Origin of the sequence: Fibrobacter sp. UWB12, from assembly GCF_900142485.1 — a bacterium.
Classification (GTDB): domain Bacteria; phylum Fibrobacterota; class Fibrobacteria; order Fibrobacterales; family Fibrobacteraceae; genus Fibrobacter.
In genome coordinates this window covers 1-461,373 of the sequence record NZ_FRAZ01000002.1, presented here as the reverse complement: position 1 = coordinate 461,373, position 461,373 = coordinate 1, and the positions used below count along the sequence as shown (strand labels likewise).

Annotated in this window: 371 protein-coding genes, 8 tRNA genes, 1 other RNA gene and 1 pseudogene (1 of these 381 only partly in view); 203 read left to right on the top strand and 178 right to left on the bottom strand. The window is 47.0% G+C overall.

Features of this window, described 5'->3' with window-relative positions:
- The 7 genes from BUA34_RS04480 to BUA34_RS04450 all read left to right on the top strand — a co-directional run.
- Positions 1 to 433, top strand: the 3' portion of a protein-coding gene (locus tag BUA34_RS04480) for a hypothetical protein (RefSeq protein ID WP_072827535.1). The gene continues 137 nt to the left of window position 1, outside the view; only the last 433 of its 570 coding nucleotides appear in the window; its start codon lies off the left edge, out of view; the stop codon is at positions 431 to 433.
- Between the two features lie 130 nt (positions 434 to 563).
- Positions 564 to 1,049 (top strand): 2-C-methyl-D-erythritol 2,4-cyclodiphosphate synthase, encoded by a 486-nt coding sequence (ispF, locus tag BUA34_RS04475; RefSeq protein ID WP_072827534.1) that lies wholly within the window; start codon positions 564 to 566, stop codon positions 1,047 to 1,049.
- 294 nt (positions 1,050 to 1,343) lie between these two features.
- Positions 1,344 to 3,050, top strand: coding sequence for a Na/Pi cotransporter family protein (locus BUA34_RS04470; RefSeq protein WP_072827533.1), 1,707 nt, complete (start codon positions 1,344 to 1,346; stop codon positions 3,048 to 3,050).
- 220 nt (positions 3,051 to 3,270) lie between these two features.
- Positions 3,271 to 3,945, top strand: coding sequence for a winged helix-turn-helix domain-containing protein (locus tag BUA34_RS04465; protein ID WP_072827532.1), 675 nt, complete (start codon positions 3,271 to 3,273; stop codon positions 3,943 to 3,945).
- Positions 3,942 to 5,309 (top strand): sensor histidine kinase, encoded by a 1,368-nt coding sequence (locus BUA34_RS04460; protein ID WP_072827531.1) that lies wholly within the window; start codon positions 3,942 to 3,944, stop codon positions 5,307 to 5,309. The genes BUA34_RS04465 and BUA34_RS04460 overlap by 4 nt, the downstream gene beginning before the upstream one ends.
- A complete protein-coding gene (locus tag BUA34_RS04455) occupies positions 5,306 to 7,015 on the top strand; it encodes a Na/Pi cotransporter family protein (RefSeq protein ID WP_072827530.1) in 1,710 nt (569 codons plus the stop codon). The genes BUA34_RS04460 and BUA34_RS04455 overlap by 4 nt, the downstream gene beginning before the upstream one ends.
- A gap of 101 nt (positions 7,016 to 7,116) precedes the next feature.
- On the top strand, positions 7,117 to 9,177 hold the full coding sequence (locus BUA34_RS04450; protein WP_254794324.1) for a T9SS type A sorting domain-containing protein: 2,061 nt from the start codon (positions 7,117 to 7,119) through the stop codon (positions 9,175 to 9,177).
- A 270-nt stretch (positions 9,178 to 9,447) separates the two neighbouring features.
- Here the strand turns inward: BUA34_RS04450 and BUA34_RS04445 are convergent, their stop codons facing one another.
- Positions 9,448 to 11,223, bottom strand: coding sequence for a DNA repair helicase XPB (locus tag BUA34_RS04445; protein WP_072827529.1), 1,776 nt, complete (start codon positions 11,221 to 11,223; stop codon positions 9,448 to 9,450).
- A 229-nt stretch (positions 11,224 to 11,452) separates the two neighbouring features.
- A tRNA-Thr gene (locus BUA34_RS04440) sits at positions 11,453 to 11,525 on the bottom strand.
- Between the two features lie 114 nt (positions 11,526 to 11,639).
- On the opposite strand from BUA34_RS04440, the gene BUA34_RS04435 reads away from it, so the two are divergent.
- The 3 genes from BUA34_RS04435 to BUA34_RS04425 all read left to right on the top strand — a co-directional run bounded on the left by BUA34_RS04435 (position 11,640) and on the right by BUA34_RS04425 (position 13,331).
- Complete coding sequence (locus BUA34_RS04435) at positions 11,640 to 12,326, top strand: tetratricopeptide repeat protein (RefSeq protein ID WP_072827528.1); 687 nt, start codon at positions 11,640 to 11,642, stop codon at positions 12,324 to 12,326.
- A 93-nt stretch (positions 12,327 to 12,419) separates the two neighbouring features.
- Complete coding sequence (locus tag BUA34_RS04430) at positions 12,420 to 12,953, top strand: hypothetical protein (protein WP_072827527.1); 534 nt, start codon at positions 12,420 to 12,422, stop codon at positions 12,951 to 12,953.
- Between the two features lie 90 nt (positions 12,954 to 13,043).
- Positions 13,044 to 13,331 carry a hypothetical protein gene (locus tag BUA34_RS04425; RefSeq protein WP_072827526.1) on the top strand — a complete coding sequence of 96 codons (288 nt, stop codon included), beginning with the start codon at positions 13,044 to 13,046 and terminating at the stop codon, positions 13,329 to 13,331.
- Between the two features lie 8 nt (positions 13,332 to 13,339).
- On the opposite strand, the gene BUA34_RS04420 is transcribed toward BUA34_RS04425, so the two are convergent.
- The 4 genes from BUA34_RS04420 to BUA34_RS04405 form a co-directional block, all read right to left on the bottom strand.
- Positions 13,340 to 14,332, bottom strand: a complete 993-nt coding sequence (locus BUA34_RS04420) for a rhomboid family intramembrane serine protease (RefSeq protein WP_072827525.1) — start codon at positions 14,330 to 14,332, stop codon at positions 13,340 to 13,342.
- A gap of 200 nt (positions 14,333 to 14,532) precedes the next feature.
- Positions 14,533 to 16,176 carry a CehA/McbA family metallohydrolase domain-containing protein gene (locus BUA34_RS04415; RefSeq protein WP_072827524.1) on the bottom strand — a complete coding sequence of 548 codons (1,644 nt, stop codon included), beginning with the start codon at positions 16,174 to 16,176 and terminating at the stop codon, positions 14,533 to 14,535.
- Positions 16,176 to 17,354 carry a hypothetical protein gene (locus BUA34_RS04410; RefSeq protein ID WP_254794323.1) on the bottom strand — a complete coding sequence of 393 codons (1,179 nt, stop codon included), beginning with the start codon at positions 17,352 to 17,354 and terminating at the stop codon, positions 16,176 to 16,178. Before BUA34_RS04410 ends, BUA34_RS04415 begins: the two co-directional genes overlap by 1 nt.
- An 8-nt stretch (positions 17,355 to 17,362) precedes the next feature.
- A complete protein-coding gene (locus tag BUA34_RS04405) occupies positions 17,363 to 18,214 on the bottom strand; it encodes an outer membrane protein assembly factor BamD (protein WP_072827523.1) in 852 nt (283 codons plus the stop codon).
- Positions 18,215 to 18,278: 64 nt separating this feature from the next.
- On the opposite strand from BUA34_RS04405, the gene BUA34_RS04400 reads away from it, so the two are divergent.
- The 7 genes from BUA34_RS04400 (at position 18,279) to BUA34_RS04370 (ending at position 28,096) form a co-directional block, all read left to right on the top strand.
- Positions 18,279 to 19,682: an LptF/LptG family permease gene (locus BUA34_RS04400; protein ID WP_072827522.1), complete on the top strand. Its 1,404-nt coding sequence runs from the start codon at positions 18,279 to 18,281 to the stop codon at positions 19,680 to 19,682.
- Entirely contained in the window at positions 19,682 to 20,782 is a 1,101-nt protein-coding gene (locus BUA34_RS04395; RefSeq protein ID WP_072827521.1) for an LptF/LptG family permease, read from the top strand. Before BUA34_RS04400 ends, BUA34_RS04395 begins: the two co-directional genes overlap by 1 nt.
- A gap of 10 nt (positions 20,783 to 20,792) precedes the next feature.
- Positions 20,793 to 22,607: a sensor domain-containing diguanylate cyclase gene (locus tag BUA34_RS04390; protein WP_072827520.1), complete on the top strand. Its 1,815-nt coding sequence runs from the start codon at positions 20,793 to 20,795 to the stop codon at positions 22,605 to 22,607.
- A 219-nt stretch (positions 22,608 to 22,826) separates the two neighbouring features.
- The gene (locus BUA34_RS04385) at positions 22,827 to 24,326 is read left to right on the top strand and encodes a sodium:solute symporter (RefSeq protein ID WP_072827519.1); all 1,500 of its coding nucleotides are present in this window, start codon (positions 22,827 to 22,829) and stop codon (positions 24,324 to 24,326) included.
- Between the two features lie 222 nt (positions 24,327 to 24,548).
- Positions 24,549 to 25,598, top strand: a complete 1,050-nt coding sequence (locus BUA34_RS04380) for an MBL fold metallo-hydrolase (protein ID WP_072827518.1) — start codon at positions 24,549 to 24,551, stop codon at positions 25,596 to 25,598.
- 22 nt (positions 25,599 to 25,620) lie between these two features.
- Positions 25,621 to 26,964: a KAP family P-loop NTPase fold protein gene (locus tag BUA34_RS04375; RefSeq protein ID WP_072827517.1), complete on the top strand. Its 1,344-nt coding sequence runs from the start codon at positions 25,621 to 25,623 to the stop codon at positions 26,962 to 26,964.
- A 343-nt stretch (positions 26,965 to 27,307) separates the two neighbouring features.
- Positions 27,308 to 28,096: an SIMPL domain-containing protein gene (locus BUA34_RS04370; RefSeq protein WP_072827516.1), complete on the top strand. Its 789-nt coding sequence runs from the start codon at positions 27,308 to 27,310 to the stop codon at positions 28,094 to 28,096.
- Here the strand turns inward: BUA34_RS04370 and BUA34_RS04365 are convergent.
- On the bottom strand, positions 28,088 to 28,615 hold the full coding sequence (locus BUA34_RS04365) for an NAD(P)H-dependent oxidoreductase (protein WP_072827515.1): 528 nt from the start codon (positions 28,613 to 28,615) through the stop codon (positions 28,088 to 28,090). The two genes, BUA34_RS04370 and BUA34_RS04365, sit on opposite strands and share 9 nt — an antisense overlap.
- Positions 28,616 to 28,824: 209 nt before the next feature.
- On the opposite strand from BUA34_RS04365, the gene BUA34_RS04360 reads away from it, so the two are divergent.
- The 9 genes from BUA34_RS04360 (at position 28,825) to BUA34_RS04320 (ending at position 37,736) form a co-directional block, all read left to right on the top strand.
- A complete protein-coding gene (locus BUA34_RS04360; protein WP_072827514.1) occupies positions 28,825 to 31,155 on the top strand; it encodes an anaerobic ribonucleoside triphosphate reductase in 2,331 nt (776 codons plus the stop codon).
- Between the two features lie 20 nt (positions 31,156 to 31,175).
- Positions 31,176 to 31,322, top strand: coding sequence for an anaerobic ribonucleoside-triphosphate reductase (nrdD, locus tag BUA34_RS15690; protein WP_072827513.1), 147 nt, complete (start codon positions 31,176 to 31,178; stop codon positions 31,320 to 31,322).
- Position 31,323: 1 nt separating this feature from the next.
- Entirely contained in the window at positions 31,324 to 31,884 is a 561-nt protein-coding gene (gene nrdG / locus BUA34_RS04350) for an anaerobic ribonucleoside-triphosphate reductase activating protein (RefSeq protein WP_072827512.1), read from the top strand.
- A 218-nt stretch (positions 31,885 to 32,102) separates the two neighbouring features.
- Positions 32,103 to 32,321 (top strand): hypothetical protein, encoded by a 219-nt coding sequence (locus tag BUA34_RS04345; protein ID WP_072827511.1) that lies wholly within the window; start codon positions 32,103 to 32,105, stop codon positions 32,319 to 32,321.
- A complete protein-coding gene (locus BUA34_RS04340) occupies positions 32,303 to 32,860 on the top strand; it encodes a GNAT family N-acetyltransferase (protein ID WP_072827510.1) in 558 nt (185 codons plus the stop codon). The genes BUA34_RS04345 and BUA34_RS04340 overlap by 19 nt, the downstream gene beginning before the upstream one ends.
- 524 nt (positions 32,861 to 33,384) lie before the next feature.
- Entirely contained in the window at positions 33,385 to 33,678 is a 294-nt protein-coding gene (locus tag BUA34_RS04335) for a hypothetical protein (RefSeq protein ID WP_072827509.1), read from the top strand.
- Positions 33,679 to 33,708: 30 nt separating this feature from the next.
- On the top strand, positions 33,709 to 34,746 hold the full coding sequence (locus BUA34_RS04330) for a GDSL-type esterase/lipase family protein (RefSeq protein WP_254794322.1): 1,038 nt from the start codon (positions 33,709 to 33,711) through the stop codon (positions 34,744 to 34,746).
- A 334-nt stretch (positions 34,747 to 35,080) separates the two neighbouring features.
- A complete protein-coding gene (locus BUA34_RS04325) occupies positions 35,081 to 35,968 on the top strand; it encodes a TIGR02147 family protein (protein ID WP_083579728.1) in 888 nt (295 codons plus the stop codon).
- Between the two features lie 7 nt (positions 35,969 to 35,975).
- Positions 35,976 to 37,736: a LamG domain-containing protein gene (locus BUA34_RS04320; RefSeq protein WP_072827507.1), complete on the top strand. Its 1,761-nt coding sequence runs from the start codon at positions 35,976 to 35,978 to the stop codon at positions 37,734 to 37,736.
- 99 nt (positions 37,737 to 37,835) lie between these two features.
- Here the strand turns inward: BUA34_RS04320 and BUA34_RS04315 are convergent, their stop codons facing one another.
- The 13 genes from BUA34_RS04315 to BUA34_RS04255 form a co-directional block, all read right to left on the bottom strand.
- Positions 37,836 to 39,974 carry an SF1B family DNA helicase RecD2 gene (locus BUA34_RS04315; protein WP_072827506.1) on the bottom strand — a complete coding sequence of 713 codons (2,139 nt, stop codon included), beginning with the start codon at positions 39,972 to 39,974 and terminating at the stop codon, positions 37,836 to 37,838.
- Positions 39,975 to 40,027: 53 nt separating this feature from the next.
- Positions 40,028 to 41,563 carry a carbon starvation CstA family protein gene (locus BUA34_RS04310; protein ID WP_072827505.1) on the bottom strand — a complete coding sequence of 512 codons (1,536 nt, stop codon included), beginning with the start codon at positions 41,561 to 41,563 and terminating at the stop codon, positions 40,028 to 40,030.
- Between the two features lie 22 nt (positions 41,564 to 41,585).
- Positions 41,586 to 42,254 carry an outer membrane beta-barrel protein gene (locus tag BUA34_RS04305; RefSeq protein WP_072827504.1) on the bottom strand — a complete coding sequence of 223 codons (669 nt, stop codon included), beginning with the start codon at positions 42,252 to 42,254 and terminating at the stop codon, positions 41,586 to 41,588.
- An 83-nt stretch (positions 42,255 to 42,337) separates the two neighbouring features.
- Complete coding sequence (nadA, locus tag BUA34_RS04300) at positions 42,338 to 43,351, bottom strand: quinolinate synthase NadA (RefSeq protein WP_015732223.1); 1,014 nt, start codon at positions 43,349 to 43,351, stop codon at positions 42,338 to 42,340.
- A 39-nt stretch (positions 43,352 to 43,390) separates the two neighbouring features.
- Positions 43,391 to 44,218: a metallophosphoesterase gene (locus BUA34_RS04295; protein WP_072827503.1), complete on the bottom strand. Its 828-nt coding sequence runs from the start codon at positions 44,216 to 44,218 to the stop codon at positions 43,391 to 43,393.
- A 7-nt stretch (positions 44,219 to 44,225) separates the two neighbouring features.
- Positions 44,226 to 44,957 carry a pseudouridine synthase gene (locus tag BUA34_RS04290; RefSeq protein ID WP_072827502.1) on the bottom strand — a complete coding sequence of 244 codons (732 nt, stop codon included), beginning with the start codon at positions 44,955 to 44,957 and terminating at the stop codon, positions 44,226 to 44,228.
- Positions 44,958 to 45,102: 145 nt separating this feature from the next.
- Positions 45,103 to 46,110: a Ppx/GppA phosphatase family protein gene (locus BUA34_RS04285; protein WP_072827501.1), complete on the bottom strand. Its 1,008-nt coding sequence runs from the start codon at positions 46,108 to 46,110 to the stop codon at positions 45,103 to 45,105.
- Positions 46,100 to 46,456 carry a hypothetical protein gene (locus BUA34_RS04280; protein WP_072827500.1) on the bottom strand — a complete coding sequence of 119 codons (357 nt, stop codon included), beginning with the start codon at positions 46,454 to 46,456 and terminating at the stop codon, positions 46,100 to 46,102. The genes BUA34_RS04285 and BUA34_RS04280 overlap by 11 nt, the downstream gene beginning before the upstream one ends.
- 408 nt (positions 46,457 to 46,864) lie before the next feature.
- Positions 46,865 to 47,197 carry a histone H1 gene (locus BUA34_RS04275; protein ID WP_072827499.1) on the bottom strand — a complete coding sequence of 111 codons (333 nt, stop codon included), beginning with the start codon at positions 47,195 to 47,197 and terminating at the stop codon, positions 46,865 to 46,867.
- Between the two features lie 246 nt (positions 47,198 to 47,443).
- Positions 47,444 to 48,187, bottom strand: coding sequence for a 3-methyl-2-oxobutanoate hydroxymethyltransferase (gene panB, locus BUA34_RS04270; RefSeq protein WP_072827498.1), 744 nt, complete (start codon positions 48,185 to 48,187; stop codon positions 47,444 to 47,446).
- 132 nt (positions 48,188 to 48,319) lie between these two features.
- Positions 48,320 to 49,120: a DNA repair protein RecO gene (gene recO / locus BUA34_RS04265; RefSeq protein ID WP_072827497.1), complete on the bottom strand. Its 801-nt coding sequence runs from the start codon at positions 49,118 to 49,120 to the stop codon at positions 48,320 to 48,322.
- 24 nt (positions 49,121 to 49,144) lie between these two features.
- Positions 49,145 to 49,501 carry a histidine triad nucleotide-binding protein gene (locus tag BUA34_RS04260; RefSeq protein ID WP_072827496.1) on the bottom strand — a complete coding sequence of 119 codons (357 nt, stop codon included), beginning with the start codon at positions 49,499 to 49,501 and terminating at the stop codon, positions 49,145 to 49,147.
- 26 nt (positions 49,502 to 49,527) lie between these two features.
- On the bottom strand, positions 49,528 to 50,214 hold the full coding sequence (locus tag BUA34_RS04255) for a hypothetical protein (protein WP_072827495.1): 687 nt from the start codon (positions 50,212 to 50,214) through the stop codon (positions 49,528 to 49,530).
- Between the two features lie 103 nt (positions 50,215 to 50,317).
- On the opposite strand from BUA34_RS04255, the gene BUA34_RS04250 reads away from it, so the two are divergent.
- The gene (locus BUA34_RS04250; RefSeq protein WP_254794321.1) at positions 50,318 to 51,166 is read left to right on the top strand and encodes a lysophospholipid acyltransferase family protein; all 849 of its coding nucleotides are present in this window, start codon (positions 50,318 to 50,320) and stop codon (positions 51,164 to 51,166) included.
- Position 51,167: 1 nt separating this feature from the next.
- Positions 51,168 to 51,842 carry a hypothetical protein gene (locus tag BUA34_RS04245; protein WP_072827493.1) on the top strand — a complete coding sequence of 225 codons (675 nt, stop codon included), beginning with the start codon at positions 51,168 to 51,170 and terminating at the stop codon, positions 51,840 to 51,842.
- Here the strand turns inward: BUA34_RS04245 and BUA34_RS04240 are convergent.
- Positions 51,835 to 52,026, bottom strand: a complete 192-nt coding sequence (locus BUA34_RS04240; protein WP_072827492.1) for a hypothetical protein — start codon at positions 52,024 to 52,026, stop codon at positions 51,835 to 51,837. The genes BUA34_RS04245 and BUA34_RS04240 overlap by 8 nt on opposite strands.
- Before the next feature lie 125 nt (positions 52,027 to 52,151).
- Between BUA34_RS04240 and BUA34_RS04235 the strand changes: the two genes are divergently transcribed.
- On the top strand, positions 52,152 to 53,651 hold the full coding sequence (locus BUA34_RS04235) for a SpoIIE family protein phosphatase (RefSeq protein WP_083579727.1): 1,500 nt from the start codon (positions 52,152 to 52,154) through the stop codon (positions 53,649 to 53,651).
- 164 nt (positions 53,652 to 53,815) lie between these two features.
- Positions 53,816 to 55,858: a carbohydrate-binding domain-containing protein gene (locus BUA34_RS16160; RefSeq protein ID WP_072827490.1), complete on the top strand. Its 2,043-nt coding sequence runs from the start codon at positions 53,816 to 53,818 to the stop codon at positions 55,856 to 55,858.
- Between the two features lie 90 nt (positions 55,859 to 55,948).
- Here BUA34_RS16160 and BUA34_RS04225 read toward each other — a convergent pair whose 3' ends face one another.
- The 4 genes from BUA34_RS04225 to BUA34_RS04210 form a co-directional block, all read right to left on the bottom strand.
- Complete coding sequence (locus tag BUA34_RS04225; RefSeq protein ID WP_072827489.1) at positions 55,949 to 56,578, bottom strand: HAD family hydrolase; 630 nt, start codon at positions 56,576 to 56,578, stop codon at positions 55,949 to 55,951.
- 42 nt (positions 56,579 to 56,620) lie between these two features.
- Positions 56,621 to 57,325 (bottom strand): DUF975 family protein, encoded by a 705-nt coding sequence (locus tag BUA34_RS04220; protein ID WP_072827488.1) that lies wholly within the window; start codon positions 57,323 to 57,325, stop codon positions 56,621 to 56,623.
- Between the two features lie 46 nt (positions 57,326 to 57,371).
- A complete protein-coding gene (locus tag BUA34_RS04215) occupies positions 57,372 to 58,145 on the bottom strand; it encodes an EI24 domain-containing protein (protein ID WP_072827487.1) in 774 nt (257 codons plus the stop codon).
- An 88-nt stretch (positions 58,146 to 58,233) separates the two neighbouring features.
- On the bottom strand, positions 58,234 to 59,226 hold the full coding sequence (locus BUA34_RS04210; protein WP_072827486.1) for a glycoside hydrolase family 11 protein: 993 nt from the start codon (positions 59,224 to 59,226) through the stop codon (positions 58,234 to 58,236).
- 333 nt (positions 59,227 to 59,559) lie between these two features.
- Here BUA34_RS04210 and BUA34_RS04205 point away from each other — a divergent pair, with 333 nt between their 5' ends.
- A complete protein-coding gene (locus tag BUA34_RS04205) occupies positions 59,560 to 61,947 on the top strand; it encodes a Tex family protein (RefSeq protein ID WP_072827485.1) in 2,388 nt (795 codons plus the stop codon).
- 349 nt (positions 61,948 to 62,296) lie between these two features.
- Here the strand turns inward: BUA34_RS04205 and BUA34_RS04200 are convergent, their stop codons facing one another.
- Positions 62,297 to 62,494 (bottom strand): ferredoxin, encoded by a 198-nt coding sequence (locus BUA34_RS04200; RefSeq protein ID WP_072827484.1) that lies wholly within the window; start codon positions 62,492 to 62,494, stop codon positions 62,297 to 62,299.
- Positions 62,495 to 62,773: 279 nt separating this feature from the next.
- Between BUA34_RS04200 and BUA34_RS04195 the strand changes: the two genes are divergently transcribed.
- The 6 genes from BUA34_RS04195 to BUA34_RS04170 all read left to right on the top strand — a co-directional run bounded on the left by BUA34_RS04195 (position 62,774) and on the right by BUA34_RS04170 (position 68,418).
- On the top strand, positions 62,774 to 63,325 hold the full coding sequence (locus BUA34_RS04195) for a hypothetical protein (RefSeq protein ID WP_139255869.1): 552 nt from the start codon (positions 62,774 to 62,776) through the stop codon (positions 63,323 to 63,325).
- 142 nt (positions 63,326 to 63,467) lie between these two features.
- Complete coding sequence (argB, locus tag BUA34_RS04190; RefSeq protein ID WP_072827482.1) at positions 63,468 to 64,259, top strand: acetylglutamate kinase; 792 nt, start codon at positions 63,468 to 63,470, stop codon at positions 64,257 to 64,259.
- Positions 64,240 to 65,451, top strand: a complete 1,212-nt coding sequence (locus BUA34_RS04185; protein WP_072827481.1) for an aspartate aminotransferase family protein — start codon at positions 64,240 to 64,242, stop codon at positions 65,449 to 65,451. The genes argB and BUA34_RS04185 overlap by 20 nt, the downstream gene beginning before the upstream one ends.
- A 108-nt stretch (positions 65,452 to 65,559) precedes the next feature.
- Positions 65,560 to 67,044: a hypothetical protein gene (locus BUA34_RS04180; RefSeq protein WP_072827480.1), complete on the top strand. Its 1,485-nt coding sequence runs from the start codon at positions 65,560 to 65,562 to the stop codon at positions 67,042 to 67,044.
- 3 nt (positions 67,045 to 67,047) lie between these two features.
- Positions 67,048 to 67,536: a hypothetical protein gene (locus BUA34_RS04175; RefSeq protein WP_072827479.1), complete on the top strand. Its 489-nt coding sequence runs from the start codon at positions 67,048 to 67,050 to the stop codon at positions 67,534 to 67,536.
- A 45-nt stretch (positions 67,537 to 67,581) separates the two neighbouring features.
- Complete coding sequence (locus tag BUA34_RS04170; RefSeq protein WP_072827478.1) at positions 67,582 to 68,418, top strand: site-specific integrase; 837 nt, start codon at positions 67,582 to 67,584, stop codon at positions 68,416 to 68,418.
- Positions 68,419 to 68,501: 83 nt separating this feature from the next.
- Here the strand turns inward: BUA34_RS04170 and BUA34_RS04165 are convergent, their stop codons facing one another.
- Together BUA34_RS04165 and BUA34_RS04160 are read right to left on the bottom strand one after the other, a co-directional pair.
- Complete coding sequence (locus BUA34_RS04165) at positions 68,502 to 69,368, bottom strand: hypothetical protein (protein WP_072827477.1); 867 nt, start codon at positions 69,366 to 69,368, stop codon at positions 68,502 to 68,504.
- Positions 69,369 to 69,538: 170 nt separating this feature from the next.
- The gene (locus BUA34_RS04160) at positions 69,539 to 71,044 is read right to left on the bottom strand and encodes a B12-binding domain-containing radical SAM protein (RefSeq protein WP_072827646.1); all 1,506 of its coding nucleotides are present in this window, start codon (positions 71,042 to 71,044) and stop codon (positions 69,539 to 69,541) included.
- A gap of 104 nt (positions 71,045 to 71,148) precedes the next feature.
- On the opposite strand from BUA34_RS04160, the gene BUA34_RS04155 reads away from it, so the two are divergent.
- Complete coding sequence (locus tag BUA34_RS04155; RefSeq protein ID WP_254794320.1) at positions 71,149 to 71,706, top strand: toxin-antitoxin system YwqK family antitoxin; 558 nt, start codon at positions 71,149 to 71,151, stop codon at positions 71,704 to 71,706.
- A gap of 96 nt (positions 71,707 to 71,802) precedes the next feature.
- Here BUA34_RS04155 and BUA34_RS04150 read toward each other — a convergent pair whose 3' ends face one another.
- From BUA34_RS04150 to BUA34_RS04125, 6 genes are read right to left on the bottom strand one after another with little or no spacing between them, the layout of a single operon-like run.
- Positions 71,803 to 72,546: a DedA family protein gene (locus BUA34_RS04150; RefSeq protein WP_072827475.1), complete on the bottom strand. Its 744-nt coding sequence runs from the start codon at positions 72,544 to 72,546 to the stop codon at positions 71,803 to 71,805.
- A 19-nt stretch (positions 72,547 to 72,565) separates the two neighbouring features.
- Positions 72,566 to 74,281 carry a hypothetical protein gene (locus BUA34_RS04145; RefSeq protein ID WP_072827474.1) on the bottom strand — a complete coding sequence of 572 codons (1,716 nt, stop codon included), beginning with the start codon at positions 74,279 to 74,281 and terminating at the stop codon, positions 72,566 to 72,568.
- A gap of 7 nt (positions 74,282 to 74,288) precedes the next feature.
- Positions 74,289 to 74,921 (bottom strand): hypothetical protein, encoded by a 633-nt coding sequence (locus BUA34_RS04140; RefSeq protein WP_072827473.1) that lies wholly within the window; start codon positions 74,919 to 74,921, stop codon positions 74,289 to 74,291.
- Entirely contained in the window at positions 74,918 to 76,312 is a 1,395-nt protein-coding gene (locus tag BUA34_RS04135) for a hypothetical protein (RefSeq protein ID WP_072827472.1), read from the bottom strand. The genes BUA34_RS04140 and BUA34_RS04135 overlap by 4 nt, the downstream gene beginning before the upstream one ends.
- The gene (locus BUA34_RS04130; RefSeq protein WP_072827471.1) at positions 76,312 to 77,871 is read right to left on the bottom strand and encodes a hypothetical protein; all 1,560 of its coding nucleotides are present in this window, start codon (positions 77,869 to 77,871) and stop codon (positions 76,312 to 76,314) included. Before BUA34_RS04130 ends, BUA34_RS04135 begins: the two co-directional genes overlap by 1 nt.
- Positions 77,868 to 78,575: a hypothetical protein gene (locus BUA34_RS04125; RefSeq protein ID WP_072827470.1), complete on the bottom strand. Its 708-nt coding sequence runs from the start codon at positions 78,573 to 78,575 to the stop codon at positions 77,868 to 77,870. Before BUA34_RS04125 ends, BUA34_RS04130 begins: the two co-directional genes overlap by 4 nt.
- A gap of 29 nt (positions 78,576 to 78,604) precedes the next feature.
- Here BUA34_RS04125 and xseB point away from each other — a divergent pair, with 29 nt between their 5' ends.
- Genes xseB through BUA34_RS04105 form a run of 4 tightly spaced genes read left to right on the top strand, consistent with a single transcriptional unit; the run spans position 78,605 to position 80,801 of the window.
- Positions 78,605 to 78,805 (top strand): exodeoxyribonuclease VII small subunit, encoded by a 201-nt coding sequence (gene xseB, locus BUA34_RS04120; protein WP_072827469.1) that lies wholly within the window; start codon positions 78,605 to 78,607, stop codon positions 78,803 to 78,805.
- Positions 78,805 to 79,629 (top strand): ABC transporter ATP-binding protein, encoded by an 825-nt coding sequence (locus BUA34_RS04115; RefSeq protein ID WP_072827468.1) that lies wholly within the window; start codon positions 78,805 to 78,807, stop codon positions 79,627 to 79,629. Before xseB ends, BUA34_RS04115 begins: the two co-directional genes overlap by 1 nt.
- A gap of 10 nt (positions 79,630 to 79,639) precedes the next feature.
- Positions 79,640 to 80,251 carry a hypothetical protein gene (locus BUA34_RS04110; RefSeq protein WP_139255868.1) on the top strand — a complete coding sequence of 204 codons (612 nt, stop codon included), beginning with the start codon at positions 79,640 to 79,642 and terminating at the stop codon, positions 80,249 to 80,251.
- Between the two features lies 1 nt (position 80,252).
- Positions 80,253 to 80,801: a hypothetical protein gene (locus BUA34_RS04105; RefSeq protein WP_072827466.1), complete on the top strand. Its 549-nt coding sequence runs from the start codon at positions 80,253 to 80,255 to the stop codon at positions 80,799 to 80,801.
- A gap of 54 nt (positions 80,802 to 80,855) precedes the next feature.
- Here the strand turns inward: BUA34_RS04105 and BUA34_RS04100 are convergent, their stop codons facing one another.
- Genes BUA34_RS04100 through BUA34_RS04085 form a run of 4 tightly spaced genes read right to left on the bottom strand, consistent with a single transcriptional unit; the run spans position 80,856 to position 84,255 of the window.
- Positions 80,856 to 81,449, bottom strand: coding sequence for an ABC-type transport auxiliary lipoprotein family protein (locus BUA34_RS04100; protein ID WP_254794319.1), 594 nt, complete (start codon positions 81,447 to 81,449; stop codon positions 80,856 to 80,858).
- A 15-nt stretch (positions 81,450 to 81,464) separates the two neighbouring features.
- Positions 81,465 to 82,346 (bottom strand): MlaD family protein, encoded by an 882-nt coding sequence (locus tag BUA34_RS04095; RefSeq protein WP_254794318.1) that lies wholly within the window; start codon positions 82,344 to 82,346, stop codon positions 81,465 to 81,467.
- Positions 82,347 to 82,399: 53 nt separating this feature from the next.
- Positions 82,400 to 83,182 (bottom strand): ABC transporter ATP-binding protein, encoded by a 783-nt coding sequence (locus tag BUA34_RS04090; protein WP_072827464.1) that lies wholly within the window; start codon positions 83,180 to 83,182, stop codon positions 82,400 to 82,402.
- Positions 83,183 to 83,190: 8 nt separating this feature from the next.
- The gene (locus tag BUA34_RS04085; RefSeq protein WP_072827463.1) at positions 83,191 to 84,255 is read right to left on the bottom strand and encodes an ABC transporter permease; all 1,065 of its coding nucleotides are present in this window, start codon (positions 84,253 to 84,255) and stop codon (positions 83,191 to 83,193) included.
- Between the two features lie 142 nt (positions 84,256 to 84,397).
- Here BUA34_RS04085 and BUA34_RS04080 point away from each other — a divergent pair, with 142 nt between their 5' ends.
- Genes BUA34_RS04080 through BUA34_RS04065 form a run of 4 tightly spaced genes read left to right on the top strand, consistent with a single transcriptional unit; the run spans position 84,398 to position 87,741 of the window.
- Positions 84,398 to 85,846, top strand: a complete 1,449-nt coding sequence (locus BUA34_RS04080; RefSeq protein WP_072827462.1) for a class I SAM-dependent RNA methyltransferase — start codon at positions 84,398 to 84,400, stop codon at positions 85,844 to 85,846.
- 48 nt (positions 85,847 to 85,894) lie between these two features.
- Complete coding sequence (locus BUA34_RS04075; protein WP_072827461.1) at positions 85,895 to 86,338, top strand: hypothetical protein; 444 nt, start codon at positions 85,895 to 85,897, stop codon at positions 86,336 to 86,338.
- 12 nt (positions 86,339 to 86,350) lie between these two features.
- Complete coding sequence (locus tag BUA34_RS04070; protein WP_072827460.1) at positions 86,351 to 87,277, top strand: hypothetical protein; 927 nt, start codon at positions 86,351 to 86,353, stop codon at positions 87,275 to 87,277.
- A 38-nt stretch (positions 87,278 to 87,315) separates the two neighbouring features.
- Positions 87,316 to 87,741 (top strand): hypothetical protein, encoded by a 426-nt coding sequence (locus BUA34_RS04065; protein WP_175545419.1) that lies wholly within the window; start codon positions 87,316 to 87,318, stop codon positions 87,739 to 87,741.
- 260 nt (positions 87,742 to 88,001) lie between these two features.
- Here the strand turns inward: BUA34_RS04065 and BUA34_RS04060 are convergent, their stop codons facing one another.
- Entirely contained in the window at positions 88,002 to 91,529 is a 3,528-nt protein-coding gene (locus BUA34_RS04060; protein ID WP_072827458.1) for a TolB family protein, read from the bottom strand.
- Between the two features lie 320 nt (positions 91,530 to 91,849).
- Positions 91,850 to 93,820 (bottom strand): cellulase family glycosylhydrolase, encoded by a 1,971-nt coding sequence (locus BUA34_RS04055; protein WP_072827457.1) that lies wholly within the window; start codon positions 93,818 to 93,820, stop codon positions 91,850 to 91,852.
- Positions 93,821 to 94,146: 326 nt separating this feature from the next.
- On the opposite strand from BUA34_RS04055, the gene BUA34_RS04050 reads away from it, so the two are divergent.
- Positions 94,147 to 95,409 carry a nitroreductase family protein gene (locus BUA34_RS04050; protein WP_254794317.1) on the top strand — a complete coding sequence of 421 codons (1,263 nt, stop codon included), beginning with the start codon at positions 94,147 to 94,149 and terminating at the stop codon, positions 95,407 to 95,409.
- 162 nt (positions 95,410 to 95,571) lie between these two features.
- On the opposite strand, the gene BUA34_RS04045 is transcribed toward BUA34_RS04050, so the two are convergent.
- Together BUA34_RS04045 and BUA34_RS04040 are read right to left on the bottom strand one after the other, a co-directional pair.
- Positions 95,572 to 96,240, bottom strand: coding sequence for an LrgB family protein (locus BUA34_RS04045; protein ID WP_072827455.1), 669 nt, complete (start codon positions 96,238 to 96,240; stop codon positions 95,572 to 95,574).
- Between the two features lie 3 nt (positions 96,241 to 96,243).
- Positions 96,244 to 96,600, bottom strand: coding sequence for a CidA/LrgA family protein (locus BUA34_RS04040; protein WP_072827454.1), 357 nt, complete (start codon positions 96,598 to 96,600; stop codon positions 96,244 to 96,246).
- 260 nt (positions 96,601 to 96,860) lie between these two features.
- On the opposite strand from BUA34_RS04040, the gene fmt reads away from it, so the two are divergent.
- Genes fmt through BUA34_RS04020 form a run of 4 tightly spaced genes read left to right on the top strand, consistent with a single transcriptional unit; the run spans position 96,861 to position 101,342 of the window.
- Positions 96,861 to 97,784, top strand: a complete 924-nt coding sequence (fmt, locus tag BUA34_RS04035; RefSeq protein ID WP_072827453.1) for a methionyl-tRNA formyltransferase — start codon at positions 96,861 to 96,863, stop codon at positions 97,782 to 97,784.
- The gene (locus tag BUA34_RS04030) at positions 97,778 to 99,034 is read left to right on the top strand and encodes a transcription antitermination factor NusB (protein ID WP_072827452.1); all 1,257 of its coding nucleotides are present in this window, start codon (positions 97,778 to 97,780) and stop codon (positions 99,032 to 99,034) included. The genes fmt and BUA34_RS04030 overlap by 7 nt, the downstream gene beginning before the upstream one ends.
- Positions 99,031 to 99,636, top strand: a complete 606-nt coding sequence (locus BUA34_RS04025) for a hypothetical protein (RefSeq protein WP_072827451.1) — start codon at positions 99,031 to 99,033, stop codon at positions 99,634 to 99,636. Before BUA34_RS04030 ends, BUA34_RS04025 begins: the two co-directional genes overlap by 4 nt.
- A complete protein-coding gene (locus tag BUA34_RS04020; RefSeq protein ID WP_072827450.1) occupies positions 99,636 to 101,342 on the top strand; it encodes a hypothetical protein in 1,707 nt (568 codons plus the stop codon). Before BUA34_RS04025 ends, BUA34_RS04020 begins: the two co-directional genes overlap by 1 nt.
- Here BUA34_RS04020 and BUA34_RS04015 read toward each other — a convergent pair.
- The 7 genes from BUA34_RS04015 to aroE all read right to left on the bottom strand — a co-directional run bounded on the left by BUA34_RS04015 (position 101,339) and on the right by aroE (position 109,491).
- Positions 101,339 to 102,487: an A/G-specific adenine glycosylase gene (locus BUA34_RS04015; RefSeq protein WP_072827449.1), complete on the bottom strand. Its 1,149-nt coding sequence runs from the start codon at positions 102,485 to 102,487 to the stop codon at positions 101,339 to 101,341. The two genes, BUA34_RS04020 and BUA34_RS04015, sit on opposite strands and share 4 nt — an antisense overlap.
- 149 nt (positions 102,488 to 102,636) lie before the next feature.
- The gene (locus BUA34_RS04010) at positions 102,637 to 104,070 is read right to left on the bottom strand and encodes a glycosyltransferase (protein ID WP_072827448.1); all 1,434 of its coding nucleotides are present in this window, start codon (positions 104,068 to 104,070) and stop codon (positions 102,637 to 102,639) included.
- The gene (gene hisA / locus BUA34_RS04005; protein ID WP_072827447.1) at positions 104,033 to 104,815 is read right to left on the bottom strand and encodes a phosphoribosylformimino-5-aminoimidazole carboxamide ribotide isomerase; all 783 of its coding nucleotides are present in this window, start codon (positions 104,813 to 104,815) and stop codon (positions 104,033 to 104,035) included. The genes BUA34_RS04010 and hisA overlap by 38 nt, the downstream gene beginning before the upstream one ends.
- Positions 104,815 to 105,864 (bottom strand): hypothetical protein, encoded by a 1,050-nt coding sequence (locus BUA34_RS04000; protein WP_072827446.1) that lies wholly within the window; start codon positions 105,862 to 105,864, stop codon positions 104,815 to 104,817. Before BUA34_RS04000 ends, hisA begins: the two co-directional genes overlap by 1 nt.
- Positions 105,865 to 105,965: 101 nt before the next feature.
- Entirely contained in the window at positions 105,966 to 106,949 is a 984-nt protein-coding gene (locus BUA34_RS03995; RefSeq protein ID WP_072827445.1) for a GDP-mannose 4,6-dehydratase, read from the bottom strand.
- Positions 106,950 to 108,572, bottom strand: a complete 1,623-nt coding sequence (gene aroB, locus BUA34_RS03990) for a 3-dehydroquinate synthase (RefSeq protein WP_072827444.1) — start codon at positions 108,570 to 108,572, stop codon at positions 106,950 to 106,952.
- Between the two features lies 1 nt (position 108,573).
- A complete protein-coding gene (gene aroE / locus BUA34_RS03985; protein WP_072827443.1) occupies positions 108,574 to 109,491 on the bottom strand; it encodes a shikimate dehydrogenase in 918 nt (305 codons plus the stop codon).
- A gap of 183 nt (positions 109,492 to 109,674) precedes the next feature.
- Here aroE and der point away from each other — a divergent pair, with 183 nt between their 5' ends.
- The 4 genes from der to BUA34_RS03965 all read left to right on the top strand — a co-directional run bounded on the left by der (position 109,675) and on the right by BUA34_RS03965 (position 115,502).
- Positions 109,675 to 111,102, top strand: coding sequence for a ribosome biogenesis GTPase Der (der, locus tag BUA34_RS03980; RefSeq protein WP_072827442.1), 1,428 nt, complete (start codon positions 109,675 to 109,677; stop codon positions 111,100 to 111,102).
- A complete protein-coding gene (plsY, locus tag BUA34_RS03975) occupies positions 111,050 to 111,682 on the top strand; it encodes a glycerol-3-phosphate 1-O-acyltransferase PlsY (RefSeq protein WP_175545418.1) in 633 nt (210 codons plus the stop codon). Before der ends, plsY begins: the two co-directional genes overlap by 53 nt.
- 332 nt (positions 111,683 to 112,014) lie before the next feature.
- Positions 112,015 to 113,046, top strand: a complete 1,032-nt coding sequence (locus tag BUA34_RS03970; protein ID WP_072827440.1) for an NAD(P)H-dependent glycerol-3-phosphate dehydrogenase — start codon at positions 112,015 to 112,017, stop codon at positions 113,044 to 113,046.
- Positions 113,047 to 113,516: 470 nt separating this feature from the next.
- Positions 113,517 to 115,502 carry an FISUMP domain-containing protein gene (locus tag BUA34_RS03965; protein WP_072827439.1) on the top strand — a complete coding sequence of 662 codons (1,986 nt, stop codon included), beginning with the start codon at positions 113,517 to 113,519 and terminating at the stop codon, positions 115,500 to 115,502.
- 212 nt (positions 115,503 to 115,714) lie between these two features.
- On the opposite strand, the gene BUA34_RS03960 is transcribed toward BUA34_RS03965, so the two are convergent.
- Complete coding sequence (locus BUA34_RS03960) at positions 115,715 to 117,859, bottom strand: glycoside hydrolase (RefSeq protein ID WP_072827438.1); 2,145 nt, start codon at positions 117,857 to 117,859, stop codon at positions 115,715 to 115,717.
- Between the two features lie 240 nt (positions 117,860 to 118,099).
- Positions 118,100 to 119,293: a sugar transferase gene (locus BUA34_RS03955; protein WP_254794316.1), complete on the bottom strand. Its 1,194-nt coding sequence runs from the start codon at positions 119,291 to 119,293 to the stop codon at positions 118,100 to 118,102.
- A 158-nt stretch (positions 119,294 to 119,451) separates the two neighbouring features.
- Here BUA34_RS03955 and BUA34_RS03950 point away from each other — a divergent pair, with 158 nt between their 5' ends.
- From BUA34_RS03950 to BUA34_RS03905, 10 genes are all read left to right on the top strand, one after another.
- Positions 119,452 to 120,741, top strand: a complete 1,290-nt coding sequence (locus BUA34_RS03950) for a homoserine dehydrogenase (protein ID WP_072827436.1) — start codon at positions 119,452 to 119,454, stop codon at positions 120,739 to 120,741.
- A 32-nt stretch (positions 120,742 to 120,773) separates the two neighbouring features.
- Complete coding sequence (locus BUA34_RS03945; RefSeq protein WP_254794315.1) at positions 120,774 to 122,207, top strand: sugar transferase; 1,434 nt, start codon at positions 120,774 to 120,776, stop codon at positions 122,205 to 122,207.
- On the top strand, positions 122,207 to 123,070 hold the full coding sequence (gene nadC / locus BUA34_RS03940) for a carboxylating nicotinate-nucleotide diphosphorylase (RefSeq protein ID WP_072827434.1): 864 nt from the start codon (positions 122,207 to 122,209) through the stop codon (positions 123,068 to 123,070). Before BUA34_RS03945 ends, nadC begins: the two co-directional genes overlap by 1 nt.
- Before the next feature lie 146 nt (positions 123,071 to 123,216).
- Positions 123,217 to 124,152, top strand: coding sequence for a UDP-glucuronic acid decarboxylase family protein (locus BUA34_RS03935; protein WP_072827433.1), 936 nt, complete (start codon positions 123,217 to 123,219; stop codon positions 124,150 to 124,152).
- Positions 124,153 to 124,259: 107 nt separating this feature from the next.
- Entirely contained in the window at positions 124,260 to 125,804 is a 1,545-nt protein-coding gene (locus tag BUA34_RS03930) for a DUF3943 domain-containing protein (RefSeq protein ID WP_254794314.1), read from the top strand.
- Between the two features lie 105 nt (positions 125,805 to 125,909).
- Complete coding sequence (locus BUA34_RS03925; RefSeq protein ID WP_072827432.1) at positions 125,910 to 126,809, top strand: helix-turn-helix domain-containing protein; 900 nt, start codon at positions 125,910 to 125,912, stop codon at positions 126,807 to 126,809.
- A 139-nt stretch (positions 126,810 to 126,948) separates the two neighbouring features.
- Positions 126,949 to 128,850, top strand: coding sequence for a toxin-antitoxin system YwqK family antitoxin (locus BUA34_RS03920; protein WP_072827431.1), 1,902 nt, complete (start codon positions 126,949 to 126,951; stop codon positions 128,848 to 128,850).
- A gap of 24 nt (positions 128,851 to 128,874) precedes the next feature.
- On the top strand, positions 128,875 to 131,193 hold the full coding sequence (locus BUA34_RS03915) for a toxin-antitoxin system YwqK family antitoxin (RefSeq protein ID WP_072827430.1): 2,319 nt from the start codon (positions 128,875 to 128,877) through the stop codon (positions 131,191 to 131,193).
- 27 nt (positions 131,194 to 131,220) lie between these two features.
- Positions 131,221 to 132,939: a toxin-antitoxin system YwqK family antitoxin gene (locus BUA34_RS03910; protein ID WP_175545417.1), complete on the top strand. Its 1,719-nt coding sequence runs from the start codon at positions 131,221 to 131,223 to the stop codon at positions 132,937 to 132,939.
- A gap of 29 nt (positions 132,940 to 132,968) precedes the next feature.
- Positions 132,969 to 134,498 (top strand): toxin-antitoxin system YwqK family antitoxin, encoded by a 1,530-nt coding sequence (locus BUA34_RS03905; protein WP_072827428.1) that lies wholly within the window; start codon positions 132,969 to 132,971, stop codon positions 134,496 to 134,498.
- Between the two features lie 12 nt (positions 134,499 to 134,510).
- Here the strand turns inward: BUA34_RS03905 and BUA34_RS03900 are convergent, their stop codons facing one another.
- From BUA34_RS03900 to BUA34_RS03880, 5 genes are read right to left on the bottom strand one after another with little or no spacing between them, the layout of a single operon-like run.
- The gene (locus BUA34_RS03900; protein WP_072827427.1) at positions 134,511 to 135,197 is read right to left on the bottom strand and encodes a hypothetical protein; all 687 of its coding nucleotides are present in this window, start codon (positions 135,195 to 135,197) and stop codon (positions 134,511 to 134,513) included.
- 3 nt (positions 135,198 to 135,200) lie between these two features.
- A complete protein-coding gene (locus BUA34_RS03895) occupies positions 135,201 to 135,998 on the bottom strand; it encodes a TPM domain-containing protein (RefSeq protein WP_072827426.1) in 798 nt (265 codons plus the stop codon).
- A gap of 40 nt (positions 135,999 to 136,038) precedes the next feature.
- A complete protein-coding gene (locus BUA34_RS03890; RefSeq protein WP_072827425.1) occupies positions 136,039 to 136,221 on the bottom strand; it encodes a hypothetical protein in 183 nt (60 codons plus the stop codon).
- Positions 136,222 to 136,236: 15 nt separating this feature from the next.
- A complete protein-coding gene (locus BUA34_RS03885) occupies positions 136,237 to 137,451 on the bottom strand; it encodes a hypothetical protein (RefSeq protein WP_072827424.1) in 1,215 nt (404 codons plus the stop codon).
- A gap of 2 nt (positions 137,452 to 137,453) precedes the next feature.
- The gene (locus tag BUA34_RS03880) at positions 137,454 to 138,509 is read right to left on the bottom strand and encodes a hypothetical protein (protein WP_072827423.1); all 1,056 of its coding nucleotides are present in this window, start codon (positions 138,507 to 138,509) and stop codon (positions 137,454 to 137,456) included.
- A 224-nt stretch (positions 138,510 to 138,733) separates the two neighbouring features.
- Between BUA34_RS03880 and BUA34_RS03875 the strand changes: the two genes are divergently transcribed.
- Positions 138,734 to 139,372 (top strand): alpha/beta fold hydrolase, encoded by a 639-nt coding sequence (locus BUA34_RS03875; RefSeq protein WP_072827422.1) that lies wholly within the window; start codon positions 138,734 to 138,736, stop codon positions 139,370 to 139,372.
- Between the two features lie 99 nt (positions 139,373 to 139,471).
- Here BUA34_RS03875 and lnt read toward each other — a convergent pair whose 3' ends face one another.
- The 3 genes from lnt to BUA34_RS03860 all read right to left on the bottom strand — a co-directional run bounded on the left by lnt (position 139,472) and on the right by BUA34_RS03860 (position 142,825).
- Complete coding sequence (gene lnt / locus BUA34_RS03870) at positions 139,472 to 141,400, bottom strand: apolipoprotein N-acyltransferase (RefSeq protein WP_254794313.1); 1,929 nt, start codon at positions 141,398 to 141,400, stop codon at positions 139,472 to 139,474.
- Positions 141,401 to 141,466: 66 nt separating this feature from the next.
- Positions 141,467 to 142,153, bottom strand: coding sequence for a 16S rRNA (cytidine(1402)-2'-O)-methyltransferase (gene rsmI, locus BUA34_RS03865; RefSeq protein ID WP_072827421.1), 687 nt, complete (start codon positions 142,151 to 142,153; stop codon positions 141,467 to 141,469).
- 171 nt (positions 142,154 to 142,324) lie between these two features.
- On the bottom strand, positions 142,325 to 142,825 hold the full coding sequence (locus tag BUA34_RS03860; RefSeq protein ID WP_254794312.1) for a hypothetical protein: 501 nt from the start codon (positions 142,823 to 142,825) through the stop codon (positions 142,325 to 142,327).
- A 118-nt stretch (positions 142,826 to 142,943) separates the two neighbouring features.
- On the opposite strand from BUA34_RS03860, the gene BUA34_RS03855 reads away from it, so the two are divergent.
- Positions 142,944 to 143,663 carry a UDP-2,3-diacylglucosamine diphosphatase gene (locus tag BUA34_RS03855; RefSeq protein WP_072827419.1) on the top strand — a complete coding sequence of 240 codons (720 nt, stop codon included), beginning with the start codon at positions 142,944 to 142,946 and terminating at the stop codon, positions 143,661 to 143,663.
- Positions 143,664 to 143,678: 15 nt separating this feature from the next.
- Here BUA34_RS03855 and BUA34_RS03850 read toward each other — a convergent pair whose 3' ends face one another.
- The 3 genes from BUA34_RS03850 to BUA34_RS03840 form a co-directional block, all read right to left on the bottom strand.
- Positions 143,679 to 144,110: a hypothetical protein gene (locus BUA34_RS03850; protein WP_072827418.1), complete on the bottom strand. Its 432-nt coding sequence runs from the start codon at positions 144,108 to 144,110 to the stop codon at positions 143,679 to 143,681.
- 29 nt (positions 144,111 to 144,139) lie between these two features.
- Positions 144,140 to 144,877 (bottom strand): hypothetical protein, encoded by a 738-nt coding sequence (locus BUA34_RS03845; protein WP_072827417.1) that lies wholly within the window; start codon positions 144,875 to 144,877, stop codon positions 144,140 to 144,142.
- A 183-nt stretch (positions 144,878 to 145,060) separates the two neighbouring features.
- Positions 145,061 to 145,837 (bottom strand): alpha/beta hydrolase, encoded by a 777-nt coding sequence (locus tag BUA34_RS03840; RefSeq protein ID WP_072827416.1) that lies wholly within the window; start codon positions 145,835 to 145,837, stop codon positions 145,061 to 145,063.
- A gap of 693 nt (positions 145,838 to 146,530) precedes the next feature.
- Between BUA34_RS03840 and BUA34_RS03835 the strand changes: the two genes are divergently transcribed.
- The 9 genes from BUA34_RS03835 (at position 146,531) to BUA34_RS03795 (ending at position 156,738) form a co-directional block, all read left to right on the top strand.
- Positions 146,531 to 147,400 carry a TIGR02147 family protein gene (locus BUA34_RS03835; protein WP_072827415.1) on the top strand — a complete coding sequence of 290 codons (870 nt, stop codon included), beginning with the start codon at positions 146,531 to 146,533 and terminating at the stop codon, positions 147,398 to 147,400.
- Positions 147,387 to 148,844 carry a hypothetical protein gene (locus BUA34_RS03830; protein ID WP_072827414.1) on the top strand — a complete coding sequence of 486 codons (1,458 nt, stop codon included), beginning with the start codon at positions 147,387 to 147,389 and terminating at the stop codon, positions 148,842 to 148,844. The genes BUA34_RS03835 and BUA34_RS03830 overlap by 14 nt, the downstream gene beginning before the upstream one ends.
- Positions 148,845 to 148,900: 56 nt before the next feature.
- A tRNA-Gln gene (locus BUA34_RS03825) sits at positions 148,901 to 148,971 on the top strand.
- Positions 148,972 to 149,050: 79 nt separating this feature from the next.
- Complete coding sequence (locus tag BUA34_RS03820) at positions 149,051 to 149,836, top strand: RsmB/NOP family class I SAM-dependent RNA methyltransferase (protein ID WP_254794311.1); 786 nt, start codon at positions 149,051 to 149,053, stop codon at positions 149,834 to 149,836.
- A 39-nt stretch (positions 149,837 to 149,875) separates the two neighbouring features.
- Positions 149,876 to 150,199 carry a thioredoxin gene (trxA, locus tag BUA34_RS03815; RefSeq protein WP_072827412.1) on the top strand — a complete coding sequence of 108 codons (324 nt, stop codon included), beginning with the start codon at positions 149,876 to 149,878 and terminating at the stop codon, positions 150,197 to 150,199.
- Positions 150,200 to 150,209: 10 nt separating this feature from the next.
- Positions 150,210 to 151,001 (top strand): imidazole glycerol phosphate synthase subunit HisF, encoded by a 792-nt coding sequence (gene hisF, locus BUA34_RS03810; RefSeq protein ID WP_072827411.1) that lies wholly within the window; start codon positions 150,210 to 150,212, stop codon positions 150,999 to 151,001.
- A 1-nt stretch (position 151,002) separates the two neighbouring features.
- Positions 151,003 to 152,403 (top strand): TldD/PmbA family protein, encoded by a 1,401-nt coding sequence (locus tag BUA34_RS03805; RefSeq protein WP_072827410.1) that lies wholly within the window; start codon positions 151,003 to 151,005, stop codon positions 152,401 to 152,403.
- 402 nt (positions 152,404 to 152,805) lie between these two features.
- A complete protein-coding gene (locus BUA34_RS03800) occupies positions 152,806 to 153,981 on the top strand; it encodes a nucleotidyltransferase domain-containing protein (protein WP_072827409.1) in 1,176 nt (391 codons plus the stop codon).
- A 189-nt stretch (positions 153,982 to 154,170) separates the two neighbouring features.
- Positions 154,171 to 156,738 (top strand): ATP-dependent Clp protease ATP-binding subunit, encoded by a 2,568-nt coding sequence (locus BUA34_RS03795; protein ID WP_072827408.1) that lies wholly within the window; start codon positions 154,171 to 154,173, stop codon positions 156,736 to 156,738.
- Between the two features lie 6 nt (positions 156,739 to 156,744).
- Here BUA34_RS03795 and BUA34_RS03790 read toward each other — a convergent pair whose 3' ends face one another.
- Positions 156,745 to 157,452, bottom strand: coding sequence for a hypothetical protein (locus BUA34_RS03790; protein ID WP_139255866.1), 708 nt, complete (start codon positions 157,450 to 157,452; stop codon positions 156,745 to 156,747).
- A 66-nt stretch (positions 157,453 to 157,518) separates the two neighbouring features.
- Between BUA34_RS03790 and hisC the strand changes: the two genes are divergently transcribed.
- Positions 157,519 to 158,604, top strand: a complete 1,086-nt coding sequence (gene hisC / locus BUA34_RS03785) for a histidinol-phosphate transaminase (protein ID WP_072827406.1) — start codon at positions 157,519 to 157,521, stop codon at positions 158,602 to 158,604.
- A 9-nt stretch (positions 158,605 to 158,613) separates the two neighbouring features.
- Positions 158,614 to 159,450: a histidinol-phosphatase gene (gene hisN, locus BUA34_RS03780; protein WP_072827405.1), complete on the top strand. Its 837-nt coding sequence runs from the start codon at positions 158,614 to 158,616 to the stop codon at positions 159,448 to 159,450.
- A gap of 50 nt (positions 159,451 to 159,500) precedes the next feature.
- On the opposite strand, the gene BUA34_RS03775 is transcribed toward hisN, so the two are convergent.
- Positions 159,501 to 161,903, bottom strand: coding sequence for a DNA internalization-related competence protein ComEC/Rec2 (locus tag BUA34_RS03775; protein ID WP_072827404.1), 2,403 nt, complete (start codon positions 161,901 to 161,903; stop codon positions 159,501 to 159,503).
- A 75-nt stretch (positions 161,904 to 161,978) separates the two neighbouring features.
- Here BUA34_RS03775 and BUA34_RS03770 point away from each other — a divergent pair, with 75 nt between their 5' ends.
- The 4 genes from BUA34_RS03770 to BUA34_RS03755 all read left to right on the top strand — a co-directional run bounded on the left by BUA34_RS03770 (position 161,979) and on the right by BUA34_RS03755 (position 166,340).
- On the top strand, positions 161,979 to 163,289 hold the full coding sequence (locus tag BUA34_RS03770) for a hypothetical protein (protein ID WP_072827403.1): 1,311 nt from the start codon (positions 161,979 to 161,981) through the stop codon (positions 163,287 to 163,289).
- A 2-nt stretch (positions 163,290 to 163,291) separates the two neighbouring features.
- Positions 163,292 to 163,828 carry a DUF4416 family protein gene (locus BUA34_RS03765; protein ID WP_072827402.1) on the top strand — a complete coding sequence of 179 codons (537 nt, stop codon included), beginning with the start codon at positions 163,292 to 163,294 and terminating at the stop codon, positions 163,826 to 163,828.
- A gap of 176 nt (positions 163,829 to 164,004) precedes the next feature.
- On the top strand, positions 164,005 to 165,210 hold the full coding sequence (locus tag BUA34_RS03760; protein WP_072827401.1) for a TolB-like translocation protein: 1,206 nt from the start codon (positions 164,005 to 164,007) through the stop codon (positions 165,208 to 165,210).
- Positions 165,211 to 165,218: 8 nt separating this feature from the next.
- Complete coding sequence (locus tag BUA34_RS03755) at positions 165,219 to 166,340, top strand: hypothetical protein (RefSeq protein WP_072827400.1); 1,122 nt, start codon at positions 165,219 to 165,221, stop codon at positions 166,338 to 166,340.
- A 7-nt stretch (positions 166,341 to 166,347) separates the two neighbouring features.
- Here the strand turns inward: BUA34_RS03755 and BUA34_RS03750 are convergent, their stop codons facing one another.
- Positions 166,348 to 167,277, bottom strand: a complete 930-nt coding sequence (locus BUA34_RS03750) for a tyrosine-type recombinase/integrase (protein ID WP_072827642.1) — start codon at positions 167,275 to 167,277, stop codon at positions 166,348 to 166,350.
- A 108-nt stretch (positions 167,278 to 167,385) separates the two neighbouring features.
- Between BUA34_RS03750 and BUA34_RS03745 the strand changes: the two genes are divergently transcribed.
- The 5 genes from BUA34_RS03745 (at position 167,386) to BUA34_RS03725 (ending at position 172,073) form a co-directional block, all read left to right on the top strand.
- A complete protein-coding gene (locus tag BUA34_RS03745; protein ID WP_139255865.1) occupies positions 167,386 to 168,669 on the top strand; it encodes a PorV/PorQ family protein in 1,284 nt (427 codons plus the stop codon).
- 8 nt (positions 168,670 to 168,677) lie between these two features.
- Positions 168,678 to 169,310: an STAS domain-containing protein gene (locus tag BUA34_RS03740; protein ID WP_254794310.1), complete on the top strand. Its 633-nt coding sequence runs from the start codon at positions 168,678 to 168,680 to the stop codon at positions 169,308 to 169,310.
- Between the two features lie 105 nt (positions 169,311 to 169,415).
- Positions 169,416 to 170,228 (top strand): M23 family metallopeptidase, encoded by an 813-nt coding sequence (locus BUA34_RS03735; RefSeq protein ID WP_254794309.1) that lies wholly within the window; start codon positions 169,416 to 169,418, stop codon positions 170,226 to 170,228.
- A gap of 10 nt (positions 170,229 to 170,238) precedes the next feature.
- Complete coding sequence (locus tag BUA34_RS03730) at positions 170,239 to 171,354, top strand: hypothetical protein (RefSeq protein WP_072827397.1); 1,116 nt, start codon at positions 170,239 to 170,241, stop codon at positions 171,352 to 171,354.
- A complete protein-coding gene (locus tag BUA34_RS03725; protein WP_072827396.1) occupies positions 171,351 to 172,073 on the top strand; it encodes an NUDIX domain-containing protein in 723 nt (240 codons plus the stop codon). Before BUA34_RS03730 ends, BUA34_RS03725 begins: the two co-directional genes overlap by 4 nt.
- A 111-nt stretch (positions 172,074 to 172,184) precedes the next feature.
- Here BUA34_RS03725 and BUA34_RS03720 read toward each other — a convergent pair whose 3' ends face one another.
- Positions 172,185 to 172,394 (bottom strand): hypothetical protein, encoded by a 210-nt coding sequence (locus BUA34_RS03720; RefSeq protein WP_072827395.1) that lies wholly within the window; start codon positions 172,392 to 172,394, stop codon positions 172,185 to 172,187.
- 210 nt (positions 172,395 to 172,604) lie between these two features.
- On the opposite strand from BUA34_RS03720, the gene BUA34_RS03715 reads away from it, so the two are divergent.
- The 9 genes from BUA34_RS03715 to ribF all read left to right on the top strand — a co-directional run bounded on the left by BUA34_RS03715 (position 172,605) and on the right by ribF (position 184,440).
- The gene (locus BUA34_RS03715; RefSeq protein WP_254794308.1) at positions 172,605 to 174,194 is read left to right on the top strand and encodes a fibro-slime domain-containing protein; all 1,590 of its coding nucleotides are present in this window, start codon (positions 172,605 to 172,607) and stop codon (positions 174,192 to 174,194) included.
- Between the two features lie 69 nt (positions 174,195 to 174,263).
- Positions 174,264 to 175,190, top strand: coding sequence for a hypothetical protein (locus BUA34_RS03710; protein ID WP_072827394.1), 927 nt, complete (start codon positions 174,264 to 174,266; stop codon positions 175,188 to 175,190).
- Between the two features lie 135 nt (positions 175,191 to 175,325).
- On the top strand, positions 175,326 to 177,098 hold the full coding sequence (locus BUA34_RS03705; protein WP_175545416.1) for an FISUMP domain-containing protein: 1,773 nt from the start codon (positions 175,326 to 175,328) through the stop codon (positions 177,096 to 177,098).
- A 194-nt stretch (positions 177,099 to 177,292) separates the two neighbouring features.
- Positions 177,293 to 177,745, top strand: a complete 453-nt coding sequence (rimP, locus tag BUA34_RS03700) for a ribosome maturation factor RimP (protein WP_072827392.1) — start codon at positions 177,293 to 177,295, stop codon at positions 177,743 to 177,745.
- A gap of 12 nt (positions 177,746 to 177,757) precedes the next feature.
- Positions 177,758 to 178,981, top strand: a complete 1,224-nt coding sequence (gene nusA, locus BUA34_RS03695) for a transcription termination factor NusA (RefSeq protein WP_072827391.1) — start codon at positions 177,758 to 177,760, stop codon at positions 178,979 to 178,981.
- Between the two features lie 81 nt (positions 178,982 to 179,062).
- Positions 179,063 to 182,137 carry a translation initiation factor IF-2 gene (infB, locus tag BUA34_RS03690; RefSeq protein ID WP_254794307.1) on the top strand — a complete coding sequence of 1,025 codons (3,075 nt, stop codon included), beginning with the start codon at positions 179,063 to 179,065 and terminating at the stop codon, positions 182,135 to 182,137.
- Positions 182,137 to 182,490 carry a 30S ribosome-binding factor RbfA gene (rbfA, locus tag BUA34_RS03685; RefSeq protein ID WP_014546935.1) on the top strand — a complete coding sequence of 118 codons (354 nt, stop codon included), beginning with the start codon at positions 182,137 to 182,139 and terminating at the stop codon, positions 182,488 to 182,490. Before infB ends, rbfA begins: the two co-directional genes overlap by 1 nt.
- Entirely contained in the window at positions 182,491 to 183,546 is a 1,056-nt protein-coding gene (locus tag BUA34_RS03675; protein ID WP_083579725.1) for a tRNA pseudouridine synthase B, read from the top strand.
- Positions 183,547 to 184,440: a riboflavin biosynthesis protein RibF gene (gene ribF / locus BUA34_RS03670; protein ID WP_072827389.1), complete on the top strand. Its 894-nt coding sequence runs from the start codon at positions 183,547 to 183,549 to the stop codon at positions 184,438 to 184,440. It abuts the gene before it with no gap.
- A 17-nt stretch (positions 184,441 to 184,457) separates the two neighbouring features.
- Here ribF and rhuM read toward each other — a convergent pair whose 3' ends face one another.
- Complete coding sequence (gene rhuM, locus BUA34_RS03665; protein WP_072827388.1) at positions 184,458 to 185,417, bottom strand: RhuM family protein; 960 nt, start codon at positions 185,415 to 185,417, stop codon at positions 184,458 to 184,460.
- An 801-nt stretch (positions 185,418 to 186,218) separates the two neighbouring features.
- Between rhuM and BUA34_RS03660 the strand changes: the two genes are divergently transcribed.
- The gene (locus BUA34_RS03660; protein ID WP_072827387.1) at positions 186,219 to 186,986 is read left to right on the top strand and encodes a hypothetical protein; all 768 of its coding nucleotides are present in this window, start codon (positions 186,219 to 186,221) and stop codon (positions 186,984 to 186,986) included.
- A gap of 2 nt (positions 186,987 to 186,988) precedes the next feature.
- Positions 186,989 to 189,646, top strand: a complete 2,658-nt coding sequence (locus tag BUA34_RS03655) for an InlB B-repeat-containing protein (RefSeq protein WP_072827386.1) — start codon at positions 186,989 to 186,991, stop codon at positions 189,644 to 189,646.
- Positions 189,647 to 189,699: 53 nt separating this feature from the next.
- On the opposite strand, the gene BUA34_RS03650 is transcribed toward BUA34_RS03655, so the two are convergent.
- Entirely contained in the window at positions 189,700 to 190,272 is a 573-nt protein-coding gene (locus BUA34_RS03650; protein WP_072827385.1) for a pyridoxamine 5'-phosphate oxidase family protein, read from the bottom strand.
- A gap of 111 nt (positions 190,273 to 190,383) precedes the next feature.
- Positions 190,384 to 194,403: a DEAD/DEAH box helicase gene (locus tag BUA34_RS03645; protein WP_072827384.1), complete on the bottom strand. Its 4,020-nt coding sequence runs from the start codon at positions 194,401 to 194,403 to the stop codon at positions 190,384 to 190,386.
- A gap of 157 nt (positions 194,404 to 194,560) precedes the next feature.
- Here BUA34_RS03645 and queF point away from each other — a divergent pair, with 157 nt between their 5' ends.
- Together queF and BUA34_RS03635 are read left to right on the top strand one after the other, a co-directional pair.
- Entirely contained in the window at positions 194,561 to 195,037 is a 477-nt protein-coding gene (gene queF, locus BUA34_RS03640; protein ID WP_072827383.1) for a preQ(1) synthase, read from the top strand.
- Positions 195,038 to 195,039: 2 nt separating this feature from the next.
- Positions 195,040 to 195,750, top strand: a complete 711-nt coding sequence (locus BUA34_RS03635) for a queuosine precursor transporter (RefSeq protein ID WP_072827382.1) — start codon at positions 195,040 to 195,042, stop codon at positions 195,748 to 195,750.
- A 139-nt stretch (positions 195,751 to 195,889) separates the two neighbouring features.
- Here the strand turns inward: BUA34_RS03635 and BUA34_RS03630 are convergent, their stop codons facing one another.
- Complete coding sequence (locus BUA34_RS03630; protein WP_072827381.1) at positions 195,890 to 196,693, bottom strand: hypothetical protein; 804 nt, start codon at positions 196,691 to 196,693, stop codon at positions 195,890 to 195,892.
- Between the two features lie 183 nt (positions 196,694 to 196,876).
- Between BUA34_RS03630 and BUA34_RS03625 the strand changes: the two genes are divergently transcribed.
- The 6 genes from BUA34_RS03625 (at position 196,877) to BUA34_RS03600 (ending at position 203,557) form a co-directional block, all read left to right on the top strand.
- The gene (locus BUA34_RS03625) at positions 196,877 to 197,308 is read left to right on the top strand and encodes a hypothetical protein (protein ID WP_072827380.1); all 432 of its coding nucleotides are present in this window, start codon (positions 196,877 to 196,879) and stop codon (positions 197,306 to 197,308) included.
- Positions 197,305 to 198,369, top strand: coding sequence for an NAD-dependent epimerase/dehydratase family protein (locus tag BUA34_RS03620; RefSeq protein ID WP_072827379.1), 1,065 nt, complete (start codon positions 197,305 to 197,307; stop codon positions 198,367 to 198,369). Before BUA34_RS03625 ends, BUA34_RS03620 begins: the two co-directional genes overlap by 4 nt.
- Positions 198,370 to 198,389: 20 nt before the next feature.
- Entirely contained in the window at positions 198,390 to 199,163 is a 774-nt protein-coding gene (locus BUA34_RS03615) for a glycosyltransferase family 2 protein (RefSeq protein WP_072827378.1), read from the top strand.
- 62 nt (positions 199,164 to 199,225) lie between these two features.
- Positions 199,226 to 200,137: an AAA family ATPase gene (locus tag BUA34_RS03610; protein WP_072827377.1), complete on the top strand. Its 912-nt coding sequence runs from the start codon at positions 199,226 to 199,228 to the stop codon at positions 200,135 to 200,137.
- 103 nt (positions 200,138 to 200,240) lie between these two features.
- On the top strand, positions 200,241 to 201,500 hold the full coding sequence (locus tag BUA34_RS03605; protein ID WP_072827376.1) for a DUF58 domain-containing protein: 1,260 nt from the start codon (positions 200,241 to 200,243) through the stop codon (positions 201,498 to 201,500).
- Complete coding sequence (locus BUA34_RS03600; protein WP_072827375.1) at positions 201,497 to 203,557, top strand: transglutaminase domain-containing protein; 2,061 nt, start codon at positions 201,497 to 201,499, stop codon at positions 203,555 to 203,557. The genes BUA34_RS03605 and BUA34_RS03600 overlap by 4 nt, the downstream gene beginning before the upstream one ends.
- A 12-nt stretch (positions 203,558 to 203,569) precedes the next feature.
- Here the strand turns inward: BUA34_RS03600 and BUA34_RS03595 are convergent, their stop codons facing one another.
- Positions 203,570 to 204,127: a hypothetical protein gene (locus BUA34_RS03595; protein WP_072827374.1), complete on the bottom strand. Its 558-nt coding sequence runs from the start codon at positions 204,125 to 204,127 to the stop codon at positions 203,570 to 203,572.
- A 152-nt stretch (positions 204,128 to 204,279) separates the two neighbouring features.
- On the opposite strand from BUA34_RS03595, the gene BUA34_RS03590 reads away from it, so the two are divergent.
- Positions 204,280 to 205,524 (top strand): sialate O-acetylesterase, encoded by a 1,245-nt coding sequence (locus BUA34_RS03590; protein WP_072827373.1) that lies wholly within the window; start codon positions 204,280 to 204,282, stop codon positions 205,522 to 205,524.
- Positions 205,525 to 205,596: 72 nt separating this feature from the next.
- Here BUA34_RS03590 and tsaA read toward each other — a convergent pair whose 3' ends face one another.
- Positions 205,597 to 206,274 (bottom strand): tRNA (N6-threonylcarbamoyladenosine(37)-N6)-methyltransferase TrmO, encoded by a 678-nt coding sequence (gene tsaA, locus BUA34_RS03585; RefSeq protein ID WP_072827372.1) that lies wholly within the window; start codon positions 206,272 to 206,274, stop codon positions 205,597 to 205,599.
- Positions 206,275 to 206,495: 221 nt separating this feature from the next.
- The gene (locus BUA34_RS03580; RefSeq protein WP_072827371.1) at positions 206,496 to 209,057 is read right to left on the bottom strand and encodes a VPS10 domain-containing protein; all 2,562 of its coding nucleotides are present in this window, start codon (positions 209,055 to 209,057) and stop codon (positions 206,496 to 206,498) included.
- 272 nt (positions 209,058 to 209,329) lie between these two features.
- On the opposite strand from BUA34_RS03580, the gene BUA34_RS03575 reads away from it, so the two are divergent.
- Positions 209,330 to 210,289 carry an Rpn family recombination-promoting nuclease/putative transposase gene (locus tag BUA34_RS03575; protein ID WP_254794306.1) on the top strand — a complete coding sequence of 320 codons (960 nt, stop codon included), beginning with the start codon at positions 209,330 to 209,332 and terminating at the stop codon, positions 210,287 to 210,289.
- 110 nt (positions 210,290 to 210,399) lie between these two features.
- On the opposite strand, the gene BUA34_RS03570 is transcribed toward BUA34_RS03575, so the two are convergent.
- Entirely contained in the window at positions 210,400 to 211,452 is a 1,053-nt protein-coding gene (locus BUA34_RS03570; RefSeq protein WP_072827369.1) for a histidine phosphatase family protein, read from the bottom strand.
- A 94-nt stretch (positions 211,453 to 211,546) separates the two neighbouring features.
- Positions 211,547 to 212,335: a hypothetical protein gene (locus BUA34_RS03565; protein WP_072827368.1), complete on the bottom strand. Its 789-nt coding sequence runs from the start codon at positions 212,333 to 212,335 to the stop codon at positions 211,547 to 211,549.
- A 101-nt stretch (positions 212,336 to 212,436) separates the two neighbouring features.
- Here BUA34_RS03565 and BUA34_RS03560 point away from each other — a divergent pair, with 101 nt between their 5' ends.
- Together BUA34_RS03560 and rfbD are read left to right on the top strand one after the other, a co-directional pair.
- Entirely contained in the window at positions 212,437 to 214,803 is a 2,367-nt protein-coding gene (locus BUA34_RS03560; RefSeq protein WP_072827367.1) for a sodium-translocating pyrophosphatase, read from the top strand.
- A gap of 48 nt (positions 214,804 to 214,851) precedes the next feature.
- Positions 214,852 to 215,772: a dTDP-4-dehydrorhamnose reductase gene (rfbD, locus tag BUA34_RS03555; RefSeq protein ID WP_072827366.1), complete on the top strand. Its 921-nt coding sequence runs from the start codon at positions 214,852 to 214,854 to the stop codon at positions 215,770 to 215,772.
- A 3-nt stretch (positions 215,773 to 215,775) separates the two neighbouring features.
- Here the strand turns inward: rfbD and mqnE are convergent, their stop codons facing one another.
- From mqnE to BUA34_RS03520, 7 genes are all read right to left on the bottom strand, one after another.
- On the bottom strand, positions 215,776 to 216,816 hold the full coding sequence (mqnE, locus tag BUA34_RS03550; protein ID WP_072827365.1) for an aminofutalosine synthase MqnE: 1,041 nt from the start codon (positions 216,814 to 216,816) through the stop codon (positions 215,776 to 215,778).
- Positions 216,817 to 216,866: 50 nt separating this feature from the next.
- Positions 216,867 to 216,940 (bottom strand) — tRNA-Met (locus BUA34_RS03545).
- Between the two features lie 115 nt (positions 216,941 to 217,055).
- Positions 217,056 to 218,216 (bottom strand): CDP-diacylglycerol--glycerol-3-phosphate 3-phosphatidyltransferase, encoded by a 1,161-nt coding sequence (pgsA, locus tag BUA34_RS03540; protein ID WP_072827364.1) that lies wholly within the window; start codon positions 218,214 to 218,216, stop codon positions 217,056 to 217,058.
- Positions 218,213 to 219,862, bottom strand: coding sequence for a DNA repair protein RecN (gene recN, locus BUA34_RS03535; protein WP_072827363.1), 1,650 nt, complete (start codon positions 219,860 to 219,862; stop codon positions 218,213 to 218,215). The genes pgsA and recN overlap by 4 nt, the downstream gene beginning before the upstream one ends.
- A gap of 95 nt (positions 219,863 to 219,957) precedes the next feature.
- On the bottom strand, positions 219,958 to 220,713 hold the full coding sequence (locus BUA34_RS03530; protein WP_072827362.1) for a tRNA (guanine(46)-N(7))-methyltransferase TrmB: 756 nt from the start codon (positions 220,711 to 220,713) through the stop codon (positions 219,958 to 219,960).
- A 203-nt stretch (positions 220,714 to 220,916) separates the two neighbouring features.
- Positions 220,917 to 221,804: an MBL fold metallo-hydrolase gene (locus tag BUA34_RS03525; protein WP_072827640.1), complete on the bottom strand. Its 888-nt coding sequence runs from the start codon at positions 221,802 to 221,804 to the stop codon at positions 220,917 to 220,919.
- Between the two features lie 137 nt (positions 221,805 to 221,941).
- On the bottom strand, positions 221,942 to 222,523 hold the full coding sequence (locus tag BUA34_RS03520; protein ID WP_254794305.1) for a hypothetical protein: 582 nt from the start codon (positions 222,521 to 222,523) through the stop codon (positions 221,942 to 221,944).
- A 193-nt stretch (positions 222,524 to 222,716) separates the two neighbouring features.
- Between BUA34_RS03520 and BUA34_RS03515 the strand changes: the two genes are divergently transcribed.
- From BUA34_RS03515 to BUA34_RS03505, 3 genes are all read left to right on the top strand, one after another.
- Positions 222,717 to 223,523, top strand: a complete 807-nt coding sequence (locus BUA34_RS03515; protein WP_072827361.1) for an exodeoxyribonuclease III — start codon at positions 222,717 to 222,719, stop codon at positions 223,521 to 223,523.
- A gap of 180 nt (positions 223,524 to 223,703) precedes the next feature.
- Entirely contained in the window at positions 223,704 to 224,303 is a 600-nt protein-coding gene (locus BUA34_RS03510; RefSeq protein WP_072827360.1) for a porin family protein, read from the top strand.
- 86 nt (positions 224,304 to 224,389) lie between these two features.
- Positions 224,390 to 225,112 (top strand): porin family protein, encoded by a 723-nt coding sequence (locus BUA34_RS03505; RefSeq protein ID WP_072827359.1) that lies wholly within the window; start codon positions 224,390 to 224,392, stop codon positions 225,110 to 225,112.
- Positions 225,113 to 225,181: 69 nt separating this feature from the next.
- Here BUA34_RS03505 and BUA34_RS03500 read toward each other — a convergent pair whose 3' ends face one another.
- From BUA34_RS03500 to BUA34_RS03475, 6 genes are all read right to left on the bottom strand, one after another.
- Positions 225,182 to 226,243 carry a polyamine ABC transporter substrate-binding protein gene (locus BUA34_RS03500; RefSeq protein ID WP_072827358.1) on the bottom strand — a complete coding sequence of 354 codons (1,062 nt, stop codon included), beginning with the start codon at positions 226,241 to 226,243 and terminating at the stop codon, positions 225,182 to 225,184.
- A gap of 130 nt (positions 226,244 to 226,373) precedes the next feature.
- Positions 226,374 to 227,117, bottom strand: coding sequence for a hypothetical protein (locus BUA34_RS03495; RefSeq protein ID WP_072827357.1), 744 nt, complete (start codon positions 227,115 to 227,117; stop codon positions 226,374 to 226,376).
- Between the two features lie 103 nt (positions 227,118 to 227,220).
- Positions 227,221 to 228,522 carry a pyridoxal phosphate-dependent aminotransferase gene (locus BUA34_RS03490; protein ID WP_072827356.1) on the bottom strand — a complete coding sequence of 434 codons (1,302 nt, stop codon included), beginning with the start codon at positions 228,520 to 228,522 and terminating at the stop codon, positions 227,221 to 227,223.
- Between the two features lie 532 nt (positions 228,523 to 229,054).
- A complete protein-coding gene (locus BUA34_RS03485) occupies positions 229,055 to 230,467 on the bottom strand; it encodes a GGDEF domain-containing protein (RefSeq protein ID WP_072827355.1) in 1,413 nt (470 codons plus the stop codon).
- 15 nt (positions 230,468 to 230,482) lie between these two features.
- Entirely contained in the window at positions 230,483 to 231,892 is a 1,410-nt protein-coding gene (locus BUA34_RS03480; RefSeq protein WP_072827354.1) for a GGDEF domain-containing protein, read from the bottom strand.
- Positions 231,893 to 231,894: 2 nt separating this feature from the next.
- Complete coding sequence (locus BUA34_RS03475) at positions 231,895 to 233,310, bottom strand: sensor domain-containing diguanylate cyclase (protein ID WP_072827353.1); 1,416 nt, start codon at positions 233,308 to 233,310, stop codon at positions 231,895 to 231,897.
- A 147-nt stretch (positions 233,311 to 233,457) separates the two neighbouring features.
- Between BUA34_RS03475 and BUA34_RS03470 the strand changes: the two genes are divergently transcribed.
- Entirely contained in the window at positions 233,458 to 233,874 is a 417-nt protein-coding gene (locus tag BUA34_RS03470) for a type I restriction enzyme HsdR N-terminal domain-containing protein (protein ID WP_072827352.1), read from the top strand.
- A gap of 59 nt (positions 233,875 to 233,933) precedes the next feature.
- Here the strand turns inward: BUA34_RS03470 and xseA are convergent, their stop codons facing one another.
- Complete coding sequence (gene xseA / locus BUA34_RS03465) at positions 233,934 to 235,262, bottom strand: exodeoxyribonuclease VII large subunit (protein WP_254794304.1); 1,329 nt, start codon at positions 235,260 to 235,262, stop codon at positions 233,934 to 233,936.
- A 78-nt stretch (positions 235,263 to 235,340) separates the two neighbouring features.
- Between xseA and BUA34_RS03460 the strand changes: the two genes are divergently transcribed.
- A complete protein-coding gene (locus BUA34_RS03460; RefSeq protein WP_254794303.1) occupies positions 235,341 to 235,544 on the top strand; it encodes a type II toxin-antitoxin system Phd/YefM family antitoxin in 204 nt (67 codons plus the stop codon).
- 116 nt (positions 235,545 to 235,660) lie between these two features.
- On the opposite strand, the gene BUA34_RS03455 is transcribed toward BUA34_RS03460, so the two are convergent.
- From BUA34_RS03455 to BUA34_RS03400, 12 genes are read right to left on the bottom strand one after another with little or no spacing between them, the layout of a single operon-like run.
- On the bottom strand, positions 235,661 to 237,103 hold the full coding sequence (locus BUA34_RS03455; RefSeq protein WP_072827350.1) for an NADH-quinone oxidoreductase subunit N: 1,443 nt from the start codon (positions 237,101 to 237,103) through the stop codon (positions 235,661 to 235,663).
- Positions 237,104 to 237,114: 11 nt separating this feature from the next.
- Positions 237,115 to 238,629: a complex I subunit 4 family protein gene (locus tag BUA34_RS03450; RefSeq protein WP_072827349.1), complete on the bottom strand. Its 1,515-nt coding sequence runs from the start codon at positions 238,627 to 238,629 to the stop codon at positions 237,115 to 237,117.
- 9 nt (positions 238,630 to 238,638) lie between these two features.
- Positions 238,639 to 240,594 carry an NADH-quinone oxidoreductase subunit L gene (gene nuoL / locus BUA34_RS03445; protein WP_072827348.1) on the bottom strand — a complete coding sequence of 652 codons (1,956 nt, stop codon included), beginning with the start codon at positions 240,592 to 240,594 and terminating at the stop codon, positions 238,639 to 238,641.
- Positions 240,587 to 240,892 carry an NADH-quinone oxidoreductase subunit NuoK gene (gene nuoK / locus BUA34_RS03440; protein WP_014546971.1) on the bottom strand — a complete coding sequence of 102 codons (306 nt, stop codon included), beginning with the start codon at positions 240,890 to 240,892 and terminating at the stop codon, positions 240,587 to 240,589. The genes nuoL and nuoK overlap by 8 nt, the downstream gene beginning before the upstream one ends.
- The gene (locus BUA34_RS03435) at positions 240,889 to 241,461 is read right to left on the bottom strand and encodes an NADH-quinone oxidoreductase subunit J family protein (protein WP_072827347.1); all 573 of its coding nucleotides are present in this window, start codon (positions 241,459 to 241,461) and stop codon (positions 240,889 to 240,891) included. Before BUA34_RS03435 ends, nuoK begins: the two co-directional genes overlap by 4 nt.
- Positions 241,461 to 241,934, bottom strand: a complete 474-nt coding sequence (locus BUA34_RS03430) for a NuoI/complex I 23 kDa subunit family protein (protein WP_072827346.1) — start codon at positions 241,932 to 241,934, stop codon at positions 241,461 to 241,463. The genes BUA34_RS03435 and BUA34_RS03430 overlap by 1 nt, the downstream gene beginning before the upstream one ends.
- A 3-nt stretch (positions 241,935 to 241,937) precedes the next feature.
- Complete coding sequence (locus BUA34_RS03425) at positions 241,938 to 243,059, bottom strand: complex I subunit 1/NuoH family protein (RefSeq protein WP_083579722.1); 1,122 nt, start codon at positions 243,057 to 243,059, stop codon at positions 241,938 to 241,940.
- Between the two features lie 3 nt (positions 243,060 to 243,062).
- Positions 243,063 to 244,199, bottom strand: coding sequence for an NADH-quinone oxidoreductase subunit D (locus BUA34_RS03420; protein WP_072827345.1), 1,137 nt, complete (start codon positions 244,197 to 244,199; stop codon positions 243,063 to 243,065).
- Positions 244,196 to 245,455, bottom strand: coding sequence for an NADH-quinone oxidoreductase subunit NuoB (gene nuoB, locus BUA34_RS03415; protein WP_072827344.1), 1,260 nt, complete (start codon positions 245,453 to 245,455; stop codon positions 244,196 to 244,198). The genes BUA34_RS03420 and nuoB overlap by 4 nt, the downstream gene beginning before the upstream one ends.
- Positions 245,446 to 245,826 (bottom strand): NADH-quinone oxidoreductase subunit A, encoded by a 381-nt coding sequence (locus tag BUA34_RS03410; RefSeq protein WP_014546976.1) that lies wholly within the window; start codon positions 245,824 to 245,826, stop codon positions 245,446 to 245,448. The genes nuoB and BUA34_RS03410 overlap by 10 nt, the downstream gene beginning before the upstream one ends.
- Before the next feature lie 26 nt (positions 245,827 to 245,852).
- Positions 245,853 to 246,446, bottom strand: coding sequence for a hypothetical protein (locus BUA34_RS03405; protein WP_072827343.1), 594 nt, complete (start codon positions 246,444 to 246,446; stop codon positions 245,853 to 245,855).
- Positions 246,443 to 248,590: a RelA/SpoT family protein gene (locus BUA34_RS03400; protein WP_072827342.1), complete on the bottom strand. Its 2,148-nt coding sequence runs from the start codon at positions 248,588 to 248,590 to the stop codon at positions 246,443 to 246,445. The genes BUA34_RS03405 and BUA34_RS03400 overlap by 4 nt, the downstream gene beginning before the upstream one ends.
- A gap of 248 nt (positions 248,591 to 248,838) precedes the next feature.
- Here BUA34_RS03400 and BUA34_RS03395 point away from each other — a divergent pair, with 248 nt between their 5' ends.
- Positions 248,839 to 250,434 (top strand): glucuronyl esterase domain-containing protein, encoded by a 1,596-nt coding sequence (locus BUA34_RS03395; RefSeq protein WP_072827341.1) that lies wholly within the window; start codon positions 248,839 to 248,841, stop codon positions 250,432 to 250,434.
- Between the two features lie 147 nt (positions 250,435 to 250,581).
- Here the strand turns inward: BUA34_RS03395 and thrH are convergent, their stop codons facing one another.
- Together thrH and BUA34_RS03385 are read right to left on the bottom strand one after the other, a co-directional pair.
- On the bottom strand, positions 250,582 to 251,199 hold the full coding sequence (gene thrH, locus BUA34_RS03390) for a bifunctional phosphoserine phosphatase/homoserine phosphotransferase ThrH (protein WP_014546980.1): 618 nt from the start codon (positions 251,197 to 251,199) through the stop codon (positions 250,582 to 250,584).
- Positions 251,200 to 251,315: 116 nt separating this feature from the next.
- A complete protein-coding gene (locus BUA34_RS03385) occupies positions 251,316 to 252,203 on the bottom strand; it encodes an Hsp33 family molecular chaperone HslO (protein WP_072827340.1) in 888 nt (295 codons plus the stop codon).
- A 126-nt stretch (positions 252,204 to 252,329) separates the two neighbouring features.
- On the opposite strand from BUA34_RS03385, the gene BUA34_RS03380 reads away from it, so the two are divergent.
- Positions 252,330 to 252,875, top strand: coding sequence for a DJ-1 family glyoxalase III (locus BUA34_RS03380; RefSeq protein WP_072827339.1), 546 nt, complete (start codon positions 252,330 to 252,332; stop codon positions 252,873 to 252,875).
- Positions 252,876 to 253,331: 456 nt separating this feature from the next.
- Here BUA34_RS03380 and sufB read toward each other — a convergent pair whose 3' ends face one another.
- The 3 genes from sufB to BUA34_RS03365 all read right to left on the bottom strand — a co-directional run bounded on the left by sufB (position 253,332) and on the right by BUA34_RS03365 (position 259,257).
- Positions 253,332 to 254,747 (bottom strand): Fe-S cluster assembly protein SufB, encoded by a 1,416-nt coding sequence (sufB, locus tag BUA34_RS03375; protein WP_072827636.1) that lies wholly within the window; start codon positions 254,745 to 254,747, stop codon positions 253,332 to 253,334.
- Between the two features lie 299 nt (positions 254,748 to 255,046).
- Positions 255,047 to 258,277, bottom strand: a complete 3,231-nt coding sequence (locus BUA34_RS03370) for a type IA DNA topoisomerase (protein WP_072827338.1) — start codon at positions 258,275 to 258,277, stop codon at positions 255,047 to 255,049.
- A gap of 215 nt (positions 258,278 to 258,492) precedes the next feature.
- Positions 258,493 to 259,257, bottom strand: a complete 765-nt coding sequence (locus tag BUA34_RS03365) for a DUF2971 domain-containing protein (RefSeq protein ID WP_072827337.1) — start codon at positions 259,255 to 259,257, stop codon at positions 258,493 to 258,495.
- Positions 259,258 to 260,178: 921 nt separating this feature from the next.
- Between BUA34_RS03365 and BUA34_RS03360 the strand changes: the two genes are divergently transcribed.
- From BUA34_RS03360 to BUA34_RS03330, 7 genes are all read left to right on the top strand, one after another.
- Positions 260,179 to 260,427 carry a hypothetical protein gene (locus BUA34_RS03360; RefSeq protein WP_139255863.1) on the top strand — a complete coding sequence of 83 codons (249 nt, stop codon included), beginning with the start codon at positions 260,179 to 260,181 and terminating at the stop codon, positions 260,425 to 260,427.
- A 353-nt stretch (positions 260,428 to 260,780) separates the two neighbouring features.
- Positions 260,781 to 262,157: a tetratricopeptide repeat protein gene (locus tag BUA34_RS03355; protein WP_139255862.1), complete on the top strand. Its 1,377-nt coding sequence runs from the start codon at positions 260,781 to 260,783 to the stop codon at positions 262,155 to 262,157.
- 311 nt (positions 262,158 to 262,468) lie between these two features.
- Positions 262,469 to 264,025, top strand: a complete 1,557-nt coding sequence (gene leuA2, locus BUA34_RS03350) for a 2-isopropylmalate synthase LeuA2 (protein WP_072827336.1) — start codon at positions 262,469 to 262,471, stop codon at positions 264,023 to 264,025.
- 47 nt (positions 264,026 to 264,072) lie between these two features.
- Complete coding sequence (locus BUA34_RS03345; protein ID WP_072827335.1) at positions 264,073 to 264,435, top strand: hypothetical protein; 363 nt, start codon at positions 264,073 to 264,075, stop codon at positions 264,433 to 264,435.
- 29 nt (positions 264,436 to 264,464) lie between these two features.
- Entirely contained in the window at positions 264,465 to 265,283 is an 819-nt protein-coding gene (locus BUA34_RS03340; RefSeq protein WP_072827334.1) for an FISUMP domain-containing protein, read from the top strand.
- Positions 265,284 to 265,344: 61 nt separating this feature from the next.
- Positions 265,345 to 266,133 carry a fibrobacter succinogenes major paralogous domain-containing protein gene (locus BUA34_RS03335; protein ID WP_072827333.1) on the top strand — a complete coding sequence of 263 codons (789 nt, stop codon included), beginning with the start codon at positions 265,345 to 265,347 and terminating at the stop codon, positions 266,131 to 266,133.
- A gap of 45 nt (positions 266,134 to 266,178) precedes the next feature.
- On the top strand, positions 266,179 to 267,471 hold the full coding sequence (locus BUA34_RS03330) for a pyridoxal phosphate-dependent aminotransferase (RefSeq protein WP_072827332.1): 1,293 nt from the start codon (positions 266,179 to 266,181) through the stop codon (positions 267,469 to 267,471).
- A gap of 92 nt (positions 267,472 to 267,563) precedes the next feature.
- Here BUA34_RS03330 and BUA34_RS03325 read toward each other — a convergent pair whose 3' ends face one another.
- Positions 267,564 to 269,336 (bottom strand): glycoside hydrolase family 9 protein, encoded by a 1,773-nt coding sequence (locus BUA34_RS03325; RefSeq protein WP_072827331.1) that lies wholly within the window; start codon positions 269,334 to 269,336, stop codon positions 267,564 to 267,566.
- Positions 269,337 to 269,571: 235 nt separating this feature from the next.
- Between BUA34_RS03325 and BUA34_RS03320 the strand changes: the two genes are divergently transcribed.
- Both BUA34_RS03320 and BUA34_RS03315 read left to right on the top strand, forming a co-directional pair.
- Positions 269,572 to 271,662 carry a pectate lyase family protein gene (locus BUA34_RS03320; protein WP_072827330.1) on the top strand — a complete coding sequence of 697 codons (2,091 nt, stop codon included), beginning with the start codon at positions 269,572 to 269,574 and terminating at the stop codon, positions 271,660 to 271,662.
- Positions 271,663 to 271,901: 239 nt separating this feature from the next.
- Positions 271,902 to 274,628, top strand: a complete 2,727-nt coding sequence (locus tag BUA34_RS03315) for a cellulase family glycosylhydrolase (RefSeq protein ID WP_254794301.1) — start codon at positions 271,902 to 271,904, stop codon at positions 274,626 to 274,628.
- Between the two features lie 146 nt (positions 274,629 to 274,774).
- On the opposite strand, the gene tgt is transcribed toward BUA34_RS03315, so the two are convergent.
- From tgt to BUA34_RS03280, 7 genes are all read right to left on the bottom strand, one after another.
- On the bottom strand, positions 274,775 to 275,914 hold the full coding sequence (tgt, locus tag BUA34_RS03310) for a tRNA guanosine(34) transglycosylase Tgt (protein ID WP_072827328.1): 1,140 nt from the start codon (positions 275,912 to 275,914) through the stop codon (positions 274,775 to 274,777).
- 85 nt (positions 275,915 to 275,999) lie between these two features.
- Positions 276,000 to 276,083: transfer RNA gene (locus tag BUA34_RS03305), tRNA-Leu, on the bottom strand.
- A 204-nt stretch (positions 276,084 to 276,287) separates the two neighbouring features.
- Positions 276,288 to 276,371 (bottom strand) — tRNA-Leu (locus BUA34_RS03300).
- Positions 276,372 to 276,453: 82 nt separating this feature from the next.
- The gene (gene murD, locus BUA34_RS03295) at positions 276,454 to 277,815 is read right to left on the bottom strand and encodes a UDP-N-acetylmuramoyl-L-alanine--D-glutamate ligase (protein ID WP_072827327.1); all 1,362 of its coding nucleotides are present in this window, start codon (positions 277,813 to 277,815) and stop codon (positions 276,454 to 276,456) included.
- A gap of 286 nt (positions 277,816 to 278,101) precedes the next feature.
- A complete protein-coding gene (secG, locus tag BUA34_RS03290) occupies positions 278,102 to 278,599 on the bottom strand; it encodes a preprotein translocase subunit SecG (protein WP_072827326.1) in 498 nt (165 codons plus the stop codon).
- Between the two features lie 24 nt (positions 278,600 to 278,623).
- Positions 278,624 to 279,385 (bottom strand): triose-phosphate isomerase, encoded by a 762-nt coding sequence (gene tpiA, locus BUA34_RS03285; protein WP_072827325.1) that lies wholly within the window; start codon positions 279,383 to 279,385, stop codon positions 278,624 to 278,626.
- Positions 279,386 to 279,535: 150 nt separating this feature from the next.
- Positions 279,536 to 279,979, bottom strand: a complete 444-nt coding sequence (locus BUA34_RS03280) for a hypothetical protein (protein WP_072827324.1) — start codon at positions 279,977 to 279,979, stop codon at positions 279,536 to 279,538.
- 80 nt (positions 279,980 to 280,059) lie between these two features.
- Between BUA34_RS03280 and BUA34_RS03275 the strand changes: the two genes are divergently transcribed.
- A complete protein-coding gene (locus BUA34_RS03275; RefSeq protein WP_072827323.1) occupies positions 280,060 to 281,043 on the top strand; it encodes a hypothetical protein in 984 nt (327 codons plus the stop codon).
- On the opposite strand, the gene BUA34_RS15685 is transcribed toward BUA34_RS03275, so the two are convergent.
- The 3 genes from BUA34_RS15685 to BUA34_RS03265 form a co-directional block, all read right to left on the bottom strand.
- Positions 280,963 to 281,655 (bottom strand): hypothetical protein, encoded by a 693-nt coding sequence (locus tag BUA34_RS15685; protein WP_139255861.1) that lies wholly within the window; start codon positions 281,653 to 281,655, stop codon positions 280,963 to 280,965. The two genes, BUA34_RS03275 and BUA34_RS15685, sit on opposite strands and share 81 nt — an antisense overlap.
- A gap of 246 nt (positions 281,656 to 281,901) precedes the next feature.
- On the bottom strand, positions 281,902 to 283,002 hold the full coding sequence (gene recA / locus BUA34_RS03270) for a recombinase RecA (protein ID WP_072827322.1): 1,101 nt from the start codon (positions 283,000 to 283,002) through the stop codon (positions 281,902 to 281,904).
- Between the two features lie 42 nt (positions 283,003 to 283,044).
- Entirely contained in the window at positions 283,045 to 283,578 is a 534-nt protein-coding gene (locus tag BUA34_RS03265) for a CinA family protein (protein ID WP_175545415.1), read from the bottom strand.
- Positions 283,579 to 283,762: 184 nt separating this feature from the next.
- On the opposite strand from BUA34_RS03265, the gene BUA34_RS03255 reads away from it, so the two are divergent.
- A complete protein-coding gene (locus BUA34_RS03255) occupies positions 283,763 to 284,866 on the top strand; it encodes a DUF5683 domain-containing protein (protein WP_139255860.1) in 1,104 nt (367 codons plus the stop codon).
- 60 nt (positions 284,867 to 284,926) lie between these two features.
- Here BUA34_RS03255 and BUA34_RS03250 read toward each other — a convergent pair whose 3' ends face one another.
- Together BUA34_RS03250 and ffs are read right to left on the bottom strand one after the other, a co-directional pair.
- Positions 284,927 to 285,550, bottom strand: coding sequence for a histidine phosphatase family protein (locus tag BUA34_RS03250; RefSeq protein ID WP_072827319.1), 624 nt, complete (start codon positions 285,548 to 285,550; stop codon positions 284,927 to 284,929).
- Positions 285,551 to 285,602: 52 nt separating this feature from the next.
- Positions 285,603 to 285,699: signal recognition particle sRNA small type (ffs, locus tag BUA34_RS03245), an RNA gene on the bottom strand.
- Positions 285,700 to 285,922: 223 nt separating this feature from the next.
- Between ffs and BUA34_RS03240 the strand changes: the two genes are divergently transcribed.
- The 9 genes from BUA34_RS03240 to BUA34_RS03205 all read left to right on the top strand — a co-directional run bounded on the left by BUA34_RS03240 (position 285,923) and on the right by BUA34_RS03205 (position 306,362).
- Positions 285,923 to 291,799: a cadherin domain-containing protein gene (locus tag BUA34_RS03240; RefSeq protein WP_072827318.1), complete on the top strand. Its 5,877-nt coding sequence runs from the start codon at positions 285,923 to 285,925 to the stop codon at positions 291,797 to 291,799.
- A 363-nt stretch (positions 291,800 to 292,162) separates the two neighbouring features.
- Positions 292,163 to 300,925, top strand: coding sequence for a cadherin repeat domain-containing protein (locus BUA34_RS03235; RefSeq protein WP_072827317.1), 8,763 nt, complete (start codon positions 292,163 to 292,165; stop codon positions 300,923 to 300,925).
- A gap of 89 nt (positions 300,926 to 301,014) precedes the next feature.
- The gene (locus BUA34_RS03230) at positions 301,015 to 301,341 is read left to right on the top strand and encodes an SUI1 family translation initiation factor (protein ID WP_072827316.1); all 327 of its coding nucleotides are present in this window, start codon (positions 301,015 to 301,017) and stop codon (positions 301,339 to 301,341) included.
- A gap of 89 nt (positions 301,342 to 301,430) precedes the next feature.
- On the top strand, positions 301,431 to 302,783 hold the full coding sequence (locus BUA34_RS03225; protein WP_072827315.1) for a FecR domain-containing protein: 1,353 nt from the start codon (positions 301,431 to 301,433) through the stop codon (positions 302,781 to 302,783).
- Positions 302,780 to 305,092: a hypothetical protein gene (locus BUA34_RS03220; RefSeq protein ID WP_072827314.1), complete on the top strand. Its 2,313-nt coding sequence runs from the start codon at positions 302,780 to 302,782 to the stop codon at positions 305,090 to 305,092. Before BUA34_RS03225 ends, BUA34_RS03220 begins: the two co-directional genes overlap by 4 nt.
- Positions 305,092 to 305,919 carry a deoxyribonuclease IV gene (locus BUA34_RS03215; protein ID WP_072827313.1) on the top strand — a complete coding sequence of 276 codons (828 nt, stop codon included), beginning with the start codon at positions 305,092 to 305,094 and terminating at the stop codon, positions 305,917 to 305,919. The genes BUA34_RS03220 and BUA34_RS03215 overlap by 1 nt, the downstream gene beginning before the upstream one ends.
- Before the next feature lie 109 nt (positions 305,920 to 306,028).
- Positions 306,029 to 306,101 (top strand) — tRNA-Asn (locus tag BUA34_RS03210).
- Entirely contained in the window at positions 306,093 to 306,299 is a 207-nt protein-coding gene (locus tag BUA34_RS15680; protein WP_139255859.1) for a hypothetical protein, read from the top strand. Before BUA34_RS03210 ends, BUA34_RS15680 begins: the two co-directional genes overlap by 9 nt.
- Positions 306,290 to 306,362, top strand: a tRNA-Asn gene (locus tag BUA34_RS03205). Before BUA34_RS15680 ends, BUA34_RS03205 begins: the two co-directional genes overlap by 10 nt.
- Positions 306,363 to 306,399: 37 nt before the next feature.
- On the opposite strand, the gene BUA34_RS03200 is transcribed toward BUA34_RS03205, so the two are convergent.
- From BUA34_RS03200 to BUA34_RS03190, 3 genes are read right to left on the bottom strand one after another with little or no spacing between them, the layout of a single operon-like run.
- A complete protein-coding gene (locus BUA34_RS03200) occupies positions 306,400 to 307,269 on the bottom strand; it encodes a hypothetical protein (RefSeq protein WP_072827312.1) in 870 nt (289 codons plus the stop codon).
- A gap of 22 nt (positions 307,270 to 307,291) precedes the next feature.
- Positions 307,292 to 308,266: a flotillin-like protein FloA gene (gene floA, locus BUA34_RS03195; protein WP_072827311.1), complete on the bottom strand. Its 975-nt coding sequence runs from the start codon at positions 308,264 to 308,266 to the stop codon at positions 307,292 to 307,294.
- Positions 308,267 to 308,306: 40 nt separating this feature from the next.
- Complete coding sequence (locus tag BUA34_RS03190; RefSeq protein WP_072827310.1) at positions 308,307 to 309,872, bottom strand: NfeD family protein; 1,566 nt, start codon at positions 309,870 to 309,872, stop codon at positions 308,307 to 308,309.
- 159 nt (positions 309,873 to 310,031) lie between these two features.
- Between BUA34_RS03190 and BUA34_RS03185 the strand changes: the two genes are divergently transcribed.
- The 7 genes from BUA34_RS03185 (at position 310,032) to BUA34_RS03155 (ending at position 323,738) form a co-directional block, all read left to right on the top strand.
- Positions 310,032 to 314,225: a hybrid sensor histidine kinase/response regulator gene (locus BUA34_RS03185; protein ID WP_072827309.1), complete on the top strand. Its 4,194-nt coding sequence runs from the start codon at positions 310,032 to 310,034 to the stop codon at positions 314,223 to 314,225.
- A gap of 309 nt (positions 314,226 to 314,534) precedes the next feature.
- On the top strand, positions 314,535 to 314,807 hold the full coding sequence (gene rpsO, locus BUA34_RS03180; protein WP_072827308.1) for a 30S ribosomal protein S15: 273 nt from the start codon (positions 314,535 to 314,537) through the stop codon (positions 314,805 to 314,807).
- 57 nt (positions 314,808 to 314,864) lie between these two features.
- Entirely contained in the window at positions 314,865 to 317,072 is a 2,208-nt protein-coding gene (gene pnp / locus BUA34_RS03175) for a polyribonucleotide nucleotidyltransferase (RefSeq protein ID WP_371555380.1), read from the top strand.
- 172 nt (positions 317,073 to 317,244) lie between these two features.
- Positions 317,245 to 318,951 carry an HD domain-containing phosphohydrolase gene (locus BUA34_RS03170; protein ID WP_083579719.1) on the top strand — a complete coding sequence of 569 codons (1,707 nt, stop codon included), beginning with the start codon at positions 317,245 to 317,247 and terminating at the stop codon, positions 318,949 to 318,951.
- A 24-nt stretch (positions 318,952 to 318,975) separates the two neighbouring features.
- A complete protein-coding gene (locus tag BUA34_RS03165) occupies positions 318,976 to 320,715 on the top strand; it encodes an HD domain-containing phosphohydrolase (protein WP_072827305.1) in 1,740 nt (579 codons plus the stop codon).
- A gap of 75 nt (positions 320,716 to 320,790) precedes the next feature.
- Positions 320,791 to 322,530: a (E)-4-hydroxy-3-methylbut-2-enyl-diphosphate synthase gene (ispG, locus tag BUA34_RS03160; RefSeq protein ID WP_072827634.1), complete on the top strand. Its 1,740-nt coding sequence runs from the start codon at positions 320,791 to 320,793 to the stop codon at positions 322,528 to 322,530.
- A gap of 41 nt (positions 322,531 to 322,571) precedes the next feature.
- Complete coding sequence (locus BUA34_RS03155) at positions 322,572 to 323,738, top strand: phosphoglycerate dehydrogenase (protein WP_072827304.1); 1,167 nt, start codon at positions 322,572 to 322,574, stop codon at positions 323,736 to 323,738.
- A 90-nt stretch (positions 323,739 to 323,828) separates the two neighbouring features.
- Here BUA34_RS03155 and BUA34_RS03150 read toward each other — a convergent pair whose 3' ends face one another.
- The gene (locus BUA34_RS03150) at positions 323,829 to 325,598 is read right to left on the bottom strand and encodes an AMP-dependent synthetase/ligase (RefSeq protein WP_254794300.1); all 1,770 of its coding nucleotides are present in this window, start codon (positions 325,596 to 325,598) and stop codon (positions 323,829 to 323,831) included.
- Between the two features lie 121 nt (positions 325,599 to 325,719).
- Here BUA34_RS03150 and BUA34_RS03145 point away from each other — a divergent pair, with 121 nt between their 5' ends.
- A complete protein-coding gene (locus BUA34_RS03145; RefSeq protein WP_072827302.1) occupies positions 325,720 to 326,046 on the top strand; it encodes a hypothetical protein in 327 nt (108 codons plus the stop codon).
- Positions 326,047 to 326,292: 246 nt separating this feature from the next.
- On the opposite strand, the gene serS is transcribed toward BUA34_RS03145, so the two are convergent.
- The 15 genes from serS to ffh all read right to left on the bottom strand — a co-directional run bounded on the left by serS (position 326,293) and on the right by ffh (position 339,835).
- The gene (gene serS / locus BUA34_RS03140; protein ID WP_072827301.1) at positions 326,293 to 327,579 is read right to left on the bottom strand and encodes a serine--tRNA ligase; all 1,287 of its coding nucleotides are present in this window, start codon (positions 327,577 to 327,579) and stop codon (positions 326,293 to 326,295) included.
- Between the two features lie 242 nt (positions 327,580 to 327,821).
- Positions 327,822 to 329,186, bottom strand: a complete 1,365-nt coding sequence (locus tag BUA34_RS03135) for a MiaB/RimO family radical SAM methylthiotransferase (protein WP_072827300.1) — start codon at positions 329,184 to 329,186, stop codon at positions 327,822 to 327,824.
- Positions 329,183 to 330,373: a SpoIID/LytB domain-containing protein gene (locus BUA34_RS03130; RefSeq protein WP_254794299.1), complete on the bottom strand. Its 1,191-nt coding sequence runs from the start codon at positions 330,371 to 330,373 to the stop codon at positions 329,183 to 329,185. The genes BUA34_RS03135 and BUA34_RS03130 overlap by 4 nt, the downstream gene beginning before the upstream one ends.
- A gap of 44 nt (positions 330,374 to 330,417) precedes the next feature.
- Complete coding sequence (def, locus tag BUA34_RS03125) at positions 330,418 to 330,957, bottom strand: peptide deformylase (protein WP_072827298.1); 540 nt, start codon at positions 330,955 to 330,957, stop codon at positions 330,418 to 330,420.
- A gap of 2 nt (positions 330,958 to 330,959) precedes the next feature.
- Entirely contained in the window at positions 330,960 to 331,328 is a 369-nt protein-coding gene (gene yajC / locus BUA34_RS03120) for a preprotein translocase subunit YajC (RefSeq protein ID WP_072827297.1), read from the bottom strand.
- 113 nt (positions 331,329 to 331,441) lie between these two features.
- Positions 331,442 to 332,383 (bottom strand): Crp/Fnr family transcriptional regulator, encoded by a 942-nt coding sequence (locus tag BUA34_RS03115; protein ID WP_072827296.1) that lies wholly within the window; start codon positions 332,381 to 332,383, stop codon positions 331,442 to 331,444.
- Positions 332,383 to 333,288 (bottom strand): cyclic nucleotide-binding domain-containing protein, encoded by a 906-nt coding sequence (locus tag BUA34_RS03110; protein WP_072827295.1) that lies wholly within the window; start codon positions 333,286 to 333,288, stop codon positions 332,383 to 332,385. Before BUA34_RS03110 ends, BUA34_RS03115 begins: the two co-directional genes overlap by 1 nt.
- A 31-nt stretch (positions 333,289 to 333,319) precedes the next feature.
- Positions 333,320 to 333,667 (bottom strand): 50S ribosomal protein L19, encoded by a 348-nt coding sequence (gene rplS, locus BUA34_RS03105; protein WP_072827294.1) that lies wholly within the window; start codon positions 333,665 to 333,667, stop codon positions 333,320 to 333,322.
- 16 nt (positions 333,668 to 333,683) lie between these two features.
- The gene (gene trmD / locus BUA34_RS03100; protein WP_014547027.1) at positions 333,684 to 334,388 is read right to left on the bottom strand and encodes a tRNA (guanosine(37)-N1)-methyltransferase TrmD; all 705 of its coding nucleotides are present in this window, start codon (positions 334,386 to 334,388) and stop codon (positions 333,684 to 333,686) included.
- Positions 334,385 to 334,942: a ribosome maturation factor RimM gene (gene rimM, locus BUA34_RS03095; RefSeq protein ID WP_072827293.1), complete on the bottom strand. Its 558-nt coding sequence runs from the start codon at positions 334,940 to 334,942 to the stop codon at positions 334,385 to 334,387. The genes trmD and rimM overlap by 4 nt, the downstream gene beginning before the upstream one ends.
- 97 nt (positions 334,943 to 335,039) lie before the next feature.
- The gene (gene rpsP / locus BUA34_RS16210) at positions 335,040 to 335,453 is read right to left on the bottom strand and encodes a 30S ribosomal protein S16 (protein ID WP_072827292.1); all 414 of its coding nucleotides are present in this window, start codon (positions 335,451 to 335,453) and stop codon (positions 335,040 to 335,042) included.
- 286 nt (positions 335,454 to 335,739) lie between these two features.
- The gene (locus tag BUA34_RS03085; RefSeq protein ID WP_072827291.1) at positions 335,740 to 336,483 is read right to left on the bottom strand and encodes a hypothetical protein; all 744 of its coding nucleotides are present in this window, start codon (positions 336,481 to 336,483) and stop codon (positions 335,740 to 335,742) included.
- A 90-nt stretch (positions 336,484 to 336,573) separates the two neighbouring features.
- Positions 336,574 to 337,251, bottom strand: coding sequence for a hypothetical protein (locus tag BUA34_RS03080; RefSeq protein WP_072827290.1), 678 nt, complete (start codon positions 337,249 to 337,251; stop codon positions 336,574 to 336,576).
- An 11-nt stretch (positions 337,252 to 337,262) separates the two neighbouring features.
- Entirely contained in the window at positions 337,263 to 338,075 is an 813-nt protein-coding gene (locus tag BUA34_RS03075) for a TIGR02147 family protein (protein ID WP_072827289.1), read from the bottom strand.
- Between the two features lie 395 nt (positions 338,076 to 338,470).
- The gene (gene ffh, locus BUA34_RS03070) at positions 338,471 to 339,835 is read right to left on the bottom strand and encodes a signal recognition particle protein (protein ID WP_014547033.1); all 1,365 of its coding nucleotides are present in this window, start codon (positions 339,833 to 339,835) and stop codon (positions 338,471 to 338,473) included.
- A gap of 511 nt (positions 339,836 to 340,346) precedes the next feature.
- Here ffh and BUA34_RS03065 point away from each other — a divergent pair.
- The 3 genes from BUA34_RS03065 to BUA34_RS03055 all read left to right on the top strand — a co-directional run bounded on the left by BUA34_RS03065 (position 340,347) and on the right by BUA34_RS03055 (position 343,509).
- Positions 340,347 to 341,102, top strand: coding sequence for a hypothetical protein (locus tag BUA34_RS03065; protein WP_072827288.1), 756 nt, complete (start codon positions 340,347 to 340,349; stop codon positions 341,100 to 341,102).
- Between the two features lie 8 nt (positions 341,103 to 341,110).
- Entirely contained in the window at positions 341,111 to 342,181 is a 1,071-nt protein-coding gene (locus BUA34_RS03060; RefSeq protein ID WP_072827287.1) for an AAA family ATPase, read from the top strand.
- A 74-nt stretch (positions 342,182 to 342,255) separates the two neighbouring features.
- Positions 342,256 to 343,509 carry a VWA-like domain-containing protein gene (locus BUA34_RS03055; protein WP_072827286.1) on the top strand — a complete coding sequence of 418 codons (1,254 nt, stop codon included), beginning with the start codon at positions 342,256 to 342,258 and terminating at the stop codon, positions 343,507 to 343,509.
- 18 nt (positions 343,510 to 343,527) lie between these two features.
- Here BUA34_RS03055 and BUA34_RS03050 read toward each other — a convergent pair whose 3' ends face one another.
- Positions 343,528 to 344,253 (bottom strand): hypothetical protein, encoded by a 726-nt coding sequence (locus BUA34_RS03050; protein ID WP_072827285.1) that lies wholly within the window; start codon positions 344,251 to 344,253, stop codon positions 343,528 to 343,530.
- A gap of 149 nt (positions 344,254 to 344,402) precedes the next feature.
- Between BUA34_RS03050 and BUA34_RS16055 the strand changes: the two genes are divergently transcribed.
- The 8 genes and pseudogenes from BUA34_RS16055 to BUA34_RS03005 all read left to right on the top strand — a co-directional run bounded on the left by BUA34_RS16055 (position 344,403) and on the right by BUA34_RS03005 (position 356,737).
- A complete protein-coding gene (locus BUA34_RS16055; RefSeq protein WP_254794298.1) occupies positions 344,403 to 345,662 on the top strand; it encodes a hypothetical protein in 1,260 nt (419 codons plus the stop codon).
- Between the two features lie 85 nt (positions 345,663 to 345,747).
- Positions 345,748 to 346,248: pseudogene (locus BUA34_RS03040) on the top strand (type II toxin-antitoxin system death-on-curing family toxin); the annotation flags it as partial.
- Between the two features lie 2 nt (positions 346,249 to 346,250).
- The gene (locus BUA34_RS03035) at positions 346,251 to 347,009 is read left to right on the top strand and encodes a metallophosphoesterase family protein (protein ID WP_072827284.1); all 759 of its coding nucleotides are present in this window, start codon (positions 346,251 to 346,253) and stop codon (positions 347,007 to 347,009) included.
- A 48-nt stretch (positions 347,010 to 347,057) separates the two neighbouring features.
- Entirely contained in the window at positions 347,058 to 348,038 is a 981-nt protein-coding gene (locus BUA34_RS03030; RefSeq protein WP_072827283.1) for a hypothetical protein, read from the top strand.
- Positions 348,039 to 348,270: 232 nt separating this feature from the next.
- The gene (locus BUA34_RS03025; RefSeq protein WP_072827282.1) at positions 348,271 to 349,281 is read left to right on the top strand and encodes a helix-turn-helix transcriptional regulator; all 1,011 of its coding nucleotides are present in this window, start codon (positions 348,271 to 348,273) and stop codon (positions 349,279 to 349,281) included.
- A 54-nt stretch (positions 349,282 to 349,335) separates the two neighbouring features.
- Positions 349,336 to 352,023, top strand: coding sequence for a PD-(D/E)XK nuclease family protein (locus BUA34_RS03020; RefSeq protein WP_072827281.1), 2,688 nt, complete (start codon positions 349,336 to 349,338; stop codon positions 352,021 to 352,023).
- Entirely contained in the window at positions 352,023 to 355,295 is a 3,273-nt protein-coding gene (locus tag BUA34_RS03015) for a UvrD-helicase domain-containing protein (protein WP_072827280.1), read from the top strand. Before BUA34_RS03020 ends, BUA34_RS03015 begins: the two co-directional genes overlap by 1 nt.
- A gap of 458 nt (positions 355,296 to 355,753) precedes the next feature.
- Positions 355,754 to 356,737, top strand: a complete 984-nt coding sequence (locus BUA34_RS03005; RefSeq protein WP_072827278.1) for an Rpn family recombination-promoting nuclease/putative transposase — start codon at positions 355,754 to 355,756, stop codon at positions 356,735 to 356,737.
- 70 nt (positions 356,738 to 356,807) lie between these two features.
- Here the strand turns inward: BUA34_RS03005 and BUA34_RS03000 are convergent, their stop codons facing one another.
- Complete coding sequence (locus BUA34_RS03000; RefSeq protein WP_072827277.1) at positions 356,808 to 358,241, bottom strand: alanine/glycine:cation symporter family protein; 1,434 nt, start codon at positions 358,239 to 358,241, stop codon at positions 356,808 to 356,810.
- A gap of 50 nt (positions 358,242 to 358,291) precedes the next feature.
- On the opposite strand from BUA34_RS03000, the gene BUA34_RS02995 reads away from it, so the two are divergent.
- The 6 genes from BUA34_RS02995 to BUA34_RS02970 all read left to right on the top strand — a co-directional run bounded on the left by BUA34_RS02995 (position 358,292) and on the right by BUA34_RS02970 (position 365,693).
- The gene (locus tag BUA34_RS02995; RefSeq protein ID WP_072827276.1) at positions 358,292 to 359,518 is read left to right on the top strand and encodes a pyridoxal phosphate-dependent aminotransferase; all 1,227 of its coding nucleotides are present in this window, start codon (positions 358,292 to 358,294) and stop codon (positions 359,516 to 359,518) included.
- A gap of 161 nt (positions 359,519 to 359,679) precedes the next feature.
- On the top strand, positions 359,680 to 361,074 hold the full coding sequence (locus tag BUA34_RS02990; RefSeq protein ID WP_072827275.1) for an alpha/beta fold hydrolase: 1,395 nt from the start codon (positions 359,680 to 359,682) through the stop codon (positions 361,072 to 361,074).
- 48 nt (positions 361,075 to 361,122) lie between these two features.
- Entirely contained in the window at positions 361,123 to 362,304 is a 1,182-nt protein-coding gene (locus tag BUA34_RS02985; RefSeq protein ID WP_254794297.1) for a hypothetical protein, read from the top strand.
- Positions 362,305 to 362,312: 8 nt separating this feature from the next.
- Complete coding sequence (locus BUA34_RS02980; RefSeq protein ID WP_072827273.1) at positions 362,313 to 362,657, top strand: MetQ/NlpA family ABC transporter substrate-binding protein; 345 nt, start codon at positions 362,313 to 362,315, stop codon at positions 362,655 to 362,657.
- Between the two features lie 45 nt (positions 362,658 to 362,702).
- Positions 362,703 to 364,118 carry an MATE family efflux transporter gene (locus tag BUA34_RS02975; protein ID WP_072827272.1) on the top strand — a complete coding sequence of 472 codons (1,416 nt, stop codon included), beginning with the start codon at positions 362,703 to 362,705 and terminating at the stop codon, positions 364,116 to 364,118.
- A 147-nt stretch (positions 364,119 to 364,265) separates the two neighbouring features.
- The gene (locus BUA34_RS02970; RefSeq protein ID WP_072827271.1) at positions 364,266 to 365,693 is read left to right on the top strand and encodes a family 16 glycosylhydrolase; all 1,428 of its coding nucleotides are present in this window, start codon (positions 364,266 to 364,268) and stop codon (positions 365,691 to 365,693) included.
- 69 nt (positions 365,694 to 365,762) lie between these two features.
- Here BUA34_RS02970 and BUA34_RS02965 read toward each other — a convergent pair whose 3' ends face one another.
- Both BUA34_RS02965 and BUA34_RS02960 read right to left on the bottom strand, forming a co-directional pair.
- On the bottom strand, positions 365,763 to 366,533 hold the full coding sequence (locus BUA34_RS02965) for a lysoplasmalogenase family protein (RefSeq protein WP_072827270.1): 771 nt from the start codon (positions 366,531 to 366,533) through the stop codon (positions 365,763 to 365,765).
- 48 nt (positions 366,534 to 366,581) lie between these two features.
- Positions 366,582 to 366,821: a DUF1653 domain-containing protein gene (locus BUA34_RS02960; protein ID WP_072827269.1), complete on the bottom strand. Its 240-nt coding sequence runs from the start codon at positions 366,819 to 366,821 to the stop codon at positions 366,582 to 366,584.
- Between the two features lie 208 nt (positions 366,822 to 367,029).
- On the opposite strand from BUA34_RS02960, the gene BUA34_RS02955 reads away from it, so the two are divergent.
- Both BUA34_RS02955 and BUA34_RS02950 read left to right on the top strand, forming a co-directional pair.
- Positions 367,030 to 368,016 carry a nucleotidyltransferase family protein gene (locus BUA34_RS02955; RefSeq protein ID WP_072827268.1) on the top strand — a complete coding sequence of 329 codons (987 nt, stop codon included), beginning with the start codon at positions 367,030 to 367,032 and terminating at the stop codon, positions 368,014 to 368,016.
- A 46-nt stretch (positions 368,017 to 368,062) separates the two neighbouring features.
- The gene (locus BUA34_RS02950; protein WP_083579715.1) at positions 368,063 to 368,770 is read left to right on the top strand and encodes a DUF4230 domain-containing protein; all 708 of its coding nucleotides are present in this window, start codon (positions 368,063 to 368,065) and stop codon (positions 368,768 to 368,770) included.
- Positions 368,771 to 369,007: 237 nt separating this feature from the next.
- Here BUA34_RS02950 and BUA34_RS02945 read toward each other — a convergent pair whose 3' ends face one another.
- A complete protein-coding gene (locus tag BUA34_RS02945) occupies positions 369,008 to 369,538 on the bottom strand; it encodes a GNAT family N-acetyltransferase (protein WP_072827267.1) in 531 nt (176 codons plus the stop codon).
- A gap of 82 nt (positions 369,539 to 369,620) precedes the next feature.
- Between BUA34_RS02945 and BUA34_RS02940 the strand changes: the two genes are divergently transcribed.
- Positions 369,621 to 370,526: an MBL fold metallo-hydrolase gene (locus tag BUA34_RS02940; RefSeq protein ID WP_072827266.1), complete on the top strand. Its 906-nt coding sequence runs from the start codon at positions 369,621 to 369,623 to the stop codon at positions 370,524 to 370,526.
- 21 nt (positions 370,527 to 370,547) lie between these two features.
- Here the strand turns inward: BUA34_RS02940 and BUA34_RS16050 are convergent, their stop codons facing one another.
- Entirely contained in the window at positions 370,548 to 370,940 is a 393-nt protein-coding gene (locus BUA34_RS16050; protein ID WP_254794296.1) for a helix-turn-helix transcriptional regulator, read from the bottom strand.
- A gap of 450 nt (positions 370,941 to 371,390) precedes the next feature.
- On the opposite strand from BUA34_RS16050, the gene BUA34_RS02925 reads away from it, so the two are divergent.
- The gene (locus BUA34_RS02925) at positions 371,391 to 372,101 is read left to right on the top strand and encodes an SDR family NAD(P)-dependent oxidoreductase (protein WP_072827263.1); all 711 of its coding nucleotides are present in this window, start codon (positions 371,391 to 371,393) and stop codon (positions 372,099 to 372,101) included.
- Between the two features lie 30 nt (positions 372,102 to 372,131).
- Here BUA34_RS02925 and BUA34_RS02920 read toward each other — a convergent pair whose 3' ends face one another.
- A complete protein-coding gene (locus BUA34_RS02920; RefSeq protein ID WP_072827262.1) occupies positions 372,132 to 372,776 on the bottom strand; it encodes a ribonuclease domain-containing protein in 645 nt (214 codons plus the stop codon).
- A 552-nt stretch (positions 372,777 to 373,328) separates the two neighbouring features.
- On the opposite strand from BUA34_RS02920, the gene ilvC reads away from it, so the two are divergent.
- The 3 genes from ilvC (at position 373,329) to BUA34_RS02905 (ending at position 378,015) form a co-directional block, all read left to right on the top strand.
- On the top strand, positions 373,329 to 374,807 hold the full coding sequence (gene ilvC / locus BUA34_RS02915) for a ketol-acid reductoisomerase (RefSeq protein ID WP_072827261.1): 1,479 nt from the start codon (positions 373,329 to 373,331) through the stop codon (positions 374,805 to 374,807).
- Between the two features lie 283 nt (positions 374,808 to 375,090).
- Positions 375,091 to 376,806, top strand: a complete 1,716-nt coding sequence (locus BUA34_RS02910; protein ID WP_139255857.1) for a T9SS type A sorting domain-containing protein — start codon at positions 375,091 to 375,093, stop codon at positions 376,804 to 376,806.
- A 207-nt stretch (positions 376,807 to 377,013) separates the two neighbouring features.
- Complete coding sequence (locus tag BUA34_RS02905; protein WP_254794295.1) at positions 377,014 to 378,015, top strand: polysaccharide lyase domain-containing protein; 1,002 nt, start codon at positions 377,014 to 377,016, stop codon at positions 378,013 to 378,015.
- Positions 378,016 to 378,053: 38 nt separating this feature from the next.
- Here the strand turns inward: BUA34_RS02905 and BUA34_RS02900 are convergent, their stop codons facing one another.
- From BUA34_RS02900 to BUA34_RS02880, 5 genes are all read right to left on the bottom strand, one after another.
- Positions 378,054 to 379,193 carry a hypothetical protein gene (locus tag BUA34_RS02900; protein ID WP_072827259.1) on the bottom strand — a complete coding sequence of 380 codons (1,140 nt, stop codon included), beginning with the start codon at positions 379,191 to 379,193 and terminating at the stop codon, positions 378,054 to 378,056.
- A 2-nt stretch (positions 379,194 to 379,195) separates the two neighbouring features.
- Positions 379,196 to 380,041, bottom strand: a complete 846-nt coding sequence (locus BUA34_RS02895) for a TIGR02147 family protein (RefSeq protein ID WP_072827258.1) — start codon at positions 380,039 to 380,041, stop codon at positions 379,196 to 379,198.
- A 140-nt stretch (positions 380,042 to 380,181) separates the two neighbouring features.
- On the bottom strand, positions 380,182 to 381,474 hold the full coding sequence (locus tag BUA34_RS02890; protein WP_072827257.1) for a polysaccharide deacetylase family protein: 1,293 nt from the start codon (positions 381,472 to 381,474) through the stop codon (positions 380,182 to 380,184).
- 14 nt (positions 381,475 to 381,488) lie between these two features.
- The gene (locus BUA34_RS02885) at positions 381,489 to 384,101 is read right to left on the bottom strand and encodes a YfhO family protein (RefSeq protein ID WP_072827633.1); all 2,613 of its coding nucleotides are present in this window, start codon (positions 384,099 to 384,101) and stop codon (positions 381,489 to 381,491) included.
- 307 nt (positions 384,102 to 384,408) lie between these two features.
- Positions 384,409 to 385,362 (bottom strand): ArsR/SmtB family transcription factor, encoded by a 954-nt coding sequence (locus tag BUA34_RS02880; RefSeq protein ID WP_254794294.1) that lies wholly within the window; start codon positions 385,360 to 385,362, stop codon positions 384,409 to 384,411.
- A gap of 71 nt (positions 385,363 to 385,433) precedes the next feature.
- Between BUA34_RS02880 and BUA34_RS02875 the strand changes: the two genes are divergently transcribed.
- Entirely contained in the window at positions 385,434 to 386,264 is an 831-nt protein-coding gene (locus tag BUA34_RS02875) for a phosphatase PAP2 family protein (RefSeq protein ID WP_175545414.1), read from the top strand.
- Positions 386,265 to 386,350: 86 nt separating this feature from the next.
- Positions 386,351 to 387,361, top strand: a complete 1,011-nt coding sequence (locus tag BUA34_RS02870) for an FISUMP domain-containing protein (RefSeq protein ID WP_072827255.1) — start codon at positions 386,351 to 386,353, stop codon at positions 387,359 to 387,361.
- 23 nt (positions 387,362 to 387,384) lie between these two features.
- Here BUA34_RS02870 and BUA34_RS02865 read toward each other — a convergent pair whose 3' ends face one another.
- The gene (locus tag BUA34_RS02865) at positions 387,385 to 387,627 is read right to left on the bottom strand and encodes a hypothetical protein (RefSeq protein ID WP_072827254.1); all 243 of its coding nucleotides are present in this window, start codon (positions 387,625 to 387,627) and stop codon (positions 387,385 to 387,387) included.
- A 153-nt stretch (positions 387,628 to 387,780) separates the two neighbouring features.
- Between BUA34_RS02865 and BUA34_RS02860 the strand changes: the two genes are divergently transcribed.
- The gene (locus BUA34_RS02860; protein WP_254794293.1) at positions 387,781 to 389,064 is read left to right on the top strand and encodes a tetratricopeptide repeat protein; all 1,284 of its coding nucleotides are present in this window, start codon (positions 387,781 to 387,783) and stop codon (positions 389,062 to 389,064) included.
- Positions 389,065 to 389,219: 155 nt separating this feature from the next.
- On the opposite strand, the gene BUA34_RS02855 is transcribed toward BUA34_RS02860, so the two are convergent.
- Both BUA34_RS02855 and BUA34_RS02850 read right to left on the bottom strand, forming a co-directional pair.
- Entirely contained in the window at positions 389,220 to 390,752 is a 1,533-nt protein-coding gene (locus tag BUA34_RS02855) for a xylulokinase (RefSeq protein WP_072827252.1), read from the bottom strand.
- 134 nt (positions 390,753 to 390,886) lie between these two features.
- Positions 390,887 to 392,089, bottom strand: a complete 1,203-nt coding sequence (locus tag BUA34_RS02850) for a class I SAM-dependent rRNA methyltransferase (protein ID WP_072827251.1) — start codon at positions 392,087 to 392,089, stop codon at positions 390,887 to 390,889.
- Positions 392,090 to 392,245: 156 nt separating this feature from the next.
- Between BUA34_RS02850 and BUA34_RS02845 the strand changes: the two genes are divergently transcribed.
- Both BUA34_RS02845 and BUA34_RS02840 read left to right on the top strand, forming a co-directional pair.
- The gene (locus BUA34_RS02845) at positions 392,246 to 393,790 is read left to right on the top strand and encodes a FecR domain-containing protein (RefSeq protein WP_254794292.1); all 1,545 of its coding nucleotides are present in this window, start codon (positions 392,246 to 392,248) and stop codon (positions 393,788 to 393,790) included.
- 27 nt (positions 393,791 to 393,817) lie between these two features.
- On the top strand, positions 393,818 to 394,237 hold the full coding sequence (locus tag BUA34_RS02840; RefSeq protein WP_072827249.1) for a VanZ family protein: 420 nt from the start codon (positions 393,818 to 393,820) through the stop codon (positions 394,235 to 394,237).
- An 18-nt stretch (positions 394,238 to 394,255) separates the two neighbouring features.
- Here the strand turns inward: BUA34_RS02840 and BUA34_RS02835 are convergent, their stop codons facing one another.
- Positions 394,256 to 394,867, bottom strand: a complete 612-nt coding sequence (locus BUA34_RS02835) for a hypothetical protein (RefSeq protein ID WP_072827248.1) — start codon at positions 394,865 to 394,867, stop codon at positions 394,256 to 394,258.
- A gap of 33 nt (positions 394,868 to 394,900) precedes the next feature.
- Positions 394,901 to 395,836, bottom strand: a complete 936-nt coding sequence (gene murB / locus BUA34_RS02830; RefSeq protein ID WP_072827247.1) for a UDP-N-acetylmuramate dehydrogenase — start codon at positions 395,834 to 395,836, stop codon at positions 394,901 to 394,903.
- A gap of 27 nt (positions 395,837 to 395,863) precedes the next feature.
- On the opposite strand from murB, the gene BUA34_RS02825 reads away from it, so the two are divergent.
- A complete protein-coding gene (locus tag BUA34_RS02825) occupies positions 395,864 to 397,036 on the top strand; it encodes a CHC2 zinc finger domain-containing protein (protein ID WP_072827246.1) in 1,173 nt (390 codons plus the stop codon).
- A gap of 148 nt (positions 397,037 to 397,184) precedes the next feature.
- On the top strand, positions 397,185 to 397,475 hold the full coding sequence (locus BUA34_RS02820; RefSeq protein WP_072827245.1) for a GIY-YIG nuclease family protein: 291 nt from the start codon (positions 397,185 to 397,187) through the stop codon (positions 397,473 to 397,475).
- A 116-nt stretch (positions 397,476 to 397,591) separates the two neighbouring features.
- Here BUA34_RS02820 and BUA34_RS02815 read toward each other — a convergent pair whose 3' ends face one another.
- From BUA34_RS02815 to dnaX, 6 genes are all read right to left on the bottom strand, one after another.
- Positions 397,592 to 398,911 carry a GspE/PulE family protein gene (locus BUA34_RS02815; RefSeq protein WP_072827244.1) on the bottom strand — a complete coding sequence of 440 codons (1,320 nt, stop codon included), beginning with the start codon at positions 398,909 to 398,911 and terminating at the stop codon, positions 397,592 to 397,594.
- Positions 398,912 to 399,143: 232 nt separating this feature from the next.
- Positions 399,144 to 402,308 carry an efflux RND transporter permease subunit gene (locus BUA34_RS02810; RefSeq protein WP_072827243.1) on the bottom strand — a complete coding sequence of 1,055 codons (3,165 nt, stop codon included), beginning with the start codon at positions 402,306 to 402,308 and terminating at the stop codon, positions 399,144 to 399,146.
- A 20-nt stretch (positions 402,309 to 402,328) separates the two neighbouring features.
- Positions 402,329 to 403,378 carry an efflux RND transporter periplasmic adaptor subunit gene (locus BUA34_RS02805; RefSeq protein WP_072827242.1) on the bottom strand — a complete coding sequence of 350 codons (1,050 nt, stop codon included), beginning with the start codon at positions 403,376 to 403,378 and terminating at the stop codon, positions 402,329 to 402,331.
- Positions 403,379 to 403,398: 20 nt separating this feature from the next.
- A complete protein-coding gene (locus tag BUA34_RS02800) occupies positions 403,399 to 404,814 on the bottom strand; it encodes a TolC family protein (protein ID WP_072827241.1) in 1,416 nt (471 codons plus the stop codon).
- 135 nt (positions 404,815 to 404,949) lie between these two features.
- Complete coding sequence (locus BUA34_RS02795) at positions 404,950 to 405,258, bottom strand: YbaB/EbfC family nucleoid-associated protein (RefSeq protein WP_072827240.1); 309 nt, start codon at positions 405,256 to 405,258, stop codon at positions 404,950 to 404,952.
- 192 nt (positions 405,259 to 405,450) lie between these two features.
- Complete coding sequence (gene dnaX, locus BUA34_RS02790) at positions 405,451 to 407,178, bottom strand: DNA polymerase III subunit gamma/tau (RefSeq protein WP_072827239.1); 1,728 nt, start codon at positions 407,176 to 407,178, stop codon at positions 405,451 to 405,453.
- A 328-nt stretch (positions 407,179 to 407,506) separates the two neighbouring features.
- On the opposite strand from dnaX, the gene BUA34_RS02785 reads away from it, so the two are divergent.
- From BUA34_RS02785 to BUA34_RS02775, 3 genes are all read left to right on the top strand, one after another.
- The gene (locus BUA34_RS02785) at positions 407,507 to 407,890 is read left to right on the top strand and encodes a hypothetical protein (RefSeq protein ID WP_072827238.1); all 384 of its coding nucleotides are present in this window, start codon (positions 407,507 to 407,509) and stop codon (positions 407,888 to 407,890) included.
- Between the two features lie 24 nt (positions 407,891 to 407,914).
- Positions 407,915 to 408,268 (top strand): hypothetical protein, encoded by a 354-nt coding sequence (locus tag BUA34_RS02780; protein ID WP_254794290.1) that lies wholly within the window; start codon positions 407,915 to 407,917, stop codon positions 408,266 to 408,268.
- Between the two features lie 79 nt (positions 408,269 to 408,347).
- Positions 408,348 to 408,992 (top strand): hypothetical protein, encoded by a 645-nt coding sequence (locus BUA34_RS02775; protein WP_072827236.1) that lies wholly within the window; start codon positions 408,348 to 408,350, stop codon positions 408,990 to 408,992.
- 181 nt (positions 408,993 to 409,173) lie between these two features.
- Here BUA34_RS02775 and pheT read toward each other — a convergent pair whose 3' ends face one another.
- The 3 genes from pheT to ispD form a co-directional block, all read right to left on the bottom strand.
- Positions 409,174 to 411,609, bottom strand: coding sequence for a phenylalanine--tRNA ligase subunit beta (gene pheT, locus BUA34_RS02770; RefSeq protein WP_072827235.1), 2,436 nt, complete (start codon positions 411,607 to 411,609; stop codon positions 409,174 to 409,176).
- 122 nt (positions 411,610 to 411,731) lie between these two features.
- Positions 411,732 to 412,214, bottom strand: coding sequence for a hypothetical protein (locus BUA34_RS02765; protein WP_072827234.1), 483 nt, complete (start codon positions 412,212 to 412,214; stop codon positions 411,732 to 411,734).
- A 15-nt stretch (positions 412,215 to 412,229) separates the two neighbouring features.
- Positions 412,230 to 412,961 carry a 2-C-methyl-D-erythritol 4-phosphate cytidylyltransferase gene (gene ispD / locus BUA34_RS02760; RefSeq protein ID WP_072827233.1) on the bottom strand — a complete coding sequence of 244 codons (732 nt, stop codon included), beginning with the start codon at positions 412,959 to 412,961 and terminating at the stop codon, positions 412,230 to 412,232.
- A 119-nt stretch (positions 412,962 to 413,080) separates the two neighbouring features.
- On the opposite strand from ispD, the gene BUA34_RS02755 reads away from it, so the two are divergent.
- A complete protein-coding gene (locus BUA34_RS02755) occupies positions 413,081 to 413,434 on the top strand; it encodes a hypothetical protein (protein ID WP_072827232.1) in 354 nt (117 codons plus the stop codon).
- Here BUA34_RS02755 and BUA34_RS02750 read toward each other — a convergent pair whose 3' ends face one another.
- Together BUA34_RS02750 and BUA34_RS02745 are read right to left on the bottom strand one after the other, a co-directional pair.
- Positions 413,435 to 413,749, bottom strand: a complete 315-nt coding sequence (locus tag BUA34_RS02750) for a YbjQ family protein (protein WP_072827231.1) — start codon at positions 413,747 to 413,749, stop codon at positions 413,435 to 413,437. It lies immediately after the preceding gene.
- Positions 413,750 to 413,873: 124 nt separating this feature from the next.
- A complete protein-coding gene (locus BUA34_RS02745) occupies positions 413,874 to 414,587 on the bottom strand; it encodes a hypothetical protein (RefSeq protein ID WP_072827230.1) in 714 nt (237 codons plus the stop codon).
- A gap of 318 nt (positions 414,588 to 414,905) precedes the next feature.
- Between BUA34_RS02745 and BUA34_RS02735 the strand changes: the two genes are divergently transcribed.
- Both BUA34_RS02735 and BUA34_RS02730 read left to right on the top strand, forming a co-directional pair.
- Entirely contained in the window at positions 414,906 to 415,685 is a 780-nt protein-coding gene (locus BUA34_RS02735; protein ID WP_072827228.1) for a hypothetical protein, read from the top strand.
- Positions 415,686 to 415,763: 78 nt separating this feature from the next.
- The gene (locus BUA34_RS02730; protein ID WP_072827227.1) at positions 415,764 to 418,184 is read left to right on the top strand and encodes an ATP-dependent helicase; all 2,421 of its coding nucleotides are present in this window, start codon (positions 415,764 to 415,766) and stop codon (positions 418,182 to 418,184) included.
- Positions 418,185 to 418,284: 100 nt separating this feature from the next.
- On the opposite strand, the gene BUA34_RS02725 is transcribed toward BUA34_RS02730, so the two are convergent.
- Together BUA34_RS02725 and BUA34_RS02720 are read right to left on the bottom strand one after the other, a co-directional pair.
- Complete coding sequence (locus tag BUA34_RS02725; protein WP_072827226.1) at positions 418,285 to 419,418, bottom strand: RluA family pseudouridine synthase; 1,134 nt, start codon at positions 419,416 to 419,418, stop codon at positions 418,285 to 418,287.
- A 22-nt stretch (positions 419,419 to 419,440) separates the two neighbouring features.
- Positions 419,441 to 421,117, bottom strand: a complete 1,677-nt coding sequence (locus BUA34_RS02720; RefSeq protein WP_072827225.1) for an NAD(P)/FAD-dependent oxidoreductase — start codon at positions 421,115 to 421,117, stop codon at positions 419,441 to 419,443.
- Between the two features lie 108 nt (positions 421,118 to 421,225).
- Here BUA34_RS02720 and BUA34_RS02715 point away from each other — a divergent pair, with 108 nt between their 5' ends.
- From BUA34_RS02715 to BUA34_RS02700, 4 genes are all read left to right on the top strand, one after another.
- Positions 421,226 to 422,710: a DUF1846 domain-containing protein gene (locus tag BUA34_RS02715; RefSeq protein WP_072827224.1), complete on the top strand. Its 1,485-nt coding sequence runs from the start codon at positions 421,226 to 421,228 to the stop codon at positions 422,708 to 422,710.
- A 333-nt stretch (positions 422,711 to 423,043) separates the two neighbouring features.
- The gene (locus BUA34_RS02710) at positions 423,044 to 423,436 is read left to right on the top strand and encodes a YkvA family protein (protein WP_072827223.1); all 393 of its coding nucleotides are present in this window, start codon (positions 423,044 to 423,046) and stop codon (positions 423,434 to 423,436) included.
- 105 nt (positions 423,437 to 423,541) lie between these two features.
- Entirely contained in the window at positions 423,542 to 424,927 is a 1,386-nt protein-coding gene (locus tag BUA34_RS02705) for an FISUMP domain-containing protein (protein ID WP_175545413.1), read from the top strand.
- A 150-nt stretch (positions 424,928 to 425,077) separates the two neighbouring features.
- A complete protein-coding gene (locus tag BUA34_RS02700) occupies positions 425,078 to 425,872 on the top strand; it encodes a fibrobacter succinogenes major paralogous domain-containing protein (RefSeq protein WP_072827221.1) in 795 nt (264 codons plus the stop codon).
- A gap of 445 nt (positions 425,873 to 426,317) precedes the next feature.
- Here the strand turns inward: BUA34_RS02700 and htpG are convergent, their stop codons facing one another.
- The 3 genes from htpG to BUA34_RS02685 all read right to left on the bottom strand — a co-directional run bounded on the left by htpG (position 426,318) and on the right by BUA34_RS02685 (position 432,582).
- Entirely contained in the window at positions 426,318 to 428,204 is a 1,887-nt protein-coding gene (htpG, locus tag BUA34_RS02695) for a molecular chaperone HtpG (RefSeq protein WP_072827220.1), read from the bottom strand.
- A gap of 336 nt (positions 428,205 to 428,540) precedes the next feature.
- The gene (locus tag BUA34_RS02690) at positions 428,541 to 431,639 is read right to left on the bottom strand and encodes a cellulase family glycosylhydrolase (protein WP_083579712.1); all 3,099 of its coding nucleotides are present in this window, start codon (positions 431,637 to 431,639) and stop codon (positions 428,541 to 428,543) included.
- Positions 431,640 to 431,736: 97 nt separating this feature from the next.
- Positions 431,737 to 432,582 (bottom strand): undecaprenyl-diphosphate phosphatase, encoded by an 846-nt coding sequence (locus tag BUA34_RS02685; RefSeq protein ID WP_072827219.1) that lies wholly within the window; start codon positions 432,580 to 432,582, stop codon positions 431,737 to 431,739.
- 36 nt (positions 432,583 to 432,618) lie between these two features.
- Here BUA34_RS02685 and BUA34_RS02680 point away from each other — a divergent pair, with 36 nt between their 5' ends.
- Positions 432,619 to 433,344 (top strand): polysaccharide deacetylase family protein, encoded by a 726-nt coding sequence (locus BUA34_RS02680; RefSeq protein WP_072827218.1) that lies wholly within the window; start codon positions 432,619 to 432,621, stop codon positions 433,342 to 433,344.
- Between the two features lie 3 nt (positions 433,345 to 433,347).
- Here BUA34_RS02680 and BUA34_RS02675 read toward each other — a convergent pair whose 3' ends face one another.
- From BUA34_RS02675 to BUA34_RS02665, 3 genes are all read right to left on the bottom strand, one after another.
- Positions 433,348 to 435,261 carry a M23 family metallopeptidase gene (locus tag BUA34_RS02675; RefSeq protein ID WP_254794289.1) on the bottom strand — a complete coding sequence of 638 codons (1,914 nt, stop codon included), beginning with the start codon at positions 435,259 to 435,261 and terminating at the stop codon, positions 433,348 to 433,350.
- A gap of 258 nt (positions 435,262 to 435,519) precedes the next feature.
- Positions 435,520 to 435,592: transfer RNA gene (locus BUA34_RS02670), tRNA-Ala, on the bottom strand.
- A gap of 193 nt (positions 435,593 to 435,785) precedes the next feature.
- Positions 435,786 to 436,334 carry a peptidylprolyl isomerase gene (locus BUA34_RS02665; protein WP_072827216.1) on the bottom strand — a complete coding sequence of 183 codons (549 nt, stop codon included), beginning with the start codon at positions 436,332 to 436,334 and terminating at the stop codon, positions 435,786 to 435,788.
- Positions 436,335 to 436,588: 254 nt separating this feature from the next.
- Between BUA34_RS02665 and pyrR the strand changes: the two genes are divergently transcribed.
- From pyrR to BUA34_RS02615, 10 genes are all read left to right on the top strand, one after another.
- Positions 436,589 to 437,146, top strand: coding sequence for a bifunctional pyr operon transcriptional regulator/uracil phosphoribosyltransferase PyrR (gene pyrR / locus BUA34_RS02660; RefSeq protein ID WP_072827215.1), 558 nt, complete (start codon positions 436,589 to 436,591; stop codon positions 437,144 to 437,146).
- A 1-nt stretch (position 437,147) separates the two neighbouring features.
- The gene (locus tag BUA34_RS02655; RefSeq protein WP_072827214.1) at positions 437,148 to 438,089 is read left to right on the top strand and encodes an aspartate carbamoyltransferase catalytic subunit; all 942 of its coding nucleotides are present in this window, start codon (positions 437,148 to 437,150) and stop codon (positions 438,087 to 438,089) included.
- Positions 438,076 to 439,335 carry an amidohydrolase family protein gene (locus BUA34_RS02650; protein WP_072827213.1) on the top strand — a complete coding sequence of 420 codons (1,260 nt, stop codon included), beginning with the start codon at positions 438,076 to 438,078 and terminating at the stop codon, positions 439,333 to 439,335. The genes BUA34_RS02655 and BUA34_RS02650 overlap by 14 nt, the downstream gene beginning before the upstream one ends.
- Before the next feature lie 14 nt (positions 439,336 to 439,349).
- Positions 439,350 to 440,381 (top strand): PilZ domain-containing protein, encoded by a 1,032-nt coding sequence (locus tag BUA34_RS02645; protein WP_072827212.1) that lies wholly within the window; start codon positions 439,350 to 439,352, stop codon positions 440,379 to 440,381.
- Positions 440,382 to 440,472: 91 nt separating this feature from the next.
- A complete protein-coding gene (gene pilM, locus BUA34_RS02640; RefSeq protein ID WP_072827211.1) occupies positions 440,473 to 441,621 on the top strand; it encodes a pilus assembly protein PilM in 1,149 nt (382 codons plus the stop codon).
- On the top strand, positions 441,621 to 442,232 hold the full coding sequence (locus tag BUA34_RS02635) for a PilN domain-containing protein (protein WP_072827210.1): 612 nt from the start codon (positions 441,621 to 441,623) through the stop codon (positions 442,230 to 442,232). The genes pilM and BUA34_RS02635 overlap by 1 nt, the downstream gene beginning before the upstream one ends.
- Before the next feature lies 1 nt (position 442,233).
- Positions 442,234 to 442,839, top strand: a complete 606-nt coding sequence (locus tag BUA34_RS02630; RefSeq protein ID WP_072827209.1) for a type IV pilus inner membrane component PilO — start codon at positions 442,234 to 442,236, stop codon at positions 442,837 to 442,839.
- A complete protein-coding gene (locus BUA34_RS02625; protein ID WP_072827208.1) occupies positions 442,839 to 444,578 on the top strand; it encodes a hypothetical protein in 1,740 nt (579 codons plus the stop codon). Before BUA34_RS02630 ends, BUA34_RS02625 begins: the two co-directional genes overlap by 1 nt.
- Positions 444,575 to 446,041 carry a type IV pilus secretin PilQ gene (pilQ, locus tag BUA34_RS02620; RefSeq protein WP_072827207.1) on the top strand — a complete coding sequence of 489 codons (1,467 nt, stop codon included), beginning with the start codon at positions 444,575 to 444,577 and terminating at the stop codon, positions 446,039 to 446,041. The genes BUA34_RS02625 and pilQ overlap by 4 nt, the downstream gene beginning before the upstream one ends.
- A 199-nt stretch (positions 446,042 to 446,240) precedes the next feature.
- On the top strand, positions 446,241 to 450,536 hold the full coding sequence (locus BUA34_RS02615) for an InlB B-repeat-containing protein (protein WP_072827206.1): 4,296 nt from the start codon (positions 446,241 to 446,243) through the stop codon (positions 450,534 to 450,536).
- 149 nt (positions 450,537 to 450,685) lie between these two features.
- Here the strand turns inward: BUA34_RS02615 and holA are convergent, their stop codons facing one another.
- Entirely contained in the window at positions 450,686 to 451,654 is a 969-nt protein-coding gene (holA, locus tag BUA34_RS02610; protein WP_072827205.1) for a DNA polymerase III subunit delta, read from the bottom strand.
- 18 nt (positions 451,655 to 451,672) lie between these two features.
- Entirely contained in the window at positions 451,673 to 452,140 is a 468-nt protein-coding gene (greA, locus tag BUA34_RS02605; protein WP_072827204.1) for a transcription elongation factor GreA, read from the bottom strand.
- A 75-nt stretch (positions 452,141 to 452,215) separates the two neighbouring features.
- Here greA and argJ point away from each other — a divergent pair, with 75 nt between their 5' ends.
- The 4 genes from argJ to BUA34_RS02585 all read left to right on the top strand — a co-directional run bounded on the left by argJ (position 452,216) and on the right by BUA34_RS02585 (position 457,178).
- Positions 452,216 to 453,433, top strand: a complete 1,218-nt coding sequence (gene argJ, locus BUA34_RS02600; RefSeq protein WP_072827203.1) for a bifunctional glutamate N-acetyltransferase/amino-acid acetyltransferase ArgJ — start codon at positions 452,216 to 452,218, stop codon at positions 453,431 to 453,433.
- A gap of 115 nt (positions 453,434 to 453,548) precedes the next feature.
- On the top strand, positions 453,549 to 454,763 hold the full coding sequence (locus BUA34_RS02595) for a hypothetical protein (protein ID WP_072827202.1): 1,215 nt from the start codon (positions 453,549 to 453,551) through the stop codon (positions 454,761 to 454,763).
- An 89-nt stretch (positions 454,764 to 454,852) separates the two neighbouring features.
- Entirely contained in the window at positions 454,853 to 456,028 is a 1,176-nt protein-coding gene (locus BUA34_RS02590; RefSeq protein WP_072827201.1) for an iron-containing alcohol dehydrogenase, read from the top strand.
- Positions 456,029 to 456,311: 283 nt separating this feature from the next.
- Positions 456,312 to 457,178, top strand: coding sequence for a toxin-antitoxin system YwqK family antitoxin (locus tag BUA34_RS02585; RefSeq protein WP_072827200.1), 867 nt, complete (start codon positions 456,312 to 456,314; stop codon positions 457,176 to 457,178).
- 96 nt (positions 457,179 to 457,274) lie between these two features.
- On the opposite strand, the gene BUA34_RS02580 is transcribed toward BUA34_RS02585, so the two are convergent.
- Together BUA34_RS02580 and BUA34_RS02575 are read right to left on the bottom strand one after the other, a co-directional pair.
- On the bottom strand, positions 457,275 to 458,192 hold the full coding sequence (locus BUA34_RS02580) for an FISUMP domain-containing protein (protein ID WP_072827199.1): 918 nt from the start codon (positions 458,190 to 458,192) through the stop codon (positions 457,275 to 457,277).
- 9 nt (positions 458,193 to 458,201) lie between these two features.
- Positions 458,202 to 459,320, bottom strand: a complete 1,119-nt coding sequence (locus tag BUA34_RS02575; protein WP_254794288.1) for a glycosyl hydrolase family 8 — start codon at positions 459,318 to 459,320, stop codon at positions 458,202 to 458,204.
- Between the two features lie 76 nt (positions 459,321 to 459,396).
- On the opposite strand from BUA34_RS02575, the gene BUA34_RS02570 reads away from it, so the two are divergent.
- Together BUA34_RS02570 and BUA34_RS02565 are read left to right on the top strand one after the other, a co-directional pair.
- Positions 459,397 to 460,263 (top strand): NAD(P)/FAD-dependent oxidoreductase, encoded by an 867-nt coding sequence (locus tag BUA34_RS02570; RefSeq protein ID WP_072827198.1) that lies wholly within the window; start codon positions 459,397 to 459,399, stop codon positions 460,261 to 460,263.
- 107 nt (positions 460,264 to 460,370) lie between these two features.
- Positions 460,371 to 461,162, top strand: a complete 792-nt coding sequence (locus BUA34_RS02565; protein ID WP_139255856.1) for a radical SAM protein — start codon at positions 460,371 to 460,373, stop codon at positions 461,160 to 461,162.
- Positions 461,163 to 461,373 lie beyond the last annotated feature (211 nt).

Genomic DNA, 461,373 nt, shown 5'->3' with positions numbered 1-461,373 from the left:
CGAGTGCGTTACGTTTGAGTCTAAGAGAGAACATGACGGTCGTTTTGAAATTGTACGCCAGCACGTTTGTTCGATTCTGAGTCTTTGTCTTGGTCTTTTCTTATTTCGTACTGATGATATGTACTTTTTGGTTGCTTCATTACTTTTTTTGATAGGAGCTCCTTATTTATTTTTTGATACGCTTCATTCAATAAAAATTGTCCGTAAAGTCAAATGCTATAAGGATAGGTTTGTGCTGTGCTCATGTTTTGATGAACGGGCTTTTTCTTTTGATAAGGCGAATCGACCTGAAATGAAACTTAGTGTATTTGAAGGTGGCTACACAATTATTTTTCGGAACAGTCAATATCGAGAAACTTTCATTGTCTGCGAACGCGATTTCCCTGAAGTTGTGAAGGCGATGAAGAATGTTTACGGCATATCGGCTGAGTAAATTTTTTATTATTTAGATGAAATGGAGATGCCCGCTTCCTTCGATTGACGCTCAGGACAGGCTCCGGCGGGCATGACAAAATAAAAAAGCTGATCTTATTAATGCCTGCGGGCATGAAAAAGGAATTATTATGGACAAAATTTATCGTTCTGGTATTGGTTTTGACGTTCACAAGTTGGTGGAAGGCCGCAAGTGCATTATCGGCGGCGTGGATATCCCGTACGAAAAGGGCTTGCTCGGCCACAGCGATGCCGACGTGCTTTTGCATGCGATTAGCGATGCCTTGCTTGGGGCTGCTGGTCTCGGCGACATCGGCACGTATTTCCCGGATACGGATCCGGCATTCAAGGGTGCCGATAGCCTGGAACTCTTGCGTAAGGTCGGCGAAGAAGTCAAGAAGGCTGGCTACGAAATCATCAATATCGATAGCATCGTGATGTGCGAACGCCCGAAGGTGAATCCGCATAAGGAACAGATGAAGGCTAACATTGCCCGCGTTCTCGGCCTTGACGTAAAGCAGATTGGCATCAAGGGCACGACGACCGAAAAGCTCGGCTTTACGGGCCGCGGCGAAGGCATCGCCAGCCAGGCTGTCGCGATGGTGCGCTCTGTTTAATTGCTTCAAACGTCATTCTGAACGAGCGGAGCGAAGTGAAGAATCCTGTTAAATTAGACTGGATGGGGCGAAGCCCCTACTCTTTGGCTCGGTTATCTATGTTGTTCCCGGTTCAACGCGACCGGGGCTCTCTTGTTTTTAGGGGCTGATTTTACCTAGCTTTTTTCTATATTTTACACCGACTTTAAATACTTTACATTGGTTTTACGGAAAACAATTCACCGCCATGAGCCCGAACTAGCTGAAAGGCAGCGACGATGATCCGGTAGTGGCGCAACATAGGAAAAATACTATATGGCCTGGATGGCTCTTAAAATGTTGGGTTGCTTGGCGCTCCTCATGTTCGGCATGAAGTCGATGAGTGAAGCCTTGCAGAAAATGGCGGGTCCGCAGCTGAGACATGTTCTCGGCACGATGACCACGAACCGTTTTACGGGTATGCTCACCGGTATGTTTGTTACAGCCTCTGTACAGAGTTCGACCGCCACCACGTTGATGACTGTCTCTTTTGTTAATGCGGGGCTTTTGACTCTCATGCAGGCAATTTCGATTATCCTCGGCGCTCACATTGGTACGACGGTTACCGCATGGATCATGAGCCTTGGGTTCTCGTTCAACATCGCAAACTTTGTGTATCCGGCGTTCTTCATCGGCATTATCCTTGTTTACATGAACAAGAAACGTGTCGTGGGTGATTTCTTGTTCGGTGTGGGCTTCCTCTTCTTGGGCCTTACGACGCTCAAGGAAACGGGCTTTGCCGTGGTGAACGACCCGTCGGCAAGTGCTTCGATCAGTGCTTTCTTCGCTCACTTTAGCGACCCGAACTTCTTCAATTCGCTGTTCTTCCTTGTGATGGGTACGGTGCTTACTCTCTGCGTGCAGTCTTCGGCTGCCATCATGGCTATCACGATGATACTCTGCTCGACCGGTGTTTTGCATATTGACCAGGGCATTATGCTTGTGCTTGGCGAAAACATCGGTACGACGATTACGGCAAACATTGTGGCACTCTCGGCCAATACGCAGGCCCGCCGTGCCGCTCTCGCTCACTTCACGATTAACGTTATCGGTGTGATTTGGGTGGTGATTGTGCTCAAGTGGTTCCTCGGCGCCGTTTGCCATGTGGTCGGCTTTGATCTTGGCATCCGTCCGGGCGACGAAGGCTATGCCGCTAACCTCGCGAAGATTTCCGTGGTGCTCGCCACGTTCCACTCCGCATTCAACGTCTCTAACACGTTCCTCCAGATTTGGTTCATCAAGTACATCGAAAAGTTCGTGTGCCGCGTGATCAAGCCGAAGAATTCCGATGAAGAAGAAGACTCCCGCTTGCACTTCATTAGCTCTGGCTTGATGGGTACGCCTGAACTTTCGCTCCTCGAAGCCCGCAAGGAAATCAGCTTGTTTGCCGTGCGTACGCAGAAGATGTTCCACTTTGTGCCGGACCTTTTGGCCATGAAGAACGAGAACGATTTTGTGAAGCTCTTCGCCCGCATCGAAAAGTACGAAGGCATCAGCGACAACATGGAAATCGAAATTGGCGATTACCTGAACAAGGTGGGCGAGGGCCGCTTGAGCCCGGAAAGTAAGACCGCTTTGCAGTGCATGCTTAAGGAAATTTCTGAAATCGAGAGCATGGGCGACGCTTGCTACAACATGGCTCGTGCTATCAATCGCAAGTTCAGGTGCAAGGGCGAATTTACGCAAGACCAGCTCGAACACATCAAGCATTTGATGCAACTCTGCGACAACGCTATGACGCACATGATCGGCGTTTTGAACGATGTCCCGCAAATCGATGTGAACCGCACGCTGAATTTCGAGAACGAAATCAACGATTACCGCAAGCTCCTCAAGGAAAAGAACGTGGCGGATATTGAATCGCAGAAGTACAGCTACCAGATTGGAGTTCATTACATGGATATCGTGAACGACTGCGAAAAGCTGGGCGACTACATTGTGAACGTGGTCGAAGCCCACGCCAACAGAAGACTCTCTGTGTAATTGCGCTAGGTCCTCACCTTCGTGAGGATGACGAAGATGATTATCATGCCGACCTTAGTGCCGGCTTTTTCGTTGTCATGTCCGGCCTCGACTGGGCGTCTTCCGTTTGTAAAATCTGTGTAAAGTGCAAATAAAACCTTTGCGAAGTCTTTGCTTTTGCCATTGCATTCCTTCGATGGACTTTTTATCTTGATATTTGCTAAAATCGTATATTTTAGGTATGATATACATTGTAGAAGACGATCTTGAAATCCGCGAAATGGAAGCCTATGCACTTAGGAGCAGTGGCTTTGAAGTTAGTGCATTCGATTGTGCTAAAAAGCTGGATGAAGAGGTCAAAGTCTGCGTTCCGGATTTGTTCATTTTGGACATTATGCTCCCCGGCGAAGACGGTCTTAGCATTTTAAAGCGTCTCCGTGCTCAGGAAAGCACTAGGAACGTCCCGGTCATCATGCTGACGGCCAAGGGCTCCGAGCTGGACAAGGTCAAGGGCCTTGATTTGGGGGCCGATGACTATATTGCAAAACCCTTTGGCATTTTGGAGTTTGTTTCGCGTGTCAAGGCGTTGCTCCGTCGATCGAGTATAAATCTTGAAGCCGAAGAATCGAAAGTTATTTCGCTGGATGGCGTTACGCTCGATGAGGCAAAACACACCGTGGTGGCTGGCGGCGACAATGTGGAATTGACGTACAAGGAATACGAACTTCTGAAATTGCTCTTGTCGCACCCGGGGGTTGTTTATTCAAGGCAACAGATTTTGGAAAAAATCTGGGGTATCGATTTCAAGATGGACACGCGGACCGTCGATATGCACATTAAGACGCTCCGACAAAAACTGGGCGAGCAAGGGTCAATCATTCAAACTATACGTAACGTCGGGTATAAAGCGCAATGAAAGACCGTATACGATACAGCTTGATTTATATGGGTGTCATTGCCGCCCTCTTGGCTGTATTTTTTACGGTGCGAGTCTTCGAAGACGAAATGGCGGAACAACTCAAGGTCAACTTGCGCGAAAATCTGCGCTTGATTGAATCTGCTTACGAGGTTGAATCGCTTGAAAATATGCCGCAAAAACTGGCGCGATTTGCAGGCGAGGATTTGCGAATCACGCTGATTGATTCGACCGGTAAAATCATTTACGATAGCGATGCGAAGGCTGCCGAAATGGAAAACCATTACAATCGCGAAGAAGTTTCCGATGCGATGGAGAAAGGTTTTGGCGAAGATTTGCGGTATTCCTCTACATTGCAGGCGAAGGCGTTTTATTTTGCCAAGCGTTTGAATGATGGCAATGTATTGCGACTCGGGATGCGCCAAGCGAATTTGCAACAGGCGTATTCAAAGACGATGCCGTATCTGATTGCGTTGTTTGCGGCCATTGTCGCCGCTGCAATCTTGATTGCGATTGGGCTTAGCCGTGCGTTTATCAGCCCGCTGAAAAAGCTTGTGGACCAGCTCGGCACGCCTGAATGGATGAATATCGAGAACGTCTATAAGGAAATTGAACCGCTTGTCAATACGATTCGCAAGCAGGATCTTGAACTGCGCTTGACGATTGAACAGCTCTCGAATGAAAAACAAAAAATCTCGCATCTGAAAGATGAATTTACCGCGAACGCATCGCATGAACTGAAAACTCCGCTGACATCGATTTCGGGTTATGCGGAACTGATTGAAAGCGGGATGGCTAAACCCGAAGATGTTAAGGTCTTTGCGGGTAAAATCCACAAGGAAGCACGCCGCCTGCAGTCCATTGCAAACGATATCATTACACTTTCGAAACTGAACAATCGCGAGGCCGAACCGTATGACCTCAGTGAAAAAATCAACCTTTGGAACCTGGCACATGGCTGCATTGACGGACTCATGCTGAATGCGAACAAAAAATCAATTCAGCTTTCGCTAGATGGCGTTCGTAATGCCGAGATTTTAGGTAATTCGAAATTGCTCTATGAAATGATTTTCAACTTGGTCGATAATGCCATCCGCTATACAGAACAGGGTGGAAAAGTTGTCGTACTTGTTGAAGAAAATGCAATAGTCGTGAAGGATACGGGAATTGGCATCCCTGAAGAAAGCCTGTCCCGCATTTTTGAACGATTCTACCGCGTGGATAAAAGCCGTTCTAAGGAAACCGGCGGAACGGGCCTCGGACTTTCCATTGTCAAGCATATTGCGGAAGTCCACCACGCTTCAATTCGTTTAAAATCAACAGTCGGTTTTGGTACAGAAATAAGAATCGGATTTAAATTATGATACTTGCTATTTTAAAAATGATCGGTTGCCTTGCTCTCCTCATGTTTGGCATGAAGACGATGAGTGAAGGCTTGCAAAAGCTTACTGGTGGGCACCTCCGTACTGTTCTTGGAACTATGACCAAGCATAGGCTTGGTGGACTTCTTACGGGTACTGCCGTTACTGCTGCTGTGCAGTCTTCGACTGCGACTACCGTCATGACTGTTAGTTTTGTGAATGCTGGCTTGCTTACTCTTAGGCAGGCCATTCCTGTTATTATGGGCGCAAATATCGGTACGACGGCAACGGCTTGGCTCATGTCAATCTTCGGATTCCAGTTCAACATGAGCAGCGTGGTGTGGCCCTTCTTTGCGCTTGGCATTGTGCTTACTTACGTCCGCAAGAACAGTGTCAAGAGCTTTGGCGAATTCGTGTTCGGCTTCTCGTTTATGTTCCTCGGGCTCACGACGCTCCGCGAAAATGCAGTGGCGATGGACCTTTCGCATAACCAGACGATTATCAACTTCTTTGCATCGACGGGTGGCTGGGGCATTTTCAGTACGCTTTTGTTCCTCTTGCTCGGCGGCATCCTCACGATGTGCGTGCAGTCTTCGGCAGCCATCATGGCCATTACGCTTATCCTTTGCAGTAGCGGCGTGCTCCCGATTTACCAGGGCATTGCACTTGTGATGGGTGAAAACATCGGTACGACGGTGACTTCGAACTTGGCGGCTCTTTCGGCAAGTACGCAGGCTAGGCGCGCGGCTTTGGCTCACATGCTCTTTAACGTGTTCGGCGTGGTGTGGATTCTCATTGTATTTAACCCGTTCGTGAATATGGTTTGCCATGTGGTTGGCTTCGATCCGACATTTGTGCCGCAAACTCAAGAAGAAATCGCCCAGGCGAGCGTTCGTGTGACGTATGCGCTTTCCGGATTCCATACGGCATTCAACCTTTGCAACGTGCTCCTTTTGATTTGGTTCATCAAGCCGATGGAAAAGCTCATCTGCAAGATTATCAAGGACAAGGAAGACGGCGAAGATTTCCGTATCAAGTTTATCAGTGGCGGCCTCATGAGTACGGCCGAACTTTCGCTCTTTGAAGCTCGCAAGGAAATCAACGTCTTTGCAGAACGCACCCTTGAAATGTTCCGTTTCTTGCCGGACCTCCTCAAGATGAAAAATGAAGAGGACTTTGTAAAGCTGTTCGCCCGCATCGAAAAGTACGAAGGTATCAGCGACAGATTTGAAATTGAAATTGGTGAATACTTGAACAAGGTCAGCGGCGGTCGCTTGAGTATCGAAAGTAAGACGATGTTGCAGTGCATGCAGAAGGAAATTTCTGAAATCGAAAGTATCGGCGATGCCTGCTACAACATGGCTCGCGCCATCAACCGCAAGTTCCATCTTGAGGAAGATTTTACCGAGGAACAGTACAGCCGCATAGAAAACATGATGAAACTTTGCGACCAGGCGCTAGTGCAGATGGTGGATGTTATCGAGGACAAGCCGCATACGAAGGCTTCGAATACGATGGCGCTTGAATTTGAAATCAACGACTACCGCAAGATGCTCAAGGACTTGAATATCGAAGATATCAATGCGCAGCGCTACAGCTACCAGATTGGCGTGCATTACATGGATGTGGTGAACGACTGCGAAAAGCTGGGGGACTACGTGGTGAACGTCGTCGAAGCGCACGTGAACCACAGATTGCTCGGAAAGTAATCGGAATGGAGCCGCAGGGAATGCGGCTCTTTCAATATTTTTATATTTGCAATTTAGTAGGTGACCTTGGCCCTTTTTAGGGGCGAAAAATGGAGGGCTATATGAAAAAAATCATGGCGTTGGCTTTTGCCTTGTTCTTTGCGGTAGCAAATGCCGCTGAAACGTATGAGGCTTCGGAAAAAATCACGCAACAGGTTCTGTCAGGGGAACTTTCCCAGACCGTGTATGCTGGCGATGAAATTAAGCCGATTACGATTCTATATGAAAATACTGGCCTTGCCGAAAATGTTGTTCCAGAATATTCATCGACGAACTTTTTGGAAAATTATGGATTGTCGAAAAGGTGGGTGGGCTCTAGATGTGAAATTGCGGGAGAGATGAGAGATGATATTCCCGCTGGTACGTACACTGCATTTATCGTCGTCAAAGACGCTGATGGCAAGTTCGCCATGACTGAGTTCGAGTTCACTGTGCTGGAAAAAGAAGAAACGTTGTCTTTAAAATGGAATAAAAGTAGCGGTGACGTGAATCAGGAAGTCACTGCGGGTAAGTCTATTACACCTATCGTTTTCGATTACGAGGGATTAACAAGTTATAGCGTGAGTGGACTCCCGTCTGGACTTGTAAAGAATATTGATGAAAAAAAACATAAAATCATGATTGTCGGCTCTGTAAATAGCGATGTAATGTCTGGTGATTATGAATACAAAGTCACTGTTAAGAACGACCAAGGCGATGAAAAGAGCATGTCGGGAACGATTGTTGTGAAAAGTGGCAAGGCTCGCACATCAATAAAACTTGTTAGTGAAAAAGCAAGACAGGAAGTCCTGGCGGGCAATGAGATTGAGCCTGTCGTGTTCGAGTTTGCAAATGTTCATGTCGATGAAAGTTTATCTTCATTTAAGTTCGAAGGATCGTTAAAAGGATCGTTTGCGTATAGTGTAGAAGAAAATAAGCTCACGTGCAGTGGAACTGTCGATGAAAATTTGAAGGGTGGATTATACACGATAAGAATTATTGCAATTGGTGAAAATAACAATGATACCGCTTTTGCAAACGTTGATGTGATTCATAAGTCTGTAGAGACGAAGGTATATGTCATTGAAAATGAAACGCAGTCGCTGACTGCCGGCGATTCTATCAAGCCGATTGTTTTCAAGGTAGAACATGGCTCTAATCCTGAGCTTACGAATTTCCCGGGTGGTTACGAGCTTAAAAAAGATGGTAATACGGTGACTATTACAGGGCTGGTTGAAGAAAATGCTAAGGGCCCGTATACGGTCACGCTCACTGTAAAAGGTGCTGATAATGATGCTTCTGCTGAGGCTACTATTAATGTCACTCCTGTGGAACTGAAGTTTGAACTTGTCGAAGGTAGTGATGACCAAACGGTTGTTGCCGGTGAAGCGATTACCCCGATTGTCTATGCGTACGATCATGTGAAATCTATTAACGGTAAGGGTTTCCCTGCTGATTTGAAGGTGGAACAAGATAAAGAAAACAAGCTGATCAAGATTTCTGGTACGGTGAACTCCAAAGCGGCTGCCAAGGAATACGTTTATACGTTTGAACTGACGGATGTCTATTCTGAAAAGACGACGGTATCGGGAAAGATCAATGTCGTTGCATCTTCGAGCTCGGAGGTTGCTTCTTCAAGCTCTGCAGAGGTCCTGTCTTCTAGCAGTTCTGCAAAGCAGTCCAGCTCTAGCGTTGTGGCATCTTCGAGCTCGGAGGTTGCTTCTTCAAGCTCTGCAGAGGTTCAGTCTTCTAGCAGTTCTGCAAAGCAGTCCAGCTCTAGCGTTGTGGCATCTTCGAGCTCTGTGGTTTCCTCTTCAAGTTCTGAACCTTCTTCAAGTTCCGCAAAGTCCAGCTCTAGCGAAAAGGCCGAATCCTCTTCGAGTGAAAAGACTACTGGGATTGCGACGGTGGCGATGAACAGCGTGAAGTTTGGCTATGCAAACAATGCGCTGACGGTTGCTGTGCCCACATCTTCGATGGTGCGTGTGCAAGTGTTCGACTTGACTGGCCATCTTGTTGAATCTCATGAAGAAACTGTTGCTGGATTCAAGAGCATTAACTTCGCTCATTTGAACCGTGGCAATTATCTTGTGCGTGTCGAAAGCAACAGCATGGTTCGTACCGCAAGAATTGCCGTGAAATAAAGACTTGGCAATGCAAAAAAGGCTCCGCCACCGCGGAGCCTTTTTAATATGCAAGATTTGACTGGATTCTTCGCGGCTATTCGCCACTCAGAATGACGTAGAAGCCGAGAGTAGCGAGAATGCTTGCATTCTCATTACCGAGGCGCCCCAGTCAAGCCTTGAAAAGGAATGACGTAGAAGCCGAGAGTAGCGAGAATGCTCGCTTTCTCATTACCGAGGCGAACTAGTCAAGCATCGAGATGAATGACGTAGAAGCCGAGAGTAGCGAGACTATGTGCGTGCAGCGAGTTCCTCGGGCGTTCTCGAGAGAATGTCCCAGTCGCCACGCTTGATGATCTTGTAGGCATAGCCCTGTTCCGTGAGGAACAGCTGGCGGTTCATGGCGAATTCCTGTTCCTTGGAATCCTGCGTCACGATGCTGTAGAAGTGGGCGGCGCCGCCGTCGCTCTTGGGGCGCAACACGCGGCCGAGGCGCTGGGCTTCTTCCTGGCGGCTACCGAACGTTCCCGAAATCTGGATAAGCACGTTGGCGTCCGGCAAGTCGATAGCGAAGTTACCGACCTTCGAAACCATGAGGTTCTTCTGCGCACCGGAACGGAAGGCTCCGTAGAGCTTTTCGCGTTCCTTGTTCGGCGTCTTGCCGGTAATCAGCGGAATCTGCAAGTCTTCGGAGAGCGCTTCGAGCTGGTCGATGTACTGGCCGATGATGAGCACGCGGTCGTCCGGCTTGCTAAAGTACTTGAGCAAGCGTTCGACGATGTCCGTCTTTTCGGGGTTCGTGCTTGCGAGCGTGATCTTGTCGCGCACCGGAGCAAGAGCGTACTTCATCTTGAGTTCCGGATCCATCGGGATGCGGATTTCGTTACAGTCGGCGGTGGCAATCCAGCCCTGGGCTTCCAAGATGCGCCAAGGAATGTCGAACTTTTTCGGTCCGATCAAGCTGAATACTTCAGTTTCCTTGTGGTCTTCACGGACGAGCGTTGCCGTAAGGCCCAAACGGCGCGTTGCCTGCATTTCGGTACTCAAGCGGAACACCGGAGCCGGGAGCAAGTGGACTTCGTCGTAAATCATGAGGCCCCACTTTTCCTGGCTGAAAAGCGGGAAGTTTGCAAGTTCCTTCTTGACCTCTTCTTCGGTCATTTCTGGTTCCTTGCCTTCCTTGTTTTCGTCACCCTTCTTAGCGCGCTTGCGCTGCGTCAAGATTTGGTAGGTGGCAACTGTCACCGGGCCGATTTCCTTCACTTCGCCGGAGTATTCCTTGACTTGGTCGAGCGTGAGGTTCGTCTTGTCGCAGATTTCGCGAATCCACTGGCGGGAAGACGAAATGTTCGGTGTCAAAATCAAGGTCTTAGTTTGTACCAAAGCCATCGTGGCAAGGCCAATCACAGTCTTACCGGAACCGCAGGGGAGAACGATTACGCCGGAACCGCCCTTTTCGCTACCGCTCGCATAGAACACCTGTGCGGCATCCTTCTGGTAATCGCGGAGGTTGAACGGCTTGCCCGAAACGGTTGTTTCGCGGAGTCTAATCGGGAGTGGGTCGCCAACGGTGTAACCGGCCAAGTCTTCAACCGGGAAGCCCGAGTTTGTAAGGACCATCTTCAAGTGGCCGCGGCGTTCCGGGTCAACAACGACGTGCGTGTCATCGATGTATTCGATGATGAACGGCTCCACATCCCTCAACTTGCAAATTTCGAGGAACATTATTTTGTCGTCGGATTCCATCATCAAACGGCCGTCTTCTTTCTTTAAACGAAGGAGGCCGTAGCGGGCCATGTAATCTTCAATTTCGGTAACGACAGTCGGCGGTATGGGGTAGCGGCTTTGGCTCTCGAGTCTTTCGAGGACTTCGGGTGCGCGCAGCCCTGTTGCGGCAGCGTTCCACAAGCTCAAATGAGAAATCTTATAAGTGTGCAGGTGCTCCGGGCTTTTGACAAGCTCTGTAAAAGGGGCGATTGCATCACGTGCGGTGGTATAATTAGGATTGTCGACCTCGACCATGATTTCGAGGTTACTTTGTACAATGATTGCGCCATTCGGATTCATAGAGTGCCAAATTTAGTTATTTAGGGCGCATTTCGCAAGTCGTACGTTTTTGCTGAAAATCTTACTTTTTGGTTTTAGGGGTTAGGTATTAGGGATTAGGTAAATAATCGTGGCTTCGCTGCTTTTAAAAGGACGAGCGTAGCTCGTGATACTTTTTCCTAAAACCTAAAAACCTGTAACCTGATACCTAAAGAAAAACTCCCCGGATTTAAGTCCGAGGAGTCTTTCGAGCCGCCCAGCAGATTTGAACTGCCGACCTGCTGATTACGAATCAGCTGCTCTACCAGCTGAGCTAGAGCGGCGAAGCGAGAACAAAGATAGTAAATCGATTAATTCTTGTCAAGATTTACTGACAACCTTTATTTTTTTTTCTATGATTGGTCTACGAGAAATTTTTTAACATGGAAGCTTAAAATATGGCTAACGAATCTAATAATAACCAATCTGAACTTAAAGCATTCTTTGTCCAGCACGGTACGAAGATTGCTGTGGCATTCGTCGTTCTCTTTGCTCTTATCGCAGGCATTGTGCAGTATAAGGAAGCACGTAAGGTTGCTGCTGCTGAACAGAGCGAACTCATTGGTATGGGTCTTACTTACCTCTATGCTGGCGAAAAGGACAGTGCTCTCGTAGAATTCGAAGGTAAGATTGCTTCTGGCAAGCTCGAAGGCCTTGCTCTTGCTAAGGCAGCTCTCCTCGCTGGTAACATCAAGTACGAAAAGAAGGACTATGATGGTGCTGCATTCCACTTCCAGACCTCTCTCGACAATGCAGGCTCTGTTGCTCTCGTGCGTTCGGCTGCCATGCACGGTCTTGCCGCTGTGAAGATGGAAAAGGGTGACTTCTCTGCTGCAGCAAACTTCCTCGAAAAGTACATTGCTGAATTTGGCAAGCGCACTGGCGACAAGGAAGACCGCTACCAGAAGGACGAACCGGCTGACGAGGTCCCGATGGTTGCTGACGCTATGTGGAAGCTCACGCTCGTGTACCAGCAGCTCGGTGCAACTGACAAGGCTAAGGCTACCGCTGAAAAGTTGCTCCATGTATATGGTGACAACCGCGGTCTCGCTGACAAGGCTCGCAAGTTCCTCGCAGCTATCTAATTGCTGATTTTTTGGAAATTTAGGCTCGTCTCCTTAGCGGGGACGGGCTTTTTTATATATTGATTTTATTGTACAACATAATGGAGAAAATTCATGAAAAAAAATCTGATTTGCATAGTTGCCGCAATGCTTTTTGCTTGTGCCGGTAGCAAAAGTTCGTTGGAAAAAATGGCAGATGATATTTTTTATGTGAGCTTTATCTGTACTTCTAACGGAGAAGCCGAAAATTTGAAAACAGCGTGCCAAGAGTGGACTGAAAAAAAGAACAAATTGACTGATGAGGAACTGAAAGAAGTCACTAGAATTGGGACTGAAAAATATCAGATAATGGTGGAGAAGGCGGGCAAGTTTGTAGAGCAAAGAAAAGAAGAAGATGACGCCGGCATAAAATTTTTGGGTGAAGCTCCTGCTGTTTTACCAGCAGATTGTAATGATTGTAGTGAATTGTTGAAAAAAACAGTTGATTCAGTTCATGTCTTTGTGACAAATTGCGAAAATGACCAGCAATGGCCTGAAGAAGAGTGCTTAAAACTGGATAAACGCATTACTGAACTTAATGGCGAAATGAGTTTGGATGATGAGAAAAAAATTTTTGAAATTCAATATCAAAAACTCATGAAATATTAAAAGCGCTTTATAAAAATCAATTTACATCTACGTCAGTCTGTATAAGTTATATTGATAGCATACACAACCTAAAAATGGGAGGGTGGGGCCATGAAAAATATTTTCTTGGCACTTTTGGTGTCTATTCCAATTTCTCTGACCGCGTGTGGAGATTCCCCGGAAAAGTTTGTGAATGATGTCGTGGACAGCGGCATCAAGTGTGAAACGCATGAGTATGACCAGGCCAAGTGTAATCAGCTTGTTGCCGAATTCAAATCGCGTAATCGCAATTTTAGCGAAGAAGAACAAAATGAAATCCGTAAACAGGTTGTGGAAAGGTTCTATATAGAACTGAAAAAATTGGACAAAAAAGGTGTGAAAGTCGGGTCCGCGTTTTAATGGCGCGCTTAGAATGCTAACGCCCAGCCGATGGCGAACAACGCGTAATAGGCTAGAACCCAGAATATATCTGTGACTGCAGTTGGCGCTCCCCAGCGGAGCGTTTTCTTTTTGGGGATAAATCCGCAAAGGAGGCCTGCAATAAAACCATAAAGGTGGCCGAGAATGTCGGCGTTCTCGCCAAGGCCTAAGAATACAGCGAGGGAGGCGGCGCCACAGAGCGGCGCGAATCTGCGGAGCATGCCGTGCGTTTCGCGCGGCATGAGACGGAATTCAATGACGGCGAGGCAACCGATGGTTGCGAAAACGAAGCCGGAAAAGCCGAGCGAGCGGAAATTTGTCTGCACTGTAAGCGCCACAAAGAAATTTGCGACAGCGCTTGCGACCGCCAAGAATGGCACTAGTTTGGCGAGCGGGATGCGGTAATGGAGCAAGCTTAAGGCGAGGAACCCTGAGACGAGATTTGATGCGAGGTGGCGGCTGTCGCTGTGGAGCGTCATGGCGGTAATCGTGCGCCACCATTCCCCGCGTAGAATCTTGGAGGCATCGGCGATGCCTGCGTTGTGCATTTGGACGAACATGTCGGAGAAGTCGAATAGCGTACAAACGATGGGAATAGCAAGGACCCATAGCGGCTGGAGCGTGAACTTTAGCGGGAGAGGCGGATTTTCATCGCGAGGTGGATTTTCGCGGTGGTAAAGGCGAATTTGGAATTGTGCGGCACGGCGTTTTTCGGGCTCCACGAAAATCTGGAAAGGGCCTTCTTCGGAACGATCGATTCGGTGCGAGATTCCCTGTGATAAGAGTACAAGGCTTTCGTCGCGGATTTGCCTAAAACCTCCCTCGCTGATGCGCACGTCGGGCGGAGTCTGCGGCTCTTCTGATTGTGCGGTTTGTGAAAAATCGATACTTTGTTCAATTGTGGATGGCGCGGATTCTCGAGAATGCGTATCTTCGGCGGAAGGCCTGCGGCGAATCATGGGCGATATAAAGTGTGGCATGGTTACCTTCCTTCTGCGTCATTAGTAAATCGGATATTTTATTCTTGTTTTTGTTTAAAAGCAAACCGCGTGCCAAAAAGTGAAATTCGCCTCAAACATTTTAAAAAGATAAAATCCGCTCAAATAGACTCCTTGCTTATTCAAAAAATAACATGCAAACGTTTCAAAAGCAAATGTTTAAGGAATTTTTTGAAACGTCGTTATAACAATTGAGCTGCCGAAGTGAGGGCGAATTTGCCTGTTGCAGTTTCACATTCGGCGCGCACGTAGGCAAAGCCGAAGGTCGTGACGGGAATGTCGGCGTGATCGGGGGCCGCGACAAGGCTTCCGAGCATGATTTCTTCTGTGGGTGCGAGTTTGCCGTTGGGGAGTTCTCTGCGCCCGAAAATGCGGATATAGCGGAAACCGCCGCCCATTTCTTTGTTGCTGCGGGCGTGGAATGTGATTTCTTTGCCGGTGCGTTCCCACCAGAGTGCAGGACCGTCTGTGATGTAGCAATTGTCGGCGGCGAAGGCTGCGTTTATGTCGGCGAGGGTTGTCGAACCGCTCTTGTCTAATTTTACAACTGTGCGGACGTTTCCGAATGTATGGGCGCGGGTGTGCTTGAGCGAAAAGAGCGGTAGGCTTACAGCGGTCATGCCGTTCAAATCGCCATGGGCATCGTTTCCGCCGATAGGCAATAAATAATTACCCTTTCCTAATTCATTTATCCAAAATTCTCGGCCGAGCTTGAAACCTTCATCGCGGATACCGTTCCAGAATTGCAGCCCGCGAATGGGGTGCTTTCCTTTGATGTTCAAGTCTTCGGGTTTCCAATAACCGCGGCGGAATACAAATTTTTCCAAGAGTCCCATTTGCTGGAATGGGTGCGCTGCAAAGCAGTGCGCCTCGGTCATGTTTAAAATTTGTTTGATGCTGCGTGTGGGCCTGTTTTCGAGCCAGTAGCGGCCGCAATCGCCGAGGCCCGGGAGGTAACCTTCGGGGCCGAGGACGGTCATGTGCACGTTCTCGCCTTTGCTGTTGCCGGCAGAAACTTCTTCGCCAGCAATCATGAGCGGCATGTCGCCTCCGTTTTCATCTTTCTCTGGGAGCGCTGCGATTTCTTCGCTCAACTTTTGGAATCTTGGAACGGGCGAGACTGCTTCTTTCGTGTAGTCTTCTTGTGTGAAGGCGAAGTCGTAAGCGTGATCGGTACAGCTTACAAAATCGAGCCCGACTGCTTTTGCCGCTTGTTGCAAAACTTCGGGTGTAGCGCCATATTCCACATGGTCTGCGGAGTAATGCGTGTGGCAGTGCATTTCGCCCGCGGCGTAGCCGGGAGCGATGGGAGGCTTTTCGTTCAATACTTTGAAGCGGAGCGGAACGGGTTTTAAACGCGGTAAGTTCCAGCGCTCAAATGTTTGCGTTTTTCCGTCGCGTTCGACGGTCAGTTTGCAATGCGCTTCGTATGAGCCCGCAGGAATTTTCCCGAGCGCAAGCGGAATGAATCTCATCTGCTCTCGGACTTCAATATTCAATTCTTTGCAGATGGTGATTCTGGGTTTGTGCGCATCTTGAAACCGCGCATCTCGTGTCTGCGCTTCTTGTGCCCGCGCATTTTCAAAATACGTTCCGCAGCATTCGTCGACAGCGCTTTTTAAAACAATTTCTGCATTTTTTAGAGTTGTCGGGAAACGGTCGGCATCGCGTACCACAATCCATAACGTGGGTTCAACGCCTGGCACGAACTGGAACGGTGCATCGAAAATAATTTCGGGCCACGGCTTGTAAAGGAGCGACCAGGGTAGCTTGAACTTAAAATGCGTCTCGGCGTAACGCAATTTTTCCCCTGGTAAAAAGCTCATCAGTCACCTTTTGTTTTGATTTCTTCGGCGGGTACTGCCGGCGCTTTTTTTTCTGCCGGTGTTGCAGGTGTGACCGGATCTTTTGCCTGCGCAGTTCCAACAGAGTCTTTTGCTGTAGCTGCTGTGACTTTTGCACTGTCTATGGTTGCTTTTGCAGAATCCGCAGCGACACCTAACGAGTCTGCGACCTTTGCCGTGTCGGCAGTGACTTTCACAGAATCTTGCACCGTTTTCAACGAATCCGTAACGGAGGTGCTCGCGATTGTCGAATCCACTTTCGCGCTATCTGCAATTACATTTGTCGAGTCTTTTTTCGTATCGTCGATAATCATGACTTTTGGCTTTGCGTTTTCGCCATCGTCGTCATCATCGTCGTCATCGTCTTTTGGCTTTGGCTTATTCCACAGTCCAAAAGAACCCCTGATTTGCAATTGTAACCCACCAAGGTTCCACTTTGCTTTTTCGTTCGGACCGTTAGGCACAATGTCCGAGAATTTTTTGTTCGACTTCACGGAGATGGAATTGAATCCAATGTCGCCGTAAAGTTTAAAGCTTTTCCAAGTTGCAAAAAGATAACCCACGCTTACGCCAAAGCCTGCGCCAAGGAGTGGTGTTTCGGCTTCGAGTTTACCCCAGGTCGTGTAGATTTCGGTGCCCGGTAACGCCCAGTACCAACGTACGGCTAAACTGAAAAGTCCTCCCGTACTGAGAGTTATAAAATTCTTGGGCAAGGCAAATCGGTATTCCAAATACAATGGAATGCCTTGGAGCGTGTATTCGTAACTGTGAGTGCTGCTTTTGCGGTCGGTCAATACAACCGATTCGTTATCGTAAATAAACCCGATGCCCGCACTCAAAAAATGGTCTTCGGCAAATTGCCACTGGATTCCCGCTGTAATCGGAAAGCAAAAATTGACTTTCTGGAAATCCTGTTTTGCTACGTTCAAGGATTCGGCGCTATTGACTGCGTTTTCCTTGAATCCGTAATAGATGGTGTCGATGGCATTTTGGAAGTATTTGCGTTCTTCGAAGCTGATGAACGAAATTGATGGCTGCACAAAGACGGACAAAATGGAATTGTCGTGGTCCAGCTTTTCTTCGCTCGCGGCAAAGCCTGTTGCTGCAAGCAGCAATGTTGCAACGAACGAAAAAACGATATTTCTGGACTTAAACTTCATCCGTGCGCCTAGTTAGCCAAAGTCTTTTCTTCTTTCTGCATGCGCTTCTTTTCTGCTTCTTTCTTGAGGCGCTTTTCATAGGATTCTTCGGCCTTTGCAATCTTTTCTTCGGCCTTCTTCACGCGTTTTTGAATTTCCTTGTCTTCGCTAGATTCGTTCTGTGCAACAGCGAGGTATTCTCTTGCGGATTCGAACTGGTCAAGGTCCGTGTAGGCGTCTGCAATGAGGAAGAGCGTTTCTTGACGGCGCTTAGCCTTCGGGTATGTTTCCAAAAATTCCTTGAAGTAAATCACGGCGGCCTGCGGCTTTTCCATGCGCAAGTAAAGGCGGCCTGTCTGGAATTCCTTTTCGGCAACGCGGTCTACGAGCAAGTTATAGTAGTAATTGACCGAGTCGCGGAGCGGGGTATTTGGGTGGTTGGCGAGGTAACGTTCAAAGTCCTTCATGGCGGTTGTCGTGTTCGATTCGTCACGGTCAATCTTGTAATCCATGTTGAACGAAGAAACTGCCTTGCGGAATTCGGCGGTTTCTGCAAACGGAGAACCCGGGAAGTTCACGATAAAGCTTCCGTATTCGCCACGGGCTTCAATCCACTGCTCCAGGTTGAAATGGCTTTCGGCAAGCAAGAACTGAGCTTGTTCCATGTAGCCAGAACCTGCACAGGTAGAAAGAATTTCTTCGAGCTTTTCGACAGTGCGTCCGTACTTTTTAGCCTTGAAAAGTTCCTCTGCGTATTCATAGCGCTTTTTGCACCAGTCCGTGTGGGTGATTTTTTCATTTGTAGTAGAGGAACAACCCATCATGGTTGCCATATAAAGGAAAAGAGGAACGAACAGGGTACTCTTGAAAACTTTTTTCATTTTTTTTCTTTGGTTAATTCTAACTTTCATGCTGTAAAGTAGAAAAAAACGACTCTAGAGAAAAATGATTTTAGTCCGCTATGTCTTGAAAGAGCTGATAGGTCCTTTTTTGGCTTCGCTCTTTGGCATTACTTTTTTGTTTGTAGTTGACTTTTTGGTCAAAATCTTGGACAATGTGTTGTCCAAGGGCTTGCCTACATCTACAGTTCTTGAAATTTTTGCGCTCAACTTGGCTTGGATGCTTTCGCTTTCGATTCCGATGGCGGTTCTTGTAGCAAGTCTCATGACGTTTGGCCGTATGTCGGGCGACCAAGAGATTACGGCTGTCAAGGCTGCTGGCATTTCACCATTGTCGCTGATGCGTCCGGTGCTTCTTGTTGCCCTTTTGCTTTCGGTCTTGATGGTCGTGTTCAACAACTGGGTGCTCCCGGAGGCAAACCATCGTTCCGTGGAACTCATGAACGCCGTTTCTCGCAAAAAACCGCATGTGTTCATTGATGCCGGACGACTCATTACGCAGTTCCCGGGTGTGCAACTTTGGGTGAACCGCATTGACCCTGTTTCGGGCACGCTCTATGGAATCCAAATTTTTGAAATGGAAAAGAAGGGCGCTCCGCGAATTGTGTATGCCGACAGCGCCTCGATGGATTATGTGGATAACGGGGCTACGCTTATGCTCCGCCTCCGTAGTGGCGAAACGCATCTCGTCGATCCTGATGATGCGGATAACTATTTCCGTATCCGATTCTTCTCGCAAGATTTGGCCATGCAAAACGTAGATGACCGCCTGGAACGCCGTAGCAGGAGTTACAGGAGCGACCGCGAAATGCCTGTCGAAATGATGTGGGATGTGGTGACGGATGCTCGAGCCAAGTACGATACGGCTGCAGTGCAGGCGAGAGCTCGTCGTTTACCGACTCTTGTCCGCATTCGCGATTTGGCCGTAGGTGATAGCATTCTCCCAGCAGATGCAAGTGGTGTGCCGATGAGCGATTCCTTGCAGTTTGTGCAGGGGCTTCGCAAAATCCGCGTGCAGGAAACCGCCTCGCTCCGCGCTACAGAGCGTGTTTGGGGCCGCATGGAAGGTGAACTTAAACGTTCTGCGCAGTACATGGTCGAAATCCATAAAAAGTTCAGTACCGCTTTTGCATGCTTCATTTTCGTGTTGATTGGAGCTCCTTTGGGAATCATGGCGCGCAAGGGTGGTATTGGTACGGGTATTCTCTATAGCCTTGCTTTCTTTGTCATTTACTGGATTTGCCTTATTGGTGGCGAAAACTTGGCTGACCGTCTGATTGTCTCTCCGGAACTTGCCATGTGGGTTTCGAATATCATCATCGGTGTGTTCGGAATTCTCCTTACGCGAGCAATGATTCGCGACCGTTTCTCGGGCGAATCTAGATTAAAGCCTTCTGTAATCTTTAAGGCTATTGGTCGATTCTTCCTTAAAGTCGTGAGGCATGTCTGATGAAGTTCTCTCGATATCTTATCTGGAATTTCTTGAAGATGTTCCTCATCGTGGTGTGCGGAGCAATTCTCATCTTTGTTGTAATTGACTTTGTTGGTAACATCAAGACCTGGCTTGCTCGCGACATGAAAGCTGTCAGCGATTATTACTTGAGTTATCTCCCGTATATTTTGTACTTAATCACCCCGGTTGCTTTGTTTATTGCGGTTCTCGCCTCGGTAGGTAACATGGCTCGTCATCTCGAAATGAGTGCCATGCAGAGCTCCGGTCAAAGTCCGTTCAAAACGCTTCTCCCCATATTTTTCTTGGGCATTCTCATGTCGATTGGTTCGTACGAAATGAGCGAACACTGGCTCCCGGATGCAAACCACAAGCGCTTTGAAATCATGGAAACGAATGCGCAAAAACGCAAAAATCCGCGCATCAAGGAAAAACAGGACTTTACGTTTATCGATAGCGAAAAAAACAGTTGGTTCTTTAAACATTACTCCGGCAAAAACAGACAAGGACGCGATGTGGTGCTGCTTGTGCGCGATCGTGGGCGTTTGGTCGAACGTTACGACGTTCGTGCTATCCGCTGGATTGAAAAGGATTCGGTTACCAAGGCTGGGTTCTGGCGTTTTGAAAATGGATACCATCGTGTGTTCAAGAAAGACGGCTCTGTTGAGGTTTCCCAAGTCCGCGCCGAAAGCATGAAGGGCAAGGTGAATACGCACCCCAATGACCTTATCAACGAACGGCAACTCGCTGACGAAATGGATTCCAAGATGGTCAAGGAGCGCATCAATGTGCTAAGACGTTCAGGCGAAGATACCCGAGCTATGGAGACTGCTCTGCAGTTCAAGTATTCGGCGCACTGGATGAACTTGATTGTTCTTTTGATTGGGGCGGCGCTTTGCCACCGGTATAGCCGTTCTGGGGGCCTTTCCCAGAAATTCGGTGTTGGTCTGTTGCTCGTTTTTAGCTATTATATTCTAGAGAGAATAGGGCTTAAAATGGGTGAAAACGGGGCTCTGTCGCCGTTCTGGGCGGCGTGGAACAGTCACTTCATTTATGCTGGTCTCGCGTTTGTCATGTTATACCGATCATTTCGCTTGTAGAGGGTTTTAAATGTCCGTGTCTGAAATTTTATTTGTGGTCGCTGGAGCGTTGCTAGGTCTTGCTTTTCAGGGGGGGATGTTCCTGTTCCTTATCCCGTTTGCTGTTGTTGCGTTTTCGCTTGCCTGCATGAACCGCCCGAATGTTCCGCCGAACACGTCCGTGCTCCCGGTCATCAAGAGCAATAAGCGTTCGACGGCGCTTACGCCGGTTGTCTCTCCGGACCTCCGCAATGAATTTACGAACAATGTCAAGATGGATACGAACGAACCCAACTCTTCGCTCCGTGTCAATCAAGTTTGGGCCCGTGCAAATTCGGATGTGGACAAAGCTTTTGGCGATATGTTGCGTTGCCTCAAGGTTCTTATGCCGCAGGCAAATACGCTTACCATCTTTACGAATGGCGGTAGTGCAAATGAATTGCGCTTGAGAACGTTCCAGAGCGATATCCCGAATATCATCGATACCGGTGCAAAGATTACGGATAATATGGGTATCTTGAGCCAGCTCTTGCGCCCGGAAGTGTCCCGCATTTTGGAAGGCGATTTGCTTGTCGGAAAGCGCCTCACGTATTACATCGAAAACCGCATGATCCGCTCGTTGGTGGGTGTTCCGCTGCTCGACCGCGATGAACGCCGCCTCGGTGTTTTGCTTGTGGACTCCTTGCACCCGAATGCGTTTACGGCTGCCGAAGCGCAGGCGCTTTCGTTCATTGCTCACGCCATGTACATGGTGAGCTTCAAGAGCTATATCTCGGCGCAGAACTACATTGAACAGCAACAGTTCAGTACGCTTTACCATTACCAACGCAAGTTCTTCCAGACCATGTCTGTGAAGGATATTTACAAGCAAATGTTCGAGTACGTCAAGGAAAACATGCCGTTTGACCGCTTGACGATTCTTTTGCTAGACAAGCCCAAAGAAGGTGCTGGCCGCGTGATTTACTGCGTGGGTATGGATTCCGAACAGTTTGTCGATAAGCAATTTACCTTGTCTGATAAGGGTATTTTTGTTCTAGCCCTTATGAGAAACCGCCCGGTATTCCGTTCGTTCAATTCGGGCTATGCCGATTATGTGCCGCGTTTGAACGATTCCGAAAAGCGCAATATGGAACTTCGTCAGTTGTTTGTAATGCCGGTTTCGTCGGAACCGGATTCCAAGACTGCAGAACTTGCCATTTGCCTTGAAAGCCGCTATAACAACCGCTATCAGGATCACGAAAAGAAATTGCTCAAGGCTTTTGCTGGCGTTGCAGGCTTTGCTTACGCTCGTGCATGCCAGTTCGAAAAGGGCAAGGATCTTGCAACACGTGATGGCCTTACGGGCCTCATGAACCACCGCTCCTTGCAAGAAGCGCTCCGCACGGAGAAAGTTCGCGCTGACCGTAAGAAGTATAACATCGGCGTGTTGATGATGGACATTGACCACTTCAAGAGCGTGAACGATACGTACGGTCACCCGGTCGGTGACGAAGTGATTAAGGGTATTGCAACGGCTATTAGCGGTGAAATCCGCAAGGAAATAGACGTTGTGGCACGTTACGGCGGTGAAGAATTTGTCGTGGCGCTCATTGATACAACGTCCGAGGGCATGGTCGAAACTGCAGAACGCATCCGCAAGGCTGTAGGCAAGTTGGAATTCAACGTGCACAAGACGGATCCGCTCCGCGTGACGGTTAGCATTGGTGCTTTCCTTGTGGAACCGGAATTCTCGGACATGAAAAAGGCCGTGAACAATGCTGACCAGGCTCTCTACAAGGCGAAGGATGGTGGCCGCAACCAGGTCGTACGCTTTGAAACTATAGAAACTGAAGCGGTGGGAGATTAGAACTTAGATGAAATGTCATCTTAAGCTGTCATCCAGAGCGAAGTCGAAAGACAACTTGGAAGGCGAGTGTTGCGACCATGCTTGCATGGGCATAACCGAGCCGAAGAGTTGGGGCTTTAGCCCCATCCAGTAAAATTGTTCGCTAGAAATAACTGGATTCTTCGTCCCAAAGGACTCAGAATGACGTTATTGTTAAAACCTACAACTTAATATCTAAAAATGTTCACAGCGCTTGATTGGTTTGTCTTATTCGCTTACTTGCTCCTCTCGCTTGCCATTGGTTTGTGGGTTTCTCGCGGCAACAAAAATCTCAAGGAATATATGTTCGGCGGCGGCTCGATGCCGTGGGTGGCTGTGGGCATTAGCCTCATTGCGACTTCCGTGAGTGCAACGACTTTCCTTGGCGCGCCTGCTGATGTGTTCGGCGACGACATGACGTTTTTGATGTTCCAGATTGGCGCGTTGCTTAGCATCGTGGTCGTTGGCTTTGTGTTTATCCCGAGGTTTCGCACATCGGGCATTTCGAGCGCTTATGAACTTTTCGAAGTGCGTTTTGGTAGCCGCTCGGTGCGCCGTTTGGCTGCTGTCTTTTACTGCTTGCATTTGCTCCTCCGCACGGGAATTTTACTTTATGCGCCTTCGCTAGTGCTTGCTCAGATTTTGCACATCGACTTGAAACTTGCGATTATTGTCTCGGCGGCGATTGCAATTTTCTACACGTGGTTTGGCGGAATCAAGGCGGTCATCTGGACTGACGTGATGCAGTTCTGCGTGTTCTTTGGCGGCGGCGTTCTCGTGCTTTTGATTATTGCAAATCAAGTGGGCGGCTTGGGCGAAATGGCAACACTTGCAAGCGATGCGGGCAAGACGCGTTGGTGGAATGCTTCGATGGATGTCTCGAATGCGCGTACGCTTATTTCGGCAGGCTTTGCATACGCGATTCTTGAAATTGCCATTCGCGGTTGTGACCAACAGTTCGTGCAGCGTTACCTCAGCTGCAAGGACGTGAAGGCCGCGAACCGTTCAAGCGTACTTTCGATGGTGCTTGGTTGCGCCGTTTCGATTCTCTTTTACTGGGTGGGTGCAGCGCTCTTTGTCTTTTACAAGAAAGCTCAAGTCGCAATGCTTCCGGAAGGTCTCGGACAGAATGACGTGTTCCCGTACTTTATCGTAAATGCGTTGCCGTCTGGCGTGACTGGCTTGATTGTTGCTGCTATTTGTGCGGCGGCGATGAGCAGTCTTTCGGGCGCCATCAATTCGCTTAGCAATACGTCCGAACGCGATTTCCTTGGTTGGGACGAATCAACGGGAATGGGCGGGCTCAAACGCGCAAAAATTTGGACGGCTGTTTGGGGCGTTCTCGGCGTGTTCTTTGCTCTCTTTGCGGCAACGCAGCAGGGAAGCCTCCTTAAGAATGCTCTCTTCTTTACAGGACTTTTCACGGGCCCGCTTCTTGGTATGTTCCTCCTCGCTTTCTTTGCAGACAAAATTTTTGGAACTGCTGAAAAAGCTTTACGTGCTTGGGTTGTGATTGTCGCTGTGCTTTGCGGTATGGCAAGCCTCGTCTTGATCCAGGGAATCCCCGCCTTTGGCGTGCCTGCACTTCTCGGCAACACCTTTAGCTGGCCGTGGATGCCCTTCATCAGCATGACCACGACAATTGTGGTGGCACTTGTCGTGAACTTTGTGGCGAATCTTGTTTGCGCAAAACGCGTATAAGAATGGATTAATCGCGTCATCCTGAGCTGAGCGAAGGATCCAGTAATTATGTTGAATTTCCTCAGCAAAGCGTTTATTTGCCATTTTTTTATTCGGAATGTGATTTACATAGCTAATAATTCTAAAATAGAATTAGGTGTAAATGAAATAAACTAATTTATAAGCAAAATTATTCAATTTCTACATTAACCTGTACAACCTTCAAACAGAGGTTTAGCTTAGATGTCCACTGTTTATTCTCATAAAACATTTTATGCAATTGGCCAAGGAGGCTTTTTTTCAGAAGAACTTATACACAACGATGAAAAAAAAGTAATTGTTTATGATTGTGGTACTCTCAGTCCAAAAGCGCGAATTAAATCAGAAATAAGCCACTTCCCTTACAAGGATATCGACTATCTCGTTATCAGCCATCTTGATGCTGACCATATCAACTGCATTGATTCCTTGGCTCAAGGAAGAAATATAAAGAAAATCATTCTACCTCATACAAGTCCAATAGATTTGTTGTTCTTCTTCCTTAACTGCAATGATCAAGACACCTTAAATTCTTTCTTCAACACAATTCAAAGGCATCAACGCATTGAAGTAAATGCTGATGAAGTAAGCCATGATGTCCCGGAATATATCAACGATGATGAAAACGTACCTATTCTTCCAATGAGCCATAATCAATCGTTGGGGATTTTTTCAAATAATCCTTCCGGGTATCCATTATGGACCATAAAGTTTTATGTTGATGCTACACTCTATTCACCCAATGCACGGAATGTTTTGTCTCAAACGGATGAGGCTTTTATCAAGGGCGTTTCAAGTGTTGCAGATTTTAATAATAAAAAAGTACAATTGGATGCCATATATTCCAAAATCAGCAAAATTCGCAATGACTCCTCTATGGCGATGATTTCCGCGCCAAATCCCAAGCGTATAAGATGTCTTGCTTGTTTAAATGAATATTTTGGAACTTGGATGAATGGCGATATCGTTTTAAAAACCTCCTCAGAAATTGTTCAAATAGAGAATCACTTTCAAGATTATTCAATATTTAATTTTGACTACCAATTGCAACATCATGGAAGTCACGAAAATTTTTGTCGCGAAATTCGTAACTTCAGGCACATGTGCATATACATTTATTACGGATACAATAATAAGCATGGACATCCCAGTGGAACTGTACTTAGAAAGCTCAAAGATGCTGGGCTAAAAATTTGTGATTTGACAGAAAATGATTGCAATTTTGACAGAACCACCTCGTGGCACGTCATCTAGAGATTAGATTAAAGGATTAAGAATGTATATAGAAAAAGACAAACTAAATAGAATGAATTTTGTCGTTAATTTGAAAAAAATTATCGACAAGAAAATTGAAGACAATACTGGTTTTTCTTTTGCCATTGATGGCACATGGGGAAGTGGGAAAACTTTTATAGTAAACATGCTTGATGAAATAGTAAAAGATCAGTATCTTGTTGTAAAATATAACTGTTGGAAATATGATTATTATGAAGAACCTGTTGTTGCAATAATGTCTGTAATTGCAGAAACCCTGAACAAAATTGTTGCAGAAGAAAACCCTCCCTCATTTGTTAACAAGGCCACCTTTAAAAACCTTGCCGAATTCTTAATTGGGACAACTGCAGAACTTATCAAGGCTGCTACTAGAATTGATATTAGTAAAATTATTGAACTAGGCAAAGATGTAGTTTCAAAAGAATATAAGGAAGCCTTTTCAAAAGATTTTGATTCGAAAGATACTATAAGCAAAGCTATTAAAATCATCCAATTTGCTCTAATTCTTGCTAATGCTGACAGAAAAGTTTTATTCATTGTAGACGAGTTGGACCGTTGTCTTCCTGAATACGCAATTAAGGTTCTTGAACGCTTACATCATGTTAACGAAAATACACCTTTTGTCACATTGCTATCTATAAACAAGAAGGAACTTGCAGGCTCTATAGCAAAAGTATTTGGGCATGAGGGTGAAAGTGAGCCTTTTACAGATTACTATCTACAAAAATTCATAAATATTATTATTCCAGTCCCTTCAAATGACCCGCAACCGTCACTATTAGATTCTTTTGCTCTGTCAAAAAATTTATTTGATTTGAGCAAAGCCTCATCAGATGATGACTTTAAAAACTTCATTCAATCCGTATTAGGCTGTTTAAATATGCGTACTGTTGAAACAATCGATAAACAGATTGCCGCAGTCTTTGCTTTAATGGGTCCTCAAGTCTCTGCAACGCAACAACCATCAATACCATGCTTTTGTTATGCTGTATTAATGGTTGCTGAATCTTTTATTTTCAAAAAGGCAATTTCAATTGATCTTTCCAAATTAGGAAAAGACGTAGCCACTTGTTTATCTTTCTCCGCTAATGGTCATCGTTCGGATTACATAAAGTGCTCAGAGAAACTAAAACAATGGAGTTTAACTCCATGTGAGCCCATTATAGGTTTTAATGGTATTCTCAATGGATATCTGATTGTTTATGGCAACTTGCAAGATTATGTAAAGTCTATGGGCTTTCATGCCAATGAAAAAATTTCATCCAAGTTAAGGATTGCTCCAGCTGATTTTTCCTTTGCAAAAGAGTTTTCCCGCTGTTGTAAATTATTGTCTCCTGTTCAATAATGTTTGTCATATTAGGTGTTTCCTGAATCAGTATATTTATATAATAGATTTGTTGTCAGAATCTATGATGGCTTCTGTTGATGAACTGTCTCAACAACAAATGTATTATGCCAAGTTTACTTCAACATCTGTAAGCGCAGCAACTACGGCTTCATCTGCATACATCTCTGTTCGTTGCCTAATGGATTAACTATCATATTTTTTGAATTATTGTTGTAGTTAGATAGGGCAATTTCAGTTGGAGTTGCCTTTTGTTGTTTTGGTGTAAAACTTTTTCCTGCGTTGGTCTTTCGCTTGGAAAATGACTATTTTAAATCCATAACATTAAAAAGAGGGCTTAACGATGATCTCAAAATTGCTCAATATCATCTATCTCGTACTGCTGATCGTCTGCGTGTGCGTTCTCATTCGCGTCGTGAAGGCGGAACCGGCTGCTGTTCCTGTGGCCGCGTCTAACGGAGCAGTTGCATACGAAGTGCCGCGCATCGAAGTTTCGGCATCTGAAACCAAGAAGTTTGCTGCCGACAAGTTCGAGATGGGCTTTAGCCTTGAAATCCGCGGCAAGGACAAGGATGCGGTCTTTAAACGCATTGCCGAACGACGTTCCGTGATTCTGGAAAATGTCAAGCAGCTCGATATTCCGCAGTCCGATGTGGAGCAGAACAGCGTGGATATCCGCAAGGAATGGACTTACCGCAACAACAAACGCGAACTTGTCGGTTACGTGGCAACGCAGAGTTTTGTGATTACGGTGAACAGAAAGATTGATGCTGCTGCACTTGTGCAGGCGCTTTCTCCGGAACCGGATGTTGAAATCCATCGCACGTCGGCTGGGCTCAAGGATGAAAACGCCGTTCAGTCGAAGGTTGTCAAGGCTGTGGGCGAAAAAGCTAAGGCAAAAGCTAAAGATTACGCCGATGGCGTAGGCGCAACGCTTGGTCGCGTGTTGCAAATCAACGGCGAAGGTGGCGGTATTTACTACAGGCCGATTCGCCTCCGCACGAATGGTCTCATGATGGCAAAATCTGCTATGCTTGATGGCGCTGTCGCAGAATCGGCCCCCGACGAAAGTGCCATTGCAGATTCCGTCGAGGTGAGCGCTTCTGTCCGCGTCGTCTTTGAACTAAAGTAGTTCTAACAAACTTTCTTCATATTCCTGGGCCGCCTTATCAAGGGTGGCTTTTGTCGTATCCGGGCTGCAACCGTAGAATCCGAGCGGTTTAAACCACTTCATGCCGGCGGCGTTTGCAGTCATTTCGAACGGGATGAGCATTTCTTCGGCGGTGTAGCGGTTAAGCCCTTCGTGCGTGTAGTGCTCTGCGGCGGCGCCTGCGGTAAATACGACGCGTACGGGCATGCCCTTCAAGAAGTTGTCCGCGCTGTAGACTATCGGGCTCATGACTTGGTCTTGCCAGTCGCGCAAACTGGCGGGGGAGTTATACCAATATATAGGGAACTGCCAAACAATCGCCTTGGACTCCTTCAACAATTTTTTTTCGGCTTCCAGGTCGAAGTAGCCATTAACTCGATTTTTGTCAAGGTGGTGAAACACAAAATTGGGATTTTTTCTGTTGATATCCACTAAGTGTTTGTTGAACATGGAGTTAGAAATGTTCGGATGCGATAGAAGAATTGTGATTTGATTGTTCATTATTTTTTTTCTGTTGATAAGTTGAGGAAATATTATAAAAAAATTACATCTTACGTGCAAAAAATCTTCCAAAATGTTCTGTTATTTATTATACTTGTAGTGGGTTGACCTACATCTTGTGGGTGTGGTCCGAACTCCAACACAAGATATAGTAAAATTGAATGGATTTGACTATATTTGAGGAAACGGGATATTAAGGTTATTTTTAGATGATTTTTACTGTCAAAAAGCGCGACGGCCGCGAGATGCCGTTCAACATCGAAAAGATTGCAGACGCTGTAATCAAGGCGTTTAGAGCCTCTGGCGAATTGGATGAACAGATAAAGGCTTCCCAAGCTCAGATGAATTTGCTCGGAAGCGATGACCTTCTGACAAACGTTGCTCTTAAGGTTGCTGCCGAAGCCGTTGGCCATCTCGAATCCGAAAACAAGACGAAGCCGGATATCGAAGAAATCCAGGACGCCGTCGAAAAGGCTTTGACCGAAGGTGGTTACGCCGATACCGCCAAGAGCTATATCTTGTACCGTGCCGAACGTACGCGCGTGCGTGAAGTGAACACTCGCCTCATGCAGACGCTTCACGACATTACGTTCAGCTCGGCCAAGGAATCCGACCTCAAGCGCGAAAACGCCAATATCGACGGCGATACCGCTATGGGCACCATGCTCAAGTACGGTTCCGAATCCGCTAAGCACTTCTACACGATGATGATGCTCAAGCCGGAACACAGCCGCGCCCACATGGATGGTGATATCCATATTCATGACCTTGATTTCTATTCTCTCACCATGACTTGCTGCCAGATCGACTTGATTAAGTTGTTCAAGAATGGCTTCAATACGGGTCATGGCCACTTGCGCGAACCGAAGGATATCCGCAGCTACGCCGCTTTGGCTGCTATCGCCATTCAGAGTAATCAGAACGATCAGCATGGTGGACAGTCCGTGCCGAACTTTGATTACGCCATGGCAAACGGTGTGCGCATCACGTACCGCAAGGCTTACCTTTCGAACATGGTCAAGGCGCTCATGCTTTTGACGGGCAAGACCGAAGAAGAAATCCAGCCGGTGGTGAAAAAGCTCCACGGCGAAATGGCTGAAATGGGTATGGTGGCAACGCTCGTGCCGAATGAAAAGTTCCAGACAACTGAAGTCCACGAACTTTCCAAAACTTATGACGCCGAAACGGTAAAGAACGCCCAGAAGTTTGCCGAAAAGATGGCTTACGAAGAAACCGACAAGGCAACGTTCCAGGCCATGGAAGCTTTTGTCCACAACTTGAACTCCATGCACAGCCGCGCTGGTGCCCAGACTCCGTTCTCTAGCATCAACTATGGTATGTGCACGGAACCGGAAGCCCGCATGGTCATGAAGAACTTGCTCCTCACGACCGAAGAAGGCCTCGGTGGTGGCGAAACGGCTATCTTCCCGATTCAGATTTTCCGCGTCAAGGACGGCATCAACCTCAATCCGGGCGAACCGAACTACGATTTGTTCAAGCTCGCTTGCCGCGTGAGTGCAAAGCGCTTGTTCCCGAACTTTAGCTTCCAGGACGCTCCGTATAACCTGCAATACTACAAACCGGGTCATCCGGAAACCGAAATTTCGTACATGGGCTGCCGTACCCGCGTGATTGGCAACCACTACGACCCGAGCCGCGAAATCTCTTATGGCCGTGGCAACTTGAGCTTTACCTCGATTAACCTCCCGCGTATCGCTATCAAGATGAAGTCTGTGGACTTGTTCTTCAAGGAACTCGACCGCATGATGCAACTCGTGAGCGACCAGCTCATGGAACGTTTTGCCGTGCAGAGCCGCCGCAAGGTCAAGAACTTCCCGTTCCTCATGGGACAGGGCGTGTGGATTGATTCCGATAAACTCGGCTGGGAAGATACCGTGGGCGAAGTCATCAAGCATGGTACGCTCTCGATTGGCTTTATCGGCCTTGCCGAAACCTTGGTAATGCTTACGGGCAAGCATCATGGCGAATCCGAAGCTTCTCAGGAACTCGGTCTCAAGATTATCGGCCACATGCGCGAATTCTGCGACAAGGAATCCGAACGTTTGGGCCTCAACTTCAGCTTGCTTGCTACGCCTGCAGAAGGCCTTTCGGGCCGCTTTGTGCGTATGGACAAGAAGAAGTTTGGCATTATCCCGGGCGTTACCGACCGCGATTACTACACTAACTCTTTCCACGTGCCGGTTTACTACAGAATCTCGGCTTTCAAGAAGCTCTCGCTCGAAGCTCCGTACCACGCGCTCACCAACGCTGGCCACATCAGCTACATCGAACTCGATGGCGACCCGACGCAGAACTTGGATGCTTTCGAAAAGATTGTGAAGCACATGGCAAAGGTGGGTATCGGTTATGGTTCCATCAACCATCCGGTGGACCGCGACCCGGTTTGCGGCTTCGTGGGTGTGATTGGCGATGTTTGCCCGCGTTGCGGACGTAGCGAAGGCCATGCGATTTCTTGCGAAAAGCTCGAAGAACTTAGAAAGAAATTCCCTGGAATGCCCGCATTCAGAGGAATCAGATAATTTTACAAGGAGTGCAAAAAATGTCAGAAAAAGAAATGTCTCAGTATGGTGAAGGAATCGGATTCGAACGCATCCGCCGCATTACTGGTTACCTCGTCGGTACAGTCGACCGCTTCAACAACGCCAAGCGCGCTGAAGTCAACGATCGCGTAAAGCACGGCGTATAAGATGGATGAATATCCTCCACTGCGGATTGCAGGGATTGAGCCCGAATCATTCGTGGACGGTCCCGGAATCCGCTTGACTGTGTTTACTCAGGGCTGTCACCACAACTGCCCGGGTTGCCAGAATCCGCAGACGCACGATTTTGAGGGCGGACACTTTATCGAGCGCGAAGCGATCATCACGATGATCAAGGAAAATCCGTTGCTCGATGGCGTGACGTTTAGCGGAGGCGATCCGATGGACCAGGCGGCGGCACTTGTTCCGCTTGCACGCGAAATCAAGGAACGCGGTCTCAATCTCGTGATTTTCACGGGGTACACGTACGAACAGCTGATGAAGCTTACGCCCGAAAAACCGGAGCTCTTTGAATTGCTCTCGTTTGCGGACATCCTCATCGACGGTCCGTTTATCATGGCGAAAAAATCGCTGGACATTAAGTTCAGAGGTTCTTGGAACCAGCGCATTATCGATGTGCAAAAGAGTCTTGTCGAAGGCCACGTGGTCATCCACCAGATTCAATTGGACGAGATGGCGGAACACCCCGACAGGGAATACAATACGTAAGCAAAAAGGACGAGATTGAACTCGTCCTTTTTTTCATTAGTCTTGCAAACGGTTGTTGGCAAAATGCAGGGCCCGACAAGCGACCCCTTGTTTTTGAAAATTGAACATTTTATATTATAGACACCACCGTAGAAGTGTGTTGCCGGGTTTCACCTGTCTAGTGATGCTCCATAGTTAATATATCCGTTACTTATATGAAATAAACAAAGGACAAAGCTATGGCCAGACCCATTCGTGAAACTCCTATACTCTTTGGTGAGGATGCCCGCCGTTTTCTTGCAGCAATGAAGGAACGTCGTCCCGAACCTCCAGAAATTCGTGCCCGCCGCTTGCGGAACTACGAATTTATGAAAAAGGCTTATGAACTGGGCATGGCCGAAAAGCGTGCTCGCGAAGAAGCCAATGGAGGTATTGATCCGTGGTTCAACAATACATAGAAAAGACAAAAATAAGATTTATTCGGTTAAATCCTGCAAATTCCGTTAAAGACTTTCGCTGTGGCGACCCCGATTTAGATGACTTTATTCAAAATCGTGCGTCGGGATTCCAAAAGCATTTGCTAGCCGTGAGTTATGCCTGTGCTGATGCCGAAACTGGGCGCATGCTGGCCTATTGCAGTTTGGCAAATGACAAAGTGGCCGTCGGAGATTTTAAGGATAAAACGGAGTTTAACCGTTTTCGCAAAAAGCAGGGATTCCCCAATGAAAAACGCTTGAAAAGCTATCCTGCGGTAAAGCTATGCCGTTTGGGCGTTGATGAATCTGCCAAAGGTCAACAAATTGGTACGACGGTCTTGGATTACATCAAGTCCATGTTCGTTTTTGAGAACAAGACTGGATGCCGGTTCCTGACGGTTGACGCATATTTGGAGGCTATTCCCTTTTACGAGAAAAATGGATTCCGCTTCATGAACGTAGAAGACCATGACCCGCATACACGTCTTATGTATTATGACCTGATGAATCTGTGTGCGTAGGTGAGTTATGAGTTGGGTGTTAAGGGTGCCGTGGGCATCCTTTTTTTATTAAATTGAAATAGGATCGTTTTTATAAATTGCTTTATATGTCTAGATTTTATCCGACTATTCTTTTTGCTATGATTTTGTTTTTTGTCAAACCTATGTTCGCGTATTATAGTGAATATAATGAAGTTGACGAACAGAAAGAGTCTAAGCTTTTGTATCACTCTGTTACGGATTCGGTACCTCCGTCATTAAATTACTATGCAAATTTATTCGTGTTTTCCGATGCTTTAACAGTTTTTCTTTGGCCTTGTAGTCTTGGATTTTGACATAGAGAAAGAGAATAGCTATCGTGGTTCTATGATGTTTAATTTTTCGTCGATTTTCAGATTTTATGATTTTCAAGACGAATGGGAAGGCTTTAAAAGTATTTGGAGTGTTGGGGTTGGCTATAGACAATATTTGGAAACGAATCTTTTCAGGGATGTTGTTTTTTTTCGAAAGTTCACGTAAAACATCGCAATGTTCCCTATAATAGCATGTCTATTTTTGTTCAAGTAATGGCATCTCCGTCTTTGTTGTATGATAATTATAGAGGAATAGAAGTGGATCTTGGAAAACATAGAAGTTTTGGTTGGGGAGGCAATGCAATTGGAAAATTAGGTGTGGTATGGAATTTGGGAAATTTTCTATGGGAAATAGGATTTTTTGGTGGATATCAATATTGGAATGGTGTTACAAGTTCGGTTTACGATAATGATGGAATTGCTTTTGTCGATGTGACCCCATCAAAAGGCCGTTGCTTTGGATTTGAGACAAAATTTGGGTTTTAGAATCGTTATATTTATCACATGGTTATGAATATGTTTGGGAAGATTGTTTTGGCTGCGGTTGCTGTGTCGTCAGCAATGGTGGTGTCGGCGTTTGCGGCGGGCAAGGTCGCTTGCGTTGGCAATAGCATCACGTTTGGTTATGGGATTGAGTCCTGGCCGGATCAGACGAGTTATCCGCATCATTTGCAGGGGTTGCTGCGTGATGGCGGTGCAATGGCGGATACGGTCGAGAATTTCGGCGTGAGCGGGCTTACGGTCCGCAAGGACGATCAGGCTTCGTATTGGAAGGGTTACCGCTTTGCGCCGGCGATTGAATTTGCGGCGGATACGGTTATCATTGAACTGGGTACGAATGATTCGAAATCGTACACGACTTGGAATACTCCGGCGCAGGATGCTGCGGTGGACTCTGCGATTACGGCGGATTTTGAGGCGTTGATTGACACGTTTCAGGTGAAATCGAAACCGCATATTTTTATTTGCTTGGCACCTTATGTGAACAACGTAGAATGGAATATTCTTGATACGGCGGTCGTGAATCGCGTGAACCCTGCGATTTTGCGTGCTGGGCTCGAAAAGGGCGTGAACGTGATTGACTTGCATTCTCGTTTTAGCGCACTTGAAAATCCGAGCTGGTATTTGGAAGATATGGTGCATCCGTCTGTTGAGGGCGCAAAGCACTTGGCCGAAATTGTGTATGCCCATTTGCAGATGGATACGTTGCATGTAACGCAGGATGGCTCGACGCTCAAGGCTCCGAAGGGCTTTGGTTACCAGTGGTACAAAGACGGAAAACTCCTCGAAGGTGAAACTCTTGAAACGCTTGTGGTTACGGGCGAGGGCGAGTATAAGGTCTCTGTGAGGTTGTCCGCGAATGCACATTCAAGGATTGTGACTGCTCCGTTGAAAGTCGAAAAGACGACTGCCTTGAAGCCGGGGGCTCGTGTCGTTCGCGAAAATTCGGCGGCAACTGCGAACATGGCTAAATCGGCGCTACGCTTTGATGCTCAAGGCCGTGTTCTGAATACTCGCGGACCATCGCATCAAAAGGTCTATCGGAAACGGTAGTTTCTGATAAGGAAAGGTGATCCCGGCACAAGGCCGGGATGACAAAAAGGTCGGCATGACATGCTGAAAAGGGAACGACCGGAGTCGTTCCCTATATGTTTGAGAGATGGACCTGTTCCCGTAGCATCGCTAGAGCTTGTTTTGGTGTGGGGCTTTTATAGCTCAATCCGATGCTAGAGCAAAATTCCTTTTTTTATAAAGATAGATGCGGATGCCCTAAATGTCGAGGGAAAACAGGTGCCTCGGGAACAAAGCGTCCTCGGTAGACAACGATTTTGATGCTGTTTTTGGGGCTTTTTTACCGAATATCGGCTTTACAATATATTTTTAGAGTATGAAATCCAGTGCAGAAAAATCGCAGCCTGAAGAACGTCTCGGTTCTATCCCTCCGAAGCGCATGTCGGTTTTTGAATTTGATGATTACCGCGCTTATTTGCGGCACTATTTTGAGTGTGCGCAAGCCTTGAACCGCCGTTATTCGCTGCGGAGTTTCTCGGACAAGCTGGGATTTTCGTCCAAGGATTTTATTTCGCGTGTGATGAAGGGCGAAAAGAGCCTCACTCCGGCAAGCATTGCAAAAATAGTCGGTGGCTTGCAATTCGATGAAAGCGAGGCCGCGTATTTCGAGGCTATGGTGCTGTTCTGCCAGGCGTCCAACGACGATGAGCGTGAAAACTACAAGAAGCGCATGGAAGAAATCACGGCGACTTACCGTTTTACGCAGCAGATGCTTTTGACTCGTGCGTACCAGTATGAAGTTTATTCGCACTGGTACTATTCTGCAATTCGTTCAATTATCGGGATGATTGGTTTTGATGGCGATTACGATGCTCTCGGGGCGCGCTTGATGCCGCCGATTTCTGGAGAGCAGGCGCGGCAGGCGGTGGATTTGCTGGAACGCGTCGGGCTGATCAAGAAGGACGCCAAGGGCAACTGGATTTTGAACAATCCGGCGATTAGCACAGGCGACAAGGTCATCCAGCAGGCGTTTATCAATTACCACAAGGAATTTATTGATCTCGCAAAGGAGTCCATTACCAATGTTCCTTCGACCGAAAGGAACGTGAGCAGTGTGACTCTCGGCATTTCGGAGGCATCTTACAAGAAGATTGTCAAGTGCATCAATGAATTCCGCAAAAAAATTTCTATGATTGCTAATGAGGACGAGGATGGTGGCCGCGTTTTCCAGATGAATATCCAGATTTTCCCGTTGTCCAAGTGAGGATGCCATGAAACGAAATACTCGATTGGCTAAATCGGCGGTTTCTGCATTGTTCGTGTTGCAGGCGTTGCTTGCAATGGTTTTCCTCGTATCTTGCTCCGACAATAAGGTGGCGGGCGGAAACAGCTCTGAAGTCGGTTCCCCGGAATTGATGGGTACGCTTGCGTACGATGATGGAACTAGCAATCCGATTTATCTTAGACGTGCTGCTTATGCTCGTGTTTACTGTGTTCCGCTAGATTACGATCCGGCAAAAGATGATAGCACGGCCTACTATTCTACGACTGCGGATTCCATGGGGCATTATGAATTCGACCATGTTCCCGATGGCTTGTATAACATAGAAGCGTTCTACGAAGATTCGGAAAAGTCGTTTGCGCTCCGTGAATCGGGTGTCAAAATTGCGAACGAATCGACTTTGTCCATGAATCTCGACATTCCTAAAAGCCATGAAATTAGAGTCCGTTTTAAAGATGTTAAAGACTCGGTGGCGAATCTTTCTATAGTCGGGTCCACTTACAAGTCGACTGCAAAAATTGAAACTGATGATTTGGGGACGTATGCCTCTTTTGTTGGGGTGCCTGCTTCGTACTACGATTCTTTGCAGATTAGCATGAGTAGCGGTTCTAAAAGCATCAATGCGGTTTTTGTCGACAAATACTATGCGTTCCAGGATGTTTTCTACGATGATACGGTTCACACTTTAGAAATCCCGCTGAACACGACGGCGAAGGGCGCTGACTTGCACGATACTATCGAGGGCTTTCCGCTTTATGTGCGCTTGAGCGACTTGAATGCAAAAGACCGGGAATCGCTTGTTAGGAATCTTTATTCGCTTGAAGTTTATTTGGAACCGGCTTCGGACTGGACTACTTATCAAACGGTTTCCGATGAGATTGAGGGGACTGTTGGGCTGTGGGTTCGCCTGACGACGCTTTACCCGCAAAGGGAAATGCAAAAGCTTGTTTTTCGCTGGACAGAAAATAGCGAAGTTCTAAACAAGACGAATGCACCTAGCAAAGTGAATGCGCCGATGTACTTGAAGCGTGCTGACGATCCGTTCTCGTTCTCGGAAGGCTTTGTGGTTGCATGGAATTTCGACGAAACCGAATTCCCGGAATCGACTATTACAGATGTTGGCGATTTTACGTTCCAAGGGCATGTGACGGATGTTGCTACGGGCGATGGGATTATTGGCGGGGCGTTCTACTTTAACGGAAAAACTTCGTTTATTGAAGTTGAAGAATCCGCAGACCATTGGGCCTTTGCGTTAACGGATACTTCCAACTTTACCGCTTCGTTCTGGGTGAATGCTGAAGATACTTCGACATCGCGGTTTATTTGGGGCAAGTCCGAATCGGAATACCACTTCAAGTACCAGGCTGGCGATAGCGACCGTTCTAGCTGGATGTACAAGGAACTCGACGAATCGGATTTGGATCATTGGTATGAGGCGAGCATCGCGATTGCGCCGGAAACTGATTACAAGCAATGGGTTCACTTTATGGTGGTGAAGTCCGGCGATTCGACTGCAATTTACAGGAATGGCGTTCTCGAAGATGTTCAAGTGGGGCGCAACCATACGGATGACAAGAGATTTGCTGATGGTCCGTTTGTCATTGGCGCCCGCAAGCAGTCCAGCGGAAAGGTGGACCGCGTTTTCAAGGGCTGGATTGATGAACTGTATTTCTTGAATGCTGCAAAAAGTAGCGAATGGGCAAGACTCATTTACTTGAACCAAAAGCCCTCCGGCTACTGGCCGAAATAAATTTGGTCGTTAGTCATTAGTTATTAGTCAATAATGATGAAAATCGTCGCATGCCTGTGCTGAAATGCCCGCGCATTTTGCGACTCGTCATCCTCTGAGCTAACCCAGTTTTTCGGTGAGTCTCGTGTAGCGGCGGGTGCTGCGGTTGTTGCGCACGGCTTGATAGAACGCTCCCGGTGCAGACAAAATCCACACATGGCCTTTCGCACGCGTGATGGCGGTGTAGATGAGGTTCCTTTGCAGCATGATGCTGTGGCTTGAATCTAGCACGACGATGACGGCGGGGTATTCGCTACCCTGGCTCTTGTGAATGGTGCAGGCGTACGCAAGGATAAGTTCATCGGCTTCGTCGGGCTCGTAATCGACAGTCTTGTCATCGTAAAAGACGGTGATTTTTTTCGTGTCTTTCCCGATTTTGTAGATGATACCGACGTCTCCGTTAAACACGTTCTTGTCGTAGTTGTTGCGGATTTGCATCACGCGGTCGCCGGTACTCCAGTTGCCGCTCGCGATTTTAATGCGTTCCTTGCCGGGGTTCAAGAGGTCTTGCAAGAAGTTGTTTAGCTCGTAAATGCCGAGCGGTCCTTTGCGCATCGGCGTGAGGAGCTGCATCTCTTGCGTATCGATGTCGATTTTTTCCTTGATGCCGCGCGTGACGAGGCGGGCGATGATGTCTTTAGCTTCATCGGCCGACTCGTAAGGCAAAAAGTGGAAGTTCGTGCCTTCGATGGGCGAGGGGCTAATGCCCTGATTGATTTTCGATGCTTTGTCGGCGATGTCGTTTCCGCCGGCCTGGCGGAAAATGTGCTGAAGGCGGGTGCTCGGAATCTTGGGGCAACGCAACAAGTCGTTCAGCACATTGCCAGCTCCCACGCTGGGGAGCTGGTCGGCATCGCCTACGAGAACAATTCGCGCGTTGAGTGGCGTCGCTTCGAGGAGCGAGGCGGCAAGCCACGTATCGACCATACTGAATTCATCGACAATGAGCAAATTGCATTGGAGCTTGTTGTCGCCATCGCGGTGGAACTTGCCCGAAATCGGGTCCACTTCGAGCAATCGGTGAATTGTGCGGGCTTTCTCGCCGCAGCATTCGCCCATGCGTTTGGCAGCGCGCCCTGTCGGGGCCGTGAGGCTTACACATTCTTCCATTTGGCGGGCGAGGTACAAAATTCCCTTAAGGATTGTCGTCTTGCCTGTGCCGGGTCCACCCGTGATGATGGAAATCTTTCGCGAGAGCGCCATCTGGATGGCTCGCCTTTGAATGGGATCAAAGCTGAACTTGTGTTCGCGTTCCCACTGCGCAAGGTTGTTTTCAAAGTTGTCTATTGGCAGTTCGTTGTATCGCAAACGGAGCTTGATGTTGTCTGCGATGCGCTGCTCCGCGTTATACAGCGGCGGGAAATAGCAATCGTCGCCTTCGCGCTTGATACGCCCAATTTCACTTGCTTTTTCAAATTCGTCGAGGAGCGTGTTGATGGGACTGTCGTCGTCAGGTTGCAAACGCAAATTGCGGAACGTGCGTTCCAGGAGTACGTTCTTTGGCAAAAACACATGCCCGTCGCTGACGGACGCTTCTTGCAATGTGTAAAGCAATGCCGCTTGAAAACGCTCGGGACTGTCTTTCGGGAATCCGACTTTCTGTGCGATTTCGTCGGCCTTCAAGAATCCGATGCCCCAGACTTCTTCGCAGAGCATGTACGGGTTCTGTGTGATGCGTTCAATTGTCGCTTGCCCGAACTTGTTCCAAAGACGCTTCGCTACACTGCCGACAATTTCGTGCTTGTACAAGAACAGCATCGTTTCGCGGCTGTGACGCGCTTCTTGCCAACGTGCCAAAAAAGCTTCCACCTTGCGGGCGGGGAAACCTTTGATTTTCACTGCGCGAAACTTGTCCGGATTGTTGTCGAGAATGTCGGCGGTATCATCGCCAAAAGCTTCCACAATGCGTTCGGCAATCTTTTGTCCCACGCCTGGGAATTGTCCGCTCGCCAAGTATTCAAGGATATCGTTATCGTCTGTGGCGAGGTATTCAAAAGAAGTCGCCTGGAACTGCTTTCCGTATTTCGGATGCGAACCCCAGTCGCCTTCTACAGAGATTGTTTCGCCAGGTTGCAAAGCGGGGAAAGTTCCCGTGACGACAACGACTTTCTTGCTTTCTATATCGTTCAGACGCATCACGGTAAAGCCATTTTGCTGGCTATGGAACGTGATGCTTTTGATTGAACCTTTTACTTGCACGAATCTTGCGACGTTTATTTTTGCGGCGCTAGTTTAGTTTGCGAATCTCGATTTTACTGAGCCTTCGGAATTTTACCTTCGTCCAGTTCCGGTCTCCAAACATCGGCATCGAAACCAGGCATCTTGGTAAGCTCCTTGCCGCGAACGCAGAGGAAGAATCCGAGAATAGCAGCGTCATGGAGTGCAATCACGAGGGCCGTCTTGTAGTCGAGACCAAATCCGAGAGGAGCGCCCTTGAGGTTTTCCGGGCTCACCCAAAGGATGTAATCGGTTGTAATGAACGTCATGAACATGCACGGAATCAGCGCAATCCAGAAGTTTTTCTTTTTACTGCGGAGGTAAACAGTTGCCACGCAGAGACTGCAAACGGCCATGAGCTGGTTGCTCCAGCTGAAGTAATTCCACAAGATGTTGAAACCTTCGGGGTTCAAGTTGCTCCAGAAGATAATCACGGCGCAGAGGGCGAACATCGGAACCGTGAGGATCAAACGGTTACGTACTGAGGTCTGTTCAAGGCCCGTAAGTTCAGCAATCGTAAGGCGGAGGCTACGGAGGCTGGTGTCGCCACTTGTAATGGCAAGGATAATCACTCCCACAACCACGAGAATCGAAATTGGAGCCCACGGAATCACGGTCGAAACGAGAACGCTCAAGACCTTCACGCCCGAAGCGCCTGTCAAAAGTTCCGGCATCTGGTGGTAAATGAACATGCCACCTGCAGCCCAAATCATACCAATCAAACCTTCAATAATCATCATGCCGTAGAATGTCTGGCGACCGGTCTTTTCGGTGACTTCAGTGCGTGCAACGAGCGGGCTTTGCGTGCTGTGGAAGCCGCTGATGATGCCGCAAGCAATCGTTACGAAGAGCATCGGGATGATCGGCTGGCCTGCCGGATGCTTGTGGAAGTTGCTCATGATGTCTGCAAAGCAGAATTCATCGAGGACGTTCAAGTTCGGGATGATGCCCACGAAAATAGCGAGGGAGGCGAGAATCAAGAGGGCGCCAAAAACCGGGTAGATGCGGCCGATAATCTTGTCAATCGGGAAGAAGGTGCTGATGAAGTAGTAGGCAAAAATGACGGCGACGGCAATCCAGAAAAGAGTCGGCGAAACGTGGCTGCCTGCGAGAATCGGCGTATTCACGAGTGCTGCCGGAGTGTTGGTGAACACGGCGCCAACGAGAATGAGCGCGACCGAGATAAGTGTCATCACAAGCTTTGCCGGACCCTTGCCCAAGAACTTACGGGAGAGTGCCGGAACGTTGTAACCGTTGTTGCGCATGCTAATCATGCCACTGAAGTAGTCGTGCACTGCGCCGCCGAGGACGTTTCCGAGTGGGAGCAAGATGAACACGATGGCGCCAAACTTGATGCCAAGAATCACGCCAATCACAGGGCCAATGCCTGCAATGTTCAAAAGTTGAATGAGAACGTTTTTCCAGTGCGGCATCGGGACGCGGTCAACGCCATCCGGGTTTGCGAGCGCGGGTGTCTTGCGGTCATCGGGACCGAACACGCGTTCGACGAACTTGCCGTAGGTGAAATATCCAAGGATGAGGATTGCAACACCAATTAGGAATGTTATCATTTTTTGTGCCTTCTTTTTTTATTTAGAACTGTACCATTGCATTGATAGATACAGCTATGTATGTTTGCCAAATATAGTTTTTGATATCTACGGTACCACTGTTCTTTGTGTTGACCGCTTTATACCAGGTTTCGAAAACTCGTAATGATGGCATGAGTCCGAAATTTTCTGTCAGGTAGTAACGCATGTTTGTGACAATGGCAACTCCGGAACCCATGAAGTTCGTATCGAAAAATCCTTTGACGCTAGTGGTATTCTTTTCGATTTTAAGATTGGTATAGGAATATCCAAGACCTACGCCCACCTGGAACCTTTCAGGGTAGAAAAAGTTATAAGTGAATTCTGCACCGATACGCATGTAGCGCATATCCTGTTCTTTGGGAAGGTCCTTAATGGCAGTTTCTTCGGTCCAATATTGAAAAGACAAAGCAAGAGTAAATTCGCGGATGTTCACGCCGATGTTATAGTCGGGAGAAAGGAGAATTTTTGCGGTTGGCATATTGACGGTTTCTGTGTAATTGTCTTCGTCTTGAATTGTTATATGACGATGGTGTAAACCGCCACGATTAGCAATGACGTTGAAACCGAGGCTTGCGTAATAAGAACGCTCCCATTGTGCGAAGTCGCTATCGCTAGGTTGTGCCCAAACAATCCCTGCCAAAAAAGCAATTGCCAATAGAAATTTTTTCATCTCAATCCTCCCTTAAAAAAATTGCACCCTTAATTTAGAAATTTAAGGGTGCCTTGGTATAATTTGTAATGGGTTATGGTGCTTTATTCGGCATATTTGAACATGGCGTCGATGCACTTCTTGGCCTTCACGCGCACGCCTTCGTCGAGCGAGATGTGTTCTGCCTTTTCGGGATGGCGGAGAGCTTCCAAGATGTTTTCGAGCGAGTTCGACTTCATGTACTTGCACATGCAGCAGCTACCGATAAAGTTCATGTCCGGATGTTCGTAGTGCATACGGGCATTGAGACCGCATTCCGTGAGGAGCAAAATGCAGCTGTCTTTGGGCTGCTGGTTGATGTAACTTACCATCTGGCCGGTACTTCCGACGTAGTCACTGAGCATGGCAACGGACGGGTTGCATTCCGGGTGGCTAATCACCTTGAGATTCGGGTTTTGGCTACGGAAGAACTGGATCAAATCCGGGTCGTAGTTTTCGTGAACGTAGCAGCAGCCGTTATAGAGCTTGATGTCCTTCTTGACACCGCGACGCTTCATTTCGTCGATGATGTTCTGGCCCATGAGAGCATCCGGAACAAAGAAAATCTTGTCGGATGGAATCGTTTCGACGATGTGCATCACGTTACCGCTAGTCACGCAGACGTCGCAGGCGGCCTTCACGTCGGCGGTCGTGTTGATGTAGCAGACAAACGTGTAGTCCGGATTCTGCTTGCGGAGTTCTTCGACGTCCTTGCCGGTAATGGAATCGGCGAGGCTACAACCCGTGAGCGGGCCCGGGATAATCACGTCCTTCTGCGGGTTCAAAATCTTGGCGGTTTCGCCCATGAAACGCACTGCAGAGAAGAGAATCGTCTTTTGCTGGACGGTTGTGGCGTCCTTGCTGAGCTTAAAGCTATCGCCAGTGAAGTCGGCAACGCCCAAAAGAATTTCAGGAGCGCAGTAGCTGTGGGCGAGGATAACGGTATCCTGCTGCTTCTTGAGTTCGTTGATTTCGTTGATGAGCGGGAGCATCTTTTCCACCTTTTCCATGGTATAGGTGCAAAGGGCTGCGCCCGGCTTGACGGACTTGAGACGATTGTAAAGTTCTTCTGCTGTCATTGTGTTACCTAGATTATTGCCTAGTTAAAAGATAGTAAATTAATACCCGGCCCATTCAGCGCTGATGGAGGGGCTAGCCTTGCGGATGTTCGATTCTTCGGGAGTCTCTTCCTTGCAGGCGATGTCGCCGCTTGCAATTCGTTCCTTGATTTCATCGAACGTCTTGGGCGGCACAGAATCGGGAGTGTTGTCGCCGAGCACTTTGCAGGGGGCGGCTTCGGATTCTTTTGCCTTGTCCTTGACGGGCGTGTATTCGCGGAGTGCGGGGATGCTGTAGAACTTGTCTTCTTCGGGGCACCAGGCGGTGAGAGCCTTGCCGTAAACGCAACCGGAATCGAGACCGATAAATCCAGGAATGTTCACGAAGCCCATTTTGGCCCAATGTCCAAAGATGACGAGCTTGTTCCACTTAACCTGTTCAAACCAGGGCTTGTCATTCCAGTAGCGGATGGAAAGGAGCACTTCGGGGCTCATGTCTTCGAGGCGAGTTTTGCCCGGTTCAAGTCCAGCGTGCACGAGCAATGCGTGCGGTGTGTCGCGCCAGAGCGGCCAGTTTTTTACGGTATCGCGGATGTAAACCCATTCATCGAGCGAGAGCGCTTTGAAGCGCTTCTTCTGCTTTTCGGTCCAGTTGCTCTTGGGCGTTTCCATCATGCGGATGAGATGTTCTTCGTGGTTTCCGCGGACGGTTAGAATACCTACTTCTTCGACGATTCGCATGGCGCGCATCATGTCGGGACCTTTGTTGATGATATCGCCGGTTTGGTAAATGGTATCGCTACCGCGCACAAAGCCGAATTGGTCTAGAATCGCAGAGAGTTCGTCTGCGCAACCATGAACATCACCGATATAGAGTGTACGTTTCATTGATCGCCTACAAATGCACTGCCTGTCGCAATTTGTTCAATTCGTTGGGCGTGAGTTCACGGAATTCGCCAGCGGGTAAGTCACCGAGCTGGATTTGGCAATAGCTTACGCGCTTAAGGTCGCGGATTTCATAGCCGACGGCACGCATCATGCGGCGGATTTCGCGGTTCTTGCCTTCGATAAGCACAAGTTCTGCAAATCCGTTTTCGAGATAAACGTCTGTTGCAAATGCGATTTCTTCCTGGGCATCCGGATCTTCCGGGTCGCGAATGTCAACACCTTCGACCAAGCGCTGGGCTGCTGATTCACTGAGCTGGCGCGTTGTCCACACGTAATAGCTGCGCGGTACTTCAAAACTCGGGTGCGTGAGGCGGTAAAGCAATTCGCCATCGTCAGTGAAAAGCAAGAGACCGCGGCTCTGCAAGTCGAGTCGTCCGACGTACTTGAAATTATGGTATCCCGGCGGCAAGTAATCGTAAACCGTGCGGCGGCCCTGCGGGTCGTCCTTGGTGCAAACGCAGCCGGCAGGCTTGTGGAACATGATGACCTTGGTCTTTTTGTTTGTGGGAACCTTTATGATTTTCCCATCAATCATCACCTGGTCCTTGAATTCATCCACTTGATGACCGAGGTCAGAGATTGTTTCTCCGTTCACCTGTACGCGACCGCCTGCGACGAGTTCGTCTGCGGCGCGGCGGCTAGCAAAACCACTGAGAGAAATGTACTTGTTTATACGCATAATCTTTTTGCTCTGTCATCCTGGAGCCTCGTAGAGGCGATTGGATCCATCAAGCATCTCCTTTATTTGTCAATGGTCATTAGTCATTGGTCTATGGTCAATAGCTATCGCAAACAACAAACAACTAATAACTAATGACTAACAACTAGCTTTTTAAAAATGCCGGGCGCTTCTTTGGCTTGGGTTCCGGTTCTTTTTCAGGCGGGTAGAGTAAACCGAAGCGGAGTCCTGCCGTACTGATCTTGAACGTTTCTACACGGAGCTTTTCGAGGAGCGAACGCAACCAGAACAAACCGCAAATGATGACTTCATGGCGGCCGTTTCCAAGTCCCGGGAGCATCGCGCGGAGTTCTTTCGAAAGGTTCGTGATGCGCGTGGTAACCGCTTCAAGGTCGGCGAGGCTCATTTCGAGACCTTCGATAGCCTTGTAGTCAAACGTTTGGCTGTTCAAGAAAACCATCGCAAGTGCGGTGCCTGTTCCACCGATAAGGTAGACGGGTTTTTTCGTCATGCCCTTGAAGGACAAGTCCTTGAACGTTTCCTTGATAAACTTCTTGTATTCCGGGCCGGGAATTGGGCCCATCGCCTTGAACATCTTGAGTGCGCCAACGGGAATCGAGAATGTAGTTTCGCCGTTGCTGAGTTCTGTAGAACCGCCACCGATGTCAATCGTGACGTTTCCTTCGCCGTGCCATTCCTTGACGGAGCGGTAGGTGAGCTTGCCTTCTTCTTCACCGGTGATGACGCGCGGCTTGACCCACACAGCTTTTTCAACTGCTTCAATCACTTCGTCCGGATTTGTTGCCTTGCGCATCGCTTCGGTCATTGCGACTGCTTTGAGGTCTGCGCCGAGGGCGTGCAAGTCCATGCGGAACTTGGTCATGATGTTGACGAGTTCCTGGATGCGTTCGGGTGTGATTTTCCCGTGTTCGTAAATGTCTTCGCCGAGGCGGCAGACTTCGACCTTCTGGAGTTTCGGCACGAGAATCTTGCGCGGAGCTACCGGCGTGTCGCTTGATGCGTCGGGAGTCTCGGAATTGGCGGGCGTTTCAGGTGCCGTCGGAGCTGCGGCGGGTGCGTCTTCGAACGCTGCGATTAGCAAAATGCAGCTGTGACTCCCGATGTCAATGGTTGCCTGGAGTTTATTTTCCACTTTCGGCCTCGTCCGTTTTTTCTTCTTGCTGATTCATCTTTTTCAGCATGATGTTCTTCATCTTTTCGGCGAGGGCGCCTGGATTTGTGAGGAACTGCTTGGCGTGAGCGATTGCTTCTTCGACGACGGATTCCGGGTACTTGGAACTCCATGCGGCGACGATGTCGCCAGTCGTGCTGCCGAGCGGTTTCTTTTCGCGAATTTCCTGGCCCATCTTGAGAGCGAGCAAAAGTCCGAGTTCAAATGCTTTCGGTTCTGCTTCGGCTTCAATCATCTTTTCGATGCGGGCGATGCGTTCTTCAAAGGGAATGTTCTGCGAATTGGTCAAATCTTTTTCTGAAATCATGCTAACAAAAATAGTAAACGTGGGGCGGAGCGCCAAAGGATATTATTGTTACAAAGGGTTTTGCTTGAATAGATTTAAAAAAGAACTTTATGCGGGCGGGGCCCCAGCTCGGAGTTGACGCCTACGGCGTCAGCGGCTTCACTTGGTCATGTGCGCCTGCAAGCAGTCGCCCGCGACTCTCGTTTTGCACGCTACTGCGAAGACAATACCTTGGCCGACGCTTTTGTCTTCTGACGTTGAGGTGTTATCTAAATGAGAGCTTTTGGCTCGCTTTTGTTGTCGAGATGCTTGTAATTGTTGTTATGGAATTTTTTTTGATAGACGAAGTAGTAAACGTGGGGCGGAGCGCCAATATAAAAAAAGACCCGCAGAGGTCTGCGGGTCAAAATCGTTGGGTCAAAAAGAAGATTACTTCTTGGCGGCCGGCTTCTTAGCGGCAGTCGGCTTCTTAGCAGCAGCCGGCTTCTTAGCAGCGGTCGGCTTCTTAGCAGCGGCCGGCTTCTTAGCAGCGGCCGGCTTCTTAGCAGCAGCGGGCTTCTTAGCAGCAGTCGGCTTTTTAGCAGCGGCCGGCTTCTTAGCAGCAGTCGGCTTCTTAGCGGCAGCGGGCTTCTTAGCAGCAGCCGGCTTCTTAGCGGCGGCGGGCTTCTTAGCAGCGGCCGGCTTCTTAGCGGCAGCGGGCTTCTTAGCGGCAGCGGGCTTCTTAGCAGCAGCGGGTTTCTTTGCAACAGTTTTTGTAGCCATTTTTTTTCTTCCTTTTTTGTTATTTATTTGTTGATACCTGAAAAATAACTTCTTTTTCACAAATAATCAACACATAATTTAAAAAAAAGTGATTTTTTTTTGAAAAAATTTTGTTATAGAAATCGCTTGATAGAAAAATGTTATCGTTAACTATTTTGAGTAAAATAAAATCGACCTCGCAAGAGATCGATTGTTGAAAAGAAAGTGTTTAATTTGTTTGAAATTTTGAATGTAACTAAGGCTCAACTACATTCTTGCCTTGACACTTTCGATGTATTTCTTAACTCCTTGAACACCAACGGAATACATGTCTGCAAACTTTGTCGCGAACGGTGGAATCTTGTTCGGGTGCATGCCAAGGGCATCGTGCATCACGAGAACATGACCGTCTGTGAACTTGCCACCACCAATGCCAATTGTCGGAATGCTGAGTTCGTCGGTGATTTTTTTGCCGAGTTCTTCGGGTATGTGCTCGAGAACGGTTTCGAAGCAAAGTCCTTCAACAAACTTGGCCGCTTCTTCAATGGCGCGAGCTTCTTCTTCGGTGCGGCCTTTCTGCTTGAAGTTTTCTGCGGTCTGCGGTAAAAGTCCAAGATGCCCGCAGACGGGAATTCCTTTTTCGTGCAAGAACTCAAGAACGCCAGCGGGTGTGCCTTCAATTTTTACGCTAGAGGCTCCCACATCCATGAGACGGCGGGCGTTGTCGTAAGCGGTTTGCGGATCTTTGTCGCTCAAGTAGGGCATGTCGGCGACTACGTGAGTGTTTGGGGCGCCACGGCAGACGGCTGCTGTGAAGATGAGCATTTCGGTCATGCCGATTTCACGCGTGCTCTTGTAACCGAGCATGGTGTTGGCGAGGCTATCGCCTACGAGAATCTGGTCAATTCCGGCGGCTTCTGCAATGTTTGCGAAAGCGAAGTCGTAGGCGGTGATCATGGAAATCATTTCGTGCTTGGATTTTTTTGCTTTGATATCTTCTGGTGTTAACATGATGACCTCTTCACTTAAACTTTTTAACTAGGGGCAAATATACAAATAGTGTAAAGTTATGGCTATTTAGTAGCTAGTTGTTGGTTGTTAGTCATTGGTTATGGTTAATCGCTAATGACCATTGACTATTGGCTACTGACCAAACAGCTTTCTTGTTTCGTTTAGGAATTTTATGGAATGGATTTCTTTCAGAAATCCGATGTGGTGGCGCAGGTAGGTGAGGAGCGCATTTTCCGTAAATTCCGGATGCTCAATTTGTTGCCCGCGGTGAAGTGCCCAAAGACCGTTTAGCGTTTCCGCTTTTGCACGGGGCGTGTCGACACCGAGACAATGCTCGCAAATGAATCCGCCTGTTTCGGGGAAAAAGTCTGCGGCGGGTTTGTCGAGCGTTTTACCGCAACGACTGCAAGTTTCAAGATCGAGATTGTAGCCCCACATGTCGCAAGTGTCTAAAAGCCAACGTGCGAAAATATTTGATTTGTGGGCGGACGTCGCGGAATTTGTCGAAGGCGATTCTGCCGATGTTGCAGCATTGGGCGTGTTTGCGAAACTGCAGCATTCGTTGAATTCGCTGAGGGATTGTTCTAGCCGCTCGAATTCTTCTTGGAGCGGAACCCCTTGCGGGGCATAGCGCAAAATCATCTCGGTGATGACCTGCGCTTTCGCAAGGCTCAACAAGTCGTTTCGCAAGTCCTTGTGCCAATCGAGAAGCGTCGCTTCCTTGATGAACTGCAATTCGGTATTTGGATTTTGCCGAAAGACAACTTCGCTCAACGAGAGCGGATCCAGAGCCCCGCGGAACGGGGATTCCTTTTTCTTGCCGCCCTTGACGATGAACGAAACAATCCCGCATTCTTCCGTCAGGACTTTAACGATAAAGCTGGAGTCGCTGTACGGAAAACGATGCAGGACAATGGCACGAGTTTTGATCATAGGTTCGCGGCTTTTATGCCGTGATTATTTTGCCGGGAACGGAGGCCAACCCATTTCCTGTCCGCCGACGACGTGCAGGTGGATGTGGAACACGGTCTGACCGGCATCAGCCTTGCAGTTGAACACAAAGCGGGCGCCGCCTTCTTCAAGGCCGAGGTCCTTGGCGATAAGCTGTGCGCGGTAGAGCATCTTGCCCACGAGTTCGCAATCTTCCGGTTTCATGTCCATGATGGTTGCAATGTGGCGCTTCGGCACGACCAAAAAGTGTACCGGTGCCTGCGGGGCGATGTCGTAGAAGGCGAACACATCGTCGTCTTCGTAGATTTTCTTGGAAGGGATTTCACCCTTGATGATTTTGCAGAAAAGGCAGTTTTCACTCATAGTATTATAATAGTAGTAAAAGAGGGTTAAGAAATTTCGCGTTGCTTTAAGATTTCTTCGACTTTGCGGTTCACTAAGTCATCGAATCGTTTGATTTGCATTAAGCGTCCGTTTTCTATGATGGCTTTCATGATTTTTATGTATAAGGCGCAAATCATAGAGGCCAATATAATTAGGACGATTCTTCCGGGGAGGTATATAACCGTTATAAAAGTGGACATTATGAGAAAAGAAAGGACCAGGGTGGCGGTGAATGTCCATTCCGGTAAAGCTGCTGGCTTAAGGCCGTGATTCTCGAGAATCGCGTTTTGCTTATGGAACAGGTCCTTGAAAATAAATGCATCAATGAAAGGCCCTATCACGCAACCGAGTAAAACTGCTTTTGTCGGAGTGAGCTCGGTAGAGGTGAATTGATTCTGTTCTTTTACGGCATAGTAAATCCATATACTGAACTTGTAGATGTATACAAGAAGGATTATGGAATAGACTGCTATAAAGAATAGAGATATGCAAAGAGCAAAGGATTCCGTAGTTGTCATTGACCCTTTTGTGTAGCTCGTGAATATCTGGATTAAAACTTCAATAGAAATCCAGGCAAGTATTGTGAACACCAGGGATACGAAAGTCCATATAATGGCGCTTTTGCCACGTAGGGCGTTCGCAGGCTCGTTTAGGAAGAATTCACTTTGCTGCGTGTTATTGTTGCAAATCATAAAAACCTCTCATGAACAATTTAGAAATAAAAGGTACATTCAGAGTACAACATTATCGTTATTGTTTGTTCGATTTTCGTATCTTTAAACTGAAATGTCTTTTATGGGTAAAATGTTGGCGGTGGTTTTTGCGCGGGTGGCTTACTCTGTGCTTAATCTTGCTGGTTGGAAAAAGAAAACGGTGCTTGCAAATGCAAAGCACGTGACCGTCGCAGTCCCGGATTATGATACCCTTTTAAAGAATTTGACTAAACATGTTGGCGAACTGTTGTTTTGCTTTGGAACGTTCAAAAGGTTGCCACATGATTTTTCTGCTTACCCGTGTCGCGTGGACGGCTGGAATTTTTCGCTTGACGAGGCTGCCATTCCTGTGCTTGAAAAAATGCGCAAGGGTGGAATTTTTTTGACCGCGCACTATGGCAACTACGAGGCGATGGGACCGTGGCTTTGCCGCCTTGGAATTCCGCTAGTGGCAAGCTACATTCCCGTGAAACCGAAGTGGCTCAACAACATTCTCGAACGTAAAATTCGTGCGGTCGATGGCCGGAGTTATTCTGTGGACGCCCGGACGCCTCGCGACTTTTTGCGGATTTTAGACGAAGGCAATCTTTTCTGCCTGCTTGATGATCAGGACTCTCGTATTCCGAGCGCCATTGAAGGAACTTTGCTGGGGCAACCGGTAAATGTGAATCCGCTGCCGGACTTTTTGCTAGAACATCGTCCGCAGACTCCTGTATTTATTTGCTGGATGGATGAGGTCGGCGCATCTTCGGAAAAGGTCCGCGTACTTCATGCGATAGAGGTTGCATCTCCGGCGCATTTCGCGCAGTCCAAAGTCAACAATCAATTCAACAAGTGGCTTGAACAGCGCATCCTCGAAAATCCGAATCTTTGGTACAGTTTCACACACCGTCGCTTTTACAGCCGTTCGCCAGAAATCTACGGAGAGTAATATGACTTGGACTCCACATAAAAAGAAACCGTTGCTTGTCAGATTTTTAGATTCGCTGAACGAACCGGATGAATGGCCCGCTTGGGTGCAGTTCTTTTTGCTGCCCAAGCCGCTTGGTCGCGAGAACTTTTTTGCGGTGCGTGTTGTTCTGCTTATTGCCATGGCGTTCTTTTCGTTGCAGGCGTTTTTCGGCGGTTATCAGTCGTGGATAGTCCAGTTCCTGCACAACCTAAACCTTCCTGTTCATGAAACCGGCCACATCGTTTTTAGAATCTTCGGGAGCGAGTTGATTACGTCTTTGGGAGGTTCTCTGTTCCAGACCATCATGCCGCTAGTATTCTGCTTTGCGCTGTGGATTAAGCCTCGCGACCTGTTCGGTGCCTCCATAGCTCTTTGGTGGGCGTTCGAAAACTTGATTGACGTGGCCCCTTACATCGAAGACGCTCTCCCCATGAAACTTATGCTCATCAGCGGTGGCACCGGCGCCGAAGCCCCTTACGGATTCCACGATTGGAATTTTATCTTGTCCGAAACGGGCTTGCTTTTAAAATGCGACGCCATTGCGTCTGTCGTTTATGCGATTGGTTATATAGGAATGTCGCTTTGCGTTTTGTGGGGCGCTTGGAACCTGCTCTATTACTTTATTTACCAGCGGAAAACAGATATACTTATATAAGATTTGTTTCGACGAGGAATCGGTAAAAGCAGAGTACCGCAACCCCTAAAATGAATACCGTCACAATCACGAATTGCACAGGGTGCTCGTGAAAATCGTAATCCGCCTTGCCATAAGAAAAATTGCCACGCACAATGGCACTGATGAAAAAAGCAAAGAATAAAATGGCAAGTAAAAGAGACATTGGTGAAAAATTAGAAAAATCACCGTAAATTGATGTTTTTTTTGACCCTTTTAAATGCGAAAATAAAAAAAATAAAGGTATATTGATTTATATCTATCAGGGGACATTTTGTCAAGGTATTCATTATGAACACATCTAATCTTGCAAGAGTTAGGAGCATTGCGGTTCTTGTACTGGCGGCGGTACTGCTTGAAGCGACTACTGCTTTCCAGTATATATCTACGCGACGTGCAATTACGGCTCAGATTAAGGAAATGGCCCAGCAAGATTTGACGTCTGCTAACCGTACTTTTGAAATCAAGGAAATTACGGAGGCTGTCATTGCGGGTGCGTTACCGGAGGTCGAACGATTAGCGACTCTTGGTCAAAATGATTCTTTGCACAAAGTCTTGCAGCATTTGATAGCGGTTACTCCGGAAATTGTTGGAATTGATTTTGCTTATCGCGTGGGGGATGATGGCGTTCGCAACGGGTACTTTACTTTTAGGGATGAAAAAACAAATGAAATTAAAGATACGGTTATAGGATTCGATTATACAGAGCGCACTTGGTATCGCGAAGGGTTGCAGGGAAATGGCTTTTGGAGTGAACCCTACATGAGCCGTTATTATGTGGCGCTTATGTCGACTTTCTCGCGCCCGGTGCGTGACAACCACGGCAAGACAATTGCCGTTATTGGTGCTGATCTTCCGATGCGTAATCTTTCTGCGATGGCTGTGCAGTTGTACAACAACCAGCAGCGTTCTCTGTTTATGGTTATCGTTTTGCAAGTCCTTGGAATACTTGTTCTCGGTTTTATTATATATCGCAGTATTGTCAGTGTCCGTAAACTGAACAAGGTTAGCGCCGAAAAAGACCTGATGAATAGGGAACTTGGCATTGCTAATAGAATCCAGACTGCGATGTTACCGCCTCCGATGCCTGCAAACGATTTCGTGGATATCGTCGGCAGTCAGGTCCCCGCAAAGCAAGTGGGTGGCGATTTCTATGATTATTTTATCCGTGACGGAAAGCTATTCTTTAATATTGGCGATGTTTGCGGTAAGGGAATTCCAGCTGCACTTATTATGTCGATGACGCAGGCCGTGTTCCGTACGGTTGCTTCTAAGGAAGATAATCCTGCGCAAATTGTTCACGACATGAATGTGATGGCTAGTCGAGGGAATACGACCGGCATGTTTGCTACGCTGTTTGTGGGCGTGCTCGACTTGGCAACAGGGCGTTTACGTTATAGCAATGCGGGCCACGAAAAGCCTATTATCGTGACGGGGCGAAAAATGCGCTATCTCGATGTTGTTGCCAATATTCCCATAGGTGTTGACGAAGATAAAGAATTTAATTCGCAGGAATCGGACATTGACACCGATGATATCATTTTACTTTATACCGATGGCCTTACCGAGGCTATGAACGCGGGCGAGGAACTGTTTGGCTTGAAACGGGTTGAAAGTACGGTAAGCGGAGAAGGTGATGGTGCCGAGAACCGCGATTTACCATCGTTCGATAAGTCACAACAATTACTTGATACGATGTCTCGGGCTGTGTCTGGGTTTGTGAATGGTGCCGAACAAAGCGACGACCTCACGATGCTGGTGATAAAGTTTGTAAAAAAGCAGATAAATTAATTAATTCGATTATAACATTCCTGCATAGATGTATTTATTTCTTTACGTTTCTGCGGGCACGAAATATAAAATCTGATGTTGTGCAAGGCTCAACGGATTTTTCGTGCAAACAGGCCTGTTAGAAGGAATAGAATCTATATTACAATAAAATACAGGAGTGTTCGATGCAAATCAAAAAGTTACCAGTGATAGCTGTTTCTGCAGTTTTGAGCTTTGTGGCTTGTTCTGATGTTTCCAATCCAATGGAGGCGGCCGGCAATGGATATGGTGGCGGCGTTTCCAGTTCTAGCAATGATTTTCTAGGCTTTGATTTATCAAGCTCTAGCGCATTATTTCCTGGTAATGAACTTTCTAGTTCAAGTCTCGTTATTCCGGGCAACGAATTTTCTAGTTCTAGCGCCGTGAATCCTGGTAATAGACTGTCGAGCTCTAGCGTTTTTATCCCCGGTAACCATTCAAGTTCCAGCGTGGTAATTCCAGGCTTTGGAAAGTCCAGTTCTAGCATTTCTAAGCCAAATAACGGAACTTCTAGTTCCAGTACGTTCAATCCCGGCAATAGTGGTTCTGGCGATGACGAAAACGATAATGAAGATGCTCGTACCTTGAACGGCTCGCAGATACTCCTGAAAGTGTCGGGTACTACGGCAACGGTGGAAAACAACAATGGATGCGTTACTGTCGAAGACAAGAGCGCAACGATTACTTGCCCGGGCGCCTATTACGTGACCGGCGAATCCTCCGATTTCCAGGTTGTGGTGAATACTCCAGGTACCGACAAAGAAGGCAATACCGGCATTTACCTCCATAACGCGACCTTGAAAAGCTCCAATTCCCCGATTCTTGTGAAGAATGCCGACAAGGCTGTTATTCATTTGGTCAAGGGTACGACTAACGTAATAGAAGATGGCAAGGGAAACCATGTATTTACTACGGTCAATGGCAAACAGGATACCGCAAAGGCAGCCATCTATTCCAAGGATGACATGAATATCAAGGGTGCTGGCAAGTTGACGGTTACGGCAAACTTTAAGAACGGTATCCAATCCAGCAACGATCTTAAAATCAAGAACGGTGACATTACCGTGGTTGCAAGCGAAGACGGTATCAAGGGCAAGGGCAGCCTCGAAATTTCGGGCGGTACCTTGAACATTACCGCCAAGGCAGGCGATGGTCTCGAAAGTGATGAATGCATCGAGAATAATGGCGCTTTCAAGGATACTGTCGCAGGCAAGGGCTATGTCGAGATTTCTGGTGGCAACATCACCATCAAGGGTCATAAGAGCGGCATCAAGGCGGCCAACTACATTCTCGTGAGCGATTCCACCGAAGCATCGACAATCAAGATTGAATCCCCAAACAAGGGCATCTCTGCCGAAAAGTACATCTATGTCAACGGTGGTACCATCGACGTGAAATCAGATTCTTCGGCGATTCGTACCAACTGGCAGGTTTACATGAACGGCGGTGACGTGACCATCTCGACAAAGAAGAAGGGCATTCACGCAGATTCCGCCCTGTACTTGAAAGGTTCCACGATTAACGTTGTTACATCTCTCGAAGCTATCGAGGCTTACCAAATTTTTGCCGAGGGCGGCGTGACCTCCGTTTTTGCAACTAACGATGGCTGGAATGGTGGTGGTGGCCCCAAGAACCAGAATAGTTCCATGGCCATGTTCAGTGAGAGCAGCGGCTATATCACCATCAGTGGCGGTTACCATTACATCAGCGTGAAGGGCAACATGGTCGACGGGCTAGATGCTAATGGTACTGGAAAAATGACCGGCGGTGTGGTGATTGTTGAAATTACCGGCCAGAGCTACGAAAATGGTGGCGGCATGGGCGGCGGTATGGGCGGTGGCTTCAATTTCGGCGGTGGCTGGGGCTTCCCGGGCATGGGTGGTCAGCAAGGTGGAAGTGATTGCGGCGCCTACAACTTTGCTGGGGGTCTCATTGATACCGATGACGGATTTACAGTTAGCGGAGGCGTTCTCCTCGCGTTTGGCAACTACACGATGGATGTTCCCGGATGCACCGCTTTGACCTACAATAGTAGCAGCTACTATGGTTCCGACAAGGCTGCATTTAAGCCGACTTATCAAGGCAATTATATTCTTTATGGAGGCGAAGTAAAGTCCGTGGCTCAGGTGCAAACTGGCGGCATGAAGGAAATCAAGTTCCCCAACGGCTTAAGCTACATGTACAAATAGAGTTGTTTAGATAAAATCGATTGAATGTTTAATACGGGCTGCATCGTGCGATGTGGCCTGTTTTTTTGCAAAAAAATGTCGTTTGACTATTTAAATTCCGAGAGCCTTGATCCAATCGACATCCGGAGTCACTGTAAGTGTTTGTAGTCCGCAATTAGCTGCAGCAGCGGTGTTGACGGGGCTGTCGTCGAGGAATATCGTTTCGGCAGGGGAGGCTCCGAGTTCGCGAATGGCGGTATTGAATATCTCGGAGTCGGGCTTTTGCAAATGGAGTTCCTGGCTCAAGAAAATCTTGTCGAAAAAGTCCTCGAGGCGGTTCCCGTTTGCGTTGATCCAGTTCTTGCAGCAACATTCCCAGTGCAATTCGTTGGTGTTGCTCAATAGCGAAACGCTAGCAACGCCTTCGGTTTTGCGTAAACGACGGAGCGCTTCTAATTTGCGTTCTGCGACGTCCAAGCAAATGGAATTCCATGCATGCTCAATATCGATGGGCTTTGTTCCTGCGGAACATTTAGCCGCGACTAGCTTGCAAAAATCCTGTGTGCTGACCCAGCCGAGTTGGTAATTCTCCATGAGCTTGTTGATTTTTGCGCCTTGCTCAAGTTCTGCTGGCGGTAATCCTAGTGCGGCAAAGCGTTCGTAAGCGTTTTGGATGCGAATGTCCAAAAGGACTCCGCCCAAATCAAAAATGTAATTCTGGAGCTTGGATTTTTGCGTCATGGCTATAAATATAGAAAGCAGCGCTAAGGCTGCTTTTCTGTATTATGCTTCAGTTGCTTCGATTACTTCTGGTTCGTTTGGTACTTGCTGTTCTGCGTTTTCTTGCTGTTCAGTTTTTTCCTTTAACTGCAAGTAGAATTCGCAGCAGGCTGTTGACATGTAGGGAACCACCCAAATTAAAGCAATGCCCAGAGTGATAAGCGATAAAAGGAGCCATGGAATAAATCTCAGTTCGAGGATGAATAATTCCATGCGGTGTCCGTACATCATTTCTTTACTCTTCTTGATGGCTTCCAAAGGTGAATATTCGGGATGGTCAATGAGAATGTATAAAGACATTGAATAAGAGAACGCTCTCATGATGCCGGGGATAATCAAGAGAAAAGCCCAGAGCACAACGAATATGCTCATTAAAAGCTGCGTGCAGAACGCATTGACGGCGTAAATGAAACCATGAGTAAAACCGCTAAATATGCGCTTGTAATATAAAGGTCTGTTACAGACAATGTCATAATAGAATGCGAGAATACCAATGTCCAAAACCCATGTTAAAGCCCATTCTATAGGTCCCCAAATGCCGTTGTATAAAGCTTGGCCTACGGTACCATCTTCGAAGAATAAAGACGGAAGATCAAGTGCGATTGAGATGATGAAGAATAATAGGAATCCGAGGCAAGCTTGTGTCCACTTGCCACTTAATTTCTTCCATGCGGTCTGTTTGATTTGTTCGGTATCAAGAGCGTTCATATTGTCTCCATCTTATAAAAAGTTTTTGTATGTATAAATATATAATTTAATTGGAATGTTCTTTTAGAGTAAGTTGCGAAATTGTTGCTGCAACGGTCGAAACGCCGCCGATGAACGAGGCGATAAACGCTCCGCAGAACAGGTAAAGCGGTAATGAATAGATTGCGCCATTCGTAAAAGCAATGAATTTTAGTTTGTGAGTTTCTTGACGGCTTTCTTTGGGCGGTAAACGCCAACGTTCGTAGGTGTAGTCCATGAAACCGTATCCGAAATAGTACGCGTTGATAATGAAAATCAAGATAATAGAGGCTACGCTTCCGACAACGGGTATAAAATTCAGCAGAAGGCAAAGTACAGTGAGCAAAAGTTGCTTTGCGGTATTGCGAATGGCGATGCGAATGGCTCGCCAGATGTCGTGAATAGTTTGTTTCATGTCAAACGGAAATTCCTTCCCGGTGAGGATTGTTTCTGTCTTTTCCGAAAGGAACGTGTAAATAGGCGACATCAATATGTTGACAATCGTTCCGCCGATAAAGATAAACAGCGCAAAGAAAATAATCGGTAGAATAATCTTGATGGCTATCATGCCTGCGTGAATCCAACCGTTCATGTTTTCAACGCTGCGCTCGATGATGCCGTTGATCCAGTCGCCAATGCTCATGCCCGAAAATACAAGAGCCACAACGACGATAATGTTCAAAAGAACCGGAATCAGCAAATATCTAACGAGATTGTTTGCCCAAATAAGGCGCAATGCCTTGGTGTAAGAGGTAAGGCCGAGCTTGAACTGGCTTGATTTTGAAAGAACTTTTTTTTGCATTGTGAAATAATAATAAAAAAGAAAAAGGCGGTATGCATGACCGCCTTTTGGAGTTTAGGTGTGGTTTATGATTGATATTGAAACTTTTTTATTTGATGACTACGCTTTTCATGGAGCTTTCTTGCTTGACCATGTAAACGCCTGCATTGTGAACCTTGTTCTTAATAGCTTTGCTTAAGTTCATGCTTTGCGTGGTACTGATGGTTCCGAGGAATTGACCCTGCATGTCGAATATTTCCAAATTTTGTTCGTTAAATGCTTTTAACTTCGGTGCATGCAATGCTGTGCTTGCTTCACCGGTGTAGACTTTAGCGTAGGCGAAATCGATAGTGCCAGAGGCGTTTCCGTTTTCGGGGTATTGGCCGGCTTCGCCAAGGACCTTCGCTTCGTACATGGAGTTGCCGAGTTCAAGGCCCAAGCTCTTCCAACCGTCAAAGTGGGCTGTGATGTCGATGGTCCCGCAAGAACGTTTGCTCTTACGCACGCTGAAATATTGTGTGAACGGAGTGTTGTCACCTTCGATAGAACCGCGCTGGACTTTGTCGACATAGACTTCATAGGTGGCGCCGTCTACGTTAATGGAACCGCGCAGACCACATTCGTCGCAGCCTTCGGTGGATTTGCCAATCCAGTTCGGTCGATACGGACTCCAGTTGTCGACGATGTACCATTCGATGAGCGGGTCTTGCGACCAGCCGTAAACGCCGATGTAGGAGTAGGTCACGTTGGAATAACTTGAAAATTTGGGATCGGTCAGCTTGAAGTCAGCGTAAAGGTGTCCGAGGTCGGTGTACTTGAGCCCGCTGTTCATGCCGTAGCGGATGCCTTCGCGGCAGAGGTAATCGTTCACGTTGTTGAATTCGCAGGAGAAAGAGCCGTCGGTGTAGAACGTGGCGGAGTTGTCGCCGATGTCTGCCCAAAGTTCGTAATTATAGTTACCGATATCGTTGATGTCGTTGGAGGTGACGACCGTGCTTTCGCCGCTGTGGGTTGCTGTGTTGCAAAAATCCTGGGTGTAGGCTTCTGTGGTAAATGCAACGGCAAGACTAAAAACGAAAAATCTTGAATTGAGCTTTTTCATAAAACATCCCTTTTTTATACTCCAAAGGTAACTTTTAATGGGGTGGTTGGGATACCATTAGTGAACTAGAATTTTAAAAGTGTTGCATGTGTTTTGATGCGTCTCGGCCGCTTTTCTGCTGTTCCCGGACGGCTTTTTTGAGCCTTGCCCCCATGTGTCGAAAATTTGACACTTTCTTTTGCTATATTCAACAGACCCCCGAACGGGGTGTCTGGCAGCGGTGGTTGCCAGGCTTGTGTCACCGAGGGCCGTGCGGGCTGTGCTATCCAATGAGGGGTGTATGGCTCGGTGGACCCCAAATCCGGAAACGGAATCTACAAGTAGGAATCTCAAATGGATTTTTCTGCGATTATTGCTGAAGAGCTGAATCTTGAAGTGTGGCGCGTATCTAAGGCGCTCGAACTTATGGACCAAGGGGGCACGATCCCCTTTATCGCCCGTTACCGTAAGGACCAGACGGGTACATTGAACGAAATTGAACTCCGCGACATTAGCCACCGTCGCGACTACCTCCAGGAACTTGTGGACCGCAAGGAAACGATCCTCAAGAGCATCGAGGAACAGGGCAAGCTCACGCCGGAACTCAAGGCTCAGATCGAAGCTTGCAAGGACAAGACTCTTCTCGAAGATATTTACGCTCCGTTCAAGCCGAAGAAGCGTACTCGCGCAACTATCGCAAAGGAACTTGGCTTGGAACCGCTCGCTCGCTTGATGTGGGCTCAGGAAAATACCGGAAACACGGCCGAAGAAATCGCACGCATTTATTTGTCCGAAGAAAAGGGCCTTGCAGACCCGCGTGCAGCCCTCAAGGGTGCTGCAGACATCCTCGCCGAAGAAGTTGCAGACAACGCAGAATTCCGTCAGTATCTCCGCAATAAGGTCGAAAAGACTGGCGTCATGGTTTCCAAGGTCAAGAAGGATTTCGAAAAGCAAGAAACCAAGTTCAAGGATTACTACGACTTTAGCGAACCGGTCGGCAAGATTCCGAGCCATCGTATGCTCGCTCTCCGTCGTGGCGAAAAGGAAAAGGTGCTCCGCCTCTCCATCGAAGTCCCGAACGAAGAAATGATCGGTTATCTCCAGAATCAGGTCATCAAGCACGACTCTGTCTGGAAGCCGTACCTCGAAGATATGTGCAAGGACGCTTGGGAACGCTTGCTCCAGCCGAGCATGGAAAGCGAAGTGCGCCTCCTCCTCAAGGACGCCGCCGAAGAAGAAGCTTTCAAGGTGTTCTCCAAGAACCTCCAGGATGTTTTGCTCGCCGCTCCGGCAGGCCACAAGGCTGTGCTCGCTCTTGACCCGGGTTTCCGTACGGGTTGCAAGGTCGCTGTGCTCGACAAGAACGGCAAGTTCATGGATCATGGCATCATCAAGCCGCATGAACCGTGGAACGACAAGGCCGGTGCCGCAGTTTATCTGATGAGCCTCATCGACAAGTATCAGATTGACCTCATCGCTATCGGTAACGGTACGGCTAGCCGCGAAACGGACGCTTTCTGTGGTGAAATGGCTCTCAAGTTCAAGGGCAAGGTTCCGCCGCGCGTTATCGTCTCCGAAGCCGGTGCATCTGTCTATAGCGCAAGCATGATCGCTATCGCCGAATTCCCGAAGGAAGACGTGACGACTCGTGGCGCTATTTCCATTGGCCGCCGTTTGCAGGACCCGCTCGCTGAACTTGTCAAGGTTGATCCGCAGTCCATTGGCGTGGGTCAGTACCAGCATGACGTGAACCAGCGCGAACTCAAGAAGCGCTTGGACGAAGTTGTGGAAAGCTGCGTGAACATGGTCGGTGTCGACGTGAACAGCGCTTCTGCTCCGCTCCTCTCTCACGTGGCAGGCCTCAGCAACACGCTTTCTGAAGCTATTGTGAAGTACCGCGAAGAAAACGGCGCTTATGCAAGCCGTGAAGATTTGAAGAAGGTCAAGGGCTTTGGCCCGAAGGCATTCGAACAGGCCGCAGGCTTTATGCGTATCCCGGGTGCTGAAAATCCGCTCGACGATTCCGCCGTGCATCCTGAAAACTACGCTCTCGTCGAAAAGATGGCTGAAAAGGTCGGCGTTCCGGTCAAGGAAATGGTTGGTAATGCCGAAGCCGTCAAGGGCATCAAGCTCGATGAATTCCTCTCCGACGAAGTCGGTCGTGCTACCTTGGAAGATATCGTGAAGGAACTCCAGAAGCCGAGCCGCGACCCGCGTAAGGAATTCCGTTATGCTAAGTTCGATGACCGCATCAAGACCATCAACGACCTTGTGACGGGTAGCTGGATGGAAGGTGTCGTGACCAACGTTGCTAACTTCGGTGCTTTCGTGGACATCGGTGTGCATCAGGACGGTCTCGTTCACATTTCAGAAATCAGCGACAAGTATGTGACGGACGCCAAGGACGTGCTTACGGTCGGTGACGTGGTGAAGGTCCGCGTGGTTGCTGTCGATGCTAACCAGAAGCGCATCAGCCTTTCCATGAAGCAGGAACAGACGGACGGTGTTGCCGGTGCTGGCGCAAACGGTCCTCGCGGTCAGCGCGTGGGAGGCCCGCGTGGTGTTGGTCACCGCGACGGTGGTGCTCGTCCCCAGGGCGGCATCCAGGGCCATGCAACGATTGCCGACCTCAAGAACAAGATTGCCGGTAAGGAACGCCCGGGCTTTGCTCAGAAGAAGCCGCAGGCCGCCCAGCCCGCCAAGCTGAACGCCCTCCTCAAGTCGATGAAAAAGGGATTTTAGCCGAGTGTCGCGGCAACCGGGCTTGCTCGAGTTGCCATGACCGAGGCGTACTTTTTGCGCTACGTAAGTAGCGCAACAAAGGCTTCTAAGATTTGACAGCGCAGACGTGCTTGCACGTCTGCATTGGCAAATCGCCGAGCCTTGCACAACGAAGTTGTGCAACGGTTTCTAGCCGGTAAAGATGTCACCCCGGCCTTTGTGCCGGGGTCACCTTTTCGGCATCCCCTTTCAAAACAAACGAAAACAGCACTCGATAGAATCGAGTGCTGTTTTTGTGTTAAGTCTCACAAGATAAGCAAAGCTTCGTTACATCGCGGATTCCGCGACAACTTTGCCTAAATGCTCGAAATTACGAGAACTTGATGACGCCAGCCGGGCAGCTTTCTGCAGCGTCCTTGATTTCGTTTTCGTAAGCGGAGAAGTCTACGCCTTCCTTAACGACCATCTTTTCCGGAACGGAGAAGACTGCATCGCAAGTTGCTTCGCAAGCGCCGCAGGAGACGCATTCGTCGCTGGATTCATCGAGCCAAACTTTTGTAATTGCCATAAAATACCTCTTATATTGGTTAGGTTTTCCCAAAAGATATAAAAAAATTACGCTCGCAGGGTGAAAAAAGTAAAGGAAAATGGAAAAAAATGGGGTTTGGCCATTAGTCAATGGTCAATAGTCATTGGCAATAACCAACAACTAATAACTAGTATCTCCTAACTCCTAACCAACAACATGTTTTTATATATTCTCATTCAAATGCGTAAATTTGTCTGCCTTATAATCCTATTTTGCTCGTTCTCTTTTGCTTCACCTTCTGGTGGGTGGTCAGGCTGGATGCGTGATTTGGTCTCGTCAGAGGGGACTATTTTGCCGCTCAGTTTTAGTATCAATAAAGACGATTATAATTTGGGGTTGTGGGGCGGCGTAAAAATTGCCGACGGATTGTATTTGAATGGTCAGTCGTTTAATTTTCATTTGGTTAATGACACTAAAGATTCTGTCACAAGAATTGGTGCTGCCTTTCTCTTGCATACGATTGCTATACCGATTGCGATCTATGATTTCTTTGATCCATCTAGTCATGAACTCCGTGTATATTATGCTATGGCGGTGCTATTAAATCCCACATTGGAATTCTATGTCGTGCGTGAATATGTCCCTATTTCGGTCGGAATCGGTTATAATACAGATTGGTTTGCTTTTAAGCCTAATCAGAAATTTTATTTCCGTGTGCATGGTGATGTAAACATCGAAATTCCTTTTTTTGTTAGAGTGACGGCTTCTTATTCCTATTCGTTTTTGGACACCTACGATTTGAAAAAAGGTTTCAGGCTTTATTTTGGAGTTGCCTTGTTCCATTTTCCTGTGTCAAAGCGTTGGTGGTAGAAATCATAAAAAATACAGAATAATCTCTGCCTACAGCCTACCGTCTACTTCCTACTATTTCTACATTTGCTTTAAATTTTTCGGGCTAATCCGGGCAATGGTGCTCGCCTTTCGCCTGAAAATGAAGAGGACATCGTAAACGATGAAAAAAGTGGTTGTAAAAATTGGTGGCAGCTTGGCAATCGACGAAGCCAAGTTGGCCGATTTTGTGGCGGCAGTCAGCAAGCTTCCGGCTATGGGCTGCCAAGTGGCCGTGGTGCACGGCGGTGGCAAGGACATCAACGAGAACATCTCCTTGCTCCGAGAACAACCCACCTTTATCGACGGTCTCCGAGTCACGACGCCTTCTATCATGAAGATGGTCGAAATGACGCTCTCGGGACACGTCAACAAGAAGCTCGTGCGAATGCTCCTCGAAAACAATTGTAGCGCTGTCGGCCTCAGTGGTGTCGATGGCAAGTTGTTTGAAGTGGTCAAGAAGCAGGGCAAGGTGGATCTTGGCCTCGTGGGTGAAGTCAAGAAGGTCAATCCGAAGATTGTGGAAACGCTTTGGTCCGCTGGCTTTGTTCCTGTCGTAAGCCCGATTTCCATCGGTCCTGACGAAAACGGCAAGGCTGTGAGCTGGAACGTGAATGCCGATACCGCCGCAAGCGAACTGGCTGTGGCGCTCCATGCTGACCAGTTCGTGCTGGTGAGCGATGTTCCGGGAGTGATGGACGATACCAAGACTGTCATTCCTGAACTCACGGAGGAAGCAAGCGAATCCCTCATTGCTTCTGGCGTTATTAACGGCGGTATGATTCCGAAGGTCCGCGAAAGTTTCAAGAGCATTTCTCGCGGTCTCAAGAGCATTCACATTGTCGGCTGGAAGGATGCCGACCACTTTGTAAAACAAATTAATGGAGAACTGAACTATGGCACAATCCTTGGCTAATTCCGTTTTTGAAGAAGACAAGCAGTTTATCGCCCCGCTTTATGGCAAGGCCAATATTGAATTTGTCCGTGGCGAAGGTTCTTACTTGTTCGACAAGAACGGCAAGAAGTATCTTGACTTTGTCGCTGGCATCGCCGTGAACGCTCTCGGCCACCAGAACGCAGCTATCAAGAAGGCTGTCGAAGAACAGATGGACAGCTTCTTCCACATTTCGAACCTTTATCCGAACTACCCGCAGGTGAACCTCGCTAAGGCTCTACTCGCTGCAACGGGTTTCGACAAGGCATTCTTCTGCAACTCCGGTACCGAAGCTAACGAAGGTTGCATCAAGTTTGCACGTAAGTATTTCGATCGCAAGGGTGAAAAGAACCGCCAGAAGATCGTGACGTTCATCAACAGCTTCCACGGTCGTACGTTTGCAGCCCTTTCTGCAACGGGTCAGCCGGCCATCCGCGAAGGCTTCGGTTCCATGCCGGGTGACTTTGTTCACGTTCCTTGGAACGATGTCGCAGCCCTCAAGGCCGAAGTCAACAGCGACACTTGCGCTATCATGCTCGAATCTCTCGCTGCCGAAGGCGGCGTGATGACCGTGTCCGATGAAATGGTCGCTGCAATCAACAGCCTCAAGAAAGAATTCGGCTGCCTCGTGATTGTCGACGAAGTCCAGGCAGGTATGGGCCGTCTCGGCACATTCCTTGGCCTCCAGAAGCATGGCATTGACGCTGACCTCGTGTCGCTTGCCAAGGCTCTTGGCGGCGGTCTCCCGCTCGGTGCTGTGCTCCTCCGCCAGAAGGTTGCTGATCAGCTCAAGGCAGGCGATCATGGCACGACGTTTGGCGGTAACCCGGTTGCTTGCGCAGTGGGTCTCGCTGTCGTGAACCAGATTGCAAAGCCGGAATTCCTCGCCAATGTCGAAGCTCGCTCCGCTCAGCTCAAGGCTGGCCTCGAAGCGATTGCTGCTAAGTTCTCGGCAGTGAAGGGCGTGCGTGGTGAAGGTCTTATTCTCGGCCTCGCTCTCGACGAATCGCTCCCGGTCGGCAACGTGATTGCTGCCGCTCGCGACGAAGGCATGATGGTTCTCAGCGCTAAGGGCAACGTGCTCCGTTTGCTCCCGCCGCTGAACGTCTCTGCCGCTGAATGCGACGAAGCTTTGACGAAGCTTGAAAAGGCCTTCGCCAAAGTTGCGAAGTAGGCTTGTCATGCCCGCGAAGGCGGGCATCTCCTTTAAAAACGCCTATGGACAAACTCCATAGGCTATTTTTTTTCCATCGGCGCGTTAATTTATGTAGTTTATACTACGATGAAGCTGTCTCCGAAATTCATAAGCGCTTTTGCCGCAATCCTTTTTGCCGTCCTTTTTGTTTCCTGTTCAAAAACGAACGAGGATCCTGTTGCCCACTCAAAATCAAATGAATTTCCCGTTGCTGCAAAGAACTATTATGTTACGAATGCTTTTCGTTTAGCTTTGCCTAAAGGGTATTCCGTGGACAGTTTTCCTGATTATGAGTTTTGTCACATTAGAACTCCTTTAGGGGATACGCTCATGACTTTTACCCCATCGTGGTTTTGGCATGATTGGTATCCGGTAAAGTTTTCGCATCCTGAAAATCCGAATGAATTTAGTGAGATCGGAAGACATGATGCCGTAAGGGTTATTGATGGCGTAAAAACCAAAGTTCGCTCTGTTTATATTTGGTCTGAACGGAGCTGTTTGAAGAAAAGTGGCTCATGGTGTTTCCCTGTATCAATAGAATTCATTTATTATCCCGATCAAGTAGATACCACAATTTGCGAAAACATAATCCGTTCTGCAAAAATCCACAGCTATAACAAAAATTATTTGTGCAGCATTTATACGCCTGATAATGATTCTTTGGGAGGCGTAACAATGTCTAAGTTGCGCAACTTGCATATAAAGGATATTCAAACGTTAGTAAAAGATATCGAACTTTTGCCTGCTGTGTCAGCGGACCAAGACTTCTTTGAAAAAAACGGAAAATACCTGTTTCTTGCCGATTGCTTTATGGGTGATGAATACAAAGGCTCATTTCACATCGACGAATCTTGTGAAATCGGATGGAATGGAAAATATGCTGAAAAAACAGATGTCGTTGATTTGTTAATGGCTATGGAAGATAAACCGTTTAAAGAAAGACTTTTGAAAAAATGTCAGATGGAACAGCCTCCAAGACCGCCTCATAATTGTTCGAAACTATACAAATTAAATATTCATTACAGTAAAAACGATGTTCCGCAAGCGTTTGATTTTACTTATCATTCGCGTTCAAAATATCTAGAAGACGAATTTGTGATTTCTCCAATCCAGGCTGCAATTGATTATGATGGATTTGTTCAATTGAGGGTTGATGGCAAAATTAGCGAGTTCCCCATTTCTTATGTGAATCCCGGCGAAGAAAAGAAGCTAGATGAATCGAAAATAAAGAATGTGAAATCGCTTTTGGGAAAAACCGAAACTACGACTGTCAATAATTTGTGGGGAACTGGGAGCTTGTTTACGAGAAGCAATCTTTTCAAAGGGAAATGGCAGGAAATGCGCATTTTGACGCCTCTTTTAAGTGATTTCCAAGGAATGCATGTTTCAGGTTATGCTTGTTCTGATTGGCAGCCGTTGCGCGAAGTTACTGAACCCAAATGCAAAGGGCAAACGGCAAAATCCAAAGTCGTAAAATCAAAAACGCCGGAACAATTGCCTGCGGATAGCCTTATGAAACGCATTAATCGCGATATTGATGCTGTGCTTGATTGTACCGAAGAGGAATTTTAAACAATGAAAAATATTCTTCTCCTTTTATTTGCATTTGCTGTCCTTTTGATTTCCTGTTCCAATTCGAACGAGGATCCTGTTGCTGATGGCAAAAATGTGTATCGCGCTTCTTATTACCAGCTCGAACTGCCCGAAGGCTATTCTGTCGATGATGAACCGTCTGAATCCAATAGCGGATGGAACGTTCGTTATATCAAGGATTCTTTTGACAATCGCATTATGTCGTTTTATGATGGCGAGTCCACAAATCACGGCAAACCGACCAATAAAAAATGCAAAGAGAAAGGCTTTATGACGTTCGCCCGCCTCGATTCTATGAGTATATTCCATGGTGCTATATCAGTTCATCGAACCGTTGTTATTCATGCTAACCGTTCTACTTCAATATTCAGCAAGCCTATTCCTTTGTTTGTAGAATTTAATTATCGCCCCGATTTAGTTGATTCTGCGGTTTGTGAAAAAATAATCCGTTCTGCGAAAGTTCGTCATTAAATATTCTTTGTTAATTTCTGCCTCCAATTTTAACATGGAGGCTTTATGCGTTTTATAGACTATGCATTGGATTATTTGAACAAAAGTTCCGATGAATTGGCGCCGCTCACGGTACGCACGTATTACTGGAATTTGAAGAAAATTGAATATTTTTGCCCTGGGCTGGAGTGCAAAGATTTAACGCCGGATTTTGTGCGGGACTTTAAACAACATCTGGAATCCTTGCGGAACAAGGAGGCTACTGTTGTCAAGGCGCTTTCGGTACTTCGCGTTTTTTGCAATAAGATGAAGGCGGATGGAGTCATCAATTGCGACACGTTTGAAAAAGTGAAAATTAGGCGTGCGTATTCGCATCGTGGATTTTTAACGCTGCGTGAGCTGAAACATCTTTATTTGAGTTACATGGAGTCGCATGTCGCTTTGACGCGGGCAGAAGATGACGTGATGCGCGTGTTCTTGTTCAGCTGTTTTACTGGGCTCCGTTACGGGGACTTGCGTACGCTTGATGCCTCGGAAATTTTCGACTGGAAAATTCGAAAGCAAATGCATAAGACAGGGGAGGCCGTGTACATCCCGATTCCTGTGCAGGCACGGTTATTGCTTTCGAATCCGCTAACGTCTGGGCGCATTTTCCATGTCATTGATAATGCGTCTTTCAATCGCACGCTTCGCAAGGCGGCTAAAAAGCTAGGATATTACAAGCATATCCATTGCCACTTGGCGCGACATACATTTGCAACAACGTGCATTACCATTGGCATTCCGCTCCCAGCGACAAGCAAATTGCTGGGCCACCGCAATCTCGACACAACGCTCATTTATGCCAAGTACGTCGATACTTTTTTGGACAAAGAAATGAAAAAGTTCAATCGGCTGAAGTAAAGTGTGGGCGTTGTTTCGCTCTGCTTTGTGTAAAAAAAATGGCCCGCTTTAGGGCGGGTCACTCTCGAATTTTAGAGAATCTTTTAAGTTTGCTCTGTGTTCTGCTGATTTACATCGCGCTGGGCAATGATCTCTTCAACTTTTTTGTTGATGCGATTGTTCTCCAGCTGGTCGTGTACGGCCTGCTCGTTTGCAGTTGCGACTCTGATGAGCTTGATGTATAAAATGGTAAGGATAAACCACAAAACCGTACTGATAAATAGGACGGGGGTATTGAAGTTCCTTAAACAGATATAATTAAAAATAGGTGTTGCGATGTTGAATAATAAAAACCACGTAAGCAATTTGTTTGGAACAGCTTGGGCTTTTATACCCATTGATTTCATGGTGTCATATTGATTATCTATTAGTGTTTTAAAGATAAAGTAATTTGCAATGGGCAGGTAGTAGCAGATGGTTGCTCCCCACGGAGAAAATTGTGTCTCTGAGAATTTGTTTTGTTCTTTATGAGCATGATAAATCCAAAGCAAATTTTTGCCGATGAAAACGCAAAAGGGAATTGCGCTGGCCATAAAAAATACGATTAAGGTCCATACAGCAAGATTGACTTCTCTTGGTATAGGGGCATTTACTTTATAGCTTCCATAAAATGCCGCAATTGCGCCGAATGTCTTTACTTCTACGAAAAAGAAAATGACGTTTAGAACCATTTGGAACTTTGTCCACGAGATGGCGCTCTTTCCGCGTCGTACGTTGTCGTCGAAAGCTCGTTCAAGTTCTGGGTCGACGAGTTCTTTGAGCGATTCCTTGTAGGCTTCTTCTTGCGCTTCGGAATCTGCGGATGAGGTCTCACATTCGTCTTGCGAAGACAAACTTTCGTTTGGCGCATCGCACCATAGGCATTGGGGCATGTCGTCTTCGTATTCTCTTCCGCATTTTTTGCAAATCATAAGGCCTCTGTTACGGGAAAATTTGTTTGTGAAAAAAATAACAAAAATGTGTACAAGAATCTCGCAAAAAAAACGACCCGCATTATTGCGAGTCGTTTTAAAATCGTCGGCAGTTCCTTTTACGTTTCGTCGGCGTTTTTTCGCATTCTAGTGACTGCGGCGACGCCGCACTATTCCTTAATTGTCGGAGCTTGTCTCGCGACTGGGGCGAGCTCGCCATGCTTTCTGAACAAGTGCTTCACAAGCGTGCCGAATCCACGGAGAACGCGGTAACGTTCACGCGGGTTCTTGATGGCCATGATGCCCTGATGGAAGATGTAGCTTGGACGCAGGTAGAATTCACGGCGGGCCTTGTCGCAGAAGTCCACGAGAGCTTGGCTCGTGAGTTCGCCTCGCTGGATCGTGGTACGGTGGAATCCGTCCTTGTCGAGCCACTGGCTGTAATCCTTCGACTTCAAAGCGCCACTGGCGAGAGCTTCCTTGTAAGCTTCGGTGCCAGGGTATGCCATGATGGGGTAGAACTGGGCTGTGTTCGGGTTCAGCTTCTTGGCGTAGTCGAGCGTCATGCGGAGCGTTTCCGGCGTGTCGCCCGGGTTACCGACCATGAAGCATCCGTGAACGAGGAGTCCTGCCTTGCGGGCATTCTTCGTAAATTCAATTGCCTTGTCCGTGTTCTTCACGCCCTTGTGGATCTTTTCGAGAACCTCGGGGGAGGCACTTTCAAAGCCTACGCACATTTCGCGGCCACCGGCCTTCTTCATGAGCTTGAGCAAATCGAGCGGTACATCGGCGCGGGCGTTGCAGCTCCAAGTAATCTTGAGACCACGTTCAAGAATCAAGTTGCAAATCTGGCGCACGTGTTCGTGGCTTGCCGTAAACGTATCGTCTTCAAAGAAAACTTCGCCTAAATCTTCAAAGTTTTCCTTGATGTACTGGAGTTCGTCGACAACGTCCTTCGGATCGCGGCGGCGGAACTTGTGGCCGTTGAGCGTCTGCGGAATCACGCAGTAGCTGCAGTGGTTCGGGCAGCCACGGCCAGACAAAATCACGATAAGCGGGTTCAGGTTTGCACCATAGAAATACTTCTTGTAGCAGCTGTAAAGGTGCTTGCGGTAGACCTTCGAGACCCACGGAATTTCGTTCAGGTTTTCAATCTTCGGGCCTTCGGGTTGGAAGTCCACCTTGCCTTCGGCAGTGCGGTAAGCAAGACCAGCGAACTGACCGACCGGAGCGCCATCGCCACGGAGGGCACGGACAAGGTTCCTACAGGTGTAGTCGGCTTCACCAATCACCACATAGTCCAAAGACGGTTCCATTTCCATGGATTCGAGCGGCTCGGCGGTCGCGTGCGTACCCATGATGGCCACCTTCACGTTCGGCATTTCCTGCTTGATGGCGTGGACAACCTTGAGGTCATTCAAAATACTCGGGGTGCTAGTGCTGCAAATAACGAGTTCCGGGCCGAACTTCTTGATGCCTTCGAGCGTCTGCGCGAGGTCAAGTTCCATGGCGGGGCTGTCAATCAGCTGGATTTCGTTACCGTCGGCCTCACAAACGCCGGCAGCATAGCTCAAAAACATTGGCCAGTAAAGCGTACTGGACTTCGTAACACACGGGGATCTAGATTCCCGACTGAACATCGGGTGGAAGGGGGGATTTAAAAAAGTAACGTTCATGACGCTCACAAAATACATAATCTGAATTGATTATGCTACATTATAATGTAATGAAAACGCTTTTTTTCGCTATTTTTACGAGTTTTGTGATATGTGGCACTGCAATGGCGGCGCCTCAAACTGCTACACCTGCTTTAGATACCGTTCGCACGACGTATGAAGACGGCCGAATATCGCGAATTTACACGGTTTTGAAGGGTACCGACGTGCGCGAGGGCGTATCGCTATCTTACCACAAGAATGGAACATTGGCGATTGAAGTCCCTTACAGGAATGGCAAGATTGATGGGGTTATGCGTTCGTACGACGAAAATGGAAAACTCCATGAAACCATAGGCTATCTGGAAGGTGAAGAAGAAGGTTACAGCACCATCTATTACCCAAACGGAAAAAAGAAAAACCGCGAGTCGTATCGTCGCGGCATTTTGAATGGCGTTTCGGAAACATGGGACGAAAATGGAAAGCTTCGTCGCCAGATTCCTTACGAAAACGGGCAGATTCACGGTGTCTTTAAAGCGTTCGATGAAATGGGCTTGATTCAAGAGGACATGAGCTTTGTTCATGGCATCCGCAATGGTGCATACCGCCGCTACAGCTTTGGCAAACTTGTTTTCGAAGCCGAATTTAGAGACAACCGCTGCGTCAAAAATTGCAATTTTTAGTCATTGGTTATTGGTCGTTAGTCATTAGTTATATAGGTGCGCTGAAAGCGCCGAACTTAAAGCTGATGACTAATAACTAACTACTAAAGACTGCCCTCACTTTTTCTTTGGCTTCATGGCGTTCCAAACCATGTAACCGATGAAGAGCACTCCGAAACCGAGCAATGCGATGGCAAGTTCGGAGTTGTACTTTTCGATGATGTCTTTTTGTCCGTGGGCAAAATAGCCGAGCAGTGCTAAGACGCAGTTCCAGATGGCTGCACCGAGGAACGTATAAAGCGTGAACGGTGCAAGTTTCATCTTGGCAAGACCTGCCGGAATAGAAATCAGCTGGCGGATTACGGTAATGAGGCGTCCGACGAACGTCGAAATGGCGCCATGTTCACGGAAGTAGTTTTCTGCCTTTTCGACCTTTTCGACGTCGAGCAACAAGAAGTGTCCGAGACGGCTGTCGGCGAATTTGTAGATGATGGGGCGTCCGAGAATCTTGGCGAGATAGTAGTTGATATAAGCGCCAATCAATGCACCGAGAGTCGCAAAGAACACAATGAGTGCAATGTTGAGTTCAGAACCCGGTTGGAGTGCTTTATAAGCGGCTGGCGGCACAACAAGCTCTGACGGGAACGGAATAAAAGAACTTTCGATGGCCATCAAAAGCGTAATCGTTCCATAGTTCAGGTTGTCGTTATACCAGTCAATAATTTGGTTGTAGATACCTGTCGATTTCGCGGTGTCGGCTGCAACTGCTGCCGTGTCGGCGGAAACTACATCAGAAGCGAATGTAAAAGCGGTAAAAAGAAAAGCTAAAGCAATAGTTGTTTTAAGGACTGTGTTTTTCATTGGGGCAAATTTAGAAAAATTAGAAATAGAAGTAAAGGCCGACGCCGAGGAGTGCTGCTGCTGTTCCTAGTAAAATTCCTCCTGCTATGGCTTTGTTGTCTCCTTGATCGACTAACTTCTTGTTCTTCTTGACTTTGTTCTGGTAGTTTGTTCCCTTGACCGCTCCAGGAACCCTGAGTTCCTTCTTGATGTCATCAGCATCGTTGTAGTCCAAGTGGGCAAAGTACATGAGCAGGCCGCCAATAAGGGCTGTTCCTGCAGCTCCGCCAATAAATGCTTCACCGATGGTTTGCATTTTCTTTTCGTGCAACCACTTGTTCTGTTTTTCGATTTCGTCAAAGTCTGTTAATTTCTCCAAATCGATGCTCAAGTCAATTTGCGAAACAGGAGCCGCAAAAAAGCTGACAAGCGTATCTCTGTAGCCCGCTTTGCGGATAAAGAGACTGTCTATTCCCATGTTGTAAACGGGAATTTTTTCGGGGGTCTTGGCGATTGCCTTGGAACGCTTGGTTATGGGCGCATTTGCCTTATAGACGGTTGCACCTTCGGGGAATGTCAAAATGCGAATTTCGGGAGCGACTCGCTTGAGTTTAAGTGAAACGTGGACAGTGTCACCTGGAAGTGGCGTGATATTTGTGTTAGCTCCCCAAAGGTGCCTGTCGACATCCCAGTATGCATAAATTGTGAATTTGCTTGTATCTGAAGTGACAAAAGTGCAAGGCGATTTGCAAATAGCATCTTTTTCAGAACGAGAAATTGTTGCTCCATCGGGATCGGTTTCGATATGAATGTACGAACGGTTCTTTTTCGTTTTAATCGTTTCTTTGCCCTGAGCGTCTAAAAGTTGGTTCTTTAATTTGTTGTTGGTGATGGCGTCGCTGAAGGCCGCTTTCCTTGAAATATTTACACTAGCCTTGTGCAACATCGGGAGCGAATCTTCGTAGAATGCATGGGTGAGGTTTAGCGTTAAACTGTCCGTCTTGATATTTTGGACGATGTCGCCAAAGTATATAGACCTATAACCATAAGAAGAAAGTTCGTTCTGAATGCAAATGTTATCGTCGCAGTTCTTGATGTCGCTCTTGCGGATGACTTGTGGATTTTCACCGGCTTCCATCAGTAATCGCGCGGTAAGGCCTGTGAATTGGTCAACGACGGATTGATTAATTCCTTCTCCGCTGTAGGCGACAAGAACTGTTTTTACGGGTTTTGGTGCAGATTTTGAACTCGAAGAACTAACACTTGAAGAACTTGCTACGGTTGCTTTTTCGCTAGAGTAATTGGATTTCTTTGTGCTGGAGGAACTTTCGCTTTGCTGTTTGGCGCTTGACGATACTGTAGTAGAAGAACTTGAAATGCTTACGGAACTTGATGAAACTGCGGAGCTCGACAACTTGGCAGAACTTACAGCAGACGAACTTACTGCAGCGGAACTTACGGCAATAGAACTTGAACTTGGTTCGGTCTTTGCAACACTTGTTTTTACTTGCGTTGATTCATCCAAAAGATTGTTCCCTTTTTCGTCGACAATTCTCTTGAATTGCTTCTTCGCGATCTTTACAATTGTGAATTTGTTTTGGATGTAGCCGCCGAGGCTTACGGTGTCGTTCTCGATGCCCATGAGTTTAGCACGCTGGCGAGTGCCCGATAAAAGTTCTACATCGACGAAGATACCTTCGGGGTCTGCGAATGTGGCGGTTAATGCCATTGCGATGAGTAAGAAAATCTTTTTCATATTCTACCTAAAATGAAAGAACGAATCCTGCAGCGAGGAATGCTATACCTGTTGCGAAGAAAACTCCTGAAACCGTTTTGGCTGTTTGGGCGCTACTTCGATGGTCATTAAAATCACGCATGTGCTTGTCGTACCGTTCGTTCACGAAACGCGTATTTTCCATAGCTTTTTTGTGATTGTTCGCTTTGCTGATATTGTAAAGCGAGACTATCGCCGAAATTCCACTAATGGCAAAGGGTGCTATGGAGGCCCACTTGAGTAATCCTCCGAACATGCGCCTGTTTCTATGCTTTAAAATATCCTGGTTCATTGCAATTTCTTCGTCATCGTTAGATTGACGGAGTGCAACGATAATGAATGAAGTATCTTTTGGTGAAAGAGCAATGTTGATTGTTGTGTCCGCGTAATTCGGATGGAAAAATGAAACGATGATGCTGTCTTGTCCATCGGGTACGGGGATAAACGCGGGGGATACGTAATCGGGTTTGTTTGCAAAATCGGGCTGGATCAAGCCGGTGTAAAGATCGACTGTAGATGGGTTTGTCGAAATTTGCAAATAGCGAGTCTTTGCAAAAACATTCCCGTAAAGAGCGAATAGTAAAACAAAAATGGCAATGGGGGCGATTCTGATATTAATCATTTGTCGTCCTCCGGTTTTGCAAATGGCCCGGAAATTTTAGTCTCTGAACCATTGACTTTAATTTTCCAATAGACATTAGGTACTTTATTGCGTGCGTAGTCTTCGGCATTTATAACAAGCGTACATTCCTTGTGGCAAGTGTTCGTAATCGATACGACGTTACTTTCGTATTTTGTTTGAACCGTGTCTGCGTTTATAGTTGCTAAAACCTTTGTGCCGTTAACGCCTGAGCCGTTGTCGAGAATTACGAACTTGATGGGGGCCGTTGTCGGAAGGTCTGTGTAGACTGGTGTCAAGTTGGGCTTGACTTTGTCTCGCAAATATAGTGTATCTGTTATCGTCTTGGTATTGGGTGCCAAATTGATGGTCATGGAATCGCAACCGTATTCTGTACGAATTGCATCGCAGATTACAATTTTAATGTTGGATTGGGGACTCAGTGTTTTTTGAATATTTGTGGTTGATTTGTCTTCTGCAATTTTTGAAAGTGTATCTCCGGCTGCCGAAAGAATGGCGCCTGTCAACTTTGATTTTTCCGGGAAGGGATTGAATTGACTTACGACAGGAATTTCTACAATGGCTGCTCCGTCGTTTTTCAACTTTGTTGAAAAGTTGAAAACATCACTATACGTTTGTTCGAATAGCCCCGTTTCGTTTTTGATGGTTGCTCGCACGCCCCAATAAATGGTAGATGTCTCTATGCTGTGGTTGATGGTATCGCCTTTTTCAGTTACATCGGCGTTTAATTCTCCAATCAGATTGACGCTGTTTGTACATTCAACGTTTCCGAGCGGGGAATCCCAAATTTTTTTCTCGTTGTAGCTTGCGTAAAGGGTGCAGTATGAGTTTTCCCAAGGGTCAATTCCAGAAATCCCCCATGAAAGTTCAATGCCGTCTTCATTATCGCCATCGGCTTGATTGTAATTGTTGGCGGGCGATTGTAATGTAATTGTTGTTGGCGTATTTACGTAAATAGTCGCTTTTGTTTGTAATGTGTCGCCAAGATGGTCTATGGTCTCAAACGTTACTTCGTGAACGCCAGCTTTGTCAAAACTGTAATAAATCGAAGAGGCGCTAGCTTCGTTGTTGTCTATATTCCATTTGTGCGTGATGTAATAGGGAATAGCCTTGTCTGTCGAGACATATTCTCCGTTAATCGCATAAATTCCGCAAATACGGATTTTCTCATTGATGTTGACATAGAACTTATCCGAAGACGCGTAACGCTTGTCATTGTAAGGGTCACCGTAATAGCCTTCGGGAACAACGAAAATCGATTGCGTAAGTTCGGGGACATCCGAAGCGTGAATTTCAGAATCGGAACAAGAAATGAGCGGGAGCGTAATCGCGGTACAAAACGCTATTGAAAGAGGAAAAATTTTGTAATTCATTAGAATCCCCCCTTCTTAACATAGAGATTCCATTTCTTGCTTTGACGTAGACCATTCTTGTAAATGACAATGGATTTTAAGGTCTGCTGTTCTTCGAAAAGGGAGGCTTCGAGTTCTGCGGAGAATGAGTTTGTATTTACGTTAGGAACTGAAATAAGGAACTTGTTTTTCGTTACATTAAAGATTTGCATGGTGTCAACAGCAAAACCGAAAGGATTGCTTTCTCGGATGAAAATGTTTATGAGTCCATTGCTCGAGATTGTCGTATCGTTGTTCGTCGTGAACCAAAGTATGCTTGGCATAATGTAGAATGACTTGTTGAATACATTCTTGCTTCCATCAGTTGCTGAAATGGAAAGAATTCGGTATGCCCAGCTTTTATCGGTTTCTTTGAGCACGACCGTTAGAATACTGTCTTTGTAGAATCTGTCAAAGATTAATTCATTTTCGAGGTGCACACTGATGTTCTGGGCTGAAATTGCGCCGCTTCCGTCTTTGACAATGAATTGTAAGGTGTCTGCAAAGTCCAGTGAATCTTGCATTGTTGTAGAAACGATTGTCGGAGCGATAGAATCAACAAGTTTTAGATCTTTTGCAATTGTGACAAATCCTTCGTTTATCTTGACTTCTTTTTCGATAGTTCCAAAATCAGAATAATCAGAACGTAGAGTCAACTGGTATGTTCCTGCAGAAACGATGCCTAACGAAATTTCGTTATTTATTGATGTAAGCCTGAAGTCGAAATCAAAATGCTTGTTGGAATCGTCTTTGTCTTGCAACAATAAATGCATGGGGACGGATATTGCCTGCCCGATATCTACCGTTGCTTGCAAAGAACCTTCGCCGGGGAATCCTTTGGTGTAAAAGGAACTTTCAATCTTTTGCGATGAAGCAAAATTGTATTCGTTGAAGGCTTGAACCGACCAGTTGTATTTCTTGAATTGATTTAACTTGTTGTGAAATGTAAAATTGGGCTCGTATAGAATAGTATCGATTTTTTCGAACTTAGAATCCGTGTTTGCAAAGTCTTGTTCGCTTAATGTAAAGCGGTAGTGATGGTTGAGCTTTATTCCTTCTGTTTTTGCACTCCAAGTAAAGTAAATCGCTTCGAACGGATCTATGGCTTGTGTACCATTGGCAGGCGTGAATACGCTATCGTTCAAAATGGGATTGTCTGCGACCCATACATCAAGTGAATCGTAGTGCATGTCGCCAAAGTGGTCTTTTAGAACAAACGTGAATTTGTGATGGCCAGGTTCGGTGAGCTGTTTCTTGAAATTATATTCCGAAGAACAGTAATTGCCGTCCATGAGCCAATGGTAATCTTGAACTTTGATGATTTTGTTTGGGCTGATTGTCGTGATGAAATAGACAGTGTCATTGACATGGAACGTATCAGCCTTGACACCCGATGTTACTTCCGTTATGTTTTTTGCAAGGGATGCGTCTATCTTTATATCGATAGCTTCGGCTTCATCAAAAATGTGGTCATCAGAATTAAAGCAAGACTGGAGTAAACTTGCAAATGTGGCAAATGCATAAATTCTAAAAATTTTCATTTTGCCTCCAATGTATCGATAACATAGAACTTCTTAAGCGCCAGTGAGTCTGCATCGCCATAAAGGTCACGAACGATAATGCGGAAACTGTGTTCGCCAGCCTTGAATCCAGACTGCTTGACTTGCGAAAGTGTACCGACATCGTATTGCGTTCCGTCAATTTCGAGAATATGGAACAGCGTGTCGTTGTTTGCTAAATCCATATCGCCGCTATACCATTCAAACAAGAACGCGGAGTTGACGGATCCGTAAAGTGTATCACCGTTGGCGGGAATTGTAGTCTTTGCAATTTCAGGTGGAGTATTTATTACAATTGTGAATTCGTAAGTTTTTTTGTTTCCTTCTTTATCGGAGACTGTAAGCTTGTTGGGTAGGCCTTCGCCGGATCTGTTCGGGTAGAACGAGTAGGTTCTTCCGCTCATGAGCAGGCTGTCTTTGTTGTTGCTCGAATAGAACCAATTGAATGAAATATCGTCTTGGATTTTTTCTGGAGTAGCTTTTGCTGTGATTGTCGCGGAATCGGATGGGTGTACCTTAAGCACCGTCGAGAAAGAATCGTTGTTCTGCTTGACCATGATGCTAATCGATTCAACAATTTGCGGTTCACTAGGGGCGTTGGGTGCATCAAGACATCCGGCAAGAAAAGCACCGAACAATGTGAAAAACACTAAAATGGGTAATATGGAACGATAGGACAAATTCATTTGAATTAAATCTAACTATATTCGTGAACATGAGTGAGCAAAATTTTGAATATAAAAACGCAATGGCGCGTTTAGAAGAAATTCTCTCGAAAATCGACAATTCCGAGATGGAAATTGATGAACTTGCTCTGGAGGTTCAAGAGGCTACGCAGCTTTTGCGCAAGTGTCGTCAAATTTTGATTGCGACCGAAAAGAACGTTCAGGATGCTCTTGCCGAGTTGGACTCTTGATGAATATCGAAAAATTTGATAGTAATGTCCCTGCCATCGAGGTAAACGGGCTTACGGTACGGTTCCCGATTCGTGGTGGTGTTTTTAGCAAAGTCAAGGACTATTTTACCGCAGTTGACAATGTGTCTTTTATGCTTCCGCAGGGGAAAATTCTTTCTATTGTGGGGGAATCGGGCTGTGGAAAATCGACTCTCGTAAAATCTTTAGTAGGGCTTGTGCCCGTTGCTAAGGGTAGTGTTAATTTGTTCGGACTGCCGGTGAATGGCGGAAAAGTGGGCTCGGCTAAGGATGCTGTCCGAGTTTCGGACTTGGTGCAGATGATTTTTCAGGATCCGTTCAGTAGCTTGAACCCGCGTCAGACGGTAACGGAAATTTTGACCGCTCCCGTTATTGCTCGAGGAGTCTCGTTCGATGAAGCCTGCAAGCGTGCTCGGGAACTTTTGGAACGTGTTTCGCTCCCGGCTGGTGCAATGGACAAGTTCCCGCATGAGTTTTCGGGCGGCCAGCGCCAGCGCCTTTGCATTGCGCGTAGCTTGATGGTGCGCCCGAAGGTGTTGCTCTGTGACGAAGTGACGAGCGCATTGGACGTGTCCGTGCAGGCTCAAATTTTGCATTTGCTCGACGATTTGCGTAATGAACTAGGACTCTCCATCCTATTTATCAGTCACGATATGCAAGTGGTTCGCGCTTTGAGCGACGAAGTCTTGGTGATGTATTTTGGCCACGCCGTAGAACACGGCCCCGCCGATGAAGTCCTCACGAACCCGCAAAACGATTACACGAAAAAATTGCTAGCCAGCGTACCCACGATACATAGAGGGTAAGTCTGGAAAAATGGAAAATACAATGAAAACAAATAAAATAAGCGAATTCTTAATTCGAATAACTCTTGCTGTCTTTGTGGGGGTTACTCTGGGTATATGTGATCAAGGCAATGGAAAATTGTCGAATCTTGAAATAATGGCCGGTGGACTGAAATATGATGGCGATGGTTTTACGCTTTATCCGTCTCGGTTTGTTGTGCATTATGAAAGTGGGGATTTTACTTATAAGATCCAAGCAGATGATAAAAACGTTGTTGAACAATTGATCAGGACTATAAAGAATGTTGAAAAAACGCAGTTGCCAGAATGGCCGACTATTCAGCGTAAAATAATGCTTTGTAATGGTGATGAATGTAATGATACTTTGATCTTGAACGTTCAGAAAGACGATACTCTTTCTGTAGTTGCTGCTATAGGTGGGGAACACTTTGATTTAGTTCAATATTTTGCAGATAATTCCATAACATTAACTCGGATTATACTAATTGTGGTTTCTACATGTTCTGTATGGGGCGGCATTTTAGTTGGATTGACTGGCTTTATAATGCAACGCAAAAAAAGAAAAAAGCAAAAGGATATTCCTGTCTATTCTGCATCTAGAAATAGTGAAGAGGGGGTGTAAAATGTCGTTTGATCTTGAAAAAGAAACCGCAAAGTATCGTGAGCAAAGAAAAAAGATTTTCACTAAAGAAAATAACGATGAAAATTCCATGACCGAAACAACACCGGTGGAACAGGAATCAAATGCTTACTATCCGTATTCTGATATGTTTATGTGGTCTGCGTTTTTTGGAGGACCGATTGTTTGTTATTTGGCTCATTTATCGGATTTAAAAAATACAAGTAAATCGTTCTTTTGGTATGTTTTTGGTGTCTGTTTTATACCACGTGGTGCCTTTAAGTTTGCGGATAAGTTTATTGAACAATCTATGGCAGGCTTTACAGTAAATGCTTCGTATATAGAATCTAGGTTTTATTTGTATTGCCTTGCGGAATTGGCTCTTGTTCTCTTTTATAATCTTTTTGTCGCGTTGATTGCGGCAAGTCGATTTAAACAAGTATGCCCTTACTGTGATATTGATAAATATGATGAGCATGAAAAGAAAGGCGTCATTGCAGGATGTATTCTTTGGCTCCTCATGAATGTAATTATGATCTTTTTTATTAAGTAAAAACATTGCAAAAAAAATGGCGGGCAATGCCCGCCTTTTTCTATGACGTAAAAGTCACTTCACATTTGCAATATTCGAAAGTGCGTCCTGCATGTACTTGGCGTAAAGCTTCGAGAGCGCTTCGGCGGCAGAATGCGCGTCGCGCTTGTTCATGCTTTGGCGTTCGTCGTAGCGCTTTTCCCACAGCGGAGTATCTTCACCGACCTTACGGAATGTGAGCTGCACAGCGAGGTGAGCGTCTTGCGAGCTGCCTTCGTCAATTTCTTCAATCGCATCGACATTGCCCAAGAGTTCAAAATTCGGCTTGCCCATCGGCTTTAAATCAACGGACTTGAAGAGGTTGCTCTTGACTAAATATTCGCCTGTCACTTGCGTGAGCATTTGCTCAGGGCGCGTTGCCCACAAATCCAGATCGTAGAACATAAAGTCATAAGGCGATTCGCGATAGACAATGTTGCTGCGCTGGTAAGCCGGATCAATCGTAAACTTGCGGACGTGAATGCGGGTGTCACTTGTAGTACCCGATGTCGAAATCGATTCTGCAGAAATAGTGTAATAGCGGGACGGTTCCGTCGATCCTCCGAGGCAACCCGTGAGCGTGAATGCCGAAAGGAGGGCGGCGACAGCCAACAAACGATTTGCTTTCATAATCAATTCTCCTTCTTAACGACCGCTCTTGCCTTCGGTGCGGATGAGTGCGGACGGGTTATTCTTAATCTTCTGGGTAAATTCTTCGAGGTTTTCAAGAATCGTATTGAGTTCTTCCACTGCGTTCCCGACCTGGTCTTCGTTCTTGTAAACCATGGCGTCAACACGCTGTGTGAGTTTGTTCATGGATTCTGCCGTCTGCATTAGGTTCTCGTTCAAACCCTTGGTGTCGATGGCTTCGAGCTTTTCCCTAAGCACAGTGAGGTTTGTGTCGGCCTTGGCGGCGAGTTTTGCCTCTTCGATTTCGGCAAGAATCTTTTGCAAAGAAACGGCAGACTTGCTCATGGTGTTGAGCGGCTTTCTAATATCGGCGGTCAAGTTGCTCAAGTTTTCGGTCGTCTTTTCGAGGTTCTTGAGCGTGCGCGAAATGCTTTCTGCGTTTTCCGGATTCAGCACACGGGCAAGTCCGTCTACAATCGGATTCGCCTTGTTAAAAATGTCGCCCATCTGTCCTGTAATTTGGTCGAACATCGAAGCTGCTGCTGGAACGTAACCGCCTTCGGGAACGTTAGGTTCGCTGAAGGTGCCGCCAGAAAGAATGACTTGCTTTTCACCGGTAAGGTTCATGCCTGCGGTTAGCCCTGCTCGAGTTCCTTTCTTGATAGGCGTTCCTTGTGTGACCTTGAATGCAACGACAACTTGATTCAAGTTTTGTTCGTTAATCGTGATGCTTGTGACGCTACCGACGGAGATACCGTTCAACTTCACCTTGGCGTCGACGAAAAGTCCATTTACGTCCGTGTCGAAAATGGTGTAGTAGTTGTCGAACTGCTCGCTCAGGTAACGCTTGAGCACATAGCCTAGGAATATGCAAATCAATACTCCGCAAAAGAGCATGAATGCGCCTAGTTTAATTCTTTCGGATCGGGTGGTTTCCATATATCTTCAACTCAATCAATAAATTCAAAGTTGTAAAAGTCCGTGGCATTGTTTTCTTTGGGACATTGCCTGTTAAAGAAATGCCTGAGAATCGGGTCGTCTGATTCCATGCCTTCTTTGAGCGTCGCATCCTTCAAAACGTATCCGTCCTTGAGGTAAACGAATCGGTCGCAGACGATTTTAATGCTTTCCAGTTCGTGGCTCACAATCACCATCGAAACGCCGAGCGTGTCGCGCAGTTCGAGGAGCAGCTCGTCGAGCGAACGGGCGGTCACCGGGTCGAGGCCTGTGGACGGTTCATCGCAGAACAGGAGTTCTGGCTTGAGAGCTATCGCGCGGGCAAGGGCTGCACGCTTCTTCATACCGCCAGAAATTTCGCCGGGGTACTTGTGGAACGCGTGGAGCAAGTGAACTTTTTCAAGACGGTCGGCGACAATCGCTTCCATCTGGCTCTTGGGCATGTAGGGCATGCTACGCTTGAGCGGGAGCATCGCGTTTTCGGCAACGGTCAAGTCCGCAAGTAGTGCGCCACTCTGGAACAAGACTCCAGTACGCATGCGGGTATCGCTGTCGAGACCATCCTTGGGACCAAATGACTTTCCGAAGTACGTAATCGTGCCTTCGTCCGACTTGATGAACTTGAGCACGTTGTTTAGGAGCGTCGATTTGCCGCAACCGGAACTGCCGAGCACCATGCGAATTTCGCCCTTCTTGACGCCGAACGAAATATCCTTGAGGATTGTTTCGTTCCCGTAGCTCGCTTTCAAATGGTCAACTTTTAGAATTTCGTCCATATTGACCTCTAGTAGAAAATGAAGGCGAAAAGGGTGTCAGAAATCACGATGGTACAAATGGCTGCCACAACGCTTGACGTAGTCGCTTTACCGACTGCTTCTGCGCCGCCATGGGCGTTCAAGCCCTTGTTGCAAGCGATGAGCGTTACAATCCAGCCAAACACGAGTGCCTTGATGGTGCTCTTGAGGAAGGTCATCGGGTCGATGCCGTCGCGGAGCCCCATCATGTAATTCGAGAAGGAAATATCGCAGAAGAAATACGCAATGAGGAATCCGGCAAAACTACCGACGATGGATGCGCTAAACGAGAGGATCGGTGTCGTGACACTTAACGCAATGAATCGCGGGACAACAAGGTACTGCACCGGTGGGATGGCCATGGACTTTAACGCCTTGACTTCTTCGCAAACGCTCATGTTTGCAATTTCTGCCGCCATGGCACTGCCGGAACGCCCGGCCAAAATAATCGTTGTAAGGAGCGGGCCGATTTCTGCAAAAATAAGGAACCCAAGCCCCGAAGCGAGGTAAGAACCGCCGCCCACAGCATTCAACATCACTGAACTCTGCAAGGCCATCGTAAGGCAGATAAGCCCCACGAACAAGAAGCAAATTCCCATGGCTTCGCTGCCCGACTTGAACATCTGCTTGGTAATCCCGCCAAAGTGGATTTTACCCTTGTCAAACGGACCGATAACCGTCCAGTAAATGGACATGAACAGGAGCTTGAGAACTTCGAACGTTTCTCGGATGAGCATGAACCCGATGTTACCCATCATTTCGAGAACATTATTTGTCTCGCGTTGAGGTCTTTCGGGCGGCTCCATCTTGCGGAGGTTCTGCAAGTGTTGCTTGATTTCCGGGGAAAAGTGGGCGAGGACAAGCTTGTTGCCCGTCTTTTCGGAAAGTTCCGCTAAAAGTGCAAAAAAGGCATCGGCGCTGTAGTCCATAGAGGTCAGGCTTGATCCGTCAAGATAAAGCTCCCCTTTGGAGAGAGCACTCCTGCAATTAGAGAGCAGCCTTTTGCTGTTCGCCGCAGTCAGTGCGCTAGGCAAAACTATCGATGTCGTTTCCATTGGGCGACAATTTAGAAAATTTTAAAACATGGCTGTGCTAAATCAACCCCGTTTTCTTTCAGGAATGTTGAAATTTCGGCTAAAAACGCAAAAATCGGAGATGAATGGATGTGCTCGTTAAACATTTTCTATTTTTACATTCATGGCAGATTTCCGCAGAAACAACCGCTTTAAGGGCAATGGTAGCTCGTTTAAAGGCCCGCGCTTGAACCGCAATAATGACCGCCGAGATTTTAGTCGAGAACCACGTGGTGGTGAATGTTTGACACTGCGCATCGAAAAGATGGTGCAGGGCGGTGAAGGCATGGCGCGTTTGGATGACGGTCGAGTGTGCTTTGTGGCGGGGGCGCTCCCGGGTGAACTCTGCAAAGTGCAACTCACATTCCAAAAGAAAGATTTTACCAAAGGCCGCGTTGTCGAAGTTCTGGAAGCTAGTCCTGATCGTGTGAAGCCGCGTTGTCCGCTGTACGGCAAGTGTGGCGGTTGTAGCCTGCAACATCTAGCCTCCGAAAAGCAAGCGGAGTATCTGGAAATGGTCGAACGCGAAAATTTTAAGCGCCTCGCTCATGCGGAATTGCCCGAAGATTTTGTCATCCATACGGGGAACGCCTGGGGTTATAGGAACCGTGCTCGAGTTGTATTTTGCGGTGGTTCTAATCGCGGCGCAGTCCCAGAAAATCGCGGCGCAAGTTCGTCGAATCGTGAAGGTTCTGCAAAACGAGCTGTCTTTGGATTCCGTGGCGAAGAAAGCAACAACATTGTCCCGTTCGAAAATTGCCCTGTGCTCACGGACGGTTTGAATAAATTTTTACGTGGACCTGCCGCGGCACTTCTTGCGGGCGATTCCAAACGCAATTCCGGCGATTCTTTCATTCGCAATCCGAGCGGTCGTCGCGATATCGATGTGAACATTTTCGATAACGGTGCGGGCGAGGTTTCGTTTTACTACCCCGGAATGCACAAGTCCGAATTCGACGCTCATGCCATAAGCATCGTTGAAATTGGCGGCCGCAAAATCGAAGCGGATGCCTCCGTGTTTTTCCAAAGCAACTTGGGCCTTTTGCCGAAGCTTGTCGATGCGGTGCGCAAGGCGGTCGATGAAGGTCTTGCAAGCGGTAAGGCAACGAACGATTGGCTAATTGACTTGTTTAGCGGTGTCGGATTCTTTGCTTGCATTTTGCAGGACAAGTTCAAAAAGATTACGACCGTCGAACGTGAAGATGGTTGCTTAAAACATGCAAAGGTTAATTTGTCTGTTACAGCGGCGTCCTCCAAAGATCCTGCGGCATCTCGTGCCTCTGAAATTGAAAATGTCTCGGCCCCTGCCGAAGATTGGCTCGTTGAAAACGTTGTAGACATGCCTGCAACCCTCATCGTGGACCCTCCGCGAACGGGACTCCCCAAAGAAGCCCTTTCTGCCATCGTCAAAAGCTCCGTGAACCGCCTGATTTACGTTTCTTGCGACCCCGTGACCCTTGCTCGTGACTATGCCAAGTTCGCCGAGGCCGGTTTTACGCTTTCCCATGCCGAAGGCTTCGCTTTTTACCCTCAAACACCCCATCTTGAAATGATGTTTGTACTTGACAGATAGTTTTTTGCTATTTTAAAAAGTGCTGTTGGGAAAAAATAGAGGGATACAATGAAAAACTCAAAAAAAGTCATGATGCTTGCAACACTTGCATTGGGTGCGATGTTTGCTGGCTGTTCTAAACCTGAACCCGTCATCGCTTGCGGCCGTGAGTGGAATCCGGCTGTGAATATTGTTGCGGATACCGGTAGCGTGTTCCGCATGGCCGACGAGCTCATCGTTCAAGTTCGTTATGGTACAGGATTTGACTTTAATGAACTGAAAATTGCGTTCTACGAAGGTACGCTTCAAAACAAGGGGCCGCAAATTTGGGAACACAAGGCTCGAGTTACAAGCAGGCTTGATTCCTACACGCTCGAAGGGCGTTCTCGTCGCGGAGGCTATGCAACAGCTCGCGAAATGACGAAACTCAAGGCTCCTGGAACGGTTGTGATTGAAGTCTCGTCCGAAAACGGCCTGATTGCTACAAAACAGCTTTCTATTGTCAATCAATAATTGGTTAATTTGATGAATAAAATAAAATTCTTGAGTGGAATGTTTGTCGCTGCAATGCTTACCGCTTGCGGTGAATCTGAAGTTACTGTTGATTATAAATTAAGCTCTCCAGTTACATTGGAACTGTATACCGAAAGTTATTATGCGACTTTGGACCTGAAGGGCGAAGAAAAAATGGGAACGATTACGGCAACGTATGCGGACTTGAATTACTCATCCAAGGGCGATACGATGCTTGTCAAGCGTAACTATGTAATCGACAAGTCTCGTGGATATCTCAAGAATTTTATGCCCACAGAACTTGCTTGGCGCATCAAGGAAGTAAATCTTTCGGCTGTTGACCGCAATGTGACGAATCTCACAGGGATTGACGACGGCTACGATACATTGCTTGCCCATATCCCGATGCCTTCTCGTTGGCGTGACCAGCTGTTGAATCCCGAGTACAAGCCGCATCTCAAGCGCTTGGAAAAGCACCGTTGGGAAATGGACCATTTGCTCAAGGGTGTGGTACCGGTCAAGGGTAATGTAACTGAACTCCTTAAGCAGCAGGGACGCCTCAATTTCGCGCTCATCAAGATTGACTCCGTGGTGACAAAGGGCTTTACGAACCGCGACCACCGCAAGTGCTTGGACTACGTAGTCTACTTGCAAGAAAGCGAAAGCTTCCCGTATTTCGTTTGGGAACAGCATGTGGGTAGTAAGATTGTTCCTGATAAGTTCAAGTCTTACACTGCTGGTCTCAAGGGCGATTATCGCACCGAGTTCGAAGTCATGATTGAACCAGAAACGGGACTTCCTTGTCAGGAACGTGAAGTCAAGGTCGGAACGCACACGATGATACATCCTGAAACAAAGGATTCTGTCACGTTTACGAGCCATGTGACGCACGAAAGACTTTACAACATCAAGCGTGAAGTGGCCGAACCCGCCGAGTAAATTTTTGTACTTTGAATAGCATGCGAATTTACCCTCTATTGCTTCTTCCCTTAGCCTGCAATTTCATTGGCTGCGCAACTCATGTGTCGTCTCAACAGACGATGGCCGATGACCGTAATCTTGTTTACGAGGATACGTACAAAGCGTATCGCGAGGCCGAAGAAAAATATTTGAACTTATTGTTCAATATCGAACGCATGCCCGAAGAAGAAGAACTTTGGGTTCTCAAGCGAGAACGGATGCTGGAACTCATGCAGCTTAAGGAATTGATGCTGAACGCTCGTGTAGAACTCGATGGTGCGATCCAAGAATGGGAGCGTCATTTGCTCGATGTTCAGGCCGAAGTCAAGTCGCGTGAAATCAAAAAGCTCAATCCGAATTTCAAAGGTCGAGATGCCGAACGCACAAGCCCCGGCCAACTCCTCCCCGGCGAAGCCAAGAAAACCCCAAGCTTCAACTACTAAACATTAAAAAAGGCGGCCTCAGCCGCCTTTCGCTTATAGAAGTCTAGAATTGCATACACAGTTATAATTGCAGATACGTTTTATAATGCAATAAGCGTCGGCCAAGGTATTTCCTTCGCAGTAGCGTGCAAAACGAGTGTTGCGACGGGCTGCTTGCAGACCGGCATAACCGAGTGAAGCCGCTGACGCCGTTAGGCGTCAACTCTGAGCTGGGGCCCCGCCCGCATGAAGTACTATTTTGATTTATAATTGGCAATTTTTTATTGCCATGAGTTCAAAAATCCCATCCCAATGGAAAACTTGATTCTTGTCGGGCGGAGCACCTTGGGCAAGAACGTCAAGTGAATCGGATCCAACTTCCATCCGCCATGCAAATCGCTGTCTTCGCCAATGCGGTCAAGCCCGCGGGCAAACGTGAGCGAAATATCCATAGGAATACTTCCCCAAATCTTGTTGCTCATGCGGAAACTTAAACCCACAGAACGGTCCCAGAATCCATGCTTTGTAAACTTGTCTGTAAAGAAGTCTCCATTCCAAGCGGCACCGATTTGCGAGAACACATCAACATAAAGACTATGCGTTGTGAATATCCAAAGATTGTGCCTCCAGTCATCGTAAATGGGGTAGAGGTAATGGAGTTCGGCAATTGCCGTTTTGGTTCCGGATAGAGCGTAGTCTTCGTTACTGCGCAAGTAGGGGTAACCATCGAGGAATACCGTCGTATAGAAGTACGAATCTAATGTGTCACTTACATCGTCCGTATTCCAGTTGATGATGCTTGAAATTTTTCCGCCAGCGGCAAGGCGTGCACCCAAGAGCGGAGTCTGCAAACTTCCGTACAAGTTAAGTCCAACTTGATGAGTCGTGAAGTTTCTGTAATGAGTTTTGATTTGACCTTCTGGTGTAACATAGAGGGCGCCTGGTCGGCTGAGGTCGCTGTTGGCGTATTGGTAATAAACGAGTAGTCCGTTTCCTTGCCCCGAAATTCCAGAGCCTCCTTCGCCTTCGTGGTCTCCGAAAAGTCCGAATCCGACTGTGGCGCTGAATCGTTTGTTGTATGTCCATTCAATGGTGTCGTCGTAAAAGTTTACGTTCGACCAATCGTAACTGATGGCGGCTTGCAGTGTGTCGATGCTCTTGAAAATGCTATAGCCTGCGGTTCCTGTAACGGCTTGCGTTGCAAAGGCATAATTGCTCGTTTTGATGCTGTCGCCTTTGTTTGCACCAACATCTTCGACACGGATTGTATCCTTGTTGGTGTAGTTTGCATAGCTGTAAGAAAGTCCAAGATCAATAGGTGTGCTGCGGTTGTCCCATGCAATAAAGAATTCCTTTTCTTGTCGGGGATTGAGCCCATCACCATTGATGTAGTCAAGACCTTTCCCGAGTTCGAGTAATAATCCCAATTGCACGGTGTTTTTCTTGAGTGCATCGCTAATGACAACGGCAAGCCCAATTTTTGCTTTGACTTCACCATCGCCGAAAACGGTCAAACTAGGAGCGTTTTCGCTAAAGCTTAATATAGGGACGAATAGCGGAATGTTGGGGATTGGTTTGTAGTTGCGTTCGGCACCTGCAAATTCGCGGTCGACCAGCTCGAGTTCCTTGTGAATCTTTTGCGGGAGCGTTCCGTGCAATATGATTTCGCGTTGCGTTGTATCTATGACGGCAACTTTGATGGTATCGCGAACTTCAATCTGTTTCACGTCTTTGAGCAGAACAATTTTGGGAACGGTGCAACTTGCGGAATCTGATGTATTTGCTGTTGCTACGGGTTTTGTTGTATCTGCGATATTCGCCGTATCGGAACATGCGACTTGAACGGTGTCGATAGTTTGTATAACACTATCGCGAGTCGAGACAACTATACTATCGCGGTAAACAGGTTCAGCTTCTTTCTTGTAGGGCAACTTGTAAAGCGAGAAACCGTCCTTGTCGTACTGCGTAAAGAAAATCGTGTCGCCAGAGAGTGTCGGTGTGAATGCGCCACCAACGACGTTTGTCAAGGCGCGTTCCTTGCCTGTGTTCAAGTCTTTTTCGATCAAGTTGAAAATGCTGTTTCTGTTGCTTGCGAAAATGATTTTGTCGTTATCGAGCCATGCCACATCACGTTCATCATAACCTGTTGTGCTTACGATTTTGTAGTTCGCACCGTTCGTGTCGATAACCGCAATTCCGCGCTGTGCATCATCAAAGAAACTGAACGCAATGCGCTTTCCGTCTGGGCTGAACTTGGGACTGTAAATGTTGTAGTAAAGGCGCGAAGAATCGGGCTTGAAAATATCAATGGGTTCTTCGGAGGTGATGTTTTTCAAGTCGCTCTTAAACGGAACTTTGCTCAATACAAATCTTGTGCTGAATGGTTCTCGTCTAACGAATACAATCTCCGTTCCTTGCTTGTTGAAAGACGGGTAGACTGCATCGGCGAGATAGGTGAGTGTTGCTAGATTCTTGTTCGTGTCGCTTAACGCGATGTCAAAGTGTGCGTGGCCATCCTTATCGCGATTCTGGTAGCTGATGTAGGCGAGGATGGGGCCGTGCGTACTGTCGTCGAAAACGTCAATACCCTTGTCGAACCAAGGCTTTTTCGCTTTGAATCCGGACTTTGCAAAATCTCCGATGTTGATGAGGCTGCTGTCTGCTCCTTCGACTTCGATATCGCCAATCTCGACCTTCGAGGAATCTTGAGTCTTGTTGACCTTCGTGGAATCCGCGACTTTCGCAGTATCCTCACTCGTCTTCAGCGTGTCTTCCAGCGGAATTTTAAAAACGCTTCCGTCAAACCACGGGCCGCCAAAATTCGATACACCATAAATGTTCTTGCCGCTCACGACAGGAAAATCTTGCCAGAATGCATCCTTTGTAATTTTGATACCTTCGACTAATGTACCAAGAGAATCTTTTTGTGCTTTGTAATGTTCTGTGATTTCCTTTTTCCAGGCGTCATAAAGTTGCTGTTCAGAAATGCCTAAAACCTTCTTGATTGCGCCATTGAGCGTGGCGCGGTACGGCTTTCCGAGTTCTTTCCAAATATTCGGGATGGCTTCGTCACCATAGTGCTTTGCGATGTAGAGCACGAGCGAAAAACCTTGCGTGTAGGGCCCGAGTTCGGCAAGGAGCGAGTTGTCCGAAAATTCGTGCATGTAGGGGAGCGTCAATAGGCTATCGTTCAGTGCTGCTGTGCGGAGGAGCATGTCACGGTGCGTATCCCAAGCATCAAATCCCATGCGGGATGATTCGTATTGTGCGGTTCCTTCTGCAAACCAAAGCGGCTGCAACGTGAACGGAATCATGGAAATAAAGTCTGTTCGCGTGCGTTCGTTATAGTAGTCCGAAAAACCGAATTGAATGCCGTAAAGGTTCGGAAATGTTTTGCTTCCGCTTTCGATGCTCACGAGATGGCTAAATTCATGCGTGACCACATCCGAAATCCAGCCGTGGCTGCTGCGAATTTTAAAGTCCCAGTTGGTGAGCCAAAGATTGATGGCGTTTTCGCTCGGGATGGCACTGCCGTTGCTGTAAAGGGCGTTGTTCAAAACTGCGCTCACGCGGCCCGGAAGTGCTTTGTGATAACGGCATGTTACGGAATCGTAAACGGCTTCGGCGTAGGCAGAAACCTTTGCGGCGTGCGTGGAATATTCCATCGGGTAGATGAACTGGAAATGTTCCGTGCCGGCGGTTTTCCATTTAATATCGCTTTGATTGCCGTAAAATCCAGCTGCGTTTGCTGTTCCCGCTAAAAACAATGCGGAACAGACTGCCCAAATGCTCTTAATCTTAAACTTCATAATGGTAATTTAGAAAATGACGCATAAATAAAAAACCGCATGATTGCTCATGCGGCTTAATTTGGAGGAGATGAGGATTGTTATTGTTGTTCTATAAAAATACGTAATATAGTTCTCCCAACGATTTCGTAAAAACTGGGTTTGTGTGCATGACTGTATCAACCGTACTTATTTTGCATATGTTTTTGTTACAAAAAGTTATGCAGTCTACTTATAATTTTTTGCCTTGACCTTTAATTCAAAATTGTTAATTCTGAATTACAAAAAAAAGCTGCGCATTGCTGCGCAGCTTTGAGCTTGTTGGGGTTTAAGGAGGAAATTTATTTTCCGACGCCGAGAGCCTTATCGAGACCTTCGATCAACTTGCCGTTTTCAATCACGGAGAAGTTGCCGGTGTAGCCCCAGTGCGTCCAAGGAATCTGGAGCGTATCGCAGATTTCGCGCATGGCCGTGAGGTAGTTGAGGCGAGATTCTGCAGTAGAGCGGAGGTTCAATGCGCCGAATTCGTTGATAATCACCGGTACGTTGTTGGTGGCGGCCCACTTCTTGGCCTTGAGAATCTGTTCCAAAATGGCTTCCTTGCTGCCGGTCTTGTAGTAGTTCTTGATGTTGGTCTTCACGTAGGACTTTGTGCTCTTGTTGACACCGAAGTCGCCAGAAACCGTAGACCACTTTGCCGGATCGTAGGGGAACGGAAGGTCGTGAATCGTGGCGTAGTCGGTCCAAGAACCACCCTGATGCGTGAAGGCGAACGGTTCGTAGGTGTGGATTACGTAGATGATGTTGTCATCGGTGAACGGAGTGCGCTTGGCAAGGAGCGTGATGGAGTACCACTGGGCATCACCGAAGAGGATGGTGTGCTTCGTGTCAACCGTGCGGATGGCGTCAATCATGGCCTGGGCTGCAACGGTCCACTGGGCTGCGGTAACCTTTCCATTGCTCATGTCCGGTTCGTTCAAAAGTTCAAAGAACAAGTCTTCGCGAGTATTTTCAGCATAGTGGGCGGCCACATGCTTCCACGTTTCTGCCATCATCTTGATATAGTTCGTGTCCTTGGCGCTTGTGGTGTTGTAGCTATTGTCATATTCGTGATAATCAATTACGAAAGACATGTTGTGCTTGGCGGTCCATTCTACGAAGGAGTCGAGGACCATGAACAATGTGTCGTCATCGAATTTGAGTTCTGCATCGGTGCCTTTTACGAATGCATCGCGGTTCGTGGCGTACAGGTCGAGGTCAATCGGCAAGCGGAGGCTCTTGAAGCCGTTTTCGGCAAGAATCTGAACGTCTTTTTCGCCCAATTCAAAAGACTTGAACTTGCCATCGGCATTTTCGAGCCAGTTGGTAAAGTTGACGCCCTTGTTGAGGTACTTCATAGCTTTGGCTTGGAGCGGGTTTGTCACCGTAATTTCAGCTTCTGTGAAGGTTACGTTCGGAATGACTGGATCCTTGATTTCCATATCCGGCTGATCTTTTTCAACTTCAGTAGAATCTTGCAAGTAAATGTTGTCTATAAAGAGAGAGTCTGTAACAGCCTTGGTCTTGTTGCCTTTAGCCTGGAAGCTGATGGCGCTGATGTGCTTTGCGTCAAATGCCACTTCTTTGCCCCAGCCGCCTTGGACTAAGTCTTTGAAGCGGATGACGGCTTGTTTCCAAGTTCTAGAAGCTGCGACTTTAGCGAGATGCACGTCGTAGTCTTTGACATCGGAAATTTCAATGTGGACTTCGTGGGCGCCGCCCTTGTACCAGTATGTAATCCCGCCAAAGCGTCCGTTGGCACTGTCCGGTGCGACCTGAACGCCCCAGCCCACATACGGCTCGTATTCGTATTCGCCCCTGTCAAGCGTGTAGTTGACTTGCAATGCGAAATTGGAACCGTTGTTGACACGGCCCGGGATGATATTTTCTTCGGTGTTGAGCGGGGTTGTAATGATGGATGCGCCGCCGTTGTCGTTATCGTTGTAAGTGTACCAGTAATCGAAAATACTCAGGTTGTCGCCGTCTTCAAAGTCATCGACCAAGACGCCGAGCCCTTGCGGGAGTGTGATGGGGCCTTCGGCAGGGAGTGTTGACGGATCAACCACCGTGGCAGAACTGGATGTCGGGTCAATTACGGCATCGCTAGAGGTTGGATCGATGGTGCTGCTGGAACCCGGAACCGGGTTTTCCGTGCCTGCGCCCGGGTTATTCGCGAACTGCATGTTGGAGTTGTCGTCGCTGCAGGCGGTTAGTGCCATTGCTGTTGCGATTCCGAGAACACTTAATGATGTGGAAAATTTCTTGAACTGCATAAAGCCTCTTGAGGGTTTTCATTTTCTTCATAAAAAAATATAAAGGACATATAACTATATAAAAGAGAAAAACGGAGATGGCAAAAATAACTGTATTAAGTGTTTTGCCTAAAATTCCTTTTTTTTGTACAAAATACGTTGGAAAAACTTTCATTTAACTGACATGGTTCGCTTGACATGTAATAAACTTTTTATCTTTTGGCCGGATGCGCTATTTCTCAGAAATTTATCACGAATCGACTCAGTACATTCCTCATGGAAGTGGGGATCCGGTCATAATGCACTGGGAAAAACAAGCGTATGCTGATAAACGTTATGATGGGTGCATGAGGTACCCTCTCACGGCTGGATTTATGCCTCTTTTGGCACCGATTTCGGCAGATTATTTGGATCCTGTTGGTGTTTATGCCATAACGCATAATACAGAAGTTCCCGATGGCGTCTATTATGTTGATCGCGATGATTCCAAACTTGTAAAACTGGGTGGTGAGGATGTTCGTAAGGCTATCCTTTCTGCGTTCCCAGAACAAGAGTTTGTAACTGAAGCACAAACGATTTTTCTTTATACGGGGATTCTTGAACGGGCTGTTTGGCGTTTCCGCGAAGCCGCGTACCGGCAAGTGCAAATGGATGTTGGCTCGGCATGTGCGAATACGATTCTTCTTGCAAAGTCGAGAGGGCAAAAGGTATTCACACTTGGTGGCTTTGTCGATGATTCTATAGCGGTTGCGCTCAAGTTTGGTGCTACGGAAATGCCGATGGCGGCTATTGCCATTTTCCCTGAAAAAAGCATGGTTGCTTTCAATTCCGTCGATGATGGTGTCGGTGAATTAGCTTATTCGAACCATGCCGAAATGAATGCCTACGTGGGCGAAGGCGAAAATAGTGTCGATATCTCGCGCTATCCGTCGCGATTCTTGTTGCAGAATCATCTCGAAAATATTGATGATTTGAACCTTTGTATGAAGGTGCGCCGCTTGAATGCTCAAGCGTTGCCCGGTGATGAATTTCCGCTTACGCCTTCGAAATTCACGAACGAATACTATTTGCGCGAACTTTGGTATTTGCGTGCTGACCGTAAAATAAAGGCCCCGTTTGCTCACGGAACACTTGATTTGGACGATTTCTCTTCGCTGTTACGTTGGTTGGAACTGGCTCAAATCAATGCTTTTGGCGCAGGGCTTATCAAAATTTGGGTTGTCGTTTTTGATGTGATGTTCGTGTATGCGGGCGTGTACCGCTATATTCCGGTACGCAAGTCCATTTATATGCAAAATGGTTCTGCAAATCCGAAAAGATTTGTCAAGTGCTTTGCTGTTCCCGAACAAGTTCAAAATGCCATGTTTGCGGTGGTGCTGACTTCTAACTTGAACGAGTCTTGCAATGTGCTTGGCAACCGAGGCTACCGCTACATGAACTTGAATGCTGGCGTACTTACGGAATCGCTATACGTTTCAGCGCGCTTGCTTAACAAGACTGCTCGTGAAGAACATTTCTTTTACCATGACGAATTGAAAAAGCTTCTAGATATTCCAGAAGCTGAAAGCATAATCTCGACTGTCCTAATCGGAAAAAATCAAGTGAAATAGCTGCTTTGAATCGCCCGCGCTTCGTCATCCTGAGGAGCGAAGCGACGATATAGAATTGTTGGCAATTTATTGCCTTACAATTCTTAGGTTCGAAGGAACAGGATCCATTATTTCTCGCTTTTACATTGTCACCCCGGACAAGTGCCGGGGCACCATCTTGTTTTACCCGAACACTTTAAGCAGTACAGGTGTCACGAATACGGTCATCACACCCGCCACACCAATTGATAAACTGCTCATTGCTCCTTGAACTTCTCCGATTTCCATTGCTTTGGTCGTTCCGAGTGCATGGCTTGCAGTTCCAATGGCAACGCCTTGTGCCACAGGATTTTTGATACGGAAAAATCTGCAAACGAGCGGTGCCGTGACAGCTCCCGTGATTCCTGTAATGACAATCGAAACAATCGTAATGGACGGAATACCGCCAATTTGCTCGGATACAACGGAACCCATCGGAATGGTTATTGATTTTGGAATGAGCGAAAGCATCAACGTTTTGCTCAAGTTGAAAACCTTGGCGCAGGCAATAACGCAAACGATGCTCGTGATGCAACCCACGAAAATCCCCGCTAAAATCGGCAACCAATTGCTCTTTAGCGCCTGAATGTGTCTGTACAAAGGAACAGCAAGTAAAACCGTTACAGGTCCGAGGAAAAACGAAATATAATCACCACCGACTTTGTATGTATCATAGCTGATGCCCGTGATGGTCAAAAATCCGATAATGAGAATTGTTGCAATCAGAATGGGATTAAGGAGTGGGTTTCGCCATTTGTTGCGGATGGAAACCCCGATTTCATAAGCGATAATGGTAAGAATGATGCCGAACATAAACTAGTCTTTATTTTTTGATTTTTTGTTCAACAGTTGTACGGTCCAGCCTGTTGCAGCCATAGTGATGACCGTAATGGCTATGCAGAGAAATAACAGCAACGGCCACTCACTTTTAACGTCGTCGCCAACGAGCATCAATCCAATTGCTGGCGGTAAAAAGAAGAATGCAAGCCGCTTTAAAAAGAAATCGCTAATCTCGCGAATTTGCTCCAATTTGACAATCTTTAGGCAAAGCAAAAGAAGTAGGATGAGCATCCCGAGAATGTTGCCGGGCACGGGAATTCCCGTGAAATCGTGAATTAAGTCGCCTGCGTAGCAAATCCCTAAAATCAGGGCGAGTTGTAAAAGAATTCGCATGCGCGCAAAGATAGAAAATAAGGGCTCACGCCAAAGGTGTTTTTTTTAATGCAAAAAGTAGATTATGCGGGCGGGGCCCCAGCTCGGAGTTGCGAAGGCCGCACGGGCCCCTCCCTGCACCCTCCCCATCCTTGGCCGACGCTTTTATTCTCTCAACGATTTGTTTCTGTTTCTATAGTTATTTAAACTTCTCGCTTATACTAGAGCAAGTGCTTTTTATATAAGACTTGAAATGCTTTCTAATAGTTATATTTTACGATATGAAAATTGTATTTATGGGAACGCCGGAATTTGCGGCTCATTTCTTGGAGCATTTAATTGCTTCCGATAACGAAGTTTTAGCGGTTGTCACACAACCAGATCGTCCTGCAGGCCGTGGCCGTGTGCTCACGCCTCCACCTGTCAAGGTAACTGCCTTGAACCATAATTTGCCGGTGTTACAGCCGACCGATTTGAAGTCCCCCGAATTTGAAGCGGATCTCCGCAAGTACGATGCCGATTTGTATGTCGTCGTGGCGTATTCCATCTTGCCCAAGAACATTCTGGGCATCACGAAGTTTGGTGCCGTGAACGTTCACGGCAGTTTGCTCCCGAAGTACCGCGGCGCTGCTCCGGTGCAGCGTGCCATTGCCGATGGCCTCGAGGAAACGGGTGTGACCGTTTTCCGCCTGGACGAAAAGATGGATCATGGTCCAATCCTTGCCCAACGCACTGTTGTAATTGACCATCAGGATACGACCGCGAGCTTGCTCGACAAGATGGTTGTTCCGGGCTGCGATGCTTTGGACGATGCTATTAGTCAACTCAAGAATGGCTGCGAAAAGGATTTGACGCAAGATCATGCTCAGGCTAGTGGAGCTCCGAAAATCAAGAAAGAAGAAGGTTTGATTGACTTCAATCTTCCGGCTCTCACGATTCACAACCGCATTCGTGCGTTCAACCCGTGGCCGGGTGGATATGGAAAGCTCGGTGGCCGCATGGTGTATCTCCGCCAGACGGATACTCCTGAAAATGGTCCGAAGCTTGCGCCGGGCGTTGTTGAGTTTAAGGACAACCGCCTCTTCGTCGGAACGGGCGATGGCGTTCTTGAAGTGCTTGAAATTCAGGCCGAAGGTAAAAAGCCTATGCCTGTAGCAGACTTTATGCGTGGAATCCAAAAGCGCGAGGGACTTCAATTTTGCTAACAGAACGTGAAGATGCCTTTCGAGTCCTTTTGCTTTGGCAAAAAGACGGCTCGTTTATCAAGGAAAGTGGACTTTCTCCATTTGCGATGGAACTTGCTTTAGGCGTTTGCCGCAGGCATTTGTACCTCGAATATTTTGTAAAGTCGCTTACGAAGAAAATGCCGTCGCGTGAAGCCTGCGTGATTCTTGAAATGGGCCTCTTCCAGATGTTCTTTATGGATGTGCCGGATTATGCGGCCATCAATGCTAGTGTGGAACTGGCGAAGTCTGCAAATCTTGGCGAAAGCACGGCGCGACTCGTGAATGCTGTGCTTCGCACGGCTCGCCGTCAAGGCGTGCCCACGCTGCCTCCGCAGCGTGTCCGCCGCGTAAGCGTCGAAAATTCTGTTCCCGAATGGCTTGTACGTCGCTGGTTCGACGTTTACGGCGGCGACCATGCCGAAGCGTTGGCTAAAGCAACGCTTGAACGTCCAACCGAATGGATTCGCGTGAACTTGCAAAAGACGAGCGCTCCGGTGCTTGCCGAAAAACTCGGTATCACGGGTTCTTCGATTCTGTACGATCGCTACATCGAAGTTCCGCGAGATGTTGGCGTTAAGTTGTTGCTTGCAACGCCTGAATTTGTGAACGGTCTTTTCTCGTTCCAGAATCCGTCTGCTTTTGAAGTCGTGAAACTCTTGGACTTGAAGCCGGGATTGAAAGTGTGGGATGCTTGTGCCGCTCCTGGCGGCAAGACCGCTCTCATGGCTGAAATGGATGGCTCGCTTGAAATTCTCGCGAGCGATTCGTCCGCTTCGCGTCTCGAAAAAATGCAAGACCTGATGACCCGCTTAGGCCTTACGAACATCAAAACCGAAACCATTGATCTCGACGCAGTCCCGCAAGCCCCCATGGCTTCTCGTCTCTCATCTGAGGCGAAGTTTGACCGCATCCTTCTCGATGTTCCTTGTAGCAACATGGGCGTTATCGCTCGTCGTCCGGAATCCGTTTATCGCATAACTCCTGAATCCATCAACGAAATTGCTGAATTGCAATTCAAGATTCTAGAAAATGCGTCTACCGCACTCGCATCTGGCGGTCGCCTTGTGTATGCCACGTGCAGCCCCGATCCGACGGAAACAACACGCGTTATCGCACGTTTCCTAAAAGCGCATCCTGAATTTGTAAAAGTGGGTGAATCTGTTTTGCCTGGTCTCAAAGATTCTCGTTTAGATGGCTTTTTTGCGCAAGCTTTGGAATACAAAAAATGAAAAAACTCATTACGATTCTAGCATTAGGACTGGCGTCGATTTTGCATGCAGGGGAGGACTCGTTCGCGTTTAGAAACGATTCTCTTGCTGTTGCAAACGATATCTCGTTTTCACATTTGTCCGTATTTCTCGAAGGCGGCGAAATTTACCCGATGGGCGATTTGATGGACGCTGTCAAAAATACGTTATATGGTGGAGTCGGAATTCACTACACTTATTGGGAAAACGTTGATGGAATTGTGATGTTCCAATACGCCTATTTCAAACCGAGAACGGATATTTATTACTATGGCGTTCATCAGTTTATGGGCCGCGTTGGTGCTGATTGGAAGTGGAAAACTATCCAGCCGGTAGTTCTTGGTGCAGGATTTTCTTGCAGTTGGACACGTGCCGATGCCGAAGAAACCTTTGCAAATAAGCGCGGAGGAACGTTGACGGATAATGAAACTGAGTTCGGTTGGTATGCAAGAATAAGTTTGCCTGTATTCAAGTATAAAGAATACCGCGCCGGATTCCACGTTATGTGGGAACAGCTTTGGACTCTTCCCAAACGTTCTAATATGCTTTACGCTGGCCTCACTTTTGAAAGGAGTATTTGGTAATGAACTCCTTATTGAATAAAATAATATCTGTATTTGCCGTTTCTGCAGGTGTTGCTTTTGCTTCAATCGATCCAGAAATGGAAGGTATGGAAGTTGTCTCTCGTGACGATGGAACGTTTTTGGTAGGCTCTCCGACGTTCTATTTTGATCGTGCTCTTGGTGCTGGCGGTATTCATTCCGAAAGTGAAATTTGGACACCCCGTAAATTGCGTTATCGCCAACTTTTTAATCGTTTGTCTATTTTGCCAAGCTGGGATCCTATTGAAACTCCTTCTGTTTGGATGAAAACCGGTAATGAAGTGGGTGATTTAATTTATCAGGATTTCTTGACGGAGCCAAGTGAACGACCCGGCAATAGAACTCCGATTTTGGAAGCCGGCGTGCGAACACCGCTGTGGCATGGTCTTTGGGCAACATTCCGCTTGTTCCAAGATGATCATTACAGTACCAGAATGGTTGATTATCGAAGAAGTTCTGTCGATGGAACGTTCTCGTTCTTTGGTGAAAACTGGCCCATGTTCAGTTCTGCTTACGGTGGACTTGGGTTTACGAACGATTTTATAAATGCTTCTGTGCTTGCCGGAATGGAGTACATTTGGCTCTTTACAGAAAGTTCCAGATGGATTCCTGTGCATTATAAGCCGCGTGTCGAATCTCGTGCCGATTTTTGGAATTTCTCTACAACGTTTGTTTTTGAAAATGCAGAATATCAGGATAAACGCAAAAAAGAATCTGGTGAACGCCATGAGGTAAATGGCTCTATTCTTTACAATTGTGGTGAAAACTGCAAACGTGGAATGCTTCAGCTTTCTGCTGGTTTGGCCTTCCGTTTTCTTGATGATGATGGCGTTGTATATACAGGGCTGATGGATAATCGCGTACTGTGGCCGTTCCTCGAAATGCGCGTTCGCCCGATGGATCAACTCAAGTTTGATGTAATGTTTGGTGTCAATGATAGAGATTGGCTTGTGCAAGACAGTGTTGAATATCGCGTGCCCGTTCTTGAAAAAATGCATGTGACTGTCGGTGGAAAAAATATTGCAGGTACGCGCCTCAATCCGCTTGCCGATACTTATGAGTATTTTGATGGCGATACAATTTCGCTTACTGCAAGTGGCCGAATGAATTTGTTGCAGGCTTATGTTGGCGTTGAAGATTCTCTTACGGATTTCTTTGGCGTTGGATTCCGTGGCAGTTTTTGGGCTGAATATGGTGCAGAAACATTTGATACAAAGGAATATGTGGAAGACGGCCGTTATACGTTCCGCCATGGCGATGTTGCTCGAATCAATTCCTGGATTAAGGGCGTAACGGGTGAGTTTTGGCTGAAACTTTGGTACAAGGACTTGCTTAAGTTTACAACGCTTACGGGCTTTGAACGCATTGATGGTAAAGAAAAACGTTTCGAAGTGAATCCGTCTGAATTTTTTGTTTCATTTAATGCTGATTGGCTTATTAAAAAGACTTTCCGTATTTCCCATTCACTACGCTATAGGAGCGATGCCGAGTGGAACCTTCGTTCTGTAGACCCGTTTATTGTAAAAGGGGACTGGTATTGGGACGTTACGTTTGAACAGCGTTTCCCGAAATGGGGAATTACTTTAGCTGGCTCGATTATTCAGGCTATTGGTGATGAAGTTGTCGAAACACCTAATGGCAATTATAGCCGAGTTCGTTTCTTCTGCACTGCAAAGAAAGCGTTTTAATTAAATATTTTCTTCAAAGCTTTTAAGCTAAAGCTATTCGCGAAGGTCTCAAAGGCTTTCGCTTTTTCTATCCATTCAAATGCAACTGGCTTGTTGCTATTCGCATTCAATTTCGGTAAATGCGCTGCTTTTGCTGTTGTTGAAAGTTGCACATGCAATACATCACATTCGATTTTGTGAACTGTGATGTTGTGGCGGAATGTTCCGCAATGTTTTAGCGATTTGACTTCATCGGCGTTGATGTATTCTTCTGCTTTAGCGGGGAGTGCAACAGTTGCGTGGCGAGCGCTTTCAAAATGGGGGAGTGCAAGTTGACCATCTAAGAACTTTTGGCCACCATTTACGGCGAGGATTTTTTCATCGGCGCTTTCAACGATGAGTACGGTCCCGTGCCAACTTTTTTCGGTGCGCTTTTTGGCGGGCGGAAATTCTGCGGCTCGTCCATCAGCAAACGCTTTACATTCCTTGTTAATCGGGCATTTATCGCAAAGCGGGGATTTTATTTTGCAAATGGTTCGCCCCAGTTCCATTAGCGCTTCGTTGTGCATATACGCCTTTGGTGAATCTGCTACCTCCCGCGCATATTCCCAATAAATCTCTGCGCAGTTTTTTTCTGTCGGCAAAAAATCAAGCTCATAAAGCCTGCTAAAAATCCTAACGAGATTCCCGTCTAAAATCGCTTCACGCTTGTGATATGCAAGGCTTAGAATTGCCCCTGCAGTGTATGCGCCAATGCCCGGCAACGCTTCAAGTTCCTTGCGAGTCTCCGGCAATTGAACGATGAACTCGTTTTCTACGTCATTGCGAGATCCCTTACAGGGGGCGTGGCAATCTCTATGTGTGTTAACAACAATTTTTGCGGTTTTCAGTATATTCCTTGCACGACTGTAATATCCAAGTCCTTGCCAGTACTTGAATACCTCGGCTTCATCTGCTTTTGCAAGAGTTTCTATATCCGGGAATCGTTTCATCCAGCGGATAAAATAATCCTTGACTGTCGAAACTTGCGTTTGCTGGAGCATCGTTTCGCTGATCCATACGGCATACGCATCACGCGGCGCATCCAAATCTGCAAGCCTCCACGGCAATTCTGCCGCGTTTGCCCTGAACCACTCGCGCAAACGTTTCAAAGAATCTGGAGTCATTAGTTGTTAGTCAATGGTCTTTAGTCAATAGTCAATAGTGGGTTTGTGCATTTCAAAAAATAAGTTAAGAGCTCTGAGTTATTAGAGAATTTTATATTAAGATATTCTAATAACTACTGACTATTAACTAGTAACTGCGCCTCCGGCGCTCAAATCCCGTACACTTCTTGCTTGAGCTTCCTGAAAAATTCGAACTGCGTTTTCGTCGAACTTTCAAGTGTGTACTGCTCGCTGCGCTTGTGACTGTCGATTCGCATCTGTTCGTAAACTTCAGGCTTTTCAAGCTTGATGCTGCGACATTCTTCCAATGTTTCAAGCCACTTCGTTTCGTCAATCGGCAAAATGCGTCCGCACTTGTTGTCGTCTTGCACAATGCTTCTCGGACCGCCGTAATTGCTTACGATAGCGGGTGTGCCTGTAGACATGGCTTCTACGACCACATTGCCGAAAGTATCCGTTGTGCTTGGGAACAAGAAAAAGTCTGCATCTGCATAAAGGCTTGCGAGCATCTCGCCGCCCTGTTCGCCTGCAAAGCAAACGCTCGGATTGTCCTTAAACAGTTCCTTGATTTCTTCAAGGTACCAGCCGTAACCCACGTACATGAGTTCGACGTCATCATACTTGGCAGAGAATTTTTTCCAAACGGAATTCAAAAATTCCAGATTCTTTTCTTTTGAAATTCTGCCGATAAAAGCAAAGCGCACCTTTCTCTGAGAACGGGCATTTCCGAATTTTTCCCAAGCGCCCTTGCCGCGTAAATCGGGCGAGAACTTTTCTAAGGGGAGTCCGCGGGGGAGAATTTGCACTTGATTTGCCGGAACCTTCAAGTCCTTTTTCAGAATGTCCGCATAGTCTTCGCATGGGCTAATGACTGGGCGTGCCATCCAGTAGAAAATGCGCATGAGCCAAAGCACGTAAGTGTGCATCCACTTTGCCTTCACAAGCGTCTTGGCGTATGTAGGCACATCGGTGCGGTAATGGCTGAACACTTTGATTCCTGCAATCCATGCGCATAGGCAAACGACCCAAGCGCCTGGGCTCGGCGTTTCCAGCTCAATCATGTCAATCGGGTAACGCTTGATTAAACGGAGTGCTGGCGAAATGCGCGGAATGGCAAGTTCGCTGTTGGCATATCCGAGCTGTTCCATGCTGAACAAGCGTGGCAACAAAACACAATAGCCGTTTTCAATAACACCGCACGGGCGAGTGTTGAATGCGCTTCCGGCGAGGTAAGCCTTCATGCCGTGTGCGCGCATGTACGGAATCACGTTTCTCAAGTTATTGGCGATGCCATTTGTCTCGTCCAGATTGTCCGAGTAAAACAGAATACGTACATCGTTTGAATCTCTATGTTTGCGTTCTTTTTTCAAGTAAGAACGTAACTTCAAGAGCTTCGGTAAATTCAAAATCGGCGTCAGCGCCACCAGTGGTGGAATCCAGCAGGTACGAATATTTCCAGGAGGTCTGTGGTCAAACGAGAACATCTTGCGGAAGGTACTTGTGACCTTTCGACCAAAAATTGCCGGACGTGAATCGAGCTTGTCGCTAGCCTTGAGCTTTGTTGAATTTGACGCAGTCGTCATACTTCACTCCTTTGCCACCGAACAAGTCTAAAGCGCTACCAATGGTGAGGTCAATCTTTCCGTTAGAAATTTCCTTGCAGTGCATCAAGTCTTCGAGCGACTTTGCACCACCTGCGTAAGTCACAGGTATTGGGCTGTTTTCGGCAAGGAAACGAATTAGGTCATCGTCCATGCCCTGTTGCTTGCCTTCGACATCTGCCGCATGAACTAAAAATTCATCGCAGCTCTTGGCGAGGTCTTCGAGCGTTTCCTTTGTAATTTCGATATCGATAATCGTCTGCCAACGGTTCGTTGCAATCTTCCACTGGGGCTTGCCGTCTACGATTCCTGTACGCTTGCAGCTCAAGTCCAGAATCAAATGTTCCTTGCCGACCGTCTTTACAAGTTCGTCAAGGCGCGAACGATCAAGTTTGCCGTCCGGGAAAATCCAGCTTGTCACAATCACATGCGAAGCACCCGCATCGATGTACTCCATCGCGTTCTGGGCGTTTATTCCGCCGCCGACTTGGAGCCCCCCTGGATACGCCGAAAGCGCGTCCTTAGCCGCGCTCTCGTTTCCCTTCCCGAGCATAATCACATGCCCGCCTTTAATTCCGTCTTTCTTGTAGAGTTCTGCAAACCAGACCGATGATCGGTCAGTTTCAAAATTCGTTTTGAGTCCCGCTCCGCTATCGGAAAGAGAACTTCCGACGATTTGCTTGACCTTGCCGTCGTGCAGGTCAATGCATGGCCTGAATTTCGTCATTAGTCCTTGACCCCTGTAATAGCCCAGTCGATATTCTTGCCGAGACCGTTCTTGCTTCTGCCGCGGTAGAACAACACTTCGCCGCCTGCGGCAATCTTCATGGCCTTCTTTGCAAACCAGCCATCAATCTTGTCCAAAAGCGATGCCTTCTGCAAAACCTTGTTCACGGGGAACACCATAGCCGGGACACCATTCTTCCATTCAAAGGACAGCGTTGTTTTCGGGAACTTCTTGCCGTTATAATCGGAACCGCCTTCCTTGATTTTTGTCGGGATGGCGACCTTCATGCCCTGCGGACCGTTGTACAAGGCGTAGCCCATGAGTTGGCCGTCCGTTGTGAGCGTAATGCGTCCGGCGTGCATCGGCGATTTGTCGCTTGTGCTAAAGTTGATGGTGCGCGATGCAATCTCGGTTGCCTGTGAAGTTTGCCATGTCTGGTCCATATAGGCATAGCCCTTGACGGTCAAAGTGTCTTCGTTGTAGGCAATCTTGCCTGTTACACGACCGTACGGAATATGGATATACTGGGCAAATTTTTCCTTGCCGAATGTCCAGATGCCGTTACCCGGAACCATGCCTTGGACGGCGCTTTCGAAAGTCACGTCCAAAAGGAACTTGCCACCTTTATCGGCGCTATAAAGAACATGGTGGCCCTTGCCCGGCTTGTTCTGGAGCAAGTATTCGCCCTTGATGTCAATCGTTGCCTTTTCCTTGCTTGCGACAAGGCGTTCAGGCGGATACTGGCGACCGACAGAGTAAGTTTTTCCCTTGAAGTTCCAGAAACTCAAGTCGCAACCGATTTTACGACCCGATCCTGGCACGTGAAGCACGGAATAGTTCACAAAGGCGCGGGTGCCGTTGTCGAATACGAACTGGTAACTCCAAGTTTCGTTAAATTCCTTGGTGAGAGGATTGTGCGGCATAAAGTCAGAGACGGTAAGGGCTCGATCGGCTCCGGTCGGTCCCGTAACTTCTGCGGCGTGGGTTGTCGCAGAAATAGCAAGCAGGGTGCAAATCCCCAAAACAATATTTCTTATTTGTAATCTCATACTTGAAAAAATAAAAAAAAGCAGCTCTTGTGGAACCGCTTTATCGTAAATTTCTGCTGAACTGCGATTATTATGGATAAACCGCAAGTGGCTGGCTTAAATTACAGGCGCAAGTCGCGTCCCATGCCCATTTTCAGCTCTACACGGCGGCGGACAACCATCTCGTTGAACAAATCCGAGAGGCAGTCTTCCATGCAAATCATGGGCTTCCAGCCGAGTGCCATAATCTTTGTGGGGTCGCCAATCAATAGCGGAATGTCGTTACTGCGGTCGTAACCCGGATCAAATCTGAAGTCCACGCTCACACCGGAGATGTCCACGAGCATTTCCACAAGTTCGCGGAATGTGTAGGACTTTCCGCAGCAAATGTTGAATGCTTCACCGGATTCAGCTGTGTTCAAAATCTGGATAGCGGCGCGAGCAACGTCACGTACGTCAACAACATCGCGGCTTACATCGAGGCTTCCCGAATAAATGACCGGTTCAGCACCGTAATACTTTATCTTCACCAACTGGTATGCGATGGAAGGAATCACAAAACGGCGGCTGTGGTGTGGCCCTGTAAAGTGGAACGGACGAGCGAATACAACGTGAAGCCCGTTTGCATTGCGGAACTGGTTTCCCAAAATTTCCATGCAAGCCTTGGATGTGGCATACGGAGTTAGCGGATTTGGGGGGTCCGTTTCTTTGTGCAAATAGGTCAGTTGCTGTTCCGTACGGCCGTAGATTTCGCTACTGCTGAGGAGCAAAACCTTTGCCTTGGGCACAACCTGTCGCACCGCTTCAAGAAGTGTCTGCGTACCCAACAGGTTAATGTTGAGCGTTTCATAAGGCTTCTTGTAGCTAAGCCCCACAGAGGACTGGCTTGCCAAATGGTAAATGTGCGTTGGGGAAACTTTCTGAATCATTTCCAGCACATTCCTGAAGTCCAGCAAATCACCGGTCAGGTACTGTACTCCTTCGACCTTTTGCCACGGTTGCGGAAGTTCATCACTGAAGCTATATAGCTCGTGATTGGTGCCGCTTAAGTTAGATAGAATACTGTACCCAAGTGATCCCGTACCCCCGGTAACCAATATACTCATCTAAACCTCACTCGCCTGGATGGCTTTCCAGGATTCTGCAATAATACCCTTATCAATATTACAAACTTTTTCGACCTTTCCAATCTTTGTAGGCAAAATATAAACTCTAGTGCCCTTTTCGGCCTTCTTATCGACAGCCATTGCTGCCCATGCTGCTTCGACATCCGTGTTGTATGTTTTCGGGAATCCAAGAGCGTCAAGCAACTTGTTTTGGCGCAGTTCGTCTTCCTTCGAAAGTTTTCCGAGGAGCACTGCGGCGCGTGCAGCTACTCGCATGCCCAAAGAAACGGCAATCCCGTGGCTGAACAGTTCGTAATGCGTGAGCTTTTCAATCGCATGCCCGAACGTGTGACCGTAATTGAGGATGGCGCGGAGGCCTGCTTCCTTTTCGTCGATGCCCACGACTTCGGCCTTGATTTGGCAACTGCGGAAAATCATGTGCTTCAACACGTCAAAGTCATGAGCCTTGATTTTTTCAACGTTATTTTCAAGGTAGGTGAAGAATTCTTCATCGTAAATCACACCGTACTTGACGATTTCGGCAAGACCCGCAAGGTATTCGGTTGGGGGGAGCGTGTTCAGCACAGAAATGTCGCAGACAACCGCTTTCGGCTGGTAGAATGCGCCGATCATGTTCTTGCCTTCGGCATGGTTCACAGCGACTTTGCCGCCAACGGAACTATCGACCATTGACAAGAGTGTTGTCGGGAACTGCACAAACGGAATGCCGCGTTGGTAAGTGGCGGCACCAAAGCCTGCCATATCGCCAACAACGCCACCGCTGAATTGCAAAAGGCAGCTCTTGCGGGTGTAACCGCGGTGCAACATAAAGCTGTAAAGCTGGTTCAAGTTGTGGAGCGTCTTGTGGCCTTCGCCTGCCTGGAACTTGAAAATCGGGCAACGGCCTGCTTGGCCGCGGAGTTCCGAAAGTTTGATGCTCTGTTCCTTGGCAATTGTCGTGTCAGTGCAAATCAAGAATTCATAAGTCGGTGCAAGGCGTAAGCCTTCAAGCATGATCGCTGCATCCGGCACAATGTTTTTGCCGATGAAAATCGGGTAGCGGCCGCCTTCGCTCGGGTGCACGTCTAGCGCATGGCTTTCCCAGAACTTGAGCATGTGCATAATACGTTCTGTCACATGCGTTTCGGAATAGTCATTTGAACTTTCGACACTAAAGTCCGCATTGGCGTAATTCTTTTCACGTTCCTTGAGCATGACCTTGATTTTTTCAAGGCGTTCTTCGTCGGTAAGATTTGCAAGGAGCGGGCGCGTATTTTTGCGGCCAATGCGTTCCGAAAGCACTTCGGGTTTTGCCCACAGGCGGATGATTGTTCCGTTTTCGCGGATGACCTTCAAGTTTTCTGCTTGCGTGAGGGCGCCACCGCCAAGAGAAACTACGAGCGGTTTTTCGCTCTGTGCGATTTCGGCAATCACGTCGCGTTCCATCTTGCGGAATGCCGCTTCGCCGTCTTGTTCAAAAATTTCGTTGATGGATTTCCCGGCACGTTCTACAATGACGTTGTCTGTGTCGACAAACGGGCGTCCGAGTCGGTCTGCGAGGGCGCGACCCGTGCGGCTTTTGCCACTGGCCATAAATCCTGTAAAGTAGAGATGCTTCTTCATATTAGCCCTGCATTCCTTTGCGCATAATAGCGACAAGTTCTTCGTTTGTTTTGTTTTCGGTTTCCTTCGGGAACCATTTTTTAAAGCTTTCGAGCCCCTGGTGCACAAGCATGCCTTCGCCTGTTACAATCTTGCAACCGTTTGCTTCTGCCATTTGCAAGAGCTTGGTGCGTGGGGGAGTGTAGACAATGTCGCAGACGACCTGACCCTTGTGCAGACATTCGCTGGTAAGCGGAGAGTCGTTTACGTTTGGGCTCATGCCGACCGAAGTCGCATTGATGATAATGTCGAAATTTGCGGATATATTCGCGAATTCACCAAATGTCGTGACCTGTACAGTCTTGAAATTCTTGTTGCCTGCATTGCCGGACTGGAAAAACTTGTTCAGTGAACCGGCGAGTGTTTCGCCTTTTTCCTTTGAGCGGCAAACAATTGTAAGCTCGTTTTCTTGTTCCACAAGCGTAAAAGCAATCGACTGGGCGGCGCCACCGTTTCCAAGTAGCGCAATTTTCTTGTTAGATGGACTCACGCCATTTTCTTCAAGATTTCTTACGCATCCGTACGGGTCTGTCGTCGTTCCGCAAAGAGTCCCGCCGACAATCCCGTCCTTCCAGTATAGCGTGTTGACGCTTCCTGTGAACTTCGAAATTTCAGAAAGTTCATCCACCAGGCGGGCCGTTCCGTCTGCATTGAAAAATTCTGTCTTGTAAGGGATGGTAACGTTTGCGCCACGAAACTTCATTGCCTTAAAGCCTTCAATGGCTTTGGCGAAATTTTCTGGTTCAGGAGCGTAGGGGAGATATGTCGCATTGATGCCGAGTGCTTTAAACAATGCGTTGTGCATGGCGGGCGATTTGCTATGTGCAACCGGATGCCCGAAAATGCAAAGAGTTTCCGTCTTTCCGTTTATGGAAGCCAAAATAACCTCACTATGTCCTTCCCACCTGTGGGGAAAAACTCTAAATAAATACATTACAAAGATATATTATTCTTGCGAGAAAGAATGAAAAAAGATGTTTGTTATTGGTTGTTAGTCATTGGTCATTAGTCGCTGGTCTTTAGTCTAAACGCCCCCTAGACACAATTTCTATATTTGTGCCCGATGAAATTACCTATCGTTTGCATAATTGGACGTCCGAACGTCGGAAAGTCCTCCCTCTTCAACCGCATTCTTGGCCGCCGTGCTGCCGTGGTGAGCGACCGCGATGGTGTTACCCGCGACCGTCATTACCAGAATGCGATTTACAAGGGTCACGAATTTACAGTCGTCGATACGGGTGGATTCTTGCCCGATGATTCTATCGACGTCTTGGCGGACAGCGTCCGCGCCCAGATTTTTAACGCCGTGAACGAAGCCGACCTCGTGCTCTTCATGGTCGATATCCGCGTGGGTATCACCAAGCTCGATCAGCAGTTTGCACGCCTCATCCGCAAGCTCGACAAAAAGGTCATCCTCGTCGCAAACAAGAGCGAATTGCAGGGCGACCGTCAGGAAAGCTACGAATTTTTGAAGCTTGGCTTTGGACAGCCGCGTACAATTAGTGCTTTGACCGGCTATGCTTGCCTCTCGCTTTTGGACGAAGTGGTCTCCGTGCTCCCGACTCCGGTTCGTGGCGAACGCCGCGAAGAACGTCCGGTGCGCTTTGCCATTCTTGGCCGCCCGAACGCAGGCAAGAGTACGCTCCTCAACCGCCTGTTGAACGAAGATCGCGCTGTTGTTTCGGACATTCCGGGTACGACCCGCGATTCCATTGACTGTGACTTTGTCGTTGACGGACAAAAGTTTGTCGTTACCGATACCGCAGGCCTCCGCAAAAAGGCTCGCGTCGAAGACGAAGTGGAAGTATTCAGCAACATGCGTACGCTCGAAAGTATTCGCCGTTCTGATTTGTCCGTGCTCGTCGTTGATTGCACGCGCGGCATGGAAATTCAGGACTACCGCATCATCACGGAAATCCGCAAGGCGGGCAAGGGTCTCGTCGTCGTGCTGAACAAGTGGGACATCCTCCCGAACAAGAACGACAAGTCCTTCGACCACATGGTCAAGGAACTCCTCGAACGCGAACCGATGCTTGAATTTGTTCCGATTCTTTCAATCAGTGCCAAGGAAGGCCAACGTGTGGGGCGCGTGATTCAGGCTATTCAGACCGTCTATGCCAACTGCCGTCGCGTGCTTGGCCGTGACCGCGTTGCCGAAAGTTTTGCGAACTTCTTGCAGGAGAAAGCTCCTCCGAGCCACAATGGTCGTGTCGTTATGCTTACCCGCGCCTGCCAAATCATGGTGGAACCGCCGGTCATTGACATCGAAACTCGCACGCCGGAACTTGTCGACGAATCGTACAAGCGTTACTTGCTCAAAAAGTTCTACGACGTGTTCCAATTGCAGGGCGCTCCGCTCCGCTTGAATTTTGATAGAAAGTTAACCCTTAGAAAGGATGAAGAACTTGAACAGTTTACTGAGTCTTCCAATAGCGTACTTGCTGGGGTCGATCCCCAGCGCCATATGGATCGCAAAACTCGCGAAAGGTAAGGACTTTGACATTCGTGATTACGGCTCCAAGAATGCGGGCCTCACGAATACATTCCGCGTGCTCGGCTGGAAGCCTGCGCTCCCGGTCGTGTTCATGGATTTGCTCAAGGGTTTCTTTGGACCGTTTATCGCTCAGAAAATGTGCGAAGCTCAGGTCGCCGCTGGCGGCGCCGATTACAGCGCATGGGTACCGCTCGTCGCTGGCCTCCTCGTGATTCTCGGCCACAGCTTCACTTGCTTTGCTGGTTTCCGCGGTGGTAAGGGCGTGCTCGCTGCCCTCGGCGTGTTCCTTGCAATTTCTCCCTTGACTGTCCTTTGCGCATTTGCCCTCTGGATTCTTCTCACGGTCACTACGAAATATGTGTCTGTCGGTAGCATTTTCGGTTGCGGGCTTCTCGGCGCTCTTTCTGTGTTTGGCTATGTTTGCCCGGAATACTACTTCGAAAGCATCAACCTTGGCCAGATGATTCTCGCTGTGATTGTCGCTGTGTTTGTCATCGTGAAGCACAAGTCGAACATCAAGCGCCTCCTCAACGGCACCGAGAACGGCTTCGGCTCCAAGCGCAAAACAAATGCGTAGGTTGAGTGTCGCGGCCAAGCTTGCTTGGACATGACCGAGACCAGCATTTGGGACTAGAGCGTAGCGATAGTCCCAGTAAGGATTTGTCATTCTCGCTGAATCTTGTCATTCCCCTAAAGGGGCCTGACATGTTCGCCTCGGATATAGAAACATGCAAGCATGTTTCTGCATCGCTCGGCTCCATTGTCATTCCACTTCGTGGAATCTCCCTTACATTTTATGAATATTGATGGCTGCAAGTCCATAAAATATTGTAGATTATATGCGGCAATGATTTTTGGCAATGTTAACCATTGGCAAATGACTATAGACTATTAACTAGGAATCATATTATGAAAGTTACAGTTTTAGGTACCGGTGGCTGGGGTTTGACCCTCGGTCAAGTTGTTTACGAAAACAAGAACGAACTCACTTTTTGGACCAATTCCCAAGCAGAAGTAGACCTTCTCTCCACCGAACACCAGTACAAGGACAAGCTTCCTGGCGTTATTTTCCCGGCTGATTTTAAATATACGACCGACATGCATGCCGCATTGAACGGTTGCGACATGGTTCTTATTGTTGTTCCGTCTCAGTTTATGGCAAGCGTTGCCGCAAATCTTGGCTCCTGGACTCCGGAAAAGGGCAAGGAACCGATTGTTGTCTGCGCTACGAAGGGTATTCTCGAAGGCACGGACCAGCTCATGAGCGAAGTCATCCTCGAAAAGGTTCCTTGGCTGACCGAAGATAAGATGGTTGCCTTTAGCGGTCCGTCTCATGCCGAAGAAGTGAGCCGCCACGTGCTTACCGCTATTGTCGCTGCTTGCGTGAACGAAGACTCTGCAAAGGTTGTGCAGCAGGCTATGAGTTGCTCTTACCTCCGCGTCTATACTTCGACCGACATCGTTGGTGTGGAACTCTGCGGTTCCGTGAAGAATGTGATTGCTATTGCTTCCGGTGTGCTTTATGGCCTCGAAGCGGGCGGCAAGTTCAAGATTGGTGACAATACCCGCGCCGCAATCCTCACTCGTGGTCAGGCTGAAATGTGCCGCTTGGGCAAGGCTCTTGGTGCAAAGCCCGAAACGTTTGCTGGCCTCGCCGGCATGGGCGACCTCATCGTGACTTGCCTTTCCCAGCACAGCCGTAACCGCTATGTGGGCGAACACATTGGTAAGGGCGAAACGCTCGACCAGGTACTTGCTGGCATGAAGATGATTGCCGAAGGTGTGCCGACTTGCCGTAGCACGCGCGCTCTCGCCAAGAAGCTTGGCGTTGAAATGCCTATTGTCGAAGCGGTCTATCAGATGTTGTTCGAAAACCGCAAGGTCGAAGATGTGGTCAAGGAAATCTGGGGCCGCGAACTTAAGGCCGAAAACTGGGCTTAATTCTTCACGTAAACTTATCTTTAATTTTTAATACAAACTTTGCCCGCCTTGTGCGGGCCTTTTTTTATCCCGTTGTCCAGAGCGTTTTTCATTGTGTCATCCTGAGTGCAAAAACCTTATGGATTCAGTAAAATCACGAAAAAAACAGGGTAAAAACAATAAAATTCCTCAAAAAAACATTTTGTAAACTTTGTTTTACAACTATAAAGATGAATGATTCCATGCTATTTTGTTTGGATTTCCGTTTCCACCGAAATTGCCCAAATTGAATTAAAAACGCCAATTATTTAAAAATATTTACATTTTAAATTGTATTCTTTTTGTAATAAAAACGTGTTAAAAAGAAAACTTTATTCCAAGTTGGTATAATTTTTGTAAGCAGTTTTTAACATTTTGCGAAAAATTAATGTAAACTTTGATTTGTGAAAGTTTTTCACAAAGAATGGAGAAAATTAACAAGGGAGCATATTATGCAGTACACAAAACTTAGTGTTGCGGGTTGTGCCGCACTCATGTTTGGCCTCCTCGCTTGTTCTGGCGAAGATGGAAAAGATGGCATTAATGGTGTCAACGGCCTTAACGGTGCCGATGGCGCTAGCTGCGAAGTCAAGTCGTTGAAAGACGGATCTGGCTATAAAATCCTTTGCGGCGGTGACTCTGTTGGTGTCTTGCTGAATGGTAAGAATGGTGCTACCGGTAAGCAAGGTATTACAGGTGCCACTGGTGCCAAGGGTGATACTGGTAAAACAGGTGCTAAGGGCGATAAGGGTGACAAGGGTGATGGTTGCTCTGTTGCTGCTTTGTCCGATAACTCCGGTTACGATGTCTATTGTGGCGCTAACAAGGTTGGTGTCATCAAGAACGGAACCGATGGTAAGGATGGCGATGCTTGTACGACGCAAGCTGCTGATGACGGTATCGTAATTAACTGTGGTGGCACACTTACCAAACTTATGAATGGTATTGGCTGCTCTGGCACAACCATTAACAAGGATGGCCGAACTGGTATCGAAGTTGCGTGCGGTGGCACCTTGGTCGATACGTTGTGGAATGGTTCCAATGGTAGCGATGGTTCATCTGCTACGGGTTCCTGCACAAGCGTAGATGATGGCAAGGGCGTTGTTACTGTGACTTGCGGATCTGACGCTCCGATGAAGATGTTCAAGGCCGTGTGCGGTGCTGAACCGTTTGATCCAGAAAAGAAATTCTGCGTTCTTGGCAAGACCTATGACCTGTGTGATGGCAAGGCCTATGTCGTGAACAGAGAATTCTGTAACGATGGCGTTGTTGCTGAATTGTGTTCTGAATTCAAGTTCAACAAAACTAAGACAACCGCTCAATTTGTTACTTATCGTGCAACGACCAAGGATGAATTCTGCTGGAATGGTATCGTGACTCCGAAGTGCGGAGGCAAGGAATTCGACGAGAATGAGTACTGCGGCAAGGCTTACGATGGCGTAACAGACTCTATCTATAAATACTGTGACAAACCCTCCAAACTTGAGGATATTTATGATGTCATCGGTCTGGGCTCGGTTGTTGCTGAACCGGAAGAAGGCGCAGAAGAAGGTGATGCCGTTGCCCCGAGTTCTTCTAGTCAGAGCTTCTTTGGAAACCTGATTGGAAAGCCGCTTACTCACTATAATGAAGAAAAGTTGGTTGAATTCTTTACAAAACTTGGTAACATTCAGAGTGGTGTAACCGAGTGTGGTATCGAAACTCCGGAAAAGTGCGGTAGCAAGGTCTATAACGCGAAAAAGCAGTTCTGCGATATTCGTGATGAACGTCTCTATAAGTTCGTGACCATTGATGGTCGCAGATGGATGGCTGAAAACCTTGCGTTTGAATACAAGCTGCCTCAAATTGACTCTTCTGAAGGTAGTGATCCGGCGCTTTGGTCTGTTGTTCAAGTTGGTGGTAAGGTCCAATATGAAAAGGATGCCTTCGAAAGCTTCGAAAAGAATGGAACCCGTTACTATACTTGGAATGCTGCAATGGGCAATGGTGACGTGAGAAAGATAATGAGTGAAGATGCAATCGCTGCTCTTAAACTTAATCCTAAGGATGAAGTTGTTGGAGCCTGTCCGGATGGCTGGAGACTGCCGAATAGTGATGAACTCAACGCTCTCAGTCGTATGGCCAACGCTGCAGAACACGGATTTGAGGATCTTGACGATGCAGAAGATGTAACGGTAAACTTCAATGTTGAATTCTTGGGATACTATAATGTCAATACTAAGGATGTTGTTGATGCTAATGAAGCCGCATACTTCTGGTCTGAAACTCCGGTTGAAGAAGATGAAAGACAAGCAGTTGACTTGCTCGTTACTGGAAAAGACCAAAGTGTTGTTAATACCTCTAACAAGGTGTTCGCATTCACAATCCGCTGCATTGAAATTCCGAATGAAAATGAACCTGAAGGCGGTGAAGGCGGTGAAGGCGGCCTAGAACCTTAACATTCACTAATAACTCTCACATAATACAGCTCCAAGGCACCTGGCTCTCCACCAGGTGCCTTTTTCCGTGTGTTGTCGTAAATGCTTGAAACAAAAGCGGCCCGCTTTCGCGAGCCGCTTTCTGCATAAAAGTCAATTGCGTTTTGCTTATAGAGACAGCTGAATGCATCTAGCGAATTGCTATCTGCACATTCAGCTGACTAGATTTCTACTTACTTCTTGAATACGCGCTGTGCGTTGTTCTTTGTCTTCAAGATGTAGGCGCCTTGGCGGATGCTCGGCTTGAGGGTACCGTTTTCGTTGAGCGCTTCGCTCTTGAGACCCTTCCACACGAGGTTTCCGTTCAAGTCGAAAATCATGGCTTGCGTCTTGCTGTCGTTGAAGGCTACTCTGCGGTTCATCTTGATGGAGCTGGAGCCTGTGCAGCCTGTGGCAACAATCTTTGCAATGTAGATGCCGGCAGATTCGCTGTTGAAGGTGAGTGCGGTAGAACCGTTTTCGCCTTCTTTCTTGAGAGAAACCTTGGTTTCGCTCCACTTGGAGCCGGCAGCGAGTTTGCCATATTCGTAATCGACCCAGCTGCCGCCTGCAGCACCGCCCACGTTCACGTAAGCATCAGAAGTGCCCTGGCTGCGCATGGTGATGACGAGGTTAGAGCAAGAGGCGAGTGCCTTGGCGCCTTCTTCGCTGATGTTCAAGAGCTGGTTCTGGTAGCCGCAGGTTTCTTCGGACTGGTCGCAGCCGGCGAGCGGAACGCTTGCGTAGCCAGCGATGCCATCGATTGCCGTTGTGCCGTAGGTGACAGCGGAGAGCTTGTCATCCATGGCTTGCCAGGTCGTAACGTCGGTTGTTGCCGTGTAATCGACAATGACAACGTCTGCTGTCGGAACGATAATCGGTTCGACGTAGCTGGAGTCGCTTGTTTCGTCCTTGCATGTTGCGACTGTGGAAGCGGCTGCGCCCTTCTTGTAAACGAGTGTCGTGATGGAACGGGCCGGGAGAACGGTGCATGCTGCAACAGAAATGTTCTTGCTCTTGAGGCCGTTTTCCTTGGACTGCACGGCGGTAATGAGGCCGTAGCCTGCGATTGCCGGATTGTCGAGCTGGATTGCGGTGCTACCCGTATTGATGATAACTGTAGAAATTGAGTCGCCGTTTGCGCTGAGGAAAGCTACCGTCTTGAGGTTTGCTTCTGCAGTTGCGGTGGCAATGACGCTTGCACCTGGATTCACGAACTTGGAGAAGTGGCGCATGGCGTGGTATTCCGGGAAAATCTTGAAACCGGCTTCGTCACAGACGTATCTGCCGCTGCCATCCAAGTCCCAACCTGCGCCCGGGCAAACACCGATCATCTGGGAGTGGTAACCCCAGAAAAGCTGCCAGGCGATATAGCCGGAAAGGCGGCCGTCGGTAAAGCCAATCTGCATGATTTGGGCGAGGCCGAGCATGTCCTTTTCGCGCGGTTCGTCGAGCATCGGGCAGAATTCCGTCATGATGATGGGCTTGTCGCCCTTGCCGTACACGTCTGCAATAGCCTTCATCGGCTTGCGGAAGTTTTCCGGATTGAGATAGTTGTTGCCGGAGTTGTCGTTTCCGTCACCGGCGTGGTAAAGGTGGTAAGCGTATCCGTCGAGTTTGTTTGCGTCGAGTTCCTTGGCGTACTTTTCGAAGTTGCTGTAGCCAATGCCGAGCGGTTCAGGTCCGAGAAGCTTGGTTTGTCCCTTCACGGCATCGTAGACGGCGTTTAAAGCTTCCTTGTAACCGGCGATTTCATTAGTTTCGGTCGGTTCGAAGAGGGTTTCTTCGTAATCGGCTTCCATGTCCGGTTCGTTTTGGAGAGAAATGTAATCCGGAGAGATTCCGGCAGCCTTGTAGGCTTCGAGGCTCTTTTTCCACCAGTTGGCGAAATCGCTGTAGACGTATTTGCCGTACGGATCGCTGTTCGATGTCTTGAGCGTGTTTTGGCTCTTGATCTTTTGGCCGTTCACTTTACCGTTCAAGTCGCCACTCGGTTTGAGCTTTGCCGGAGCGGACCAACTGGACATCTGGATTTTCATGTGGTCGCCGAGACGCGTCTTTGCAGCCTTGACGATGTCGATGTCGTCTTGCAATTTAGAAGCATCTTCGTCCTGATACCAGTTACCTACGCGGAGCAGGGAAATGTTGAGTCCTGTGAATGCGGTGTCAAAAAGGGCTTCCTGGTCTGCTGCCGGGAGATTCTTGATCCAGCTTTGGTAGTAAACGCTTGCGCCACCGAAGCCTGTCACTTTTTGGGCGGTTGTGCTCGGATCGACTGTAACGCTTGCTGCGAAAGCGCTAGCGGCGAGCAATGCCGTAGAAATCAAATATTTTTTCATTTTTCACTCCTAAATTACACCGGATATATCCCTACACCGGTTCTACCATACACCGAGAGGGAAAGATACTAAATGTAGCTCGGAGTTCCAAGTTCCGAGTTACTAGAAATTGAACATGCCGCGGAATTATTCCTGTGGTATTCGGTCAATTTTATTACAAAAAATAACTGGATGCTTCGTTCTTCGAACTCAGCATGACGAATTAAAAATCCGAATTTCTAACTCCTAATCCCTAATTGACTAATACGCTCCGTCGCCTTTGAATACGACCTTGAACGTCTTGAGGATGAGTTTGATGTCTTCGCTAAGTTTTCCATCACGACGGATGTAGTCGTTATCGAGACGCATCTGCCCTTCGAATGAAATGTTGCTACGACCACTGACCTGCCAAATGCAAGTGAGGCCCGGCGTTACAGAAAGGCGCATACGGTGCCACGGTTCGTATTCGGCCACTTCGGACGGAATAGGTGGGCGAGGTCCGACAATGGACATGTCGCCTTTAAGAATGTTGATGAGCTGCGGCAATTCATCGAGGCTGAACTTGCGGAGAACATGGCCGAACGGATAAATACGCGGATCGTTCTTCATTTTGAACGTCTTTCCGCCCGTTTCGTTGAGAGCCATAAGTTCTTTTTTGCGTTCTTCTGCATCAACGTACATGCTGCGGAACTTGTACATTGTAAACAGAGCGCCGTTTTTACCTACGCGAGTCTGCTTGAATATAATGGGGCCTTTCGGGTCGCTAATTTTAACTGCCAGGGCGCAGAACAAGAGTAGCGGTGAAAGTGCAACAAGCGCAATAGATGTGCAGGTGACGTCGACCACTCTTTTGATGATGTGTCTAAAGCGGATTTTGTGCGGATGCACCCAAATATCCGAAAGGTTAAGCCTGTTGAGCGTGAAGAAGCTTCCGTTGGTGCTATTGAATTCCTTCAATTTAGCATCCATTTCGAGGTTGTCCTTTTCCTGGTAGCCGGTGTAAAGGTAGGCCTGGAAAATCGGAGCCTTTGGCTTGTGGCGGAGAGCCTGGATGAGACCTGCATCGTTGAGCTTGTGGAGGATTTCCTTGCGGATTCCTTCGAGCGTGCTCATGTCCGAATTCAAAAGGATGATTCCGATACCGCTATTGTCGGAGAGGTAGCCTAGCACGTCGATAAAACGCAAGTGCGAAAACATCGTAAGAACGCTGATTTTCCACGTATTTTCGACAATTTTTGACGGGCGGCCCCAACCGAGCACATCGAACTGGTGGGAATAAATCTTTATAAACAGGAAGGGCTTGCGGGTACGGTTCGCGCGGAGAAATTCCTCGTTTAACCTAGCCTTGAAGAGTCGGGCTGGGTACACGATATTCTTTATCTTTTGCTTGTTAAGTATCGAACCAATAGCTGGGTTTACGGCTTCCTGTTCCATGTTGTTAAATATAGTAAACAATTGGAATTTAGAACTTAGGACTTAGTCGTTGGATATTGATCAATTGTCATTAATATTTTATGAATGTACCGGAGGTCACAAAAACCTAGTTCCTAGCTACTGACCACTAACTACTAATTACTATATTTACCGCGTAAAATTTAAAATGGAGACGCTATATGTTGCGTATTGGTTTAATTGGCACGGGTACCGTTGGTGGTGGTGTCATTCAGATTCTTGAACAGAAGATTGCAGAATACAAGGAAAAATTGGGTGTAGAACTCGAACTCTCCTGCATTTGCGCCAAGTCCGAAGAAGAAGTTGCCCCGTATAAGGCTAAGGGCTATAAGGTCTCGACCAACGCCGACGAAATGATCGCCGGTAACGATATCGACGTGCTCGTGGAACTCGCCGGTGGCTACAACATGCCGCGCAAGTGGATTCTCGCTGCTCTCGAAAGCGGTAAGCATGTGGTGACTGCAAACAAGGCTCTCCTCGCCAAGTATGGCCACGAAATTTTCCCGCTTGCTGCAAGCAAGGGTCTGCATGTGCTGTTCGAAGCTGCTGTTGGCGGTGGCATTCCTATCATCCGCAGCCTTCAGGAAGGCTTGCTCGGCTCTACGGTCGAAAGCTTGAGCTGCATTATCAACGGTACTTGCAACTACATCCTTAGCCGCATGGCCGAAGAAGGTCTCGACTTTGATGTCGTCTTGAAGGACGCCCAGAGACTCGGTTTTGCCGAAGCTGACCCGACCTTCGATATCGAAGGCATCGACTCCGCCCACAAGACGGCTCTCCTCGCTAGCCTCTGCAGCGGACACCGTGTGGACTTCGAAAAGATTTTCGTTTCCGGTATCTCTAAGATTACCGCTCAGGATATCGCTATTGCCAAGGAACTAGGTTGCTGCGTGAAGCTCCTCGGTATCTACCGTCGTGACGGTGAACGCGTGGACGCCCGTGTCCATCCGTGCTTTGTACCGCTCAATCACCAGCTCGCTAGCGTGAACCGCGTCTTGAACGCTGTTTACCTCCAGTGCGACAACCTCGGCGAAACGCTCCAGACCGGTGCCGGTGCTGGCCGTCTCCCGACTGCATCTGCTGTTGTGGCTGACCTCGTGTCCCTCGCTCGTTCTACCGATATGGGTTCCCGCAAGGCTCTCCCGATGGGCTGGTTCAACGTCGAAAATTCTGCAACGCTCGTTCCTATCTCTGAAACCAGCGCTCGCTACTACCTCCGCTTCACGTCCCGTGACGCTTGCGGTGTGCTCGCCAAGATTACGAAGATACTCGCTGACAACAACATCTCTATCGAAACGATTATCCAGAAGGATGTCAACGATCCGGGTAAGGTCTCTATCGTTGTCATTACGGAAAAGACTCTCGATAGCAAGCTTACTAAGGCTGTTGATGCAGTGAATGCTCTTCCGGAAATCGTCGAGAAGAGCCAGGTCATCCGCTTCCTCGCTTAATTTAAAGGTCGTATATGATTCGCGCAACTACTATGGAACGAATACTCTTAATCCTTTCGGATTTTGTAGCTTTGTCGATTTGCTTCGCCCTAGCATTTTGGGTTCAGTTCCATAGTGGTTGGATTATAGACAAGTTTGATCCGACCAAGACGTTCGATAGCTACTGGCATTACGGACTTGTCTTGAATATCGGCTGGCTTGGCTTGTTTGCCTTTGCCGGATTGTATCGATCATGGCTGTTGCTTTCAAGAACACACCAGGTGTTGCGCGTCCTTCGGGCTGTCGTGATTGGTGTGGTCTTGATTATTGTTTGTCTTTTTGGTGCAGAATTCATGGGGAAGGTTTTTGCAAACCAACCTCTGAATGAAGGCTACCTCTATGGCTCCAGGTTCCCGTGGATATTTATCTATGGTGGCCTTGCTATTTTGCTTGTAGGCCTGTTCCGCATGTCCATTTATGTATTCTTGCGGGCTTTGCTCCGTAAGGGGTATGGGGCGAACAACATTCTTGTCCTCGGTGCTACGGATGCAGGTCGAAAGATTGCTGAAGATCTTGCTAAAACTCCGGCTCGTGGTCAACGGGTCGTTGGCTTTGTGGATGAACGTTATCAGGTTTTACCGAAAGAGTTTGCAAACGTTCCTGTTCTTGGAAAGTATTCCGACTTGCCTGCGCTTGTTAAAAAGTACAAGGTAAGTGGCATTATCATTGCACACGAGAGTACATCTCCGCAAGAGATTATGCGTGTGCTGGTGTGGGTTTGCGAACTCCCGATTCATATTTACATTGTTCCGGAACTTTACAGCGTCGTGAATGGTCGTTTCAAGGCTAACCTTGTTTATGGCTTTGAATTGCAGGAACTTTTTGCTTTTACCATGCCGCCTTGGCAGGTGCAAGTCAAGCGTATTATCGATATCGCTTTTGGCTTGTTCCTTGGGCTTATTTCTCTGCCGGTTTGCTTGTTTGCAGCCATCGCTATCAAACTTGATGACCATGGTCCAGTATTTTATTCGCAGGAACGCATTGGTCTTTATGGCAAGCCGTTTACGGTTTATAAGTTTCGCACCATGCGTACCGATGCCGAAAAGTATGGCGCTCAGTGGGCAACCAAGAAAGACCCGCGCATTACGCGAATTGGTCATTTCTTGCGTAAAACTCGCATTGATGAACTTCCGCAGATTCTTTGTGTTTTGAAAGGCGATATGAGCATGGTGGGCCCGCGTCCGGAACGCGCCGTGTTTATCGGAAAGCTCCGCGAACAGATCCCGTTCTACATCAGCCGCTTAAAGATGAAGCCTGGTCTTACGGGCTGGGCTCAGGTTTGCCACCACTACGATACGAGTATCGAAGATGTGCAAATCAAACTCCAGTATGATATGTATTACTATGAGAACATGAGCCTTCTATTGGATTTCCAGATTCTCGTACGAACAGTTTATGTTGTTTTAACCGGAAAAGGCGCACAGTAATGTACGGCGATAATTCTACTCCAGTATTCCCAACCGAAGATGCTTTGACCATGATCCGCCTCGCTTTGGCGGAAGACGTTCGCACAGGCGACGTGACGAGCGAATGGACTATCCCTGCGGACCAGAAACAGCATGCCCGCCTCATCGCCAAAGAAGATGGCGTGCTCGCCGGCCTCCCGATTATTGAACTCGTGTTTCAGGAACTCAAGGCAAACGCCAAGGTGACGCTCCACAAGAAAGATGGTGACGTGGTGAAGAAGGGCGACCTGATTGCCGAACTCGACGGAACAACGCACGAACTTTTGACGGGCGAACGTACGCTTTTGAACTTCATTCAGCAGCTCTCCGGCGTGGCAACGGTTGCTCACACGTTCCAGGAAGCTTTGAAGGGCGGCAAGACCAAGGTTCTCGATACCCGAAAGACGATTCCGGGTTTCCGCACGTTGCAGAAGTACGCCGTTCGCGTCGGTGGTGGTTCCAACCACCGCATGGGTCTCTTTGATATGGTGCTTGTGAAGGACAATCACATTGCTGCTGCTGGCGGCGTGCTCGAAGCTCTTGAAGTCGTCAAGAAGAACAATAAGCAAGGCTTGATGGTCGAAATGGAAGTCGAAAACTTTGATCAGCTCCGTGCTCTCCTCAACAAAGGTGTCGATGTCATCATGCTCGACAACATGAGCAACGAAATGATGGCCGAAGCCTTGAAAATCATCAAGGACAGTGGTGACAAGGTGCTTGTGGAAGGTTCTGGCAACATGACGCTCGAACGCGCTAAGCAGATTGCAACGCTCGGTCTTGACTTCATCTCTGTCGGAGCACTCACGCATAGCGTCAAGGCTCTCGACATCTCGATGAGAATTTAATTCGAAGTTTACCATGGCGGGCGTTGCCCCGTCATTTAGCTGTCATGCCCGATGCTGAATTGTCATGCCCGCCACCGAGCGGGCATCTCCTTTATTATTCTCCTTTACTATATTTCTTACATATTGACGTTTTATGGGAGTTTTTTATGCGTTGCTTAGTTACTGGTGGTGCTGGATTCTTAGGAAGTCACCTTTGCGAAAGACTTTTGAATGACGGTCACGAAGTCATTTGCTTGGACAATTACTTCACAGGCCGTATGGCTAACGTTGCCCACCTGCGCGACAACCGCAATTTTGAACTCATCCGTCACGATGTGACCGAGCCGATTCTTTTGGAAGTGGATCGCATTTTCAACTTGGCATGCCCGGCAAGCCCGATCCATTACCAGTTCAACCCGGTAAAGACCATCAAGACAAGCGTCATGGGTGCCATCAACATGCTCGGCCTTGCCAAACGCGTAAAGGCCCGCATCTTGCAGGCTTCTACAAGTGAAGTTTACGGCGACCCGGCTGTACATCCGCAGACCGAAGACTACTGGGGAAACGTGAATCCCATCGGCATCCGCAGTTGCTATGACGAAGGCAAGCGCGTCGCCGAAACGCTCTTTATGGATTACCACCGTCAGAACAAGGTCGATATCCGCATCGTCCGCATTTTCAATACGTACGGCCCGCGCATGCTCCCGAACGACGGTCGCGTCGTTTCGAACTTTATCGTCCAGGCGCTCAATGGCGAAGACCTTACCATTTACGGTGACGGCAGCCAAACCCGCAGCTTCTGCTACGTGGACGATCTCATCGAAGGCTTTGTCCGCATGATGAATCAGGACAAGATTATCGGACCGGTCAATATCGGCAATCCTGGCGAATTTACGATGCTTGAACTTGCAAAGGAAGTTCTTGAACTCACGGGTTCCAAGAGCAAGATTGTCTACAAGCCGCTCCCGGGTGATGATCCCAAGATGCGCCGCCCGAATATCGATTTGGCCAAGAGCGCTCTCAATTGGGAACCGACAATTCCTTTACGTCAGGGCCTCGAAAAGACAATCGTTTATTTCGACAATTTGCTCAAGACGAAGTAACCATTCATCTTAAAAATTTGTCGTTCATTCTCTGTTTTAGGGGAGTCGTCGAGACTCCTCTTTAATTTTTTCAGTAAAGTTTTAGCTTTAAAAGAAAAGAGAGAAATATGATCCGCAAATTGTTGATGGTACTTTTGTTTTGTTCGTTCTGTACGTGGGGGGAGGAATTTCCGAACGTTCCGAATACCGAAATTGTAAATCCTGTGCCGCATGGCGTTGTTCCTTTGTTTACCATTGCCCCGCAGGAGACCCCTTACGATTCCGTCAATATCGGATACACTATTACCAACACTACTTTTGCAGATACTGTCGAAAATGATGCTTTGAACAAGCCCAAGGAAGTTTATCCGTTGATTGTCTTGGGCGAGGTTTTTGGTTTTAATGGATTTGTCTGGGCATGGGACCGTTATGTGTTGGATAAAGGATATGCGCGCACGGGGCCGAAATACTGGAAACGCAATTTAAAGGAAGGATGGCAATGGGATCACAACCATTGGGCAATTAACTTTTATGGCCATCCGTATCAGGGCGCGACTTATTACAATTTTGCTCGCGGTGCGGGTTACGGATTCTATGGAAGCCTTCTGTTTGCAGCTTTGGGTAGCTACACTTGGGAAATGTTTGCCGAGACGGAATACCCCTCCATTAATGATTTGATAGCCACCTCAATTGGCGGCGCTGTTTATGGGGAAGTTCTCTACAGACTTTCGCGTAAACTTTATGGAGTTGATGAATCTGCCTGGTACAATCAAGTTGGCGCTTTTGGTATTGCTCATTCCGCTTACTTACAAAGGAAAATTTTTGGTAATCGCGATGGCATTACGGGAAATACCCCGATGGATTTGTCCGTATTTTTAGGCTCTGGTTCGCATTTTGGAAATATTTATCGCTATGGTGGCCGCAATGAAGACGATTTGGACCAGCGTTGGGATGATAAGCATTTTATGTATGGTGCCGAGATTGAATATGGTAAACCCTTCAGGAAAGTCAAGCGTCCATTTGATTATTTTACTTTGTTAACGCATGGCGAAGTTGGCCCTGATGGAACGTTATTCCAACTCGATGTAACCGGAAAACTTTCGAATGCAGGCGTACATGGGCGAGGGCATTGGGTTGATTTTGCGACGTATCTCGACTATTGCACGTTCTACGGTGACTTCGCAACGGTCGGCACCATTTCTGTTGGCACGGGTATCGATTTTTCGCTTTGGCTTTTGCCGTCTCTCAGGTTCCGCATGTATCATCAGATTTACTTTATATTGCTTGGCACAACGGACATGGGTTATGATGATTTGATTCAGGCTGTGCATCCGGAGTATGAATCGGACATGGACAATTATCAGTACAATATGGGTGCAAAATATGTCTTGGGTGTTGAAGTTTCGATTGGGAAAAAGTTCCGCCTCAAGAATAAGATGGTTGTTGATGCGTTGCATACAATTCCGGGCTCGTTACCTCACTATGGCGCCGATGGCTGGGACGTGTTACTTATGAATTATACCTCTGCGGAATATGATTTGACGAATAAAATTGCTATGGGCGGGCGCCTTGATGCTTATGCCAAGATAGCTGCTTACTCTTCTGAATTCTTTGAACCCATGAGCCGCGGCATCTTTGCGTACACCCTGTACTTCAGCTATAAACTGTTTTAATGGAGTTATTAGTCCTTAGTTACTAGTTATTAGAAATGTCATCCTCGACCGTTAGGGAGGGGATCCATTGACATTCATTAAACATTTTACTAAGATGTTTATATAATGACTAACTTCCAATTGCATAAGAACGGAAATATTCGTACTGCGGATTTTTCGATGCTGAATTATCTGCAACAGGTAAATGTTTTGCCCGACAAGATTGCTATGTTCTCCAATCTCAAGGAGTTTGGGCTCGAAAATTATGTGAAGGTGCAGGCTGCAGTGTTGCTTCTTGTGAGGCGCGGTTCTGTTGAAGTCGAACTGGACCTCAAAACCTATAAACTCGAAGCAGGCTCGTTGTTTATCGTATTTCCGGATCAGGTTCTGAAAGCCAAGAAGGCATCCGATGATTTTGATCCAATTTGCATCGCAAGTTCCAAGAACATGATTGAGGAACTGATTATTCGCTTTGATGATAATACGCGATTGATTTTGAAATACCGTGAAAGCCCCTTGCGTCAATTGAATAAAGATGAATTTGAACAATTGAATGCAAGTTTTGAATTCCTGAAGAAAAAATTTGAAACGACAGAAAATAATACGTGTCGTCTGCAAGTCCTGAAAAATCATTTGATTGCGCTATTGTACGAGTGCATTGGAATGATTAATAATCCGATAACCGTTGATGTCGTCAAGAGTCGTGGTCAAGTGCTGTTTTCGCAGTTTATTGACCTCGTTGTCGAACACCATCGCGAGCAACATTCCGTGAAATTCTACGCCGATGAACTTGGGATTACGCCGAAGTACCTCTCCGCTGTTGCCGAAGAGCAGACTGGCAAGAATGCCAAGCGCTGGATTGATGAGCATATCGCGCTCGATGCGAAAGTTCTGTTGCGCTCGTCTTCCAGAGACATCCAGAAAGTCTCTAAGATTCTGAACTTCCCGGACGTTTCTTTCTTTGGAAAGTTCTTCAAGCGCCTCGTCGGAGTCTCGCCCAAAGCATACCGCAAAACCGCAGAATAAGTTCGTTAAACCAATGTTGTCATGCCCGGCCTCGACCGGGCATCTCCTTTATTTACGATAATTTAACAGATTGTCTATAATCAATCTCCTTCGTATGTTGTAATTTGCAGGAAGAATAATTTTAAATTGCGCTCTGCTTATGAAATTCCGAAAAGTCATCTTATTCACATTGCTTTTTGCTTCACTTTTCTTCTTCGTCGCCTGCGACAAAGAAGTTTTCTCGCGTAAAGAATATTACGATAGTGGTGAAATAGAGTCTATAACAACATTAGATCAGAATGGCAATGAGGATAAGTTTATCTCGTATTACAAAAGTGGGAAAATAAAACAAAAAGGACAATATAAAGCTGGTCGAAAAGAAGGCCCTTGGAAAACATGGCACGAAAATGGAAAATTAAAATTAGATGAATACTATAAAATTGGTCTTATAGAGGGACCATTGAAAAAATGGTTTGCAAATGGACAATTGCAATTAGAGTGTATGTATAAAAGCGGTATTTTGGATGGCGCTTGGAATGAATGGTATGATAGTGGAGTGAAGGCTATAGAAGGGGCTTATGATGATGGAAAAAGGAAAGGAACTTGGAAAACGTGGTATGGCGATGGTACATTGATTGATGAAAAGTTATATGAAGAAAAAGAAAGGTTAGGATTTTGGAAATCATGGTTTCCAAATGGCCAAATCATGTTCGAAAAATATTATGCAAATGGTCTGATGGATAGTGTTTGGAAAGAATGGAATAGTAATGGACAACTGTTGTCAGAAAAGAAATATAAAGCTGGAACATGTGATGGTGAATGGAAAAAGTGGTTTGAAAATGGTCAGTTGAAAACGGCAGAGTATTATAAATCGGGTGAGCCTAATGGCGTGTGGAAAGTATGGTATAAAAATGGTCAATTGGCGTCTGAAATAAATTACAAATTCGGTAACATGGATGGCGTATGGAAATCTTGGTATGAAAACGGGAAAATGGAACTTGTCGAATATTATAAATCAGGTGAACCTAATGGCGTATGGCAATCTTGGTATCCAAATGGACGATTGAAATCTGAGGCATATTACAAGCACGGAAACAAGGAAGGTTCTTGGAAAGAATTGTATGAAAATGGACGATTAAAAGAGCTTACGTCGTATAAATCCGATATGAAAAATGGTGTATTCAAATCTTGGTCTAGAGATGGACAATTGGAATGGATCAAAAATTATAAAGCAGATATGCTTGATGGTGTTTCGAAACAGTTCCGTTCAAATGGAAAAGTGGCGTATGAGACTACTTATAAATTAGACAAACTCGATGGTCTCTGGAGAGAATTCTATGAAAGCGGAGAGTTGAAGAAAGAAGGTAACTATGAATTGGGATCGTTGGATGGCGCTTGGAAGGAATATTATAAAAATGGACAAGTTTCGCTGATCGGACAATATTTATTTGGTAGGAAGGCTGGTATATGGAAAGAATTTTATGAAAGCGGACAATTGAAAAGAGAAGGTAAATACGTAGCGGGTGAGTTAAATGGCGTTTGGAAGGGTTGGCGCCCAGATGGAAAAATTGCTTTTGAAGGATCTTATACTTCTGACGGTAAAGATGGTTTGTGGCGCGTATGGTATAAAAGCGGAGGAGTTGCTATCGAAGGGTTTTATAAATCGCACGCCAAAGATGGCCTTTGGAAAGTCTATCATGAAAATGGTCAATTGGCGTTTGAAGGCTCTTACGAAAATGGCAAACCCAAAGGAATTTGGAAAGAATGGCTTAAAAATGGACAACTGAAAAGAGAGCTTGATTTTGATGCGGTAAAGAGAAATTTTGGAAACGAAAGATTTGCAAATATTCAATCGAAAACCGCAAAACATCAAATAGAAAATAATCAAATGGTGATGCCTTTATTTTATCGAAATGAAAAAATGATTAAGCCTCGTCCGATGCGAAAAAAAATAATGAGTAATAAACCAATGGGCTCAAAGGAACGTAGGACAAAAGATAAATTAATGAATGTTTTACCATGGAACTTTTACCCATCCACCTTATTCAAATTAGAAGAATGAGTGTCTTTAAATTGCGGTCTAATTATGAAACTTCGAAAAATTACCTTATTCACCTTACTTCTTGCTTTACTTTTCCTCTTCATCGCCTGCGACAAAGACGTCGCTTGTGACAATGGCTCCGAGGAGCGCAAAGAATATTACGATAGTGGAACGCTTAAATCCATCACGACATATCGCGATAGTGTAAAAGACGGCAAATACATCTCGTTTTATGAGAATGGAAACAAGGAAGAAGAAGGACAATATAAAGATGGTAAAAAAGATGGCGCTTGGAAGGAATGGTCAAAACATGGATCGTTGATAACGGAGCAAAATTGCAACGCTCTAGAAGATGAAACATGTTTTATAAAATCATGGTATAGAAAAAATCGATTGGAAGGAAAATACAAAGGGGGGCTGCCTGAAGGCGTATGGAAATGGTGGCATGAAAATGGCCAAATAAAAGAGGAGAAATTTTATAAAGGTGGAAAATTATTTTCCTATAAATACTTTGATGAAAAAGGTAATCTAATAGAAGAAAAAGAGTCCTCAGGTGGATGGGATGAACGTTGCCGAACGGTGCTGGGGCGTGATAAATGGACTTTGCGGAATATTTGTGATACTTTTTTTGTTGGAAATGGCTTTGAAAAAAAATGGTATGAAAATGGTCAATTGAAATCCGAAGAGTATTACAAAGAAAGCAAGAGGGATGGCGTATGGAAAACATGGTATGAAAACGGACAATTGCGTTCAGAGCAAATTTATAAATCTGATAAATTGGATGGAACATACAAATTGTGGTATAGAGATGGATCGTTGAAAGTAGAAACTTTTTATAAGGAGGGAAAAGAAGATAGCACTTGGAGAGAATGGTTTTCCAATGGACAATTGAAATCAATCCGTTTTTATAAATCAGGCATGGAAAAAGGCTCTTGGAAAGAATGGTATGAAAGTGGCAAATTGAAATCGGTTCGTTTTTATAAAAATGGCTTGGAAGAAGGTTCATGGAAAGAATGGCAAGAAAATGGTAAATTGAAAAAATTGGAAAATTATAAGGCTGGTAAGTTGAATGGCGTTCAGAAAGAGTGGAATAATGATGGCTTGTTGATAGAAGAAAGAAATTATAAAAATGGAAAACTTGATGGCTATTCGAAATGGTGGGGTGAAAATGAAAAATTGAAGGAATACGAAACTTTTAAAGATGATGAACCGGACGGCATTTATAAAGAATGGGATGATGAAGGTCGATTGTATGAAGAAAAAAATTATAAAGCCGGAGAACTTGATGGCCCCCGAAAAACATGGTATAAAAACGGAAAGTTAAAAGCTGTTGAATATTATAAAGCGGGTCACGAAGTTGGCGTTGGGAAATGGTGGAATGAAAATGGTAAATTGGAAGAAATCAGAAAATGCAAAGATGAAGGTAAGGTCTGTAATTGGAAAAAGTGGGATGAAAATGGAAAATTGATTGCTGAGGAAGAATGCAGATTGGGTATGGATGGATGTGTACGGAAAGAATTTTTTGAAAGCGGTAAATTGAAATGGAAAGGTCTTTTCGAATCTGATAAACGAGAAGGAATTTGGAAATTATGGCATGAAAGTGGACGATTGGCTGCTGAAGGGGATTATAAGGGCGGTAAGCGCGATGGCTTATGGAAATGGTGGCATGAAAATGGACGGTTGGCAAGTGAAGGAAATTATAAGGGCGGTAAGCGCGATGGCATTTGGAAATGGTGGCATGAAAATGGCCAATTGGCAGAAGAAGGTGCTTATAAACTCTACGATAAAAAGTACCGAAATTACGAATGGCATGAATGTCGTTTGGACCGCTTGAAGTGTAAAACAGACAAGAAAGATGGAAAATGGAATGGTTGGTATGCAAATGGACAATTACGATATGAAGGTTTTTACAAAAAAGGCTCTGAAGTTGGTGTATGGAAGGAATGGTATGAAAGTGGAGAATTGAAAATAGAAAAGCGATGGGTGTTGCTTAATGTTTGGGAATGGAAAGCGTTGTATGAAAATGGTCAATTATGGTATGAAGGTTCTTATGATAAAGACAGAAAGAATGGTGTATGGAAAGTGTACCATAAAAATGGCAAGTTGGCGTTTGAAGGCGCATATACATTAGACGAACCCGTCGGCATCTGGAAAGAATGGGATGAAAATGGGAATCTGACAAGAGAAGTTCCTTACAAATCAAATGAACAAGCCTGGAAAAAATGGGAAGAAATCGGAATACCTAAACATCGTCATCCTGAGCCCATTCGACAAGCTCAGGATAAACTCCGTCGAAGGGACTGGGACCCTTATCGTATCAGAAAAGTCCTGAAGGATCTAATCCACCATATCTATAATGAATAATGTAATTTACAATAAATGATTATTTTTATGAACTTAAAGACCTTCATTCGCTTTACATTCCTCTTTTCCTTTATCCTTTTCTTCCTCGCCGCTTGCGACAAAGAAGAACGCAAAGAATATTACAATAGCGGACCGTTAAAATCCATTACGACATATCGCGATAGTGTAAAAGATGGCAAATACATCTCGTATTACGAGGATGGAAAAGTATGGAAAAAGGGGCAATATAAAAATGACGAGAAAGATGGGGCTTGGAATACATATCGCGAAAATGGAAAAATCGCAGAAGAAGTAAATTATAAATCGGGTCAAGTAGATGGAGAATGGAAAACTTGGTATGAAAAAGGAAAATTACGTAGTGTAAAATATTACAAAGAGAATTTGGAAGATGGCTCTTGGAAAGAATGGTTTGAAAACGGTCAACAGAAAACTGAAGTGAAATACGAAGCTGGTGTTTGTGACGCATGTTTTTGCAAATATAAAGCCGATTATGATAAAGTTTGTTTTGAAAAAGAATGGTATGAAAATGGACAATTGAAGGAATGGCGTTATAAAACTGAAAATGAGGAAAAATGCGTTGTGAAAATATGGTATATGAATGGACAATTAAAAGAGGTTCTTGATTATAAAGATGGTAAAATATTTACTTATAAATGTTGGTATGTAAATGGTAATCTGCAAGAAGAAATAGTATCATCTAAAGGGTTTGATGATGGAAAATGGCGCACTTGTGTTGAAGAATATGGATCTCGTAAGTTACTTGCAGAGTCTTTTAGTGAAGAAGGATTTTTTAAGGAATGGTTTGAAAACTGGAAATGGAAAAATATTGAGAACATCAAAAAAGGGTGGAAAAATGGTGCTACGTCTATTCGGAATGCTATTCGAAAAGAATGGTATGATGATGGAAAATTACGAAGAGAAAGATATTACAAAGATGGACGTGATAGTCTTTGGAAATCATGGCATGAAAATGGTCGTTTGCAATCGGAATGTTCATATAAATTAGGCAAACAAGACGGAAAATGCCAGGAATGGCATGAAAATGGGAAAATACGAAGTGTACAATATTACAAAGAGGGTTTGGAAGAAGGCTCTTGGAAGGAATGGTTCGAGAACGGGAAATTGAAAAATATCGAGAGCTACAAGGATGGATGGAAAAATGGTGTTTGGAGAGAATGGCTCGAAAATGGTCGTTTACAATCGGAATGTTCATATAAATTAGGTAAGAAAACTGGAAAATGTAGGGAATGGTATGAAAACGGGAAAATACGAAGTGTAAAATATTACAAAGATGATTTTGAAGATGGTTTTTGGGAGGAATGGTTCGAAAACGGGAAATTGAAAAATATCGAGAGCTACAAAGAAGGGAATAAAAATGGCGTTTGGAAAACTTGGTACGAAAATGGTCAATTGAAAGTGGAAGAAAACTATAAAGCTGGGTTGCTTGATGGTGTTAGGAAGGAATGGTATGAAAATGGTAAAATATGGATAAAAGAATATTATAAAGAAGGTAAACTTGATGGAGTTTACAAAGAATGGTATGATAATGGAAGGCTGTCTGAAAAACAGGAATTTAAAAAAGGTTTGTTTACTGGCTTATGGCGTTCATGGTACAAAAATGGAATCGTAGCAACAGAAATAAACTACAATAATTGTCAAGAGGATTGTATTGAGAAGCGTTGGCTTGAAAATGGAGAGTTTTTTAGGGAATATCATATTCCTTCAAGTAATGTTTTTTCTAAATAAATGATATTTTGCAATAAACGAGTTTGATTATGAAACTGAGAAATGTCGTCTTATTCACGCTGCTTTTTGCTTCTGTTTTGCTCCTTGCTGCTTGTGACAAAGAAGAACGCAAAGAATATCACGGTAATGGAGTATTAAAATCCGTTACAACATATTGCAAAAATATCAAAGAGGGCAAATACATCTCTTATTATTGGGGTGGAGAAGTAAATGAGATGGGTTTTTATAAAAATGACAAACCAGAAGGTGCTTGGAAAAAGTGGCACGAAAATGGACTACTAGCATTTGAAGGCTTTTATTATGATGGTATGCGGGATAGTGTTTGGAGATGGTGGCATAGCAATGGACAATTGTCGAAAGAAGAATTTTATAAAGGTAAAATGTATAGTTACTGGATTCAGAATTGTCGTCGAATTTCGGATTGTAAAGATGAATTTATTCGAGATGGCGTAAGTAGAGAATGGTATGCGAATGGAAAAATAGAATCAGAAGAACATTATAAGAACGGAGTGCGAGATGGGTCTAGTAAACGTTGGTTTGATGATGGTCAATTGCGATCTGAAAAGTTTTATAAGTCAGGAAAAATTGATGGCATCTGGAAAATTTGGCATAACACTGGGCGAGTGTTTGGGGAATATAGTTACAGATTGGGTCAAAAAGAAGGTGTGTCAAGAAATTGGCATATAAATGGTCTTTTGTCACACGAAGGAATGTACAAGTCTGATAAAAAAGAAGGGACTTGGAAATCTTGGTATTGGAATGGACAATTGCAGGAAGAATCTTTTTATGTATCTGGTATAATAGATGGTGTCAGAAAAAAATGGTATCAAGATGGCAAATTGAAAGAAATGGTTTCGTATAAGTTAGGGAAATTTGATGGAGCTTGGAAAGCGTGGCACGAAAATGGACAATTGAAAGAAGAACGGTTCTATAAGAATGGCGAGTATGAAGGTACCTGGACAGAATGGCATAGAAATGGTCGCCTGAAATCGAAGGTCATTTACAAAGATGGTAAACGTTATGGAACTTGGAAATGGTGGTATGATAACGGCAAAATGCAATGGGAAGATAATTATGTATTAGACAGAGCTCATGGAGTATGGAAAAGATGGTATAAAAATGGAAAATTGAAATCCTTATTTTATTATAAAGATGGTCATTTAGAAGGCGCTCGGAAAAAGTGGTTTGAAGATGGAAAAATTGCTGAAGAAGAATATTATAACGATGGAAAGCTCGACGGCGTTAGAAAAACGTGGTTTGAAAATGGACGTTTAAAGGCTGAAGAATACTATGAGTTTGACAAGCCCATTGGTGTATGGAAAAAATGGAATGAAAACGGAGAACTGATAGAGGAAGAAACCTATAAAGACGGATTTAAGACATCCGTCCTTGATAAACCTGTTAGTCGCGATGATGGCCAATATAAAAAGAAACGGAGACGAAAGTCTGTACCAACAATGAGTGTAATTGGGAGACTAAGAAGTTATAATATTGATGATTCTTTAAAAGCTCGGCAGTCTATTACTGACGAGCCAATTTGGAAACGGAAGCTCGATTGATCCGCCATCTCGTTAAACTTTCATCGCATCGACTTGATTGACGATTGCAGTCACGGCTTCGATGTACTTGTTGATGTTTGACACAATCACGTTGTTGTCATTGGTCATATTAGGGATACGCACGCCCGGGAACATTTCGTAAACTTGTTCGTGATTTTCGGGATAATTGCCTGTTGCAAGGTAATAGACCCCGTAAAGCAAGGGAAGGAGCGTTATTGTTGAACGTACGTAAATCTCGTGCGGATTGCGGTATTCCTTGAGGTAAAGAAAAAATTGGCGTAAATGCACGAGCAGTCCGCGCAGTTCGCGTTCGCATTCGATTCGCAGTTCCGCGAGGTTCGGGCTGAAGTCTGCAAGCGGCGTCTCGCCACAGATCGTCACATTTCGGCTCTTGATATGCAAAAATTCCAGCGGGAACACGTCCTGCGAAGACTTGATTTCAAAACGGCTGAACACGTGGTTGAACACGATATTTTCGCGTTTTGCTTTTGCTGTGAGCTTTTGCAACGGAAGCAAGTCTTCGACGGAATTGGACTTTAGAATAAAGCTGACGGTCCACGTGGATTCCAGCGCAGAAAACCCTTCCATAAGGCAGTCGCCGTGAACGAACGCCGAAATGAGATTGTCGCCGAGCGCTTCTTGAAAGAGCTTTGGCCATTCTGAATTTTGAAATTCTGCTATGCTTAAAATCTTTTTCATAGTTTACCATCCTCCGCCGGAGCCGCCACCGCCAAAGTGACCTCCACCAAATCCACCGCCGAAACCGCCTCCAAAGCCGCCTCGGCCTCCGCCAAATCCACCGCTGAAACCGCCGCGGTGGTGGCCGCGACTGCTGTTGCCAAGTGCATTCCCTAGCAAGAACCAGAGGCATCCGTTGCCGCGTCCGCCGCCATTCTTCGAGGCGAGCAGGAACAGAATCACGAAAATCACGAGAACGAGTCCAAATGGGCTGTTTTCTTCTTCTTGCGGTAACTGGTCTGTGTCGACCTCAAGCGAAATGCCTTTTTCCTTGGCGACGACTTGCGCAATTTCCCATGCGAGCTGCATCACGCCTTGGCCGTATTTTTCGATTCTGAATGCAGGCACAATTGTCTTTTGCTGGAGTCGTTCTACGAGCACGTCAGGCAAGTAACCTTCGGCTCCATAGCCGACTTCAACGCTTCGCTTGTGTTGCTTCATCGCCGCAAAAATCAGGACGCCTTCGTTTGATTTGCCGCCAACGCCCCAGCTTTCGGCAATGTTCAATGCGTAATCTCTAAAGTCCGCAAAGCCGATGTCATGAACGAGCGCGACCGCAAGTCCGACTCCAGCTTTTTTGTAAAGCTGTTCGGCGAGCTCGTTTACAAATTGCACTTCTTGCTTTGTGAGCAAACGGTCTTCATCAAGCACATAGCTATTCTGCGGGCGCTTGGGAAGCCCCGCCTTGTTCACCTTAAAACCTGCCGCAACTGGGATTGCGAGCAACAGAATGAACAGTATCGATAAAATTCTTTTTGGCATAGAAAAAAGCCGCCTCGTAGCGGCTTTGCAAAGATAACATTTATAAATTATCTAAAATTGCTTCTATTGGTTTTGTGACCACGTGAAAGTGTGCTTTGCCAACTCCTTCCATTGCAACTTCAGCAGCTTTATCAACTACTGCATCACCAACTTGTTCTAGCAAGCTACTTTCAGAAGATGTTTCTGTATTTGTGGCTTGCTGATTATTTTGTGCAGTTGGCATCGAGGATTCCATCAATTATTTGCAAAGAGGCTTCAACTGCTTCTGGAGCGGTGCGAAGTCCGTCTTCTTGATGGCGCTGATTGTTGCTGCGGCTTCATTCTTTCCAACGCCTTTACCTGTCGTAAAGAAGTTGATCATGTCACCCTTGATGGCAATGGTGAAATCGAAGGACGAAATAAATCCGAGCCTGCCTCTGAATGTATTTTCAATTTCAACGCTCAGTTCGGGGGCGGTTGATTCTTCGTCATCCGTTACAAAGATCGACTTCTTGGAAAGTGCGTTTTCGAGAGCGCTGCAAGCATTTGATGCCAAATCGCATGCAAGTTTGATTTCGCAACGGGAAATTTTTACGCTGTAAGGAACTTCGAGAGCATTTCTCAAACCAGTCTTTTTCAAGAGTTCAAGAGAAAGGTTCGGTTCGACGGTAATTACGTACGGACCTTTTTCGAAGTTCACGTTGCGCAGTTTGAAGGTGGCGATGCCGTTCTTCTGAGTGCGGCGTTCCGAAAGAGTCTTGCTCTGGCGTGCGATGAGCGGAAAGTTCGGCACTGGACCGATGGAATCCTTGACGATGACGTTCCAAGAGGGCATCTCGGCTTTGGTCAGTTCAAATTTCGGTTCGGTTGTCGTTGAAATAGTCAAGTTTGAAAGTCTTTCGACCAAAATCTTTTCGATTTCTGGGAGCGTATGCTCCAAGCGGTGGCTATCGTTGAGCGGGTAGACATCGGCGAGCTGCTGCAAATAGAAGTTATATTCGTTGACTTCGTCTTGGGCTTTTTCCAAGTCAGACGCTGCATTAGCGTAAGTACGAGAATCGATTGCCTTGCGCGCAGACTTTTCGAGCTTGGTGATGTCTTGCTGCAAAGTCTTCAAGCGGAACTGGAGGCTTGCGGTGAACTCGTCCATGTCGAGAGTTGCTGTTGCCTTAAATCCCTTATCCACTTTTACAGGAACAACTTTGACCCCTTTGAGGACAACGTTGCTTTTCACATTGCTTTTGGACCTGTATGTTTCGCCAAGGACGCTCTTTCCATCATTGATATCTTCATATTTGGTAAGTGTTTGAGTGGCGGAAACTTGGGACTTGATCTGCTTTGCGACACCCGCCATAGCCGAGTTGTTTGCATCTTCTTGCGAAACAGTGGAGGTGGCGGTGTAGGTGACGATTTTCCCTGCCAAGGCTGGGACTACAGCAATACAGGCGCAAAGGATAAGGGTTTTGATATTCATTACTAGTTCAGCTCCATCAAAATCAGCTTACGAGTGATGTTGTTTTTCTTGGTTTCGGCAATCGGCTTGAAAATTTGGCGAATCTTCGCGTAAACTTCCTGAGAATCCCTGTACTTTAAGGGATTTGCGTAGATGACGAAGTCCAAGGTCTTTGCGGTCATGACATTGACTTTCACGGAGTTGAAGTTGCTCTTGAGGCCCTTCATGATGGCATCGTGCAAGTCTTCAGTCTGGCTGTCGGAATATTCACCCTTGATGTTCACGACGACCTTGTACTGGGTGCCTTTGGCGAGGTCCATCTTCCAGTAACCAAGAATCTTCTGTTCGAGCCCAGGCATTGCCTTGCGGACTGCGGCGCCAATGTTAGAATTGATGTTGATCTTGGAGGTATGGCCGTTGTTGCGGACTACGGCGGACTGCGAACCGAGGAGGCGTGCGGTCGATGTTTCGTAAGCAGAAACTTCAACGGAGACTTCGTCATTCGTCACTTCCGGGGTGTACTTGATATAAATGTCTGCGTCCAAGGCAACGCTCGCAAGGTAAGACAAGTCATCTTCTGTATTAGCGATGTCGCTCTGCATCTGGAGGATGCTGCTCAAGTCAGCTTGCGCATCGACGGACTTGACTTCGTAGTTTTTCTTGGTGAGGTAACCATTGATTGCCTCTGACGTGGTACGGGAGTATGGGCTTTCGGAAGAAACGTCCGGAACTCCGTCCCTGAGAGTCAAGTTCGGGGAGACCATGATAACCGGTTGACCGATATCCTGCATGGCGCTTGCATTAGCGTAAGTCTCTGTCGCTTCGTCCTTTGCGGCTGCAACTTTCGTTGTGGCGCTTGTATTGAATGCCGTAGCCGTGTTGTTAGCGGTTGATTGAACCGTTGTGGTAGCCGAGGTTCCGAACCCATCGAGTTCGTTGTAGGCGCTTTCGGCTCTTTGACGAGTGGCGGCGGCTTTTTGACGATTGTCGGAATCATTGCGCTTTGCGGCATGCGGCGCGGAACAGGCTGTTTCGGCCAGAAGAAGAGCTAAGCAGAGAGAAGGAATCAAGTGTCTCATATTACAAATATCTCTTTAAAGGTTTCATACATTTTTTATACAGATAATATACAATGTTTTGTGTTCAGAAGTAAACAAATAATACGAATTGTAAAATACTTTTTTTAAGAGTTGCTATCAAAGAGAAAATTGGATATATATATCCTTGAGGCTACATTATTTTTAAACAAAGAATTGTAGTTTGGAGTGTGTTAGGTTTAAACTTCTCATCAGGGAGGTTGAAAATGAGAGAAAAATGGATCTGGCTGCCTGATTGGGCCTCGAATCTTGGTATTTGGGAAGATGATCTTATGGACGTTGCTCCTTCTGCGAGCCACGTTTATGTGCCATATGGTCAACTGGCTGGATTTTTAGAGAATCCGGAGGATATTCCGGAGTTCAAGACTGCTTCTACCGTTGTTGCTTGGGGTCTTGGTGCTTTGTCGCTCCTTTGTTCGGGAGCGGGCCCGCAAAAAGACCAAAAGTGGATTTTGCTTTCGCCGTATGCCGATTTTTGTGATGAAATTGGCAATTGGACTGTGCCGAACTTGCATTTTATGGCACACCAGCTTGAAACGACTACGGAGCCTGCGCTCAAGGCGTTCATGGAACTGTTCGAGGACGATTTTGGCGACTGGCAAGACGACTGGTTTACCGAGGCTAAAAAGTACGATGCAGAGTCCTTGTCGAAAGGGCTGATGTACCTTGCTTCGCATCGCGTAGAGTCCGTGATTCCGAATAGCGAAAACATTCAAGTGGTTTACGGGCGACTGGATGCGACCGTTCAGCCTGAATGGACTTTGAAACTAAAGGAATTTTTGCCGAAAGCGGAATTCAAGGAACGTCCTAAAGCCGGCCACTGGCCTCCGATGCTATTGCTTTGAGAAGTCCTTAGTCATTGGTCAATGGTCACTGGTTTTATAATCGCACCAACGGTGCTAAGCTTTAAACTATTGACTGATGACCAACTACTAATAACTCATTTAATTTTTTTTCTGAATTCTTGATAATGCAAACAACGCTACAAGGTAAATTGCAAAGAACCAGAGCAGTGCTTTTTCGAAAGTTTCTCCCACAGATGTATAGAATGTGCTCCTTGTCTTGAGGGGCATTTTTCTTTGTATGACGCGGGTTTCAAAAATATTGGTGTTCTGGTCGTAATGGCCGTATTGGTCGATAAATGCTGAAACTCCGCTGTTGGCAAGGCGTGCAACCGGATAACCGTAGGTGATGGCTTGGTGGCGTACAATGTTCAAGTGTTGGAATGGAGCCGTGCTCCGGCCGAACCAGCCGTCGTTTGTGATATTCACCATGAGTCGTGACCCAGCACTGATTGCTTCGCGAATGAGGTCTCCGAAAATTGCATCGTAACAGATGTAGGGTGTCCAGTTGTAGGGACCGTAAACGGGAGTTTCTTTTCCCGGAACAAAATCGCCTTCGCCGAGATCCACGTAATTCAGGATGGGGAACACGTCATCGAAAGGAATGCGTTCGCTAAATGGAACGAGGTGCTTTTTGATATAACGTTGCGGGAACTGATTGTCGCCTGGCGTAAAGAGGAATGATGCGTTGTAGATGTCGAAACGGCGCGGGTTGTTGATGTCATCGGAAACTCGTTTGTAGTCAAGAGCACCAGTGAGAATGCTTGCGTTTCTCATGTCGGCCATTTGGTGCAAACGCCTGATGACTAGCGGTTGTCGACGGATGTGGTCCGGTACAGCGGTTTCGGCAAGGAGAATCATGTCCACATCGGAGGTGGTGCTGTCCATGGCCATGTTGAAAGTCTTGGTGACGATGGAGTCAAAGCGGGGCTTGCTCCATTTGGCTCCTTGGGCAATACTTGGCTGCACCATGGCAATGGACGGATTTTCTTGTGAATCTGCATTGTAGAACGGGGCTGCCTCTGGAGCTGAAAGTACGCAGCTTCCGTGAATCAGGAGCGCAAAGAAAATGATGAACGGCACTGCGAAGAGTGCAAAGCGTTTTTTGCTTTTCTGCATAAACGCGTAAGCGACAATTTGGTTTGATGCTACAATAAGAATGGTGTAACCGAAAATGCCGATAATCGACAAGGCTTGTAGCAATTCAAGATGATTTCCGAATGTGTATCCCAAGTGATTCCACGGGAAAGCGAAATCTCCGGTGGTGCGGTGCATTTCGATGGATGCGTAGAAAATAGGGAAGAGGATAAGCAGGTACGCTTTGCCTTTGATCTTTAAATTCTTGGCTGTAGAATAGACAAACGAAGCAAGAACGTTGAATAGGCTGAGATAAGCAATAAGAAGGATGAGTCCTAAAAATATGAGTCCGGAGGGCGCTGTTTCGACGTTCATCACGTTGCGAATCCAGTAATAGTTAATGGTGTTATAAACCATGCTAGCCCAGAATGTCGCAAAGACTGCGGTCTCACGATTGAATTTGTTCAAAATAATGAACCATGGCACAAGCAAGATGAGTATTGCTGGACCCAGCGGGAGAGGCGGGAATGCGAATGCGATAAAACCCCAGGAAAGCGTTGCTAGAGCAAGCGCAATGCGTGCATCTTTTTGCTTAAATAGCTTTATGTTCCAACGCACGAAAAGAGCAAACCAGTAAAGAGCCATGGGAATGAATGTGGCTACAATCTGGAAAAGCCCGGCGTGACTGCGTGTGAGATAGTCTAATGCAAGGAATGCAAAAACAATAATTCCGTAAGTGTTCATGAACCGCGCAAACGGTTTGCGTGCGGTCTTTATGAATAAGAACGGGAGAGCCGCAACGATAGGTAAAAGTTGCGGAAGCTGCGTGTAAAGTCCCGGCGTATCCGGACGTAGCAAGAACAATACAAATTCTATGGCGACAAGAATTGCAACGTAAATCTTGTACGCTCGCGGAATGTTTTTGAGTTTATTTAGTAACTGCTCGGTAGTCATTAGTCGTTAGTCGGTAGTCGTTGGTGCATGTCATCCCGTGCTTGGCACGGGATCGCCTTTCTCGAATTACAATCCACTTTTATCTTGGGGATTGAACACGAGTACGAATTCACCTTTGGGTGGATGAGCCTTGAAGTGTGCCGAAATTTCAGTCGGTGTTCCGATGAGGTGTTCCTCGAATTTCTTCGTAAGTTCACGCATGAGTGCGATCTTGATATCACCGAAAACAAGCTTGATTTCTTCGACGAACTTGTCGATGTTGTGCGGGCTCGCGTAGAAAATCTGCGTCGCTTCTTCGTCTTTCAATTTTTCGAGCAAGTGAATACGCTGGGCGCTTTTCTTGGGCGAAAAATACTGGAACGTAAAGTGGTCGGTCGGCATGCCGCAAGAAACGAGGGCGGTAATCATGGCGCACGGGCCGGGAATTGCACGTACGTCAATTCCTTCGCGCACACATTCACGAACAAGGTTGAATGCCGGGTCTGCAACTCCGGGCGTTCCTGCATCGCTTACGAGAGCGATGTCGCCAGTGTTCTTGAGATATTCGATATACTTTGGCGTGACTTTTTCTTTGTTGAAGTCGTGGTAGGCTTCCATGGGTGTCGTAATGCCGTAATTATCAAAGAGAATTCTTGAATGACGGGTGTCTTCGGCAAGGACGAGGGGAACTTCCTTAAGAATGCGCACGGCGCGGTAGGTGATATCTTCCATGTTCCCGATGGGAGTAGCTACGATGTATAAAGTGTATGACATACTAGATTAAGACGAAAGAACGGGCTTTGCCCTATTGACTATAGACGAAAGATAGTAATTAGAATTTGTCAATGGTCGTTAGTCATTAGTTATTAGTTTTATAATTGCATATGGGCTTCATTTTTTAAACTAGAGATTTATAACCAAAGACCAATGACTAATAACTAAGTGCTAATAGTCGCTTGCGCTATTCAAATCTGTGAGCCTGTTGGCGTTCAGTTCGAATGTCAGGCGTTGAACGAGTTTGCGGTGCATTTCTTGCGATGCCTTGTTTACGAGATCGGTGCGGAGTCGCCCATATAAAATAGCGTTAATGTCTTGCTGCTCAATGAATTCTACGTGGCGAACGAGAGTGCCGTTGCAGAAGATTCGAGCCGAAAGAGCGTACGTCCAGGATTCATCAACGGGAAGAATGGGCCATAGCGGAATTAACACGCCAAGATTCCATGCGGAATTCGGTTTATTTTGTTTGACCGTTGCTTTGATGGTTGCTTCTCCACGGCAGGATTCTCGCGGGAAATCGGTTTCACTGACGGCTTTTGTGTAGGCTCTCAATAAATCTTGTGAAAGCTCCAATGAATCATTACCGTACAAAAAAGGAATGTTACCGAAGAAACTGAATTTTTCCTCGGTTAGCGGAATCCCTTCAAGGTCTCCTTGCGTGAGTTTCATGGAGCATCCAGAAAGAATTGCAGAAAAAATAAGTGCAAAACTCAAAAATTTGACGATGGAGCGCATGTGTTAAAGATATAAAAAAACGACTTGCTTTGATTTTATTTAGATTATTACTATGGAATTGCCTGCTTATTTTATTAGTGACGCGCATTTGGGAATCGAGCCACCGGGAGCAGTCCCAAACAGGGAACAAAAATTAATAGAGCTTCTTTCCTCGTGGAAAGGCAAGGCTAGTCACGTCGTTGTGGTTGGTGACCTTTTTGAATTCTGGTACGAGTACAATTATTATGTAGCGTCAGCGCATTTCAATTTGTATCGAGCTTTTGCCGAATTGGTTGAATCGGGTGTAGAAGTTCATTTGTTGCAGGGTAACCATGATTTTGCCTATGGTGATTTTTTCCCGAAGACTCTAGGGGTACAAGTCCATAAATCTGTTATTCTTGAAATTCAGGGCAAGCGAATTTTTGCTACTCATGGTGACGGAGTTCCCAAGTCCGATCGTGGCTATCGTTTTTTGCGCAAAGTATTGGACTTCCCGTTCAATCGGTTCCTCTTTAAGCAAATCCATCCAGACTGGGGAATGGCTCTAGCTCGTTTTGTTGGGCGTAACAGCCGTAAATACGGCGAAAGCCGTTTGATAAAGATTGAAGAATACCTGGAATGGGGAGACCGCATGCTTAAAAAGGAACACTGCGATTTCTGTATTCATGGTCACCATCATATTTCGGGCATCTGGAACACGCCTAATGGTGTGGTGGCTTCTCCCGGAGACTTTATAAAAAAGCCCGCCATCCTCTGCTTGGAGAATGGCGGATTGAAATTGGTTTCGCTTTAAGCGGAGTGCTTAAGTTTATTCAACAGGACCGCTTGCTCGACTTTCGGTGGCTTTGACCAACTTTTTCTTGGATTTTTCGCCCCAAAGTTTTGCGATAATATCGGTGCTTGCGAATTCCTGCCAATATTCTTCTACCCAACACCAGTGATGGACTTCGCCTTTTTCATCGGTGATTGTCCAGTCCTTCTTTGCCGAGAAAGTCATTTTTTGGACTTGCGGGGTGTAGTAAGGGTCGGACGATTTTTCCGGTTCAATGGTTATGGTCCATGATCTGTCGGCAGTTCGCTTGTAAATAGCGATGTTGAATGCCAACAGCAGGACTAGGGTAATAATACTCCACTTGAAGTTCTTCTTCGACAGCAGGTATATTAATAGGAGTACTAGTAATATACTGATTGCTGCGAAGTTGTAATGAGTCGGATAAAATACTTTGAAGACATCAATCATTTTATCGAACCTCTAGAACTTGTGAAGAATTACTTCTTCTTGGCTGCCTTCTGCTGAGCGACGAGAGCTGCGACGCTGAATGTGAGAACATTCTTGTCGACCTGGCTTTCAGTACGGAAGCTCTTGAGCGGAAGTGCGATACCATGAGAAGAAAGCGTGCCCATGAAGGATGCATTTGCATGGCTTGCAATGGTACGGACGTTGATAAAGCCCTTGTTCTTGCTGAAGGTCAGCTTAAAGGTCTTCTTGGACGCATCGTATTCGGCGACCATGGTCTTGTTTTCCTTGGTATTCAGAGCATTCTTGGTGTTGTGGTCAAAAATGATGGTACCACGGGTATCAATGGAAAGCATGGTCTTGTTGCCCACAGCGTTACGGCATGCGAGAGTCGTCCATTCGCCTTTCTTCTTTGCACCCTTTGCAGTGAAGACATACTTGTTGCCTTCCTTGACGAGAGTGTATGCACCAGTTGCAACCGGAAGACCGATAGCATTGAATGCGCCCTTGAAGTAAAGGAATTTGGACTTGGAGCCGATGATTCCGTTAATGAAACGGAAAGAAGTTGACTTCGGGGTCTTGATCGGCGTGATTGCAACGCGCTTGCCGACCGGGTCGACTTCGACGTCTACATAAGGACCAACATCGACTGTACGGCCGTCATCCGTCTTAGTCTGAGTGGCGAGCTTGTCGAGCTTGAGAGCCTTGACTGCTTCTTCCGGGAATCTGATGAAACCACGGACATCCATTTTTACGATTACGTTTTCCATTTACACCTCTTTTGTTTGTTTGATTGACGATAAAATAACAATTTATTGTCCAAATGTCAAAGATTCTCACAAAAAAAGCATGTACAAAGGATAAAAATAGCTTTTTCGTAACCAATAACATTTGTTGTATAAAAAATAATAATAAAAATGTAAAATGTTGCAACAAATGAAAAAAAATTTTCTTTATTTGCGTAATATCACGTTTGAAATGCTTTCTGATAGGGTTTCCGTGGCGCGAACGGCCTCTTTGGCGCTTTTTAATAGGCTTTTGACTGTATTTGTTCGTTCTTTAAATCGGGCTCTATCCGAGAGAATTACTACGTTTTGTGCGTCAGAAATATCGTTTACATGGATTTCTACGTTAGCTCGGATGAGAAATTTAGGGTAAAGAATACGGTATTTATCAGAAATCGCAACGGCAATACTCAACACTGGGTCGATGAGAAGAGTTGTTTCGGTACTTTTGACGAATTTAGATGCCAAAATGGCGCCTGTGCCACGCCCTGCAACGACTTTGGGAGCTTTGCCGTTTATTTGAGAGGCGCATTCGTAAATCATTTGAGCGTCGGATTCAAAAGTCTCTTGTGACGGAGTGCCTTTGTTTTCACCGCTTCCGCGGTAGTTGAACGTGGCTGCTGCGAATCCCGGTAGGCTGTCGAGTTCGGCGAGGAACTGGGCGGCGTCTTCGTCGGCATCGGGGTAGTAGAGGAAAACGTTATTCTGTTCGTTTCCAACAACAAAACCTTCAAGAACCGTGCCGTCGTCAAGAGTGCAATTGATATTCTTTGCCTTATCTGCAATGGCGGTACGTGCTTCGTTATGTGTAATGGCGCGGGGGAAGGCGTTACGGCGCTCGGTTAGTGCAAGGTAAAATACCATGCTGATATATATAAGGAGAAGAATTCCTGCGTAACGTAAAATGCGGCTGAGTGTACCCAATGCGAAATCTTTTATTTTCATGGATTAGTTAATAGCTGTTAATTATTGGTTGTGTGTGAATTTAGAAAAGATTGTGGTAGAAGAATTAAGAAGTTGGAATTAGGAGTTGGGAATTTGTGATTGCCGTCATGTCTCGTTGCGCTCGACATGACGAAAATTGAGAACGCACAAACACGTAAAACAAAAACGCTCATAGACTTACAACGAGCAAACGAATAAGCCGAGAGAAGTGAAAGTGGAAGGAGTGGGCCAAAATACACAAACACCTGAAAGGCGAGTGATGCAGGATTGCTTGCAATCCTATATCCGAGCCGTAAGGTGTTGCACGAAGTGCAAATGCATATGTCGAGAGTCGCGGCCAAGCTTGCGTGATTATACTTAAGTCAGCAATATTGATTAAAAAACACAAACACGTAAGGCGAGAGAAGCGGGGCCGCTTGCGGACTCATTTCCGAGCCGTAGTGTTTGGCGTAACGGGCCTTTGGCCCATTACGCAAAAGGACTTCCGGTGGAGTACAACCGGAAGTCCGAGGGATGGGATTGGGTGTTCCTTTAAATTAAGCAATTTTTTTTGAAAGCGTATCACCTGAAAAACAAAAAGTGTTCTCGAAGTGTTCTTTTTTGTCGAATTTAGAAAAGAATAGGGCTTTTTTACAGGATATTTTCAAAAACAGGTGTTCCCAAAAATCTCAAAAAAAATTAGATTTCCTTTTGATGAACGTATATGCCTACTACAATTATCGAAAGTACCTTCAGGACTACTACGAGTACCGTAAGTCCGTGCAGAGGTATTTCTCGTACCGGTCTTTTGCAAAGAAGGCTGGGTATTCCTCGTCCGGTCTTTACCTGGATTTGATTCGTGGTCGAAAGTCTCTCACACAACAAATGATCCCGAAGTTTATCGAAGCTCTCGGGCTTAACGAAAGAGAGGGACGTTACTTTGCTTTGATGGTGGACTTTACGCATGCTACGACGGCGTCTTCGAAGCAGCAGATCTTCGATCAGATGTCCGCGCTCTTGCCGCGTACCATCAAGAACTTGACCAAGAACCAGCAGGAATACTACAGTAAGTGGTACTATGTTGTAGCGCGCGAAGCTCTTGCCGTATTAAAGATTAACGACAAGAACATCCAGGAACTTGCGCTTTTCTTGAATCCGAAAATATCTCTCCCACAGGCAAAACAGACTATCCAGCTCCTTCTCAATTTGGGACTTATAGAGCTCGGTGAAGATGGATTCTACCATTCCGTAAACAAGGCAATTACGAATGGCAGTGAAATCGCCCCGCTTTTTGTTCATCAGTTCCAAAAGCAGATGATTGATTTGGGAAAAGATGCGCTAGATCACTACAGTACGGAACGTAGAAATGTATCTTGTATGACGATGAGTGTCTCGGCGCAGGGCTTGGAACGAATCATCAGCAAGATTGATTTGTTCCGCAAGGAGATTGTGGATATCGTTCGCTCTGATGAGGGCGAATCTATGGTCTGCGAATTGAACATCCAGTTCTTCCCGCTGAGCAAGGAAAAGGTGGCTCTGCCTCCGGAAGCGGACGTAGAGGAGGGTGTCGATGAAATTGATTAAGTCATACATTGGACTGCTTGTGGCGGTTTGTGCTGGCATGCTTGCTTGCACAAGCGATAATAGTGGTGTGGCTGGTACTGTAACGGATACGGGTAATACTATTGCACTTGGTGGTGTGGTAACTCGTACTGATGGTTCGCGCGCTGTTGCTGCCATGGTTCGCGTTGCTCGTGAACCTGCTGTTGGTGATTCTCTTGTAGAAGCGGAATATATTGAAACGGTTACGGACTCGCAGGGCGTGTTCTCGTTTGATTCTGTGTTCGCCGATACATTCCAGTTGGCTGTTGTTGATGCTGAATACAAGGAAATTTCGTATAAGCCTCGTGCAACGAAAAATTCTGGCAAGCCGGATAGCATTCAGCTTGAAAAGGCTGCTGTGTTCAGTAGTGTTCTCTACTACGAAGATATGGACGAACCGTCAATGGCGGTCGGGTCTCACTTTAAGGTCTATATGCCGGGAACACCGTTCTCGCAGAGCGTGTTTGCCGGGGATTCTTTCTCGATGCTCATTCCTGCTGGTGAATGGTGGCTTGGGTTCTGCCCGGGCGATCCGCAGATTGTAGCTCGCCTTGCTGATTCTGGTGTTGCCGATTCGTTAATTTATCGTACATGGAATATTGACGGCGAAGTCAAGTCTGGCGATACAATTTCGAAGGGGCCGTTTATCTGGAGTCCGACGATGGAAGTCGATTCCTTGATAAAACTTGAAGAACAGAAGAAGAAAGAAAAGAAGCCGGCCTACTTGTCGGGCGTCGTGACGTGCAAAAAAGATAGTCTGTGCTCGAATGTTCAGGTGCAGATGATTACAGACCTTTACGGCTTTGAATTTGTCGAAGGTGATTCCACTCGCTTTGTAATGCAGACTGTAACGGATGAATCTGGCCGTTGGTTCTTGCAAGTTCCGAAGTCTGTTCCGTATGACAGTCTTCGCATGGAATATCGTTTGCTTGATAACGAAGGCAAAGTTGCTTTGGCTGGGCTTAGCCGCTATGTGCATGCTTCGGAACTCAAGGATTTGAAGGATACTCTTTTGGTGGATACTGTCGAACTTACCAAGGCTTCTGTTTTGGTCAGCGGCGTGATGCTTGCTGTCAATGCTATGGTAGATTCGACTCAGTCCGAAGAAAATCAACCTGACCAGAATTCGATTCAGTCTGATAACTGCAAAGTGAATAGTGTGAATAGCGTGGTTGTGGGTCTTAAGGGCACGTCCCATTTTGTGAGAGATGTGACTTGCAATATGTTTAAGATCGATAATCTTCCGGCCGGTGGCCATGACTTGGTCCTTTATTCGGGCGATCCTAAGGTTGTCAAGACGCTTAGGGATGCAAAACTCGATTTGGATTCTATCGTGACGATTACACATGTGCAGTTGCCCAAGGGTGATACGCTTGATCAGCAATGGATGACGTTTGAGCCGCCTACTTTAAAAACTGAGAAATAATTTTCAAAAACCCCTTGCAAGATTGAAAATTATTTTCTAAAATTGGTGCGCACTGATGAGCTATGGTGTAACGGTAGCACAACAGATTCTGACTCTGTTTGTCTAGGTTCGAATCCTGGTAGCTCAACTAAAGCCCCTCTACTCCGAGGGGCTTTTTTGTTGTTTGGCTTTTTCATTGCGTTTGAATTGCCAATAACGAAGGTCTATTGACTAATAACTACATTTGTGTCATGGAATTTTTTGACTACTTTGAACAGCTTTACGCCGATCGTTGGCCTGCGCTTTTGGAATCGTTGAAAGGCGAGGGGTGTGCTACGAAACTCCAGTTTGCAGATTCCTTGGAACCGTATTTCTTGGACGAGGCTTCGGTCTTTGCTGCCAATGCGCTTGGGGTTCAGCCAGGAATGGATGTACTCGATATGTGCGCTGCTCCGGGTGGTAAGTCGCTTGTGATTGCATCGATGCTTAAAGGTGAAGGCTCGCTCCAGTGCAACGACCGTTCGCCGGATAGGCGCTTGCGTTTGCAACATGTTCTTGAAAATTCCTTGCCGGAGTCGTGGCGTTCGATTATCAATGTCACAGGCTATGACGGCGTGAAATTTGGCATGCACAAGAAGGAGTGCTATGACCGCATTTTGCTCGATGCTCCGTGTTCATCGGACAGGCATGTGCTCAATTCTCCGTCGCATCTTGAAGTTTGGTCTGTGAAACGCGTAAAGCGTTTGTCCGTGGAGCAGGGGTCGCTTTTGGCGTCGGCAGTGGATGCGCTTCGACCGGGTGGTGAGCTTGTTTATGGAACTTGCGCTCTTTCGCCCCTCGAAAATGATGCCGTGGTTGCAAAGATATTGAAAAAACGCAAGATGATGGAATTTGTTCGTATTGAAGACATGCCGGATGGTGCGGATCGTACTGAACTTGGGGTGCATATTTTGCCGGATAAGGCTCATGGTTGCGGCCCCATCTATTGTGCGAAGATGAGGAAAATAGTTTAATAATTGCTATATTTCCTACCGGTAAATAGGAGATTTTTTATGGCAGCTTTAAATCTTACTGCAGAATCTTTTGACAAGGTTATTTCTTCGGGTCAGCTTGTGCTCGTTGACTTTTGGGCTACTTGGTGCCGTCCGTGCATGATGATGGGCCCTGTGGTCGAGGAACTTTCTAACGAGTTTGACGGTCGCGCCATTATTGCAAAGATCAATGTCGATGACGAAGGTGTTTCTGACATTTGCGCTCGCTTTGGCATCACGAACATCCCGAACATGAAGTTGTTTAAAAACGGGGTCGAAGTGGGTAACGTCGTTGGCGCAGTACCGAAGGCTACTCTCAAGAACGCCATCGAAAAGAACCTTTAATCACTAGATCATGCTCACTAAACGTTTAATTGTTTGCTTGGATGTTCGTAACCGCAAGGTCACGAAGGGTGTAAAGTTTAAGGGTAATATCGACATTGGCGATCCCGTAGAAATGGGAGCTCGTTACAGTGACGATGGTGTTGATGAACTTGTCTTTTACGATATTACGGCAAGTGCAGAAAATCGCCCGTGCGACATGGAAATGATTCGCCAGATTGCAAAGCGTGTGTTTATCCCGTTTGCTGTGGGTGGCGGTATCCGTAACTTGGACGACATGCATGAGGCTCTTCTCGCTGGTGCAGAAAAGGTGAGCGTGAACAGTCTTGCTGTGCTCCATCCGGAAATTATTGCCGAAGGCGCAAAGGCCTTTGGACGCCAGTGCATTGTGCTTGGCATGGATGCGAAGTTCGTGGGCGTTTCGGACAAGATTCCGAGCGGTTATGAAGTGTTTATCCGTGGCGGTCGCCAGGCGATGGGCATTGATGCTCTTGAATGGGCAAAGCGTGCCGAAGATCTCGGTGTGGGCGAAATTTGTTTGAACTCCATTGATACCGATGGCGTCAAGAACGGTTACGAACTCACGATTACCGACATGATTGCAAAGGCGGTGCAGGTGCCCGTGATTGCAAGCGGTGGCGCCGGAACTCCGGACCACATTGTGGACTTGTTCCGCAAGACGAGTGCTGATGCGGCTCTTGTTGCATCGATGGTGCATTTTGGCGATTATACGGTGCCGGGAATCAAGAGTGAAATGCTTGCTGCTGGAATCCCTGTGCGCAAGAAGATGAACGGCGAGGTTTAACGTGAATCCAGAAGTTGCCGTAAAGATTTTTGAAGCTGGCAAAAGTGCCGGTGCAGACTTTGTCGAAATTTTCGAAGAAGAAACGCGAAGCTCGAGCCTCGGTTTGAAAGACCGTCAGATTGAAACGGCAACTGCGGGTACCGAATATGGTATCGGTGTTCGTCTTTTGTACGGGACGGAAGTCCTGTATGGCTTTACAAGCGATGATAGCGAAGAAGCTCTGATTAAGCTCGTGAAGACGCTTGCGTTCGGGCGTATCGCTGCCGCCGCTGGTGGCGTGGGTTCTGCGGCCAAGCCGTTTGAGTTTGCTCCTGAAAAGCGCATTTGCGATTATAACGTTGCTGCATACCAAGACCCGCGTGTGCTCGGCCAAGCTATAAAGCAAGACTTCTTGTTCCGTGCGGACAAGACTGCACGTGCTCTGTCGCCGAAGATAGCGCAAGTGGGCGCGAGTGTGACTGATAGCTGTACATCGATTTCTCTCATGAACAGTGAAGGCTTGCATCTCGAAATGACGCGCGGTCGCTTGCGCGTGAACGTCAATGTGACGGCAACAGATGGAACGGAACGTTTGACAACGCATGAGGCTCCGGGCGCTCTTGGCGGTTATGAACTTTTAGCCAATTATTCCCCGGAAGCGTTGGCCACAGAATGTGGCGAGCGCGTGCTGCGCATGCTTGATGCTGGCTATATCACTGGCGGTCAGATGCCTGTTGTCATGGGTAATGGCTTTGGTGGTGTGATATTCCACGAAGCTTGTGGACATCCGCTGGAAACAGAATCTATCCGTCGCAGTGCAAGCCCGTTCTGCGGAAAGCTTGGTGAAGCCATTGGACAATCTTGCCTTACTGCAATTGATGATGGCACGATGGATGGTGTATGGGGTAGCCTCAAGTATGATGATGAAGGTACGCCTACACAACGCACGGTTCTGATTGAAAACGGTATTTTGAAAACGTACATGAGCGATCGCGTGGGGGCTGCCGAAGTAGGTGTTGCCCGTACGGGTAGTGCTCGCCGTGAAAGTTACAAGTATGCGCCTGTAAGCCGTATGCGCAATACGTTCATTGCTCCGGGCAAGGATTCGCTCGATTCTATGATTGCTAGCGTGGATAACGGACTTTATGCGGCCCGCATGGCTGGCGGTTCTGTGAACCCGGCAACAGGCGAGTTCAACTTTGCTGTTGACGAAGGCTATGTTATCCGTAATGGCAAGATCTGCGAACCGGTTCGTGGTGCTACACTTATTGGCAAAGGCCACGAAATCATGCCGCGTATAAGCATGGTCGGTACGGATTTTGAACAAGCTGCTGGCGTTTGTGGAGCCTCTTCAGGACATGTGCCGGTAACGGTGGGGCAGCCCTCCATCAAGGTTGACCAAATCCTAGTCGGTGGGCGGTAGCCGTTTATCGCATTTCCTATCCATGAAAATGGAAAAAGCCCTCGCAAAGAGGGCTTTTGAGTATTATGGGTTGTCATCGCGAATAAAGTACAAAACGATTTTGAATAAAACAAGAAAGTTGTGTAAAAAAGAAACAACGGCATCTCGTGAGAGGTGCCGTTGTTTTGGTGTATGGGATGTTTGGTTTTGTATCTATAAGATAGTTTAATTTGGAATATAGTTCCCTATTTTTGGTACTTTTCCGATGTAAAGTTTTACAACGCTTTCTTTGTTTTTTAATGATGGTTTTGAGTCTCTAAAAGGCCTGTAAAATAGTTTTTTGAGAAAATAATTGCCTTTTTTAGCTCAAAAAAGGCTTTTTTGTTAATAACCAGGATTTTTATTTTTTAATATTGATATATAATGAATCAATTAGAAAATGAAGCGTTGTATGAACTTTTGCGGATTGCCGTTGACAATAATGGCTCTCGTCGTAGTTTGTCGCATAATTTGAGTTCAGAGGCGTGGAAAAAATTACATATAGAATGTATTAAGAATCTTTTGGTGGGTGTTGTTTATCGAGCTATAAGTCTTTTGCCTCGCGAACAGCAACCTCCACTTGAAATTGCGTTTCAATGGGCTAGTGAAGCGGAAACCATAAAGGGGCAAAATAGGCTCTTGAATGCGGAAGCCGCCCGTCTTACCGAACTTTTTGCGGCGCAAGGTCGTAAAACGGCTGTGCTTAAGGGACCTGCCAATGCTTGTCTTTATCCTGATCCTTATATGCGGCAAGTTGGAGATATAGATTTGTGGGTTGATGGTGGCCGTAAAAGCGTTCTAGATTTGTTGAAGAACATGGGGTATGAAATTCCTGAAAAGGATCTAGTCGTACCGCATCATGTTCATTTACATCCAGTAGAAAACGATATTCCCGTTGAAATTCATTTCCGTCCGTCTTCTGGAATTTGGAATCCCTTTTCTGGGGCTCGTCTTTTGCGTTTTTTGGAAAAAGAAATCCAGAATGTTGAACGAGTCAGTGAAGGTTTTTGTGTCCCGACGATGAAATTTGCGCTTGTTATGCAATTGGCTCATATCCAGCGGCATTTTGTTTCTGGCGGTATTGGTTTTAAACAAATTATAGACTACTATATATTGCTAGTTCATTCAACTGAGGACGATCTGCGTGAAATTTCGAATAGACTTTCGGAATTTGGGCTTTTGCATGGCTGTCGTGCTCTCATGTGGGTTTTGGGCAATGTGTTTGGGCTTGATAAGTCCAAGATGCTCTGTAAACCGAATGAAAAGAGTGGACGAAAGATGTTGGCTGTAATTCTTGAAGGTGGAAATTTTGGCTTTTATGCAGCGGAGCGGTTGAAAGACTCTTCGATGAACGTTTTGCTGCGTTGGTTAAAACATCGATTGTTTTTTGTACGGAAAATGTGGTATTCCCCGTTTGAGGTCTTGTGCAGAGAACTTGATTATTGGTTTCACTTTATCAAGACGATTGGTTTAAGAATTAAGACTCGTCGATTCTCTCTATGGAGTATGTACCATAACAAAGCTAATTCTGATCGAAGAAAATCGCTCTGTGAAAAATAAAGATGTTCTGCCGGTGTTTCAAAAAAATGCTTTGAGCCTTTGCTTTTGAAACGTTTGCGTGTTATTTTTTGAATAGGTGGGGAGCTTTTTTGAGCTGATTTCGGCTCTTTGGGGATGTTTGATGCGAATTTCCTTTTTTGGCACGCGGTTTGCTTTTAAACTGGGGAAAAAAGAAAAAGCGAGGATAAAATGTCCGATTTTACTAATGATGCAGAAAAGGTTTTGGCAAAAGCGCAGAGTTTGCGCGACCGCTGTTCGCATTCCTACTTGGGTGCGGCTCATTTGGCGGTGGGCCTCGTTGAAGGTCCCGATGCAACCTTGAAGAAACTTTATAAATCTAAAGGCGTAAAGACCTCGGAACTCCGTGGCCGTTTGGAACCGTTTGTCCAGAAAATCCCGCGCATGGAAGGCGTGAACCCGGATGTAGAACCGGATTCTGACTTGAACCGCATTTTGCGTGCGGCTGTGCAGGCGGCGCGTCAGGTGAGCCGTATGGTGACGCCGGGCGATTTGCTCGTGGCTTTGATGAAGTTCTCGGGCGACCGCGGACTGGCGAAAGTTTTTGAAGATGCGCTTGGTTCGACCGAAGTGGTGGAAACGTGGCTTTCGGATCCGTTTGCGGGTGCCGCGAATGCCGAGGAACAGTCTCCGCTTAAACTGTATGGCCGTGAACTCGTGGAAATGGCGGCAGACGGAAAGCTCTCGCCGGTGATTGGCCGTGAAGAGGAAATCCGCCGTGTGATTTTGATTTTGAGCCGTAAGACGAAAAACAATCCGTGCTTGGTCGGTGAACCGGGCGTGGGTAAGACCGCTATTGTCGAAGGCCTTGCCGAACGTATTTACCGCGGCGACGTGCCGGATGCGTTGAAGGGCAAAAAAGTGTTTGCTCTCGATTTGTCTGCGTTGATGGCGGGTGCAAAATACCGTGGTGACTTTGAAGAAAGGCTCAAAGCGGTTATTGATGCTATCGAAGAAGATGGCAATACGCTTATGTTCATCGACGAACTCCACAACATTGTGGGGGCGGGCAAGACCGAAGGATCCATGGACTTGGGCAATATGCTTAAGCCGAAGCTTGCTCGTGGTGAACTCCATTGCATTGGTGCGACGACGACTCAGGAATATCGCAAGTACATTGAAAAGGATTCTGCTTTGGAACGTCGTTTCCAGCCGGTGCAGGTCTCTGAACCGAGTGAAGACGAAGCAATATCCATCTTGCGTGGCATTAAGGATGGCTTTGATGCGCACCATGGCGTGCGTCTGCACGATAACGCGCTCGTCGCTGCAGTGAAACTTTCGAACCGTTACATCAGTGATAGGTTCCTCCCGGATAAGGCTATTGACTTGATTGACGAGGCGGCAAGCCTTGTGAAAACGCAGATGGACACGGTTCCGGAAGCGCTCGATACCTTACAGCGTAAGGAACTCCAGATGAAAATCGAGGAGCAGGCGCTTTCGAAGGAAACGGACGAAGCGAGCGTCAAGCGCTTGAAAGAACTCCGTGAAGACCTTGCTGTGACTGATGCTGCCGTCAAGCAGATGCAGGAACGCTGGCAAGATCGCCGTGCCGCATTTGCCGAAGTACAGGACTTGAAGAAATCCTTGAAGGCTGCAAAGGACGAGATGGAACAGGCCGAAGCTCGTTACGACTTGAACCGCGCTGCCGAACTCAAGTACAACAAGATCGTGAACATCGAAAAGGAATTGGCGCAAAAGACCGAAGCGCTCCGCAAGAGTGCCGAAGAAGGCGGCTTGAGCGAAGAAGTGACCGAAGAGACGATTGCGCTTGTGGTGAGCCGTTGGACGGGCATTCCGGTGACAAAGCTTTGCGAAGGTGAAAAGGCAAAGTTGTTGCACTTGGACGAACGTCTGCATGCCCGTGTGATTGGCCAGGACGAAGCTGTTGAAGCCGTGTCCGAAGCGATTTTGCGTAACCGTAGCGGTCTCTCCCGTGAAAATGCGCCGATTGGAAGCTTCCTCTTCTTGGGCCCGACGGGCGTGGGTAAGACGGAACTTGCAAAGGCTTTGGCTGTGGAACTTTTCGATAGCGAAAACGCACTTGTCCGTATCGACATGAGCGAATACATGGAAAAGCATAGCGTTAGCCGTTTGATCGGTGCTCCTCCGGGATACGTGGGCTACGAAGAAGGTGGCCAGCTGACCGAAGCCGTGCGTACGCATCCGTATTGCGTGATTTTGCTCGACGAAATCGAGAAGGCGCACCCGGACGTGTTCAATACGCTGCTGCAGGTGCTTGATGACGGTCGTTTGACGGACGGCAAGGGCCGTACGGTGAACTTCAAGAACACCTTGATTTTGATGACTTCGAACTTGGGTGCCGAGAAGTTCCGCTTGAGTGCGGCTAGCGCCAAGAACGGTGAACCGCCGCAGGTTGCGCTTGCGGATGTCGAAGCCGACTTGCATGCATTCTTCCGCCCGGAATTCTTGAACCGTTTGGACGAAGTGCTTGTGTTCCAGAGCCTCTCGAAGAAGCAGATTCGCGAAATCGTGAAACTCAAATTTGCAGATTTGGCGAACCGCGCTGCCCGTCAGGACTTGGTGCTTACGCTTTCGGATGCGGCTCTTGATGCGATTGCGGAAGGTGCTTACCAGCCGGAATTCGGTGCACGCCCGATACAACGTTATATAGAACGTAACATTGAACGCCCGTTGAGCCACGCGATACTTTCGGGTACCGTGAGTGCGGCAAAGCCCGCTGTGGTGGACTACAAGGACGGAATGTTTGTAGTGAAATAATAGGCGTTAAAGCGCTGTCATAACGTAAAGAGCAATGGTTTTTATATCATTGTTCTTTTCTTGCATTACGCCCACGTCAAAGTCAATGCGAATGTGGGTTCCGCCGAATGTCAGCTCAAATTTCGGGATGATATCGACCATAAAGTCTTGGCGGAGATTGCCTATGCTGGCCGAAGAGTTGATTTCAAGGAAGATGCGGAACATTTGTCCGAAAACGAGAGTCGGTATCATTGCTCCAGAAAACTTGACATAGCCTTCTTCGCCGTTGTACTTTGTAGCCCCGTCGAGGAAGCCTGCGCGAAGTTCATAGTAGTTGGCGAAGCATTTTGCAATGAACTGCTGTGTTCCTACGGTGAATACGATTGCGCTTGCGCTGATGTCGCTCAAGTCCAAGTATCCGTCAAAAGCAAGGAAAGAACTTGGTTTGTAACGGTAACGGACACCAAGGTCTAGGGCAGTCCTTGTTTCGTTTAATTGATTGTACGTGTTGATATCGAGCTTTGCGCCGACGTCAAATTGCTTGTTGAGTCGGGTCGTAAAGTTGATGGGGAAGAGTACGTTTGAGTTGAAGGGACTACGGATGCCGATGCCGAGCCCGATCTTTGGCGATGGGCGACTTTCGGGACCGAAGGTGTACCGCATGTCCCACATGTGGTCGAGTGCAAAAGCGTTTGTTGCTAAAAAGGCAAATAGTAGGCAAAGAAAGTGCTTCATGTTCATCAAAGTTAGATAAATCCGCTGGTAAAAGCTAAATTTACATGCGTTAAAATGGAGGTATTTGTGGTCGATCCGCGTCCAGAACTTTCTAAACTTTCCGATTATGTCCCTGGCAAGTCCATCGACGAAATTCGTGAACGTTATGGTCTTAAGAATGTTGTAAAGCTTGCGTCTAACGAGAACCCGTTGGGTGCTTCCCCGAAGGCGGTGGAAGCGTTTCATGAAATTGCAAATTCCTTGCACTTGTACCCGCGTGGTGATGCTCCAAAGCTTATTGACGATATTGCCAAAAGATTTGGCGTGAACAAGAATCAGGTTGTTATTGGTAACGGTTCTGATGAAATCATCGACATGGTGGGTAAGGCTTTTATCCGTCAGGGTGATAATTGCGTAGGCATTACGCCGACGTTCTCCGTGTACAAGTTTACGACGCTTTCGAACGGTGCCGATTTTATTGGTGTGGGCGAAGGTGAAGAAAAGGCTTCGCTGGATAAGCTCGCTGCTGCTGTCAATGACAAGACTCGTGTGGTTTTCATTTGCAACCCGAATAACCCGACTGGCCATTATTACAACGAATCTGAAATTCGTGCGTTCCTCGTTAAAGTTCCGAAGAATGTTCTTGTGTTCTTGGATGAGGCTTATGCTGAATTTGCAACGGCTCCGGATTTCCCGAAGCTTTCATCTGCATTGGATGAATTCCCGAACTTGTTTATCAACCGCACGTTCAGCAAGATTTATGGTCTGGCCGGACTCCGTGTGGGTTATGCCATTGCAAATGCTGAAGTTGTCCGTCACATGTGGAAAATCAAGCCGCCGTTTGATGTGAACCAGGCTGCTCAGGTGGCCGCAATTGCTGCTTTTGCCGATACAGAACACGTCGAAGCTACTCGCAAGAACAACGCGGTTGGATTTGAATACTTGAACCGTGAGTTTACGGCTCTCGGTTTTAAAGTGCTCCCGACGCAGGCAAATTTTATCTGCGTACACATTGGCGAACGTGCTAAGGAACTTGTTTCGTTCTTGGAACAGAACGGCATGATTGTCCGTGGTCTTACGAGCTTTGGAATGCCGGAACACATCCGCATCACGGTCGGTAAGCCCGAAGAAAATGAACTCCTTGTCTCGCTTATCAAGAAGTGGGTCGGCTAGGAGCTTGCTATGGAAAATCGCGAAATTGCAAAGGCCGGTGTCGCTCCCGAGAATTTGGAACTCTTGAAGATTGCGCTCAAGACGGCTGAACTTGCTGAAGAGAACATCCTCAAGTTCTACCAGAACGATGTGGGCGTCGAATGGAAGGCCGACAAGACTCCCGTGACGATTGCGGACAAGGGAACGGAAGAACTCGCCCGCAAATTCTGGGCAAAGGAAACGCCTGGCTTTGGCGTCATTGGCGAAGAATTCGGCATTGAAAGTCCGGATGCGGAATACCAGTGGGTGATTGACCCGATTGACGGGACAAAATCGTTTATCCATGGTGTGCCTTTGTTTGGAACGCTGATTGGCCTTTATCACAAGAATGTCCCGATTGCGAGTGTGATTCGCTTGCCCGCAATGAAGAGCGCTGTGTGGGCGGTGAATGGCGGCGGCGCATTCTTGGACGGCCGTGAAGTTCGTGCTTCGAAGGTGTCACAGTTGAGCGATGCACTTGTGCTTTCGGGAACGGTCAATACGATGGAAGACAAGGGCTTTGGCGAAGGCTTTACGAAACTCCGCCGCAGCGCCCGCTTGCATCGCGGTTGGGGCGATTGCTACGGCTATTACCTTGTGGCTGCAGGCCGTGCCGAAATTATGGTGGATCCGGTCGTATCGCTGTGGGACATTGCTCCGTTCCCACTTTTGATGAAAGAAGCAGGTGGCAAGTTCAGCACGATTGATGGCAAGACGGAACTCTTCGATGCCAACGGCAAGCCCACGGCTCCGATTTACGAAGGCTTCACGAGCATTGCGACGAACGGGCTCTTGCACAATGTTGCACTCGATTGCTTGGGAAAATAAACGGTAAAACTTAACTGGATCCTTCCACCTTCGGTGTCAGGATGACGTGTTTACCACATTGTTGTATAGCTTATAGAATCAGGGACGAACGTGAACGTTATCGTCCCTTTTTTTGCTGTGTTGATGTAGGGGATGTTTAGCGAATCGAGGCGGTCGGTGACTTGCTTGTGCGGGTGGCGGAACCTGTTCTTGCGACCGCTTGGGATGATGGCATACGTGGGGGAGACGGCGTTCAAGAACGGTACGCTGCTAGACGTTTTGGAACCGTGGTGTCCGAGCTTTAACACATCGCTTTTCAGATAAGCGTCTGTATTCATGATTTCTTTTTCGCCTTTGACGGAGAGGTCTCCGGTGAGGACTGCGGAATGCCCAAGCCCCTTGAGCCGAAGCGTGATGCTCCCTTCGTTCGCCTCAACGCAAACGTCATTTCGCGGGTGGACCGTTCGCATTTCAAAGTAGTTTTCTTTCCACAGTATGCCACGATGGATGTTGCGGATGGGAATGTCTCGCTTGTGCGCTTCTTGTAGAACTTGTTGCCAGTCGGGTTTGCTCTCTTTCATGGAACAATCGCTTGTCCAAAGTTCTTTGACGGGGAACATTTTCAAAATAGATTTTGCGCCTCCGAAATGGTCTTTGTCGGGGTGGGTGATAATGAGTGCTTCGAGTTCTCGTACACCGATATGGTGCAAAAATGGAACAATGATGTCTTTGCCGGAATCTTGGCGACTGTTGTCGCCAGCGTCAATGAGGAAATGTTTGCCAGATGGCGTCTTGACGAGGTGGCTATCGCCTTGCCCGACATCAATGGTCGTGAGAGTCCATGATGGGTGTAAAACTTCGTGATAGCTGTTGTATGCAAAAATGGCTGAAGTGACGAGAATGTACAAAAAAACGTATTTGCGGGCGATATAGTTTTTGCGGCAAACAGGCAATAGTATAATTAATCCTCCAAGCGCAATGAGTGCGGCAGGCGAAAACGGCCCGACTGTTGTTGAAGCGGCTGCGCCATCCGATAAAATTCTCGTGAGGAGTGAGGCTAATCGTAAAAAGAATCGTGCTGTTGCGCAAAATGTTCCGCTGATAAAGTCAACGGGTGAAAGTTGTGCGAAAAGTCCTGCTTGCATGCCGAGCGAAATGGCGGGAACGATGATGATGTTTCCAAACCATGCAAATGGCGAAAGTGTTTTAAAATGGTGAATGAGGAACGGAGCTGTCGCAAGAGTCGCGCAGAGTGTGACGTATGTTGGGTCGATAGCGAATGCTTGGAATTTTTGCCAAAGTTTATTTTGCTTGAGGCTGTCGGGCAACAGCTTTGTCGGGTTATGCGGTGTCCCTATGATGATTCCTGCTGTGGCTGCAAAAGAAAGCTGAAATCCTGGATTCCATATAACGTTTGGTTCCGGTAGAATGATAAGGAGTAATGCTATTCCTAGACTGTTGAGCGTATTTGCAGGCTTTCCAAATAAAGTGCCAATTTGCGGAATGGCAAACATCATGACTGCGCGACGAACGGCAGGCGAGCCGCCTGTTACGGGAACGTAAACCGCGAGGAGCGCCGTTGCAATGAAAATGACGATTTTGTGCGGTAGGCCTGTGGCTTTAAGAAATATCATGAGCATTCCCGCGAGCAAAACGACGTGGAAACCGCTGATTGCAAGTACATGTACAAGCCCGGAACGTTGAAAATCGCTTCGCAGCACTTCTGGAATCCCAGAACGGTCACCCGCCAATAACCCCATCAGGAGACCTGTTTCGGCGGGGTCGAGAAACTTTGCAAATCGCCTTTGCAAAAATTGCCGGAATTCAAAAAAGCTCCGTTCGAACGTCCAATTGCCCTGATATGCAGTCCACCGTTTGAACTTGCCGTATGCAGCGAGTCCTTGTGAATTTAGCCACCCTTGCGTATCAAAAGCTCCAGGAACGCTCGGCGGCATTACTGGATACCATGAGGCCTCAAAACAAATGGAATCTCCCGGCAATGGAAGATCTGGCAAGTTTCGCTTTTCGGTCAGGCGTACTTTATAATACCCTCCGCGCGCATTTCCAATAGCGGTTTCCTCGGCAGAATTCGAAACACTGATTATAAACGCGGTTCCTTTGGGGCGCGGTAGCCTAGATTCGACTTTTCCGCACCCTGAATTGCCGATGGCGTCGCTTTTACTAACTACATCACTAGTAAATTGCCCGTTCGTTGGCTCCAAAATCTCCGGAATTCCCTCATGAACAATAATTCCTATTGCCATGGTCACAAAAATCACCCATTGCAGGTGCCGACGGAAGGAATGAGTGAGCAAAAACACCATTCCAAGCAGAAAAATGGCGAAATTTGGCATGTCTAGGGCTGCCAAAGTCGCTGTTAAAACGATGGCGCTCACAAGAGCAGGTTTCCCGTCCAATGGTGCAATGAGCTCTTTAAACGCCATAAATATTTTTTCTTTAATATTTTTTTTCATTTTCTCAATTCTTTTGTATTTTAAGTGAGTCTGTATTTTATACACGCTTTTGAGGAGTGTTTGGATTAGGAGTTTATGAAAAATTTTTGTAAAAATTTGTGGATCTTGGGGATTCTTTGCACCTTGTGGGCGTGTTTTTTTACATCGTGTTCCGAATCCGTTGACGCTGATGGACATCCTATACTTCCACCTGATTCAAGTCGTCCCATAGTTCATAAACTTTATCCAAATGACTTGGCGAAGAATGATTCTGCTGCCGTTAACCTTGCCCGAGGAATTGCGCTTGTCGTTCATCCGGGGGCTTCTTACTCGCTTTCATTTGATATTGATACAACGCAACCTGCTCCGGAATTGCAATTGTTCCGTACTTATGATTTGAAAAATTCAAAAAATCAGGTGGGAACAGTAAGAGTTCGGACGTTGTCTCCTACTATAGTCGGAAATCGATATGTTTATTCTTTTGTTTGTGAAGAAAATAAAATGTCGATATGGTTTACCACGCTTGGTGTTGATGGAGAATATTATAAAGGTAACGTAGAGAATATCAGTTTTCAGGGGCTTGGCTCTTATAGCGACCATTTCTCGATTAATTTGATTGTTGTTGGTTCTATGGTAAATACCCTAGACGGCAAGAATATTGATGAATTGTCGAGTTTTATGCTGAAACTTTTCCGTGAAAAATACTATGGTGTAACGATAGATACTCTCTATGTGCGTTATGCTCAGAATCATCCGACTTTGGGTGCGTATTATCCGGCCGATCAGCCTTGGGTGGCTGGTGTAAGTTCTGAAGATTTGTTTGTCAGTGAATTGACGGGTTGGCCCGAAGAAGGGCTTAGCAATGCGTTGAATATTGTACTTGTCCATAGCATTGGTGAAAATGATGTCATGGGCTTTTCCCGTTTGTTCTCTGGTGTGCTTGGGGCTGGCAATGAAAGTTCAGTCGTGATTGGGGAATACGTAAAAAAATCATCTAACGAATTTGAATTGCTTTCGTCGGACATCATTGCAATGACTGCTGTGCATGAAACGGGGCATTTTTTTGGACTTAGGCACACTTCTACAACGCGACGTGATCTAAACCAGACGATGACTTTGAGTGATGGTACCCCTGTCGTTGTTGGGGACTTTTCGAATATTGAAGATGGTTTGACAGATACCCCGTTCTGTGAATATATTTTAAAGAGTGGTCTTTATAAGCAGGGTGAAAGTCCCGAAGGCCATGCTCGTGAACGAGGTACTTATTTGGCGAAGTCTAGCATTTATTCGTGCCCTGATCTTGATAATATCATGTTCCCGGTAACGGTTGACGAACTAGATGATGCTTCGTTTACAAAGCAACAAATGGAAATAATTCGTTCGTCATTGATGATATTCCCGCATTAAAAATGAAAGCTTCTCAATTTTCTGAAAACGCTCAGCTGATTGCGTTTGTATTGCAAAAGGGCTCCGAGTGGGACCCGAATGTTATTGATCTTCTAGAAAAGACTTGGGGTAAGATTCGCCATAAAGGGCGCCTCTTTGCGTTTGATAAGACGGATTACTACAAGCCCGAGATGGGCGATGACTTATATCGCGGAGTAGTTTCATTTGAAAAGGAAATTCCGCCAGAGACGATTGCCGAAGAAAAGGAACGTAGCAATGCGCTGGAGCTCACGACCGCATCGGCAGAGACTCCGGAACTGCGCCATGTAAATATCGACATCGGCTATATGGACATGGATAAGGTGGTGCTCCCAAGTTACAAGCGCGGACCGTTTAAGCTCTATGCGGGCAAGGGCGTGTGGCTTGATATGCTTTTGACGTATGCGAAGGGCGTTTTCCACCCGACTGCTTGGGCTTTTGACGATTTTATGAGGAACCCCTACCAGCACGATTTGCAGTTAATTCGCGAAAAATTCAAAAAAGCCCGAAAGGGTGGTTAGTTGTTAGTCGTTGTTCATTGGTAAATGGTCATTAGTTATTAACTAATAACTAGTAACTTAGAACTAGTAACTTGTAATTCCTAATTCCGACTTCCTAACTCCGAACTAATGAGTCAAAACCCATCTCTCAGCTCCCTGTTCTAACTTCTAAGTTCTTTTTCTTGTTATATTACAAGATGATGAATAAGAAGTCTTTACTCCTGGGACTCATGTCCCTTACGCTTTTTGCGTGCTATAGTCCGGATCCGTTTGTAGCGGATTATTCCGAAAATTCTGGTTCTAGCAGCGAAGAAACTGCAATTGGAAAATTATTTCCTGTAGATGGTGACGAAAATAATGCCCAGCAAACCTGCAATCCTTCGGTCTCGCAAGATACCGTGAATTTCCCGGCATCGATGCTTTGGCTCAACTTTACCAAACTTAAGGTGAATAAGCATGATGCAGGCTATTCTGTGACTGACGTAAGGCAGCATGACCGCTTGACGGTTTCGGATACCGCAAATAATGTAAAGTGGTATTTGATGATCGACGAAGATAAGGGAGAATGCCAGTTCCAGGATCCGGAATGGAGTACGCATGCGGACTACATCGTGGCTTTGCGTGGCAAGCGCTTCGATAGCAATCAGTCTTGCGGCGATGCTCTAGACTTTGGTATTTTTGCCGTGCGCACCTCGGATAAGAAAAAGTTCTGGTTCAAAGAAGAGGGGATTATCGAAGAGGCTACTCCGCATGTGTGGGTTGACCCTGCGGTCAAATCGGAAGGCGATGGCGATAATTCGTCTGTCGAGAGTTTCTTTGGAACGAAAAACGTACGCCTGACCTATATCGAGGGCGATAAGAATCCGCAAAGAAAAATCGTATTTGTGGACTATGCGAATGGTGCCAAGTCTATTCGTCTGAAAAAGCCTGCGGGCCGTGAAGACTGGAATATTGACAGTCCTTTAATTTCGCCGGATGGAAATTTTGTCGTTTACAATATGAAAGACGGGGAATCGACTTGGGAAGCCTATATCCAGGAGTTGTCCGAAAATTCTAAGGCCATCAAGATTGAACGTACAAAAGACATGATGTCTGAACCGGCTCAACCGCATTGGTTTGCGTATAACGGTAGACTGTTTGTGCTGTGGACCGATTTCCCGGCCAATACATCCAAGATGCAGAACAAGGTTAAATTGCTTGAATCATCTGTTCAAGATGGTTCTGCTGGCCGTACGTTGATGCGTGAAATCCGCTTGACTGCGGGGGCCCCTTCGGATGTTGCTGTAGAATGGGTCGGTGATAATCGTGTGGTAACGACTGTGCCTATGATGGGAGGCCGTTCTCCTGATGGCAAGTTCTTGGCAACTGGTACTGACAATGCTTATTTGCTTAAGCTCCCGTGAGGTTCGACATGAAAAAGAATTTTTTGATTGAAGGTTGTTCTCTTGTCGCGCTTGCTGCGGTTGCTTTTTACGCCGGCTTTAATTCGCCTGTAACGCCAGCGACTCCGTGGGAATCTATTGGCGGTTGCGGTGCAGGCGGTTCCGGTGGCGGTTCTGGTGACGGCATCAAGTGGATTGGCCAGGGAGTTTCGGGAGGTTATCTCGAAACGGAAGTCTTTACGAAGTATAACGTGGGGCAGAATTTTTCTGCACTGACTGTGACTCCGCATTTCTCGATTAAGCCTACATGGGATACCAAAGTTGGCGTTTCGATTCCGTTCATGAGCCATCAGGGCGAAGTTCAGTATCGTAGCAATCAACCTCCGACGGATCGCACGACGGGCGGCTTCGGTGATATTTCGTTCGATTTCTCGAAGACGATTGGCAGTGGCGGTGCGGCTTCGCTTTCGGCATCTCTCACAATCCCGACGGGGCAGTACGATATCAAGCGCGGAACGGATGGCGGAAAGGAAATCTTGCCGAGCAGTTTCCAGAAAGGTAGTGGGCTTTATTCGCTTACGCTTGGATGGGACTACAGCCGCGATACGGACAAGGGAATTTGGCTTTACAGTTTGAGCTATACTCATCCGTTTGCAATGCACCTTTTCTCGGGCGAAAATGAATTTAACGACAGCTACTGGAGTGAACTCAATAAACATGGAGACCGCTTCAAGTACCGTTTCAAGCCGTATGGCGAGAACGACCTTGGTGCATTTACGCCTCCGTCCGTTGGCGGTTCTATCGCTTACGGGTATCGTGGACGTTCTGGCATTGTGCAGTCGTTTGGCGTGAACTTCTCTATTCCGCTTGGCGTGGCTTGGATTTCTTCGGAAAAGGAAGGCTCTTACGACCCGAAGCCGGATCCGGATCACCAGGCTTGGTCCATATCGCTTGTGTACGGTTTGGAATTCTCGAACCCGGATTTCCCGGTGTTCCTTGCGTTCTCGCTCCCGATTCACGACAAGGCGGGCGGTTCCGATCCTATGAACGAGTATAGCGAAAAGCCCATGAAAAAGTGGAACGCTCCGGACTGGGGTGACATTGGCCAGCAGTGGACCATCGCCGTCGGCGTTAAAGGAAGCTTCTTCTAGTAGTGTGCTAAGCGCGCGGGTGCGTTTTCTTGAATGCTTCGCGTAAGCGCTCGGCGTTCACGTGCGTGTAAATTTGCGTGGTGGAAATGTTCGAATGTCCGAGCATTTCCTTGACGCTCATAATCTCGGCTCCATTTTCGAGCAAGTGCGTGGCGAAACTGTGACGCAGTACGTGCGGGCTCGCTTTGCCTTCCCAACCAATTTCTCGCAACAAATTATGGATGTCGTTCCTCAAGGTGCGGACATCGTAAGGCTTTCCGTTTTCGTTTAAGAATACGGAACTCGTGATGTTTGGAGCGTGCCCAGCTTCAATTTCTGCGGCCTTGAATTGCTCCAACCAAGTGATTAACGTGTCTGTAATCGGGACGATGCGTTCCTTGTTGCCTTTACCGATAACGCGGACTAGTCTTTCTTTTATCTGTAATTGATTCCAGCAGAGGTTTTGACATTCCGAAATTCGCAGTCCAGAACCGTAAATGAGTTCGAGCAAAAGTCGTGCGCGGATTTGCTGTAATGACGGATTTTCAGGCAACTCCAGGAATTTTTCTTCGGCGAGGTCTTTTTGCCCGAGGAACGATACAAGTCGCTTGGGACGCTTGGGCATGGGAACCGCTTCGGCGGGATTCTTCTGCAAAATCTTGGAGCGCACGAGGTACTTGCCAAAGCTTTTAAGAGCGGCGAGGTGTTCGCAGATGCTTGTAGGTGCGAGTTTTTGCTTGATTTTCAAATCCCACACGAAGGCCTTGACGTTCATTTCGGAAAAAGAGTCGAGCGTCACAACTTTTGAAGCCCCACTTTGGGCGGTGTGTCCATTGCTGGTAAGCATCGCGAGGTATTTTCCCAGCGATTTTCGGTATGTTTCGACAGTTCTTTCGGAATACCTGCGCTGAGTTTGCAGATATATCAAAAAATTTTGGATGTATTCGTCTAAAAGCATTGTCGTCTGTTGTTTCCACAAGAAAAAATAGTCTATATTAGTTGTCACCAAATGTCTTTTTTGAAAAAATTTATTTCTTTGCGGATTTGTTTCGCTGCCAGTGCGATTGTGTCGACGGCTTTTGCTGCCGACCGCGTTGTCGGTGCGAACGCAACTCTTGATATTGAACCGGGTGCGCGTTCTGCGGCCTTGGGTTCAGCGACTTTAGCTGTTGAAGGTGATTATCTCGGACTTGGCACGAATGCGTACCAGCTTACGCAGGCGAAGTACATGTGGGCTTCGTTCTCGCATACCGCGTATTACGAAGATACCAAGTACGATTATGCATCGATGGTGATTCCTCTTCCTAAAAATCAGGGTATTGGTGTATCGTTCTCTAGATTCGGTGCAGACGATATCCCGTATATCAGGGAAGGAGACCCGTTGCCGGATGGCTCGGACTACAACACGCTTTCTATTGCAGACTGGGTGTTTTCTGTCGCTTGGGGCCGTCGCATAATTGACCGATTGGACTTGGGCCTTGTGTTCCATGTGCTTTATCGCGATATGGACCAGAGCGGCTGGGGCTTCCGTGGCGATGCTAGTGCACGGTACCAGATTAAGGATGACTTTTACGTTGCTGGCCTTTTGAAAGGTTGGACTTCGTCGGCAACCTCCTGGGAGTCTGGCGAGTTTGAATATTCCTCTCCCGAATTTTACTTGGCCTTAAGCTATAGCTTGCCGGTACAATACCTCTATGGTAAGTTCAATTTCTACTGGCAGAGTGCAGGCTTTTTCCATCGTGAAGCTCGAGATTTGGATTTTGAAACCGATACTAACGGCAAACGTATTTGGGAAAATCCTCTGGATTGGCTGTCTGGCGGTCGTGGTGGTGTTGAATTTGCATTTGACTTTGGGCTTAAATTGCGTGCCGGTCTCAGCAGTTTTACGACTTTCAAGAGTGTAACGGCGGGTGCTGGTCTTACGATTGCAAAGTTCCTCGTTGTGGATTACGCGTTTGAGTCGCATCCGGTGTTTTCTCCGGTGCATCGTGTGAGTGTTAGCTTTAGCCCGTACCTCTTTGGCCATAAGCCAAGAGAAGAAGGTCATTTGAGCAAGACTGCAGCTGCAAAGAAACTTGTAACCGAAGAAGAAGTACCTGCTGAAGATTTTGTGGAAGAACGTGTCCAGGAACCGGTTGCTCCGCAGGTAGAACCGGTTGTGGAAACTGTTGCTCCAGTAGATTCTGTTGTGCCTGCTGCGGATGTTCCTTTGGTGAATCCAGGTGTAAATGAGCCTAAAACATCGACGGAACCTACAACGTTGACTGTGCCACAAACGCCTGTTCAAGCGCCTGTAACTCCGGCATCCACAACTCCGATTATTGAAACGGACGACGAAATCTTGGAATAGGAGACTGCATGATGGCTGAAATAAGAAGTGTGGGTTTATTCCTTTTGCTTCCGGCTCCACTCAACCCGATTGGAGCTTTTGATGCAGAAGCGTTCAAGGCAAATTTCCGTTCCGTGCTGGAGGAAAATCCTCAAGCCAAGTTTATCGGAGTCAACCTCTCTGGGCTTGATTTTGTCTATAGCGATGCCTACAATGCCTTTATGCAGTTCCATCAGGAACTTTCTAAGCGAAAGGGAACGTTCGCTGTGCTTGCGGATAAAGAGTCTCTTGCGAAAAGTCTTAAGAAGGTGGGACTTGAACGCTTTATTCGTATCTTCATGAACGAAGCGGACATGTATTCCTATAAGCCGGTCGATAAGAAAACATCGAACGCGCCTGCTTCTATTAAACCGATTGTAATTCTTTCGCAGCCAATTCCGCAACCTGCGCCTCAACCGGTGCAAAAAACAGAGCAAAAACCAGAACCTACGCCTGAACCGAAAAAAGAGACGGTGGAAGTTCCCCAACCGCAGCCCGTTGAACCGAAAATTATGGATAAGAATCCGTTGGTGGATGAAACTCCGTCGTCGAAAGGTTCTCTTGTTGCTGTGTTTGTGCTCTTGCTGATTGTTGCTGCTGTTGTTTCTTATCTTGTCTTGTAATCGATGGCTGTAGAATTTTCAGAGTATCAAGGGAAAAAAAGAAGAAAGCGGGTCCGTCGCAAATTCCCGTTGATAAGGATCATTTTAGTTTTTTCCTTAATCATTGTGGCCTACACGAATGGCTGGTTCCACAAGTTGGTGGACAAACTTCCTCTGCCTGGAAATGAAGAACCGGTTCCTGTTGTTGTTGAAGAATGGATTGCCGGCTGCACGTCCTATGACGGGACTCCGTTTGAACTCCAGAAGGGCTATGCGCAGTGCTCGTGGATTGTGAACGATTCCCTCACTCTTCCAAATTCATTCTTGCGCTACGTGAAAAATTTAGCAAGCGATGGCGCTAAGATTCACTGGGTTGCATCCAAGAAAGATTTTGGCGACGCACTCCTTGTTGTTCTTGAAGATACTACCCGCAACGTTTTTTTGCACATGACGCGCGAGGATTCTTCGAAGGTCTGGATTTCGAGCAAGACCGGTTGCCTTTTTCCGGGACCATGCCCGCATGTTCCGCTCGGATGGTCTGCACTTGCAATTGTAGACAACTTTGACTTTGAAGGCTTGGAACAATTGCTCTCGGCGGATCTCTTTAAAGGTCTTGGCGAAGCCCCGATTTACCCTGTGCTTCCGGGAATTGTGCTAGAAGCGGGCCGTGATTCGCTTGGCATGTTCGTAGAACTCAATCACGGGAACGGCATCACTTCGCGTATGTTTGGCATTGGCTCATGGAAAATGGCGCCTACAGTTGGCAAGACTCTTGGCTTTAATGATGCTGTCGGTCGCCTTTCTCCGCAGGACAGTTCCTCGTTCTTCTTGACGATTCGCCAAAATGGTTTGTTCGTGCGTTGGAAAGATTTCTACAAAGCGACCCATCCGGTAGATTCGGCCCAAATTGCTATATTCAAAAAGAATTTGCCTTTTTGAGTGAGTTTTTATGAAGCGTAAAATCGCCGCATTTTTTCGAGTTTGTTTGCTTTCCTTATTGATGGCTTTGTTTGCCTCTTGCGCACAAGATGGCGATGGCCCGCTTGATGTAATGCCGAATGGGGAACGCGTTGAAGGGAACGGATATTTTTTAGCGGCAACGCTTGATTCTGGAAAAACGTTGCACTTGATATCGGATACGCTTTATGTAACGCTTTCTCAGATTTGGTCCTTTTCGAATTGCTCTCTTGCTTCGATTGACTTGAACGAAAGCGTGGAAGATTCGGTATTCGTTATTGCACCGAAAATTAGCATCAAGGTGAATACGGATGATTGCCCATCACCGATGTATCGCCCGGATACGACGTTCAAGATGGTGCTCAAGGATTTGCCCTCGCAGGTGACAAATGTTATTGTCAAGAACGATGTGGATTCCTTGCTGGATTCAATCATGCTCCGTCGTGGAAAACTGGAACGCGATACGTTCCGCATATTTATCGATTCCGCTTTTGCCGTGCCTGATTCACTCCCACTACGAACAAAAGAATCTCCCTCGATTGTGCGCGTGCTTGATTCCATTACTCCGCAAAAATTTTTCTGGCGAACTCTTCGTGCGAATTGCACGATGCGTGTAGACAAGTGTAATGACGTTGTTGCCGATACGATTTATCCTACAAGTTGGAGAGAAAGCGATACGGCACTTGTGCCAGTTCGTTATTCCTGTGCTTCGGCGGATTCCGTTTTCTGTTTGAATTCCAAGTGGGAATATGATTCGACTGCACTTGGAAAAGTCAATGAACGATTGGATACGATTTGGCACATGAGCACATACTATATCGAAAATATTCCTTCTTGCGCCATGATGAATGGTTTTGTTTATGGCGGCTTTGCGTATAACAGCAAGGCGACCTTTGTGCGTGAACTTTTTGTACCTGACGAAAATGAACGTTCTTGTGGTCCATCGACAAAGAAAGATTGGATAGCCTATCGCTTGGAGAGTAATAACATCTTGACGGAAAGCGATGATGGCGAAAATAAGACGCAAATAGATAGTTTGTATAAGGTTTGGAAATCGGCAACGGTAGCTCTCGATACACTCCGCACCGATTCCACGGAGTCAAAATGATTGAATATACCTTTGCTGCTGAAATTCCTGAAGAAGACAAACCGATAATTCTCGAAAGTAAAATTTATAAGCAATGGCTTGAAGCTTCTGAAAAAAAGTTCAAGATTACAAAAGTTCATTTTGCTTCGGTTGATTACTTTAGCAAAAAGCATGTGCCGCTGTTCATCAAGCTGAATGCGACGGCTTTTTTGCCGGACGGCAAGCCTGTACATGGGATTGTGCTAGTGCGTGGCCATGCTGTGGGCGTGCTTGTGGTTCTTCATTGCGAAGGCAAACGCTATTTGCTTTTGGTGCGCCAACCGCGATTTGCTATCTCGGAAACGGCATCACTCGAAATTCCCGCGGGAATTCTCGACTGGTCGGGCGACTTCCGCAAGGTGGCTCTTTCGGAACTTGAAGAAGAAGCTCAAATCAAAGCAGACGATTCTGAACTGATTGACTTGATGGACTTTTGGTACAAGGGTGCAAGTGATGGCTTTGCCGGAAGCTGTGGGCTTTTGGACGAGCGCATCCGCCTTTATGCGATTGAACGCAACGTGACGCGTGCTGAACTTGAAGCGATGGATGGCAAGAACCAGACGTACACCGACGAGAATGAATGGATCCGCACGGAAGTCTTGCCTTACGAAGAGGCTGCGCACAAGTTTATTGACGGAAAGAACTTTATTGCACTGTTCTTGTACGAACGTTGGCTTCAAGCCCAGAAAGTGTATTATTAGCTATTAGTTGTTAGTTTCTAGTTATTAGTTTGAAGTTAGGCGGCTATGCCGCAGTTACTATGCTAATGACCAATGACTAGTGACTATTGACTAATGACTATTGACCAACAACTAAAAAATCAAATTATTGATTGTCAGTCCTGCAAAGAACAGGATCAAGTATCCGTACCAGAGACCTGTCGGAACGTAGTTCCAGATACGCTTGTATTTTTTCGGCTCATCCTTATTTTTATCCTTGATGCGGATAATGTTTTTCTTGAGATAAAAACCGCAGAGTGCAAGACCTGCGATGCTGATAAGAATGAGAAGTACGTATACCATATTTTAAATATAGCATAATGCGAGAGCCGCGACAATTTTGCTTGCAAAAATTGTCATGACCAAGCAGTGCAGTATGCACTTTAGCGGAGTACCATATAGCATATTGGCAAAAAAATTATATATTAAGTACAAACTTTTATTCAGTGCTAGAGCGAGTTTTTTTCGCTGTGGCTATAATAAGGAGGAACAATGAATAGGAATAAAAGAAATATGGCACTAATAGTGCCAATTATGGTGTTTTTGGCCGCTTGTGCAGAAGATGATCCTGCGCCAGATGGTCTCGTTAGTGGACCTCAGCAAAAAACGACCTGCCCTACGGATGGTGCTAAACCTCTTGCGAAAGAGGGGGCTAATGTCGATGCATCTTCGCTTAGTTTAGATGTCGTTATTCGCGATTTTCAGCAGAATCATCCAGATTTTGAAAATTTCTCGGAAGAAGCGGTAGATCATTTGGATGATATCTATAACTATGAGACTGCAACCGGTGCAGCCATGAAAGCATTTGGTTTTGATGAAGATTGGTATGCGGCTACGCCTTACCACAATACATGCGGTAACATGTACACTTTCGAAAAATTTGGGGCGGGGATTCAAATAGGTATTGATGGCCTGCCGATGCAGGTGAATCCCGCTTTGCCATCGTATTTGCAGCAGGTTTCTACGGGCCCGATCCTAGAATACGGGGAATGTGCTGAGACTGCGACTGCAATATCTGGGCCTAGGTTTTTGCGCGGTTACAAAAATGCTCTTGATAACGTGAATGGCACAAAGTGCCCTGGTGGGAAAAATAATTGGGCAAATCCGGTTGTTTACACACCTGGCATGGTGGATCCTTATTTGCTATTTACGAAGTTGGATAATAACGAGAGCCTTAATATGTATGAAGGGGTTGTCATTCAAAAGTTGAATGAACGCTGTGACAACAGAAATTTTGATCAGTGGTTTGCTGATGTGCCTACCGTAAACAAGCGCGTCAATATGGTCCTTGATCTTTCGAAGTCTTCAGATGAAAATAATGACTTTGTTTACAATTTTAATTCCAACAATGGAGGGTTCTTCCCGCTAGATAGTGTGAATCCGGTGAATCGAGAATGGGTGATGGCAAAACCTTGTAATCCGTCCATCCAGCCGACGGGTTCTTGTGAAATTTTTGAACCTCAATCGCTTTCCATATTCTGCCCACCTTACAAGTATCAGTATGCTCCAACTCAGCAGGATTTGTATGGTCAGAGTACCGCTAAGCTTTGTGCAGACTGGCTCAATGCGGGTGGTCCGCGTGCCGTAAATTCCGAAGGTACTGGACATAGTGCCGCTTTGCAGGCTGTTACAATGAACGGAGCTCTTGGCTTGCAACACTTCCGCAATTATGGCTTTACCATGATGGGGTATATGAATTTCCAGTACAAGGCATCAAACCAGTTGCCTGAACCGGAAGTGCTGAAGTTTATTAGTAGTGGTGACTTGTGGGTGTTTGTTGATGGCGTTTTGGTTGTTGACTTGGGCGGTACACACTTACCTGCTCCGGGTAGCGTGAACATTCAGACTCTTGCTCAAAATAATCATGGTTGCCATGTCGGAGAACCTTTGGCCGCGTATTCAAGTTGCAAAGGTGCATCCGATGTAACGGGCTGGGCAGATGGATCCTCTCACCATTTGCATTTCTTTGTCGCTAACCGTCAGACCGAAATTTCTGATTTCTCGATGTCGCTTCCCTCGTCTTTTGTTGCAAGTGCCGGTGAAATTTCATATTCCGGCGAAGCGGATAAGAAGGGTGAGGCAAACGATGATTGCGCATATTAACTTTTAATGGTTGTAGAAAATAGGGGCCCTTTCGGGGGCCTTTATTGTTTTTTTTCTATTTTTTTAATTATGAAACAGTTATTTGCTTTTTTGTCAATTTTGTTTATGCTTGCAACAAGTTCGTTTGCAACTTATGTCGCAGTGCTTGAAACGGCGGCCGATGGCAGTGCCAAGGATAGTGTGCCGTTTTTGGACCGCCAGTACCTTACTAACGTATTGCGTGAGCAGGCTGTCAAGGAACTCCCTGCGGTGCAGAATTACACCATTATGACTCGCGAAAACATCCAGCAGATGTTGCCACCGAGTAAATCCATCGAGGACTGTGAAGGTAGCTGCCTTGTAGAAACGGGCAAGAATATTGCAGCCGATTATGTTTGCCAAGCTCGCGTGGGCCGCTTTGGAAATTCGCTTACGCTTTCGGCAGAACTTTACGAGACTGCGGGGAACAAGCTCATTGCAAGTTTCAATGGACGTGGTTCTGATGTGAATGAACTTCTGGCTGTTATTGAAGCGAAATCTCCTGAATTTTTCCATAGCGTTAAAGAATTGGAAATGTTCAAAAGAGGTAAAAACGAAAATTCTGTAGCTAAAGACTCTGCTGCGGTAGATTCAAGTGCTGCTCCGTTGCCGGAATCGACTCCTGTTATTGTTCCTGTTGTTGAAAAACCGGATGTTCAGAAAGCGGTGGGCGAGAATAAGATAGGTGAAAGCGTTCCTGCGAATGTCGGTAATGATGATTCAACGAAGGAAAAGTCAGCAAAGAAGGGTGTCCGTTGGGTGCCGCTGAGTATCGGCGCTGCAGCGACTGTGACAGGTGTTGTGCTTGCTGTGGTCGGAAACAGCAAGGCGAAGAATGCTTCCGAGAAGAAGTATTCTACAGAAACTGAATACAAGAAAAATCACGATGACGCTAAATCCGGGCAGACATTGCGTGGCGTGGGTATTGGTATTGCGATTGCCGGTGCTGTTGGTATTGGGCTTAGCTTTGCGTTCTAGGAGGGGATGATGTTGAGCGAAAAACTTGAAACGAAATGCGAAAGAAAAAACGTCATTGCGAGCATAGCGAAGCAATCTATAATTATTTTATCCGTAGTATCTTTCTTTTCTGCTTGCACGGATTATGTCTCGCAAATGGAAGATGATTTTGAGGGTTGGAAAAAGGCTCATTCAGAAATAGAATCGGATGAATCCTCGTCTAGCGTTGCAGAATCTAGTAGTAGTGAAAAAGTTTCATCGTCTAGTGTAAAATCGAATGGTTCTGATGGAGACTATGATTGTTCTGTTTCTGATGGCGTGAAAGTTGTTTATCCTGCCGGAGGCGAGAAATTCAAGGTTGGTCAAACGATTGATGTTGTGTTTGGAACGGACGTTGATGATGATGGTTATCGCATCGTTTTTAGGAAAAATACTAGCGATGCAGGTGTGGATTTGCTCGACGAATCCTTCGATTTAAATGGTCCGGCTGATGGCAAAACTTGTTATACGGTAAAAGTTAAACTTTCCTCTGATCGTGGCGTGAATGCAACTTCGAATGGTATTATTCGTGTTATTCCGTATAACAAGAGTAATAAGGGCGCGAACTCGAAAGAATTTGTTGTTGAAAAAGGATTGAAGGAAGAATCATCGTCGTCATCTGCAGAGTCTTCTTCTTCTGCGGCTATTTCGTCGTCTTCAGTAAGTAGCTCTTCGATAATAACATTGGCATCTGGCGCTGTTGTCCAAAAAGATGTTTCGCTTTATTGGGATGATTATTCAGAATCTTATGATATTGTAACGATTGGTTCCCAGACATGGATTGCAGAAAATCTTTATTCTCAATATATGTCTCCTTACTGTTTCCAGAACCGAACAGACTATTGCGAAATGTATGGTCGGCTTTATACGTTCAGTTTGACGGAGGATGCTTGCCCCGATGGATGGCATGTGCCGGATACGACGGACTGGAAAATTTTACTTGAAGTCGTTGGTAATAAATCTGCTAAAAAGCTCAAGTCTGAACAGTGGGCGGGGTCGGATGAATTCGGATTTGGAGTTCTTCCTGCTGGCTCTGGCAAAGTTAGTGATGATTGGAAACAGAGTTACGATGCCTCAGAATCATGTTTCTGGACTAGTAGCGAAACAGATGGAGAAAATGTGGCTGTTTTGTGTTTCTCTTCCGATGAAAACGAGGCTAAGTGGCAGAAAAGGTCAAAAACGTCCTTGTATTCTATTCGCTGCATTAAGGGCGAAAAAAAGACGGTTGCCAAGTCGTCAAGCAGCTCAGTGCAGTCCTCTTCGTCATTCTCTGTCTCGAAGCTGTCCGCAACGATTCTAGGCGATTCCTACTCGGTTGTTGATTTTAATGCCGAGGAAGGGAACATGAATCTTCATCAAAAATGGATGGCGGAAAACTTGCAGTATTGGGATGATAGCTTTACGTCAACAGAAAAAACGTGCTTTGATGATTATTATGCTTATGAACGAGATAATGGCGTTGATCTTTGCAAAAAATATGGGCGCTATTATAATACAGAGGAGGCTCTTTTCATCCATAGGTTGTCAACGAATCCGAATGATTGCTGGGTCTTGCCGGACTCGCAAGAAGTTAAGGGACTGATAGGTATTGTTGGTAAAGATGTGAAGAAACTTTATTCTGAAGAAATGGGTGGGGACAACGAATCTAAGTTTAATCTTCTCCCAGCCGGTTACTACGATCGTGAAGCTGTGTTTTTGAGTTTGACGGGCAATAAAAAACTTAAAACCTGTTTCTGGATAAGGTTAGATAGTCCGAGTAATCCAAGTAAATTGGCCGCTTACTGCTTCTATGAAGATGGTAAGGCGGCGGTTGAGATGACGGATGAAGTAAGAAAAGCTCGTTTACCCATTCGCCTTATTTACGATAGGAATTTCTGCCTTACGCATTGATAAATTTTATACACTATCCAATAATTATCCCCTATTTCATATAATTACAGTTGCCTGAGTGCAAAAAAATTTCTCTATTTGTATCGGTTTTTAGACTGTTCGTGGATTTTTTCCGTTGAAACCCCGGATTTCGGTCCAAAAGGTTTCTGGAGAAGGTCCGTAAGCGAACGTCTATTTTAATATAAGAGGTTTATTTGGTCGCCCAAGAAAAACTGAATTCTCTCATTGCCGACGCTTGCAAGTCTGCATCTGTGACGCTTGTAGAAGCTGATGTGTTCCGTGCCGGCAAGCGCAAGACATTGCGGATTTTTATCGACAAGCCCGAGGGGGTTACTATCGATGATTGCACGAACGTGAGTCATTTCCTTTCGGATGCGCTGGACCTGGATCCCGAGTTGATCGAGGGCGCCTACACGCTTGAAGTCTCATCCCCGGGATTGGACCGCCCCCTCAAGTCTTTGGCGGATTTTAACCGCAACAAGGGCCGTCTGCTCCGCGTGACCCGCTCGACGGGTAAGCCTGTGACTGGCGAACTTTTAGATGCCGACGAAGAAAATTTGAAGCTCAAGCTCAAGGGCAATGCCGGCGAAATCGTCATACCGAGGTCCGAGGTGCTTTCGGCCAAGGTCGAAGTAGAAATTAAATAGGAAGGTCAACTTATGAAGAACGAACCGAAAGTAAACTTGCTCGACGTGCTCAAGGACGTCGTTGAAGACAAGAGTGTCGATGATTCCGTGATTTTGGATGCCCTCAAGAAGGCTCTTATTTCTGCGGCTCGCAAGTATTTGCACATCGAAAAGAAAATCAACGTTGATATCGACATGGAAACAAACGAAGTCCATGTGTTCTTGAACGTCGAAGTTGTGGATGATTATCCGGACTATGACCCGAACATGACTGCCGAAGAAGTTGCTGAAATGGACGAAGGCTACATGCTCGTCGAAGAAGCTCGCGACTTTAACGAAGACGCTCAGGCAGGCGACAGCCTTTATATGGAACTCCCGACTTCCTCCTTCGGTCGTCAGGCCATCCAGACCGCAAAGCAGCTTTTGACGCAGCACATCCGTAGCGCTGAATGCCAGCGCATTATGGACATCTACCGCAGCCGTATCGGTACGATTATCAACGGTACTGTTCTTCGTTTGGAACAACGTAACGTTATCGTTGATCTTGGCAACAAGATTGAAGCTGAACTCCCGGCTCGCGAACAGATTCCGCACGAACGTTTGACTCAGGGCGCTTCTGTGAAGGCTGTGATTGCTCGCGTCGAAGAATCTACGAAGAGCGGTGCTCAGGTTATTTTGTCTAGATCTAATGCAGACTTCCTCAAGGCCTTGCTCCGTCAGGAAGTTCCGGAAATTTACGAAGGCACTGTCGAAATCAAGGCTGTGGCTCGTGATTCCAAGAATCGTCGTGCAAAGATCGCTGTTTACTCTCGCGATGAAAAGATTGACCCGGTTGGCGCTTGCGTCGGCATGAAGGGTGCTCGCGTTCAGACGATTGTTCGCGAACTTGGCAACGAACGTATCGACATCGTTCACTGGGACGAAAACTTCGACGTGTTCGTTCAGCGTTCCTTGGCTCCGGCATCAGTCCTCAAGATGTTCCCGGTTCCAGATACGGACCGTATCGTGATCATCGTGGATGACGAAAACCTCGCACAGGCTATCGGTAAGGGTGGCCAGAACGTGGAACTCGCCGGTCGCTTGGTGGATCGCAAGCTCGATGTTCATGGAGAACAGGAATGGTCTCAGATGGACGAAGAAGCCAAGAACAACATCCTCGCTCCGAACTATGAGGATGAAAGAAGAATGAGAGCGAAGCGTATGGACGAAGACAGAAAGGCAAAGGCCGCTGCTGTCAAGAAGGACGTGAACGCTTAAAAACTTTTGCGCAGGGCAAATAGTTTAACGGAAGAATAAGAAAAGGAATTGAATAGGCTATTCATGACGAATGAATCTCAAATGAAACCTAAGGATTGGGCTGATGCTCATGGATTGAAGGTTGATGTGGTGATGAAGCTGCTCCGCGATGCAGGTGTTGCAGTTCGTACCCATATGTCCAAATTGGATATGGCAGACTTTGAAAAGATTGAGGAGGCTGCCGCTGCCGAAAAACAGAAGCAGGATGCCCGTAACAAGAATCTCAAGAGGCCGACCGCTTCTGAATCTGATTCTTCCGCTTCCGCTCCTGCAAAGAAGAAGGAAACGTCGGTTGCGACGAACAAGCTCGGTTTGAAGGTGAGCCTTAAGAAAGGCCCGGGTGCCCGCAAGGATGCTCCGAAGGCTGTCGCAAAACAGGATCCGAAGTCCCCGATAGCAAAGCCTGCTGCACCGGCTGCTGTAAAGCCCGCTGCTCCCGCTCCGGCTGCTGCTCCAGCCGCACCTGCTGTCGCTCCGAAGCCAGCTCCTGCACCGGTCGCAAAACCGGCTGCACCTGCAACACCGGCACCTGCCGCAGCTCCCGCTCCGGCAGCAAATCCGGCCCCGGCTCAATCCGCTCCGGCGCCGAAGCCTGCAGTTCCCGCGCCTGCTCAAACAGCCCCGGCAAAGCCTGCCGCACCGGTTGCTCCGAAGCCAGCCGCACCTGCTCCGGCTGCTGCAAAGCCCGCTGCTCCGCAGCCGACTATGATGTCTGCTTCTACAGAACTCAAGCAGCCGCCGATGAAGGCTCAGGTCTTCAAGCCCGATGCCGCCATCCTCGCTCGTATCGAAAAGTCTCGCCAGCAGGCTCAGGCCGCTCGCAACAACCATCGTCCGAATGGCGGAAACCGCAATGGCGGCAATGGCCAGGGTTACACGGGTACGTTTGGCCGTCTTTCTAACAACGGCAACGGCGGTAACGACAACCGCAACAATAACAACAATAATCGTCGCCCGAACGGCGGTAACGCTAGCAGCAGTAGCCGCGGCTATACCGGACGCAACGGCGGATTCTCCAGCGGTTCCATGCAGGAAGCTTTCAATGCTTCCAACAGCAATAACCAGGCTCTTGGCCAGAATCAGAACGGCAAGGGCAATGGCAAGGGCCAGAACGGCCGCCATGGCAACGACAAGAACCGTCGTAGCAATACTAAAGACCGTCAGGAAATGCAGAGAGAACAGCAGCAGGAAGCCGTACGTCAGAACGTTTCCCGCGTGATGGCCTCCCTCTCCAAGAACCCGGTCAAGAAAGTTTATCACAAGGATCACTCCGAAAACAATACGGGTGAAGAAAAGAAGATCCTCAAGACTTCTGACTTCATTACCGTGGGCGAACTCGCTGGTCTTATGGACCAGATGCCGGCACGCGTCATTGCAAAGTGCATGGAAATGGGCATGATGGTGACCATCAATGCTCGCCTTGATTTCGAAACGATCCAGATTTTGGCTGATGAATTCGGTTACGAAGCTCAGCTGATGGAAGAATACGAAGAAGAAGCTCTCGGCATCGAGGAAGAATCTCAGGAAAATCTCCAGCCGCGTCATCCGGTGGTTACCGTCATGGGCCACGTTGACCACGGTAAGACATCTCTCCTTGACTGGATTCGTAAGACCCACGTGGTGTCCGGCGAATCGGGTGGCATTACGCAGCACATCGGTGCATACGAAGTCACCACCAAGCAGGGTAAGGTTACCTTCCTCGATACTCCGGGTCACGAAGCCTTCAGTGCTATGCGTGCTCGCGGTTCCCAGGTGACCGACGTTATCGTTCTCGTCGTGGCAGCTGACTCCATGGTCATGCCGCAGACGGTTGAATGTATTGAACTTGCAAAGCGCGAAAACGTCCCGATGGTCGTCGCCATTACAAAGATGGACCTCCCGACCGCAAACCCGGACAAGATTCGCGCCCAGCTCGCAGAACGCGGTGTGGAAGTCGAACAGTGGGGTGGTCAGACCAGCTGTATCGAAGTTTCTGCACGTACGGGTCAGGGCATGGATGTCCTCCTCGAAACGCTTGCTCTCGAAGCTGAAATTCTTGAACTTAAGGCCAATCCGGATACGCACGCCCGTGGCGCTGTCGTTGAATCCAAGCTTGACGTGGGTAAGGGTTCTATGGCAACGATCCTCGTGCAGAACGGTACACTCCATGTGGGTGACCCGTTTGTTTGCGGTATCTACGCTGGTCGTGTCCGTGCCATGTTCAATGAACGTGGTGTCCAGTTGAAGGAAGTTCCGCCTTCTGCTCCGTGCCAGGTGCTCGGCTTTGACGGTACTCCGCAGGCTGGTGACGAACTTGTCGTGGTGGAAGACGAAAAGACCGCACGTGAAATTGCCTCCAAGCGTCGTATGGCTGCTCGTGAACGCGATCTCCGCGCCCGTAAGACGGTCTCTCTCGAAAACTCCTTCAACGCAAAGAAGGAAGGTACGCTCTCCGAACTCAACCTCATCGTCAAGGCCGACGTGGGTGGTTCTGCAGAAGCTTTGGCCGCTTCCCTCGAAAAGCTTACCAACAAGGAAGTCCGCGTCAACATCATCCGCAAGGGTGTGGGTACGATTACGGAATCCGATATCCTGTTTGCAACGACCGCACAGGCAATCATTATTTCCTTCCACCTTATGCCGTCTCTCGCTGTCCGCGAAATGGCCCAGAAGGAAGGCATCGAAATCCGCAACTACCGCGTGATTTACGACTGCATTGAAGATATCAAGAACGCTGTGGAAGGCCTCCTCAAGCCGATCATGCGCGAAGAACTCGTTGGCGAAGCCGAAATCCGTCAGGTGTTCAAGGTCCCGAAGGTTGGTCTCATCGCTGGCTGTATGGTTACCGACGGCGAAGTCGACCGCACAAGCCATGTCCGCGTTTACCGCAATGGTATCGAACTCGGTACGACTGTGGTCCAGTCTTTGAAGCGCATGAAGGACGACGTCAAGTCTGTCGCTCGTGGCTTCGAGTGCGGTATCGGCCTCAAGGGTTACGACGATATCAAGGAAGGCGATAGCCTCATCTTCTTCAAGGAAGTCAAGGTCGCCCGTACGTTGGAAGACGTTGCCCGCGAAGAAGCTGAAGAAAAGCTCAAGGCTGCAGCTGCCACTGAAGCAAAGAAGGAAGACGCTTAATGACTCGTAGAACCGATAGATTGGGCGAGCAGTTCCGTGAAGAAATCTCCAAGCTCATTCAAAAGGGCTTGAAGGATCCGCGCGTGAGCACTCTCGCGAGCATTACCCGTGTGGACATTACCGAAGACCTGAGCTATGCAAAGGCCCTCGTTTCGGTGATGGGTTCCGATAAAGAAAAGCGTGATACGCTTGTCGGACTCAACAATTCCGCCGGCTTTATCCGTGGCGTCTTGGGCAAGGCCTTGAAGATTTTCAAGGTTCCGGAGCTCAAGTTCGTTCTTGACGAAAATCTTGAACATGCCATGCACATTGAAGAAATCCTTGCAGAACTGAAGCAGAAAGGGGAACTTTAATTGTCCTCTTTCGGCTTCGTCCTCTTGGACAAAATTGCAGGTGAAACATCTTTTAAGGCCCTTTTCCCTCTGAAAAGGGTCTTTTGTACTAAACGTGTGGGCCATGCGGGTACGCTTGATTTGCGTGCAAGCGGGCTCATTATTGCTGCCACTGGTCGTGCAACGCGCCTTTTGCCCTACATTGAGGCGAAGGACAAGTGCTATACGTTCAGGCTCCATCTTGGCTACGAAACCGATACCCTGGAATGGGACGGGGAAGTGGTTTCGGTAGACGACAAATGCGTGGGGCGAGAGTCGCAGCCATGCTTGCATGGATATGACCGAGCCCAGCATTTGGGACTTGAGCAAAGCGAAAGTCCAAAGACGAGTGACGAGAGTAGTTGTCATCCTGGAGCCGAAGGCGATAGGATCCAGTGCGGAGTGCCTTCGGTGACGCGCGCGGACCTCGAAGCGGTTTTGCCGCAGTTCATTGGCTATATTGACCAGGTTCCGCCGAATTACAGTGCTGTGAAAATTGACGGCCATCGCGCAAGCGACTTGGCGAATCGTGGCCGTGAAATTGAACTCAAGCCTCGCCGCATTCATATCGAATCGCTCAAAGTCGTGGGCGAGGGGCTTGTGACGGAAGGCTGCACGGGCAAGAGCTTTGCTACGTTTGATTTGGAATGCAACTGTAGCAAGGGAACGTACATCCGTTCGCTTGGTCGTGATATGGCACGTGCGCTCGGAACGTGCGGCTGCGTCTCGATGATCCGCCGCCATCGCATTGGTAATGTGACTGTGGATCGCGCTGTTCGCGGGGACGCTCTCACGCCGGAACATTTGCTCCCTGTGGACCAGGTGCTTGATTTCCCGGTTGTCCGCTTGAATGACGACCAGGTGAAAGCAATTCGTTTAGGAAATTGGGTGCCGTGGCGCACTCCTGTTGAAAATTTAAGCACGACGCCAGGGGCGGAAAAGTTTGTCTTTACCGCCGATAAAGATGGCGCTGTGATTGGGCTTGGCGTCTATGACCCGGGCCGTATTTGCCCCAAGTTCTTTTTAGGTGATGATTAAATGAAACGCGCTGTGACAATGGGTAATTTTGACGGATGCCATTTGGGGCACCAGGCGCTTTTCCGCACGCTCAAGGCGGTTGCCGAAGTGAACCATTTGCAGCCGACGGTCATCAGCTTTGAACCGCATTCCAATTACGTTTTGCGTGGACCGGGCGATCCGTTGCTCCTTACGACGACCGAAGAAAAACGCGAGTTCGTCGAGAGCCTTGGCATTGAATTTTTGGTATTGCCGTTCACGCATGAATTGGCAAAACTCCCGTTCGATAAATTTGTCCGCACGGAACTGATTGAAAAGCGTGAAGTTGTTTCGATGTTCTTTGGACACGACCATTGCTTTGGTGCAGGTGGCAAGGGCAATTACGAGACGATTACCGCTGCGTTCCCGGAACTTTCGACGCAGATGCTTTCGATGGTGTTGCACAAGGGCGAACGCGTGAGCTCTTCTGCCGTGCGCAATGCTCTTTTGAACGGCGATGTGGACCGTGCGCAGACTTATCTGGGTCGCCCGTATCGCTTGTCTGGAACGGTCGTGGTCGGCAAACGTCTTGGCCATACGATTGGATTCCCGACGGCGAATGTGCAGATGGAACAGTACAAGTTCTTGCCAAGAGGCGGTGTGTATGTTGCAAGCGCAAGGCTCTCGGACGGTCGCATTTTCCGCTCTGTCGTGAACATCGGAACGCAACCGACAACGCCTGGAACGCATAATCTTGCAGTCGAAGCGTATCTGCTGGACTTTAACGAAGACATTTACGGTCAGCATTTAGCGCTGGACTTGCTCGCCTTTTTGCGCCCTGAAAAGAAGTTCGCAAGCATTGAAGATTTGGTGCGCCAGATTGGCATGGATGCCGATACCGCCAAGAATTACAACGGAAATCATTGGGCGGAGTAGAGAAAGTTTTTGTTCCCTCATATTCCTTTGGTGCAATCTTCCACTTTTTTGACGACTTCTTCAGGTGTTACGAAATTAAGAATGCTGAATGCAGTCATTTCATTGCCCATATCCTTAAATGATGCTCCGAAGTGATATACAGTGTCATCTATAAGCAAAAAACGGTCGTGAATTGTACGCATCGTTTTTAATTCTAGTCCAGGATATTGTTTGTTGTGCAGCTTTTGGGCTTCCTTAAATTCTGGGGTGATTCGTGCTGCGTAGATGATTGCTGTAATGCCTTTTGACCGCATTGCGGCAAATTTTAGTACCTCGATTGTAGCAAACGGGTCTATGAATATAACTGAACGCTTGGCTGTTTTTACGAGGTCTGCAATCAAGACAAATCCATCGAATCGAGTTCCTGTTGCTAGAATTCCGCTAGTTGGTGTTTGTGCCGATTTAATGAAGAAGTCTATATGTTGCTCTACTGTCGAAAGTCGGGAGTTTTGTTCTACGATGGTCTTACGAACATCTGCGATTTCTGAACTCTGCTTTTCGATGAGCCGCTGTTGCTCGTGTAATCGATCTGCAATTTGTAGGTCTGTTGCCATTTTTCGTTGGTTGATGGCATAGCCCTTGAGCATGTAGTCTTTAAGAACTTGATTTGCCCAACGGCGAAACAAGGTGGCGTTTTTACTATTGACGCGATAGCCGATAGACAGAATTGCATCAAGGTTGTAGTATTTGGTTTCGTACACCTGCTTTGAATCGTTACCCATATGTTCCAAAACGGAACATGTGCTATCTTCGTCAAGTTCTTGCGATGCATAGATGTTTTTTAAGTGCTTTGTAATTGCAGGGCGTTTTGTCCCAAATAGATCTGCTATTTGCGCCTGTGTAAGCCAAACGGTCTCGTTTTCAACACGTACTTCTAGCTTGGTTTCGCCCTCCGGCTGATAAAGTACGATTTCACCAGTTTCTTTGTTCTTGTTCATTTTCTCCTACGACGCAATAGATATTGTTGTAAAAAATGCCGGGCGAGCATGGCGCCTGCCGTGTTCAATCGGTATCGCGAGATACTCTTTCAGCCCCCGGCGTAGGTGTACCGGCTTCACCAAATGTCGTTGCCGTAGCAGAGCGACCCCCCGGTATTGTTTTTTCGATGAAATTAAATAATGTGCGGAATCGGAGCAATAGCTGGAACTTTTGGTAAAAATGGCAAGAAAGGATTGTTTTTAAGGCTTTTGCTCTCGATCGTAATAAAAAATGGCGTTTTTTGCGAAATTTGGGGGATTGGGGTGGGTCTGATTCAATGTATGTAAAATTTTGGAAATGAATTTTAGTGTTGTTTTATTCTAATTTGGAATAGCATTATCAAGGATTTTTGTCAAAAAAAAGCATTTTTTGAGGAGAATGGGTGGTCAATTGTAAATTTATTGAATGATGTAATCGTTTTTAAGCTATCTTTAATGTGTATAAAGAGTTTTTGCTCTTGTTCTCTGAACGAAATCTAGACAATTTCCCTAAACGAGAACAGGGTGAACGCTCACGCAGGCATGCCATTTTGCGGTATGTTTCAGTTTGCTGTACCGGCTATACAGTCGGCCTTTGGTCGTATGGCCAGAGGGCAACAGCCCTTTTGGGGCGTGGGTCGTTTGCGTTTATCGTTTAGAGGCAGTCTAGAGCCACGTTCAGATAAATGCAACGATCTGCGTCCTTTTTTTGTTTTCTCAAAAAGGTCTCGGTTCCTAGCTTGGCAGGGGTGAAACTCCATAGGTGTTTACATGGAGGCTGTTATGGCTAAGAAAGACGCGCAAGGCTTTGAACTTGACAAAAATGATTTTGTGAAACTCACAAATCATAATGCAAAATTAGCTCAAAAAAAGGTAGATGCATCAGCAAAAGAGGCTGATGGGAAAAAGTCTTCTAAGACTCGAAAAACGCTTAGTGCTATTCGCGAAGATGATTTTGCCAAGAATGATCTGTACCAACTGATACAAAATGAAAAGAAAAAGAATTTCAATGATGGTTGCCTTGGCATTATCAAGAAAATAAATGATACAAATTCAACAAGACTAAGCGATGAAGAACAAAATTTTTTTGCTGATTACTTTAACCGAAATAAGATTGAAATTCTAGGGCGAATAAAATTGGGCGATGTTGATATTGTTAACGATTTAGCTCTAGCGGGAAAAAATACAAGTAAAAAACGCTTCAATTTAAGCTTTGCTTCTAAGTTTTGTACATATATATCCCGATATGCCTTTAATGAATACAATAAGTTTACTCCGTATGACGGAGTTTTGCAAAGTATATTACCCTACTATGCGTGGGCGTATTGTCGAGATGAATCGGTAGATAATTTCAAAAAAGACCAAGATCATGGGTATAGCAAATATATCTTGTTGGTTCGTAAAATTATCTCTAGCGCTGCAAATTTATACGGAGCAGAAGAAAAATTAACGCTCAAAGAATTTGACCGTCTACTATGGTATAAATACAAAGGCCTATTGGGGGAAGATTTAATAGGACTCTCCAATTCGTCACTTATCAAGGAGGCATAGCTATGAAAAACACTAAACTCTTTTTAACAGTACTTTCTTTGCTTGCATTACTTGCAAGTAATGCTGTTGCTGCAGCATGGACTGGTTCTATGTCAGAACCTGAAAATATGAAAAAGATTGATGGCAAGTCTTTCTATGTCATCACTACTGCTGATGAATTAGCTTGGTTTGCGAATCAAGTGAATAGTGGAAAATCGACCATAAATGCAGTATTAGGAAATGATATTGTTTTCGGAAAGGACAAAAATACAGTTGCGTCTATAAATTGGACTCCTATTGGAAAGGATACGAAATATCAATTTGCGGGAATTTTAGATGGTGCTGGTCATACCATTTATGGAATGTCTTCGACAGGTCTTGCATTAGCTGGCCTTATCGGAGTGCTAAATACAGATGGTATTGTTAGAAATTTGAAAACAAATGCTGGATATGTAAGTGGATTTTTCCGGATAGGGGGTGTCATTGCTCATAGCAATGGATTGATTCAAGATGTTGAAAATAATAATAAGATTGAAATGTCTTATAAGAAAGGGGATTCAACTGCTTTCTATATAGGAGGAATTGCGGCGCATAATCAGGGCTACATTATTGACTGTTCCAATAAGGCATCTATTAGTGGTACTGCACTAGAAGCTCGTTCTGGCGGTATTGCTGGATATAATACAGGAAAAATAGAAAATTCTGGCAATAGCGGAAATATTTCTGCAAGTACAGTTTATGCGGGAATAAAAGATGGAAATAAGCATAAAATTTATTCTGGAGGAATTGTTGGATATAACGCTGGCTCGATTGGTAAAGTAAAAAATGTCGGCTCGGTTGTAGCTAAGGGCTATTATTCTTATAAAGAATCTTCTCTAACAGCTACGCCTTCGGGATCACAATATGTTGATTATACAGTTTATGTCCATAGTGAAACTTATTCAGGGGGAATCGGTGGCTTCAGCACAAAGACTATTTACAATAGTATCAACAGTGGAAAAATAACCAATGGAAATAGTACTGATGATAATGGTTTTATCAATGGCATTATCGCTTCCGGCAAAGCAAAAAATTCCATTGATTTGCAGTCCTTAAAATATTGGCTCAATGAGACTGAAGTTCAAGGAACTGCCGAAAACATGCAAAAAGATCAGTTTGCTTGGATTCTGAATACAACGAACGGAACAGAATCTAACAGCGGTATGTGGACTCGTACAACTGGTTATCCTGATTTTGCGAATGAAGTTAATCGTCCTATATATAGGATTGTCTTCAACGATGATGGGGCTACATCAAATCGTTATACAAATAACAAAGGTTTAGCTCAATTTCCCGACAATCCTGAACCTGCTGAAGGCCTTCTTTTTATGGGGTGGTATAATGTTGACGATACTAGGGTCAAACCTACGACGGTGTTTTCTGCTGACCAAATTGTAAAGGCTGTTTATACTGATGTAAGTGATGTTTTCTGGACGATTACATTCTATAATGCAGTTCCTGCCGATACTGTGTTGGAATCCAAGTCTTATCAGCACGGAAGCATTGTTACTTATGGTGGTGTCTCTCCGACATTAACTTCTACAGCTCAGTACACCTATTCTTTTAAGGGTTGGGATATAGAGCCCACGAATGCTGTCGAAGATTTTGAATACCATGCGGTCTATGATTCAACAATACGCTCGTATACTATAACATTCAATAATACAGATGGCTCAAAAATTGAAAGCGCAACATTTGAATATGGCAAGATGCCGAGCTGTAGCAAGACTCCGACTCGTACAGCTACCGTCGAATGGACATTTATGCATAAAGGCTGGAAACCTGCACTTGATTATGTTACCGAAGCTGCTTCCTATATTGCAATTTACGATTCTAGCAAGGTTGAATACAAGGTTGTCTTTATGAATGGTACAACCGTCCTTGATGAACAGATGGTGCCGTATGGCGATGCTGCTGTTGCTCCTACAAATGTGACTCGCGAAGGTTACAAGTTTGTCGGATGGAATACTTCTTTTGCGAAGGTGACGGAGGCCTTGACGGTCAAGGCGTTGTTCGAAGAATTGATTGTCCGTACGGTTAGTGTTGTAAATAGTGATGGTGAAAAAATTGATAATGTGAAGGTTGAAAATGGTGAATTATACACGCTGCCGGAAGCTCCTAAGAAAGACGGTTACACCTTCGATGCTTATTATGATGGCGATAAGAAACTTGGTGTCGCTGGCGATGAAATCTCTGTGACCGCTAATATCACGATTATTGCGAAGTATATTGAAAATCCCAAGAGCAGTTCTAGCAGTACACCGAAATCATCTAGCTCTATCAAGAGCAGTAGTTCTGCAAAAAGTTCTAGCAGTGTAGTAAAGTCTTCTTCAAGTAGTTCAAAGAAAGTTTCTTCTAGTTCAGGAAAGAGTTCTAGTAGTCAGGCAAAATCAAGTTCAAGCAAAAAGAGTAATGCTGTTGTTTCGAAGGTGCAAACTCCTAAGTTCTCGCTTCAAGTTCAAGCGCGTTCTATACAAATCTCTGCGGTTCCAATGAATTCTGTGTATGCAATTTTCGATATGCAGGGACGAGTACTGAAGAATGGACGCGTTTCGGCTGCGAATTTCAATATAGCATTACCGCGAGCGGGGAGCTATTTGGTGAAAATAGGAAATCAAACCCGAAAAGTGAACATAAGATAATGTTTTGAATAAAAAGAAGAGACGGCTATTACCGTCTCTTTTAACATATGCATCTAGCACTTTTGTGCTTTGTCGTTTTTTGCTTTGCCGGTAAAGTTAGTGCTCGTTATTTTGAATACGGTTACTGTGGCGGCTTGTTCGGGTGTGAATTCGAACTTATGTGGTGTGGCGGATTGCGTGGAATGCGCGGATGCTGTGGGTTGCGAATACTGCGCGGAATCTGGGTGGTGCGGCGCAGCGGCTTGCCGTTCCATCAGGAGCGAGAGTCCTCGGCATTTTTCAGCGATGTCTTCGACGATTTCGGCTTTGCCTTGCCCGACAACGCTTGCGTAAAAGCGACCGCTTTTGCAATAGGCTTCTTCGTGAATCTCGATGCGGTTTTCAACGCACATGCTGAATGCAACATTCGGATTTTTGCGGATGCAGTCGAGTTTCTTGCCGACATGAGCACAATGGAAATACAGTTCTAGAACGCCGCTGTTTAGATTATATCCGAACGACAGCGGAATGATGTAGGGCATGCTTGGGTCTGCTTCATCCGTCATTGCTACATGGACTGTTGTGCATTGTTCAATAATCTTTGCGATGTTTTCATCGCCTAAAACTTCTCTGTCCTTGCGCCGCATTTTACCTCAACTTTTTTACGCTGTTTGTATTTTAAATATAATTATTCAAAGGTGTTGTAATTCGTGAGGTCGCAATTTGCGACTTTACGGATTTTTAAAAGTCTAAAAAAATTACACAATTGTGTTATCCAGGCAGAAGACTTCGGCGAGTTGCTTGTCGTCCATGTCGGCGAGCCATGTTTCGCCGGCGTTCACGGTCAAGTTGGCGATGGCTTTTTTGGTTTCGAGGAGGGAGTTGATTTTCTCTTCGAAGGTGCCTTTGGTGATAAAACGGTGGACTTGGACGTTGCGCTTTTGGCCGATACGGAAGGCGCGGTCGGTGGCTTGCGCTTCAATGGCGGGGTTCCACCACAAATCGTAATGGATGACTTGCGAGGCGGCGACGAGGTTGAGACCGGTGCCACCAGCCTTGAGCGAGAGTATGAGCACTTTGCAGTCCGGGTTTTCTTGGAAGTCCTGAATCATTTCGGAGCGCTGCGTTTGTGTGCAACCGCCGTGATAGAAATGTGTGCGGAGGCCGAGTTCGCTTTCGATGGTGGATTTTAACAAGTGGCCCATTTCGGCAAATTGCGTGAAGATGAGCGTCTTTTCGCCTTGCTCTTGGATAGATGTGAGGAGATCCAGGAGCATTTGCATCTTGCCGGATTCGAGCTTGCTGGACTTTTTGGAATCCGCGCTTTCTGCAGGGACTGTTGCGGCGTCTTGTGTTGAGGAGTCGGTGGCGGTTTTTGTGGCGAGGCCTTTTAGGAATGTGGCGGGGTGGTTGCAGATTTGCTTGAGCGCAAGAATCATCTGCAAAATGATGCCTTTACGCTTGAAGAGTGCGTGGGCGTCGTTTGCCTTTTCGCTGAGTGCCTGCTCCATCTCGAGCTCTTGCATAAAATGCTCAAGTGTCTTTTGATAAAGAGCGGCTTGCGAGCGTGTGAGTTCGGCGTATTCGTCTTGGATGATTTTATCGGGCAAGTCGCTGATGATGCTCTTGTCGGTTTTGAGGCGGCGCAGCATGAACGGTGCCGTGATTTTGCGGAACGTTTCGGCGACGATCTGGTTCCCGTTCTTTTGAATCGGCGTTTCGAACTTCTCGCGGAATTCGCTTGCGCTCGGGAAGAATCCGTGGTTCGCAAAATCCATGATTGTCCAGAATTCCATGAGACGGTTTTCGACTGGGGTTCCGCTCATCGCAATTTTCATCGGGGCGCGCATGCGGCGGAGCAATTTACTCTGTTCGCTATCGGCGTTCTTGATGTTTTGCGCTTCGTCGATGATAATCGTTTGCCATTCGTGCTTGTCGAGTTCGGCAAAGTCCTTGCGGAACGTGGCGTAAGTCGTGAGCAATACATCGGCGTTGAACTTTTGCAGATTGCGGCGGCCTCCGTGGTACGCAAAGAACGTGAGTTCCGGGGCGAACTTCTTGATTTCGACTTGCCAGTTGCAAAGGAGGCCGGCGGGCATTACGACAATGGCTTTTTTCTCCGCAAATTTACCCTCTTGTTTCATCTTGAGGAGGAACGTAATGACTTGTAGCGTCTTGCCAAGGCCCATGTCATCGGCGAGAATGCAACCGAATCCGATTTCCAGATTCTTGTACATCCAGGAGTAGCCGCGCATTTGGTAAGGGCGGAGTGTCGCGTTCAAATTCTCGGGCAACGGAATATCTGTTTCGGCGCGCCAGGCATCGAACTGCTGCTTGAAATCGCTCGCCATTTCGACCGGGATGTTGTCGCATTCGCCGGTGAAGCATGCTTGTACGAGTTTGGCTTGCGTGATTTCTGGAACGGAATCTTCTTCGAGGATTTCGTCGGCGTTTTCCGCGGCATTTTCAGAAGACTTTCCCGCATCATCCCCAGCAGTTTTTTTGCCTTTGCCGTCTTTGACGTTCCCGCTAGACTTGCCTTCAATTTTATCGCGGATGGATTGCAAATCCTGTTCAGTAATTTGCACGTAACTGGACTTGTATTTTAAAAGTCCGTCTGCTTGCTCTGCGAGTTCTAGGAACTCCTTTGCCGAAATGTTTTCATCACCGATGGCGATTTCCCAATCGAAGTCTAGCAGGTCTCCGGCAGTAAATGCTCCAAAGCTCATGCTGCCTTGCAAGCGCATCTTGGGCTTCGGCTTTCCGATGTTCAACAAATTCTTTGGAATTTCCGTCTGGATGCCGAACAGTTGGAGTTTTTTGAGGCAATCCTGCAAAAAGTCGAGGAGTTCAGCGCCTCGCATCAAAATCGGTTCGCTTGCACGGCGTTCCAAGTATGCGTCAAGCGGTTTGAAGCCATCGGCAATGCCGTTTAGAACGCTCATGATCGAGAGCAGTCGCGAGTCGTTGTTTTCAAATAATTCCGAAAGCGGCGTGCGTCTTGCGGCATTTAGCATTCCCGCCGCATTCCCGGCAGCACTTGTTGCGGTTCCATCTTCGTCAAGTACAAAAACGTCCAGCGCTACATCTTCGTCCATTTCGCTACAGACAAAGAGAATTTGCGTACGGCAACCGAGGCAAGAATACACCGAAAGCCATTGCTGGATTTTCCCTGGAATGGCGTGAGCGTTGTTCGCGAGTTTCCCGGAAACGCTATCGAAAAAGAACGAGAGCAAATTGCCGTGATTCGTCTTGAGTGGTGTTTTGTACTTGCGCGCGAATTTCAGAAGCTGCGAGATGAACAACGAAAGAATGTGCTCGGCGGGTTCCGCAATTTCAAAGAAGGATTCTTCTTTGCTTGTCCACGCAAGTTCTCGCGGGGCGGTGACTTCGAGGTCTGCGACAATGTACAGAATCTCGGGGAGCATTTCGGCGGGGAGCCAGCGCATCTGCGCTACGTCTTTCCCGATCCAGAAAACTTGCGGATAAATCGCTCCAGTGCGCACAAGGTAAAATGCAACTTGCAACATCAAGTGCAAGTAACGCACGGAGTAATGGTGCCACGAGAAATTCCCGGCGCTGAGGCAGCAAAGTGCGCCCATCACGTTTGTAACGGTCAGATTGCTGTTGATGACTTTATCGGCCATGGACTGCTCGAAATTCCAATGCCATCCGGGCTTGTGGAACAGTCGCAGTTGCTCGTTTTCCATTAGGAACGTCTTCGCGTTATTCACGCGGAACTGTTCCGAGAACGCATCAAAATTCTCGAAGTCGGTAAAGAACTTGTGGCACGATTCTAGTTCATCTGTAAAACTCTTGCGGAAATTCCCGGCGGGGCAGAACTTCGGGAAGTTTTGCAACATCGCGGGCAGAATGTGTGAGTAGTCTTTCCAACTCTTGAAATCGAATGTCGGCAGTTGCTTGGGCGGGATACTGTTTTGCGATTCGCGGCCCGAGCCTTTATACCCACCAAATAAACTTGCGCTCGCGTCTTCAGCGTGAGAAAGTTCGGCGGCGTGCCTTGCTTCTTGTTCAGCACGCTCGTCGCTATCCCCGGCGCTTCTCGTAGTAGAGGCATCCGCGCTTTCCCCATTACTTCCCGCGACATTCCCGTTAGCAGATGCATTATCGGCGCGGTTCTCGGCGGTATTTCCCAAATCGCCCGCCGCGTTTCCAGTGGCATTTTCGGCACTAGAGCCCACGAGTCTCGTCGCTTTGCTGAATGACCTCACGAGATTTACTTCGCTGGGCGCTTCCATTTCCATGGCGTCCGGCTTGTAGTCTTTGATAAATTCCAGGTCGAGTCCGTGAATCTTGAATAGAGCGTTGGGTTCTTTGTCCGCTTGTTCAGCAATTTTTAAAAATGTGGCAACGAGGTATTTGCACGGGCGTTCATCGTGGCAATCGCAACCCATATTGACTTTGGCAGGGTCGTCAAAAAGCTGGAGCCCGCTTTTGCTCATCAAAAGTTCAAGTGATGGGCTTAACGCCTTGTTGTTTAAAGCCAAAAGTTCCGCAGGCTGCTGCTTCAAAAAGCTCACGAAGATTTCGGAAGATTCTTTAGAAAATTTCGGGAAGACGATGTAGTTGTTATGGAGCCCGCCATTCGGGCCTTTCACCACGGAAATCACTCGGTTATCGACGATGTCGATGCTTGTGACCTGGCCACGTGCGGCAAACTTGAGCCCCTGCAAAACCGCTTGCTCGCTTGCCGTTGCAAGAATCGAGCTAAGCCACTTATTTGCCCACCAAGTTTTTCCGTAACTTCCAAAATCCATGGGCGCAAATATAGTAAAAAGTGCTCAAATGAACAAATTAAATTCGGCGCAGCTTCGGCTTCTCCTTGAAATAGGATTTAAATAATTCTATCTTTGTCTCCGAAAATTGCGGTCAGTTCGAAACCCATCCTGACCTAAAACAAAACTAGGAGACAATATGCGTTCAGAAGCTGAACTCGAAGGCGTTACGCTCTTGGGCAATAACAAGACCCAGTACAAGACGACCTACAGCCCCGAAGTGCTCGAAAAGTTCCCGAACAAGCATCCGGGTAACGACTACATGGTCACTTTCAACTGCCCGGAATTCACGAGCCTCTGCCCGAAAACCGGTCAGCCGGACTTTGCCGAAATCAAGATCAACTACATTCCGGACCAGTATTTGGTGGAATCCAAGTCGCTCAAGCTTTACATGTTCTCGTTCCGCAATCACGGGGATTTCCACGAAGACTGCGTGAACATCATCATGAAGGACTTGGTGAAGCTTTTAGACCCGAAGTACATTGAAGTCGAAGGCATCTTTATGCCGCGCGGTGGCATTTCTCTTTATCCGTTTGCAAACTACGGCAAGCCGGGTACCGAATTCGAAGCTATCGCCAAGACACGCCTCTTCGCCGCTATTGACAGGAGAAAGTAATCGTGCAAAACGAACTCCTTATGATAGCCTCCATTTTCGTGTTCTTTGGAGGCTTGGTTGCTTTTTTCCGCTTTTTCGGTAAGCAGGGCATTTTTGCCTGGACCGTCATTGCAACGATTGCCGCAAATATCGAAGTCTTGATTCTCGTGCACGCCTTTGGGCTTGACACGACGCTCGGTAACGTCATTTTCGCATCGTCATTCTTGGCGACCGACATGATGAGCGAAATCTTTGGTAAAAAAGAGGCGAGCCGCTGCGTGAAAATCGGCATTCTCGCGAATGTGACGTTTATTCTCATTTCGCAGAGCTGGTTCTTGTACATCCCGGCTGCAGGCGATACGATGGCAGAACCGATCCGTACGGTATTCTCGAATACGCCGCGCGTGATGTTGGCGAGTTTGTTTGCATACGCAATTTGCGAAATGTTTGATGTTTGGGCGTATCACGCTTGGTGGAAGTGGACCGAGAAAAAGTTTAAGGATAAGAAGGGCTACCTGTGGGTCCGCAATAATGGGTCGACTCTTGTAAGCCAGCTCATGAATGTGCTCGTGTTCAATTTGCTTGCGTTTGCGGGCGTTTTCCCGTGGAATACCATTGGCGAAATTCTCGTGTTTGGCTACTGCATCTTTGTCATCACGACCCTTATGGACACTCCGTTTGTGTACCTTGCACGCCGCATCTCCGAAAAACACCCGGAACTGCTGAAAGAGTAAGGTTGCGCTTGAATGTCATTCTGGAGGGGCTATGCCCCGATAGAATCCATAGATTTTTGCCTTTAAAAAAAAGCCCGCTCGGAGTGAACTGAGCGGGCGTTTCTTTTGTTCTTCCGACTTTATTTGCCGAAATTAGTTTTTATAATTCGATTCCGAACTTCAAGCTTGCATCACCGTAAAATAACGTCTCATCTGGTTCCATGTCTCCGCGATAACGGGGCGTCACACCTGCTTGTAGAGAGAAATCAATTGAAAAAATGTTGTTGAAACGAAGCGTGTAGCCGCCTGTCAGGGCGAAAGTGTATTGAATGATTGATTCGTTTAGATATCCCTCAATTCGAGATGATCCACTTTCAAGATAAAGCCAATAATCGTCACTATGTTTTCCATCCATGGATGCTGATTCTACAAGAAAACCTACGTGAAAATTTCCGTTGGTTGTTGGAATAAATTTGCTAAATTCTAAACCGAGTCCAAAGCCGTATCCGCTGTGATCCATATATTTACTGAATATGGGGGCGAGTTTTGAGTAGAATCTCACGTGTGCCTTAACATCGAAATTACTCCCGACACGAATCGATACGCCGACCATCGGTCCCCATTGTGTAAAACCTAGCGGGTCCATCCAAAAACCGAGCTTAGTTTCCTTAGCTTTTGTCCACCAAACGGAGTTAGGATTCTTTTCGGGCGAAAGTTCTTGCGACTTTTTGTCAAAGTTTTCTTTGGTTCCGTTCTTGTATGTAATCTCGCTAACGGATTCTTTTTTTACGGAATAGGTGGGACCTTCTGGATTGTTGAATTTCTTGTAGCGAACTGTTGTTTCGTCAATTTCTAGGACGTTTGCTTCTTCGCGGGTTCCGTTTTTCATGGATATGATGTCTTGCGCGAAGGTGGGGATGGCAAAAATCGCTGCAATGGCGACTGAAAGTAATGATTTTCCCATGAATGACAATCCTTTTAGGTGTTTTTTTAATTGAGGTAATTGTAAAAAAAGAAAAACTATTCGTAAACTACACTAATGTGCAATTTTGCGGCGGGTTTTGAGTGCTTGTGATATGGATTAATCTTCTTATGCGGGTAAATTTGTATATTATTGCCGTTCAACCCTAAAAAGGAGAAAAAGTTTATGAAGTTTTCTCACGCTTTGATTTTGGCTAGCTCCCTTGCTTTCTTTGCTTGCGGTGACGATGACGATTCTCCGTCTGGTCCGGCCACTTCGGCCTACGATTGCACCGTTTCGGACGGTGTCAAGGTCGCTTATCCGACTGTTAGCGAACAGTTTAAGATTGGTCAGACCATTGATGTTGTCTTTGGTACGACTATTGACGATGGCTACCGCATTGTGTTCAAGAAAAATGCTAGCGACGCCGGCTTGGATTTGCTTGATGAATCCTTCGATTTGACAGGTCCGGCTGATGGCAAGACTTGCCACACGGTAAAGGTCAAGCTCGATGCCGAAAAGGGTGTTGAACCGACTTTGACCGGTATTATCCGTGTTATTCCGTACAACAAGCAGAATAAGGGTAATAACTCCGAACTCTTCGTTGTTAAGGAATGATCCCTCAATTCAATGATCAAAGTATCACCGTAGCCATTGTCGGTTGCGGTGGTTTTATTGGTTGTCACCTTCTCGACGCTATTTTGACGCGCACCAAGTGGCGCGTTTTTGGCGTTGATTTGGATTTTTATAGAATCCAGCACCGGCTGAACGACGAACGCTGCGAGTTCATGGTGGCGGACCTTGCCGATAAAAGTGTCGTTGAACGAATTGCAAAATATCCGATTGTCGTGAATTTGGCGGCCATTTGCATGCCGAGCCGTTACATGGCCGAGGCCCCCGAAGTTATTCGCAGCAATTATGACCATCCGGCGGCATTGGCCGATGCTTGTGCAAAGTCTGGCTCTTGGCTGATTCATTTTTCGACGTCCGAAATTTACGGGCGCACGTCGGCTGATTCGGGCTTGCTTGTTGAAGATGAATCCGAGCTCACGTTTGGGCCGGTGACGGCGAGCCGCTGGAGCTATGCGACTGCAAAACTTTTGACGGAACGCTATATTGCAGGTCTCAAAAATTTGAAGTGGACGGTGGTTCGACCGTTCAACTTTGTCGGACCTTACATGGATTTTATGCCGGGCGTCGATGGCTCGGGCATTCCGCGTGTGCTCGCGAATTTCTCGTCATCGCTTGTACGCGGTGAACCGCTGAAGCTTGTGAATGGCGGTGTAGCAAAGCGCAGTTTCACGAGCGTATTTGATGCGGTCGATTTTATGTTCGCGCTGTTTGAAACGGGTGATGTAGCCTTCTCACAGGCGTTCAATATCGGGAATCCGGATAACGAACTCACGATTGCGGAACTCGCCGATAAAATGCGCAATATCTTTGCCGAAATCAAGGGCATGAGTGTTGAAACTATTCCTGAACCGGAAGTCGTTTCTGGCGTGGAGTATTACGGCGAAGGTTACGAAGATTCCATGCGTCGCTTGCCTTCAGTCGAAAAAGCGGAACGCTTACTTGGCTTTAAGGCAAAGACCCCGATTGATGTAGTGCTGCGCGAATCGTTGACGTGGTTTGTCGGACATTATAGCAATACAAGTCATTCTGATTCTACGTCATCCTGAGCTGCGCGAAGAATCCAGTTATGTCTTGTCCTGCAATTGATTATTTTATCTTCGTCCCTGCGTATAACGTAGAAAAGACTCTTGGCGAAGTCCTTTCAAAAATTGAAGAATCTGTTTTGGCGCGTGCACATGTGCTTGTCATTGATGATGGCTCCCGCGATGGAACGGCTCAAGCGTTCGAACGCTTTATGTCGATTTGTGTGGAAAATGCGGAATGTGCGGAAAATGCGCGCGACTTCAAGTCGCATTTTGAATATTTAAAGTTTGAACAAAATAGCGGTTATGGAGCCGTTGTCAAGAAGGGAATTGCCGAAGGCTTGGCTTCGGGTGCTGCGTTTATTGCTTGTTTGCATGGTGACGGTCAGTACCCTGCTGAAAAGTTGGGCGAGTTCTTTGCTGAAATGGAAAACTGCAATCTTGATTTGTTGCAAGGCTCGCGGCATGCGGTGGCGGGGGAGGCTAAACGCGGTGGTATGCCTTTGTACAAACGCATTGGCGGTGCGTTTTTGACAGCGCTTGAAAATTTGACGTTCCGCGTAAAGCTTACGGATCGTCATAGTGGCTTTATCGTTTATTCCTCGCGCTTCTTGAAAACCGTTGACTTGAATCGTTTGAGCCCATCGTTCGATATTGATTTGGAACTTATTGCGATTGCCGATGCTCGCCGTTTTGCAATTGCGGAACTCCCAATCCCGACGCGGTATGCCGACGAAAAATCGAACCTCAATGTGGTCTCGTATGGCTTGCGTGTGCTAAGGCAAATTTGGCGAAGAATGTTAGCTTCAAAGCACTAAGTTTTACTAACTAAAATCTAATAACTAACGATTATTGACCAATAACTATATATATTATAAGCATGGTTAAAGATTTAATTCATGCTTTAAATGGGGTGCTGCTCGGTAAATCCGAGGCGGTAGAACTTTTGGTTATGGCTCTCCTTGCCGATGGTCACGTGCTCATCGAGGATGTGCCGGGAACGGGCAAGACGACGATTGCGAAAGCGCTTGCGACTGCGGTTGGAGCGGATTTTGCACGTATCCAGTTTACTCCGGACTTGCTGCCTGCCGATGTAACGGGCGGTGCCGTGTTCAAGGCAAATACGGGCGAGTTCGAAATTCGCAAGGGACCGGTCTTTACGCAGGTGCTCTTGGCAGACGAAATCAATCGCGCGTCTCCGCGAACGCAGAGCGCACTCCTAGAAGCTATGGAAGAACGCCAGGTTTCGCTCGAAGGCGAACGTCATGCGCTTCCAAAACTCTTCATGGTGCTTGCAACAGAAAATCCCGTGGAATTTCATGGAGTGTTTCCGCTCCCGGAAGCGCAGATGGACCGATTCTTGGTTCGCTTGTCGCTGGGGTATCCGACTGCAGAAACGGAACTCGGTATTTTGCGTGCGCATCGCGATGGGCGGCCGCTTGACACGCTCAAGGCGGTGACGACTCCTGATGAAGTTATTGCTATGCGTAGCGATGTTCGCAAGATCCATATTGACGAATCTCTTGAAATGTATGTGGTTTCGCTGGTGCAGGCTACGCGTACGAATCCGGCGGTGCGTTTGGCGGCAAGCCCTCGTGCGGGAATCAACCTTATCAAGATGGCGCAAGCTTGCGCGTTCGTTGCAGGGCGCGACTTTGTGAATCCTGATGATATCCAGCATGTATTTTTCCCGGTGATGGAACATCGCGTGTTTGCAAAAGATTCGAATACGCCCGGTGCGTCTAGACAAATTCTCGAAAGCGTCTTGAAACAAGTGCGTGTGCCGAAATAATCTCACAATTCCTTTTTCTGGAAGATTGCTTCGTTTCACTCGCAATGACGTAAAATAACCACTAACTCCTAATTACGAATTCCGAACTCCGAATAGATTTAAAATGTCTCTCTTCCATTTCTTTATAAATGCAATTCCTAGAAGTCCCAAGCGCAAGGGACTCTTGATGCATTTGTATTACATTTGGCAAGAAGCTTTTACGCCGGTGGGACATGCCGCGGCAGCGCTCATGATGTTCTCGATGTTCGCGGGTGCGGTGCCTGGATTTTGGGCGGCATGGGTGTTTTGCGGTTTGGATTTCATGTACTTTTTGGCGCTTGTGCCAAGCCTTTTTATGACGGCTCGAAAGAGCAAGTTCAAGGCGGGCGATATTGCTGTGCGCAATGTTTATGAAGGTGAACTTTCGACGGTTCGCTTGCAAATTTATGCTGAGGATAAATTAAACGCTGTATCGCTGGGTTGCTTTCGCATGGATTCTTCGCTTAAATGTGCTGAATCGGAACAGGTGCAAATTGTTGCCGGCGATTCTGCGGAATTGATTTGCCGAATCCAAACTAAAAAACGGGGCGCTTTTGAAATTCCTAAAGTGGCGCTTATTTTGCCTGAAATTAATGGCGCTTTGCGTTATGCAGCAAAAGTGGGGAAGGCCGAGTTGCTTGTTTTACCGCGCCCGTTGCGCGTGAGCGCTTTCCCGTTTTTGATTTCGGGTGCAAGTGGCGCTGTTTTCGCGCCGCTTTTGATGCCGAGTCTTACTCGTGGAATGAATTTTGTCGGTGTGCGCGAATACCGCGAAGGTGATGCGTTGCGCGACTTGCACCATAAAGCGTTTGCTCGTTACGGGAAACCGTTTACGAAGGAGTTCGAAACGGAACGGGGCGCGGGTGCAATCCTTGTGCTTGACGTAACTGCCCGGAATCTGCGCGAGAAGTCTTCGGTAGAAATGCTCATCCGTTTGGCAGCAGGTATTGGCTTATGGCTCTTGGAACGGAATGCGCTAGGGCGCTTTTTCATTGGCGATGATGAAATTTCTTTAGTGCAAGCGGATGGTGGTGAAAGCCTTTTAGAAGCTCTTGCGCGAATCCCTACGGCGTCCCTGTTGGAAATGCGTGCATCTCGAAATGCTGCAAATTCTCGTAATTCGCAAAAACGCTGGTCGCCTGCGGCGCGCCCGCTTGGCCCTGTGCTTCGCGTGGGGCTTTTTGCAACTGATGATCCGCTAGTACATAAGCAAGTCGTTCTAGAATCGCGCCCCTTGGCTGCTGACGAATTGAAGACAACTGTCTCGGATGATGTTTTGGCTGTTAATGAAAAACTTCTCGAACGTTCATTTGAAAAGTCGCGCGAAACGGAGGTGAGTCTATGATGAACTTCCGTGAAATTTGCAAGACGGTTTTCTTTTGCATTGTCTCTGTGAATTTGGGCGTTTCGAGTGGTCTAGAAATTCTTGGATTTCTTTTTGCTGCTTTGTTTGTGGCGATGCATATAAAGCAATATGTGCTTTTAAAGTCTACGACGAACCAAAGAAAAATCCCGCGATATAGAAAATTATTTGCTTATGGTGCAATCGTTCCGTTCGCTTTGTGGTGGCTGCTGACTCCTAGTGTCGAAAATGGGGTTTCACCTTATTTGGTCTTTATTCCGGCGTGGTATTTACTTTATCTAGCGTTGCTGCAAAAGCGCAGCTTGGGTAATGGCGGTTTTGAAGTCTTTGTCGTATTCAATGGTGTCGCAGCCCTTTTTATGGGACTCTTTCAAGCGCCCCGCGCTGTTGTGGTGAGTGCGACTGTCGCGTTACTGCTTGCGGTGTATGCGTTTGGACGCCCCCGTGTTGCGCTTTATAAAAGACTTCTCTTTGTTTTAATGTATGCTAGTTTATGCGGCTCATCATATCTTGGTTTCAAGTATTGGAAAAGCAATCACTATTACAGTGGTCGCTGGGCTGAAGATTATTACTTGAAAAATCGTGTCATGGGATTTGATCCGGTGGCCGCGCTGGGTTCATTTTCGAGTAATTACAATTCGAAGTACAATAACGAAATTATCTTGAGAATTTGGGATACGCTTGCACCGCAATATTTGCGTGCCGCGGCTTATGAAAAGTATGTGGCGGGCATTTGGAAACTCACGACTACAGCAGAAAAGAAACTTTATCCCGCCCGTTATCGCGTGGATTATGCAATCTTTGAAACAGAAGATTCTATAACGATGACGCCGAATGTCAAGACGGTTTGGGTTCAAGCGACTCTCGATAATTTTGGATTTATGTTTGCTGCACCCAATGCGGTGGGTGTTGCTAGTAAAAATGCGGACTCGCTCGATTACTATTCGACGAATGTCTTTGCAGGTGCAAACGGAATGCGTAGCGATTGGTTCTATTATGTACCTGATACCGCTGCTACGCTTGCTATAACCACGGCGCTCTCGGATGAGATTGATTCAGCATTCTTGCAAATTCCAGAAAAAGATTTGAATTTGTTGGATACCATCGCCTCGGCAATGGCTCTCCCTGTTCGGGACTCTGTAATAGCGGATTCTGCATCCTTGGATAAATCTGAATTAGAAACGCAATTTGCCGTACAAAATTTAAAAGCGATTGAAAATTATTTTATTAAGAATTTTAAGTATTCGTATGTAGTGTCTTGGCGCAAAAGTTATGCGGGAATGTCGATGAACACTGGTGTGTCGAATATGAAGGACATGCTTGCGCTTTTCTGGAAAAATAAAGAAGGCTATTGCGAATATTATGCGACTCTGGCGACGCTCTTGCTCCGCCATCAAGGGATTCCTGCGCGTTATGTGACGGGATTTGCGCATCCGGAACATGTCGAGGGGCGCCCTTATGTGACGTTCCGTCGTCGTCATAGCCACGCTTGGGTCGAAGTCTATATAGACCACAAGTGGTATATTTTTGACCCGACTCCGCCAGTTCTTGTGAATGCTTTTGCAGAGTCGTCTTGGTTCGCAAAAAAAGTGGAAGGCTTAAAAGGCCGAGTTTCGTATTTTTTCCATCTGCTGAAAGATGGGGAATGGCGCCGTGTTGTTGACAGTTGGCAGAATGTTTCGGAACGTTTCGTGGCAAACCCGGTACTCTATGGCGTTTTGATTTTGCTGGTGGTTGTTTTTGCGGGAATCAGGTTCCGTAAATATCGTCGCAATAGAATTTCACATTCGGTTTCGAAAGATGCCGAACGCTGGATTTCATTGCTCGAATCCGCTGAAAAGCGTCTTGCACGAATGGGCTTTGTTCGTGCTTCTGGTGAAACGGTTTCGGCGTTTATGGTGCGCATAAAGCAAACTATGATGGCGCAATCTGCTCGACAAACAATAAAAAAGGCGAGCCCTAAGGACTCGCGCTTTGAAAAAGATTGTCTTTCTTTGCTGAAACAGCTTGAAGATTACGAAAATAATCGTTGGCGTTAAACGCTTAGAGCGTTAGTTAGCCGTCACGAAGGTGTAAACTTCAGTAGCCGTGTTCTTTTCTACGGCGTCAGACTGCTTCATTTCCGGTTCCATGAAGAAAATCTGCTTTAGAGTCATGGTGACTTGGCCACCGACTACCGATATTTCGACCGGGATTGTGGCTTCGTTTACGGCCATGCAATCGTTTCCGGTTCTTGCACGAAGGTGAAGAGATGTTCCTACAATGTCCCAGAGACCATAGGTCTTGCCCGTGGCTGTCTTGCAATCGGCCTTGCTCAAAGGAGAGTTTGCAAATTCAAATGTATTCGTTTGATTTTCGTCAACATAGAATTTAAGCGTTGCCGGGCTTGCTTCTAAATTATGACTCGGATCAATAATGTATACGACATCTGTTCCAACGGTTCTTATAACGGTCGGACCGCCGATGCTCCAGGTTCCCATAACACAGTCGTTAGAGAGGCCGGCCGCACATTGTTCGGCTTTGGAAGGCGGAGGTGTTGTCGCATTGTCGCTGCAAGCGGAAAACAAGGTTGCCGCAATAGCAAGGGGAGCTAAAATTTTGATTGTCATAAAAATCCTCTTTTAGTTGGAATATAAATAAAAAAATTGATGTTGCAGAACACTACAACGCGATTTTCCAAAGATTTAACATAAGCTATTTGATTGGAAATATATTAAGGATAGTTGTTGGGGGGCATTTTCCATGCCCCAAGGAGTGTTAGATGAAAGTCTCGCGTTTCGTGGGCTTGTTTTTCGGTTTGGGGCTTGCCGTGTCGGTTCATGCTGCTCCAGATTCAAATTTCCACATTTATCTCGCTTTTGGCCAATCCAATATGGAAGGCCAGGGGGACGTCGGTAGTCAGGATAAGACCGTTGACGAACGTTTCCAGGTGCTCTGGGCGGCAAATAATGGTTCTTGTTCAGGGAAAACCAAGGGAAAATGGGCTACGGCAGTGCCTCCGTTGGCGCATTGTCAGGGCGCAAAACTTGGGCCTACAGACTATTTTGGCCGCACAATGGTCGAAAAGACGGATTCTAAAATTAAGGTGGGTGTTATCGTCGTGGCTGTTGCCGGGTGCAGCATCCAGCTGTTCGACAAGGATGGCTATGCCAATTATGCTAGGTCCCAGCAGAGCTGGATGACGCAGCGCATTAATGAATATGGTGGAAATCCTTACGGTCGCTTGATTGAAATGGCTAAGAAGGCTCAAGAAGATGGTGTCATCAAGGGGATCATCTTCCACCAGGGTGAAACGGATGCTGGTGACGGTCAATGGCCCTCCAGGGTCAAAAAGGTTTACGATAACATTATTAAGGATTTGGGTCTTGGCAATGATGTGCCGTTCCTTGCGGGCGAAGTGTTGCGTTCTGGCTCGAGCAAGGGCGCGAATAACAACATTGCAAAGCTTCCTCAGCAGTCCAAAAACTTTTATGTCGTCTCGTCCGAAGGTTTTAATCAGGCTCTTGGCGATGGACAGAACGTCCACTTTACATCGCAAGAGTATCGTGATTTTGGCAAGCGCTATGCCGAAAAGATGATTGAAGTGCTTGGCGACAAGATTAAACCTGTTGCCGCCGAGGAATCCAGTAGCAGTGCTGCTCCGGAAAGTTCATCAGAGGCAGCGTCCAGTTCTTCAGCGGCTTCGAGTTCTTCGAGAAAAGTGAAATCCTCGAGTTCTACGACGGGTGTTATCATTATCGGAAATGCCACACCGTCATTGAGTGTGGGCAAGGTCTCATTCGATAATGGAAGCATCATGGTGCCGGTGACGCTGGCTCGCAATGGCAATGTGAAAGTTAGGCTTTATTCTGTGCTTGGAAGCGAGGTTGCGAGTGTTAGCGAGTTGATGAAACCGGGTACGAATAGCGTGCATTTTGCAAGGAAAAATGTTCCGCCGGGCGTTTACATGTTGAGTGTTCAGACAGCTTCTTCTTGCGTTACAAAGCGATTAGATTTGTCTAAATAAAAGTTCTCCTCACTGCTAAGGGCTCCGTGTTTTTACGCGGGGCTCTTTTTGTATGCGTGAACCCGCCATCTATTATGCAATGCTCACGATTTCCAGCTCGTCGCCAACAACTTTAAACTTGACTTCAAATTCGGCGAAGTTGAATCCGTAAATGCGCTCGGGATCGTTTTGATAGGCGGGGCGCGGATCCTGTTCCAAGACTTCTATAAGTGCGCCGCGTTTTTCTGGCGGCAGTTTGTTGAGAATGCTGGTGGGCTTTACATGCACTTTGATTTGGCGGACGGCTTCGGCGAAGCCACCTGTCGCTTCGGGGTGGGCGTCCGTGTAGGGGAGGTACGGCTTGATGTCGACGATGGGCGTTCCGTCCATCAAATCGGCGCCGGAGACGACGATTTCGGGCCCTTCCGGACCGTCGAGATTAATTTGCTCGATTTTTACGCAAGAAAGCGCGACCGGGTTCGGGCGGAAGCTCGAACGCGTGGCGAAAACGCCCAAGCGCTTGTTGCCGCCCAGTCTCGGCGGGCGCACGGTCGGGCTCCAGGTGCTACGGATGTTTTCCGAAAAAATCCACATAATCCACAAGTGGCTAAAGCCTTCAAGGCCGCGGAGCGCATCGGCATTGCGGAACTCCGGCTCAAATCGAATTGTGGAACGCAAATTCTGCACAATGCCACTCTGACGCGGAATCCCGAACTTTTCCGGAAAGTCGCTCTTGATACGCGCGATAATTTTAAACGTCAGTTCTTGCATCGGAAATTGCCAAGCATTAAATTCTTTGTCATGCCCGCTGGAGCCTGTGCTGAGCGCAGTCGAAGTAAGCGGGCATCTCCTTTATAACATAGCAAAAAAGAAAGGCTAGAGTTTGCAAGCATTCGCTTTGGACTCTAGCCTTTTGAAGTATGGGATTGATGATTATTGAAACTTTTGTTGTTATCATGCCCGCCTTGAGCGGGCATCTCCTTTAATGCGTTTTATTTAATCGCAATCGCTTTTTTCAAGAGCAACTTGCCGTTAGCACCGGTGACCTTTGCGATGTACTTTCCGGTTGGAATCTTCTTGAGGCTAATGCTCTTGTTGCCGTTCACGTCGGTGGAAAGGAGCGTTTTGCCGTTCAACGCAATAACATCAAGCTTGCTGTCGCTCGGGACGTTCACTTGCAAAGTGCGGTTCTGCTGGACAAGCGTTGCCTTGCCAATGTTGAGTGCTACCTTGTTGAGGCCGGTGGGCGGAACTTCGACAAATTCAGTGCCTTCCGGTGCGCCCACGATGGTGCCACGGCCCACGGTGCTCATGTAAACAACGCCGAAGGTGTTCATGTCGCCCTGCACGAAGTTTCCGTTACCCGGACCGCCGAACTGGTGCAAGTCGTCGTTCACGCGTTCAAAGGTCTTGCATTTGTCTGTACTGCGGTAGATGCCGATTGGATCGCCGGACTTTGCCGCGCCCCAGATGAAGATGGTTTCGTAGTCGCTGCCTTCTTTGGCCTTGCCGATGCCCACGGCGATTGCGGTAGAAGCGCCTTCGCAACGGTTCCAGCTCTTGCCGCCGTCTTCAGTGTAGGCGAGGCCGTATTCCGTGAATCCCTTGGGCTGCCAAACTTGAGCTTGGTCCATGGGAACCCACAGATGTCCTTCTCTCTTGGGAACGGTGCGGATGAGGCCGCCACCGTTGTAGTATTCGCCAGCCTGTTCGTTCTGCAAACGGGCTTCAGCTTCTGCAAAAGTCTTGCCGCCGTCAGTAGATCTGTAAAGCGAGCCCATGCCGCCCATGACGTAGAACGTTTTGGGGTCCACCGGGTCAGCAACAATGCGGGAATAGTTTGTCTGCGTGCCCGTTTCAACAGCGGTCCAAGAGGCGCCATTGTCGTCGGATCGGTAAACGGTGGCGCCCTGGTCTGGACGGTGCAACATGATTTTGCCGTCCGCAGAAAGTACCACCAAGCCCTTCGGGCCCTTGAGTGTGGTCTTTACGCTGTCCCATGTCTTGCCCATGTCATCGCTGCGGTACATCACGTTGAAGTTCTGCGAATCGTACTTGCCGTAAACGGTAATCACGCCTGTGCGCACCAAGCTTCCGGTGAGTGGGGCGTAACCCATGCTTTCGGTGGTGCCGATGGTCGGCTTGTGGCGCTGGGCGCTCTGCTTGATGTCCGTATAGACTGCGCCGTCGTAGTCACCGATGGCGGTGACTAGCGGGCCTCCCGGAATGCTCACGATGTCAAGCGGCACTGTCTCTTCGATGCCTTTGGACATAAACTTCCAAAGGGGAACCTTTGCGGAGACGTCTTCGGTCATGAAAATGCCGTTACCGCTGGTGACCCAGGCCTGCTTGTTGTTGAACGGGTTAATTTCGAGGGAACCTGCCCAGTGGATGGCGTTGCCCGGAATCCAGTCGGTGCCGTTGGCGTCAATGTTCGGAATGTCGTTGTAATGCTGTCCGTGATTCCAGGTCTTGCCGCCGTCAGTGGTGGCGTAGATGCGGTCGCCGTAATTCTCTTTTTCGTCTTTGGTCACGTGGCGGCCGGTGTACTTGCCCAGCGTCGAAATCACAATGTGGTTCTTGTCCTTGGGGTCAATGGCGACGCCGCCGTAAGAGCTCTTGTCCTTTTCGTAGCTCTTGGTGGTGCTGCCTTCGTGTTCCACGGAATCGCTCGGGGTAAGGTCGGTCCACGTGCCTCCAGCGATATTGTACTTGTAAAAACCACCACTTGCGATGTTATACGGACCGGGGCCGTCAGCAAATGTCACGTACATGTCTCCGTCAACAATCTTTGCGCGGTGGGGCATGAGTCCAGTGGGAACGCCCTTGATGGCTTCCCAGGTAGCGCCGCCGTCGTGGCTTACTTGCAAATTATCCTTGGTTTCGGAAATGCCGATGTAGATGGTCTTGGTGGAACCGTCGGCGTTCTTGCCCTGCGATTCGTCGAACATCACAAAGCTGATGCCGTTCACGCCGTTCAGACTGGATTCTGTGGCGGTAGAAAGGGCGACCTTGTAGGCGCTTGTCCAGGTCTTGCCGTAGTCGGTACTCTTGTAAAGTCCCTTGGTGCGGCTACCGCAGAAAATGATGTTTCCCTTGTTGGGGTCCACGGCGAGCTTTTCGCCGGTCTGGCGGCCCATGCCGTTACCGTGGGCGAGCATTTCCACATAGCTAGTGTCCCAGGTGGCGCCGAAGTCTTCACTGCGGAGCACGGCCGTGCGGCCCTTGCTGAAATAGCCGGTACCTGCGAGCACGTAAATGCGCTTGGGATCGTTGGGGTCGAGAGCAAAGGCTTCGGTACCGTAAAGGCCCTTGTCGTTTTCCGAGATGAAGTCCATCAGCGGAATCCAAGTCTTATTTTGAAAATCGAAGCGATAGATACCGCCCACGTCAGTGCGGGCGTAAAGCAAATTCTCGGCCTTGGGGTGGAACATCACGGCAGAAACGAATCCGCCACCATCGAAGCGGACGTTGCCCCATTCGTACTTTTCGGCGCTTGCGCTTGTGGCGAGGGCGAGTGCGGCGATGCCGATCATTGAAATTTTACCAAACATATCGTCTCCGTTGAGAATTTTGAGAACAATTAAAACCCTTACAACTATAGTTAATATATATAAATATTTGAAAAAGAGGTTCTTACATAAACCTTAATTTGAGAAAAATTTTGAGAACATTTGGAGGAGATGGTTTTAAAAACATTTTGACCATTTTTGCCGTGTTTAAATCATTTTACGCGAATTTCAAGAAAAAAATAGTCCAAATACCTCTTAAGAGCGTGTTAATGTAATGGGTAGGGGATGTTCCTTACCGTTATAAGGACATGCTGATGGCAAATGAAAATAATACGACAAAACCGTATATTGTGAAAAATGCAGATGGCGTAGAATACTTGCTTCCGTATTATCCGGCGACGTTTCGAGCATTGCTGGATGACAAGGACACGATTCGTGACCTGCTGAACAGTATTCTTGAACTCGATACCGAACACGAAATAGTCGACCTCAGCTACGCATTTGAAAAATATATCGATGTGTTCATGCCGGGCGATGAGCCCATGCGGCTTGACGTGTGGGTGGCGACGCGTGACAACCGCTTCATGAATATTGAGTTGCAAAACCGCGAACATCCGTTCTTCTTGGACCGTATGCAGCTTTACAACGCTTATCTAACGATACGTGGCAAGCATGACTACAATCGTTCGGAACAGTTCCTTGCCATGTCCGAAAAGGAAAAGATGGCTCATTATTATGAGGTTCCTGAAACCGTTTCCATTTGGCTTTGTAGGTTCCCGATTTTGGAGCCGAGAGAAATCTATAAGGATACATGGACACTGTATAGCAAACACGATGTAAAGACGGGGGAGGCCTTGCCTCTGTTTCCGAAAAATAAATATATTATAGTCGATTTGGTTAAGTTCCTAAAGCTTCGCAAGGGCGTAAACTCCCGTGAAGATTTCTGGCTTAGGCTTATTTCTAGAGGTCCGCTTGAAGTCCCTGAATCGGAAGATCCACTTCTTAAGAATGCTTTGGCCCGCTTGCGAGTAAGCAATGCAGATCCTGAACTTTTGAAAAAAATGGAGCAATTCATGTTCGATGAAATGCATGCATACGATGCCGTTATAGCCGAGAATTTCCTCAAGGGTAAGACTGAAGGTGAAGCTAAGGGTAAAGCCGAAGGCAAAACTGAAGGCCATGCCGATGCGATAAGCGTTATGCAGGCTATGGGCTTACCTCCTGAGCAAATCGCCGAGGCGAAGGCTCGGCTTGATGCTTTGAAAACAAAGTAATAGCTTCTTTGTTTGATTACAAAAAAATCCCCGAAATCAGTCGATTTTCGGGGATTTTTTGCTAAAAACATTAAATGTGGCGCTTTTGTTGCAAAAAAGTCGAGCGTTTGTTATTCTGCGCCGATGCCAAGACCTCTGAACGGCACGTACCTGATCTGGTTCTTGTCGTCAATAATCACGGCAACGCCGGTGAGGAAGTATGGCCAATGTCTGGAGGCTGGGTCGTGGAATCTGTAATTGACCTTTCCGTTTGAGGCAAAAACGGAGAGCGGGAGAATAAAGTCATCGTGGGAGCAAATGACGCGGAACTTGTTCATGGAAGCGTAGTCCGGTGCAATGTGCGTCTTGACTATTTCTTCGGATTTTTCCTTGAGGTCGTAGAAGGCGTCGGCATAAAGGTTGTCGTAGGCCCAACCCGCAATAACGAGACGGACGTTTGTGGTGGAGTCTTCGTAGAAACTGTAACGTTCCTTGTCTTTCTTGTACCAACTGATGGAATAAATTTCAGAGGAATCGTGCGGGAAGGTTGTTTGACCGCGACCCACGGCGATGTTCAGGCATGTCTGTTCTGTACGGACATACTTGGTGTGCGTGAACACGAATTCATCGGCGCTGATGAGCTTTTTGCCGACGGCTCTTGCCTGACGAACACCGTCTGCGGGTTCTCCGTTAACCGTGTCCGGTTCGTTTTCCCAGTAGGTGAGCGGGGTTTCTTTACCGGTTTGGGCGTCATCGCGTTCGCCGTGGCGGATCACAAAGACTGCTTTTTCGTTGCAGCGCACGCTCTTGAACACGTCGGCGATGTCTGCAAGGCCGATGGAATCGAGCGCAATGGTGGCGACTGGCGTTTCAACGCAGGTCGGGTCGGTCGATGCGACCGAAGAACTGGATGCTGTCGGCAGTAAAGTTTCGGAGGAACTGCTGGATTCACCGATTTGTGCAATTTCGGAACTGGAACTTGCGATATCGGAAGAACTTGCCGGAAGCTGTTCCGTGGAGGAACTTGAAAGTTGTCCTTGCTGTTGTGCCTGGTCGCTGGAACTTTGTGTTGCCGGACCGTAATTGCTGAAAGTAGGCGAAACGTCATCGCCGCAGGCTGCCAAAAGGGCTGCCGACAGGAGTGCGCCGCTAAAAGCTAGAGAAATACGTGAAATTTTGTGCATTTCGAAAAATTTCCTTGTTTTATCTCTCTAAATCTATTTATGTTGAGGGATTTCTTCAAGTAAATTTTTCCAAAACCCGTGAATTATACGTTTTTTAGGCTTTTGCTTCGGCGGGCATGTCGGAATTGTAGTTGATTTCGTTACGGCGTTTGAGTTCTTTGTTCAGTGGCCAATAAATGAGGGCAAAAACGATGTACCCGATGAACAGCACAATCCAGTGGTTGAGTCCGAAACCGATTTCTACGTAGCGCATCGTTGCGAACATGAACGGCCCTGCAATAAGGAATAACGGAAGCTGCCTGCACTGGTCTCCAAGCGAAAAACGGCTCTCGTAGCTCACGATGGAATTCATCATCGGGAAACTGGTGCAAAAACCGCCCATCAGGCGCTTGATAAGCATAAGTCCCGAAACAACACCTGCAATGGCGGGGGCCTTGATGTAAATCGGGAGAGGAGTCTTGTAACGCACACCGGACTTGTACTTTTGCTTTTGGAAAAAGATGACTCCAATAACAAAGTCAAAAACGCAGGCTCCGATAAAGTAAGCTTCGCCTTGGGGGATACGTGAGTGCAGGAATGTTCCGAGCGCCACAAAAAAGGCAAGCCCTGCAATGATGGATGGAACGATAGGAACTTTGACTTTATAGTGTAAAATGCGTACGATATGTACATATAACATGCACATAAATCCGGAAACGGCGTTCTCTGTACCCATCGGGAGTCCAACGGCGATGTAGGCAAAACCGCAGGGAATGGGGATGGTGGCGGTAACGGCCTTGAGTTGCGGGTCCTTGAGGTAGGCGCTTAACGTCCCGAGGGCGGTCACCATAATGACTAAGAGCCAGTCGTAGAGCGAAAAATGAAAATTTAACGATTCTAACATCGGGCAAAAAAATAGAAAAGTAAGACCCTTTTCGAAATTTCCATTATAGATTTATTTTTGATACTACCCATGCCGATAGATATCTGAAAAGCGAGGTCCTTATGCTTTCGATTCCGTCTTATTGGTATTTTATCCCGGTTGCAGCCCTTGTTGCTCTGGGAATGGCCCTGTTCTTCTATCGCTTTATGAAGCGCGCCCCTGAGGGCAATGAGAAGATGAAGGAAATCGCCCATTATGTGCGAGTGGGGGCTTACGCTTACCTCAAAAAGCAATACCGGACGATATCGGTGGTGTTTATTGTTCTTTTCGTTATTTTTGTCGTTTTGGCGATTCTTAGAATCCAGAACCCATTTGTGCCCATTGCGTTTTTGACCGGCGGCTTTTTCAGTGGACTTTGCGGCTTCTTGGGCATGAAGACTGCAACGTATGCCAGTTCACGAACGGCAAATGGAGCTATTTCGAGTTTGAATCGCGGGTTGGTCATCGCTTTTAGAAGTGGTGCTGTGATGGGGCTTGTCGTGGTGGGCTTTGGTCTTTTGGACATCTCGGCTTGGTTCTTCTTGCTCAATTACATTTACGATAACAATGTTTGGGGATTTGGTGCCGATATTGCGTCTAAACTATCGCTTGGCGCTTGGAATGTGAATTTGGTCGGTAACGCCGAATGGGCTCATGCAAAAATGGTCGAAATTACGACGACCATGCTTACTTTTGGCATGGGTGCTTCGTTACAGGCGCTGTTTGCACGCGTGGGTGGCGGTATCTATACAAAGGCGGCTGATGTCGGTGCAGACCTTGTGGGTAAAGTCGAGGCGGGGATTCCCGAAGACGATCCGCGTAATCCGGCGACAATTGCAGATAATGTTGGCGACAACGTAGGCGATGTGGCTGGCATGGGTGCAGACCTTTATGAATCCTATTGCGGTTCCATTCTTTCGACCGCGGCACTCGGGGCTGCCCTCCCGATGGGCGGACTGAAACTAGTGATTGCGCCGATGGTGGTTGCTGCAATTGGGATTGTTCTTTCTATCGTGGGTATCTTTGCTGTGCGTACGCGCGAAGACGCTTCGACAAAGTCGTTGTTGCGTTCACTCTTGACGGGAACGCTGGGCTCGTCGGTGCTTATTCTTATGGCGCTTCTTGTGCTTGTCAAAATGGATTTTATTTCGATGGGAATATTTGGATCCGTGCTCTCGGGTCTTGCGGCGGGGATTCTCATTGGGCAGTTTACCGAGTATTTTACATCTGATGCTTATGCGCCTACGCGCGGAATTGCAAACCAGGCGAGGCTTGGTGCTGCGACAACGATTATCGATGGCATTTCGGTAGGCATGTTCTCGACGGGCCTTCCGGTGGTGACTATTGTGGTGGGTATTGTCTGCGCGTTTGGTTGTGCGGGCGGTTTTGGCGATATGGCTATGGGGCTTTATGGTGTTGGCTTTGCTGCAGTGGGTATGCTAAGTACACTTGGTATAACGCTTGCGACAGACGCTTTTGGACCGATTGCCGATAATGCGGGTGGAAACGCAGAGATGGCGGGGCTTGCTCCCGAAGTGCGCGAACGCACCGATGAACTGGATATGCTCGGAAATACGACCGCTGCGACAGGCAAGGGCTTTGCCATTGGTTCTGCGGCTCTTACGGCAATGGCGCTTTTGGCATCGTATGTCGAAGAAGTAAAGTTCTGGCTTGGGCATTTGGCTTCTTCTGCGGAAGGAATTTGGAAGGTGGGAACGGTTGTTTTTGCGAATAGTGTAAATGATCTTGCGAATGCTGTTTCAGGAGTGGCTGGTGTAAGGTTCCTTGATGGGGGTACTCGAGCCATTGCAGAAAATGGTGACCTTATCGGTATGGTTGCAAGTAAAGTAAACTATGCGGACTTTATGCACATTTATAATCTCAATTTGATGAACCCCATGCTTTTGGGTGGGCTGTTTATCGGTGCAATGATGACGTTTGTGTTCTGTGCTTTGACTATCAAGGCTGTGGGACGTGCCGCAAGTGCTATGGTCGAAGAAGTGCGCCGCCAGTTCCGCGAAATTCCTGGAATCATGTTTGGAACGGGGAAACCGGATTATGCCCGTTGTGTTGAAATCTCGACGATGGGGGCACAACATGAGATGGTGCTTCCGTCGATTCTAGCTGTTGTCGTGCCTGTGATTGTTGGGCTTACGATGGGTGTTGCAGGTGTGTTTGGACTTTTGGCCGGTGGTCTTGCATGTGGCTTTGCGCTTGCGACAATGCTCAATAATGCTGGTGGCGCCTGGGATAATGCTAAAAAGTTTGTCGAAAAAGGCAATTATGGTGGTAAGGGGTCTGATACGCACAAGTCTGCCGTTGTGGGCGATACCGTAGGCGATCCGTTCAAGGATACTGCTGGTCCCTCGCTTAACATTCTCATTAAACTCATGACCATGGTGAGCGTCGTATTTGCTGGCGTTATCGTTGGATTTGGAAATATGTTTTAGCTTGGAATAACGAGCTAATTACTATATTCTCTCGCAAGAGGTATTATCATGAAAGTTTTAGTGACGGGTGTTGGTGGCCAGTTAGGTCACGATGTAATGAATGAACTTGCAAAGCGTGGTTATGAAGGTGTCGGTAGTGATATTGCTCCTGCTTATTCTGGAGTTGCCGATGGAAGTGCTGTTACGACTATGCCGTATGTGTCGATGGATATTACGAATGCTGCCGCCGTTGCTGAAACCATCAAGAGCGTGAATCCGGATGTGATTGTTCACTGTGCCGCTTGGACTGCAGTGGACTTGGCTGAAGATGAAGACAAAAAGGCGAAGGTCTTTGCGATTAACGCCGAAGGTACCGAAAATATTGCTCTTGTCGCTAAAGAAATTGATGCGAAGATGGTCTACATCAGCACGGACTATGTGTTTAACGGTCGTGGCACTTCTCCGTGGAAACCGGATTGTAAGGATTACGAACCGCTCAACGTCTATGGTGAATCCAAGCTCAAGGGTGAACTTGCTGTAAGTGGAACTCTCGAAAAGTATTTCATTGTGCGTATCGCTTGGGTGTTCGGTCTCAATGGCAAGAACTTCATCAAGACTATGCTTAAGGTGGGTGAATCTCACGATACGGTCCGCGTCGTTTACGATCAGATTGGTACGCCGACTTACACGCTCGATTTGAGCCGCCTCCTCGTCGATATGGTCGAAACGGACAAGTACGGTTACTATCACGCTACGAATGAAGGCGGGTTCATCAGCTGGTACGAATTCACCAAGGAAATCTACAAGCAGGCTGGGCTCCCGACAAAGGTGTTGCCGGTAACGACTGCGGAATACGGACTTTCAAAAGCCGCACGTCCGTTCAATAGCCGTTTGGATAAGAGCAAACTTGTGGAAGCTGGCTTTAAGCCGCTCCCCACATGGCAGGATGCCCTTGGCCGTTACCTCAAGGAAATCGGCGTGATCGCTTAAGACTTAAGAAAATCTTTCGTACAAGGCGTCTCGTTCCACCGGAACGAGGCCTTCTTTTTTGATGAGGCCTTGCATGCGTTCCGGGCTCATGCCCACGGGGACTGTGGCGCCTGCAGCATGCGTAATCTTCTCTTCGATAATTGTGCCGTCCAAATCCGATGCACCGGCGTGTAGCGCCTTCATGGCGGTCTCGATTCCCATTTGAATCCAGTAAGCCTTGATGTGCGGGAAATTGTCTAAGAACAAACGAGAAACGGCGACTGTGCGCAAGATGTCTTCTTCACTTGTGATGTTTGGGACAATCTGGTGAAGCGCGTTGTGTTCCGGATGGTACACGAGCGGAATGAACGCAAAGAATCCCGGCGCCTCGTCTTGCAAGTCGCGGAGCATCTTCATGTGTGCGATGCGGTCTTCAATTTTTTCGATGTGCCCGAAAAGCATTGTCGCATTCGTCGGAATGCCGAGCTTGTGTGCCGCGCGATGAACGTCGAGCCATTCTTCGCCAGTCTCTTTGCCCGGACAAATCTTGTCGCGTACACTTTGTACTAAAATTTCGGCGCCGCCACCCGGGAGCGCGTCGAGGCCTGCATCCTTGAGCGTTGCCATAATCTGCTCGGGCGTTTGGCCAGAAATCTTTGCAAAGTGGCAAATTTCAACGGCGGTAAAAGCCTTCAGATTTGCAGACGGAAATTCCTTGCGGAGCTTGCGCAACATTTCGATGTAGTAATCGAATGGATGGTCGGGATGGAGTCCGCCAACAATGTGCAATTCACGGGCGCCTTTACTAATCGCTTCGGCGGCCTTGTCGCGGATGGTTTCGTAATTCCAGTCGTAAGCGGTCGGGCTATCTTTTTTGATGCGGCTAAAAGCGCAGAATTTGCAGTGTAGCACGCACACGTTCGTGTAGTTGATTTGGCGGTTGTTCACCCAGTAAACGGACTTGCCGTGGCGCGCTTCCTTTTCGGCATTGGCGCGTGCGCAAAGTTCATCGAGCGGTGCGTTCAAAAATAAATCGAGAGCTTCTTGTTCTGAAATGCGAGACATGTTGCAAATATAAAAAAGAAAAGACCTAGAGTGAATCTAGGTCTTTTTAGTAGCGGGGGCAGGACTTGAACGCTGCGACCTTCGGGTTATGAGCCCGACGAGCTACCAACTGCTCCACCCCGCGTCGAGGTTGTCCCATATATAGAAAATATTAATGAATTTGGCAAGAGTAAAGAGCGATGCAAAAGGCAGAATAAGTTTTTTTTATGCTTTTTCCGCCATTTTTGCTCGATTTCTTGCTATACGAATTTTTTCAAAATGTGCTTGCTGGCGTAGAAATAATCAATTCCGCTGATGAGTGTAATGGCCGTTATGATACCCATCACAATAATGGGGAACTGATGCCAAATGCTTTCAAATCCAGGAATCAAAGCACGTACAGGTTCGATTGCTCCAAGGAGAATTGCGACAATGCCAATACCTTGCAATGCTGTTTTCCATTTGCCACTGCGGCGTGCCGGCATAATGAGACCTTCACTTGCGGCGAGTGTTCGGAGTGTTTCCACGCTCGATTCACGGAAGTAAATCAAGGCAACCATCCAAACAGAAGCGTAACCCGTTGCGATAAAGCACATGAAAATTGTCATGTTCGAAATCTTGTCGCTGAATGGATCGAGGTACTTGCCGAGCGTGCTCACTTCACCCATCGAGCGGGCGAGCTTGCCATCCAAAAAGTCCGTGAGCATAAATCCAAGCACCATCACAAGCGCAAGAACTTTAAAGACGATGTTGTTGTTACTGTAATCCAAATCGTTATCGTAGAAGAACACCCAAAGGAAAAATGGCGTGAGCACAATGCGGCTCATGGTGAGCTGGCTTGCAATTGAAAGTGGCTTCCTGTGTGCTGGGTCGCGGTAATACCAATAGGCGTAAGCAGCGGTGGAGGCTGCGATGAGCAATATGGAAACGACCATCATAATTTGTTGGAAATTTTCCAAGTTCAACAAATACACGCCCATCGTAATTGTGACAGAGAGATTTGCGAGCTTGCTCCAACGTCGTTTGCGGGGGAGTTGCTTACCCTCGCGTAACACACCAAGCGAGAACAGCGTGTGCGCTATAAGTCGAGCGAGCAAAACAGCGCAACCAACGCCCAAGATTTTTTCGGCACTTTCGTTTTGAATCAAGTCGCGAACAAAAATGCTAGTCATCACGATAAACTGTAAAAAACCGTCAATCGTGTTAAGCCAAAGTCTGTAATAGGGTTTTTCGATTTCTTGGCTCTTGAGCTGGAATAGGTTCACCCATCCCATGATTAGTGCTATACCTACGAAAGAACATGCCATCGTAGTCCAGCCTTCCCAAATGAAGATTATGACGCAGACAAACACGAGTGCGCGCAAGACACTCCATACGCGCGTGCGTAAACGAACATCAGACGTATTTTCTTGTTCTGTCATAGGTTATTCTCCAACAACTGCTTGGCGTGGGTACGGACTGTTTCCGACGAACCACCTAACATTCTAGCAATTTCTTCAATGCGACCGTTCTTGTCAAGATCAATAATGGACGTAAAAGTCCTTCCGTCAATCTCTTTCTTGCTCACGGCGAGCTGATTTTGAGCTCGACTAGCCACCTGGTGCAGGTGGGTAATGGTAAGCACCTGGTGGTGCTTGCCCAAGTTCCGCAAGGCTTCTCCAATGCTGTTGCCCGTTTCTCCCGAGATTCCGGAGTCCACTTCGTCGAATATCAATAGCGGAACTTTGTCGAGCTCGGCCATGACACTCTTGATGGCGAGCAGCACTCGGCTAAGTTCACCGCCAGAGACTGCTTTCTGCAAAGATTTTTCGCCTTCGCCCGGGTTCGGGGCGAGCAAAAATTCAATGCGGTCTGCACCGTTTGCGGTGGGAGCCTGTTCAGTAATGCTCGTAAAGAATTTTGCCTTGGGCATGCCGAGGCTGTGCAAAATTTCTTGCACGGCCGAGTCAAAGCGCTGGGCCGCTTCGCGGCGTTTTTCGGTGAGAATGCCAGCGAGGCGGCAAGTTTCTGCTTTGTGCGCATCGGCCTTACGTTTGAGTTCTTCAAGGTCAGCGTCAAGATTTTCGAGGCTGTCGAGTTCTTGCTTGCGCTGTTCCGTAAGCGCGATAAGCCCGGCAACATCGGTGCGATACTTGCGCTTGAGTTTTTGAATCGTTGCAATTCGAGAATTGGCCCGGTCGATTTCGACGGGGCTCATGGACTTTGCCGGGCGGAGTCTCTGCAAGTCCTTGCAAATTCCCTCGAACGGGTCTGCCACTTCGACGAGTGCATTCAAATCTTCTTCGTAATGCGGAATCTTTTGTGCGAGGGAACGCAACTTGTACTGAAGGTTCTGGACCTGTTCGAGAATGCCGTTATCGCAACCAATGAGCGCTTGGATTTCGTTCAACAGATTGTGTTCTGCTTCACTCTTGCTTGCAACGTTGACCTTTTCTTCAAGTTCTTCTTCTTCGCCATCGCGAAGCGCTGCCTTTGAAAGCTCATCGTACTGGAACTTCAAAAAGTCTTTTTGCTGGGCGAGATCTTTGGCTCGATTTTCTGTTTGCTGAATTTCGGCAAGGACGTTGTTCCAAGCGTTGTAACTCTTGGTATAGTTTATTAGTAATTCGCTGTTGCCCGCATATTCGTCGAGCATCTTGGCGTGCGTGCGGATGTCGCGCAATAAAAGTTGTTCGCTTTGCCCATGCATCTGGATGAGCGATTCACCGAGTTCCTGCAAGTCCGAGAGGCTTACAACGGAACCGTTCACGCGGGCACGTCCTTTCCCGTTTTCTAGAATTTCACGGCGGATAATGAGCTCATCATCGTCATCGAGTTCGAGCTTTGCTAGAATTTGTTTGACTTCGGGTTCGTTCTTGATGTCGAACGTTCCTTCGACAACAGCTTTTTCTTCGCCCGTGCGCACCATGGATGCTTGCGATTTGTCTCCGCAGACCATGCGGAGTGCTTTCATAAGGACGGACTTGCCTGCACCAGTTTCACCGGTAATAGCAGTAAATCCCTCGTGGAAAGGGACTTCTGCCTCCGCTATCAATGTGAAACCATTAATTGTCAGTTGCTTTAACATGATTATTTCTGGTTATTAGTCATTAGTTATTAGTTGTTAGTTGCTAGTTGCTAGTTGCTGCTATTGACTACTGACTAATGACCATTGACTAATTCCTATTTTTCAAACTCTATAATACTTCTGTAAATCGGGCGGCCTTCTTTGCGGTACTTGCGTTCGAATCCTGTCGTGATTCCTTCGGTGGGTTCTGCCGTATTGCGGACAAGCACCTTGCAAGTCGGGTAGGCATCGAATGTTTCAAGAGCGATTTCGTTGTATTCCTTGTGGTCGGTGCCCCAGTAGAAAATGCGTTTGCCCGGCTTAAGGCAACGGGCGACTTCATCGAGAAAGTCGGGGCGCAACAAACGGTTCTTGTGGTGGCGTTCCTTTGGCCACGGATCCGGGAAATACATGTGGAATGCATCGACTGTGTTGTCCTTCACGGCGTCACGCAAGAAGTAGAACACGTCACCGCGCAACATGGCAGCATTGCCTTGAGCAACGATACCGCGCTTTTCCATACGTTCGTGAGCGAAGGCAGCCCAAGTGTAATCCCATTCACTACCCATGATAAAGTAGTCCGGATGTCTCTCGGCATAGTCCGTCATGAAGTTACCCTTGCCACTTCCAATTTCAACTTCGATATGACCGTTTTCGTTCGGGAACATATCTTTCCAGTTGAAGTCGAGCTTGTGCGGTAATCCGTCCGGCGTCTTGATCGGCTTGCGGTCGCCATTCGTGCGGAATATGTAATGCCACAGCGCCTTCATTTGCGGATCTTGGTTCAAGTCACGATAAAACTCCGGAATTACAACTTCCTTAGGAGCCTTTTCTTCTTCGTTCAGTACTTCGTTGTTGTTTTCGTCTGCCATGATTCTTTCCTATAAAACTTTACTGGATCCTTCGTCCCTGCGGTCCTCAGGATGACGCTGTCCGCGCATTTCGCTCACTCTCGTCTTTGAACATTCGCTTCGCTTATGTCCCAAATGCTAGGCTCGGTCATATCCATGCAAGCATGTCTGCGACTCTCGCTTTATGCATTTGTCGTCTGTAGGCGCTTGCGCCGTTCTCTCGTCTAAATAAACGCTACAATTCTCTCCTTGAATTTTTCCGGGATGCTCTTGTCAAGCATTTCGCGAATATGCCTTTCGGAATACTTCATCGAAAAGTGGCTCAAGATTATTTTTTCACACTTGATTTCATCGTCGAGTTCGTTGAGTGCGTTGACGATATCTTTCAGGTGGCTATGCCCTTTTTTCTTGCTCATCGCTTCTTCGCCATCGTCGAGAAAGGTGCATTCCGTAATCAGCACCTTCGACTGGAAAACGCGACTGTTGTCGAGCAAACTTTCGCCAAGGCAATCGCCCATAAAGCTCACGAGCGGTTCGTAAACTTCGCGCGTGATTTCGACTCCGTTCTTGCGGAGCTCGATGATTTCTGTAGCGCTTTTCCCGAGGTATTCTTCCTTGAGCTTTTTCTTGTAGAAATACAGCGTAGCACCCATGGTCGGGATAGAATGTTTGACTTCGAATGCTTCGATTGCGAGGTCCTTGCGGTAGCGCAAAAATTGCAATTCGCCTGCGGTGACAGGTTCAATTTCCGGATAGCGGAATTTTGTTTCTCCGACACCTTCGAACAAAGCTTCGGCCTTGATCCATGATTTTGCGTTTTCGCTGATAAAATCCGGCATGTAATAAACGCTGTCGCGTTCGACTCCCATCATTTTTCGCAGGCTGTGGTGACGCATCAAGCAACGGGCGTGGTCGCCATGAGCGTGCGTCAGGAATACGTGGTCGAGGGGAATCGCCGAAAGCGGACATTCGCCCATGTCGATGCAAAAATCCAGTTCAGGAATTTGAATATATGTAGCCAGTCCGGAAATTGAGAATCCGGATATGGGCGAGCAGGGCGTATCGACGTGGATTTGCCTTAGAGCGTTGTGTATGTACTTATTTTCGTTCACTTTTTTACCGCCCGATAATTTAGCAAAAAAGCAAATCAAAAAATTGACACTTTTCTGTCATGCCCGTCGCGGAACGGACATCTCCCTCTCGAAAAAAAGCAGCTCGGTGAGAGCTGCTCTTTGAATAATAAAGTTTGTTACTTACCCGAAGTGATTCTGTCGAATTCGGTGCAGGACATGGTTTCGATGTTCACACCCATTGCCCTGCTGCGGGTCCTGTCGTTACCCTTTCTTTCGGGGATACGGAAACAGAAGTCATACTTGTGGCCTTTTTCGGTCGGAATGCCCATCTTGAAAATGCGGAGGCGTTCGGAACCGGGCTTTGTAATTTCGTGGTAGTCGTAAGTGTTCTTGACGCGTTCGAGGCGCTTTTCCTGGCTAAATTCAAGCTCGCTTGTGATTGGACCTTCGAGATTAATCGGGAGCGAGTTCTGGAAGCGGAGCTCGAGCTTTCCGTTAGTCTTCACGATAGAAGTTTCGGAAGGCTTAATCAGGTAGCGCTGTTGAGGAATGTTCTTATAAGCAATATTGTGTCTGCTTGCCGTGCGCACTCCGCAAACCTCGCGCATGTCAGGGTTTGCGACAAAGTCGATATCGCGACAGATTGGTGGAAGGTCGGTAGGAATTTCGAGGTCTTCACCTTTTTGGGAAGATCCTCCACAGCCGGCCAGGAGTGAAATCGCAAGGATGCAAGATGACAACAAATATTTTTTATTCATGTCATCAAATATAAGATTATTATACATCAATGAGAATTTTTTTTTGAAAATCGATAAAAAAGGTGATTTTTTCTGCGCAAACATAAAGTTTTGTAAAGAAATGTTAACTTTTGAATGCGGTAGAAGGCTTTTACCCTTTGGAGTTTGAAAAAATATTCTATCTTTGGCGTGGAAAAAATGAGATTGGTGTAAAATGAAAATCTACAGCTGGAATGTCAACGGTATTCGTTCCGTCCTGAAAAAAGGCTTTGAAGATTGGTTCACTGCGACCGATCCCGATGTACTTTGTCTTCAGGAAGTCCGGGCCGAAAAAAGCCAGGTTTCCGAAATTGTAAACCGCGAAGGCTATTATACTTACTGGAATGCTTGCAAACGCAAGAAGGGGTATAGTGGTGTAGCTGTTTATTCCAAGATTGAACCCGATGCCGTCAATTATGGCTTTGACATCGAAGAATTTGATGAAGAAGGCCGCGTGCTCCAGCTGGTGTTCCCGGACTGGGTTCTCAATAGTATTTACTTCCCGAATGGCGGACAGGGTGATGACCGCCTGGACTATAAGCTCCGTTTTTACGATGCCTTCCTTGAAAACAGCAAGCAATGGTTGCGCGATGGCAAGCATGTGGTGACTGTGGGTGACTACAACACTTGCCACAAGGAAATCGATATCGCTCGTCCCAAAGAAAACGAGAACGTGAGTGGATTCTTGCCGATTGAACGTGCTTGGATGGACAAGTATGTGGAAGATGGCTTTGTCGACACGTTCCGCAAATTGCACCCTGATACTCGTGATGCCTATTCTTGGTGGTCGAACCGCTTTGGCGCTCGTGAACGCAATGTGGGGTGGCGTTTGGACTATGGCTTTGTTGATGCAGCCTTGATGCCGAACGTGGTCAGTGCTGAAATCCATAACACTGTAATGGGTTCGGACCATTGCCCGATTTCTTTGGAACTGGAACCGCCGTTTGCTCCGCTCCCGATAAAGAAATCTGAAGAAATTTAAAATAAAAATACGATTTTCTGTTATTTTTATGCCGAAGTCCTGCGTGTCAGGACTTTTTTGTTGTTTGTGAAATTTAAAACATATTAAACTAACAAAAAGTTGAAAATTGTATGTAAAAAACTTGTTTTTAAAAATAATTTATGCTATATTGCCCTTAAATTCTAATAAGGAGATGATAATATGTTCAAAAAAATTATTCTTGCTGCAGCCCTCGTTGTGAGTGCAGCTTTCGCTCAATCCCCGGTCAATATTGGTGGTCGCGCCGCTGTTGATATGGGCACCATGTGGGGTGATAAGAACGATGCTGAATGGGGTGTAGGCTTTAATGCTGGCATCAATGCAAAAATCGGCATTAATGAAATGTTGGCTTTTGTTCCGGGTTTGGAAATTGATCTTCGCAGAATTACGGGTGAACAGACTGGTTACGATGGCTATCGTTCTGTAACGGTTGATGAAACTCTTACCATGTGGTATTTGGACATCCCGATGGTGCTTCGTATCAATGCTAATCCGCAGTTCTTTATTGACGCCGGTCTCTATTTGGGCTTCAACCTGAGCGCTGAAGCAAAGTTGGAAGCCGCAGGCGAATCTGTGACTCAGGATATCGGCGAAACGATGGAAACGCTTGACATCGGTCTTATCGCAGGCGTTGGCTACAATGTTATGCCGAATCTCGATTTGAACTTCCGCCTTGCTCTTGGCCTTACTGAAATGGGCAAGAATGGCAAGGGCAGCAAGAATATGCGCTTGCAGCTCGGTGCAACCTACTGGTTCATGTAATCTTTAGATTCTTGAAAAAAGCTCACGCTGAAAAGTGTGAGCTTTTTTTATAAGAACTCAATATATTTATAAAAAAGGAGATGAATATGTTCAAGAAAATTATTCTTGCAGCTCTTGTTGTAACGAGTGCTGTGTTTGCACAATCAAAGTCCCCCATCGATGTAAAGGTTGGCGCCCGTGCCGCATTTAACTATGGTACCGCTTGGGGTGAAAATTCTGATACGTTTGGCTTGGAATGGGGCCCCGGTTTTACTGGAGGTGTCGATGCCAAGTTTGCAGTTTCTCCGAATCTTTCTATCGTTGCGGGCTTGGAATTTGATTATCGCATGCTGGATTGGAATTTTGGAAAACTTGCTTCTGCTTATGAAAATGAATTGTCTAGTTCTGGTATGAGTTCATCGCAACGTGAACTTATTTCAGAAGTAAAATTCTCGTTTGGTATGGGTTATTTAAATATTCCTGTTTTGGCTCGCTATAATCCAGTACCCCAGTTCTTTATTGATGCTGGTGCCTATGTTGGATTTAACGTAAGTTCTTCTATAGAAGTTTCTTATAAAGGTCTGAGCAGGTCTATGGATACTCCCAAACAAATGCAAGAAGATATTGATTATGGTATCGTCGCCGGACTTGGTTATTCTATAATGCCTAAATTCGATGTGTTTTTCCGTTATACAATGGGCTTTGCCAAAATGGTTGATGTTACCAAAATTGCATCTTTGAGTGGCGAAGACGTTGATTATAGCGATGCTCCGAATGTTGGCTGCAAGAACATGCGTTTCCAGATTGGCGCTACGCTCTGGTTCAACTAAAACAAGTTTGAATGTATAAATAAACCCACACTTGATTGAGTGTGGGCTTTTTTTTTGTATGTAATTTTTTTATTGGTTCTTCACGATCATCCAGGCTTCGTCATAAAGCTTTTCGGATTCGCCCAAATCGGTGAGAAATACCATGCGGTTGATTTCTTGCTTGTTGGGGTTGATTACTCGATTGTTCTTGAATTTTTCGTCGATGATTTCGAGGCTTGCCTTGTTGGGGGTTGCAAAGTTCATCGATGTTGCAAGTTCTGCACCGATTTTTGCATCCAAGATGTAGTTCATGAAGGCATAGGCACCTTCGACATTCGAAGCTTTTGAACTTAATAGCATGGCGTCGACCCACATGAAAGAACCTTCTTTGGGAATCACGAATTGTAGCGTGGAATCTTCGTTGATTGCCGTTTGTGCTTCGCCGTTAAAGACGATTGCGGCTCCGTTTATGCGTGAAAGAACTTTGTCGGTTCCTTCGACGGAGTTTTCGAAGCCGGCAAAGTGGTTGTCTTTCTTGGCCTGTATGATGTATTCTACGGCTTTGTTGATTTCGGATTGCTTCGTGGTGTTTGCGTTGTTGCCTGTGGCGAGGAGTGCCATACTGAGCATGGAACGGCTTTCGTCGAGCAGGCTAAAACTGCCTTTGGAAATTTGTTCGTTAAAGAGCATGGAATAGCTTACGCTATCCGGGTGGACTTTCTCACCGCGAAAGAGAATGCCTGTGGTTCCCCAAAGGTAGGGGAGGCTATAGGAATTTGTGGGGTCGTAGCTTTGACTTTGAAATTGCGGATCGACGTTTATGCGATTAGGAATTTTATCAGTGTCCAGTTTCGCGACAAGTTTTAGTTGGATCATCTGCTGGATGACAACGTCCGATGCAATGATGACGTCGTATTTGCCGGAGTCCGCGGTAATGAGCTTTGCAAGCATTTCTTCCTGGGCTTCGTAGAGCTCCAGTTTCACTTTATAACCTGTCTTTTTCTTGAAATCATCTAGCAATTCTGGAGTGATGTATTCGCTATAAAGCATCACGGTAATCGTCTTGGATGCTGCGTAATCCCCCTGCTTTTGTAAGCAGGCTGTTACCGCAAAAGCTGCGAAAATTGCAAGAACTAGAACAACCCTTTTCAATTTTTATCCCTTAACCCTGGAAAATTCCATATATAAAACATAAATAATATTCTTTGTATTGTTCGGAAATTTTTTTTCGGATATAAAAAAGAACCCGACATTCTTGTCGGGTTCATGCGTAAAATACTTGCTAGAAGTTGTAGAAGAGTGCTGCGCTAAGTCCGTACGGTTCGCCAAGGTCGTTCTTTGTGAATCGACTGCCTGAGCCAAGTTCGGCGCTGATATCCAAGGTCAGTTCGTCAGTCAAGTCAATCTTGAATCCAAGAGCAAAAATAAAACCGTTATCGCCGCCTACATCGCTACATTGATAACCGGAGCAGCCGCTGGAGTTTTCTTCACCGATGTATATGCGGAGTTCGCTATAAATGATAAAATGGTTCAGCAATATTTGAAGTTCGGTACCGAAGAAAATATATTGATTTGTCCATGGATCACCCAGCATGTAGCCGATGTATTTGGCCCATGTGACGTGTGTGAAAAGGTTAGAATGTTGCAAACCAAAATCGACTGCAAAATTGTCGTCCCCTAAATCGCTACTTGCAGGCAAAAAACCGTCGATGAAGGCGCTGAAGCCTTTTGAAATTTGGAAACGTACCCCGAGTTGAGAGTTCATAAGGCCGCTTTCATCGAGATCGCCTTCTTTTGTTTCTAAGGTGTAAAATCCGAAAGGCACGATGGCAGAAAGTTCAAGCCAGCTAAGTACGGAATAACGAACTCCTGCGGCGATTTGTACGCCTGACAATGGATCTTGTGATGTATAGCCCAATTTACCTGCGACCTGGCCAGAACCTTCTTTGAGTATTGGTACGTTATCCCAGGCTGCAAAAGACATTGTTGCAAATAATGCAAAGCAAGTAATGAGTTTTTTGAACATGTCGTCCTTCTTTTATTGGTTCAAACTAAAATATACAAAATAAAAGAAAGCCTCGCAATATCATGCGAGGCCCTTGAACTCTTGTAACTACAAGTTAATAAGACTAACTATGCAAGTATTCGATAATCGCATCGTGAATCGTGGTGAACACGCTGCGGAGTTCGTCTTCGTCTTCTTCCAAGAGCGTCACGCGGAAACCCTTGAGGTCCGTGCAGAAACTTGTACTCGGCACGACGCAGATTCCCTTTGCGCCCAAGAGGTAGTACACAAAGCGGTAGTCAAGATTTGTTGTCTTGCTGCACCATTCTTCGACTTTCTTCTTGATAATCGGATTGTCAATCTTGAGCGTTTGGTGGTTGTTCAGCGTACCTTCGCGGAAGATGATTGTGTTGTAGAATGCGCCGTAAGTCGGGTTGAAATACAGCTCTGGAATGTCGGAGAGAATTTCATTGATGATGGCGCTTCTGCGGCCAATCTTTTCGTTGAGCGCATCGCGGTGTTCCTTGAAACGCGGATCGCCGAGAACGCGCGGAATCGTCATTTGCGGGAGTGTGGTCGAGCAGACTTCCACCATCTTTGCGTTGTCGAGAGCGCGGCAGAATGCGTCGAACTGTTCGTCCTTGTCGCGGTTGTAGTATTCAGCCCAGCCGCAGCGTGCGCCCGGCCACGGGTATTCCTTAGAAATGCCCTTGAGCGCAATACCCGGGACATCGTCGATGTATTCGGCGAGCGCGTAAGCGTGGGCGCCGTTGTAGACGATCTTGTTGTAGATTTCGTCGCAGATGATGAACAGGTTGTAGCGCTTTGCGATGTCGACTATCTTCTGGAGAATTTCAAGCGGGTAGACCATACCTGTCGGATTGTCCGGGTTCAAAATCAAGATGCCTGCGATGCTCGGATTGTACTTCACCTTGTTTTCGAGTTCTTCCAAGTCCGGGTACCAGTGGTTTTCCGGCTGCAAGCGGTAAGTAATCGGCGAAGTGTGAGCGTGAGCGGCTTCGGCAGAGCTGTGCGTGGAATAAGCCGGTGCAGGTCCGATAATGCGGGTGGTCATCGACAAAAGACCGTAAATGGTGGCGATGGCGTCACCGAGGCCGTTGAAGAATAGAATGTCGTCGACGTTAATCTGGGCACCGCCGAGCTTGTTGTTTTCTTTGACCAGGAATTCGCGGGTTTCGAGCATGCCCTTGGAAGGGCAATAACCGTAACTGCGGTTTGTCTTGACCAAATCAACGACAATGTCTTTGATCCATTCTGGAATCTGGCACTTCTTTTCAATCGGGTCACCGATGTTTTCCCAGTGAATGGGGAGGCCAAGCGCCTTGAGCTGATTTGCCTTTTTCACAATTTCACGGATTTCGTAAGAAAGTTCCTTGGCACCTTCGCTCAATAATCTTCTACGCATTGTAGACTCCTATAAAAGTATCGAAAATTCACAATTTTACTGCGTAATTATAGAATAATATTCATTCTGTAATGTTATGCCTGCGTCATCCAGAGCCTTGAATCTTATTCCAACGTCATCCTGACCCCTGAATTTTATTCCAGCGTCATCCTGAGCCCTGTAAAGGGCGATATATGAAACTAGGCACTTTAGTGCCTTAGTTGAATTAGGTTCGAAGGAGCAGGATCCAGTGCATTATTAGGTATGAACTTTCGATTCCTTGGTTTATGGTTAAAGTTTTGGGTATAAAAGTTTAGGGTAAAAAATAAGGCAGCCTTTTACGGGGCTGCCCTTGAAACTTTTAATCTGAGTTTTTCGCGTTAAGCTTTACAGATTTTGGTTTCTTTGGACAGCCCCACAATAGCTCGGGCTGCCGCCGGGCTTGCTGCAATCGCTGCTGCGATGGTGTTCTGTCCAAAGATCTTATTCATGTACTGAAATATAGCTCAACAAAAGAAGTGTGTCAAGATAGATGCCTCGTCGAAGACCCCTCCTACATTCTCCTTCTATGATTCGGAAAACGCTCATAGTAACGATTCTTGTCTTCGTACATGAGAGTGTCTGCTTCGTGCAATGCCTTACGGATTTTGCCTCCGTTTTCATCGTAGCTTAAGCCGATGGCAAAACTGATATGTCCCGGAATCATGGAATCCTGGCGGATTTTTTCGACCTTGGCCTCAAGTACCTCTTTAGGCTGATCAATTGCAATAACGAGGAATTCGTCACCACCGGCACGGTAACATTCGCTGTCTTTAAAGGTTGTTCTTAAAACTTGTGCAGCTTGTTTTAAAAGATTGTCACCGGCATCGTGACCTTGATTGTCGTTGACCGGCTTGAGCCCGTTCAAGTCAGCAAAAATAACGGCTAGGGATTTATATGAAATCTCTCCGTTCACGAACTGCGAAATTCTGTTGTTCATGGAATTGCGGTTCAAAAGACCTGTCAAAAGGTCCTGGTTGCTGAGAATTTCGAGCCTGTTCAAAAGCTGGTAATTTGCAATTTCGGATGCGACAAAGAATGCCGAAAGCTCAAGTGTTTCTCTGATGTAGATCGTATTGGATGTGTCAAAGTTTGTGACCCAAATAAATCCAATGTTGGTTCCGGAATACTGTAGTGGCAAAAGAACGAGAGATTCGACATTTGCATTGACGAGCGAATTGTACCAAGTAAGGTCCGTTTGGCGGATGAGCTCAAGGTCTGCTTCATTTTTTATCATCAGGCAGAGACTTCCATCAAGGAACTTTAACCATGTTTTGGCGTATTCGGTAAAGTTTTGGTCTTTATATTCTCGAATAGAATGTTGATTTGAACCCGCTTTTACAGAATCGCTAAATACCGACCATGTGTTTTCGTTGAAGTCTGTGAGCAATACGCAGCAGTAGCTTGCATCGCAAATCTTGCGGATATCCTCGATAACTTCGTCCATGGTTTCTTGCAGATTTTTTGCTCCACGGAGCTTAATGCAGGTCTGCAATACAGTAGATGATGTTTTTGCCGAAATGTTCGACATTGCATCAATGTTATCTTCGAACGATATTTCTTGAGAATATGTGCAATACGCCTTGTTCGGGTCTTTGATGTCTAAGGGCATCATTATCAAGTTGATGCAAAAATTATAGCGTTCTGGACGGATGTAGGCGTGAATGGGCTTTTTCTTGATGGCACATTGGTAGCAAAAATTTTCAAAATTCAGTTCCTTCTTCATGTAGCGTTCGTAGTTGCTACCGGAAATAAACTTTTCTTTGAAAATGACATTGCCGTTTTCATCAACTTTTTCCATGGAATGAATGTATAAGTCATTACCGGCCTCGATGCGGATGGTGCCTATTTTGTCATCGTTGCGTTTTTCGACCGATAGGATGCTTGTCATCGTATGGAACTTGTTGACAATATCTTGTAGATTCATCAGTTCCTCCGTCTATTATCTTTTTTTTAGTTCCGGATGCATGGCGTAGAATTGTTTTTTGTCTTCGTACATTTGAACGTCAGCTTCTTGCATCGCTTTTCGAATACTGCCGCCCTCTTCGTTATAGTAAAAACCCAATGAAAAACTCACGTTGTTCAAGTCCATGGATTTTTCATGGATTTTTTTGACCTTAGCTTCGATTATGTCTTTAGGCTGGTCTGTGATGATTACCAAAAATTCATCTCCGCCTGCACGGTACACTTCTCCTTCCGTAAATGTTTCGGTCAAAATGCAAGATGCTTTTTTCAACAGTTGGTCACCAGCATCATGCCCTTGAATATCGTTGACGGGCTTGAGTCCATTGAGGTCAGCAAATATAACAGCCAATGATTTGTATGTAATCTCTCCGTTCACGAACTGCGAAATCCTGTTGTTCATGGAATTGCGGTTCTGGACGTTTGTCAGAAGATCCATGTTACTGAGAATTTCGAGTTTATTTAAAAGCTGGTAGTTTGCAATTTCCGAGGCTATAAAGAAAGTCGATGTTTCGAGAATTTCTTTTATTTGTAATGTTCTGGAAGTGTCGAAATTCGTGACCCAGATAAAGCCTGCAATCGTATGGTTGAATTCGAGCGGCAGCAAAACCAAGCTTTTAACATTGGCGTTTTTCAAGGATGTGGACCAATGCGGGTCCCTTTTTTGGACTGCTTCAAAGTCATCATCGGTTTCTAGCATCAAACAGTTGCTTCCGGCAAGAACGTCTAACCAAGTCTTTGCGTAGTCGACAAAATCATTGGTCAAAAATTCACGAACGGAACGCTGATCTGAATTTTCCTTGAGGGAATCGCTAAATACGGAACAAGTATGCTCGCTAAAGTCGGTTAGCAAAATGCAACAGTAGCTTGCGTTACAGATTTCACGAATGTCGTTAATGACTTCATCCATGGTCTTTTGCAAGTTCTGTGCCCCACGGAGCTTTATACATGTTTTGAGGACTGCCGATGAAGTTTCTGCAGATAGCTTGGACATGGCATCGTAGTCCACCTCGGGCGAAATGCACTGTGAATAAGAACAATATGCCTTTTTCGGGTCGTCAATATTCAGGGGCAGCATGACTAGGTTGATACAAAAGTCGAAGTGCTCTGGGCGGATGTAGGCATGAATAGGTTCTTTTTTGATGGCGCACTGGTAGCAGAAGTGTTCGAAGTTCAGTTCCTTCTTCATGTACCGTTCGTAACTGGAACCGGGTTTAAAGGGCTCGTTTGTTATGGCATACCCATCACGAACGGCTTGTTCTGTTGCTTCAATGAACGGTTTGTTGGCTACTTCATAAAGAATGCGACCAAGTCTACCGTCTTCTCGCTTTTCGACTGAAACAACACAAGTCATTGTGTTAAAGGAATCCACAAACTTTTGCAAGTCCATATTTAACGCTTCCTGTTTTCTGGATATTTTTCATAAAAGCGCTTTTTATCTTCGTACATGCGGGCGTCTGCTTCTCGCATGGCTACACGGATATCGCCTTGTTTGTCGTCGTAATAAAATCCAATTGCAAAACTGACGGGCTCTGGGGCTTCGGCCTTTTTACGCAAAGCTTCGATTTGAGCCTCGATAGTTTCTTTGGACGTGTTTGTGGAAATGACCACGAATTCGTCGCCACCGGCACGATAAATTTCACAATCTGCGAAACAGTCCATCAAAGCTTTTGCTGCGTTTTTCAGAAGGGTGTCGCCTGCATTATGGCCATCGCCATCATTTACGGTCTTGAGGCCGTTCAAGTCTGCAAAGACAATTCCGTATGTATCTGGTTTACGTTCACGACCGCTTACAACCTTGAGGACGCGGTTGTTCATGGCGTTACGATTCTTGACGCCTGTCAAAAGGTCTGTGGAACTCAACATTTCGAGTTTCTGTAACAATTGATAGTTTACAATTTCAGAAGCGATAAAAAATGTTGTCAGTTCAAGGGTTTCCTTGATGTGGTCCGTATTCTTGGTGTCGAAGTTTGTGGCCCAAATAAAGCCGATGACTTCATTATTGTACTGGAGCGGGAACAGTACTAGGCTTTCGATATCTGCGTTTTGCATGGATTTATACCATCGGGGATTGCGGACTTTAATGGATTCCATGTCGGATTTGTCTTTAATGATAAGGCAGTTGCTTCCGCCAATAGTATCGATCCAGGTTTTTACGAGGTTTATAAATGAATCGTCCAAATAATCAAGGAGTGAATGGTGAATTATTTCGGGAGCTATACTTTCACTGAGTAACGAACAAGTGTTTTCCTTAAAATTGGTCAGCATGATGCAGCAAAAGCTTGAACCGCATATGTTACGAATATCGCTGATGACTTCGTCCATGGTCTTGAGGAAGTTCTTTGTACTGCGGAGCTTGATACAAGTTTTCAGAACGTCCGAAGTCGTCTTTGCCGAAAGATTGGCCATCTGTTCTACGTTGGCTTCAGTCGAAAGTTCTTGCGTGTAGGTGCAGTAGCATTTGTTGGGGTCATCGAATTCAAGAGGCAGACTGAATATGTTGAACCATACATCGAACCGGTCAGGGTGGATGTAGGCGTGCATAGGCTTTTTATTGACTGCACTGTTGAAAATGAAATGCTCGAAGTTCAGGTCTTTGGGAATATATGTGGTGTATTCCTGACCGGGCACGAACTTTTTGCCGAAGGGCATGTCAATCGGAACGTCGTTGTTCTTTTCGTAAGTCGCAACATACGCCTTATTACCGACTTCTATGCGCATTTTGCCATAGCTCCCGTCGGCATTTTTTTCAACAGACATGATACAGGTCATCGAATCGAACTGATCTACATATTCCTGTAAATCCATATTAACTCCTTCTTTGGCCTAAAAGCCTTTATAAAAATAATATGAATCGTGGAAATTGGGAGTTTGTAAAATCACTTTTTTTATAATTTGGGCTCAAAATTGGGTGATTTTCCTCACTTTTTCGCAGTTTTTTTATATTCATCGCTAATGATTCACGATACGATTTTTGACCCGATTCGCAAAAAAGAGGTTCCTGCGACCCCCGAAGAGCATGTTCGGCAGGCGACAGTGCGCTATTTGCTCGATGTGGTGAAGGTGCCAGAACACTTGATTGCGGTGGAATTCCCGCTTTCGTCGGTAGATGCTAAGACGGCGGATCGGGCGGATATTGTGGTGCACAATTTTAGGGCGGGGGCGCCTCTCTCAAAGCCGTGGCTTTTGGTGGAGTGCAAGGCTCCGGGCGAATACACGTGGCCCGTGCTGCAACAGCAACTGAACAAGTATTTGCAGATTTTGACGCCGAACTACGTGATGCTTGCACTAGGTGATGCGGTGCGCTATTTTGAGCTGGATTCCGTGACGCGCCGGTTCAAGAAAATCGAAAGCCTGCCGGTGTTTGGCTAGGGACTGTGCGGAGCTTGTCATCCTGAGCGGAGTGCGCAGCACGAAGTCGAAGGATCTAGTTATTGTACCACGGACAGAATATCGCCATCGGCGAGTCGCGTTTTGATGGTGTCGCCGCTTTTGAGCTGGCTTGCCTTGCGGATAAATTTTCCGTTTTCGTCTAGCGTGAGCGAGTAGCCCTTGGCAAGAGTCGTCTTGGGGTCTGCGTTTTTGACCTTCTCGGTGACGAGCTCGAATTGAGATTTTGCAAGGTCGAGAATTTTGCGGGACCCCTGCTTTAAACCTTCGTGGTTGCGGTCGAGGCGCTCGTGCTCAGACTTTATGTAAAAAGCGGTGTCCTTTTTGATGGATGCTGCTATGAGCACATGTTTCGATTTCTCGTTTTGGATGAGCCCGAAAACTTTTTGCTGGAGCTGGTTCCCCATCGTGCCGAGTTGCTTGTTGCTTTCGGTGAGAAGGTCGCGGGCGCCGTCGGCAATGCTTGACATTGCATCGGTCATGCGGTTCCAACTGTCCGTGACCCGTTCTACGAGGCGCTTCGCGCAGTCTGTGGGCGTGATGCATGAGAGGTAAGCGACTTCGTCCAAAAGGCAACGGTCGATTTCGTGACCGATTCCCGTAAAGACCGGGGTGGGGTAGTTGGCAACCGCGCGGCAAAGCGCTTCGCTATCAAAAAAGTTCAAGTCCGTCTTGGCACCGCCACCGCGCACAATGCAGACAACATCTAAATTGGGGTCGCTTTGAAGTTGCTCCAGGGCGGCGATAATACTCCCTTCGGTTTCGTTCCCTTGCATCCGCGCATAGACGGTTGTGACTTCGAACGCAAACGGCGAAGCTTCGAGGCGCGTGGTAAAGTCCTTGTACGCGGCGGTGTTTTCACCGGTGATAAGCCCCACGCGGAGTGGCACGTCGGCAAGTTCGAGTTGCTTGTTCTTTTCGAGCAGGCCATCCATCGCAAGGCGCTTTAAAATGGCGCTCTTCGTCAGAGCAAGTTCGCCAATCGTGTAAACAGGGTCGATGTCCAGAATTTGCGCTTGCAACTTTCCGTATGGGATGTACAGTTCCGCACGCACGAGGAAATTGACTTTCAAGTCGTGCTTGAGCGTAAACGGTTGCGAAAGGCTAGAAATCTTGGCGAGAATCGCATCGTACTTGGCGGTGTAGCAGTAAAGGGCGAGGGTCGCCTTGGGCTTCACGTCGCCATCGGCAAAGTCCGCAATGCTCAGGTAAACGCCCGACGGCTTTTCCGCAATTTGCGAAATGACCCCGTGCACCCAAACCGCAGGCGTAGCTTCTACGGTGTTCTTGAGTGAACGCATGTACTGCGTGACCGAAAATGTACGAACTTCTTGATCCATTTTTTTGAGGCTGCCGCCTTTACCTGTCATGCCCGCCTCCGAGCGGGAATCTTCTTTTGACGTTAATTATAATAATAATTAAATTGCTTAGTACAAAAAGGACTCCCCGTGTCGAAAGTAGTTTCTGCAATGGATATGCGTCAGAATTTTGGGACGCTCTTGAACCAGGTCGCCATCAAGGACGAAGAAATCGTCATTGAGCGCGCTGGCAAGCCTTTGGCACGCCTCGTGAGCATGAATTCTGCCACAAGCGGCAAGCTGGACTTTCGCGATATCGGAAAACTCCCGAACGACATCTGGAACGAATTTTAGTTTGTATTTATTTGCTGAAGGCTGTAAAAAACATCTTAACGAAAAACGCCCCCGATTAAATCGGGGGCGAAATTTTTGTCATTCTCCGCTAGGAGAATCCATAGTTCTCAGCTTGCTTAATTCGTGAATCCGGCAAAGATGTTATTGCTCAAGAACGGCAGGAATCCGAGAACGATCACGGCTGCGCTCAAGAGAATGATGACTTCGCGCTGACGCTTGGTGAGGCGGAGCGGAGTGAGGTGGCCGTCCGGATCATCGACCCAGGCAGCTTTGATGAGCTGCAAGTAGTAGAAGAGCGCAATGACGTTGTTCAAGACGGCGAATGCCACGAGCGTGTAATGGCCCGTGGAGGCTCCGCTGAAGAACAGGTGGAACTTGCCGAAGAAGCCGGCGAGAGGCGGGATGCCTGCCAAGCTGAACATCGAAATCGCAAGGGCGATGGCGAGGCTCGGGTTCTGCTTTGAAAGTCCGCGGAGCGACTGGAATGTTTCTTCTCGGTGATGCCCGATGATGCCGAACACGAAGAAGGCGAGGTAGTTCGAAACGGCGTAGACAAAGAGGTAATAGATGATTGCTGTCTTTGCTGTTGTTGCAGGGCCTAGCAATGCGACCATGATGTAACCGGCCTGAGCGATAGAGCTGTAGGCCATGAAACGGCGGAGGCGGCTCTGCTTTAATGCACCGAGGTTACCGACAAAGAGCGTGACACCTGCGAGGAGAGCAATGAGCGGTGCCATCTTGTCTTGAATTGGGGAGAGCGGGCCGTAAACGAGCACGACGAGGAACGCAATGGCGGTTGCTTTCGAGGTCACGGAAAGCACGGCGGTTACCGGCGTCGGGGCGCCTTCGTAAACGTCCGGAGCCCAGGTGTAGAACGGGAACAGCGTGAGCTTGAATCCGATTCCGCAGAAGAGGAACAGCACGGCAATCCACAGGAGCGGGCTAGAACCGCTTGCAACAGCGGCCTGGATTTCGTTGAAGTGGAGGCTCCCTGCAAAACCGTAGAGGTAGCTGAAGCCGAACAGTTCAAATGCCGTTGCAACGGAGCCCATCAAGATGTACTTGGTGGCGGCTTCGGAACCGTACTGGTCGCGTTTGTTCCAGGCGGCGAGTGCGTACATCGGGATGGTCGCAATTTCGAGGCCGAGGAAGAACGTGAGCAAGTCGCAAGCGCTCACGACCGTGAATCCACCGAACGTCGCAAATGCGATGGCACCGATGAACTCGGCAATCTGGTGCATAGGCGGCTTCTTGTCGGCGCCGTGTTCAAAGTAATCTTTGGAAAGCCACATGCCAAGCAGTGCGCTCACTATGAGAACTTCGCGCATGAGCACGCCAAAGTCATCGACTTTCCAGTTGCAGATAAATAATCTTCCGTTGCCACTCGCGAGCGGGATGAAGTTCAGCAAGAAGAAAATAGCGATAAAGCCGATGTTCGCCATGCGCCAAGGGACTTTGGATTGTGTAGTCACGAAAAGGCGTATCCCAATCACGACGAATGGGAAAATCAGCAGCAAAACGTCAGGTAGAATGAAGTTTGGAATTGCAAAATTTGTCATAATTAAACCTACTATAAACCTGCCGATGAAATTTTTTCAAAGATAGGTGCAATGCTCTGGTCCAGGAGTTCCGAAATCCAGCCGGGGCAAACACCGATGAACAACAAGCAGGCAACGAGAACGACGATGACCAACTTTTCGCGGAAGCATCCATCGGTGAGGCCTTCGTACTTCTGCGGGAGCGGACCGTGAAGCATGCGGTTTGCTGTTTGCAGAATATAGACGGCTGTCGTCGTGATGGAGAGAATGGCGAGAATCGTCACGATGCGCGTGAGCGTAGAATCTTGCTGGAATGCGCCGATGAAAATGGTGCTTTCGGCAATGAATCCGCTAAAGCCCGGGAGACCAAGTCCTGCGAAACCGGCAAGCACAAAGCCAACGCCGAGGAACGGCATCTTGCGCATGATACCGCCCATTTCCGTGATGTCACGGGTGTGGGTGCGTTCGTAAATCATGCCGATGGTTGCGAAGAAAAGGCCGGTCAAGAATCCGTGAGAAATCATCTGGAGGCTAGCGCCACGAAGTCCAATCGGCGTGAGGGCTGCAAGTCCGAGGAAGATGAGGCCCAGGTGGCTGATGGAGCTGTAAGCGGTGATGTACTTGAGGTCCTTGTGGCGGATGGCGATGAACGGGCCGAGAACCACGTTAAAGATGAGGAGCGCTACAACGTACGGGAGCCAAATCTTGGCGGCTTCGGGCATGAGGAACATGGCAACGCGGAGGCATCCGTATGCACCCATCTTCATCATCACGCCGGCAGCGAGCATGGAAACAGCGGTCGGTGCAGCGGAGTGACCATCCGGGCTCCAGAAGTGGAACGGGAAAAGCGAACTCGAAACGGCGAATCCCATGAACATGAGCGGGAAGGCCCACATCTGGAAATCCATCGGGAGAGTCGTCTTTGCAATTTCAATGAGGTTCCAGCTGGTAGCGCCGCTTTCGAAGAAAAGCCCGAAAAGCGTTGCAAGAATCATCGAAGAGCCAAACGCAAGCGTCAACGTGAGCTTTTTACCACCGTAGTCGCGTTTGCCACTGCCGTAGCAGGCAATCATGAGGTACATGCAAAGTGCTTCCATTTCGTAGAACACGAAGAAGAGCACCAAGTCAAAGCTCATGTACACGCCGTAAACGCTTGTTGCCAAGAGCTGGATAAGTGCAAAGAAAATCTTCTGATTCCCTTTGATCTTGAGGCTTACGAGCACGCCTGCCCAGACGATAAATGCCGTGAGTGCAAGCAACAGCATGTTGAGACCGTCAGCGCCAACAATGTAGTGGGCGTTGAACATCGAAAGCCACGGGATGTCCGTAAAGAATCGGAGCGCAAGCGGTGCTGCTGCCGGATCTGTCGGAGTTCCCGAGAGGACGTAGATGGCGTAAGTCAAGTAGCAGACAATTGCAAGGACAATCGTTGCCGACGTGACGTGGATGGTTCGGAGCGTCTTTTCGTACGTGGCGGGAATCAGTACGCAGGCGAGAACAGTTAAGAGGGGGATGACCCAAATGGAGTTAAAAAGTATTGTATTCATGGGTGCGCCTTACAGGGGAAGCTGGCCGAAGAATCGCCAAAGGAGAACGCCAACAATCAAAGTACCCAAGTAGAACGGCAAGTAGCCGGCCTGGGCAAAACGGACCAAGTCACCGAGCTTGTGGACAAACCAGACCGTAAAGGCGAGGAGTCCTTCAATCACATAATCGTTGAATGCGCGGGCGACACGTGCGATACCGCCAAAGATAAACTGGCGGACGACGGCGTAGTACATTTCATCAAAGTAGAACTTGTGGTAAATGACTTTATAAATGCCGCAGCGGTTCGTTTCGTCGAGAGCGCGTTGGACTTTTGCCCACGGGCTTGCATAAAGCAACCAAGCAATTACAAGTGCGACAACCGCAATGCCCACAGCTACAAAAGGAATCCATTCGGCATGATCGAATCTCACCAACTGCGGAACATGCAACGCACCCGGCTCAAAGAACTTCTCGAAAAGTCCCTTGCCTAAAACACCGCTCAAGAGAGCCGGAATCGCAAGGATTACAATCGGGAGCGTCATGGCGAAATCTTCGTGCACATGGCCTGCCTTGACACCTTCGTGACGCGGAGCGCCATGGAATGCAAGGAAGAACAGACGAAACATGTAGAACGTCGTGAGACCGCTCGTGAGGAGCGAAAGCCCAAAGACAACGTAATGATGTCCCTGGAATGCGGCGAGAATGATTTCGTCCTTGGAGAAGAATCCGGAGAACGGCGGAATGCCCGAAATGGCGAGGATGGAAATGAGCGTGCAAACGTAAGTGAGCTTCATCTTCTTGCCGAGACCGCCCATCGCATCGAGATCGTTTGTGCCGACCTGATGAATAAGGCTACCGGCGATGAGGAACAAGCTGCACTTGAAGAAGGCGTGCGTAAAAATGTGGAATGTCGAGGCTGTCCAACCGGTAACGGCGACAACCTGACCAATCTTGCAAGCGCCAAGCGCAAACATCATGTAACCGAGCTGCGAAAGCGTGGAGTAGGCGAGAATGCGCTTGATGTCCTTTTGCGTGCAAGCGATGACGGCTGCAAAGACCATCGTGAATGCGCCAACCCACATGATGAGCGTGAGGGCGTTATCGCAAATGGCAAAGAACGGGAATAGTCGAGCGACAAGGTAAACGCCTGCGACGACCATCGTTGCACTGTGAATGATAGAGCTGACGGGTGTCGGACCTTCCATGGCGTTCGGGAGCCAAATATGCATCGGGAACATGGCGGACTTGCCCCAGCCACCGGTGAAAATCAAGATGGAACCGAGAACGAGTGCTTCGGACTTGGGGACTGTCACAAGTCCGAGGTTGATGAATTGCTTCTGGAAATCAATGAGGCTGAGCGAATTGAGTGTCGAAAAGTCGAAACTTCCGACGACATAGCTTACAAGCACAATGCCGAGCAAGAAGAAGCTATCGGCAAAGCGGGTGAGGATGAACGCCTGCTTGGAGGCGCTCACTGCACTTGGCTTGTGGTACCAGAAACCGATGAGCAAGTAACTTGAAACGCCGACGAGTTCCCAGAAGATGAACATCTGGAAAAGGTTTGTCGCAATGACGAGTCCGAGCATGCTAAAGCTGAACAGCGAAAGCAGTGCAAAGAATCGCCCGGCAGCGCGGTCTTCGCGCATGTAGCCGATGCTGTAGATATTCACCATAAAGCTGATGAACGTGACAACCACGAGCATCATAACGGAAAGTGGGTCTACGAGCATGCCGATTCTTGCGACCAAGTCTCCGATAAACGGAATGAATGTGTGGTCAAAGAGAATCGCCTTTTGCGGTGCAAAGTCCGAGCTGAAGTAATGGAAGGCGAGTGTGCCTGCGGCGGCAAATGCAAGGCCGTTGCAGATGACAGCGAAAATCGCTGCGGCTTTTGCGCACTTGTTTCCGAGGAAAAGCCCGTTCACGACGAACGTGATGAGCGGGAGCAATAGAATCAAATAGCCGAGAGTGATATCATCAATCATGGAGGTCCCTCAACTGGTCAACGTCAAGACTCTTATGGCGGCGGTACATGGTCACGATAATCGCAAGGGCGATGGCCATTTCGCAAGCCGTCACGGCAATGACAAAGATACTGAACAGAGCGCCTGCAGTTGCATCGTGAGCGGTGAAGTAGGCGAAACTGATAAAGTTGATATTTGCGGCATTCAGCATGAGCTCAATGGAAATGAGCATGCCGATGAGATGGCGACGGCGCATCAGGCCCCAAACGCCAATCCCGAACAGCAAAAATGCGAGAATCAAGCAATTCAAAAGGTTCATTTGCTAGCCTCCTCTTCGATATCTTCCTTGGTGCGGCGGGCGACCGTGATAGCGCAAATGAGCGTCATCAAGAGGAGCACGCTCACGATTTCAAACGGGATGATGAATCCGTTCGGATCGTTACCGAGCAAGCGCAAGGCGAAGTTCTGGAGTGAAGAATAATCGGCAGGGGAGTTCACGATGCCGCTTGCCAAGTCCGGAGTCGGCAGCACGCATTTGACCATCACGAATACAAACGCGATGGAGAGTACGAACGCCGTGAAAATTCGCGGCATCTTTGTCGAGAACGCGTCTTCTCCCAAGTGGCTTGTGAGAAGAATCGTAAACACCACGAAAATCACGACGCCGCCCACGTAAACCATCACCTGGGCAAGCGCAATGAATTCTGCGTGCATGAGCATGTAGAGGATGGCGGTCGTGACAAAGCTAAAGATGAGGAACACGGCACTCTGCAAAATGTTCTTGACGGCAACGCAACAAACCGCGGTCAACAATATCACGAGTGCGACGACATAGAACGCAATGTCCATGCCTCCCATCGGGAATGATAAAGGCAAATCTGGGAACATTAACCTTGCCCCTCCTTCTTATTTAAAATCATTTCGAGATCGTTCGGGTCAGTTGTCGCAACTTCGAATGCGGGACTCATGCGGATGGCTCCAAACGGGCAGGCTTCCACGCAGAGGCCGCACTGGGTGCAGCTGGCGAAGTGGTACACGTAACGTCCGAGAACCTTCTTGCCCGCAATGTTCTTTGTGGCAAGCACGTTGATGGAGGCGTTCGGGCAGGCGCGTTCGCACATGCCGCAAGCGGTGCAGCGGTTGTTGCCGTCTGCATCTTCGATCATCTCGAGGCGGCCGCGATAGCGGTCGTGCATTTTAAGCGTCTTGCGATTTTCGGGGTACTGTTCCGTAACGATGCGCTTAGGATTGAAAAAATACTTGAGCGTTACGGACAATCCGCAAATAAGGCTCCACGGACCCGTAATGCAACGCTTTAAGTAGCGCTTGATATATTGTAATGTTGAAATCTTTTCTTGCATAAACTAACCACCAATTGCGATAAAGGCTGCGCCAGCGACGAGCAACACTAGGTTTACCGGCAAAAGGAATTTCCATTCAAAGTCCATGAGCTGGTCGACACGCGGGCGCACAAACGTCCAGCGGACCATCATGTAGCACCAGACCATAAAGTAAATCTTAGCGAAGAACCATACGACGCCAGGTACCATGTTCAAGACGTTGTCCACAGCAGCGATGCCGATGCACGGCGGGAAGAATCCACCGAGGAAGCATGTGGTTGCAAGTGCGGAGTTCGTGATGAGGGCGATGTATTCGGCGAGGTAGAACATGGCAAACGGAGTGCCATTGTATTCCGTGTGGTAACCACCCGTGAGTTCCTGTTCTGCTTCGGCAATGTCGAACGGAGCGCGGTTCATTTCGGCGGTACTGGAAATAAAGAAGAGGATGAAGGCGATGAAACCGAGGACTGGAATCTTGAAAATCCACCAGTCAAAAATCGTTCCTTCCTGGCCCATCGTAATGCTCATGAGGTTCGTAGAACCCGAAATCATGACGACGAACAGGAGAATCATCGCAAACGAGATTTCGTAGCTGATCATCTGGGCGCCACTGCGGAGCGCACCGAGCAAGGAATACTTGTTGTTACTGCTCCAGCCGCCAAGTAGAATGCCGAGCACGCCAAAGCCGTTCACTGCGATGATGAGCGGGATGCCCATTGAGACGTCGGCCACGACAAGATTCTTGTCGAACGGAATCAAGGCGCAGACGATAAACGGTGCAATCAAGACGATTAGCGGAGCCAAGTAGAACATGAGCTTGTCAGCGCCACTCGGAGCGTACACTTCCTTGAAGAGCATTTTGATCACGTCCGCGATGGTCTGGAGCGTTCCGTGCCAGCCAAGACGCATCGGTCCCAAACGGCATTGCACGTGAGCGCAAACCTTGCGTTCCATGTAAATGAGAATCGGGGCAGAACCGATGTTCACGATGCAGACGGCGATAATGCAAATCACGGCGTTGATGAGGAAGGCGACGACACTGTTGATGTCTTCGGACTGGATACTTGCGGGCAGATATTCTGCCAATCGTGGAATCCATTCACGGACAAAGTCGCCAATAGGATGTGTTACTGAAGGTACAAACATAAACTACCTGTCAATTTCCGGAATCACGGGGTCAAGGGTTGCCATGATGGTCACGAGGTCCGAAATCTTGTGACCTTGAGCCATTTTGTTGATTGCAGCAATATGCGGGAAAGAGGGGCCGCGTGTGTGGATACGGTACGGCTTTTCACCGGTAGTTGCGGCGACAACGTAAGTTGCGTAAAGACCCTTTGCGGTTTCAATTTCGCTGTAGTAGCGGCCCACGGGGAGTCGCACCGGCTTTTCCTTGGAACGCCACGGACCTTCTGGGAACTTTTCGACGCACTGGCGCAGAATTTTCAGCGATTGATGGATTTCTGCAATGCGGATTTGGTAACGGTCATAGCAGTCGCCGTTATGGAATACGGGCACGTCAAAATCGAACTGGTCGTAAATGCTGTACGGGTTTGCACGGCGCACGTCAAAGTTCACGCCGCTAGCACGGAGCACAGGGCCAGAGCATCCGTAAGCAATCGCATCTTCTTTGCTCAAAACGCCAATGCCGATGCTACGTTCCAACACGATGATGTTTTTCGAAAGGAATCTCTCGTAGTCCTTCATCGTATCTTCCATGTGGTCGAGAAATGCTTTTACGCGCGGGATAAACGTATCCGGCACGTCGTAGCGGCTGCCGCCTGGTCTAAAGAAGTTTGTCGTGAGGCGGGAGCCTGTGACTTCTTCGAGGATGTCGTGAATCATTTCACGTTCTTTAAAGCCGAACAAGAGGCAAGTTTGTCCGCCAAGGTCACCGCCAAAGCAACCGTAGAACACCAAGTGCGAGGCAATGCGGCCAAGTTCCTGGAGCATCACGCGGATGTATTCGCCACGGAGCGGAACGCCCACGTTCATGCCCTTTTCAAGAGCGATGACAACACCTAAGTTGTTCTGGATGGCTGTTAAATAGTCCTGACGGTCCGACATCGCGATGTATTGCAAGTAGCTCATCGATTCCGCTTGCTTTTCCATACCGCGGTGGATATAGCCAAAGTGCGGGACAACTTCTACAATGGTCTCACCATCCATGCGGAGCGTGAGTCGCAAAGCACCATGCGTACTCGGGTGCTGCGGACCCATGTTGATAAAAAATTCTTCAGTATTCGATTTGCGTTCGAGGCGAAATCCCGGAGGTAACTGATGACTCATATAGGCCTCCTAATCATTTCCGGGTGGGTAAAGTCTTTACGGAGCGGGTAACCCACAAAGTCCTTGTCGAGGAATATGCGGCGAAGGTCGGGGTGATTTTCAAACTTGATGCCGAACATGTCGTAAACTTCGCGTTCCTTGATTTCTGCACCGGGGTAGAGGTGCGAAATGGTCGGCACGCTGGCCAAAAGCGATGTCGGGCGTTTGTCTTCGTCAATCGAGAAGTCTTTCTTGAGCTGCACGCAAAGGAAAATCTTGTGGCCGATTTCAAGGCTTCTGAGCATGGTCACCATGTCGAAGTGGTCGTCGTAGTCAATGGCGGTCACGTCAATTAGGTAATCCATTTTGAATTCGGGATCGTTCTTGACAAATTCAACAACGTTCAAGTAGTCCTCTTTTTCGAGCATGACTTCGAGCGGGCAGTCAGCAGGCATCTTGGCGACGACATCTTCTGGAGTGTCTTCACCGCGCGTATGCACAGTCACGTTCGGGAATTTGGCGCGGAGCTTTGCAAAAAGTTCTTGCTGTGTAAGGCCCAAACGTTTGAACGGCACGCGTTCCACTTCCGGAAAATCCGGCTTCTTGACGCGAATTGGCTTGAAGGCGCTCTTGTAGTCCGGATTTTCTTCCTTGAATTTTGCGCGGGCTTCTGCCATTTGCTCGTCTTTCATTTCTTCGAGGGCTGCCCAAGTTTTTGCGGCTTCGCGATAGCGGTCCATTGTCGAAACGTCTTTCGGTTCGCCTTCGTGCCACGGATTGCGGCAAGTTTCTTTGAGAATCTTTTCGCGGAGCGTCAAAAGTCCATGGAACAATGCTTCGGGGCGCGGCGGGCAGCCGGGAACGAACACATCGACCGGAATCAAGTTCTGTGCACCACGGACAACAGAATAGTTGTCGTAGATGAACGGGCCACCGCTAATCGTGCAGGCGCCCATAGCAATGACGTACTTGGGACCGGGAATTTGTTCCCAAAGCATCTGGATGGCGGGTGCCATGCGGCGGGTAATCGTACCTGCCAAAATAAACAAGTCCGCCTGTCGCGGGGACGAGCGGAACACTTCAGAGCCAAAACGGGCAATGTCATAACGGGCCATAGAACTCGACATCATTTCGATGGCGCAGCAGCTAGTACCGTATGTCAGAGGCCAAATGGAGTTTGCACGGGCCCAGTTCACAACATAGTCGATGGCGTTTACAACGTACTTTCCACCGGGAATCGGGTCCAAGATCTTTGGAGCTAAATTGATTATTCCCATTTGAGAATTCCTTTTTTCCAGGCGTAAGCAAGGCCCGAAACGAGAATCGCAATGAAGATGATAAGGTCGATAACGACGACTGATGGCGGGAGCGCCGTGTGGCCAGCCATGATTTCCTTGAAGTTCATCATGACGGGGAAGAGGAACAGCGCTTCGATATCAAACACGAGGAAGAGCAAGGCGAACAGGTAGTAGCCCACCTTGAACTGAATTCTTGCGTTGCCGATGGTTTCCATACCGCATTCGTACGGTGCCATCTTGTTCTTTGTATTCTTGGTGCGGTAGCCTAGCAATAGGCCTGTGACGGTTGCCGCCGCCGCGATAAACGCGCCCAGAAAAAGGAATATTGAAAGTATGATGTATTCAGACATAGTCGTTAGTTTTTAGTCAATGGTCATTAGTAGAAATTCTGCAAGTCCTGAACGGTTCCGAATAGCGTATTGCCAATCTGGAAACGGTCCAGAACGTGTTTCAACAAGTCCTTAAATTCATCAATGGTGCCTGCGTTCATGGTATTCAACTTGCCTTGAATATCACTCACAAAGCCGTAAACGACAGGGCTCGATTTCATGCCCTGCATTTCCCCACTCCATTGCTGCAACACTTTATCCGTATCAATCCTTGCGATAACGTATCGCGTCGTCGAGAGCAGTTCCTGCAAAAAGTGCACGAGGAAAATTTCTTCTTGCAAAATACCCCAGCGTTTGTCCTTGGAGTAAAGCGAAGAATTTTCTGCCTTGCCGTAAAAGATGGCAGCCTGCGCATATTCGAGGCATGTCATCAAGAGTCGTTCGTAACGCTTGATGTCCTTGCTCAAATGCTGGTACCAGGCATTGTTCTCTTCGGGTGTAGAGTCCTTGGCTTCGGCGATTTCGTTCGGGAACAGCGCACGGAACGCGTAATACACTTCTTCGTAATAACGGTTCCTCATGCGGCAGTTGAACGCACGGTTTTTTTGTGTGTAGTCGCAATGGTGTAGGGAAGATATCATGCTTTTTCAACCCCTCTGACGCCCTCGACTTGTCTTATCTTGGTCACAATGGCATCGACCTGGTCCTTGCGGAACGCCTTGAATTCCATACGGATGCGTCCCGTGTATTGGGCGCTCGCAATGCTCAAGCGGTCAAGAGCCAAGTTTTCGTCTTTCAAGACCATCAAAATGCTGAGTGGCAAGTTCTTTCGGTTGTCTGTTTCAATCGTGAGGTGCGTTGTAAATGGCTTTGTAACGTCTGCGCTCCAATCGACCGGAATGAGCTGGCTTTCCGGAAAATCCTTGAGGCAAGGGCAGTCGCTCTTGTGCACTTCGATACCGATTTGCGGACGCATGACGCCGACAATTCTATCGCCTGGAACAGGGCCGCAGCAACTAGAGAAATGGATGAGGAGACTGGTTTCTTGGCCAATCATCAACGGCATTTCGTCGGTAAGAGGATTTCCTTTGTCTTTTCCGAATAACGGATAAAAGCGCAGTGCCGCCGTTTCTTTTGTAATGTCGTTTCCGCCATTCAAGAAGCGGTGGATGTCCTGGAGTGGGAGTTCGCCCTGACCAATCTTTTCGAAAAATTCATTAAGGCTTGTCATGCCAAAGTGCTTGAGGATGTCCTCGTCTTTGGGACGTTTGTCTTTTTCGATTTTGAGGAGGCGAAGTTCGCGAGTCCAAATTTCTTTACCGAGGCTGCGCGATTGGATGATGATACTTGTCTTCATCCACTTGCGGAGTTCCTGCTTGGCCTTGATGGTCTTGACCATTTCTAGCCATTCTGGGCTCGGCTCTTGGTTCGGGCTCTTTAAAATCTGGATGGTGGCTCCATGCGGCACCGGTTCGTCAAGGCTTACGACCTTGTCGTTGATGCGGGCGCCAATGCAATGCAGGCCGAGTTCCGAGTGGACGGCGAACGCAAAGTCCAAAACGATGGCGCCTTCGGGGAGTTCAATAGATGCGCCCTTCGGGGTAAACACAGTCATGCCTTCGGGCTTCAAGTCCACCTTCAAGAAGTCGAGGTATTCCTTGGAGTCCGAAATTTCGGATTGCAACTTTACCATGTGGTCAAGCCAGGCGAGTTCTTCGCCTTCGTGTTGCGTTTCCATCTTGTACGCCCAGTGCGCGGCGAATCCCTTTTCGGCGGTTAAGTCCATGTCCTTTGTGCGGATCTGGACTTCGACCATCTTGTTTTCGGGACCGATGACTGTGGTGTGGATGCTCTGGTAAAGGTTCGGCTTCGGGGTTGCGATGTAGTCTTTGAAGCGGCTTTGAAGCGGCGTCCAGAGGTTGTGTACGTAACCTAGAGCGAGGTAGCATTCCGGAATTGTCTCGACGATAATGCGGATGGCGAAAATATCGAAGATGTCTTCGAATCCGCAACCGCGCGCAAGCATCTTGTTGTAAATGCTGTAAATGTTCTTGGTGCGCCCTTGAATGGTGCAGTCGAAATCTTCGAGAGCCATCTTGATTTGCAGAGGGCCAATCACGGATTGCACGTACTTTTCGCGTTTTTCCTTGTTCTCGATAAGCGCATCGACAAGCTTTTGGTATTCGTCCGGGTTTACGTACTTAAAGCTCAAATCTTCGAGTTCGGTTTTCAGCTTGTATAGACCGAACCTATGGGTGAGCGGCACGTAAATGTCGAGTGTTTCTTGTGCAATAATTTTTCGCTTTTCGGGCTTCATGTATCGCATGGTGCGCATGTTGTGGATGCGGTCTGCGATTTTAATCATGATGACGCGCGGGTCTTTAGCCATAGCCGTAATGAGCTTACGGTAGGTGCTTGCCTTTTGCGCTGTCTTACTCGCTTCTTGAACGGCGGTAATCTTTGTTACCGCATCGACCATGAAAGCTGTGTCTTCGCCAAAAAGTTCAGAAATTTCGTTGAGGGTATGCGGGGTGTCTTCCACCACGTCGTGCAATAAGCCTGCTAGTACCGTTGCCTGGTCTTGCTTTAAGTCGGCAAGAATCTTGGCCACTTCGTAAGGGTGTTCTGTGTAGGGCATGCCGCTCTTGCGGTATTGACCATCATGGGCATCGGCGATAAAGGCTATAGCTTTTCTAAGAATCCCTTCGTCTAGTTTTGGATTCTTCTTAAGGAGTACATTTACAATGTGCTCCTGATTCGTTGTAAAATTAGCCTGATCCATCATTCCCAATTTATCTAATAATTTGATACATAAGCGTCTTTTTTTTGGAAATATGCCAAAAATAAGACAAAAAATGCGTTATTCGGTTTAAAGGCCGTAAAAAATCGTAAAAAATGATTTGGAAAGTTTCTAGTCTGTTGTAACTCTTACAACAAAAATAATATTACACCGAGCCTTGTTTTTTTTGAATAGATTAGTTTTAAGGACAACAATTCCGCCGAATTCACGGCTGTTGTTGGGGTTGGTATACAATGAATAAGTGGATAAAAGTAATGCCAGTGGCAGTTGCTGCCTTTGGCTTATGGGCGTGCGGCGATGAAGCTATGTCTTCTGCCGCGCAATGTACAACACAAGAATGCTTGGAACAGGTCGGTCAGTCCGCTGGAATTATTTCCGGTGGTGAATCGAGCTCTAGTTCGTACGCCGAAAACAGCGTAGGATCCAGTTCAGATAAAGTGCCTGATTCTTCTGCAGATGTGCAATCTCCGACGAGTAGCTCGGATGTCGCGGTTTCTAGTGGTGCATCTAGTAGCAGTGTAGCGGGGCCTGTGCTATCATCGAGCAGTGAGGCTTTGCCAGAAAGCAGCAGCAATGCCGTCTCTAGTTCTAGCCGTGGGCATCACCATTCTAGTTCGTCTGCAACAAAGCCGGAAGTCTCTAGTTCCAGTGAAACGACGCCTCCGTCTCCGGTGAATGAATTTGTCGAAGACCATCGCAGTGAATGCCAGATTGGCAATATCCCTTCAAGCGTGAACAACGCAAAACTGCCGGACCCGTTTATGGGTCTTGATGGCAAGCGTATTTCTAGCAAGGCTGATTGGAAATGCCGTCGCGAAGAAATCGGCGCCATGTACGAAAAGCTCATGTTCGGTACAAAGCCGCGCAATCCGGAAAAGGTGGAAGGCAGCTATTCTGGCGGAAAGCTCACCATTAAGGTCACGGACAAGGGCAAATCCGGTTCGTTCTCCGTGAAAATCAGCAACGCCGGTACCAAGGACAAGCCGAAGCCTGCGATGATCGGTTTTGGCGGTGGCATGATGGGCGGTTGCGGAAGCCTCGGCAACGCAACGAACGGTCTTGACATCGCTCAGATTACGTTTAACCCGGATGACGTCGCTCCAGAAAGCGGTGGCGGTATGTTCTTCCAGCTTTATAACCAGGGACAGGGCACCATCATTGCATGGGCTTGGGGCGTAAGCCGCATTATCGACGCTCTCGAAAAGACTCCTGAAGCGGGTATCGATGTGAAGCACCTCGCTATGACGGGTTGCTCTCGCTGGGGTAAGGGTACTCTTGCCGTGGGTGCATTCGATGAACGTATTGCCCTCACGATTCCGCAGGAATCCGGTTCCGGTGGCGCATCGCTTTGGCGTGTGGGCGCTCAGGTGAACAAGCAGAAGGGTAAGCAGTTCGTTCAGGGCTTGAGCAGTGCCGGTACCGAAGGCAAGTGGATGATTTCTAGTTTCAAGAATTACGATGGCAAGGAAAATACGCTCCCGTTTGACCAGCACATGTTGGTGGCTATGGTGGCTCCGCGTGCGCTCCTCATTCTCGACAATGCAGGTCAGGAATGGTTGGGCGAGGTTCCGTCGAACTATTGCGGACAAGCTTCTAAGGAAGTTTATGACGCTCTCGGTGCAACGGAAAATTACACCTACAGCCAGGAAGGCGGTCATGGTCACTGCCAGCTTCCGAACGGGCAGTTTGACGAAGTCAAGGACTTTATGAACAAGTTCTTGCTCGGCAAGGATGCCAAGACGGGTAAGATTGACTACACCAAGAATACTCAAACCATCAACTTCAAAAAGTCTGAATGGATTGATTGGGAAACGCCTAGCTTGAAGTAGTTATTAGTCGTTAGTTGTTAGTCATTGGTTATTAGTTATTGGTTGTTTTTTCTAATGACTATTGACCATTGACTAATGACCGTTGACTGATTGTAAAAAATAACCGCCGACATTGTGTCGACGGTTTTTGTATACGTTGTGCTTTTTTTACAGCGAATCCTGGAACTTGTGGAATTTGTCCAAAAGTTCTGCGTAGGTCTTTGTGGCTTCGAGCTGCGGGAACTGTGCCACGATGGAATCCGGAGCGCAGAAGAAACAGCCCTTGTCGGCCTGCTTGAGCATGCCCGTGTCGTTGAAGGAATCGCCCGAGGCAAACACTTTGAAGTTGAGTTCCTGCAAATGCTTTACGACCTTCGTCTTCTGGTCGCTCATGCGCAAGTGGTAACCCTTGATCATGTCGTTTTCGACTACGAGATTGTGGCAGAAAATCGTCGGGAATCCGAGATTCTTCATGATGGGATAGGCGAATTCCTGGAACGTATCCGAGAGGATGATTACCTGGGCTTCGTCACGGAGCGTGTCCATAAAGTCGCGGGCGCCGTCGAGGAGTCCGAGATTTGCAATCACGTTCTGGATGTCAGAGAGCTTGATGTTCTCGCGTTCGAGAATCTTGATGCGGCCCTTCATGAGCACATCGTAGTCGGGGATGTCGCGAGTGGTGAGGCGGAGGTCCTTGATGCCCGTCTTTTCGGCGACGGCAATCCAGATTTCTGGCGCAAGAACGCCTTCCAGGTCAAGAGTGACAACACATTGCTTAGTAAACATAGTGATTAGTTATTAGTTGATAGTTACTAGTTAATAGTTTTATTGTTTGTCAGAGAACTAGTTGCTGTGTCATCCTGAGCGAAGTCGAAGGATCTCTAGTAACTAGTAACTTCGGACTAGGAACTTTTTTTCCTCTCTGCAATAATTTCTTGCATGTCGGCAGGTGTAATCGTATAGTTTGTGCGGCAGAAGTCGCAGACAACGTTCAAATCCTTGTTTTCGCTGCTGAGTTCCTGCAAGTCCTTGAGTGGGAGCGTTGCAAGTGTTGCGAGCATGCGGTCCTTGCTGCACGGGCAGAACGGCTTCGGGTCGATTTCGCGTACCACTTCGATGTCGTACGGGCCGCGGAGCTGGTCTAAAAGTTCGTCAAGATCGAATCCCTTGTCTGCCTTGTACATGTCGCAGAACTTCGGGAGGTTTTGCACGATGACTTCGATAAGGTTGATATCCTTGTCTTCGAGGTCCGGGAACGCTTCGATGTAGAAGCCTGCTGCATAGTCGAGCTTGCTCGGGTCTTGCTTGTTGAACTGAGCTTCGATACCCACGGCAGAGCGAATTTGTTCGGACTGCAAGAGGTATGTGGCGAGGTTTTGGCCCATCGAAACGGAGGGCGCTTCGATAATACTTTCGTGAACTCGCTTGCCCAGTTCGTTCAACTTGACAACGCTTACATGTTGCGGAACAAGCGCAGGTTCGTTTGCTCCTATGGCTTGGAGTTCTGCCTGCGGAATCATGGCGCGGACAAGGCCCATTGGCGTGGAATCGGTCTGGATCTTTGTGATTTCTCCACCGAATGAGGTTATGTAAGAAACTGTTCCCGCGAATTTGAGGCCTGCGCTAAGGAAAATACTTGCAATGGAGTTTTCGGCAAGCAGCTTGAGGGCGAAACCTTTGGCGTCGTGATGACGGCCGATATCATTCATGGTCTCCGTTAAATCGACCACAATAAGGCGGAAAGGCGTTTTTTTGCCTGTGGCGCGGATGATTCTATCTTTGAAATTCATGCCGCAAATATAGAATTTAACTAGGGACTTGCCATAGGGGGTGGCTATAAACGTAATATTTTCAACAAAAAGCGATAATTATAGGTGAAAAAAGCTATAATAACTAAGTAATTAATTGGAGGTTATATGCAGATTCTTGTGTTGCTTGCAGATGGATTTGAAGAAACGGAATTCGTGGTTCCTGTAGATTTGTGGCGTCGTGCTGGCTTTAAGGTGACAATTGCATCCGTTTCGGGGGCTGACATCGTTGATGGTCTTCATGGACTTAAAATTCAGGCCGATGTGGCGTTGAGCAAACTTGAACCGACCGACTTTGATGCTGTTTTCTTGCCGGGTGGCGGTGTTGGCGTGCGGAATCTCAAGGCAAGTGCCGCTGTTGAAAATACCGTTTGCAGCTTAAATGACGATAACAAGTGGGTTCTTGCCATTTGTGCAGCTCCGACCATTTTGAGCAAAGCTCGAATCCTCGTAGACCGCAAGGCAACTTGCTATCCAGGATGTGAAGCTGAACTTGTATGTCGTGAATTCTCTGAGGAACGCGTGGTTGTTGACGGAAACATCATTACGAGCCGTGGCCCGGGTACGGCCGAAGAATTTGCTCTAAAGTGCATTGCTGTAATTGGTAGCACCGATTTGTACGAACAAATCAGAAAGCAAATTGTTGCTCGCTAGGTTGTTTGTACCATAATTATAGACTTTGTTGTTATTCGAAATCCCCTACAGTTCTGTGGGGGATTTTTATATATGGTTAATATTTTGTTTATTCGTTGAGGTGTTCGTCTGTTTATAAGGACAATGTTTGTTTGAGATAATATTTTTTTATTAAAAATAGGGTTCACATGACACTTTGTATTGTAAAAAATGCTATATATAAAGTACTCCATATACACCAATAAGGGTCGGAAACTAAAATTTCCGGCCCTTTCCTTTTTTTTGAATAAAAAGTCAACAGTTTTGAGGTGATTTAGGGGTTAGTTTTTCGATTTGATTGTTGAAATGGAACTAAAGGTTCCAGTCTACAATTCGATTTTCGCCAATAAACATAAAAAACGCGTTGCAATGGTTGTTGCAGCGCGCTTTTGATAGTTTCTATGCACTTTGGCTATAGTTTATAAAGGCTAATGGTCATTAGCCTACGCTATGTTCGAGTTTTAAAGTCAACAGTTGGCGGGCCTCTGTGGCGAACTCGCCAGGGAGTTCCTTGAACACATCTTTGCAGAAACCGCCGACCATGGCCTGGATGGCGTCTTCGCGCTTGATACCACGGCTCTCGAAGTAGAACAGCTGGTCTTCGCTGATGCGGCTGGTCGTCGCTTCGTGCTCGGTCTGGGCGCTCGCGTTTGCGACGGTGATGTAGGGGAACGTGTGGGCGGCGCTCTTGGTACCGACAAGCATGCTGTCGCACTGGGTGTAGTTGCGGGCGCCTGTAGCGGACTTGCGGATGCTCACTTCGCCGCGGTAGGCGTTGCTGGAGCAATCGGCGCTGATGCCCTTAGAAATAATCGTGCTCTTGGTGTTCTTGCCGATGTGGATCATCTTCGTGCCGGTGTCTGCCTGCATGTGACCGTTCGTGAGGGCCACGCTGTAGAATTCACCGACGGAATTGTCGCCCTGCAAAATGCAGCTCGGGTACTTCCACGTGATGGCGGAACCCGTTTCGACCTGAGTCCAGCTGATGCGGCTGTTCTTGCCCGCGCACTTGCCGCGCTTGGTGACAAAGTTGTACACACCGCCTGCGCCCGTCTCGCGGTCGCCGGCGTACCAGTTCTGCACGGTAGAATATTTGATTTTGGCGTTTTCTTTGGCCACGAGTTCCACGATAGCGCTGTGCAACTGCTTGCTGCTAAACTCAGGGGCGGTGCAGCCTTCAAGGTAGCTTACGCTGGCGTCGTCATCGGCGATGATCAATGTGCGTTCGAACTGGCCTGCTTCCTTGTTGTTGATGCGGAAGTAGGTGGAAAGGTCCATTGGGCACTTGACTCCAGGCGGAATGTAGACGAAGCTACCGTCGCCAAAGACTGCGCTGTTGAGAGCTGCAAAGTAGTTGTCGCCAGCGGGGACCACGCTACCTAGATATTCCTCGATGAGTTCCGGGTATTCCTTGATGGCGTCGCTGATGGAGCAGAAGATGATGCCCATTTCCATGAGCTTCTTCTTGTGGCTTGTGTAAATGCTGACGGAATCGAACACGGCATCGACGGCTACGTTCGCGAGTCGCTTCTGTTCGTCGAGCGGGATGCCGAGCTTTTCAAAAGTCGCCAAGAGTTCCGGATCGACATCTTCGATCTTTTCGTGGCTCTTCTTGGTCTTCGGTGCGGAGTAATAGACGATGTCCTGCAAATCGACAGGATTAAAGTGGAGCTCGCCCCAGTTGGGCTGTTTCATCGTCTTGAGCTTTTCGTAAGCCTTCAAGCGAAAATCGAGCATAAATTGCGGTTCGCCACGGAGCGCTGACGCCCTGCGGATGATATCCTCGTTAAGACCTTTTTCGAAGGCTTCGTTCTCAATATCAGTGACAAATCCGTATTTGTAATTTTCGCTCATCATTAACCCGCTTTAAACGAGTGCAAAGATAGTAAAATGTGGGAGCGATTCAAAATGTGATAACGCTATTTCCATATTAACCTATAAATAATGTAGGCTAGTCGTAGCGATTATATGTTGATTGAATCAATAGAATAAAAAACGGTATATAGCGAGAAGATTTGTTTTTATAAAGGATTGAAATTCAGTGTTGGAAGAATGGAAGCGTCGGCCAAGGATGGGGAGGGTGCAGGGAGGGGCCCGTGCGGCCTTCGCAACTCTGAGCTGGGGCCCCGCCCGCATAATGCGGGTCTAAGGGTTTACCCTTTCTTAATCACTTCTACGGTGAGCTTGTTGAACGCAATTTTGCCGCCTTCGCGTAGTTCTAGCGCTGCCCTGAATGTCGTATCGTTCTTCTTGAACGGTTCAAGGATTGGCGTAGATTTGTTCTTGAGGAGCGTTTCGACTTCTTCGTCAGAAAATTCACGCTTGAAGAATGTTTTGGGAATCCCGTAATTGCAGACGGGGTTCATGCACACGTATGCCGCGAGCGTTTGCACTTCGCCGTTTGGCGTCTGCGTGGTCGTGCCGCTACGGAATCGCAGCTGGTCGCCGCAACAAGGGCAGGGGAGGTCTCTGTGGACAAATTCAAAATTTGTGCGACCGTCTTCGCCGAGCTTTAAGTAGGCATCGAATTCAGTCCCTTTCTTGCTCTTGAATCCGGTTAAAAGTTCGGTCTTGCCGCCGGTGAGGAGAGCCTTGATGTCTGCTACGCGGAGCTTTTTGCCCGCAACGGATTTGAACAAGGTGAAGTTACAAGCGGGGCAGAAAATGGCGTTCTTGTTTTCTTCGAGTTTCTTTTTGCAGAGCGGACAGTTGAACTTGGTTTCGGTGCCGTGGAAATGTCCATCGTTTTCGAAAGCGAATGTCGCCTTGAAATCCTTGTCCCAGACGACTTTGGCGTTGAAAGTCGTGCCTTTCTTGGTCAAGAATCCGCTGATGATTTCGGTTGTACCATTGCTGAAAAGTTCTGCAATTTCCGTATCGCTCATGACGTGCCCGGCAATCGTTTTGTAGAAAACGAAGTCGCAAGTCGGGGCTGTGTCCGGCGTAAGCGTCGGGTCGCCATTTTCGTTATTCGATGTGGTGATGTCGCTCCCTTCGCAGATGAGGCGGTTCCCGGAATCCAAAAGCGTCTTGCCGCACTTGGGACACTTGTAATTGGTCGGCGTTTTGGCGCGGGCGTCATCGGAAAATTCAAAGCCGATGTTGCCGTCATCGCCTAATGTGAGCGTGGCGCTGAATGTTGTTCCTTTTTTGCTCTTGAATCCGCTGAGCAAATCGGACTTGCCTGTTTTGAGAAGTGTCGCCATTTCGGCGTGGCTCAGTGTGCGGCCGGCAATCGTGTGGCCTGCCTTGAAGCCGCATTCCTCGTTTTTGCAAACGTAGCCCCACGGCGCAATTTCGAGCGGACTGGAACATTTCGGGCAAGGAATGGCGTCGGTGACGGTTTCGCGTTCGAATTGGCTTGCGTATTTTTGGTGCAAATGTTCGAAAAGTTCTTTGACGTAATTCACGATGCCGTCGCGGAATTCAATCGGCGTGAGTTTGCCTTTTTCGACTTGCGAAAGCTTGAATTCCCATTCGCCGGTCATTTCTGGCGATTTGACTTTCTCGTCCATGAGCGCGATGACTTCGCGTCCGCGCTGGGTGCTAACAAGATAATTCTTTTGCGCTTCGATGAATCCGCGCTTTTTGAGCGTCTCGATGATGCCTGCTTGCGTAGCTGGTGTTCCGAGACCGCGTTCCTTCATGGCTTCGGCAAGTTCTTCGTTCTCGATTTGCTTGCCCGCCGTTTTCATTGCGGCAAGGAGCGTCGCTTCGGTGAAGTACTTAGGCTTGCTCTTCTTTTTCTTTTGCAGTTCTAGGCTGTCAAATGGCGCGTGGTCTCCGAGATTCCATTCGGGGAATGATTCAACGATGTTCGTGATATCATCGCCATCGCCTTTTCCGCTTTCGTCGCCAGAACCTGTCATTCCCGCCTCCGAGCGGGAATCTCCCTTTTTCTTGCCTTTCTTCTTTTCTTCCTTGACGAGTGCGCGGAAACCTAAATCTTCATTTCGCTTGAGCTTTAAACGGAAAATTTCGCTGCTTGTCATTCCCGCCTCTGAGCGGGAATCTCCATTTTCGTTGCCTGCCTCTAGCAGAACTTCCATTTCGCTCCAGACATACGGCTTAAGCCATGCCTGCACAAAGCGTTCCTTGGCGAGCTTGTAAATGTTCTCTTCCATTTCAGGGAGATTTTGCGGCTCTTCCCCCGTGGGGATAATGGCAAAGTGGTCTGTGACTTTGCTGGAGTTGATGAAGACAAAGTTTTCGTTGCCGCCTCGCATGACGGATTTTTCTTGCGGCGTGGCAAGCCTTTGTGCAAGCGCATACGCCTCTTGCTGCATCGTGTCCGGCAGGTATTGCGAGTCCGTACGTGGGTAAGTGAGCAACTTCTTTTCGTACAGGTTTTGTGCGCAGTCGAGAACTTGCTGGGCGCTGTATTTAAAACGCTTGTTGCCCTCTTTTTGCAGTTCCGTCAAGTCGAACGGTTTTTGTGGGAACTGCTTTTTCTGCTGGATGTCAACCTTTGCAATCGCCGCTTCTTCCGGCGGTGAGCATTTGTCTATAACAGCTTGCGCCGGCTCTTCTTTCTCGAAAATCGCAACTTTTAAATTGCTTTGCTTGTCCGATGGGGCTGATTTGTCATTGCGAGGGGGCGTGTCCCCCGAAGCAATCTCTTGCATTGTCATTCCGGCCTCCGAGCCGGAATCGCCTTTTACTTCTTTCTTTTCATATCTTACATACTGCGCCTGATATCCTTTCCAGGTCCCCACAACGCTGTAATAAAATAGTTCCTTGAATTGCTCAACAATTGCATCGCGTTCTACGACAAGGTTCAGCGTTGGCGTCTGCACGCGCCCCACCGAAATCATCTTTCCGCGCCCGGCGGTGAGCGTGTATGCACGAGTCGCATTCAGCCCGACCATCCAGTCGGCACGCTGGCGGAGCCTTGCCGCATAGCTCAAATTCAAACGCTCGGTCGCGTCTTCCAGATTCTTCCAAGCCTTGTCCAAATCCTTCGCCACATAGCTGTTCACCCACAAACGCTTGATCTGCTTTTTGCGAAAGTCCGGCGTGTAGTCGAGAATCAAGTCGAAAATCAAATTACCTTCACGGCCCGCGTCCGCGCCGTTCACAAGAACATCCGCCCTTGCCATCATGTCGCGCACAACCGCGAGCTGCTTTCGCGTGCTCTCGATTTCCATCAACTTGAATTTTTCGGGCAAAAGCGGCAAGTTCGAAAGTCGCCAACCGCCCTCGAAACCAGGGTAGGCATCCAACGGCGCAAGCGTAATCAAGTGACCCACGCACCACGTGATGCAATGGTTCTTGCCGATTAGGCATCCGTCGCCTTGCGTAAACTTTTCACCTTCAATACGCTCCAGCATCGGCTTGTAATGTTGATTGGCGACAGAAGGTTTTTCGGCGACGAGTAAAATCATAGTTTGCGAAAAGATATAAAAATTTTGAGTTTTTTGTGTGGGGAAAGTTTTCCCCTCGCTTCAGCCCCTCTCTAGTCGGGTCTTCCGCTACCCTTTCTGGCGGGCTTCAGACGCCAGCCCGCAACGCCCGGCTTACCCGCTTTCTCATCCCAAAGCGGATGAAAACTCTATTCAAAACAAACTTTTCAAAGGAAATAATTTTATTGCTCAGAAAATTAGATTTTATACAATGTTCTATCAATCTTTATATGGGTTTTACTTTTATTGGTATTATAAAACATTGGATTGTATTTTTCCAAAATTGAAATTAAAACTCTCTTTTTTTCGTCATCCATACGCAATCCAAAATACACTTCCTTGAGATTTCCTGGAATTGGATGAATGCCATTTCCTCCCCGAAATGAAAGCCTACATTCATGCTCATATTGCCAATCCGATGCTTTGTAACGAATTATCGCTTCGGGCATTTCTTCTTCAATTTCATCGAAACCAAATGAAGTCCCTGTTGGATATTCATCTTTATTTGCGTAAATCATCTCATGAAGCCAAAAGTCAAGTGTATAATAAGCTCTTCCTCTGAATGTTGTAAAGGCTTTTTCAATATCAACATTGCGACATAAAGGATTGTCAAATTCAAAGCCTAAACAAAAACCATTAAATTTATCAGCATAATGAGCCCACATCAATGTATTGTCCCAATGCGGAGAAAAACAAACAAAGCCCATTTTATGAACATTCGCTTTAAACTCATTTACAACAGAATCCCAATTAATGCCGTATTGTTTTTCTATTGCTGTTGGCATCATTCTTAAATTACAGTCAAAAGGATCATTAAAGTCTTTGGGAGAGGAAAAGTATAAACCTCCACAAATTAAAGGCCCCAACGAATTCGAATTATACGAAAAGAACCGATAAAGCGTTATTTTATCGGTTTCTTTGGCCGTACGACTTAGCCAACCTCTTTTGAAATCTGTATTCATAAATTATTTACTATTTTCTTCAATTCCCTGCACGACAGAGTCTTTAAAGATGGCAAACATATTTTGCACATCCACATCTGTGTATCCCTGAATCGTAGTTTCATCACCACAAGCGACCATAAAAAATGCCGCAGCTAAATTTAAAATAAACTTTTTTCATATTACCACTCCTTTTTACCAATAGCAACGTTCTACCGCAGCATTACGTCGGACTTCTTCATCGCTCCTGGATCCTGGAACGCTCCACCCATATTGTAATTCGCAATTCCAACGACACCCAGGATGTTTATCCATACATTCATGTACGGCTCTATAAGAGCAACTTGATAAGAAGAAGAGCGCAACAGCCAGAGAAACAACAATTAGCTTTTTCATTGTTTTCACCTTTCTGCCAAAGGCAGTCTGTGAGCGGCAATCCTATTCAACTATCCAAAAGCCTTGACATCAATACGGATTTTCCTCATATTGTGTTCAGAGCAACGATTTTCCATGTATTTTCGAAAATAAAAAAGGCATGGCGTTGCTCGGCTTATACTACGAAGGCTCTGGTAAACCCGCAACTTTAAGCACAACGATTTGTTCAGCAAAAGGCCAAACTCAATCGTGGGTATACACCCAACGACCCACACCCGATCGGTGTGAGTGTTCGTCTTCTTCCCAAGTTGCGGGGCTTTCACCCCTGAAAAATTTACCAGACTTTTCGTAGCGGGAATAAGAGTACTACTCTAATTCAATATGTCAAAAGAAAATATAACTTTTGACAGTCATAATGTGATTAGAAAATTCTCCTTAAAGCCCTTTCTAACGGCCCTTTTCAAAGCTAGAATGGGCAAAAACTTGCGATTTTGCCCCAAAAATGTATGTTAATGGTGGAGGCTTACTATGGAAATGACAACAGTCTAACTTCATGTCCCTGTGGATATGGAAGCGTATATTGCGACGAAGCCTGAAGGCGAACTTGTGCAGTTGGCCTTGTTGTTGCATCCGTTTATCAAAAACGATACGTTTTCCCATGGTCGAGCTGCCGAAATTCTCTGTATCACAAAGTGGCAGCTTATCGAACTTTATGCAAATGAGGGCTTTGCCTATTTTGATATGGATTGGGACGAGGTTGAAGAGGATGTTGCTTCCTATGAACGTCTCAAGGCAAAAGAGGCCTCTACGGTATGATTGTTGTTTCCGATACACCCCCACTCATTTCTATTTTAAAAATTCGCCGACTTGATTTGCAGAAAAGCCTTTTTGGGCTGTTTATATTCCGCAGGGCGTTTTTGACGAATTAACAGCTAATTCGGATTTTGCTGAAGAAGCAATTGAAATCAGGGAATGCGAATTTATTAGGATTCAAAATGTCAATTCTGACGAAGTCTCGCTTTTTAGGCGACGAGTAAAATCATAGTTTGCGAAAAGATATAAAAATTTTGAGTTTTTTTGAGGGAAACGCCCCATCGCTTGTGAATCCCTCTCAAAATGAAGTATATTGAAGAAGCTGTTTTTTGAAGAGTTTTTCAAGCGTAGATAAAATGACGTTGCGTACTAGTTTCATCAAGGCGTTCGCTATCGGACTTGCTGTAGCCTGCACTTCTTTGTTTGCTGCGTCCAGCTACACGCCGAACAAGTATCAGCAGGATGAATGGTCTCTCGAATATGGTAGTAACATCTGGATGTATGAGGACTCGGCAGGAATCTATGAAAGGGATCCGTTCGTTGACTACCATTCAGCGAAGTCTCTCTTCATGAAACGTCGGTTCTTGGAGGCTGCATACGCCTTTGGTGTGGTTCAGACCAAGTACCCATCATTTCGTTTGGTGGACCAGGCTGCTTTCTACATGGCAAAGTCCTTTGAAAACCTTCGTATGCACAAGGCTGCGAAGTCTATCTATGAAGACGCTATCAAACGTTATCCGCAAAGTGATCAACTCGCTAAGTTCCACTTCCAGTTGATGAACATTGATTATAAGGAAGGTAAGTACAAGGAGGCTTTAGACAAGTACCAAATCATTGCCCGAAATTTCGGCAAAAGCGATGCGAAGGTTGACGCTGACTACATTGCAGGCCAGATCAAGTTCGAACAGGGCCTCTATCAGGAATCCATTGACCTGCACGCCTCAATTCTTCCGGGTAACGCCAACTACTTCTACGCTCGCTATACCATGGGCTTTGCTTACAGTCGTATGAACATGGCTGACGAAGCTGAAAACAGCTTCCGTGCTATTACGGAACAGCCGTTTTCCAACAAATCCGAACGCGACATTCAGAATGCTGCTAAGGTCAAGCTCGGCCACATATTCTTCTCTGTTGAAAAGCCGGACTTCGTTGCGGCTACTCAGATGTATGGCCTGGTGCAGAAGGATTCTCCGGTGTTCGACGAGGCTATGCTCGGTATTGCATGGTGTTTTCTCAAGGCTCGCAAACTGGATGACGCTATGAAAGTGGCAAAGTGGATCATCAACAACTTTCCGGAAACATTCATCGCTTCCGAAGCTTTTCTCGTGATTGGCTACTGCTACTACATAAAGAAAGATTGGCGGAACGCAATCGAACCTTTGAGCGAAGCAGAAAAACGCACGGAAAAGCCGATGGTGTCTGTTGCTTCTCGCGATAGTGCACGTCTGGCTTACGATGCAATGCAGGGCGAATTAGACTCCGTTCAGGTTATCGCCTTGGATCTAGCTCGCCAGTTGCCGACTCCACGTGTGGAAAGCAAGCGTAAAGCTTTGCGCTCGACATTCGACAAGGTTCACCAGGCTGTTGAAGATTACGCTTCGTTTATGCAGAGATCAATCCAGAGCGACCACTTTGAATATAACCGCAAGCGTGTTTTGGATGACGCTGGCTTTTATCTAGCATGTGTTCGTTCTGGATCAGCTTGTGCACCAGAAGAGATCGATCCAGAGTGACCACTTTGAACCTAACGACATACCTCCATTAGAAGACGATTTGTAGGGGTTTGTCATAATCACGCCCCCTTGCCATTCCTCTCGAAACTTTGTATATTCATGCACATGAGAAAAATCTTGAACCTTCTACTTCTACTTAGCATCGCTACCGAAGCGAGGTTTTAGGGATTTTTCAAAGATTTTCAAACGAATTTCAACCTAAAAGCGCCCGCTTCGAGAACGAAGCGGGTTCTTTTTTATGGCGAAATTCTATTTTTGGAATTGAAAAATTAAAGGAACTTTGCGGTCTTGAAGCCGGCAAGGAGATAAAAATGACTGAAACGAGAAAACCTTTCTTCTATGACGTAACACTGCGTGATGGTAACCAGGCTCTTCCGAAGCCCTGGAACAACGCCCAGAAAAAAGATGTTTATCTGTTGCTCTTGAAGCTCGGTGTGCAAGGTGCCGAAGTCGGTTTCCCTGCGTCTAGCGAAATGGATTTTGAATCGGTCATGGAACTTGCAAAGCTCACCGCGCAGATGGCGGAAGAAGGCGACGAAACCGCGAAGAACGTCGTTGTTTCTGGCCTCGCTCGCTGCATCGAAAGCGATATCCAGCGCTGCTGGGAAGCTGTCCAGTACGCTCCGCATCCGCGCATCCATACGTTCCTTGCCACAAGCCCCTTGTCCATGGAAAACGTGCTGCACATGACGCCCGAACAGGTCAAGGAAAAGGCTGTGAAGTGCGTGAAGTTTGCAAAGTCGCTCGTCGGCGACAAGGGCGATGTGGAATTCAGCGCCGAACATTTTGGTGACTGCCTCGAAAACATGGATTTTGTGATTGACGTTCTGAAGGCTGTTGTCGAAGCCGGTGCTACGACGATCAACCTGCCGAACACGGTGGAACGCTACCGCCCGAAGCTCTACGTCGACCAGGTCAAGCAGGTCTATGAAGCTCTGCCCAAGAACATCACGATTTCTGTGCATTGCCATAACGACCTCGGCATGGCAACGGCTGCTACTGTCGAAAGCTTCTTTGTCGGTGCAACCCAGCTCGAAGTCGCTTTGAACGGCCTCGGCGAACGTTGCGGTAACACGAACTTCTATGAAGTCGCGATTGGCCTGCACAATTCCGGTGTCGAAACGGGACTGCATCTCGAACGCATTTACGAAACCGCAATTCTCGTGAGCCATTGGAGCGGCGTGCCTATATACATCCGCGCTCCGTTGATCGGTACTGAAGCAATCGTCCATCGTAGCGGCATCCACCAGGATGGCGCATCCAAGACGAAGGACATGAAGAAGGGCGCTTACCGTCCGATTGATTACTCGATCATTGGCCGTAACCAGAACGATACGCTCAGCTTCACGAGCCAGAGCGGCCGTACCGCCGTGTACGAAATCATCACGAAGTTCGGCTACAAGATGACCTTGCAGGAAGCTTCCAAGTTGCAGCCGGTGCTGAAGCGCTTGAGCGAAGCCGAAGGTGAACTCAGTGCTGAACGCGTGCTCGATGTGTTCCGCGAACAGTTCGTCAACGTGAACGGTCGCCTGGTGTTCAACAACATCGAAGTTATCCCGGACGAAAACCGCTTCATTTTCCACTTCAAGAAGGATGGTGAAGCGCTTGTGAAGTCCGTGACGGCCGAAGGTCCGATCGAAGCTGCCCTCATGCTCATGCGTGAAATCGGCATGCCGGTCGAGCTTGTGAAGTATCGCCAGCTCGTCGTTCCTGAAAAGGATAAGCTGTGGGCAGGTCGTGGCTTAAGCCGCATTGTGCTCAAGGCTAACGGCGAAGAAGTCGAAGGTCGCGGTGTCTCGAGCGATACGCTCAAGGCGAACATGCGCGCCCTCTTTGGCGGCGTGAACCTGATTTACAAGAAAGCGTAAACGTCGTTGCACGTCATCGCGAGCGAAGCAGTCCATAGGAGAAAATAATGTTAGAACAACTTAAGACGCCATTCAAAAAAGTCTATGGTAAGGTTCGTTCGCGTGCGGACGGATTTGTGGGGCCTGTTAAGGAATCGGCGTCCAAGTTGTTGGCGCTTTTCCCGAACATCAAGGCTTTTGCCGGTTCCGAAGATTTGGCGAACAATGGTGACGTTGATGGCGAAAATGTCGAAGGTTCCGAAGAAGTCGCAAAGCCTGGTCTGCGTGCTCGCTTCAAAAATTTCAAAAAATCGCTCAAGGGATTAAGCGACCTTCAAAAGCTTATTCTCTTGACGATTGCTGTCGTGCTCCCGGCAGGCATCTTGATTGCCGTTGCGCTTGCAAGTTTCTTGAAAAAACGTAAGAAGTAGTTTTAAGTTTTTATAGGAATAAAATAGATATGCAACGCATTTGGATAATACTTGCATTTGTTGCGGTGTTCCTTTCAATGGCGTATAACCTTACTTTCCAAAATCAAAAGAACGGAAAGAGATCGGCTGAAGATACTATGGAGCTTATCTTTAAAATTGAAGATAAGATTACGGCCTTTGGTAAAATAAGAGATAGAAAAGCTGCTGAAAAATTGTTGGAAAAAGTTGCGCCCTCAAAAATTATCCAGGAATTTTTTGAGGATAGCCGAGACAGCGTAAAGTACAAGGCCGTTAAAATTGGTGACCAGTGGTGGATGGCTGAAAATCTGAAGTATAAACAGGGGGAGGCCGCCTGCTATAAAAATGATTCTACCATTTGTAAAGAGTACGGTCGCCTCTACTCATGGGACGAGGCTGAAGAAGCGTGCCCTCCGGGTTGGCATTTGCCACAGGTGAGCGAGGTTGAAACGCTTTTGAAAAATATTGGTGGCGTACAAGATGAAGAAAAAAAGTTTATATGGCATAATGCGGGTTATTTCTTGAAGTCCAAGACGGGATGGCAAGATTATGATGAGGGGGTAAGTGGAAATGGTTTTGATGCATTTGGTTTTTCGGCTCTAGCGGCAGGCAGGTTTGGTGATGATGTCCTTGGCTTCTATTATTTGAATGTTGGAGCCTGTTTTATTGTGTCGCGTAAAAATGCGCCAAATCGTTTCAATATGTTGTCGATGGGCTATGATTCGGGCAATGCGACTTTATTCAGTGATGACGGAAGTTCTAGAAATGGTGGTGGTGTTTTGGGCCATATGGACAAGGATCGATATTCCGTCCGTTGCGTGAAAGATTAAACTAAGCTCTCTTTTATTCAAATATATTTTGTATATTATACAAAATAAAGAAGGAGGGTTTATGAATAAACGTATTGCATTCTTTTCACTCGTTTGTATTCTTTTGTCTAGTTTCATCGCTTGCGGTGACGATGCGTCAAATAATTCTGTTGTAACGGAGACTCCCATAGATTTGTCTTCGGTTCCGCAGGCGATGCCGTGCAAAACGGATAGTACAGATACATGCGAATACGGAACGTTGACGGATGACCGAGATGGTCAAACCTATAAGACCGTGAAAATTGGTGACCAGTGGTGGATGGCTGAAAACTTGAATCTGGAAACGTCCAATAGTTTCTGTTGGGGCAATAATCCCGAGAAGTGTGAACAATATGGCCGCCTTTATCCATGGTCTGCTGTGATGGATAGTGCTGCCGTGTGGAGCGCCAATGGTGTGAATTGTGGCTATGGCCATGATTGCAATCCAGTATATCCTGTGTCTGGATTGTGCCCGGCGGGTTGGCATGTGCCTACGTTTAATGAATGGCGAACATTGTTTGGTGCGGTAGGTGGTACTCAAAATGCAACTTACTTGTACGATACCGATAATGCGGGAAAAAAGCTCAGGTCTAGTGGTAACTGGCATTATTTTGCAGGAACGGATTCGTACGGATTTAATGTGGTTCCTGCAGGCTATAAAGGTGACCAGGGCGCTTATTATAATGAGGGCCGTGAAGCGTGTTTTTGGACATCTTCAGAAGAACGGTGGTATCATGCTTTTTCTGTGAATTTGAGAGAATTTGAGGATGGTGTTGGTACGGGTCTCTGGAGTAAAGTTTATGGCTCATCCGTCCGTTGCGTGAAAGATTAAAGTCGTTGCACTACTTGGTGAACTGTTTTCTAAATTTGAGCTATCATGCTTTCTTCACGTTTGCCTAAAGATCTTTCTCCGTCTCCGTTTTTTGCTGAATTGGAATGCGCAAAAGCCGATGTGCTTACGGCGTGCGCGAATTCAGATGCACTTCCGTTTATCGATATGACGGTGAGCAGCCCCGTGAAAGCAGGCTTGCCGGTGGAAATGGATGTGGCAATTGATGAAGGCCGCAAGGATTTCGGCAACTGGAATCCGGATGCTGCGGGCTGGAAATCAGCTCGCGAAGCGGTGGTGGAGTATTACCGCGAACGTGGTGGCAATTTTACTGCTGGGCAGATAATCCTAACAGCAAGCACGAGCGAAGCTTATTCCGTTTTGTTCAAGACGTTCTGTGATCCGGGCGATGTGATTTTAACGCCGATGCCCGGCTATCCGCTTTTGGATACGCTTGCGCAGCTCGAGCATTTGGAATGTGCTCCGTACTTTTTGAAACTTGTACGGCAACCGGTTAAGGCGAAAAAAAACGTCATTCTGAGCGAAGCGAAGAATCCAGTAAAATCCACCTTCCGTTTTGTCCTGGATTCCGACAGCCTCTTGGCGGCGCCGGAACATGCAAAAATTTTGTTGCTTGTCTCGCCACATAATCCGACTGGTCATTGCATCTCTCGTGAAGAATGGAACGCTGCGGTCAGTTTCTGCGAAGAGAACAACATGATTCTCGTCGTCGACGAAGTATTCGGCGATTATGCTTTCTCGGATAAAGTCTCGCGCACTTGGCAGTATGTTTTTGACTCGAATCATCCGAATCTCTGGGATGCGGGCGGGGGAGACTTTATTAACCTTCCCGAAAACGGTCCGAAGTGCCCGATTTTCTGGCTGAATGGTCTTAGCAAAGCTGTGGGCTCGCCGCAGCTAAAGCTCGGCTGGATGGCTTTCTACGCCCCGCGCGAAAATTTCGAAGAAATTCGCGCGGCTCTCGAGTTCGTCGAAGACGCATACTTGAGCGTTTCTGCACCTGCGCAGGCTCTCGGCATTTCGCTTTTACCCAAGGCTTCTGCTTATGAATCGCGTGTCCGCGAGCGACTCCTAACTAATTGGCAGATGCTTCGCGAAGCGTTCCCGTCCAAGTATTGTCCCGAAGTTCTCGGTGGCTGGTACGCTGTTGTGCGTCTTGGCGAAGATGACGAAGAACTCACGCTTCGCTTGCTTCGAGAAAAGCATGTGCTTGTACAGCCGGGCTTCTTCTTTGATTTTGACGAAGATGGCTGGGTGGTCATTAGCCTGCTGCAAGACCCTGCGGTTTTCAAAGAAGCGATTTCTCGCATTAAACTGTAAATAAAAAGTCCGCGAATTACATCGCGAACTTGATAAAATTGTTTGAGATTGCTTCGAGTGCTGCGCACTCTCGCAATGACGATTCCTAATTTCTAGTAATTATTCACCTTGAACGTCTTGGTTGCATTCTTGGAAGAAACCTTGATGATCTTCAGGCCCTTGTTCTGGATGCTGATATTCAGGCTGTGTCCATCACTGATAAGTTCTTGTTCGAGCTTGCCGGAGACTCCGAAGACCTGAACAGCGAATGGAGCATTGTTTGCGCTGTTTATTGTAATGGATGAGGTACTGCGAACGAGGCTGAATGTGTTTGTATTCAGGATGCGGCCTGCAACAATACCTTCTTCAGGTTTCTTTTCTTCTTCCGGTTCTTCAACATCGCTTGCGACCTTTTCGACTGGGGCTTTCTTGCTCAAGATGTAACCGAGTGCGCCAACGAGCGGAGCGTTCAAGTCGAGGCAGACTTCGTTCACCTGCCATTGGGCTGTGCTATTGCTGTGGCTTCCGCTTGTGAAGTCGCCTGCAATCATACCGCCCAAAAGTTTGTTCTTTTCAGGTGCGCCACCCATGCTGTTGACATCGCGACCTGCGTCTTCGTTGCCATAGTAGCCACGATGATGCGGATGCGTCGGAGCGTTGGCTCCGTTGCGGGTAAAGCCAACAACGTAAGATTTCTTATTGCTGTTGTCACCAAGAAGATAAGCGACGTTCTTTTCGATAGCTTCGTCGTAGGAATTGTCCTTTGCAAATTTGGAGTAAAGTGAATAGAGGAATGCGCCGCCTGCCGGAGTGCGGGTCGGGAACTTTCCTGCGCCACCAGTTTCTTTATTGTAAATACCCTTGCTGTCTACCTGATCGAGGTACATCTTGTCGAGGTAGTTTTGCACACCGGCGTAGTCGCCTAGCGGGTTGAAACCAAAGATGAATTCACCGAGGATGTAAGAGAGCGGGCTTGCGTCAGAATAGCTAAAGCGGGTGAAGCTGTTCTTGTCGAAGTCAATCTTGTCCCAGTATTTTTGTGCTTCGGATTTGTAGGATTCATCCTTGGTCGTACGGTAAAGTTCTGTTGCGGCAAGGAATGGACCATCTTCCCAAATGCCGTTCCACCAACTGGATTCATAGAAACCTTGGGAGTTCGTAACGCCTTTGTGCTTCTTGGCGTATGCAAATGCGGTCTTTGCTGCCTTCAAGTATTTTTCGCGAGCACTTTCATCGGGGTCGATACGAGCCATAACGGCAAGCATAGCGGCTGCCATGCCCGGTGTATAGGCGTCGTCCGCATTGCCTTTGATTTCGCGCGGTTCACCGCCATCGCCGGTTCCGAGCTTGGTCATGACACCTGCGGTAACCCATTTGTTATGGTCCTGATTGCCGTTACCCTTCACGGTCACAAAGTTGTTTTCGTCGATGGCTGCCTTAACCCAAAAGTCTGCTTCGTAGCGGAGTTCTTCCAAAAGGTCGCGCACGTCATTCGGTTTACCGCCTTTGCGGGTGTAATCCTTGCTTGCCTTGTAGTCGGTGTAGTCACCGGTATAAAGGTCGTAGTAACCCTTGGTGAATTCTGCAAAGCTGAGTGCCAAAACGTAAGAGGAATAGCCTTGGGTTTGACCGTACATCACGTGGTCACCGCAGTCGAACCAACCACCACTGACATCCTTGCCATTGTATTTTTCGTTCGTGAAACTGGTGGGGTTGTTTGTTCCGTCGAGAACCCAGTTCGGACCTTGGCCAGAACGCTGGGCGCCAAAGAATCGTGTGGTCATCCATGCGGCTTCGATGTAATCGTCGTCGCTCAATGCAGCCTGGGCGTCGGTGAATGCGAGGCCAAATACAGCAAGGCCTGCTAAAAAAGTCTTTTTTAACATACTCATCCTCTAAGGTTTCCCATCCACACTGTAGCGACCACAATATAATTGTTTTAATGTGATTTTTCACGAAAAATAAAATTCATATTTATGAAACCGCTCTAAATCGGGCTTCTTCATATGTAATTTTTTTATTGCATTTGCTTTGCGCTATTGCTAAAAATTGACAAAGGGGGTATATTGATTACCGGTGTGGGGCTAATTTTATTAGCCCATTTTTGGGTTGGGATGTTTTATGAAACAAATTGTTTCTATTTTCGCATGTGCTGGCTTTTTTGCTGTGGCCAACGCACAGGTTTCTCTTCAGATAGCCTCTGGTGCTTTAGAATCGGCCTATGCCGAATGGGCATCTGACGGTTCCGATAGCTACAACGTCTATTATTCGGGCGCTGGAGCTAGCGATGTCAAGGTAGATGCTCCGCTCATCCGCAAATACGGTTCCAAGTTCCGTGTCGACGTGGTCGGCCTCAAGGCGGGTAGTTACACGCTCAAGGTGGCGTCTGTAAAAGGCGGCAAAGAGACTGCTTCGACCACATCCAAATCGTTAGAAGTCAAGGCGCATGACCGTGCTGGATTCGCGTTTAGCAACGGACATGTTCCGGGCGCCTATAACGCAGACGGTACGCTCAAATCGGGAGCTGTCGTCCTCTACATTTCGGAATCGACGAAGAACACGGTCAAGCTGGATGTCGTCACGAGCAACAAGGGCGCCGTTACGGAAAGTGTGGGCCTCCAAAATATCTTAACTTCGTTCAAGAAGGGCTATGATAAGCGCCCGCTGGTGATTCGTCTCCTGGGAAATGTGACGGACCCCGAAGTGACCGACAAGGGCGACATCACCATCGATATGGGCAAAAAAGAGGGCCTTTCGATGACTGTTGAAGGCATCGGTAATGATGCGACTGCAAATGGCTGGGGTTTCCGCGTCAAAGGAACCCAGGATTTGGAAATCCGAAACATCGGCATTATGAATGTTGATTCCGACGAAGGCGACAACATCACGCTCCAGCAGGATAACCAGTATATCTGGGTCCACAACAATGACTTTTTCTACGGCCATGCGGGTAGCGACAAGGACCAGGTCAAGGGCGATGGCGCCTTGGATTGCAAGCTATCGACTTATGTGACCTTTAGCTACAACCATTTCTGGGATAATGGCAAGTCCAATTTGCTCGGCCTTAAGGAAGGTGCCAATGGGGGCTATTACATCACGTATCACCATAACTGGTACGATCACTCCGATAGCCGTCATCCGCGTGTGCGTTACTACAGCGCTCATGTGTACAACAACTATTACGATGGCAATGCCAAGTACGGCGCAGGCTCTACGCTGGGCTCTTCCGTGTTCATGGAAGCAAACTACTTCCGTAATTGCAAATATCCGATGATGACCTCGTTGCAGGGAACCGACGTCTATGCGAGCGGCACCAAGCGCGATCCGACCAATAACGGTACGTTCAGCAAGGAAGCGGGCGGTACAATCAAGGCTTACAATAACCACATGGAAGGCTCTTACACGTTTATTCCGTATGGCGCAAGCAAATACATTTTGAAGGGTAAAGAAACTGCAATTGGCGATATTGATTCTAAGGTCGATTTTGACGCTTATGTTGTAAGCAGTCGCGAAGCTCAGGTGCCGTCTAGCGTTAAGTCTTACGATGGCGCAAATACGTATAACAACTTCGATACGGACAAGTCTATCATGTACAGCTACACGGCTGATTCTCCGGAACAGGCTGTTGCGAATGTGCGTGCCTACGCTGGCCGTTTGCAGGGTGGCGATTTCAAGTGGACCTTTGACAATTCTGTTGACGATGCCTCTTCGGACGTGAACCAAGCGCTCAAAGATGCGCTCATGGCATACAAGGGTAGCAATGGGGAAGTGATGGAATATTCTTCCTCTTCTAGCGTCATACAGAGTTCATCCTCTTCTAACGTCATCCTGAGCTCATCGAGCGAAGGATCCAGTAACAGTTCTTCTTCCAACGTCATTCTGAGTTCCTCGAGCGAAGAATCCAGTGACAGTTCCAGCAACGAAAAGGTCGAAAGTTCGAGTTCAGAAGGGACGATGGGCTTTGCGAAAGTTATGATGACGAAGCCTCGCGAAATTTATTATGATGCCCGTTCTGCAAGCCTTGTTATAGGTGCCGCAGACATCACCCGTTTGGATATCATCGGTGTTGATGGCCGCCGAGTCAATATTACAGACATCAAGAGCGTAGGCGATGCCCGTGTGCTTGACATGAGCTCGCTCCGTGCAGGGGTCTACATCGTCCGATTCTTGACGCCTCTTGGATTGCAGACCATGAAGTTCGTGAAGAATTAAGTTTTACACTGTCTCCCCGGCCTTGTGCCGGGGTCGGTATTTGTGCAACCCCTTTGTTTATGTCATGCCCGCCTCCGAGCGGGCATCTCCCGTTTTGGTAAACATTTCTAATCTAAATGCCGTTTTTTTAGCGGTTTTGCATGTTTCCAAATATATTACATCTATTTTTCCCCATAATATTTATCTTTCGTTTGGGATTATATGGTTGCGGAGATTGGGTGTAAACCAAAAGGATGTTTATGAAAAAAGTCTTCGCATTATTGACGTGCGCTGCCGTGACCTCTGCTATGGCAGTGACTGCAAGCCGTGTTGGCCCCGTAAGCACGTACGGTGAACTTAAGGCTAATGGTGGCAAGCTTTCGGGTTCCTGCCCTGAATACGCAAACAAGGCTGTCCAGGTGAAGGGCATGAGCCTCTTCTGGAGCTCGGGCAATACCTATTCTACCGACTTCTACTCTGAAAAGGGCATCAACCGCTTGGTTGACGACATGGGTATCGAAGTTGTGCGTTTTGCTCTTGGTGCCGCTGACGAAAAGTTCAACAGCTCGGGCCGTTCTTACACGACGGGTGGCGAAGGCTTCCAGAAGGCTTTGCTCAAGTCCGTAGTGAACGCTGCTGTCGATAAGGACATTTACGTCATCATTGACTGGCACATCGAATCTTCTGATGGCTTTACTAACGATGCTGTCAAGTTCTTCGAATATGCAGCCCAGGAATACGGCAAGTACAACAACGTGATTTTCGAAATTTGGAACGAACCGACCGGTAGCATGGATGCCGTGAAGCAGCATGCCGATCAGGTGATTCCGGTTATCCGTAAGTATTCCGACAACCTCATTCTCGTGGGTAGCCCGGGATGGTCCAGCCAGCCGAATGCTTGCGCTTCCGCAGGCATCAACGACAAGAACTACGGTTGTACGCTCCATTTCTATGCTGCAACTCACTATATGGGCGATGGCGGTTACAACAAGGCTGCAGAAACGGCTATGGCTGCAGGCGTGCCTGTGTTTGCTACCGAATGGGGTACCGTCAATGCTAACGGTGATGGCCAGCCGGATGAAGGCTCCAGCAATAAGTGGGTAGAATGGATGGCTCAGAAGGGCGTGTCCTGGACGAACTGGAACGCTTCTGCTATGAACGAAACTTCTGCTGCATTTGCTAATGCCGTGTTCGAAAACGGTTTCACCTACACCAATTCTGGTAAGTACGTCAAGAGCAAGCTCGGTGGCGCATCTTATAAGAATTGCGGCCTCCAGAATGGTGATGCCGAAGAAGAATCCGGCTTCTCTGCTGGCGTTGCCAATGGCGCTACGACTTCCATTCTCGATGACATGGAAGATGGCGACCGTTATGGTTACCTCGGTGGTGCATGGGCTGCTGTTGAAGACCAGGAAAACGGTGGCGCAAGCTCTATTTCTAACGAAAAGATTGAAGATGACTTTGGCAACACGACCTATAAGGTTGTCTACCCGGTCAGCGGCGACAACAAGAATACGTCCAAGTATGTTGCAGCCCTTAAGGATGTAAAGATTGGTAAGGGTTCCCTTACTTACGGTCCGTACATCAAGATGTTCCTCACGCTTTTGAAGGAACCGGCAAAGGATTCCCCGAAGGCTTATGCAGACTTCTCCAAGTGCAAGACCATCAAGTACAAGTACAAGGGAGCAAGCCATAACTTCGCTATCGAAACGACCGATGTTACTGACTACAACTATCATCGCGTGAACAAGGACGCTTCTGAAGGTTGGAAGGAAGTCGAAATTACGACGGACATGTTGAAGCAGGAAACCTGGGGTGACGATTCTCGCTCCAAGCCGATCAAGATGGAAAATGCAACTCGTCTTTCTTGGGAAATCAAGGGCCTCGAAAAGGTTCCGGACGATATGAACCAGCCCAAGTATCCGTATCTCTATGTGGATGACGTGAAGTGCGACGGTCTTTCCTTCACTGCCGTTAGCGGTGGTGCTAGCGAAAATCCGAAGTCCTCTTCTAGTGCTGCAGTTGGTCAGAGCTCTTCTTCTGTTGTTGCTGGTTCTTCTAGCAGCGCAAAGGCAACTTCTTCTTCTAGCGCAATCGTTCCGGGTTCTTCTGCTACGGTAACCTACAAGACTGTTGTTGATATCGACGACGTTGAAGATCTTGATGAAGTTCTCAAGACTACGGGTACCTGGTATGCTTATACGGATAAGGAACCGGGTGGAAAGTCCTCTATTTCTAACGTATATGACCAACAGCTTGGTGGTTATGTGGTTGCTTTCCCGGGTACTGAAGATGTTACGAACGGCACCAAGGGCTTTGTTGGCTTGAAGGACATCAATTGGGATCAGGGAACTTATACTGAAGCCCCGTTTGTGGCTCTCGGCCTCAATACCAATGCTGATACCTCCAAGGGTATTGACTTGAGCAAGTGCGGTGCTATCAGCTACCGTTACAAGGGATCCGCTCATACCTTCAAGATTCAGGATGGTTCTGTGACGGACTACGCTTACCATGAATATCCGCTTGATGATTCCCAGGTTTGGAAGACCATGGTCATCAATGTCGAAGACATTGCTCAGCCGAACTGGACTCAAGATCCGAAGGACCTCAACTGGGGTGCTATCAAGAAGATGGCTTGGGAAGTTGTTGGCTACAAGGGCATTGTTTATCAGCCGACAATCAACTACCTCTATGTGGACGACCTCAAGTGCGTCGAAGTCCCGAAGGTCGGCTTCAAGACGGTTGCACGCGCTGCTAGCGGCATCAAGGTTGGCATCAAGGGCAACATGCTCAATGTGAACTTCAAGCAGGCTGGTGAAGCTCGTATCCAGGTGTTCGATATGATGGGTCATGTTGTCGAAAGCCATGTTGATTATATGAGCGCTGGCGTTCATCAGGTTTCTCTCAAGAACCTGAGCAACGGCAACTATGTCGTGCGTGTCATGATGAATGGCTCTGCAAAGACTGCTCGTATCTCTATCAAGTAAGACTGATTGCGCTCCCCGCGGAGCGCTTAAGTAACCATCAAAAACGCCCCGGACAAACTGTCCGAGGCGTTTTTGCAGTCTCGTCATCCTGACGCCGAAGGCGGAAGACACAGGCTGTCACCCCGGATTTATTCCGGGGTCGCCTTTTATTCAAGGTTTCTCTGTAGCACTTCGCATTTTGCCTTAGCCCACTCTTCAAAAGTATCGTCGGCGAGGTGGTCCTTCGCCTCTTGCATCAAGTGCAGGTAGAAGTGCAGATTGTGGATGCTGGCGAGCGTGTAGCCGAGGGATTCCCCGGCATGGTGCAGGTGGCGCAAGTAGGCGCGGCTGAAGTTTCGGCAACAGTAGCAGTCGCAATTGGGGTCGACCGGCTTGTCGTATTCTTCGGCATGGCGGGCGGCCTTGTAACGGAGCACGCCTTCGCTTGTGAAGAGCATGCCGTTGCGGGCGTTGCGCGTGGGCATCACGCAGTCGAACATGTCGACACCGCGACCGATCAATTCCAGCAAGTTCCACGGCGTTCCGACGCCCATCACATAGCGCGGGTGGTCTGTAGGCAAGTAGTCTGTGCAGAAGTCGGCAATTTCGTACATCGTTTCGGTCGGTTCACCGACGGAAAGTCCGCCCATGGCGTAGCCATCGGGGCCGAGTTCTGCGATGCGTTCAATCGCCTGCTTGCGCAAATGCGTGTGCATTCCGCCTTGGATAATGCCAAAGAACTGCTGATCGTAACCGTGAATCGGCGGGTGATCTTTGAGCCATTCCATCGCTTCGGCGGTCCAGCGGAGTGTGTAGTTTAAGCTGTGTTCCGCTTCCTTGACCGTGCTTGGGTACGGTGTGCATTCGTCAAGTGCCATGATGATGTCTGCGCCGATTTCGCGCTGGGCGTTCATCACGCTTGCCGGGCTAAAAAAGTGCTTGGAACCGTCCAGAATGCTTCTGAATTCAACACCTTCGGGCTTGATCTTGCGAAGTTCCTTCAAACTCCACACTTGGAATCCACCGCTATCCGTGAGCACCGGGCCATTCCAGCTCATGAACTTGTGGATGCCGCCTGCTGCAGCGATTTTTGGCGTTGTGGGGCGCAGGTACAAGTGGTACGTGTTTGCGAGGATAATCTGGGCCTTGATGTCTTCCTTGAGTTGAGCGGGTGTTACGGCCTTTACGGTCGCTTCGGTGCCCACCGGCATAAAAATTGGCGTTTGGATGTCGCCATGGTCAGTGTGCAAAACGCCCAGACGGGCCTTGGATTTCTTCGACGTCTTTTTCAGTTCAAAACGGTTCATGCATGCAAATGTAGAATTTTATGGGATGGTGGGAAAGGGCGCCAATGCAAATAAAAAAGACTCGATTTTCATCGAGTCTTTTTTCTGCGGTCGGACAGACTTGAACTGTCATGAGATTGCTCCCACTAGCACCTCAAGCTAGCGTGTCTACCAATTCCACCACGACCGCGTGGTCCTTAGCGGAACGAACACAAAGATAGTATAATTTTTTGATTTTGGAAACTCTTGTTGAAAAATAATTGAATTTTTTTTTGACAATGTCTCCCCGGCCTCTGTGCCGGGGTCGGCATTTTATTTGTTATTCCCGCCTCCGAGCGGGAATCTCCCTTCGTGCAAAAATGAAAAAAGACTCGATTTACATCGAGTCTTTTTCTGCGGTCGGACAGACTTGAACTGTCATGAGATTGCTCCCACTAGCACCTCAAGCTAGCGTGTCTACCAATTCCACCACGACCGCGTGGTCCTTAGCGGAACGGCACAAATTTAGTATAAAACTTTTAGCTTGTAAAGGGGGTTGCGCGCTTTTTTATCAAAAATTTTTACACCTCCGCAACAAGCTTGTCGAAAACCTGTCCGCGGACTTTGTAGTTCTTGAACAGTCCAAAGCTTGCACAGGCGGGGCTCATGATGACCGTGCCGCCTTTGCCGATGTTGAGGCTATCTGCAAAAGCTTCTTCGAGCGTGGGGAAGATTGCTGTCTTGATTCCCGCTTCGTTGATACCGGCCTTCTTCAAGTCGGCGAGCATGCGTTCGGCGGTGGCGCCAATAAGTGCAATACGCTTCAAGTTCGGGCGTTCCTTCACCAAGATGTTCGAAAGTTCCGTGAAGTCGGCATTCTTTTCGGAACCACCCAAAATCAACGCAAACGGGCGCGTCATGCTTGCGGTGGCTGCGATCGTTGCGTCCGGGCGTGTTGCGTAACTATCGTTGTAAAATTCAATGCCGTTCTTTTCGCCTTTGAATTCCATGCGGAAGGGGAGCGTCTCGTAGCTCTTGAGGGCTTCGAATGCATCGGCGATGTTAACGCCTAATGCCTTGCATGCAAGTGTTGCTGCAGCCATGTTTTCGAGCTGATAAATACCACGAACCTTGCAATCAGCGAGGTACAAAGTTACACCATCAATTGTAAGTGTTGCTCCGTCAATTACGGCATCGCCGTCACCTGCACTTTCGCCATCCTTAAGGCTTACCGCATACTTTGTCTTGGCCGGGCTTTCCGATGCAATCTTTGCAGTCGGTTCTGCATCTTTCAGATAAACGCATGCTGCATCACGCTTTTGCCAACGCACTAAATTAGCCTTTGCATCGCGGTATTCTTCGACTGTCTTGTGCCAATCCAAGTGCTCCGTCGAAACGCGCAACACAACGCCTACATCCGGCGATACGGACAAAGTCATTAGCTGAAAACTTGAAAGTTCCAAAATGCTGATGCGGTCCGGAGTCTCGTCTTCAAGTAAGTCCAATGCCGGTACGCCAAAGTTTCCGCCAATAGCGTTCGCCTTGCCGCATTTGTCCAAAATGTGGCTAATCATGCTCACGGTTGAGCCCTTACCGAGTGTACCCGTGACGCCAACCACCTTTGCAGAACGAGTTTGTTCTAAGAACAGTTGAATTTGACTCGTCATGAGGCCGCCGTTCATCTGGAAATGGAACAGCTCCTTGCTCATCGGATAAACGCCCGCTGAACGCACAACGGTCACGCAGTCCTTGAGTCCGTCCAAATAGTTTTCGCCGCTGCTAACCTTGACGTTTACGCCTGCGGGCACATCCGGAAGTGTCACTGGGTTCTTGTCCATCACGACAATGTCCTTGATGCCTTCGCGGAAAAGATAACGCAACGTGCTCTGGCCTTCGACGCCAAAGCCTAAAATACCAACAGGAGAAACGAGTGTGTTCTGCATAAAAACCTCTAAAATAGTAGCTAGTCCTTAGTCAATAGCTTCTAGCAACTATACTAATAACCTATGACTAATAACCAATGACTAAAGACCATAAACTAATAACTACAGATTAAAATTTAGCAACCCTTACCAGCAATGGGCTCTCTGACCAATCATTAAATGGGTATTGGGAGCTCGTACTTTTTTATACTAAAGTATGTTACTTTATTTATAAAAAATCCGCTCTCTTTCGAGAACGGACTTCTGAATGCGGTCGGACAGACTTGATTCAAGTCAATCTAATCTTTTACTTGGCTTTCTTCTTGCCTTTCTTGGCCTTCGGGGCTTCTGTCGGAGCAGCAGCTTCAGGAGCCGGAGCGGCTTCAGCCTTTACTTCGGCTGCAGGTGCGGCCGGAGCTTCAGCCTTCACTTCAGCGGCAGCCGGTGCAGCAGGAGCTGCTTCAGCCGGAGCGTTGAACGTTGCCGGGAGAACCGGTATTTCCGGAGCCTGTTCGGCTGCGTTTTCACGAGTAGCCTTCTGCATGGTCGATTCTTCAACAGCCTGATCCTGCTTAGCCGTGATGAGGCTGAGTGCGAAAACCACGATGAAGAAAATCACAGCAACGACACGGGTCAACTTCTGGATGAAGGTCGCTGCGCCGGCGGTAGAAAATGCAGATTGCGAAGTCATGCCACCGAGACCTGCCAAACCGCCCATCTTGTCGTTCTGAACGAGAACGAGGAGAGCAAGGAAAAAGCAGAGAAACACGTGGAGGACGATCAATACCCAAAAGAGAGTTGTCATTTGTGACGATCCTTTCGTTAAAAGTTACTTGGCTTCAGCTGCGTCGATGATTTCCTTGAAGGTGTTGGCCTTGAGACCTGCACCACCAATCAAGCCACCGTCGATATCCTTCTGAGCGAGGAGGCCAGCAGCGTTTGCACCCTTCATGGAGCCACCGTACTGGATGCGCATGCCTTCAGCAACAGCTTCGCCGTAGATTTCCTTAACAACAGAGCGGACATAAGCCTGAGTTTCTTCAGCCTGTTCGTCGGTAGCGGTAACGCCAGTACCGATTGCCCAAACCGGTTCGTATGCGAGAACGCACTTTGCAGCGTCTTCAGCAGAAACGTCCTTGAATGCGCCCTTGACCTGGAGGCCGAGAACTTCCTTCAAGATGCCGCCGTTGCGCTGGTCGAGAGTTTCACCAATGCAGATGATCGGCTTGAGGCCTGCTTCGAGAGTCTTCTTGACCTTGAGGTTCACAGTTTCTTCCGTTTCGTGGAAGTACTGGCGCTGTTCGGAGTGACCGATAATCACGTATTCTGCACCGATTTCCTTGACCATGTCGATGGAAACCTTACCGGTGTATGCGCCCTGGTCCTTCCAGTGGATGTCCTGGATAGCGAGCTTCACGTTCGTGCCCTTCACGACGTCTGCAACCTTAGCAGCAGCGAGGTAGGTCGGAGCGATAACGACTTCAGTCTTCTTCACGTCCTTGACAGCTTCAACGATGTCCTTAGCGAGCTGAACGGATTCGCTAACGGTCTTGTTCATCTTCCAGTTACCAGCAATAATATACTGACGCATGATATAACTCCTTGAGAGGTTTAAAATTTAACGCGCGTAAATGTAGAAAAACCTCTTTCTGCTGTCACCCCGGACTCAGTTCCGGGGCCGCCTTTTTTATAAAAAAAGCCCCTCGGCGGTTAAACCAAGGGGTGCAGTTTTGTTTAAGTACTAGTGTTCGTAGTTGCTCGAACGGCTAGATGTTGGCGGAGGAGATCCACCATAGCGGTCGCCTTCGATCTTGTCGAGAACCTTTTCGCCTTCGTAGCCTTTCAGACGAGCCTGTTCCGGATATTTCCAGAACAAACGAGTGATAAGCTTACCTTCGCGTGTGAAATATTCCCAGACCATGCCATCTGCAGTTTCATGATCGGGAGGTCCCCACAGGAGGTTCACCATGTCGGTTGTCATGCCTTCTTCGATGTAGCCTTGCTTGAAGGTGTTCTGCAAGTGCTTGTCGATGCCCATGCTTTCCTTGGAAATGAAGTACTCGCGTTCGTATTCGTTCTGGCCTACGCCGCGTTCAATCAGCACAGGGGAGGAATACTTGTTGTTTGTACATCCAAAGAGCATGAGTGCACCGAAGGAAATAGCGCACAGATGTGAAAATTTCATTGGATCTCCTTGTAATAGATGACCACAAAATAAGAATTTATTGCGCAAGTAGCTAAATAATTTTTAGATTTTACACTGAAATGAATAAGATTAACGCTTTGTTTAAAATTATTTTACTTAATGTGGCTGTTTTAAGCTCCTTGAGCTTTGGCGCAATTGGGCGTGACCAGTCCAATTTAGTCGGGCTCCGTTACGGACCGAACCTTTCTTGGGGTGGAATGGTGAATACTCCGATTGTGTGGGGGCAGTGGGTTCCGCAAGCTGCGGTCGGGATGCGTTATACCTGGCTTGAGCCTTTGGCGCCTCTGAACTATGGAGACCCTATTGGCTTTGCTTCTGCTTATCTCAGAATGGACGCCTCTATTGAAGTGACTCCGTTCTATGGCGGGTATCGTGCCGGGCTTGGTCTTCGTCCTTTCAGAATCAACCCGCAGATTGAATTCAATTTTGTCTATGAAAGCTATTTCTATTTCAAGTCCAATTTGGAAATGGTCAATGCCGATGTGAAGGGCGGTGGCCATATTGCTGAAACATGGAACTCCGATTACATTTTGGACAATGTTGGCAAATCGAATTCTGACTTTGACTACGCCCAGCTTTTCGATATGAGTATCGATTTTAGCTATACATTCCCGCATGGTGGCATTATTGGCATTGGCGCCCATTATGTTCTATCCGATATCAGCACCGATTTCGAGGGCAAAAGCTACGACTATGAACGCAATATTCCTGTGTTCAGCCGTGATTACATCATTGAATTGCAATCATTCGGACGTTTCCCCGTCAATGATCTTGTATCCGTCGTTTACGATGGCATGTATATAAAAACAGGGCTTTTGCGCAGCGGTGGTAGCGTTAAAAAAGAATCCCTGAGCTATCGCATGATGCTTCTGGGCGCGCATTTCTCTTGGAAAGAGGGTCTTCGCAATGTTGTCGTTAAGGCCGGTATGTGGAGCCGTGACAAAAAAAGATTCTATAACGGATCATTCGCTCAGCAGCTTTTGGTTCAGCTTGAGTATGAGGGGTATTTTTCGTTCCCCTTCCACAGTAATTTTTCCAAATAACTTGGGAACAGGCAAGAGAATCTTGGGCTTGACCGGTTTTTGCAACGGATCGGCCTCAAGAGCTTTTTTAGGATAAGCGGACTGGATCCAGAGGCTTCCGCTGTAGTCTTCACTCGATATGCTTGCCAGTGTTGGGAGCATTTCGCCAGCGTAGGCTTTCCAGTTAGCAAGGGAAAAGTAACGGGGCTTCTTGGTGACTCCGCGCATTACGACCTTTTCGGGGGTGGGGAGGGAATCTACGACTATGCTCCACCAGGTGTTTGATGCTGCTGTAGCAAGGACGTTGTTGTTGATTTCTTGCTTTGTGGAGTCCGGACACTTGAAGTAGCCGTTCGCCAAAAGTTCCAGGTCGTCTAGCTTTAAGGGTGTTTTGCCGATATTTTCTCTGAGGTGGTGGAGGCCGAGTTGCCTCTTTACTTTCCCCTCTTCGAATTCCATGTAGCGGAATTTGCCTGCGGTAATGTAGCTGAACGACGGGCTGTCGTTTAAGTTGACAAAGAACGTGTCTAAGGCGTCGCTATGATGGCGCCATTCGATGGAAACGCTCGTCCTGTTTCTTTCTTCGTTGACGAACTTTCCGTTGATGTTGACGATTATAGATGAATTGGTCAAAAGCCGCGGACAGACTGTTTGTTTGGCGTTTTGAGCCAAAATAGGGATGGTCGATATACAAATTGCAAGTATCGTCTGTTTTGCGCCTTTTATCATACAATTAATATAAGTAAATGTTATTGCATCCTGTTAAGCAAGAATGGTTAATAATACGTAAATTTAGTATAAAAGAAAACCCCAGCGCTTCCAAAATGGCTAAAAAAGGAAGAACCGGGGTTTGTTTTTTTTCAGGAAGAAAATTCGCTACTAAGCTTCTTCTTGCATTGCTTCGCCTTCGCCATCGTCACCGATGTCTACGGAATCGTTTTCGCCAAGCTTGAAGAGTTCCACGTCCTTCATGCTTTCACGAATCTTCTGTTCGATTTCGTTGCAGAGGTCGGTGTTGTCCTTCAAGAACAGACGAGTGTTTTCGCGACCCTGGCCAATGCGTTCGTTGTTATAGCTGAACCAGGAACCGCTCTTCTGGATGATATCCAGTTCGCAGGCGAGGTCGAGGATGGAGGCTTCGCGAGAAATGCCAACACCGTAAAGGATGTCGAATTCGCACTGGGTAAACGGAGCAGCGACCTTGTTCTTCACGATCTTCACGCGGGTGCGGTTCCCGATGACTTCTTCGCCGTTCTTGATGGCGGCGATGCGACGGATGTCGATACGCTGGGTGGCGTAGAACTTGAGTGCATTACCACCGGTAGTCGTTTCCGGGTTGCCGAACATCACGCCAATCTTCATACGGAGCTGGTTGATGAACAACATGCAGGTGTTCGACTTCGAGAGAATGCCGGTGAGCTTGCGGAGCGCCTGAGACATGAGGCGGGCCTGGAGGCCCACGTGGTTGTCGCCCATTTCACCATTGATTTCGGCCTGCGGAACGAGGGCGGCAACAGAGTCAACGACGATGATGTCGATGGCGCCAGAACGTACGAGCGTTTCGGCAATATCAAGAGCTTGCTCGCCGGTATCCGGCTGGGAAACGAGGAGCGATTCGATATCCACGCCGAGCTTGCGGGCATAGACCGCGTCAAAGGCGTGTTCTGCGTCGATGAATGCTGCAACGCCGCCGAGCTTTTGCGCTTCGGCAATGGCATGCAATGCAAGCGTTGTCTTACCGGAAGATTCCGGTCCATAAATTTCGATGATACGTCCGCGGGGGAATCCGCCTACGCCGAGAGCCATGTCCAACTGGATGCAGCCCGTCGGAATGACCGGGATGTCTTCGACCGGTTGCTGTCCGAGAGCCATGATAGAACCTTTACCGTAATTCTTTTCAATCTGGGCAATTGCTGCTTCGACTGCTTTTGCTTTTTCGCTGGAAAGGTTGCTGGTGGGTGTAGTAGTTTTCTTAGCCATTGTAGACTCCGTTTTTATCCTTGTTTTTTGTTAATATACTAATTAGTGAACTTTTGTGCAAGTGCTTTTTTGGCTATTCAGTAAAAAAAGAAGCTTGCTCATTATCTTATACACGCTTTTTTCACGGATTTGTCCACGATTTCCTGCAAAAATTTCGCAAAAGGCTTCATTTTGCAAACTATTGGCGACACACATCCATACTGTACCGACGGGTTTTCCCGGTTCTGCACCGGTTGGCCCCGCAATTCCCGAAGTGGCAACCGCCCATTCGCAATGGAATGTTTTGCGGGCGCCTTCGGCCATGGCTTTTACGGTCTGTTCGCTGACAGCGCCGTATTTCTCAAGAATTTCGTTGCTTACCCCAAGCATTTCGTGCTTGACTTCGTTCTGGTAGGCAACGATTCCACCCTTGAGAATCGCAGAGGAACCAGGCTCGTTGACGATGCTCGATGCGATAAGCCCGCCCGTGCAGGATTCCGCCGTTGCCATCATTTCACCGCGCTTGATCAGTTCTTCCTTGATCTTCATGGCCAGTTCGTGAATTTCGTGTTCGATATTGATTGGTTCGTTCATCATTACACCCATAAGTTAAAAACATTAAGTGTCAAAAACAGACATTTTAATAAAATTTTTAAAAATTGTCATTCCCGGCTCCGACCGGGGATCTCCATCATGTGACGCAAAAATTAAATAAATTCCAGCCTTTGCATCTCTTTGCTCTAGCGTTGCACGTATAAACTTTTTTCTATATTCGCCCTCAATGATAGCGAAAACCTTCATAATGGCGCTTTTGGTGCTTTGTTCGTCTCTTTTTGCAGAGGCGACTGCTCCGGTTGCTGTCTCCGACTCGGTTCAGCGGAGTGCGCCCGATTCTACCCGCAGCCCAGTGGAGGTTGCCGCAGAGGCCGAAGACGAGTTCGACGATGAAGATGTCCCGGAAGCGCCCGCCGATGAAAGTTTCGAAGTCTCCACAACTCCACTATTGAGGGGCAAAACAGGCATCGAAGCTATCGACACGCTTCCTGTGAACGAATGGGATATCCCGACCAAGCGCAATTCGCTTAAATACGCCATGCTTTTTAGCCTGCTTCCTGGTGGCGGTCAATATTATACGGAACATTATGTCCGTGGTGGATTCTTGACAGGAATCGAAGGCTTGCTAATCTACGATGTCTTTTTCAACAGGTCGTACCAGCGCGATAGACTTTTAGATCGTGCTCGTCCCTTCCAAGATTCTGTCCGTTACTTTACGTCGAAGATTATGGAAGGTCCTCGTGATAGTGTCGCTAAATTCCATGCAAAACGCCTTGAGTTCCTTGAACGCGTTCGTGCGCAGAGCGATAAAAAGATGGAACAGGAAGATGTCCGTAAAGCCGAAGTCGCATGGCTTATAGGCGTTCATCTTTACGGAATGTTCGATACGTTCGGCATTTGGTACAACAACAATTATCGAAGTACGGAATATCGCGATATGAAAACGGCGCTTCTTTGGGCAATCTTGCCGGGCGGTGGTCAAATTTTCAATCGTGATTTTGGCAAGGCCGGTCTAGTTTACATGGGTATCCTTGGTGCAATTGCAAGTGTTTCTACGTCCCAGAACATGGTCAATTATTATCTTGATCGTAAACACTTGGTCGAAAAGGAAAATCCGAAGTCTGAGGAATTCGATCGCATTAAGGAACGTGTAACGTACTACCGCAAAAACCGCAATACGTACATTTGGGGTGGCGTGTTAATTTACTTGTACTCTATCGCCGATGCCGCTGTAGATGCGCTTCTAAGCGATTTCGACAGCCCCTTGCACATGGCTCTTCTCCCGAATTTCGAAGGCGGCGCCCAAGCCGTCATGACGCTCGATTTTTAACGTCTCGTTTTCACACATTGTCACCCCGGACTCGGTTCCGGGGTCGCCATACACAATCGTCTACGCTTTTTCCATATTGAGCGTTGGCATTGGTATGCCGTCGTGAATCTTCGTAAACGTTCCGTGGTACTTCCCGTCTTCGTTACGAGTAAATTCAAAACGAGTGACCATGGCGTAAGAGAACATTCCCTCAACAAAGACCTCATCTGGCAGTCCGCAACGGGAATGTTGTAATGCGGCGATTACGCCTGCATGCGTAATGCAAAGGAATTCGCCTTCGTCGGGGAGTGTGTCCAAGAACTTTCCGGCGCGTTCGTCAATGTCGTAAAAGTTCTCGCCTTCAGGGAATCTGAATCCGCGAAGGTTGCTTGTCCAGGCATGCATCTCCGAACGGGGCACCGCAGTCAGCTTTTGCCCTTCCCATGTGCCAAAGTTGAGCTCTATAATAGCCGGTTCCTTTTCGACAGGCAAGCCCAGTAGCTTTGATGCTTTGTCTGCAAACTTGGTGCAGCGGATGAGCGGGCTCGAAAATAAGCGAGTCGGCTTGGCGTCCGCTTCGGTAAGAGCCTTGAGTGCTTTGTCGGATTCGTCATCAAATGTAGGGGAGACGTCGAAGTCCAGTCTTCCGTAGCAAACGTCATTGGGGTTGTAAGGCTTGGTATGTCGAATCGTCCAAAGAATCATGATATTAGTTGGTTATTAAATAAAAAACGCCCTTGGCGGGCGCAATATAAAAAAATCCTAGGCTACCTGAGCACATAAAGATCCGCAAGTCCGTTGCTGCTTTCGCCCTGGCGAGTTGCCCGCAAATAATCATTGCGCAGGGCCTAGGACCCGCAAATATAGAATCAAAGTATTCATTTTGCAAGGGCTTGGCGTTTTATGTGCAACAAATTATCCCATATAATACGTTCCTTTCAAGTCACTTCTCAAAAAGTGGTCAAAATTACCCCATTTTTCGTATTTTCTTCGTAACGAATGTTTTACTGTTAAAAAAATCTTACTATATTCAGTAATAGGTGTTTGAGGTAGTAGACTTTTTTGTTGGGGTCTGTTATGAAAAAAGGAAATATTTTTTTGAGAACAGTTTTGAGTACGGTTGCAGCCGCACTAGGGTTGGCAGTCTCCGCTTCGGCAGAAGAAGAACCGGCAATTGAACGCGATACCGTTTTGTTGGAACCGCTTTATTTTGTAAAGAATGGTTCTGTCATAACGGATGAAAATGAAAACCAGAGCCTTTGGAACGAGCTTATGAAGTATAAGCTCTGGGGAACCGAGTCTGTTATTTTTAACAAAGGCAATTTTAGGATTGCTGATCCTAGCGGCTATACAGGCTCAGCTACGGGTGACATTGTTTTCAATACCAATCATCATACTCTTGGTGGCCCGATTGTTTCTGGTCGAGATCTTGTTTTTGCGATGGGCGATGCGACAAGAGATTCCTTGATTGGAGGTTCGATTTATGCAAGAAACCTTAATCTACCAGGGTGGTATAAAGCTTCTGATGCTCGATATGATGGCAATATCTGCTTTGAAGGCCCGATTATTTTTAACTCGCCAGATAAAGACACTCAAACGGGTGACTATGTCTGGACGCTAAATCGCTTTATCGAAAATGCTCATAATGAAATTAAAGATGACGAAAATAGAAAAGAAGGAAAAGTTTATGCGGATTGGGCTTTAGATCTTCCTAGTAATTATCAAGCTGCTGTAAATCTCGATGGGACTTTTTCAACAACAGATCCAAATAAAAAAAATAATTGTCCTACAGATGTTCCTCGACCAGAAAAGGAGCTTTCCGTTCCTCTAATGCAAACCCCCTCGAATTGGGGGCCCGCTATAGATGTTTCTGCTAATGTAGGGAACATTGTTTTTGTTCATGTCCCGCCCATAACAGAAACTGATTTGAAACAAAGTCCCAAAAAAGTTTGGTATGATCAGTATGTAGAAGATCTTAGAGCAAGTGGATCGACGGGGCTAATTATTTATATCGTGATGCCATCGAATAAGTGGAACGCCAATAAAAAAACAGGGCGCTTGACCCGTATTTTCTCTAGAGATGGCTTTAATGTCATGGGTTCTGCAAATGATTTGAGAATACAGGTTGCTATTGCGAATGAAAATGCTGTTTGGAATTCATCGACTCAAATGTGGGAAAACCTTAATGAGCCTGAATGGGATCCTTCAACTAGTCGTTGGAAAGTATCTGAAGATAAACCCTATTGGGAAAAAGAAACAGGATGGCATAATCTAGATAAACTTAACATAAATCCAGTAGCAGATTCGAATTATGCTGGTAATCTTTTGTTCTATACACCGGTTGATGTTAATTGGGATGCAATGGTTAATATTCATTATCAGGGTACGTTCATGACCGCTGGTAATTTTACCATCGAGGATCATATTAACATTGCAGGGCAGTTGATTGCAGGTAAGACCCTTAAGTTTGAATCTGATGTTAATGGCGAGTTCCACTATGTTCCGTTTAACGCCGCAGAAATCAAGTCCGATATCTTTTCTAGTGATGTGTTCAAGGAAAGCGAGACTGTTTGGTATGACATGAATTTCTACCTAACGGATACCGCACATACAGAGGTGAGTTTCGATTACTGCTTGGCGTTCTTCGGTCTTGATGTCGAAAAGCCTGCAAGCTGGGTTAATGCCGGTCGTGAATTTGCTGAGATTGCAGACCTTGATTTGGATGACAAAACGCATCCAATGCCGCTCTGCTCGAAAGGCGAAAGCGGGCATGTCGTTATTGCCAAGAACACTCGTCATCCGACTGCAGCAACGATGCCCTATATTAAGGTCAAGTTGGATGGTGTTCTCGAATCCGATGAATGGATGTTGTTCAAAATTACGAATATGAACGGCGCTACGATTTCGGGTGGCCGATTCGATGGCGGTATTCCTGTGAAGTTAATCGATGACGATAACAAACCGCCTCACTTTATTGATGTGGACAAGATTAAGCTGACTGTTCCTGAAAATGCAACAAAGGCAAAGGCTGGTACCATCAAGGCTTCTGACGATGAAAACGATAGCTTTACTTTCGAAATCACCGGTGGTAATGCCAAGGATATGTTTGATATTGGGCTTACGTCGGGTGTTGTGACTCTGAAGAGCTCTGTTGATCCGCTTGATTACGAAGAATGGGTGGAATCGAAAACATCATACACTATTAAAGTTGAAGTCTGCGATACTAGGGCTGGCTCGTACAGTGTTCAGCTCTGCTCTCAGGCTACATTTAAGGTGAATGTTGGTGATGAAAATGAAAAGCCTTACTTCACCAATAAAACAGATGTAATCGAAATTGCCGAAAATGCTTCGTTCTCGTCTGATGATGTTCTTTATGATGATACAGACAAGTATAACACGAATGAGTTTATTAATAACGAACTGGCTATCGTCGGTGGTGATAGCGATATATTTGATATTACTACCGGTGGTCAGATTAAGCCGAAAAAAGGCGTTGTCCTTGATTACGAAGTAAAGCAAGAATATGAAATTGTTGTGAGAGTTCGCGATAAAAATAAGGATGGTGATGGCAACTTTGTTTATCCGGATCTCTATGAAGATAAGACATTCAAGGTTGTTGTAACCGATGTTGATGATGGTCCGAAGTTCGATTATGCTGCTTACAATGGAACTATTGACGAAAACTCCGTTGCAACTACGGCTGTTAAAATGGACCACGCTATCAATGCTACAACCACGCAGGTGGGCGCCGTCATTACTTACAGCTTGGTCGATGAAACGAATACGTTTGTAATCGATCCGACTACGGGCGTTATTACGGTGGCTGCTGGTGCCGTTCTTGATTATGAAACAAAGAGCACCTATAGCTTGGACGTTATAGCCTCGGATGAATCCGGTGTTGCAGGCCAGATTGTTCAAACCGATAAGGCTACAGTGACTATCACATTGAAGGATGTGAACGAAAAGCCTGTCTTTGTTGAACCGACCACGACGCTTGCGTTCGATGAACATGTGAAGGGTGCTATCGTTGGTACGCTTACTTTCGATGACCTCGATACGGCTTCGAAGTTCCGCAACAACAAGTTTGAATGCCTTGATTGCGATGACAAGGGCTTTGATCTCGATGAAGATACGGGTCTCCTTAAGACAACTCGCGCATTTGACTACGAAACGGAAGAACATACTTACGAACTCTCCATTGTAATCAAGGACGCTGGTGATAAGAACCTTACCGCAACGGGTACGATTACGGTTACGCTCCGTAACGTGAACGAACCTCCGTTCTTGAAAGAAACTGTATTCACAGTTTTGGAAAGCGATCCTGCTAAAACGGAACTCAAGAATAATCTTGATGGTTTCGATACGGATGGACCTGATATCACATTCAGCTATTACATTATGGATGGCGATAAAGAAGGTCATTCGACGAATGAATTCTACTTGGATCCGCTTACAGGTGTGTTCACCGTTACTTCAACTGCGAAACTCGATTACGAAAAGACAGAGTCTTATTCGTTCAAGGTTCGTATCAAGGATGAACATTGCCCGAATTCGACTACGGAAGAATCGTATGAAGAAAAATGGAAGGGTTGCCACTCTGATACTACGGTAACCATCAAGGTTGTTGATGTGAACGAAGCCCCGTCTATTAACGTAGATACGATTTATGTCAAGGAAAATCAGGAAATCAAGAAACCGTTTGAAACGGTCAAGACCGACAAGGACGATCCGGATGTCAAGAATGCTGATTTCCGCGATAATGTCTACGAAAATATCGACAATAGCGAAATATTCTCCGTGCAGCCAAATGGTGACGTCATTCTTCTCAAGCCGATTGATTACGAAGCTGACTCTATCTACGTGATTAAGGTTCGTGTAACAGACAAGAACGATAAGACGCTCACTTCGACCAAAAATGTTGTTATCAAGGTGAAGGACGTTTACGAAAAGTCCATTGTCGAAATTACGCGCGTTGAAAACAAAGATTCTGTGTATATCAAGCCGGATTCTGTTTTCGTGAATGATAAAATCGTGGATATTGAATGGACTGCAGACAATAAGTTGAAAAACAGCACTGATACGTTGAAGTTGGGCTGCAATACCGTTATCAAGACGTTCAAGGATCCGACCAAGAACGATCCGGGTGTCGATACGGTAGTCATTTGCTATAGCACGGCTGCTCCGATTGTGACCGTGACTGCAAATGGCGAAGATGTTACTGCAGACAACATTTACACTGTCGTTGAAAAGGCTACAAAGAACGATTCCGCCATTTACGTGAACGAAAAGAAGAACAACATCAAGGTGACGGTTAAGGATACTGCAGCCAAGGTAACGAAGTCGTTTAACGTGAATCTGGAACTGGATACGATTTCTGTTTCGTCGAAGGATTTCAAGAATGTTCAGACTCTTGCCGATACCAAGACATCTCGCAAGAGCAATCCGTCTTCGGGAATCACCACGACTCCTGAAAACGGTTCTTACAACAAGAACACCTATACCGAAACAATCAATGGCGTGAACGTGACGGTCTCTTACTACACCGATAGCAAGGGTAACGACGTCAAGCGCACTGTGGTAACCTCCGATGGCAAGACTAAGGAAATCGCCGTTATCGAAATCTCGTACACTGTGAAGATTAACGGCAAGGATGTGGTTATCTCGTACTTCGCGGATGCTTCTTCGGGTGAACGCGTAAATCTCAAGACGGGTCTTACCGATAGCGAATCTGTGCTTTCTGCCGATGGCGATGACGTTGTTGGTTCGTACAAAGTATCTTACACGTACACCGATAAGAACGGCAATACGGTTGATGTTTCGTATTACCTGGATGATAAGGGCAAGATTGCAAAGAATAGCGATGGCAACATCGGTTATAACGTTGGCTATACCTATGTGAACAAATTCGGTAACTCTTCTAAGAAAGAGGTGCTGATTGTGCTCGACCAGAAGGGACCTGTTGTAAAGATTGAGTCTCCGACGGATGGCGAAGTGCTTACGTCTAACTTTGCGGAAGTGATATGGACTGTTGATGGCGTTGAACAGGATACCCTCCGCGTGCAGGGCCTTGATAATGGCGCACAAACGATTATCCGCGTGTTCCGTGACAAGGCTGGCAATGAATCTAGCGATTCCGTGTCTGTGATGGTTAAGGGCGCCAAGAATATTGATATTAGCGTTGAAAAGCCGGTAACGCTTGTGGATCGTGATTCTGTAATAAAGTATTACGAGACGAACAAGAAGACTCCGAAGAAAGACCAGACTTATTCTGTGACATTCTACAACCACAAGAAGAAGGCTGAAACTGAAGCGCTTATAGGAATCAAGGGCAAGGCCAACGAAGGATCCGGTGAAGAACCGTATCCGGGCTTTGAAGGTCACCTCGGACCGACACTCACGGTTGACGCTCGTGTTCCGGTTGCGACTGCAACGGGTGGACTGGCAACGCTGGACGACATTGTGAGTGCTGGAGGCATGGTCGCACTGGAAGGTGTGGATGCCGCTAACGGTAAGAAGATTTCTGTAAGCGAATACGTCGAAAAGTACTGCACGGATGAATTCAAGAAGTCGATGACTTCGGACTATAGCAAGATGAACCTGTATTGGACAACGATCAGGGTGAATATCTGGACCTATTCGAACACAGGCGTGTTCGCAGATCATTACAGCTTTGATTATGACCTTGACGATCCAGACTACGTGAACGAGGCCGGGCTCCTGAAGTTCTTCTTCGAAATGAAACCGGACAAGAATGGTGACGTAAGGACGAAAGAAGGACGTCTTTATGGCACAGGAGCTTACCTCTTCAAGACCGAAGTCAAGATGACGTCTAAACTCCGCTGCACGCTCCCGCCGGTTAGCGAGGACAAGGCAGAAAAGAAGAAGAACGCCATCATCAAGTCTAACGATGAAATGCTTAAGTCGTTCGGCTACAGAAGACCCGTGAATAAATAACGCATTAGTTGTTGATAACTTGATTTTTTATTGTCACCCCGGTCTTAGTACCGGGGTTCTTTTTATGTGAAAATCTCTTATTTCGCGGTCTAAAATTCGCTTTTTGCTTGCCGGGCCAGCCGCCTTTTTTTGGGGTTCTTGGGCAGGTGATGTGTGTCGACAGAACTATAAACTTTTCTATACAATACATTTGTTACAGAAAACTGCCAAAATGATACTCTTTTTTGTAATATTTCAAAAAATTAATGTTGCATTAATATGGAGCGTTACTATATTTCTAAAGAAAGTATTTGGATGCTTGGGGAAAACTGTGGCAAATTGGATGCATACGATTTGCCGTAGCAAAAGGAGCGTAGATAAAATATGTGGTTTAGCAAGTTAAGTCTTAAGGCTGCAGCCCTGGTTTTGACAGGTGTGGTTTCGTCGATGGCACAATCTGGTGTCGCTCCATTGACGTTTGGGGATCCTAAAACCGATGTTAACAACTGGAATTACCTGACCCAGTATAAGCTTTGGGGTACTAATGGTATTGAACTAGGTAACAGACCTGGTTTTTACGATCCAAAGTATTTCGATAAATCTACAATGAGTTATCCTGCAGACATCGATTTGTTGACGCTTGGTGCTGTAGGTACAGTGAAGAATCTCTCTTCAGTGGGTGATGGCGGATGGCTTGATGGCCCTATTGTTGTTGGTGGCAGCATTACCAATAGTGGTCAGAATTTTGAAATTTTGACAGGCCCTGTTCGTGTGGGCGGTTCAAATGGAGCTATAGTCCGTAATGGAGTCCAGACTTGTAGCATGACTGCATCGACTGGTCCATGTGATCCTTCGATTATTCCGGACTATCGCTCGAACATTAAGGTTCCGACTTTGAGTGGCGTTACATGGGGTGGATCTCTCTCTGTAGGTAATAATTCTAACAAAAGAACGCTTCTTGATGTAAGTTCTGCATGCTCTGGTGGTACTTGTGACTTGTATTATAGCTCTATTGATTTCCAAAATGATAGTCGTCTCGCTATTTCAATCCCTGAAAAGCAAATTGCACGTATCTTTACTAAGAGCCTGAATTTGAAAACACATCCGGAAATTGTGGTCCGTGATCCTGTCGCTGGCAAGGATCTCGCTCCTTCGGAATATAAAGGCAACTTGGTGATATATGTCGATGGTGACATTACTTTCGAAAATATTGATAACGTTCAAATTATGGGTACCCTGGTTAGTAATGGTACGCTTACTATGAAATGCAATATGATTATTTCTGGTCAATTTATTGCAAATAAAATTGTTATCGGTAATGAAATTGATGCCAAGAACTTTACTTTTACACCCGTTCATCCGACTCCAAAGCTTGTTGTCGATAATAACTCAAAGAAACTAAAGGAAAGCACATCTTGGTACACTCTTGACATCGTTTTGGATGGTGAATCTGAAAAGGAAGTAACCTTTGATTATTGCTTTGAATTCCAATCCGCAACTGGTGTCGAAGGTAAATACGCTGGATATCAGGATGTTGCTGAGGCCGATGCTGATCATGATTTCCCTATATGCGGTAAGAAGGTTGGAAAAGGAAAAATTCCAGCAGGCGAAACAAAGGCTAAAGGAATCTATTTCAAGCCTTTGATTGATGGCCTTGTTGAAAATGATGAAGCTTTGTGGTTCCAGGTTAATAATATTGAAGGCGCTGAATTATCTAGTGATTATGAAAACGGTCTTGGATACAAAATTTACATTGTAAGTAACGATGAATTCCCAACGGTTAAGACTGCCCTTAAATTTGATGTTAATGAAGATGAAAAGCATACATTCACTAAAGCTGAATTCCAGTTCCAGCATGCTACACAAAATTTTGCTTCTGTTATTATAACCAGCCTTCCGAATAAGGGTTCCTTGGTTTTGAATGGTACAAAACTTACTTCTGCTGGTTCGGGTATAACTGTTGCTGTTGCTGACCTTGGCAAGCTTACATATCAGGCTGCTGCCAATGAATTTGGTAATAACTACACCACGTTTAAGTACAAAGTTGTTGGCGATGGCGCTGCTGGTGGTAACACATCTACGGAATACACGGCTACAGTGAATGTTATTCCGGTCAATGACAAGCCGACTGTTGCCGATGCTGCTTTTACCGTGAATGAATTGGATCATGCTGTGGCTGGAGGTCCGATTGTTATTACAGATGTTTCCAATGAAAGAAATGTAGATACATACACCTATAAGTTGGTACCTGATAAGGGTGACTATGCTACATTCAACAACTTGTTTGAAATCAGCAAGTTGAGCAACAACCAGAATGCAACGATCAAGGTCAAGAGCGGTGCTGTAATTAATTACAGTCAAAAGAATAAGTATGTTGTTTATGCAACAGTTACGGATGATGCCGCTACAGAAACAAAGGCTGTGAACGGTCCGCTGACTTCTGCACAATTTAAGATTACGGTTACGATTAAGAACGAAAATGATCCTCCGACTATCGGAAATCAAACATTCACGAAACCTGAAAAGCAGTCTAACGGAAAAATTTGGCCGGCAGGTACGAGCGTTGGTAAGGTCACCACGGCAAGTGATCCTGACGGTGATCCGTTGACCTATAGCATCATCACTACGGGTGTTCCGTTTAAGTTTAACAACGGCTCTAACGAACTTGTTATTACGGATGGTAGCGTCCTTGATTACGAAACTACGCCGACCTATACATTGAAGGTCCTGGTTTCTGATGGCGAACTTACAGCTACGGCTACTATTACCGTGAAAATTACAGATGTCAATGAAGGCCCTGAAAATCTGGTTCTGGTAAATGAATATTCTGTCGATGAAAATACGGCAACAGGAAAAACTGTTGGTACGTTTACGGTCTTTGACCCTGATGCTGGTGATGCATTGACTTATACTTTGACGGGTGCTTTGACTGGTGCCGTTGATGCTACGACTGCTACAAAGAACTTGTCTGCTATCTTTGTGCTTAAGGAAGCTAAAAATGCCAATGGTACAAGAACGGTGAATATCAATGTAAAGGATGGCGCTTTGCTTGATTACGAAAAGCTCTTCATTAAGAACAAGGGCAATGCAACGTATCAGGCTACGGTTACTGTCAAGGATGCTGCAGGTCTCTCTGTTTCCAAGACGACGAATATCGCCGTTAAGGATGTCAATGAAAAGGTTTCTGCAAAGGGTGGAACGTTCTACTTGAATGAACATTCTCCGATTGGAAGCCCTGTTTGTGCTGTTCAATATAAGGATGATGAAAATAATCCGTTGGATTGCAGTAAAGTGGCTCGTGTAGAAGGCTCGGATCTTGATATCTATGCCGATGACGACGTCTATTCCAATAATGATTCCTTTAACAATTTGACTTATCAGATTATTCCGGGCAAAAACACAGGAACTGATTATAAGAAGTTTACCGTAAACAAAAATACGGGAGCCTTGTCCACTAACGATGAATTTGACTATGAATCTGGCTCGCATCAGTATACGTTTGTGGTGACGGTTTCTGATGGTACGTTTACTGCAGATGCTGAAGTTATTGTGAATATCGATAATATTGAAGAACCGAAGCTCTCGACAGAATACGAAGGCGATGTTACTGTTGAAGAAAATACCGGTGAAGGCGAAACAGTTGTAGACTTTGTGGAAATTCTTGAAAAGATAAAGGCTGAAAACGATGAAATCAGAGAAAAACTCGAAAAAATTGTTGGAAAGGTTAGCTTCAAGATAGACCAGGAAGCTTCAGCTAATGCGAACGGTATTTTTGCTATCACTACGACTGCTGGCAAAGCTATTGTTAAGGTAAAGGACCCGACAAAACTGGATTTCGAAGCCCTTTATTCGAAGGATAAAACAAAGGATAAAACGACATATAAAGTTGTTGTTGTTGCTTCTGGTGAAGATGCTAATGGTTTCGATGTAGAAGCCTTGATTACCATGGGAATTACCGTCACTGACGTTAATGAAAAACCGGAAATTACGACTGCCGCCCCGCTTACTGTACCTGAATCGTTCACAATTGATGATGGCGAATTTGGTAAAGTGACTGCAACGGACCAGGATAATGCTTATGGTTCTGTGCATCCTGCAGGCTTCAACAAGTTGACTTATAAGGTTGACGAAGTTCTTGAAGTCAATGGTAGTACGGACTTCCCGTTTGAACTCAATCCCAATACGGGCGTATTTACGGTTGCTGACGGTCAAAAGCTTGACTATACCAAGCAGAAGCAATATAAGTGCATTGTGAAGGTTGTTGACAATCCGAAGCTCTTTGATGATGAAGGAAAACTGATTTATCCGGCTCTGTCTGCAACAAAGACTATTGTTATTAATGTTACGGATGTCAATAGACCTTCCGAATTCAAGGTGCTGACGAACCCGTACGAAGTTGAAGAAAATGTAGATAAGGGTACTGCATTGCAAGGCAAGCAGATTGTCGTCTATGACGAAGATGATATTGACCTTGATGAATTGCAGATTACCATAACGGATAACAATGCTACTGCAACTCGTGATGCAGCAAAGCTTTTCGAAGTTGTCCAGGTGGGTAAAACTGACCAAACAACTCATTTGAGTACGTTTGTTATCAAGACAAAGGCTGGTATCAATTACGAAGACCTTTACGATAAAACAGCATCTGAGGCTGCGTTTGATATCACTTTGACTATTGTTGATACTGAAGTAAGAACGAAGTATCCTGAGCAAGATACTAGAATTCAGATTATTGACGTGAACGAGGAACCTGCGTTTACAAAGCCTGCTTATGATTTCGAGGTTGCAGAAAATGTTGCCAAGGAAGCTATCGTGGGTACTGCAGAAGCTACTGACCCGGATATTTATAACGCTAGGTTTGGAACGCTTTACTTCTCGCTCGAAGGTGACGAAGCCGCTCCGTTCGATATCAACGGTAGCACTGGTGAAATTTCTGTCTCCAAGTCTGCAAAGCTTGATTACGAACTCAAGAATATTTATGAATTCTATGCCGTTGTGACGGATAAGAAGTTCAAAAAGAAAGTTCCTGTTACGGTTAAAGTTACGAATGTTAAAGAAACTCCAGAATTCCCGGATGTTCCTGAATTGGCTGTCGATGAAAACTCTGCTACAGGAACTAAGGTTGATGTTGTAACAGCCAATGATGACGATTGCAAGAATAGCAATACGTGCAAAAAGCCGACTTATTCGCTTGAGGCTACCGACGTTGCTGCCGATGATTACAAGTCGTTCTCTATCGACAAAACGACGGGAACCATCAAGGTGAATGGTGACTTGAACTATGAAAAGAAGGACGAATATTCTGTTCGCGTTGTTGCAACAGATGGTGATGATCCGACACTTACTTCTTATGTCGATGTCACGATTAAGATTAATGACGTGAACGATAAGCCGACCTACGCAGAAAGTGAATATGTATTCGAAGTCCATGAAAACGCTCCGATTGGCGAATTCATTGGCTCTGTTGTTGCCGATGATGAAGATACATGGAGCAAACTCACGTATGCGATTGTGGATTATGTTGAAGACTCTAAGGATGCAGCCGCCTTTAAGATTGATGATGGTAAGATTTACTTGAATACAAGTTCTTTGAACTTCGAAAAGAAGAAACAGTACCAGATCGTGGCCAAGGCTACGGATAATGGTAAATCTTATGGTGCTTCAATCGGAAGAACGGACTTTGTAAATTACACGGCAACGACGCTCGTGACCATCAACTTGATTGATGATCCGGATGGTCCGGAAATTGTCGATGATGGTAAGAAGAGCTATGATGTTGAAGAAAATACTGTCGATAATAATACTCCGAACGGTAAGGAAATCAAGTGCTACTTGGTCAAGGATGAAGATAAGGGCCAGCTTGCAACTCTCGTCGCTTACGTGACGGATGTTGGCAATACGGATGCCGATCGCATCTTTGATGCCAAGATGAAGAGCGACAGCCTCTGCCTTATTGTGAAGGATGCTTCTAAGCTCAATTACGAAACCAATAAGCATGTCCACAAGATCACTGTCGAAGTGATGGATACTGATAATCTTACCGCTAAGGTGGAAAAGACCATCAATATTATTGACGTGAACGAAATGCCGATGATTTCGGGTAACAAGGTCTTCTCGCTCTATGAAAATAAGGGTGAGGGGTATGTCGTTGGCAAACTTTATCCGGATGATATCGATACTTCTAAGGCCTTTATCGATAACGTGTTCAGCGCTGTCGGTGGCGATACCGATTTGTTCACGATTACCGAAGATGGCAAGATCAAGGCTAAGCGTGACTTTGACTACGAAAAGGAAACGATTCGTACGTTCGAATTGGATGTCGCTTTGTCTGATAGAAATAAGACGAAGTATCCGAAGCTTACCACTAAGACTACGATTACGATTAACTTGAAGGATGAACCGGAAGTTCCTGAAATCACAACCAAGGAATTTAGCGTCTATGAAAATTCTCCTGCAGATTCTTTGATTGGTGTCATTAAGGCTACCGACCCGGATGGTGATTCTGAATTCCTCTTCTCGCTTACCGAAGAAAGCCCGTATGTGACTGTGAAGCCGAATGGCGAAATTCACGTCAAGGAAGGTGCTAATATTGACTACGAAAAGATGCAGAAGTTCACCATCAAGGTGACTGTCAAGGATGTTGACGGTCTTGAATTTAGCGATGACATCGTTATCAAGGTCATTGACGTGAACGAACCGCCGAAGATTACTCCGCAGGAATTCACATTCCCGGAAGATTCTAAGCCTGGTACCAAGAAGGGACCGATCGAAGCCAAGGATCCGGATACAAAGAATCCGAAGTTCAACGATTTGAAGTTCTATCCTGTTGACGAAAATGAAAAGTTCGAAATCAAGACGAATGGCGACGTTGTCTTGAAGGGCGATCTCGATTACGAATCCGAAAAGAGCTATGTCATCAAGGTCTATGTGACGGATGGCGAATTCAAGGATACGACTGATATTACCATCAAGGTTGGTAATGTCGTCGAAAAGTCTGTTGTCGAGATTACTCGCGTCGAAGCCGGTGACTCCGTCTATATCAAGCCGCCGAAGGACAAGCCGATTTACACGAATCAGCCTGTTATTACGGTGGAATGGACTCAGGATGGCAAGACCAAGTCTAGCCTCGATTCCTTGAAGGAAGGTTGCCAGTACATCATCAAGAAGTATAAGGCTCCGGATAAGGACGTCGAAGGTGCCGATACTATCGAAGTGTGCTACAGCACAGCCGCTCCGATTGTTGATATCGATGCTGATAAGATCAAGGTGATTGCCGAAAACATCTATACGATTGTTGAAAACGTAGACAAGAAGGACTCTTCTGTTTATGTGAACAACAAGACTAAGGATGTCGAAGTCTCTGTTATTGACACCGCTTATAAAGATGCTGGCTCTAAGTACAAAGACAAGTTCAAGGTGACTGTTGTCTTGGATACTGTGGCTGTGTCTGATAAGACCGTGAAGGAAATGGTGGAAATCTCCAAGTCCGAGATTACGCTTGAAAAGAATCCGAAGTCCGATGTCAAGACGAAGCCGATTGGCGACAAGACCAAGGTCTCTTACAATAAGGTTATTAACGGAGACTCTGTGACGGTTTCTTACTACACCGATGACAAGGGTGAAATCATCAAGACGACTGTTATTGACGAAAACGGCGAAAAGAAGAATATCGACGTGATTGAAGTCTCTAAGGTCGTGGATGTGAAGGGTCAGTCTGTGACGGTTTCTTACAAGGCCGATGCCGAAACGGGCAAGATCTTGTACGGTGACTCCGAAGGTAACTTGCTGGTCAATATCCCGAAGAGCTCTTCTAGCAGCAGCGACAAGGATGAAGACGCTGTTGATTTGAAGACTGGCGTGGGCGCCTTTACGGTGACTTACGATGCTAAGGGTAAAGATGGCAACAAGACTACGGTCTCTTACGCTATTGATGAAAAGGGTAAGATTCCTTCTAACGAAGAAGGTGACAGGGGTTACCTCGTGACTTACACCTACACCAACAAGTATGGCAACTCTGCCGACAAGTCGGTGTTCATGGTGCTCGACAAGCGTGCTCCGATTGTGAAGATTTTGACTCCGGCTGATGGTGATGTGGTCTATGCAAACTATGTTGATGTGGACTGGTGCATTGCTGTCGATGGTGACGAAAAGAACTGCGTAAAGCAGGATACTTTGAAGTTCCAGAGCCTCAACAAGGGCGTGAACCGCATCAAGCGTATCTATCGTGACAAGGCTGGTAACGAAACTATCGCTGAAATTCAGGTGATGATGAAGAAGGCGAAGGATGTCAATATCAACCTCGAAGAACCGATGGTTATCGTTTCGATAGACTCTGTGAGAAAGTATTACGATAACAATCCGCCTGAAGAAAATCAGAAGTATGCAGTATCTATCTTGAACCCGACGACTCAGACCGAAAAGGAAGTTATCAAGGGCTTTAAGAAAGACACTAAGAAGGGCTCTGGCGAAGAACCTTATCCGGGTTACGAAGGTCATATTGGCCCGACGGTTACGGTTGACATGAAGGTGCCTCTCGTAAGCGCTGTGGGTGGCCTTGCTACGTTGGACGATATTATCATCAACGGCAACATGATTCCGTTGGATGGTGTCGATGCTGACAATAGTGAAAAGGCTACTGTGGAAGAATACGTTGAAAAGTATTGCTCTGCCGAATTCAAGAAAGATTTGGGTAAGGACTACAGCAAGGCTTTGCTCTACTCCACAACGGCTCGCGTGACTCTCTGGTTCTACACGACTGGCGGTCAGTTCGTTGACAAGTATCGCTTCGACTACGATATCGAAGATCCGGAAATGGTCGACAAGGCTGGTCTCGTGAAGTTCTTCTTCGAAATGAAGCCGGATATCAACGGTGAATTGAGAGATAAGAACGGTCGTCTCTATGGTACGGGTCCGTACATCGTTAAGACCAAGGTCGATATCCGTTCTACACAGCGTTGCGTTGTGCCGCCGGTAGACAAGTCCAAGGTTGGCGATGTGCTGAAGTCTAGCGACGAAATGCTCAAGCGCTTCGGTTACAGACGCCCGGTGTTACGCGGCAACGAAAAGTCTTCTGAATCTTCTAAGAAGGAAGATAAGAAAGAAGACAAGAAGGACGACAAAAAGAAGTCCAACGAAAAGAAAAAGTAACGCTTAGCTTTAAGTGAGAAAATCCCGAGCACCGCTCGGGATTTTTTCGTATGAGAAATTTCTATTTTTGAACGAAAAAGAGGATTCTTATGGGTATCGAAGAACGTTCTACATTGGTGTTTGCTAGTGGTGTTGGCCGAATCAAAGAAGAAAAGCCTAAGGCTTCTCGTCCGCAGGGTGATGGCGTTGTCCGCATTATGTTAAAGCGCCTTGGTGGCGGAAAAATGGCTAGCGTAGTCTCTGGTATTCCGATGAACGAAGACGAACTCAAGGAATTGGCTCGTGCTTTAAAGCAAAAATGCGGTGTGGGCGGTTCCGTCAAGGATTTTAATATTGAAATTCAGGGCGACAAGCGTAATGTGCTCAAGGCTGAACTCGAAAAGAAAGGCTATACCGTCAAGCTTGCTGGCGGGTAATGTGTTTATATTCACGTTCTGAATATTTCTTTCCCAAATCTCGACAAAAAAAAGTAAATTTATCGTAAGAAAATTAGTAGAGAGGTCTTATGTTTAAGCATCTGTCTTTATCATGTCTTTTACTTACGACAATTACTGCCTCAAGTGTTATTGCAGCCCCACAGGTTGGACAAGTTAGTAGCGTTGTCCCGGATGCTTTTAAAAGTGATAAAGGCTGTGCTGATGATGTTGCGTGGAAACCTGCTAAATTCCCGCAAAAATTTAACCAGAAGAACTGCTTTAAAACTAATGATGGTGGTTCTGTCACTTTAACGTTGAAGAGCGATAACAGCACGCTCGTCATTGGTGAAAATTCAATTGTTCTTGTCGACTCGCTTCTCGAAAACGATGGTCAAGGAAATTTTATCATAAAGCCCAAGATTCAAAAAGGGTATATGGGCTTTAATGTCAAATCAAACGAAGGCCATAAGGTAGACTTCTCTACGGGGACGGCTGCGGCTTCGATTCGCGGTACGAAAGGTGTTATTGGTGGCGATGAAAAGTCTTTCTTTGTCGGTCTGAAAGATGGTCATTTGACTGTTTTTGATTCCGTACGAGTTACTGATTCTATTCCTATAGCTAATGGCCAGACGGTTCTTGGCAGAGAAAAGTTCCTCGTTCTCAATTTAAAGTCTTCGGGCGATACAGCTTTTGCAAAAACGTTGGTGACCCTTTTGGCTGATTCTACGCTGTCCTTAGAAGAATTGGAAGCGGCTGTTGTAAAGGCTGATTCTGCTTATCAGGAATCGCTTGCCTCAAGTGCTGCTGCATCTCAGGCTCCGGCAGATGTAGCAAATAAGGAAGATCAAACGACAGCTTTGAAGGTCCCGAAAATCAAGTATTCTTCTTATGATTCCTTGCGTTGTGTGGCTAACGTTTCTGTGTCCGATGTGCAGGGGGATGATGTCCGCTTGTCTTCGTTGATGGATGGAACTCCTATTGCTGAAGTGGGCGTTAAACGTAATATGTCCAAGCGCCTTGATCTGCGTAGCGGTGTCCATGAATATGAATTTGTTGTTGAAAATAGTGCTGGCCGCAATAGCGTTAAAAAGACTCTGGGCTGCTATCCGATGAAGCCTTTCTCGATCAAGCTCTTTGGCAAAAAGTATGAGTCCATCACAATCCCGCCTGAACCTCCGATTGCGAATTTCGATGGAACCATTATGCAAACTGTTCAATTCCAGATTCGTGTGCCTGAGAATGATCCGAGTTTCTTGAACAAGGTTACGGTTCGTCAGAACGGAAAAGTTATTTTGCAGGAACGTCTCTCGCAAATTCAGAACTTGGACTACCAGATTCCTGTGGAACTGAATCGCGATATGAAAAACCGCTTTGATATTGAGGTTATCCATAAGAGTGGTTATGTTGTCAAGACCTCCAAGGTTTACGGGGTTAGTAAATGATTTTTCGAAAACTCGCTTTAGCTTCTGTTTTTGCCATACCAACTTTTGCTCAGACTGCTGCGGATTCGGCTAATTCAACGTCTGAAAATTCATGGACTGTGAACGGTTCTGTGGGTGCAGAATTTGGCTACCATTCTGTTGTGACCGAAAAGAACAAAACAGATGAAGTTTATGACGACGGCATATCCATGATTATGCCGGGAAGCAAGTACAGAAACTATTTCCAGGTTCCTGGATTCTATGGTGCATGGAATGCGTTTGTCCAGATGCAATCGTCTACGGGGAAGAAAATTGAATTCACCATGGACGTTTCGCATGATCAATGGAATCACTTTGACTTGAAATATTTGCAGGCTTTGTACGAAGATCGCTTCCAGAAATTGATTTTGGGCGATTTCAATGTTTCGGGCGGTGAATTGTCTTTGTCTAGTGTCGATGTATTTGGTGCTAGCTACGATATTTATGTGAATCCGAAAAAATCGGAAAAACCTTTGCTTGTGCTGAGTGCTTTTGGTGGTGAATCGGTTGCGCCTAAGTTGCCTGGCGAAAGGGATCCGGACCAGTACAACATGTATATTGGTCTTGATGATGTCGAAGCTCAAAAGATGGTCGTTGGCGGCAAGATTCTTTTGAACGCCACTAAGAACTTTGATGCTTCGTTTGGCTTTATTGGAAGCAAGGATTATTTGGATGATCCGTTCTTACGCGATGGTACTTCTGATAACGTAAATCTTTCAAACCCGATGTTCTCTTCGAAAACGTTCTTTGGCGAAGTCAACGGAAAGGTGCTTGGCGGACGTGGAACGTATAATTTGCAAATCGGTTTCGGTGGGGCTGATACGGTTAATGTCGTTGCCCATCGTGCTGTTAACGCCGTCTTTGAAGAAGCAGGGCTTGATGTATCCCGCTTTGCGCAATTGCGCCGCCTGATGAATAATTCATCGCTTGTAAACCGCATGGACCGCGATGAATTGGAACTGATTTTTGGCGACAATACGGACATGACCGTTGATGAAATGCGTAGTGAATTGACTCGCCTTTTGAAAGTTGCTCAAGACGCTTTGAAAGCTCACCGAGACGAAAAGAGTGACGATCCGACGGAATGGACGGCTCAGAATCTTGCTTTGTCGGGATCTTACAATTGGAAAAACAACTCGACGATGATCGATGCTTATTTCCGCTTTGTGGGTCGCAATTATTATAGTGCGGGTTCTGCGGACTTGTTGCAGAATTCTCGTTTGTTAGGTGCAAAGCTAGACCAGAAGATTAAAGATTTCTGGAAGTTGAACTTTGGGTATGAATTGAATATCGAAAATGCATCTGGTAGTGGTGATGCATACAACGTATTTGGCTTTGCCGAAGGTTCCAAGCTTGGACTTTTGCCGGGCGCTGATGACGATTGGCTTGAAAAGCATGAACAAGATGCTTCGAGAACGCTCTATGACCACAATTTCGATTTGATGAATACGTTTAAGGTTCGCGATTCAATTGATCTTAAAGTCCGTTATGCTTTGAACTACCGCACGCGTAGCACGCCGCAAAGACTTCATGGCAATTTCTTTGGTTCTTCGGGAATCTATTCGGACTCTTGGTTTGAAAAGCAGAAGGGCAAGCCGACTGTAGATGTAAAAACTGCAGACGGTACGATTCAAATTGACTCCGCTCGTTGGGCTAAATATGCCGCCTTGCAGAGCGAAGAATATTTGGCAACGCAGTTCGAGGAACGCTTGCTGAAGCACACGGTTGAACTTGAAGCAACGATTAAGTTCCCTAAGAATGTGTTGAAGATTGGTGGTGTCTGGACTTACCGTACTGATATGTCGAAGTTCAATGAAGATGACTTGCTTGATGGCTTTGATTTTTCTGATGAAACTTACGGTCTTTTGGGCTATTATTTCCATGGCGGCGATTATTTGGATGCTCGTTATCCGATTTCTCTCACGACAACGCTTGATCGTGTGCGTAATACAGTGGCTGTGACTCCGAGATTTAGAGTTTATAATCGCAATGATATGAGTGAATTTGAATGGAATCTCTTGGACAATGCGACTATCCAGTTGAAGCCGAATTTCCTTGATCTTTTGTTGCATGGCAACGTTCGTCAGAACTTTATGAGCCGCAAGGAAGATGGCAAGACGGTTGACGAGATGGAAATGGATTTGGATGTCTCGACAGGTCTGAAATTCCAGTTTACTGAAAAACTCGGCATGGAATGTGCTTTTGGCGCGTTCTTTAACTATCGTCCGGATAATGCTTCTGAAGATTACAGAGATCTTTACGGCATGATTTCGATGAATTACGATTTCTAATGCATATCGGATGTCATTTGTCCTCAACGGGCGGCTTTTTGGCGATGGGGGAGACTGCTCTTTCCATCGGGGCCGACACGTTCCAGTTTTTTACACGTAACCCGCGTGGTGGTGCTGCAAAACCGTTTGATAAGGCGGACGCTGAAGCCTTGAATGCGTTTATGGACGCGCATGGCTTTGCTCCGATTTTGGCTCATGCTCCTTATACGTTGAATGCTTGTGCTGCGGATCCTTCGCTTCGACAGTATGCGCAAGACGTGATGAAGGATGATTTGTTCCGTATGGACCATTTCCCGCATGCGATGTATAATTTTCACCCTGGCAGTCATGTGAAGCAAGGTGTCGAGGTGGGGATAGAGCTCATTTCGCAGCATTTGAACAATATTCTGCACAAGGATTTGAAAACGAAAGTGCTCCTGGAAACGATGGCTGGAAAAGGCTCTGAAGTGGGGCGTACATTCGAAGAACTGCGTGCAATTATAGACCGAGTGGAGCTTAACGAGAAGGTTGGCGTGTGTTTGGATACGTGCCACGTTTTCGATGGTGGCTACGATATCGTGAACCACTTGGATGATGTTCTTGAGAAATTTGACAAGGCTGTTGGACTTGAGCGTTTGTGTGCGATTCATTTGAACGATAGCAAGAATCCGATGGGTAGCCACAAGGATCGCCATGAGGTAATCGGAGGTGGATTCATTGGTTTGGAAGCCCTCGTAAATGTGGTTAATCACCCTTCTCTCAAGAAGTTGCCGTTCTATTTGGAGACGCCGAACGAATTGCCTGGTTATGCTGCAGAAATTGCGCTGATGCGGAGTCGGGAACGCTGACGAAAAAAGTTCAACTTTTTTATGCCTAAGCCTTGACAAAAGAGTGAAAATCATCTATATTTGAGCGCGTCAATGAATCTCTCCAAAAGAAAGTTGAATTGATAAATGATGCTTCATAGCTCAGTTGGTAGAGCCCGCGACTGTTAATCGCGTTGTCCTTGGTTCGAGTCCAAGTGAAGCAGCTGAAAAAGCCTCGGTCTTTGACCGGGGCTTTTTCGTTTTCAGGTTGTCATTCCATCGGGGCGAAGCCGCAATGGAATCCATTATTTTTAAACTTTATTCGTGGCGATGCCTTGACAGATGCTGAGGTTTATCTATATTTGAGCCCGTCAATTGGAATCCTTCAAAAGATTTTTGAATTGATAAATGATGCTTCATAGCTCAGTTGGTAGAGCCCGCGACTGTTAATCGCGTTGTCCTTGGTTCGAGTCCAAGTGAAGCAGCTGAAAAAGCCCCGGTCTTTGACCGGGGCTTTTTCGTTTATCGGCGGGCTGGTGACCAGCGTCTCTTGAATCGGGGCTCGTCGATGATTTTGCCCCAGATGAATCCGCGTCGTACGCTTTCCCGGCTTATCGAGCGTACGGCGGTACGCTTGGTGAGCGGGTCGGCAATCTCGACGGCTTCGCCGCTGTAACCGTTTTCACGGTCGCTTTGGCGGGCCGCCGCTGCGGCTTCTTCGCGTGCCCTGCGGGCGCGCTCTTCAAGGATTTTGAGCTGGCTTTGCTTATCGCTAGATGTAGAGCTTTGAGCATCTACGGCAGGGGCGGCCGCGGATCTCTCTGCGGTCATGGGGGCAGCCTTGAGCTCGCGCGATAGCAGGTTGTTGAGTTCGTCTATGTCTTGTACGAGAACGTCGTATTCGCCGTCTCCCATATCGTGCCCGATAATGCGGTGCTGCTGGAGTTCGTTCAGTATTTCGATTGCGCAACCCTTGGACATTTCGAATTCTTCCATCAGGTACTCGATATCGACAACGTCTAGCTGTACGATGTCTTCTGCAACTTCACGCATGGTCACGTTATTGCCTACGCGATGCGTTCTCTCGGGTATCGGAGGCGGCATTGCTGGCTCAAGCGTTCCTTGGGAGGCTTCGCGTTGAGCTTCTTCGAATTGCTTGATGTACTCTTGCAATCTACGAGAAGCAGATGGCGAAGGCTTTGGGAAATCTTCTGAATTCTCGTCGTAATCATCATTTACATCATCTTCGGTTTCCTGCGTAGAATCTTCCTCAGGAGCATACGGTGACGTTTGCTCCTGCTGAGATTGCTTCTTCTTCGCTTTCGCCCTTTTGATGACTTGGTCGACGATGATTGCGATAATGACAATGACTAGTTTGTCAAATGAATCCATGGGCTAAACCCTTTTGGTCAAATTACTTGTTTGCTTCCGGGGCAGAACCGATTTCCTTGCGCATTTGCGTGTCGGCTTCGATGTTCTTGAGGTTGTAGTAGTCCATCACGCCGAGCTTTCCGTCGCGGAGTGCAGAGGCCATGGCCATCGGAATCTGGGCTTCGGCTTCCACGAGCTTTGCCTTCATTTCCATCACCTTTGCCTTCATTTCTTGTTCGGCTGCAAATGCCATGGCGCGGCGTTCTTCTGCCTTGGCCTGTGCAATCTTCTTGTCGGCTTCGGCACGGTCGGTTTCGAGGATAGCGCCGATGTTCTGGCCCACGTCCACATCTGCAATGTCGATAGAAAGTATTTCGAATGCGGTACCGGCATCGAGACCGGAAGCGAGCACCTTCTTGGAAATCATGTTCGGGTTTTCGAGCACTTCCTTGTGGCTCTGTGCAGAACCGATGGAAGACACGATACCTTCGCCAACACGGGCGACAACAGTTTCTTCGCCTGCACCACCGACGAGCTTCTGGATGCTTGCGCGCACGGTGATACGGGTAATGGCGTGGAGCTGAATGCCGTCGAGAGCCACGGCGGAGACCTTCGGGGTTTCGATGACTTTCGGGTTCACGGACATCTGCACTGCTTCGAGCACGTTACGGCCGGCAAGGTCAATTGCTGCAGCTTCCTTGAAGTCGAGCTTGATGTTTGCCTTGTTGGCGGCGATGAGAGCCTGGATCACGCGGAGCACGTTACCGCGGGAAAGGTAGTGGGCTTCGAGGAGGTTCGTGTCGACCGGAAGGCCTGCCTTGCAGCTCAAAATGCGAGCTTCGACAATCACCTGAGGCGGCACCTTACGCAAACGCATACCGATGAGCTGGAAAATGCTCACGTTTGCCTTGGAGAACAAGGCCTGAAGCCAAAGGCTAAAGAACTTGCCGATGAAGGCGAGCAGGATGATGACGACGATAGCGGCAATAATAATGCCAATGATGATGAGATTATCCATTTATCTTCTCCAGTTTATGTTTTTTGTTTTAAAATTTATGCTAGGCGCGGGTGACCCAAATGTGCCCTTCTTGCACGGCTTCGACTTTTATGCGTTGGCCGGCTTCGATGATTTCTCCATGAGTTTGTACGTCAAAGAGCTTGGTAGAACCATCTGGCATAGTAAAACTTGCTTGTCCAACGGGACGGAGGAATGTTTTGGCAATACCGGTGTCGCCAATGGAAACGACTTGCACGTTTTCGGTGGGGGAGACTGCTGTTTCCATGTCGGTCTTGAGCATGGGAGTCCAGCCTTCGGGGAGTAGCGGTATTAAATACTTGCTTGCCGCAATTGGAATGATTAACGCAATGGCTGCGCTTCCGAGAACGAAGAATAGCCCGAATAGCCAGGGGGTTGCATCAAATGTCGTTTCGACGGCTTCAGGGACGTATTCAGGTATGTTTGTGGTATCGACGCTCATGATGAGTGCTATGATCATACACGCGATACCGCCTATGCCAAATAGGAATGTCCCTGGCATGACGAATATCTCGACGAGGAACAAAATAACGCCTGCAATAAGGAGGATGATCGGGAAGTAGCCATCGAGCTGCGGAGCGAACTGTCCGAAGAAGACAATACCGATCAGGATGATACCGATGATGCCGAACATTCCAAATCCGGGAGTCTTGAATTCGATATAGAGTGCTCCGAAGCCGAGAATCAAGAGAATGCCCGAGATGGCGGCAATGGCGCTTGCAATTTTTTCACCCGTATTTGTTTCGACTTCGCTTTTGCGTTCGATAGCGAGTTTCGTTTCAAAGTCTTCGCGGTTCTTGAACGTGCCCTTGGAAAAACCGAGTTCTTCGGCTTCCTTGTCGGTCATTGTCAAAAGTTCGCCTTCTTTCACGAGAATCTTGGGGGCGCCCCAGAATTTCTTTTCGGTACTGTCGAGAACGGCAAATTTTTTCCCTTCGATAATGAGCGTCGTGTCGCGTTCTGTTGCCGTACCCTTGTCAAGTTTTGCCGTGAGTTCGAGAACTTCGAGTTCCGGAGTCACGAATGAAGAGGCCAAGAGTTCCGGGTAGCCGTTGCGCTGGGCGAGGTTCCTAAACTTGGCGCGGAGCGGGGATTGGATTTTTTCACCCACGATTTGCGGGGTGCCGTCGCCGCCTTGTACAATCGGAGCGCAGTCGCCAATGGTCGTGGCTTCGAGCATATAGAGCTTTTTGCAGGCAAGAGCAATGAGCGAACCCGCGCTGATGGCTTTCTTTTTCACGAGAGCGATGGTTTCTGGGCCCTTGACGGCCATGATGGTATCGACGAGGTCGAACGCGGCATCAAGACGCCCGCCGAACGTATTGATTTCAAAGACGATATAGTCTGGCTTTTTATCGAGTGCTTCACCGATGGCGCGGGCGCAGAATTCGTACATGGCAGGGTCAACATCCCCTTCCAGCTTAATCCATACAGCCTGCTTTTTCGGTGTTGAAATATGGGTAGCTTCAGTCACCTTGGGGGTGGTTGCAGAATCTTTTGTAACAGAATCGACTGTAACGCCTTCTGCAGCAAATGAAATTGAGACTAAAAGTGAAAAAAGAACGAGCAGTTTTGATAAAATTTTCATATCGTCAATGTATAAAGTTTTGTTTTGTACTGAACAAGTTTTTGTGAAAAAAAACACGATTTGGCGTAAAAGATGGTCAAAAATGCGTTTTTTTTTGAATTCTTAATCAGTTTGTCTCTGTAAAATGTATAATATATCTTGAATTCTTACAAAAAACTTATGAATCAGAATTTTTTTAAACGAAATCTAGTTGTATCGTTATTGTTAGTTGCGTTCCTGTTTATTGTTACAAACGTTTCCTTTTTGTACATAAACGGAAAGGCTATTGATGATAGTTGGGACTCCCTTGACGAAGTGGCTTATGCTTCTGAAGCGAAACTAGGCTTTTTGGGACGATCCCTTTTGAGTGCCTTGACCAATATTTCGACTGTGGTGGGGATGGAAGAAGACATGCTTTCAGAAAGCATGGTTAGAATGATTCGTGGTTCGCGAATTGGGCCTTTGGTATCTGCTGCACGTTTGTATTTGCCTGATGGACACATTATCGTTGATCAAGGTGTTGTTTTTGACTCTTCTTATATACAGCACTACAATTCGATTGTTTCGTCGAAACCGTATATTTCGAAGGTTGGCCGCGATGTGGTCCATTCCGAAAATATTGTGTTTGAACAGTTTGTTCCTGTCCGTCGTAGGGGGCAGGTGGTCGCTATGCTTTCGGCTGTATCCGATATTAGGCCGTTGTATGGTTTTGTAGCGACAAGTGCGTTTAAGGGAAAGACATCTTTGGTTGTTCTAGACCGTAGGGACGGTTCCTTTGTTGTCGAAAAGACAGGAAAGTGGAACAGTTTCAATGACTTTATAAGAACGATTACTCCAAAGAGCGGGTATTCGCTGGAAGAGTGGGCCGCAAACGTGATGAAAGGCGAGCTTGCCCATTTGGCTTATGAAGAACAATCTTCGGATGATGAGAAACTTTTGGTCTCGCTCCCCTTGTTTGGCGGCTGTTGGTCTTTGATTTTGTACGTCAACAAAAATATTGCCTTTACGCGAGTGGATACAATCCGTAGGTTCTATATTGCGGTTTCGGCTATTGAACTTTTAGTGATTCTTTTGTATCTCCTGAGGATGGTGTGGAATGCCCGCCGTATGGCAGAAGCGGAATCTAGCGAATATTCTGAAATTGCGGATGCTTTGAGCGGAACATACGAGTGCATTTTCTACGTGAATGTCTTGGATGATACTTTTGACACATTCCATGCTGACACGCTTATGAATAAGTTGCACGAATCGGTAAATGGACGGGACTTTTTCTTTGAGTCCATTTCGAGTTTGCGCAACAACCTTTACGAAGACGATCTTGAAATCGTCATGCACTTTATGGAAAAGGGAGCCTTCCTCAAGCGTCTTGAGGAAAATGCAAGTGCTTCTGTTGAATATAGGCTTGTGATTGATGGTGCTCCGCAGTACTATAGGATGAAGGTTATTCGGTCTCACAAGGATGAAAACCATGTTATTGTCGCTATAGAAAACATTGATTCTGAAGTCAATAAGGCTATTGCTCAGCGTCAGGAAATCGACCGTAACAACAGGGTGATTGAATCGCTTGCTTCGGACTTCGATTTTGTGAACTATGTAACGATTGGCGATGATGCTGCATCGGACTATGTGGTGACGTACCGCGCAAGTTCTGTGCTTTTGAAGGCTATTCCGGGATGGTCTTTGGAAAAGAGCTTTACGAAGAGAATGGAGCTGTTGCAAAAATACTTGGTTTGCGATTCGGATAAACTCCAGTTCCACGAACAGGCAAATCGTGACCGCCTTGTGACAGTATTGAAAGATGAATCCGTTGTCCATATTAACTTCAAGATTAATCTTGATGGTAAGGAAGTCTTTTACCAGATGAAGGTCATTGCGGACAAGGATGAAATCGGTAATCTTAAGGGTATAGTTTTTGGTTTGCATAGTGTGGATGACGAAATCAAGAAACAGATGCAAATCCAATCGAATTTGAAGCGCAACCTTGAAATTATCGATATTTTGTCAGAAGATTATTCTTCGCTCTTCTATTTTAACCTTGTGGACAACACAAGTGGCGTGCTTGCGGTTCGTGAGGATATTAGGGGTGCTTTGAAGGATTTGTTTGCAAATTGCGAAAGACTTGAAGATGTGTTTAAGGCGTTTGTCTTGGATATGGCTCATCCCGATGATCGCGACAAGCTTATAGGGCTTGCTTCTAGAGAAGTCGTGGCTGAAAAACTCGAACACCAGAAACGCTTGACGATTGTGTTTAGGCATCTTTATGGTTCTGAATACAAGTACACGCGCTTGGTGTTTGCCAAGGCTGAACCGACCGATGTTCCGGCTAAACTCATTGCCGTCGGTTTTGTGGAAGTAGACGATCAGTATCGTGCCGAAACGGAACATCAGGAAAATATTGACCGCATCATGAGCCTTTCGGACCAGTATGAAAATGTGTTCGATGTCAACGTCGATACGGGTTTGTTCAGTACTTCGTTGAATGGCAGTAAGTTTAAAGATGCTATCGATGAAAAGACGGGCAAAGCCTTGAATTTCTTCAAGGATAAGGAAGCCGATTTGCAAAAGACCGTTTACAAGGATGACTTGCCGCATGTACTGAGATCAATTAATCGTGATGTTGTTTTGACTCGTTTGCAAAATGAAAATTCGTTTGTTCAGGATTATCGCCGCGTGACAACTAATGGTCTCAAGTGGTACCGCCTGAAGGTGACGAAGATGGGTGACTGGTCCAAATCGCATCGCGTGCTCGTTGGCCTTTTCAATAACGATATTGTTTACCGCAAGGAAATTGCGCAGCAGGCAGCTCTTGAACAGGCGCTTGAAATGGCGAAGTCCGCGTCTCGCGCAAAGACGATGTTCCTTAACAACATGAGCCATGATATCCGCACTCCGATGAATGCGATTATCGGTTATACGGAACTTGCGACTATGCATCTTGATAACAAGGACTTGGTTAAAAACTTCCTTGGAAAAATCGAACTTTCGTCGAATCATTTGCTCTCGCTTATCAACGATGTGCTTGACATGAGCCGCATCGAATCGGGCAAATTGAATTTGAATGAAAAGCCGGAACATATTCCGGAAATCATCCATACGTTAAAGGATATTGTTCAGGCCGATATAAACGCTCGCAAGTTGCAGTTCTTTGCAAATAGCATTGGCATTCGAAACGAAGATGTTGTTTGTGATAAGCTTCGCATGAATCAGGTGTTATTGAACGTGATTTCGAATGCTATCAAGTACACTCCGATTGGGGGTTCTATATGGTTCTCTGTGGAACAGAAAGCGTGCGATGAACCTGGCTTTGGCGCCTATGAGTTTAGAATTAGGGACTCGGGCATAGGCATGAGCGAAGAATTCTTGCCTAAAATTTTCGATGCATTTACTCGAGTGAATTCGTCGACTGTTTCTGGAATCCAGGGAACAGGGCTTGGCATGGCGATTACAAAGAATATCGTCGATATGATGGATGGTACCATCGATGTCAGCAGTAAAGTGGATGAAGGAACAGATGTTGTTCTTAACTTCCAGTTTAAACTTGCGCCTGCAAAACAAGAACTGACGAAGGTTAAGGAACTGGAAGGCAAGAAGATTCTTGTTGTAGATGATGATGTTGATTGTATAAGGAGTATCCCGCAAATCTTTAACGCGATGGGTGTTGAAGTTGATTGCTGTTATTCTGGTGCTGAAGCTTTGGAAAAGGTGCAAAAGGCAAAGGCTAGCGGCTTTGCGTATGATGCGTTCCTTGTGGATTGGCGAATGCCAGATATGGATGGCATCAACACGACTACTCGTCTGCGTGAGGAACTGGGTGATGATATCCTTGTGATTGTGATGTCGGCTTATGAATGGTCGGATATCGAAGATAAGGCTCTTGCTGTCGGTATTCGCAATTTTGTAAGCAAGCCCGTGTTCCCGTCGGATGCTAGGGAAACGCTGTTGCAGAGCTTTGGGCTATTGCAGACGGATGCTCCGGTAACGGATAAGAAGGTCTGTTTTAGCGGTAAAAAGGTGTTGCTTGTCGACGATAATGAATTGAACCGCGAAATTGCCGAGGAAATTTTGGAAGATTGCGGTATCGTGGTGACTACGGCTTGCGATGGAGAAAAGGCTGTGGAATACATGAGAACTGTCACGCCGGGGGCATGCGACTTGATTTTGATGGACGTTCAGATGCCGATTATGGATGGTTACGAGGCTACTCGCCAAATCCGTAAGCTAAACAAGGTTGCGGCTGAAATTCCGATTATCGCTATGACGGCGAATGCTTTTGCCGATGATCAGCAGGCGGCCTTGGATGCCGGTATGAACGAGCACGTGGCAAAACCAGTGAACGTCAACAAACTGAAAGAGGTACTATCGAGGTTTTTGTAGGAGTTAGGTTACAGGTGGTAGGGGTTAGGATTAATTTCATGCGCTATGCGCATTTGTAAAGGGCGGCGAAGCCGCGATTATTCACCTAATCCCTAAGACCTAATACCTAAAACCCATAAAAAGACTTTAATTTCGATGTATTTTCTAAGTTCTAAGTTCTAAGTTCTAAGTTCTAATAACTATATTTGCTCTCAAATTGCATTTTTGCCTGGGTCCTGTGACCAGATTCGCCAATTCCACTGGTGCTAGAGCAGAGAAACTCGGACAAAAACATGTGATGAAACAACAAACAAAAAAGGAATGGCTACAATGGCTACTATTACTAAAGAAAAAGCTGCAGAACTCACCGCTCAGTTTGGTGCTAACGAAAAGGACACTGGTAACGTCCGCGTTCAGATCGCAATCCTCACGGAAAAGATCAAGAACCTCACCGAACACATCAAGACCAACAAGAAGGACTTCCACTCCCTCCGTGGTCTTTCTGCGATGGTTGCAAAGCGCAAGAACCTTCTCAAGTACTACGGCGAAAAGGACATTATCGCTCAGCGTGCTTTGATCAAGGAACTCGGTCTCCGCGGCTAATTCTCGTATTGGAGATTTTTTATGTCAACAGAAGCTTATCAAGCTAAATACGGCAAGATGCTCGATCCGAAGGAAGTGTCGGTAAACCTTCCGGATGGTCGTGTCATTACGTTTGAAACTGGCCGTATCGCAAAGCAGGCACGTGGTTCTGCTGTCGCCAAGATGGGGGACGCGTTTGTCCTTTCTACCGTTTGCTACGGTGAAGAAAAGGATGGTGACTTCTTCCCTCTGACAGTTGAATACCGCGAAAAGTCTTATGCTGCCGGACGCCTGCCTGGTGGCTATAGCAAGCGCGAACCGGGTCGTCCGAGTGATGAAGAAATTCTTTCTGCTCGTATTATTGACCGCCCGATTCGTCCGATGTTCCCGGAAAACTTCACTCGTGAAGTCCAGGTCATCGTTCAGGTTCTTTCTTCCGACAAGAAGTTCGCTCCGGACGTCTTGGGCGTGAGCGCCGCATCTCTTTCCATCGGTCTTTCTGAACTCCCGTTCGAACAGCAGGTTGCTGCGGTTCGCGTGGCTGTTGTCGATGGTCAGAACGTTGTGATGCCGACTTACGACCAGGTTGCCGTGGCCGATCTAGACCTCGTGGTCGCCGGTACGGAAGACTCCGTGTGCATGGTCGAAGGTGGTGCTTACGAAGTGTCCGAAGACACGATGATTGGTGCTATCCTCGCTGGTCACGAAGTAATTAAGGAAATGTGCAAGGCCCAACAGCAACTGGTGGACCGCTGCTCCAAGCCGAAGATGGAACTCAAGCCGAAGTTTGTTGGTGAAGAACACGACAAGCTCGTTGCTACGGTTAAGGAAGTTGTCTGGGACGAACTGAACAAGGACGTCCACTCCAACATGGTGAAGACGGACTTCTATCCGGCTATGGCAGACCTCTGTGCCAAGATGCTCGAAGATCCGCGTATCCTCGCTATTATCGGTGAAGGCGAAGCTCAGAACGCTCAGCTTGCTGCCGATGCGAAGGGCATCTTCAGCGATCTCGAACGCACTGCAATGCGCGAAATGATTTTGAACGAAGGCGTTCGTCTTGACGGCCGTACCACGACCGAAGTCCGCCCGATCGAAATCGAAATGGGCGTGCTCCCGCGTGCTCACGGTTCTGCAATCTTCCAGCGTGGCGAAACCCAGGGTCTCGTCATTTGTACGCTTGGAACAAAGGCTGACGAACAACGTTTCGAAAGCTTGCAGGGCGAAGGCGCAAAGAGCTACATGCTCCATTACAACTTCCCGCCGTTCTCCGTCGGTGAATGCAAGAAGCTCGGTCTCTCTCGCCGTGAAATTGGTCACGGTCACTTGGCCGAACGCTCCCTCGCTGCAGTCCTTCCGCTCCCGGAAGACTTCCCGTACACAATCCGCGTGGTTTCCGAAATCATGGAATCCAACGGTTCTTCTTCTATGGCCTCTGTTTGCGGTGGCTGCCTCAGCTTGATGGACGCTGGCGTTCCTATCAAGGCTCCGGTTGCAGGTATCGCCATGGGCCTCATCTCCGAAAAGGGCTCCGTCAAGGAAGGCGGCAAGATCAAGATCTTGTCCGACATTACTGGTACGGAAGACCACCTCGGCGATATGGACTTCAAGGTGACGGGTACTGCAGAAGGTATCACTGCATTCCAGATGGACATCAAGATCCGCGGTATCACCCCGGAACTTATGCGTGAAGCTTTGGAACAGGCTCGTCAGGGTCGTATCCATATTCTCGGCAAGATGGCTGAACTCGGTCTCCCGGCACCGCGTCCGCACGTTTCAGAAAAGGCTCCGACGATGCTCAAGATGCGCATCCCGACCACGAAGATTCGTGACGTTATCGGTTCTGGTGGCTCTGTCATCAAGGGTATGCAGGCTCAGACTGGCTGCACCATCAACATTGACGACAACGGCAATATCGACATCGCCGCCCCGACGGGTAAGGCCGGTGAAGTTTGCCGCCGCATGATTGAAGAACTCACTGCAGAACCGGAACCGGGCCGCAAGTACAAGGGCAAGGTCAAGACGATTCAGCCGTTTGGCGCATTCGTCGAAATCCTCCCGGGTCGCGATGGCCTCGTCCACATCTCCGAACTTGCCGACCGCCGCGTCGAAAAGGTTGAAGATGTTGTTCACGTCGGTGACGAAGTCGAAGTGCTCTGCCTCGGTGTTGACCCGAAGGGCAAGGTGAAGCTTTCTATCAAGGCTTTGCTCCCGCCGAAACCGGCTGCCCCTGCAGAAGCTGCCCCGGAAGCACCCGCTGCCGAAGCTCCGGCTCCTGAAGCTTAGTCGTGGACTAGTCCAATTAGACTATTAAAGAGAACGCATGGCATTGGCTGTGCGTTCTCTTTTTTTATATTTTTCCCGCTTTTTGTGTTAAATGGAGAAATTTGGGAGGGGGATAATGTTCTTTTTTGAAAAAAAAGATTAACTTTATAATTGTTGTATTCCAATAGCGGATATGGGTTATCTTTATTTAACATTGATGTTTGTGTTGTCAGCTGTCAATTTGGCAGTGCTTTCTCTGCGTTTCCAGAACCAGAGAAATAATTACGTTTATTATTCTTTTTACGCCATTCTTGTTGCAAATTTTGGCCATTGGCTGCTCGGTTTTTCGGAAACGGTTGAAGGGGCGATTATCGCCAATAAGGTGAACTACCTTGGTGGGTCGTTCCTTCCGATGTTCATGTTCTTTGCGCTTTTGAAAGTCTGCAAGATGACAATTCCGAAGTGGCTGCACCTGACTCTTATCCTCATGAGCTTTACGATTTGCGCACTGGCTATGACGGTCGGGTATTTCCCTGCTTATTACAAGACTGTGGAATATGTGGTTCATGCGGGTGTCGGTAATTATGTCGCGACGTACGGATGGGCTCACGGCCTGTTCAATGCGTTCTTGTTGAGCTATGTTATTTTGGATATTTGGGTTATCGTCCGTGCAATCATGCACCAGAAAATGGTCTCGCTCAAAAATATTGCGGCGATGATTATTGGCGAAATTGCAACGATTTTCTCGTTCTTCTTGGCTCGTTATTTAGGCAGCGACATGCTTATCATGCCGGCTATCTATGTGATTGACCAAATCCTTTTGCTCTATATTTGTAACAACGTCAAGTGGTACGATATTACGGAATGTGTGATTGAATCCATCGAAACCGAAAGTTCTTGTGCGTATATGTCGTTCTCGGTTGATTGCGCTTACTTGGGTGCAAACCGGATTGCAATGGATTTCTTCCCGGAACTTGTAAAGATGAGGGTGGACGCTCACCTGAAGGGCGAAACGGAATTGCAACAGCACATCATGTCGTGCATTGAAAAATACCGTAGGTCCAAAATCTTGACGGATTACAGCCAAATGACGGAATTCAATTATTTGGGACGTCATTACAAGTGCGAAGTGAAGGTCTTGAGACAAGTTCATGGAAAGAATGTGTTCTTGTTTAGAATTGAAGACAATACGCAGGAACAGCAGTATATCGATGCGCTTGGTCGTAGCAATTCCATGTTGCAAAAGAACATGGTAAAGACCGAAAACGAAAAACTCTCGGTGCAGGAAAAGTGGATTGTCGGTATGGCGCAGATGGCCGAAAGCCGTGCAGGTAATATGGAAGGTCATATCAAGCGCACTAGCGAAGTCGTAAAAATTTTAGTGTCGATGATGCGCAAAAAAGGCATAGACAATTTGTCTGATAAATTCCTTGATGTGTTGATTGCAGCTGCTCCGATGTACGACTTGGGCAAGGTCGCCATTGACGATGCTGTATTGCGTAAGCCGGGCCGCTTTAATTTTGACGATTACGAAATCATGAAGACCCATGCGGCGAAGGGCGCTAATATCATTGAAAAACTTCTCTCCGATGTCAAGGACAGTTATTTTGTCAGTGTCGCTAAGAATATGGCGCTTTACCATCATGAACGTTGGGATGGTACAGGGTATCCGGAACGTCGCTCTGGTGAGAATATTCCGATGGAAGCTCGTATCATGGCTCTTGCGGACGTGTACGATGCTTTGGTGAGCAAACGTTGCTATAAGGAACGTATGTCTTTCCGTGAAGCTCGTGATGTGATTGTTGCGTCGATGGGTAAACAGTTTGACCCGCATTTGAAAGACTGCTTCTTGGAATGTCAAGACCAGTTGATGGATTATTATTGTTCTGTGGATCATTGATGAACTTGTCTTGAGAGAAGCGGTATGTTTGTTATTTATTACTTGATTGCGATGTGTGTCTTTTCGGGGGTGAATGCCTGCCTGCTTTCGTATTTTTACCGTAGGCCGCTAAACTCCTTTTTTACGGCATTCTTCTTTTCGATTGTTCTTGCTGATTTTGGCTACCTCTTTTTGGCTCTCTCGACGACGATTGAAGGGGCTATTGTTGCAAATAAGGTGTGCTATTTGGGCGCATGCTTTTTGCCGTTATTCCTGTTCCTTTTGATTTGTCGCTTGTGCTCGTTTAATCTTCCGCGTTGGTCAAAGATGCTGCTGTTCTTGTACAGCGCTTTGGTGTTTGCGCTTTCGTGTACGGTTGGCTTTAGCGATGTGTTCTATGAATCGGTACGCTATGTTATCCTGAACGGTTTTGGCAGTTATATCCCGACGTATGGGCCTGGCCATATTTTGTGGGACTTGTTGCTTTATTTTTATGCTGTTGCCAATTTGGTGGTTATTGGTATTGCGGCAAAGAAAAAACGCAATGTTAGCTATAAGACTTTGATGGCGATTGCATCGCTTGCTTTTGTTTCGATTGCATCGTTTATTTTGACGCGCTATCTGGAAAATGACACCTTGCTCATGCCGCTTGTTTACTTGATTGATGAACTGGTGTTGCTTTATGTTTGCGCCCTGGTGAAAATGCACGATGTGATGAACAGTGTGCTTGAATCGCTTGAAGCCGAGAATACAGCGGCGTACGTGGCGTTCTCACCGAAAGGGCTTTATCTTGGTTGCAACGATATTGCAATTAGGTATTTCCCGGATTTGTTGGATTGCCGTGTGGACCATGTCTTGCCGACGAATACTGAAATTGCTTCTTCCTTTAAAGAGGGCATGGAGCAACTGAAAAACTCTAGTGGTGACAGGGTTTATCGCTTTACATACAAGGAACGCTATTTCAAGGCGGTGATGAGGGATGTGCACCAAAATAAGAAGTTGCAGATATTCTTGTTCCGTATTGAAGATGAAACAAATATCCAGCGCTACATTGAACGTTTGGATGCGAATAACACGGAATTAGCAGCTCTTATCAAGAATAACAAAGATCAAATTCGCCTTTTCCAGAACCAGATGCTTGTTGGCATGGCTGAAATGGTCAACAACAAAGATGGCTTTACCGGGGCGCACCTCAAGCGTACAAAGGAAGTGGTAAGTATCCTTGTCGAAAAGATGCAGCGCGATCCGAATTTGAATTATTCGAAGGAATTCTATGATGACATGATTGCGGCCGCACCGATGCACGATATTGGTAAAATTGCAATAGATGACAAGGTGCTTTGCAAGCCGGGCAAGTTTACGGAAGAAGAATTCGCAGAGATGAAAACTCACGCCGAAAAGGGTGCAATCATTATCAAGAACCTGCTTTCGAATTTCCAGAGCGAACTTTTTGTTGAAATTGCAAAGAATATGGCTGGTGGCCACCATGAACGCTGGGATGGCAGTGGATATCCTTATGGCTTGAAGGGCGAGAGTATTCCGCTGGAAGCCCGCGTGATGGCCATTGCGGATGTGTACGATGCCTTGGTGAGTAAGAGATGCTATAAGGATGCGTTCTCTTTTGACGAGGCCTATAACATCATAGACAGCTCGATGGGCAAGCATTTCGATCCGAGCCTCAAGAAGTATTTTGATCAAAGCCGTGGTGAACTGGAAGCCTACTATAAAAAAGAATGTGAGGCCGAAAGAGCTGAAGCGGAAAAGGCTGCTGCTGAAAAATCCTAGAATTTGCGGGACTCAAAATCGGGTCTGCCTGTAAGTTTGGTTGCCGTAAAATTCTCTTTTTTTTATCTTTGCGGCATGCTAGATTTTACTACACTTCCGTATGTTGATGACCGTTTTAAAGCGGTTCGCAGGGAAACTGTTCAAGTCCGCGTAGGCGATGCAGTGATAGGGGGCAATGCCCCCATTTTAGTTCAATCCATGACGACAACCAAGCCGAAGGACGTCGAAAAGACGGTGGCTGAAACGCTTGCCTTGGCAAAGGTCGGTTGCGGTTTGGTGCGTATTACGGCGCCTACATTTGCCGATGCTCAGGGACTCGAAGAAGTCATGAAGCGCGTGCGTGCTGCCGGTTGCACTGTCCCTGTTTCTGCCGATATCCATTTCCAGCCGAAGGCTGCTTTCGAAGCGCTTAAGTGGGTGGAAAAGGTCCGCATCAACCCGGGTAACTTTGTAGATACTGGAATTTTGACGCTTGACCAGCAGACGGACAAGTCTTTTGAAGAAGGCAAGGAAAAGGTTGCCGAAGCATTTACTCCGTTTGTGCAAGAAGCGAAGCGCCTCGGCCGTGCTATCCGCATTGGCGTGAACCACGGTTCCTTGAGCGCCCGTATGATTTATCGCTATGGCGACACCGTGGAAGGCATGGTGGAAAGCGCCATCGAATATTTGGCTGTTTGTGAAGCCGAACATTTTGACCAGGTGGTCTTGAGCCTCAAGTCGAGCAATCCGCGCGTGGCCATTTCGGCTTACCGCTTGCTCGCCGCTCGATTGAAGCAGGAACACTTTAAGCCGTATCCGTTCCATGTGGGCGTGACAGAAGCAGGTGCCGGTTCCGACGGACGTTTGAAGTCTGCGGCTGGCATTGGTGCGCTTTTGCTCGATGGCCTTGCCGATACGATTCGCGTGTCGCTGACTGAAGATCCGGTGGCTGAAGTCCCGGTGGCGCAGGAACTCATCAAGGCTTGCGAACTCAAGGCGGATGCACCGAAGTTTGCTGTGCCGGTTTTGGAAAAGGATCCGTACCACTACGAACGCAGGGAAACTGTTCCGGTGACGCTTGCTGGCGTAAAGATCGGTGGTTCGGAACCGGTGCGTGTCGGCATGAAGGCCGATGCCGTGAGCCTCACAGGCGAACGCCGCAATGCAGAATTTGCTTTGGCAGGTCTCGATGCAAAGCCGGTTGTGGAATTCAAGGATACGATGGATATTGCGGGCTTTGCTGCAAATCCGAACTCCGTGCCGGAAGGATCGCTCTTCTGCTATACGGGCCCTGAAATGGTGATGGGCGTACGCGCTCTCGCTTCGGCTTTGTATGCTGCAAACCGCAAGGATCCGATTCTCCTTTATGCAAAGATTACAGATAGCGAAAAGGATACACTCCGTGTATCTGCCGACATTGGAAGCCTTGTGACGGACGGTCTTGGCGATGCTGTTGTAATCGACGGTTACAAGAGCCCGAAGGATTCTGTAATTCTCGCATTCGATATTTTGCAGGCCGCTTATTGCCGCCGTAGCAAGACAAACTTTATCAGCTGCCCGAGCTGCGGTCGTACGCTTTACGACATCCAGCAGGTGATGGGCAAGATCAAGGCCCGCTTTGGACATTTGCAGGACATTTCGATTGGCATCATGGGATGCATCGTGAATGGCCCGGGTGAAATGGCTGATGCTGACTTCGGCTATGTGGGCGGTGGCCCCGGCCGTATTACGCTTTTCGAAGGCAAGACTGCCGTCAAGAAGAACATCCCCGAAGAAGACGCTATCGAGGAATTGGTGAATTTGATTAAGGAGCGCGGTCGCTGGGTCGAACCGTAACGCGCCACACAAAAGTTTTAACTTAAACAAAGGAATGAAAAATGGCAACTATTAAGACGATGAACAACATTTCCAAGAAAGGCTTGAGCCTGTTTGGCTCGTTCTATCAGGTTTCCGATTCTATCGAAAATCCGGATGCTATCTTGGTGCGTTCTGCCCAGGTTGATACCGACAACTTTGATGGCCTTTTGGCTGTCGCTCGCGCTGGTGCTGGCGTGAACAACATCACGATTGACAAGGCTTCTGCAAAGGGCATTTGCGTGTTCAACACTCCGGGTGCAAACGCAAACGCTGTTGCCGAACTCGTGATGACCGTGCTCGGCATGGCTGTCCGTAACGCAGACAAGGCTGCTGCTTGGGTCAAGGGTCTCGATGTGAACGATCCGGATCTCGCAAAGACTGTCGAAAGCGGCAAGAAGAAGTTTGCTGGCATGGAACTTGCCGGCAAGACTCTCGGTGTTGTTGGTCTTGGCAAGATTGGCGTGCTCGTTGCTAACTACGCTCGTTGGAAGAACATGCGCGTGATCGCTTACGAACCGTATCCGAACGCAAACAACATGCATGAACTTTCTAACAAGGTTGAAATTGCTGATCTCGACACCGTGATTGCAAATTCTGACTTCCTCACGGTTCACGTTCCGTTCATCAAGGGCGTTACCGAAAACCTCCTCAACAAGAAGAACCTCGCTCAGTTCAAGGGTTCCTACATCATGAACTTTGCTCGTGGTGGCATTGTTGAAATGGATCCGGTGAACGAAATGCTCGCTTCTGGTTCCCTCCAGGGCTACCTCTGCGACTTCCCGACTGCAGAACTCATCAAGAACGACAAGGTCACTTGCTTCCCGCACCTCGGCGCTTCTACCGAAGAAGCTGAAGAAAACTGCGCAGTCATGGCTGTTGAAGAATTGAAGGACTACATCGAATTCGGTTGCGTTCGCAATTCCGTGAACTTCCCGGCTCTCGTCGATCATCCGCATGCTGGCATCAAGAGCCGCGTTGTCGTGATCAACCAGGACGTTCCGAACATGATTTCTGAAATCACGAAGGTGTTCGGTGCAGAAGGCATCAACATTGCTTCTTTCAGCAACAAGAGCAATGGCAAGATCGGTTACAACCTCGTTGACGTCGAAAGCAAGGTCGATGATTCCATCGTCGAAAAGCTCTCCAAGCTCGACAAGGTCATCAAGGTCCGCGTAATCCACTTCTAGTCATTGGTCAATGGTCTTTGGTTATTAGATTTCAATCAGGCGGCGAAGCCGCGATTGTTAAACTAGTGACTAATGACTAACAACTAATAGCTAAGAATACATCGCTTCAATTTGTTCGGCGTACCGTTTTTCAGCAACGGTGCGCCGAATTTTTAATGTGGGGGTCAAGAGCCCTGATTCGATGGTGAGTTCATCTCCGATTAAAGTCCATTTGCGAATTTGTTCCCAATGGTTCAACTTTTCGTTGATATGTTCGATATGGCGGTTGATAGCATCGCGGACAAGCGGTGATCTCAGTGCGTTTTCTACATCGTAATCTTCGTTTTGCGGTTTGAGCATACGACGTGCACCGACGGGGTTTAGCCAAATAATTGCCGATACAAATTTGCGATCATTTGCTATGACAAGAGCTTGCTCTACAAGCGGGTGGCGGATGATTTCGAGCTCGATGGGGTTGGGGCTCACGTATTTCCCGGTGCTTGTTTTAAGAAGTTCCTTGATGCGTCCGGTAAAGTAAAGATACCCGTCATCGTCAAAATAGCCTTGGTCGCCGGAGTGATAAAATCCGTCTTCGGTAAATGCTTTTTCATTCAAGTCTGGACGGTTGTGGTAGCCTTTAAAGACACTTTCGCCGCGAATTTGAATTTCGCTACATTCACCGATTCTTACTTCGAGGTGGGGGAGAGGTTTGCCTATGGAACCGGGCTTGATAGCTTGTTTGCAATTGGCCGAAACGACAGGTGAACATTCTGTCATGCCGTAGCCTTCGAAAACGGGGAGACCGATATTCAGCAAAAAACGTAGAATAGATTTGTTGAGAGAACTGCTGCCCGAAATGATCATGCGGAAGTTTCCACCGACTGCTTCGCGCATTTGTTTGTAAACAAGCAGATTGAGAATCCGTTGCATTATGCACGGACGTTTGGTGGGGTCTTTAATTTTGGCAATCTTGATGGCTTGTTTAATGGCGAATCGCTTAAGACCTTTTGCACGGTCTGCTGCAGTTGTCATGGCTTCGTAAAGACGTTCGAGAATGCGAGGCACTACAATCATGATGGTCGGGCGGACTTCGCGCAACATGTGCGAGAGATTCTTGGGATTGTCTCCAAAGTAAATGGAAACACCGCTTAAGGTGTAGAAATACACGGCCATGCGTTCAAGAACATGGGCTACCGGGAGAATTGTGAGACACGAATCTTTTTGCGTGTCGAACCGGAACATAGGTGCTATGTTTTGAATTTGTACAAGCATGTTTCGGTGCGTGAGTTCGGCGCCTTTGGGACGTCCTGTAGAACCGCTTGTGTAGATGATGCTGAATTGGTCATCTGGTTGGATTGTTGCTAGTTGATTGTCAATCCATTTGGCTCGCATCTTGTCGGCAAGAGCGTCAGATCCTCTTTTGATAAGTTCGTTCCAGTATATACCATTGGGTGGACGCGATGAGCTGTTCTCCATGCATATAATGGTTTTGAAAAATGTGAGGTTCTCGAGGAGCGGTGCATCAAGTTCTTCGATCGAATTGACGATGAGAATTCTGACGTTCGCATCGTTAATTTGGAATAAAAAATTCTCGGATGAGATGTTTGGAAAAAGTGGAACGACACAGGCTTGGTTCAGTTGAATGGCTATATCTGCAATGAGCCAGTTTGGTGAACTTGGGGCAATGATGCCGACACTTTCGTTTTTTGTCAATCCGAGGGAATTCAGTGCAAGCGCAAGAGCTTTTGTTTCGGTCTTCAGTTTTTGGGGAGAATAGTGAATCCACTCGCCGTTTTTACGGTGATACCATCCTTTGAAATCGGAGCGGTCACAGTTCGCGAAGAACATCGACGGTAGAGATGTAAACTGAAGCTCTTCCATATTTTTAAAATAACATTCTATTTTGCAATAGCTCAATTTTTTTTGAAAAAAATGGCTTTTGCATCTTTTGTAAAAGCGCGGATGGATCCCTTTTTGAAAAAGAATTCTTTATATTTAAAGTATGCTGAAAAAGTTGAATGACTACGAGAGTGTACTTTTACATTTAGTGTCGCAGGGGAGTCCGCTGACGGCTGAGCAATTATTGTCGGTGCGGACGCATATTGGATTTTTCCAGCACGAGCGATTGGTGCACGAACTTGTGATGATCTTGTTTGCGCTTTTGACGGTTGGCGGAATTTTATTTTTGGTGGTTGTGCCGGAAATTCCGGTGCTTGCTCTAGATGTGCTGTTCTTTGCGCTCTTGGTGCCGTATGTGAGGCATTACTACGGGCTTGAGAATGGGGTGCAAAGGTTGTACGACGTGTACGAAAAGCTCGAAAAACTGTAGGAATGGTGACCCCGGCACCCCGGAACATGTCCGGGGCAAGCTCAGGCCGGGGTGACAATGAAAAAAAAGCAAGTCCGTGGGACTTGCTTTTTGAAATTCGATGGATCCTATCGCCTTCGGCTCCAGGATGACAGAATGTAATTACTTCTTCGGGGTGATGAATTCAAGCCCACCCCGATGAGCGGGCAAGGTTTCTTGCGAAACCTCGCACTCGGATTTTTCTTGCGAAAAATCCTCACTACATGGTTAGGCTTTCGGTTTGATAAACTCAAGCCCACCCATGTACGGACGGAGGACTTCAGGAATCTTGAGCGAGCCGTCTTTCTGCTGGTAGTTGTCGCAGATGCCGACCATCACGCGCGGAGTGGCGAGGCCAGAACCGTTAAGCGTGTGGAGGTAGACGTTCTTGCCGTTGACCTTCGTCTTGATGTTGGCACGGCGTGCCTGGTAGTCTTCGAAGTTCGAGCAGGAGCTGACTTCGAGCCACTTCTTTTCGACTGGAGCGTAAACTTCGAGGTCGTAGCACTTGGCTGCACCGAAACCGAGGTCGCCCTTGCAGAGTGCGAGGCGGTGGTACGGGAGGCCGAGCTTTTCGAGGAGTTTTTCACCGAAGCGGGTGAGTTCTTCGTGGTCTTCGTAGCTGTGTTCCGGATGTGCGAAGTAAACCATTTCAACCTTGTTGAACTGGTGCAAGCGGAGGAGACCGCGGGTGTCCTTGCCGTAGCTACCAGCTTCGCGGCGGAAGCAAGCAGAGTAAGCGCAGATGCGCTTCGGAAGTTCAGATTCCGGAATCACTTCGCCAGAGTAGAGGTTGGTGAGCGGGACTTCTGCCGTCGGGATGAGGAACAGGTCATCATCCTTGTCGCAACGGTACATGTCTTCTTCGAACTTCGGGAGCTGACCTGTGCCGCGCATGGTGTTGCGGGTAACGAGGTACGGCGGAGTGAATTCTTCGAAGCCGGCCTTCTGGTGTTCGTCGAGGAAGAACTGGATGAGGGCGCGTTCGAGGCGGGAGCCGAGACCGCGGTAAACCGGGAAGCCGGAACCAGAAATCTTGGCGCCACGTTCAAAGTCAAAAATGCCAAGGCGTTCGCCGAGAGTCTTGTGGTCAACACGGGCGAAGTCATCGTTCTTGGTGTAGTAGTCAAACGGAATCGGGCCGTCTTTTTCGACAACGTTGTCCGAACTGTCCTTGCCTTCCGGAGAACGCGGAGCGATGTTCGGAACGTGCATGAGCATTTCGGTCTGCTTGTAGTCGAGTTCCTTGAGCTTCTTGTCGAGTTCGTCAATCTTGTTGCCGAGTTCGCGTGTTGCGGCCTGGGCTTCGTCAGCGTTTTCGCCTTTCTTCTTGAGTTCGCCGATGCGCTTGGACTGGGCGTTGCGTTCACTCTTGAGGCGTTCGACTTCGGTGAGGAGCGGGCGGCGTTCGTTATCAACGGCGAGCACGTCACGAAGGCTTACGGTCGTATATTTCTTTTCGGTTTCAGCAATATAATATTCCGGATTTTCGCGGATTTTCTTAATGTCAAGCATTTTATGCCTCGGTTGAAAATTTTTACGGGGGAGAATATAGAAAAGTAGGATGTAGGATGTAGGATGTAGGATGTGAAAATTTAACGAAAACCAATGATTAATAACTTGCAATCATCCATTAATCGCAAGATTTTACTGGATCTTTTTTTTATGCTGAATGCGCTCGGGATTGTTTATGGAAAATGCGCGGGACGTTTGGGGCGAATGCTTTATGAAGTGCGCGCGGTCTCGTTTAGATTTTGTTAGGCGATAGGTTCTGCGAGCAGTGCGAAGGGTTCCGCATCGGTGATGCGGACGCGAAGCGTTGTTCCCGCAGGGAACGAACCCTGAAGCGCTACGGGGCGGTAAGCCATGTTGCGGGCAATTGTCGTGCCGCTGCGGTAGCCGGGTTTCTCAGTGACTACGGTACATTCGTCGCCAATCCAATTGCTGTTGTTTTCGAGCGCGATTTTTTGGAATGCTTCGGCGAGAATCGCGGAACGTTCGTGCTTAACATTGTCGGGTACGGCAGCGGCACTTGCATCGAGGCGTGCGGCAATAGTGTTCGGACGCGCAACGAATCGCGTGATATTGCAGACTGTCGGACGCGTTTCTTTCAAGATATTTAGCGTATCGTTGAAGTCTTCGGCGGATTCTCCGGGATAGCCCACAATCAAATCGGTGCTGAGTGTGAACTTGCTAAAGCGTTTGTTGAACTCGTTTGCAAGGGTTATGTAATCTTGTGCGGTATGGCGGCGGTTCATTGCCTTGAGCACATTTTCGCTACCGCTTTGAACAGGAATGTGGATAAACTTGTAAATGCGTTCGTCCGTGAAGCAGTCGAGCAATGCTTCTCGATAGCCGAGGACATGGCGCGGATTCCCCATGCCGAGTCGGATGCGGTAATTCCCGTTTACGTGCGTGAGGATTCTCTGCGTAAGTTCGGCAAGGTTTGTGCCGATGTCAAAACCGTAGCAGGCGCAGTCTTGGCCGGTAAGCTGGATTTCGAGGCATCCGTCATCGACGAGCGCTTGGACTTGATCGACGATGGCGTTGGGCGCAAAGCTGTGGAGACGTCCTTTGACGAGATGCGTGCTGCAAAAAGCGCAAGCATCGAGGCAGCCTTCTTCGATGTTCACGATGCCGACGAATGGCGATTCGCGAAGGACGTTCCTATGGCGGGCAAAGTTCTCGTCGGATTTTTTATAGCGAGTGCGGTCTTGTATGGCATTACCCGAATCATACTCAAATTGCTGTTCTTTTTCGAGTTCCGAAAGCGTTGTAAATTGCACTTTTGGGACGGCTCGAATTGCTTCTTCGCGGAAGTCCTTGGGGGCGCAACCCGTGATGTAAATGGGAACGTTTGGATAAGTGCTTGCTACTTTGCGTAATAGCTTGAGGGCGCCTGAATTTCCTTTGACCGTACAGACATTGAGATAGAATGCTTCGGGCTTTTCTGTGTGAGCGTCTGCGGGGGACGCTACATTTTCAAAATTTGCGGCGTTTTTCGTCGCATTTGTGGGTTCTGGAAATGTGAAGGTGACTTCGGATCTTTTCGAGAGTAGGCGCGCTATTTTTTCACCGTCGCCGAAGTTTGCGGCGCAGCCTTGGCTTAAGACGACTATCATCTGGTGAATTTTTCCAGCGTGATGCCGGGATAATAGTGTGTTAAAATTTGAATGTAGCTTTGCCCTGCTTGAGCGCGAGCGCGTGCGCCCATTTGGCAGAGTCCGACACCATGGCCGAATCCCTTGCCTTTAAGAATCCATTGATTTCCGTTGCGATGGATGCGGAAAAAACAGGAGGGGAGGATGGTGCTGCCGCGTTTGAACAGCCAGCGGATTTTGTCTGCTTTTGCGGTGAACGTGCCGTTGTTCGTTTCTATGACGAGCGTGTGAATGCGGCCGCTCTTGAGCGTGTCTTGAATGTGCATCGACTTGATGCTCGAAAAACTCGGGACGTTCGCTTTGGCTTCTTTGGCGTTTATCTGGAATAAGTCTTGCAATTCGTTTTCGGTAAATTCACGAGTCCATTCGGTGTAGTTGGATTCTCTGCACCAAGGGGTTCCATCTGGGCGAAGATCGGGTTTATTCTTGAGATAGGGGTGGTCTGGGCGGCCCCAGGTGGCAACGCCTTCTGTTTCGCCACCGCAGGTAGAATGGTAGTAGGCGGTGATAAATTCACCGTTGTACGTCATCACGACACCTTCGGTTTCGCGGACTGCTTTGTCCGTTATGTCGGTAGCGCTGTGGAGGCCTTTGTAGACTTGGTCGCGCGTGTCGGCGTAAACGTCAAAGCCTTGTGTTTTGCGACTCCCGAAGTGCTTGTAAGCGTATGTTCGGGCGGCAACGGCTTGAGCCTTGAGCGCTTCGAACTTGGATTCGTCGAGTTTGCCGATTTCGTAAGGAACAACGCCACGCAAGTAATCTTCAATGTCGATGACGTTGATGGCGTTTAGCTTGTTGCCATTGGCGGTGACAACGAATTCACCTTCGTAGCAGGCTTTGTTGAGGGATGCCTTGTCGGTTGCGATGGCAATACATTCGCCTGTTGTAGACCCAGTGGCTTTGAATACGCGGCGGTCTATAGTCTGTTGGCGTTTCGCCTTTGTCTTGATTTTGAGTTTGCCTTTAGAGGCTGTGATGTGGAACTCTTCGTTCTTTTGGCGGACGGTGATGCTTGGCACGCTTATAAAAACGCCCACTTGGATCGGGCGATTGAGTTCCTTTGCGATTTTTTGAGGAACGATGGTCTGCTCGGATACACTGCTTGCTTCAATCGGATCTAGCGGTATCGCCAAAGCTAATGGCGACATCGCTAGCGCTAAAACAGAAATTATCCGGCGCAGACTCATGAACGTTATTTCTTCTTGAGCTTCGCTTGAGTTTCTTTGGCCATCTTGCGGAGCTTGGACTGGTTCAGCGTGCGGTCCGATGTCGAAATCTTGTCGACAAAGAGGTCTCCGTTCAGGTGGTCACATTCGTGCTGGATGCAGCGTGCGAACAGACCTTCACAGTTGTGAATTTCCTGAGCTTCACCGTTGATGTCGAAGAATCGCACCGTGACACGGTCCGGACGGACTACGTTGCAGAAAATATCCGGGAGAGAGAGGCAACCTTCGTCGTAGTCGGCTGGCTTTGCATCCGGTTCTGCTTCCCATTCGGGATTGAACATAATGTACGGGCGCGGTTCTTCTTCGTCGGGGATGGCGGTGTCGATAACCACGAGACGGATGTTCTTGCCAATCTGCGGTGCAGCAAGTCCACAGCCTGGTGCTTCGTACATGGTTTCGAGCATGTCTTTTGCGAGCTGGCGGAGTTCCGGCGTGATTTCGGTAATGGGCTCGCACTTTTTGCGAAGCACCGGATCACCGTAAATTCTGATGGGGAGAATAGCCATGATTACTTCTTTTCTTCGACCTTAGCGGAAAGGTCGTTGTTGAGGACGCGGAGGATAGCAGCCTTTTCGAATTCGATGGTGGAGGTGCCAGTGCGGAGCGTGATGATGTTTTCTTCCATGCTAGCGATGGTGCCGATGATGCCTGCTGCGGTCATGACCTTGTCACCCTTCTTGAGCTGCTTGCGCATTTCGTCCATCTGCTTCATTTCCTTCTGCTTCGGGCGGATGAAGAAGAGCCACATCACAACAAAGAGAAGAATGATGGGGAGGAAGCTGGCGAGTGCACCCGGCTGTTCCGGCTGGGCAGCTGCTGCATCCTGTGCGAAAGCGGCGATGGAGGAAAGAGTCACGAGAAGTGCAGAAAGTTTCATAATAAACCTTTTAGGGGGTTGAGTGTTTTGTTCAATGAAAAAATAGAAATTTTTGATGCACTGGATTCTTCGGCTACGCCTCAGAATGACGTTTTACGCTTTTGTCCTACGGACTATTGAACAGTAATTAATTTCTTGTCCAATAACGGGTAGATGCGGTTGAGCTCGACTAGGTTCAGCAATCTATCGAAATCGGCTGAAAATTTTTCGATGAATTCTAGCCCGGGCAAATCGTTGTTCTTTGTGGATGTTTGCGGTGCAGCTTGCAACAATCGCTTTTGCAGGAGCGATTCGAGGCTTCGCATCGTGAGCGTCATTCCGTGCATGGAATGTTTTGTTTGTGCGGCAAGATCTGTTGTCTTGACGGCTACGAGACCGTTTGGCTGTAGTTCGCCTTTTTCGCTTGCTGTTTTGACGAATGCTGAGAGTACGGCTTGCTCTGTGAGCGATAGAATGTAGTGCGAAGAATTCTTGTAGATTGCTCTGATCCGGAGAGTGTCGTAAAGGAGCTCGATGAGCTTTTCGTTTTCGATGGTAAGCGATTCTGCTTGCAAGCGGATCAACTTAAAATCTTGTAAAATGAGCAATAGTTTGTATGTCTCGAGTGATGACAAATTTGAAAAATTCTTAAGCTCGTTCTTGATTGTTTTTAAACTGATTAATTTGTCTTCGGATTTTGCAAGAATGAATAAAAGTGATGGAAACGATGTAATAAATTCTTTCTTGCGTTTGTTTTCTTTTGCTATGCGGTTGCGTTGCGTTAAAAACGAAATGATGGATTTCATCCAGATAGGCTGTTTTTCCATCGTCTCCTGGAATAAACTTTGCGGGATGACTTCGATTTCGCTGTCTTCTTCTGCGCGTACTGTATATTCCAGGGGTTCGCCTTCGACAAGACTCATTTCGCCGAATGTGGAACCCGGTCCTAAATTTTTTGTCTGGATTTCGTTTTGTTCGTCCTTGTATGTTGCGACAAGGGTTCCTTTTTTGACGATATAGAAGGAGTGGGGCGTGTCTCCTTGCATGCAAAGGATTTTATCAGCAGCGATTTCCATTAGACTGTCCCCTTGAGATTTTGTTCGTACTTTAAGGCTGTTTCGTAGTAGTTTATTTTTTTCAAATCAAGAGAAAGAAGATGATTCCCTTTTTCGATAAACCACTCGAATTGCTGTATTTGGAGCCAGTCGGCGACTGTTATGGGAATATTGCGTTCCTTGAAAAAAGCGATCCAGTCCGTTGCATCTTTCGATGTGCCATTTTCTAATGTCGAAAGCAATACGAGAATTCTTTTTTGCTGGAGCGTAAGGCAAAACGGGTTCCAGGGCTTGTCCAAATCCTTTGCTTTTTGGTAATCAGAGAAGATACCGAGAAGGTATGGGTTTGGAATGGAAAGACAGGTTTTGTCACCGTGGAAAACAATCAGCTTGCGACGAATGAGAGCCTTTAAAGCTTCTGTTGCTGCTGGTAAGGGAGTCTTGGTAAGCCACGAAAATTCTTGCAACAGTGCGTTTGTCTGCAAAAAATCTTCGCTTTTGTAGAATTTGCAGAATGACGCGAGACTTGCAAGCGTGTTGTCTGTCTTTGCCGAGCGGATGGAGTCGTTGATTCTTCTTGTTCTAGCAGAAATTGCCTTGATAACGGCCAAAAGCCATACGGGGAGGCTCTTTAGCTCGGATTCCATACATTCGTCGTTGATAATCGTAATGGAGGAATCAACCGTAGCTTGGAATACGTAACGTACGGGCTCACGTTCAAGGAGCGCTCCGACGCCTACGAGATTTCCGGGAAGAATTTTAAAAACAACCTTGTTGTGTGCTTTGGGGTCAAGCGCAACAAGCTCACCCTCGTTCAAAAGGATGATTTTTTTGTCTTCGTCCTGTGGCGAAGATACAACAAAACCCGCCTTCACGCGGAGTTGCGTGGGCGGGATAAGTTTCTTTCGGGAATCCCCCGTAATCATCGGGAAATAACCGCCTTCGAAGTCGGGCTAATTAAGCCTGACGTTCTTCGATACGTGCAGCCTTACCACGGAGGTCGCGCATGTAGTAAATGCGAGCCTGGTGGACCTTACCGGAGCGTTCGACAACGATGGAGTCGATGCGCGGAGAGTTGACCGGGAAGATACGTTCGACAGCCACGGAACCAGACATCTTGCGAACCGTGATGGACTTGCCGATGCCAGAGTTCTTCTGCTGAATAACGACGCCCTTGAACGGCTGGATACGTTCCTTCGTACCTTCGATAACCTTGACGTTAACGGTAACGGTATCGCCGGCGCGGAATTCCGGAAGGTCGGTCTTCAAATTTTCATTCTGGATTGCTTCAATGTTCAGGGACATAATGTGTACCTCGTTATTATTTGTCGCCAAATGTAGTATTTATTTCAAGATTTTTAAAGATGTCGGGACGTCTTTCTTGCGTTCTTTTTAACGATTCTTGGCGTCTCCACTCTGAAATGTTCTTGTGATGACCGGAAAGTAGCACTTCGGGCACCTTTTTTCCTTCGAATTCTTCGGGGCGGGTGTAGACGGGCCAGCCCAAAACGCCTTGCGCGAAGGAGTCCGTTTCGCCGGATTCCTTGTGGCCCAGAGCTCCGTCCAGCAGTCGCACTACGGCGTCCGTGACGAGCATCGCCGGAAGTTCGCCTCCGCTCACGACAAAGTCCCCGATGGAAATTTCCATGTCGACCTCGGTCTGGCGGATGCGGTCATCGATTCCCTTGTAGTGTCCGCAGACAAGTACAAGGTGGTTTTCTTGAGAGAGTTCTTTGGCAATCTTATGTGTGAAGGGAACGCCGTCTGCCGTGAGATAGATGACTTTGCCGCCATCTTCCTTGACACCCGTGCTGCGAATGGCCTTCGCAAGCGGTTCGGGACGGAGTACCATGCCCGGTTCACCACCGTACGGGACATCGTCCACTTGCCCGTAGGCGTTGATGGCGAAGTCACGCAGATAGACTGTGTTGAACTCAAACAAGCCTTTTGCCTGTGCGCGGCCCATGATTGAACTTTTCATCGGCGCGAACATTTCGGGGAAGATGGTGATGCAGTCGATCTTCATCGTTCCTCCGGGCAAAGGGATTTTAGATAGTCGCTATCGCAAACTATGAACTTTCCGTCTTCGTTGATTTCCTTGACACAATCATCAATCCAGGGGGCGAGGATGGACTTGCTGCTGAATTCGGATTGCATGGCGAGGTCGAACTTGATATGGAACGCATCGACCGTCATCAGTTCTTGCACTTCGAGGACTTCGCCTATGTCGCGACCGTCTTCGGTGTGAACGCGGAAACCTTCTAAATCGTCAATGTAATATTCGCCTTCGGGGAGCGGGAGACGTTCGGATTCGGGAATCATGACGTCGCTATTGACGAGGACTGCTACGGCTTCGGGAGTATCAAAACCCTTGAATTTCAAGTGCCAAATCGTGTTGGCGACTTTAGCGTCTTCGAGGGTGAGTTCCACGATTTCGCCATTCCTCTTTTTGACGCGCACGTCTTTAAGGCTCTTGCAGCGATTTAAATCATGGGTCAGGGGCATTGCTTTGATGTAACCCTTAACGCCATGCGCACGCATGAGTTGGCAGACGGTGATGTAGGATTCGTTTTGGTCCATTTTAGCGGATTGGCGAGTGTGGAAAACCGGGAGGGAAAGTTGTTGCTAAAGAAAAAAGTCCCGTGCAAGCGCACGAGACTCTTCTTTAAAGGCGTAATTAAGCCTGTGCTTCTTCAGCGGCCGGAGCTTCAGCAGCTGCCTTGGCAGCCTTTTCAGCTTCGAGACGAGCCTGAGCCTTCGGGCTCAACTTGCGCTGCTTGGACTTGATTTCGCGAGCCTTCGGAGCCTTGCCTTCGATGGAGCGGTTGGCCTTGAGGTCGTGGAACAAGTCAGAGATACCGGTCTTCTTGAGGAGGGACTTGACGGTGTCAGACGGCTGAGCACCAACAGAGAGCCACTTGAGAACCTTTTCCTGTTCGAAGCGGATTTCCGGCTGCTTGAGGTTCGGGTTGAAGAAGCCGACCTGTTCGATAAAGCTATCGTCGCGAGCCTTGCGGTTGTCGATGACGACGATGCGGTAGATCGGGTTGTGACGCTTGCCGAAGCGGGCGAGACGGATAACAGTTGCCATTTTATACCTCTTTATGGGGTTTTTCCCGAAATTTCGGGGTTTTAGTTCTTTTGATGCCAAATATAGCAAACTTGCTTTTGTGTGTAAAGGACGGCAATGAAAAAAAAATCCGTCCTTTTCTTATAAAGTAATTTATGAAATAGCCGAAAAATGCCAAAAAGTGTCGAAATTTTGATAAAAATGGCAATTTTAGTGTATGTGAAGAAAGCCCCGTGAATCCGGGGCTAGAATGATTTTTTGACTTGATTAATGCTGTTTGGGGATCAATATTGGGTTTAATCTGGATTTAGAATGTCGTTATGGGCTCGATTTGAGGAGGGATACCTCTGCAAGCTTCGATTGTTTGCGAGGCAAATTCATTCCAGTATATGTCGAGGTAATTGTAAAAATAATGGGGCTTAAAGTATTTTCTCGAATCTCTCGAGGGATCGTCTTGAGACGGGCTTGGCTCTATTTTTACATTGCAGACGATTTTTGTTTCTGTTTCTTCCGTGATATCGCCGAATTCGGCTTTGCAAGATTCCTTGAATTGCAATTTGGATTGCGCGAACATTTCAGTGTTGAACCACGGGTTTGTCCATTTTTTCGTGATGGTGTTGCTGTGCAAGTAAACGGAATAAAAGATGGTGTCCTGGTATGTTTCGCACGCGATCACATCGGAATTGCCATTATAAAACTCGAATGCGGTTCCGTTTTCCAACTGGATTCGATTGGGCAAGCACCACAAGGGATTTTCGGGGTAGTCCGGATTTTCTGCACACCAATAATCTACGGTGATATCGTTGCTTATCGGGTTGCCGTTCAACCAGCTTTCAAGAGTCTCTTTGGTCTCGTCAGAAATTGCAAATATTGGTGGAGTGTATGTGGAGTCTTGTTGAGGCTCGAGGCGTATCTGTTTGCTCGGCTCTTCTTTGATTTGCGCAACGGATGCTTCCGGTGCAACGGAATTGCTCGAGGAGCAGGCGGTGAACGCGAGTGCTACTGCGGCTCCAACGATTGTTTGTGAGATTGATTTGGTGATGGTTTTCATGTTTTTCTCCTTTTTTAAGAATAAGTCTTACAACGAGTCAGAATAGATTTCTGACACTTTTCATTTTTAATTTTTCATTTTTAATTTTTTTTATTCTCTACAGACTTTTATAATCTGCGTTCCGTACTTTTTCCAGTTCGGATCGGTGTATTGTATGGCGTTATTCTCGACTAGGTTTTCTTTAGTCGGTGCTATTTTGCAGCTGTAGCTTTGTTGCCCGTCAGTGATGCCTTCTGTTTCTGTAATGAAATTTCCGTGTTCATGAATGCAGTCGGCCTCGAAATCCATTGCAATTGATGTTGCCGAGGTATCGGGAATTGTGAAATTTTTTTGTATAAGCGAACTCGAAACTTGGACGGAGTAAGCGAACCACGTTTCTTCTGTTTCGCAACTGATAGCGGCGACATAAGCAATTTCAAGGTGCCGCAATGTTCCATGCTCGGTCTTTACTCCTGTGAGTAAACTTGTATGTTGTGCAGAAGTGTCTAGATTAATGATTATATCGTGTATGGGCGTGGGGGTTAGGGGATTAAAGCTTGCCTTGGAATCGACGATAAATGTTTTTTCGCCTTGAAACCAGATGGCCGATGCGCTGTCGACAGCTGCGTCGATTTGCGCCGTGATGGCGTTCGGCTGTTCATCCGTGCCGGCTGAGTTTTCGTTTCCGCAGGCGGCGAGGGAGGCAATTGTGACCAACGAGAAAGCGACCGTTATAAGACTTACAAAAATCGTGACCGGGAATGATAAAATTTTGTACAAGTGCTTCATAATCCATCCTCCTATACTTTGTCCGTCAGCGGGAAAAGTTGCAAGTTAAGGCGGTAAACTTGATCGATTTTCTTACATTCGTTGGCAAGAGTGATGACGCGTTTGCGGCAGTTGTCGACCTCTTCGGAAATGCGCTCGAATGTCGGTGCGTCGATGCCCATGGTGACTCCCGAAATGTTCCTTTCGGTGACGTCGATTTTGTCGATGGCTTCTTTCGCGAGGTCGGTCATGTCGCGGTGCATGGTACGGAGGGCGAGCGGTATGGCCTCAGACGAACCGGTGATGGCCTTGTCCGTTTGCTGGTAGGTATTTTCGTCAGTTTCTTCAAGGAATTTTGCCTTGGTGAGCATGGCTAGCGAGTCGCGGACTTGTTGCGCTGTGAAGGCGTGCTTGATTTTCTTCGCAATTTCAAGCGGGAGGGCGCCTGGCATCAAGGGGGCGAGTTCTCGGACGATGGAATTTATGGCAGATTCGTAATAGGCGAATGTGTCGGCGTCAATGACACGTGCATGCTGTTCTTTTGCAATGCGGGTGAGGTCGGCAAATGCGGCCTTTTTCTTCTCGTCGTTTGATGCATTTCCGAAATCGACCATCTTTTCGAAGTAGGTGAGTTCAAAGCCTGTCAGCTTCATTGCGGCAGCTACGCGCGGTAACCCCACGCGGCTCAGTGAAGTTTTGCCTTCACATACGAGCTTGAGGTAAGACGGCGAAGCGAATCCGGCATCCTTCGAAAATTCACGCCAGGTAAAACCGGACTTCTTGCGTTCTTCGTAGAAGTCCTGCATGTAGCGGCGGTAATCTTGGTATTCGGTTATCGGTTTCATGAGGTTAGGTGTTAGGTAATAGGTATTAGGTGTTAAGGGTGTCACCCCGGATTTATTCCGGGAGCGCCTTTTAAAAATCGCGTTCTCCTGCTTGTTTATAATATAACTCTGAAAAACTCGAAAGTCAATAGTTTGTGATACAAAAACTTTGAATTTTCACGAAAAATCAAAGAAATTTTGATATTTATAAAATTTATTTTTGTTAATGAAACAAAATTCTTTGCTAATGATACAAGGGCGAAATTCGCGGCAGTAGACCGAAGAAAGTTGCTGATGGAAGTTAGCTGTTGGAAGTATGAAAAAAGCCCGCTTGCTTTTGCAAACGGACTTTTGAAATTCTCTAGACGAGAAGCCGAGATGCGCGGAATTCACGGAATGCGTGGAAAACGCGGCGCCTATCTCTTTTTCTTCTTGTTCTTGTCCTTAGGCGGCGTGTAGTTCGAACCGATCGTTCCGCCGTTGTTCTGGCGCTTGGCGAAATCGCCGACCTTCTTGAACATTTCCTTCATGCTTTCGTACTGCTTGAGGACTGCGTTCACGCGGGCAGCATCCGTGCCGGAACCCTTCGCGATACGTGCCTTGCGGCTACCGTCGATAATCTGCGGCTTCTTGCGTTCCTTCGGCGTCATGGAGCTGAGGACAGCTTCCACATAGACCAACTGCTTTTCGTCAATCTGGTCGAGCGGGAGCTTGTTGAGTCCCGGGATGAGGCTCAAAATGTCCTTGATGCGTCCGAGCTTCTTGATGGTGCGGAGCTGCTTCAAGAAGTCGTTCAAGTCGAACGTGTTGTTGAGAATCTTTTTCTTGAGGTCCTTCGCGTCCTTTTCATCGATGACCTGCTGTGCTTTTTCCACGAGGGATACCACGTCGCCCATGCCGAGGATTCGGCTTGCCATGCGGTCCGGGTGGAAAAGGTCGATTTCGTTCAGCTTTTCGCCAACACCGATAAAGCATATAGGCACGCCCGTCATCTTCTTGATGCTAAGCGCTGCACCGCCGCGGGTATCGCCATCCATCTTCGAGAGGCAGACGCCCGTGAAGTTCAGGCGGTTCCAGAACGTTTCGGCGACATTCACCGCTTCCTGACCAATCATAGCATCGGCAACGAACAAAATTTCGTCCGGATGAACCGCGTCGCGGGCCTTTTCGAGTTCCTGCATCAACTCTTCGTCAATCTGCAAACGGCCTGCGGTATCGTAAATCACGAGGTCAAAACCGTTGTCCTTGGCGTACTGGTAGCCGTGCTTGATGATTTCGACCGGATTGCCTTGGCCTTCGTCGTAAACCGGAACGCCGATGGACTTGCCGAGCACCTGCAACTGCTTGATTGCGGCCGGACGGTAAACGTCTGCGGCGACGAGGAGCGGTTTCCTCTTCTTCTTGCTGCGCATCCAGAGAGCAATCTTGCCTGCGAAAGTCGTCTTACCCGAACCCTGCAGACCAACCATCATGATGCCCACCGGAGACGGTGCGGAAAGATTGATTTCCTTAGTTTCGCCACCCATGACGGCCACAAGTTCGTCGTGGATAATCTTCACAATCTGCTGACCCGGGGTCACGGAATTGAGCACTTCGGCGCCCATGGACTTTTCCTTGACAGACTTCACAAAGTCGCGGGTCACGTTGAAGTTCACGTCGGCAGCGAGGAACGCGCGACGCACCTCACGCAGCGATTCCGCCACATTTTCTTCGGTAAGTTTGCCCTGCCCACGCAGGTTCTTGAGGGTATTTTCTAGAGAATCAGTCAGCTGTGAAAACATAGTGGGTCAAATTTAGTAAAGTCGGAAGTAGGAAGTAGGCGGTAGGAAGAAAATGTGAGTGAAAAAGCTTGTAATGGTGTCATTCTGAGCGGAGCCAGTAAGGCGAAGTCGAAGAATCTATAAAATTTAGGAATGTTGGTGAAAATGCTTGTAATGACGTCATCCTGAACGCGAAGCGTGAAGGATCCAGTAAATTTTATATGGGGAGGGAGAAGTCTCTCCCTCGCTTCAGCCCCGGCTATCAAGTGCGAATGCTGTATGTCATGCCCGTCTCCGAACGGGCACCTCCATTTTTTTTTCAAAAAATGAATCTGCGTTGGGGCTTCCGCTACCTTCTCGAGCGGGCTTCAGACGCCAGCCCGCAACGCCTGGCTTACGCCGCCTTCGATAGTTCCTTTAGAAACGTTTGATCCGATCTTATCCTTTCATGCGTCGGTAGTTGTCGCATTGCGGTCGTATATTTTCCTATAGAATTTAATGGAGACAACCATTTTTGCAAACTATAGGAAAAATGAGAAGTAAACATTTTAAAGAACGTGCCTTTGAGCAGGTGGAGTACAATTACTGGAAAAAACTGGTGGGCGAGATTCTTGTTCCCGGAGTGCCAGGGAGTTACCCTTCCGAAGGGGAAATCCTTAGCGCCTATAATGAGATGTCGGCTCGGCATCCGGAATGCAAGTGCAAAATATTGAAAGCGAAAAATCTAGGCCAACCTAAGCCGAGTTCGGAATGTTTGTTTCAAAGGGGGGATAAAATCAGTGGAATCTGGATAATTCGGCAGATGGGGTCTACAGATGACGTGCTTGAATTTTTTATGAGTTCTGCACAACTTTATGTGAGTCTTAAGCATAAGGGCTTACCATCGATTTTTGTGCGGTCTGCGACCTGTAACCTGCAGCAGACTATGAAAAATTTTGAGGACTTTATCGACAACTACTTACTTCATCTTGTGGGCCTTGAACAGGAGAAAATAGAATTTGAAAAGATGCTCAAAATCGAAAAAATGGCAAAATTAAGCATAAGAACGGGCGTTTCTCAGGTCTTGTCCTCATTGAGTTACGAATGGAATTTGGTGGACAAGGGGGAATGTTTTGCTCTACGGATTGGACTTGGAAAGAAAAAACTTGTTGAAATGTCGCTAAACGATAAAAATTTCACTAAGAGAATCCCTGCTATACCCGAAATGCTAAAAAACATTGAAGGACTGCTAAAAATAATGCCGTTTCCGGTGGACATTTCAATGACAAAGGAACTCTTAAAACTATAGAGGTATGTATGTCGGTAAGGATCAATGCGCGGGAATTGGAAAGTTTGTTGGCTGCGACTCCCGCATCGCAGAACATTATGCTCACGGGCAAACACGGAATCGGCAAGTCGCAGATTCTGGAGAAGTTCTTTACAGCCCGCGGCGAGCGTGTGATGATTCTGTTCTTGGGGCAGATGAGCGATCCGGGTGACTTGATTGGGCTTCCGCGGCTTGACGAAACAACCGGAAAGACTCTGTTTATGCCGCCTTACTGGTTTCCGACCGATGGCAAGCCAGTGGTGCTGTTTTTGGATGAACTGAACCGCGCCCGCCCTGAGGTGTTGCAGACAATCATGGATTTGACGCTGAATCGTACACTTGCGGGCCGAAAGTTACCCGAAGGTTCTCGTGTGATTAGTGCGGTGAACGATGGTGAGGAATACCAGCTGACCGATTTGGATCCGGCGCTCGTGAGCCGTTTTAATATCTACGAATTCAAGCCCACTACGCAGGAATGGTTGCTGTGGGCGGCGAAGGCGGGGCTCGATTCTCGCGTAATAGACTTTATTTCGGAAAATCCAGAAATGCTCGATGGGGCCGCCTTTACTCGCGAAGATCAAGGACTTGAAAAATCACCTGACCGCCGCGGATGGGAACGAGTATCGAATGTGCTGCAGACGAACGAGGTGACGCCGCTTTTAAAGATTGTAATTGCGGGTATTGTCGGCATGCCTGCAGCAACCAAGTTCTTTGCGACAATCAACCAAAAACGTTTGCCTAGCGCAAAGGAAATTTTGCTCGGCGATTTCGCAAAGTTGCAAACAGCGCTCAAGAAATGCTCAACGCCGGAACTTGCCTCAGTGAACGAATCGATTCTTCGCTTTATCGAGACGAAGAGTTATGATGAGAAGGATGATGCGAAGGTATCGAAGAACGTTGCTGCATATTTTGAATTCCTTTCGGGTGAAAATTTTCGCGAGGCGCAGGCTCATTTTGCAAACTTGTATTCCTCTTCGCTGTACCCGTCGACGATGACATTTGTGATTATGCAGTGCCCGGATTTGTATAAGAAGATTACGGCATTTGTTAAGTCAATTTAAGGCTGTCATCTTGGAGCGTAGCGATAGGATTCAGTTAAGATGAGTATAGAAGGACTGGGGTGAATGTTTTAAATATGGATTGTATAGATAGAATAAAGAAAATTGGTGAAAGGTGGTTCCTGACGGAGCCTCTGTTGTTTGCTGTATGTTGCAGTCACGAGTTTTGTGAGAATGATTCGCTTGATGTGGCGATGCGAACCGGAAACAGAAAGGTCGAATTTTCTCCGAAGGTTTTGCTAAATGTGCCTGATATTGTGTTGGCGGAATTCCTAAAAGTAGAGATGTTCCGAATTTTGCTCAAGCACCCGTATCAACGACAACCCCCTTTTGCCGAAAAATCGTTGCTTACTTGGGCGAGTAATGTCACGATCGCTGATGTGTACGATGTTTCGCTGCCTGTTAAAAAACAGATGAGCGGCACCGAGTTGAAAATGTCTAAAGGGCTTTGCTTTGAGGAATATTACAACTTGCTCAAGCAAATGATGGAGCCAAATTCAGGAAGTAACGGTGAATTGCGGAATGACGGCGGGTCGAGCCAACAAGGCGATGCTGGTGATGGTTCTTCTGGGAAAAATGCCGCTGATGGTAACGGTGCGAAGGATAGTACGCAAGGTGAAGGTAATGCTCAAGAAAAACGGGATACGCAAATTTCGGAGCTTTGGGATGAAGATGAAGAAGCCTGTTGCGACATAAACGGATTTGTCGAAATTGCCGAGGCTAGCAACAACTGGGGCTCTATTTCGGGCAAACTGCAAGGCATCATCAAGGCGAGCCTGAAAGTAGACATGGACTATCGCAAAATGTTGAGCCTGTTCAAAACCTCGATCATTTCGAGTAAGCGTCGCCTTACGCGTATGCGCCCGAATCGCCGTTTCGGTTTTGATGCCATGGGTAGTCGCTACGAGCTTTCGACAAACTTGCTGATTGCAGTTGATGTTAGCGGCTCTGTAACCGACAAAAGTCTATCCTTCTTTTTCTCGGTGATTAATAGGCTCTTCAAATACGGCGTCGAAAAATTAGATGTGTTGCAGTTTGATGCTAAAATTCAAGGTGATCCTGAACCGTTAAAAAATGCGCGCAAGGCTGTAAAAATTATGGGGCGTGGTGGTACGAATTTCCAACCTGCTGCTGACTATTTCTGCACACATCCCGAATATGACGGACTCATCTACTTTACCGATGGCTTCGCTCCGGTGCCAAAGTTCAACACCAAGCGCCCCATCGATGTACTGTGGGTTTTATGTGGAAAATCCGCCTACGACCAAAACGCAGAGCGAATTAAAAAATTGAAACGGAACCGTGTCACATACATTCCTAAAAGAGAATGATGACTGAAAAGAAATTGATTAAATCTCCATAAAATAGTAACGATATGTTGGATCGTTCGATATAAACTTCCACTTAATTTTTTGAGTTAGTTGTTGATTTAATGTTGTAATGTCATCCTTTTTCCCTGTAGGCTTTCCAATATCTTTAGCTGAAGGGATTATTTCTTCTGCTTGTATTTCGTCTTTTGAAGAAATGTTTGTTTCTTTACTTCTGAAATATTTGTAGATGTCTTTTTCTTCTTCACCTTTTTTCGGTTCTAATTTTGTGAAGAAATTTAGATCATCAACAATTGTTAAAACGAATGTCCTTGCATAATGTTTTTTTTCTTTCACTTGTTGCATAAATTTGATGTCCTTTATAAAGGAGTACATTTGTTCTGGATATTGTTTATTTCTAGGGAACTTTAATTCAATGGCGTAAATTTCATCTATATCCTTAACTTCTTTTTTATTATTTTTCTTATAGACAAAAATATCCATTTCTGTTTTTTTCCATTTTTCTTTTTCAAAAACTCCCCAAAGTTTCTTTGCGTTTCGTTCAAATTGAACTTTGTAGTTCTCTCCAAGTTTTTCTCGAATATATATTCCTAGTTCATGCTGCAAGGAAAATTCGTTATATATATCATAATCCTTATTATTGGGAGTTTCTAATTTTTTGAGCAATTCCTTGTCTAAGAAATCTTTAATTATTTCCTTTATATCCATTTTTATTTCCTTCTTGCCATAATCATGGTAATTAAACATTTTTCTCCATAAATATACTCCTAAAATGTCGAAATAGCCCATTTTTTAGAGAATTCGCATCTTTGGGCGGTTTTTAAGCGGACTCCATTTAAGCGTCTGTAGTTGTCGCATGTGAACTGTATATTTATAAGCAAATAAAGGAGTTCTTTATGATCGAAGAAAAAATGGCCGAAGAAGAAATGAACAAGGCTTTCCGCTACTATAATTACGTGCGAGAGTTTTACGGTTATTTGTGCGATTCGCTGGACTTGGTTTTTGAAGATGATTGCTGTGAATTTGACCCAGCATATGCTCCCGCTGAAAAGGAATTCCCTCCTGCAGAGGGAATAGATGAAAATTCTACCGCCAAGGCGATTGCGCTTGATAAAATGGCGCGGGCTATTCGAGCCTACGAAACAATGCGGACTATTGTTGCGGTGCTTGACAAAGATGGCGTGGAGAAGGCCGCGAATAATCGCGGAATGATGCAGGATCCCCATAAGTTTGCGCTTACAAGTATTGGGGAGTATTTTCCTACGACAACGCTATGGCGCGAATTTGAAGAACCTGCGCAAAAACGGCTTGGAAAATATGCGGATGATGCTCAAAGTGCGATTATGTTGATGGAACCGCTATCACTTGAATCTGCAATTCACAATATTTTCGCAGAGCAGAAAGAATGCCTCGAAAAATTTTTACCGCAAAAAATTGAGGAATTGAAAAAGTTGCAGGCTGAGATGGAATCCTTCTTTGAAGAAAAAAATGAAAATCCGCAGAATCTCCACAGGCGGCAATTTAAATACGAAGATCGCAGAAGCCAGGAATACATCAATAGTATAATGGAAAGCCTAATCAAGGATGATGGCTGGATTGGTGCGCGAAAGAAATGCAAACTTGAAGAAAAACTTCATCAAGATATGCAGCTGTTGGCACGGAAGGCCTTGGCCAATGCCCGCTTTGAACACCGCAAAGAAAATATTGATAAACTGTTGCTGCTGAACAAACGGCTCCATGAACTGCAGGACGAATGTGCAAAAGTCGCCTTCAATATGTACAAGGACATGAGAGCTCTCATGGCGCAAGGCAAGTCGTATTACAAGACTTTTTGCATTGAGGCGTATATTGTATATGAATCAGAAGATGATTGGGAAGGAAAAGTTTCTGGACTTTACGATTCCTATGACAAGGCGAACCGTTTTGAAGTAGGCCTAAGTGATGCTCCTGGCAAGGTACCCGCCGACTATAAGGAATTGAACGCTAGGCATGAGGAACTGAACTGGAACATCGAGGGGCTTGACCTGCCTGAATTCAAGGACGAATATATCTGCTTTGCGATGCACAAGTTCTTTGCCGATGGTGATTACTCCCTCGAAGACGCCATGCGTATGAAACCTGAAGATTTTTACGTCCACACGGAGATTCATATATAGACATTTGTTGATGTGTTGGCTGAATGGATGTTATGATAACGGAGGTCTTATGCAGAATGAAAAATTTGATAAAGATACGCAGTCGTTGGTTGACGTGGTGACGGATTACGCGTTTGCGCTTGATACGCTTGATGATTACGATCATCAGAGGCTTACGTTGCGCAAGAGTGCGGTCGCAGAAAAGTTTCATGCGACTTACGAGAACGCTATGGCTGCTATTCAGGGACTTAAGGACAAGTTTGGCGGCAGCGCATTGTTTGGGCACGAAAAGGATGAGTCGTTCAAAAGCAGCATCGGGCAGATTTACCAGACCTTCGACGGTGTGGAACTTTATCCGAGCGTTGAACAGAAGGCAGCGATGCTTCTCTATCTCGTCACGAAAAATCATTCGTTCAGTGACGGCAACAAACGCATCGCGGCAACTCTCTTCTTGTGGTTTCTGCTGAATAACGGCATCTTGTACAAGGATGACGGATCCAAGCGTATTGCCGATGCTACGCTTGTGACCATGACGCTGATGATTGCAGAAAGTCGCTCCGAAGACATGGAAATGATGGTGAAGGTCGTGGTGAATCTGATGAGGTGATTATGTGCAATAAACGACAACTCTGGATTTGTGGTGACATTCGCGGTGAGTTGTCCGGGCTTGTCCGAAATGCGGTAAATCGCGGGATATCGTGTGCCGATATCCTGGTTGTTGGTGATTTTGGCGCTGGTTTTGGTCGCCCGAAATCGATGGATGTCGCCTACGGCAAGGTGCGCGCTGCTTTAGAGAAAAATGACATTTGCATATACTCGATTCGCGGCAACCATGATGACCCTGCGTTTTTCGACGGCAATCACGATTTTGAATGGCTGCATTTTATGCCGGACCATCGCATAATTGAATTATCCGGCAAGAGAATTTACCCTATTGGTGGGGCTATTTCTGCTGACATAGATTTTGTTGATCCGCTAATCCGCAAATCGCGGCGAATGATAAACGAAACCCTAATCAGGATGGGGTCTTCCAAACGCATCTGGTGGTCGGATGAGGCTCCCGTGCCGATTGTCGAAGAATTTCCCGCTGCCGTTGATATTGTTGTGTCGCACGAAGCTCCGATTTCTTTTGAACCGCCCCTTGTGCGGGCCGATTATGTGCGTGATGAAACTTGGCTGAAGATTGTCGAATCTCGCAAGTACTTGGATTATGTTTTGCAGACTGTCAAGCCATCGCTTTGGTTTTATGGGCATTATCACAGCCATTTTGAGGGTGAAGTGGAATTTGCTGCTGAAAATAGCGAATGCTTCCCGCGCAAAACTCGCTATCAGTGTTTGGATATTGCTGAAATGACGCGGATAGTTTGATTTGTTGCTAGTTGTGATTATATTTGATAAGGAAATAAGGAGATATGTATGGCTGAAAACGTTGAATTTGATGAAGAAATATGCAAAGTGCTATTGGATAAATTTCAGGATGAATTGGCTAGTAATCTTAAGGAATATTATACATGGAACTTTGAACCTGCATTGAATAAGTTGGATAAGTCTATTCAAAAAGAGATTAGAGTTAAAATAGAACAGTTGGATCCAATGCCGGTAGATTTAATTCCTTGCAAAACAATAGCATTAAAACAAAAAATGAAAGATGTTATGCTAAAGGATATAATCTCCCAAAATGAGATTGAAAACGAAGATTCTTGGAATTTGTATTCAAAATTTGTCAAGTGGGTTGTCAAAGATTGGGGTGGAATAAAGATAGACGTAAGCAAAAATAAAGACAAATTTTGTGAATTGTGGAAAAAAATCAAAACAAATCAAAAAAGAGATGACTATACCGACATTCTTGGTTTTGATAATATATCGTCCCTTTCTAAAGTGGCGTCTTTTTTGGACGAGAAAAAATATGCTGTGTATGACTCTCGCGTTGCCTTTTCTTTAAATTGGCTTATATTCATTAAGGGATTACACTGCAAAGATAAAAAATGTGGAACAATGAAATTTTTCCATCAACCCGGCGGAGAGGGACGCAATTCTGATATGAAAAAACATCGTCAATTGCCCTTTTTTAAAAGGAAATATGGAAAGGAATCAGAAAATAACAAATTGTTTTTCAAGTCTTTTTATTATGAAAGAATGGAAACCTATCAAAGATATTGTGAATTGCTTAATAAAACCGTCAAATATTACAAAGACCATAAGTCTGATTATCAGATAGGAAAAGATCAAATAACAATTGGCGAACTTGAAATGTGTTTGTTCTCAATAGCGGCTGATGGTAGAAATATTTCTAAAGAAAATATTTATAAGAAAAATATAAAAGTCATTGAAAATGATAATCGAAAGATTTTTATTGCCAATGAAATGGATCTTTATCCCCAAATCGAACGAATTTAGTCCTTAAATACACATTATCAAATAAATAGGTAAACAGGTCTCTTCGTCTATTTGTTGGTTGTTCTCTGAAAATTTCCTTTTTTAAATGAATTTTTGAGGGCTGTTTTCATTTTTTGTGCGAAAAAAGGTTGATAATAGGTTTATGCGACCGTATTTGTCGTAATTTGCACATATATTGCTCTTCATTATTCCTTTTTATTTATATTAAAAGAGGATTAGTATTGGAGAAAATATGGCAGACATGACCCGCGGTGAACGGACTGTGCAACTCTTTGCGAAGGTGATTTCGAATCCCGACAAGAAATTTACCGTTAGCGATTTAATGACATCGTTTGAAATTCCCGAAGGTGAACGCCGCAATATTCAGCGTGATATGCGGTTTCTTTCGGAAATGGATGGTGGACGCTATATTGCTGTTGAAACGGTGGGGCGCACTGCCTACTATACCTCGGCACTTCGCAATGCAGAAAGACTCCTTTTCCCGAATTTCGAAAATACGATGCTTCATTTTGTATTCTTGAAGCGCATTGCCAATATTTATCCAGCTACTAGCGAAATTATCGCGCAGCTTTTGGACCGCATTGAAAAAAGTTTACCGCACAGAGAACAAAAATCGCTCCAGCTGCTTGGTCAAGCTTTGAATACTAAAATTCTTTTTATGGGTGCGCCTCCAAATTTTGAGGAAGAATCTAGTGAAAAAATTCGGATTATTTTGCAGGCTATTCACGAACATCGCAAAATAGATGTAACCTATAAGACGGAAATGGGAGAGAAACAATCGGTCCGAATTCCGCTAATGATTATCATCTATGAAGATGATCTGTATGTTGGCTGTCAACGACCGGACGGCAATACCTATACGCTCAAGTTCCGCCGAATCAAGAACGTCAAACTTTCGAAGGAAACGTTTGTCGAAAATCCGAAGGTTCTTGATAAGCTTCGCAGACAGGTTGTGTCGGGTGCTGCGTTTATGGGAAGCCAGGAGCCAAAACTCGAAAATGTAGAAATCGAGTTTAATAGTCGAACAAGTCTTTATCTCGAAGAAAATCCGTTTAACCGTTCTATGCGAATTGGCAAGCCGAAAAACGGAAAAGTCATGGTGAAACTGAAAGCCGAAATAAATAATCTCTTGTTCAACTGGATCGTTTCTTTTACGGATGCTGCTTGCGTTAAAAAGCCGGTCTCTTTACGTAATCGTCTCAGAAACTACGCTAAATTTTTAATGGAAAATTACGGGGAGTAATTTTTGCCGTTTTTGTAAAAAACACAGTATTTTATAACAAAAGGGGATTTCAATATGAATGTGTATTATAATCCAGCGTACAGTGGTTTTGTCTATACGGGATTGACGGATGGTCAGGTCTTTTTTAATTCAACAGTATGCAATACGAATTCGCTTGTTGACTTGATTGCCCTTCATGCGGGTGTGGATTTCCCGGTGGCATCAAATATTGACCGTATCCTTGATTACTACAAGGCGATGTTGGAATACAATAAAGTTAATCCAGGTAATCTTTTTGAAAAATCTTTTAAGGTTGATAGTTTTAATACGGCAAAGGAATGCTTAAAGTGGCGTGACGCGATGATTCTTGCTGGGTGGCAACCTGGTAAAAATGATGTATCGGAGCGTATGAAGGTCCTTGCAGGGATCGAGAAGAACTTCCATTCCATTTCCAATGGCGAAAAATTGCTGCGTATAATAGAAACGGTTGAGAAAGGCTGCAATTTGCCTGAGAATTTGGAAATTATTACGCCGTTTGATTACGCTTGCTTTAAACCGGCTGAAGTTTATCTTTTGGAGGCGTTGAAAAAGAGAATTGGTGATGATAAAGTTCATTCCAACAATAATCTCCCGCAGAATTCCAACAATCTCCGCAAAGTCGCCAATATCTTAGTTGAAAACAAGCCTGATGCAATATCGCTTGACGGCGACAAATCCTTGGAACTTCTTTGTTTTGCTGAAAAGAAAGAGGCTCTTCAATATCTAAGTCAGCTTAATGCGGATGATTATTCTGTTTGGATAAACAGGGATAACCGCGCTTTTGACAACTATTTGATTCAAGTTCAGAAGCCGACATGTGGCTCCAGCGATAAAGGTGTCAGCCAAATTTCGGAATTGCCAATCATTGGACTTGCGCTTTTTACTAGACCTCTGAACTTGAACGCCATTATCAACTGGTTGACTGTTCCTAAGAGCCCTCTTAGCACAAAGTTTAGGAATGAACTTATTAATGCAATCGTTAGTAGCGGTGGATATTTCAATGATGCATGTCGTAAGTGCCTCCGCGAAGCTGAGGATAAAGATAAAGAACGGATTAAGTATTTCCTTCCAGATATTTCGAAACCAAAAGAAGCGATTAGTGACAATCCAATTAAAAAGTCGGTAATTCTCGATTATGTAAAACAGCTTTCTCAATGGATTAATGCTAATCTACACATGGAGATGAATGATTTTGAAAAGAATCACTTGACGGGGGCTCAGTCGATATGTTCTGCAATGGCGCGAATGTTGGAACTGATTGATGCCGATGAAGTTTCTTATGATGATTTGATTTTGAATTTTGATTCCATTTCGACAGAAATAGAATCTGAAATTTCTGAAAGTAAGGTTGGTTGCCAGAATCTCATTTCTTCGAGTTCCAATATCGCCTCGATTGCCGACTCTACGATTTGGTGCGATTTTTACAATTCTGATGAAATGGCTCTGTCATACGACTTCCTTTTGCCTCAAGAAAAAGAGGCTCTGAAGGAAAATGTGTGGACGAGTGAAAACGAGCAGAAATTTAATCGTTTGAATAAGTTGTTGCCATTCTTGCTTACCCAAAACAAGCTGACCTTGGTTACTGTGAAAAAGGATGGCACAAAGGATGTTGTTAAAGATCCGATTTTGATTCGTCTTGAAAAGAATATGGACAAGGAATTGACAAAAGAATCGTTGTCATTAAAACAGACTTTGGGTATTTCAACGGAAGCGATTGAACAATTCAATAATCGTCATCAGAATGAAGATGGAACGATTCGTTTTGAACGAAAAGATTTGGTATCGTTTCCTCAAACAGAAAGTTTTAGTTCCATTTCAACCTTGATTGACAATCCGTTTGATTATGTTTTTAACAAAGTTATAAAATTGAGAAAGTTGGGAAGTGCTGCTATGTCAGCTGTGTTCACAACAAAGGGTACGGTTGCTCATGCTATTATTGCAAAATTATTTGACCCAGAAAAAGGAGGTTCTCCAGCTGCAATAAGGAATCGTATTGATTCTGATTTTTACAAGGTCTTTGATGAGACTGTTCTTGAATGTGGTGGAATTCTTTTGCAACCAGAAAATCTTTCCGAAAAAAATGTTTTTAAGAAAGATATGAATAGTTGCGTAATAAAGCTGTGCAATTTTATTGAAAAAAATGGCCTGAGTGTTGTTGCATGCGAAAAAGAATATAAAGATGTTCTGCTTCCGGAATTTGAATCTCAAGAAATTCTTTTTGACGGCTTCATAGACATGCTTTTGAAAAATCAATCTGGTAAAACGGTCATTTTTGACTTTAAGTATTCTCCCAAGAAGGACAAATACGAAAAATGGATAAAGAACAACAAGTCCATGCAACTTGCCCTCTATAAAGGCTTGGTGGAAAGGACTTCTGATAAAAATGTCAAGGCCAAAGCGTACGTACTTTTACCCGATATTAAAGTCATTACTGCTGCTGATTTGATTGGAGCCTCTTTTAAAACGAATGTTGAACGAGAGGGAGATTTGCTTGAAGAAATGAGCAATTCCTATGAATACCGCAAAGTGCAAATCAAAAACGGCATTGTTGAAGATGGTGAAGGTCTGATTTTCCCTCAGGATGATGTTAAAATATCTTATGCGCTTGATATGGGGAAAAAAACTCTTGTCCCTTTGGATGCTGAAGAAAAACTCAAAAATAAAACTTGGGAAAAAACTCCTAACACTTACAGCGATTACGCATTTTTTAAGGCAGGTAAATAATGAATCACGTTACGTATATTAGTGCAGGTGCTGGTAGTGGAAAAACATACACTTTGACATCCATTCTTGCTGATTTAATTGTTAAGGAAAAGTCTACTCCTGATCAGTTTATCCTGACAACTTTTACCGAAGCCGCTGCAAGTGAATTTAGGGAAAAAGCTAAAGCTAAAATTTATGAGCATACTGAGTATGGCAAATATGCCGAAGCTGCGGAAAAACTTGATCAATCTATGATTGGAACGGTTGATAGTATCGCCAATAAGTTTGTGCAAAAATATTGGTATTTGCTTGGAGTTAGTCCTGATCAGAAACTGATTGATGATGACCAGAAAAAAATCTTCATAAGCCAAGTCTTACAATCGGTCACTTCTATTAAGGATGAATCCGGTAATTCTCCTGAAGAAGATTTCTTTGTTGAATTCTGCAAAGAATTTAATATTGGTTATCCTTTTGGTAGTGACAAATTTGGGCTGAATTATGATTTTTGGAAAGATGATGTCCGTGAAATTTTTGAAAAAGTTCAAAGCTTCAATATTTCTGATTTAAAAGAGAGCCGAGGAAAATCCATCGCTTACGCCACCGAAATTACTGGTGAAAAAGATTTGGTTGGTGTTGAAGAAGAAGTTTCAGAGCTTCTAAAAGAAATTGAAGATGTTGATAGAACTGTTACGAGGCCATCGAAAGATAGAACTGAAAAAATAAAGAAATTCAAACATTTGCTTTCAAATGAACTAAAGCTTTGCGATTTAGCATGTTTTAAAACATTTATAGATAAATTACCGAAAGCTTTTAATAACTGTAATAAAAAGGATGAGGTTTCGGATTCCCTCGCTTATGTTTATTCATCAAAAAAAGTCCGTGATTTGGTTCTTAAGTACATTGATTTGATTTTTGACTATGTAGAAAAAGCTCAGGAAGAATTCAAAAAGTTTAAGGAAAAACGCCATCTTATCGACTTTGTTGATATGGAAACGCGATTCCTAGAGCTTTTAGAAAAGGAAGAAGTTCGGCAGGATATCCGTAACACCTACAAGTATGTATTCGTTGACGAGTTCCAGGATAGTAGCCCTCTTCAGGTCAAAATTTTTGACAAGCTTTCTGAAATAGTTGGGCGTGATGAATGTGACGATTTCGTTGTTACCATTGGATCTGACAAAGATGCCAATGAATTCCATATTCACAATAGCATTTGGGTTGGTGATTTTAAACAGGCTATTTATGGATTCCGCGGAGCCGATACCGACTTGACAAAAGCTGTTGCTGACATTATCGCACAAAAGCAATCGTCATCGCCAAAGCAATTTAAAATTCATACGCTAAAAAAGAGTTTCCGCTCTTTAGAAAATATCGTGAATTTCACGAATGAACTTTTTGTTCCCGCTTTTGAAGGAACTTTAAAGAAAGAAGAAGTTGAGCTTATTGCTCATCGTCCACAAGACAATGCGGTAAAAAGTCTCAAATGTTGGGAGATTGAAGGCAAAAATGCCGAAGATCAATCAAAAAATTTGGCTTTGCAAATTGCGAAACGTCTTAAAAATGGCGAAAAGCCCTCTGATTATGCAGTTTTGGCTCGAAGAGGGGCTCCGTTGGATAAGCTTTCCGATGCTTTGAAAGCGCTTAATATCCCTGTATGCAGAACTATTGAAATTGATGAAAATCGAGATGAACTTGCTTTGGTTTCTGCACTGATGAATCTTGTTGCGAATGATTTTGATAATTATTCTAGAGCTATTGTTGCTTTTTTGACTCAAAAGGGATTTGATGCAGGATGTATAATTGATGCAAAACTTGAGTTTGATAAGTCCTATCAGGATAATAAGAACTGTCCTAAGTATTTGTCTGATAATCTGATTCTTGCAAAGTTTACGGAGCGTCGTGATTTCTACAAAACACTGACAATTCATAATTTGGTGGAAAGCTTAATTGTTGATCTCGACTTGTATTCTGTTGGTCGTAGTTGGGAAAATGCTGTTGGTACTGACGAATGCTTTGCGGCTTTGATCGAAGCTTCGTACGATTACGAGGAACGCTGTTCCCAAATAGGCGTTTCGCCGACTATTAGTGGCTATATCGATTACTGCAAAAACAATGCAAAATCGGCTGGCTCCAAGGACGGTGTGGTTCTTTCGACATTCCATCATTCAAAAGGGCTTGAATGGAAAAAGGTGATTCTCCTTGAACTTGATGAAGACGTTGAAGACGAAAATAAAAGAATCAAGTATGATGTTTTGGGCGTCCAGAATTACCATGACGTTGCTCCATCTGAAAGTAGTCTTTATCCTCCGATGATTATCAATTTGATGCCGAATTTGTTTACGGGTAATACGAAAGTTGCTGTAGACATGGCTGAAAAGATTAAGACGTCGAAGTTTTTCGAATCGTCTCGCCAGAGATTCTTCTCCGAAACGATTCGCTTGCTTTATGTTGCAATCACTCGTGCTAAGGACGAATTGATTTTGACTTTAGACGAGAAAAATCCTTTGCAAGTATTCTCCTGCTTGAATTGCAAAGTTCTTGACGCTGCTAATTGCGAAAGTGGTAAAGATGTCAACTTATTCGGCTTTAAAGACCAAGCGTTTGACGAAAGATTAAAATTCTTGTTTGAAAACGATAAATTGTCCGAGGGTGATTCTTATCAGGTCGAAAAACCTGAAAAATTAGTTTTCAAGAAAAACGAAAAAATCGAAACAGCCAATCGCGACCAACAGCCGAGTAAGGTAAAACCAAGTCGAAAGGTAACCGCGAACATCGTGTTTGATTCTAGTAGTCGTATTAAAGCGAATCCGGATGAAATGGACAAGTTTGGTACGTGTATCCATAATATTTTCTGCGTGTTGGAAAAATCTCCGACCGTGGAAACGGTTGAACGAATTATCAAGAATCATCAGATGGAAACTGCGCTTCCGCAACCCGGTGATGTCCTAAACGCATGGCGAAATCTTGAAAAGTTCTTGGCTGATACATATGGTGCTAAGGTCGCAACTTATCATGAGCTTCCGTTTAAGCATATGCACGATGGACAGATTTTCAATGGAGAGATGGACCTTGTGTGGGAAACGGATAAAGGCGTAGTTCTTGTGGACTTTAAGTCGTATCCTGGAAACAAAAATGATGTCGTTACCGAAAATAACAAACACTATGCGGGAATGTATGCAGGGCAGTTTGAATGCTATGAATGTGCGTTAAAGGCCGCTGGCAAGAATGTCCTTGCAAGGCTGGTTTATTACCATGTCCTTGGCGTGGTTGTGGAATTAAAATTAGATGAAGAATAATCATGGAATCCGTAAGGTGCGCACGGGGCGCCTTGCAATATAGCCCGACCCGCATGTATGCGGGGAACACCCAAAAGAAAAATGTGAAAATAGCAGGCCGCGTGAACGACCTGCTTTTTCTGTTGATTCAGTTAAAATCTGCCAAAACTTCGGCCCCTTGCACGCATAGTTTTGAAATAGTATATTCATGGTATTGATAGCATCTCGTCCTGCTGACAGCGTATTCGATCCGGGCAGGTTGTTTCACTATCTGCTTGACGCCGACCTCCCTTTGTTTCGCTTGGCAGGCGAAAATATTCGAGGCAGCATACACCCTATGGGGAAACTGGCCCCCTGGCGATCAACGTAGAGCACCGTCTGTCATAAGAAAAATATGGTAGACGTAAAGCCTTGTCTTTAAAGGTTTGTTTTAACCATTCAAAAAAAAGGACATCCCGTTTGGCGGGATGAATCAAAATATGGATTGTTCTCAGCACTATAAAATGCTTAAGGATATGGAAAAGGATCCGAAGAACCTTGCCAAGTATCAAAAAATGTACAAGTACGCTTATCTTTTGAGTGATGGCGTTTTCAAGATTGTATTCACGGAGGAAAAGTCGCACTCGCTTCTTATTTCGCTGTTGAATGCGATGCTTGACTTGCATGGTGGCGATGCCATCGGGGAAATTTCGCTGGAAATGCAGGAATTCCCGGGTATTTTCAATAAGAAAAACTGTATTGTCGATATTATTGGCACGACCAATGCAGGCGAAAAGGTTCTTGTTGAAATTCAACAGCAAAAGGACAAGTTTTTCAAGGATCGCGTAGAATACTATGTCTCTCGTGTTATTGAAAATCAGGTCCATAAGAGCGAAAAATTTGAATTGCCGCATATCTATTTTCTTGGGCTTCTGGATTTTGAACTTTTCCCGGAAGAAGAACATGAATACATCCATCATGTCGATGAAATGTGTCATGGCAAGAAGTTCTTCCCAAAGATTCAGAAGGTTTTCGTGGAAATTGAAAAGTTTTTCAAGCTCGAAAAGTTGGGTTTTACTAAGGATGACGAGTCTGATGCCGCTCAGTGGCTACGTGCTATCAGGGTTGTTATCAAAGAAGAACCTGCTCCTGAAAAAATTATGCAGAATGAAACGTTTAGGCGGTTGCTTGAATCGGTGAAATTGATTAATTTTGCAGAGGAGCTTTTCAACTGCGAGGTAAAGAAAATGACGGATGTGATGGCTGAACGCGAAAACGCTTTTGCCGAAGGCAAGGAAGAAGGCCGAGCTGCCGGATTTGCCGAAGGCAAGGAAGTGGGCCGTGCTGAAGGGGCTTCTGCCGAGCGGACGAAGGCGGATCAGGAAAAACGCCAAATGGCGAAAAGTCTCAAGGAACAGAATGTCGATGTTTCTATAATCGCTAAAACGACTGGTTTTTCTGAAGAAGAAATTCGCAGTTTATAGCTGAAATTCAGTCTTTAAGAATGCAAAAAAGCAGGCCGCATGAACGACCTGCTTTTCTTGTACCGTAATTTTACAGCTTTTGCCCTTTGTTCCAGTAATCGGTGGGCTGCTCGACGCCGCATTCTTTTGCGATGTAGACGGGCTCGAGGCCTTTCTTCTTTTGGTCGGTGTAGTTTTTGAGGGCTTTGATGGCGATTGGCGAGAGTATCAAGATGACGGGAATATTCACGAGAACCATAAGGCCTTGGCAAAGGTCTGCGCTGTCCCAGGCAAACGATGCGCTGGAGGTGGCGCCTAAGAAGACGATGGCGGTTGCGATGGTCTTGAATACGTTGCGGATTTTCTTGGTGGGGCGTCTGTTCAAGATGAAACGGAGGCAGCCTTCGGTGTAGTAGTAGTTTCCGATGAGCGTGGTGTAGCCAAAGAGGCACATGGAGAATGTGATGAAGATGGCGCCGTTGCTGCCGAGGACGGAGGCGAGAGACTTTTGTACGTAAATGATTCCAGAGATGTCTTTGCTGGGTTCGATGTTGGTCGAGAGGCACATGAGGGCTGTGGCGGAGCAGATGAGGAGCGTGTCGATGAATACGGAGAGTGATTGCACGAGGCCCTGCTTGACGGGGTGCGAGACGCTTGCGCTTGCACTTGCGTTCGGGGCGGAACCCATACCTGCTTCGTTGGAGTAGAGGCCGCGCTTGATGCCGTACATGATGCAGCTTCCGGCAAATCCGCCGAATCCAGCGTCGAACGAGAATGCGTTCTTGAAAATCGTGCCGAACATGGCAGGAACATTCGAGATGTTGTAGATGATAATGCCGAAGGCGACGATGACGTAGATAGTTCCCATGAAAGGAACGAGGTAACTTGTGATGGTGGAGATTTTCTTCGCGCCTTCCCAGATGCAAAGTGCAAAGAGGGCGGCTAAAATGAATCCGACGATGAACGGTGTGGATGATTTGTCGTAGAATTTAAAGCCGGTGAGGGAGTCCTGAATGTTGTACGAGGCGAGCAGGTTGTAGCCCACGATGTAGGTGAGGAGCACAAAGCCCGAGAAGAGAACGCCTAGCCAACGTTTGCCGAGTGCAATATGGATGTAATAGGACGGTCCGCCGTAAGAGTGTCCTGTGACATCGTCATGGCGCTTGTAAATCTGGGCGAGGGTGGATTCTACGAATGCGGAGGCGGCACCGAGGATGGCAATGACCCACATCCAGAAAATGGCGCCCGGGCCGCCGAGGCAAATGGCCGAAGATACGCCGACGATGTTTCCGGTGCCGACGCGGGAGGCGGTCGAGACCATCAGCGCCGCAAATGACGAAATTCCGTGCTTGTGCAATGGCTTTTCGCGGGTGACGCGGAATGTTTCAATCAGGTAGCGAACTTGTGGAAATCCCAAGCGAACAGAAAGGAATACCCCGGCTACAATCAAAAACAGCGGGACAATGTAGAAATCATACAAGGCGGTGTTAAGCACCGAAACAATGGGATGTAAGGGATTAACCATAGAATTCTCCTATTGGATAAATAGTAGAAAAATTTTTAAATTTCCCCGCCATGCAACCGTTAAGTAAACGCACCGAAACTTTTACCGATTCCGTTATCCGCCGAATGACCCGTATTGCCAATGCTTGCGGGGCTATTAACCTGTCGCAGGGATTCCCTGATTTTGACCCGCCGGAATTGCTCATGAAGCGGCTTTCGGAGGTGGCTTTGACGGGACCGCACCAGTATGCGATTACGTTTGGCGCGCAGAATTTCCGCGAGGCGCTGAGCGATAAGCAGTTCCATTTTAGCGGGCTGCGTTACGATCCGCAAAAAGAGATAGTGATTACTTGCGGCAGTACCGAAGCGATGATGGCTTCGATGATGTCGGTCTGCAATCCGGGCGATAAGGTGGTGCTGTTCTCGCCGTTCTACGAGAACTATTCTGCGGACACGATCCTTTGCGGGGCGACTCCTGTTTATGTGCCTCTTTCGCCGGTGGACTTGAGCTTTGATGCAAACGTGCTTGAAAGTGCGATGGCGCAGCCGGGCGTGAAGGCGCTTGTGTTATGCAATCCGGCAAACCCGAGCGGTAAGGTCTTTACGCACGAAGAACTTTCGATTATTGCATCGCTTGCAATCAAGTATGACTTGTATGTGATTACGGACGAGGTTTATGAGCATATCGTTTACGCTCCGCATCGCCATACTTACATCGCGACGCTCCCGGGAATGTTCGAACGCACGATTGAATGTAGCAGCTTGAGTAAGACTTACTCGATTACGGGTTGGCGCTTGGGCTACGTGCTTGCGGCGGAACCGGTTATGGAACGCATCAAGAAAGTTCATGACTTTTTGACGGTGGGTGCTGCGGCTCCGTTGATGGAAGCTGCTGTGACGGCGCTCCGTTTTGACAACTCGTATTATACGGGGTTGCAGGCGCATTACACGCACATGAAGGAAGTGTTTACGAGTGGCTTGCGTAATCTCGGTTTGCGTTTTACCGAACCGCAAGGTGCTTACTTTGTACTGATTGATATTTCGGAATTCGGTTATGGTCGCCGCAGTGTTGGCGGATCGCGCGGATCTTGTAGTGATGTAAAATGCGCGGCAGGCACATTGCCTGACGAACAATTCTGCATTGATATGGCGCAGAAGGTGGGCGTCGCTGCTGTTCCGGGTTCGAGCTTCTTCCGCGAACCGGTGGACCATCTCGTGCGTCTGCATTTCGCGAAGAAAGATGAAACGCTTTACGAAGCACTCAATCGCTTGGAAAATTTGAAAGAGTTGAAACGATAGCTTGTATGAATTAATTTGTAATTGAAAGGTGTGGCGGAATGCTGCTCCTTTTTTAGTTATAAAAAAATTGTATCATCAGTAATGAAATAATGGTATTGGACAAAAGCCTTTATAGAATCTATCATTGTGCGTGCTAAAACAACACAACAATGGAGGATTCAATGAATATCTTTAAAAAAAATACGAAACTTTCGACTATTATTTTAGCATCACTCCTTTCACTTTCTGCATGTTCTGATGACGATTCAAATTCTGTCGCTCCTTCAACCTCTGAAGAACATGAGCATCATGCTACGGAAGAACACTCCGGTTCTGGCGAAACGCATTCCGGTGCTGCCGATGAACATTCTGGTCATGCTACGGAATCTGGTGACCACAAATCTGCATCAAGCGGCTTGACGCTTGGCGATGAAAATATTAAAGATGGCATCATTTTCTTGCAGGATACGACAATTAATGGCGTGTTGACGGTGAATACTTCAACGCCGGGCGCAACTGTTTTGAAAAATGTCAAGGTCACGGGAAATCTGTTGATTAAACGCGCTGGCCGTGTTGATTTTTCGGGTAGTGCCGATGTGGTTCACGTGGGTAGCAGCAATACAGATGTCTATGCCTTCGATGATGTTGCTCTGGTAAATGGTCATCATTTTATGGGCAAGAACAATACCTTTACGACCAAGAGATTCTCGGATTATCAGGAAGTGGATTGGACCGAAAAGGCGGCTCACCTGTCTACGGGAATTCATTTATCTTACACGGTCTCAGGTGATGAAAAGGGTGTTCCGGTTATCTTGATTCATGGCCTTGTCGATGGGCGTGTTTCCTGGTCGCAGGTGGCTCCACAGCTTGCCAAGAAGGGCTATCGTGTATATGTTCCTGAATTGCGAGGCAACGGAAAGACGGACAAGCCAATTGAAGAATCGGCGTATTCAATCAAGGAATTGGCAAAGGATATTGCAGCTTTTATCGATAAGCTTGAATTGAACAAACCGCATATTGTTGGACATTCTTTTGGTTCATTTGTGGCGCAGGAATTGTCTATTTCGTATGTGGATAAAATCGGTTCCATCACATTGATTGGCTCGGGCGCTGCGGTCGATGAAACGAATGCCACGATAGATTGGCTTGTGAATGGCACAGGTGATAAAAATTTTGATGGAATTTTTGCTTACGATTCCACGCAGAAACTTCCTGAATCCTTCATTGAAAAGTGGGGCAATAGCACGAATCCGGATAAGGATTTCCAGACCGCACACTTGGAACATTTGCATCAAGTCCCTTATTATGCCTGGAAATTCCTTGTCAAAAACTTTGTAGCTGTTGACAATGCAAAGCGCCTTTCTTCGATTTCTTCGAATGTGCAAATTATTTGGGGCTCAAAAGACACTTTGTTTAACGAAAAGTCTCAGAAAACTTTGCAGGAAGGCCTTTCTAAGGCAAAGAAAGTCGTGTTCCGTGAAGTCAAAGATGCGGACCATAATACACATTGGGGTTCCAAAGCCGCTGTAGAAACGGTAACGGACTATATCGACAACTTTATCAAGGGCGACAAGTAATTATTAATTATGGGGAGGAGTATCTGTAAAAAGATACTCCTTTGTGTTATGAATAAAATAATTTTATCATGCGTTTTATTGTTTGCGGGTGTCGCTTTTTCTGAAATTCGCCCGAAGTTGGACCTTTCTGGGATGGTGATGGTCCACGCTTATGCCGATTGGAATACGGATGAGCCTAAGGTTACGCACCGTTTTGAATCCATGCTAGATTTGGACTTTGACCTTCGTTTTAACGATCGCTGGTCTGCATGGCTTGAACTCGAAGCGATGGGGATGGCGATGAACGGAATGGAGGATATGGAAGGGATGGACATGGGCGATGAATCGTCTATGGATCCCGTAAATCCTGCTGTTGTCTTTAATGGCGCGTATATTCAATACACTCGTTCGGAACGCACTTTCTTTCGCGTTGGTGATTTGAAATTTTTTGAAGGTATTTTCAAGAATTATTATGATTTCGGGGATCCGCGCGATGACGCTGCAGGCATTTCGCAAAAGACGATTCGCGGTTTAGAATTCCAGTGGAACGGATTGCAATTTGATATAGGTTTTGGCACTGCGGGCAATGACCAAAGTTGCCATTACCATTTCATGTTTGGCGAGTACATGGGAATGGATTGTCTGGAAGGTTATACGTATGAAGTTCATGCGGCGTACGACTTAGAAATTGCAAATCAAGTTTTCCGTCCTTATTTTGATTACAAAAGCTATCAGCGTAAAGACTACAATGAACTTTATGCAGGCTTGGATGTATCGCTATCTTTGGGAAACTTTGCTTTCCACGGGTTGTACGGATTTCATTCGGTATTCCTCGCAAGTAACGATGCTGTCTCGAACCACGTCTTGCTTGTAGAACCGTCATTTGATATTTCGAGATTTTGCATAGTGGGCTCTTTGTTCTATGCGTTCATCGATGACCCTGTGCGCACAAGTCTAGAAATTACCTCGCGTCCGGAATACTTTTTTGCTTTCATTGAACCGAGTGTTGCCGTGAACGAGTTCTGGACCATCGGGCTTCCGCTGGAATTGCATACAAATACATTAGATAAAAAGGACGACTTAGGCTCTGTACGCGTGGGTGGGCGATTCTACTTCAATGTGCCTGATTTCAAAATTGATATCATCTCGATGGTGCTTGTCGATATCCCGTATGGCGATGATTGGCCGTCCGAAGGGAATAAGAATGATCCTTCCTTTATTTTTGGTGTAGAAGCGATGTTTGACTTCTAGGAATTTATATGAAAAAGATTGTATTACTTTGTATTTTGCTGAGTTCCCTTGCGATGGCTCGTTTTGATTGCTGTGCCCGCAAACGCGCAACTGTCAAAAAAGAGGAAACGTCATTGACGTTTTCTGTGGGTGTAGTTCGCGCAGAAGATGAGTCCCTGCTGAAGAAGGCTTCATCTTCGCTTGCCAAGGAATCTATCACGTTACAGATAAAAAAGTGGGATACCAAAGAACACGCTAACGAGGCGCTTGCCAAGGGCTTTGTCGATGGCCTGTATATCGATAGCCTTTGGTTTAACTCGGATTCAGATAAGAAAGAAGTTCTCTTGAGGCTGAAAAAAGAAATAGGAAAGTAAAATCGGCTGTCGCGCGGTCTTTGATTTTTCTATCTTTGCCAAGCTATGGTTGATGCTATTTTAAATAGGTTCTATAAACCTTCGAAATTCAAGAAGAACGGGGACGTAAAGGATGTGCTCGTGGTGGCACTCCCGATGCTTCTGTCGATGTCGTTTGACACGTTCATGACGTTCATCGATCGCTTGTTCCTCTCGAAACTTGGCCCCGCTGAAATGAATGCGGCGCTCGGGGCGGGGGCGGTGCAGCTTGCGCTCACGATGTTTTTTACGGGCGCGATTAGCTATACGACGGCAATGGTGGCGCAGCGCCTGGGTGGCAAGAAACGCTGGGATTGTGCCCGCGTATTCATGCAGTCGGTGTACTTGTCGCTGATTTCGGTGCCGCTTTTGTACCTCACGATTCCGCTGGGGCATTTTGCGTTTGGACTGGAACATTTGCCGGCCGACCAACTCGAATACCAGAAGACGTATTTTAACATCTTGATGTTCGGCGGCGTAATCAACTTGTTGCGTAATGCCGCGCCGTGCTTCTTTAGCGGTATTGGCGAAACCAAGGTCGTGATGAAGGCGGCTTTTGTTGGCATGATTGTGAACGTGGCCTGCAACTTTGTATTGATTTATGGCTACGGTCCGATTCCCGCGATGGGCGTTGCGGGCGCTGCTTATGGCACGCTCATAGGCAATGTGGTTTCTACGGTGATTCTGTTTGCGAAGTTCTTTAGCAATAGTTGCCATCGTCGGTTCCGCACGCGTTTTGCGTTCGCGTTTAGCTGGCCTTTGACCCGTGAACTTTTGCAAAAAGGAATCCCGTCTGGCGTCGAGATGTTCTTGAACATGGCAGCGTTCCAGTCGTTGATTTTGATGTTCCATGCGCTTGGGCCTGAGGCGGCGACCGCGTCTTCGATCATGTTCAACTGGGACTTGGTGGCGTATGTGCCGCTGATGGGGTTGGAGGTCGCGTCGACGAGTTTGGTGGGGCGCTATGTGGGCGCCAAGAATGCCGCTGCGGCAACGCGTTCGACTTATTCCGGGCTTAAGCTCGGCTGGGGCTATTCCCTGGTAATGGGGATTTTCTTTATCTTCTTGCCGGGAGTGCTGACGGATATCTTTAAGCCAGATGTTGCCGAGGCTACGGAAAGTGCGCTTGCGATTTTTAATGCGGCTCGACCGATGAGCATGTTCATGTTGCGGATTGCTACGTTCTACATCTTTGTTGAAGTCCTGCTTGTGATTTATGCAGGCGCGCTTCGCGGTGCGGGCGATACGGTTTGGGTTATGTTTGCGTGCGGTATCATGAACTGGTTCGTGGCGATTGCCTTGTACATCGTGGCTTACGTCTTCCATCTGCCGGCCCATTACGCTTGGATTGTGGTTGTTGCCGTTTATAGCACGGCTCCGCTGATTTTCTGGCGCCGCTGGAAGAGCGGAAAATGGCGCAGACACGTGATGAACGCTAAGTAAAGTGCGAAAATCGCAGATTCGGGGCTTTTTTACAACTTTTAACTAGGCTTATTGAAGTGCTGTAGGTATATTTATAAGACCTGCGGCATTTTTGTTTTTGGTGTGGGCTATTTTTGCAGAGGTCGTGGGTGAGGATTGGAATTGGATATGAAAAAAAATCACGTCATTGCGAGCATCGTGGCGCTCGCGACTATCGCATTTGCTGCTCCGCCGTCTAATTTTAGCGGTTGGGATCTCGTTTTTGAAGACAATTTTGATGGAACTTCTTTGGATAAAAAGAAGTGGAATCCGACTTATAACTGGGGCCCGACGCACAACCACCGCGCCTATTGTGCCGAAGAAAACGTAATTGTATCCGATGGTACACTCAAACTCAAGGGCGAAAAGAAGAAACATCCTAAGGCTACGGGGGACCGCTCTAAGGCGAAGTTCAACAACAAAGAAATCCCTGTTGATTACACTTCGGGTGCGATTGACACGAAGGGTAAATTTGAGGTCAAGTACGGCTATATCGAAGGCCGTTTCAAGGCCCCTTGGCAAAAGGGAACTTGGCCTGCGTTCTGGACGTTGCAAGACGGCTGGCCTCCAGAAATTGATATTCTTGAAATTCCTGCATCGCGCAAGCAGCACCATTACTACTTGCATTACACCGACCCGAGTTGGTACAACAGTCATGGTTCGGCGTGGGATCACGAAGCCTCTTTTGGCGGACATAAGGATGACAATGTGGACCGCTCGGCGGACTTCCACACGTATGCTGTGGAATGGGATGAGTCCACGCTTAGCTTCTATTTTGACGACAAAAAGTTTGCAAGTTACAATCGCCCGACCGAAATCAAGCAGCTTTCGGCTCAGTACATCATCGTGAATTTGGCGATTGGTGGCTGGGCAGGTGACGATATCGAAATTACGTCGGACAAACCTGCATATTTTGAAGCGGACTGGGTGCGTGTATGGCAGGCGAAACCCGCAAAGCCCGATACCGTGCGCATCATGTCGATGAATTTTGGCACGTGCATGACGAGAACTGCTGAAAAGAAACTTGCGTTAGGCGACTGCAGTGGCGATAATGCGATTGCGACGATTACGCCGCTTTCTTCGACAACTTATCGTATCAATTTTGGTGATGTCTCGCTTGATACCCCGAATGAATCGACCGATGCGGGCGTGACGATGGGCCTTTACCAGTGGAATGGTGGCAGCCATCAGAAAGTTGTTATGGAAAAGCAATCCGGCTACGAGGGCTCTGTGGTGCGCATGAAAATGCAACACAGCAATATGTATTTGCGTGCAACGACGGATGGCGAACGCGTGGTACAGAGTTGGGCCGATGACTGGGAATGGAATCAGATGTGGCGCTTACTCAAGTCAGGTGATGAAATCCCGACGAAGGACCCGTCTGTTGGAATCCACGAGACTGCGCGGACGATTGCCCCTGCTTATGGCGCCAAAGTTTTCCGTAAGAACGGGATGCTTTACGTGCAGTTCGGCGACGGGCTGCGGGGCGTGCCTAACAATAATGGCACGAAGCTTGAGCCTCGTGCCTACGATTTCAAGGGCCGTATCATTAAATGATTGTCATGCCCGCCGGAGCCTGTGCTGAGCGAAGTCGAAGTAAGCGGGCATCTCCATCTCGTGAAAAAACTACTCTTTCCTCTTGTATCCGCTGAGCCCGAGCAAAATCAAGGCCGGCGTATAGAAGTACCATACAAAGTTGTTGGCGACAGTCGCTACAATTTCTTGAACGCTGTGGTCATCGCCGGTTGCAAGCGAAATGCCTACGCATGCATCGCAGCAGAAGAATAGAATCATGCCGCGTTTGATGTTGCGTGCGTTTTTAGCGGGGAAATATCCTTTGCTAGGAACCTTGCAGGCGACAACGAGTGAGCAAATGAGGAATGCTGCATAAGTTGCGATAATCGGGACGGTCGGTCCTTCGAAAATGCGGAACAGATGAAGTGCGTTTGCAATAAACATGACTGTAAACGGAATAATCAAAATCCACGGAGAACTCTTGTCCGTATCGCTTGTGCGTGTGTGACGGTAAATGAAAAGTGCCTGCACAACCATAAAGAAGCAAATGCCAAGTAACGTGTAATCGCTGCGGTGTTCCAACACGTGAGCGTAGTTGTGCATGATTTTCAAACAGAAATCCGCGCACAAAGCCATTGCAAAGCCTGCCTGCAAAAAATTGCGGTCGCGTTTGCAAAGGCAATTCTCGCCGATGAAAAATACGACAATCGTCATGATTGCGGTAACGGCGAACTTGGCTATGTTCTGGTAGTTGCTGCTTTCGACGAGACATTGCTCGACAGCACCGCAGTTGTAAAATACAAGCCAATCCTTCACGAAGAAAGAAATCATGAGGATAGTAATGATAACTAAAAGTGATTTTATGAGTGTTTTCTTATTCATGGGGTGCAATATAATTAATTTGTTTTTTTTAGTTCCGGTGATAAAATTTTATTTGAGTTCAACGAGCTCAAAACGATATTTTTGCTTGACGTCCGGATATTTTTCATGATCGACTTCGCTTAGAAACATGGACTTTTCGCGGAGCCAAACCGTATTGTCGCCATAAAGAGCGCGGTAAATGACGTATTCATCTTCGGTCTCTGAATGTTTGGCGATACCTTCGACGATATAGAAACGATTTTTGAAGTGCCTGTAAACGGCGTGGATTTTGAGTTCTCTATTTTCCATAAATTTTATCCCAAATAATCAAGATTGATTTTTTTTTCACGTTCTTGCGACTTGTTACAATTCGTGAAAATCTCTTTTACATCATGCGTAAATTTTTGAAATGCAAAAATTTATTTGTTTGGTAATTTACCTTATTTCGTGCGAATTCGCAAGAGCTTTTGTTATATTACTTTTTGTAAGCCATTCTAAATTGGCTTCGGGAGTAAAAATGATTTCTTTGAATGACTACTTGTTTTCTGGAAATACGGTGCTAAAAATTTTGCATCAATATTCGAATGATCTCAGAAACAGCGCGAAGGAAACTCATAATAGTATCGACCTTGCTCATTCAAATTTTCTGATACAGATTATTGAACTTTTGGAGCATAACGACTTCTTGACCTCGCAGTCTCAAAGAATAAAAGAGTTCTACAAGTACATGACGAGGGAGTATCCATTCCTTGCTTTTACGTTTAAAGGACGAATAAAGTCTTTAATCCGTGCCGAAGAAAAATTCAACGGATATATACTTGAATTTATCTATAATTACTACCAAAAGAACGGAACGTTCCCGTCTGAAGCCGAAATTAAAAGTAAGCTGAACTTCCGTGACTTGATTGCTTACCGTATCGTAATATCGATGCCCGCTTGCCATATCAAAAAGGGCGAGGACCGCACTGAAGTTGAACGGAAATATCTCTACGAAATCGCAAACGTTATGCCCGAGTTTTTGGAAGAACGTGGATTTACTCCGGAAATTTCTCGACATAAGGATGGCGGTCATTGCGATTTGCTAAAAGAAGCCGTTCAACCCTATTACCATGATTCGGTGGTCACTCCGCGAAGCTCCGGTTATCAATCATTGCATATAACGATGTATGATAATCTTGCTCGTTGCTATACGGAAGTGCAACTTAGAACAAAGGATATGGATGATTTTGCCGAAATTGGTGAAGCGAACCACTTCGGTTACGAGAAAACGCAAGAAACAAGACGTTCCAAGCATGACCAAATCCCAAGTGGCGAATGTGTTTATTTTGACGAAGCCTATGAACGCTTGACAAAATTGCAGGAACTTGAACTTGCAAAACTTGATGTGAATATGTTCAAGGCCATCAACAACCAATTGATTAACGATGGTTGCGGACTTTTCAGAGGCAGACAGATTTTGCCGTTCGAACACTTGTCAAGATTCCAAAACGACTTGATAGATTAGAAACTTTTTGCGATATTTATAGATGCAAAAAGGAGAATGTCGGATTATGGATACTCAGTTGTGGAAACAAGTGACAAATTGCTTGACGAAGAAAAAAGTTATCGTAGTTGCTATTGTCTTCGTGTTCTTTGTGGGCTTGTTTTTTGCAACTAAATCCGTTGTGAAAATGTTGCTGCCTTCTGATTCTCGTAAAACTCAGATTACGAGTGAATTTGTATCGAGTCAAATTAACGGGATTTCGGAACTTGCAACACTCCATCACCATTACCGAAAAGTTGCCAATTATCAGGATGCGAAAAAGCTCTTGGTTTATATGCCTGATTGGCGGATTAATAAGTCTATCAAGGAATTTTCTTTAATATATCAAGGCGATGTCAAGATGGGTTACGACTTGACAAACGTTAAAATTGAAGTAGACTCCGTGACAAGGACTATTTTTATCCATCTCCCAGAACCGAAAATTTTGAGCCATAGTATTGACTTTGAAAGTATTCAAGTTCTATGGGAAAGACAAGGCTGGTTCAACGACATCAAGTTTGAAGACTTTAAGCAGTTCTTTATTTCAGAACAAAAGAAATACGAAAAAGAAAACTATGATGAGTTGAAGCGTTTGGCGAGTGAACGCGCTCAAAAAATTATTCGCTTAAATCTTGGCTCGAATATCAAGTTGGTTGAATCGCCTGAGAGTGACGAAAAATCGTTTATAGACAGATGGATTCGCCCCGAAGACGGATATCGGATAAAAATGCCGTAAAGTATTATTGCTCTTGTTTCCGCTAAATTGACAATTCTTTTGATTTGTCAAATTTTGACATTTGTAAAATGTATAATATTGTCAAAAAGGTGGTAAAAATGGAACAATTACTTTTTGGCTTGTTGATGTTTATCTTTTTGTATTTGATTTTTGAAGTGTCCTGTTATGTGGCTTCTAGTTTATGGAATTTGATGCTAAAAACGGTATTCAGGGGCAGGCGTTTTTTGAAACTGTATGCTACGGATATTTCGCACCGGGAATGTCTTTGAGAATTTCTTTCCAAAAATCGCGGAATTCCTTTTCGGTGACGGTGCCGCCTGCGGTGAGTAGGCGGTAGTGCTCGTCTTGCCAGACGTAATCAAAGGGGGAGGAGTCAAAGCCGTTGCGTTGGTAAAAGTTGCGGCGGCGGTTCCTGCGTTCGAGTTCCTCGGCTTCTTTGGAATCTTCTTCGACTTCGATATCGACGACAATGCGTGTGTCGGGGTGTTGTTCGCGAATGACTTGCAGAATTTGTGAGCCGTATCCGCGACTGCGTAGTTCTGGCTCTACTGCAAAATAGACGATGTTTGTGATGTTGCCGTGTGAAATGGAATTTGAAAATCCGCAGAAAGAATCTTCATCGAAAAACGCCCAAAATTCCCGCTTGATTTTGTCATCGAGCAATTGCTTCATCGGAATACGTTCGTTTGCTGGGAACGCGGATTCATACAATGCCTGAACCTGCGGAAGATACGGGGAATTTATGGTTACATCGAAAAATTGGAGCATTTGCGGAAAGAATAGGATTATGTGACTTGCGTGTCAAGTTTTAGAAGTGCGAGATTGCTTCTTTTAGTATATATTTACCTTTATGAAATTGTTTGAAAATAAATTTATTCCTTTTATTGCTGCATTTGCTTTTGCGATTGCAGGCTGTAGCGACTCGAAAAATTCCACGAAGGATTCTGCGGAAAGTAAGACAGCGTCGGGCCAAGAGGCCCCTGCAAAAGTGGAGATGCCTGAAGTCGAAGGAACGAAAACCATTGCGCTTGCGAACGGAGCTTCGGTCACTTGGATTCAGGATAACGAGGGCAAAAAGCTGATGCCTCGTGAACTCTTCAGCGATGCGAGCGATTCGCTTTATGAAAGTTTGAATATGCCTGCGGGGCTCCCGGCTTCTGTCAGCACGTTCTTGGTGAAGGTCGATGGCAAGTACATCCTGTTTGACGCTGGTCTTGGTGCGTGGGGCGGACAGATGATGAAGCGTCTTGCTGCATTGAACGTGAATCCTGATTCCGTTGGGCTTGTCTATTTGACGCATTTCCATGCGGATCACATTGCTGGTCTTGTGAAAAATGGCGATTCTGGGAAAATGGAGAAGGTCTTCAAGAATGCGGCTGTTTATGCGGGTAAGGTAGAATATGATGCTTGGATGAACGACATTCCGAAAAATGATTTGCAAAAGAACATTATGGCGCTATACAAGGATTGTCTTCATTTGTTTGCGTTCGGCGATAGCCTTCCGCATGGAGTGCTTGCGATGGATGCCGTGGGACATACGCCGGGACACACGGCTTTCCAAATTTCAAATTTACTTGTAATTGGCGACTTGATGCACGGCTATGCTTTGCAAAAGTTCCATCCTGAAATCAGTTCCAATTACGATATGGATAAAGCTAAATCAGCCGAGAGCCGCAAACGCATTATGCAATACGCTCGCGAAAACAAACTCCTGATGGCCGGTATGCATTTGCCGCCTCCCGGATTTGCGAAGTAAAGGCTTTTTGCAGAAAGAAGGTTACCAGAACAGGTTCTTATAGCTAGTTCCGAGAGCGTTGGCGAGACGATGTGCCATTTTGCGTCCGATAGGCTCTTTGCCTCGTTCCATTGCAGATACTTGTTGCTTTGTAATTCCTGCTTTGTCTGCCAGCTGTTGTTGCGTATAGCCGAAGGTCGTTCGCAAAAGCTTTAAGCTTTCTGCTGGAGTCGTTTGGGCTTCCATTTCTTTGAACCAGTCGGAATCCATAATATTTATGGATTTTTCATTGTTGTCACTTTTGACTTCCTCTACATTTGGAAAAGCTGACTTTAAGAATATGACGAGATAGTCGGGGATGTTTTTCCCTTCAAAAGTAAATACAGTCCCGTTCTTTGCCTTACTAGTAAGGCGCATTTTCACGGCTTCCAACATAAGTGACCTCCAGTTCAATTCCTTTAATCGTTTCAATCCAACATGCCGCCCAATGGTATGATAGGTGGCAATGGTGCGTATTTGTGTTCACTAGTTTTTTGTAGTTCGGCCAGTTGGGTAAGACAGGCCCTTTCTCGTGTAAGTCTCTTACCAATTTGGCGAAGAGAACTTGCTCTTTTTGGGGCATAAGCCTTACTGCTTTTAGAATTTTTGGTTTTGTTATTACATTCATAATATATGAAAAATCTTTCCTTGTGTCAAGAAATTTTCTTTACATCAATCTATGAAAAAGATGCCATGTAAAAACTTGGTGTCTTAATCTATAATCGAAAAATGTGAAAAAAGAGAATTCCCTAAATTTTGCAACCAACCGTTTGCAAAAGGCTTTATTTTGTCGCCAATGGTTGTCAGTCGTTCACTTGAAAAGAACAGGAATGTATATTTATCATTATGAAGTCGTTTGAAAATAAAGTGGTCGTGGTGACGGGTGGGGCGCATGGGATTGGCGCTTCCATCGTGAGTGAATTTGAAAAAGAGGGAGCGAAAGTCGCGTATATCGACATCCGCGAAAATCCTTGTTTTGTTGGGGATCTTTCAAAGAAAGAGACTTTGGAAAAGTTTGCGCAGTTTGTTATCGAAAAAAACGGGCATGTGGATGTGCTGGTAAATAACGCACTCCCGCTGATGAAGGGTATTGACGAATGTAGTTACGAAGAATTCAGCTATGCGCTCGCTGTCGGTGTGACCGCTCCGTTTTATCTTGCAAAACTTTTCTCGCCGCATTTTGCAAAGGGCGCGAGCATTATAAATATATCGTCATCTCGCGACCGCATGAGCCAACCGCAAACGGAAAGCTATACGGCGGCGAAGGGCGGGATTGCGGCTCTCACGCATGCTTTAGCTATGAGTTTTGCGGGCCGTGTGCGAGTGAACTCGATTTCTCCGGGTTGGATTGATACGGATTTCAAAGTTTATGATGGCCCTGATGCCTCCCAGCAGCCTGCTGGCCGCGTCGGCAATCCGCTAGATATCGCGAACATGGTGCTTTATCTCGCGAGCGACAAAGCCGGATTCATCACCGGTGAAAACATCTGCATTGACGGCGGTATGACCCGCCAGATGATTTACCACAATGATTGCGGCTGGAAATTTGAAGGGTAGCGGAATTTTCTAAAACGCACAAATTTTAATTCAAGGTTGTTTCTCAAACACTATTTTGCTGAATGTTTTGTAGTGGTCGGTGGTGTAATAAATGTTACAGCCGCTGCTATAGACAAGGCGGTTTGTGCCGCGATTGTCTCCAAAGTAATCGACATCGGCTTCGTAGTAATACGCTGGCGGTAGCCTTCCTTCGCGATTGTCAAAGTAGTCTCCGCCAATCATCACACCGAGCGTTGTGTGCGGGTTGAAATTCCATTTCACAAATGTTTTGCCGGTCTTTTGTTCGTAAAGCTTTATTCCCTCGCTTTTGGTGACGTAATAGACCGGCAGATGGTCGTTGTCGCAAATGTACTTTGCAACATGGAGTCTTGAGGAGTATTCCTTTTCGGCTGGATTTTCTTTGAGTAGGCAGGCTTTTTTGTTGCGGGGCGCATCTTCGGGGGTCGTGTAAACTACATATATATCGAATGCGAATGCTAACGCAATGCATATCGCGACTATCACAGCGATCTTGGATTTTTTCGCCTTACGGTAATTTTTGCGCACTGGGGAGGATGTGGCTTGTTCTTCTCGCGAGGCTACACCTTCGAGGATTCCTTTTTCGATTCTTGCGCCTTTCTCTGTTTTGCCGAAGCTGCAAATGATGATTGTGTCGCCGACTTTAGGCGGTCTCACGGGATGCCCTAAAGCTGAAATATGGACAAAGTATTTTATTCCGTTTGCGGTTGCAAAACCGAATCCTTTTTCTTCGTTTCATTGCGTGAGTGTAGCTTTATTTGTGATGGGCATGGGGAAACCTTTGTTTGTAGATAATTGCGTGTTAAATGTAAAAAAGAAGTTTTTACCGATGAATCCGGGGTTTTAGGGGCGGAGCCCTTAGGAGTAGGGGTGATGGAAGACCCGGCGATTGTTGCAACAGAAATAGGCGACTCCGGAACTAGTCCGGGGTGACAATGTGAGCCGGGGCTGCAATCAGGGGGAGGCTTCCCCCTCCAATCTAATCCTTTCACTGGATCCTGCTCCTACGAACCTAACTTAACTAAGGCTACAAGTAGCCAAGTTTCGTATATCGACTACGCCCGAAGGACTTCGCTCAGGATGACGAGTCGGGCTTCTTCCGTTTTTTTATGTTTTCTAGTAATTAGTGGCTGGAAACTAGTAACTTTTTCCACTTTACTTTGCTATCTTTCCCCTCGGAACAATTTTATTTAACAGAGGTTCAAAAAAATGAATTATTTCAACTCTATCCCTATGCGTCGCCAACTTGAAGAAATTGGCCACTGCCGTTTCATGGAACATTCTGAATTCAGCCGTGGTGTTGAAGCCCTCAAGGGTAAGAAGATTGTGTTCGTCGGTTGCGGTGCTCAGGGTCTCCATCAGGGTCTCGACCTTCGCGATAGCGGTTTGGATGTTTCCTACACGCTCCGCAAGGAAGCCATCGAACAGAAGCGCCAGTCCTGGAAGAACGCTACTGAAAACGGCTTCAAGGTCGGTACTTATGAAGAAATGATTCCGGATGCAGACCTCGTTTGCAACCTCACACCGGATAAGCAGCACCACAACGTGATCCCGGCTATCATGAAGCTCATGAAGAAGGGCGCAGCTCTCTCTTACAGCCATGGCTTCAACATCGTCGAAGAAGGCCAGGAAATCCGTAAGGACATCACTGTGATCATGGTCGCTCCGAAGGGACCGGGTTCCGAAGTTCGTTCTGAATACCTCCGTGGTTTCGGCATGCCGTGCCTTATCGCTGTCCACCCGGAAAACGACCCTGAAGGCAAGGGCTGGGACTATGCTAAGGCTTACGCCGCTGGTCTCCACGCTGACCGTCCGGGCGTTCTCGAAAGCTCTTTCGTCGCCGAAGTGAAGTCTGACCTCATGGGCGAACAGACCATCCTTTGCGGTATGCTCCAGACTGGTACGATCCTTTGCTACGACAAGATGGTGAAGGAATTCGGTATCGACAAGGCTTACGCTGTGAAGCTCCTCCAGTACGGCTGGGAAACGATTTCCGAAGCCCTCAAGCATGGTGGCATCACGAACATGATGGACCGTCTCTCCAACCCGGCCAAGATCCGCGCAACGGAACTCGCCGAAAAGATGAAGAAGATCATGAAGCCGCTTTACTGCGAACATCAGGACAACATCATCTCTGGCAAGTTCTCCAGCACGATGATGGTCGACTGGGAAGCTGGCGACAAGGACCTCCTCAAGTGGCGTGGCGAAACCGGCGAACTCGAATTCGAAAAGGTTGCCGCAACAGACAAGCAGATCACCGAACAGGAATACTTCGACCGTGGCGTTCTCATGACCGCTATGATCAAGGCCGGTGTGGAACTCGCATTCGAAACCATGTGCTCTGTGGGCATCAAGCCGATGAGCGCTTACTACGAATCTCTCCACGAAACTCCGCTCATTGCAAACCTCATCGCTCGTAAGAAGCTGTTCGAAATGAACCGCGTCATCAGCGATACCGCAGAATACGGCTGCTACCTCTTTGCTAACAAGTGCGTTCCTCTCCTCGCTGACTTCATGAAGAACGAAGTCAAGAAGGGCGACATTGGCGATATCTTCAACGAAGGCAATACCAACGCTGTCGATAACGAAGAACTCATCAAGGTGAACAAGAACATCCGTAACCATCCGGTTGAAGAGATCGGTGCTTGGCTCCGCGACCGCATGTCTGGCATGACCCGCGTCGTGTAACCTTCGCAATATGGCATCACGATTTGGCTCACGTACGTTTTAGTACGCTACGCCAAATCGTTCTTTGTCTTGCTCGGTTCCACTTAGCGGGATAAAGAGTGGTGCTACGGGGGCTCGCGCCTTGTCTTGCTTGATTATACGACTTTCACGGATTTCCATACTCGCTTATACTTAGCGGGGAAGTAGATACCTCAGTTCATAGCTTTGAACGTTTTAAAATCTCGTCAGGTATTCCCTGGCGGGATTTTTTTTGTTATATTAAAGACAAGATAATAAGGAGGAAATGATGAAATTATTCTCAATGTTTGGGGTTTTGGCACTTGCTGTTGGCTGTTTTGCCGCAGATCAGGGAACAAAGGATGATCCGCTCACCATCAGTTCTGTTCAGGAACTTCTTCAGTTCCGCAATGCCGTTTTGGATAGCGGCATGTACAAGGGTGTCAAGTTGGAAAATGGCGGCGAGGGCTTGCATTTCAAGCTGACTGCCGACTTGGACTTGAGCACGGTTTGCGGTCGCGATGTCGGTAACTGGAAGCCGATTGGTCCTTTCGAAGGTAGCTTCGATGGCGCTAACCACAAGATTTCGAACTTGTACATGGATGATTCGCTGGGTAGGGTCGGGAATCCGGGATTTTTTGGACCTGTATTCAACAACGGCGACGACACGCTCTATTTCAACAATGTCGTTTTCGAGAATGTCTACATCCGCACGTCGGGAATTGTTGGAACGTTTGTTTCGCAGGTGGTGACAGGCAAGGCTGTGGTGCGGAACAATAAGGTCGATTTAAAATTCGAATCCACTAAAGATGAAACGGCTGACCTGCAGTTGGGCGGCTTGATGGGTAACACCGTGGGTGATTGGGTTGGGTTCTACGACAACTCGGTTAAGGGGTCTATCAAAGTTTCGTCACTGAAACAGGTGTCTATTGGTGGCATTATTGGAATTCTTGTTGATCCGGGTGCACTCGAAAGAAATGTGAACGAGGCGAGTATTACAGTTGATGGAAATAGTTATACTCAGGTGGGTGGCCTTATTGGTCAGCTGATTGCTCCTTATACAATGAAGGATAACGTGAACAAGGGGGATATTTCGGTCAATGTCCCTGCGCAATACGCTTTTGTTGGTGGCCTTGTGGGCGTGAACCCGTCGCTGCCTTCCGAAAAGAATGTAGTCGGAAACGTCAATTACGGGAAGATTGAAGTCGCTGCATCGTATGCGGGGGTTGGTGGGCTTTATGGGTTGATTTCGGGCAATACCAATTCGGTGCTCGACAGTTGCATCAATAATGGTGATGTCATTTATCATGGTGTCGAAATCCAACAGAATGTTCAAGTGGGTGGTATTGCTGGCATTTGGGAAGTCAAGCAGGCGAGCCGGATGGAAAACAATGGCAAAATCGTGATTGAAAATGCCTTGAGTCCCAATGTTGGCGGTATCGTTGGTTATGTACGTCCGGGTGCAAAGAGCATGGATTTGTTCAAATCTGTAAATGCGGGTGACATTTCGGTAAATAACCAAACCGTAAACAAGGGCTGGGTCTCGGGCCTTGTCGGATTCACCGATGAGATCGAATATGTGAATTTGGATAGTTGCGTTAATAAAGGCAATATTGTATTCGAGGGTGCGATAGATAGCACATCGCTCTTTGTAGTCGCCTTTGCTTCTGCTGCGCCTGGTACGAATATCAATTTCAAGACGAGCACAAACGACGGAACTGTCCCAGGAAATCTTGGTGGTCGTACGTCTCTGAAAGTGTTTGCCCGTGCGCCGAAAATGCATTTGCAGCGTTTAGGCTATGGTCGCGCAATCCTTGAAGTTCCTGATTTGGAAAGCACTGGTCGTGAACAGGTGGAATTGTTCTCTTACAATGGCAGACTCGTTCCGGTACAGCAGATGCAGTCGGGAAATCTTTTCTACCTCGAAGGCGTTCCCGCAGGGCGTTATGTAGTCCGCGTCAAAACCTCTCGCGGTTTGCGTTCGTTGCGCGTTACGTTCTAAAAAACACTATCGTTGTCTATGAACAACGTAAAAATGAATCAAGGTCATTAAAAGACTTCCGGCAACGGAGGTCGTTTCGCTCCCGTCCGATGCTGCTTATGGTGGCGGCGATAAAGCGGGCTCGGAGTTGATTGCCGCGACCTTTCACAATGGGGTGGCGCAACCGCGCTTGACTATGCAAGCGACAAGCTCCCGAGTGGCGGCGCTTTGAACGGCTTTGCTGCAAATACGCAAGCCAAGTGGATTTGGACGAGCGATGAATCTGACCCGACTGCAGTGTTGCTTTACACATTCTATGTGAAGGCCGAAGGCTTTGGTGCCTCGACGACGGGTGGCGATGCTGGAAAGATTGTTGTCGCGAGCGATTCGGCAAGCATCCGCAAGTATTTGCAAAGCAACGATGCGGTGACGATTCTTGTTCCCGAAGGAACTTATGACTTTAGGCAGTTCCGTAATGCAGTCACCGAAGCAAAAAGCAAAAAACGTACTTGGTGCAAAACGACATGTACCGAAAAGAATCGCGTGACGGGCAAGACGAATACTTTCTATCGCATTACGTTCAAGGCAAACAGTTGCAGCGACTTGACGGAAGCGGGCGTGCAGATTGTGCAAGAAAGTGAAAACCTGCAACAATGGGACAACTGGATTACCACCAAGGCAAACAAGAGCCTAGTGGGCATGGGCCGTGGTGCTAACCTTCGCGGGGCTGCCATCGCTGTGCGTAGCAACGAAGGTTCCGGAAACCATATCTACCGCAACCTTGCGATTTACGATGTGAACCCGCACTTGATTGAAGGCGGTGATGGCCTTGAAACGGTCGGTACTGCTTCAAAGCATATTAACAAGTTCTGGGCAGACCATATCAGCTACAAGTGGATTAGCGATGGCATGGATATGGAATTTGTTGACAATGCGACAATCAGCTATCTCGATTTTGACGGCGCGAATGAATACAATTGTTGGGGCACGGACCCTTACATGGCGCTTGTCGAAGATGCTCACTTGACTTATGCGAACAACTATTGGCATAACACTTACGGGCGCGTTCCCAAGGTGACAGGCGAAAATCTCGCTGCTGGAACGCATTCCGCTGTTGCTGTGGTGACGGATAACTCCGGACTTACGTGGATGAGTGAATTCGTGACATTTACCGTTGAGGGCGCGGCAGTCTCTTCATCGTGGTGGAATACACCACGGCGGGCACCGTGAAACGCCGCTATATCCAATAGCGATGATGCAATAGAAGTCTAGATGGAATCCATGCCTTCAAATACGATGTCATCGATTTGAAGGTATGTGCCGCTGTTTGCGAATATGGTGAAAAATCCGATTTCGTTTGCGATTTCGTTAAAGCGGACTTGATAGCTTTCGCTTTTCAAAACTTCTTCACCGGGGCGGAAAACAATTTCGCGCCATTCTTCGCTTGCTTTTGATTTCCACAAAGCCTTGCGGAACATGTTGTCGCCAATTTCTTTGTAGTGTTCCAGTGCTACGGAAAAATCTCCATCTCCGCGAACCTTGATGCGTATTGCGCTGAGTTTTGAAATGTCGTAATAGCCTGTATCGCTACCGAGATGTGTGCCGACTAGAACAAAACCGGAGTCTGTATTGTTGTAGCGAATGGAAAGATATTTCCCGTTTTCGTTATCTTCAAGCGCTTCGCTAAAACCAGATGCAGAATCGGGGCGCGTGAATTGAGCGTCTCCGATGGTGGAGAAATACCACCCGTAGTTTGAATAAGTTTTTGCAATGTTGTTTAAGCTATCACCATCGTCAAAGTCTTCGAATACGAACTCGCGTGTAACGCCTGGAACGCGGATAATCGTATCGGCTGAAGCTCCGTTTTCTAGTGCAACAGATGCAATGAGCGAATCGCCTGCAACGACGTCGAATAAGCCCGCAGGCACGTGGGTGAATGTGTATTCGCCATTTTTGAGGAATGCTGCATAAGGGGTCGCATTTAGCGAAATTGCTTCATAAAGCTTGGCGTAGTCCGTTTCTGCGGTACCGGTGCGTATAGTAAGGCTTGCCGAAGGTAAAAGTGAAATTTCAGTTTTGCTTGTGTCTAATGGCGCCCATGCCATCAAAGACGAATCGTTACCGGCGATGCTTTCGACAAATGTGTTGGCGGTGAGAGAACTATCAAACGTTTCTGCGAACGAATCGAAACGCGCAATGCCTGCGGTATCAGATTCCGCTGTTCCCAATACGGACATGTTTTCTTTAGAGTAAAGTTTAACGCGAGCATTTGCAATGGGCGCGCGCGATGCATCTACGATTGTAAACGCGATCCCGTTTGTGGTTTCGCTTGTGGCTCCAGCTGTATTAGAGTCAGAACAAGCCCAGAAAAAGGCAACAGGGAAAATCGCGGTCAAAAAACGTTTCATCGTCAATCCTTTTTCTTCATCATGGGGAACAATTGAAAATTTAATTGATAAACGCTATCGCAAATGGGCGAGGGCATAGAATTTGCCACGTTTACGATGGATTTTCGTGCTTCGGAGAGTATGTCTCGGATTTTTTGGATTTGTGTGGAATCAAGTGCCATCGTGAGTGTGCTGATATCTCGCTCTTCTTTGGGCGTTTCGGCTATGGAACGGTGGGCGAGTTCGGCGATACTCTTTTGGTATTCGCTGATGGAGGCACTAAGCCAATGTTCTTTCGTTTTGATGTGAGCTTCTGTCGGGACGACGCGTCCGTCTTTTCGAGTGCTTGCAAGGCCAAGTTGCAGTAAAGCCTCGACTGCGCTTTCGACTTGATTTGCCGAGAGCTTCGGGATGCATGAATCCCCAAGTGCGGCGGCATGTTCCGGGCCGCGGTAGTCGAATACGTCAAGAGCAGAACGGATCATGGGGTAGAACCACTGCTGGAAATAGCGGTAGCGGGCTTCGTCTAGTTCTCGGCAGGCAGCGGGGCGCATTTTCTGGAGCGTCTCAAAGTGTTTGCGTACTTGCTCGTCGTTTTTTGCTTTCCCGTAGGCTACCATTTCACGGAAGTATTCCGCCTTGCCTTCTTTATAGCGAAAAAACTGTACGAATGATTCTATGCTTATGCTTGAAACGTGTCGTTTGCCCTGCAAAATCTTGACCAGTAGACTTGCATCGATATCAACTGCGGATGCGAAAACTCTATAGCTAAAGGTGGGATCGAGGGATTTTTCCAATTCGTAAAAATCCTGCAAGAACTTGCGGTAATCGGAATATTCGTAAATGTTGATTTTGTTTCTTGCAAACATGAACTACCTATAATCAAAGATACATTTCTTTCTAAAGAAATATTTTTATAGGTGTTCGAGTATTGAATTTTTTACAGCTCTGTTGACATTTTTGTCCACACGTAGGGTTATGCCAACAGGTCTCATTCTGCGTTCGAAAATTATTTATGCACCATTTTCACTGTCTTTGAGGGATGTCCTTTCGATTCTGCGCGAATAATGTAGGAGCCCTTAGGAAATCTTTCGGGTACAGCAAAATTGTCAACAGCTCCCAACTCGTTGCCGTTCATGTCGAATAATGTGAATTTTGTGTATCCGCGTTCGATTTGTAGATTTTTGGCGATGGCTGTTGTGGAGTCTTGCGGATTCTTTTCGCCTTCTTTGGGCTTTCGTACCGTGAGTGCTTTTGCCATGAATTCGATAATGTAGGTGCCATCGCTTTCTTGTTTTAGGATTTTCCCGTCTTGCTCTACGATTGCTTTTTCGTCAACGGATTTGGTATCGATTTTTACGCGGAGCGGAACGCTTTCAGGCATGTGTTCGTTCGGAATCTCCCATTGGACGGTGTAGCCATTTTCGGTTTCATTTTTATCGGCTTTGTCGACGATGAAATGTGCTCGGTGGTAGGCTCCGATAGTGCCAAAAGGAGCTGTCCACAAATCGTTTTCAAGTGCATGCTTGAAAAGTTTCTTGATTTCTTCTGGGTTGATGGCGTAATCATCGCCTTTGTCATCGGTCACGCCATGGTTCAAAACGACTAGCCAAGAGCCGCCCTTTACAGAAACTTCCCATGGTTTTGCTCCTTCGAAGTTCCCGATAAATGCAGCCGTGTCAAGTGATGAAAGTAATTCTTCGACGCTTGCACCGGAACGGGTCCATACCTTGGCTTGGATGCTCAACCATTCGGGTTCTACATCCCATTCGTTTCTGCCGTGCCAGCCGCAATCGCGGTTAATAAAGTGGCGCTTGTTTATGACAGATTTGATTTTATCGTTGTTTTCGCAGAATGGCGTGGCTAGCGATGTGATGCGGACTTTCGCCCCATTTTCGGCCATGGTGCTTTCTATTTTATCCGCAAACTTGACAATTTCGTTTTCCAATTCGCTATTGTCGCTGATGCCGCTCAAGTGGGCGTGCGTATCGGTATGATTCCCGATTTCATGCCCTGCTTTTGCAAGGTTTGCAAAACCGGCTGCATTGTTCTGTATGCCGTTTCCCATGCTTGTAACGAAAAACGTGACATGGACGTCTTTCAATTCGTCAAGGATGGGGGTGAGGTTTTGCACCTGGTTTTCGAGTGCATCATCGAATGTGAAACTCACGGCTCCGACATGACCGTTCCAAGGTACTGTTTCAATGGGTGCCGCAGCACCACTAAATCCTGCAAGGCTCATTGTTAAACTCCATGCAGCAACAGCCGCTTTTACGGAAAAGACTGATTTTCGTGGTTTCATACAGCGAATTCAGATTACGATTTTGCTTGTGCTTTACGGTCCTTTACGACTACAAATGCGCCGAATGCGATAAGCAGTATGAGTGCAAATAAACTTACCTTGATGCAGGCATGGAACGGCTTACTGCGGTATTCCATGCGGACTTCAGATTTGCCTTTCGGAATTTCAACAGCGCGGAGTGTACCGAAAGCCTTGTAGACTTTGGCTTCCTTTCCATTGACTGTTGCATTCCAGTAGGGGTGGTAGTTTCCTGCGACAACCATAAAGCCTGCACGGTCGCTTTCGACTTGGAATACCTGCGTATCCATCTTGGGACTTGCAACGAGCTTTGCCTTGCCCTGAGCAACTCCGCCTTCACCCTTGTTTTGCGGTTCTTCGGAGAGAATGACTTTTTCGCGGTATTCAAATCCGTTCTTCAAAGCATCGATGGCTTTGGCATCTTCCATCGTGGCTGATTCGCCATAGATGTAGGCTTCGCCCATGGTGGTTGTAATCGGCATGTAGGTGGTGCCTCGCTGCGTGTCGAAGATAATCGCTCCGATGTTCATGAGGTCGAGGAACGGATGTTGTGCCGTTGGATCGCCTACATTAATCAAGTAGTTGGCGTTGCCCTGTCCGCCACGGAATTCACGGTAGGTCGAAAGTTCGTTGTCGTGGAATCCGTCCGCATTGCGCATGTGGTATTGCGGGAAAATGTTTGCACCGAGCGCCTTGTTGCGCGAAAGCGAAAGCACGCGTGGTGTGTTGAGGGAATCGGCTTTATAAGGAGCCTTGATGGCTGCTACGACGCCGTTTTTCGGTTGCAAGTATTCGTTTGCGGCAACGTTCTGGATAAATGCGCCGTTGATGGTCATGAGTTCGATGCCTGCAACGAGGGCGAGTATACCGACTTTCGCGGGAGTACTTCCTTTCCACTTGAACACGGCAATGCTTACTCCAATCACGACGAGAATCAAGATGAAACTCGGGATAATCTTGGAGGCTGTTGCGTTCATTACGATCTCGTTCAGCGGCTTGAAGTACGGGGCTGTAATCGGATCGTTCAAGAGCTTTTGACCGCTCATGAGGAACATGCCGATAATGGCAAACCCAATAACGACTGCGGCTTGAATGCCTCTCGAAGTTCCCGGGAGCTTCGCCTTGAATGCTTCCACAAAATTCTTGGCGTTGATGGCTTTACCCTGATCGTCGAGGCTCATCACGCCGAGGCATGCGGCTGCGTAGGCGAGACAAACGACAAAACCGAACGGGCTAATGAACGTGGTCCAGTTGAAACGAGCAATCACGACGAGCAAAAGTAAGACGACGAACATTGCGGTACCGTGCAAGAGTGCGCGGCGATTCTTGGCTGCATTTTCACCTTCGTCCGTAACTGCCTTAAGCACGGGGCCTGCCATCATCACGAGCAAGAGCGGGAGCCAGAAGAGTGCCATGCCCGGAGCGCGGAAGTTCTTGACGCCCGGCAAAATATTGTACCAGAGTTTGAAGAACGGAGAGTGATCGCCCATGCCATAGCTAAGAGCAACAACGGCGCCGAGTCCCCAAAAGCTAGCCCAGCGGCGCTTGCCGGGCAAGAACAGGCAGAGGAACCCGAGGAAGGTGAGGAGCGCTCCCGCATTGTTGTGGTCGAGCTTGAAGCTGTTGTGTCCCCAGTAGAACGGACTGCCCTGGCTACCGGCTTCTGCCATCTTGCGGTATTCGTTCATGGAAACGTTCACGAGCGAACTACCCTTCAGGTCGCCGCTCTTTTCGTCCTGTTCGTAAACGTCAACACCGATAAATCCCGGAATGAGCATTTGTGCCATTTCTTCCTGATGGAAAGACCAGCTTACGGCGTGACCATAGTTCGTATGTTCGCCTTCGCCGCGAACGGATTGCGTTGTCGTGTAAAGGTAAGGCGGAATAATCTGGAAGCAACTGATGGCAAGCCCGAATGCTAGTGCCGCTGCCGCAAGTCCAATGCGCTTACCGCGGGTGGCAAGTGTATTGCAATGGAAGGCTGCTTCGTAAAGCGTATAGAGTCCTGCACCCCACAAGAACAAGTAAGTGAGTTGTAGGTGGCTTCCGAGAATCATCCATACAATGCTCAGCGCAAAGACGATGAGGTAGGGAAGGCTTCCGTCACGGACAATCTTTCTAACAGCGAGGAGTGCCAACGGAGCGATGGCAAAAACCATCATCTTTCCGTCGTGGCCGCCGTAAATGTAAGTGAAATATTCTGGGGAAAAAGCGTAGAGGAATCCGAGAAGTGAACCCCACCATTTATTGCCGGTCAAGTTCCAGGCAAGGAGCATTGCGCTCATGAAGGCGACCCAGATGGTCAATATGAACTTGAAACCTACGGCGCGGGCAGGGTCCATCAGGAACTGCGTCCACACAAGCGGGTGGTAAGCGTCGGCAAACAAAGCATCCATCGTCGGGATGCCGCCCAAACGGCTGTCGTCCCATTCCGTGAGAATCACGTTGAAGGTGCGCAAAATGCGGCTGCCAATGCCGTTCAGCTGGTCGCTGTTGAGCATGAGTTGGCTGGAATCGAATGCGAAATTACGGAATACAATCAGCAAAATCGCGAAGAAAAGTGCGGACATTGCCACGAAAAATGCAGGCTTCTTATTGAGAATATTCATATAAGGAAATATAAAAATACCGCAGCGGTTGCCCACTACGGTCTGTTAAATTGTTTGCCTTTGAACGAAATTACCGTTCGAACGTGGCTCGTTATTCGAGTGTGTTTTCGTCGGTCTTAGCGGTCTTGACGAGGCTGTAGATGCCGAATGCCGAAATAATGCAAACAGCGATGAATACGGTGTACTTGATCAGTTTTCCCATAAGGTTTCTCCTTGGCTTTTTTTATAAAGATATTTGATTTTCCCGAAATGGTCAAGTGAATTTTTAGTTATTGGTCGTTAGTCATTGGTTCTTAGACTGAATGACCTACTCCTTAGTAATAATCATGCAAATCACGGGGAGCTTTTTATCGACTTCGTTTTCACTCGGGATGATTTCGCTTTCGATGACCTTGCAGTTGAGTTCTTTCACGAAAAATTCAAGCTGGCTGCGTTCAAATCCAAGCCAAATGTGGCCGTGCGTTGTGCGGAAAGATTCTTCCTTGTGCTGTGCGAGGTCCAAAAGTGCAAGTATTCCACCCGGTTTCAAAATGCGGGTGGCTTCCTTGAGGGCAAGTCTCGGATCTGTCGCGTGATGCAACACCTGGCTCATAAGAACTAGGTCTGCGTAATTGTCGGGGAGCCCCGTCTGTGTCATGTCGGCGACTTTCGGCGTTACGTTCTCGATGCCTTTCTGCTGCAGAACTTGCTGGAGCCCGCTGATGATTTTGGGGTCATAGTCGAGGGCCGTCACGTTCTTGCAACGGCTGGCTAACATAAGCGAAAGGTCTCCGCCTTCGCCGCATCCGATGTCGACCGCGTTTTCAAACGGCACCATGAGTTTGCTGAACAGACTGATTTGTGCCTTGAGGCTTCCGCCGGCTTGGTCGAGCTTGTGAATTTGTCCCTTGGTCTTGTCGGTTCGTTCTTCGAGCGCTTGTGCGGCGCGGCATTTCAAAATGTCTTTATCTTGAAGTTCGTCGTACGCTTCGCGGATAATCTGCAAAAGGCGACCGCTCATGTAGAGTTCTTCGCTCAGGCGGTAATAAGCCTTGATGCCATCGCGGCGGTCTTTCACGAGCCCGCATTGCGAGAGCCTTGCCAAGTGGCGGCTTGCGTTACTTTGGTGAATATCTAAAATATCCTTGATTTCGTTGACCGTAAATTCGGACTGGTCCAGCAAGAGCAAAATCTTGAGGCGCATTTCGTCGGAAATGGCTCCAAAAAGTTCCATGTTCGGGATGATTGGTTCTCGGTTCTGGTTAAAATTCGAATTTATCACTTTGTCCGCCAAATGCTTTTTTATGTTTGTCGTTGTGAATATAAATTTTTAGATGGACTTTGATGTTTAAAATGATGGTTAAATCCTTTTTTCGCGTGATTATTGCAGTGCTTTGCGCTAAAACGCTGACGTTTTCTGCAGTTTCGCAAGAAATTGTAAAACCAGAGCATCACTACGAAGTATCTGTGCGGCTCGATGTACCGCTTGTGCTTGGAATTACCTTGACTTCGGCGCTTGGCGTTTATCGTTATTATGGCATGGAACGTATTTCGTTAAACGATTTAAAACCGAAGTCGGAATTTTTGCCGTGGGATCGTCCGTTCGTGGGGCATTACAGCGACTGGGCGACTACCGTAAGCCATTATTCGGGTGTGCTTGCTGTTGCACCGCTTGCGCTGGCAGGTTATTCTTGGTACAAAGGTGATGCTGATGGTCATGATTTTGGCGCTTTTACGCTCATGTTTGTGGAAGCGTTTGCGTTACAGAATGCGATAAACCAGATTGTCCGTTCTTCGCAACTTTGGCCACGTCCTTACGTATATGCAAAGCGCGGGGAAGGCAGCAAAAAAGCGGAGTCTGCTCGCGGTGAAGCTTTTGGCTCGTTTTATTCGGGACACTCATCTGCAGCATTTACCGTTGCAATTTTTACAGGCGAGTGGTTCTCTGAAATTTACCCGAACTCCAAGTACAAAAGTCTCGTGTGGGCATCATCGTTGACGCTTGCTGGGGGTGTCGCTGCCTTGCGTGTTATGGCAGGCAAGCATTATCCTACAGATGTTGTAGTTGGAGCGCTTGTCGGGACTGGAGTGAGCTTGGGTGTGCTTAAATTGCATGAAATTTGTAAAAATAATATTTCATTCTGGGTGATTCCGGGCAATATTGGCGCTGTTTTTTATTTTTGACAATTTTTTATAGCATTTTTCTTGAAAATGCGTATATATATTGTGTAGGCTTACTCGGTAAGTCATTTTGTTAGATGAGGTTTTAGATGTTGGATGAGGTTAGGCGTGTCTTGTGCGCCGTTGCTTTTTTGACCGTGTCTGTGGTCACCCAAAATTACGCTACTGAATTTAAGGATTATAGGGATGGGCGCGTTTATCGTGCTATTCCATCTGGAAATTTAAACTGGTTCAAACAGAGCCTCAGGTATAACAAAACCTCGTTCTATACGGATGAAAACGGAATTCCGTTTTACCGCGATGACAGCTGGGTCGCCTCTTGCCCGGAAGGTACGCAGGTTCCCGATGAAATGGACTGGGATCAATTGATTGAAGATCAGTTTTCCGGTGACGACAAGTTGGAAAATATGAAAAACTTTGTCGGTCATTCTTCGCTCGGCTTTTACAAGTTCGAAATGGACGAAGTCGTGAATGTGAAAAAAGGTTTCGCGTATTTTGCAGTGCGCAATCAGGGCAATCGCGCAATTAGGCTAGAAACCAAGCGTGGTACGGCAAAAATTGTCGATCTTGAAAATTCCGATGCTGTGCAAGTGCGCTGCGTGTATCCTCGCGATTTCCTTTCGGAAATGGGAATATCTAAAAGGGATATGATTTTTACGGATAGACGAGACAATAAAAAATATGTGGTCGGTGTCCGTGGCGGAAAAATCTGGATGATGAAAAACCTTGCTTTTAGCGTAACTTCCGAAAAGCAATGCTATGTAGAAGATAAGTCTTTCTGTGAAAAGTTCGGGCGCTATTACACCTACGAAGATGCTCTCAAGGCTTGCCCTTCGGGCTGGCACTTGCCAGACGATGCGGAATGGCGTGACTTCCAGAAAGACCGCAAGACGCTGGACTGGGATAACTTAGGGCAGGGCGGTTGCCAGGACTGGGACAATTATTGCGATGGAATGAATTCCGGACATTATTGGTCTCGCACGTCCATACAAGAAAATACGGCCCGTTCATGGGAGTTCAACCGAGCTGACCACGATATTGATCGAACAGACGCAAGTGTTCATAAGGGACTATATGTCCGTTGCGTTGCTGATATTTAAAAATTAATTTGTTTTAAATATGGCTATAGTTCGTCGTCACTTTCGGACACGTCTTCGAAGTGACTTCCATATTCGTCAAAATTGATTTCTTCGGCGATATCATCGTTGTCGGAGTCGTTTTCAAGACCAAAACCGAGGCGTGCGCAAATGCGGTCAAGAAGGATGAGATCCACATCTTCGGTGTCGCCGCCTTCACGTTCATAAGCTTCGATGATAAGCTCTTGTTCGTCCGGTTTGTATTTGTCGACAACTTCAGTGATTTTCATTTTATTTTCTCCTTTGCGGATGGTTTTAGAGAAAAATATCCGCATTCTCTGCTTGTAATATCGCCTATATAAGTTACATTGTCAATGGGTTTTACTATTTTTTTTGCTATGAACAAGAAATTGTCTTTTATTGCACTTGCGTTTTTGTTGGGTATGTCTCAATCTTGGGCTGTTGACCCCCGTATAGAACAGGGCGCCCGTTTTGAGGCTAAGGGCCAGTACGATAAGGCTCTTGGCGAATATCGTGCCATGTTGGCTGAAAATAAGAAGAATACCGAAGCTTACATGGCTGCCGGCAAAGTCCGCATGAAGATGAAGGACTATAAGGGCGCTGTGGCTAATTTCCGCCTCGCTTATGGTTACGATCCGAGTTTGACAGAGGCTTATGAAGGTGCTGCCAAGGCTTACGAAGCTATGGGCCAGCAGGCAAAGGCCGATGCGGAACGCGCAAAGATGAAGGGTGGCAAGGCTGCTGCAAAGACCGAAACGGCAAAGGCTGAAACAAGTGCACCGAAGGCTGAAGTGGCTAAGGCTGAGCCCGCAAAGACTCAGGCTCCAGCAAAGGCAACCCAGCCTGCACAACAAGCTGCTCCTGCAAAGACGGAAACTCCGAAAGCTGCTCAACCTGCTCAAGTTGCCGCTACCGAAGACCCGTTTGAAAAAGGCAAGGCTTTGCTTGCCGAAGGCCGTTATGCGGAAGCCGCTCCACTTTGGAGAACTGTGCTTTCGAAGAAGCCTGGCGATGCCGGTGCATACTTCTATGCAGGCCTAACTCGTTATGAGATGGGAGAATACGACAAGGCCGAGTTCAACTTGAAGAAAGGTCTTTCGTACAAGGAACGTGGTAACGATGCTAATTACTATTTGGCAAAGATTAACCAGAAAAGCAAGCATCTCGATTTAGAAAAGAAGTATTTGTCTGCTTATTTGAAGAAAGCCGCTCCGGATGCAAAGTTCCGCAAGGCTGCCGAAGACCGCATGGCCGAAATCAATGCTGTTGCTAATGCCGCAGCCGAAGAAAAGGCCATGAAGGAAGCCGAGGCTAAGGCTCTGAAAGAAGCTAAAAAGACAGGGAACGACAAGGCGAGGTCCGTTGAAACAGCTGTGAGCTCGCAGAATAATGAAGTTGCTCCGACGGCGACGAACTCCATTGCCAATGCCAATGCGCTTTATGCGGATGGCTACAATGAAGCGGCTCTCCAAATGTATAAGGCCTTGCTCGAAAACGAAATCACTCCGGATGAACGTTATTTCGCAATGCTCCAAATGGGCAATATCTATCGCGAAATGCGCGACTTCCACAGCGCTGTAACGCGCTATCGTGATGTTGTTCGTGAATTCCCGGATTCCGACTGGGCAACTGAAGCTGAACGTGCTCTGGAAGATGCTGTATGGCTTGAAAAGCATGCAAGCGAACTTCCGCGTAACAAACGATAATTGGCCATTAGTCAATGGTCTTTAGTTATTAGTTACAACTGAAAGATTTCGTACAATGTTATGCCGGGCTCGTCCCGGCTTCATTGTTTTTAAGGTGTCATGCCCGCTCAGGTCCCTGAGCTTGTCGAAGGGCGGGCTTCTCTTTTTTTGAGGATTTATCCTTTCACAAGCTTTCGGTCGCTTTTGACTTTAGCAAGGAATTTCTTGTAGATTTTGTTGTAAATCTCGTGATTCTCGGGATTCGGTGTGTATGTGTTCGTAATCTCGATGTAGTTGTGAATGTCTTCGAATTTCATTTGCCCAAGGCCGATTGCGGCAACGGCTGCAGCGCCAAGTGCGCCCACGTACTGCGGATGCTTGACCGTTTCGATTGTATGGCCTGTAATGTCTGCAAGAATTTGGTTCATGATGTTGATTCTTGCAAGCCCGCCTGCAAAACGAATCGTGTCAGAAATCTTGCACTTCTTGGCTTGACATTCAAGAAGCCAGCGGAAGTGGAAACAAATTCCTTCAATTACGGCACGGAGCAAATCTCCACGGTTTGTTTCAAGATCAATGCCCGAAAGCGAACTGCGGATTTCTCCATCTTCGAATGGCGTTTTGCAACCGTTCATGAACGGAGTGAACAATAGTCCTCGTGCCCCAGGTTTTGCTTTTGTGACAAGTGAAGCACATTCTTCATAGCTGTATTCGGAATTGTCTAGTTTGCCGATTAATTCTCGTGCCCAAGCAAAGCACCTGCCTGCAGTTTCGAGTTCACCGTACAAATATTTTTGAGCGGGATTAGGACCTTTGACTGCAATCATCATGATGTCGGCAAACTGGATAATATGGTCGACCACGGTGCAGACTGAACCGGAGGTGCCGCAGTAAATACCGGTGAGGTTACTGTGGGTGTTTCCGCAGCCAATGGCGACCATGGCAACGTCTCCGCCACCAGCGATAACAGGCGTTCCCTTTTCCAAACCCATTTGTTCGGCAGCTTCTTCTGTAATCTGTCCGACGATGTCTGTGCTTTGCACGATTTCGGGCAAGTGATTTTCGTTGATTCCGTAAGCTTTGGCCATGGTGTGGCTCCACCCGGAATGCCCTTTGCGGCAATCATTGAGTGCTGCACAGAATGCGGAGTCTTCGGTGCGTACAAAACGGCCCGTGGTCTTGAACAAAAGATAATCGCCGACATCTAGGAACTTGTCTATTTTGGCGAAGTTTTCGGGCTCGTTGTTTTGCACCCACTTGTATTTCCAGATAGGGCTGTATGCTCCGACCGGAACCATGCTCGTGTGTCGCATGGCCTTGATGAGCTTCCAAATATTGAGCCCGTGGATCTTTAGGCCGTTGTTGAAATATTCTTTGAATTCTTGATCGGCGCGCCTATCAAGGAACGTCATGGGCGGGCGAACAGTATTTCCTTTTTCGTCTACTAGAACAGTTCCGTTCAATTGGGAACAAAAGCTGATGCCCTTGATTTGGTCGCTTGTAACACTGTAATTTTTGAGAAGTTCTTTTGTGCTGCGGCAGATGGAATCCCACCATTGCTCTGTGCTTTGCTCCACACCTTTGCCACCCAAGGTGGTTGTCGTATGGGTCGTCGTGACCGTTGCACCGACAAATTCAATTGTATTGTTGATTTTTGTAAGTGCTGCTTTTATAAAGGAATTGCCAATATCGTATGTTACTAGGTACATTTCTTGATCCTCTAAAAAGCAGTCTAACCTTACTTGGAAAACTATAAAAAAATACAGGCGTTGTCACTTGTATATAATCATTATGTAAGATTTTTGGATGTTCTAGTGGAACAGAACATCCCTTTTTGTGTTTTTTACACGACTTGAACGAGTAATCCCTTGAGATATTGACCTTCGGGGAAGGCTGTGTTCACGGGGTGGTCTGCGGGCTGCCCAAAGCGCTCGATAATTTGCACGCGGCGGTGAGCGTCGGCTGCAGCATCGGCGATAATCTTTTGGAACAGGTCCATTTCCATGAGGCCTGAACAGCTGAATGTTGCAAGCATACCTCCTTCGGCGAGGAGCTTTAACGCGAGCATGTTGATGTCTTTGTAGCCGCGGGCGCCTTTTTGCAAATTGTCCTTGCTTTCCACAAACTTTGGCGGATCGAGTACGATAAAGTCAAACGTTTCTGCCTTGTCGCGGCATTTGCGCAGGTACTGGAATACGTCGGCTTCGACATGTGTTGCGTGTGCCGTACTTAATTTGTTCCTCATGATGCCTTCCTTGGCGAGCTTGAGCGCGTCCTTGGAAACATCGACTTGATAAACTTTTTCGCACCCGCCACGAAGTGCGTAGAGACCGAAACCGCCAGTGTAGCAGAAGCAGTTGAGCACTTTTTTGCCGGCTGTGAGTTCTCCTACGCGGCGTCTTGCATCGCGCTGGTCGAGGTAATAACCCGTCTTGTGACCGTTCTTCACGTCGATAGGGAACAAAATGCCGTTTTCATTGATGATAACCGGTTCGTCGGGAACTTCGCCAAAGACCGTGCCCGTGCGTAACGGCAATCCTTCTTTTTTGCGGACTTCGGAATCGCAGCGTTCATAGATGCCGCGGCAGCCCGTCTTTTCGGCGAGCAGTTCGTAAATGATTTTGCGATTGACTTCGGCTCCTGCTGCGAGAATTTCGACAGAGTAAATGTCAGCATATTTGTCTATGATGCAACCAGGAATGCCGTCATTTTCAGCGTTTACGAGGCGGAAAGCGTTTTCCTTATCGGCAATGTCAAAACCGCGGCTCTTGCGGGCAGCGATAGCTCGGTCAAGGAGGTCGCTAAAGAATTCTCGATCGATTTTTGTATTCTTGCCTTCGTTCCCGAACGTCCAAAAACGTCCGCGGATCTGGGATTTGGGGGAGTATGCCGCGAGGCCTAGAAAATCACTGCGGTAGCTGTAAACTTCGACAACGTCACCAAGTTCAGGGTCCCCGACAACTTCGTCGATGGCGCCGCTAAAAATCCAGGGGTGGTAACGGAGGGCGGATTTATCACGCCCGGCTTTTAATGTAATCGCTTTCATGGGTAAAAATCTAGAAATTTTTGTTATATTTCTTTTAGTCCCGTGTTTTTCGAGTTTGTCAAAACATGTGATGGGGAACAATTTCTTGTTTTTTTTCTAGGGGGAAAAGTGATTTTAAATTTCATTTATGAAATTTTAATTACTAGATTGAAAAACATGGTAAGTTCGTTTCGAACCGATTTTTTGCAAGCGGGACTATTTGGTGTAGCCCTCGTTTTTGCGTTATCTCTGATTGCTTGCGATAAAGATGATCCTTCGAAAAAAAATGCAAATAAGGATTTGCCCCTAAAACATGAATTTAGTGCTGTAGTGCTTGATGTAACAGGTGATGCAAGGATAAAGGTTGATGGGGAAGCATCCAACTTGAGCTTGGGACAGAACATCTACGAAAAAACGCAACTGACGTCTGGAGTCGCTTCTTCAGTCGTGCTTTCGGTAGCCGATGGTTCGGCTTTAAAGATTGATGGAAAATCGGATGTCCAATTTGATGTTGCTATTGAGTCTTTGAAACGTTCTTTATCGGTTTCGCTCCTTCATGGTAGATTGCTGTTCGATGTACAAAAGCAAGCGGTCAAAGATGAGTTTGTTTTTCGGACTGAAAAGGTTTCGGCAATTGCTCGTGGTGCAGCTGGCTTTATTGAATATACCGACGGCCTGAATGTTTCCTCGCTCAAGGAAGGTTCCGTTGATGTTTCTGTGAATGGTGATTCTTTACAGCCTGTCAAGAACGGACAAACTATGATTTCCAATGTGAATGGTGTTAAAACTCTTTCGTTGGCTAGTTCGGGAACGCTCATTTTGGCGCGTGCTATAGATTCGATAGCGACTGAGGCCGCTTCAGAACTAGGAATTCGGGCTTCCAAATTGAATCTTGATAAACTGGAAACTTTGCTGCTTGCTTTTGATGAATCTTTTAACAAGAAGGCCGATAGTCTTATAAAGAAGACCCAGGTCGAATTTAAGCCGAAGGTCCTGAATGAATATATTGGAAAACCGAGTGTTACGCTAGAAGCTTTGTATGTGCCAGGAGGCTTGATCTCGGTGCAGGGACTTGTAGATACTATTTCTGAAAGTGGGCTGTACAAGCGGACTATTGAATGGGAAGACTCTACGGCTTTTGGTCCGAAACGTTTTATTGTAAATTGTGGCAATGGCGAGGTGGAATACATCTGCCATACGTGGAATATGAATTTTGTTTCGGCTAAAATGGCTGAGGTTTTGACGAAGGCCGATGAACGTAAGGCCAACGTTGTAAAGGATTCCGCTCAACAACCTAAAATTCTAAAGCCGACCATTGTTATAGAAGGCTCGGGACGTGAACGAATTCATGTGTTGCCCGAAGAGCGCGATATTCCGGCAACACTCCGTTTTAGCGTGGCTGGCTTGATGGGTGCTGATTTAAAACAAATTAAGAAGATTGTTGTCAAACGTAAAGGCGTTGTGATTAAAACGTTTAGCGGAGATGAACTGACGACAAATTCTTTTAAGTTGCCGCTTCGATTGAAACAGAATAGAGTTGCTCATATTGAAATCTCCGTGTATTTTGTGAATGGCAAGCGCATCAAAGTACGAAAAGTTTACGAAACGTATTGCTATTTTGAAAATTACGAAGGTGGCAAAAAGAGCAATCGAATCAACGATATGACGGCAGAAGAAGAGTACAAAAACGTGGTATCAAAGCACTTGCTCAAGGACGAATAGCTTTTTTAAAAAGCTAAATTTGCGTCCATGTTTGAATCGCTCTTTGACAAGTACCCGTTTTTCAGAAAAGTCCCAGCCATCCTCTGCATGGCGATAATCTTCAAAATTTCATCGATGACATCTTATGAACTCGAAGATTTCCCGCATGTGTGGGATAAACTGGCGCATACGTGCGAATATGCGACTTTGGCGGGTTGCTTTTGCATGTGGTGGGCACGTGGCCAGTGGTCTTTGAAACCGTGGCTCAAGGTGTTAATCGTGATGGCTATTGCGCTTGCTTACGGTTGCACGGACGAATATCACCAGAGTTTTGTGGAAGGGCGCGATTGCAGCGGTTATGATTTGATCGCCGATGCTCTCGGCGGCATGATTGGCGGCTCGGTGTACGTGTTGGTTGTGTGGATTCTCAATCGCTATGACCCGTTGCCGTCAACAGTGAATGAATAGCTGTCTTTGCTATGATGTCTAGGCTTGTTTGCAAACCGCAATAACGATAGAAGTTATAATAAATACGACAATTGCAATACCTATTGCAATTCTTTCCTTTTTACGGTACATTTTTACATCGTAGTCGGGGACATGTGTATTGACTATTTTTGCGCAAATAAATCCCTGTGCGGTGGCGTATCCGATGCATACTAAAAGTGGGATAAGCCCTTTGACGGATTGAGATATTTGAGGATGTTTGCTGGCAATATTTGCAATAGTGTTGGCGAATGGAAGGGTGAGGAAAAATAAAGCAAGATTGGCAACAAATATTTTGAAAAAGAAACTTAATGAAGATTTAGTCTCGCGCAAAACTTTATGATGAAGCAATGTTTGGATAATAGCTACATAAATATAACCGAATGCAGCTAGTCCAAAGATGAATGAACTCCACATGAATAAACCGGCCGGTTTGCGGTCATCTTCGACGCAGTTTTCTTGCGGGGCGGAAACGATGCTTGCTTCGTGCGTTTTTGTACTGTCATGATGTGGATTGTTTTTAAAGTTCGGATGCTCTTCGTTAGGAGCATCGCACCAAAGGCAACATGGCATGTCGTCTTCGTATTCCTTTCCGCATTTTTTGCAAATCATTGAGCGTTCCTTGAAATTTTTGCGTATAAAATATTAAAATTTCCCAAGCAATATAATTTCGCGTTTTAGTTGGATGCCGAATTTTTGGGCAACGGCATTTTGTACGTATTCGCTAAGCGCCTTGATGTCTGCTGCGGTTGCTCCGCCTACGTTTACGATGAAATTTGCATGGACGCGGCTTACTTCGGCGCCACCGATGCGGAACCCTTTTAATCCCGCCTGTTCGATGTAATAGCCCGGTGCGATTTGCGTGGGTGTGGCTGCAGCGCCTGCATCGAGGCGCTTGAAGGTGCTGCCGGCATTGGGCATGGAAAGTGGTTGTGAATTGCGGCGCTTTGTCATGCATTCTTGCATTTCGTTTTCGATATCCTTGACTGTTTTGCCGAGTTCTATGGCAGGCGTGAGCTGGAATGCGGCAGAAAGGATTGTTTCGGCGCTTTCTGCAGAAGTTACGGATGCCGCGAGTTCCTGAAAAATGCTGTGGCGGTAGGCGAATTTGCAGTCTGCGGCGTGTCTTGTGTGTACGTTCCCGGCGGCATCGATGCTTTCGACTTCAACGCAAGTTTGCGAAACATCTTGTCCATAAGCGCCTGCGTTCATGTAGATCGCGCCGCCGAGACTCCCGGGGATGCCTGCGAGTTTGTGGATGCCGGCAAGCCCTTCGTTAATGGTATAGCGGGCGAGGCGAGCAAGTGGCGTGGCGCCTTTGACGCAAATTTTCCCGTTGCCGAGATTCGTGATTTCCGAGAAAAACTTACCGAGCTGGATGATGACGCCGTTGTAACCGCGGTCTGAAACGAGCAAGTTTGTGCCTTTGCCGAGTATGTAGCTCGGGAGAGCGCGTTCTTTTGCGAATTGCAACGCCTCCTTGATATCGTCGATTGATTCAGTTTTGATAAAATATTTTGCAGGACCGCCTACTTTAAAGGACGTGTGCTCGTACATCGGTACATTTTCAAGAATAATCATGACGAAAATATATATATTCTTTGTGCAATGACAGAAGAGGAACTCAAACAATTTAAGGCGGCGCTCTCGATTACTGCAGTAGCGACTGCGCTAGGTGTGCCTGTGGTGCGTGGTCGTTGCCGTTGCTTTTTTCCGACTCGTCATTCACACGGCGATAGAACGCCTTCTGTTTCGTTCTCGGAAGAACGTGGAACTTTCCGATGCTGGGTCTGCGATGATGTCCGTGGCGATGTGATTTCGCTTGTCCAGATTGTCAAGAATTGTTCCTTTTTAGAAGCTTTGAACTGGCTCAAGGAAACGTATGGATTCTTGGTGCCTGGGGCAAAATCTCCGGTGCAAAATCGCGTGGCAACGACGAATCCTGCTTCTGCTACGGCGCAACCGAATAGTTCTCCTGCTCCGAATGTGTCGACTGCTCAAAATGCCGCACTTGTTGCAAAAGCTGCTATTCGTGATGCTGCTCTTGAATATCCTTCGCTAGAGCCCTCAAAAGAACTTGTCTCAGAAGATGAACGCAAGAAGATTATTCTTTCGTTCCTTAAAATGTTGAGCCCGGTCGATAAGACTCCGGCTGCATCATACCTTGCTCGGCGCCGCATTTACAAGCCTATTTGGGACAAAATGCTTTTGCGTACGATAATGGATTATGGCGCACTCAACAACAAGCTCAAGGAAACTTACGATTTGGAAGTCCTCAAGTACGTGGGACTTTTTAGCGAAAAAGGAAACTTGAGGTATTACAAGCATCCGCTGTTTTTCCCGTATCTCGACACCAAACGCCGTTCGTTTTATTTTCAAGCTCGAGCAATCGATAGCACTGTTGTTCCGAAGGAACTGAATTTGCGCGGAACGGTTCCGTTCCCCTACAACGTTTCGGCTCTTGATGGAAGGCCTGGCTGGGTTTACCTTTGCGAAGGCGTGGTCGACACGCTTACATTTTTGGGGCAACGCATTGCTGCCATTGGAATTCCTGGAGTGCGCTCATTCAAGACCGAATGGTTACCGCTTTTCAAGAATAAGAGCGTTGTGCTTTGTTTGGACAAGGACGAAGCGGGCCGCAGTGGTACGGAGTATTTGCAGACTGTTTTTGCGCAGGCGGGAATTCGCACGGTTGTGCTTGGCGATGGTGTCGATCAGTTCGGTAAATTGTCAATGAAAGAAGGCGAAGACATCAACGATTGGTTTGGTGGGAAAAAGTAGCCCCTGTTGAACGCTGTCATCCTGGAACCTGTCATTCTGGAGGCACGGAGTGCCGATAGAAACCATTATTTCTTGAATAGCATTTGACGATAGGATCCATTGCTTTTTTTAAGTTAGCATTTGTATATTCCTTTATGAAGGGGTTTGCATATGCAAAAAAAAAGGATTCACTTATATTTTATTTAACCATATAAATGGAACTTTGTATGTTGGTGTAACTAGTAATTTAAAAGAGCGTATTACGCAACACAAAGAAAAGTCTTTTGATGGTTTTACTAAAAAATATGGTGTAGATAAATTGGGATATTTTGAAGAGCATACGGATATGCGGCATGCTATAGAACGAGAAAAGTCTATGAAAAATTTGTTAAGGGAAAAAAAGATTGAGTTGATACAATCAATGAATCCTGATTGGAACGACTTGTTCTATAAATTATAATGGACCCTATCAGTCCTCTATCCCCTTACAGGGGCTAGAGTCCTTCCAGGGTGACATAACATTGTACTGTCATTCTGAAGGTCCGTAGGACCGATTGAATCCATCAAATTTAGTGACTATAATCCTAGCACTCTCATAATTTCTTCTTCGGTGGTGATTTCTTGTTGGATGAGGTGTGCTGCGTTTTCTTGCATGGTGCCGTCGGCGTAGGTGTTATTGGGTAAGAGTAATTCACAGACAACGGTTCTGCCTTTGTAATGATGGGTGGACTTGCAAGACTCGTTTTTGTCTAGCTTTCTTACGAGGCGTTGTGCGAAAACTCCGAGCAAGGTTTCGTTTAAAATACTTTGAGAAATGCCGAGATCAATTAAGCGAGATGTTGCGGCTTTGGCGCTGTTCGTGTGCAACGTGCTCAATACGAGATGCCCTGTTTGTGCAGCTCGGATGGCGATTTGTGCCGTCTCTGTATCGCGTATTTCGCCAACGAGAATCACGTCTGGGTCTTGGCGTAAAATGGAACGCAATGCGACCGCAAACGTGAATCCGCATTTTTCGTTTACGGGAACTTGATTGGCTCCGCGGAGTTCGTATTCTACCGGATCTTCGATGGTCGTGACGTTTATTTTCCGCAGGATGATTTCTCGGAGTCCTGCATAAAGCGTTGTTGTTTTGCCGCTGCCGGTTGGGCCTGTTACAAGGAATAACCCTTGCGGTGCGCTGAAAATGCGGCGGAGTGCTTGGAGCGTTTTTTCGCTAAAGTCGAGACTAGCGAGCGTTTGTGCGGAATCATTTGCGGGGAGCAGTCGCAAAACGCATTTTTCGCCATTGCTAATCGGGATTGTACTTAAGCGCACGTTCACTTTCTCGTGAAAATCCTCAAATGCAAAACTCCCGTCGTGCGGCAAACGGCGCTCTGTGATATCGACATTTGCCATGACCTTCAAGCGTATCAAAACAGGTTCGGCAAGCCATTGCGGAAATGTGCGGTATTCCGTTAAAAGTCCGTCAATGCGGAAACGTACGCGGAGCGCGTCTGCCATCGGTTCAAGGTGAATGTCGGTTGCTTTTTTCTGCAATGCCTTGACGATAAGGCTATCGACGAGATTTATAATGGGTTCTGATTCCCAGGATGTGTTGCGCGATGCATCAAGTTGCTTGATGTCTTTGAACAAATCTTCATCATCGATAGATTCTGCGTGGCTGTGCATCAGCCGGATTTCGGCAGGGGTGTGTTCTTCGGGAATAATTTGTTGCTGCGTGATAAATCGGATTTTTTCAAGTAAAAGTTCGTCGCTTGCATTCGGTACTGCGATTTTCAGGGGCGCGGCGCTTTTTTCATCGCTTTCCATGACACATTCTCCGCAGCACTCGGCTTCCGCCATTACTGCAATCCCGTTTTTCTGGCACCATTTTTTGGATAAAATTTTTGTATTCATCCCCGTAAAATACAATCAAAAAATTCTAAAAATCACTTTCATGCAAATTTTGCAACCTATGGTTTGCAAAGTAGTCAATGGTCGATGGTCATTAGTTGTTTGTTAAAGTTTGGCGGCGAAGCCGCGATTATAAAAAACAATGGCTAAATACTATTGACTAATAGCCAATGGCTATAAATGCAAAAAAGTCCCCCGGGTGGGGGACTTTGCGGAGTTGTCTAATGAAACTTAATTATGCCTTGCTGAACTTTGCCTTGACTTTGTTGGCTCCTTTCTTGGCCTTGCTAAAGAGGGCGTTCGGGAGCCAGAAGAATGTCGGCACAAGGAACATGGTAAGCACGGCTGACACGATCAAGCCACCCACAGAGGCGATACCCATCGGCTGCGTCATGGCGGCGACGTTACCACCGAGTGCGAATGCGAGCGGGAGCTGTGCAATCACGGAGGCAAGCGTTGCAAGCATAATCGGCTGGAACTTGGCTTTTGCGGCCGTAAGCACTGCCGAGCGGCGGCCCATGCTTCCACTACGCAACAGGCGGTTTGCTTCGTCCAGCAAAAGAATGGCGTTGTTCACCACCACACCAATCAACATAACGATAGCCATGAGGGCAATCATGGAGAGCGCCTTGCCGGTAAAGATAAGGGCGAGGAGCACACCGATAGCACCCATCGGGATGGTCGTCATAATGATGAACGGCTGGGCAAAGCTTTCGAGGAGTGCGATGAGCAAAATGTAGGTGAGGAGAATTGCCATCACGATTGCAGTCATGAATTCCTTCTGCATGTCGTTCTGCATGTCGGCGTTGCCACCGAAGCTGAATGTAATGCCTTCCGGGAGTTCGTCCTTCATGCTTGCAGTAAGTTGGCCAAGCTTGCCCATGATTTCACCGGTCGTGTGGCCAGGGAGCAAGTTCATCGAAACGTCTACACGTCTCATCTTGCGCTTACGGTCAATACGTGTCGGACCTGCACCATCTTCGATGTGGAAGAGTTCACTTGCACTCACGTAACCTTTAGGAGTCTTGACTGGCAGGTCTTCGATGTCGGCATGGCTCTGTCTATCCTTTTCCATCAAGCGTACGTAAACGTCGTATTCTTCACCGTCTTCGGTGTACTGGCCTGCTTCGAAACCGTTCACTGCGATGTAGTTGTAGTTTGCGACGGTTTCTAGCGTTACACCGTAGTCGGCAAGTGCTGCACGATTCGGAATCAAGCGGATTTCCGGCTTACCGGCTTCGTAACTTGTCTTGATATCCACGATACCGTCAATCTTTTCCTTGACGCGGTCAAGGACGATTTGAGAAGCCTTAATCACGGAGTCTGCATGGAGACCGCTCACTTCGAGCACCACGTCACCGGCGGAGTTGTTCTGCATTTCAGAGGCGGAGGTGGATTTCACGGAAATGTAGGCGTCAGGAATGTTGGCGAGGTACGGGCGGATGGAGTCGACGATTTCGTCGGTGCTGCGGTGTCTGCCCTTCCAGTCTTTCATTTTCTTCTTTTCCCAGTCCTTCAAGAGCCTTACACGCATGGTAGCCTGGTTTACGGTCGTAAAGCCGTTGGAACCACCCACGTTCATGCTGTAGTGGACAATTTCAGGAATATCCTTGACGCGGGATTCGATAATATGAGCCACGCTGTCGGTCGTTTCGATATTCGTACCTACGGGCATTTCGAGCTTGATGCTCATCATGCCTTGGTCCTGTCTCGGGGTAAGTTCAACGGTCAAGTACTGCGTAGCCATAAGGTACACGATAGCACATGTTCCTATAAGAGCCAAAACCTGGACAATCACGCCTGGAATAGAAAGGCAGAAACCAAGCATCTTCAAGTAGACAAAGCGTACACCGTTCAAGGCCTTGGGGAAAAGTCCCAACAAACTTCCGATAAAGCCCGGCTTTTCTTCGATGATGTTTCCGTTTTCGTCTTTCTTTTTACCCTTGAACAAGTAGGCGGCCATAAGCGGTGTAAGCGTAAATGTCACGAGGAGCGACACGAATGTTGCAAACACCATGGTCATACCGAATGTTCTAAAGAAGATACCTACGATGGACTTCATGAATGCGATAGGCACAAACACGCAGACGTTGGTGAGCGTCGAAGCCATGATGGCAATCATGATTTCAGAAGTGCCCTTGTAGGCGGCTTCCTTCGGGTCAAGGCCTTGGTTCAACTTGCTGTTGATGTTTTCAAGCACGACGATGGAGTTCGTCACCAACAGACCCACGGAACTCGAAAGAGCCATGAGGGACATCATGTTGATACCAAAACCTGCAAAGTACATGAGCGTGAAAGCGCCAATCACAGAAATCGGCATCGTGAGGGCTGCGATAATCATCGTAGAGAACTTGCCGAGGAACAAGAGCAAGAGGGCGGCGGTAAGCACGATGGCGATAATGATGTTTTGAATAACGTTATCGATAGATTCGTTCACAGCTTCGGACTTGTCGTAAATGAGCGTGAGCTTGAAGCCTTCCGGGAGAGTCTTGTTGACTTCTTCCAAACGCTTGAGCACGCCTCTGGAAACTTCCACGACGTTTGCGTCGGAGCGCTTCTTGATATCGAGTGCGACTGAGTTGATGCCGTTAAAGCGGGAAGTCGATGTAATTGTTTCGATGGTATCTTTCACGACGGCAATTTCAGAGAGCTTGACGACTCCCTTTTCCGTCGGAATTTCCATGTTGCGCATTTCATCGAGGTTCTTGAACTTACCTGCGGTACGCACAGACGTGTTCTTGTGCTTGCCGATAACTTCACCAATCGGGAGGTTAACGTTGGACATGCCGTAAAGGCCCATCATGGTGCCGATATCGACACCACGGTCCATCATCTTTTCCTTGTCGACTTCGATGGCAATCTGGCGGGTTGTACCACCGAAGATATCAACGCTTGCGACACCGGAAACAGAGGTGAAGAGCGGTTCAATTTCGTCTTCGACTTTCTGGCGGAGTTCCGTAGAGTTCAGAGGGCCGGTAAACGAAATTGCCATGATGGCGGCACCGTTAATATCGACCTTTGAAATAATCGGAGCCTGCACGGCATCCGGGAAGTCCGCAGAGGCGAGGTCCACCTTGGAACGCACGTCGTTTGCGGCAACGTCCACGTTCACGCCCATGTTGAACATGGCGACGATAATGCCGTAGTTTTCCAAGCAGATGGACTGCACGTAGTCGATACCGTCCACGAGTTCCACTTGTTCTTCAATCGGCTTGATAATTGTGGTTTCGATTTCTTCAGGGTTTGCGCCCTTGTAAATGATGGTGGCCGTAACCACGGGGACTTCGAATTTCGGCATCAAGTCCACCACCATCATAGAATAGGTATAAAGACCGAACACCACCACGGTCAAGATGACCATGAGCATGGTGATTGGTTTGTAAATACTGGCTTTAATCATTGACTATACTCCAGTGTCGATTATTCGACAATCAGCACCTTGTCGCCGTCGTTCATGCGGTTCTGGCCTTCGACCATCACGACATCGCCTTCGCTAAGGCCATCCTTGATTTGAATGTCGGTCTTGGTCTGCACACCGAGTTGCACAATTTTGCGCTTGGCCTTGCCTTCGTTATCGACAATCCAGACCGAGTTCACGCCGTTGCTATAGACAATGGCTTCGACAGGGACGGTAACGCCGGTGACTTCACGGGCGTCAATCTTTGTGGTGAGGTACATGCCCGGGAGGAGCTTACGGTTCTTGTTCTTGAAGGTCACTTCGACCGGGAAGAAACGCGTAATCGGGTCTGCGGCGAGCGGGATGAGGCTCACTTCACCGACGAGCTTTTCGCCGTTGAGTTCGATCGTTGCCTTAGCGCCCTTCTTGAAAAAGCCAATTTCGGAGCTCGTGACATTGAGCTTGAGGATTACCTTGTCGAGATTTGCGATGGTGAACATGGCGCCACCGACACCCGGAACTTCACCGACCTTGAACTTGACTTCGGTAATGGTGCCGGAGGACGGAGCGAGCACGAGCGTTGCGCGGCGTGCGGTTTCCATCTTCATCTTGGCAACGTTAATTTCGGTTTCGAGCTTGTCTACGTCTTGCTGAGAAACGCCACCCTTGGCCTGTACTTCTTTCAAGCGGGTGAGGGTCTTTTCTTGCATTTCAATGCCAGCTTTAGCTTCTTGGTAGCCTGTGTTGTCGCCTGTAAAGACGAATTCAGCAAGGACTTGGTCTTTCTTGACTTTGGAACCGACGCGGACATTGACTTTGGAAATCGGGTCGCTGAGTTTTGCGGTTGCTTTTGTCTGCTGGCTACCTTCGATGGTGCCGCTAAAGGCGCGGACGTCGGTAAGCTTGACAACGCCTGCCTTCACAACGCGAGCAGGCTTGCCATTGACCTTCTGGATTTCTTCGATGGTCGAAACTTTTTTCTCGGACTTGGCGTCTTTCTTGGCGTCGCCACATCCAGCGAGGAGGAGCGACAGGGCAGAAATAGTAATGATTGATTTTGTAATGGTCTTCATGATTGTCTTCCTCTTAAATCTTAGTATTCACCAGTGGCCTTGAGCAATGCGTTGTAGGCATTGTTCCAGTCAAGAACAGCCTTCATGTAGCCAAGCTTGGCCAAGCGAAGCTTCTGGCTTACGTCAAGAAGGTTGATTTGTGTTTCCGCACCGATTTGGTAGGCTGCTTCGGAGATTTCGTATCCGCGATTTGCCAAGTCTACCTGGCGTTTTGAAATTTCGATTTGATTCTGTGCGTCTTCCAAGTTGTTGACGCACGCCTCTATTTGCAGGCGGAATCCGCGTTCTGCAGTTTCTTTCATGAGTTGTGTGCTGCGAAGTTCTGATTTTGCTTGAACTACGGCTTCCTTGGTCTGCATGCCGTTGAAAAGGTTCATCGACAAATTTAAAGAAACGTACTTGTTGAGTTTGTCCCACTTCGGGGCATCCCATTCGGTAATCTTGTTTTGGTTATTGGCGTATTTGAGACCTCCGAGCAAGGCGATTGTCGGCTTGTAGCCGCCTTCTTCGATTTCGATATTCTTTTCTCTCATTTTTTCGGTGGCTTCGAGCATCGCCAATTCCCTACGGCGCTTTTTCACGCTGGCCATTGCCGTGTCCGGATAGGGGAGGTTTGCTTCGGGCATGCGAAGTTCACCGACGAACTGCACTTCGGAATCCCAATCCAGTCCCATCTTGTTGAGAAGAGCGTTCTTGGCGAGGATACGCAATTTCTTTGTCTTTTCGAGATTGGAACGCTGGCTTTCCAACTCAAGTTGTGCGCGAATCACATCGATTTCTTTACCAGATCCGCTTTGGAATTTCTGCGTGGCGATATTCAGATTTTCTTCAGTCTGCTTGATGCCTTCTTCTGTGATGGCGATATTTGAATCCAGGAGGATCAAACTGTTGAAAAGGCTATCAACGGCGTAGCGGATGCTAGACTTCTTGTCTTCGAGATTGACTTCTTCCATGTGCTTGTAGGCCTTGGCGATATCGATGGCGGTACCGACCTTGCCTGCAGCGTAGAGAATCTGGGTTACAGTGAGGCCCACGCTGGACTGCCAGCGGTAACCTTGAGATTTCATGCCGTAAATAAGCCCGTCCATGCCTGGACCAATAACGTTTTGGTCAAAAGCGTTTGCTTTGGGGTAGCCAGCATCGTCTTTTTTGCTAGCCATGTCTTTTGCGGCATCCGTAAAAACGGATGCTTTTTTTACATCGTCCAGTCCAAAAATACGGGTGACATTGGCGCTAAGGTCAATAGAGGGGTATGCGTTACCGTAGCCTGCATCAACTTGAGAAGATGCCTTGATGAGGTCTTCTTCAGCAGTTTTGACATCCGGAGAGTTTTCAATGGCGGTCTGGACCGCTTCATCTCGGGTGTAGGTTTTTGCCGAGGCTGGTACAATCAGCCCTAGTGCGAGGGCAGAAAGGACTAAAAATTTCCTTGACATTCGTTCTCCTGAATATAATTAACGGGCCAAATGTAAAAAAAAAGCGCCCTATTTATAAGGGTGCTTTTTTTTGAATTTGATGAAGCGCAAATTTTGGGGATGAAATGCAGCAAAATTTGCGAAATTTGATGAAAATTACATCAAACCGGGGATTTTCATGCCACCAGTGATGTCGGAAATGCTAGACTGGGTGGCGTCATCTTTCTTCTTGACGGCGGAGTTGACTGCAGCCATGATGAGGTCTTCGAGAGCTTCGACATCGTCTTTATCGACTGCGTCCGGATTGATTTTCACCATCGTGAGCACGCCTTTTCCGTTCATGGCGACCTTCACCATTCCGCCTCCGGCTTCGGCATCAAAGCTCTGTGCCTTGAGGTCGTTTTGGGCCTTAAGCATCTTGCTCTGCATTTTCTGAAGGTCCTTAAGCATTTTGCTCATATCCATGAATATATCCTCGCTTTTTGAGTGTATTAAAGGTTGTTTTTGTGCTCCAGAGGAAACACTAAAGTCGTTTATCGTTCGTAATTATAGAATTTTTATCTGGTTGGATCCTATCACTACACTACGTTTCGTTCCAGGATGACGTTTTTATTGTCACCCTGGAGGGAGCTTGCGACCGATAGGGTCCATGATAATCTACGCGTCGCAATCCTCGTCATCGCATTGTGCAACCAAGGCTGCTTTCTTGATTTTCTTGGTGAAGACGAGTTCGGTGGCAAACATTTGCTTGAGCCTTGCTAGCCCCGGTTCTTTTTCCAAGTCGAGTTCGTAGGGGCTCATCTTGGCGGCGCGTTGTTCGGCAAGTTCTGTTTCGGTAAAGGCTCGAGTGCGGATAGAAAGCGCAATTTTTGTCTGTAGGCGATCTTCCAAAATGCGTGTGACGCGTTCGACGTAGTCTTGGCGTTCCATCATCTGGCGGTAGCCCCAGTTGTCTGCGTTTTCTGTGGTGCCCGCGTAAGTAAGCGCAATCGGGAACGGGTTCATTTCGGGGTCGCCCGTTTCGAGAGTCGTATTAGCGATGGCTGCTGAAAATACGTAGTCACCGTCATTGGCGATGTTCGAAAGTATGGACGGCCAAGCGGCAGAAATCTCGTAACGTGAAAACGCCTGAACGCCACCCTGATCGTAGCCTGCAAACGGGTCATCATAAGACGCCTGGACTTCTTCCTGGGCGTCTATCATGGCGCTGACTTCAGTTACTTTTTTTTTTACCGCGTCGTTTTCGGCGCTTTTAGGATCGTTAATCGCTGCAAGAGCTTTTCGCAAATCGACCAGTCGGTCGAGCCAAGCCATTCGGGCGAAAGTCGTCTCGACGAGGAGGCGCGGGTTCGTGCTGTAGCGGAGCGTACCCTGCAAGTCGATAAGCATCTTGCTTATGCGGAGAATGTCACCGTTGGTGAGACTTTGTGCGCAGCTCTTGTACTTGGTGTAAAGCTCTTCGGTAATGTTGAGTGCATCTGGCGTGAATGCATCGAGGCGGGCGTAGAGCAAATTGCGGAGGAACTTGCCAAAGCCGTCGAGCAGCGGGATGAACTCGATACCGATTTTCACGGCGTCATCCACCATGCGGAAGCAACCCTTGATGTCGTGGTTTTCGATAGACTGGATGAGCGAGAAGAAAAGTTCTACAGGCGGGATGCCGAGGACGGAGCGGACTGATTCCGCAGTCATCTCGTTCCCGGTAAATGCGTATGCCTGGTCAAAGTAGGTGAGACCGTCACGCATGGAACCGTCGGCCTTTTCGGCAAAGATGTCGAGGGCTTCGTCGGTGGCCTTGATGCCTTCCTGTTCGCAAATGTAGCGGAGGCGGCTGCGGATTTGGTCAACGGTCAGGCGCTTGAAGTCAAAGCGCTGCACACGGCTCAAAATCGTCTGCGGGACCTTGTTGACTTCGGTCGTTGCAAAAATGAAAATCACGTGGGCGGGCGGTTCTTCGAGCGTCTTGAGGAGAGCGTTGAAGGCGCCTGTCGAGAGCATGTGGACTTCGTCGATAATGAAAATCTTGTACTTGCCGATGACAGGCGGGTACTGCACTCGATCAATCACATCGCGGATGTTGTCGACGCTGGTGTTGGAGGCCGCATCTATTTCATAGACGTCCATCGGGTTTCCGCCGGCGATATCCTTGCAGCTGTCGCATTCACCGCACGGGTGCAGCGGGTCAGAGCCCTTGCAGTTGAGCGTGCGGGCGAGGATGCGGGCGCTAGTAGTCTTGCCCACACCACGGGTGCCGGTAAAAAGGAATGCATGATGGAGACGACCGCCCTGAATGGCGTTCTCAAGAGTCTTTGCGATATGTTCCTGACCGACCATATCGCTGAATGATTGCGGGCGCCACTTACGCGCCATTGCGATGTATGCCATGCTGTTTAATATAGTAAAGTAATCAGGATTTTTTAGTTAAGAGTTTCTAGTTACTAGTTACCGACGTGTCATTCAGGAGTGGTATTCCTTGACCTAGTCATCTTGAAATCGTCATCCTCGACCTTGGAATAGGGGAGGGAATCCTGTAAAAACGCCTCTGTTTTTTGAAAAATTTTCTGATAAGGGTCGTGGTTGCTCCAAATATAAACCCATAATTAGTTTATGAACCTTTGTTTACTAATCACTTTTTTTCGTATTTTTAAAACGTAAATATTTAAAATTTGTCATATCGCTTTTTAAGCGGATGACTATGCAAACAGAGGTTCTTATGAATTTTGATATGGCACTTTTGATTTTGTGCTGGCAGACAGCCTGCCTTTCGCATAACCACGAGAATGAACAGCTTTTGCCGGGGGCTACTTCGGCAACGGAAGCGGAAAGTGCTGAACTTGACAAAATTCATGACGAAGTGACTCCGAACGCTAGTTGGGACGAATTCAACAACCTTTATGCAGGTTACAAGTCGGCAAGTGACCGCACAAAGGCTTGCGTCAAGGCGCTCCAGTCGGCTTCAAACGATTTTAAAATTCAGGTGACGAACTGCATGGTCCGTATTGCGAACGCATCTCGCGAAGATGACAATGAGAGCAACATGTCGCCCGAAGAATATGAATTTATCAAGAATGTACGTGAGCAGCTTGGACTGAATTAAGTCCAAACTTGGGGGAGTGTGTTTGTGGTTCATTCATTAAAAATCATCGTAGTTTCTGTGCTTGTTGGGAGCGTATATTGCGCTGCGCAACTTGCATTAAAACCTGCAGTTGAAACGGATAATGTCCCTACAATTGAAGATCAGTACTTGATTTTTAAACCTGCTGAAAATGAATTTCGCGATGAAACTCCAGAGCTACCGAAAACAATTCCAGCAGGGTTCCATAACCCAACGATTTTGATAGGCTCTGAAGATAGAAAGAACGTTAATGAGGCTATGTCCAAAGTCGGGAAAGGTCTTTGCTACGGCTCGATTGCAGCCATGATTTTGTCGGGCGGTAACGTTCCAATCCTTTGTGAACAACACGGAACTCACTAGATTTCTTTTTTTACTTGTTTATTGGATTTTTCTATAATTTGGAAACTTATAATGTTTTCACAAAAAACTTGGAGGTGGTGTGAAAAAGCTGAAACTAATTCTTGTTACGCTGATTGCTTGCCCTTTCTTGACAGGGTGTGCTTTAATCTTTTTATTATTCTCTTCTTCGCCAAGTAATTCGGTGGAGGAATCTTGGACAAAAAAGCCCTCTAAGGTGAATATCGTGTTCACGGATCCGTTTCTTGATAATCCGGAAAAATTTGATCAAGATATCCCGGAATATCCAGGTCGATTCAATGACTGGTTCATTGCAGAACTTATATCTGATTTGGAAAATCGGACATCGGGTATTCATTACTCTATGAAAAGAATCCCTAAGGATAAAATTAAAATTGAAAAGGTCCTTCATAAAGATGAGGGCGTGAATGCGCCTGTATTTACGGAAATGGATAAATCGGCTGAAATTTATCTTGTCCTGGATAGTCTTTGGATTGGAGGGACGAGGAAGGAAACTTCATGTGAGACTCATGGTGTTTGTGAAAGGTTGTATTTAACGGCTAAGGGTAATTTTGCTTACTATGATGCAAAGAGTGGCAAAAGAGTTGCCTTCGGTACAATTCTGTCCAATTCAACGTATAGGGGTATGATAACTCGCGGCAACTGGACGGGTATGGTTAACTTGACGAGTAAAAAGGTTCTGTTGGGTACGCCGTTAGAAAAGTGAATTTTGCTTGAAAAGCAAAAAGAGTTGGTCGCGTGACCAACTCTTTTTTGTGAATTTAACTGAATGGGGCAAGCCCCAACCTCTTTGGCTCGGTCATATCCATGCAAGCATGGCTGCGACACTCGCCTTCTGAGGTTGTCCCTCACTCTGTTCGAGGAGACGGGATGCGCCGCAGTTGCTGTTAGCGGAGAACGATGTCGCCGTTTTGAACGAGCTTGTCGCGAAGCTTGTTGTGAGCCTTGTTGACTTCGTCGTCCGTGAGCGTGCGGTCCATAGCCTGGTAGGTGAGGCTGTAAACCATGTTCTTCTTGCCGGCTTCAATCTTTTCGCCTTCGTAGATGCTCTTGAGAGTGATCTTTGCGAGGTTCTTCGGGTTGAGAGCCTTGATGCGGGCGAGCACATCTTCGTGAGTCATCGACTTTGCAACTTCGATAGAGATGTCGCGGGTCGAAGGCACTTGGCGGCTGAACGGCTGGAACACAATCTTCTTGTGGCTTTCGTGTTCCATCTTGTCCATGTCGGCTTCCATCACGTAGGTCTCGTAGCTGATTTCGTTAGCCTTGAGGCAGTTCGGGTGGAGTTCGCCCATCGTTCCAAGTACCGTGCCGTTGCAGACGATTTCGGCCTGCTTGCCCGGGTGGAGGAATAGTTCCGGCTTTGCGGCGGCGCGGAATTCCACGACGAGGCCGAGACGCTTGAAGAAGCTCTGGACAAAGCCCTTGAAGGCGGCAAAGTCAATCTGCTTCGGCTTGTCGTTGAGCGGGTCCACGTCAAAGTTACCGGCGATGGTGAGGGCGACGAGGTTGGATTCGTCAAAGCCCGTATCGCGTTCGTCCTTGCGGTCGCGCTTGAACTGTCCCTTGGCAACTTCAAACAGACGAACAGAACCCGGACGGTTCTTTTCGTTTTCAGCAACGGCCTTGAGCAAATTCGGGAGAAGGCTCGTCGGCACAGCACCGAGTTCTTCGGAAAGCGGGTTCAAGAGGAGAGCCGGCTTGCTGCGACGGTCGTCACTTTCTGGGCCAAAGAGGGCTTCGGTGCGGGCCTTGCTCGTGAAGCGGAGGCTCAAGCATTCGTGGAGGCCCATGGCAGAAAGCGTCTTGCGGATCTTGCGGTTCAAGACTTCGATAGCCGGGAGTTCGTTCGGCTGCATCGTGAACTTCGGCAAGCTGTACGGAATGTTGTCAAAGCCGATGAGGCGAGCGATTTCTTCGATGAGGTCAACTTCGCGTTCGAGGTCCGGGCGGAAGCTCGGGATCTTGAACGTGAGAGATTCGGCGTCCTTCTTCACGACTTCGAGAGCGATACCCGTGAGGAACTTTTCAATCTGTTCGGCGGAAACTTCCATGCCGATGACCTTGGCGGCGCGAGCGACGCGGAGCGTGACCTGGTTGTTTTCCTTCTTGTGGTCTTCGCCGGTGTATTCGACGGAACCCTTGAGGATGCGGCCACCAGCGACTTCCTGGATCATGGCGCAAGCGTATTTGCTGTATTCGTCCTGCGTAGCAAAGTCGATTTCGCGTTCGAAGCGGTAGCTGGAGTCCGTAGAGATGCAGAGGCGCTTGGCCTGCTTGCGGATAACGGTCGGGTTGAACCAGGCGCTTTCGAGGAACACGTTCTTCGTAGCGTCGACGATTTCGGATTCGACACCGCCCATAACGCCAGCGACGCAAGCCGGACGGTCACCGTCGCAAATCACGAGGTCGTTTTCGATGAGTTCGTGTGCAGTGTGGTCGATCGTTTCAATATGCTCGCCCTTGACGGCGCGGCGGACCTTGATCTTGTTTCCGTGGAGCTGGTCCATATCAAAGCTGTGGAGCGGCTGACCGACGTCCATCAAGATGAAGTTCGTGATATCGACGACGTTGTTGATGCTGTTCATGCCGACAGCGTGCAAGAGTTTAGCAAGCCATGCCGGAGACTTTTCAACCTTCACGTCCTTGATGACGCGACCCACATAGCGGGAGCAACCGCAGCCCGGAACGACTTCGAGGCTGATGGCGGCGCTTGCGTCTTCGGAATCTTCCTTGAAGTTGTAAGCGAGCGGCTTGAGCGGACGGTTAAACTTGGCGGCGAGTTCGCGAGCGACACCGCGGTGGCTAAGAGCGTCTGGGCGGTTCGGCGTGACGTTCAGTTCGAAGCAGACGTCGTAGAGGCCGAGGCTAACAAACGGCGTACCTGCCGGAATGCTGTCATCGAGAACCATGATGCCGGCGTGGTCGTCGGAAAGACCGATTTCGTCTTCGGCGCAAATCATGCCGAAGCTTTCGACACCGCGAATCTTGGATTTCTTCATCTTGAGCTTGGTGCCGTCGGGGAGCGGGAGTTCTGCGCCAATCGGGGCGAGCACAACCGTCTGGCCTGCAGCGACGTTCGGGGCTCCGCAAACAACCTGGATGGTGTTCGTGCCGTCGTTCACGGTAGTGATGTGCAAGTGATCGCTATCCGGGTGCGGATCGCAAGTGAGAACCTTTGCAACGAGCAACTTGTCATAGACCTTGCCCGGTTCTTCCATGCCTTCAACTTCGAGACCGATGGAGGTGAGCGCCTTTGCGACATCTTCCGCAGATTCCGGAAGGTCAACGTGACGTCTAAGCCAATTCAAAGAAACTTTCATTTTATTACCCTTTGTGGCACGAAACTTGCGTAAGTCCCGGCGTTTTGCCTAGATGGTCCGCAAAATCCATGCCTGCTTAATTTTTCGGCGTAAATGTAGAAAATATTAGCTCGATAAATTGCTTAATATGTTTCGCAATAAGGAATATCGTCGAACTCAGCCGCTACTTCTTCTTTTTTGAATTGGTTGAATAGCAGGACTTCGTTTTTCGAGAACAATTCATCGTTATTGAGGAATGAAATGACGATTTTGCAGAAACCGTTTTGCGGAACGACAACGCCGTGTTTTTCAGCAAGGGTAAGTGTTGTTTCCGTAAAGCCACAAGAGTATCTATAAGACTCTAAATCTGCTTTTCCCGGTTGGATATATGCCGAAAAGAGATTGTCCTGTTCGCTAGTCCAAGTGGGCTTGACGATGATTTTTTCACCGCCGAGTTTGATTTGCTGCTGGTATCCGCCGCTACAGAAACCAACAGGCTGGCGGAACACGCCGATGACGCCTGATTTTTGCTCGAAAGTCTCTTTCTTGGATACAGAAAGGGATTGTGCGCATGAAGTCATAAGAACGCAGGCGCTTAGAATGCCAAGGAGTCTGAAATATTTCATTTTACCTCGTAAAAATTAAATGTGTTTTGCCCTGTTCGTGAAGATCTCGAAATCTTCGGGCGTGGTAAGTTTGTCGTTTGCAGATTCGCCTTTCACGATATAGACGGGCTCGCCAAAAAATTCGAGAATGCTGGCTTCGTCGGTCGGCGTAAAGTCGAGCGGTTCTTTTGCGATGCGCGTATAGAGCTGCTTGAGCAAATCGATGCGGGCTGCTTGCGGAGTCTGGGCGAGCCAGACCTTGTTGCGGTCAATCGTACTTTCGATGCGGCCATCGCTTGCAATCTTGATGGTATCGATTGCAGGCTTTGCAACGAGACAGCTCCCTTGATTGACGAGTGTTTCGCAGACATCGCGAATGATTTTTTCGCTTATAAACGGGCGTGCGACATCGTGTACGAGAACGTATTCGGCGTTACTGGTGAGTGCGTTCACTCCGTTTTCTACGGACTGCCAACGTTCTTTTCCGCCCAGAACGATTTTTAACTTTGTTCTAATATTCTCGGGAAAATTGCTTGTAGAAAACCAGGTCTCAATTTCCTTTTCGAAAAAATCTTTCCAGTCTGCAGGAACCGCCATGACGACTTCTGCAATCTCGTCCATCTTGAGGAATGTTTCGAGAGAATACTGGTAGACGGGTTTACTGCCCAGTTGCATCAACTGCTTGGGAATGTTGCCGCCCATGCGCTTGCCAAGCCCGCCAGCGGGGAGGACTGCTGCGAATTTACCGAAGTGTAATGTTTTTGCCATAATAAAAAAATAGAAAGATTTGTGATTGTAGTCACCATGCTAAAAAAGTAAGAACTATAAAATTTTTCAAAAGGGGAGAATGTTTTTACTTTTGGCCTCGGTGTATATGGGAGATCAAAATGGATTTTGAAGAATTAAAGCCAAAGAATCGAACCAAGATGGCTATAGTGGCATGTCTGGGTGGCTTTGTTGGTGTTCATAATTTTATGCTCGCGAACAGTGTTTCGGGGAGCATTAAAATCTATTTGACTTTAGTAGCCCTTATTGCTCCATCCCATGTTGGCCTCTGTATTGCTCTGGTTAACTTTGCTTGGGTCTTGTTTGATCTTTGGCAGATTTGTTTTGTGAAAACCCTGCCAGAGATCCGTTTTGAAGGTAGCCGGAAAAAAGCCGCATTGTTTGTGTTTGCGTACTTGTCTCTTGCTACCGTACTTGCTTTTTTTGTCGCCCGAAACTACGGCGTATTATTTTAGTTATTTCTTGAAGCGGACTGCAGTGCCGTAAACGATAATTTCAGAGGCGCTTGCCATCAGGCTGCTTGTGGCGAAACGTACATTTACGATTGCATCGGCGCCTATCATTGTTGCCTCATTTATCATGCGCGCGGTAGCTTTTTGACGGGCCTCGTTCATCATTTCGCTGTATCCTGCGATTTCGCCACCGATGATGGTCTTGAGTCCTGCGAAAATGTCGTGTACGACATTCTTTGAAAAAACGATGCTCCCTTTGACGAGCTGAATCGTTTCGAGTTCCTTGCCGCTTATGTAGTCTGTGTTGACGATTATCATTGTTACCCTCAAAATAGTTGTTTATTACAATATATAAAAAATTGCAAATAAGAGAATATTGCAAAAACCCCTGCACTTGATGTGCAGGGGCCTTGGGGGATTTGAGGAGGAGAGAATTGATGAATTAGAAAACGAAGAACATACCGATGTGTGGGGTAACGTTAACTCCAGTGAATAGGTAAGAAAGTCTGCTTGTTTTTGACAATCGGCCAGGATCGTTGTAATAAGCACCGATTCCATAAGCGTTTGTAGTGATGTCAATACCGCCGATTACACCGATTGAATCGAATACGTGGTAGCCCACGACTAAATCGCCACCGATAACAGCGTCAACGTATATGGCGCCTGGGTTGTATTTACGTGTATCTGTCCTGACGTCGCCTTCGATTAATTTCATGTCGAGCCCGCAAAGAAAATGCACTGCGACAATCAATTCGTTTGAAATCGGCGCCATGCCTATGCCTAGCTTTAAATTGAAGTCGAGTCCCTTTAAATCTGTTTTTTTACGGGTGATTTCATCTTTGAGGGAACCGTTCAAAAAGCCGATACCTAAACCGAATATGGACGAATAGCCATTTGCGTCTGTTCTATAGCGGGTCCAGCCGAATTGGTAGCTCACTGAACTCCAGTCGAAGTTTATGGCTTTTATCTTCCATGTTTCAGATTCGATGGGCAGATAAAAATTCATGCTTTGAAGGCTTTTGGTTGTCCTCATGGGCTTCTTTTCAGTAGCCTTGGTTGTTTGTGCGTCCAATGGTGTTGCGTCGATTTGCGCAAACAGCATTGAACTGCACATAATAATCGCGATAGCCACAATTTTGGAGAGCTTAGTAAGCATAATACACTCCTTGGCTGAAAATGTGGTTTTATCATTGCTCCGTCATTGAATATACCCAAAAGTTTCTAGAAATCTTAGAAAAATGTTACGAAAATACTCCAATTGAGAATTAACCCGTAAAAAATGCCGTTTTTTATGAAAAAAAGGGAATTGGGCTTTGGTAAAATTTTCTTGAGGAATAAAGTTTTGACTATGACAGTATTTGACATGAGGAAATTGTATATTGAATTTTGTAATTGATGCATGTATTTGTATATGTGCATTAATTGGACGAAAAAGGCATATTTGCTGTAAAAAGTCAAAAAAAAGGAGTTTCCTATGGCAATCATATTCGATGATTCGAAGTCCATTAACGATTATCTCAAGAAGCCGGAATCTCATCCAGAGTCGTTTGCTTCGCTATGCAAGCGTCAGGCGACCGGTCTAAAGCTTGTAAGCGACGAAATGGAACAGGACCGCAAAGAACAGGAGGAAATGGCGAAGCTAAGGAAAATGAGCTATGAGCGCAAGTACAAGTTGTTTTTCGAGAATATCGACCTGATTATGCGTCACAGGGATGAAATCATCTCTACACCGCGTTATGCAAACATCGATGCGCATTACGCGCTTGGGGGAGGCGGTTGTTATATCGGGCCGATTTCCACAACAAGGAGCTACAATTTTGCGGGGACGCAAGTCAATATTAATCTCAAGCTGGGGGCGCTTCTGGAACTTTGGGATACCGATACTTTCAGGGTGGGCTGTAAGTGCGGCGGCACGGCTGTAATCCGTTACTTTTCGGGCTCTCCGCTTTCGGGAGCGTCTGTCGCGGCTGCGGCTTGTCCCAAGTGCAAGGAGGTTCTGCATGGTATACGGAGCCGTAGTTTTGGGGATTATATGGGGACCATGCTCACAAAACTTGCAGAAAACACCGAGAAGGTTATAAAGGATATCATTGCCAAGTGGACGCTTGCCGAGGCCGAATGTGTGAAGAAAAATGCTGAAGGGAAATTTTCGCGGTCGTGCCGCCCTGGTGGTGAATTTCGTGGCGAGGAGCCGGCGTGTAGCCTGGAAACAATGATCAATGAACTGAGGTTGAAGGAATTTGGGGCGGATTGAAATTTTACTTGACGGTTTATATTCAAAAGACTACTTTTTGAGCAGTAAAACAAATGTTCACTACAATGCGAGGCGCGGATGGCTCTCTCCCAAGAAATTAATGCTCAAGTTGCTAAAGCTCAAGTTGTTGATTCCCTTGAGGGGGAACGCTCTCGCTTGGACAAGGAACAGCTTGAGGCGGTAGAAACGACCGAGGGCTACGTGCGCGTTGTGGCGGGTGCAGGGTCGGGCAAGACGAAAACGCTCACGCACCGCTATTTGTATCTCGTGAAGGAAATGGGAATTTCGCCGTCGAACATTCTTTGCGTGACGTTCACGAACAAGGCGGCGAATGAAATGAAAAAACGCATTCGCTCGATTCTAGGCGGTGACGATAGCGGTTATATTTCGACGTTCCATGGTTTCTGCGTGCGTTTCTTGCGTGAAGAAATCCACGTGTTGAATTACCCGAAAGAATTTATGATTCTGGACGAGGATGACCAAAAATCGCTATTGCGCAAGGCGTATGCGGATCTCGGTTTTTCTCTCAAGGATTTGAAAATCAGCAGTGTCCTTGATTTTATCGGGGGCCGCAAGGCAAATGATTTGGATTACGTTTCACTCTTTGCAGAACTGCCTTCGGAAAATGATATTGGTTTGAGTGTAGATGGTCGCAATGAGGGTGCCCGCGATGAAGAGAGTCGCGAAATGCCTAAAGACCATTTGCTGGAATTGTCTGATGATGCAGATGACAAGTGGATGAAGGTTTATTACCGCTACCTTTACGAGCAAAAGAAAAATTATGCACTAGATTTTGACGATTTGATTTTGGTGACTTTGTACATTCTTCAAAGTTTTCCGGAACAGTTGGACAAGTGGCGCAAACGCATGATGTACGTGATGGTCGATGAGTATCAGGACATTGACGGTCAACAGTTCATGCTTGCGGACTTGCTTTCGAGCTATCACAAAAATTTATTTGTGGTAGGGGATCCGGACCAGACGATTTATGGATGGCGCGGTGCCGACGTCAATCGTATTCTTGAATTTGACAAAACGCATCAGGGAACGAAAACGATTTTATTGCAGAATAATTATCGTTCTACGCCGAGCATTTTGAAGGTGCCGGATGCGGTTATCAAGAACAACAAGTTTAGAATTGAGAAGGTCTTGAGGCCTGTGCGTGTTGGCGGAAAAACGCCTGTCTTTTACCATGCAAAGAATACGCGCGAAGAGGCGAAATGGATTGTAGAACGTATCCAGAATGCCGTGCAGAGTGCGGGTGGTATGCGTTACAAAGATATTGCGGTACTTTACCGGATGCATTCGCAGTCGCGTTCTGTCGAAGAAGCTTTGATGGCGGAGAATATTCCGTATAAAGTTTATAGTGGTGTCGGATTTTATCAGCGCAAAGAAATTAAGGACGTGATTTGTTATTTGCGTATGCTTGTGTATGCCGATGATTTGTCTTTCTTGCGGACGGTGAATACACCCAAACGCCAGTTTGGGCCGCGTAAGGTTTCCATATTGCAGGCTTTTGCAGATGCGCGAGGCGTAGGGCTTTACGAGGCGCTTTTGGAAATTGTATCGGAAGCGGGAATGTTGAATGATGTGGCTTGTGATATTTCGTCGCAGGCGGAAATGTCGTCGGTTGGCAATGAACGCAATAAGATTGATTTTGACTGCAAGGGATTTTTGGCGCGAAGCAATGTCGTTGAGTATGTGAAATTGATTGAAAAATATCGTTCGTGCTATAGGGACATGAGCGTTTCTGAAATCTTGGCGAAAATTTTGCGAGAGACGAAGTACGAAGAAATGTTGCGCTTGGACGGCGATGAAGACCGCTTGGACAATCTTGCAGAACTCAAACAAGGAATTCTCGAATTTGAAAATTACTACGAAGAGGACGCTTCGCTAGATGAGTATTTGCAGAATATCGTGCTGTTCACGAATGTTGATGAAGATGCCGAAGAAAAAGACCGCGTACAACTTATGACGATTCATAACGCCAAAGGTTTGGAGTTCCCGTACGTTTTTGTGTGTGGCTTAAATGAAGGCTTTTTCCCAGTAAAGCGCGTGCAGAATAAGGTTCAGCTCGAAGAAGAACGCAGGCTTGCGTATGTGGCATTTACGCGTGCCGAAAATGTGCTTTGTATAAGCGATGCTGAAGATGGTGTGGCGGGGGATAGCGGAACGCGTTACCCGTCAAGGTTTTTGCTTGAAATGGATATGGGCGGGCTTGATATTGCTCGTGGATTTTCGGAAGATTTGCTCGAGGCCGCGAAGGCACACATATCAAATGTCGATCAGGAACGAGATTTCCTGAATGACGAGAGCTTGGGACTAGTCAAGAAAGCGCCTTCGGCAACATTTGAAGTTGGCGATCGTGTTGTGCACAAGATTTTTGGCGTGGGTACAATTCGCGTTGTGGACGAAAAGAATTTCTGCTACGAGATTGCGTTTGACAAGTTTGCAACCCCGCGCAGCATACAGTTCGATTTCCCGTTAGTACGGGGATAGTGTTGCAGTCCTGCATGGAAAGGTGCGGCCCCGTGACAAGCACGGGGTGACAGGCTTCGCCTACTTATGTCATGCCGCACCCTGTTGCGGCATCGCCGTTTTATCGTCTGTGACTTTTTTGAAAATTGTTCTCGGGGCGCTCGTAGTGAATCGGTTTTAACTGCTTGATGACGTCTCGAAGTTCTTTGGGCAGCGGACAATCGAATACTTTGTGTTCACCTTTCCAATCGAATTCCAGACGGCAACTGTGCAAGAATAAACGGTTCAGACCGAATTGCTTTTTTACTTCGCGGTTGAGCGCAAAATCACCGTAGCGCGTGTCGCCCAAAAGCGGATGTCCGATGCTTGCAAAGTGCGCACGGATTTGGTGCATGCGGCCTGTTTCGAGTTTGATTTTTACAAGATCGTAGCCTTCGTAATGTTGCTTGACACGGTAATGCGTGATTGCCTTTTGTGCGTTATCGTCATCTTGACCGACGAGCATCTTGCTGCCCTTGGCGCTATCAGTGCGCAAAAGCGATTCGTTGATGGTACCGCGGTCTTTCTTGAGATTGCCTTTGACAAGCGCGAAGTAGAATTTATCTACGACGTGTTCGCGAATCATGCGCGTGAAGTCGCGGAGTGTATCACCATGGAGGGCCGCAATAATCATACCCGAAGTTTCTTGGTCGAGGCGGTGGGCAATAGTCGGCTTAAAGTCGAGACCTTCATTGCGGCCCCATTCCCAAAGGTATTCCACGAGGCTCTCGCCGGGGCGCGTGCCGCTTCCTGGCTGGCTTGCGAGTCCCGAGGGCTTGTTGACTACAACGTAATCTTCGGTTTGCACGATAAGGTCGAGCTCGTGAGCGCCCCAATGCGCTTGTTTTTCTGCGCCAGTGCGTACTTGCCCCCAAGTGCTTTTTTTCTTGGCGAAACCTGTTGCGCTTTTTGCGTCGGGGTGTTGCTGGGTGTCCCCGCTCGAAGGGGTTGCGGGAGCCGCTTCGGCGGCGGAAGCGAGGGGAAGGCTTTCCCCCTTTTTATCGTCTTCACTAACGCTTTTGAAATTTTCGTAAATGTTTACTACGTCGCCTTCGACGAGCATTTGGTTTGCCTTGCCGACAACACCATTTACACGGACTTTCTTTTTGCGGATGACGGCGAAGAACACCGAGAGGGATTCTTCGGGGAATGCCTTGCGGAGAAAACGGTCAAGGCGCATGTTGGCAAAGTTGCGATCAATTGTTCGTGTAATCATTTTTTGTACCTAATAACACCTATTACTTGTTTTCCTTTTTCGCGTAATGAGCAAGGCGCACGCCGTCGGCGGCGCTGGTGACGATTCCGCCTGCGTATCCGGCTCCTTCACCAAGGACGAATAAACCCTTGGTATTCACGCTTTCGAGTGTTTCGTTATTGCGCGGAATGCGGAGTGGTGAACTGGTGCGCGTTTCTGGTGCGACAATTAGCCCTTGATCTATAAATCCCGGAATTTTGCGGTCGAAGTTTTGGAATCCTTCGGCAAGGCTCTTGCAAATGGTCTTGTCCATCCAATCCCACAAATTGCTTTGGACAAGTCCGCAGGGGTATGTGGATTTCGGGAGTGATTTGTCTTCTTGGTGGGCGAGGAAACTCTTTATTGTTTGTGCAGGTGCTGCGTAATTTTTTCCGCCGACGTTGTATGCATCGCTTTCGATTTTGCGCTGCAAGTCGAGACCGCCAAATAGTGAACCGCTTGATGGAATGTCAAAACCTTCGGCGCCTGCAGTAATCGGGACTGCGATGGCTCCGTTTGCGAACGCTCCGTTGCGGCGGCTGTAGCTCATGCCGTTTGTGGCGAGTGTTCCCGGTTCCGATGCGCATGGCACAAGAACTCCGCCGGGGCACATGCAAAAACTATAAGCGCTTGAGGTCTTGTTTAGTGTTGGCGTAGCGAGGAAATATTCGGCGGCACCGGTGATTTTTGTATCGACGTTTCCGAGTTGGCGCCTGTTGATGAGTGTCTGCGGATGTTCGACGCGAACGCCCATGGCGAAAGCTTTGCTTTCAAGCTGGACTCCGCGTGCATGGAGTAACTCATAAACGCCGCGTGCGGAATGCCCAACGGCGAGAACGAGCGCTTCGCAAGGTTGCCAATGAGAAATCGCGGTGCTTGCATTGGATTGCTTCGCGGAGTTTATCCCGGACATTGTTCCGGGGCTCGCAAAGACGTTCTTTAGCTTAATAGCTGTGATTCGCCCGTCATTAATTTCAATATCTTCAAGGGTTGTATTGAAATGGATGTGTCCACCGAGCTTGACGATTTCTGCACGAATTTTGCGCAACATCAAAACGAGTTTGTCTGTACCGATGTGCGGCTTTGCAAACGTGACGACGCTTTCGTCGACGCCAAATTGCACCATGTCCTTGAGAACTGTTTCACTGAACAAGTTGCGGCTTCGCGTGTTGAGCTTGCCGTCACTGAATGCGCCTGCACCGCCTTCGCCAAAAAGTACATTGCTGTAGGCGTTGAATTTACGGTCTACAAAGAATCGACGGATGTCGCGGAATCGTTCTTCGACTTGCTTCCCTTGTTCGTAAACGTCAACGGAAAAGCCTTTGCGCAATAGATGCAATGCTGCCCACAAGCCGCTTGGACCTGCACCGATGATATCAACGTGGCCTGCCAAGGGAACCGTACTTTTGCCCGGTTCTGCATCAAGACTGCGAATTTCTCGTTCCGACTCGATGAGCCCGCGTGCGTTGTTGCCTGTTGCACGGATTTTCCGCTTCAAGTCAAAAATGACATTATATGACCAACGCAAATCCCCTTTACGTCTGGAGTCTAGCGAAAAACGCTCCACTTCGAGGTTGAAGATTTCTTCGGGGTTTACGCGGAGCGTTTTTGCGAGTGCAAGGCGAACTTCACCCTTTTTTTCGAGGGCTACGGCGAGTTCTCTGTAGCGATAAGTAAACATGTTCGTCGCTAAATTTAGAAATATGGCAAAAAAATATTTTTTTGGACTTGAGATGGTGGTTTACATTTTTTTATAATTGTCTAAAACACAAAAAATGGTATTTGATATATGTTTAAAGTTGGTTTTGATAACGAAGCTTATCTAAAAACTCAATCTGAAAAAATTCAAGAACGTATCTCTAAATTTGGCGGAAAACTCTATCTTGAATTTGGTGGAAAATTATTCGATGATCATCATGCAAGTCGCGTTTTGCCGGGTTTTGCTCCAGACTCCAAGATCCGCATGCTCGAAAAGCTCAAGGATAAGGCCGAAGTCATCATCGCCATTAATGCTGGCGACATCGAAAAGAACAAGGTTCGTGGCGACCTCGGGATTACTTACGATCAGGACGTTCTTCGCTTGATTGATGCTTTCCGCGGTTATGGCCTTTACGTGAGCAGCGTGGTATTGACTCGTTGGCAAGAACAGCCGAGTGCGGTCGCTTACCAGAAAAAGCTTGAAACGCTTGGCCTCAAGGTCTATCGTCATTACCCGATTGCCGGCTATCCGAGCAACATTCCGCTTGTCGTGAGCGATGATGGTTATGGCAAAAATGAATTTGTTGAGACTTCTCGCGAACTCGTTGTGGTGACTGCTCCGGGTCCGGGAAGTGGAAAGATGGCTGTCTGCCTTTCCCAAATTTATCATGAAAACAAGCGTGGCGTTAAGGCTGGTTACGCCAAATTCGAAACGTTCCCGATTTGGAACATCCCGCTCAAGCACCCGGTCAACCTCGCATATGAAGCTGCAACGGCCGACTTGAACGACGTGAACATGATTGACCCGTTCCACTTGGAAGCTTACGGTAAGACGACCATCAACTACAATCGCGATGTCGAAATTTTCCCGGTGCTGAACGCTCTCTTTACGCGCATTCTCGGTGAATCTCCGTACAAGAGCCCGACGGATATGGGCGTGAACATGGCTGGCAACTGCATCGTTGATGATGCTGCTGTTTGCGAAGCCGCCAATGCCGAAATCATCCGTCGTTACTACAATACGCTTTGTCAAGTCCGCAAGGGCAATGCCGAAAAGGATCAGGTCTACAAGCTTGAACTCGTGATGGAACAGGCTCACATTAGCGCCAAGGATCGCAAGGTCGCTGTTGCTGCAGTCGCAAAGGCCGAAGAAACGAATGGTCCGGCTGTTGCAATCGAATTGAACGACGGTACCATCATTACGGGCAAGACCTCTTCGCTTTTGGGCGCATCCTCAGCTGCTTTGCTCGATGCTCTCAAGCATTTGGCTGGCATCCCGGACGAAGTTCGTTTGCTCTCTCCGATGGTGATTGAGCCGATTCAGAACCTCAAGACAAAACAGCTTGGTCACAAGAACCCGCGCCTCCACATGGACGAAGTTCTCGTGGCTCTCTCTGTTTGCGCTCTTACAGATTACAACGCCAAGATTGCTCTTGAAAAGCTTCCGGAACTCCGCCATTGCGAAGTCCACTCTAGCGTGATCCTCTCGCAGGTTGATGTTGGTGTGTTCCGCCGCCTCGGTGTGAATTTGACTTCGGAACCGAATTATCAGACAAGTAAATTATATCATGGGTAACAAATGCGTAAATCGAGAGTCGCGCCCATGCTTGCATGGACATGACCGAGATTAGCATTTGGCGATTGAGCGAAGCGAAAGCGCAAAAATCGTCTAAGTTTCGCATAGCGGCGTTCTCAACCCACTCGCCGTACTATTTGTACGGCTTCGGGGTCTGCGGCCTGGCTCTGCTCGCTTATCCGATTTTTTGCAGTCATCCCGGATTTATTCCGGGATCGGCATATACGGTTCAAATAGCAGATACTTTTAGAAAAAGATTATCGAGAAATCGGTAGTCTTTTTCTTTTTGTTTGTATATTTAAAAAGTGATTTGATTATAAGGATGGGCTTTGAATGGCTGATGATAAAGTTTATGATGATGTTGAAGTTCACGATATGAATGATTTGCATCGTGATAGACGGACTGTGAAACCGGGGGATGAACAGAATGGTTCTCCTGTTGTCTGGAAAGCACTTTCTGTAGTTATCGCAATGCTTGCTGTTCTTTACGACTTGTCTCCGGTTGATGCTGTGCCGGATGCTATTCCTGTTTTTGGTTGGCTAGATGATGTCGGGTTTACGTTGATGGCTGCTCTCAATGCTTACCAGCATTTTTCAAAAGACCAGTCTTCAATGTGGGTTCGCATGGCTAAATACGTCAAGTGGATGATGGTGGCTTTAATTGTTCTTGCCGGAGTTGCTGTTGGCGGGCTTGTTGCAGCCATTATCGCTCTTGTGGTGCGTTAAGTTTACTGCTTTGCTGTTCTTTTTTGGGGGGGGCGTTCTTGGGCCCTCTTTTTTTAACAAAAGAATAACTTATATTTAATTCAAATGTATGGGGAGGAGATGTTTATGAAAAAGTTGTTCGCAATTTGTGCCGTGTCAGCGTTCTTGTTTTCCGCCTGCGATGATGATTCTACGTCGGCAAGCTCGGACGAACCGGTGTCCAGCAGTGCTGTGAAAAAATCCAGCAGTAGCAAGGCGGACTCCTCGTCAAACAAAAAAGTTTCATCCAGTTCTGCAAAGTCGTCTTCGTCTGCGGACGATTGGGATGACGATGACGAAGAAATGTGCATGCCACCAACGATATTTGGCTTGGCGGGTGAAGAGGGGTGTTCCGATCCGAGTATATTGAGTTCCGTAAAGCCCGCTAAGCAGTGCAAAACGGAAAAGGATGATAAGTGCGAATACGGCACGATGACCGACCCTCGTGATGGCAAAAAGTACAAGACGGTCGTCATTGGTGAACAGACTTGGATGGTGGATGACCTAAATTACGAAATGGAAGGTTACAAAAAGGGCCGTTATAAGCAAACCGCTGCGATGCATGCTTGCCCTTACGGTTGGCATTTGCCGAGTGAATGCGAATACATGATTTTGATGGAGGCCATTGGAGGGACTGACGTTGCGAGTAAAATGCTAAAGTCTATGACAGGCTGGAAAGAAGGCCATAATGGTGTCGATGCATTCGGCTTTTCGGCTCAGCAACTTTCTGATTTGGATGACACTTATTTCTGGACGAGCAATTTTTATACCGACCTAGCTATAACCATGTGGGTTAGGGGTGATGAAGATGCTCATACGACTTGGTGGATTCGCCCTACATGTGAAAAATATCCGGTTCGTTGCGTTAAGGGGTATGGCCCTTCGGATGTGGGTGTCGAACGTAGCTCCTTCAAGGATTCTCGTGATGGTCAAACGTACAAGACGGTAAAAATCAATGAGCAGTGGTGGATGGCCGAGAATTTGAATTACGAGTCGGAAAATAGTTTTTGCTTCTATGATAACCCAAGCAAATGCGAAGAGTATGGTCGTCATTACACATGGGCGGCGGCGAAGACTGCATGCCCTTCTGGCTGGCACTTGCCGGATACAACGGAATGGAATACGTTGATAAACCTTATGGGCGGTAAAGATGAAGCTGGCAAAATCCTCAAATCCACAAGTGGTTGGGAGCCTTGCAATCGGTATCGGACTGCAAGAAAGGGTGACGAAATTGTTAGGGTTGATACTATCCCAGTTGTGAACTTGGATAAATACGGATTTACGGTTCTTCCTGCAGGTAATGCTCATTCAGTTTTCGGTCTGGAGGGCATTTTGACGGAATTTTGGACTTCCGTAGAACAAGGGGATTCTTTGGCAATCGACATGATGACCACATATACGGATGATTCATTTGTGTCGGCTAAATCAGATAAAAATTGGAAACTCTCGGTCCGGTGTGCAAAAGACAAATAAAAAGATCTTTAATTTATTCCTTGGAGGTTGTAGATGAAAAATACGAGTGTCATTCTGAACGAATTCAGAAGAAAATTGTTTAAGAGTTGTTATGGAGAAGATTGTATTAAAAAATGTCATCCTGGAGCGCGTCGCGCGATAGGATCCATAATGATTCTATTGGTAGCTTTGGCTTTTACCGCATGCGGTGGCGATAGCGGCAGCAACGCCAATTCAGACGAACCTGTGTCCAGCAGTTCCGTCAAAAGCTCTAGTAGCAGTGCGAAATCAAGCAGTTCGGTGACTGTGGCGACTTCGTGCAAAACCGAAAAGAAAGACAATTGCGAATACGGTTCGCTGACCGACGACCGCGATGGTCAGACTTACAAGACCGTGAAAATCGGCGAACAGATCTGGATGGCTGAGAACCTCAACTACGAAGAACGAAATAGTTACTGCTATAATGATTCTGCAGAATACTGCGCCAAGTACGGTCGCCTTTACACCTGGGCTGCTGCGATGGATAGTGCGGGAGAATGGAGTGATAATGGTAGGGCCTGTGGCCTCAATATGATGACGTGCTCGCCGAAATACCCGGTGCGCGGAATATGCCCCGAGGGCTGGCATCTGCCTTCCAATCTGGAATTCAAAACCCTGTTTGAGGCTGTGGGCGGCAAACCCACTGCTGGTATGGACCTTAAGTACACCAAAGGCTGGCATAATGAAGGTTACGGTACCGATGCCTTCGGGTTTTCGGCACTTCCTGCCGGTGACAGGGAAACTTCTGGCAGGCGCGATGCTGATGTGGTTTTCAACAACGAGGGCAACGACACGTACTTTTGGAGTTCTACAGAGTTTTCTGCCACTTGCGCGTGGGGCATGTACTTGAACTACAACAAGGACAACACGTATCTGGACTGCGGACGCAAAAGCTACGGGTTTTCAGTCCGCTGCATCCAAGATTAGACGCGAAAACGCCTGCTTAGGTTGGTGTGGTTCGGCTGGCTCACCAACCTATTGTCGAAGCATGCGGGCTACAGACGAGAGACTGGATTTGCAAAACGCAAAAAAGACCACGAGTGAATCGTGGTCTTTTTCTGTGTGCTAATCGTCATGCTGAAGCCCGTAAGGGCTGAAGCATCCAGTAAAGTCTTGCTGTTGGACAATAACTGGATCCTTCGCTTTCGCTCAGGATGACATGAAACGCATTCTCGTTCTGCGTCACTTCCTACCGTCTACTGTCTACTTGTACTCTCGCTACGCTCAAGTACCAAATGCTCGGCTCGGTCCTATCCATGCAAGAGCATACAAAGCGAATGTCGCAAAAAATGCTTGCATTTTTTATGGCTGAGCTGAAGTTGCGGACGCGAAGCGTCAACCATGGCTGCGACACTCGCCTTACGCATTTGTCCTACTTCACGCTGGCCGTCAGCAGTTTTGTAATCGCAGCGACGTACTCAGCGGGGTTTGGCAGCGGAGAACCTTCGGCAAGCAAAGCCTGACCGTAGAGGGCCTTCGGCCAATCGCCAAGATCCTCGTTCGCTTCGGCCTTCTTCTTGAGCATTTCGCAAATCGGGTGTGTCGGGTTGATTTCCAGAATGCGCTTGCTCTTCGGCAAGTTCTTCTGGCCCATAGCCTTCATCATGCGTTCCATCTGGGCGCTCATCGCATCTTCGCTCGTCACGAGGCAGCACGGGCTATCCTTGAGGCGGCTAGACACGCGGACTTCCTTGATGTTTTCGTCCAAGACCTTCTGCAAGTTTTCACAGAGACCCTTGAAAATGCCCTTGTTTTCTTCTTCGGCCTTCTTTTCTTCTTCGGTCTTTTCGAAGTCCACATCGCCACGGGAAATGTCGTGGAATTTCTTGTCGCCGAATTCCGTGAGGCTAGACATCATGAATTCGTCGATGCCGTCGCTCATGAGCAACACTTCGTAGCCCTTGGCCTTGAATGCTTCAAGCATCGGGTTCGACTTAATGGCGTTCTTGTCGCCCACGAGGTAGTAGATTTCCTTCTGGCCTTCCGGCATGCGCTTCACGTATTCGTCGAGGCTTACGAGAGCGTCGCCTTCGGTCTTGGTGCTTTCGAAACGGAGCAACTTCTTGAGTTCGTCAAGATGTTCCCAGTTCATGTAGAAGCCTTCCTTAAGGACCATGCCGAGTTCGCGCCACCAAGCGTTGTACTTAGCGACATCCTTGTCGGCCATGTTCTGCAAGGCGTCGAGCACCTTCTTAATCACATGCTTGCGGATGTTCGTGATAATCTTGTTGTTCTGCAAGATTTCACGGGACACGTTCAACGGCAAGTCTTCGGAATCGACCACGCCGCGCACAAAGCGGAGCCAAGGCGGCAGCAAGTCCTTGCAGTCATCCATGATAAAGACTTTCTTCACGTAGAGCTTCAGACCGTGCAGAGCGTCGTTGTGCCAAATGTTGAACGGAGCCTTGGACGGAACGTAAACGAGGCTCCAGAATTCCTGGGAACCTTCGGCGTGGCTGTGGCTCCAGGCGGCCGGTTCGTCAGCTTCGTGGCTGATGACGTTGTAGAAATCCTTGTATTGTTCTTCGGTGACGTCCTTTTCGCTCTGGCGCCACAAAGCGGTCTTGTCGTTCAAACGTTCTTCGGGCTTTTCTTCGATTTCGCCCTTGTCGTTCTTCGTTGCTTCCGGGTGGAAGTAGATGCCGTAGCTCACGAAACCGCTGTACTTTTGGACGATGTCCTTGATCTTCCATTCGCTAGCGAAATCATCGGCGTCTTCGTCATCCTTGAGGTAAAGCGTAATCTTCGTGCCGACCTTGTCGAGCGGGGCTTCAGAAATTTCAAAATCGCCCGTGCCTTCGGAGCTCCACAGGTAACCCTGCGTTTCGCCAGCCTTGAGCGTCAAGACTTCGACCTTCTTTGCGACCATGAACACGGAGTAGAAACCCACACCGAACTGACCAATCAAATCGACGCTGCTTTTGTCGGCATCCTTCAAGTTCTTGATGAAGTTCTTGGTGCCGCTACGTGCAATCGTACCCAAGCAGTTGATCAAGTCTTCCTTGTTCATGCCGATACCGTTGTCTTCGACAACGAGGCGCTTGCCTTCCTTGTTCACCGAAATATCGATGCGCAACTGCGTGCCCACCGGGAGGAGGCTGGAGTTCGAAAGCGAGAGAAAACGACGCTTGTCGAGTGCATCTGCTGCGTTAGAAACCAATTCGCGGAGGAAAATTTCCTTGTTGCTGTAAAGAGAATGAATCATCAAGTTCAGCATGTCGCGAACTTCGGTCTGGAACTCCATCTTTTCTGTTGCCATGTTTTCTTGTCCTTTGTTAAATTTTGAAGCAGGAAACTTTTGAAAGTTTCAAAATGAAACGTTTTGCGTGTTTCCGCTCTGTTTTCGCGGGAATATATGCAATAACCGTGCCAACACAAGACCGCTCGCGCTAATGCAAAATAACAACACCTTTAGAGCGTTCGCTCTCGCAAAAGCGTGCAAAACGAGCGTCGCGAAATTATGCTTGCATAATTTCATGACCGAGTAAAGCCGCGGACGCTGAAAGCGTCAATCACGCCTCGTTAATACGAGGCGCTTTTTGCTCACACAAGACCGCTAGCGCAATCTCGTTTGATAGTAATGATGTCTCGATTTTTAAGACGATATTCTATGAGAAATGTTTCTCCAGATGTCGAATAGTGCTCCTCGGCCGATTTTCAGGTATTGCGGCAGAGTTGAAATGCGGTCGTAAAGCATCTGGATGTATTCGTCCTTTTTGCCGTTAAAATCGAGAATTTCGACGGTATAGACGCTTGGAATGTGCGGATTATTAGAACGATGTTCTGCAACTACAGTTCCCTTGAGTTGCAGCGTGTAGCTCGTCGTTTGAATTTCAAAATTGATGGGTTCACCTAGGTACAAATCGTTCATGTTGTCTGTGTAAATGTCGACTCCGTGTTCAAGTAGTTTTGTGGTAATGCCACTTACGCGGCAGCCGTCTTTTTTAGTGACCTCAACCAATTCCGCGGCTCGAACTTTCACGTTTTCGCCATCTGCATCGCGTCCGAGAACAAGCATAATGCACATGATAAGGTAATACGAATTGATGAATAGCCAGAACAATATGGCGAGTACTCCGATGTATTCGTAAACAATGAACATGTAAGTCATTTGCGCAATTCCCAAAACGGTCAGTGTCAATAACACAATAAAGGGAATAAGGCTCTTTTTGTCGATAATTCTTTCGTTTGCTTTTTCTTTCTTGGTGACTTTGAATGTCGAAAGCGTGAGGCCAAGCGCTTCCTTAATGATGGGTATCAGCAAGAATGGCATGACGGATGTTTCGTAAATGCCGCTCCAACGAGTTGAAATCATGTTGCGGCTAAGAACGCGCAGCGAAATAATCTGCATAATATGCATCGGTAGCCAGAATAAAATCAAGTCTAGCAAGGTGCATTTGAAAATGGGAATGCAAAAAACGGCAAACATCAAGGGTGATAGCAAATAAACTAGATGCTTGATGGGGGAAAACCAATATAAAACGGAACTCAGGTAGCTTAATTTTTGCGCAAAGTTCAATTTGCGATTTCGTAAAAACTTGAGCTGCTTGGCTGTTGCGATGACTCCGCGCCCCCAGCGGGTGCGCTGCTGGATGTGCTCTTTGAACGAGTTGGGCGCAATTCCCGAGGCGAGCGCTTCCGAAAGCCCAAGGCTTGCAAATCCAGATGATTCAATCAGCATGCCGGTTGCAAAGTCTTCGGTGATGGATTCCGTGTAAAAACCGCCGATTTTGTTTAGCGCCTTTCTTGAAAGAATTGTATTGGAGCCTCCGTAAATCACGCTGTTTGATGAAGTCTTTGCCGCTTCGATTACGCGGTAGAAAAAGTCTTGTTCGTTCGGAACAATTGTTTCTGCATACAAATTATGTTGGAAAACATCCGGTGTGTAAAAACTTTGCGGTGTTTGTACAATGCCGAGCGGAAATCGCTTTTCTTCGGGCAAAGTTTCGTTGATTTTTTCGGCATCGATAAAGTAGGGGATGGTCTTGAGTAAAAACTTGCGGCGCGGAATCATGTCTGCATCTAAAGTCACTATGTAAGGCGATGTTGTTCGCTTTAAGGCTTCGTTCAGGTTCCCGGCTTTGGCGCCTTTGTTATCGGGGCGGTCAAAGTAATTTACGCCCAGTTCTTCGGCAAGCTTACGCATTTCGGGGCGACGATTGTCGTCGCACAGATAAATGTGAACTTTATCCTTATCGGGATATTCCATGTACTTGCAACCGATAATGGTCTTGCGCAAAAGCTCAACAGGTTCATTGTAAGTGGATATGAAAATGTCGACATCCGGGAATTCTTCGGGCTTGATTTGCGGTAGCGGATATTTCCTCAAGTTGAGCATGTCGTTGTAATGAATCAATGATTCTATGAATCCGAGAATTTCTACAGCGAGCAAAATGACGCTTCCTATTACGGCGATGTTTCCGAATGCAAATGGGATGGAACATGTCATTCGCCAGCAAAGGTAAATCAAGGTACAAATAGTTCCTATAATCAGTACGGCGTTTCTCCAAAAACTTGGCTTGCGTACTTTATCTTCGGTGTGCCCGTATTTGTATAATTGCGTATAGGTCTTGATTTGGTTTCTTTTTAATTTTTTTAGAACGATTTTTGTTACTGTTAATAATAAAACGATAATGAGCGCCGGTGCAGCAAATATAAGCCAAAGCATGTAAGGCTGTGTTCGCGATATAATTTTGAATTTTGATGATATTCTGTTGTCTGGGGCGATGGAGTCGACATCTTCTTTGCGCATAATCGCTCGTGCGAGTTTCCCGTAATATGTCAAATCTTTTTCGGTCAGGTATTCTAATGCACGAGAATCCGAATTGACAATGGCGCAAGTTTCATCTTTGTTGGATAAACTCCAAATTGTATAATTTAGATGTAATGAATCGACAAGGCTGTACCATTTTTTGACGCTTTCCAAGTCAATATGCCCATTGCCATCTTCTTCGCAGAGACCGCTTTCGGTAATGAAAATGGGCGTACCTGAGGCTACGACTTTTCTAAGCTTTTGGCGAAAATCATCTTTGTGCGAGGCCGCGTAAAAATGGAACACGTACATGACATTTTTAAATTCCAAAGGATCCTTGGCAGGGAATTGAATTTCTCGACTGTAGTTCGGTGTTCCGACAAGAATCAATGCATCGGGATTGTATCTGCGGATGACGGGAATTATCAGATTTGAATATTCCTTGATGTCGTCCCAAGTGGTATTGCCGTTGGGTTCGTTGCAGATTTCGAAAATGACATTGGGAATATTGGCGTATTTTTTTGCAATCTTGTTAAAAAAATCGATTGCTTCAGCAAGGTTTTCGTTGGGATTATTGTCTTGTAAAATGTGCCAGTCGATGATGACATACATGTCGTTTGCGATGGCGAATTCGACACCTTTTTCGAGAATTTCCAAATTTTTCTTTTTGTTACCGTTGCAGTAGTCGTAAGAATACATGGCGAGTCGAATCAAGTTGGTGTTCCACTCGGAACTGATTTGGCGGAAAAGGCCTTGATTGACATATTTAGGGAACCAAGTGAGCCCGTGTGTGCTGAATCCCTTGAGAACGGCTAGATTGCCTTTGTGGTCGTAGAGGTTTGAACCTACAACGTGGAGCTTTCCATGTGTGGATGGTCGGGCAACATTGGCGTTCGCAAAAACAGCAAATACGAATAAAAACGCTAAAATAAATCTCGCCATAAAAATTCCCCTTCTTATAAAAATAAAGATAAACAAAAAAAATAAAAATCGCACTCGCAAAGCGAGTGCTGCTGAAAAAAGGACTTTTTTTTATTTTTTACTTTATGAAAATCAGTCCCAAGATGCCGACTGCCCAGACGTACCAGGCGAAGTGCTGGAACTTGCCCTTCTGCAAGAAGGTCATGAGCCACTTGAGAGCGATGATGCCGAAGATGAAGGAAACGATCATGCCCACCAAAAGTTCCGGCGAGAAGTTGCCTGCGTCAACGCATTTCAAAGCCTTTTCAGGGTCGAGAAGTGCTTTTTCCGGGGTCATGCTCTGGCACTTGATCCACTTGATGCAGTCGAGAAGTGCTGCACCGCCAACTGCCGGGATGCTCATGAGGAAGCTGAATTCGCCAGCGTATTTGCGGTTCACGCCCATGAACATCATGGCGCTAATCGTCGAGCCGCTACGGCTGATGCCCGGAATGCAGGCGATGCCTTGAACAACGCCAGTCACGAGAGCGCGCCACCAGTTCATCTTGACGCCTTCGTTATCCGGGTGTTTGGCGCCGGTCGGGCCCCACTGCGATGTGAAAAGCAAAAGACCGGTGAAAAGTTCTGCAACGCAGACGGCGCGCGGGTTTTCGAACAGGCTTTCGAGTGCATCCTTGAAGCCGAGCCCGATGAGTGCTGTCGGGATGCTTGCAAGAATGATGTAGCCCGCTTCGCGGAGCTGGTCGCGGTCACGGCGGATGCAACCGACGATGATGTCTACAATCTTTTTGCGGAACACGACGAATATGGAAAGGAGCGTTCCGGCATGGAGCATGATGTCAAAGAACATGCCCGCTTCGTTCATGTTTAAAAGTTCGTGCCCGATCACAAGGTGACCCGAGCTAGAGATGGGGAGAAATTCAGCGAGGCCCTGTAACAGACCGAGGATAATTGATTCAAACATGTCGGGAAATATAGATTTTTTACTATCTTCCTTCGCATGTCTCGCCAGTTTCTCCTTTGTTTTCATGATTTTTCGGTGTGGAATTTCCGCACGTCTCTTCCAATCCTTGAAGAACTCAAGGATCTTGCTGGAGCTCCTTTTAGTGTGCTGGTTATTCCTGATACGGAAAATGCTACGGACGAATCAATCGCTGAATTTCGTGAAACGCTTGCTCGTTTGAAATCCGAGGGCTTTGAACTTGCGTTGCATGGCTTTAAGCATAAAGCCGAATTCAGCCAGGGGCGTAGCTATGCGGGGCTCATTGGCATGAACATGACGTCTGGCGAAGCTGAATTTGCAGGGCTTTGCGAATATGAATCGAGCCGTCTTTTGCAGGCGGCGCTTGGTGCATGGAAAAATTTATTCGCCGATGAAAACGGAAATGTTGAAAAGCCGGTTGCGTTTATTCCTCCGACTTGGTTTAGCAATAAGTTCTTGCCAAGACAAGTTCGTGCTGAAAAAATGTTGTACGAAGACCGTTTTTCTTTAACGACCGCTGATGGTGTCCGCTATTCGTCTCCCGTGGCTAGTTTTGCGGGTATTCCGAAAGCTACAGAAAAAGCGGCATTTGTCTATGCCGAAGGAATATTGAAGTTTCCGTTCGGTGTTCCGCGCATTGCCGTTCATCCGGTGGATTTCCCGCGGTTGAACGACAAAATTCGCGACCTCGTGCGCTTGGCTCTTGGTTGCAAACGAAAACTTTCGCTTTATTGTGATTTGTAATTTTTAGAATCCAGGAACGGTTATATCTTTTTTGGTCTTGCGCTTCGAATCGTCGGTGATTTCGATAGTGAGCGTTTCTCCAGCATCGGGGAGTGCTTCGCCAAGAATGATGATTTCACGCGGTTCGGAGTCGTATTCTGCAGCAATCCACTTGTTGCCGTACTTGACTGTAATGGCGTTTCCATCAGGGATTCCTGCATATCGAGAATAAAGCGGAATCTTGAGAGCTGCTTGGTATGTGCCTCCGACGAGTGTTTCTGCCCAATAGGGGAATCCGAGCGAAATTCCGTCTTCGTCAGAAATGTTTGCCAAATCCCTAAGTTCATTAGTTGTTGCGCAACGGTTCTTGGAACCTGTTTGCTTTTCGAAGTAGAACCATCTGCGTGTTGTTTCGCCGAGCCAGTAAAGCGGGGCCGGGTTGTCTTCGTTTTCTATGCAGACGTTCCACTTGCCGTAGAATTGCAGACCCTTCGGATGGAATTCGTAAAAATCAACGCTGTCGGTTTGGTTGCGCGTGATGGCGAGAACGCGTTGCGAAGTGTCTCCAACAACGGGGATTCCCGAAATCTTTTGTGAAATTTTCACGTTGCCGACTTTCGTATACCAGTTGATGCTGTTTTTGTATTTCCCGTAAGGGTAGACTGCGATAAGTTCATTTACGCTGCGACCTGTGCCGGTCGAGGCTGCATCGGCGCTATACCGGATGTATCTTGTTTCGGGGAATGTCTCGACGATTTTTCCGATGGGGAGGGGCTTGCTGTGATCGAAAATCTTGCAGAGGTCGTTGTTGATAATTTGTTCGTCCTTGTTCAAGGCGGCAAACTTGTATCCAGATTCGCAACGGAAAATGTCAAGCATGCTCTTGCTCAAGAACGTGTAAAGCGGAGTATTCTGATTCTTGGTTAATACAAACTTGCCGTTATTCTTGCAAGACTTATGGAAGTTGAATTCACGTCTGACAACGTGACCGCTAAAGTCTTCGACTTCAAGTCTGTAGGTGGATATGGGGCCAATCTTAGCGTCAATGTAGTGCCAGTCGCCTGCGGTATCTGCTTCTTCTGCCCAGAGTAGTTCGTTACGGATGTCAATCATCTTCTTGTAGCTGAGTTCATCCATGACTTTGCTGTAAATCTTGTCGTCGTAACGCCACAGTTCGACTCTGCGGACTGCCATCGGATTTTCTTTGGGCTCGCGGCTGTAGTCGGCAATCTTGATTGCTATGGACAAGTTAAATTCATTCTTGACGGGCGTTTCCGCACATCCGTTGCGGAGCGCTTCGTCTGTCGTAAGTGCAAGTTCGTTACCTTGCCAAACGGCAATTCCAAAAATTTGCGGAGCAATTGTATCGAGGCATTTGACGCCCAATTGGCAAGGTGAAGTTACGTCATCCTTGTTCAAACGGACTTCGAGGTGCAGGTGCGGGTTGCCGATGCCTGTACTTCCCGAGAATGTAAGCGTATCGCCTTTGCGGAATCTTGTGTTTGGCTTAATCGAAACATCGTTACTCTTGGTTGCGTATTGTTTTTGACGAACTAAGTTGTCTACTTCAGGAGTAAAGCTGCTCTGGTGTGCGAACACCCATGTCTTTCCGCTTTGTCCTTCGTAGAACATCACTTTACCGTAACCGAACGGAGATACCTTGATTTCTTTGATGAATCCGTTTTCGGGTGCGTAGATCGGCCAACCTTCTTCCATTTGCGTGGAGTAGTCGATACCTGCATGGTAACGCGTACCGCGGTTCTCTCCGAATGACGATGTTAAGTAAGCGTCTCGTTGGAATGGATCGTAAGAGAATGGTTCAACGTAATTTTCGGAAATGAGCTCGGCGGGAGGAGCAGTCCTTTCGGAAAAATCGGTCTTGTCGAGTTTAGCGCCTCTTTGTTCGGCAATGCAATCTTCGTAAGCGAATGCGTCCATTTTTTTTGCATCGCATACAATGTTTGTATTTGCTCCGGCAAAGCATAAGGCACTAGCGGAGGAGAGTAAAACGAAAGAGAATTTTGTAAGCCTGGCCATAATGTTAAATAAAATACAAAAATGTTATTTTATAGTAACGATTCTTTTCTGTTTTAATGCGCGTTTTTGCGAGCAAGACGAGATCGCTATAAATTTATATTATGACTAGTGCGATAGGTTGTAAAATAAAAAAGACTCGCTTTGTGCGAGTCTTTTTAGTGGAGCTAAGGAGAGTCGAACTCCTGACCTCCTGCATGCCATGCAGGCGCTCTACCAACTGAGCTATAACCCCGAGGACGCGCACAAATATAGAATGAATAGATGTACGTGTCAAGGGCGTATGTCGAAAAAAATGAATTTTTTTCTAGGTATTAGGTTACAGGAGTTAGGGGTTAGGAAAAGTATCACGCGCTTCGCGCGTCTATAATGTGCGGCTATGCCGCGATTATTATCCTATAACCTAACACCTAATACCTATTGCCTAATTAAGCCTTTTCGATTGTCACGGATTCGATGATGACGTCATCGTACGGACGGTCCATGCGGTCGGTCTGTACGCCGGCGATTTCGTCGAGAACTTCGAAACCTTCGTAGAGCTGGCCGAAAACGGAGTAGCCGTCAGCCGGGCCCGGGCCGCACTGGTCGTGGTCAAGGAAGTGCACGTTGTTGCCGTGAACGATGAAGAACTGGCTACCGATGCTGTGCGGCATGGCTGTCTTTGCCCAGCTGAGAGCGCCACGGACGTGGGTGAGGCGGCTGTCGTACTTGTCGCCGATGGTAGAACCCGGACCCTGTGCAGCGTGGCCGCCGGTGCCATTTTTACGGGTGAAGTCACCACCCTGGATCATGAAGTCCTTGATGATGCGGTGGAACGGAGCGCCGTCGTACTTGCCTTGCTTTGCAAGTTCGATGAAGTTCGTGGCGCATTCACCGACGATTTCTTCGAAAAGACGGAGTTTCATTGTGCCGTGGTTGGTCTTCATGATGGCGATGGTTTCGCCTGCCTGCGGTTTGTCTAACTGATTAAATGCCATTTGGGGCTCCTGTAACTAGTGTTTTTGCCTATATATATAAAATTAAGGGGGGTGTTTTACAACTCGCTGAGGCAAATAGCCCCTAAAAAAACTACATTCACCTAAAAATACGGCTTTGTCGTACATGAAGACGTGATTCGTCATTCTGAGCGGAGCATCCGCGAAGTCGGGATGGCGCCATAGCATCATGTCCAAATAACATGGCCAGGAAATTATAGACTGAAGACTAACGACTAATAACTAACGACTGTTTTATGAACGATAACTGCAAAAAAGTAAGCGAGCTTCTTTCTGCCCAGACGATGGAATTCGCCCTGGACGAGATGGCGGCTAAAATCGCTAAGATGCATCCGTCTGCCGACAACATGATTGTCCTTGGCATGGCTAGCCGCGGTATTCCGCTGGCAAAAAAACTCACTGAACGCCTGACACAGAAATTTGGTAAGCCTATCGAAATGGGTAGCCTTGATGCTACTTATTATCGTGACGACTTCCACTACCGCAAAAAGGTCGCCACTGAAATGCGCTTTACAGAGATGCCCGCATCGGTAGAAGGCAAGACTGTTATCCTCGTGGATGACGTGCTTTATACGGGCCGTTCGGCACTTGCTGCCATGCGTTCCATCTTGGATCTTGGGCGCCCAGCTGCTATCCGTCTTTGCGTGCTCGTTGATCGCGGTCACCGCGAACTCCCGATTGCGCCTGACTGTGTTGGGCTGACGGTCGAGACTGCTAAAAATCAGGAAGTCCGTGTGGCTATCGATCCCATTGATAAAGAAAATTCCGTTTATCTCGTAGAAGTGGAGGCGTAACGTGAGCGCTTTGGAAATTAAACATCTGTTTGGACTCCGTGGAGTGTCCAAGCACGATATCCGTCTGATTCTGGACCATGCAAAACAGTTCCGCGAAATCCTCGAACGCCCGGTCAAGAAGGTTCCGAGCCTCCGGGGCATGACGGTCGTGAACTTGTTCTTCGAAAACAGCACCCGTACGCGTACAAGCTTTGAACTTGCTGAAAAGCGCCTCTCTGCGGATACGGTGAACTTCGCAAGTTCCAATTCCAGCGTCAAGAAGGGCGAAACGCTCGTCGATACGCTTCGCAACATCGAAGCGATGAAGATTGACATCGTGGTTGTTCGTCACAAGGGTACTGGCGTACCGAAGTTCCTCGCCGAACACAGCAATGCCATTATCGTGAATGCTGGCGATGGTGCGCATGAACACCCGACGCAGGCTCTCCTCGACATGTTGACCATCGAAGAAAAGTTGGGCACGCTCGAAGGCAAGAATGTGACAATTATCGGTGATATCCGCCATAGCCGTGTGGCTCGCAGTAACCTCTGGGGCATGTCCACGATGGGAGCTCATGTAACGCTCTGCGGACCTTCGACCTTGGTGCCGCGTAACACGGACCTCATGAACCACGTAACGTGGGAACCGGACGTGAAGAAGGCTGTTGCAAATGCCGACGCCATTATCGCTCTCCGTTTGCAGAAAGAACGCATGGACGATGCTCTCCTCCCGAGTATGCGTGAATACCGCAATACGTTTGGCATTACGGATGAACTTTTGGAATGTGCCAAGGACAAGGTCATCATCATGCACCCGGGTCCAATCAACCGTGGTGTGGAACTCGATTCCGATATTGCCGATGGCGAACATTCTGTTATTCTTGATCAGGTGACCAACGGCGTTGCAGTCCGTATGGCCGTTCTCTTCCTTTTGGCTGGAGGTCGCAACAATGAAAATGCGTAAGCCTTGTAATGGTCGTCTTTCGAATGTTGTTCTGAAAAATGCAAAGTTCTGGAACGGCAAGTCCTTTGAATTGCGCGATAGCGTTAGCCTGAATGTCTGCGAAGGTGCTGCAACAAGTGAATTTGATTGCAAGGGCGCCCTTGTGATACCGGCTCTCTTTGGGCTCGGTATTGATTTTATGGAACCGCTCCGCGACGATGTCTATACGTTTGCCGATGGCTTTGATGCCTTGCGCAAGGGCGGTTTTTACGGTGGCCTTTATGAAAGTGCCGCAAACCCGATTGACGATGCTGACAAGTTCACTGCAATGGTGAACCGCTTCAAGTCCGAAGAACGTGGCGAAGAAGCATTTGATATCAAGTTCCTTGGCGCCTATAGCAAGGGCTTTGGTACCGATAGTTTGGCCGAAATGGTCGAACTTGCCGAAGCCGGTGTTGCTGGCTTTGGCGATGGCAACGGCGTGATTCCTCATTCCCGCTTCCTCCGCTTGGCAATGGAATATGGCAAGATGACGGGCAAGCGTTTCTTCTTCCAGCCGATGGACAAGACGCTCCGTCACAGCGGCTGCGTTCACGAAGGTGCTTATTCCGACATGCTCGGCATGAAGGGTATTCCTCGCATTGCCGAAACGATTGCTGTTTACACGGTTCTCGAAACGGCTCGATTCTTGCAGGTGCCGGTTCACTTTAAGCAAGTCACTTGCGGTGAAACTTTAGACCTTATTCGTAATGCTCGCAAGATGGGTATTGATGTTACCTGCGATGTTGGTCTTTACCACTTGCTGTTCGACGATTCTTGTCTCGAAACGCTTGATTCCGCTTACCACATCTTGCCGCCAATCCGTTCGGCTGCCGATCGCGATGCTCTGTGGCAGGGAATTGTCGACGGAACGGTCAATGCTGTTAGCGTAAATCATACTCCGGTACTCCGTCAAGACAAAGTAGTGAACTTCGAAGATTCCGTGCCGGGCGCACTTTCTCTGGAAGTTGCTCTTCCTGCAATTTGGAATAAACTTGTTGCGAAGGTGGGCGAGGCTCGCGCTGTTGAACTTCTTTCAACGGCACCGGCTAGCTTGGTTGGCTCTGCCTCTAATGCTAACAACGTTGTTGTACTTGCTCCGAATGAACCGCATGTGGTCGTCGAAAGCGATTTTGCTGGTCACGTCTGCAATTCGCCGCTGTTGGGCAAGGAATTGCCGTCGTCGATTCTTGCAACCTACATCAACGGTGTCTTGACTGAGCTGTAATATGGTATAATCCGATGGCTAGTGTTCTTCAAGAAGCCTGGGCAATTTTTCAGAGCTATATCCTTCCGGCTCTTCCGTTTGTCGCGCTTGTGCTGATTGAAATTCATCTCATGTATAACCGTCGTGAAAATGAGGTGATGTTTGGCACAGACTCGTTCAACGAGAAGATCAAGGCGTTCGAGTTTACGCCCAAGGAAGTGCGTACTTTGGAAAAATTGGTGCGTTCATCTAAGTTCGAAAACAAGGATGCCGTGCTGAATTCCTCAGGACTTTTTGAAACCGCAGTCTCGGAGTTTTACCGTATCCGCAATGTTTTTTCTGTTCGCGATGAAACGCTTGATGCTATTTCTTGTTTACGGCGAAAGATGGACTTTACTGGAGCGAATCCTTTGTCCATAGTTTGCTCGTCAAGACAGTTCAATGTAGGGGATCGCGTGGACCTGGAATTCGAGAACGGTTTGTTGGTTAAGCGTTCTCAGATTCTAGAGCGTTCAGAAAAGACATGGAGCGTGTCGATTGAAGGCTCCGTGTCGCTTGCGAAATCGATTTCCGGCTCGCGTGCGCTTGTCCGCTGGACTCGTATGAATGACGCTGTTTATTCTGTAAGGCTTTCCGTTTTTTCTGCTTCTCCAAATAAGGTTGTTTTTCTCCATAGCGATAAGCTTGAAAAAGAACAGTTGCGTAAATGGGTTCGTCAAGTTGTCGATTTCCCGGTGACGGCAACGTTCCCGAACGGAGAGGTGCACTCGGGCGTGCTTTATGACTTGTCTGCTGGTGGTATTTTGCTTGGACTTACCGAAGATTGCAAGCCGGACCAGCAGTTTTCGATTTCGTTCGAGCTTCCGACGTTTGGCGTACAGAATGTGGATGTTAAGGTTTTGAACAATTTGGGGCATCGAAATCCTAATTTTCCACTATATAATTCCATTTCGGCGGTGTTTACTGGATCGTATGCTTGGACCCAAGAACACGTCTTGCAGTACATTTTTGAGGCTACTCGCAAATCAAAAGCGAAAAAAATGGGCCAAAATGATGTTTTAACTTAAATTAATGTGATTTAGAGTTGATTTTTCGCTTGACATTCGCTGTTTATGAAAGTAAAATTTACATAGGTAATGTTTCCTATCGGAGTTTATTTTGGCTTTAGGGTTGATTGCTAGAATTCGCGGTGAACGCGAAACTGTTGGCATTGATGTTGGCCACTACAGCATCAAGTACGTTAAGGTCTATCATGATGCTAACGGTAAAAGGATTGTGCGTGAAGTGGATTTGGAACCCGTTCCGGCGGGCTCCATCATCAATGGTCTTATCCAAAGACGTGATTCCGACGATCTGGCCGCAGATAATGGCGGAAAGAAGGAGAAGGACGGCTTCGACAAGTTGGGCGAAGCTTTTTCCAGGTTGATGCTTCGCCACCAGATTGATGAAAATGTGGATGTTGTGGCTTCGGTGAACTGTGGTGCCGGTGAAGGAGGTGTCCTTGTGGACCGCCTCTCGATCAAGGTTCCGAAAAACGGCAACGAAGATGCAATTATCGTTCAGACTGCACAGTCCCGTCCGCCGTTCGATGACCAAGAAAACGTTCTGGACTACGAGGTTGTGTCTCGCGAAGGCGATGAAGTCAAGGTGAACGTGGTTGCTGCAAAGAGCGCCATGCTTGATTCCTGGGCGCAGTTCTTTACTCGCAAGGGCATTAAGCTTTCGGCTTTGGATGTCGATATCTTTGGCTTGCTGAATGCGTTTGTCATGACTGCATCTGACGAAGACCGCAAAAAGACTACGGCAATCTTCAATATTGGCGATAGCAAGATGAGTGTGGGCTTTATTCAAGATGGCGCCTTCCACTCCGTGCGATCCATGAATGGTGGTTCGCTGAATGTTATTATTAACAAACTATCTTCCAGCCTCGATATTTCTGCGGAAAAGTGCCATGAAATGTTCGAAAAGAACGACTTGAAGGTTATTGACGACGTTGCAATCTCGGTTCTTGAAGATGCTATGGATGTTGCGTTCGAAGAACTCATGTCGCAAATTACATTTGGTATCCGCTACCATTCTTCTGCCGAAGATGCTCGTCCGCTCGAAAGAATCTTGATTGGTGGCGGTGGTGCTACTGTTCCTGGCTTGTTGGAATACATTGCCGAAAAGACCGGAATTGAAACAGGCTCTGTCAACCCCTTCCGTTCTGTGGAATGTGATTCTAGCGTGGTCGATAAGGACGGCATGTCGATTGCCTTGTCTAACATTTACGCCCCGGCTTTGGGACTTGCAATGAGGAAGTTCTAATGGCTACTAAGAAGAATAAAGGTGCCAATAAGGCGCTAGCGATTACGATCAACCTTTTGCCGGGCGAACACCGCAAAACGCAAAAGGATTTGACTTGGCTTACCGACCGCCGTATTGTGTGGCCTACCATTATATTTATTGTTTTTATTTTTGCCGCGTTGTTCACTTATGCATACACGTTGCAGGAAATGGCAAGCATAGAAGCGGAACTCCAATCCGTACGTGCTGCTGTTGAACGTGAACGTCCGTTGCTCAAGAAAATCAGCGTTCTCGAAAAGAACCAGTCTATTATTAATACCAAGATTAATGCTCTCAAGTCAATCCAGATTAGCAAAAAGCGCTGGGTGGTACTGTTTGAGAATATTTCCTCGGTGTTACCCCCGAACATGTGGCTTTTGAGTTTGTCCCAAGTGGGCGAATTCAACCTCGAAATGAGGGGCACGACGTTTGACTTCTCCGAAGTGGCTGAATACATGGTCAAGCTCGAGAAACAAGTCAGCATAAACAAAGTCTCGCTTGTATCTATCTCTACAACAAAAGTAGATGGCGACGAGGCCTACAACTTTACACTCAAGGTCGAACTCAAGAAAGACCTTGGAGAGGAGGGTTGATATGGGCAACTTTAATATTGACTTTAAAGACAAGAAAAATGTATACTGCATTGCGTTGATTGTCGCTATTCTGTTGTTGGTTTATTCTGTCTATACGTATATATGGGATCCGTTCACGATTGAATATGCAAGTCTTGAAGATCAGAGAAATTCTGCACAAACAGAATTGAACAAGATTAATGCTAAGAGACATCGCGTAGCTGAACTCGAAATGCAGCTTGCTCAGGCCGAAAAGGATTTCCAGAAATTAAAGGAAATGTTCCCGGAAGAAGAAAAAGTTCCTCTGCGTTTGCAGGACCTTTATTCTGTGCTGCGTAGCTCTGGTGTGCAGATCCAGAAGTTCAATCCGGAAGGTCGTTCCGAAAGGGAACACTACATTGAAAACCGCTATTCGATTGCGGTTAATTCCGGTTATCACATGCTCGGTTACTTGTTTGCTGAAATTGCAAACTTCAACTATCCGACTGCAATTACGAACTTGAAACTTTCTCGCTACTCAGGCATTGCTGCCGAAGTGCAGAAGGCTGAAACTCACGGTTGGACTCCGATTACCATGTCGGTGAACTTCAACTTGACCACTTATACATCCAAGAAGGTTGGCAAATAATGAAATGCAAGTTCCTTCTTATGCTGTTATCGAGTGCCGTAGCCTTGCAGGCTGCGCTCATTAAGGATGTCCGCTTTAATTGCACAAAGACTTGCCAGATGGAATTCCTGTTCGCATCTGACAAGAATTTGCCGACATTCTTCCAAAAGTACGATAATGCTTCAAAAACTTTGACCGTCGGCTTCTCCGAATCGGATTTTGCCCTTGGTATCGGTAATTACGATATCGATGCTTCATCGCCGTTTGTTCATTCCATGAGCGTTTCCAAGGAAGTCTATCGTGGCATGAACTTCTTGATGATTCGCATGCCTGTGGGTGCTTCCATCAATTCGGACAAGAATGCGATTTCTTTGGATAAGTCTAGCTTCTTCTTGAAGTTCGCTTCGAAGAATGGCAAACCTTGGACGCTTTCGAAGCTCTTTGCTAGCAAGAAGGCTGCCGCAGCAAAGGCCGCCCGTGAAGAAGAAAAGCGCTTGGCTGCCGAACGTAAGGCTGCTGAAAAACAAGCTGCTCTCGATCGCAAGGCTGCCGAAAAGCAAGCCGAACTTGATCGTAAGGCCGCTCGTGAAGAAGAAAAACGCATGGCTGCTGAACGTAAAGCCGCAGAAAAGGCCGCTCGCGAAAATCTTGCTCAGGCTGCCGCTCCGGCAAGTGCATCTGCTTTGCTCCCGGGACTTAAGGAAATGACGGTCCTTATCGGTTCTGGCATGGAACAGTTCCGCTTGGTGGCAAGTAATCCCCTGGAGATTGCTCAAGTTTCTAATCCGAATGGCGCCTTTGTAATAACTGTTGCTACAAAGGGACCGGATAAGTCTCCTGTGTTCAAGGTGAGTACTGGTGCTCTTGTGAGGTCTGTATTCTGGGATGCCAATGGCTTGAATATCCAGCTCTCGCCGGGAGCTCGCCCGGTCATCTTGGTGCAGGATGGCGCTTTGATTTTGCAGACTTCTGAAAATGCAATCCGTCGCGATGGCTTTGTGTTCTGGAGTGCCCGTCCGAATGGCATTTACGTTCGTGACTGGATGAAGTCTCCGGATCCGGTTCCGGAATTCTCGGATTTCGTTAAGTCTTACGAAAAGGATAGCAAGAAGGTTGTTGCCAGCGCACAGACATTCCATTTGCGCCCAGTTGTCCGCGAGTTGATTGTCGTTGCCGATGAAACGGAATTCTATGCAGCACCGAGCGAAAAGTCTCAGGTTATGCAGCGTGTCGTGTTTGGCGATCGCCTTGTGAACATGGATTTGACGGGTCTTTACCGCAAAGTTCAATTGGGCAACAAGATTGGATACGTGAATCGCCGTGCCGTAAGCTTTACGGATGAACTTTCTGCCGTGCAGATGGAACGCTTGAGGAAGGTGGACCAAGAACGCGGTGAAACACTCACGCAGGGAATGAAACCTGTCGGAAGTGCTCTTGATGAACTTTATGAAGACCGTGTGACTTACAGTTCTTTTGGTCGTCGCGATCCGTTTGTTGAAATCAAGGGCTTGGTCGAAGAAGGTATCAATATCGACCAGGTTGAATTGGTGGGTATTATTTGGGAAGCCGAGGAGCCGGTGGCTATTCTCGTCGAAACCAAGAATCCGGGCGTGTCTTATACGATTAAGGAAGGCGATAAGATCATGAACGGAAAAGTTCTTAAAATTACACAAACTGATGTGCTCTTCTTGATTCAGGAATTCGGGGTGAGCCGTCGCTACTCTATGGGTCTTCCCGATAAATTTGGGGGTCAAAAGTGAAAAAGCTGACTAAAATTCTGACGATTCTTATCATGGTGGCAAGTTTTGCTACCGCGTGGGCGGCTCCTGCTGAGGGCTCGGTTGCTCCGAATAAGAAGTTATATGACTTTAACTTCGTCAACATGGATTACGAAGCGATTTTCCGCTCTGTTTCCGTGATTGCTGGCGTGGATATTTTGATCGCTCCCGATGTCAAGGGAAAGATTAGCTTGCGCGTGACCAAAAAGACCTGGCAAGAAACTTTGGACATTATTTGTAACATGAATGACCTCACGTGGGTGATTCAGGACAAGTACATTTCAATTCAGCGCCAGAGTACTTATCAGGCAAAGCAGAAAAAAATTGCTGACGAAGAAGCTCAGGCCGAACAGACCGCTCCTCTTATTCGTAAGAATTTCCAGGTGCATCACGCCAAGGCCGATGAACTCGTCAAGGTTCTTGAAAACATGAAGTCTAACCGTGGTAAGATTTCTGTTGTGGAACGTACGAACTCCATCATCGTTTACGATACCGAAAGCAAAATCGAGCAGATGGGTAACGCTTTGACCGAACTTGACGTCGAAACGCTCCAGATCATGATTACTGCAAAGCTCGTGGTCGTGAACAGCGAACTTGCTCGCGAACTCGGTGTTGACTGGACCGCTACGATGGGTTCTGGTTCGCTTACGCCGGGGACTGCCGCCGCTGCAACGGGTGCTACCGCCGGTTCTAGCCGAATCAGTGGTGCTATCCAGTCTTTCCCGAACAGAGCATCGCCGGCTGTGGGTAATCCGAGTACCGCCATTACGGCAAGCCTCTTGGACAACAATCTCCAGATTGCAATTTCGAACTTGATGGGTGATGCTTCTACGGAAGTGCTTGCTTCTCCGCAGGTTTCTACGCTCGATAACACTGAAGCTCTCGTGTTTATGGGTGACAAGGTTTCCATCCGCGTGATTGACGATAGCGGTGAATCTTCGACTAAGATGGTTGAAACGGGTATCAAACTTACCGTTACTCCGCACGTCTCTGGCGACAATCGCATTTTGCTCGACCTCCATCCGGAAAACAACTCCTATGGTTATGACGAAAAGGGCGAAGTCGTGATTTCGACCCAGGAAGCAAAGACCAAGGTTGTTGTGGCTGATGGTGAAACGGTCGTGATTGGTGGCCTTACCCGCAACGAAAACACTGAAAGCGAAAGCGGTATCCCGTTCCTCAAGGATATTCCGCTGCTTGGTAACCTCTTCAAGTATAGCCGCAAGTCTATTACGAAGAAGGACCTCGTGATCTTTGTGACGCCGAGAATCATTCGCAATTACATCGGCAATGTCGATATTTCCGAAAAGTCTGAAATGACTTCTAGCGTTGCCGCTCCGGAACTTAAGCCGGTCGAACAGGCTGAAGAAGCTCCGATTGCAACAGGTGAAACCCCGGACGCTCCGGTTCCGGAAAATTCACACGATGACAGCTGGAATCAGTAATTAGCATGTGCCGGACTTACGTCCGGCCTTTCTTTTTATAAGTGAGAAAACCCTGGCTATGCCAGGGCTTTTTTTGGTTGATTGAAAAATAATCCACAGAACTTCAAATTAATCACTTTACAAAAAAATGGCTTTTTTTTACCTTTGCGTAAGATTTTTATAAACTTTGGGGCAGCTTTTGCCTTTGGAAGGAGTTGAAATGAATAAGGTTATGGGAAGCGCTCTGACGTTTCTTCTTTGTGCAGGAACGTTTGCAAATGCGACTTTTGAAAAAGCAAACGAATTGCTGCTTCAACAGCAATATTTAGAGGAAGGCCCACTCGACCCTAAAGGACCGATAACTGTGGAATATAAAGGTTTGGACGCTAGCAAATCTTATCCTACAGGAAAAATTTATTATAACGATGTCGCCTTTTGTGGTTATGGTAAGCAGTACCGCTACATGCCTACTCTTATCTATGGCGTTTTAGGAAATTCCTATTCCTTGTTAAAAAGTACGGACAATGAAAGTTTTCATTATGGATATACTTATAATGGCAATGCTTTAACATTTTCGAGTAATATTGGTGAACCGGAAAATTGGTTCTTTTATGATGATTGCGGAAAGCATGAAGTCGAAATGAGCATTGAAGACATTTTGAAAAAAGCTTATTCAAGTGAAAAAAAATATGGAAAGGTTCGCCTTACAATAGATCGTTTGCGCTACACTTATAGTTATGAGGAATCTATTGATAACAATAATTCATATGAATTGTGGTGGCTCAGCGGCAAAACGAGGGATTGGGCGGATGATCGTCGTTTAGCTCGTGCAATTTATTATGTGTACTTGTCGAAGCCTGCTAGCGTTTATCAAGAAATCGCTGATGAAAAAGGACAAATTAGAAGCTACGGTAATTTATTCAACTCTGAATTTACTTTGAATTATGATGATGCAGTTGGAGTCCGGACTGTTTATGATATTTATGCGCCCGACATTCCGAATGATGTCCGCATCACACGTCAAGCAAGACGTTATACGTATTCAGCAGCGGACCAAAAGTATGTTGCTGGTGAATGGTTTAATGTGTCAAGTGTTTTGACTAATAATGTGCAAAACTATAAAGAATATTATGATACGGTTTTAGTCAAAAAGGATCTCGGTTATTTTGCAAGAGGCGATTCCCTTGTAGAAATTAGGGACCGTATTATATATAATGTAGCACAAACCTATGGCCAGACTGTTGTTGATTCCACTTTTTCGGGAATGATGCGTGTTACGCCCAAATACAAAGTTCAAGCAAGTAAAGGTAATGGTGGAGGAACTATTGTAACTGTTAACGACTATTATAAAGCTGGGGAAACAGTCTCTTTAAAAGCAACTGCAAATGCCGGATATCTATTTGATTGCTGGGAAAGTAATGGTGTATGTGTGAGCAAGAGTTCAAAATTTGATCTCAAAGTTCGTGGTGATTCTGCATTGACTGCATTCTTTATTGAAAAATTGGAATCGAATACTCGCGTTGTGACGTTTGTTGATTTTAATGACGTTGTTTTGGGACGAGATACCATCTTAACAAGTCGTTCTGCTACTGCTCCAAACGCACCTGTTCATAAGGGGCTTACTTTTAAAGGATGGGATAAGGCTTTTGATAATGTAACGGAAAATATTACCGTGAGGGCTGTTTACGATGCAAAGAATCTTTCGTTTGAATTCAAAATAGATGGCTTTAAAACTGCTGAAAGTGCAGATGATATCACGTTTACTACGCCAAACGAGTGCTTTATTGTTTCTAAGGGTCGTTTCAATGAAAAGGGGCTGCCCCTTGACTATAGAGTTGTTGTGACTGTTAAAAACACTGGTTCTTGCGCTGATGATGAATTGTCTAATGTTTGGAATTCTGTCAATGATTTGAAAAAACTTGATATTGTTGTTAATGGTGTGAAAAAATATCAGGTTTACGCTATGAGTACAGGACGTATTGCTATTAGTTCGGTTGAATTCTGGTTCCAGAGATTTGAAGTTCAATTTATGGCGGTTAATGTAAATGGTAAACAAGGCTATAGCGTGATGAAACAGGAATATGTGCCCGAAGGAATGTCTGCAACTCCGCCGCCATCAGAAGATGTTCCTGCGCAAAGAGGTTTTGTATTCTCAGAATGGGGTACCGATTATTCTGAAATTGTGAAAAATACGACGGTTTCGGCTCAGTATAGGGAACTTCAACCTTTCTGGGTGAATGTTTCAGATTATGACGGATCGACTATATCGGATTCCCTGTATTATGAAGGGGATGAGGTTGTCATTCCGGAGAATCCGGAACACGCTGGCTTGACATTCAAGGGGTGGGACAATATACCCGATGTCTTTGAATTGAAAGAAACTACTTGGATTAAGGCAACTTACGAAGCCAAGAGTAATCCTGAGTACAATTTTACTGTAGCAGATTACAAGACTGCAAAGACTGTTTCTGACCTCGATGTGCAGGGGCCAAACAAGTGCTTTGTCTTGCAAGAAAAGTCGTTTAAGCAATATGATGAGGAAAAAGATTATGTCGAAGGCAAAGAAGATGCCTTGCAGTATAATTTGGAAGTAAGCTTTAAGATTGAAGATACAGATGAGTGTTCTAATGATAGCTTAGTTAATATTTGGAAGTTTAATATCCAAAATAAAGTAACGTCTACGGTTAAGGTAAATGGCGTGGAAAATGTTATTTGGAATACAGGTAGTACTATGGGCAATTTGCACTTCAACTATACCTGGTTCCGTATACAGTTCCTTGATGATGATAGAGTTGTTTCGAGTGATGGAACTGTAATAAAGGAAAATACGGTATTGAAATCGGAACTTGTCGGACAGGGATTATCGGCAACACCTCCAGAAAATCCAAAGCTTAGATGTAAAATCTTCAAGCAATGGGATCGTAAATATACTGAAGTCGAAGGTAGCAATAAGGTATTTGCTGAGTATGAGTATGGGCCTTCTAAGAAAGTTACTTTTAAGGATTTCGATGGAACTGTATTACAGGATTCTGTGTATTGCGATGATGAAATCGTTGTTGCGCCCAAAGATCCTGTGCATAAAGGCTTGACATTCAAGGGCTGGGATAAAAAGCTTGAAGAAATTGAAAACTCGACTTATGTTACGGCTACTTATGAAGTCAAGAAAGCTCCTGAATACAGTTTTACTGTGACGAATTACGAAAAGGCAGTAAAGGCGAATGATGCCAATGTCAAGACTCCGAACAATTGCTTTATTGTTGCAAAACAAGCGTTTAAGGATTTGTCGGATGGCAATGATTACACTGAAGGTAATAAAGACCCTTGGCGTTATATATTGGAAGTTGAAGTTGATGTTGCTGATACAGGTTCTTGTGCTAATGATAGTCTTGCCAATATCTGGAGATTCTATAGTAAGACGGATCACAACCTTGACGTGATGGTAAATACGCTGAAGGCTAAAGATTTGTTCATTCAGATTCTTACTATAGAAAAAATTGGAGTGAAGTTCCAGTATTTATGGTATCCGGTGGTGTTTGCTGACTATGATGGAAAAGTCCTGAAAACGGAAATTGTCGGCGAAAAACAGGCTGCAACTCCGCCGAAAGACCCTACACGTTCGCTTTACAAGTTCAAGGGCTGGAAGTTTATTGATGAGGGCGTTGGGTATGAAAGTATTTCGTCTAACATGTTGGGCCGAGGAGCTTCAATAAATAATCAGATTACGTTTGTTGCGGATTACGAAAAACTCCCGACGGTTGTAGTGACGTTCTTGGATTTCAATGGCACCCTCGTTGGCAAAGAGGAAATTTTGAAGGGCGCTTCTGAGACTTCCGTAAAGCCTCCTGTGCATGCTGGTCTCACATTCGTTGGCTGGAGCAAAGATTTGAATCTGATTACTAAAAATGATTCTGTTTATGCAGTTTACAAGGTTGCTGCAACTCCGGACTTTGTTTATACCATTTCGGGTTTAGAGGTGGGCAAGTCTTCGAAAGATCTTAAGATAAAAACGCCGAACAGTTGCTTTAAGGCTTCTGTCAAGGAACTTTATTTGGATAACAAAAAATATGAAGGAAAGTTGGAGGCTGGCAAGTATGTTATGTATATGAATCTTGCTGTCTCTGATACTGACAAATGCGCTGATGATAGTTTGGTGAATATATGGAAAACGCTTTCACAGAAAAATATCAATGATATACTTGTCATTAATGGAATTCCGGCATATTTCTCTGGAGAAAAACTTAATGGCGAGATTGTCTATAGCTTTGAATTGAAAAAATCGGATAAGGAATCTATTCCTGGTGTGAAAATGGCTCCTCAGTTCAAGTTGGCAACCATCGGCCGCAATATCCAGGTGATGAATGCCCGCAAGGGGAGTGCTTACGCCGTACTCGATATGCAAGGAAACGTTATTACGTCAGGAACGGTTGATTCTGCCAACTTCAATGTGACTATGTCTCGCTCTGGAGCGTATGTCGTGCGTGTTGGAAGTGTTGCTCAGCTTGTTCGTGTGAAGTAAGATAATGGCGGGCGTGCTTTTTAAGCACGTTCGCAAATTTTTAAAACGTGAAAATTAAAAATGCGAAAACCCTGGCTCTGCCAGGGCTTTTACTTTTTTGCGGCCTCGGAATTGAGTCCGGGGAGCGCTAAATTTGGGGAATAAAGAACCTATCGCACGACGAGAGCGGCGAGGGCGAGTTCCTGGCTCATGCGGGTGGGGCATTTGCCACTTTTCATTTCGTAATTAAGGTCGGCGAGGCGACGGAGTACGCGGATCAGGAGTGGCTTGCGCCAACGACGGCAGCACTCTGCGGCTTGGCCTTTCTTGACGAACATGTAGTAGTTCTTGCCAATTTTCTTGGCAGCCTCTTCGGGCGAAACGCCCTTGGCCGTAAGCGAGGCATAGTTCAAGAGCGAGAGCGCGTAGCTGTAAAGCGTGTTGGAGATGCGGATGGCATCGACTCCGCTGTTCAAAAGTTCGTTGAGCTTCTGGACGTACGCTTTTGCATCTTGCATCCCGAAGAAACCTTCAATTTCGTAGGTGGGGATATCACGCTGCGAAACGACCATCGTTTTCACGAGGTCGATGGTTATCTTTTTGCAGTCGGGGGCGTAAAGCAGAATCTTTTCGACTTCTTCGCAAACGAGCTTGGTGTCGTTGCCGAGCGCTTCGGCGAGGTACTGCGATGCCGCAGGTTCAATTGCCTTGTTGAAATGCGTCGGAACGACTGCCGAAATCCAGTCGGCCATTTCGTATTGTTTCGGCACGTCGTACTTTTCGACTTTGCAGACCTTCGAGAGCGCCTTGTAAAGTTCGCTACTGGCGAGGAGCGTTTCGAAGTCAAAGAGCACTTTGCCGCTTGCGGCATGAGGGAGCCATTTGGCGATTGCTTTGCAATCGTCGGTTTTCATGGCTTCGGCTTTGCGTACAACAATGACCTGTTCCGGCGAAAACATCGATACGGAATCGCATGCTTCGATGATGACATCGGAGATGGAAGCGATGTTTGTGTCTGTGGCGTACAGCACCTGCTTGGCCATCGGATCAGAAATCCGGTCGCCAAGAGTCTCGGACAGGAATTTTTCGATTCGCTTGTCCTTGCTGAACTGGTCTTTGCCGATGAGCGTTACGAACATGGAATGCTTAAAGCTGGATTACTTGAAATCGATGATTTCGAACTGGTTCTTGCCCTTGGGCGTTACGACTTCGACCGTATCGCCGCGCTTCTTGCCCATAAGGGCTGCACCAATCGGGCTCTTGAAGCTGATTTTGCCGTTGAGGGCGTCGGCTTCTTCGGGGGAGACGAGCTGGTAGACGATTTCGCGCTTGGTCTTCAAGTTCTTGGCCGTGATGGTGGCGCCGAACTTGATGGTATCGGAGTTCGCATCAAATGCAATCACTTGGGCGCGGGCGAGTTGGTCCTGGAGCTTCGGCATTTCGATGTTATCGATTGCGGCGAGGCGTTCCTTGGCGGCATGGTATTCTGCATTTTCGCTCAAATCACCTTGTGCACGGGCATCAACTAATTCTTGAAGTACGCGGGGACGTTCAACATTTTTTAAATTTTCAAGGTCCTTAACGAGCTTGTCGTAAGCCTCTTGTGTAAACATGATCTTTTCCATGCTCTATAAGGTAAAAATTTTAACGGGCGTTGCGAACCCTGAATCGCAAAAGAAAGCTTCTTTTTAGGAGATACTATGTACACTGTATTGGAAAAAGGCGGCGTCTGCTCCCCCAAGGGCTTTACCGCATCTGGAATTTGCGCCGGAATCAAGGCCAGCGGCAATGCCGATATGGCTCTTCTCAAGAGCGAAAAGGCTGCCCGCTGCTTCGCCGTTTTTACCACCAATAAGGTGAAGGCCGCTCCGGTCCTTTATGACAAGGCCGCTTTGGAACATGCCCACTTTGCATCTGCTGTGATCGTGAACAGCGGTAACGCTAACGCTTGCACGGGCGAAAAGGGTTATGCCGATGCTGAACGCATGGCTGTGCTTACCGAAGAAGCTCTCAAGCTCACGCCGAAGAGTGTGCTTGTTTGCAGCACGGGCGTGATTGGCCACTTGATGCCGATGGACAAGATTGAAGCCGGTATCCCGAAGCTCGTGGAAAAGCTCCATGAAGATGCTTCCGAAGAATTTGGAAAAGCTATCCTCACGACGGACCTTGCTCTCAAGAGCCACGCCGTGGAAATCAAGACTGAAAAGGGTGTAGTGACTATCGGTGGCGCCTGCAAGGGTTCTGGCATGATTCACCCGAACATGGCAACGATGCTTGCGTTCATCACGACTGACCTTGCTTTGCCGATTGACTTCTTTGCTGAATTCCGTGCCAACATCGCAGACTCCTTCAACGCAATTACGGTTGATGGTGACACCAGCACGAACGACACTTGCATCATGCTCGCTAACGGCATGAGCGGCATCAAGTACGAAGACCTATCCCTCAGCGAACAGGGCGAATTCCGTGCTGCTTTGACGCTCGTGATGCAGAGCCTCGCCAAGGACATTGTCCGCGACGGTGAAGGTGCAACAAAGCTCATCGAACTCCGCATTGAAAAGGCTGAAAGCCACGAAGAAGCTCTCCGCATGGCTCGCTTCATCGGTACGTCGAACCTCGCCAAGTGCGCTATGTTCGGTGAAGACCCGAACTGGGGCCGTATCCTTAGCAGTGCTGGTTCTAGCGGCTGTAACATGGTTGCCGAACACACGGACCTCTACTTCGGTGAAGTCAAGGTTCTCGAAGGTGGCCGTCCGGTACAGCTGGACGAAAAGCAGACGGCTGCACTGCATGCCGTGGTTCGTCAGCGTGAATACAAAGTAACGCTCGTGTTGAACATTGGCCAGGCTTCTGCAAGCGCATTCACTTGCGACTTGAGCTACGGCTATGTGAAAATCAACGCCGAATATACCACGTAATTCATGTTGTCACCCCGGATACCATTCCGGGGGTCACCTTTTTGAAACTTCTCGGATATGCTCCGGGAAGTTTTTTGTTTTATATTTAATGTATATGGTTAGGAATATTTTTCTTGTGATTCTTTGTTTTTGTGCGGTTGTTCTTGCTCAGGGGGCTGATTATGAGCAGGACGTTTTTTTAAGTGTTAAAATTGATCCTGTCGATATGTTTGATGAATGGAAGGCTCGTGACAATCTTTTGCATGCTTTGAAAGAAGGTGATGTTGCTAAAGCTGATGCGGCCCTTGAATTTTTGTCTCAAGCAAAGGTTCCGGAATCGGCAATTGATAGCCTTGAACTTCTTCAAGTCAATTTTATATTGGGACGTTATGACTTGGCTGTTCCGCAGTTTGCGAATTTGCTTAAGAAGGCTGGGAAACGTGTCCGCTATTCTTTTGCCGATGATGATTTGAAGACCTACTTGAAAAAGGAAACTCGTTTTGCGGCTCATTATAACGATCGTCCTGGAGACCGTGATCACCGGCAACGAGTAGATAAGGCTGAATCCTATTTGAAAAGTGCGATGCAGGCCGATATAAAACAGGAATACAAAGACCTCGCACAGATCCTTATAGAAACGCTTCCTTTTTGGATGATTTATGATAAGGATTACTTTACGTATTCTTGGGACCATTCTTTAAAAGGATATGGAATCTCCAAGGATGTTGATTTAGCGAATGTGATAAAAGTTCGTGCAAGTTCATACAGGTATTATCGTGGCGTAGACGTAGATACGACTAGGATTGAACGTGCTTTGGAAAAAATGAATGAGTTCTGTGAAAAGTATCCGGATTCAGAATATTTTAATTGGATAAAAAAGAATGTTAAGGATTTTGATGAGTACTTGAAAGGCTATAAAAAATTCAGAAATTATCATGAGGAAAAGTTATATACAGGTGGCCTTGGTTTTGAAGTCTTTGGTGATGCGCTGAATTGGACCTTTATGTTAGGTGTTCCGATACAGTATTCTAGATACATCATTACCCCGTATTATTACAGAAATAAGGATTTGAGAGGTGGGTTTGTTTCTATGGGGTATGATGCTTATGAAAACAAACGATTTAAATTTCAGCCGTATTTTAGTCTAGGAACTTCGATTGGGCCGGGCGTTCAGGCTGATTATCGTTTTTGGTTGGAATCTGCTCCTGATTCAAAATTTCATATAGCGAGTTATTTGTCATTGAAACTTCGGTATATGTTGGGCTATACGTTTGACTATAGAAACGATAGCCGTAAGGATTGGGTCTTGTACAACTTTATTTTTGTGGGTTTAGGTTTCCACTTCTGGTAAGGTGGTTCTTGCTGTGAACGGCTTTTTTGAGAAAATCCTGCTTATGGCGGGATTTTCTTGTATTTTTATTCGAAACACAAGGATGGAATATGGATAACTTTAATTTCTACAGCCCCACGGAATTTGTATTTGGTAAAGACCGCGAAAACGAATGCGGTGAACTCGTCAAAAAGTATGGCGGCACGAAGGTGCTGATTCATTACGGTGGCGGTTCTGCGGTGCGTTCCGGTTTGATAGACCGTGTGAAGGCGTCACTCAATGCTGCAGGAGTTTCGTTTGTGGAGCTCGGTGGCGTGAAGCCGAATCCGCGTGATACCTTGATTTACAAGGGCATCGAAATGGTTCGTGCGAACGGGGTTGATTTCATCCTTGCTGTGGGCGGAGGCTCTGTTATTGATAGCTCCAAGGGTATCGCTGTGGGCGCTCTTTACGATGGCGACTTCTGGGATTTCTATGCGAAAAAGTTGCCGGTCACGAAGGCTCTCCCGATTGGCGTGGTGCAGACGATTGCTGCCGCTGGTTCCGAAGGCAGTGGCGATTCCGTCGTGACAAAAGAAGAGGGGATGCTCAAGCGTGATATCGGTGCTGACGTGATTCGCCCGAGATTTGCGGTACAGAATCCGGCTTTGCTTTGCACGCTACCGGCTTACCAGACTGCTTGCGGCATTACCGACATCATGGCCCACGTTTTTGAACGCTACTTCACGAATACTTTGGAAGTCGAGACGACGGATCGCCTTTGCGAAGCGTTGCTCATCACGATGCTTAAGGAAGGCCCGCGCGCCATGGCCGAACCCGACAATTACGAGGTTCGTGCGAACATCATGTGGGCGGGTACGGTAGCCCACAATGGCCTTGTGGGCTGCGGGCGCAGTCAAGACTGGAATAGCCACGCGATTGAACATGAACTCTCGGGACTCTATGACTGCGCCCATGGCGCGGGGCTAGCAGTTATTATGCCTGCGTGGATGGAGTATGTGGTTGACCATAACGTGATGCGTTTTGCACAGATGGCAACACGTGTATTTGGCTGCCAGATGAATTTTGAAAATCCGAAAGCGACTGCGCTCGAAGGCATTAAGGCATTCCGTCGATTCTTGCATTCCATCGGCATGCCGATTAACTTTGCCGAACTTGGCGCAAAAGAAGAAGATATCCCGACGCTCGTCGAAAAGTTGAATCCTGGCGACGGCTGGGGATTCGTGCCGCTCAAGGCGAAGGACGTGACTGCTATTTATACGATTGCTGCTCACGCTACATTATAGTTTTTCGATCCGATAAACTCCAGATAAGCTCTAAAATCAGAAAATGTGCTACTAAATGACGAAAAATCGTAATTTAGTAGCATAATTTTTAGATAAACTAGTTTAAAATAGCCGAAATATGAGTTTGTCTGTTTGTTTTATGCTTCCAAAAATGTGAAATCAGCTAATTTAGTAGCATGAAATTGAAAAAAATAGCATCATGAACAGTTTGCTCTTGTTCTTGTGCTGCTTATTTTGCTCTTTTTTGCAATCTGTTCTAGGATAGTTTATATTTAGGACAAGTATGATATCTAGAACGTTTGTAAAGTTATTTGTTTTTTTGTTGGGTGCATTTTCGCTTTCGTACTCTTGCGATGGCCGCTCTGCGTGCGAAGGCGGCTGTGCCATTTTCCTCAATGCCCTCGATTTGAGAAATAATCCGCAGATGGAGGAATTGTTTGCGTCCATTGATGATTCCCTATATGCGAGAAAAATCAATAACGGGTTTCAAAAGTTAGAACTGGCTGGGTTGTGCGGGTGCGATCCCGGTGGATTTTTCTTGGAGTCCCGTCATAAGGATTTAATGGATTCCGGTTGGGCCTTAAACTGGTGCGGAAATCCTGATTCTATTGTTATTTTCAACGATTATAGTGAGGGAATGTATAAATCTGTGGTGCGGAGTAATTCAGTCTTGTCGCATAATATAAGCGCGCTGAAAAAGTTCATCAAGGATAATGGTTGCCCTGTTGATTCCGTCTATGAAATTTCAGCAGACGATTTGAAAACTGAAAATGCGAAAAAAGGTATTTATGTTACCGATTTGAATATTCGTGATAGAGATATTGTTGTTCCCGCTTACGTACAGGTCTTGAAATCGTATCATTCAAACGGTAAACTTGCGAATAAAATTCATTTTAAGAAAGGTAAACGTGATGGTGCCGATATTTGGTATTATCCAATTGGAAAGAAATTTAAGGTGACGAACTATAAAGATGGTTTGCATCATGGAAATGAAATACAATACGATGAGTTCGGTCGCAAAAAATACGAGGAACCCTATAGGAATGGGAAATCACACGGCATAAAAAAGTATTACGATGAAAAAGGGCGAATTCGGACTAAACAGAAATATGAGGATGGAGAGGAAATATCTTTGGAGAGGATAAAATAAAAACTCCTCGGATGTGAGGAGCTTTGCGTTGTATGAATTGTTACTGGATCCTTCGAGTTCGCCTAACGGCTTCGCTCAGGATGACACGTTGACAAACTAGTTTTTCAAGCAGCGGAGACTTGCGCCGAATTCAGGATTGAACTTCTCGAACTTGGCGATATCCTTGTCGTGGAAGAACACGAGAACTTCGCCTTCGCTTGTCCAGAAGTATGCCTTCTTGCCGGCTTCGTCAAACTTGCGATCCTTTATAGGTACGTCGCTTTTTGCAAAATGTGCACCGCCAGCCTTGGCACCGAATCCGAGTTCATCTTTACCGTTTCCGAAAATCGGAGATTCCGGCTTGATGGGATCCCAGCCGTAGCCTGCCTTGAGAGCGACTCCTGGCTTTTTGCCTGCTACCTTCAGCAGCTTTAACCATTCAGCCTTGCTCGGCATGTGGAATCCTTCGAGACATGCTTTTTGAGCGTTCTGAAAATCATAGAGACGTCCCCAGTGATTGCATTGCGCACAAATTGCACCGGATGCCGTGGCGAAGTTCATGTTCTCTGCTGTCCAAAGTTGGTCGCCAATGACAATCCATTCGTAGGAGATTCCATCGCGCGGATCCTTGTAGCTGCCGCTTGTGGCGGGGGAGCCGTCTTCATTGTAAGTCTCGCCGAATGAAATTTGTTTATTTTGCTTGTATTCGGCCTTGGAGGCTACTTTCCCGTTCTTGTGGTAGCGGATAACGGTTCCTTCGATGTAACCGTTTGCGTATGTAAGTTCCGTCTGGAGAGTGCCGTCCTTGTAGTATTCCTTGGTGACTCCTTCGCGGCGGTCATTCACGTAGTTGGATTCTCGCTTGAGTGTTCCGTCGTCGTAGTATTCTTTTTCGAGGCCTTCCTTCTTGTCGTTCACGTAGGTGGCTTCGAATCGCGTGTTCCCGTTCGGGTATTTTTCAATACGAACGTCGTCGCAGGCGGTGAACGCTATCGAACTTGCAGCGATGAAGAGAATGAATGGTAGGTGTTTCATGCGTACTCCTTATAGTGTGATTTTTCCCGCCGTAGCGAGAAGCCCAATCATGTATAACATCCCATCATAATAGCGCCAAAAACGGTAGGGCACAGAGAGCGCGGCCAGTCGTCTTACGAATGGCGTGATGCGCGGGTCATCAAATGGTAATACTTGCGTTGCTGCTGCATTCATGGCGATTAGGCCTGGTGTCGCATTTCGTCCTTGGTGCGGGTAAGGCCCTCCATCGACAGCATAGTCCGAAAGGTACGGATTGCAGTTCTGGAAGAAATGCAAAATGCGTTCGCAAATTTCTTTTTCGCTTTCATGCCCACGGAAAATGGAATAGTCCAGACTTAAGTTGAGGGCAACGCGCCAAGCATCACCGCTAAAGTTGTTGCTTTCGGGGAACCAGGGCATCGCTTTAGGGGTTCCGTCGTATTCGGCGTAATCTGGGCAAAGTCCTGTGGTGGGGTGTGCTGCCTTTTGCAAAAATTCAATGCTTGCCTGTGCGACTTCGAGCCAAGATTCATCGCCTGTTGCTTCGGCAAACATGCGGTAGAACGCCATCGTGTGGTAGCTCGGGTCGGTAAAGTCGTTTCCGAGAACGGGAGAAAACTTGATTATTTTTCGTTCGGGATCGATAATTGGGCCGACGAGCTCGTTGACCGGTTTGTACTTGATGTCGGTGATGAGCTCTTTGGCGTCGTTGAGTAGATCTTCGCGATTAAAGCGCTTTGCGGCAATAAGGAGTGCTGCTGCAAAATATTCTTCGCTATCTGGAGCTGCACCGGGGTCCATCATGGAAAAGTCGGTCGTGTTGACCTGCCATGAAAAATATCCTTTGTGCGGACCATCGTTGTTACGGACAAATCTCTTTGAAAAGTTCCAAAGCTTGTCGAACGTGGATTCGTGGTCTGTCAGTGCCGCGATGAACATGCCGTAGCTCATGCCTTCCGAGCGGATGTCATCGTGTCCGATGTCGATGATGTATGCCATGTCGTCGGAAGCTTCAAAATAGATTCGCTCGTCTATCGGGTCGCCCTCAAATAGCTTGCTATAGGCATTCTGAATAAGCTGGTCCGCGAAATTGGGACCATATCCGGCTTCGACAAATAAATCACGCGTAGGGTAGCGTTGCAACATCATTCTCAGTTCCAAAAAATTCTAAATCAGTTATATATTTTAAAATAAATAAATTCGTATCTTAATTGTGGAGGTACACATGGCAGATATATTGATTTTGGGTTATGGTCCGGCTGGAATTTCGGCGGCTCTTTATGGTCTTCGCGCTGGACTTGATGTTCAGTTAGTTGGAAAAGATGTGGGCGCGCTTGCGAAGGCTCACAAAATCGAAAATTATTTTGGTCTTGAAAAACCGCTCACGGGGGCGGAACTTGCTGAAGTCGGTAAGAAGCAGGCGCTTGCTCTTGGTGCGCAAATCGTGGACGATGAGGTGACGGACCTCATGTTCGATGGTTTTGGATTTGTGGCTACGGGCTTGAACGGAACGTACCGCGGAAAGGTTTGTGTGATGGCGACTGGCTCTGCCCGCAAGAAGACCCCGATCCCAGGAATGGCCGAGATGGAAGGCCACGGTGTGAGCTACTGCGCTGTGTGCGATGCTTTCTTTTATCGTAAAAAGGATGTGGCGGTACTTGGTTCGGGCGAATATGCATTGCACGAAGCAACTGAACTTTTGTCTGTAGTCAACAGCGTAACACTCTTGACGAACGGTGCTGAGCTCACAGCGAAATTCCCTGAAAGTGTGAAGATTGAAACCCGCAAGATTACGGGGCTCAAGGGCGCTGGGCAATTTGAAGGCGTGAAGTTTGACGATGGCCTTGAAGCCAATTTTGACGGCATGTTTGTGGCTATGGGTAGTGCGAATGCAACGGATCTGGCTTTGAAAGCTGGCGCTGCGTTCGATGCCGGAAAGCTCGTGCTCGATAAGGATTTCCAGACAACAGTTCCGGGTCTCTTTGCTGCTGGCGACTGCACGGGCGGCACGCTCCAGGTGGCTGTAGCCGTTGGCGAAGGTGCGATTGCGGGCCTTGCTGCAATTAAATATTTGAGAGAACATAGAGAATAGTTAGTGTGCGGAAAATGCGCCGCGTTACTTTACTTACAAATCCTGACGTTTGCAATTTGCATTGTCCGCTGTGTTTTTTGAACCAGCGGGCTTTGCTTAATTGTGACGTGGCTAATTGTAATAAGGAACGCCGCGCGTTTGGCCTAGGCGAAATGACTTTCGAGATTGCTCAGGCATCGATAGAAAAGTATGCCGCAGAACGTGATGCTTCAGGTAATCGCTTGCTGCGAGAAGTAATCCCTTCGACGATGGGGGAGCCTCTACTTTATTCGCATTTTGACGAACTGCTAGAGTTGTGTAGGGCGCTTGAGATTCCGCTGAACCTCACGACGAATGGGACTTTCCCTGGGAAGTGGGGGTGTGACGCTGCGATGGAATTGCTGTTGCGTTCGTGCAGCGATATCAAGGTAAGCTATTTGGCGTCGGAACAGTTCGATGGTTGGAAAGCGAACGTTGAAAAGCTGGTTCGGGTGCGCGATGGACTGCGCGATAAGTTGCGCGAGAATGCGAGATGCGCGACGGTCTCGCTGCAAGTGACGTTGCATAAAAAGAATCTGCAGGATGTGCCGGAGTTGGGTTCATGGGCTTCTGCGATTGGGATTGACCGAATCAAGTGGAATAAAGTGGTGGTTTTGAGTACCGCTTCGCAAGAACTCCGTGAAATGTATATGCCAGACGATGCGTTGCTGGAATCGTTGCGTAAAGAGTTACGGTCGAGTGCGCTTTCGGTTTCGGATGTGAAGCATGAGGGGAGTCTGTTTTTTAATAATAGCGCAGACATTTGTGCTGTTGGCGGCAAGTGCGAATCATGTCCGTTTTCAGATGAAGTGTGGGTTTGGCCTGATGGCCATGAGGACCATTGCCCAAATCCGGAAAAACGGTGGGGAGAGGCAGAATAGTGATTTTTCCCACTATTTAAATTATAAGCTTGATTTTTGATAATTTATACTATATTCTATCGTTTGTGTGAAGCGTGAAAAAGTTGGCAATATTGCTTATTTTAAACGAAATTTCGCAAAAATGAAGGAATTTTGTAGCTTTAAAATAACGTATTTTGTTGACTGTAAACGACTTACATAAACGAGTTGTAATGTATTAAAATTTGGAGAT

Bases quoted from the DNA above. Each gene is read 5' to 3' on its own strand.
- BUA34_RS16055 (WP_254794298.1), top strand. From the start codon at position 344,403: ATGATCGAAGAAAAAATGGCCGAAGAAGAAATGAACAAGGCTTTCCGC.
- BUA34_RS03740 (WP_254794310.1), top strand. From the start codon at position 168,678: ATGATGGCTGAAATAAGAAGTGTGGGTTTATTCCTTTTGCTTCCGGCT.
- BUA34_RS04240 (WP_072827492.1), bottom strand. From the start codon at position 52,026: ATGTCTCTTTTACTTGCCATTTTATTCTTTGCTTTTTTCATCAGTGCC.
- BUA34_RS03765 (WP_072827402.1), top strand. From the start codon at position 163,292: ATGAAAGCTTCTCAATTTTCTGAAAACGCTCAGCTGATTGCGTTTGTA.
- BUA34_RS03770 (WP_072827403.1), top strand. From the start codon at position 161,979: ATGAAAAATTTTTGTAAAAATTTGTGGATCTTGGGGATTCTTTGCACC.
- thrH (WP_014546980.1), bottom strand. From the start codon at position 251,199: ATGTTTACTAAGCAATGTGTTGTCACTCTTGACCTGGAAGGCGTTCTT.
- BUA34_RS04325 (WP_083579728.1), top strand. From the start codon at position 35,081: ATGAAATCCAGTGCAGAAAAATCGCAGCCTGAAGAACGTCTCGGTTCT.
- BUA34_RS03220 (WP_072827314.1), top strand. From the start codon at position 302,780: ATGATTTTTCGAAAACTCGCTTTAGCTTCTGTTTTTGCCATACCAACT.
- panB (WP_072827498.1), bottom strand. From the start codon at position 48,187: ATGTTAACACCAGAAGATATCAAAGCAAAAAAATCCAAGCACGAAATG.
- BUA34_RS16160 (WP_072827490.1), top strand. From the start codon at position 53,816: ATGCAAATCAAAAAGTTACCAGTGATAGCTGTTTCTGCAGTTTTGAGC.
- BUA34_RS04275 (WP_072827499.1), bottom strand. From the start codon at position 47,197: ATGGCTACAAAAACTGTTGCAAAGAAACCCGCTGCTGCTAAGAAGCCC.
- BUA34_RS02630 (WP_072827209.1), top strand. From the start codon at position 442,234: ATGGGCAACTTTAATATTGACTTTAAAGACAAGAAAAATGTATACTGC.
- der (WP_072827442.1), top strand. From the start codon at position 109,675: ATGAAATTACCTATCGTTTGCATAATTGGACGTCCGAACGTCGGAAAG.
- BUA34_RS03655 (WP_072827386.1), top strand. From the start codon at position 186,989: ATGAAAAACACTAAACTCTTTTTAACAGTACTTTCTTTGCTTGCATTA.
- BUA34_RS04470 (WP_072827533.1), top strand. From the start codon at position 1,344: ATGGCCTGGATGGCTCTTAAAATGTTGGGTTGCTTGGCGCTCCTCATG.
- BUA34_RS04455 (WP_072827530.1), top strand. From the start codon at position 5,306: ATGATACTTGCTATTTTAAAAATGATCGGTTGCCTTGCTCTCCTCATG.
- BUA34_RS03200 (WP_072827312.1), bottom strand. From the start codon at position 307,269: ATGGATTCATTTGACAAACTAGTCATTGTCATTATCGCAATCATCGTC.
- BUA34_RS03620 (WP_072827379.1), top strand. From the start codon at position 197,305: ATGATCCCTCAATTCAATGATCAAAGTATCACCGTAGCCATTGTCGGT.
- BUA34_RS03720 (WP_072827395.1), bottom strand. From the start codon at position 172,394: ATGGTATACGTACTTCTCATTCTTATCAGCATCGCAGGTCTTGCACTC.
- rhuM (WP_072827388.1), bottom strand. From the start codon at position 185,417: ATGAACAAGAACAAAGAAACTGGTGAAATCGTACTTTATCAGCCGGAG.
- BUA34_RS03325 (WP_072827331.1), bottom strand. From the start codon at position 269,336: ATGTTAAAAAAGACTTTTTTAGCAGGCCTTGCTGTATTTGGCCTCGCA.
- BUA34_RS02815 (WP_072827244.1), bottom strand. From the start codon at position 398,911: ATGAATACAAAAATTTTATCCAAAAAATGGTGCCAGAAAAACGGGATT.
- BUA34_RS03965 (WP_072827439.1), top strand. From the start codon at position 113,517: ATGCAGTACACAAAACTTAGTGTTGCGGGTTGTGCCGCACTCATGTTT.
- greA (WP_072827204.1), bottom strand. From the start codon at position 452,140: ATGGAAAAGATCATGTTTACACAAGAGGCTTACGACAAGCTCGTTAAG.
- BUA34_RS02705 (WP_175545413.1), top strand. From the start codon at position 423,542: ATGAAAAAGTTGTTCGCAATTTGTGCCGTGTCAGCGTTCTTGTTTTCC.
- BUA34_RS02900 (WP_072827259.1), bottom strand. From the start codon at position 379,193: ATGAAACGTTTTTTGACCGCGATTTTCCCTGTTGCCTTTTTCTGGGCT.
- BUA34_RS03425 (WP_083579722.1), bottom strand. From the start codon at position 243,059: ATGTTTGTACCTTCAGTAACACATCCTATTGGCGACTTTGTCCGTGAA.
- BUA34_RS04345 (WP_072827511.1), top strand. From the start codon at position 32,103: ATGGCCAGACCCATTCGTGAAACTCCTATACTCTTTGGTGAGGATGCC.
- BUA34_RS03915 (WP_072827430.1), top strand. From the start codon at position 128,875: ATGAAACTTCGAAAAATTACCTTATTCACCTTACTTCTTGCTTTACTT.
- BUA34_RS03595 (WP_072827374.1), bottom strand. From the start codon at position 204,127: ATGACAATCAAAATTTTAGCTCCCCTTGCTATTGCGGCAACCTTGTTT.
- BUA34_RS02575 (WP_254794288.1), bottom strand. From the start codon at position 459,320: ATGATGTTGCAACGCTACCCTACGCGTGATTTATTTGTCGAAGCCGGA.
- BUA34_RS03165 (WP_072827305.1), top strand. From the start codon at position 318,976: ATGTTTGTTATTTATTACTTGATTGCGATGTGTGTCTTTTCGGGGGTG.
- BUA34_RS03950 (WP_072827436.1), top strand. From the start codon at position 119,452: ATGTTGCGTATTGGTTTAATTGGCACGGGTACCGTTGGTGGTGGTGTC.
- BUA34_RS02585 (WP_072827200.1), top strand. From the start codon at position 456,312: ATGATATCTAGAACGTTTGTAAAGTTATTTGTTTTTTTGTTGGGTGCA.
- rplS (WP_072827294.1), bottom strand. From the start codon at position 333,667: ATGTCCCTGAACATTGAAGCAATCCAGAATGAAAATTTGAAGACCGAC.
- BUA34_RS02990 (WP_072827275.1), top strand. From the start codon at position 359,680: ATGAATATCTTTAAAAAAAATACGAAACTTTCGACTATTATTTTAGCA.
- BUA34_RS03230 (WP_072827316.1), top strand. From the start codon at position 301,015: ATGGGTATCGAAGAACGTTCTACATTGGTGTTTGCTAGTGGTGTTGGC.
- BUA34_RS02675 (WP_254794289.1), bottom strand. From the start codon at position 435,261: ATGGACGCATTCGCTTACGAAGATTGCATTGCCGAACAAAGAGGCGCT.
- tgt (WP_072827328.1), bottom strand. From the start codon at position 275,914: ATGAACCGTTTTGAACTGAAAAAGACGTCGAAGAAATCCAAGGCCCGT.
- BUA34_RS03035 (WP_072827284.1), top strand. From the start codon at position 346,251: ATGTGCAATAAACGACAACTCTGGATTTGTGGTGACATTCGCGGTGAG.
- BUA34_RS03910 (WP_175545417.1), top strand. From the start codon at position 131,221: ATGAACTTAAAGACCTTCATTCGCTTTACATTCCTCTTTTCCTTTATC.
- BUA34_RS03190 (WP_072827310.1), bottom strand. From the start codon at position 309,872: ATGAAAATTTTATCAAAACTGCTCGTTCTTTTTTCACTTTTAGTCTCA.
- BUA34_RS02950 (WP_083579715.1), top strand. From the start codon at position 368,063: ATGGATACTCAGTTGTGGAAACAAGTGACAAATTGCTTGACGAAGAAA.
- BUA34_RS03520 (WP_254794305.1), bottom strand. From the start codon at position 222,523: ATGAATAAAAAATATTTGTTGTCATCTTGCATCCTTGCGATTTCACTC.
- BUA34_RS03370 (WP_072827338.1), bottom strand. From the start codon at position 258,277: ATGATTTTACTCGTCGCCGAAAAACCTTCTGTCGCCAATCAACATTAC.
- BUA34_RS04095 (WP_254794318.1), bottom strand. From the start codon at position 82,346: ATGCTCTTTTGCGGAGTATTGATTTGCATATTCCTAGGCTATGTGCTC.
- BUA34_RS04150 (WP_072827475.1), bottom strand. From the start codon at position 72,546: ATGAAAAACACAGTCCTTAAAACAACTATTGCTTTAGCTTTTCTTTTT.
- BUA34_RS02860 (WP_254794293.1), top strand. From the start codon at position 387,781: ATGTCTCAATCTTGGGCTGTTGACCCCCGTATAGAACAGGGCGCCCGT.
- BUA34_RS04405 (WP_072827523.1), bottom strand. From the start codon at position 18,214: ATGAAAAAAGTTTTCAAGAGTACCCTGTTCGTTCCTCTTTTCCTTTAT.
- pgsA (WP_072827364.1), bottom strand. From the start codon at position 218,216: ATGACAGAACAAGAAAATACGTCTGATGTTCGTTTACGCACGCGCGTA.
- BUA34_RS02995 (WP_072827276.1), top strand. From the start codon at position 358,292: ATGCAACCGTTAAGTAAACGCACCGAAACTTTTACCGATTCCGTTATC.
- BUA34_RS04225 (WP_072827489.1), bottom strand. From the start codon at position 56,578: ATGACGCAAAAATCCAAGCTCCAGAATTACATTTTTGATTTGGGCGGA.
- BUA34_RS04175 (WP_072827479.1), top strand. From the start codon at position 67,048: ATGAAAAATATTCTTCTCCTTTTATTTGCATTTGCTGTCCTTTTGATT.
- BUA34_RS03265 (WP_175545415.1), bottom strand. From the start codon at position 283,578: ATGATGAACGAACCAATCAATATCGAACACGAAATTCACGAACTGGCC.
- BUA34_RS03505 (WP_072827359.1), top strand. From the start codon at position 224,390: ATGTTCAAGAAAATTATTCTTGCAGCTCTTGTTGTAACGAGTGCTGTG.
- BUA34_RS02810 (WP_072827243.1), bottom strand. From the start codon at position 402,308: ATGATTAAAGCCAGTATTTACAAACCAATCACCATGCTCATGGTCATC.
- BUA34_RS03135 (WP_072827300.1), bottom strand. From the start codon at position 329,186: ATGATAGTCGTCTTAAGCCAAGGCTGCGCCGCAAACTTCGGCGACGGT.
- BUA34_RS03570 (WP_072827369.1), bottom strand. From the start codon at position 211,452: ATGCACAAAATTTCACGTATTTCTCTAGCTTTTAGCGGCGCACTCCTG.
- BUA34_RS02890 (WP_072827257.1), bottom strand. From the start codon at position 381,474: ATGAAACCACGAAAATCAGTCTTTTCCGTAAAAGCGGCTGTTGCTGCA.
- BUA34_RS03330 (WP_072827332.1), top strand. From the start codon at position 266,179: ATGCTTTCTTCACGTTTGCCTAAAGATCTTTCTCCGTCTCCGTTTTTT.
- BUA34_RS03060 (WP_072827287.1), top strand. From the start codon at position 341,111: ATGTCGGTAAGGATCAATGCGCGGGAATTGGAAAGTTTGTTGGCTGCG.
- BUA34_RS03750 (WP_072827642.1), bottom strand. From the start codon at position 167,277: ATGCTTTTAGACGAATACATCCAAAATTTTTTGATATATCTGCAAACT.
- infB (WP_254794307.1), top strand. From the start codon at position 179,063: ATGAAACCTAAGGATTGGGCTGATGCTCATGGATTGAAGGTTGATGTG.
- BUA34_RS03050 (WP_072827285.1), bottom strand. From the start codon at position 344,253: ATGTTTAATTACCATGATTATGGCAAGAAGGAAATAAAAATGGATATA.
- BUA34_RS03560 (WP_072827367.1), top strand. From the start codon at position 212,437: ATGCTTTCGATTCCGTCTTATTGGTATTTTATCCCGGTTGCAGCCCTT.
- BUA34_RS02750 (WP_072827231.1), bottom strand. From the start codon at position 413,749: ATGATAATCGTCAACACAGACTACATAAGCGGCAAGGAACTCGAAACG.
- BUA34_RS03490 (WP_072827356.1), bottom strand. From the start codon at position 228,522: ATGCGTAGAAGATTATTGAGCGAAGGTGCCAAGGAACTTTCTTACGAA.
- BUA34_RS02970 (WP_072827271.1), top strand. From the start codon at position 364,266: ATGAAAAAAAATCACGTCATTGCGAGCATCGTGGCGCTCGCGACTATC.
- BUA34_RS03420 (WP_072827345.1), bottom strand. From the start codon at position 244,199: ATGAGTCATCAGTTACCTCCGGGATTTCGCCTCGAACGCAAATCGAAT.
- BUA34_RS02570 (WP_072827198.1), top strand. From the start codon at position 459,397: ATGGCAGATATATTGATTTTGGGTTATGGTCCGGCTGGAATTTCGGCG.
- BUA34_RS04380 (WP_072827518.1), top strand. From the start codon at position 24,549: ATGTCCACTGTTTATTCTCATAAAACATTTTATGCAATTGGCCAAGGA.
- pyrR (WP_072827215.1), top strand. From the start codon at position 436,589: ATGAACGATAACTGCAAAAAAGTAAGCGAGCTTCTTTCTGCCCAGACG.
- BUA34_RS02735 (WP_072827228.1), top strand. From the start codon at position 414,906: ATGGCAATCATATTCGATGATTCGAAGTCCATTAACGATTATCTCAAG.
- BUA34_RS04330 (WP_254794322.1), top strand. From the start codon at position 33,709: ATGTTTGGGAAGATTGTTTTGGCTGCGGTTGCTGTGTCGTCAGCAATG.
- BUA34_RS03075 (WP_072827289.1), bottom strand. From the start codon at position 338,075: ATGAAACCGATAACCGAATACCAAGATTACCGCCGCTACATGCAGGAC.
- aroB (WP_072827444.1), bottom strand. From the start codon at position 108,572: ATGAAGAAGCATCTCTACTTTACAGGATTTATGGCCAGTGGCAAAAGC.
- BUA34_RS04145 (WP_072827474.1), bottom strand. From the start codon at position 74,281: ATGAAAAAGATTTTCTTACTCATCGCAATGGCATTAACCGCCACATTC.
- BUA34_RS03830 (WP_072827414.1), top strand. From the start codon at position 147,387: ATGAAATTGATTAAGTCATACATTGGACTGCTTGTGGCGGTTTGTGCT.
- BUA34_RS02960 (WP_072827269.1), bottom strand. From the start codon at position 366,821: ATGGAAAATAGAGAACTCAAAATCCACGCCGTTTACAGGCACTTCAAA.
- BUA34_RS04170 (WP_072827478.1), top strand. From the start codon at position 67,582: ATGCGTTTTATAGACTATGCATTGGATTATTTGAACAAAAGTTCCGAT.
- BUA34_RS04360 (WP_072827514.1), top strand. From the start codon at position 28,825: ATGATTTTTACTGTCAAAAAGCGCGACGGCCGCGAGATGCCGTTCAAC.
- BUA34_RS04370 (WP_072827516.1), top strand. From the start codon at position 27,308: ATGATCTCAAAATTGCTCAATATCATCTATCTCGTACTGCTGATCGTC.
- BUA34_RS03845 (WP_072827417.1), bottom strand. From the start codon at position 144,877: ATGGAAAACGTAATCGTAAAAATGGATGTCCGTGGTTTCATCAGATTC.
- lnt (WP_254794313.1), bottom strand. From the start codon at position 141,400: ATGACTACCGAGCAGTTACTAAATAAACTCAAAAACATTCCGCGAGCG.
- hisA (WP_072827447.1), bottom strand. From the start codon at position 104,815: ATGACGAAATTCAGGCCATGCATTGACCTGCACGACGGCAAGGTCAAG.
- BUA34_RS02785 (WP_072827238.1), top strand. From the start codon at position 407,507: ATGAATTTTGATATGGCACTTTTGATTTTGTGCTGGCAGACAGCCTGC.
- BUA34_RS02850 (WP_072827251.1), bottom strand. From the start codon at position 392,089: ATGAAAGCGATTACATTAAAAGCCGGGCGTGATAAATCCGCCCTCCGT.
- BUA34_RS03495 (WP_072827357.1), bottom strand. From the start codon at position 227,117: ATGTTCAAAAAACTCATTACTTGCTTTGCATTATTTGCAACAATGTCT.
- BUA34_RS03715 (WP_254794308.1), top strand. From the start codon at position 172,605: ATGGCACTAATAGTGCCAATTATGGTGTTTTTGGCCGCTTGTGCAGAA.
- BUA34_RS04160 (WP_072827646.1), bottom strand. From the start codon at position 71,044: ATGAACGTTACTTTTTTAAATCCCCCCTTCCACCCGATGTTCAGTCGG.
- BUA34_RS03925 (WP_072827432.1), top strand. From the start codon at position 125,910: ATGACTAACTTCCAATTGCATAAGAACGGAAATATTCGTACTGCGGAT.
- nuoL (WP_072827348.1), bottom strand. From the start codon at position 240,594: ATGATTGATGATATCACTCTCGGCTATTTGATTCTATTGCTCCCGCTC.
- rfbD (WP_072827366.1), top strand. From the start codon at position 214,852: ATGAAAGTTTTAGTGACGGGTGTTGGTGGCCAGTTAGGTCACGATGTA.
- BUA34_RS03485 (WP_072827355.1), bottom strand. From the start codon at position 230,467: ATGAATCTACAAGATATTGTCAACAAGTTCCATACGATGACAAGCATC.
- BUA34_RS03875 (WP_072827422.1), top strand. From the start codon at position 138,734: ATGAGAGAAAAATGGATCTGGCTGCCTGATTGGGCCTCGAATCTTGGT.
- BUA34_RS03860 (WP_254794312.1), bottom strand. From the start codon at position 142,825: ATGAAACTCACGCAAGGAGACCTTGAAGGGATTCCGCTAACCGAGGAA.
- BUA34_RS02865 (WP_072827254.1), bottom strand. From the start codon at position 387,627: ATGAAAATCACTGAAGTTGTCGACAAATACAAACCGGACGAACAAGAG.
- BUA34_RS04450 (WP_254794324.1), top strand. From the start codon at position 7,117: ATGAAAAAAATCATGGCGTTGGCTTTTGCCTTGTTCTTTGCGGTAGCA.
- nadC (WP_072827434.1), top strand. From the start codon at position 122,207: ATGTACGGCGATAATTCTACTCCAGTATTCCCAACCGAAGATGCTTTG.
- BUA34_RS03905 (WP_072827428.1), top strand. From the start codon at position 132,969: ATGAAACTGAGAAATGTCGTCTTATTCACGCTGCTTTTTGCTTCTGTT.
- BUA34_RS03030 (WP_072827283.1), top strand. From the start codon at position 347,058: ATGGCTGAAAACGTTGAATTTGATGAAGAAATATGCAAAGTGCTATTG.
- BUA34_RS03185 (WP_072827309.1), top strand. From the start codon at position 310,032: ATGAATCAGAATTTTTTTAAACGAAATCTAGTTGTATCGTTATTGTTA.
- BUA34_RS02825 (WP_072827246.1), top strand. From the start codon at position 395,864: ATGACAGAAGAGGAACTCAAACAATTTAAGGCGGCGCTCTCGATTACT.
- BUA34_RS03055 (WP_072827286.1), top strand. From the start codon at position 342,256: ATGGATTGTATAGATAGAATAAAGAAAATTGGTGAAAGGTGGTTCCTG.
- BUA34_RS03515 (WP_072827361.1), top strand. From the start codon at position 222,717: ATGAAAATCTACAGCTGGAATGTCAACGGTATTCGTTCCGTCCTGAAA.
- BUA34_RS03155 (WP_072827304.1), top strand. From the start codon at position 322,572: ATGGCAACTATTAAGACGATGAACAACATTTCCAAGAAAGGCTTGAGC.
- BUA34_RS03795 (WP_072827408.1), top strand. From the start codon at position 154,171: ATGTCCGATTTTACTAATGATGCAGAAAAGGTTTTGGCAAAAGCGCAG.
- BUA34_RS03725 (WP_072827396.1), top strand. From the start codon at position 171,351: ATGATTGAATATACCTTTGCTGCTGAAATTCCTGAAGAAGACAAACCG.
- BUA34_RS02700 (WP_072827221.1), top strand. From the start codon at position 425,078: ATGATTCTATTGGTAGCTTTGGCTTTTACCGCATGCGGTGGCGATAGC.
- BUA34_RS03760 (WP_072827401.1), top strand. From the start codon at position 164,005: ATGATGAATAAGAAGTCTTTACTCCTGGGACTCATGTCCCTTACGCTT.
- BUA34_RS02710 (WP_072827223.1), top strand. From the start codon at position 423,044: ATGGCTGATGATAAAGTTTATGATGATGTTGAAGTTCACGATATGAAT.
- floA (WP_072827311.1), bottom strand. From the start codon at position 308,266: ATGGATAATCTCATCATCATTGGCATTATTATTGCCGCTATCGTCGTC.
- BUA34_RS03275 (WP_072827323.1), top strand. From the start codon at position 280,060: ATGAATAAGATTAACGCTTTGTTTAAAATTATTTTACTTAATGTGGCT.
- BUA34_RS02725 (WP_072827226.1), bottom strand. From the start codon at position 419,418: ATGATTACACGAACAATTGATCGCAACTTTGCCAACATGCGCCTTGAC.
- BUA34_RS04465 (WP_072827532.1), top strand. From the start codon at position 3,271: ATGATATACATTGTAGAAGACGATCTTGAAATCCGCGAAATGGAAGCC.
- BUA34_RS03000 (WP_072827277.1), bottom strand. From the start codon at position 358,241: ATGGTTAATCCCTTACATCCCATTGTTTCGGTGCTTAACACCGCCTTG.
- BUA34_RS02855 (WP_072827252.1), bottom strand. From the start codon at position 390,752: ATGTACCTAGTAACATACGATATTGGCAATTCCTTTATAAAAGCAGCA.
- BUA34_RS03435 (WP_072827347.1), bottom strand. From the start codon at position 241,461: ATGTTCCCAGATTTGCCTTTATCATTCCCGATGGGAGGCATGGACATT.
- BUA34_RS02955 (WP_072827268.1), top strand. From the start codon at position 367,030: ATGATTTCTTTGAATGACTACTTGTTTTCTGGAAATACGGTGCTAAAA.
- BUA34_RS04100 (WP_254794319.1), bottom strand. From the start codon at position 81,449: ATGAAAGCAAATCGTTTGTTGGCTGTCGCCGCCCTCCTTTCGGCATTC.
- BUA34_RS04425 (WP_072827526.1), top strand. From the start codon at position 13,044: ATGAAAAATATTTTCTTGGCACTTTTGGTGTCTATTCCAATTTCTCTG.
- BUA34_RS02925 (WP_072827263.1), top strand. From the start codon at position 371,391: ATGAAGTCGTTTGAAAATAAAGTGGTCGTGGTGACGGGTGGGGCGCAT.
- BUA34_RS04260 (WP_072827496.1), bottom strand. From the start codon at position 49,501: ATGAGTGAAAACTGCCTTTTCTGCAAAATCATCAAGGGTGAAATCCCT.
- BUA34_RS03650 (WP_072827385.1), bottom strand. From the start codon at position 190,272: ATGCGGCGCAAGGACAGAGAAGTTTTAGGCGATGAAAACATCGCAAAG.
- BUA34_RS02945 (WP_072827267.1), bottom strand. From the start codon at position 369,538: ATGCTCCAATTTTTCGATGTAACCATAAATTCCCCGTATCTTCCGCAG.
- BUA34_RS02625 (WP_072827208.1), top strand. From the start codon at position 442,839: ATGAAATGCAAGTTCCTTCTTATGCTGTTATCGAGTGCCGTAGCCTTG.
- serS (WP_072827301.1), bottom strand. From the start codon at position 327,579: ATGCTTGACATTAAGAAAATCCGCGAAAATCCGGAATATTATATTGCT.
- BUA34_RS03130 (WP_254794299.1), bottom strand. From the start codon at position 330,373: ATGTCGCCATTAGCTTTGGCGATACCGCTAGATCCGATTGAAGCAAGC.
- BUA34_RS02645 (WP_072827212.1), top strand. From the start codon at position 439,350: ATGGCTAGTGTTCTTCAAGAAGCCTGGGCAATTTTTCAGAGCTATATC.
- trmD (WP_014547027.1), bottom strand. From the start codon at position 334,388: ATGAAGATCGACTGCATCACCATCTTCCCCGAAATGTTCGCGCCGATG.
- BUA34_RS04400 (WP_072827522.1), top strand. From the start codon at position 18,279: ATGATTTTAGTCCGCTATGTCTTGAAAGAGCTGATAGGTCCTTTTTTG.
- BUA34_RS02965 (WP_072827270.1), bottom strand. From the start codon at position 366,533: ATGAATAAGAAAACACTCATAAAATCACTTTTAGTTATCATTACTATC.
- BUA34_RS03900 (WP_072827427.1), bottom strand. From the start codon at position 135,197: ATGAAAAAGATTTTAAGCATAGCAGAATTTCAAAATTCAGAATGGCCA.
- BUA34_RS04090 (WP_072827464.1), bottom strand. From the start codon at position 83,182: ATGGACGAAATTCTAAAAGTTGACCATTTGAAAGCGAGCTACGGGAAC.
- BUA34_RS04210 (WP_072827486.1), bottom strand. From the start codon at position 59,226: ATGAAAAAGCTCAATTCAAGATTTTTCGTTTTTAGTCTTGCCGTTGCA.
- BUA34_RS04070 (WP_072827460.1), top strand. From the start codon at position 86,351: ATGAATAAAATAAAATTCTTGAGTGGAATGTTTGTCGCTGCAATGCTT.
- BUA34_RS04420 (WP_072827525.1), bottom strand. From the start codon at position 14,332: ATGCCACACTTTATATCGCCCATGATTCGCCGCAGGCCTTCCGCCGAA.
- BUA34_RS03960 (WP_072827438.1), bottom strand. From the start codon at position 117,859: ATGAAAAAATATTTGATTTCTACGGCATTGCTCGCCGCTAGCGCTTTC.
- BUA34_RS03015 (WP_072827280.1), top strand. From the start codon at position 352,023: ATGAATCACGTTACGTATATTAGTGCAGGTGCTGGTAGTGGAAAAACA.
- nadA (WP_015732223.1), bottom strand. From the start codon at position 43,351: ATGACAGCAGAAGAACTTTACAATCGTCTCAAGTCCGTCAAGCCGGGC.
- BUA34_RS03365 (WP_072827337.1), bottom strand. From the start codon at position 259,257: ATGAATACAGATTTCAAAAGAGGTTGGCTAAGTCGTACGGCCAAAGAA.
- BUA34_RS03855 (WP_072827419.1), top strand. From the start codon at position 142,944: ATGGAATTGCCTGCTTATTTTATTAGTGACGCGCATTTGGGAATCGAG.
- dnaX (WP_072827239.1), bottom strand. From the start codon at position 407,178: ATGGCATACATCGCAATGGCGCGTAAGTGGCGCCCGCAATCATTCAGC.
- BUA34_RS04415 (WP_072827524.1), bottom strand. From the start codon at position 16,176: ATGAGCTTTTTACCAGGGGAAAAATTGCGTTACGCCGAGACGCATTTT.
- BUA34_RS03935 (WP_072827433.1), top strand. From the start codon at position 123,217: ATGCGTTGCTTAGTTACTGGTGGTGCTGGATTCTTAGGAAGTCACCTT.
- yajC (WP_072827297.1), bottom strand. From the start codon at position 331,328: ATGAAACTTTCTGCACTTCTCGTGACTCTTTCCTCCATCGCCGCTTTC.
- BUA34_RS03850 (WP_072827418.1), bottom strand. From the start codon at position 144,110: ATGATTGATGTCTTCAAAGTATTTTATCCGACTCATTACAACTTCGCA.
- BUA34_RS03020 (WP_072827281.1), top strand. From the start codon at position 349,336: ATGAATGTGTATTATAATCCAGCGTACAGTGGTTTTGTCTATACGGGA.
- BUA34_RS03235 (WP_072827317.1), top strand. From the start codon at position 292,163: ATGTGGTTTAGCAAGTTAAGTCTTAAGGCTGCAGCCCTGGTTTTGACA.
- BUA34_RS03065 (WP_072827288.1), top strand. From the start codon at position 340,347: ATGAGAAGTAAACATTTTAAAGAACGTGCCTTTGAGCAGGTGGAGTAC.
- BUA34_RS04245 (WP_072827493.1), top strand. From the start codon at position 51,168: ATGACTTGGACTCCACATAAAAAGAAACCGTTGCTTGTCAGATTTTTA.
- BUA34_RS02665 (WP_072827216.1), bottom strand. From the start codon at position 436,334: ATGGCATTTAATCAGTTAGACAAACCGCAGGCAGGCGAAACCATCGCC.
- BUA34_RS03995 (WP_072827445.1), bottom strand. From the start codon at position 106,949: ATGAGTATATTGGTTACCGGGGGTACGGGATCACTTGGGTACAGTATT.
- BUA34_RS04075 (WP_072827461.1), top strand. From the start codon at position 85,895: ATGAAAAACTCAAAAAAAGTCATGATGCTTGCAACACTTGCATTGGGT.
- ffh (WP_014547033.1), bottom strand. From the start codon at position 339,835: ATGTTTTCACAGCTGACTGATTCTCTAGAAAATACCCTCAAGAACCTG.
- BUA34_RS03480 (WP_072827354.1), bottom strand. From the start codon at position 231,892: ATGGACTTGCAAAAGTTTGTGGATTCCTTTAACACAATGACTTGTGTT.
- BUA34_RS04220 (WP_072827488.1), bottom strand. From the start codon at position 57,325: ATGAACGCTCTTGATACCGAACAAATCAAACAGACCGCATGGAAGAAA.
- recO (WP_072827497.1), bottom strand. From the start codon at position 49,120: ATGATCAAAACTCGTGCCATTGTCCTGCATCGTTTTCCGTACAGCGAC.
- BUA34_RS03240 (WP_072827318.1), top strand. From the start codon at position 285,923: ATGAAAAAAGGAAATATTTTTTTGAGAACAGTTTTGAGTACGGTTGCA.
- BUA34_RS04020 (WP_072827450.1), top strand. From the start codon at position 99,636: ATGAACTCCTTATTGAATAAAATAATATCTGTATTTGCCGTTTCTGCA.
- BUA34_RS04375 (WP_072827517.1), top strand. From the start codon at position 25,621: ATGTATATAGAAAAAGACAAACTAAATAGAATGAATTTTGTCGTTAAT.
- BUA34_RS03225 (WP_072827315.1), top strand. From the start codon at position 301,431: ATGTTTAAGCATCTGTCTTTATCATGTCTTTTACTTACGACAATTACT.
- BUA34_RS04255 (WP_072827495.1), bottom strand. From the start codon at position 50,214: ATGATTTGCAACAATAACACGCAGCAAAGTGAATTCTTCCTAAACGAG.
- BUA34_RS03630 (WP_072827381.1), bottom strand. From the start codon at position 196,693: ATGGGAAAATCATTACTTTCAGTCGCCATTGCAGCGATTTTTGCCATC.
- BUA34_RS03470 (WP_072827352.1), top strand. From the start codon at position 233,458: ATGATTCACGATACGATTTTTGACCCGATTCGCAAAAAAGAGGTTCCT.
- BUA34_RS04045 (WP_072827455.1), bottom strand. From the start codon at position 96,240: ATGTTCGGCATCATTCTTACCATTATCGCTTATGAAATCGGGGTTTCC.
- BUA34_RS03610 (WP_072827377.1), top strand. From the start codon at position 199,226: ATGGTTAAAGATTTAATTCATGCTTTAAATGGGGTGCTGCTCGGTAAA.
- BUA34_RS02615 (WP_072827206.1), top strand. From the start codon at position 446,241: ATGAATAAGGTTATGGGAAGCGCTCTGACGTTTCTTCTTTGTGCAGGA.
- BUA34_RS03625 (WP_072827380.1), top strand. From the start codon at position 196,877: ATGAAGTTTTCTCACGCTTTGATTTTGGCTAGCTCCCTTGCTTTCTTT.
- secG (WP_072827326.1), bottom strand. From the start codon at position 278,599: ATGACAACTCTCTTTTGGGTATTGATCGTCCTCCACGTGTTTCTCTGC.
- BUA34_RS04055 (WP_072827457.1), bottom strand. From the start codon at position 93,820: ATGCAGTTCAAGAAATTTTCCACATCATTAAGTGTTCTCGGAATCGCA.
- BUA34_RS03025 (WP_072827282.1), top strand. From the start codon at position 348,271: ATGGCAGACATGACCCGCGGTGAACGGACTGTGCAACTCTTTGCGAAG.
- BUA34_RS04050 (WP_254794317.1), top strand. From the start codon at position 94,147: ATGAGGTACCCTCTCACGGCTGGATTTATGCCTCTTTTGGCACCGATT.
- BUA34_RS02765 (WP_072827234.1), bottom strand. From the start codon at position 412,214: ATGAAATATTTCAGACTCCTTGGCATTCTAAGCGCCTGCGTTCTTATG.
- BUA34_RS03895 (WP_072827426.1), bottom strand. From the start codon at position 135,998: ATGCCAAAAAGAATTTTATCGATACTGTTCATTCTGTTGCTCGCAATC.
- BUA34_RS03660 (WP_072827387.1), top strand. From the start codon at position 186,219: ATGGCTAAGAAAGACGCGCAAGGCTTTGAACTTGACAAAAATGATTTT.
- BUA34_RS03920 (WP_072827431.1), top strand. From the start codon at position 126,949: ATGAAATTCCGAAAAGTCATCTTATTCACATTGCTTTTTGCTTCACTT.
- nuoK (WP_014546971.1), bottom strand. From the start codon at position 240,892: ATGAACCTTTTGAATTGCTTGATTCTCGCATTTTTGCTGTTCGGGATT.
- BUA34_RS03885 (WP_072827424.1), bottom strand. From the start codon at position 137,451: ATGAATATCAAAACCCTTATCCTTTGCGCCTGTATTGCTGTAGTCCCA.
- BUA34_RS04140 (WP_072827473.1), bottom strand. From the start codon at position 74,921: ATGATTAATATCAGAATCGCCCCCATTGCCATTTTTGTTTTACTATTC.
- tsaA (WP_072827372.1), bottom strand. From the start codon at position 206,274: ATGCAAGAACTGACGTTTAAAATTATCGCGCGTATCAAGAGCGACTTT.
- BUA34_RS04365 (WP_072827515.1), bottom strand. From the start codon at position 28,615: ATGAACAATCAAATCACAATTCTTCTATCGCATCCGAACATTTCTAAC.
- rsmI (WP_072827421.1), bottom strand. From the start codon at position 142,153: ATGTCATACACTTTATACATCGTAGCTACTCCCATCGGGAACATGGAA.
- BUA34_RS04215 (WP_072827487.1), bottom strand. From the start codon at position 58,145: ATGCAAAAAAAAGTTCTTTCAAAATCAAGCCAGTTCAAGCTCGGCCTT.
- BUA34_RS03355 (WP_139255862.1), top strand. From the start codon at position 260,781: ATGACGTTGCGTACTAGTTTCATCAAGGCGTTCGCTATCGGACTTGCT.
- mqnE (WP_072827365.1), bottom strand. From the start codon at position 216,816: ATGTCTCGCATTTCAGAACAAGAAGCTCTCGATTTATTTTTGAACGCA.
- BUA34_RS04010 (WP_072827448.1), bottom strand. From the start codon at position 104,070: ATGACGACTGCGTCAAATTCAACAAAGCTCAAGGCTAGCGACAAGCTC.
- ispD (WP_072827233.1), bottom strand. From the start codon at position 412,961: ATGGCAAAAACATTACACTTCGGTAAATTCGCAGCAGTCCTCCCCGCT.
- BUA34_RS03380 (WP_072827339.1), top strand. From the start codon at position 252,330: ATGCAGATTCTTGTGTTGCTTGCAGATGGATTTGAAGAAACGGAATTC.
- BUA34_RS04110 (WP_139255868.1), top strand. From the start codon at position 79,640: ATGGAAAATACAATGAAAACAAATAAAATAAGCGAATTCTTAATTCGA.
- BUA34_RS04085 (WP_072827463.1), bottom strand. From the start codon at position 84,255: ATGGAAACGACATCGATAGTTTTGCCTAGCGCACTGACTGCGGCGAAC.
- fmt (WP_072827453.1), top strand. From the start codon at position 96,861: ATGAAAATTGTATTTATGGGAACGCCGGAATTTGCGGCTCATTTCTTG.
- BUA34_RS03360 (WP_139255863.1), top strand. From the start codon at position 260,179: ATGGAAGCGTATATTGCGACGAAGCCTGAAGGCGAACTTGTGCAGTTG.
- BUA34_RS03430 (WP_072827346.1), bottom strand. From the start codon at position 241,934: ATGCAAGAAAAGATTTCAACATTACAATATATCAAGCGCTACTTAAAG.
- BUA34_RS03930 (WP_254794314.1), top strand. From the start codon at position 124,260: ATGATCCGCAAATTGTTGATGGTACTTTTGTTTTGTTCGTTCTGTACG.
- BUA34_RS04025 (WP_072827451.1), top strand. From the start codon at position 99,031: ATGAAAAAACTCATTACGATTCTAGCATTAGGACTGGCGTCGATTTTG.
- BUA34_RS04320 (WP_072827507.1), top strand. From the start codon at position 35,976: ATGAAACGAAATACTCGATTGGCTAAATCGGCGGTTTCTGCATTGTTC.
- BUA34_RS04185 (WP_072827481.1), top strand. From the start codon at position 64,240: ATGGCACAATCCTTGGCTAATTCCGTTTTTGAAGAAGACAAGCAGTTT.
- htpG (WP_072827220.1), bottom strand. From the start codon at position 428,204: ATGGCAACAGAAAAGATGGAGTTCCAGACCGAAGTTCGCGACATGCTG.
- nrdD (WP_072827513.1), top strand. From the start codon at position 31,176: ATGTCAGAAAAAGAAATGTCTCAGTATGGTGAAGGAATCGGATTCGAA.
- BUA34_RS03575 (WP_254794306.1), top strand. From the start codon at position 209,330: ATGGCAAATGAAAATAATACGACAAAACCGTATATTGTGAAAAATGCA.
- BUA34_RS04130 (WP_072827471.1), bottom strand. From the start codon at position 77,871: ATGAAAATTTTTAGAATTTATGCATTTGCCACATTTGCAAGTTTACTC.
- BUA34_RS03530 (WP_072827362.1), bottom strand. From the start codon at position 220,713: ATGGCAGACGAAAACAACAACGAAGTACTGAACGAAGAAGAAAAGGCT.
- BUA34_RS02910 (WP_139255857.1), top strand. From the start codon at position 375,091: ATGATGAAATTATTCTCAATGTTTGGGGTTTTGGCACTTGCTGTTGGC.
- BUA34_RS03145 (WP_072827302.1), top strand. From the start codon at position 325,720: ATGCTGAAAAAGTTGAATGACTACGAGAGTGTACTTTTACATTTAGTG.
- BUA34_RS04305 (WP_072827504.1), bottom strand. From the start codon at position 42,254: ATGAAAAAATTTCTATTGGCAATTGCTTTTTTGGCAGGGATTGTTTGG.
- BUA34_RS03840 (WP_072827416.1), bottom strand. From the start codon at position 145,837: ATGAAAATAAAAGATTTCGCATTGGGTACACTCAGCCGCATTTTACGT.
- BUA34_RS03320 (WP_072827330.1), top strand. From the start codon at position 269,572: ATGAAACAAATTGTTTCTATTTTCGCATGTGCTGGCTTTTTTGCTGTG.
- BUA34_RS04135 (WP_072827472.1), bottom strand. From the start codon at position 76,312: ATGAATTACAAAATTTTTCCTCTTTCAATAGCGTTTTGTACCGCGATT.
- BUA34_RS02755 (WP_072827232.1), top strand. From the start codon at position 413,081: ATGGATTTTGAAGAATTAAAGCCAAAGAATCGAACCAAGATGGCTATA.
- BUA34_RS03705 (WP_175545416.1), top strand. From the start codon at position 175,326: ATGGAAGATGATTTTGAGGGTTGGAAAAAGGCTCATTCAGAAATAGAA.
- rbfA (WP_014546935.1), top strand. From the start codon at position 182,137: ATGACTCGTAGAACCGATAGATTGGGCGAGCAGTTCCGTGAAGAAATC.
- BUA34_RS03565 (WP_072827368.1), bottom strand. From the start codon at position 212,335: ATGTTAGAATCGTTAAATTTTCATTTTTCGCTCTACGACTGGCTCTTA.
- BUA34_RS04335 (WP_072827509.1), top strand. From the start codon at position 33,385: ATGTCTATTTTTGTTCAAGTAATGGCATCTCCGTCTTTGTTGTATGAT.
- murD (WP_072827327.1), bottom strand. From the start codon at position 277,815: ATGCAGAACACACTCGTTTCTCCTGTTGGTATTTTAGGCTTTGGCGTC.
- queF (WP_072827383.1), top strand. From the start codon at position 194,561: ATGCGTTCAGAAGCTGAACTCGAAGGCGTTACGCTCTTGGGCAATAAC.
- nrdG (WP_072827512.1), top strand. From the start codon at position 31,324: ATGGATGAATATCCTCCACTGCGGATTGCAGGGATTGAGCCCGAATCA.
- BUA34_RS03170 (WP_083579719.1), top strand. From the start codon at position 317,245: ATGGGTTATCTTTATTTAACATTGATGTTTGTGTTGTCAGCTGTCAAT.
- BUA34_RS04235 (WP_083579727.1), top strand. From the start codon at position 52,152: ATGAACACATCTAATCTTGCAAGAGTTAGGAGCATTGCGGTTCTTGTA.
- BUA34_RS03755 (WP_072827400.1), top strand. From the start codon at position 165,219: ATGAAAAAGAATTTTTTGATTGAAGGTTGTTCTCTTGTCGCGCTTGCT.
- BUA34_RS04385 (WP_072827519.1), top strand. From the start codon at position 22,827: ATGTTCACAGCGCTTGATTGGTTTGTCTTATTCGCTTACTTGCTCCTC.
- BUA34_RS03385 (WP_072827340.1), bottom strand. From the start codon at position 252,203: ATGAATTTCAAAGATAGAATCATCCGCGCCACAGGCAAAAAAACGCCT.
- nusA (WP_072827391.1), top strand. From the start codon at position 177,758: ATGAAGAACGAACCGAAAGTAAACTTGCTCGACGTGCTCAAGGACGTC.
- BUA34_RS03600 (WP_072827375.1), top strand. From the start codon at position 201,497: ATGATGAACTTCCGTGAAATTTGCAAGACGGTTTTCTTTTGCATTGTC.
- rpsO (WP_072827308.1), top strand. From the start codon at position 314,535: ATGGCTACTATTACTAAAGAAAAAGCTGCAGAACTCACCGCTCAGTTT.
- BUA34_RS04040 (WP_072827454.1), bottom strand. From the start codon at position 96,600: ATGCGAATTCTTTTACAACTCGCCCTGATTTTAGGGATTTGCTACGCA.
- BUA34_RS03645 (WP_072827384.1), bottom strand. From the start codon at position 194,403: ATGGATTTTGGAAGTTACGGAAAAACTTGGTGGGCAAATAAGTGGCTT.
- xseA (WP_254794304.1), bottom strand. From the start codon at position 235,262: ATGACAGGTAAAGGCGGCAGCCTCAAAAAAATGGATCAAGAAGTTCGT.
- BUA34_RS04115 (WP_072827468.1), top strand. From the start codon at position 78,805: ATGAATATCGAAAAATTTGATAGTAATGTCCCTGCCATCGAGGTAAAC.
- BUA34_RS03510 (WP_072827360.1), top strand. From the start codon at position 223,704: ATGTTCAAAAAAATTATTCTTGCTGCAGCCCTCGTTGTGAGTGCAGCT.
- BUA34_RS03250 (WP_072827319.1), bottom strand. From the start codon at position 285,550: ATGATTCTTTGGACGATTCGACATACCAAGCCTTACAACCCCAATGAC.
- BUA34_RS03880 (WP_072827423.1), bottom strand. From the start codon at position 138,509: ATGAGACACTTGATTCCTTCTCTCTGCTTAGCTCTTCTTCTGGCCGAA.
- BUA34_RS03945 (WP_254794315.1), top strand. From the start codon at position 120,774: ATGGAACGAATACTCTTAATCCTTTCGGATTTTGTAGCTTTGTCGATT.
- rimM (WP_072827293.1), bottom strand. From the start codon at position 334,942: ATGGACCAAAACGAATCCTACATCACCGTCTGCCAACTCATGCGTGCG.
- BUA34_RS04430 (WP_072827527.1), top strand. From the start codon at position 12,420: ATGAAAAAAAATCTGATTTGCATAGTTGCCGCAATGCTTTTTGCTTGT.
- BUA34_RS04410 (WP_254794323.1), bottom strand. From the start codon at position 17,354: ATGAAGTTTAAGTCCAGAAATATCGTTTTTTCGTTCGTTGCAACATTG.
- BUA34_RS03970 (WP_072827440.1), top strand. From the start codon at position 112,015: ATGAAAGTTACAGTTTTAGGTACCGGTGGCTGGGGTTTGACCCTCGGT.
- def (WP_072827298.1), bottom strand. From the start codon at position 330,957: ATGGCTATTCTCCCCATCAGAATTTACGGTGATCCGGTGCTTCGCAAA.
- trxA (WP_072827412.1), top strand. From the start codon at position 149,876: ATGGCAGCTTTAAATCTTACTGCAGAATCTTTTGACAAGGTTATTTCT.
- BUA34_RS02685 (WP_072827219.1), bottom strand. From the start codon at position 432,582: ATGTTTGAATCAATTATCCTCGGTCTGTTACAGGGCCTCGCTGAATTT.
- BUA34_RS04460 (WP_072827531.1), top strand. From the start codon at position 3,942: ATGAAAGACCGTATACGATACAGCTTGATTTATATGGGTGTCATTGCC.
- BUA34_RS03110 (WP_072827295.1), bottom strand. From the start codon at position 333,288: ATGATTACGGGGGATTCCCGAAAGAAACTTATCCCGCCCACGCAACTC.
- BUA34_RS02730 (WP_072827227.1), top strand. From the start codon at position 415,764: ATGGCTCTCTCCCAAGAAATTAATGCTCAAGTTGCTAAAGCTCAAGTT.
- BUA34_RS02680 (WP_072827218.1), top strand. From the start codon at position 432,619: ATGTCTCGCCAGTTTCTCCTTTGTTTTCATGATTTTTCGGTGTGGAAT.
- BUA34_RS03605 (WP_072827376.1), top strand. From the start codon at position 200,241: ATGTCTCTCTTCCATTTCTTTATAAATGCAATTCCTAGAAGTCCCAAG.
- BUA34_RS03405 (WP_072827343.1), bottom strand. From the start codon at position 246,446: ATGATATCTTCCCTACACCATTGCGACTACACACAAAAAAACCGTGCG.
- BUA34_RS02980 (WP_072827273.1), top strand. From the start codon at position 362,313: ATGAAAAAGATTGTATTACTTTGTATTTTGCTGAGTTCCCTTGCGATG.
- argB (WP_072827482.1), top strand. From the start codon at position 63,468: ATGAAAAAAGTGGTTGTAAAAATTGGTGGCAGCTTGGCAATCGACGAA.
- BUA34_RS04205 (WP_072827485.1), top strand. From the start codon at position 59,560: ATGGATTTTTCTGCGATTATTGCTGAAGAGCTGAATCTTGAAGTGTGG.
- BUA34_RS03150 (WP_254794300.1), bottom strand. From the start codon at position 325,598: ATGGAAGAGCTTCAGTTTACATCTCTACCGTCGATGTTCTTCGCGAAC.
- BUA34_RS02805 (WP_072827242.1), bottom strand. From the start codon at position 403,378: ATGAAGACCATTACAAAATCAATCATTACTATTTCTGCCCTGTCGCTC.
- holA (WP_072827205.1), bottom strand. From the start codon at position 451,654: ATGTTCGTAACGCTCATCGGCAAAGACCAGTTCAGCAAGGACAAGCGA.
- BUA34_RS04310 (WP_072827505.1), bottom strand. From the start codon at position 41,563: ATGATAACATTCCTAATTGGTGTTGCAATCCTCATCCTTGGATATTTC.
- BUA34_RS03215 (WP_072827313.1), top strand. From the start codon at position 305,092: ATGCATATCGGATGTCATTTGTCCTCAACGGGCGGCTTTTTGGCGATG.
- pnp (WP_371555380.1), top strand. From the start codon at position 314,865: ATGCTCGATCCGAAGGAAGTGTCGGTAAACCTTCCGGATGGTCGTGTC.
- BUA34_RS03115 (WP_072827296.1), bottom strand. From the start codon at position 332,383: ATGGAAATCGCTGCTGATAAAATCCTTTGCATGCAAGGAGACACGCCC.
- argJ (WP_072827203.1), top strand. From the start codon at position 452,216: ATGTACACTGTATTGGAAAAAGGCGGCGTCTGCTCCCCCAAGGGCTTT.
- BUA34_RS02985 (WP_254794297.1), top strand. From the start codon at position 361,123: ATGAATAAAATAATTTTATCATGCGTTTTATTGTTTGCGGGTGTCGCT.
- sufB (WP_072827636.1), bottom strand. From the start codon at position 254,747: ATGAGCGAAAATTACAAATACGGATTTGTCACTGATATTGAGAACGAA.
- recN (WP_072827363.1), bottom strand. From the start codon at position 219,862: ATGTTAAAGCAACTGACAATTAATGGTTTCACATTGATAGCGGAGGCA.
- BUA34_RS02715 (WP_072827224.1), top strand. From the start codon at position 421,226: ATGTTTAAAGTTGGTTTTGATAACGAAGCTTATCTAAAAACTCAATCT.
- BUA34_RS04395 (WP_072827521.1), top strand. From the start codon at position 19,682: ATGAAGTTCTCTCGATATCTTATCTGGAATTTCTTGAAGATGTTCCTC.
- BUA34_RS03710 (WP_072827394.1), top strand. From the start codon at position 174,264: ATGAAACAGTTATTTGCTTTTTTGTCAATTTTGTTTATGCTTGCAACA.
- BUA34_RS03340 (WP_072827334.1), top strand. From the start codon at position 264,465: ATGCAACGCATTTGGATAATACTTGCATTTGTTGCGGTGTTCCTTTCA.
- hisN (WP_072827405.1), top strand. From the start codon at position 158,614: ATGGAAAATCGCGAAATTGCAAAGGCCGGTGTCGCTCCCGAGAATTTG.
- BUA34_RS16050 (WP_254794296.1), bottom strand. From the start codon at position 370,940: ATGTTGGAAGCCGTGAAAATGCGCCTTACTAGTAAGGCAAAGAACGGG.
- BUA34_RS02895 (WP_072827258.1), bottom strand. From the start codon at position 380,041: ATGTTTGCAAGAAACAAAATCAACATTTACGAATATTCCGATTACCGC.
- BUA34_RS04280 (WP_072827500.1), bottom strand. From the start codon at position 46,456: ATGATTTCAGAAAAAGATTTGACCAATTCGCAGAACATTCCCTTTGAA.
- BUA34_RS03335 (WP_072827333.1), top strand. From the start codon at position 265,345: ATGAATAAACGTATTGCATTCTTTTCACTCGTTTGTATTCTTTTGTCT.
- BUA34_RS04200 (WP_072827484.1), bottom strand. From the start codon at position 62,494: ATGGCAATTACAAAAGTTTGGCTCGATGAATCCAGCGACGAATGCGTC.
- BUA34_RS03580 (WP_072827371.1), bottom strand. From the start codon at position 209,057: ATGTTTGGTAAAATTTCAATGATCGGCATCGCCGCACTCGCCCTCGCC.
- BUA34_RS02650 (WP_072827213.1), top strand. From the start codon at position 438,076: ATGAAAATGCGTAAGCCTTGTAATGGTCGTCTTTCGAATGTTGTTCTG.
- ribF (WP_072827389.1), top strand. From the start codon at position 183,547: ATGAAACGCGCTGTGACAATGGGTAATTTTGACGGATGCCATTTGGGG.
- BUA34_RS04000 (WP_072827446.1), bottom strand. From the start codon at position 105,864: ATGAGATTACAAATAAGAAATATTGTTTTGGGGATTTGCACCCTGCTT.
- nuoB (WP_072827344.1), bottom strand. From the start codon at position 245,455: ATGGGAATAATCAATTTAGCTCCAAAGATCTTGGACCCGATTCCCGGT.
- BUA34_RS03800 (WP_072827409.1), top strand. From the start codon at position 152,806: ATGAATCAATTAGAAAATGAAGCGTTGTATGAACTTTTGCGGATTGCC.
- BUA34_RS04445 (WP_072827529.1), bottom strand. From the start codon at position 11,223: ATGAATCCGAATGGCGCAATCATTGTACAAAGTAACCTCGAAATCATG.
- BUA34_RS02795 (WP_072827240.1), bottom strand. From the start codon at position 405,258: ATGGATATGAGCAAAATGCTTAAGGACCTTCAGAAAATGCAGAGCAAG.
- BUA34_RS02745 (WP_072827230.1), bottom strand. From the start codon at position 414,587: ATGCTTACTAAGCTCTCCAAAATTGTGGCTATCGCGATTATTATGTGC.
- BUA34_RS02845 (WP_254794292.1), top strand. From the start codon at position 392,246: ATGGTAAGTTCGTTTCGAACCGATTTTTTGCAAGCGGGACTATTTGGT.
- BUA34_RS03395 (WP_072827341.1), top strand. From the start codon at position 248,839: ATGAATAAGTGGATAAAAGTAATGCCAGTGGCAGTTGCTGCCTTTGGC.
- BUA34_RS03315 (WP_254794301.1), top strand. From the start codon at position 271,902: ATGAAAAAAGTCTTCGCATTATTGACGTGCGCTGCCGTGACCTCTGCT.
- BUA34_RS04180 (WP_072827480.1), top strand. From the start codon at position 65,560: ATGAAGCTGTCTCCGAAATTCATAAGCGCTTTTGCCGCAATCCTTTTT.
- BUA34_RS04105 (WP_072827466.1), top strand. From the start codon at position 80,253: ATGTCGTTTGATCTTGAAAAAGAAACCGCAAAGTATCGTGAGCAAAGA.
- BUA34_RS02840 (WP_072827249.1), top strand. From the start codon at position 393,818: ATGTTTGAATCGCTCTTTGACAAGTACCCGTTTTTCAGAAAAGTCCCA.
- ispG (WP_072827634.1), top strand. From the start codon at position 320,791: ATGCTAGATTTTACTACACTTCCGTATGTTGATGACCGTTTTAAAGCG.
- BUA34_RS02835 (WP_072827248.1), bottom strand. From the start codon at position 394,867: ATGATTTGCAAAAAATGCGGAAAGGAATACGAAGACGACATGCCATGT.
- BUA34_RS03005 (WP_072827278.1), top strand. From the start codon at position 355,754: ATGGATTGTTCTCAGCACTATAAAATGCTTAAGGATATGGAAAAGGAT.
- BUA34_RS03790 (WP_139255866.1), bottom strand. From the start codon at position 157,452: ATGAAGCACTTTCTTTGCCTACTATTTGCCTTTTTAGCAACAAACGCT.
- BUA34_RS03345 (WP_072827335.1), top strand. From the start codon at position 264,073: ATGTTAGAACAACTTAAGACGCCATTCAAAAAAGTCTATGGTAAGGTT.
- BUA34_RS03475 (WP_072827353.1), bottom strand. From the start codon at position 233,310: ATGGATTTACAGGAATATGTAGATCAGTTCGATTCGATGACCTGTATC.
- BUA34_RS02885 (WP_072827633.1), bottom strand. From the start codon at position 384,101: ATGAATATTCTCAATAAGAAGCCTGCATTTTTCGTGGCAATGTCCGCA.
- ispF (WP_072827534.1), top strand. From the start codon at position 564: ATGGACAAAATTTATCGTTCTGGTATTGGTTTTGACGTTCACAAGTTG.
- BUA34_RS03775 (WP_072827404.1), bottom strand. From the start codon at position 161,903: ATGAAAAAAAATATTAAAGAAAAAATATTTATGGCGTTTAAAGAGCTC.
- BUA34_RS03410 (WP_014546976.1), bottom strand. From the start codon at position 245,826: ATGTCTGAATACATCATACTTTCAATATTCCTTTTTCTGGGCGCGTTT.
- BUA34_RS04390 (WP_072827520.1), top strand. From the start codon at position 20,793: ATGTCCGTGTCTGAAATTTTATTTGTGGTCGCTGGAGCGTTGCTAGGT.
- BUA34_RS02975 (WP_072827272.1), top strand. From the start codon at position 362,703: ATGGTTGATGCTATTTTAAATAGGTTCTATAAACCTTCGAAATTCAAG.
- BUA34_RS02690 (WP_083579712.1), bottom strand. From the start codon at position 431,639: ATGGCGAGATTTATTTTAGCGTTTTTATTCGTATTTGCTGTTTTTGCG.
- pheT (WP_072827235.1), bottom strand. From the start codon at position 411,609: ATGAAAGTTTCTTTGAATTGGCTTAGACGTCACGTTGACCTTCCGGAA.
- BUA34_RS04155 (WP_254794320.1), top strand. From the start codon at position 71,149: ATGGCGGCGCCTCAAACTGCTACACCTGCTTTAGATACCGTTCGCACG.
- BUA34_RS02580 (WP_072827199.1), bottom strand. From the start codon at position 458,192: ATGAAACACCTACCATTCATTCTCTTCATCGCTGCAAGTTCGATAGCG.
- rpsP (WP_072827292.1), bottom strand. From the start codon at position 335,453: ATGGCAACTGTTATCCGTCTCGCCCGCTTCGGCAAGCGTCACAACCCG.
- BUA34_RS03080 (WP_072827290.1), bottom strand. From the start codon at position 337,251: ATGAAGCACTTGTACAAAATTTTATCATTCCCGGTCACGATTTTTGTA.
- BUA34_RS03255 (WP_139255860.1), top strand. From the start codon at position 283,763: ATGATAGCGAAAACCTTCATAATGGCGCTTTTGGTGCTTTGTTCGTCT.
- BUA34_RS02875 (WP_175545414.1), top strand. From the start codon at position 385,434: ATGATGGTTAAATCCTTTTTTCGCGTGATTATTGCAGTGCTTTGCGCT.
- BUA34_RS04250 (WP_254794321.1), top strand. From the start codon at position 50,318: ATGGGTAAAATGTTGGCGGTGGTTTTTGCGCGGGTGGCTTACTCTGTG.
- BUA34_RS03615 (WP_072827378.1), top strand. From the start codon at position 198,390: ATGTCTTGTCCTGCAATTGATTATTTTATCTTCGTCCCTGCGTATAAC.
- BUA34_RS04290 (WP_072827502.1), bottom strand. From the start codon at position 44,957: ATGCGTATAAACAAGTACATTTCTCTCAGTGGTTTTGCTAGCCGCCGC.
- tpiA (WP_072827325.1), bottom strand. From the start codon at position 279,385: ATGCGTCAGTATATTATTGCTGGTAACTGGAAGATGAACAAGACCGTT.
- BUA34_RS02940 (WP_072827266.1), top strand. From the start codon at position 369,621: ATGAAATTGTTTGAAAATAAATTTATTCCTTTTATTGCTGCATTTGCT.
- BUA34_RS04060 (WP_072827458.1), bottom strand. From the start codon at position 91,529: ATGAAGTTTAAGATTAAGAGCATTTGGGCAGTCTGTTCCGCATTGTTT.
- murB (WP_072827247.1), bottom strand. From the start codon at position 395,836: ATGATTATTCTTGAAAATGTACCGATGTACGAGCACACGTCCTTTAAA.
- BUA34_RS03890 (WP_072827425.1), bottom strand. From the start codon at position 136,221: ATGCCAACTGCACAAAATAATCAGCAAGCCACAAATACAGAAACATCT.
- recA (WP_072827322.1), bottom strand. From the start codon at position 283,002: ATGGCTAAGAAAACTACTACACCCACCAGCAACCTTTCCAGCGAAAAA.
- BUA34_RS02590 (WP_072827201.1), top strand. From the start codon at position 454,853: ATGGATAACTTTAATTTCTACAGCCCCACGGAATTTGTATTTGGTAAA.
- BUA34_RS04435 (WP_072827528.1), top strand. From the start codon at position 11,640: ATGGCTAACGAATCTAATAATAACCAATCTGAACTTAAAGCATTCTTT.
- BUA34_RS03835 (WP_072827415.1), top strand. From the start codon at position 146,531: ATGAACGTATATGCCTACTACAATTATCGAAAGTACCTTCAGGACTAC.
- BUA34_RS03450 (WP_072827349.1), bottom strand. From the start codon at position 238,629: ATGAATACAATACTTTTTAACTCCATTTGGGTCATCCCCCTCTTAACT.
- BUA34_RS04295 (WP_072827503.1), bottom strand. From the start codon at position 44,218: ATGAAACGTACACTCTATATCGGTGATGTTCATGGTTGCGCAGACGAA.
- BUA34_RS03590 (WP_072827373.1), top strand. From the start codon at position 204,280: ATGAAAGTCTCGCGTTTCGTGGGCTTGTTTTTCGGTTTGGGGCTTGCC.
- BUA34_RS04080 (WP_072827462.1), top strand. From the start codon at position 84,398: ATGGCAGATTTCCGCAGAAACAACCGCTTTAAGGGCAATGGTAGCTCG.
- BUA34_RS02635 (WP_072827210.1), top strand. From the start codon at position 441,621: ATGGCTACTAAGAAGAATAAAGGTGCCAATAAGGCGCTAGCGATTACG.
- BUA34_RS03730 (WP_072827397.1), top strand. From the start codon at position 170,239: ATGAAGCGTAAAATCGCCGCATTTTTTCGAGTTTGTTTGCTTTCCTTA.
- leuA2 (WP_072827336.1), top strand. From the start codon at position 262,469: ATGACTGAAACGAGAAAACCTTTCTTCTATGACGTAACACTGCGTGAT.
- BUA34_RS04125 (WP_072827470.1), bottom strand. From the start codon at position 78,575: ATGAATTTGTCCTATCGTTCCATATTACCCATTTTAGTGTTTTTCACA.
- hisF (WP_072827411.1), top strand. From the start codon at position 150,210: ATGCTCACTAAACGTTTAATTGTTTGCTTGGATGTTCGTAACCGCAAG.
- BUA34_RS03085 (WP_072827291.1), bottom strand. From the start codon at position 336,483: ATGAAAACCATCACCAAATCAATCTCACAAACAATCGTTGGAGCCGCA.
- BUA34_RS02720 (WP_072827225.1), bottom strand. From the start codon at position 421,117: ATGTTTACTTATCGCTACAGAGAACTCGCCGTAGCCCTCGAAAAAAAG.
- BUA34_RS04015 (WP_072827449.1), bottom strand. From the start codon at position 102,487: ATGACTCCAGATTCTTTGAAACGTTTGCGCGAGTGGTTCAGGGCAAAC.
- ilvC (WP_072827261.1), top strand. From the start codon at position 373,329: ATGAATTATTTCAACTCTATCCCTATGCGTCGCCAACTTGAAGAAATT.
- xseB (WP_072827469.1), top strand. From the start codon at position 78,605: ATGAGTGAGCAAAATTTTGAATATAAAAACGCAATGGCGCGTTTAGAA.
- BUA34_RS02870 (WP_072827255.1), top strand. From the start codon at position 386,351: ATGTTGGATGAGGTTAGGCGTGTCTTGTGCGCCGTTGCTTTTTTGACC.
- BUA34_RS03280 (WP_072827324.1), bottom strand. From the start codon at position 279,979: ATGAAATTTTCACATCTGTGCGCTATTTCCTTCGGTGCACTCATGCTC.
- BUA34_RS04165 (WP_072827477.1), bottom strand. From the start codon at position 69,368: ATGATTTGCAAAAAATGCGGAAGAGAATACGAAGACGACATGCCCCAA.
- BUA34_RS02800 (WP_072827241.1), bottom strand. From the start codon at position 404,814: ATGTCAAGGAAATTTTTAGTCCTTTCTGCCCTCGCACTAGGGCTGATT.
- BUA34_RS04195 (WP_139255869.1), top strand. From the start codon at position 62,774: ATGCGTGATTTGGTCTCGTCAGAGGGGACTATTTTGCCGCTCAGTTTT.
- BUA34_RS03455 (WP_072827350.1), bottom strand. From the start codon at position 237,103: ATGACAAATTTTGCAATTCCAAACTTCATTCTACCTGACGTTTTGCTG.
- BUA34_RS03400 (WP_072827342.1), bottom strand. From the start codon at position 248,590: ATGATGGATCAGGCTAATTTTACAACGAATCAGGAGCACATTGTAAAT.